The 461,373-nt window shown below is 44.5% G+C and carries 344 protein-coding genes, 4 tRNA genes, 1 other RNA gene, 1 pseudogene and 1 riboswitch; of the genes and pseudogenes, 208 read left to right on the top strand and 142 right to left on the bottom strand.

All coding sequences use genetic code 11. The features are described from left to right. The first annotated feature begins 106 nt into the window (after nt 1-106). On the top strand, nt 107-4,189 hold the full coding sequence (locus ACDQ55_RS10275) for a DUF6443 domain-containing protein (RefSeq protein WP_420981297.1): 4,083 nt from the start codon (nt 107-109) through the stop codon (nt 4,187-4,189). Nucleotides 4,190-4,200: 11 nt separating this feature from the next. Beyond that, nucleotides 4,201-4,476 (top strand): hypothetical protein, encoded by a 276-nt coding sequence (locus ACDQ55_RS10280; RefSeq protein WP_420981298.1) that lies wholly within the window; start codon nt 4,201-4,203, stop codon nt 4,474-4,476. Between the two features lie 85 nt (nt 4,477-4,561). Here the strand turns inward: ACDQ55_RS10280 and ACDQ55_RS10285 are convergent, their stop codons facing one another. Further along, entirely contained in the window at nt 4,562-4,852 is a 291-nt protein-coding gene (locus ACDQ55_RS10285) for a helix-turn-helix domain-containing protein (protein ID WP_420981299.1), read from the bottom strand. Nucleotides 4,853-4,885: 33 nt separating this feature from the next. Here ACDQ55_RS10285 and ACDQ55_RS10290 point away from each other — a divergent pair, with 33 nt between their 5' ends. The 8 genes from ACDQ55_RS10290 (at nt 4,886) to ACDQ55_RS10325 (ending at nt 10,313) form a co-directional block, all read left to right on the top strand. Continuing rightward, complete coding sequence (locus ACDQ55_RS10290; RefSeq protein WP_420981300.1) at nt 4,886-5,521, top strand: hypothetical protein; 636 nt, start codon at nt 4,886-4,888, stop codon at nt 5,519-5,521. Between the two features lie 68 nt (nt 5,522-5,589). Further along, nucleotides 5,590-5,877 (top strand): HNH endonuclease, encoded by a 288-nt coding sequence (locus tag ACDQ55_RS10295; RefSeq protein ID WP_420981301.1) that lies wholly within the window; start codon nt 5,590-5,592, stop codon nt 5,875-5,877. Continuing rightward, nucleotides 5,867-6,304: a DUF4265 domain-containing protein gene (locus ACDQ55_RS10300; protein ID WP_420981302.1), complete on the top strand. Its 438-nt coding sequence runs from the start codon at nt 5,867-5,869 to the stop codon at nt 6,302-6,304. The genes ACDQ55_RS10295 and ACDQ55_RS10300 overlap by 11 nt, the downstream gene beginning before the upstream one ends. A gap of 205 nt (nt 6,305-6,509) precedes the next feature. Next, nucleotides 6,510-6,923, top strand: a complete 414-nt coding sequence (locus ACDQ55_RS10305; protein ID WP_420981303.1) for a hypothetical protein — start codon at nt 6,510-6,512, stop codon at nt 6,921-6,923. 221 nt (nt 6,924-7,144) lie between these two features. Beyond that, nucleotides 7,145-7,348 carry a hypothetical protein gene (locus tag ACDQ55_RS10310; protein WP_420981304.1) on the top strand — a complete coding sequence of 68 codons (204 nt, stop codon included), beginning with the start codon at nt 7,145-7,147 and terminating at the stop codon, nt 7,346-7,348. A 124-nt stretch (nt 7,349-7,472) separates the two neighbouring features. Beyond that, nucleotides 7,473-7,832 carry a tetratricopeptide repeat protein gene (locus tag ACDQ55_RS10315; protein ID WP_420981637.1) on the top strand — a complete coding sequence of 120 codons (360 nt, stop codon included), beginning with the start codon at nt 7,473-7,475 and terminating at the stop codon, nt 7,830-7,832. Between the two features lie 797 nt (nt 7,833-8,629). Next, nucleotides 8,630-9,067, top strand: coding sequence for a MarR family winged helix-turn-helix transcriptional regulator (locus ACDQ55_RS10320; RefSeq protein WP_420981305.1), 438 nt, complete (start codon nt 8,630-8,632; stop codon nt 9,065-9,067). Nucleotides 9,068-9,083: 16 nt separating this feature from the next. Further along, nucleotides 9,084-10,313 (top strand): MFS transporter, encoded by a 1,230-nt coding sequence (locus ACDQ55_RS10325; protein ID WP_420981306.1) that lies wholly within the window; start codon nt 9,084-9,086, stop codon nt 10,311-10,313. A 79-nt stretch (nt 10,314-10,392) separates the two neighbouring features. Here the strand turns inward: ACDQ55_RS10325 and ACDQ55_RS10330 are convergent, their stop codons facing one another. Both ACDQ55_RS10330 and ACDQ55_RS10335 read right to left on the bottom strand, forming a co-directional pair. Beyond that, nucleotides 10,393-12,768: a ribonucleoside-diphosphate reductase subunit alpha gene (locus ACDQ55_RS10330; protein ID WP_420981307.1), complete on the bottom strand. Its 2,376-nt coding sequence runs from the start codon at nt 12,766-12,768 to the stop codon at nt 10,393-10,395. 81 nt (nt 12,769-12,849) lie between these two features. Next, a complete protein-coding gene (locus ACDQ55_RS10335; protein ID WP_420981308.1) occupies nt 12,850-13,824 on the bottom strand; it encodes a ribonucleoside-diphosphate reductase small subunit in 975 nt (324 codons plus the stop codon). Between the two features lie 445 nt (nt 13,825-14,269). Here ACDQ55_RS10335 and ACDQ55_RS10340 point away from each other — a divergent pair, with 445 nt between their 5' ends. Continuing rightward, nucleotides 14,270-14,911, top strand: coding sequence for an ABC transporter ATP-binding protein (locus tag ACDQ55_RS10340; protein ID WP_420981309.1), 642 nt, complete (start codon nt 14,270-14,272; stop codon nt 14,909-14,911). Between the two features lies 1 nt (nt 14,912). Continuing rightward, a complete protein-coding gene (locus ACDQ55_RS10345; protein WP_420981310.1) occupies nt 14,913-16,040 on the top strand; it encodes a hypothetical protein in 1,128 nt (375 codons plus the stop codon). Nucleotides 16,041-16,101: 61 nt separating this feature from the next. Here ACDQ55_RS10345 and ACDQ55_RS10350 read toward each other — a convergent pair whose 3' ends face one another. Next, nucleotides 16,102-17,655: a hypothetical protein gene (locus ACDQ55_RS10350; protein ID WP_420981311.1), complete on the bottom strand. Its 1,554-nt coding sequence runs from the start codon at nt 17,653-17,655 to the stop codon at nt 16,102-16,104. A 154-nt stretch (nt 17,656-17,809) separates the two neighbouring features. On the opposite strand from ACDQ55_RS10350, the gene leuC reads away from it, so the two are divergent. The 6 genes from leuC (at nt 17,810) to ACDQ55_RS10380 (ending at nt 23,842) form a co-directional block, all read left to right on the top strand. Then, nucleotides 17,810-19,210, top strand: coding sequence for a 3-isopropylmalate dehydratase large subunit (gene leuC, locus ACDQ55_RS10355; protein WP_420981312.1), 1,401 nt, complete (start codon nt 17,810-17,812; stop codon nt 19,208-19,210). 67 nt (nt 19,211-19,277) lie between these two features. Beyond that, complete coding sequence (locus tag ACDQ55_RS10360; protein ID WP_420981313.1) at nt 19,278-20,033, top strand: class I SAM-dependent methyltransferase; 756 nt, start codon at nt 19,278-19,280, stop codon at nt 20,031-20,033. A 15-nt stretch (nt 20,034-20,048) separates the two neighbouring features. Next, nucleotides 20,049-20,648, top strand: coding sequence for a 3-isopropylmalate dehydratase small subunit (gene leuD / locus ACDQ55_RS10365; protein WP_420981314.1), 600 nt, complete (start codon nt 20,049-20,051; stop codon nt 20,646-20,648). 77 nt (nt 20,649-20,725) lie between these two features. Beyond that, entirely contained in the window at nt 20,726-21,799 is a 1,074-nt protein-coding gene (gene leuB, locus ACDQ55_RS10370) for a 3-isopropylmalate dehydrogenase (protein ID WP_420981638.1), read from the top strand. 27 nt (nt 21,800-21,826) lie between these two features. Further along, on the top strand, nt 21,827-23,332 hold the full coding sequence (locus ACDQ55_RS10375; RefSeq protein ID WP_420981315.1) for a 2-isopropylmalate synthase: 1,506 nt from the start codon (nt 21,827-21,829) through the stop codon (nt 23,330-23,332). Between the two features lie 117 nt (nt 23,333-23,449). Continuing rightward, nucleotides 23,450-23,842 (top strand): hypothetical protein, encoded by a 393-nt coding sequence (locus tag ACDQ55_RS10380; protein WP_420981316.1) that lies wholly within the window; start codon nt 23,450-23,452, stop codon nt 23,840-23,842. On the opposite strand, the gene ACDQ55_RS10385 is transcribed toward ACDQ55_RS10380, so the two are convergent. Then, nucleotides 23,839-24,516: a M15 family metallopeptidase gene (locus ACDQ55_RS10385; protein ID WP_420981317.1), complete on the bottom strand. Its 678-nt coding sequence runs from the start codon at nt 24,514-24,516 to the stop codon at nt 23,839-23,841. The two genes, ACDQ55_RS10380 and ACDQ55_RS10385, sit on opposite strands and share 4 nt — an antisense overlap. A 148-nt stretch (nt 24,517-24,664) precedes the next feature. Between ACDQ55_RS10385 and ACDQ55_RS10390 the strand changes: the two genes are divergently transcribed. The 9 genes from ACDQ55_RS10390 (at nt 24,665) to ACDQ55_RS10430 (ending at nt 32,432) form a co-directional block, all read left to right on the top strand. Beyond that, nucleotides 24,665-25,447, top strand: coding sequence for an SDR family NAD(P)-dependent oxidoreductase (locus ACDQ55_RS10390; protein ID WP_420981318.1), 783 nt, complete (start codon nt 24,665-24,667; stop codon nt 25,445-25,447). A 77-nt stretch (nt 25,448-25,524) separates the two neighbouring features. After that, complete coding sequence (locus ACDQ55_RS10395) at nt 25,525-26,271, top strand: hypothetical protein (protein WP_420981319.1); 747 nt, start codon at nt 25,525-25,527, stop codon at nt 26,269-26,271. Between the two features lie 22 nt (nt 26,272-26,293). Beyond that, nucleotides 26,294-27,145, top strand: coding sequence for a fumarylacetoacetate hydrolase family protein (locus ACDQ55_RS10400; RefSeq protein ID WP_420981320.1), 852 nt, complete (start codon nt 26,294-26,296; stop codon nt 27,143-27,145). Nucleotides 27,146-27,150: 5 nt separating this feature from the next. Next, nucleotides 27,151-27,480 (top strand): L-rhamnose mutarotase, encoded by a 330-nt coding sequence (locus ACDQ55_RS10405; RefSeq protein WP_420981321.1) that lies wholly within the window; start codon nt 27,151-27,153, stop codon nt 27,478-27,480. Between the two features lie 49 nt (nt 27,481-27,529). Beyond that, nucleotides 27,530-28,360 (top strand): amidohydrolase family protein, encoded by an 831-nt coding sequence (locus ACDQ55_RS10410; RefSeq protein WP_420981322.1) that lies wholly within the window; start codon nt 27,530-27,532, stop codon nt 28,358-28,360. A gap of 19 nt (nt 28,361-28,379) precedes the next feature. Then, entirely contained in the window at nt 28,380-29,162 is a 783-nt protein-coding gene (locus ACDQ55_RS10415; RefSeq protein ID WP_420981323.1) for an SDR family oxidoreductase, read from the top strand. A 46-nt stretch (nt 29,163-29,208) separates the two neighbouring features. Further along, nucleotides 29,209-30,519, top strand: a complete 1,311-nt coding sequence (gene fucP, locus ACDQ55_RS10420) for an L-fucose:H+ symporter permease (RefSeq protein WP_420981324.1) — start codon at nt 29,209-29,211, stop codon at nt 30,517-30,519. Nucleotides 30,520-30,577: 58 nt separating this feature from the next. Beyond that, nucleotides 30,578-31,360, top strand: coding sequence for an MbnP family protein (locus tag ACDQ55_RS10425; protein WP_420981325.1), 783 nt, complete (start codon nt 30,578-30,580; stop codon nt 31,358-31,360). A 25-nt stretch (nt 31,361-31,385) separates the two neighbouring features. Next, the gene (locus ACDQ55_RS10430) at nt 31,386-32,432 is read left to right on the top strand and encodes a cytochrome-c peroxidase (protein ID WP_420981326.1); all 1,047 of its coding nucleotides are present in this window, start codon (nt 31,386-31,388) and stop codon (nt 32,430-32,432) included. Nucleotides 32,433-32,479: 47 nt separating this feature from the next. Here the strand turns inward: ACDQ55_RS10430 and ACDQ55_RS10435 are convergent, their stop codons facing one another. From ACDQ55_RS10435 to ACDQ55_RS10450, 4 genes are all read right to left on the bottom strand, one after another. After that, on the bottom strand, nt 32,480-33,049 hold the full coding sequence (locus tag ACDQ55_RS10435) for a DNA-3-methyladenine glycosylase I (RefSeq protein WP_420981327.1): 570 nt from the start codon (nt 33,047-33,049) through the stop codon (nt 32,480-32,482). Further along, nucleotides 33,037-35,238, bottom strand: coding sequence for a DUF4954 family protein (locus ACDQ55_RS10440; RefSeq protein WP_420981328.1), 2,202 nt, complete (start codon nt 35,236-35,238; stop codon nt 33,037-33,039). Before ACDQ55_RS10440 ends, ACDQ55_RS10435 begins: the two co-directional genes overlap by 13 nt. Nucleotides 35,239-35,332: 94 nt before the next feature. Then, nucleotides 35,333-37,168, bottom strand: a complete 1,836-nt coding sequence (gene glmS, locus ACDQ55_RS10445; protein WP_420981329.1) for a glutamine--fructose-6-phosphate transaminase (isomerizing) — start codon at nt 37,166-37,168, stop codon at nt 35,333-35,335. 293 nt (nt 37,169-37,461) lie between these two features. Beyond that, a complete protein-coding gene (locus tag ACDQ55_RS10450; protein WP_420981330.1) occupies nt 37,462-39,834 on the bottom strand; it encodes a prolyl oligopeptidase family serine peptidase in 2,373 nt (790 codons plus the stop codon). Between the two features lie 101 nt (nt 39,835-39,935). On the opposite strand from ACDQ55_RS10450, the gene ACDQ55_RS10455 reads away from it, so the two are divergent. Then, nucleotides 39,936-40,466 carry a histidine phosphatase family protein gene (locus ACDQ55_RS10455; RefSeq protein ID WP_420981331.1) on the top strand — a complete coding sequence of 177 codons (531 nt, stop codon included), beginning with the start codon at nt 39,936-39,938 and terminating at the stop codon, nt 40,464-40,466. Nucleotides 40,467-40,541: 75 nt separating this feature from the next. On the opposite strand, the gene mgtE is transcribed toward ACDQ55_RS10455, so the two are convergent. Beyond that, a complete protein-coding gene (mgtE, locus tag ACDQ55_RS10460; protein ID WP_420981332.1) occupies nt 40,542-41,918 on the bottom strand; it encodes a magnesium transporter in 1,377 nt (458 codons plus the stop codon). A gap of 57 nt (nt 41,919-41,975) precedes the next feature. Continuing rightward, nucleotides 41,976-42,851, bottom strand: a complete 876-nt coding sequence (locus ACDQ55_RS10465; RefSeq protein WP_420981333.1) for a bestrophin family protein — start codon at nt 42,849-42,851, stop codon at nt 41,976-41,978. Between the two features lie 126 nt (nt 42,852-42,977). Between ACDQ55_RS10465 and ACDQ55_RS10470 the strand changes: the two genes are divergently transcribed. From ACDQ55_RS10470 to hutG, 6 genes are all read left to right on the top strand, one after another. Continuing rightward, nucleotides 42,978-43,379 (top strand): SET domain-containing protein, encoded by a 402-nt coding sequence (locus tag ACDQ55_RS10470; protein ID WP_420981334.1) that lies wholly within the window; start codon nt 42,978-42,980, stop codon nt 43,377-43,379. Nucleotides 43,380-43,507: 128 nt separating this feature from the next. Further along, a complete protein-coding gene (locus ACDQ55_RS10475) occupies nt 43,508-43,987 on the top strand; it encodes a MarR family winged helix-turn-helix transcriptional regulator (RefSeq protein WP_420981335.1) in 480 nt (159 codons plus the stop codon). Between the two features lie 47 nt (nt 43,988-44,034). Continuing rightward, nucleotides 44,035-45,603: a histidine ammonia-lyase gene (gene hutH / locus ACDQ55_RS10480; RefSeq protein WP_420981336.1), complete on the top strand. Its 1,569-nt coding sequence runs from the start codon at nt 44,035-44,037 to the stop codon at nt 45,601-45,603. Continuing rightward, nucleotides 45,581-47,254, top strand: a complete 1,674-nt coding sequence (gene hutU / locus ACDQ55_RS10485) for a urocanate hydratase (RefSeq protein WP_420981337.1) — start codon at nt 45,581-45,583, stop codon at nt 47,252-47,254. Before hutH ends, hutU begins: the two co-directional genes overlap by 23 nt. Nucleotides 47,255-47,300: 46 nt before the next feature. Beyond that, nucleotides 47,301-48,527, top strand: a complete 1,227-nt coding sequence (hutI, locus tag ACDQ55_RS10490) for an imidazolonepropionase (RefSeq protein WP_420981338.1) — start codon at nt 47,301-47,303, stop codon at nt 48,525-48,527. Nucleotides 48,528-48,538: 11 nt separating this feature from the next. Beyond that, nucleotides 48,539-49,549, top strand: coding sequence for a formimidoylglutamase (gene hutG, locus ACDQ55_RS10495; protein ID WP_420981339.1), 1,011 nt, complete (start codon nt 48,539-48,541; stop codon nt 49,547-49,549). Between the two features lie 9 nt (nt 49,550-49,558). Here the strand turns inward: hutG and ACDQ55_RS10500 are convergent, their stop codons facing one another. Then, complete coding sequence (locus tag ACDQ55_RS10500; RefSeq protein WP_420981340.1) at nt 49,559-50,515, bottom strand: CHAD domain-containing protein; 957 nt, start codon at nt 50,513-50,515, stop codon at nt 49,559-49,561. A 44-nt stretch (nt 50,516-50,559) separates the two neighbouring features. On the opposite strand from ACDQ55_RS10500, the gene ACDQ55_RS10505 reads away from it, so the two are divergent. Continuing rightward, nucleotides 50,560-51,048 (top strand): metallophosphoesterase family protein, encoded by a 489-nt coding sequence (locus tag ACDQ55_RS10505; protein WP_420981341.1) that lies wholly within the window; start codon nt 50,560-50,562, stop codon nt 51,046-51,048. Nucleotides 51,049-51,097: 49 nt separating this feature from the next. Then, nucleotides 51,098-52,153, top strand: a complete 1,056-nt coding sequence (locus tag ACDQ55_RS10510; protein WP_420981342.1) for a DUF4421 domain-containing protein — start codon at nt 51,098-51,100, stop codon at nt 52,151-52,153. Between the two features lie 4 nt (nt 52,154-52,157). Here the strand turns inward: ACDQ55_RS10510 and ACDQ55_RS10515 are convergent, their stop codons facing one another. Both ACDQ55_RS10515 and ACDQ55_RS10520 read right to left on the bottom strand, forming a co-directional pair. Then, nucleotides 52,158-52,739, bottom strand: a complete 582-nt coding sequence (locus ACDQ55_RS10515) for a TIGR00730 family Rossman fold protein (protein ID WP_420981343.1) — start codon at nt 52,737-52,739, stop codon at nt 52,158-52,160. A 306-nt stretch (nt 52,740-53,045) separates the two neighbouring features. Continuing rightward, nucleotides 53,046-55,316 (bottom strand): aconitate hydratase, encoded by a 2,271-nt coding sequence (locus ACDQ55_RS10520; RefSeq protein WP_420981344.1) that lies wholly within the window; start codon nt 55,314-55,316, stop codon nt 53,046-53,048. 345 nt (nt 55,317-55,661) lie between these two features. On the opposite strand from ACDQ55_RS10520, the gene ACDQ55_RS10525 reads away from it, so the two are divergent. Then, nucleotides 55,662-55,883, top strand: a complete 222-nt coding sequence (locus ACDQ55_RS10525; protein ID WP_420981345.1) for a PspC domain-containing protein — start codon at nt 55,662-55,664, stop codon at nt 55,881-55,883. An 88-nt stretch (nt 55,884-55,971) separates the two neighbouring features. On the opposite strand, the gene ACDQ55_RS10530 is transcribed toward ACDQ55_RS10525, so the two are convergent. Next, complete coding sequence (locus ACDQ55_RS10530; RefSeq protein WP_420981346.1) at nt 55,972-56,373, bottom strand: hypothetical protein; 402 nt, start codon at nt 56,371-56,373, stop codon at nt 55,972-55,974. A gap of 182 nt (nt 56,374-56,555) precedes the next feature. Then, on the bottom strand, nt 56,556-57,377 hold the full coding sequence (gene kdsA / locus ACDQ55_RS10535) for a 3-deoxy-8-phosphooctulonate synthase (protein WP_420981347.1): 822 nt from the start codon (nt 57,375-57,377) through the stop codon (nt 56,556-56,558). Nucleotides 57,378-57,651: 274 nt separating this feature from the next. Here kdsA and ACDQ55_RS10540 point away from each other — a divergent pair, with 274 nt between their 5' ends. Next, entirely contained in the window at nt 57,652-58,590 is a 939-nt protein-coding gene (locus ACDQ55_RS10540; RefSeq protein WP_420981348.1) for an NAD-dependent epimerase/dehydratase family protein, read from the top strand. A gap of 172 nt (nt 58,591-58,762) precedes the next feature. On the opposite strand, the gene ACDQ55_RS10545 is transcribed toward ACDQ55_RS10540, so the two are convergent. The 9 genes from ACDQ55_RS10545 to ACDQ55_RS10585 all read right to left on the bottom strand — a co-directional run bounded on the left by ACDQ55_RS10545 (nt 58,763) and on the right by ACDQ55_RS10585 (nt 66,440). Further along, nucleotides 58,763-60,013 carry a sulfate adenylyltransferase subunit 1 gene (locus ACDQ55_RS10545; RefSeq protein WP_420981349.1) on the bottom strand — a complete coding sequence of 417 codons (1,251 nt, stop codon included), beginning with the start codon at nt 60,011-60,013 and terminating at the stop codon, nt 58,763-58,765. Nucleotides 60,014-60,097: 84 nt separating this feature from the next. After that, nucleotides 60,098-61,006, bottom strand: coding sequence for a sulfate adenylyltransferase subunit CysD (gene cysD / locus ACDQ55_RS10550; RefSeq protein ID WP_420981350.1), 909 nt, complete (start codon nt 61,004-61,006; stop codon nt 60,098-60,100). 39 nt (nt 61,007-61,045) lie between these two features. Beyond that, nucleotides 61,046-61,729 (bottom strand): phosphoadenylyl-sulfate reductase, encoded by a 684-nt coding sequence (locus ACDQ55_RS10555; RefSeq protein ID WP_420981351.1) that lies wholly within the window; start codon nt 61,727-61,729, stop codon nt 61,046-61,048. 242 nt (nt 61,730-61,971) lie between these two features. Next, complete coding sequence (locus ACDQ55_RS10560) at nt 61,972-62,388, bottom strand: RrF2 family transcriptional regulator (RefSeq protein WP_420981352.1); 417 nt, start codon at nt 62,386-62,388, stop codon at nt 61,972-61,974. A 123-nt stretch (nt 62,389-62,511) separates the two neighbouring features. After that, nucleotides 62,512-63,228, bottom strand: coding sequence for a 4-hydroxy-tetrahydrodipicolinate reductase (gene dapB, locus ACDQ55_RS10565; RefSeq protein ID WP_420981353.1), 717 nt, complete (start codon nt 63,226-63,228; stop codon nt 62,512-62,514). A 41-nt stretch (nt 63,229-63,269) separates the two neighbouring features. Next, nucleotides 63,270-63,977 (bottom strand): DUF5683 domain-containing protein, encoded by a 708-nt coding sequence (locus tag ACDQ55_RS10570; protein ID WP_420981354.1) that lies wholly within the window; start codon nt 63,975-63,977, stop codon nt 63,270-63,272. Then, nucleotides 63,970-64,887, bottom strand: a complete 918-nt coding sequence (locus ACDQ55_RS10575) for a ParB/RepB/Spo0J family partition protein (RefSeq protein ID WP_420981355.1) — start codon at nt 64,885-64,887, stop codon at nt 63,970-63,972. Before ACDQ55_RS10575 ends, ACDQ55_RS10570 begins: the two co-directional genes overlap by 8 nt. Then, the gene (locus ACDQ55_RS10580) at nt 64,871-65,692 is read right to left on the bottom strand and encodes a ParA family protein (RefSeq protein ID WP_420981356.1); all 822 of its coding nucleotides are present in this window, start codon (nt 65,690-65,692) and stop codon (nt 64,871-64,873) included. The genes ACDQ55_RS10575 and ACDQ55_RS10580 overlap by 17 nt, the downstream gene beginning before the upstream one ends. A gap of 67 nt (nt 65,693-65,759) precedes the next feature. Further along, nucleotides 65,760-66,440 carry a metal-dependent hydrolase gene (locus tag ACDQ55_RS10585; RefSeq protein WP_420981357.1) on the bottom strand — a complete coding sequence of 227 codons (681 nt, stop codon included), beginning with the start codon at nt 66,438-66,440 and terminating at the stop codon, nt 65,760-65,762. Nucleotides 66,441-67,059: 619 nt separating this feature from the next. Between ACDQ55_RS10585 and ACDQ55_RS10590 the strand changes: the two genes are divergently transcribed. From ACDQ55_RS10590 to lon, 6 genes are all read left to right on the top strand, one after another. Next, the gene (locus tag ACDQ55_RS10590) at nt 67,060-67,593 is read left to right on the top strand and encodes a Crp/Fnr family transcriptional regulator (protein ID WP_420981358.1); all 534 of its coding nucleotides are present in this window, start codon (nt 67,060-67,062) and stop codon (nt 67,591-67,593) included. A gap of 74 nt (nt 67,594-67,667) precedes the next feature. Continuing rightward, nucleotides 67,668-68,051, top strand: a complete 384-nt coding sequence (locus ACDQ55_RS10595; RefSeq protein WP_420981359.1) for a hypothetical protein — start codon at nt 67,668-67,670, stop codon at nt 68,049-68,051. A 584-nt stretch (nt 68,052-68,635) separates the two neighbouring features. Beyond that, entirely contained in the window at nt 68,636-69,901 is a 1,266-nt protein-coding gene (locus ACDQ55_RS10600; protein ID WP_420981360.1) for a metallophosphoesterase, read from the top strand. A gap of 217 nt (nt 69,902-70,118) precedes the next feature. Further along, entirely contained in the window at nt 70,119-71,027 is a 909-nt protein-coding gene (locus tag ACDQ55_RS10605) for a hypothetical protein (RefSeq protein WP_420981361.1), read from the top strand. 112 nt (nt 71,028-71,139) lie between these two features. Continuing rightward, a complete protein-coding gene (locus ACDQ55_RS10610; RefSeq protein ID WP_420981362.1) occupies nt 71,140-71,745 on the top strand; it encodes a porin family protein in 606 nt (201 codons plus the stop codon). Nucleotides 71,746-71,970: 225 nt separating this feature from the next. Then, nucleotides 71,971-74,373 carry an endopeptidase La gene (gene lon / locus ACDQ55_RS10615; RefSeq protein ID WP_420981363.1) on the top strand — a complete coding sequence of 801 codons (2,403 nt, stop codon included), beginning with the start codon at nt 71,971-71,973 and terminating at the stop codon, nt 74,371-74,373. A 142-nt stretch (nt 74,374-74,515) separates the two neighbouring features. Here the strand turns inward: lon and ACDQ55_RS10620 are convergent, their stop codons facing one another. Further along, nucleotides 74,516-75,247 (bottom strand): pyridoxine 5'-phosphate synthase, encoded by a 732-nt coding sequence (locus ACDQ55_RS10620; protein ID WP_420981364.1) that lies wholly within the window; start codon nt 75,245-75,247, stop codon nt 74,516-74,518. A gap of 153 nt (nt 75,248-75,400) precedes the next feature. Next, nucleotides 75,401-76,729 carry an adenosylhomocysteinase gene (gene ahcY, locus ACDQ55_RS10625; RefSeq protein ID WP_420981365.1) on the bottom strand — a complete coding sequence of 443 codons (1,329 nt, stop codon included), beginning with the start codon at nt 76,727-76,729 and terminating at the stop codon, nt 75,401-75,403. 430 nt (nt 76,730-77,159) lie between these two features. Between ahcY and ACDQ55_RS10630 the strand changes: the two genes are divergently transcribed. The 4 genes from ACDQ55_RS10630 to ACDQ55_RS10645 are packed head-to-tail and all read left to right on the top strand — an operon-like array spanning nt 77,160 to nt 91,131. Continuing rightward, nucleotides 77,160-85,463, top strand: coding sequence for a Calx-beta domain-containing protein (locus ACDQ55_RS10630; RefSeq protein WP_420981366.1), 8,304 nt, complete (start codon nt 77,160-77,162; stop codon nt 85,461-85,463). A 51-nt stretch (nt 85,464-85,514) separates the two neighbouring features. Next, a complete protein-coding gene (locus ACDQ55_RS10635; RefSeq protein ID WP_420981367.1) occupies nt 85,515-86,429 on the top strand; it encodes a type IX secretion system membrane protein PorP/SprF in 915 nt (304 codons plus the stop codon). A gap of 19 nt (nt 86,430-86,448) precedes the next feature. Beyond that, on the top strand, nt 86,449-88,587 hold the full coding sequence (locus ACDQ55_RS10640; protein ID WP_420981368.1) for an OmpA family protein: 2,139 nt from the start codon (nt 86,449-86,451) through the stop codon (nt 88,585-88,587). A gap of 42 nt (nt 88,588-88,629) precedes the next feature. Further along, complete coding sequence (locus ACDQ55_RS10645; protein ID WP_420981369.1) at nt 88,630-91,131, top strand: Calx-beta domain-containing protein; 2,502 nt, start codon at nt 88,630-88,632, stop codon at nt 91,129-91,131. 327 nt (nt 91,132-91,458) lie between these two features. On the opposite strand, the gene ACDQ55_RS10650 is transcribed toward ACDQ55_RS10645, so the two are convergent. From ACDQ55_RS10650 to rplU, 6 genes are all read right to left on the bottom strand, one after another. Further along, nucleotides 91,459-91,953, bottom strand: coding sequence for a GNAT family N-acetyltransferase (locus tag ACDQ55_RS10650; RefSeq protein ID WP_420981370.1), 495 nt, complete (start codon nt 91,951-91,953; stop codon nt 91,459-91,461). 27 nt (nt 91,954-91,980) lie between these two features. Continuing rightward, the gene (locus tag ACDQ55_RS10655) at nt 91,981-92,694 is read right to left on the bottom strand and encodes a PrsW family intramembrane metalloprotease (RefSeq protein WP_420981371.1); all 714 of its coding nucleotides are present in this window, start codon (nt 92,692-92,694) and stop codon (nt 91,981-91,983) included. Next, the gene (locus tag ACDQ55_RS10660; RefSeq protein ID WP_420981372.1) at nt 92,691-94,379 is read right to left on the bottom strand and encodes a helix-hairpin-helix domain-containing protein; all 1,689 of its coding nucleotides are present in this window, start codon (nt 94,377-94,379) and stop codon (nt 92,691-92,693) included. Before ACDQ55_RS10660 ends, ACDQ55_RS10655 begins: the two co-directional genes overlap by 4 nt. A gap of 212 nt (nt 94,380-94,591) precedes the next feature. Continuing rightward, nucleotides 94,592-95,017 carry a hypothetical protein gene (locus ACDQ55_RS10665; RefSeq protein ID WP_420981373.1) on the bottom strand — a complete coding sequence of 142 codons (426 nt, stop codon included), beginning with the start codon at nt 95,015-95,017 and terminating at the stop codon, nt 94,592-94,594. Between the two features lie 65 nt (nt 95,018-95,082). Further along, nucleotides 95,083-95,361, bottom strand: a complete 279-nt coding sequence (gene rpmA / locus ACDQ55_RS10670) for a 50S ribosomal protein L27 (protein ID WP_420981374.1) — start codon at nt 95,359-95,361, stop codon at nt 95,083-95,085. 47 nt (nt 95,362-95,408) lie between these two features. Further along, nucleotides 95,409-95,765 (bottom strand): 50S ribosomal protein L21, encoded by a 357-nt coding sequence (gene rplU / locus ACDQ55_RS10675; protein WP_420981375.1) that lies wholly within the window; start codon nt 95,763-95,765, stop codon nt 95,409-95,411. Between the two features lie 314 nt (nt 95,766-96,079). Here rplU and ACDQ55_RS10680 point away from each other — a divergent pair, with 314 nt between their 5' ends. From ACDQ55_RS10680 to ACDQ55_RS10720, 9 genes are all read left to right on the top strand, one after another. Further along, nucleotides 96,080-97,576, top strand: a complete 1,497-nt coding sequence (locus ACDQ55_RS10680; protein ID WP_420981376.1) for a GH3 auxin-responsive promoter family protein — start codon at nt 96,080-96,082, stop codon at nt 97,574-97,576. Between the two features lie 92 nt (nt 97,577-97,668). Further along, complete coding sequence (locus tag ACDQ55_RS10685) at nt 97,669-98,835, top strand: 1-deoxy-D-xylulose-5-phosphate reductoisomerase (protein ID WP_420981377.1); 1,167 nt, start codon at nt 97,669-97,671, stop codon at nt 98,833-98,835. Nucleotides 98,836-98,920: 85 nt separating this feature from the next. Further along, nucleotides 98,921-100,255: an RIP metalloprotease RseP gene (gene rseP, locus ACDQ55_RS10690; RefSeq protein WP_420981378.1), complete on the top strand. Its 1,335-nt coding sequence runs from the start codon at nt 98,921-98,923 to the stop codon at nt 100,253-100,255. A 167-nt stretch (nt 100,256-100,422) separates the two neighbouring features. Further along, nucleotides 100,423-100,796: a transfer-messenger RNA gene (gene ssrA / locus ACDQ55_RS10695) on the top strand. 410 nt (nt 100,797-101,206) lie between these two features. After that, on the top strand, nt 101,207-102,052 hold the full coding sequence (locus tag ACDQ55_RS10700; protein ID WP_420981379.1) for an HmuY family protein: 846 nt from the start codon (nt 101,207-101,209) through the stop codon (nt 102,050-102,052). A gap of 106 nt (nt 102,053-102,158) precedes the next feature. Then, nucleotides 102,159-103,322 (top strand): hypothetical protein, encoded by a 1,164-nt coding sequence (locus ACDQ55_RS10705; protein WP_420981380.1) that lies wholly within the window; start codon nt 102,159-102,161, stop codon nt 103,320-103,322. 28 nt (nt 103,323-103,350) lie between these two features. Beyond that, nucleotides 103,351-104,358 (top strand): hypothetical protein, encoded by a 1,008-nt coding sequence (locus ACDQ55_RS10710; RefSeq protein ID WP_420981381.1) that lies wholly within the window; start codon nt 103,351-103,353, stop codon nt 104,356-104,358. After that, on the top strand, nt 104,358-105,560 hold the full coding sequence (locus tag ACDQ55_RS10715; RefSeq protein ID WP_420981382.1) for a hypothetical protein: 1,203 nt from the start codon (nt 104,358-104,360) through the stop codon (nt 105,558-105,560). The genes ACDQ55_RS10710 and ACDQ55_RS10715 overlap by 1 nt, the downstream gene beginning before the upstream one ends. Before the next feature lie 26 nt (nt 105,561-105,586). Beyond that, nucleotides 105,587-107,944, top strand: coding sequence for a TonB-dependent receptor (locus ACDQ55_RS10720; RefSeq protein ID WP_420981383.1), 2,358 nt, complete (start codon nt 105,587-105,589; stop codon nt 107,942-107,944). A gap of 35 nt (nt 107,945-107,979) precedes the next feature. On the opposite strand, the gene ACDQ55_RS10725 is transcribed toward ACDQ55_RS10720, so the two are convergent. Further along, on the bottom strand, nt 107,980-108,975 hold the full coding sequence (locus tag ACDQ55_RS10725; protein ID WP_420981384.1) for a helix-turn-helix domain-containing protein: 996 nt from the start codon (nt 108,973-108,975) through the stop codon (nt 107,980-107,982). A gap of 562 nt (nt 108,976-109,537) precedes the next feature. Between ACDQ55_RS10725 and ACDQ55_RS10730 the strand changes: the two genes are divergently transcribed. The 15 genes from ACDQ55_RS10730 to ACDQ55_RS10800 all read left to right on the top strand — a co-directional run bounded on the left by ACDQ55_RS10730 (nt 109,538) and on the right by ACDQ55_RS10800 (nt 138,704). Continuing rightward, on the top strand, nt 109,538-109,978 hold the full coding sequence (locus ACDQ55_RS10730) for a hypothetical protein (RefSeq protein WP_420981385.1): 441 nt from the start codon (nt 109,538-109,540) through the stop codon (nt 109,976-109,978). A 434-nt stretch (nt 109,979-110,412) separates the two neighbouring features. Continuing rightward, nucleotides 110,413-111,006: an RNA polymerase sigma factor gene (locus ACDQ55_RS10735; RefSeq protein ID WP_420981386.1), complete on the top strand. Its 594-nt coding sequence runs from the start codon at nt 110,413-110,415 to the stop codon at nt 111,004-111,006. Nucleotides 111,007-111,123: 117 nt separating this feature from the next. After that, nucleotides 111,124-112,131 carry a FecR family protein gene (locus ACDQ55_RS10740; RefSeq protein ID WP_420981387.1) on the top strand — a complete coding sequence of 336 codons (1,008 nt, stop codon included), beginning with the start codon at nt 111,124-111,126 and terminating at the stop codon, nt 112,129-112,131. Nucleotides 112,132-112,559: 428 nt separating this feature from the next. Beyond that, nucleotides 112,560-116,204: a SusC/RagA family TonB-linked outer membrane protein gene (locus ACDQ55_RS10745; protein ID WP_420981388.1), complete on the top strand. Its 3,645-nt coding sequence runs from the start codon at nt 112,560-112,562 to the stop codon at nt 116,202-116,204. A gap of 10 nt (nt 116,205-116,214) precedes the next feature. Further along, nucleotides 116,215-117,702, top strand: coding sequence for a RagB/SusD family nutrient uptake outer membrane protein (locus ACDQ55_RS10750; protein WP_420981389.1), 1,488 nt, complete (start codon nt 116,215-116,217; stop codon nt 117,700-117,702). Nucleotides 117,703-117,738: 36 nt separating this feature from the next. Continuing rightward, nucleotides 117,739-118,638, top strand: coding sequence for a zinc-binding metallopeptidase (locus ACDQ55_RS10755; RefSeq protein WP_420981390.1), 900 nt, complete (start codon nt 117,739-117,741; stop codon nt 118,636-118,638). 32 nt (nt 118,639-118,670) lie between these two features. Then, nucleotides 118,671-119,972, top strand: coding sequence for a DUF4302 domain-containing protein (locus tag ACDQ55_RS10760; RefSeq protein ID WP_420981391.1), 1,302 nt, complete (start codon nt 118,671-118,673; stop codon nt 119,970-119,972). Between the two features lie 30 nt (nt 119,973-120,002). Beyond that, nucleotides 120,003-128,939, top strand: a complete 8,937-nt coding sequence (locus tag ACDQ55_RS10765) for a gliding motility-associated C-terminal domain-containing protein (RefSeq protein WP_420981392.1) — start codon at nt 120,003-120,005, stop codon at nt 128,937-128,939. 9 nt (nt 128,940-128,948) lie between these two features. Beyond that, nucleotides 128,949-129,101, top strand: a complete 153-nt coding sequence (locus ACDQ55_RS10770; protein ID WP_420981393.1) for a hypothetical protein — start codon at nt 128,949-128,951, stop codon at nt 129,099-129,101. 27 nt (nt 129,102-129,128) lie between these two features. Continuing rightward, nucleotides 129,129-133,253 (top strand): PKD domain-containing protein, encoded by a 4,125-nt coding sequence (locus tag ACDQ55_RS10775; RefSeq protein ID WP_420981394.1) that lies wholly within the window; start codon nt 129,129-129,131, stop codon nt 133,251-133,253. A 31-nt stretch (nt 133,254-133,284) separates the two neighbouring features. Beyond that, the gene (locus ACDQ55_RS10780; RefSeq protein WP_420981395.1) at nt 133,285-134,289 is read left to right on the top strand and encodes a PorP/SprF family type IX secretion system membrane protein; all 1,005 of its coding nucleotides are present in this window, start codon (nt 133,285-133,287) and stop codon (nt 134,287-134,289) included. Nucleotides 134,290-134,316: 27 nt separating this feature from the next. Continuing rightward, on the top strand, nt 134,317-136,317 hold the full coding sequence (locus tag ACDQ55_RS10785; protein WP_420981396.1) for an OmpA family protein: 2,001 nt from the start codon (nt 134,317-134,319) through the stop codon (nt 136,315-136,317). A gap of 33 nt (nt 136,318-136,350) precedes the next feature. Then, nucleotides 136,351-137,382, top strand: coding sequence for a type IX secretion system membrane protein PorP/SprF (locus tag ACDQ55_RS10790; RefSeq protein ID WP_420981397.1), 1,032 nt, complete (start codon nt 136,351-136,353; stop codon nt 137,380-137,382). 55 nt (nt 137,383-137,437) lie between these two features. Next, on the top strand, nt 137,438-138,025 hold the full coding sequence (locus tag ACDQ55_RS10795) for a hypothetical protein (protein ID WP_420981398.1): 588 nt from the start codon (nt 137,438-137,440) through the stop codon (nt 138,023-138,025). Nucleotides 138,026-138,119: 94 nt separating this feature from the next. Then, complete coding sequence (locus ACDQ55_RS10800; protein WP_420981399.1) at nt 138,120-138,704, top strand: RNA polymerase sigma factor; 585 nt, start codon at nt 138,120-138,122, stop codon at nt 138,702-138,704. Between the two features lie 56 nt (nt 138,705-138,760). On the opposite strand, the gene ACDQ55_RS10805 is transcribed toward ACDQ55_RS10800, so the two are convergent. Next, entirely contained in the window at nt 138,761-139,240 is a 480-nt protein-coding gene (locus tag ACDQ55_RS10805; protein WP_420981400.1) for a molybdopterin-dependent oxidoreductase, read from the bottom strand. Between the two features lie 272 nt (nt 139,241-139,512). On the opposite strand from ACDQ55_RS10805, the gene zwf reads away from it, so the two are divergent. Next, a complete protein-coding gene (zwf, locus tag ACDQ55_RS10810; RefSeq protein ID WP_420981401.1) occupies nt 139,513-141,039 on the top strand; it encodes a glucose-6-phosphate dehydrogenase in 1,527 nt (508 codons plus the stop codon). A gap of 59 nt (nt 141,040-141,098) precedes the next feature. Here zwf and ACDQ55_RS10815 read toward each other — a convergent pair whose 3' ends face one another. Then, nucleotides 141,099-142,067 (bottom strand): endo-beta-N-acetylglucosaminidase H, encoded by a 969-nt coding sequence (locus ACDQ55_RS10815; RefSeq protein WP_420981402.1) that lies wholly within the window; start codon nt 142,065-142,067, stop codon nt 141,099-141,101. A 358-nt stretch (nt 142,068-142,425) separates the two neighbouring features. Here ACDQ55_RS10815 and ACDQ55_RS10820 point away from each other — a divergent pair, with 358 nt between their 5' ends. The 3 genes from ACDQ55_RS10820 to ACDQ55_RS10830 all read left to right on the top strand — a co-directional run bounded on the left by ACDQ55_RS10820 (nt 142,426) and on the right by ACDQ55_RS10830 (nt 144,108). Then, nucleotides 142,426-142,758: an ATP-grasp domain-containing protein gene (locus tag ACDQ55_RS10820; protein WP_420981403.1), complete on the top strand. Its 333-nt coding sequence runs from the start codon at nt 142,426-142,428 to the stop codon at nt 142,756-142,758. A 100-nt stretch (nt 142,759-142,858) separates the two neighbouring features. Further along, nucleotides 142,859-143,350, top strand: a complete 492-nt coding sequence (locus tag ACDQ55_RS10825) for a DUF4240 domain-containing protein (RefSeq protein ID WP_420981404.1) — start codon at nt 142,859-142,861, stop codon at nt 143,348-143,350. A gap of 53 nt (nt 143,351-143,403) precedes the next feature. Then, complete coding sequence (locus tag ACDQ55_RS10830) at nt 143,404-144,108, top strand: hypothetical protein (RefSeq protein WP_420981405.1); 705 nt, start codon at nt 143,404-143,406, stop codon at nt 144,106-144,108. A 160-nt stretch (nt 144,109-144,268) separates the two neighbouring features. Here the strand turns inward: ACDQ55_RS10830 and ACDQ55_RS10835 are convergent, their stop codons facing one another. From ACDQ55_RS10835 to ACDQ55_RS10845, 3 genes are read right to left on the bottom strand one after another with little or no spacing between them, the layout of a single operon-like run. Next, nucleotides 144,269-146,206, bottom strand: coding sequence for a gamma-glutamyltransferase family protein (locus ACDQ55_RS10835; protein WP_420981406.1), 1,938 nt, complete (start codon nt 146,204-146,206; stop codon nt 144,269-144,271). A 17-nt stretch (nt 146,207-146,223) separates the two neighbouring features. After that, nucleotides 146,224-146,727: a DinB family protein gene (locus ACDQ55_RS10840; RefSeq protein WP_420981407.1), complete on the bottom strand. Its 504-nt coding sequence runs from the start codon at nt 146,725-146,727 to the stop codon at nt 146,224-146,226. Between the two features lie 11 nt (nt 146,728-146,738). Further along, nucleotides 146,739-147,149 (bottom strand): Dabb family protein, encoded by a 411-nt coding sequence (locus ACDQ55_RS10845; RefSeq protein ID WP_420981408.1) that lies wholly within the window; start codon nt 147,147-147,149, stop codon nt 146,739-146,741. A 217-nt stretch (nt 147,150-147,366) separates the two neighbouring features. Between ACDQ55_RS10845 and ACDQ55_RS10850 the strand changes: the two genes are divergently transcribed. Genes ACDQ55_RS10850 through ACDQ55_RS10860 form a run of 3 tightly spaced genes read left to right on the top strand, consistent with a single transcriptional unit; the run spans nt 147,367 to nt 150,798 of the window. Beyond that, nucleotides 147,367-148,878 (top strand): sensor histidine kinase, encoded by a 1,512-nt coding sequence (locus ACDQ55_RS10850; RefSeq protein WP_420981409.1) that lies wholly within the window; start codon nt 147,367-147,369, stop codon nt 148,876-148,878. 4 nt (nt 148,879-148,882) lie between these two features. Next, entirely contained in the window at nt 148,883-150,064 is a 1,182-nt protein-coding gene (locus ACDQ55_RS10855; RefSeq protein WP_420981410.1) for a DUF4407 domain-containing protein, read from the top strand. A 32-nt stretch (nt 150,065-150,096) separates the two neighbouring features. Next, the gene (locus ACDQ55_RS10860) at nt 150,097-150,798 is read left to right on the top strand and encodes a LytR/AlgR family response regulator transcription factor (RefSeq protein ID WP_420981411.1); all 702 of its coding nucleotides are present in this window, start codon (nt 150,097-150,099) and stop codon (nt 150,796-150,798) included. A 101-nt stretch (nt 150,799-150,899) separates the two neighbouring features. On the opposite strand, the gene ACDQ55_RS10865 is transcribed toward ACDQ55_RS10860, so the two are convergent. Next, entirely contained in the window at nt 150,900-151,748 is an 849-nt protein-coding gene (locus ACDQ55_RS10865) for a dienelactone hydrolase family protein (protein WP_420981412.1), read from the bottom strand. 85 nt (nt 151,749-151,833) lie between these two features. Further along, complete coding sequence (locus tag ACDQ55_RS10870) at nt 151,834-152,604, bottom strand: FecR family protein (protein WP_420981413.1); 771 nt, start codon at nt 152,602-152,604, stop codon at nt 151,834-151,836. Between the two features lie 182 nt (nt 152,605-152,786). Between ACDQ55_RS10870 and ACDQ55_RS10875 the strand changes: the two genes are divergently transcribed. From ACDQ55_RS10875 to ACDQ55_RS10885, 3 genes are all read left to right on the top strand, one after another. Beyond that, nucleotides 152,787-153,965 (top strand): proline dehydrogenase family protein, encoded by a 1,179-nt coding sequence (locus ACDQ55_RS10875; RefSeq protein ID WP_420981414.1) that lies wholly within the window; start codon nt 152,787-152,789, stop codon nt 153,963-153,965. Nucleotides 153,966-154,090: 125 nt separating this feature from the next. After that, complete coding sequence (locus ACDQ55_RS10880; RefSeq protein WP_420981415.1) at nt 154,091-154,912, top strand: thymidylate synthase; 822 nt, start codon at nt 154,091-154,093, stop codon at nt 154,910-154,912. Nucleotides 154,913-154,923: 11 nt separating this feature from the next. After that, nucleotides 154,924-155,418 carry a dihydrofolate reductase gene (locus tag ACDQ55_RS10885; RefSeq protein ID WP_420981416.1) on the top strand — a complete coding sequence of 165 codons (495 nt, stop codon included), beginning with the start codon at nt 154,924-154,926 and terminating at the stop codon, nt 155,416-155,418. 6 nt (nt 155,419-155,424) lie between these two features. On the opposite strand, the gene dnaG is transcribed toward ACDQ55_RS10885, so the two are convergent. Then, the gene (dnaG, locus tag ACDQ55_RS10890) at nt 155,425-157,398 is read right to left on the bottom strand and encodes a DNA primase (RefSeq protein WP_420981417.1); all 1,974 of its coding nucleotides are present in this window, start codon (nt 157,396-157,398) and stop codon (nt 155,425-155,427) included. Between the two features lie 170 nt (nt 157,399-157,568). Between dnaG and ACDQ55_RS10895 the strand changes: the two genes are divergently transcribed. After that, nucleotides 157,569-158,741, top strand: a complete 1,173-nt coding sequence (locus tag ACDQ55_RS10895) for an acetyl-CoA C-acyltransferase (protein WP_420981418.1) — start codon at nt 157,569-157,571, stop codon at nt 158,739-158,741. A 47-nt stretch (nt 158,742-158,788) separates the two neighbouring features. On the opposite strand, the gene ACDQ55_RS10900 is transcribed toward ACDQ55_RS10895, so the two are convergent. Then, complete coding sequence (locus ACDQ55_RS10900; protein WP_420981419.1) at nt 158,789-159,403, bottom strand: hypothetical protein; 615 nt, start codon at nt 159,401-159,403, stop codon at nt 158,789-158,791. Between the two features lie 201 nt (nt 159,404-159,604). On the opposite strand from ACDQ55_RS10900, the gene ACDQ55_RS10905 reads away from it, so the two are divergent. Continuing rightward, entirely contained in the window at nt 159,605-160,588 is a 984-nt protein-coding gene (locus tag ACDQ55_RS10905; protein ID WP_420981420.1) for a pyruvate dehydrogenase complex E1 component subunit beta, read from the top strand. Nucleotides 160,589-160,727: 139 nt separating this feature from the next. Here ACDQ55_RS10905 and cysM read toward each other — a convergent pair whose 3' ends face one another. Together cysM and ACDQ55_RS10915 are read right to left on the bottom strand one after the other, a co-directional pair. Then, nucleotides 160,728-161,621: a cysteine synthase CysM gene (cysM, locus tag ACDQ55_RS10910; RefSeq protein ID WP_420981639.1), complete on the bottom strand. Its 894-nt coding sequence runs from the start codon at nt 161,619-161,621 to the stop codon at nt 160,728-160,730. Further along, nucleotides 161,622-162,434 (bottom strand): serine O-acetyltransferase, encoded by an 813-nt coding sequence (locus ACDQ55_RS10915; protein WP_420981421.1) that lies wholly within the window; start codon nt 162,432-162,434, stop codon nt 161,622-161,624. Nucleotides 162,435-162,680: 246 nt separating this feature from the next. Between ACDQ55_RS10915 and ACDQ55_RS10920 the strand changes: the two genes are divergently transcribed. From ACDQ55_RS10920 to ACDQ55_RS10935, 4 genes are all read left to right on the top strand, one after another. Further along, nucleotides 162,681-163,865 (top strand): sigma-54-dependent transcriptional regulator, encoded by a 1,185-nt coding sequence (locus ACDQ55_RS10920; RefSeq protein WP_420981422.1) that lies wholly within the window; start codon nt 162,681-162,683, stop codon nt 163,863-163,865. A gap of 11 nt (nt 163,866-163,876) precedes the next feature. Further along, nucleotides 163,877-164,536, top strand: coding sequence for an alpha/beta fold hydrolase (locus tag ACDQ55_RS10925; protein ID WP_420981423.1), 660 nt, complete (start codon nt 163,877-163,879; stop codon nt 164,534-164,536). 119 nt (nt 164,537-164,655) lie between these two features. Continuing rightward, nucleotides 164,656-165,855 (top strand): signal peptidase I, encoded by a 1,200-nt coding sequence (lepB, locus tag ACDQ55_RS10930; RefSeq protein WP_420981424.1) that lies wholly within the window; start codon nt 164,656-164,658, stop codon nt 165,853-165,855. Nucleotides 165,856-165,971: 116 nt separating this feature from the next. Beyond that, nucleotides 165,972-166,460, top strand: a complete 489-nt coding sequence (locus tag ACDQ55_RS10935; RefSeq protein WP_420981425.1) for a cytidine deaminase — start codon at nt 165,972-165,974, stop codon at nt 166,458-166,460. A 639-nt stretch (nt 166,461-167,099) separates the two neighbouring features. On the opposite strand, the gene argS is transcribed toward ACDQ55_RS10935, so the two are convergent. From argS to ACDQ55_RS10950, 3 genes are all read right to left on the bottom strand, one after another. After that, nucleotides 167,100-169,028, bottom strand: coding sequence for an arginine--tRNA ligase (argS, locus tag ACDQ55_RS10940; RefSeq protein WP_420981426.1), 1,929 nt, complete (start codon nt 169,026-169,028; stop codon nt 167,100-167,102). Nucleotides 169,029-169,149: 121 nt separating this feature from the next. Beyond that, nucleotides 169,150-169,731 carry a porin family protein gene (locus ACDQ55_RS10945; RefSeq protein ID WP_420981427.1) on the bottom strand — a complete coding sequence of 194 codons (582 nt, stop codon included), beginning with the start codon at nt 169,729-169,731 and terminating at the stop codon, nt 169,150-169,152. Between the two features lie 52 nt (nt 169,732-169,783). Beyond that, complete coding sequence (locus tag ACDQ55_RS10950; RefSeq protein ID WP_420981428.1) at nt 169,784-170,269, bottom strand: GNAT family N-acetyltransferase; 486 nt, start codon at nt 170,267-170,269, stop codon at nt 169,784-169,786. Nucleotides 170,270-170,764: 495 nt separating this feature from the next. Here ACDQ55_RS10950 and dnaK point away from each other — a divergent pair, with 495 nt between their 5' ends. The 3 genes from dnaK (at nt 170,765) to ACDQ55_RS10965 (ending at nt 176,249) form a co-directional block, all read left to right on the top strand. Continuing rightward, nucleotides 170,765-172,669 (top strand): molecular chaperone DnaK, encoded by a 1,905-nt coding sequence (gene dnaK, locus ACDQ55_RS10955; RefSeq protein ID WP_420981429.1) that lies wholly within the window; start codon nt 170,765-170,767, stop codon nt 172,667-172,669. 129 nt (nt 172,670-172,798) lie between these two features. Continuing rightward, nucleotides 172,799-175,186: a 4-alpha-glucanotransferase gene (locus tag ACDQ55_RS10960; protein WP_420981430.1), complete on the top strand. Its 2,388-nt coding sequence runs from the start codon at nt 172,799-172,801 to the stop codon at nt 175,184-175,186. 49 nt (nt 175,187-175,235) lie between these two features. After that, the gene (locus ACDQ55_RS10965) at nt 175,236-176,249 is read left to right on the top strand and encodes a mandelate racemase/muconate lactonizing enzyme family protein (RefSeq protein WP_420981431.1); all 1,014 of its coding nucleotides are present in this window, start codon (nt 175,236-175,238) and stop codon (nt 176,247-176,249) included. Here ACDQ55_RS10965 and ACDQ55_RS10970 read toward each other — a convergent pair. The 7 genes from ACDQ55_RS10970 to ACDQ55_RS11000 form a co-directional block, all read right to left on the bottom strand. Then, nucleotides 176,238-178,868, bottom strand: coding sequence for a hypothetical protein (locus tag ACDQ55_RS10970; protein WP_420981432.1), 2,631 nt, complete (start codon nt 178,866-178,868; stop codon nt 176,238-176,240). The genes ACDQ55_RS10965 and ACDQ55_RS10970 overlap by 12 nt on opposite strands. Then, on the bottom strand, nt 178,865-181,222 hold the full coding sequence (locus ACDQ55_RS10975; RefSeq protein WP_420981433.1) for a hypothetical protein: 2,358 nt from the start codon (nt 181,220-181,222) through the stop codon (nt 178,865-178,867). Before ACDQ55_RS10975 ends, ACDQ55_RS10970 begins: the two co-directional genes overlap by 4 nt. Then, nucleotides 181,215-181,946 carry a hypothetical protein gene (locus ACDQ55_RS10980; RefSeq protein ID WP_420981434.1) on the bottom strand — a complete coding sequence of 244 codons (732 nt, stop codon included), beginning with the start codon at nt 181,944-181,946 and terminating at the stop codon, nt 181,215-181,217. The genes ACDQ55_RS10975 and ACDQ55_RS10980 overlap by 8 nt, the downstream gene beginning before the upstream one ends. Next, a complete protein-coding gene (locus ACDQ55_RS10985; protein ID WP_420981435.1) occupies nt 181,936-183,078 on the bottom strand; it encodes an AAA family ATPase in 1,143 nt (380 codons plus the stop codon). Before ACDQ55_RS10985 ends, ACDQ55_RS10980 begins: the two co-directional genes overlap by 11 nt. Before the next feature lie 51 nt (nt 183,079-183,129). After that, nucleotides 183,130-183,753: a hypothetical protein gene (locus ACDQ55_RS10990; protein ID WP_420981436.1), complete on the bottom strand. Its 624-nt coding sequence runs from the start codon at nt 183,751-183,753 to the stop codon at nt 183,130-183,132. A 91-nt stretch (nt 183,754-183,844) separates the two neighbouring features. After that, nucleotides 183,845-184,120 carry a hypothetical protein gene (locus ACDQ55_RS10995; RefSeq protein WP_420981437.1) on the bottom strand — a complete coding sequence of 92 codons (276 nt, stop codon included), beginning with the start codon at nt 184,118-184,120 and terminating at the stop codon, nt 183,845-183,847. Next, complete coding sequence (locus ACDQ55_RS11000) at nt 184,101-185,633, bottom strand: C25 family cysteine peptidase (protein ID WP_420981438.1); 1,533 nt, start codon at nt 185,631-185,633, stop codon at nt 184,101-184,103. Before ACDQ55_RS11000 ends, ACDQ55_RS10995 begins: the two co-directional genes overlap by 20 nt. Before the next feature lie 430 nt (nt 185,634-186,063). On the opposite strand from ACDQ55_RS11000, the gene ACDQ55_RS11005 reads away from it, so the two are divergent. From ACDQ55_RS11005 to ACDQ55_RS11030, 6 genes are all read left to right on the top strand, one after another. Further along, entirely contained in the window at nt 186,064-186,348 is a 285-nt protein-coding gene (locus ACDQ55_RS11005) for a hypothetical protein (RefSeq protein ID WP_420981439.1), read from the top strand. 24 nt (nt 186,349-186,372) lie between these two features. Beyond that, nucleotides 186,373-186,894, top strand: a complete 522-nt coding sequence (locus ACDQ55_RS11010) for a hypothetical protein (protein ID WP_420981440.1) — start codon at nt 186,373-186,375, stop codon at nt 186,892-186,894. 13 nt (nt 186,895-186,907) lie between these two features. Next, nucleotides 186,908-187,927, top strand: coding sequence for a DUF3137 domain-containing protein (locus tag ACDQ55_RS11015; RefSeq protein WP_420981441.1), 1,020 nt, complete (start codon nt 186,908-186,910; stop codon nt 187,925-187,927). Nucleotides 187,928-188,214: 287 nt separating this feature from the next. After that, nucleotides 188,215-190,662 carry an AAA family ATPase gene (locus ACDQ55_RS11020; protein ID WP_420981442.1) on the top strand — a complete coding sequence of 816 codons (2,448 nt, stop codon included), beginning with the start codon at nt 188,215-188,217 and terminating at the stop codon, nt 190,660-190,662. A gap of 152 nt (nt 190,663-190,814) precedes the next feature. Continuing rightward, nucleotides 190,815-191,261 carry a hypothetical protein gene (locus tag ACDQ55_RS11025; protein WP_420981443.1) on the top strand — a complete coding sequence of 149 codons (447 nt, stop codon included), beginning with the start codon at nt 190,815-190,817 and terminating at the stop codon, nt 191,259-191,261. A 37-nt stretch (nt 191,262-191,298) separates the two neighbouring features. Next, nucleotides 191,299-192,663, top strand: a complete 1,365-nt coding sequence (locus ACDQ55_RS11030) for a DUF5458 family protein (RefSeq protein ID WP_420981444.1) — start codon at nt 191,299-191,301, stop codon at nt 192,661-192,663. 92 nt (nt 192,664-192,755) lie between these two features. On the opposite strand, the gene ACDQ55_RS11035 is transcribed toward ACDQ55_RS11030, so the two are convergent. From ACDQ55_RS11035 to ACDQ55_RS11045, 3 genes are read right to left on the bottom strand one after another with little or no spacing between them, the layout of a single operon-like run. Further along, nucleotides 192,756-194,597, bottom strand: a complete 1,842-nt coding sequence (locus ACDQ55_RS11035; RefSeq protein ID WP_420981445.1) for a hypothetical protein — start codon at nt 194,595-194,597, stop codon at nt 192,756-192,758. Nucleotides 194,598-194,607: 10 nt separating this feature from the next. After that, entirely contained in the window at nt 194,608-195,039 is a 432-nt protein-coding gene (locus tag ACDQ55_RS11040; RefSeq protein ID WP_420981446.1) for a GPW/gp25 family protein, read from the bottom strand. 9 nt (nt 195,040-195,048) lie between these two features. Beyond that, entirely contained in the window at nt 195,049-196,101 is a 1,053-nt protein-coding gene (locus tag ACDQ55_RS11045; protein WP_420981447.1) for a PKD domain-containing protein, read from the bottom strand. 238 nt (nt 196,102-196,339) lie between these two features. Between ACDQ55_RS11045 and ACDQ55_RS11050 the strand changes: the two genes are divergently transcribed. The 5 genes from ACDQ55_RS11050 to tssD all read left to right on the top strand — a co-directional run bounded on the left by ACDQ55_RS11050 (nt 196,340) and on the right by tssD (nt 200,431). Further along, a complete protein-coding gene (locus tag ACDQ55_RS11050; RefSeq protein ID WP_420981448.1) occupies nt 196,340-197,299 on the top strand; it encodes a hypothetical protein in 960 nt (319 codons plus the stop codon). A gap of 61 nt (nt 197,300-197,360) precedes the next feature. After that, the gene (locus ACDQ55_RS11055) at nt 197,361-198,218 is read left to right on the top strand and encodes a TssN family type VI secretion system protein (RefSeq protein WP_420981449.1); all 858 of its coding nucleotides are present in this window, start codon (nt 197,361-197,363) and stop codon (nt 198,216-198,218) included. Nucleotides 198,219-198,230: 12 nt separating this feature from the next. After that, nucleotides 198,231-199,406: a hypothetical protein gene (locus ACDQ55_RS11060; RefSeq protein ID WP_420981450.1), complete on the top strand. Its 1,176-nt coding sequence runs from the start codon at nt 198,231-198,233 to the stop codon at nt 199,404-199,406. A 51-nt stretch (nt 199,407-199,457) separates the two neighbouring features. Further along, complete coding sequence (tssO, locus tag ACDQ55_RS11065) at nt 199,458-199,982, top strand: type VI secretion system TssO (protein ID WP_420981451.1); 525 nt, start codon at nt 199,458-199,460, stop codon at nt 199,980-199,982. A 62-nt stretch (nt 199,983-200,044) separates the two neighbouring features. Further along, nucleotides 200,045-200,431, top strand: a complete 387-nt coding sequence (gene tssD / locus ACDQ55_RS11070) for a type VI secretion system tube protein TssD (protein ID WP_420981452.1) — start codon at nt 200,045-200,047, stop codon at nt 200,429-200,431. An 86-nt stretch (nt 200,432-200,517) separates the two neighbouring features. Here the strand turns inward: tssD and coaA are convergent, their stop codons facing one another. Further along, on the bottom strand, nt 200,518-201,474 hold the full coding sequence (coaA, locus tag ACDQ55_RS11075) for a type I pantothenate kinase (RefSeq protein ID WP_420981453.1): 957 nt from the start codon (nt 201,472-201,474) through the stop codon (nt 200,518-200,520). A 63-nt stretch (nt 201,475-201,537) separates the two neighbouring features. Beyond that, nucleotides 201,538-202,893 carry an NAD-dependent succinate-semialdehyde dehydrogenase gene (locus ACDQ55_RS11080; RefSeq protein ID WP_420981454.1) on the bottom strand — a complete coding sequence of 452 codons (1,356 nt, stop codon included), beginning with the start codon at nt 202,891-202,893 and terminating at the stop codon, nt 201,538-201,540. Nucleotides 202,894-203,025: 132 nt separating this feature from the next. Between ACDQ55_RS11080 and ACDQ55_RS11085 the strand changes: the two genes are divergently transcribed. Continuing rightward, a complete protein-coding gene (locus ACDQ55_RS11085) occupies nt 203,026-204,198 on the top strand; it encodes an MFS transporter (RefSeq protein ID WP_420981455.1) in 1,173 nt (390 codons plus the stop codon). A 101-nt stretch (nt 204,199-204,299) separates the two neighbouring features. Here the strand turns inward: ACDQ55_RS11085 and pyk are convergent, their stop codons facing one another. Further along, complete coding sequence (gene pyk / locus ACDQ55_RS11090; RefSeq protein WP_420981456.1) at nt 204,300-205,787, bottom strand: pyruvate kinase; 1,488 nt, start codon at nt 205,785-205,787, stop codon at nt 204,300-204,302. A 15-nt stretch (nt 205,788-205,802) separates the two neighbouring features. After that, nucleotides 205,803-206,783 (bottom strand): 6-phosphofructokinase, encoded by a 981-nt coding sequence (gene pfkA / locus ACDQ55_RS11095; RefSeq protein WP_420981457.1) that lies wholly within the window; start codon nt 206,781-206,783, stop codon nt 205,803-205,805. A gap of 138 nt (nt 206,784-206,921) precedes the next feature. Between pfkA and ACDQ55_RS11100 the strand changes: the two genes are divergently transcribed. Beyond that, the gene (locus ACDQ55_RS11100) at nt 206,922-209,048 is read left to right on the top strand and encodes a prolyl oligopeptidase family serine peptidase (RefSeq protein ID WP_420981458.1); all 2,127 of its coding nucleotides are present in this window, start codon (nt 206,922-206,924) and stop codon (nt 209,046-209,048) included. Between the two features lie 216 nt (nt 209,049-209,264). After that, a complete protein-coding gene (locus ACDQ55_RS11105) occupies nt 209,265-210,164 on the top strand; it encodes an SDR family oxidoreductase (RefSeq protein ID WP_420981459.1) in 900 nt (299 codons plus the stop codon). On the opposite strand, the gene ACDQ55_RS11110 is transcribed toward ACDQ55_RS11105, so the two are convergent. From ACDQ55_RS11110 to ACDQ55_RS11120, 3 genes are all read right to left on the bottom strand, one after another. Continuing rightward, complete coding sequence (locus ACDQ55_RS11110; RefSeq protein ID WP_420981460.1) at nt 210,165-211,139, bottom strand: hypothetical protein; 975 nt, start codon at nt 211,137-211,139, stop codon at nt 210,165-210,167. Nucleotides 211,140-211,271: 132 nt separating this feature from the next. Continuing rightward, the gene (locus ACDQ55_RS11115; RefSeq protein WP_420981461.1) at nt 211,272-212,921 is read right to left on the bottom strand and encodes a hypothetical protein; all 1,650 of its coding nucleotides are present in this window, start codon (nt 212,919-212,921) and stop codon (nt 211,272-211,274) included. A gap of 28 nt (nt 212,922-212,949) precedes the next feature. Then, complete coding sequence (locus tag ACDQ55_RS11120; RefSeq protein WP_420981462.1) at nt 212,950-216,027, bottom strand: tetratricopeptide repeat protein; 3,078 nt, start codon at nt 216,025-216,027, stop codon at nt 212,950-212,952. 263 nt (nt 216,028-216,290) lie between these two features. Here ACDQ55_RS11120 and ACDQ55_RS11125 point away from each other — a divergent pair, with 263 nt between their 5' ends. The 4 genes from ACDQ55_RS11125 to ACDQ55_RS11140 are packed head-to-tail and all read left to right on the top strand — an operon-like array spanning nt 216,291 to nt 219,803. Beyond that, nucleotides 216,291-216,698, top strand: a complete 408-nt coding sequence (locus ACDQ55_RS11125) for a DoxX family protein (protein WP_420981463.1) — start codon at nt 216,291-216,293, stop codon at nt 216,696-216,698. Nucleotides 216,699-216,742: 44 nt separating this feature from the next. Further along, a complete protein-coding gene (locus tag ACDQ55_RS11130; RefSeq protein WP_420981464.1) occupies nt 216,743-217,150 on the top strand; it encodes an acyl-CoA thioesterase in 408 nt (135 codons plus the stop codon). Between the two features lie 47 nt (nt 217,151-217,197). Next, a complete protein-coding gene (locus ACDQ55_RS11135) occupies nt 217,198-218,448 on the top strand; it encodes a CinA family nicotinamide mononucleotide deamidase-related protein (RefSeq protein ID WP_420981465.1) in 1,251 nt (416 codons plus the stop codon). A 47-nt stretch (nt 218,449-218,495) separates the two neighbouring features. Beyond that, a complete protein-coding gene (locus ACDQ55_RS11140) occupies nt 218,496-219,803 on the top strand; it encodes a dihydrolipoamide acetyltransferase family protein (RefSeq protein WP_420981466.1) in 1,308 nt (435 codons plus the stop codon). Nucleotides 219,804-219,993: 190 nt separating this feature from the next. Here ACDQ55_RS11140 and ACDQ55_RS11145 read toward each other — a convergent pair whose 3' ends face one another. Then, nucleotides 219,994-220,311, bottom strand: a complete 318-nt coding sequence (locus ACDQ55_RS11145) for an RNA recognition motif domain-containing protein (protein ID WP_420981467.1) — start codon at nt 220,309-220,311, stop codon at nt 219,994-219,996. Nucleotides 220,312-220,563: 252 nt separating this feature from the next. On the opposite strand from ACDQ55_RS11145, the gene ACDQ55_RS11150 reads away from it, so the two are divergent. Beyond that, nucleotides 220,564-221,283, top strand: coding sequence for a hypothetical protein (locus ACDQ55_RS11150; protein WP_420981468.1), 720 nt, complete (start codon nt 220,564-220,566; stop codon nt 221,281-221,283). An 11-nt stretch (nt 221,284-221,294) separates the two neighbouring features. Here ACDQ55_RS11150 and ACDQ55_RS11155 read toward each other — a convergent pair whose 3' ends face one another. From ACDQ55_RS11155 to ACDQ55_RS11195, 9 genes are all read right to left on the bottom strand, one after another. Then, the gene (locus ACDQ55_RS11155) at nt 221,295-221,912 is read right to left on the bottom strand and encodes a DUF4230 domain-containing protein (protein WP_420981469.1); all 618 of its coding nucleotides are present in this window, start codon (nt 221,910-221,912) and stop codon (nt 221,295-221,297) included. Between the two features lie 33 nt (nt 221,913-221,945). Next, on the bottom strand, nt 221,946-222,449 hold the full coding sequence (locus ACDQ55_RS11160; protein WP_420981470.1) for a cupin domain-containing protein: 504 nt from the start codon (nt 222,447-222,449) through the stop codon (nt 221,946-221,948). A 41-nt stretch (nt 222,450-222,490) separates the two neighbouring features. Beyond that, complete coding sequence (locus tag ACDQ55_RS11165) at nt 222,491-222,946, bottom strand: GNAT family N-acetyltransferase (protein ID WP_420981471.1); 456 nt, start codon at nt 222,944-222,946, stop codon at nt 222,491-222,493. A 44-nt stretch (nt 222,947-222,990) separates the two neighbouring features. Continuing rightward, nucleotides 222,991-223,830, bottom strand: coding sequence for a DUF6597 domain-containing transcriptional factor (locus ACDQ55_RS11170; protein ID WP_420981472.1), 840 nt, complete (start codon nt 223,828-223,830; stop codon nt 222,991-222,993). A 396-nt stretch (nt 223,831-224,226) separates the two neighbouring features. Beyond that, nucleotides 224,227-227,076, bottom strand: coding sequence for an alpha/beta hydrolase family protein (locus ACDQ55_RS11175; RefSeq protein WP_420981473.1), 2,850 nt, complete (start codon nt 227,074-227,076; stop codon nt 224,227-224,229). A gap of 98 nt (nt 227,077-227,174) precedes the next feature. After that, a complete protein-coding gene (locus ACDQ55_RS11180; RefSeq protein ID WP_420981474.1) occupies nt 227,175-228,050 on the bottom strand; it encodes a DMT family transporter in 876 nt (291 codons plus the stop codon). A 56-nt stretch (nt 228,051-228,106) separates the two neighbouring features. After that, nucleotides 228,107-228,847, bottom strand: coding sequence for a polyprenol monophosphomannose synthase (locus ACDQ55_RS11185; protein WP_420981475.1), 741 nt, complete (start codon nt 228,845-228,847; stop codon nt 228,107-228,109). Nucleotides 228,848-228,919: 72 nt separating this feature from the next. Continuing rightward, complete coding sequence (locus ACDQ55_RS11190; RefSeq protein WP_420981476.1) at nt 228,920-229,693, bottom strand: exonuclease domain-containing protein; 774 nt, start codon at nt 229,691-229,693, stop codon at nt 228,920-228,922. A gap of 33 nt (nt 229,694-229,726) precedes the next feature. After that, nucleotides 229,727-231,088 (bottom strand): UDP-N-acetylmuramate--L-alanine ligase, encoded by a 1,362-nt coding sequence (locus ACDQ55_RS11195; protein WP_420981477.1) that lies wholly within the window; start codon nt 231,086-231,088, stop codon nt 229,727-229,729. A gap of 370 nt (nt 231,089-231,458) precedes the next feature. On the opposite strand from ACDQ55_RS11195, the gene ytxJ reads away from it, so the two are divergent. The 3 genes from ytxJ (at nt 231,459) to aroQ (ending at nt 232,938) form a co-directional block, all read left to right on the top strand. Further along, the gene (gene ytxJ, locus ACDQ55_RS11200) at nt 231,459-231,791 is read left to right on the top strand and encodes a bacillithiol system redox-active protein YtxJ (protein WP_420981478.1); all 333 of its coding nucleotides are present in this window, start codon (nt 231,459-231,461) and stop codon (nt 231,789-231,791) included. A 108-nt stretch (nt 231,792-231,899) separates the two neighbouring features. Beyond that, nucleotides 231,900-232,475, top strand: a complete 576-nt coding sequence (locus tag ACDQ55_RS11205; protein WP_420981479.1) for a UbiX family flavin prenyltransferase — start codon at nt 231,900-231,902, stop codon at nt 232,473-232,475. 34 nt (nt 232,476-232,509) lie between these two features. Next, a complete protein-coding gene (aroQ, locus tag ACDQ55_RS11210) occupies nt 232,510-232,938 on the top strand; it encodes a type II 3-dehydroquinate dehydratase (protein ID WP_420981480.1) in 429 nt (142 codons plus the stop codon). Between the two features lie 68 nt (nt 232,939-233,006). Here the strand turns inward: aroQ and bioB are convergent, their stop codons facing one another. Continuing rightward, on the bottom strand, nt 233,007-233,975 hold the full coding sequence (bioB, locus tag ACDQ55_RS11215) for a biotin synthase BioB (RefSeq protein ID WP_420981481.1): 969 nt from the start codon (nt 233,973-233,975) through the stop codon (nt 233,007-233,009). Nucleotides 233,976-234,143: 168 nt separating this feature from the next. Between bioB and ACDQ55_RS11220 the strand changes: the two genes are divergently transcribed. Continuing rightward, nucleotides 234,144-234,908, top strand: a complete 765-nt coding sequence (locus ACDQ55_RS11220) for a hypothetical protein (protein ID WP_420981482.1) — start codon at nt 234,144-234,146, stop codon at nt 234,906-234,908. A 91-nt stretch (nt 234,909-234,999) separates the two neighbouring features. Here the strand turns inward: ACDQ55_RS11220 and ACDQ55_RS11225 are convergent, their stop codons facing one another. From ACDQ55_RS11225 to ACDQ55_RS11240, 4 genes are all read right to left on the bottom strand, one after another. Continuing rightward, nucleotides 235,000-236,100 carry a M42 family metallopeptidase gene (locus ACDQ55_RS11225; RefSeq protein WP_420981483.1) on the bottom strand — a complete coding sequence of 367 codons (1,101 nt, stop codon included), beginning with the start codon at nt 236,098-236,100 and terminating at the stop codon, nt 235,000-235,002. Between the two features lie 73 nt (nt 236,101-236,173). Further along, a complete protein-coding gene (locus ACDQ55_RS11230; RefSeq protein WP_420981484.1) occupies nt 236,174-237,013 on the bottom strand; it encodes a UbiA family prenyltransferase in 840 nt (279 codons plus the stop codon). Between the two features lie 111 nt (nt 237,014-237,124). Beyond that, the gene (locus tag ACDQ55_RS11235) at nt 237,125-238,663 is read right to left on the bottom strand and encodes an acyl-CoA carboxylase subunit beta (protein WP_420981485.1); all 1,539 of its coding nucleotides are present in this window, start codon (nt 238,661-238,663) and stop codon (nt 237,125-237,127) included. 87 nt (nt 238,664-238,750) lie between these two features. After that, nucleotides 238,751-239,185: a hypothetical protein gene (locus ACDQ55_RS11240; RefSeq protein WP_420981486.1), complete on the bottom strand. Its 435-nt coding sequence runs from the start codon at nt 239,183-239,185 to the stop codon at nt 238,751-238,753. Between the two features lie 149 nt (nt 239,186-239,334). Between ACDQ55_RS11240 and ACDQ55_RS11245 the strand changes: the two genes are divergently transcribed. Then, complete coding sequence (locus ACDQ55_RS11245) at nt 239,335-240,318, top strand: acyl transferase (protein WP_420981487.1); 984 nt, start codon at nt 239,335-239,337, stop codon at nt 240,316-240,318. Here ACDQ55_RS11245 and ACDQ55_RS11250 read toward each other — a convergent pair whose 3' ends face one another. Next, nucleotides 240,319-241,041 (bottom strand): hypothetical protein, encoded by a 723-nt coding sequence (locus ACDQ55_RS11250; protein ID WP_420981488.1) that lies wholly within the window; start codon nt 241,039-241,041, stop codon nt 240,319-240,321. Between the two features lie 181 nt (nt 241,042-241,222). On the opposite strand from ACDQ55_RS11250, the gene ACDQ55_RS11255 reads away from it, so the two are divergent. The 14 genes from ACDQ55_RS11255 (at nt 241,223) to ACDQ55_RS11320 (ending at nt 265,539) form a co-directional block, all read left to right on the top strand. Next, on the top strand, nt 241,223-241,849 hold the full coding sequence (locus tag ACDQ55_RS11255; RefSeq protein WP_420981489.1) for a sigma-70 family RNA polymerase sigma factor: 627 nt from the start codon (nt 241,223-241,225) through the stop codon (nt 241,847-241,849). Then, complete coding sequence (locus tag ACDQ55_RS11260) at nt 241,849-242,121, top strand: hypothetical protein (RefSeq protein ID WP_420981490.1); 273 nt, start codon at nt 241,849-241,851, stop codon at nt 242,119-242,121. The genes ACDQ55_RS11255 and ACDQ55_RS11260 overlap by 1 nt, the downstream gene beginning before the upstream one ends. 281 nt (nt 242,122-242,402) lie before the next feature. Then, the gene (locus tag ACDQ55_RS11265) at nt 242,403-245,510 is read left to right on the top strand and encodes a SusC/RagA family TonB-linked outer membrane protein (protein WP_420981491.1); all 3,108 of its coding nucleotides are present in this window, start codon (nt 242,403-242,405) and stop codon (nt 245,508-245,510) included. 24 nt (nt 245,511-245,534) lie between these two features. Further along, nucleotides 245,535-247,343: a RagB/SusD family nutrient uptake outer membrane protein gene (locus tag ACDQ55_RS11270; protein ID WP_420981492.1), complete on the top strand. Its 1,809-nt coding sequence runs from the start codon at nt 245,535-245,537 to the stop codon at nt 247,341-247,343. Nucleotides 247,344-247,357: 14 nt separating this feature from the next. Next, entirely contained in the window at nt 247,358-249,469 is a 2,112-nt protein-coding gene (locus ACDQ55_RS11275; RefSeq protein WP_420981493.1) for a glycoside hydrolase family 97 protein, read from the top strand. Between the two features lie 118 nt (nt 249,470-249,587). Further along, nucleotides 249,588-251,216, top strand: a complete 1,629-nt coding sequence (locus ACDQ55_RS11280) for a DUF6377 domain-containing protein (protein ID WP_420981494.1) — start codon at nt 249,588-249,590, stop codon at nt 251,214-251,216. 526 nt (nt 251,217-251,742) lie between these two features. Next, entirely contained in the window at nt 251,743-254,745 is a 3,003-nt protein-coding gene (locus ACDQ55_RS11285) for a SusC/RagA family TonB-linked outer membrane protein (RefSeq protein WP_420981495.1), read from the top strand. Nucleotides 254,746-254,762: 17 nt separating this feature from the next. Next, nucleotides 254,763-256,241, top strand: coding sequence for a RagB/SusD family nutrient uptake outer membrane protein (locus ACDQ55_RS11290; RefSeq protein ID WP_420981496.1), 1,479 nt, complete (start codon nt 254,763-254,765; stop codon nt 256,239-256,241). Between the two features lie 12 nt (nt 256,242-256,253). After that, nucleotides 256,254-257,390, top strand: coding sequence for a carbohydrate-binding protein (locus ACDQ55_RS11295; protein WP_420981497.1), 1,137 nt, complete (start codon nt 256,254-256,256; stop codon nt 257,388-257,390). Between the two features lie 11 nt (nt 257,391-257,401). After that, on the top strand, nt 257,402-258,436 hold the full coding sequence (locus ACDQ55_RS11300) for a DUF5007 domain-containing protein (protein ID WP_420981498.1): 1,035 nt from the start codon (nt 257,402-257,404) through the stop codon (nt 258,434-258,436). Between the two features lie 38 nt (nt 258,437-258,474). Further along, nucleotides 258,475-261,711, top strand: coding sequence for a SusC/RagA family TonB-linked outer membrane protein (locus tag ACDQ55_RS11305; protein WP_420981499.1), 3,237 nt, complete (start codon nt 258,475-258,477; stop codon nt 261,709-261,711). A 21-nt stretch (nt 261,712-261,732) separates the two neighbouring features. Then, the gene (locus tag ACDQ55_RS11310; RefSeq protein ID WP_420981500.1) at nt 261,733-263,205 is read left to right on the top strand and encodes a RagB/SusD family nutrient uptake outer membrane protein; all 1,473 of its coding nucleotides are present in this window, start codon (nt 261,733-261,735) and stop codon (nt 263,203-263,205) included. 18 nt (nt 263,206-263,223) lie between these two features. Next, nucleotides 263,224-263,922 carry a fasciclin domain-containing protein gene (locus ACDQ55_RS11315; protein ID WP_420981501.1) on the top strand — a complete coding sequence of 233 codons (699 nt, stop codon included), beginning with the start codon at nt 263,224-263,226 and terminating at the stop codon, nt 263,920-263,922. An 18-nt stretch (nt 263,923-263,940) separates the two neighbouring features. Then, on the top strand, nt 263,941-265,539 hold the full coding sequence (locus ACDQ55_RS11320) for an IPT/TIG domain-containing protein (protein ID WP_420981502.1): 1,599 nt from the start codon (nt 263,941-263,943) through the stop codon (nt 265,537-265,539). 122 nt (nt 265,540-265,661) lie between these two features. Here the strand turns inward: ACDQ55_RS11320 and trhA are convergent, their stop codons facing one another. After that, the gene (gene trhA / locus ACDQ55_RS11325; protein ID WP_420981503.1) at nt 265,662-266,306 is read right to left on the bottom strand and encodes a PAQR family membrane homeostasis protein TrhA; all 645 of its coding nucleotides are present in this window, start codon (nt 266,304-266,306) and stop codon (nt 265,662-265,664) included. Between the two features lie 229 nt (nt 266,307-266,535). Here trhA and ACDQ55_RS11330 point away from each other — a divergent pair, with 229 nt between their 5' ends. From ACDQ55_RS11330 to ACDQ55_RS11365, 8 genes are all read left to right on the top strand, one after another. Continuing rightward, entirely contained in the window at nt 266,536-267,126 is a 591-nt protein-coding gene (locus ACDQ55_RS11330; protein ID WP_420981504.1) for an RNA polymerase sigma factor, read from the top strand. Nucleotides 267,127-267,241: 115 nt separating this feature from the next. Next, nucleotides 267,242-268,411, top strand: a complete 1,170-nt coding sequence (locus tag ACDQ55_RS11335; RefSeq protein WP_420981505.1) for a FecR family protein — start codon at nt 267,242-267,244, stop codon at nt 268,409-268,411. 88 nt (nt 268,412-268,499) lie between these two features. Next, nucleotides 268,500-272,096, top strand: a complete 3,597-nt coding sequence (locus ACDQ55_RS11340; protein WP_420981506.1) for a SusC/RagA family TonB-linked outer membrane protein — start codon at nt 268,500-268,502, stop codon at nt 272,094-272,096. Between the two features lie 24 nt (nt 272,097-272,120). Next, nucleotides 272,121-273,599 (top strand): RagB/SusD family nutrient uptake outer membrane protein, encoded by a 1,479-nt coding sequence (locus ACDQ55_RS11345; protein ID WP_420981507.1) that lies wholly within the window; start codon nt 272,121-272,123, stop codon nt 273,597-273,599. Nucleotides 273,600-273,623: 24 nt separating this feature from the next. Next, nucleotides 273,624-274,550, top strand: a complete 927-nt coding sequence (locus ACDQ55_RS11350) for an ABC transporter ATP-binding protein (RefSeq protein ID WP_420981508.1) — start codon at nt 273,624-273,626, stop codon at nt 274,548-274,550. A 13-nt stretch (nt 274,551-274,563) separates the two neighbouring features. Continuing rightward, nucleotides 274,564-276,906: a Gldg family protein gene (locus ACDQ55_RS11355; RefSeq protein WP_420981509.1), complete on the top strand. Its 2,343-nt coding sequence runs from the start codon at nt 274,564-274,566 to the stop codon at nt 276,904-276,906. Nucleotides 276,907-276,911: 5 nt separating this feature from the next. Then, nucleotides 276,912-278,255: a MutS-related protein gene (locus ACDQ55_RS11360; RefSeq protein ID WP_420981510.1), complete on the top strand. Its 1,344-nt coding sequence runs from the start codon at nt 276,912-276,914 to the stop codon at nt 278,253-278,255. A gap of 7 nt (nt 278,256-278,262) precedes the next feature. After that, nucleotides 278,263-279,585, top strand: a complete 1,323-nt coding sequence (locus tag ACDQ55_RS11365; protein WP_420981511.1) for a MutS-related protein — start codon at nt 278,263-278,265, stop codon at nt 279,583-279,585. A gap of 68 nt (nt 279,586-279,653) precedes the next feature. Here the strand turns inward: ACDQ55_RS11365 and ACDQ55_RS11370 are convergent, their stop codons facing one another. The 6 genes from ACDQ55_RS11370 to ACDQ55_RS11395 all read right to left on the bottom strand — a co-directional run bounded on the left by ACDQ55_RS11370 (nt 279,654) and on the right by ACDQ55_RS11395 (nt 286,917). Next, nucleotides 279,654-280,526, bottom strand: a complete 873-nt coding sequence (locus ACDQ55_RS11370; protein ID WP_420981512.1) for an SDR family oxidoreductase — start codon at nt 280,524-280,526, stop codon at nt 279,654-279,656. Between the two features lie 180 nt (nt 280,527-280,706). Further along, on the bottom strand, nt 280,707-281,891 hold the full coding sequence (locus tag ACDQ55_RS11375) for a PKD domain-containing protein (protein WP_420981513.1): 1,185 nt from the start codon (nt 281,889-281,891) through the stop codon (nt 280,707-280,709). 20 nt (nt 281,892-281,911) lie between these two features. Next, entirely contained in the window at nt 281,912-283,063 is a 1,152-nt protein-coding gene (locus ACDQ55_RS11380; protein ID WP_420981514.1) for a YncE family protein, read from the bottom strand. A gap of 10 nt (nt 283,064-283,073) precedes the next feature. After that, on the bottom strand, nt 283,074-285,092 hold the full coding sequence (locus ACDQ55_RS11385) for a TonB-dependent receptor plug domain-containing protein (protein WP_420981515.1): 2,019 nt from the start codon (nt 285,090-285,092) through the stop codon (nt 283,074-283,076). Between the two features lie 113 nt (nt 285,093-285,205). Beyond that, a riboswitch (cobalamin riboswitch) is annotated at nt 285,206-285,415 on the bottom strand. A gap of 130 nt (nt 285,416-285,545) precedes the next feature. Then, the gene (locus ACDQ55_RS11390) at nt 285,546-286,283 is read right to left on the bottom strand and encodes an SDR family oxidoreductase (protein WP_420981516.1); all 738 of its coding nucleotides are present in this window, start codon (nt 286,281-286,283) and stop codon (nt 285,546-285,548) included. Nucleotides 286,284-286,332: 49 nt separating this feature from the next. Next, nucleotides 286,333-286,917, bottom strand: a complete 585-nt coding sequence (locus ACDQ55_RS11395) for a TetR/AcrR family transcriptional regulator (RefSeq protein WP_420981517.1) — start codon at nt 286,915-286,917, stop codon at nt 286,333-286,335. 226 nt (nt 286,918-287,143) lie between these two features. On the opposite strand from ACDQ55_RS11395, the gene ACDQ55_RS11400 reads away from it, so the two are divergent. The 6 genes and pseudogenes from ACDQ55_RS11400 (at nt 287,144) to ACDQ55_RS11425 (ending at nt 293,823) form a co-directional block, all read left to right on the top strand. Beyond that, nucleotides 287,144-288,487: an MATE family efflux transporter gene (locus tag ACDQ55_RS11400; protein ID WP_420981518.1), complete on the top strand. Its 1,344-nt coding sequence runs from the start codon at nt 287,144-287,146 to the stop codon at nt 288,485-288,487. A 438-nt stretch (nt 288,488-288,925) separates the two neighbouring features. Next, a pseudogene (locus tag ACDQ55_RS11405) lies at nt 288,926-289,468 on the top strand (IS256 family transposase); the annotation flags it as partial. Nucleotides 289,469-289,975: 507 nt separating this feature from the next. After that, nucleotides 289,976-290,215 (top strand): HTH domain-containing protein, encoded by a 240-nt coding sequence (locus ACDQ55_RS11410; protein WP_420981519.1) that lies wholly within the window; start codon nt 289,976-289,978, stop codon nt 290,213-290,215. A gap of 338 nt (nt 290,216-290,553) precedes the next feature. Continuing rightward, a complete protein-coding gene (locus ACDQ55_RS11415; protein WP_420981520.1) occupies nt 290,554-291,840 on the top strand; it encodes a hypothetical protein in 1,287 nt (428 codons plus the stop codon). Then, nucleotides 291,837-293,348, top strand: coding sequence for a hypothetical protein (locus tag ACDQ55_RS11420; protein ID WP_420981521.1), 1,512 nt, complete (start codon nt 291,837-291,839; stop codon nt 293,346-293,348). Before ACDQ55_RS11415 ends, ACDQ55_RS11420 begins: the two co-directional genes overlap by 4 nt. 91 nt (nt 293,349-293,439) lie before the next feature. Beyond that, nucleotides 293,440-293,823, top strand: a complete 384-nt coding sequence (locus ACDQ55_RS11425; protein ID WP_420981522.1) for a LytR/AlgR family response regulator transcription factor — start codon at nt 293,440-293,442, stop codon at nt 293,821-293,823. 336 nt (nt 293,824-294,159) lie between these two features. On the opposite strand, the gene ACDQ55_RS11430 is transcribed toward ACDQ55_RS11425, so the two are convergent. The 3 genes from ACDQ55_RS11430 to ACDQ55_RS11440 form a co-directional block, all read right to left on the bottom strand. Next, a complete protein-coding gene (locus ACDQ55_RS11430) occupies nt 294,160-295,134 on the bottom strand; it encodes a DUF1573 domain-containing protein (protein ID WP_420981523.1) in 975 nt (324 codons plus the stop codon). Nucleotides 295,135-295,363: 229 nt separating this feature from the next. Continuing rightward, the gene (locus ACDQ55_RS11435; protein WP_420981524.1) at nt 295,364-295,486 is read right to left on the bottom strand and encodes an ACT domain-containing protein; all 123 of its coding nucleotides are present in this window, start codon (nt 295,484-295,486) and stop codon (nt 295,364-295,366) included. Nucleotides 295,487-295,776: 290 nt separating this feature from the next. Beyond that, nucleotides 295,777-296,814, bottom strand: a complete 1,038-nt coding sequence (locus ACDQ55_RS11440) for a hypothetical protein (RefSeq protein WP_420981525.1) — start codon at nt 296,812-296,814, stop codon at nt 295,777-295,779. 180 nt (nt 296,815-296,994) lie between these two features. Here ACDQ55_RS11440 and ACDQ55_RS11445 point away from each other — a divergent pair, with 180 nt between their 5' ends. From ACDQ55_RS11445 to ACDQ55_RS11470, 6 genes are all read left to right on the top strand, one after another. Next, nucleotides 296,995-297,348: an S-adenosylmethionine decarboxylase family protein gene (locus tag ACDQ55_RS11445; RefSeq protein WP_420981526.1), complete on the top strand. Its 354-nt coding sequence runs from the start codon at nt 296,995-296,997 to the stop codon at nt 297,346-297,348. Between the two features lie 8 nt (nt 297,349-297,356). Then, on the top strand, nt 297,357-298,643 hold the full coding sequence (locus ACDQ55_RS11450; protein WP_420981527.1) for a DUF4178 domain-containing protein: 1,287 nt from the start codon (nt 297,357-297,359) through the stop codon (nt 298,641-298,643). Between the two features lie 107 nt (nt 298,644-298,750). Then, complete coding sequence (locus ACDQ55_RS11455) at nt 298,751-299,083, top strand: DUF350 domain-containing protein (protein WP_420981528.1); 333 nt, start codon at nt 298,751-298,753, stop codon at nt 299,081-299,083. 11 nt (nt 299,084-299,094) lie between these two features. Then, nucleotides 299,095-300,594: a polyamine aminopropyltransferase gene (locus tag ACDQ55_RS11460; RefSeq protein ID WP_420981529.1), complete on the top strand. Its 1,500-nt coding sequence runs from the start codon at nt 299,095-299,097 to the stop codon at nt 300,592-300,594. Then, entirely contained in the window at nt 300,569-302,230 is a 1,662-nt protein-coding gene (locus ACDQ55_RS11465) for an NAD(P)-binding protein (protein ID WP_420981530.1), read from the top strand. Before ACDQ55_RS11460 ends, ACDQ55_RS11465 begins: the two co-directional genes overlap by 26 nt. Nucleotides 302,231-302,365: 135 nt before the next feature. Beyond that, nucleotides 302,366-303,040 (top strand): 4'-phosphopantetheinyl transferase family protein, encoded by a 675-nt coding sequence (locus ACDQ55_RS11470; RefSeq protein ID WP_420981531.1) that lies wholly within the window; start codon nt 302,366-302,368, stop codon nt 303,038-303,040. A 15-nt stretch (nt 303,041-303,055) separates the two neighbouring features. On the opposite strand, the gene ACDQ55_RS11475 is transcribed toward ACDQ55_RS11470, so the two are convergent. The 4 genes from ACDQ55_RS11475 to ACDQ55_RS11490 all read right to left on the bottom strand — a co-directional run bounded on the left by ACDQ55_RS11475 (nt 303,056) and on the right by ACDQ55_RS11490 (nt 306,563). Beyond that, nucleotides 303,056-303,367: a hypothetical protein gene (locus tag ACDQ55_RS11475; protein ID WP_420981532.1), complete on the bottom strand. Its 312-nt coding sequence runs from the start codon at nt 303,365-303,367 to the stop codon at nt 303,056-303,058. Nucleotides 303,368-303,852: 485 nt separating this feature from the next. After that, nucleotides 303,853-303,936, bottom strand: a tRNA-Leu gene (locus ACDQ55_RS11480). Nucleotides 303,937-304,009: 73 nt separating this feature from the next. Next, a complete protein-coding gene (locus ACDQ55_RS11485) occupies nt 304,010-304,645 on the bottom strand; it encodes a LysE family translocator (RefSeq protein ID WP_420981533.1) in 636 nt (211 codons plus the stop codon). Nucleotides 304,646-304,655: 10 nt separating this feature from the next. Continuing rightward, the gene (locus tag ACDQ55_RS11490; RefSeq protein WP_420981534.1) at nt 304,656-306,563 is read right to left on the bottom strand and encodes an AAA domain-containing protein; all 1,908 of its coding nucleotides are present in this window, start codon (nt 306,561-306,563) and stop codon (nt 304,656-304,658) included. A gap of 335 nt (nt 306,564-306,898) precedes the next feature. Between ACDQ55_RS11490 and ACDQ55_RS11495 the strand changes: the two genes are divergently transcribed. The 13 genes from ACDQ55_RS11495 to ACDQ55_RS11555 all read left to right on the top strand — a co-directional run bounded on the left by ACDQ55_RS11495 (nt 306,899) and on the right by ACDQ55_RS11555 (nt 334,058). Continuing rightward, nucleotides 306,899-309,253, top strand: coding sequence for a TonB-dependent siderophore receptor (locus ACDQ55_RS11495; protein WP_420981535.1), 2,355 nt, complete (start codon nt 306,899-306,901; stop codon nt 309,251-309,253). A 751-nt stretch (nt 309,254-310,004) separates the two neighbouring features. After that, entirely contained in the window at nt 310,005-314,345 is a 4,341-nt protein-coding gene (locus tag ACDQ55_RS11500) for a hypothetical protein (protein ID WP_420981536.1), read from the top strand. A 23-nt stretch (nt 314,346-314,368) separates the two neighbouring features. Then, complete coding sequence (locus ACDQ55_RS11505) at nt 314,369-319,867, top strand: gliding motility-associated C-terminal domain-containing protein (RefSeq protein WP_420981537.1); 5,499 nt, start codon at nt 314,369-314,371, stop codon at nt 319,865-319,867. 39 nt (nt 319,868-319,906) lie between these two features. After that, nucleotides 319,907-320,875, top strand: coding sequence for a type IX secretion system membrane protein PorP/SprF (locus ACDQ55_RS11510; protein WP_420981538.1), 969 nt, complete (start codon nt 319,907-319,909; stop codon nt 320,873-320,875). A 46-nt stretch (nt 320,876-320,921) separates the two neighbouring features. Continuing rightward, complete coding sequence (locus ACDQ55_RS11515; RefSeq protein WP_420981539.1) at nt 320,922-322,973, top strand: OmpA family protein; 2,052 nt, start codon at nt 320,922-320,924, stop codon at nt 322,971-322,973. 123 nt (nt 322,974-323,096) lie between these two features. Continuing rightward, nucleotides 323,097-323,687 carry an RNA polymerase sigma factor gene (locus ACDQ55_RS11520; protein ID WP_420981540.1) on the top strand — a complete coding sequence of 197 codons (591 nt, stop codon included), beginning with the start codon at nt 323,097-323,099 and terminating at the stop codon, nt 323,685-323,687. 51 nt (nt 323,688-323,738) lie between these two features. Beyond that, a complete protein-coding gene (locus ACDQ55_RS11525; protein WP_420981541.1) occupies nt 323,739-324,704 on the top strand; it encodes a FecR family protein in 966 nt (321 codons plus the stop codon). A 129-nt stretch (nt 324,705-324,833) separates the two neighbouring features. Continuing rightward, a complete protein-coding gene (locus ACDQ55_RS11530) occupies nt 324,834-328,049 on the top strand; it encodes a carboxypeptidase regulatory-like domain-containing protein (RefSeq protein WP_420981542.1) in 3,216 nt (1,071 codons plus the stop codon). Nucleotides 328,050-328,066: 17 nt separating this feature from the next. Then, nucleotides 328,067-330,574, top strand: a complete 2,508-nt coding sequence (locus ACDQ55_RS11535; RefSeq protein WP_420981543.1) for a phosphocholine-specific phospholipase C — start codon at nt 328,067-328,069, stop codon at nt 330,572-330,574. 266 nt (nt 330,575-330,840) lie between these two features. Continuing rightward, nucleotides 330,841-331,809 carry a hypothetical protein gene (locus tag ACDQ55_RS11540; protein ID WP_420981544.1) on the top strand — a complete coding sequence of 323 codons (969 nt, stop codon included), beginning with the start codon at nt 330,841-330,843 and terminating at the stop codon, nt 331,807-331,809. A 312-nt stretch (nt 331,810-332,121) separates the two neighbouring features. Further along, nucleotides 332,122-332,541: a hypothetical protein gene (locus ACDQ55_RS11545; protein WP_420981545.1), complete on the top strand. Its 420-nt coding sequence runs from the start codon at nt 332,122-332,124 to the stop codon at nt 332,539-332,541. 178 nt (nt 332,542-332,719) lie between these two features. Next, a complete protein-coding gene (locus tag ACDQ55_RS11550) occupies nt 332,720-333,250 on the top strand; it encodes an SRPBCC family protein (RefSeq protein WP_420981546.1) in 531 nt (176 codons plus the stop codon). Nucleotides 333,251-333,464: 214 nt separating this feature from the next. Further along, on the top strand, nt 333,465-334,058 hold the full coding sequence (locus ACDQ55_RS11555) for a CHC2 zinc finger domain-containing protein (protein WP_420981547.1): 594 nt from the start codon (nt 333,465-333,467) through the stop codon (nt 334,056-334,058). Here ACDQ55_RS11555 and ACDQ55_RS11560 read toward each other — a convergent pair. From ACDQ55_RS11560 to ACDQ55_RS11580, 5 genes are all read right to left on the bottom strand, one after another. Further along, nucleotides 333,968-334,288, bottom strand: coding sequence for an NUMOD4 domain-containing protein (locus ACDQ55_RS11560; RefSeq protein WP_420981548.1), 321 nt, complete (start codon nt 334,286-334,288; stop codon nt 333,968-333,970). The genes ACDQ55_RS11555 and ACDQ55_RS11560 overlap by 91 nt on opposite strands. A gap of 38 nt (nt 334,289-334,326) precedes the next feature. Then, entirely contained in the window at nt 334,327-334,815 is a 489-nt protein-coding gene (locus ACDQ55_RS11565) for a hypothetical protein (RefSeq protein WP_420981549.1), read from the bottom strand. Nucleotides 334,816-334,909: 94 nt separating this feature from the next. Then, nucleotides 334,910-335,608 carry a hypothetical protein gene (locus tag ACDQ55_RS11570; RefSeq protein WP_420981550.1) on the bottom strand — a complete coding sequence of 233 codons (699 nt, stop codon included), beginning with the start codon at nt 335,606-335,608 and terminating at the stop codon, nt 334,910-334,912. 8 nt (nt 335,609-335,616) lie between these two features. Beyond that, the gene (locus ACDQ55_RS11575) at nt 335,617-339,942 is read right to left on the bottom strand and encodes a DUF6443 domain-containing protein (RefSeq protein ID WP_420981551.1); all 4,326 of its coding nucleotides are present in this window, start codon (nt 339,940-339,942) and stop codon (nt 335,617-335,619) included. A 501-nt stretch (nt 339,943-340,443) separates the two neighbouring features. After that, complete coding sequence (locus ACDQ55_RS11580; protein ID WP_420981552.1) at nt 340,444-340,809, bottom strand: XRE family transcriptional regulator; 366 nt, start codon at nt 340,807-340,809, stop codon at nt 340,444-340,446. A 131-nt stretch (nt 340,810-340,940) separates the two neighbouring features. On the opposite strand from ACDQ55_RS11580, the gene ACDQ55_RS11585 reads away from it, so the two are divergent. Together ACDQ55_RS11585 and ACDQ55_RS11590 are read left to right on the top strand one after the other, a co-directional pair. Then, on the top strand, nt 340,941-341,615 hold the full coding sequence (locus ACDQ55_RS11585; protein ID WP_420981553.1) for a hypothetical protein: 675 nt from the start codon (nt 340,941-340,943) through the stop codon (nt 341,613-341,615). Nucleotides 341,616-341,669: 54 nt separating this feature from the next. Then, nucleotides 341,670-341,858 (top strand): hypothetical protein, encoded by a 189-nt coding sequence (locus tag ACDQ55_RS11590; protein WP_420981554.1) that lies wholly within the window; start codon nt 341,670-341,672, stop codon nt 341,856-341,858. A 115-nt stretch (nt 341,859-341,973) separates the two neighbouring features. Here the strand turns inward: ACDQ55_RS11590 and ACDQ55_RS11595 are convergent, their stop codons facing one another. Continuing rightward, entirely contained in the window at nt 341,974-342,690 is a 717-nt protein-coding gene (locus ACDQ55_RS11595; RefSeq protein ID WP_420981555.1) for a hypothetical protein, read from the bottom strand. A gap of 404 nt (nt 342,691-343,094) precedes the next feature. On the opposite strand from ACDQ55_RS11595, the gene ACDQ55_RS11600 reads away from it, so the two are divergent. Beyond that, a complete protein-coding gene (locus tag ACDQ55_RS11600; RefSeq protein WP_420981640.1) occupies nt 343,095-344,315 on the top strand; it encodes a recombinase family protein in 1,221 nt (406 codons plus the stop codon). A gap of 273 nt (nt 344,316-344,588) precedes the next feature. Here the strand turns inward: ACDQ55_RS11600 and ACDQ55_RS11605 are convergent. Then, nucleotides 344,589-344,672, bottom strand: a tRNA-Leu gene (locus tag ACDQ55_RS11605). 93 nt (nt 344,673-344,765) lie between these two features. After that, nucleotides 344,766-345,578, bottom strand: a complete 813-nt coding sequence (locus tag ACDQ55_RS11610; RefSeq protein WP_420981556.1) for a 2,3,4,5-tetrahydropyridine-2,6-dicarboxylate N-succinyltransferase — start codon at nt 345,576-345,578, stop codon at nt 344,766-344,768. Nucleotides 345,579-345,717: 139 nt separating this feature from the next. Between ACDQ55_RS11610 and ACDQ55_RS11615 the strand changes: the two genes are divergently transcribed. The 5 genes from ACDQ55_RS11615 to miaA all read left to right on the top strand — a co-directional run bounded on the left by ACDQ55_RS11615 (nt 345,718) and on the right by miaA (nt 350,629). Then, nucleotides 345,718-346,854, top strand: coding sequence for a glycosyltransferase family 4 protein (locus ACDQ55_RS11615; protein ID WP_420981557.1), 1,137 nt, complete (start codon nt 345,718-345,720; stop codon nt 346,852-346,854). Nucleotides 346,855-346,857: 3 nt separating this feature from the next. Continuing rightward, complete coding sequence (locus tag ACDQ55_RS11620; RefSeq protein WP_420981558.1) at nt 346,858-347,436, top strand: L-threonylcarbamoyladenylate synthase; 579 nt, start codon at nt 346,858-346,860, stop codon at nt 347,434-347,436. Nucleotides 347,437-347,498: 62 nt separating this feature from the next. After that, complete coding sequence (locus ACDQ55_RS11625; protein ID WP_420981559.1) at nt 347,499-348,935, top strand: CCA tRNA nucleotidyltransferase; 1,437 nt, start codon at nt 347,499-347,501, stop codon at nt 348,933-348,935. A gap of 103 nt (nt 348,936-349,038) precedes the next feature. After that, entirely contained in the window at nt 349,039-349,623 is a 585-nt protein-coding gene (locus tag ACDQ55_RS11630; RefSeq protein ID WP_420981560.1) for an IS1096 element passenger TnpR family protein, read from the top strand. Nucleotides 349,624-349,726: 103 nt separating this feature from the next. Then, a complete protein-coding gene (gene miaA / locus ACDQ55_RS11635) occupies nt 349,727-350,629 on the top strand; it encodes a tRNA (adenosine(37)-N6)-dimethylallyltransferase MiaA (RefSeq protein ID WP_420981561.1) in 903 nt (300 codons plus the stop codon). Nucleotides 350,630-350,711: 82 nt separating this feature from the next. Here the strand turns inward: miaA and ACDQ55_RS11640 are convergent, their stop codons facing one another. Beyond that, on the bottom strand, nt 350,712-352,289 hold the full coding sequence (locus tag ACDQ55_RS11640; protein WP_420981562.1) for a hypothetical protein: 1,578 nt from the start codon (nt 352,287-352,289) through the stop codon (nt 350,712-350,714). 164 nt (nt 352,290-352,453) lie between these two features. After that, nucleotides 352,454-353,482: a hypothetical protein gene (locus ACDQ55_RS11645; protein WP_420981563.1), complete on the bottom strand. Its 1,029-nt coding sequence runs from the start codon at nt 353,480-353,482 to the stop codon at nt 352,454-352,456. A gap of 282 nt (nt 353,483-353,764) precedes the next feature. On the opposite strand from ACDQ55_RS11645, the gene proS reads away from it, so the two are divergent. The 3 genes from proS (at nt 353,765) to ACDQ55_RS11660 (ending at nt 359,055) form a co-directional block, all read left to right on the top strand. After that, a complete protein-coding gene (gene proS, locus ACDQ55_RS11650) occupies nt 353,765-355,240 on the top strand; it encodes a proline--tRNA ligase (protein WP_420981564.1) in 1,476 nt (491 codons plus the stop codon). Between the two features lie 135 nt (nt 355,241-355,375). Next, entirely contained in the window at nt 355,376-358,297 is a 2,922-nt protein-coding gene (locus tag ACDQ55_RS11655) for a histidine kinase (protein ID WP_420981565.1), read from the top strand. Continuing rightward, the gene (locus ACDQ55_RS11660; RefSeq protein ID WP_420981566.1) at nt 358,294-359,055 is read left to right on the top strand and encodes a LytR/AlgR family response regulator transcription factor; all 762 of its coding nucleotides are present in this window, start codon (nt 358,294-358,296) and stop codon (nt 359,053-359,055) included. Before ACDQ55_RS11655 ends, ACDQ55_RS11660 begins: the two co-directional genes overlap by 4 nt. 337 nt (nt 359,056-359,392) lie before the next feature. Here ACDQ55_RS11660 and ACDQ55_RS11665 read toward each other — a convergent pair whose 3' ends face one another. Together ACDQ55_RS11665 and ACDQ55_RS11670 are read right to left on the bottom strand one after the other, a co-directional pair. Further along, nucleotides 359,393-360,967 carry a trypsin-like peptidase domain-containing protein gene (locus ACDQ55_RS11665; RefSeq protein WP_420981567.1) on the bottom strand — a complete coding sequence of 525 codons (1,575 nt, stop codon included), beginning with the start codon at nt 360,965-360,967 and terminating at the stop codon, nt 359,393-359,395. Nucleotides 360,968-361,277: 310 nt separating this feature from the next. Beyond that, complete coding sequence (locus ACDQ55_RS11670; protein WP_420981568.1) at nt 361,278-362,276, bottom strand: acyl-CoA reductase; 999 nt, start codon at nt 362,274-362,276, stop codon at nt 361,278-361,280. Between the two features lie 95 nt (nt 362,277-362,371). On the opposite strand from ACDQ55_RS11670, the gene ACDQ55_RS11675 reads away from it, so the two are divergent. The 4 genes from ACDQ55_RS11675 (at nt 362,372) to ACDQ55_RS11690 (ending at nt 365,045) form a co-directional block, all read left to right on the top strand. Then, a complete protein-coding gene (locus tag ACDQ55_RS11675; protein WP_420981569.1) occupies nt 362,372-362,719 on the top strand; it encodes a 4Fe-4S dicluster domain-containing protein in 348 nt (115 codons plus the stop codon). A gap of 137 nt (nt 362,720-362,856) precedes the next feature. Next, nucleotides 362,857-363,843: a D-alanine--D-alanine ligase gene (locus tag ACDQ55_RS11680; protein ID WP_420981570.1), complete on the top strand. Its 987-nt coding sequence runs from the start codon at nt 362,857-362,859 to the stop codon at nt 363,841-363,843. Nucleotides 363,844-363,869: 26 nt separating this feature from the next. Then, nucleotides 363,870-364,694 carry a PASTA domain-containing protein gene (locus ACDQ55_RS11685; protein WP_420981571.1) on the top strand — a complete coding sequence of 275 codons (825 nt, stop codon included), beginning with the start codon at nt 363,870-363,872 and terminating at the stop codon, nt 364,692-364,694. Nucleotides 364,695-364,733: 39 nt separating this feature from the next. Continuing rightward, nucleotides 364,734-365,045 (top strand): rhodanese-like domain-containing protein, encoded by a 312-nt coding sequence (locus ACDQ55_RS11690; protein WP_420981572.1) that lies wholly within the window; start codon nt 364,734-364,736, stop codon nt 365,043-365,045. A gap of 216 nt (nt 365,046-365,261) precedes the next feature. Here ACDQ55_RS11690 and ACDQ55_RS11695 read toward each other — a convergent pair whose 3' ends face one another. After that, nucleotides 365,262-366,527, bottom strand: coding sequence for a hypothetical protein (locus ACDQ55_RS11695; RefSeq protein WP_420981573.1), 1,266 nt, complete (start codon nt 366,525-366,527; stop codon nt 365,262-365,264). 195 nt (nt 366,528-366,722) lie between these two features. Here ACDQ55_RS11695 and ACDQ55_RS11700 point away from each other — a divergent pair, with 195 nt between their 5' ends. After that, the gene (locus tag ACDQ55_RS11700; protein ID WP_420981574.1) at nt 366,723-367,478 is read left to right on the top strand and encodes a hypothetical protein; all 756 of its coding nucleotides are present in this window, start codon (nt 366,723-366,725) and stop codon (nt 367,476-367,478) included. 53 nt (nt 367,479-367,531) lie between these two features. Here the strand turns inward: ACDQ55_RS11700 and ACDQ55_RS11705 are convergent, their stop codons facing one another. From ACDQ55_RS11705 to ACDQ55_RS11725, 5 genes are all read right to left on the bottom strand, one after another. Further along, entirely contained in the window at nt 367,532-368,725 is a 1,194-nt protein-coding gene (locus ACDQ55_RS11705) for a hypothetical protein (RefSeq protein ID WP_420981575.1), read from the bottom strand. Between the two features lie 14 nt (nt 368,726-368,739). Next, the gene (locus tag ACDQ55_RS11710) at nt 368,740-369,639 is read right to left on the bottom strand and encodes a type 1 glutamine amidotransferase (RefSeq protein ID WP_420981576.1); all 900 of its coding nucleotides are present in this window, start codon (nt 369,637-369,639) and stop codon (nt 368,740-368,742) included. A gap of 177 nt (nt 369,640-369,816) precedes the next feature. Continuing rightward, complete coding sequence (locus ACDQ55_RS11715) at nt 369,817-370,917, bottom strand: carboxylate-amine ligase (protein ID WP_420981577.1); 1,101 nt, start codon at nt 370,915-370,917, stop codon at nt 369,817-369,819. 166 nt (nt 370,918-371,083) lie between these two features. Next, nucleotides 371,084-372,187 (bottom strand): hypothetical protein, encoded by a 1,104-nt coding sequence (locus ACDQ55_RS11720; RefSeq protein ID WP_420981578.1) that lies wholly within the window; start codon nt 372,185-372,187, stop codon nt 371,084-371,086. 4 nt (nt 372,188-372,191) lie between these two features. After that, on the bottom strand, nt 372,192-372,899 hold the full coding sequence (locus ACDQ55_RS11725; RefSeq protein ID WP_420981579.1) for an esterase family protein: 708 nt from the start codon (nt 372,897-372,899) through the stop codon (nt 372,192-372,194). 56 nt (nt 372,900-372,955) lie between these two features. On the opposite strand from ACDQ55_RS11725, the gene ACDQ55_RS11730 reads away from it, so the two are divergent. Both ACDQ55_RS11730 and ACDQ55_RS11735 read left to right on the top strand, forming a co-directional pair. Continuing rightward, entirely contained in the window at nt 372,956-373,126 is a 171-nt protein-coding gene (locus ACDQ55_RS11730) for a hypothetical protein (RefSeq protein ID WP_420981580.1), read from the top strand. A gap of 8 nt (nt 373,127-373,134) precedes the next feature. Next, the gene (locus tag ACDQ55_RS11735; RefSeq protein WP_420981581.1) at nt 373,135-373,635 is read left to right on the top strand and encodes an alpha/beta hydrolase; all 501 of its coding nucleotides are present in this window, start codon (nt 373,135-373,137) and stop codon (nt 373,633-373,635) included. A 90-nt stretch (nt 373,636-373,725) separates the two neighbouring features. Here ACDQ55_RS11735 and ACDQ55_RS11740 read toward each other — a convergent pair whose 3' ends face one another. Further along, nucleotides 373,726-377,013 (bottom strand): TonB-dependent receptor, encoded by a 3,288-nt coding sequence (locus ACDQ55_RS11740; RefSeq protein WP_420981582.1) that lies wholly within the window; start codon nt 377,011-377,013, stop codon nt 373,726-373,728. Nucleotides 377,014-377,436: 423 nt separating this feature from the next. Between ACDQ55_RS11740 and ACDQ55_RS11745 the strand changes: the two genes are divergently transcribed. Beyond that, nucleotides 377,437-378,639 (top strand): bifunctional 3,4-dihydroxy-2-butanone-4-phosphate synthase/GTP cyclohydrolase II, encoded by a 1,203-nt coding sequence (locus ACDQ55_RS11745; RefSeq protein ID WP_420981583.1) that lies wholly within the window; start codon nt 377,437-377,439, stop codon nt 378,637-378,639. Between the two features lie 99 nt (nt 378,640-378,738). Here the strand turns inward: ACDQ55_RS11745 and ACDQ55_RS11750 are convergent, their stop codons facing one another. The 5 genes from ACDQ55_RS11750 to ggt form a co-directional block, all read right to left on the bottom strand. Further along, complete coding sequence (locus ACDQ55_RS11750) at nt 378,739-383,574, bottom strand: translocation/assembly module TamB domain-containing protein (protein WP_420981584.1); 4,836 nt, start codon at nt 383,572-383,574, stop codon at nt 378,739-378,741. Nucleotides 383,575-383,800: 226 nt separating this feature from the next. Then, the gene (locus tag ACDQ55_RS11755) at nt 383,801-384,844 is read right to left on the bottom strand and encodes an aminotransferase class I/II-fold pyridoxal phosphate-dependent enzyme (RefSeq protein ID WP_420981585.1); all 1,044 of its coding nucleotides are present in this window, start codon (nt 384,842-384,844) and stop codon (nt 383,801-383,803) included. A gap of 3 nt (nt 384,845-384,847) precedes the next feature. Then, nucleotides 384,848-385,270 carry a hypothetical protein gene (locus ACDQ55_RS11760; RefSeq protein ID WP_420981586.1) on the bottom strand — a complete coding sequence of 141 codons (423 nt, stop codon included), beginning with the start codon at nt 385,268-385,270 and terminating at the stop codon, nt 384,848-384,850. Between the two features lie 3 nt (nt 385,271-385,273). Next, nucleotides 385,274-385,804, bottom strand: coding sequence for a DUF1572 family protein (locus tag ACDQ55_RS11765; RefSeq protein WP_420981587.1), 531 nt, complete (start codon nt 385,802-385,804; stop codon nt 385,274-385,276). A gap of 19 nt (nt 385,805-385,823) precedes the next feature. Next, complete coding sequence (ggt, locus tag ACDQ55_RS11770; protein ID WP_420981588.1) at nt 385,824-387,530, bottom strand: gamma-glutamyltransferase; 1,707 nt, start codon at nt 387,528-387,530, stop codon at nt 385,824-385,826. Between the two features lie 209 nt (nt 387,531-387,739). Here ggt and ACDQ55_RS11775 point away from each other — a divergent pair, with 209 nt between their 5' ends. Then, nucleotides 387,740-390,268, top strand: a complete 2,529-nt coding sequence (locus ACDQ55_RS11775) for a M14 family metallopeptidase (protein WP_420981589.1) — start codon at nt 387,740-387,742, stop codon at nt 390,266-390,268. 24 nt (nt 390,269-390,292) lie between these two features. Here the strand turns inward: ACDQ55_RS11775 and ACDQ55_RS11780 are convergent, their stop codons facing one another. From ACDQ55_RS11780 to ACDQ55_RS11825, 10 genes are all read right to left on the bottom strand, one after another. Further along, complete coding sequence (locus tag ACDQ55_RS11780; RefSeq protein WP_420981590.1) at nt 390,293-390,904, bottom strand: redoxin domain-containing protein; 612 nt, start codon at nt 390,902-390,904, stop codon at nt 390,293-390,295. Between the two features lie 115 nt (nt 390,905-391,019). After that, nucleotides 391,020-391,997 carry a YihY/virulence factor BrkB family protein gene (locus ACDQ55_RS11785; protein WP_420981591.1) on the bottom strand — a complete coding sequence of 326 codons (978 nt, stop codon included), beginning with the start codon at nt 391,995-391,997 and terminating at the stop codon, nt 391,020-391,022. A gap of 95 nt (nt 391,998-392,092) precedes the next feature. Further along, nucleotides 392,093-393,145: an endolytic transglycosylase MltG gene (gene mltG, locus ACDQ55_RS11790; protein WP_420981592.1), complete on the bottom strand. Its 1,053-nt coding sequence runs from the start codon at nt 393,143-393,145 to the stop codon at nt 392,093-392,095. Nucleotides 393,146-393,332: 187 nt separating this feature from the next. Further along, nucleotides 393,333-393,671 carry a preprotein translocase subunit SecG gene (gene secG, locus ACDQ55_RS11795; protein ID WP_420981593.1) on the bottom strand — a complete coding sequence of 113 codons (339 nt, stop codon included), beginning with the start codon at nt 393,669-393,671 and terminating at the stop codon, nt 393,333-393,335. Nucleotides 393,672-393,677: 6 nt separating this feature from the next. After that, nucleotides 393,678-394,973 carry a hypothetical protein gene (locus ACDQ55_RS11800; protein WP_420981594.1) on the bottom strand — a complete coding sequence of 432 codons (1,296 nt, stop codon included), beginning with the start codon at nt 394,971-394,973 and terminating at the stop codon, nt 393,678-393,680. A 33-nt stretch (nt 394,974-395,006) separates the two neighbouring features. Then, nucleotides 395,007-395,528 (bottom strand): LPS assembly lipoprotein LptE, encoded by a 522-nt coding sequence (gene lptE / locus ACDQ55_RS11805; RefSeq protein WP_420981595.1) that lies wholly within the window; start codon nt 395,526-395,528, stop codon nt 395,007-395,009. A 24-nt stretch (nt 395,529-395,552) separates the two neighbouring features. Then, nucleotides 395,553-396,788, bottom strand: a complete 1,236-nt coding sequence (locus ACDQ55_RS11810) for a sigma-54 interaction domain-containing protein (protein WP_420981596.1) — start codon at nt 396,786-396,788, stop codon at nt 395,553-395,555. A 43-nt stretch (nt 396,789-396,831) separates the two neighbouring features. Beyond that, nucleotides 396,832-398,244 (bottom strand): tRNA (N6-isopentenyl adenosine(37)-C2)-methylthiotransferase MiaB, encoded by a 1,413-nt coding sequence (gene miaB, locus ACDQ55_RS11815; protein WP_420981597.1) that lies wholly within the window; start codon nt 398,242-398,244, stop codon nt 396,832-396,834. Nucleotides 398,245-398,315: 71 nt separating this feature from the next. Further along, nucleotides 398,316-398,834, bottom strand: a complete 519-nt coding sequence (locus tag ACDQ55_RS11820; RefSeq protein ID WP_420981598.1) for a hypothetical protein — start codon at nt 398,832-398,834, stop codon at nt 398,316-398,318. Between the two features lie 34 nt (nt 398,835-398,868). Next, nucleotides 398,869-399,648 (bottom strand): (Fe-S)-binding protein, encoded by a 780-nt coding sequence (locus tag ACDQ55_RS11825; RefSeq protein ID WP_420981599.1) that lies wholly within the window; start codon nt 399,646-399,648, stop codon nt 398,869-398,871. Between the two features lie 201 nt (nt 399,649-399,849). On the opposite strand from ACDQ55_RS11825, the gene ACDQ55_RS11830 reads away from it, so the two are divergent. From ACDQ55_RS11830 to ACDQ55_RS11855, 6 genes are all read left to right on the top strand, one after another. Beyond that, nucleotides 399,850-400,446 (top strand): RNA polymerase sigma factor, encoded by a 597-nt coding sequence (locus ACDQ55_RS11830; protein ID WP_420981600.1) that lies wholly within the window; start codon nt 399,850-399,852, stop codon nt 400,444-400,446. A gap of 71 nt (nt 400,447-400,517) precedes the next feature. Continuing rightward, nucleotides 400,518-401,564: a FecR family protein gene (locus ACDQ55_RS11835; protein WP_420981601.1), complete on the top strand. Its 1,047-nt coding sequence runs from the start codon at nt 400,518-400,520 to the stop codon at nt 401,562-401,564. A 134-nt stretch (nt 401,565-401,698) separates the two neighbouring features. Then, a complete protein-coding gene (locus tag ACDQ55_RS11840) occupies nt 401,699-405,175 on the top strand; it encodes a SusC/RagA family TonB-linked outer membrane protein (RefSeq protein ID WP_420981602.1) in 3,477 nt (1,158 codons plus the stop codon). An 11-nt stretch (nt 405,176-405,186) separates the two neighbouring features. Continuing rightward, nucleotides 405,187-406,641, top strand: a complete 1,455-nt coding sequence (locus ACDQ55_RS11845) for a RagB/SusD family nutrient uptake outer membrane protein (protein WP_420981603.1) — start codon at nt 405,187-405,189, stop codon at nt 406,639-406,641. A gap of 10 nt (nt 406,642-406,651) precedes the next feature. Continuing rightward, a complete protein-coding gene (locus tag ACDQ55_RS11850; protein WP_420981604.1) occupies nt 406,652-407,494 on the top strand; it encodes a DUF4843 domain-containing protein in 843 nt (280 codons plus the stop codon). A gap of 14 nt (nt 407,495-407,508) precedes the next feature. Continuing rightward, nucleotides 407,509-408,912 carry a PKD-like family lipoprotein gene (locus ACDQ55_RS11855; RefSeq protein ID WP_420981605.1) on the top strand — a complete coding sequence of 468 codons (1,404 nt, stop codon included), beginning with the start codon at nt 407,509-407,511 and terminating at the stop codon, nt 408,910-408,912. Nucleotides 408,913-408,984: 72 nt separating this feature from the next. Here ACDQ55_RS11855 and ACDQ55_RS11860 read toward each other — a convergent pair whose 3' ends face one another. Further along, entirely contained in the window at nt 408,985-410,298 is a 1,314-nt protein-coding gene (locus ACDQ55_RS11860; RefSeq protein ID WP_420981606.1) for a 4Fe-4S dicluster domain-containing protein, read from the bottom strand. Between the two features lie 137 nt (nt 410,299-410,435). On the opposite strand from ACDQ55_RS11860, the gene ACDQ55_RS11865 reads away from it, so the two are divergent. Further along, entirely contained in the window at nt 410,436-410,933 is a 498-nt protein-coding gene (locus tag ACDQ55_RS11865; RefSeq protein WP_420981607.1) for a phosphoribosyltransferase family protein, read from the top strand. A gap of 4 nt (nt 410,934-410,937) precedes the next feature. On the opposite strand, the gene ACDQ55_RS11870 is transcribed toward ACDQ55_RS11865, so the two are convergent. Next, complete coding sequence (locus ACDQ55_RS11870; RefSeq protein WP_420981608.1) at nt 410,938-411,879, bottom strand: DUF2279 domain-containing protein; 942 nt, start codon at nt 411,877-411,879, stop codon at nt 410,938-410,940. Between the two features lie 54 nt (nt 411,880-411,933). Next, nucleotides 411,934-413,655 carry a phospho-sugar mutase gene (locus ACDQ55_RS11875; RefSeq protein WP_420981609.1) on the bottom strand — a complete coding sequence of 574 codons (1,722 nt, stop codon included), beginning with the start codon at nt 413,653-413,655 and terminating at the stop codon, nt 411,934-411,936. Between the two features lie 125 nt (nt 413,656-413,780). Here ACDQ55_RS11875 and ACDQ55_RS11880 point away from each other — a divergent pair, with 125 nt between their 5' ends. Continuing rightward, a complete protein-coding gene (locus ACDQ55_RS11880) occupies nt 413,781-414,434 on the top strand; it encodes a protein-L-isoaspartate(D-aspartate) O-methyltransferase (RefSeq protein WP_420981610.1) in 654 nt (217 codons plus the stop codon). A gap of 61 nt (nt 414,435-414,495) precedes the next feature. Here ACDQ55_RS11880 and ACDQ55_RS11885 read toward each other — a convergent pair whose 3' ends face one another. The 8 genes from ACDQ55_RS11885 to ACDQ55_RS11920 form a co-directional block, all read right to left on the bottom strand. Further along, nucleotides 414,496-416,979: a TonB-dependent receptor domain-containing protein gene (locus ACDQ55_RS11885; protein ID WP_420981611.1), complete on the bottom strand. Its 2,484-nt coding sequence runs from the start codon at nt 416,977-416,979 to the stop codon at nt 414,496-414,498. A gap of 174 nt (nt 416,980-417,153) precedes the next feature. Further along, nucleotides 417,154-419,730: a TonB-dependent receptor domain-containing protein gene (locus tag ACDQ55_RS11890; protein WP_420981612.1), complete on the bottom strand. Its 2,577-nt coding sequence runs from the start codon at nt 419,728-419,730 to the stop codon at nt 417,154-417,156. 236 nt (nt 419,731-419,966) lie between these two features. Further along, nucleotides 419,967-420,560 carry a DUF445 domain-containing protein gene (locus ACDQ55_RS11895; protein WP_420981613.1) on the bottom strand — a complete coding sequence of 198 codons (594 nt, stop codon included), beginning with the start codon at nt 420,558-420,560 and terminating at the stop codon, nt 419,967-419,969. A gap of 176 nt (nt 420,561-420,736) precedes the next feature. Further along, nucleotides 420,737-420,810 (bottom strand) — tRNA-His (locus ACDQ55_RS11900). 194 nt (nt 420,811-421,004) lie between these two features. Next, a tRNA-His gene (locus ACDQ55_RS11905) sits at nt 421,005-421,078 on the bottom strand. A 291-nt stretch (nt 421,079-421,369) separates the two neighbouring features. Then, nucleotides 421,370-421,930, bottom strand: coding sequence for a cysteine hydrolase family protein (locus tag ACDQ55_RS11910; RefSeq protein ID WP_420981614.1), 561 nt, complete (start codon nt 421,928-421,930; stop codon nt 421,370-421,372). 9 nt (nt 421,931-421,939) lie between these two features. Then, nucleotides 421,940-423,202, bottom strand: a complete 1,263-nt coding sequence (locus ACDQ55_RS11915; protein WP_420981615.1) for an MFS transporter — start codon at nt 423,200-423,202, stop codon at nt 421,940-421,942. A gap of 49 nt (nt 423,203-423,251) precedes the next feature. Then, nucleotides 423,252-423,857: a TetR/AcrR family transcriptional regulator gene (locus tag ACDQ55_RS11920; RefSeq protein ID WP_420981616.1), complete on the bottom strand. Its 606-nt coding sequence runs from the start codon at nt 423,855-423,857 to the stop codon at nt 423,252-423,254. Between the two features lie 686 nt (nt 423,858-424,543). Here ACDQ55_RS11920 and ACDQ55_RS11925 point away from each other — a divergent pair. Further along, nucleotides 424,544-425,749 (top strand): hypothetical protein, encoded by a 1,206-nt coding sequence (locus ACDQ55_RS11925; protein ID WP_420981617.1) that lies wholly within the window; start codon nt 424,544-424,546, stop codon nt 425,747-425,749. A 78-nt stretch (nt 425,750-425,827) separates the two neighbouring features. Further along, nucleotides 425,828-426,370, top strand: coding sequence for a hypothetical protein (locus ACDQ55_RS11930; RefSeq protein ID WP_420981618.1), 543 nt, complete (start codon nt 425,828-425,830; stop codon nt 426,368-426,370). Here the strand turns inward: ACDQ55_RS11930 and ACDQ55_RS11935 are convergent. After that, nucleotides 426,367-427,446, bottom strand: a complete 1,080-nt coding sequence (locus ACDQ55_RS11935; RefSeq protein WP_420981619.1) for a lipase family protein — start codon at nt 427,444-427,446, stop codon at nt 426,367-426,369. The genes ACDQ55_RS11930 and ACDQ55_RS11935 overlap by 4 nt on opposite strands. A gap of 158 nt (nt 427,447-427,604) precedes the next feature. On the opposite strand from ACDQ55_RS11935, the gene aspA reads away from it, so the two are divergent. The 10 genes from aspA (at nt 427,605) to ACDQ55_RS11985 (ending at nt 453,359) form a co-directional block, all read left to right on the top strand. Continuing rightward, on the top strand, nt 427,605-429,008 hold the full coding sequence (aspA, locus tag ACDQ55_RS11940; RefSeq protein WP_420981620.1) for an aspartate ammonia-lyase: 1,404 nt from the start codon (nt 427,605-427,607) through the stop codon (nt 429,006-429,008). 145 nt (nt 429,009-429,153) lie between these two features. Then, nucleotides 429,154-430,494: an anaerobic C4-dicarboxylate transporter family protein gene (locus tag ACDQ55_RS11945; RefSeq protein WP_420981621.1), complete on the top strand. Its 1,341-nt coding sequence runs from the start codon at nt 429,154-429,156 to the stop codon at nt 430,492-430,494. Nucleotides 430,495-430,972: 478 nt separating this feature from the next. Then, entirely contained in the window at nt 430,973-433,198 is a 2,226-nt protein-coding gene (locus ACDQ55_RS11950; RefSeq protein WP_420981622.1) for a hypothetical protein, read from the top strand. A 9-nt stretch (nt 433,199-433,207) separates the two neighbouring features. Continuing rightward, a complete protein-coding gene (locus tag ACDQ55_RS11955; protein WP_420981623.1) occupies nt 433,208-434,293 on the top strand; it encodes a hypothetical protein in 1,086 nt (361 codons plus the stop codon). A 57-nt stretch (nt 434,294-434,350) separates the two neighbouring features. Beyond that, complete coding sequence (locus ACDQ55_RS11960; RefSeq protein ID WP_420981624.1) at nt 434,351-439,951, top strand: PA14 domain-containing protein; 5,601 nt, start codon at nt 434,351-434,353, stop codon at nt 439,949-439,951. Between the two features lie 23 nt (nt 439,952-439,974). Beyond that, nucleotides 439,975-440,466: a hypothetical protein gene (locus ACDQ55_RS11965; protein ID WP_420981625.1), complete on the top strand. Its 492-nt coding sequence runs from the start codon at nt 439,975-439,977 to the stop codon at nt 440,464-440,466. A 41-nt stretch (nt 440,467-440,507) separates the two neighbouring features. Then, complete coding sequence (locus ACDQ55_RS11970) at nt 440,508-443,987, top strand: hypothetical protein (protein ID WP_420981626.1); 3,480 nt, start codon at nt 440,508-440,510, stop codon at nt 443,985-443,987. After that, entirely contained in the window at nt 443,977-444,720 is a 744-nt protein-coding gene (locus tag ACDQ55_RS11975) for a hypothetical protein (protein ID WP_420981627.1), read from the top strand. The genes ACDQ55_RS11970 and ACDQ55_RS11975 overlap by 11 nt, the downstream gene beginning before the upstream one ends. A 6-nt stretch (nt 444,721-444,726) precedes the next feature. Further along, nucleotides 444,727-453,018 carry a hypothetical protein gene (locus ACDQ55_RS11980; RefSeq protein ID WP_420981628.1) on the top strand — a complete coding sequence of 2,764 codons (8,292 nt, stop codon included), beginning with the start codon at nt 444,727-444,729 and terminating at the stop codon, nt 453,016-453,018. 5 nt (nt 453,019-453,023) lie between these two features. Next, complete coding sequence (locus ACDQ55_RS11985) at nt 453,024-453,359, top strand: hypothetical protein (protein WP_420981629.1); 336 nt, start codon at nt 453,024-453,026, stop codon at nt 453,357-453,359. Between the two features lie 64 nt (nt 453,360-453,423). On the opposite strand, the gene ACDQ55_RS11990 is transcribed toward ACDQ55_RS11985, so the two are convergent. Next, entirely contained in the window at nt 453,424-453,786 is a 363-nt protein-coding gene (locus tag ACDQ55_RS11990; RefSeq protein ID WP_420981630.1) for a helix-turn-helix domain-containing protein, read from the bottom strand. Nucleotides 453,787-453,974: 188 nt separating this feature from the next. Here ACDQ55_RS11990 and ACDQ55_RS11995 point away from each other — a divergent pair, with 188 nt between their 5' ends. From ACDQ55_RS11995 to ACDQ55_RS12020, 6 genes are all read left to right on the top strand, one after another. Beyond that, nucleotides 453,975-454,235 (top strand): SymE family type I addiction module toxin, encoded by a 261-nt coding sequence (locus ACDQ55_RS11995; RefSeq protein ID WP_420981631.1) that lies wholly within the window; start codon nt 453,975-453,977, stop codon nt 454,233-454,235. Then, on the top strand, nt 454,232-456,901 hold the full coding sequence (locus ACDQ55_RS12000; RefSeq protein WP_420981632.1) for a CHC2 zinc finger domain-containing protein: 2,670 nt from the start codon (nt 454,232-454,234) through the stop codon (nt 456,899-456,901). The genes ACDQ55_RS11995 and ACDQ55_RS12000 overlap by 4 nt, the downstream gene beginning before the upstream one ends. A 167-nt stretch (nt 456,902-457,068) precedes the next feature. Beyond that, nucleotides 457,069-457,926, top strand: coding sequence for a tyrosine-type recombinase/integrase (locus ACDQ55_RS12005; RefSeq protein ID WP_420981633.1), 858 nt, complete (start codon nt 457,069-457,071; stop codon nt 457,924-457,926). Beyond that, nucleotides 457,923-458,786: a tyrosine-type recombinase/integrase gene (locus tag ACDQ55_RS12010; RefSeq protein ID WP_420981634.1), complete on the top strand. Its 864-nt coding sequence runs from the start codon at nt 457,923-457,925 to the stop codon at nt 458,784-458,786. The genes ACDQ55_RS12005 and ACDQ55_RS12010 overlap by 4 nt, the downstream gene beginning before the upstream one ends. Nucleotides 458,787-459,621: 835 nt before the next feature. Further along, on the top strand, nt 459,622-460,617 hold the full coding sequence (locus ACDQ55_RS12015; RefSeq protein WP_420981641.1) for an RHS repeat-associated core domain-containing protein: 996 nt from the start codon (nt 459,622-459,624) through the stop codon (nt 460,615-460,617). Between the two features lie 22 nt (nt 460,618-460,639). Continuing rightward, complete coding sequence (locus tag ACDQ55_RS12020) at nt 460,640-461,026, top strand: hypothetical protein (RefSeq protein WP_420981635.1); 387 nt, start codon at nt 460,640-460,642, stop codon at nt 461,024-461,026. The last annotated feature ends 347 nt before the right edge of the window (nt 461,027-461,373 follow it).

Below are 461,373 nucleotides of genomic sequence, written 5' to 3' on the forward strand. Positions count from 1 at the left end.
AATATGATGATTTCCAAAGATTAAGACTAGTAAAAGATCATGATGGAAATATTTTGAAAAGTTATCAATATCACTACGCCAATTAATCCCAGTAAAATTTACCCTTATGAAATCTTTCATTAGCCAGTTTTTTATCGCATTGATTGGATGGATAATGATATCTGCCAACATAGCCGCCCAAAATAAACCTGGCGTTCATATAGTGCCATTACCCACTGTTGCTGTGAACCCCGTGCCAGTATACCCTAACACTGTAAAACTGAATTATATCCGTACCTGGGAGCCTTCGCGCCCTATTACAGATCCGGCTACTGTGCCATCTTACACCGATCCCAAAGATGTAAAACAGGGCACGCAATACTTAGATGGTCTTGGAAGGCCTATGCAAACAGTAAACAAAGGTGTTTCCCCGGGCGATAAAAGGGATCTGGTGACACCCATCCTATATGATGACTTAGGTCGTGCGCGATACCAATATCTTCCCTATATTTCTCCTGATGCAAACGGAGAATTTCAACCGGCGGCCTTTATAGATCAGGCCACCTTTGCAGGTGCGTTTTATCCGGGTGAAAGTGTGTTTTACTCAGAAACAGTATATGAACCATCTCCTTTAAGCCGGCCTTTGCGTGTAATGACAGCGGGAAACAGTTGGGCGGGTAGCGGCAGAGGTGTTCAGTATCAATATCTCACTAATAAACCGGCAGATGATGTAAAGATCTGGGAAATGGGGAGTAATGGTTATCCCGTAATCCGGTCAACGCCTTATCCTGAAGGAGAGCTCTTTAAACACATCGTTACTGATGCAAGTGGTAGTAAGACCATAGAATATAAAGACAAAGAAAAAAGGATCATCTTAAAGAAAGTACAATTACAGCCAACAGCAGGAGAAGCATATACCGGCTGGCTTTGTACCTATTATGTATATGATAGCTATAGTAATCTGCGTTTTGTTTTACCGCCACGGGCAGTAGAAATACTAACAGGAAATAACTGGAACCTGGCAGATGTTTCTTTGCGCAATGAGCTTTGTTATAGTTACAGCTATGACGACCGTAAGCGTCTCATACGTAAGCAATTGCCAGGAGGCGCCATAGCGGAAACCGTATACGATGCGCTAGACCGCCCGGTATTGAACCGCGACGGCATACTGCGTCAGCAGGGTAAATGGATCGCTACTTTGTACGATGAGATGAACCGCCCGGTGATGACAGGCTTCTATGCTTCTACCCAAACGATAGAACAACTGCAGGCAGTGATGAATGTTGAGCTATCTTATATTACCAGCGATCAATTAGACATACTTAGCTGTACTTATTATGATGATTATACTTTTCCTGGTAAGAAAGATGCTGCTTCGCTTTCAATGGCCGCTCCTCTTGGTACGCCCTACGTTGATGAACAGCCAATTAACCCCGAAGTCAAAGGGTTGATGACCGGTAGCAAGGTGAAGGTGTTGGGAAGTAATCAATGGCTATATACCACCAGGTATTACGACACTAAAGGCCGGGTTAGGCAAACTCTTTCCGATAATAGTGCCGGAGGTACAGACATCCTTACGATGTTGTATAACTTCAACGGGCAAACGTTGAATGCCAACTTAATACATCATCATCCCAGGAGTGTGGCAACGCCTGAAGTACAGGTGTTAACCATGTTTGAATATGATGAAGCCAGCCGTTTAACAAGGATCAGTAAAAAGCTGAATGGGAAAAATCAGGTAACCATTGATAGTATTGAGTACAATGCACTGGGAGAGATAAAGAGAAAAACCTTTAAAAGAACCGATGGCACTGTACTGGAAACACTTAACTATGATTACAATATAGCAGGTTGGTTAACTAGTATCAACAAAGGATATTTTGGTGCCGAAACCAATCATTATTTTGGTGAAGAAATCAGCTTTGATTATGGCTTTACGGAACCCCAGTATAATGGAAATATTGCTGGTATACGGTGGAAAGGCGCCAGTGATCCAACAGAAAGAGCATATGGTTATGCCTATGACCCTGCAGGCAGATTAATGAGGGCAGATTATAGCCAGTTTTCCGGCGGTACCTGGGCGCAGAATGGCGTTAACTTCGACGTGAAGATGGGAGACGGAATTGATCCTGTTCAGGCTTATGATGCTAATGGGAACATTAAACGGATGCAGCAATGGGGGCTTACCGGGGCAGGCAGCGACCAGATAGATGATCTGAGATATAGCTACCAGGTAAATGGCAACAGTAACAAGTTGCTGGCTGTAACAGACGAAAGGAATAACAGTGCTTCCACATTAGGAGATTTCAAAGAAATAATCAAAGGGCAGGCAGTTGATTATGCCTACGATGACAATGGTAACCTGACTGTAGACAATAATAAAGGCATTACGCAGATTACCTATAACTACCTGAATTTACCGGAACTGATTACCATTGCCGGGAAAGGGAGCATCCGGTATGAATATGATGCGGCAGGCGTAAAACATCGTAAAACGGTAACGGATAATAGTAGTGGAAGCCCAACAACTACTGTTACTGAATATATTGGAGATATGGTGTACGAACAAGACAGTTTGCGGTTTATTGGTCATGAAGAAGGTCGTATACGCCTGGTGTATACCAGTGGTCAGCCAGTGCAATTTCTCTGTGATTATTTTGTGAAAGATCATCTGGGAAATACAAGGCAGGTACTAACCGAACAACAACAATATAATTTGTATCTTGCGAGTATGGAAGCGGAAAGAGCTTCCACAGAAGATGCCCTGTTTGCCAACATTACCTCAAGCCGTATTAATAAACCAGCAGGTTACCCAGATGGCGCTGATACTGCGAATAGATATGTTGCAAAATTGAACGGCAGTCAGCAGGATAAACGTATTGGCCCTTCCCTGGTATTGAAAGTAATGGCAGGCGATACCGTTGTTATTGGTACAAAGGCTTTTTATAAGTCTGCTAATCCTCAAGAGAAAAGCAATGCACCAGCTACAACGGAAACAATGTTGGCAGCCTTGCTGCAGGCATTTAATGGGAATATATTAAAGGAAGAGACCCATGCTGCCGCTGCTGTTGCTCAGTCCTCGCCTTTTAATAACACATTTTATAATGTTGACTATCAGCGATTAAAAGAAAAGTATCCGGATCAGCAAACAAACGATCGTCCCAAGGCTTATCTTAGTTATGTGCTGTTTGATGACCAGTTCCACCTGGTGGGAGAAAACAGTGGGGTGAAACAGTTGAGAGGAATCCCCGATCAGCTACAGACATTGGCTACAGAGAAGATGCCTATTACGAAAAGTGGTTTCCTGTATGTGTATACCAGCAATGAAAGTGCGCAGGATGTATTTTTTGATGATGTAATCTTAGGGATTAGTTCCGGCCCCTTGTTGGAGGAGACGCATTATTATCCGTTTGGACTCGCGATGAGTGGGATAAGTTCCAATGCGTTAAAGGGGGCGAATTATCCGGAGAATAGGAAGAGATACAACGGAAATGAATTACAGTCTGGAGAGTTCAGTGATGGATCAGGGTTAGAGTTGTATGATTTTAATGCAAGAACGTATGATGCACAGATAGGAAGATTTTTACAGATAGATCCTCTTATTGAGAGTAACCAAGAGGATTATACGCCGTATCATTTTGCATTTAATAATCCTATAAGGTTTGGTGATCCGGATGGTAAATTCCCAATTGTAATACCAATAATAGTTTATGGGCTGGAACTTGCGTTTGAAGGGTACGAGGTTTATCAAGTCTATCGGGTTGCCACTACGACAATGTCAGCAGTCAATTTATTATCCGAAGCGGCGGGAAAAAATGGTGCTAAGCCTAAAGATAAAGAAGCTGCTCCTGCTACTAAAGATGAGACTGCGGCTCCATTGAAAGCTCCAGAAAAGGCTATTGATGAGAAAGATAAGCCGAAAGTTTCGCCAGAAGTGGCGGATATATTGGGGAAAATGGAATCCATAACGGTACCGGAGAAACACGGTGGTGGTAAAAATGGACAACATGCCAATCAAAAAGCAAGAGAATCAGCAAAAGATAGATATGAATCGGCAAAGAAAGAATATGAAACCTTGAAAAGTAAGCCCAATAAGACAAAAGAGGATAAAGCATCGTTAGATAAGTTAAAGAGAACTGTAGATCACGAAAAGAAAAAAATGGATAATACGGGCGAAAACCATAGTAGAAAAGCAAAGGGAAGTAATTAGTAAATCAAAGTATGAATATATATACATTTATTACGGAATTTAGAGGAGGCACATATATTAGTCAGGTTAAAGGGATTAATGTAAATGCTGCGATGGTTTTGTGGAGTGAAAGTTTAGACTTGGCCCAGATAAAGTTTTTAGGAGAAAAAGGGAAGTTAGAATTACAAGCGGAGCTTAATAATGAAAGCCCAACGAAGGTGGAGGGGATTGAGAATGTGTGGTTCTTTTGTTTAAGAATAAAGCCTGGTCTTCTTATGGTCAATGTGATAAAGACGTCAGAGTCATAAAAGATTTTGTGTTTATCATAACTTAGCCGAATTGAAATAAACAGAGAAGCCGATGGAGCTCCATCGGCTTCTCTGTTTTAGTTTTTTATGCTTTTAATTTTTTAACAGTAGTGGTGAGTTGGGCTTCTTTTAAGAATGCATCGATCACCCGTAGTATGGTATTACGGTCTTCTTCTGAAATCTTATCCAGTAGCTCCAAGCGATAGAGCATTTTTTTGTCCTTCACTAAAAAGGTTGTGTTACCCACCAGATAATCCAGGCTCACGTCCAGCGCGTCCGCAATCTTTGCGGCTACTTCTACAGATGGGGTAATCTCGTTACGCTCATAACGACCGATGATAGCACCTGAGGTGCCTACCGCCTTACCGAGCCTCAAGAGAAAAGCAATGCACCAGCTACAACGGAAACAATGTTGGCAGCCTTGCTGCAGGCCTTTAATGGGAATATATTAAAGGAAGAGACCCATGCCGCCACTGCTGTTGCTCAGTCTTCGCCTTTTAATAACACATTTTATAATGTTGACTATCAGCGATTAAAAGAAAAGTATCCGGATCAGCAAACAAACGATCGTCCCAAGGCTTATCTTAGTTATGTGCTGTTTGATGACCAGTTCCACCTGGTGGAAGAAAACAGTGGGGTGAAACAGTTGAGAGGAATCCCCGATCAGCTACAGACATTGGCTACAGAGAAGATGCCTATTACGAAAAGTGGTTTCCTGTATGTGTATACCAGCAATGAAAGTGCGCAGGATGTATTTTTTGATGATGTAATCTTAGGGATTAATTCTGGCCCCTTGTTGGAGGAGACGCATTATTATCCGTTGGGGCTCGCGATGGCGGGGATTAGTTCGAATGCGTTGAAGGGGAGTAACTACCCTAAGAACAGAAAAGAATACAACGGTATAGAGCATACGACTGATCTTGATCTTAATCAATATGACGCGTTTTATAGAACACTTGATCCACAGATACGTAGGTGGAACCAGGTAGATCCGAAGCATTGGGAGGTGGGGGGAAAGTATTGGTTGGGAACCCATCATTGGTAATGCCTCTTCCTGTTCCTGGCAGTCTACTTAAGGCCAATGATGTATAAAAAGCGCAGGAAAGAGTCGATATGCTTAGTGAGAAGCCCCGTCCTGGAGAAAATTTTACGAGGGCAGGAAAGAAAGCAGTTAAAGATTTGAATAAAGCTCAGAAGGGAGGAAAGATGGAAGGTGAGAATTGTGGTGTAGAGGTGCAAAACGGAGAGCAGCACCAAAGAGGTGAAACGCCGCCGTCAAACGAGGCGCATGTTGATCATAAGAAGCCGAAATCGAAAGGAGGTAGTGGCACTCCGGATAATGGACAGGTGCTTTGCAGGGGATGTAGTATTAAAAAAAGTAATAAAACAGATGGACAATAAGCAGAAAATATTATTTGTACAGGCACTTGAGGAAGGTGGTACTGAAGTAGAAAGCCTTTGGTGTAGTCATGTGGGAGATTATTATGTTATTGATAATATTCCATTTATAGCCAGACGTATAGCCTTAGGGGATACAATAAAGGCTGAATATGATAGCGATGAAGATGCCTACTATTTTGATGATTTTGTTGCAGTATCAGGGAATAGTACTATTCGTTTATTTTTTACTGAAGAAAAGTATATTGAACAAGCGAGATTGGATCTAAATGCATTTGGATGTGAAAACGAGCTTTTTTATTTGAGAAAGATAGTTGCCGTTAATATTCCCAAAGAATGTAATTATAAACCTGTTAAAGATTATCTTGATAAAGGAGAAGCTGATGAAAAGTGGGTATATGAAGAGTCTTGTTTATCGTACGAGTATTAGAAATAACATTAATGCCATCTGATGGAGGTGCAGCCGTAGCTACAAAGCAGGTGGCTAAAGTTAGAATTGCGATTACTGCTGCATATGTTCTTTATTTGGGTATAAAATTAGGGGTGGCAGTTTTTCTGGCGCCGGAAACCGCAGGCGCATCATTGGTCCTGGCGGGTGCTACACCATGATAATTTTTTATTATTAAAATGATTTTATGCCTTGTAATTTAATAATAGCTGGAAAAAACTTCGATATTTCTTCTTTTTTAAGTGCGACCAGGTTGCGGGTTGTAAAGAAAAGGAATAAGGGTGAGCCTCGTTTTCCGTTAAGACCAAATGGAGAAAAATTGCCTTATTCTTTTTTAACTATAAAAACGAGTAAAGCAGATTTTACTGATTTAAATACGCAGGTAAAGGATATTCTCAGGTATTTAAAAAGGCACCGTGACCAGCTATTGCGTATCAAAAAAACTAAAGGGATCGATCAAATCAGTCTGGATTTTGGCATTGAGTTCTCAAGTGGGAAATCTTCGATGCAAATATTTATGCCTGTTGAGCTGGTTAGTCTGGCTGCTGAATTCGGGATCAGTATTCAAGTCTCAGTTTATGCGGAGAATTTTGGTAGCTAACTATGATGAACAAAGTAATTGATATAGTTATCATTTTATTATTACATTCAATTAAAATCACTGGATGTGATTAACACTGTCAAAAGGATAAAAGATTTGACTTTGATAAATTTAAGATTGATTTTGAATCGTTTTTTCAACGAAGTGGATTGATATAATTCTTTTTATAAGAAACAAGAAAAGGGTGTCTCAAAAGTAATTTTGAGTGCCCTTTTCTCATTTTGAATAATGTTTATCCCGTAATCCGGTCGACGCCTTATCCGGAAGGAGAGCTATTTAAACACATCGTTACTGATGCAAGTGGTAATTATGCTTCTACCCAAACGATAGAACAACTGCGGGCAACGATGAATGTTCAGCTATCTTATATTACCAGCGATCAATTATACATGCTTAGAAACGCCGCCGAAGCCACCAACTACTGAGTAAAAAATATTAATAGTAAAAACAAGAATAAATGGAACATATGGCCAAAGGAAATGTTTACTTCGAAAAGCCTTTGTTGAAACGCAAAAGGAACGCCCTGATTTACAGATTGTATTTAATCTTCTGAAGCAATCAGCGAACAAAGGAAATGCAGAAGCATTATACGCTATTGGCACTTGGTACTTACATGGGACATTTGTGGAAAAGAATCCATTTTTAGCGGTTGAATATTTTCTGATTTCTATAGAAGGTAATTATAGTAATGCTTATTTTGATTTAGCTGTTTGTTATGAAAACGGAGATGGGGTGAAGAAAAGCTTTAAAAAAGCATTTGAGTGCTATTTAAATGCTGCATTACTAGGGGATAAGCAAGCTATATATGAAGTTGGTAGATGTTACTATTATGGAATTGGTATATCGAAAAATGAAGGAATTGCTAATATTTGGCTTAGGCAGGCCAAGGAAAAAGGGATAACAGATTAAGTAGATATGCTTTCACTTAAATGGGTATTATCGGTATTCTGTTACCAATTCAAATGTATCATTAGACACGTTGGCGGTATCGTCAAGAATATGGAGGTTATTTGGATATCAAATACAAATATAAGAATAGCCGAGGGGTATTATGCAGCGGTCAGCTATTTGGGTAAAATCACTACGATAAGATTAAACTCAAACCCGGATAAGACCTAGGTAAAGGAGTGTACAATACTAGGGGCCATTGCTTACTAAACGGAAGAGCTGGGGTTTACTATCCTAGGCGGTATCTGGTTGGATAATTAATACTGCATCAAAAATTGCATTTTGAAATAATGTCTCTCAAAATCATCTTTTTTCATCTAAAATAAAAGAGCGTCTCAATTACTTTTGAGACGCTCTCGTTGCATTGGATTGGTGTATGCTTGATGGTAGTAGTAGCCAGGTGCTCCACGAAAAGATGATATCATCAGGGGAGTGAATGTTACTACTAACAAAAAAATAGAGGAAAGGTTGAAGCCAATCTTATTATTTTATTATTGCTTCACCTGTTAGCATACACCGGTATCTTTTCAAGTAAAAGTTATGTACCGCGTTGTACTAAACGGAGCGTTTTTTCCGAAAAATAGTACCGGTTATGTAGCCATATTATCCTTGCTAAATAATGATGCACGGTCACCTCGACTCTTTTCCAGCAGTGACTCAACGTATCGCTGAGCTGGTTTTCCGGCAAATCATCTTACTATAATCTTCCAAAATAGCACTATATTTGTAAGGTAAACTTATAAAGTTACCTTACAAATATGTTGTTAAAAGACCAGGATACGTTAGCGGCTGAATTGCGCCCTTTGTTGACCAGGCTGGTACGAAAGCTCCGCAGATTATCACCTTCAAACGAACAGTTGTCGCAGAGCGAGCGTGCTGTATTGGTGTTGCTGGAACAGCATGAGCATTTGCTTTCGGCTGAGCTGGCAGTAATGGAGAAGATGACGCCGCAGTCGATGGGGCAGTTACTGCACCGGTTGGCTGCGCAGGGGTTAATTACCCGTAAAAGCGTTCCCTACGACAAGCGGAAGATTAATATTTCCCTTTCTGATGCGGGCAAAGAGCGGATACAGCGGATAAGGAAAGAACGGAATGAATGGTTAAGCAAGGCGATTCACAGCGCCTGTACACCGGCAGAACAGGCTATCTTACAGGCTGCCCTTGCTCCCTTAGCCAAAATAGTTGATTTTGAATGAAAGCGTGCCATAAGCAATGAATATCACTACATTTAATGCCTTCAAAAGCCGTAATTACCGGTTATATTTCAGTGGCCAGTCTATTTCACTGATTGGAACCTGGATGCAGAAAACGGCCGTAAGCTGGGTGATCTACTCCCAAACCCATTCTAAGTTTATGCTGGGGCTTACCCTTTTTGCAAGTATGTTCCCGTCTTTTGTCTTCTCTTTTCTGGGAGGAGTAGCCTCCGACCGGTATAATCGGTATAAACTATTGTTGCTTACCCAGGTAGCCTCAATGATACAGGCCGTGCTGTTAACGGTGCTCATTTATTTCAGGCATTATGCGGTATGGGAGATCATCGGCCTGAGTGCTTTTCTGGGGTTCATCAATGCTTTCGATGTGCCTGCCCGTCAATCGCTTGTATATGAAATGGTGGATGACAAGGCAGATCTGCCTAATGCCCTTGCATTGAATTCTTCCATGGTAAATCTCTCCCGTTTGATAGGTCCGGGTATAGCGGGGTTGGCATTGGAGAAATTTGGGGAAGACATTTGTTTCGGTTTAAATGCGATCAGTTTTATTGCCGTAATAGGCTCGCTGCTCCGCATGAAGCTACCACTTTATACACCTAAACTTCACACAAAAAATATATTGGGCGAGTTGAAAGAAGGGTTTGTGTATATCAAACAGACGCCTGCTATCTCCTTGATATTATTAACATTAGGATCTGTTAGTCTATTGGTACTGCCTTATGCTACGCTGATGCCGGTATATGCCCGTGATATTTTTAAGGGCAATGCGTCTACCTTTGGGATGATTGATAGTGCTATTGGTTTGGGGGCTTTTTTGGGCGCTATTTTCCTTGCTTCGTTGAAACCAGGTAAAAATCTGCGGAAGATATTAGCCGTGAATACCTTAGTGTTTGGGGCGGGGTTGGTATTGTTCTCACATACCACCATTTACCCGTTGGCGTTGATATTTGCTACGATGGCGGGCTTTGGGATGATGTCACAAATCACTATCAGTAATACGCTGATACAAACCACCGTAGACCCGTCAATGCGGGGCCGGGTGATCAGCTTTTATGCAATGGCTTTTTTTGGTATGCAGCCGCTGGGAGGCTTATTGGTGGGGACTATTTCACAATGGATCGGCACTCCGGATACTGTTTTGTTGCAGGGACTTATTACCTTATGTATTGGTGGGTTGCTTTTCCGCGCAGTACATGTAGGGCAACCGGGTGTTTTGCCGGTGCGTTCCTAAAAAAGAATATTGTGTATAAAATAACAATAGGCCGTCGGAGACGGCCTATTGTTATTTTATACTTACTTAACCCTTATTATTAAGCGCTGCAGGTAACGCAACCTTCTTCCATGGTGCAAACAGCGCCCACGATCTCTTCTTCGAAGTTGCTGTTGCCACCGGTGGCTACTACTGGCTGGATCTGATGGCCAGCTTGTTTTTCTACAGTAAACTGTACTGCTTGCGCAGCTGCCTGTGTACGCAGGTAATACATACCGGTTTTTAAGCCTTTTTTCCAGGCGTAGAAGTGCATGGAGGTAAGTTTACCCGTAGTAGGCGTATCTACGAACAGATTAAGCGATTGCGATTGGCAGATGAAAGCACCGCGATCTGCTGCCATATCAATGAGATTACGTTGCTTGATCTCCCAAACTGTTTTGTACAGTTCTTTGATATTGGCAGGTATTTCGTTAATATTTTGGATAGAACCGTTGTGTGCAATGATCTTTGTTTTCATATCATTATCCCACAGTCCCAGTTCTACCAGGTCTTTCAGGAGGTGTTTGTTCACCACTACAAATTCTCCGCTCAGTACACGGCGGGTGTAGATATTGGAGGTGTAAGGTTCAAAGCACTCATTGTTACCCAGGATTTGTGAAGTAGAGGCCGTAGGCATAGGCGCCAGCAACAGAGAGTTGCGGATACCATGCGCTACGATCGACTGTTTCAGGGAAGCCCAATCCCAGCGGTTGGTAGGTGTTACATCCCACATATCAAATTGCAGGGTACCTTTAGAGGCGGGAGAGCCGGCGAAAGTTTCGTAGGCACCGTCTCTTTTTGCCAGTTCATTAGAGGCAGACAAGCCAGCAAAGTAGATGGTTTCAAATATTTCGCTGTTCAGTTTTTTCGCTTCATCGCTTTCGAACGGATAGCGCATGAGGATGAAGGCATCTGCCAGCCCTTGTACGCCCAGTCCTATAGGGCGGTGGCGCAGGTTGCTGCGTTTGGCCTCTTCTACCGGGTAATAGTTGTTGTCGATAATTTTATTGAGGTTGATGGTAGCCTGGTAGGTCACCTCATATAATTTTTCGTGATCGAATTTACCGTCGATAACAAAGCGGGGCAGTGCCAGGGAAGCCAGGTTACATACAGCTACTTCGTTGGCGTCGGTATATTCGATGATCTCTGTGCAGAGGTTGGAGCTCTTGATGGTACCCAGGTTTTGCTGATTGGATTTACGGTTGGCCGCATCTTTATACAGCAGGTAAGGGTTGCCGGTTTCTATCTGTGCATCCAGGATAGCGAACCAGAGGTCTTGTGCTTTGATGGTTTTGCGTGCACGTCCTTCTTGCTCGTATTGGGTATACAGTTTTTCAAATGCTTCGCCCCAGCATTCGTGGAGTCCAGGTGCTTCGTGTGGGCAGAACAGCGACCAGTCGCCGTTTGCTTCCACGCGCTTCATGAACAGGTCGGAAACCCAGAGGGCGTAAAAGAGGTCGCGGGCGCGCATTTCTTCTTTACCATGGTTCTTGCGTAAGTCCAGGAATTCGAAGATATCGGCGTGCCAGGGCTCCAGGTAAATGGCGAAGGCACCTTTACGTTTGCCACCACCCTGGTCTACGTAGCGTGCAGTATCGTTGAATACGCGGAGCATTGGGATGATACCGTTGGAAGTACCGTTGGTGCCGCTGATATAAGAACCGGTAGCGCGGATGTTATGGATGCTTAATCCGATACCGCCGGCGCTCTGGGAAATTTTAGCGGTTTGTTTCAGCGTATCGTAGATACCTTCAATGCTATCATCTTGCATGGTGAGCAGGAAGCAGGAAGACATCTGAGGTTTTGGTGTGCCCGCATTAAACAGGGTAGGCGTAGCGTGTGTGAACCAACGCTCGCTCATCAGGTGGTAAGTTTTGATGGCAGACTCGATATCTTCTTTGTGGATGCCTACAGAAACGCGCATCAGCATGTGTTGCGGACGTTCCTGTACTTTACCGTCTGTTTTCAGCAGGTAAGAGCGTTCCAACGTTTTGAACCCGAAATAGTCGAACGCAAAATCGCGGTCGTATATAATGCTGGAATCCAGGAGCTCTGCATTTTTCTTAATGATCTCATACACGTCATCAGACAGCAGCGCGGCCGATTTACCGGTTTTAGGATCTACATACTCATACAGTTTTTTCATCGTTTTGGAAAACGATTTGATGGTATTTTTATGCAGGTTGCTTACTGCTATGCGGGAAGCCAGCAGGGCATAGTCTGGATGTTTAGTTGTAAGGGATGCTGCTGTTTCGGCAGCCAGGTTATCCAGTTCACTGGTAGTTACACCATCATACAAACCTTGTATTACTTTTTTGGCTACATCTATGGCGTCTACATATTCAGTATTAAAGCCATAGCATAGTTTTTCAATGCGCGCAGTGATTTTGTCGAATTTCACTGCTTCTTTTCTACCATCTCTTTTGATGACGAACATGGGAGTAGAATTTAAGCGTTTAGCTATTAGTGATAAGCTGTTAGCTAAAGTAGGTTAGTAAATATTTTTTATTAGCCGCGACTAGAAATCTTCTTCCAGGCTGAATGTTTGCGATTCTTTGGTGCCGCCCATTACTCCTGATTTCTGATAATCTCCCACACGTTTTTCAAAGAAGTTGGTTTTACCTTGTAAGGAGATCATTTCCATGAAATCAAAAGGATTGGACGCGTTATATATTTTAGTGTAGCCCAGTTCTCCCAGCCACCTGTCTGCCACAAATTCAATGTATTGCGACATCAGGTCGGCGTTCATGCCGATCAGGCCTACTGGCAGGGCTTCAGTAATAAATTCTTTTTCGTAGGTAACGGCATCACGGATAATCGTGTGTACCTGTTCTTCGCTGAGTTTATTTTCCAGCATGCTATAGAGCAGGCAAGCGAATTCGCAATGCAATCCCTCGTCTCTGCTGATCAGCTCGTTGGAAAAAGTTAACCCGGGCATCAGTCCTCTTTTCTTTAACCAGAAAATAGAACAGAAGCTACCGCTGAAGAAAATACCTTCTACAGCAGCGAAAGCCACCAGGCGCTCTGCAAAGGAGCCATTCTCAATCCAGCGTAACGCCCATTCTGCTTTTTTCGCCACAGCAGGTACAGTATCTATAGCGTGGAATAAGCGGTCTTTTTCTGCCGGATCTTTCACATAAGTATCGATCAGCAATGCATATGTTTCAGAGTGAATGTTTTCCATCATGATCTGGAATCCGTAAAAACAACGGGCTTCCGGAATCTGTACTTCACTCATAAAGTTTACTGCCAGATTTTCATTTACTATACCATCGCTGGCCGCAAAAAATGCCAGTACATGAGAAATAAAATGACGTTCTCCATCGTTCAGGTTTGCCCAATCCTTTAGGTCACTGCTTAAATCTATTTCTTCGGCTGTCCAGAAACTTGCTTCGTGTTTTTTGTATTGCTCCCAGATTTTTGGGTATTTGATTGGCAATAGCACAAAGCGGTCCTTGTTCTCTTTTAAAAGAATTTCATTCTCGTTACTCATCTTTAATTATTTTATGGGTACTGTCGAAGGTTTTTGGTTTTTCTGTTTGGGGTCAGCATACTGAAACCAGCACTTTTCTCCTCACATTATCTTGTTTCAACATCTCTGTTTTCCTAAAATCCATACGCTCAGGAATACAAATGTAAGCATCCCGCTAAGGGATGTCGGATATAGTTTTCAACAGGTGTGGAAAAAGATATAAAACATTATCAGGGTATAGTGGCATAGCATGTTTCACGGCGTGTAGGGTTTGTGTATATGTAATATGATTTCCATGTAAAAAAAATCTATAGTAATATGTTTGTATGGTGCTTTATTACCGTTACTTTATAAACACATGACCCTCAGCCCAAAAATGGACCAGAAAAATTTTTGTTAAAAAGACCCCACTTTATGAATATATATGCGGTAATTTTTCATATTTACATTTCTAAGTTTTAAACATATGTCCGAACCGGTTATCGCTCTTCACGCTGTCAAAAAAAATTATCAGGATGTGCCCATCTTGGATATTGCCAAACTGGAACTGCCTGCTGGCATTTATTGGTTACAGGGTGAAAACGGTGCGGGCAAAACCACCTGTATGAAGGTGATGGCTGGCCTAATCCCATTTAAGGGTGAAATATTATTGCAGGGGAATGTGAGCAGCCGCCAACACCCGGTGCAATACCGCCGCTTAATTAATTATGCAGAGGCAGAACCTTTATATCCTTCTTTTCTCACCGGCCGCGATCTGCTGGAACTATACCTTAATACTAAAGGAGGCGATCGGGAGGCAATCTATGAAATCGGAGCGCGTATAGGAGTGGATATGTATGTGAATAACCCGGTAAGCAGCTATTCTAGCGGAATGCTCAAAAAACTGTCACTGCTGCTGGCCTTCACCGGCAACCCGGCCCTGATATTGCTCGATGAGCCGCTGATCACCATAGATACCCGCGCTGTTGGTGTATTGTATGAGCTGATCCGGCAATATAACGCTAAAGGCGTTTCTTTTTGTATTACTTCCCATCAGCCACTTGATGAAAGGGAGATAACGGTAACGGGTACACTAAAAGTGGCCCATAAAAACATTACGCTCAATTAATATGCGTACCACCTCTGCTGTACTCAGTAAAATATTTACACAAAGATTCTATATTCAGAATACTGGCTTTTTCCTGGTGCTTTTCTATTTGTTGTTTGGTGTAGTGAACGGCGCTAATCTGATCAACTACCACAAGGCGCTTATGCTGGGCTTCCTGGAAAACTACTCTTTTCTGTTACTGGTAGTGTTAATATGGACTTCTTATGCATTAAAATGCACTGGCTTTATCCTGCAAACCTTCCAGTTGCAAGGATATGATTTTCTTTTTTCTACCATGGGCAGTATCCACAAGCCTGTCCGTTGGCGTATCTGGTTGATGCTGCATACTGCCATATACCTGCCCGTGTTAATCTATGCCGGTATAGCTGTGGTAATAGCTGTACAACAACACTACTATGTACAGGCAGTATTAGTTACCCTGGTGAATATTATGAATTGCGTATGGCCATTAACGTTATACGAACGTAAGCTAGCGCAACCCGATATTATTTTTTTTACCGGACATATACAACGATGGATTAACCGGCATTTTACCAAACCACCGGTGTTGTATTTTCTTTATGAGCTGTTCACTAATTTTCCCAGGCGTATTGTGAGCACCAAGCTATTTTCTACCTTAGTGCTGTGGCTTACTTTCATCATTATGGAGCGGGGGGAATATTTCGATCTGCGTGGCTTACAGGTAGGCGTTATTGTATGCGTATTGCTGCATATGCAACTAATGGTGCACCACCGTGCTTTTGATGATACTTATCTCAATTTTATGGAGAACCTGCCCATTAAACTGGTTAAGCATTATCTGCGGCTGATAGGGATATATCTTATTTTGTTTATACCGGAGATGATCATTATTACTGTGAATGCCTACACGAAAACAACTGTATACGGATTAGTGACTGTATGTTGTACTGCGTTGTCGTTGCTTGTTCTTTTTCGCTGCCTGCTGTATTTTCCAAAGATGAACCCGGAAGTACATATACGTTATACCATGTTAACGGCTTTTATTGTGTTGTTTATGATCCTTGGATATTACCAATGGTTGGCCATTCTGTTGTTACAGATAGCATCGGCTATTATATTCTTCAAAAAATACCGTCAGTACGCACCTTACATAGCACCTGAATCATGAGCTGAATTTGTTGCTTAACCGTGCGAGCTATTACGAATAATAGATTTGCTCCTGGCAGGTGTTATATACGTTTCTCTTTATTGATGAATTTCCGGTGGATGACTTCCTGCACAGGTATGGCTTCGATTTTGCTTTCCAGCCAGGAAATAATATCAAGGTACAGGAAGGAACGGCGTTCGTAAGGGTCTTCAGAAATTACTTCCAGCCGGTCTTTTAGATCGGTAAAAGCGCTGCGTAGTTCTTTCGGATTGGCATAAATATACCGGCGCAAGAATTTCATGATCTCTTCCATCACCAGCCCAAGATCTTTATGTTTAGAGATAAAGTGGTACACTGATTTGATCAGGTATTCTACCAGGCTGTAGTTCTCCAGTTCGTAGTGGGCAATCAGGTGGAGGATGCGCGCGAAACACTGTATGTCTGCCCGCAGGTTACCTATCTTCAGATTAATAATTTTATTAAGATATACGATAGCATTGCTGTTATCGCCGCTACCAAAATACAAACAGGCTATTTTGTAATAGAATACCAGCACACGGTGTTGGTCTATTTTGAGCGTATGCCGCCCAATCTCTGTTTCCAGTTCCGGCACCATCAGCAATCCCTGGCTGAATGTGCCTTCCAGGAAGTAACGGTTTATTTTGGCCGTATATAGATATACGAAAGCGGAGGTACGGGTGTTTTCGTGAAAATTGTCCTGGTTTTCTTTAATGAAATCTTCCAGGTCTTGCAGCGCCGATTTAAATTTTTCGAAATTAGAGGTATAAAAGTGAGCGGTTAGCAGGTTATGCTGCGCTTTGATGTATAGATCCATGTCTGTAAGTTGCAGGTAAGGGTATTTCCGGAACAGGTCTACCCATTTCTGCGTATAGCGGTAGTACATCACGAAATCCTGCAGGATGTAGTAATACCAGCTGGAAGCCTGGTACATGTATATTTTTTCATAAAAGCTCATGTGGGCATGTTGCAATGCGGGGAGCTGGCTTTCGAAGAAAGATTTTACCATTTCCGCATCACGTTCGTTGCGCGCGTGCCCAAGTTTCAGGTACAGGCCATACATGCGCAGGGAGAGGGTGGAAAGGCGGCTGATATTGGTGAGCTGTTGCTCTATTTGCCGGGACTCGGCACTTAGCACTTCTGCCCTGTTCTCTAGGCTGCGGGTAATGTGCCGGGATTCTATCAGTTTTTCAAATTCCACGATCTCGTAAGTCAGCATCACTTCTTCCTGCTCCATGGCGGCCGTTTTGGCTTTCGCCAGTATTTTCAGACTTTGGTTATACAATCCTTTATTGTACAATACCCGCGCATGGTCCAGTTGTTCCCGGAGATCGATCAGCGGGTCTTTTTGTTTGTACAGTTGCCGTAAGCTGGATAACAGGTGCTTGTACAGGTGCGCCTTTACGTTGGATAACTGTTGTTTTTTGATATCGGTGATCTTTTTGAGGATCTGTTCTTCATCGTACTCCTTCATTTTATCCAGCGTATTGAAAAGCTGTATAAAAAGCACGTCCTCTTTGGTATTATCCCTGTTAAACGCCAGTTGGAAATTGCGTTTTTCAGATTTAGTAAGTGTTTTTATCAATATGAATAAAGCATCGCTTTGGCTGTTGGGCATCGTTAATAAAATCTTGTAAATAATTGATAAACAATATATTGACGTATATAGAAGGCTTTTAAAGGTTGTAATTAAGGCAAATTTAGCAATATGTCAATTAATTAAGGACCATTAGATTTGAAGGTATAAACAATTTTTAAAGGAAGCTAAAAGGATGGGAAAAACGTTATTTGATAAAATTTGGGACGGCCACATTGTAGTGAGCAAGCCGGGGCATCCCGATGCGGTGTATATCAACACGCACTTTATTCACGAGGTAACCAGCCCCCAGGCATTCGATGGATTGCGTAAGCGGGGCATTCCTGTTTTCCGTCCGGGTAAAACAAGGGCTACTGCCGACCACAACGTACCTACCTTGCACCAGGATCAGCCTATCAAAGAAGCGCTTAGCCGCAAGCAGGTAGACATGCTGACTAAAAATACCACGGAGTTTGGGGTGGAGTTATATGGTCTGGGGCACCGTTTCCAGGGCATCGTACACGTGATCGGGCCGGAATTGGGGATTACCCTGCCGGGCATGACCATCGTGTGTGGCGATAGCCATACCAGCACGCATGGTGCTTTTGGCGCAGTAGCTTTTGGCATCGGCACCTCTGAGGTAGAGCAGGTGTTGGCTACACAGTGCATCCTGCAATACAAGCCCAAAAGAATGAAGATTGAGGTAAATGGGCAGTTGGGCAAGGGTGTATTGTCGAAAGATATTATCCTGTACATCATTTCTAAAATATCCGCTTCCGGTGCCACCGGTTATTTTGTGGAATATGCCGGTGAAGCTATTCGCAGTCTCAGTATGGAAGCGCGTATGACCATCTGCAATATGAGCATTGAAATGGGTGCCCGCGGAGGTCTTATTGCGCCGGATGATACCACTTTCAATTATATCAAGGGCCGCGAATTTGCTCCTGCCGGTGCCGACTGGGATCAATCCCTGGCCTACTGGCAAACGCTGTACTCCGATGCAGACGCCGAATTTGATAAAGTGCTCACTTTTGATGCGGCCGATATAGAGCCACAGATTACCTATGGCACCAATCCAGGCATGGGCATGGGTGTAACCCGTAGCATTCCTGTACTGGAAGACCTGGAAGAAAAAGAAAGACCGTCGTTCAATAAATCCCTCGAATATATGGATCTCCAGCCTGGCGCTGCATTGCTGGGAAAAAAGGTGGATTATGTATTCATTGGCAGTTGTACCAACTCCCGTATCGAAGACTTACGTTTGGTAGCCGACTTCGTAAAAGGAAAGCGTAAGGCAGATGACGTGGTGGTTTGGATTGTACCCGGCTCCAAACAAGTAGAGGCCCAAGCCAAAGCAGAAGGGATAGACCAGATATTTGAAGCAGCCGGTTTTCAGTTGCGTGAGCCCGGATGCTCCGCCTGCCTGGCCATGAATGAAGATAAAGTGCCTGCCGGCATGTATTGTATCTCTACTTCCAACCGCAATTTCGAAGGCCGTCAGGGTCCTAATGCCCGTACTTTCCTCGCCAGCCCATTAACAGCGGCAGCGGCGGCCATTACTGGAACGGTAACGGATGTACGGCAATTGCTGGGATAGGTTATCAACACTAACTGTTGGCGCCTGAAAGCCTGTAGCTGATCATTATGCCTAAAACTTTATCAACATGAGCGGAGATCAATGGAACGCAGATCTATATAAAGAAAAATATGCCTTTGTATTCGAATACGGCAACAGCCTGATCGACTGGTTGCAGCCAAAATCTGGTGAAGTTATACTGGACCTGGGTTGCGGCACTGGCGAACTTACCGCGCAACTTGGGCAAACTGGGGCCCGGGTAACTGGTATAGACGCTTCTGCCACTATGATCGCAAGCGCAAAGGAGCATTTTCCGGAAGTAGATTTTGAAGTGGCAGATGCCACTGCGTTTTCTTTGCCACAGCAGTTCGATGGCATCTTCTCCAACGCTACCCTGCACTGGGTACGCGAAAAAGAACAAGCGATCGAAAGAATGTATGCTCATCTCCGCAAAGGCGGTAGGCTGGTACTTGAAATGGGAGGAAAAGGAAATGTACAGCATATCCTCACCTCCCTAGAAAAAGCAATGGAACAACGTGGTTATACCTATACGCTTTTCTGGTACTTCCCTTCGCCGGCAGAATATATTACCCTATTGGAAAAGGCAGGGTTCAGGATAGACCGCGTACATTATTTCGACCGCCCTTCCAGGTTAACAGACCCGGAAACGGGTATCGTCAATTGGCTCGAAATGTTTGCGCCTCATTTCTTTACAAATGTGCCAGAAAAAGATAAAGTGGCTATTATGGAACAAGTGCAGGAGGAAGTAGCACCACTGCTGATAAAAGATGGCGCGCTGTATGCCGACTACGTTCGTCTGCGGGTAGCCGCCACAAAAATTTAAATTGAAAAGTGTATCATGAGTAAAATATTTCAACATCTCGTTTCACCTGCGGTACCTGTGCCTATCGAAAATATAGATACAGACCAGATTATACCGGCCCGCTTTCTGAAAGCAACTACCCGGGAAGGCTTTGGAGAAAATCTGTTCCGCGACTGGCGTTATGAAGCGGACAATACACCGAAAGCCGACTTTGTAATGAACAATCCCATCTACGGCGGTAGCATTTTGGTGGCTGGCAAGAACTTCGGTTGCGGCTCTTCCCGTGAGCATGCTGCCTGGGCTATTGCAGATGCCGGCTTTAAAGTGGTGGTGAGCAGTTTTTTTGCAGATATCTTCAAAAACAATGCCCTCAACAATTTCATCTTGCCCGTGCAGGTGTCTGATGCTTTCCTGGATAAGCTCTTCAGCGCTATTGAAGCCAATCCGCAGACTGCATTGGAAGTAGACCTGGAAAACCAATTCATCAGGATCGTTGCCACCGGAGAGCTGGAGAATTTCGATATCAACCCGTATAAAAAAACATGCCTGATCAATGGATACGATGATATTGACTATTTACTGAGCCTCCGCAAAGAAATTGAGCAATACGAAACTACCAGAGCATATAATTTTTAACCTGATCACTAAAATTACAACTGGCTTTGGCCGCTAGCTGCTAGCGGCCAAAGCTAAAATTTAACAGCTATATGGGCATTGAGAAGAAAATACTGGTAATACCTGGAGATGGAATCGGACAGGAAGTAACGTCATGGGGACAAAAGGTGTTGACTACCATTGCAAATAATTACCACCACACTTTTACCTTCGAAGAAGGTATTATGGGACACGTAGCCATTGAAGCCACTGGCGAGCCACTGCCGGATGAAACATTGCAGAAAGCAAAAGGCTCCGATGCCATCCTGTTTGGCGCTATTGGCCATGCTAAATATGATAATGACCCGACCTTGAAAGTAAGACCTGAACAAGGGTTGCTCAAAATCAGAAAAGAGCTTGGGTTATATGCTAATCTTCGCCCGATCAAGCTGTTTGATGAACTGCTGGAAGCTTCCAGCATCAAACCGGAAATATTGAGAGGTGCAGACATCCTTTTCTTTCGCGAACTTACCGGAGATGTATACTTCGGCGAGAAGTTAAGGACAGCCGACCGTAATACCGCTTCCGATCTGATGATCTACCATCGTTTTGAAGTAGAACGTATTGCCCGTAAAGCCTATGAAGCCGCGCGCACGCGCCGCAAAAAGCTTTGTTCTGTAGACAAAGCCAATGTATTGGAAGCCAGCCGCCTGTGGAGGGAAGTAGTACAGGAAGTAGCGAAAGAATATCCTGATGTGGAAACAGAACACATGTTTATCGACAACGCCGCCATGCAATTGATCAAAGACCCGAAACGTTTTGATGTAGTGCTTACTGGTAACTTGTTTGGAGATATCCTCACCGATGAAGCTTCCCAAATAGCCGGTTCTATGGGGATGTTGGCATCTGCTTCTGTAGGTGACAGCATTGGTTTTTATGAGCCTATCCATGGTTCTGCACATGATATTGCCGGTAAAGGCATTGCCAATCCGCTGGCTTCTATTTTGTCGGCAGCCCTGATGCTGGATATCTCCTTCGGGCTGAAAACAGAGTCCCAACGTGTGATCAAAGCCGTGGAAGCTACACTCAGACAAGGGTACAGAACAATGGATATTGCCAACAAGCATACTGACAACGATTTCATTATGGGCACCGATGCTATGGGCACTAAAGTATTAGAGAACCTGAACTAATCATTCAATAAAATCATTACACCTATCATGGATAAAAATCGTGTATACGTCTTTGATACTACCCTGCGCGACGGTGAACAAGTGCCAGGCTGCCAGCTGACTACTGTAGAAAAAATTGAAATTGCTAAAAAACTGGAAGCGTTAGGCGTAGACATCATCGAGGCCGGCTTCCCTATTTCCAGCCCTGGCGATTTCCAGAGCGTAGTGGAAATTTCTAAAGCGGTAACGGAGCCTGTGATCTGTGCCCTCACCCGTGCCAACACTAAAGATATTGATGCGGCAGCCGACGCGCTGCGTTTCGCAAAACGTGGCCGTATCCACACCGGTATTGGCGCTTCCGATATGCACATCAAGTATAAATTCAACAGCACCCGTGAAGAGATCCTCGAACGTGCGGTAGCGGCAGTGAAGTATGCCCGTAAGTTTACCGATGATGTGGAATTTTATGCAGAAGATGCAGGCCGTGCCGACAACGAATACCTGGCCCGCATGATTGAAGCCGTTATTGCTGCCGGCGCTACTACTGTCAATATCCCCGATACCAACGGCTACTGCCTGCCCGATCAATACGGTGCAAAAATTAAATACCTGGTAGATCACGTCGCTAATATCGATAATGCTATCATCTCTGTACATTGCCATAACGATCTCGGGTTGGCTACCGCCAATACTGTTGCAGGTATCATTAATGGCGCCCGTCAGGTAGAATGCACGATTAACGGCATCGGTGAACGCGCTGGTAATACCTCCCTGGAAGAAGTGGCCATGATCCTTAAAACGCACCATGCGCTGGGCTATCATACCAACATCAACTCCAAAGGTATCTATGAGATCAGTAACCTGGTAGAAAGTATGATGCACATGCCTGTACAGCCTAACAAGGCGATTGTAGGCCGCAATGCTTTCGCGCACAGCTCCGGTATCCACCAGGATGGAGTGCTCAAACACCGCGAAAATTATGAGATCCTGAATCCGGAAGATGTGGGCATTAATTCCAACGCAATTATCCTCACTGCCCGTAGCGGACGCCATGCACTGAAACATCACCTGCAGCGTTTGGGCTATAACCTGGAAAAGGTAAATGTGGATGAAGTATACCAACGCTTCCTGCTGATGGCGGATTCCAAAAAAGAAATCAACGATGCCGACCTGCTGGAACTGATGGGCGACGGTGATGCGCAAACTTACAGTGATAACGCTATCAAAGTAATGTTGTTGCAGGTAGTTTGCGGCGATCCTTTACGCCCGATGGCTACTGTAAAACTCCGTATCAATGGAATAGAAAGAGAAGCCAGTGCTGCAGGGAATGGCCCTGTAAACGCTACTATCAACGCTATCCATGGTATTATCAAGGATATTATAGAACTGGATGAATTTAATATCCAGTCTATGCGCGGAGGTAGCGAAGATGTGAGTAAAGTAAATATGCGCGTAAAACACAACGGGCAATCTTACTACGGATTTGGTATCTCTACCGATATTGTAAATGCTTCTGTGCATGCTTACGTAGATGCCCTGAATAAAATTTATTAATAAAAGGTAACGAACAAACACCATTTATTTTTTCTTGCCTGGGAAAAACAAGAAAAAATGAATGGTGTAACTTTTATTTTAATGTTTCGTTCTACAGGGGAATAATTATCTTCCCTCATGAGAACGATGCTGATGGCGGTAGTGCTGTTATTATTAGCTGCTGCCTGTAAAAAGAATAACGTAGACTGTTCACAATACAATATAGAACCTATTACTGATGTCCGGTATATGGGTACTTCCAATACGGGTATCCGCGGACAAGATGCCGCCTTCTTTGATGTAAGTTGTACATTCCAAAATACCTGTTCTACTATCTATCAATTTATACCTATCATCCACGGGCGGTCTATTATAGTGAAAGCCGGAGCGCTGTACCGGCCTTGCGCTAACTGTACAACGCTTAACACGCCGCAAACCCGTACTTTTTCTTTTGTTCCGCCAGCCGGCGGTGCCTGGTATATTACTTGGGAGGGCTTGCCCAACCGGGTAGATACTATTTACATTCCTTAAAAGGAGATGTCCATCAACGGGTATTTCTTATAATCCGGCAAGTAATAATGCCACCACTCTGTGGTACTTTCTTTAAAGCCATGGGCCTTCATGGTATCGCGCAGTAATTTGCGGTTAGCTGTTACCGTAGGATCGGCTGGTAAATAGTTTTGGTGGGCTTTGTAGGTAAAATCATCGAAATCGGTGGGCATGGTGACAGGCTTGCCTGTTTGGAGGTTTACCATGCTAAGGTCTACTGCCACGCCCCGGTTATGCCCCGAACCTTTACGGGGATCTGCGGCATACAGGTCGTTGGGCACTATTTTAAACATGGCTTCCGTAACATGATAGGGACGGTAGGCATCGTAGATCAGTAAGCCATATCCTTTTTGCCGGAGTGCATCCTGAACGGCTTTTAGTGCCCTGGCCGCCGGCAGGCGCAGATAAATATCCGTTTTTGTATACAACTGTTGTTTAGTAAAATTGTTAGCAGTGGCATAGCGCACATCTTTCCTGATGCCAGGTATGTATTGTTCCAGGTTGACCAGCCGCTGGTTACTATCGGCTTTTACCAGTTGCTGGTATTGCTCCTGGGTAGTAAGTACCCGTAACCCGTATTGATTAGTTGGAATTGTTTGGGCGGCCACCTGGGCGGTAAAAAGCCCTGATAGAGTGGCGATGAGTAATATTTTCATATGCTGGTTATTCAGTAAAAAAGGTCAGAAATTTCTGTAATTATTGAACTTTACGAAAATAAGGCAAGAAAGTATAAAATACAGTGAAAATACAATTGTAATCGCCTGATTTAAATAGGTATTTTAGAACCCTTAAAAAATTTTACTGATGGAACTGTTCAGATTAGATCATAAAGTGGCAGTTATCACTGGCGGTGGTAGCGGAATAGGACAGGCAATAGCAAAAACATTCGGTGCGCAGGGTGCACAGGTACATATTGTGGAGCTGAATGAAGAAGGAGGCCGTACTACTGCAGAAGAGATTGTGGCTGCCGGTGGCCAGGCAACCGTGCATGCCTGCAATGTGGCCGACCAGGCTGCCGTGATACAGGTAATGGACAGCATCGTGAAAACAGCCGGCAAACTGGATATTTTGGTGAACTGCGCTGGCATTGCACATGTAGGAAAGTTGGAGAATACTGCTGAACAGGACTTCGACCGGGTATACCAGGTAAATGTGAAAGGTACTTATAACTGTATGTATGCCGTTATCAAGCAAATGAAAGCGCAGGGCGGTGGTGTTATTCTCAATATCGCTTCCATTGCTTCCAGCGTAGGCATACCAGACCGGTTGGCCTACTCCATGAGCAAAGGCGCCGTGCTCACCATGACCTTATCTGTTGCCAAAGATTACCTGGATGCCAATATCCGCTGCAATTGTGTGTCTCCAGCCAGGGTACATACCCCGTTTGTAGATGGTTTTATTGCTAAGAACTATCCCGGTAAGGAAGCCGAAATGTTTGAGAAACTGAGCAAAACGCAGCCTATAGGCCGTATGGCAAAACCGGTGGAAGTAGGTAACCTGGCATTATTCCTCTGCTCTGATGAAGCCGGATTTATTACCGGCTCTGATTATCCGATTGACGGCGGTTTTATCCGGCTCAATAATTAATAATTAATGTAATGAATGTTTCAAAGTGCATGATTACGTGTATCTTTCGGGTCATTCATTAATTCTTTATTTATATCATGCAACATTTTAGAATAGGGCTGGCCATTGCCATCGCCGTATTATCTGCTTGTAATTCAGGAAAATCACCTGCTAATGGTAATGCCGCAGATGCCGCTACAACAGTAACACCTGCTACGCCTGCAGGCACCGTGTCTGTAACCATTGCCGGCAAAGAAAAAGATACCCAACGGATTACTATCCAGGTGCAGATGAAAGAGCTGAAAAAAGAAAAAACGTTTGAACAAACCACGTTGAAAGAAGTTTCAGATGCAGACCTCTACAAAGTATTGTGGGACGCGCCCACCAGCTGCTATATCGGGGTGTTAAAAGCGAACCACCAGCCACGTTATTACCACGCCTCCGTAAACGGTAACGACCTGAAAATATTATGGGCTGCTTCGCCGCCAGAGCGTATCTGGCAATACATGGAAAACACGATGGGATTGGGTAAAGTATCCGCTAATGACGGCATGCTGCAGGAATATAAGAAGAACTTCCAGTCCGGACAGATCATCGCAGATTTTATTGTAACAATCAAACCGGATAGTCAGCCGGATGATGTGGTCTTATATGTAGAATATGGCGGGGCGAGAAAAACGATGACCATCCCTGTTCCGGCCGGTAGCAAAGCCGTGATCCAGCCAACAGGACAAGACGATCATGTGTTTTTCTCTTTTATAAAAGATGATAAAGCAGAACCAGTAATAGATCTGTTGGTAGAAAACGGCCGTTTGCAGGTTAAAACATTAAAAGAAATCAAGTAAGACTAATAAAAATAATATTGAGATGAAACTGATCAGGTTTGGTTTACCAGGAGAAGAGAAGCCAGGTGTTGTAACGGCAGCAGGTATGTTTGATGTTAGCGCATTTGGAGAAGACTTTGGCGAGCATTTTTTTGAAACCGATGGATTGTCGCGTTTATCCACATGGTTTGCTGCCAATGCCGGCGCTTGTCCACAGGTGCCTGCAGGTACCCGTTTAGGGTCGCCTATCCAGCGTCCTTCTAAAATTATCTGCATTGGTCTTAATTACGCCGACCATGCCAGGGAAACCAATGCGGCTATTCCGGCAGAACCGATCGTATTTTTCAAAAGTACTAGCGCTCTGGTAGGCCCCAACGACGACCTGATTATTCCACGCAATAGCGAGAAAACAGACTGGGAAGTGGAGCTGGCAGTTGTGATCGGTAAAAAAGCCTCCTATATAGAAGAAAAAGACGCACTGGATTATGTAGCAGGGTACTGTTTGCATAATGATTATAGCGAAAGAGCCTTCCAGATAGAAAGAGGAGGGCAATGGGTAAAGGGGAAAAGCTGCGATACATTTGCGCCTTTAGGCCCATGGTTGGCTACCAAAGATGAAATTGCCGATGTGAACAACTTGCGTTTATGGCTTACCGTTAATGGAAAAACGATGCAGGATGGTAACACTTCCAACTTCATTTTTAATGTACCTTTTGTAGTGGCTTACCTGAGCCAGTTTATGACGTTGCTCCCAGGAGATGTGATCTCAACAGGTACGCCGGCAGGAGTGGGACTAGGTATGAATCCGCAGGTATACCTCAAACCGGGCGACGTGATAGAACTGGGCATCGATGGCCTGGGTACTTCCAAACAAACTGCAGTAGCCTATAAATAAGTATTATGAAAAGATACTGTTTGGCATTGGACCTGGTAGATGATCCGCAACTGATCAGCGAATACGAAGCTTATCACCGTAACGTATCCGACGAGATTAAAAAAAGTATCACTGACAGTGGTATTACAGCAATGGATATATACCGCGCCGGCAATCGTTTGTTCATGACGATGGAAGTGGAGGATACCTTTTCTTTTGAACGGAAAAATGCTATGGATACTGTAAATCCCGCTGTACAGGCCTGGGAGCAGTTGATGTGGAAATACCAGCAGGCATTACCGGTAGCAAAGGAAGGGGAGAAGTGGGTGATTATGGACCAGATATTTACTTTGTAAGCTTTAAAGCGAAGCTGGCCGTCAGGCTGGCTTCGCATCCAACAATAATATGGTTATCGACGCACATCAACACTTCTGGCAATATCATCCCGTTAGGGATGCCTGGATAGATGAATCTATGGAGGTAATCCGCCGTGATTTTTTACCGGAGCATCTGGCGCCGGTGCTGGAAAGCAATGGTGTTCATGGCTGTGTGGCGGTACAGGCGGATCAGTCGCCTGGTGAAACGGCCTTTTTATTGTTGCTGGCTGCCGCACACGATACGCTGATTAAAGGTGTGGTAGGTTGGGTAAACTTACAGGCGGATGATATAGAAGCGCAGTTGGCGCAATATGCTGTGCATCCAAAGTTGAAAGGTTTCCGGCATATTGTGCAGGGAGAGCCGGACAACCGCTTTATTTTAGGCGAACATTTTTGCAGGGGTATCAGGGCTTTATCGAAGTATAACTTCACCTATGATATACTCGTATATCCGAAACAGTTACCTGCCGTAGAAGAATTTGTACAACGTTTTCCACACCAGCCCCTGGTTATTGACCACCTGGGCAAACCGGATATCCGTAATGGCAGGCTGGAGCCATGGGCAACACATATACGCCGTATTGCGAGGTCGCCTAATGTGTATTGTAAGCTGAGCGGCCTTGTAACAGAGGCTAACTGGCAACAGTGGGAGCCTGCTCATTTTAAACCTTTCCTGGAAGTGGCATTGGAAGCCTTTGGGCCACACCGTTTACTTTTTGGCTCAGATTGGCCGGTATGTTTGCTGGCAGCAGAATATCAGAAGGTAAAGCAGCTTATCAGCGATTTCATCAGCACGTTATCAACGTCAGAACAATATCAGATAATGGGAGGCAATGCCCTTTCATTTTATCATCTATAAACAAACCAACAGCATAACCATGGATTTAGGATTACAGGAGAAAGTGATCATCGTTACCGGTGGCGCCAAAGGCATTGGGGAGGCCATTGCTAAACTGATAGCAGCGGAAGGCGGTATAGCAGTAGTAGCCGGCAGAAATGCCACCGATAACGAAAAAACGGTAAACGAGATCATCGCCGCAGGCGGCAAAGCATTACCTGTTACCGCAGAGCTAAGCAAAGTGGAAGACTGTAAAAAAGTGATTGCTGATACCGTAGCCGCATATGGTAAAATAGACGGTCTGGTAAACAATGCAGGCGCCAACGACGGCGTAGGCCTCGAAAATGGCAGCCCTGAAAGGTTTATGCAGTCGCTCCAGAATAACTTATCCCACTATTACAACCTGGCACATTTTGCGTTACCCTACCTGAAAGCTGCCAAAGGAAATATTGTGAACATTGGTTCCAAAGTAGCTACCACCGGGCAAGGTAATACCAGCGGTTATGCTGCAGCCAAAGGCGCTATTAATGCGCTCACACGCGAATGGGCGGTAGAAATGCTGCCTTATTCTATCCGTATCAATACCGTTATCCCCGCAGAAGTATGGACGCCACTGTACGAAACATGGATCAACTCATTGCCTGATCCTAAAGAGAAATTGGCCTCCATCACTGCAAACATCCCTTATGAAAAAAGAATGACTACTTCAGCGGAAATTGCCAATACTACGGTGTTCCTGTTGTCGCCTCGTTCTTCCCATACCACCGGACAGATTTTATATGTAGATGGCGGTTACACGCATCTCGACAGATCCATCAGCTAAGGAATAGAGCCAACAAATATTCACCTGAAAAATTAAATTCTTCGTTATGGCAGGAGGCGCAGTAAGTAATTCCACCTATATCAGTAGTACCAACACTGAAACCAAAAACAGCAGTTACCTGTTCCCGTTTATTTTAGTAACCAGTTTGTTTTTTTTATGGGCATTGATCCATAATCTGAGCCCTGTTTTAATTCCACATCTGAAAAAAGCTTGTCAGTTAACAGACTTGCAATCTTCACTGATTGATTCGGCGGTATTTGCTGCTTATTTCCTGATGGCCTTACCCGCAGGTGCGGTGATGCGCCGGTTTGGATATAAAACGGGTATTATTTTCGGATTATGCTTATATGCTCTGGGGGCTTTTCTTTTTATTCCTGCTGCTAATAGCCGTGAGTATGTCTTTTTTCTGGGTGCATTATTCGTTATTGCAACGGGGCTTACCTTTTTAGAGACGGCAGCCAATCCCTATGTTACGGTTTTGGGCAGCCCCCAAACAGCTACTACCCGTCTTAATCTGGCCCAATCCTTTAACGGGGTAGGTGCTGTATTAGGGCCTGTGATCGGGGCCAGATTTATTCTTTCCGGAAAAGAACTTACTAAAGCCCAGCTGGATGCTATGTCGCCAGTACAATTACAACAATATCTTAGCACGGAAGCTGGAACAGTAAAAATTCCTTATCTCGTTATTGGGTTGGTTGTTTTACTGGTAGCCGTACTTTTTGTTTTTACTAAAATGCCGGATGTACAGGAAACTACCGATGAAGCTATAGACACCAGTAAAAGCAGTGGCAGCATCTTCCGGCACAAGCACCTGATTGCGGCGATAGTAACCCAGTTTTTTTATATTGGCGCACAGGTAGGTGTAAATGCTTTCTTTATCCGTTTTGCTAAATTTTCTGCTGGCGTTCCGGAGAAAGAGGCGGCAAATCTGTTAGGTTGGGTAGCTGGCCTTGGTTTTATGACCGGCCGTTTTTTTGGTACTTTTCTGATGAGTAAAGTTAAACCGCAGCTTTTACTAACACTCTATGGCTTGATCAATGTGGTACTTATTCTTACCGCCATGCTCTGTAAAGGTACGATAGCCATAGGTGCTGTGTTGATGGTGCCTTTCTTTATGTCTATTATGTTCCCTACTATATTTTCGCTGGGTTTACGCGGACTGGGCAAAGACACAAAATTTGGATCTTCCCTGTTGGTAATGTCTATTGTTGGTGGGGCTATCTGTCCTCCTTTGATGGGATTGATTTCAGATGCTTCCAATATTCAGATGGCGTATATCGTGCCGCTGTTTTGTTTCGCGGTAGTAGTATGGTTTGGTACTAAAGGTTATAAACTGGATGCTGCAGCATCGCATTAAATTATCACTTACCTAATCCGCAAAATCATTGTAACTTCCTGCTATAAAAGAGGATACCATGGTTTTGCGGATTTTTATTTCCTATGCTTGCTGGTTCCTGCTGGTAAATACCTTATTAGCGCGGGCTGCCGGTAACACCAGCCGGCAGGCGGCCACCATGCAGTTACCGCCTGCTTCTTCCCTGCAGCTCGCCATTACGCACGTAGTGGGGGCGCAACCACTGGTCAGGAACCAGGTTACTTATACCAATCCTTCGGGAGAATATTTTACGATTACCCGTTTCCGTTATTTTCTCAGTAATTTTTCACTGGAAAACGTGCAAGGCTATACGGTTACATTACCTGCCGCATATTTCCTGGTAGATGATGCTATCGATACTTCCAAGGTGATCCATTTATTTGGTTTGCCGGCCGGGCAATATAAAAGCATCCGTTTTTTGATAGGGGTAGACAGTGTCCGTAATGTAAGCGGGGCTCAGCCAGGCGCGTTGGCCGTGGAATCGGGCATGTTCTGGACCTGGAACAGTGGCTACATTATGGCGCAACTAGAAGGACATTCGTTTGCCATAACCTCTCCCACGCAGGAATTCCTCTTTCATATAGGTGGCTATAGGCAGGTTAACGGTGTATTGAAATATGTGACCCTGCCTTTTTCCCAGCCGGTAACTGTTGCCCCGGAAAAAGAGCCCCGGATACAGCTGGTTGCTGATGTAAGTAAATGGTTTTTGCCCGATACTGTTAGCTTTAAGCAAATAGCCGTTATTATGGCGCCTGGCGCCAATGCCCGTAAAGTAGCAGGCAATTATCAACATATGTTCACCATCAGTAAGAGCTATAATTGATCAATCATATTTTCATTTATCATATATGCGTAAGGGTTACTATATCGCTGGTGTTTTCTGTTTGTTGCTGGTGTTGGTACAGGCGGCGGGCCGTAAGCAGCAGCAAGGTGGCCCGGAGCCCCTGGTGCTACAATTACCGGCAGGTTTCCCCAGGCCGGTATATGATTTTTCCCGTAATCCGCTGACTAAACAAGGGGTGGCCCTGGGCCGGTATATGTTTTATGATTTCCGGTTGTCGAGAGACAGTACCGTTTCCTGTGGATTCTGCCACCAGCAGTTCGCAGCGTTTGGCCATTTCGATCATGCGTTGGCGCATGGGGTAGGCGGACAACAAGGCAGCCGTTCGGTACCGGTACTGTTTAACATGATCTGGCAAAAAACATTTATGTGGGATGGGGGGGTGAATAACCTGGACATACAGCCGCTTACCCCGCTTACAGATCATAACGAAATGGCGGCAGACCTGAAAGCGCTGCTACAGAAAATGCAGTCGGATGCTGCTTACCGTGAGCGGTTTAAAGCAGCTTTTGGCTCAGAAGAAGTAACCAGCGAACGCATGTTTAAAGCATTTGCCCAATTTATGGCTACGATGGTATCTGCCCGTTCTAAATATGACAGTGTAATGCAACATGTGCCTGGCGTGAGTTTTACGCCGGAGGAAAAAGCAGGATACAGTATTTTCCGGGAGAAATGCGCCGCCTGCCATAAAGAACCGTTGTTCACCGATTTGTCTTACCGCAGCAATGGTTTGCCTTATTTGCCCGCACTGAATGATGTGGGACGGATGAAGATCACCGGTAATACAGATGATAACCTGCGTTTTAAAGTGCCTTCATTGAGGAATGTGCTGAAGAGCTCACCCTATATGCACGACGGGCGTTTTTTTGATATATTCCAGGTATTTGATTTTTATGATCATGGGGTAGTAACAACACCTACCACAGATCCGTTGATAGGGAGAGGGATTGCTTTGGCTGCTGCTGAAAAGCGGCAATTATATTTCTTTCTGAATACCTTAACAGACCCTACTTTTCTGAAAGATACCACATTGAGCGAGATATTGATCAATTGATATATTCCTGCCCCGCAGTGTATGCGGGGCAGGAATACAAAGAAAGGTCAGGCCTGTTTTTTCCAGCAACCGGGCATATGATCATCTACCATACCTACCGCCTGCATATAGGCGTAACAGATAGTTGAACCCACAAATTTAAACCCACGTTTCAGCAGGTCTTTACTCATGGCATCTGATATAGGTGTTTTAGCAGGTACTTGCCCCATATCTTTATAATGGTTGATAATAGGTTGGTGCTGTACGAAAGACCAGATATACCGGTCAAAGCTGCCAAACTCTTTTTGCACGGCCAGAAATGCTTTGGCATTGGTGATCGTTGCATTTATTTTGAGTCGGTTGCGGATAATGCCTGGGTTTTGCATCAGTTGCGCTACTTTCTCTTCACTGTATTGAGCAATCTTTTTGGCGTTCCAGTTATCAAAAGCCTTGCGGTAATTTTCCCGTTTGGTGAGTACTGTATACCAGCTTAATCCCGCTTGTGCGCCTTCCAGACACAACATTTCAAAGAGATGTTGATCGTCGTGGTTAGGCGTGCCCCATTCATTGTCGTGATAATCTTGGTACAGCTTGTCTTTGTTGCTCCAAGCGCACCTTACCTTTTCTACAGTTCCCATTCTGTGATCGTTTGGTTTACCTGTGCAATATACGTTTCCAGATCGGTAGCTGTTTGATGAATAAAGCTATTGTCTTCCAGTTTACCTATTACGGCATTCATTTCTTTTTCACTTTCATATGTTTGGAGGCGGAACGGATTTTTATAATCCTTTTCACGGGAGCGTTTTATCTGTGCCGTGATCCATTCCAAGGTCACGATAGATTCTTGTAGCCATTGTGCCAGCAATTCGGGCGTAAAGTTTTTGAGTGTTATTTCTTTGATTTCGAGTAGAGAAGCTACGGCATGCTGAAGTTTGTCTGTTGCATATTCGTTGCCTATTTCTTCATAAGCAGCGTGTAGTTGCGGCCATCCGCTGATTTTATTCTTTTTGATCTTCGTTTTGAGATTGGCTACCGTTTCGGCTTTCATCAGTTGTCCCCCAATGTTAAGCCAGTCGCCGCGTTTGGCAGTTTTTACAGCAGCTTGCAGGGCCAGGAAAGAAGGCTTGGCAGCTGCCAGTATATTTTTAATGCCATAAAATACTATCATCTCCTGGAATAGCGGATATGCTTTATGTACTTTCAGGAGTTGTACTTCGCGGGAGCTGTTTTCAAAGCCATTTACCAGGATGGTGAGCTTTGCTACTTCTTCCGGATTATTTTTCAGCAGCTCTTTCCCTTTTTTACGTATATCCTTATCCGTTAGTTCTTTTTTAGGTGTATTATCAGGCAGGGCGTACCAGGCTTTTCCGGTAGCCGTTTCCATAATAGTTAGTGCCTGGAACATTTCTTCGATGGAGTCGGGCGCCAGGTAATCGTATTCGATGTGTTGCACTTTCTCTGTGCGTTTATCGCGGTCTACATATTTCCAGGAATTCCGGGCAATGGCATACATGTTATACAGGAACCAGTAGCCTGGCATTATTTTCAGGCGGTTGTCGTGTTCATCATTTACCACGAGGCTGAACGGAATGGGTATATTCAGTTCAGACATGTAGTTGCCTTTGGAGATCAGGGTGAAAGTAGCGAAGCTGGAATTATGTTTCAGGCTTACGCAGAGGCCTGGCCAGAATCCTCTGCCGGCGATCATTTCGCCATCAGCCCCGCGGGAGTTGTGGTTAGAACCAATGGTAGCTCCGGCTGCCATATTGCTTTGCCCCATAATGAGCGCTGCGCAAAGGAAGGAGTTATTATGGTGTTGTTCATGCGCCGGGAAGATGAGGGAGTTCAGCACTTCACAGCAGGAGATGGTTGCATTGTTACCCAGGTACGAGTTAATTAACCGGGCGCCATATTTCAGCTGTGAATGGGAGGCCATCACGAAGCGTACTGCTTTTACGCCATAGAATACACGGCAACCGTAACCGATCACTCCGTTTACCAGTTCGCAGCCTTCCCCGATCTGGGAGGAAGCTTCGCTGTTGCTGTTGATGGTGAGGTTTTTTAGTTTATTGGCGCCTTTCAGGTAAGCATCGGTACCAATGGTAACATCCTTTATCATTTTACAGTTTTTGATTACAGTACGGTCGCCTACCATGCCATAGTAGCCGCGTTTTTTATCGAACTGTTTTTCTGTAAAAGTTTTGAATTGTTGTTGCAATTGGTCATCATCCCGGTAGCGGGTCCAGAGGTAAGCATCTCCGGGCAGCATGCCGTCAAAAGGCATTACGCTTCTGCCGCCATTTTCGTTACAAAGTTCCATCCAGATGCGGCTGTTTTCATTTTCGCCTTCTTTCAGGACGCCATTACCGAATTTGGCATAGTCGGTAGTCGCCATTTCATTTACGTTGGCCACAATCACTTCGTTACCGAGTATATAGTGGGAAAGATAATTCACATTGTGTACAACCACATTATCCCCAAAATCGCAAGCGCAGATAGTACTGTTGTAAAGGCCTACCGGCATCCGCAAGTTATGGAATTCCAGGTAGTAGGGTTCCAGTTTGCCGATACGTACCATACCAAAGAAATGGCAGTGTTGTACCAGTTGCGGGTTAAATTCGTTAGAGACAAAAATAATATTCCAGTCATCAGAAGTGTTATCATTGCGTACCAACGCTTCTATTTCATAGGCTGTGAGCCGGCGATACTGATCCTGCCGGCTCCATTGTTCATTGCGGAGATAGTATTCATCTTTGCCTTTTGGTAACGTGGTTTCAATAAAGTTATAGCCCAGTTCGGACAGGGGCTTTTTTTGGATCTTATTCATGGAATGCTCATTTAACGGAGCTAACAACCGATAGCTTTTGGCAGCTAATGAATTATTTAAGTGATTAGCAGCCAAAAGCCAGCGCTGAAAGCTACTATTCTACGGTCACGGATTTTGCGAGGTTCCTGGGTTTATCTACATCCAGGCCTTTTAATACACCTATATGGTAAGCGAGTAATTGTAAAGGAATAACAGAAATAATAGGTGCTACCATTTCATCAGCGGCAGGCACAAAAATAACATCATCCGCCATCGGAGGAATGGTGGTATCGCCTTCAGTTACTATGGCGATTACTTTACCTTTACGGGCTTTGATTTCCTGGATATTGGATACTACTTTTTCGTAGTAACTGTCTTTGGTGGCAACGATCACTACCGGGAGATGTTCGTCTACCAGCGCAATGGGCCCATGCTTCATTTCAGCGGCAGGGTATCCTTCTGCGTGTATATATGAGATCTCTTTCAGTTTCAGGGCGCCTTCCAAGGCTACGGGGAAATTATATCCGCGGCCGAGGTAGAGAAAGTCGCGGGCATCTTTGTATTTACCGGCTATTTGTGTGATCTGGTCATCCAGTTTCAGTGCGGTAGCCACTTTTTCCGGGATCTGGTCCAGTTCGTCCAGCAGGTGTTGGAAACGTTGCTGGGAGATGGTGCCCTTATCTGCTGCCAGTTTCAGGCCTACCAGGCAAAGCACCGCCAACTGGGCAGTGAAAGCTTTGGTGCTGGCTACGCCAATTTCCGGACCGGCATGGGTATATGCGCCGGCATGCGATAAGCGGGCAATAGAAGAGCCTACTACATTACATACGCCAAGTATAATGGCGCCTTTTTCTTTGGCGCTTTCTATGGCTACGAGGGTATCAGCAGTTTCTCCAGACTGGGATACGGCGATGATCACATCTCCTTCTCCAACTACCGGGTTGCGGTAACGGAACTCAGAGGCATATTCCACTTCCACCGGAATACGGCATAATTCTTCGATCATATACTCCGCTATGAGTCCTGCATGCCAGGAGGTACCACAGGCCACAATAATAATGCGTTTGGCATTGCTCAATACTTCTGCATATTCGCGCATGCCACCCATGGTGAGTGTACCTTTTTTAGCATCCAAACGGCCACGTAAACTGTCGAAGATGGTTTGCGGTTGCTCAAATATTTCTTTCAACATGAAGTGGTTATAGCCTCCTTTTTCAATGGCGGCCAGTTCTATGTCGAGTTTTTGTATGTAAGGCGTTTGCCTTTCGTTGGAAATATTTTTGAGGATTAGCTCATCGGCCTTAATGATGGCTATTTCATAGTCATTTACATATACTACTTCTTTAGTATACTCAACGATTGGGGACGCATCAGATGCCAGGAAATGTTCTCCCTTGCCTACGCCAATTACAAGAGGGCTGCCTTTGCGGGCTGCGATCAGGGTATCCGGGTTATCTTCATCTATTAGTACAATCACATAAGCGCCTACCACTCTTTTCAGGGCAATACGCAATGCTTCTTCCAAGGAACAGTTATTTTGTTTCTTTATCTCCTCAATGAAATGAAGTAATACTTCCGTATCGGTGTCGCTTTGAAAAACATGGCCTTGTTTGATCAGTTCCTGTTTCAGCTGCACATAGTTTTCAATGATGCCATTATGGATCATAGCCAGTTTCCCATCCTGGGATAAGTGAGGATGCGCATTACGGTCGCTAGGCTCTCCGTGGGTGGCCCAGCGGGTATGCCCAATGGCAACGTGGCTGCGCATATCTTTGCCGGCTACGAATTCTTCCAGCGCTGCTACTTTGTCTTTCCTTTTGTATACATGCAGCCCGCCATTGATAATTGCTACGCCGGCGCTGTCATATCCACGGTATTCCAGTCGTTTAAGGCCTTTTAATACTACCGGGTAGGCTTCTCTCTGCCCGATATAAGCTACTATTCCACACATAAGGTTTTTGGATTTGTGCTAAGGTTTATCATTGCAATATCGCATTAATTGTTAAAATCACATCAGGAAATGTGAATATTGTTTAAGTAAAAGATATGGTCAGTGTTGCATTCTACAATAGTCCTAAAGTAAAATGAAAAGGGAATACGGAAAAGATTTTAGTGAAGTATTAAGATAACTTAACATTCACTACATCGTTCACCGTATTCCCTTTTGTCTTTTATTTCACTGCTTCTCTACTTCACATGTTATCCTTCTGGCGAAGCTGGCTAAATAAAAAATATTAAAATCTCTTATCGTTTTAAAAGCGTGCTTTCGAACAACAAAAGTATTCTTTTATATTCATCTGTCCAGCTACTGGGGGTAGTAAATCCGTGATCTTCTACCGGATATACTGCTAATTCCCAGTTATTTTTTCCCAGTTCTATTAAACGTTGTGTTAAACGAACAATATCCTGGAAATGTACATTGGTATCTACCATTCCATGGCACATCAGCAACTTACCTTTCAGGCCATCGGCATAGTAGATGGGAGAGGAACGGTGATAAGCAATACTGTCTGTAAACGGCTCATTTAAGATGTTGCTGGTATAACCATGGTTATAGTGCGCCCAGTCTGTTACAGCACGTAAAGCCGCACCGGCCGCAAATACGCCTGGTTTGGTAAACATCCCCATTAAAGTCATAAAGCCACCATAGCTTCCGCCATAGATACCGATACGTTGCGCGTCCACCTGCAATTTTTCTGCCAGATATTTTGCACCGTCTACTTCATCGTCGAGGTCTTTCCCGCCCATGTAACGGTAAATGCCGGTGCGCCAGTTGCGGCCATAGCCCGCACTGCCTCGGTAATCCATATCCAATACGGTAAAACCTTTGTCGGTGAGCAGGTTATGGAACATATATTCGCGGAAATAAGAACTCCACCATTTATGTGCATTTTGCAGGTAACCGGCGCCATGTACAAAGATAACGGCTGCACCATTGTTTTTTGCCGGATCGGGTGTGTACAAACGGGCGTACACGGGCTGCTGGTCGCGTGCCATAAACGTAATCACCTGCGGATCGCGCCACTGGTAGGATTTGAATTCGTTGGATTGTGCCAGGTTTGTTACCTGTACCGCTTTAGTGTCAGGCGTACAAGGTTGGAGGTACAGTTCCCAGGGTTTGTTGGAGTAGGAATAACGGAAAGCGATCCAATTGCCATCGGGCGATAAGCTTACTTCGTTAGCACCTGCCAGGGTAGTGATCCTTTCAGCTTTACCCCCCAGTATATTTAAGCGGTAAAACTGTTTTTCTCCCGGATGTATTTCATTGGTGGTAAGGTAAAAATATTTTTTATCGGGAGATAATTGCGCTTCCTGCACTTCATAATTGCCGCTGGTGAGAGGTGTCACCTGTCCATTGTTTATATTGGCCGTGTAAAGATGCGAATAACCGCTGGCTTCCGACTGGAACCAGCAGGTGTTTTCGTTTACCCAACCAATATTGCTGCCGCCCATGCTCCAGCCTATACCCGGACCGGAGATCCAGGCTTCGTCGCGCTGGTGGTTCACGAGCTTCAGGGTGCCAGTAGCCGGATCTAGCAACATGATCCACCGGTCTTTGTTATCTTGTGAACGTACATCTACGATGGCATGCGTACCTTCGTCCGACCAATAGGGACCGTTAACAATAACTTGCCTTACTGCCGGCGTATCTTTTTTCGTATAGTCTTTTACGTAATCGGGCTGGTCCTTAATGCCTGGTAGGTCAGTTGTTTTAATAGGCAACACGGTGTCTTGTATCCGATCGTATACAAAGCTGGCAAAGGTTCCTTCCGGCGCTCCCACTTTTTCCCGGGAAGGGATATCGGTGGTATACCCGGAGGCTGTAACAAATTCCGGTACAATGGTATGATGGGCATCTGCCGGCGCGGTAAACAGGGTATAGGTAATAAAACGCCCGTCCGGGCTGATTTGCACATTGGACAGTTTTTTATCCTGCAGGTATAATTTGCGGAGCATTTTAGGCGTATGTGCTTTATTAAAGGCTGCCGCGGCATCCTTCCTGTTTTTTTTGTCCTTCAGAACATCCATCAGCTCCAGTTGTTGGGTGCGGAGATATTTTTCTTCCGCGTTGCCGCTTTGCGCTTCATTTTTTTCTGTTGGCTTGCTGCCTGCTTCGAAATTGGTGAGTTGGCTGATCAGGCCTGAGGTTTTATCCCAGGCGTAGAGGTCGCGGTTTTGCTGGAATACCACTTGTTGCTCTCCGAAGCTGAATACAGGGTGCTGTGCGGCAGTAGTGGTATTGGTAATGCGGGTGGTTTTCCCGGTTTTTACTTGCAGCAAATAAATATCCCCCTGGTAGCTGTAGGTGAGCAAGCTCCGGTTGCGGTTATAAGCGCCGTTGGCTTTGGCGGTAATCAGCGCTCTTTCCTCTGGTGCTGTTTTGCGGGGAGAAGTGTTTTTAATGTCGGCATAGTAGAGGGAATCGCTCAGTTGTTGATCTGGGTTCCAGCTGAAATATACGGTCCTGTTGTCTTCCCCCCAGAATATATTATCCGGGGAAGTGCCTATCCACTTGGGATCACGCATAATTTTTTCTACAGTAAGTGGCGTTACCTGCTGTGCGTGGAGGCGATGGGCAGATAAAAAAATAATGGCGGGGATTACCCATTTTCTCATAGCGGTTCATTATTTTGTTGGGGAATAAATGTAATGGTTTAATCATAAATCGCCGTAACTTTTGGACAGGCGTATCGAAATGCCTGTCTTTAATCTGTATCATGCGTATATTATCAATATTATTGTTCCTGTTTTGTGTGGTGGCCTGCAAGCCTAAGCCTCCGGTTGTACGGGAACCGGTACCCGTATCGGATGATACTACTTTTCTTACAGGCACCTTTTATATTGTGCGGCATGCAGAAAGCCTGCCTGGAGCAGATACTTTGCTTACTGCCGAGGGCCGGCAAAGGGTGGGCGCCTTGTACCGGTTATTGAAAGATTCGGGTATCAATAAGATTTATATTACTCCAGACCGGCAAACCATTGCCACGGCCGATAGCTTGCGTATCCGCTTACATCTTGATACCTGTTTCTATCATATAGATACTACCGGGGAATCTTTTATTTACCAGGTAACCCGGCATGAAGACTGGGGGAAACATATCCTGGTGGTAGCCCACACCCATACTATCCTGCCTATTTTGCGCAGCTTGAAAGGGCAATTGCCTGCTAATAGCGGATTTGAAGCAGATCAGTTACTGATAGTAAGGAAATATACGGGAGGAACAACTGTTACTGAAGTTTGTTATTAGCATTTAGCAATAATGACGGAGATGGAATTTGTTTAAAAAAATTCCATCTCCGTCATTATTAACTAGTAGCTGTCATCATAGCAATATGCCCTTCATGAGGGTATATGCTACGGTAAAGTATATCAGCAAACCGGTAACATCTACCAGCGTAGCTACAAAGGGAGCAGAGGAGGTAGCGGGGTCTGCTCCGCATCTTTTCAACAGGAGAGGTAGCATAGAGCCGGAGAGGGTACCCCAGAGCACAACGCCGATGAGTGAAATACCTACGGTAGCGCCAATTAGTACGGTATGGTCGCCATAAGTATGGAAGAGGGTATTCCAGAGCAGGATACGTATAAAACCTATAGCGCCTAATACACCACCCAGTAAAAGTCCGGAAATGATTTCCCTGCGCATTACACGCCACCAATCGCCCACGGTGATCTCTCCCAATGCCATGGCCTGAATAATAAGGGTAGATGCCTGTGAACCACTGTTACCACCACTGGAAATAATGAGGGGTACAAAAAGGGCGAGCACTACGGCTTTGGCAATTTCATCTTCAAAAACCCCCATTGCAGTAGCAGTCAGCATTTCTCCAATAAATAATACCACCAGCCAACCTACACGTTTTTGCACCAGTTTCAGCAGGGGCATGTCGAGATAGGGTTCGTCCAGGGCTTCGGTACCACCTATTTTTTGGATATCTTCTGTATGTTCTTCATTGGCAATCCATAACATATCGTCGATGGTAACGATACCGAGCAGGATGCCCTGGTCGTCTACTACTGGCAATGCCACTCGGTTTTCCATCCGGAATACCTGTATGGCTTCTTCCTGGTCGTCGTTGGCATGCAGTGATACAAAGCGGTCGTCCATCAGGGTATGCACCACGGTATCTGGAGATACCAGCAGGAATTCCCGGATACGGAAATCATCCAGCAGGTATCCTTTTTCATCGATAACATATATTACATCGATCGTTTCACTGTCTTTACCGTGTTCCCGGATATAATCCAATACTTCTTTTACGGTCCATTGTTCCCTGACGGCAATATAATCAGGGGTCATGATACGACCTACGCTGTTTTCCTTGTAGCCGAGAAGGGAGAGGGTGATCCTCCGTTCTTCGGGGTCCAGGAGCTTAATCAGCTCTTTTACGGCTTCGCTGGGAAGTTCTTCCAGGAAGGCCGTACGGTCGTCGGCAGGTAGCTCGTTCAGTAGCTCTGCTATTTTCGCAGGCGATAAACTTCTGATCACATCTTCCTGCACGGGAAAATCCAGAATACGAAAAGCCGCTGCCGCTCTGCTGATCGACAGATTATTAATGATTACACCGGCATCTTCGGGGACTTCGTGAATCAGTTCGGCGATATCCGTTATCAACTGGTCGTCCAGATAGACTGACAGTTCGCGGTAATTCTTTTCCTCTGCCAGTGTCTGGAATTTTTCCAGTAATGCTTCATTTTCCATGTACAATTGCCTCTATCTGCGAAATTAAGTTAAAATAGCACGCTGCCGGGACAGTCGTTATAATAATTCTGATACATGCAGACGGATATTGCTGCAAATGCCGTCCAGTGGCAGATCATTGGCATCTCTGCCAAATGGATCTTCAATTTCCTCTGCGATGAGCTCCAGGCTAGCCAATACAAAAAATATAAAGACAACCATGGGGATGATCAGATAGCCCAAACTGAACACATAACCAAAGGGCATGCTCATCACATAAAAAAATACAAATTTCTTAATAAACACACTGTAGGAAAAGGGGATCGGGGTATTTTTAATCCGCTCGCAGGCGCCGCATACTTCTGTAAACGACTGTAGTTCGTTGTTCAATACAATCAACTGGTCGCCGCTCAGTTGCCCTTCCCGGTGCAATTCCATGGTTTTGCTCATCAATTGTTGCGCCAGTTGGTTCGGTACATGCTTGCTAATGTCTATTGGTGCCTGGGTTATTCCAGGTATCACTTCCATTTCTTCGTGCTGATAAGTGTTGCGTAAATGGTTTTTTAGGCCAAAAGCATAATTAGGGATCATCACTTTGAAAAATTGCAAGGCAGCCTCGTTGTGCGGTAACATGGCCTGAAGCTTAATGGCTAGGTTGCGGCTGCTATTCACTAATGTACCCCATTGCCTGCGGCCTTCCCACCAGCGGTCGTAGGCGGTATTGGTGCGGAACACGAGTAACAGGGAGATCACAAAACCCAAAAGCCCGTGCATCAAGGAGATGTTTTTGATCTCACTGTTAACGGGTAGCTTCCATACTTCCAGTTCCAGCCAGGCCACAATGCCGGCGTAGATGGAAAGTGCAATAAACATAGGGAACAGCTTCCGCACCGTATCAGCTTTGTGTATACGGAAAATAAACGTAAACCATTCTTTTGGGTTGTAATTGATCATGTATATAGATAATTGAACGGCAAAAAAAATATTTTTCGGGCCGCAAACCTAAATTTTTTAAACATGATTTTGATAACTTCTTGCTTTAACTTTATTTTACGTCTTCTTTTATTTTGAAATTGCGCTATGATAAAGCCATACTTGTACATTGATAAGTCTAAAGGCAGAGGCAGGGGAGTCTTTACCAAAGAGAAAATCCCGGCCGGTACCAGGATAGAAACTTCCCCCGTACTCGTTCTCTCTTTCGACGATACTGAAATTGTGGACCAAACAAAACTCCATAATTATATCTTTCTCTGGGGCGCAAAAGAAACCCGTTCCTGCGTAGCGCTTGGCTACTGCTCTATCTATAACCACGATTACGACCCGAATTGCGAGTATGAAATGGATTTTGAGCTGGAAACCATGAGCATTATTACCCGCCGGGATATCAAAAAAGGAGAAGAGCTCCTCATTAACTACAATGGCGAAGTAACCGATACCTCACCGCTTTGGTTTGATATAAAAAAGAGACAGAGCCAGAAGTAATCAGTAATACGAATTATAAGACCACACTGGTGTTATAATTCGTATTTCTTTTGTATTATTGTATAAGTACTTATATAATTAATATATAAGCGCTTATATAAATTGATCATCAAACAGTTATTTGTACCGTGTCATTCTACCCATCACTAGGTTATCTCGTATTTGGCAGCCGCTTACGCCGGCTAAGTGAATACTTCCTCATGGAAGTGAATAAAGTGTACGAGCAACAAGGCATTGCTTTTGACGCCAGTTGGTTCCCGGTATTTTATTTGTTATCTGCGCAACAGCCCATGCCGATGATCGATATTGCCGATCAGCTGGAAATTTCCCACTCGGCAGTGAGCCAGATGGTGACTAATCTCAAAAAGAAAGGATTACTGAAAACCACTCCTTGCCAGGAAGATGGCCGACGTCAACTGGTAGCATTCTCTCCTAAAGGAGAAGAATTGCTGCAACAGGTACAACCCATCTGGCAGGCAATCACCAATGCCATGGACCACCTGGTAATGGAAAACAAACAGAGTCAACAGGTGCTAACGGCCATTGCCCAGATTGAACAGTCGGTGCAGCAACAGCCTCTATCTGCAAGAATCAAACAACAACTTTAGCATACACCAAGAACAAATCATATATATCCGCAAAAAATCAACTGATCATGAGTATAATTTTTAAATATGGCATAGACCAGCTCACTGTAACCACCGCCATCAATATTGCGGCTGGCCGGGTGAAAGGTGTGCTGGTGCCGGAAGTGATCACCCGCGTACAAACCAGTTCCGGGTACGTACAAACTATTGTGGCGCATCATACTACGGTATATGGCATTAATACCGGTTTCGGACCGCTCTGTGATACCAAAATTTCTGAAGAAGATACCCGCACCCTGCAATACAATATTTTGCAAAGCCATAGTGTGGGCGTAGGGGAGAACATCCCGGAAGAAATTGCCCGTCTTATGTTGATCACCAAGGTACATGCGCTGGCGCAGGGATATTCCGGCGTAGCCCTTTCTACCCTCGAAAGGATTATCTGGCACATTGATCACCAGGTAACCCCGCTGGTGCCTGAAAAAGGCTCTGTTGGCGCTTCCGGCGATCTGGCGCCCTTGGCGCATTTGTTCCTGCCACTGATCGGATTAGGGAAGGTATGGTACAAAGGTGAACAAGTAGCTACTGCCAGCATGATGCAACAGGAAGGGATTGAGCCTGTGGTACTTGGCCCGAAAGAAGGATTAGCCCTGATCAATGGTACCCAATTTATTCTTTCTTTTGCTGTGAAAGCCGTGCAACGGCTGTACAATGTGCTGGAAGCAGCCGATATTGTAGGCGCATTGTCGCTCGAAGGACTGATGGGTACTGCCAAGCCTTTTGATCCCCGTTTACATGCTATCCGGCCATTTGCAGGCAACCAGCTGGTGGCACACCGCCTTAAAACATTGCTGGACCACTCAGAGATCATGTCATCGCATGTAGACTGTGGCCGGGTGCAAGATCCTTATTCCCTGCGTTGCATGCCACAGGTGCACGGCGCTTCCCGCACTGCCTGGCTGCACCTGCTGGAGCTTACTACGATAGAACTTAATGCTGTTACCGATAATCCTATTATTTTCAGCGCCACCGATACAATCAGCGGGGGGAACTTCCATGGTCAGCCGATGGCGCTGCCCCTGGACTATGCTACCATCGCCGCCGCCGAATTGGGTAATATCTCCGACAGGCGTTGTTATATGATGATCGAAGGCAGATATGGCCTGCCTAAATTACTGATTCAGAATGCCGGTCTTAATTCCGGTTTCATGATCCCTCAATATACTACTGCCGCCCTGGTAACAGAAAACAAAACCCTTTGTTTTCCAGCCAGCGCCGACAGCGTGCCAACTTCCCTGGGCCAGGAAGACCATGTGTCTATGGGTTCTATCAGTGGACGTAAGCTCAACCAGGTGATCAGCAATGTAGAATATATCCTGGCAATAGAACTGCTGTATGCCGCACAGGCAGTAGATTTCCGTCGTCCGCTTAAATCCGGGCCGGTACTCGAAGCCGTGCACCAATACACCCGGGAGAAAGTGACCTTCGCCGACAAAGATCGTATCTTTGCCAACGACATCGCCGCCCTCCATCAGATCATCCAGGACCAATCACTCGTACAGGTAGCCAATGCCGCTGCCGACCAATATCAACTTAACTTAAACGGATTATACAATGACCAGTTCGGACTTTATTAAAACTTACGCTGCCCACCCGCATTATACAGCACCCCGCGGCGCTACACTGCATGCCCAATCCTGGCAAACAGAAGCCCCTCTGCGTATGTTGCTGAATAATCTCGATGCTGCTGTAGCAGAGAACCCAGATGAATTGGTGGTATATGGTGGCATTGGGCAAGCTGCCCGTAACCGTGAAGCCTTGCAGAAAATTATTGAGCTGCTGCTGGAACTGGATGAAAACCATTCTTTGCTGGTGCAATCCGGTAAACCAGTGGGCATTGTGCGTACCCATCCCCAGGCGCCCCGCGTGATGCTGGCCAACAGCAACCTGGTGCCTAAATGGGCTACCTGGGAGCACTTTAATGAACTACGTGCAAAAGGATTGATGATGTACGGACAGATGACCGCCGGCAGCTGGATTTATATCGGTACTCAAGGTATCCTTCAAGGTACCTATGAAACCTTTATGGAATGTGGCCGCCAGCATTTTAATGGAAACCTTAGCGGTAAACTGCTGGTTACCGCGGGTATTGGCGGTATGGGTGGCGCTCAGCCACTCGCTGCTACTATGGCCGGTGCGGTGTTTATTGGTGCAGACATTGACCCTACCCGTATTCAGAAAAGACTGGATACCCGCTATATAGACCGGATGACTTATTCCTACGAAGAAGCCCTAGCCTGGGCAAAAGAGGCACAGGCCAAAGGTGAGGCATTGTCTATCGGATTAGTGAGTGATGCCGGCGATATGTTGGAAAAGATGTTGAAAGACAATGTTATCCCAGATATCCTCACCGATCAAACTTCCGCTCATGATCCGCTAAACGGGTATGTGCCCAATGGCTTGACGCTGGAAGCTGCTCTGGAGTTACGTAAAGTCGATCCTGACGCTTACCGGGATCGCTCCCTGAAAAGTATGGCCCGTCACGTAGGCTTTATGTTGCAACTACAGGAGCGGGGCGCCGTAACCTTCGACTATGGCAACAACCTGCGTGAATTTGCCCGTCAGGGTGGGGAACAGCATGCCTTTAATTTCCCCGGTTTTACGCCTGCGTATATACGTCCACTCTTCTGCGAGGGGAAAGGGCCTTTCCGTTGGGTAGCCCTTTCCGGAGATCCGGAAGATATTTATACTACCGACGAAGCGTTGATAGCGGCTTTTCCGGAAAACACCCATCTGATCAACTGGTTGCGCCAGGCCCGTGAGAAAATAGCCTTCCAGGGATTGCCTGCGCGTATTTGCTGGCTGGGACTAGGTGAAAGGGAAAAGGCCGGTTTAATATTTAATGAGCTGGTGCGTACCGGAAAGGTAAAAGCGCCGATTGTAATTGGCCGTGATCACCTGGACTGTGGTTCCGTAGCTTCCCCTAACCGGGAAACAGAGGCGATGAAAGATGGCTCCGATGCGGTGAGCGATTGGCCTTTATTGAATCTGATGGCTAATACCGGCGGCGGCGCTACCTGGGTGTCTTTTCACCATGGCGGTGGCGTAGGAATGGGTTATTCACAACATGCTGGTATGGTAGTATTGGCAGATGGCACCGACCGCGCTGCAGCATGCTTACGCCGCGTGTTATTCAACGATCCGGCCCTGGGCATTTTCCGTCATGCGGATGCTGGCTATGAAAAAGCGCAGGAATGGGGAAAGAAATTTGATATCAATATCTATTGATCCGGAACGGGGGCCATTTATAGCGGTCCCCGAAAACAAAAGATATATGCAAACACTCATTGGGCCTTTTGCCCAGATACTGCCCATGTCTGGCTTATCCCTGAAAGGTACCTTGCAGGATGAGCAGTTGACTGTTATTGAGAAAGGCGGTATTGTTATAGAAAACGGGGAAATTGTTGCCGTGGCAGATTATGCTTCCCTCTTGCAACAATATCCTGATGCAGATACCGACTTTATAGATACGCCCCTGGTGTTGCTGCCGGGGTTTATTGACTGTCATACACATATCTGCTACGATGGCACCCGCAACCGCGACTATGCCATGCGCATAGCAGGTAAAAGTTACCTGGAAATAGCCCGGGCTGGCGGCGGTATATGGGATTCCGTTACCAAAACACGGATAGCCGATGCCGTTACCCTTACAGAAAATACGGTGGCCCGGGCTAACCGGCATTTAAAAGAAGGGGTAACTACTATTGAAGTAAAAAGTGGCTATGGGTTAAACCTGGAAGATGAGTTAAAAATGCTGCGCGCCATTCAGCAGGCAGGTATGCATACCGCCGCTACCCTGGTATCCACCTGTTTGGCGGCCCATATGAAACCCCGCGATTATAATGGTACTGCAGCAGATTATTTGCAGTGGGTAGTAACAGCACTATTGCCGGTAGTACAACAGGAACAACTGAGCAACCGGGTGGATATTTTTATTGAAGAAACGGCCTTTGGGCCGGAAGAAGCGGCACATTTCCTGCAACAGGCCCGCCAATTGGGTTTTGCAGCTACCGTACATGCAGATCAGTTCAGCGCAGGCGGAGCTGCCGTAGCAGTGGCCGCAGGAGCATTATCTGCCGATCATCTGGAAGCCAGTAGCGATAAAGAGATCATGTTGCTGGCCAACGGCTCTACCGTAGCTGTGGTGTTACCCGGCGCTTCCCTGGGACTGGGAATGCCCTATGCGCCGGCGCGTAAATTGTTGAACGCCGGCGCCTGTGTGGCTATTGCCAGCGATTGGAATCCAGGATCAGCGCCTATGGGGGATCTGCTCGTACAGGCGGCAGTGATGAGCGCAGCAGAAAAATTGTCTGCTGCCGAAACACTGGCAGCATTAACATTCAGGGCTGCGCCAGCCTTGCAGCTAAAAGATGCCGGGCAGCTGGCCGCCGGATTTGCGGCCGACCTGCAGGCCTATCCTACCGGCGATTACCGCGATATATTATATTACCAGGGAAAAATGAAACCGGTAATGGTTTGGAAAAAGGGCGTCTTGGTATAGCTTTGTAACTTATGATAACGAAGGATAATTATCAGCCAACGGCCCCCAATTGGTGGACTGGCCGTATAGATGGCGTAGATTCCGACCTGTTGCGCTGGCACCAGGTAGTTCAGGTAACCAATCTTCTACAGGCTACTTTGCCGGCTCTGCAGCCAGATCAGAAAGGTATTGCATTGCTGGGCTTTGCCTGTGATGAGGGCGTACGGCGTAACAAAGGCAGAACCGGTGCAGTGGAAGGCCCCGCTGCGCTCCGCAAGGCCATGGCTAATTTCCCGGTTCACTTTAACGCACAAACGATCCTGGTGGATGCCGGTGATATCCTGTGTGTGGATGGAGAGCTGGAAAATGCGCAACAGGTGTTAAGCCAGGTGGTGAAAACCATCCTGACGGCCGGTTATCTTCCCTTACTGCTGGGAGGTGGCCATGAAATAACGTATGGTCATGCCAGTGGTATCCGCAGCTTCTATGCCGGCAAACAGCGGGTAGGGTTTATTAATTTCGATGCACACTTCGATATACGTATTCTATCGGAAGAAGGCCCCAGCTCCGGTACCGGTTTTTGGCAACTGGCTCAGGACTGCCGTTGCACCGGTGAGCCTTTTCAATACCTGGCGCTTGGTATCCAGAAAAATGGTAATACCCGTCAACTGTTTAATATAGCTGGTGAGGAAGAGGCTACCTATGTGAGTGCAGATGCTTTCCACCTGCAGGATAAGGACACGCTCTTCGCTGCGATCCAGCACTTCGTCAGCCAGGTAGATAAAGTATACCTGACCACCTGCCTGGATGTTTTTGCCGCCCCTTTTGCACCGGGTGTTAGCGCTACTGCATATAACGGTATCCTGCCGGGAGGACTGTTCCTTCAAAGCTACCGTAGTATCTTACAAAGCGGTAAAGTAGCGGGAACCGATATTGCCGAACTTAATCCTTCACTGGATATTGATCACCGTACCGCAAAACTGGCTGCCGCCCTTATTTTTGAAGTAGTAATGGAGTATAGTGGCGCTGAGAGCAGTTTTTAGAATGGGCAACTAGCTGGCACTTGGCTGCAAATGTTTCACTTCCATACTGCACAGGGCCAGGTATTCTTTTACATGGAGTTGTAATATTTGCACCAGCTCCTGTGCGCTATCCGGTAGCAGGAGCTTTTCCTTTTTAAGGTGGGAGATAGTTGATTTCACAAACAATAATAATTCACTGGTATCATGCCATTTACCCAATAACTCTCCTGCCATTTTGATGCGCTCCGGCAAATTATTATCGGTGAGTGAGGGGGGAAGTAGTTGTTCTACGATGGTGAGCTGATAGTATAATGTCTTTATTTTTTTCCGGAGGCCATGCCATACCGTATGATGCGCCCTGCTAGACGGCACGGTTATCTGCCCGTATTGGTGTTCCAGATACCTGGTAAGTATAGTTGGAGAGAGCATTTTTTTGCCCATCCCTGCCATAGCTACTTTAAATTTTTCCGGGAGGGTATCCAGCTTTTTAAGGGAAACGTGTTTTATGGTGGCGGTCATCATTTCGAGGGCGGCAGCTTGCCTGTTTTGCAACAGCAGGTGGGCAAATGCAAAGTGCCACTTTATTTCTTTTTCATAACTGCGCAGGTACTTTTCCTGGAGGTGTGTATCCCTGGCGGCGCCCCCAATGGTTTGTATGAGCCGCACCGTGTGGAGGTGCTTACCGGCCCCAAACGAGTAGCCGGGTAGTTGGCCAACCAGCGAAAAAAATGCCCGTAATTTTTTTACGCTTACCCGTATGGCATGTATGGCCTCCGGATCGCTGGCGTTTTTTTGCAGCGTTGCATACGCCGTGATAATGGCGTCGCATTCCTTACGAAGGAATTGGTATAATGCCGTTTGTAACATCATTACTAAAGATAACGCAAAATTCGCTGCAAACAGCCTGGTTGGATCGGTCCTGTGTTGACTTGCATCCAGTATATTTGCACCCAGTTGATATAGGAATTGGGATACGCCTGCTATCATGCCAGGACGGTCTTGAACAAAATAAAAATTAATATAATTAGCCCTTGAAAAAGATTGGATTGATGTCGGACACGCACAGCTATCTGCATCCGCAGGTTTTCAGATATTTTGAAGAAGTAGATGAGATCTGGCATGCCGGCGATATCGGACAGGTGGAACTGGCCGATAAATTAGAGGCATTTAAACCTTTCCGGGCTGTATATGGAAATATCGATGGAGCAGATATCCGTATACGTTATCCCGAAATATTACGTTTTACATTGGAAGGCGTAGCGGTAATGATGACGCATATTGGCGGTTATCCTGGGAAATATGCCCCTGGCATCCGGGAACAGCTGAAGCAACAACCGCCCAAACTGTTTATCTGCGGCCATTCTCATATATTAAAGGTAATGCCCGACCCGGCATTGCATTTGTTGCATATGAATCCTGGCGCCTGCGGACAACAAGGATGGCACAAAGTGAAAACGCTGCTCCGCTTTCAACTCGATGCCGGTAATATTCAGCAACTGGAAGTAATCGAACTTCCCTGATCACTCATACCCGCGCCTTTTCGGGCAAACAAAAAGGTACCTCCAACTTATGAACCAACGGATTTTAGTATGGCTATTGATAATAGGGAGTATTTGTACTACTAGCGCGCATGCGCAGCAACGCTTTTTTAAGTGGTTGAAAACAGAAAATGATACCAATTACATACATGATCATACCGAAGATATTACGTTCCGCCTGTATGGTTCCCGTAAATTCACCAAGTATGATATCAGTGACCGGAAGCAGAAAACGGACATTCTGTACCGGCCTAATACGCCTTTCAATATTGGATTTGGCGCTAATTACCGCTTTATAGGTATCAACCTCGGTTTTAACTTTCCTTTTGTGAACCGTCAGAACGATAAGTACGGCAAAACCAACTACCTGGATCTACAGTCGCACATCTATCTGCGTAAAATTGTACTGGATTTCTATGGACAATATTACAAAGGTTATTACATTGCCAACCCGGAAGAAGTATTTGGGAAGGCCTATACCGTAAAGCACCCCTACCCACAAAGGCCAGATATACGTAATTCGAACATTGGCCTCAATGTGCAGTATATCCTCAACGATAAACGTTTTTCTTACCGGGCGCCTAATCTGCAGAACGAATACCAGAAAAAAAGTGCAGGCTCTTTTATTGTAGGAGGAGAGGTATTTTTAGGAAAGATAAAGGGAGATTCTTCCCTGGTACCTTCCAATATGTTGGATACGATGTTCCTGCACGACATACACTACTATCAGACAGGCATTTATTCGCTGGCAGCCAATATAGGCTATGCCTATACTTTTGTGTTGATGCAGCATTTCTTTGTGTCGCTTTCGCTCTCTGCCGGTTTAGGCGGCAACGTTACCAGCCTTTTCCTGGAAGATGGTGATATTACCCGTAAAGTAGGGCTGCAGTTTAGCAATACCATACGGGCTTCTGTAGGGTATAACTCGTACCGTTATTTTGCCGGTATACATTATGTAGGCATGGCCACGCGTAGCGGTATGGCCATACCACATACTTACCAGACGTTTGGCGCCGGTAATTTCCGTGTAAGCCTGGTGCGCCGCTTTACCCTTAAAAAGCCGCTTTGGAAAGTAAAGCAAAGCTAACGTATCAGCTCTGTGCAGGGGTAATCCATTTACTTTGTGTTGGCGGTTGATAGTTTTCCATCTTTAGCAACAGGTCTTCCAGGTTATCGCTGTGCAATAGCATGTCGCGGTTTTCCGCCTTGAGGAAGCCGTGTTCCGTCATTGTTTGCGACAATTGTATAAGACTGTTGTAAAAACCGTTGGTATTCAGCAATCCTATTGGTTTTTTATGCAGCCCTAATTGTCCCCAGGTGAGCATTTCAAATAACTCTTCCATTGTGCCAAAGCCGCCGGGTAATGCAATAACGCCGTCGCCAAGTTCATTCATTTTTGTTTTACGTTCATGCATGGTGTTTACCAGGATGAGCGTGGTAAGCCCTTCGTGGGCTACTTCCTTTTGTTGCAGGAAATGGGGTAATACGCCTATCACTTTACCGCCGGCTTGCAGGCAGCTATCTGCTACGGCGCCCATGAGGCCTACTTTTGCGCCTCCATATACTAAAGTAATATTGCGTTGGGCAAGGGCAGCGCCCAATTGCATGGCCTGTTGTAAGTAAACAGGGTGATTGCCGGCGCTGGAGCCGCAAAAAACTACAATACTTTTCATATTATAAATGGTCTATTTCTGCCTGGATATTTTCCCTGGCAGAGGTTTCGTATAATTCCCGGAAGACTGCCGTCCGGAAAATGGAGGGCATGTCCAGGAAATATTGCATAGCTTTTTATGGCCGGGGCAGTATATCTGGTCGGGGTACACGCTGTATTCCTGCCGTATTTGTTGAGTATAAATTTGATAGGCTGCTGGATCTGCCCCAGTATATGCAGGTCGAAATCCGTCATAAAACGGGGGGTGAGATAAAAAGAAAAACGGGCAAAAATCTTTGCCCGTTTTTCCATATGCTTATTACAATGATTAAGCTTTTTGGGCAGCTTCTGCACGGATAACGTTCAGTGCGCCACCTGCTTTAAACCACTCGATCTGTTGTTCGTTGTACGTGTGGTTTACAGGGAATTCTTCTGAGCTGCCATCCTGGTGATGCAATACAACAGTCAGTTGTTTACCTGGAGCGAAGGTAGCCAGGCCGGTGATATCAATTGTATCGTCTTCCTGGATTTTGTCGTAATCTTCTTTGTTAGCGAAGGTTAAACCGAGCATACCTTGTTTTTTCAGGTTGGTTTCGTGGATACGGGCAAAAGATTTTACCAGGATAGCACGAACGCCGAGGTGACGGGGTTCCATGGCAGCGTGTTCGCGGCTGGAGCCTTCACCGTAGTTTTCATCACCTACTACTACAGCGCCCAAACCATTGGCTTTGTAGTCGCGCATAGTAGCAGGAACCGCACCGTAAGCGCCGGTTAAGGCGTTCTTAACGTTATCGGTTTTATCGTTGAATGCGTTTACCGCACCAATCAGCATGTTATTGGAGATGTTATCCAGGTGACCGCGGTATTTCAGCCATGGGCCAGCCATAGAGATGTGGTCGGTGGTGCATTTACCTTTTGCTTTGATCAGGAGCTTCAGACCTGTTAAGTCGGTGCCTTCCCATGCAGCAAATGCTTCGAGCAGTTGCAGACGATCGGAAGTAGGGGATACGATTACCTGTACGCCGCTACCGTCTTCGGCAGGCGCCTGGTAACCGGCATCTTCTACTGCGAAGCCTTGCAGCGGCAGTTCGTAACCTACTGGTTCGTCCAGCATTACTTCTTCACCGTTCTTGTTTTTCAGTTTATCCGTGAGCGGGTTAAAAGACAGGCTACCGGCAATGGCCAACGCAGTCACAATTTCCGGAGAAGCTACGAATGCGTGGGTAGAAGCGTAACCATCATTTCTTTTCGCAAAGTTACGGTTGAAGGAAGTGATGATGGAGTTTTTGCGGTTAGGATCGTCGATATGACGAGCCCATTGACCGATGCAGGGGCCGCAGGCGTTTGCCAGCACCACACCGCCTACCTGGTCAAAGGTATTCAGCAAACCGTCTCTTTCGATGGTATAACGTACCAGTTCAGAACCTGGAGTGATGGTGTATTCAGACTTCATATCCAGCTGCTTGTTGATCGCCTGTTGTGCCAGCGATGCGGAGCGGGAGATATCTTCGTAAGAAGAGTTGGTGCAGGAACCGATGAGGGCTACATCCAGTTTGTCGGGCCAGTTGTTTTCTTTTACTGCCTGTGCAAACTTGGAGATAGGCCATGCCAGATCCGGAGTGAAAGGACCATTTACATAAGGTTCCAGTTCATCGAGGTTGATTTCAATAACTTGGTCGTAGTATTTTGCAGGATCTGCATATACTGCTGCATCCGGGCGTAGGTGTTCTCTTACTTCATCGGCGAGGGCGGCTACGTCTGCTCTGCCAGTGATTTTCAGGTAATCAGCCATTTTGGTGTCGTATGCAAACAGTGAGCAGGTAGCACCAATTTCAGCACCCATGTTACAGATGGTGGCTTTACCGGTAGCGCTGAAGCTATCAGCACCTTCACCGAAGTATTCCACAATAGCGCCAGTACCACCTTTTACAGTGAGGATACCTGCTACTTTCAGGATAATATCTTTGGCAGATGTCCAGCCGCTCATTTTACCAGTGAGCTTCACACCGATCAGTTTCGGCATTTTCAGCTCCCAGGGCAGGCCGGCCATAACGTCTACTGCGTCGGCACCGCCTACGCCAATAGCTACCATGCCTAAACCGCCGGCATTGGGAGTATGGGAATCGGTACCAATCATCATACCGCCAGGGAACGCGTAGTTTTCCAACACTACCTGGTGGATGATACCAGCACCTGGTTTCCAGAAACCGATACCGTATTTATCAGAAATAGAAGAAAGGAAATCGTAAACTTCTTTATTGGTGTCAATTGCAGTCGCCAGATCTTTTTCCGCGCCTACTTTGGCTTGTATAAGGTGGTCACAGTGAACAGTGGAGGGAACCGCAACTTTATCACGGCCGCAGGTCATAAACTGGAGCAATGCCATCTGGGCGGTTGCATCCTGCATAGCTACGCGATCCGGAGCAAATTCAACGTATGATTTGCCTCTTTCGTAGGGCGTGGTAGTAGGTGCATACAGGTGAGCGTACAAAATCTTCTCGGCAAGTGTCAGCGGACGACCTAACATCGTACGGGTTGCTTCCACCTTACCCGGGAGTGCCGCATACACTTTTTTAATCATGTCAATATCAAACACCATGGGAAAAAAATAATTTAAGAGCGGTTAAAAATTGCACGCAAAATTAACTAAAAACAATAAGTTTTTAAATTAAATACTTAAGATGTAGGGAGGTGTGCATAAACTTCTGGTACGAAAAAAGTTTATTTAAATCCAGGCAGAATAAGGGAATACAGCATTTTTTCAGGTCTGAAAAGTTATTAAAAAATGTTATATTAAAGAGAATGCTTTTGTTTCGGCTAACTTTCTCATGCAGGAGGAAGTGGCGCTATAAGGTAAACCCACTGATATTGAGACATATAGAAGATATCATGTATTACTTGTTTTTTGCTTGTTTTTCCAGCTGGAATTTGATAAATTTGGTTCATGAACCAGATTAAAGATTTCGTGGAATGGAAAGCGTTCGGTGTATGTGCCGCTATTGGAGATAAACTGGGAGTTGCCACATCCAGAATACGCATCTTTTTCATTTACGCCACCTTTCTTGCAATGGGTTCTCCACTCATTGTTTATATGATCCTCGCATTTTGGGTTAATATGAAAAATTATATCCAACATGCCAGAAGGAATCCATTGCGTTACCTTTAAAAAATTTTAAAACGTAAACATGGGCCAATGAAAAGTATACCTAAGGTTTACTTTTTATTGGCCCCTGTTTATGTTAGTAAGCTGATGGTTAGTCCAGGTGGAAATTCGTCATCTGGTGATAATGGTTCTGTAATTCGTTGAGTGTGATGGGCTCATTGAGATATCTGGTTTCATCTCTGTAATGCAGTTGTAATAAGGGTTTGTGGCCTTCCTGGAACCAACGGACAGAGAAGGGGCCTCTTACAAACAGTTTGCCTCCTGCACCGGAAGAAGCATTTTCGTCTACATGAAATTGCAAATTCAACAGGGCGGCCTCAGTCAAATGAACAGGCAGAAGGCTGTCCAGATCATACCAGTATTCGTTTTCGTCAGTGGCTACCAGCACTTTTTTATCTTCATGATCTACCTGCACAATTTTTCCTGCTTTTTCTGTTCCACCGTAATTGGTGATGATGGTATCACCTGATTTTAATTCGTGAATATTAATCATAGTGAACTGAGTTTTGTGTGTTATGAATTTACAGAAAACAGTGGACACAAAAAAAGGTTCTTTTTGCGGTGCATTTTGGCTGCTGGCCGCTGGCAGCAACGTTAATGTTGTGCCATAAAAAAACGCAACGGGCCGTCGTGGAGCCGTTGCGTTTTTTATGGCAGATAGCTAACCGCTACCGGTTATATTTTTCTCGCCACTTCGCGGAGGGCCACCAGTTTTTCCAGGAGCTCTTCCAGCAGGTCGAGGCGCAACATATTGGCGCCATCGGATTTGGCATTGGCAGGATCGGGATGTGTTTCTATGAACAAACCATCTGCACCGGTAGCAATAGCTGCTTTGGCGATGGTGCTGATCATTTGTGGGTTACCGCCGGTAACGCCACTGGTTTGGTTGGGTTGTTGCAAGGAGTGGGTACAATCCATTACTACCGGCTCGCCCAGGTATTTCATGATGGGAATATTGCGGTAATCTACCACCAGGTCTTGATACCCGAAGGTGGTACCCCGTTCGGTGAGGATAATATGATCGTTACCAGCGCCTTTGATCTTTTCTACTGCAAATTTCATGGCTTCTCCGCTCAGGAATTGTCCTTTTTTCACATTCACCACTTTGCCGGTTTCGGCGGCAGCCAGGAGAATGTCTGTTTGCCGGCAAAGGAAGGCCGGAATTTGCAGCACGTCTACGTAAGCAGCAGCCATGGCTGCTTCGGCAGCAGAGTGAATATCAGAGGTGACAGGTACGTTAAAAGTTTTACCCACCTTCTGCAATAATTCCAGTCCTTCTACATCACCAATACCGGTAAAAGAATGCATACTGGTGCGGTTTGCTTTACGATAAGAAGCTTTGAAAATATATGGAATGGCTAACCGTTTACAGATGCTTGTTATTTTCTCTGCTACAGTCATCAGGAGCTCTTCTTCTTCAATTACGCAGGGGCCTGCAATCAGGAAAAAATTCTCCGGGTTGTATTGTTCTTTGAACAATGATTTTAAGTGCTTCATATCCTGAAAAAAATTGGGTCAATTAATTGAAGGTGCAAAGATAGTCAATATCAGGTAAAGCATAGGGCTATCGAAGGAGATCATTACTTCATATGGATTTGGATTTTTTGTAATTATTGTCATAATATTGTAATCCAGAAACAGTTCGGCTCACTGCTACCTGTTTTTATTGTTATCGCATTGTCATCAGCCGGAAGGTCATGTGTAGAAATAGCGGTTAACCGTTTAATATTACGGTCCGATTTAAAAAAATAGCAGACAATTATATTGTTGTATGAAGAAAGATAAGATTCTGGTAATAGGCGCCTGTGGACAAATTGGCGTAGAGCTCACCTTAGCCTTAAGAAAGATGTATGGAGATGCCAACGTGGTAGCATCCGATCTTCGTGAGGAGCACGAATTACTGAAAGGTACCGGCCCTTATGTATCGTTGGATGTGATGAACAAGGAAATGTTGCACGTATTGGTGATCCGCCATAATATCACCCAGGTGTACCTGCTGGCAGCGATCTTATCTGCCACTGGTGAAAAAAATCCTCTGCTGGCCTGGCATATCAATATGCAAAGCCTGTTGAACGTGTTGGACATTGCCAAAGAGGAAAACCTCGACAAAGTATACTGGCCTAGTTCCATTGCGGTATTCGGACCTAATTCACCTGCTCAGGAAACGCCGCAACATACGGTGATAGAGCCAACTACGATTTACGGTATCAGCAAATTTGCCGGCGAGCGTTGGTGCGAATACTATAGCCATCGTTTTGGCGTAGACGTGAGAAGTTTGCGTTATCCTGGGCTGATCAGCTATAAATCAGCACCAGGCGGCGGTACTACAGATTATGCTGTAGAGATCTTCCACGAAGCCAAAGAACGTCAGCAGTATACGAGTTTCCTTTCGGAAGATACTTACCTGCCAATGATGTATATGCCGGATGCTATCCGCGCTACCATTGAGCTAATGGAAGCGGATGCCTCCAAGATTTCGATCCGTTCCGCGTATAATCTTTCTGCGATGAGCTTCTCTCCCAAAGAGATCGGCGCAGAGATCAAAAAACATATTCCCGCATTTACCATGGACTATGAACCGGATTACCGCCAACAAATCGCCGACGGCTGGCCTAACAGCATAGACGATACCCTGGCCCGCCAGGATTGGGGCTGGAAGCCGGAATACGACCTGGCCCGTATGACTGCCGACATGTTGCAAAATCTTTAATACACTGTACGATCGATAAAAGAAGAGGCATCAAACAATACATAGAGTCTCTGAGAATCGTTTAAACAGGTACCCGAATAAAAGAGGGGTGTGTATCATACTGCTGATACGCCCCTCTTTTTTGTCAAAAAAATACTATCCTTAGTAAATTGTTTTGATTACCCATACCACCCTATATCACATTAAAGCCAACTGCCACAGTGGTGTTATTGTATTCATCTATGAGGATAAATGCGCCATTGGCGGGGTTTTCGTGATAAGCGTCTGCAAAGATGGGTGCCGCTGTTTTTAATGTGATCCGGCCTATATCGTTCAAGCTCATATCTGTTTTACCGGTTACTTGTACATGGTTGGTAACGTCTGTAACGTAGTTAATCTGTTGCACCTTGGCCTTTACCCGGTTTACGCCATGTTGCAGGAGGTAGGTTTTACCCGTGGTCAGTTTTTGTTGATCCATCCAGCAGATATCGGCGTTGATTTCCTTTAATTGTGCAGGGGCTTCGGCTGGTTTAACCAGCATATTCCCGCGGCTGCTGTCTATTTCATCTTCCAGGGTAATAACCACGCTTTCCCGTGTATGCGCTGCTGTGAGTTGTTTTTCAAATTGCTCAATGGTTTTAATCCGGCTTTTCTGTCCGGAAGGGAGGGAAACTACTTCATCGCCTACATTGAAATGGCCGCTGGCTACTTTACCGGCAAAGCCACGGAAATCGTGGTATTCGGTAGTTCTGGGGCGGATCACGCTTTGAATGGGGAAGCGGGCCGGGCGTCGGCGGTCTTCCTCGTTGAATTGTACCTGTTCAAGATAGTTGAGCAGGGTAGGGCCCTGGTACCAGTTGATAGCGCCGGTATGGGCAGCCACGTTTTCGCCGTAGAGGGAAGAAATAGGGATAAAGGTCACTTGTTGTCCTTTGTAACTGGCCTGATCCAGCATTTGCTGAAAATCTTCCATAATCTGGTTAAATCGGGCTTCATTATACTCAACCAGGTCCATTTTGTTGACGCATACAACCAGATAAGGAATGCGCAGGAGGTTGGCGATAAAGAAGTGGCGGTGGGTTTGCTCTACAATGCCTCTGCGGGCGTCGATGAGTATCAGTGATACTTGCGCATTGGAAGCGCCGGTTACCATGTTGCGGGTATATTCAATATGCCCGGGAGTATCGGCAATGATATATTTGCGGGTAGGCGTAGAAAAGTAGATGTGGGCTACGTCTATGGTGATACCTTGTTCCCGCTCCGCCACCAGGCCGTCGGTGAGCAGCGACAGGTCTGTAAAATCTAATCCTTTACGTTTGCTGGCTGCAGCCAGGGCTTCCATTTTATCCTGTGGGATGGAATGGGTGTCGTATAATAAACGGCCTATTAAAGTACTTTTACCATCGTCAACGCTACCGGAAGTGGCTATACGTAAAACCTCCATAATCTTGTTGGGTTTTAATGCAGTGGCGGTTGTACCGGCACTGTTATAAAGAGTCAATTAAATATTGCTTTTAGTGGTTGGCAGTTAAAAGTATCCTGCCTGTTTTCTTTTTTCCATGGCGGCTTCGGAGCGTTTGTCGTCGATGCGGGCGCCACGTTCTGATATTTTTGCTTCCATGATTTCGGCGATGATGTCTTCCAGTTTATCTGCTTCAGAGAGCACGGCGGCGGTACAGGTCATATCGCCTACGGTACGGAAGCGTACTTTCTGGCGGAAAGGCACTTCCTCTTCGGTGATATTGAGGAAAGGGGAACAGGGCCAATAAAGCCCATCTCTTTCAATGATTTCTCTTTCATGGGAGAAGTAAATAGAGGGGATTTCCAGCTTTTCCCGCACAATATAGTTCCATACATCCAGCTCTGTCCAGTTAGAGATGGGGAACACCCTTACGTTTTCGCCTATATTGATTTTGCCATTCAGGATATCGAATAGCTCCGGGCGTTGCATTTTGGCGTTCCATTGACCGAATTCGTCGCGTACAGAGAAGATCCTTTCTTTAGCGCGGGCTTTTTCTTCATCGCGCCGGGCGCCGCCGATGCAGGCGTCGAATTTACCCTCTTCAATGGCATCGAGGAGGGTAACGGTTTGCAGGGCGTTCCTACTGGCATATTTACCTGTTTCTTCCTGTACTTTTCCCTGGTCTATGCTATCCTGCACATTTCTTACAATGATGTTAAGCCCAAGTGAGCTTACCAGCCAATCGCGGAAAGCGATGGTTTCCGGAAAGTTATGGCCAGTGTCTACATGGAGCAAGGGAAAAGGGATTTTACCAGGGTAAAAAGCTTTTTGTGCCAACCGCACAAGGGTAATAGAATCTTTGCCACCGGAGAAAAGTAGCACGGGTTTTTCGAACTGGGCTACTGTTTCCCGAAGGATATAAATGGCTTCATCTTCCAGTGCCTGGGGAAATTCCCAATTTATCTGATTAGTCATGGACGATAATAATTTAAGCTGAATACTGAATGTCAAAACTTACCCGTGCAGTCCGCATTCTTTCTGCGATTGTTCCCACCACCAGCGGCCTGCCCTGGGGTTTTCTCCCGGCTCAATGGCACGGGTACAGGGGGTGCAGCCGATGCTTACAAAACCTTTATCATGCAGTTTATTGTAAGGCACCTGATATTTTTCGAGGTAAGCCAACACTTCGCCGTATCCCCAATGGATCAGCGGGTTGTATTTATAGAGGTTCCTGTGTTCGTCCCATTCGATGATTTCCATGTTTTGCCGGTGCTCGGATTGTTCGGCCCGGAGCCCGGTGATCCACACTTTTACGCCTTCCAGTGCGCGATTGAGCGGCATTATTTTACGGATGCCACAACATGCTTTGCGGTTTTCTACAGATTCATAGAAGCTATTAGGGCCTTTGGCGGTTACCAGTTGCTCTACGGCTGCTGCTTCGGGGAAGTAAACTTTTATAGCTTGTTTATAACGGGCCATGGTAAGGTCCATCACATCATAGGTTTCTTGAAAGAGGCGGCCGGTATCCAGGGTGAATACGCTAACCGGCAAGTGGTTACGCCAGATAATATCTGCGATTACCTGGTCTTCCTGGCCAAAGGAGGTGGAAAATGCAACAGCTCCGGGGTATTGCTCCAGTAGGAACTGTATGGCCTCCTCCACGGGTTTGTTAGCCAGTGCGGTGGTAATGTCTGTCATATAGATCTGTCTTATTGATTGATATGTCTAGTGCCAGCGGAGTAACTGCCACTTACTCCATTAACAAAAATACATAAAACCTATAAAAAAGATAGACTAAGTATGGATATTTATTTTTATAAAAGCTTTACAGGACGGGGGAATTGGGGCTTATCAGTAGGAGTGTAAGCAAAAAGCCGGCTATTGCCGGCTTTTTGCAAAGAAATTAATCTTATCACTTTTATAAGAAAGCGCTTAACCCGTTAGTTACGGGTAAGGATATCTTTTAATGATTTGTTCTCTAGGATTTTCAGCGCAGAATCCCTTACTTTTCCCATTACGTCATTGAGTCCGCAAACGGCTTCGTCGCGGCAATTTTCACAACGTTCGTAATAGTTGAGGCTTACGCAAGGCAGCAGGGCAATAGGGCCATCGAGCAGGCGGATAATTTTTGCCAGTGCGATTTCCTTGGGAGGCCTCATCAGGTAATAGCCGCCTCCTTTCCCTTTTTTGCTGCCCAGAATGCCGGCATTTTTTAATTCCAGTAATATATTTTCCAGGAATTTGATGGAGATATTCTTTTCCTGTGCAATCTCTGATATAAGTACAGGACCTTTATCTACATTCTCTGCCAGATATACTAATGCGTGAAATGCGTATTGTGTTTTTTTCGATAACATACTGACTGATTTGCATCCCTCCCGGATGAACTAATAATGCGGTGAGCATTGTTTATTCTTGCAAAGATAAGTAGATTCTTCATAGCAGCCAGCAGTTAGCGGCCAGCGGCTATTCGCTAACTCCTACAAATTCAACACATCTCTCATTGTAAACACGCCGGTTTTGCCTTTCAGCCATTCGGCGGCTACTACTGCGCCGGAAGCAAAGCCTTCCCGGGAGTGAGCGGTGTGTGTGATGGTAATATCGTCGATTGCAGAAGTATAAGTGATGGTGTGGGTACCGGGAGCTGGATCAATCCTTTTGGAGATGATGGACAGGTTTTCCGGTTGCTGGTTTTCTGCATTTACCCAGCCGGTTTTGCGGGTTACGGCAGCCAGTACCTGTTCTGCCAGGGTGATGGCAGTGCCGCTGGGCGCATCTTTTTTCTGGGTATGATGGATTTCTTCCATCCATACGTCGTATTGAGGTTGGCTGGCCATAAGGGCTGCCAGTTTTTTGTTCACCTCAAAGAATATATTAACGCCGATACTGAAGTTGGTAGCATGCAGGAAGGCCTGGTGCTGTTGTTCGCAGTGTTCTTTTATTTCCGGGAGTTTATCGAGCCAGCCAGTGGTGCCGCATACAACAGGCACATTGGATTCGAAGCATTTTAAAATGTTGTGATAGGCTGTTTCCGGGGTGGTAAATTCAATAGCTACGTCTGCCTTTTCCAGGTGTTCTTTTTCCAGCAGATGCTGGCTATTGAGGTCTACCCGGAGAATGACTTCATGTCCTTTAGCAGTGGCAATAGCATCTATTGCCTTTCCCATTTTACCATATCCGATAAGCGCAATTTTCATGACCCTTGCTAGTTATTTTATATTGATTGATAAGTGAATGATCAGCGGCCGGCGAAATACCCGGCTTTTCTGGCCTTTTTGCCGCCAATGGAAATATTGACGCCAATGCCCAGGGTGCGGTTATTGATCAATGTAGGAGATACGCGCATACTGAGATCGTCGGACATATCGAAGCTGCGCAGATGGGCAAATACGGTAGCGTCTACAATATTTAGCCCATAAGCCAATACGAAAAACAGTACGGAATAGTCTACATATTGCCGGAACTGGTCCCGGTTCAGTTTCAGTGATTCGGTATCATATTTCACGGTTTCGCCGGTATCATTGGTATCCGGGTTGCCGTCTACCCGCAGGCGGTAAGCATCGCGGAATAGCTTATACGTATTCATGTTGTCGATAAAGAAATAAGTACAAGTACCAATAGCTGCATATACGAGCGGAATTTTCCAGTATTCCCGGTTGTAAGCCTGTCCGAGCCCTGGCAATACGGCCGAATAGAGAGCGGCTTTACGCGGGCTATGCGGCAGTTTGGCATTGGGAACGTAGGCTGAGTCGGTAAAAAGCGATTGGCTTGCTTTCTTTACGGTATCTGTTGCTGGCGCCAGAGTAGGGCGTACCAGGGTATCTATTGTTGTAGCGATGGGGCGTAAAGTTCCCTGTGCTTTCAGGGGTACAGTAATTACACCCGCCAGCAGTAACAATAAAAAATAATTGAATGAACGAAATATGTTCCCAGCCTTATTAGCCACCGTATATATCTATTTTATCCAGAATGCTATCCAGTTCTTCATCCGAATAGAATTCAATCAAAATGCTTCCTTTTCCATTTTTTCCTCTATCCAGCTTTACTTTGGTAGAAAAGTGGGTAGCCAGGTTGTCCTGAATTTTTTGAAAGGCAGGAGGTAATTTTAATTTGGCGGATTTTTGTTGATTGTTTTTATCGGTTTGATTGATTCTGCGCGCCAGTTCTTCGGTTTGTCTGACAGATAAGCCGTTTTTCAGTATTTCGTTGTACAGGAAAAGTTGGTTTTCCACGTTTTCCACACCAGTGAGCACACGGGCATGTCCCATACTGAGTTGTCCGTTCCTTACAGCTACCTGGATGTCTGGCGGCAGTTTCAGTAAACGGATGTAGTTAGTCACGGTACTTCTTTCCTTACCCATGCGGTCGGCCACCTGTTCCTGGGTAAGACTGCATTCTTCCATTAAACGTTTATAGCTCAATCCTACTTCAATCGCATTGAGGTTTTCCCGTTGCAGGTTTTCCAGCAGGGCTAGTTCCAGTAGTTCCTGGTCGTTTACCTGGCGTACGTAGGCCGGAATATCTTTCAGGCCGGCCAGTTTACTGGCCCTTAAACGTCTTTCACCGGCAATGAGCTGGAATTTTTTATTGCTGATCTTAGACACCGTAATGGGCTGGATCACATCATGCAATTTGATAGACTGGCTCAGTTCCTGTAAAGCAACCTCATCAAAGTCGCGGCGCGGCTGTTTCGGATTGGTAACAATCTGCTCCAGCGATATGCGCTCTATACCGGTAGCAGTAGCTACTACCTTCTCACCCAGGGCTCCGGCGGTTTGCTTCAGATCTGTATCGATGTTTTGAAGCAGTGAGCGGATGCCTTTACCCAATGCCTCTTTCTTACTTGGATTGGTCATCGTTTATAGCTAGAATTTTGTCTTTGGATTTAATTTTGGTGTAATTATGTTTCTGAAGGATCTCTTTAGCCAGGTTCAGGTAGTTAATAGCGCCGGTACTGGCGGCATCGTACATAATTACGGATTTGCCAAAGCTGGGTGCTTCACCCAGTTTTGTATTACGGTGAATGATGGTATTGAAAACGCTTTCTTCGAAATGTTGTTTTACCTCATCTACTACCTGATTGCTTAAACGTAAACGGCCGTCGTACATGGTCATCAGGATACCTTCAATTTCCAGTTCAATATTCAGGCGGCTTTGCACAATTTTAATGGTATTGAGCAATTTACCCAGGCCTTCCAGTGCGAAAAACTCGCATTGTACGGGGATGATCACGGAATTGGAAGCCACCAGGGCGTTTACGGTAATGAGACCTAGGGAAGGAGAACAATCTACAATTACAAAATCATAATCGGCTTCTACGCTGTCTATCACTTGCTTCATTACCCTTTCCCGGTTGGGGTGGCTGATGAGCTCCAGTTCGGCGCCTACCAGGTCGATATGGGAGGGCAGTACTTTCAGGTTAGGGGTATCGGATTCCAGCACCACGTCTTTGGCCTGCACATCGTTTACCATACAGTCATACAGACTTTGCTGCACGTTGCGCAGGTCGAAACCCAATCCTGTAGTACTGTTGGCCTGCGGGTCGGCGTCTACCAACAGTGTTTTAAATTCCAGCACAGCCAGGCTGCTTGCCAGGTTTATTGCACTTGTAGTTTTTCCTACGCCACCTTTCTGGTTAGCGATTGCGATTATTCTAGCCATTGTGTAATTTAAAATTCAAAGGTTTATTTATAGGATAAAGGATAAATTATCAATGATCGCTTCTTCCTCAAACCTCTATGGTACTTCCGATTTCAGGAAGCAACAGTTCAAGCCCTGCGTCTATGAACTGCATTTTGGCTTCGTTAGTATCTATTTTAACGTAGCCGAAGGTATCGTAATGTACGCCAATGATCTTGTCGCATTCAATCAGTTCAGCGGCAGCAATGGCATCTTCTATACCCATGGTGAAATTATCCCCAATGGGTAAAACAGCAAAATCGAGCGTGGTTACTGCAGGTACCAACTCCATATCGAGTGTCAGTGATGTATCGCCGGAATAATAAAAATTGCCTTCGTCTGTCATAAATATGAAGCCCATCGGGTTGCCACCGTAGGTGCCATCCGGCAAGCTGCTGGAATGTTGGGCCGCAGTACATTTCACCGTACCGAAATCAAATTTCCATTTACCGCCGGTATTCATCGGGTGCAGGTTTTCTATGCCCTGTTTGCCCGCCCAGGTAACAATTTCGAAGTTAGAAACCACCTTGGCGCCAGTCCTTTTAGCCAGATCTATCAAATCTGCTATATGGTCTTCGTGGCCATGGGAAACAAAAATATAATCCGCCGTTATGGCATGGATATCTACTTTTTTTGCCAGTTCATTATGGGTAATGAAAGGGTCGAAAAGGATTTTTTTTCCTTTAATTTCCACCGCAAAACAAGAGTGCCCGTAGCATGTATACTTCATAATCAATCCATTTGAAAATATCACGAAAAAAGAACGGGGAGCTTTACTCTCCGTAATCCGTAATTAATCTACGCCTTATATATTTAAAGATAGCGCTAATAAAAGTAGCTTAATCGGACAAAAATACAACGATTACGTAAAATTCAGGTGCTGCAGTATATTTATTTATACACAAACTCTTCGCAGAACAGGTGCTTTATCCGTTGAATGATCGGTTTTTATCCGGCCCGGCAAGGCTAAATTTAATATATTATTAAAATATTAAAATTATTGTGTTGGGTGCCGCCGGCCAGCAAATGTACTCTTATACGCTTTTTTTATTAAAAAGAGTAAGAAAATATAAAATATCTTATAATTAACACTTTATATGTTAGCCAAACGCAAGTGGTAATGATGAAGTAACTGTGCTTACAGCATGCCTCTTCTCTAATTTTCCTTGTAATTCGGTTTCAAAAATATAAAAAATAGAAGAGAGTAGAAAACTCATCGATAATCTAGATATTGATTTAATGCTATCTCAGAAAGATAGCGTTATTTTGTAAGTTATCCCCAACACTTAAAGATATTTTATATATTTACTTATATTGAGTATCTAATCCATCTAGCTTTATTTTTGTTTATGGATACTATCAATGACGCTTTATTTGAACTACTTCGGGAGTACTTTACTACAGAATCTGTAAAAGCTAAAACGACAATAATAGAAGAAGGAAAACGTTCGAAAAAATTCTACTATTTAAAAAAAGGTGTACTTCGAGGTTGGACACTTCACGAAGGAAAAGAGATAACCTTCCAATTTCTTTTTGAGGTTCAGTTCTTCTGCAGTATAGAGAGTTTTTGGTATGATAAGCAAAGTCTTTATTCAGTTGAAACTATCGAAGATGCTGAATTGTTATCCATTGATAAGCGTAAGATGTTGGATTTACTACAAGGTGATATGATACTTTTGAAAGCCTTTAATGAGTATCTTATTCAGCGTCTATTATCGTATCAAAAATTGCTTATTGCCCGAATCAAAGAAAAACCTGAAAAAAGATATCAAGAGTTATTGCAATCTGCTCCAGAAATTATTCAGCGTGTGCCCCAGCATTATATTGCTTCTTATTTAGGAATAACTTCCGTTTCCTTAAGCAGAATTCGCAATCGTCGATGATTAATTAACAATTGTTATCACACAAGCTCCTATTATGTTCCACTTTTGTATACATAATTTAAAAAGTTATAAAAATGGAAACAATAGTAAAAGGAATGCTAAGAGACATTATCGAAAACCCTCTTTATGATGAAAAGTTAATTCATCAATATTTTGCAGATCAATATACGCAAACAGTGGATCACGCCACTTTGGACCTAGAACACTTCAAAAAGCATATTCAAAAATTAAAAGATTTGATCCAAACAGTACATGTAGATGTCCTAAATTGTGTTAGTGAAAAAGAAACTGTATTTACCAAGCATCAGGTACGCTCTGTTTTGAAGGATGGATCATTCACTACGCATAAGGTATTTGCAGAGTTTAAAATATTCGATGGAAAAATTGTTAGTTGCGATGAGCTTACTTTTTTAATTGATGGCTCGGAAGCCGGGAAACATTTAGGGTCCGCTTTGTAATTTTCTATTTTTAGTCATTGCCTTAAAATATATATTATGTCGGAAGGGTCTTCAATGAAGAAGAGCGAAGTATCTACTCAATGATATTAGATGATGTCTTTTTCTTAGAAAAAATCACTACAGAAGCTTATAAAGAGCATTTTACTAGGTGAGTTGTCGTATAGGTAACGATTAATGGTGCTCATTGCATTTATTTTCATTGTAAATCAAAAAACAAAAGTGCAAAAAATAGGATTAGGTATTAACCTAATCCTATTTTTCATTTTGCTCGTCTATTTTCCTTATTAAGCTTTCCTTCCTTCTTTTCTCTTAGTCGCTTATATGAAAAGAGAAAAAGAAGTTGTTATAAAACCTGTTTGGTAAAACGTGAATTGAGAGGGGAAGTGTGTAAGGCAATCTTAACTCATTGACTTTGTGCTACTTTCTTTATGTTGCTTTCTTCTGTGTATTTTTAATAAAAAAATAAAACATACAATTCTTCTAACTGTTATTCGTCTGTAACCATACACTAACTTGTTTTAACTTTTTGGAGCAGATTAGTTGACTTATATTGCCCGATTATTTATTTATATTAAATTTTAATAATGCGAACAGGATTGAACTCCTTTATATTAATAGCTTTTCTACTTATACTTGATATTTACGTTTTCCAGGCCATCAGGGCGATCGTATATATGTCTACCCCCAGGGTCAGGAATATTACTTACGCCATATACTGGGCTTACTCTGCCATTAGCCTGCTGGTTATTGCTTTGCTGCCCTATATCCAGTGGCATAACTGGCCTCCTACGTTGAAGTCTTATCTCATGGCCATTTTTATGGGAATGATATTGGCCAAGTTACTGGTAGTGGTATTTTTGCTGATAGATGATATAAGAAGGGTGGTGGTATGGGTATTCCGTAAATTTACCGCCCAGCCTTCCGCTTCGGCCAGTAGCATCACCAGTGGGATGTCGCGCTCCCAGTTCCTGAGCAGGCTGGGACTTGTTACCGGCGGAACGCTCTTTGGTACCCTGGTTTATGGTTTCTCTAATAAATATAATTATCATGTGCGCAAGGTGAAGCTGGCATTCCGGCACCTCCCGGCTTCTTTTAAAGGGATGCGCATTGTACAGATTTCGGATATCCATTCCGGTAGCTTTGCCAACCGTGAAGCAGTACTGAAAGGCGTGAGAATGATCAACGCACAAAAAGCCGACCTGGTGCTGTTTACCGGCGACCTGGTAAACGACCGGGCGGTAGAAATGGCTGCGTGGATGGAGGTGTTCAGGGAGGTGAAAGCCCCTATGGGCGTATATTCTACTCTGGGCAACCACGATTACGGCGACTATTACCCCTGGCCAGATAAAACGCCCAACGGTTATAGCGCTATGCAACACGAAAACCTGGAGCACCTCAAAGAAGTGCATGCCAACCTGGGCTGGAAACTCATGATGAATGAAAACAATATTTTCCAAAGAGGTAACGATAAAATTGCTTTGCTGGGTGTAGAAAACTGGAGCGCTATCAAACGTTTTCCCCGCTATGGTGATCTGAAACGCGCGTATGAAGGCACCGCAGATATACCTTTCAAGATCCTCCTTTCACATGATCCCACCCATTGGGATGCACAGGTAAGGCCTGAATATCCTGATATTGCCCTGACGCTGGCCGGCCATACCCATGGCATGCAGTTCGGGGTGGAGATCCCGGGCCTGAAATGGAGTCCGGCCCAATACTTTTATAAAGAATGGGCAGGATTGTACAAGAAAGGGGAGCAGTTCCTGTATGTAAACAGGGGATTCGGTTTCCTGGGATACCCAGGCAGGGTAGGTATCCTACCTGAAATCACCGTCATAGATCTCGTATAAGCGATCCCGTTGGAGGATGTATCAAATGGGGAATAGCTTAAAACAACGATATACCTGACCCAGCTGAAAAGAGGCAGCCTCAAAGGTATGAGGCTGCCTCTTTTCCTTACTGACCGATAGAAAAGTAGCATTTAACCGGATATTCATCCTATTCATAGGGTGAAGACCACTCAGTATTCATTTACGGTTTATATTGCGCATACGTACTAAATTGATCATGCGCCTATACTTCTTAATTTTCCTATTGTTATGTAGCCGTGTTGGAGTGGGACAAACTTTAGCCGAGCTGGAAAAGCAGCTTGATTCGCTGCTGGATAAACAGCAAAAAAGTGAAGTAGTAGTGGGGGTTGGATACGGTAATAATCCTGCATATGGAACTAAGGTAACTACCCAGGAGTTGCCTATCGTTCTGAAAACATATATTGCCCCTTCTCTGGGCTACTACCATAAAAGTGGTTTTTATGCGGGTATTAGCGCCTATTACCTTTTTAAGTCTATTCATAAACCTTGGTTTGAATGGGATTTTACTGCTGGCTACGACTATACGAAACATAAAGATTTCCTGACCGGTATTTCCTATACCCGGTATGCGTTTGCTGATTCCAGCGATGTGCCTACAACCCCGATTAAAAATGAAATGTTTGCTTATTTCTATTACCGCAAATGGTGGCTCCAACCAGGCATTAGTTTGGATTATGGCTGGGGAACCGATATTTCTGAAGGAGTATGCAGGCGGGAAACCTTGCGAGGCAACGATTTTAATATAATTGCTGCCCTAAGGCACCCTTTTGTTTTTTCCGGCCTGGCTGCCAGGTCAGATGTATTGATGTTTACGCCAGCGCTTAACCTGACAATGGGAACCGCTAACTATTACAGCAATCTCAAGGCCTTGCAATATATGACCCACTCACCTAAAGTGGTACAGATCAAAAAGCATCCGGGAGGAGAGCTTAACTTCAAGGACCATACGGGGTTTGAGCCGCGCGTGTTGGATCTTACCATGAATGTTTCCTACTTTATCGGGCATATTAATCTAACGCCTTCCCTCACTTTATTTAAATCTTTAACCGGTGATGATCAAGGTGTTATGGGTTATTTCACTACCCGCATAGCATATAGTTTTTGATTCTTTTAACAAATAGCACGGATTTTGTATGTATCGGACCGCAATAGCAGCGTAGGGGTATTGTTTACCGTCGACGTCTATATTTTAACCATTACTAACAATACATACATTTATGAAAAAACTGTTCTTTGCTGCAGCGTTCATGCTTGCTGCTGCTACCACTGTTAATGCTCAAACAAAGTTTCTCCGCTTCGGTGTTAAAGGCGGCGCTAATCTTGGAAAACTCGACGGAACCGGCTTTCAGGATGGTTTTAAATTAGGTTACCACCTGGGCGCATTTGCACAGGTAAATTTGGTGAAAGGCTTTGGCGTGCAGGGAGAACTGATATTTTCTTCCAGCAAAACGGAAACAGCAGATAATTTCGACAAAATCTATGAAGGCGTAAGTACTTCCGAAAATCGTAAGAAAATCAGCCTTAATTACCTCAGCATTCCGTTATTAGCCAATATTGATTTAGGTACTCCACGTTTCAAGCTCCAGGTAGGACCACAATTTGGTGCTTTAGTAAGTGATAGAAAAGTTTTGGGTGCTGCCAATGAAGCATTTAAAGGTGGAGAAATTTCAGGTGTGGCCGGGTTATGGTTGCAATTGCCCATTATCAACATAAGTGCGCGTTATATCATCGGCTTTAATGATGTAAAAGGTATCAATAGCGTTACCAATACCAGCAACTGGAAAAACCAGGGCATACAGTTGGGAGTAGGCGTTTCTTTCTAAGTTCCATTATACACATAAAGGGATGCGTTAAGGCGCAAAAGTGCTTTCTGAGGAAAGGCTTTTGCGCCTTGGTTTTTTATCGGCCGGCGATAAAAAATGCATTTACTTTCCACCTGACAGAGCGTCACTTGGCATCAAACTTGACAAGGTAGGTATGCATTAAAAAAAGAGGACTTGTCGTGTGAAGTATGACAGATTGTCCTCGTGAGGCTTTAAATATCTCAGATGAACAGATTTTATTTAGGAAATTCGGAAGATGAAATGGAGTTCATGCCTATTATCCCTTTGAATGAAGATGGGGAGGGACAGGAGGATGAAAAGATTCCCGATGAACTGGCATTATTACCATTACGAAATACAGTATTGTTTCCGGGTGTAGTGCTGCCGATTACGGTAGGCCGGGATAAATCTATAAAAGCGGTAAACGACGCTTACAAAACCGATAAGTCGATTGGAGTGGTGGCACAAAAGGACAGCACCATTGAAGACCCGACTGTAGCGGATTTAAGTGGAGTAGGAACAGTAGCACGGATTGTAAAGCTCATTAAAATGCCCGATGGTGGCACTACCATCATTATTCAGGGCCGCAAACGTTTCAAAATCGATGAAATTGTAGCGGAAGATCCTTATTTCAAGGCCAGAATTAGTGTATTGCAGGATGAAGCAGCAGAAGATGATTCTGAATTTGAAGCATATATTTCTTCTATCAAGGACCTGGCAGCACAGATCATTCAACTGTCGCCCAACCTGCCCTCTGAAGCCAGTATTATCCTAAAAAATATTGAAAATGCCTCTTTCCTGGTGCATTTCGTTTCTTCCAACCTGAATTCAGACTTGAAAGAAAAACAGGAGCTGTTGGAAATCAATAATTTGCGTACACGTGCAGAGCTGTTGATGAAATTATTGCAGACAGAATTACAGTTGGCAGAACTGAAAAATAAGATTACTAATAAAACCAAGGCGGATCTTGATAAGCAGCAAAGGGATTATTTCCTGCAGCAGCAGATGAAATCCATCAAGGAAGAACTGGGAGGAGACGCCAACGACCGGGAACTGAAGGAAATGAAGCGGAAGGCAGAAGAAAAGAAATGGCCGGCTGCCGCCGCAGAAACTTTTGCCAAAGGGATTGAGAAACTGGAGCGGATGCATCCCAGCACGCCGGATTACAGCGTGGTATATAATCACCTCGACTTACTGTTGGATTTGCCCTGGGGCGAATATACTACCGATAGTTATGACCTGAAAAAGGCGAAGAAAATATTAGACCATGACCATTACGGCATGGAAAGGATCAAAGAACGTATACTCGAATACCTGGCTGTGTTGAAACTGAAAGGAGACATGAAATCTCCTATTCTATGTTTTGTAGGTCCTCCGGGTATCGGTAAAACCTCCCTGGGACGTTCTATCGCTAACGCAGTAGGGCGTAAATATGTGCGTTTGAGCCTGGGCGGTTTACATGACGAAAGCGAAATCCGTGGCCACCGCAAAACCTATATCGGCGCTATGCCAGGTAGGGTGGTACAGTCTATCCGGAAAGTGAAATCTTCCAACCCGGTGATGATCCTCGACGAAATCGATAAAATAGGTAACGATATGCGGGGCGATCCTAGTTCCGCACTGTTGGAAGTATTGGACCCTGAGCAAAACGGTACTTTTTACGACAACTACCTGGAGCTGGAGTACGATCTCAGCAAGGTATTGTTTATTGCCACCGCCAATAACATCAATTCTATCCATCCCGCTTTGCGCGACAGGCTGGAAATTATTGACCTGAGTGGATATTCTATCGAAGAAAAGGTGGAAATAGCCAAAAGGCACCTGATACCTAAGCAAAGGGATGCCCATGGCCTGAACGATGTAAAAGTACGCATAAGCAACCAGGTAATCGAGCAGCTGATTGCGGATTATACCCGTGAGAGCGGGGTACGTGAACTGGACCGGCAATTTGCCGCCATAATGCGTAACCTGGCCAAACAGGTAGCCCTGGAAGAGGCCGCACCTGAAACGCTGACAGGAGCTGATTTGCAACGGATACTGGGAAAACCGCGTTATTCCAACGAGATCTATAAGGTAGGCAATCCGCCGGGAGTGGCTGTAGGATTAGCTTGGACTTATGTAGGCGGGGATATCCTGTTTATAGAAAGCAGCCTCAGCGAAGGGAAAGGAGAACTGAAGCTCACCGGTAACCTGGGAAATGTGATGAAGGAGTCGGCTGTAACGGCGCTTACCTACCTACAATCACATGGCGCAACGTGGAATATCGACTCAAAACTATTTTCCCAAAAGAGCGTACATGTGCATGTGCCGGAAGGGGCTGTGCCTAAAGACGGGCCTAGCGCGGGCATTACCATGTTAACGGCCCTGGCTTCCATATATACCGGGCGTAAAGTGAAGTCTTACCTGGCTATGACCGGGGAGATCACCTTACGTGGACAGGTATTGCCAGTAGGAGGCATTAAGGAGAAAATCCTGGCCGCCAAAAGGGCAGGTATACGGGAAATTATCCTTTGCTGGCAAAATGAAAAAGATATCAAGGATATTAATCCTGCCTATATTAAGGGGATGAAATTCCATTATGTGCGGCAAATGAACCAAGTGCTAGAAATTGCGTTATTAAAGAGGTAACAACGCGTAACATTGCTGTCAGTCATGACGGCAAATTATATACTGTTCATATCGGTTTTGTTGTGACCCCGCTATGAACTTCATGTTGATTGTTTTAAGGGTTGATAAAGCCATTCCGAACCGGAATGGCTTTATTGTTTAGCTAGTCTGCCAACTGCCTTTTATAGAGTTGTATGGTATTTTCCAATCCGAAATAGAGCGCATCTACTACCAGCGCGTGACCGATAGATACTTCTTTCAATTGGGGGATGTGCAGTTTAAAGAAGCGGAGATTGTCCAGATTCAGATCATGGCCTGCATTGAGGTGTAGGCCTATAGCGGTGGCCTCCTTGGCGGTATTTTTATAGTCGTTGAACAACTGCAGGTTTTGCGGCTGTGTACGGGCATTCGTATATTCTTCTGCGTATGGGCCGGTATAAAGCTCTATACGGTCTGCCCCGGCGGTTTTGGCACCGGCTACCTTGCTTACGTCTGCATTGAGGAAAATGGATACGCGGATGCCTGCTTTTTTCAGGGTGCTGATCACATCTTTCAAAAATGATTGGTATTCTACGGTATCCCATCCGGTATTGGAAGTAATCGCATTCGGGGGATCGGGTACCAGGGTACATTGGTCTGGTTTTACAGCGAGCACCAGGTCCATGAAATCTTGTGAAGGATAACCTTCAATATTGAATTCTGTAGTAACCAGCGGTTTAAGATCCCTTACGTCCTGGTAGCGAATATGACGTTCGTCGGGGCGAGGGTGAACGGTAATGCCTTCGGCGCCGAAGCGTTCACAATCCTGCGCTACTTTTAATATGTCTGGTAGATTGCCCCCGCGTGCATTGCGTAGGGTCGCAAACTTGTTGATGTTTACACTCAGCTTTGTCATGCTGCAAAATTACTTCTTATAGCAGAAAGTGCAAAGCAGCTGCATAGAATTCGGGGAGTAGCATTAGGTGCGGAAGTGCAAAAAGAAAGCAGCAGAACAGCAGGTTCTGCTGCTTCAATCATATCACTGCGCAGGCCGGAGCCTGGTAGATGTTTAGTATCTGTAGTAGTCTGGTTTGAAAGGACCTTCTACCGGAATGCCAAGATAAGTGGATTGTGTAGGAGTGAGTATGTCCAGTTCCACACCGATTTTTTTGAGGTGTAAACGGGCTACTTTTTCGTCCAGGTGTTTAGGCAGTACATATACCTTGTTTTCGTAGTTTTCTGCATGCAGCCACAGTTCCAGTTGAGCGAGCACCTGGTTGGTGAAGGAGTTACTCATTACGAAAGAAGGGTGACCGGTAGCGCAACCCAGGTTTACCAGGCGGCCTTCTGCTAGGAGTATAATATCCTTACCATCGATAGTGTATTTATCTACCTGAGGTTTGATTTCTACTTTAGTGTTACCGTAGTTTTTATTTAACCAGGCTACATCGATTTCAATATCAAAGTGACCGATATTGGAAACGATGCATTTATCCTTCATCAGTTTGAAGTGTTCGCCGGTGATGATATCACGGCAACCGGTTGTGGTAACGATAATATCCGCTTCTTTTACCGCGTCGTTCATTTTCTTTACTTCATAACCTTCCATTGCTGCCTGTAATGCGCAAATGGGGTCGATTTCAGTAACGATTACACGGGCGCCTGCACCTCTCAGGGATTCAGCAGAACCTTTGCCCACATCACCGAAGCCAGCAACTACAGCTACTTTACCAGCAATCATTACATCGGTAGCGCGACGGATCGCATCTACGCAGGATTCGCGGCAGCCGTATTTATTATCGAATTTGGACTTGGTAACAGAGTCGTTGATATTGATAGCCGGGATAGGCAAAGAACCAGCTTTCATACGTTCGTACAAGCGGTGAACACCGGTAGTGGTTTCTTCACTCAGTCCTTTCACATGCTGGATCAATTCTGTATATTTATCCAGTACCATGTTGGTTAAGTCGCCACCATCGTCCAGGATCATGTTCAGCGGACGGTCTGGGCTACCAAAGAACAGGGTTTGTTCAATGCACCAGTCAAATTCTGCTTCATTGAGGCCTTTCCAGGCAAATACAGGAATGCCGGCAGCCGCAATAGCAGCAGCAGCGTGGTCCTGGGTAGAGAATATGTTGCAAGAGCTCCAGCGTACTTCCGCACCCAGGTGCACCAATGTTTCAATTAATACAGCAGTTTGGATGGTCATATGCAAACAGCCAGCAATTCTTGCACCCTGCAATGGTTTGCTGTTGCCATATTCTTCTCTTAATGACATCAGGCCGGGCATTTCTGCTTCTGCCAGTTCTATCTCTTTACGCCCCCAGGCCGCCAGAGACATATCTTTTACCTTGTATCCGAGGCTAAAGTCAATGTTTGATTTCGCAATTGTTGACATGCTGATTTATTTTTTGCAAATCTAGGGTTATTTTAACTTTTAACATAATGCAACTGTGGCCTGTATACAGTTAACCAGGCGTATGCTATAGATAGCCCGTTTACACAAATCTTTCGCCCTCAGACAAATTAATTTGATTTAATATAAATATTATTATAAATTTGCTAATTCAAATATATGATTTTATATATAATTGTTTATTGGTGTGAAACAAGTGAAAGAGTATAGAATAATTATAAAAATCATAATGAGCGCCATAACTGCGCGTTAGACTGCCTACGTTAGAGCTGAGTATTATTTGCCGGCAACTGTTTTTTACATAAGGCGCCGGAAGAGCCATTACAGAGATTCGCATATAGGGTTTTACAAAGGACTGTTTCGCATTTTTGACTAAAAATCTATATGTATAAATAGAAATTTACACGCTTATATGTTACTCCTTTCCTATCCTATGAAATTAATGAAGCAAGGTATGCTTCGCCGTATCTATCCTCAACTGTTACGAGCTGTATATCTGGTTCTTTCTTTTTTCTTTATCAATACAGGTGTACATGTACAGGCGCAGGCGCTGGTGACCATTAATCCCGGCGGTGGCCAAACAGTGGGTGATGGACTAAAGATCCAGATCAATGCAAATGGTACTTACCAGGTATTCCGAAAAGGAAAAACAGAAACCGGATTCGAATATCCCGGTGATCCCAGCGATCCTTATAATCCGCCGGATTCTGCTACTTTAGGTATCCAGACAAGGGTAGGGCTTGAATCCAGGAGTGCCAGCCATATTTCTACAGGTGATAACCCACTGGCGATCCGTTTCAGCGAGGCTTCCCCCGTAATGGGCAGCGGGTCGCCCGCCGATCCTTTCAGGGTTTCTTTGATTGGCACTATCAGCTACATGGACCTGGGTATCAATTACCCTACTACCGTACTTACTACAATTACGTATGTACTTCCCAATAATTATTTCACGGTAGATTATACGATTTATAATAATCACTTCAACACCTATTTTCATCTTTATATCGATGAATACCTGGTGATGCAGGATAAACTGCCGGTAAATGGCGGCCCTATAGACGGGAATAATGAGTGGACAAACAGCTATAAGGTACCTATGGCCAGCAATACGCCAAATATAGTTGGTTTTACCCGGGGCACTGATAAGGTGTCTACTTACCCGGATGCTACCAAAGGCCCGTTATCGCATACCTACCAGGCATATGATAAATTCGCGTCCTTTGCAGCTAAGCAGTCGTGGGACAGAACATCGATTTATATGGGCGAGCTGCCTAATACTTTTGATGCTTCCGGCTCCGATCCCTCTTCAAAAGGATTAGGCGTTCACCTGGTGCTGGGGGATAAAATGGGTTCGCAGGCTATCGGTACGCGTATGGCGGTTACCTATGAAGACACGCAAACGCCTACTGTTGTTACACTGAATGGTACGCCACTCAGTTCCGGCACCACTCCTGTGAACATATCTTTTGAAAAAGATACTGCCAGCGGAGCGGAAGGAAATACTGGAGACCTGAATTTTCCCAACCTGAATATCACATTTAACGCTGCTGCTACGGTAAATACACCTTTATATGTGAAAATGGCGTTAGTAGATCCGGTACCTGGAGAACAGCACGTGGCAGTGAGGAACACCGATTATACCTTCGTGGAAGGATTTATGATTCCTCCCGGTACCTATCCGGCAGGATCAAAACTACCGCTTAAAAATATCCTTATCATTGGTAATAACAATCTGGAATATAGCCGGCACATGACCTTTAAGCTGGTGCCAGTGGCTGCTAACCAGTTGGTCAATATTTCAGGGCAAACCACCTGCACGTATACGATCCAGGATGACGAGCCTAAAAATATTACTTTATCCACCCCGGCAAAGATATTGGAAGGGACTACGGAAGTGGCCCGGGTAACGCTACCCCCGGGCGTATACGCTACAGAAAGAACGCAAGTGAAATTATCAGTAGAGGACGGCTCAAAGGCTGTTTCTACTGATTTTACTTTTGATGAGGAGCTATGGATAGAAAAGGATTCCAACGGGGTAAATATTCCAATTAAAGCGATAAAAGACAGCATCCTGGAAAATGATGAAGAAGTGAAGTTCCGGGCAGATGCCTTGGTAATGGGACAAGCACAAACTTCATCCGGCAGTTTTTTGATTGAAGATGCTACCCGGAAAGATCCCACTTTAACAGTGTTGACCTTTGTTACCAATGACCTTGCCCCATTACCTGAACCATATACCAACGGCGCTACTATCAGTTTACCGAAAGATGTAACCACCGATATCCCCATCCACATCACCATCACCAAATCCGGTACAGCAACAGAAGGTGCCGATAAAGATTATGAGATGGATGGTACTGTTGTGATTCCGCAGGGAGGAAGTCAGGCGCCTATTACCTTTAATATATTTGATGATAAGCGGATTGAAGGTGCCGAAAATGTGGTGGTTTCCTTAACGGCTACAGACGGAATTGCCGGTACGGATTATACCTCATCTGCTCCTACTTTTGTGATAGATATTGCAGATGCACAGTTGCCGATGACGGAGCCGGTTGTATTGCATATTTCTACTCCTACCATAGAGGAAGATGCAACTACTCCTCCGCAAGTATGGGCATCTCTTCCGGATGGCTTTACTACGCAGATCCCTATTCACGTTACCTTTACCAGCGGGGAGTCTAGTACCGCACCGGCCAACTCTTACAGCTTCCCGCTAAATAGTGTGACTATTCCGGCAGATGGGTTGAACTCAGATAAGATCAACATCTCCGGCTTCACCAACTTTATATTCGAGGATACCCGCAACCTGGTATTGCTGGGTAGCTCTTCAGATAATGGCATCCTGGTAAAAGACAGTGTGGCCTTAACCGTTATCGATAAAACGGATGTGAGCAAAAAACAACTGACCGCAGAAGCCCTGACCTCGCCGCTTACGGAAGGAGAAGGAACTGTATTTAAAATATCTCTGCCTGCAGGATATTCATCTGCCAAAGATATTACAATAGATCTCACTGTAGACGCCACTAATACAACTGCTGCCAGCAGCGATTATACTTATATCTCTTCTATTACCCTTGATCATGGTAATACCTCACAGACTACCAGCTCAGATGTGGTAACTACCCTGCCAGACCAGGTTATAGAAAAAGACGAGCAACTGGCTTTTTCTGCGCAAGCTGTTGGGTACACCGTTACTGGGGTTACTTTAATTATTAATGATGCTACCCGCCGTAATTCAGACAATACCAAGGTTACTTTCACAGCGCCGTTTACCGAAATGCCGGAAGGTAGCAACCAAACGATTGGGTATAGCCTGCCATCAGGTATAACAACAGCAATACCAATTACGGTTCATTTGTCGGATATAACAGGATCGGCCATACGTAATAAAGACTATTATTTGCCTGCTGATACTTCCTTTACCGGAACGGGAGGTAGCGCAGCATTGAACGTATATACCGATAATCTGGTAGAAGATGTAGAAGACATTCATATCACACCTACCGTAAGTGATGAGTTAGGCACTACTTATACTATACAGCCACCAGTAACAATTGACCTGGGCATCAAAGATGCACAGTACCCTTTTCCGGATGGTGATTCTATTATACTCACCAACTCCGGCCCGGTGAATGAAGGTGATCATGCTACTATTACGGCAACTTTCCCGAACGGTTGGAAAGCCGGTAAAGCCTGGAACATTGTGTTAAGCAAAGATATTGCTGCTTCTACTATCGGTGCAGCGGGGCATGATCCGCTACCGGGTACAATAACCATAAACGCTAACGCTATTAGCGGTACCTCTGCTCTCTTTAATATTGAGCCCAACCAGGTATTTGATGATGGCGGCTTTATAAAAGTAGATGGCAATAGTGGCAACAGCAATATGCCAGCCAGCAGCACCTTGTTGTATGTGAACGATGCCACAGACTTCGCCAAGAAACAACTGACGTTGTTACCAGTAAATCCTGCTGTAGCAGAAGGGCACAGCACTGCATTTACTATTTCGCTGCCAAGCGGTTATTCCTCTGCTAAGGATATTGCGGTACAGTTAACAACTGGTGAAGGTACAGAAGCAGCCATCGGGGATTACACACTTGTACCTGCCATCACTTTAGATCACGGCAAGGAAACGCAAACAACGACTATTGATGTAGTAACTGCCCAGCCAGACCAAGTTATAGAAAAGGACAAAGCTTTAGTGGTAAGTGGCAATGCTACCGGTTATACCGTAAATGACGTTACATTACAGCTCAACGATGCTACCCGTCGTAATTCGAATAACACCAAGCTCACTTTCACAGCGCCATCTGCTCCAATGCCGGAGGGCAGTGGTCAAACGATTGGGTATAGCCTGCCATCAGGTATTACAACAGAAATACCAATCACGGTTCATTTATCGGATGTAACAGGATTGGCTATACGTAATAAAGATTATTACCTGCCTGCCGATACATCCTTTATTGGAACAGGTGGCAGTGCGTCATTGGGTGTATATACCGACAACCTGGTAGAAGATGTAGAAGATATTCATATCACGCCCACTGTAAGTGATGAATTAGGCACCACTTATACCGTGCAGTCATCAGCGACTATAGACCTGAGCATCAAAGATGCGCAGTATCCTTTCCCGGCTGGTGATTCTATTATATTAAGCAGCATACCGGATAGCATTTATGAAGGAAGTAGTGCAACTATTACGGCTACTTTCCCACATAACTGGAAAGCAGGTAAAGATTGGGTGATTACACTGGCAAAGAATACGGCTAATTCTACGGTAGCAGATACCCGTCATACTGCGTTGCCTGGTACAGTTACCATTCTGCACGACCAGCCATCTGGCTTGTCTGCTCCGGTTACGGCCTATACCAATAACATCCTGGATGATGAAGGCGCCATGATCGTAGATGGTAACAACGGCGATCATAATATGCCGGCTACCAGCGCATCTATTTATATTAAAGATCTTACGGAAAAACAAACCGGCGCCCGGGTAATCACCCTTACACCGGATGCTACCCTGGTGCCTGAAGGCAATAAGGTAATCGTAACTGTTGCCACGCCATATGCTTCCACCAAAGATATTACCGTACAGTTGGCCGTTGATCCTGCCCATTCTACTGCTAAAGAAGGAGAAGACTATACTTTATCGGTGAATTCATTTGTGTTGCAGCAAGGAAAAACCAGCGCTACTTTTGAGCTGTTGCAAACGCTGGTAGATAAAGTATTGGAAAATGAAGAAACCCTGGCCCTGAACGCTACGGTAAACGGACATACGGTAAATAACCTGCAATTGGTTATTCAGGATCTTACCCGTACCGATCATAATAACCTGGCATTGAATGTAAATGTATTTGAATCGCCGCTGGCAGAAGGGGATAGCGGGGTAGTTACCTTTAGCTTACCTGCAGGTGTTACTGCTGAGGTGCCTATTACTATTTTGCTGCCGCAAACCAGCGGTACTGCGGAAGCCGGATTAGACTATGTGCTGGATAACAGTGTTACCTTGACTGATGGCAACAGTACAACTGCCAGATTAAAGGTAAACCACGATAATTTTACTGAAGGACCAGAGACTTTTACTATCTCCGCTACGGCTACAGATGGTATCAGTAACTTTGATGTACAGGTGCCTGTACAAACGATCCAGGATGATCCTTCCCAGTATCCATTGCCTGCAGCCATACTCCTGCGTCCTTCGTTGGCGGTATTGGACGAAGGTGGTGCAGGTACTACTTTGGACGCTCAGCTTCCAGCTAATCTGCAGGCAGGACGGGATATCATGATCCTGGTAGACAGGGACAATGTACTTAGCACCGCTATGGCAAGCGATCATAATGCCCTGCCTTCTCCTTACCAGATCGTGATCCGGAAAGGGCAAAATACAGGTAATAACACCTTTGAACTGAAAGCGCTCAAAGACCTGATCCTGGAAGATGATGAAACAGTAGTATTAAAAGGAATGATTACCGATCCGGTATTCAACACGGCTACTATACAGGATACTATAATAACTATACAAGACAGGACACATGATGATCCGGCTACAGGTTTCATTCACCTTACAGCTGTAACAACAGGTACGCATGTATTGGAAGGAAATAATTATACCATGAAGGTGAGCCTGGCGCCAGGAGTAACTGCCAGCAAAGACATACAAGTAGCCCTGGATATAGACAGCAGCTCAATAGCCAATGCTGCAGATATTACCGGGTTACCCGCCAATGTTACACTTGCTGCCGGTCAGCCGGATGTAAATTTTACCTTTACAGCCGCTACCGACTTTATCCTGGAAAAACCAGAGTTGTTGCAGATCAACGCTACGCCGCAGAACTATTTGGGAATGAAAGGCGACCAATTAGCGGTTACTATTGATGACGCTACCCGCTTAAATCCGAACAACCTGAAGCTAGAAGTGCGTATCGATTCATCGTTGATACATGAAGGAAGTGTGAGTAATGTAACAGTAGGATTTGTTAATGACCAGATCATTTCAGATGAAGATATAGTTGTTAATATTACTCCAAATGCCGTTTCTACCGCCGATGCAGCAGATTATAACGGGATGCCTGCACAGATAACCCTGCTTGCCGGCGAGCATAATAAAGTGTATCCGTTGCAGATAATAGATGATAATGTATTGGAAGGAGATGAACAGTTACAGTTTACGGTGCAACTGGGCACTACAGGATATACGATTAGTCAACCTGGTGTTATTTTGATTCCGGAAGCGGGAGATATGAGGGTGGTATTACAGAAAGCCGCCGACGCTGCAGAGCCGGCTACCAATGGCGTATATACCCTGTTATTGCCGGGCAACGCTACCGCCGCTGCAGATGTGAAAGTGGTATTCTATGTAAGTAGTATTACTGGTACCACCAATATTGCACCTATTACAACTGCTGCTACTATCCTGGCCGGACAAAACAGTGTGTCGGTTCCGGTGAATGTGATCGATAATAAAGTAATAGAGGGGGATGAGCAGGTGAGGGTGGCATTGATGCTGGCCCAGATGAAGCGTTTTAATAAAAATATTGCCCTGGATGTGAACGATCTGGATACGGTTGTATTAACAGTACACGACGATGAAAGTGATACAGACGGCCGTAGTATGGTGATAGAGAAAATAAGCGACGCGTCGGAACCTGCTGTCGATGGTAGTTTCCGTGTTCATTTCGCCGATGCGCAATTATCTGCGGTGAAAGATGTGAAAGTGGCTTATACAGTGGGAGGTACTGCTATTGCTGATGCCCGTTATAAAAAGCTAGGCGGAACCGTATTGATTCCTGCCGGTGCTAATGGAGCTAATATTGTGGTAACACCGATTGATAATAACATTGTGGAAGGCGATGAAAATGTACAATTGCAATTGCAGACAGTGAGCAGCACTATTGCCGGCGTTACCTGGCCTTTGGCTACCAATGCAAGCGCTGAGGTGTTGATCCACGATAACGATACCCTGGTGGTGGAATTGTTTACTAATACCTCCACGGTAGCGGAAGGCAGCGCCATACAGTTTACACTCACTTCCTCTGTTACCGCTGTACATGATGTGCCGGTGAGGATACAAGTTACCCAGGATGCCGCCCGTACGTTTACCGCAGGTGAAGGCACGGTAAATGGTAATATAGTTACCATTAATATGCCGGCTGGTACCAGTCAACATACCTTTACAATTACTGCTACAGACAATGATATTAATGATGATGACGGCTTCCTGAAAGCGGTTATCCTGCCTTACCTGAGTGGTGGTCCCAGCTCGTTGATATATAAATCTGGCGCTATAGATACCGCTCTTGCCATCATTACTGATAACGACCCGCTGACCCTCAGCTTTATTACTGATAAGTTCAGCGTAAAAGAAGGGGATACCGGTGAAAACACCCCCTTGCGCTTTAATGTACAGTTCAGCAGGCAAAGTTCCCGCCCAGTTACCATTGATTACGATTTTGAAGAGGCAACGGAAGGGGTATCTTTCCCATTCATGGATTTTAAAGCCACACCGGGTATAGACTTCGATAATACCATCAAACAGGTAGTCATACCGCCTTTTACTACTATTGGGCAAATTAGTGTGAACATTATCGGCGATACTATTGTTGAGCAAAACGAAACGTTTATTCTGAAGCTGAATACCGCTACAGTACCTTCCGGACAGCATCCGCCAATGATTGGCGATCCGGCTAAGGCTACCGGTATGATCCTCAACGACGATCCGATGTGCAGTACTTGTGATACTGACGGGGATGGCCTAACAGATGGTGAGGAGGATATTAATAAAAATGGCGATCCGTTTGATGATGACACCGATGGAGATGGTATCCCTAACTTCCTGGATCTGGATGCTGATGGAGATGGCGTGCCAGACGCTGTAGAACGCTTCTCCACTGATCACCGTTATATTAACAACAATAGTGGTAAGATACGGGTGCACCCGGCTATTTCGCCAAACAACGATGGGCAGGGTAATGATGCGATGTATATCGAGAATATTGAGAAATATACAGATAACGAAGTGGTGATTTTTAATCGCTGGGGCGGGGCTATATACCGGATGAAACGCTATGATAACAAGTCCAATAATTTCAGGGGTAAAGCGAATGTAGGCGGCAGTACAGGCAACGATGTGCCGGATGGATCTTATTTCTACAATATTGATGTGGTGATCGATGGTAAGAAAGAACGTTACACAGGTTTTATTGTGATTAAACGTTAATGTTATACACGAAATTTAAAGATGAATTTCATAAAAAATTGAGCTATACCTATGAAAAAGCGTCTTATAAAAGCTTTAGGGATTATTGTCTTATGTTGTTATTACTCGCTGCAGGCCATAGCACAACAGGAGCCATTGTACTCGCAGTATATGTTTAATGGCATGGTCATTAATCCCGCTTATCCTTCGATGGATGAGTCGCCTAGTCTCACAGCGGTGGGGCGTAACCAGTGGGTAGGGGTAGATGGTGCGCCTAAAACAGCGACTGCCTCTTTTTATACGCCAGTAAAGGCGACTAATACGAGTCTGGGGTTCTCGCTAATGCACGAAAAAATTACGGTGAACACGCAGACTGCTGTTAATTTTAATATCTCCCAGCGGGTAAAGCTTAATGATAAAGTGTACCTGGCGATGGGATTAAAAGGAGGAATGTCGCAGTTTAAAGAAGACAATAGCTCGCTGTCTACTACCGATCCGGCATTTGCACATAATCAAAGCTATTGGAAAACGGATGTTGGGTTTGGATTTATGCTGTTTACGGACCATTTTTTCGTCGGCATTTCTTCGCCTACATTCCAAAGCATTAACCTGGGCGCCAGTGCGAATAAGGTAGATGTATCCTCGCACTATTATCTGCAAACAGGTTACCTGATGACGATCAATGATAATGTGAAGTTGAAGCCCAATGTATTGTTAAGACAGGTAAAGGGTGCCGGGTTGCAGTATGATCTGAATGCGAACATACTATTAAAAGACCTGGTATGGCTGGGCGTTTCCTGGCGTTCAGAGAAAACGATGACAGGGCTGGTACAAGTGCAGGCCACCAAGAACTTGCAGATTGGCTATTCTTATGATACGCCTGTACAGTCGAACCTGAAAGGCGCACAAACGGTATCGCATGAATTAATGGTTAATTACCGCTTTTCCTTGTCTAAATGGAAAGTGGTGTCACCACGTTATTTCTAATATAAAAAACAAGAACAGTATGCGACAACATCCTTTCTTTTCCCTCATACTTTTCCTGGGCTTTGTTTCCCTGTTTGTTTCCTGTAGTTTAGTAAAGGGAGGCCTGGGAGATAGTGCTAAAGTACATCGTGCAGAAAACTTGTATAAAAGACAAGAATATGCAAGAGCTGTTTCGTTGTGCAATGAAGTGATCAATAATGGAGGTAGCATGGTGGCAATGCAAAAGGCCAAGCTGCAACTAGCGCGTATTTATTTTGAAACCCGGCAGTTCGAGAAAACGATCAGTCTCTATGATGAACTGTTATATAAACCGGGGCCGGATATATTGGTGAGCGATGTAACCAATTATATAGATCTGCTGAAACGTACCGGAAGAGTGGAGAAAGCCCGGCAGATTAGTGGGGTATATGCCACTAATTATAAAAACAATGCCCGCTTTGTTAATCTGCAGCAATCGCTGGTAGATTATTATTCCTTCTTTAACCGCGACTCGATGGAAAATATAAGGGTAGATAGTTTGCGGTTAAATTTATCTGGCTATCAGTATGGGCTTGCGTTGTATCGTAACAATATTGTTTTCCTGTCTAATGATTTTAAGAAAAACGAACAGCAATCTTTCTATACGAACTCCAAATTATACCAGATCACGGAAGATGGCATTGAACCTTTTAATAACAGTTTGCGGGGGGTACTACAGGTAGGTCCGGCTTCTTTTTATGATGATGGACAAAAGGTGATTTATACTTCTAACCGGTTTACCGATGTGAAAAATGATAAGCACTCTTATATCAATTATAATAACGGCACCCAATTATTGTCGGCTATATACCAGCCTGAGCATAATATATGGAGTAAGCCGGCGCCGGTAAAGCTGGGAAAAAATACAGCATCTTATTCTTTCCTGCATCCATCAGTTGCTCCTAACGGTAAACGTTTGTACTTTGCATCCGATATGCCTGGCGGTCAAGGTGGTACAGATATTTATTATGTTGACTGGGATAAAGACGCAAAGCGGTGGAAAGCGCCTGTGAATATGGGTCCCCAGGTAAATACCAATGGCAATGAGCTGTATCCTTTTGTGATAGGTGATCAATTGTTCTTTTCCTCCAATGGACTTCGTGGTTTCGGTGGACTGGACATTTTCGTGATCAATCTAAAAGCGTTGGAAGAGGGGCCTGTACATTTACCTTATCCGGTAAATACGCAGTTCGACGACCTGAATCCTGTACTGGACATCAATAAGCTGTTATTATATTTTACATCGGATCGTTCGGGCCTGCATGATAATGATCATATCTATGTATTGAACCTGAAGAAAAATCCTTTGAAACAATTAGATCTGCCTTATCCTGGTAAGCAGAAAAAAGAAGATGACAAGGTGCCTTATACTGTAAACCAGACGGATAACCGCCGGCAGCTGACTTTAGTAGGAGATAAACAATACGATGGCTCGCCGGTGCAACAGCCGGTAACAGACACCGTAGCCAAGCCTGTGATGGCAGCAGTGGCGATTGCTCCTGTTGCGCCAGCGCGTACTGTTGTAGACTATGCCAACGATATACAGGACAGCTCACCTGAAATGATTTCCTGGCAAAATGCCCAGGGCGATACTATGGCTAATACGATTACTATTGCCGATGTGCCATCAGGCAATAAGCCTGTTGTAACCGGAGAAGCGCCATATAGTAGTCCGGAGTTGGTGTTATGGCAACATGGTAGGAGTTTTTCTTTTACTAATAGCGGCGCATATACGCCTGGGAGGGATAGTGCATTGAAGACCACCCTGGACCTGCTTTGGAAGGTGCCGGGTGTTATATATTACGACCTGAATTCCTACGTACCGCAAGATCAGGAATGGCATAAGCTGGATTCTATTTTCCGGATATGGAAAACTAACCCAAACCGGATTATACTGGTAGACGGGCATACGGATATTATCGGCACAGAAAGGTATAATTTATCACTTTCTAAAAACCGGGCGGTATATATACAAGAATGCCTGATCAGCAGAGGGGTGGATGCAGATAGAATAAAGATCAATTACTTTGGATCGACCAGGCCGGTATGGACAGCGAAGAAATATGAGCTGGAACCCGACCGGGATATTTTTATCCGCTTGCAGGGAGTAAACAGGAGATGTGAGATCAAAATACTATAAACTATTTATCGGTTATTTTTTGCGTATATCAAATTAATACAAATGAACAGAATTTCTTCACTAATGCTTTTACTGGCGATAGGCACGCAAGCCTTCGCACAGGAAATGCCTGTTGTGTTTAACAAGAGTTTCAGTTCTCCCAAAAACCAGTATAAAAAACTGGCGATTGCGGAAAACAATACAATTGTTGCTATCGGCGGGGGAACAGATAATGGTTGTGTGACTAAATTATCTTCCACAGGAAACCTTATTTATAATGCTAAATTGAATAAAGGAGGGCTGGTAGCTTATCAGGACCTGCTTTTATTGCCAAAGAGTGAGCTGGTAGTAGTGGGCGGCGGTACTATTGCTTACGGCAATGCACGTATCACCAAATTGTCTGCCGCTGGAGAAGTGATTTATGATAAAAGTATTGGAAATGGCCAGGGTGGCTATTTTACCCGGATCATTACCGACCGTCATGGTAACTATATTACCGTAGGGGTAGATGGTAGCAAGCCTGCACAGGCGCGCATCACCAAGATGTCGCCCGACGGTAAAATTGAATTTGATAAAGGCTTTGGCGCACATACCGTGTTCACTAATGTGCTGATAGATGAAGATGAAAACATTATTGCTGTAGGTGGTGATGTAGGAGATGGACAAGGCAAAGCATATATAGTAAAAGTAGATGGTAAAGGAGAAAAGCAATTTGAGCTTTCTTTCGGTAAGCCAGGCGCTATCTTTGAAAAAATGTTGTTGCTGGAAGATGGTTCTGTACTGGCTATGGGCGGTGGAGCCTATGGCACTGGTAATGCCAGCCGTATCTCCAAAGTGAATGCGGAAGGCCAGGTAGTATTCGATAAGGAGTATAGCACCGTAGATGGTAAATTCAACGCTATCAAAGTAAACGACTTAGGTCAGATCTTTGCTTGTGCAGAAGAGAAAGACAAAGGCCGTATCGTGAAATTGCGTCCCGATGGAACAGAGTTGTTCAATAAAGAAACAGATGCTGCTTTATATTCCCTGGAAGTAGGTAAAAATGGCAAGGTGGTAGCAGCAGGTGGTAATGTGAGCAATAACACAGGTAAGATTGTAAAACTGCTGCCAGATGGCACCACTGTAATAGATAAAAATATTGGCACTGTTTTCCAGCACCTGCTGTTAACAGAAGATGACGAAATCTGTGTGGTTGCAAAAGAAGGCTATCGCCTGATTAAATTAAGCCCGGATGGAGAAATGATGTTCGACAAACAGCTGGGCAAATATGACGCAAAAACCACACTGGCTTCCCTGTTGATGAGCCCTTCCGGCGAAATCCTGGCAGCAGGCGGAGGAGAGGAAGATGGTAACCGCATTCTAAAAATCAGTCACGGGGTATCCATCAACGATATTGCAGTTTCTGAACCGCTGAATGGGTTATCTAACGCTACCCTTACTATTACCTTATCCGGTTTTCTTAGAAGCAACGGTGTACGTACACCCGTAAACGTTCACTATAAAACTATTCCGCATAAAGGCGGCGCTGGTGCGGCTGATTTCGATATCACCGAAGGTACGATCTCTTTTGTGCCTTCAGAATTTGCCGCTGGTGCTATTATCTCCAAAACTATACAGATCCCGGTAAAAAGCGATAACCTGCTGGAAGGTAAGGAGTCGTTCCACGTAGAAGTGTTGGATGCTTCCGATCTGTATCTTACTAAAGCCCAGGGCGAGGTAACCATCCTCGATCAACCGGCCATGGTAAAATTTATTGGTGGTAGCAATGGTGCAGAACCTAATACCGACGTGGTATTTTCTGCCGGTTTATTTAAGAGAGACAATAGCCCATTGATAAATGCGACCTCCAAGCCTATTCGTTTAACCTACAAGTTTGGTAACGGTACCGCCTTGCCAGGTGCGGATTTTGTAAGCAGCATTAAAGCGCCTTTTGCGATCGACAGCGGTGCTAGTACTGCCAGCCTGAACGTAAAAGTAAAAGATGATAACCGCTTTGAGCTGGCTGAAACCGTGGTATTGGTACTGAGTGAAATCAAAGCAGAGAATGAAGCTGTGGTAGGCTATAATGGAGATGTTACTTCTATTTCTGCTTCCCAGTACATCCAAGACCAGGCGGCTTACATTACCCTGGTAAAATTGACAGATGCCAATGAATCTGCTACTGCACCGGTGAGCATGTTTAAATGTATCTTGGTAAAGGCAACGGATCAATCTGTACAAACCAATTGTACCGGTAGCGATATCAATATCTTCTTTGGCGTAGACTCTGCTAGTACCGCGGTGTATGGTAAAGACTACGTGATCATGAACGGCGACATGGTGAAAATCACGGGCGATTGCGCTTTCAGTGAAACCGATATACAGGTGGCATTGGTAAACGACCGTATCAAAGAAGCAGATGCTTTGGTATCAGTAAAACTGCGTGACGCTACCGCAGCAGCTAATGCGGGAGTACTCAAGATTTCCCCTGAGCTGAAATTGAATAAGGCGGTTGCTATCATCCACGATGATGATAACGATGAAGGCGCTGTACTGACCGCCAAAAGTAACGGCTTGGATCAATAACCGATATACGCGCTTCAGGCACCTACAGGGCTGACCAAAAAGTAATGGTCAGCCCCTTTTTCCGGAACATTCGTTAAGAGGAGATGTTTACTTTTAGTGAGGTGGGGCGTGTTTTTGCAAGAGTTTAGCAAGATAATAAATTTAAAAGCAGTATCTTTTATATTAGATTATAAAAGATACTGCTTTTTTTCTATATGGATAAATCCGCTTGTTAGCAATTATCGTACATAATTCTGGAAATTAAATAAAATGTTATTTTTTAAAAGAGTTGTGTCTTTTAATGGTTAACTTGGGAATAGCCTGGTATGTCCTTACCGGGCTCTATTTTTATAGCGGTTTGCGCATCACATAATCTTCCATCAGATAGCCGTTACCGATATCCGTGTCTTTTTCTTTATAAACAGTGAACCCCTGTTTTTCATAAAACTGCTTCGCTTTGTTGAAGCGGTTTACGTCTAGCTCCAAGATAGCGGCGCCCAGGTCTTTTACTTGTTCCGCTACTTGTAGCAAGAGTAATTTCCCTACTCCTTTGCCTTGGTAGTTTGGGTCCAGGTATATTTTATGCAGTTTATATACTGTTGGTTCGGCAGTAGTGCTATAGGCTGCAAAGCCGATAGGCGTATCGTTGTCTGTAAGGATGAGGAACTGATGCTCGAGTTCGCTGATCTGGCGCTGCAGTGCAGCAGTACTGTACATCATGTTTATCATGTACGTGATCTGCTCAGATGATAATATCGCTTGGTAGGTAGGCGGCCAGATTTTGTTGGTAAGGTCTTGTATAACAGGAATATCATTTACGGTAGCTGCTTTAATCTGGTACATGATGTAATTTTTTAGCATATAGCTGTATTAAGAAGGCTCGTTGTTGTTGTCTTCGAAGTAATGTTGTTCGTATAATTTTTTAGACAAGGCACTGTCTTTACGTATAGCCCTTATAGATAGCCTGATGGCGTAGAGGAGGGTAATAAGGGATGCACCCATGAGAAAAATATTATTTCCCAGGAAGAGGAAGAAATCGAAGGTGCCATGAAAGAGCACCGCGATTAACAATCCCCTTGAGAGGAGCTTTTCGCTTTTCTTTGGAACAAATTTGGCCAGACCAACGTAGTAGCCCATCAGTATGGCAAAGGTAGCATGGGCAGGCACGGAGAGAAACATGCGGGCCACTCCGGTACCGAAGCCAAATCTGCCTACATAGGCGATATTTTCCAGGGTGGCGAACCCCATTCCTATCATTACCGCATATACGATTCCATCGAGCGGCTCATTGAAAGCCTTTTTAGGATAGGCATAGAAGAGCAGTACGAGGTATTTGGCTAATTCTTCCGAGAGTCCAACGATACCATATGCAAAAGCGGCGGAGCCGAGCAGGGTGCCATTGTTTTCTTGTAGTCCGGCAGTGATGGCTAAGGCTTGTATGATAAGAGGGAATGCCACGCTGAGCATGCCTAGCAAAAAGCTTTTCACCAATAATCCGGTGGGTTCTGGATCATATTTATCCATCAGATAAATGAACAGGCAGATGGCAAATCCTGGCGCCACGGCTAATGCCAGTAGAATCATAGTAGGATATTTTTTTGTTGCTTACGTTGGTGCAGGTACTCACTTAGCATGTCAACAGAGTAACTGCTAAGATTGTTTGTTTTGGTGACGCCTCCTTTTTGGGCAGCCAGGGTACCGTAGTGAATGTCTTTGAATCCGGCGATGCTGTGGGCATCGGGATCAATAGAGATAAGCACTTTTTTTTCCAGGGCATAGGGTAACCAGGTCCAGTCGATGTCGAGGCGGCGTGGATGGGCATTTAGTTCTATGGCCACATTGTTGGCGGCACAGGCGTCGATAATGGTTTTATGGTTTACCGGGTAGCCATTGCGGCTCAGGAGCAGGCGGCCGGTCATATGTCCGAGGATGGTTGTGTAGGGGTTTTCAATGGCTTTCAGTAGCCGGCTCATGGCCTTTTCTTCGGTCATTTTAAGATTAGCGTGCACGGATGCGATTACGAGGTCGAATTGGCTTAGTATTTCATCCGGGTAGTCCAGTGCTCCATCATTAAGGATATCGGATTCTATGCTCTTAAAAATGCGGAAAGGCGCGAGTTGTTTATTGAGTTGTTCAATCAGTGTGTGTTGTTCAAGTACCCTTTCCACTGATAGCCCATTAGCATAAAAGGCAGTCCGGGAGTGGTCGCTGATCACCAGGTATTGGAAACCTTGTGCTTTTGCTGCCAGGGCCATTTCTTCGAGGGAAGCCTCGCCATCGCTCCAGTTACTGTGGGAGTGGATAATGCCTTTGATATCTTCCGGTACAATTACCTGTGGCAGCTGATGTGCCCTGGCCAGCGAGATTTCGTTGGCCCCTTCCCGTAAGAAAGGAGGTATAAAATCCATACCGGCAGCGCTGAAGATCGCTTCTTCCGAGGGGGCGTCATGTATAAATGCTGCGCCTCCGGCGGCATTGAATTTATCTATAAACGCGGGGGCACCGGTAGTGGCGAAGAGTGTGGCGGGGAACCGGGCTGGTGCGCAGCTATGCGTTACTACCTTTATTTTCTCATCGAGTGTCCATAGCAGGTTATGGTCGTTGGTAGTTACCAAAGTAAATCCGGGCAAGGCAGCCAGTTGTTGTTGTACAGTGGCCACCGGCGCCGCGATGAGTACTTCAATTTCATCGATAATTATGCTATTGCGGCGGAAGGCGCCGGAGAGGGAAACAGCAGCCGGTGCAAAGAGCTCTTGTAGTTGTTTTTCCAGCTCTTGCCCAATGGCAGCTACTTCTGCGAAGAGAAAGCGATGGCGGTTAGCAAGGTAGAACTCAATGTTCTGGCGAACGCTTTCCTGTGTTTTGGCGCCAAATCCTTTGAGGAGCATCAGACGGTTTTCGTTACAGGCATACAGCAGCTCTCCCATGGATTCTATCTCCAGCTCTTTCCAAATGGTAGCAATTTTTTTAGGCCCGAGCCCTTTTATCTTCATAATTTCCAGGATACCCGGAGGTGTTATTTCCAGGTAATGATTCAGGAGGGAGCATTGTTGGGTATCCAGCATTTCCAGAATGCTTTTACCAGTAGATTCTCCTATGCCTTTGAGCTGGAAAATTTCTTCCCGGGGAATATCTTTCAATGGAGAGGGTAGCTTTTCTATGGTAAAAGCTGCGGTAGCGAAGGATTTGGCCTTGAAACTATTTTCTCCGTGTATGTCCATTAGTTTAGACAGGAGGGAGAAATTATCTGAAATTGAGTAGTTGTCCATAGTGCAAAAATAAGGATGGGATGAATGTGATTTTAAGATATGATTTTTTTGATTGGCGTGAGGGCAGAAGGATAGCCGCTAATGTCAGGAAAGGAGCTGTTTTTAGGGGAGGGGAGCAGATGACCAGGCAGTTTTTTGCTGATGGGTGCCATAACGAAAAAGGTCCCAACATTGTCAGGACCTTTTTATAACTACATTTTGTAATTCCGATCTTAGTTAGCCGGAGCTGGAGGTACAGTTGGAGGAGTAGCGGCCACTTTTTTAGGAGCAGCTTTCTTCTTCGCAGCTGTTTTTTTAGCTGGAGCGGCTTTTTTAGGAGCAGCTTTCTTAGCGGCAGCTTTTTTAGGAGCGGCTTTCTTAGCAGCAGCTTTCTTTTTAGGAGCAGCTTTCTTAGCGGCAGCTTTTTTAGCGGCAGCTTTTTTAGGAGCGGCTTTCTTAGCAGCAGCTTTCTTTTTAGGAGCGGCTTTCTTAGCGGCAGCTTTTTTAGGAGCGGCTTTCTTTTTAGGAGCAGCTTTCTTAGCGGCAGCTTTTTTAGGAGCGGCTTTCTTAGCAGCAGCTTTCTTTTTAGGAGCGGCTTTCTTAGCAGCTGCCTTTTTAGGAGCAGCTTTTTTAGCAGCCGCTTTTTTAATTGTTGCCATTGTTTTTTGAATTTGGGTTAGTAAAATATTGGGTATTTAGAAAAAAACTTTATGGCTAACACTGATTAGGCTTCCGCCTGAGCAGTGGTGTCAAATGATTTAACAGAAACGTAAGTCTTGTTTTCGCGACCTTTTCTGAATTCAACCACACCGTCAGTTAATGCGAAAATGGTAAAATCTTTACCAACACCTACATTTTGACCGGGATGATAAACTGTACCTCTCTGGCGAACGATGATGTTGCCGGAAATTGCTGGTTGACCACCAAAGATTTTTACTCCCAGCCTTTTGCTTTGGGAATCACGGCCGTTCTTTACACTACCTTCACCTTTTTTATGTGCCATTGTATAATTACTTTATTAATTGTCTTAAAAAATACAGCTTAACGGGATTAAGCTATTTCATTGATTTTGATTCTTGTAAAGTGGGTGCGGTGACCGATTTTCTTTCTGAAGCCTTTTCTTCTCTTCATTTTGAAAGCGATTACCTTGTCGCCCTGAACATGAGCCAGAATCTCTGCTTTTACTACTGATTTTACATCAGTGCCTACGGACAGCGTACCTGCGTTATCGGTTAACAGTACATCGGAAAACTCCACTTTGTCTCCAATATTTCCTTGTAACTGCTGTACAAAAATTTCCTGGTCTTTTTGTACTTTAAATTGCTGACCTGCGATTTTTACAACTGCAAACATAATTATCCAAAATATAATTTCCGCAAAAGTAACCTTTTGTTTTCTAATAGACAAAGTTTTTCGGTCTTTTTTAATCCACAATGTATAAACCTTGCGTAAAGGACCGGTTAAAGCTTAATCTTTTCAAAGATACATACTTTCTTGAATTTTAAATTATTTTAACAAACTATGCTTTCTGTTGATCCGCCGCTATATCCACTCTTTATGCTATTCTGGCCTGAGGTAAAAACAGTTATCTTGCTGTGAAAACCAACGCAAATTTGTATACTTTTGTCGTTTACGTGAATAATCACAGATAGGGTGAGGTCTTTTGTTGATGTATAAACAAATATTCCCATCTTTCATCTTTCAATCATAAAATAACAGGCATGAAGTTTAAATCACTGCTGGCCAAACCATTTGCTTCTATTGTACATAATAAGTTAAAGAAGGAAATGACAAAGGCGGTGGAAGATCAGGAGGCAATCCTGCAGGAGCTGATAAAGACAGGCAGAAAAACAGAGTTCGGTACAGATCATAAGTTCAATGAGGTACAGTCTTACGAAGAATTTAAACAGGCAGTGCCTTTAAGGGATTATGAACAATTTAAACCCTATATTGAACGGATTAAGGAAGGAAAACAGAATGTACTGTGGAAAGGGCAGCCGATCTACCTGGCGAAAACCTCTGGTACTACCAGCGGTGCTAAATATATTCCCATCTCCAAAGAGTCTGTTAATAACCATATGGACACCGCCCGTAATGCGTTGCTGAACTACATGGGGGAAACAGGGAATACTGCTTTTGCAGATGGTAAAATGATATTCTTGTCCGGTTCCCCGGAACTGGAAAGGGTAGGGGGAATTCCTACCGGCCGTCTCAGCGGGATCGTGAACCATCATATTCCCCGGTACCTGCGTACCAACCAGTTGCCGTCTTACGAAACCAACTGCATCGACGATTGGGAAACTAAGCTGGACAAGATCGTGGAAGAAACCATTAACCAGGATATGACCTTGATCAGCGGTATACCACCATGGGTACAGATGTATTTCGACCGGTTAATAGAGCGCAGCAATGGTAAACGTATTAAAGAAATTTTTAAGAACTTCGATGTAATGGTATATGGTGGGGTGAATTTTGAACCTTACCGCGCTAAACTGATGGCGTCTATCGGGGGGCCTATACATACTATAGAAACCTTTCCAGCCTCTGAAGGTTTCTTTGCCTTCCAGGATTCGCAAGAGCAGGAAGGCCTGTTGCTGAATACCAATTCAGGCATTTTCTATGAATTTGTGCCAGCCAGTGAAATCTTTAATGAAAATCCTACCCGGTTGTCGCTTAAAGACGTACAAACAGGCGTAAATTACGCCATGATCGTCAACAACAATGCCGGTTTATGGGGATATAACCTGGGAGATACCGTAAAATTTGTTTCCACCCATCCCTACCGCCTGTTGGTAACCGGTCGTATCAAGCATTTTATATCTGCCTTTGGGGAACACGTGATCGGAGAAGAGGTAGAACATAGCCTGATGAAGGCGGCAGCAGAAGAAAATGTGCATATCACAGAATTTACCGTGGCCCCAATGGTGCAAACCAATGGAGAGTTGCCCTACCATGAGTGGTTTGTGGAATTTGAAAATACGCCAGCTGATATAGCTGCATTTGCGAAAAAGGTAGATGAGAATATGCGCAGGAAAAACATTTATTATAATGACCTGCTGACCGGAAATATTTTGCAACCCTTGAAGATAAGAACTGTACGGAAACAAGGTTTTATTGATTATATGAAAGCTATTGGAAAACTGGGTGGACAAAATAAAGTGCCACGTTTGAGTAACGATAGAAAGTTGGTAGATGAACTGGCTGCCTATTTACAATAACAACCGGTAATCCCTGGTAATCACAACTGTTGAACTCCGGTTGGGCAGTTGTTTCTTCCTTTTTGTTAACTGAAAAAAAGTAAATCACCGTAATGAACAAACGAAAGATTGCCATTTTCGGGTCTACCGGATCTATTGGCATACAGGCACTGGAGGTGATCGCGGCGCATCCCGACAGGTTTAGTGTAGAAGTACTTACCGCACAACAAAATGCGGATCTGCTCATAGAACAGGCGCTGAAGTTTAAGCCGAATGCTGTAGTGATAGGCAACGAGGCAAAATACAAGCAGGTAAAAGACATATTATTTGATAAGGGCATTAAGGTGTTTGCCGGCCCTAAAGCGATGGTAGAAGTAGCATCCTGGAGTTCTATCGACATGATGTTGGCTGCTATTATGGGATTTGCCGGCCTGGCGCCCACATTAACCGCCATAGAGCAGGGTACGCCGATAGCATTGGCTAACAAAGAAACCCTGGTAGTGGCAGGAGATATTGTGATGGCCACTGCCCGCCGTAAGAATGTACCGGTTATTCCGGTGGACTCTGAACACTCCGCCATTTTCCAATGTTTGCTGGGTGAGCCTTTCAACAAGGTGGAAAAAGTGATCCTTACAGCTTCCGGAGGCCCGTTCCTGGGTAAAAAGCCCAATTTCCTGATTAATGTAAAGAAAGACCATGCTTTGCAGCATCCTAACTGGAGCATGGGGGCTAAGATCACCATCGATTCCGCTACCCTGATGAATAAAGGACTGGAAATGATTGAAGCCCGTTGGCTGTTTGGCCTGGCGCCGGAAAACATTGAAGTGGTTATACACCCCCAATCCATTATACATTCCATGGTGCAATTTGTAGACGGCTCCTTAAAAGCCCAGATGGGCCTGCCCGATATGAAACTGCCCATACAGTATGCTTTGGGGTATCCCGATCGCTTGTCTAATGATTTTCCCCGGTTTTCTTTCAGGAACTACCCCAGTCTTACTTTTGAGCAGCCAGACACCAAAACTTTCCGCAACCTGGCCATCGCTATTGAAGCCATGCATAAGGGCGGAAACGCTGCCTGTGTAATGAATGCTGCCAACGAGGAAGTAGTGAACGCCTTCCTGAAAAACAGGATTGGCTTCCTGCAAATGACTGAAGTAATTGAAGAAACGCTGGGTAAGGTACCATTTATCGAAATACCAACTTTACACGATTATTACGAGTGCGATAATGCTGCACGTGAACATGCTGCTTCCCTTATCAATGCTATCGTTATATAAATTGCCAAATAAAAATTAACAAAGCGTTTTGCCGGAATATGTATTAAAACTAATATATTAGGCAGAATTAAAGCAGAAATCATTAATGACAACAGAGGTAATATTGGTAAAAGCCGGGCAGTTATTACTGTCGCTCTCCATTTTGGTTGTATTGCATGAACTGGGACATTTTATACCGGCCAAGCTGTTCAAAACAAGGGTGGAGAAATTCTATTTATTTTTTGACCCCTGGTTTTCACTTTTTAAACTCAAAAAGGGGGAAACAGAGTATGGTATCGGGTGGCTGCCGTTAGGCGGTTATGTAAAGATATCCGGTATGATAGATGAAAGCATGGATAAGGAGCAATTGGCGAAACCGCCGCAGCCCTGGGAATTCCGTGCAAAACCAGCCTGGCAGCGTTTGATCATTATGATAGGTGGTGTAACGGTGAACATTCTGTTAGCCTTTTTCATATATGCTATGCTGTTATGGCATTATGGTGAAACCTATTTGCCTAATTCCAGCGTAAAATATGGGGTGGAAGTAGATTCTCTTGGTATAAGCATTGGGATGCGCAACGGAGATAAACTGGTATCCCTGGATAACAAACCTATTGAGAATTTTGATGCTATACCAGCAGATGTGATCCTGCATCAGGTAAAAAGTATACAGATAGAACGTGATGGGCAACAAATAAACCTGCCTTTACCGGAAGGGTTTATCAGCCGTCTCATTAAGCAGAAAGCGCCATTTGCGGTGCCACTGGCCCCCTATCTGGTAGATAGCATTAAGCCCGGTTCAGCTGCCGCCCAGGTGGGTATCCGTAGAGGCGACCGACTGATCGGTATAAATGATAAGTCGCTGCCATTTATACGTGAATTCACCGAAGAGATCAAGAAACATAAGAACGAAATGGTGACTATCGGTGTATTACGCGGCACCGACACCTTACATGTGGAGGCAACCCTTTCTAAGGAAGGTGTTTTCGGGGTATTTGCAAAAGATCCTTTCGAATACAATACCAAACATTATTCTTTCCTGGCATCATTCCCTGCCGGTTTTCATAAAGGTGTGGGCAAACTGCAGGATTACGTGAGTCAGTTACGCCTGATCTTTGTTTCCAAGGAAGTAAAGATGACCGAATCGTTGGGAGGTTTTGGCAGTATTGCCAATCTGTTCCCTTCTGCCTGGGATTGGGTAGCTTTCTGGCAGCTCACTGCTTTCCTGTCTATTATTCTTGCATTTATGAATATTCTGCCGATTCCGGCCCTGGATGGAGGTCATGTGCTCTTCCTCCTGTACGAGATCGTTACTGGCCGCAAACCCAGCGAAAAGTTCCTGGAGTATGCGCAAATAGTAGGTATGGTGCTCCTCTTTGGCTTGTTGTTGCTGGCTAATGGCCTGGATATCTGGCGAAGTATCAGTAAATTTTTCTCTTAAAACAGGTAAATCTTTTTTGGAAAGAGGGTGTATCAAAGTCTGGTACACCCTCTTTTTATTCTATGGCGCCGATAGCGCCATGATCATTTAGTAAGCTTCAGCCCCTTTATCGCATCTTTTATTTTGAGGATGGATGAAAAAAAAGTATATTTGTGGGCTAAACTACCGGGGATGCCTGGTTTTGACAGCATAGGTCTTTGAAAGTGTAAGCATGCCGTGCGTTGGATAATTAGCACGTAAATCTGAATATTCAAACTCTAAATGGCGAATCTAACTACGCCATGGCTGCCTAATCAGAGATTAGACACCCATTATAGCCGCCTGGAGTTGTCGCCTTATGCGACTCCCGCCGCTGAATCATAAACCCATAGGGATAGGTGCTCATAGTTTCTGTGAGTGAGCACCGAAATAACAACGGATAAGGACTGGGTTGGTTGGTTACGCCCCTGCACAGTCCCGACAAAGCAATGCGTGAATAAGCATGTAGAAAGCTTTTGGGGAATATGTTTGGACGCGGGTTCGATTCCCGCCATCTCCACCTTTAAAGGTTGTGAATCATTGATTCACAACCTTTTTTGTTTTATATACCCCTCGGTTTAACGGGTTTCAATAACCCTTTTGAGTAACCTCACTTATATCAAATACATACAGGAACAGTTTTTATCGCTCAGATAAAAGCTGTCAAAAGAAATTCAATCAAGATGTAATGAAGAGCATAGCATCCAGATGCTCCATTTCCTTTCCAGTTACTGGTCATAGCTGCCAGGTAAACGCACAATAACGTTTACCCATATACTCAGTAGTGCCCCATTCAGTTCGGGTGTAGAAGTTTTCCGTCAATGGTATAAATTCTGTTAAAGTTTTCCGTTAATGGTAATAAGTTTCAACCAACTTTGCGTTCGACATTTCAGGCAATGCCGGATTTCTACACACGCCTTTTAATATAGATTAATGACATTCAGAATCATTTATTGCCTTGCAGTAACGGTAATGCTATGCAGTTCGTGTGGCAAGGTATACGATTTGAACGGTTTCGATTGGGAAGCTGATGTGCCACCGAGCGATTCTGTTTTTAACCGTGAGATACAAATATTGGACCTTGGAGCCAATCTGCCCGCAGGGCATCAACCGCTGGATGATGAAGATCCGATGTTTTTTAGCCTTGAACGTTTCTCCTCTGTTGGAATTGGGTATAGAAGTACTGAACGCTGGGATATTTCTTTCAGCGGTATGTTTCGCAGCACCATCTCTGGTAATAACGGCACAAGAAGCGGCTTTGGCTACGGAACCTCCGCTGTTGGCGGTATTGTAGTATTGGATGCTGCTTTTGATGAGGTTACTCAAATACCAGATGACAGCCAGTTTCAGTATCCCGGGCAAACAGGCCTGGACGATCAGGGGGCTTTGGGTGCGCCTTTGGGGCATGTTGTCTATACTTTTTTCGGCAATTTCCTGCGTCCCGATAAAATGAAAGATTCGGAGAATCCAGATCCGGCAGTACAGGCAGAAGTTAACAAGTATCAGCACATGATGTACTGCCTTTCGCAGGATATGGTTAAGACCTTTAAAGATGTACATCCGCTAAGACCCCGTACTGTCATCATCAAAACAGCCAAGGGTAATTATGCCAAAATGGAAACACAAAGTATGTACCAAGGTATTTTAGATCCAATGAAAATGCGCAGGGACAAAGATATAAAAATGCCTGTTTACAGTTTTAGGTATGTGGTTGTGAAAGCAGAAGAACGCCGTTTTGGATTCATGATTAACCGCCCAAAACTAACCGTAAAGCTATAACGCCTGCTACATACTACAGCTTAAAACGAAATGGAAGAATGTCTTTATAAGGCGATTCAGATTAGGGCAGATAAACAGAAAGTATAATTTTTTTAACACGAGCATAATGAAACAACAAGAAACCAGCCTGAAACAATTTTACCGGGTATCAATAATATTGATGATCATTACTTTGGGGTTGTCTTGTAAAAAAACTGAAACGATTCCTTTTGAACGGTCCCCCAACAATACAATCCTGGAATATAAGGTGACTAATGCAGCAGACACGCTTTTGGGAGCTGTTGATAATATAAAAAACATCATCACCATCTACATCCCCTACTATGTAGGCATTGATTATATGGTACCTAAAATCACAATAGATAAGAATGCTAAGCTGCTGGATGCCAAAGGCAACGCGATTAATTTAGATGGTGGGGTGGATCCGGTTCCACTTGATACTACCGGCTATGCATATACTGTTATCGGAAGCGATAATGTTAAACGTAAGTACACGCTTATCATAGAAGTTGCACCACGTCCTGATAGCTTAAAAGTTGGCTACCAGTTTACAATGGCAGGAGGTACGGAAATTGATTATTCTTCTTCTATCGAAAGGGCAGTATATGGCAGGCTACCTATTTATGGTAATTTCGGTTCCACAAGTGCCAATGCAAAATTTACCCTTACTAACCAGGCTACCGGTAAAGTATATACTGATATATTAAAGACCTATGAAGTAACGCCGGGAGCGAATTATTATACGATGTTATTAGACATCTCAGCTGATGCAGATAGCGGATACTATAAGGTGGAAATGAAGCATCAGGGACGTACCGCCCAATTACCTCCTATCCACCTGGTATATAAAAAGCCGAAATTCAACAATCTGAAATCTACCTCCGTCTATGCGCCAGGCGACACCGTTATTTTTGCAGCACTCGGGCGCAATACAAACGACAATCAAAATGGAGCCATCACAGGGCTTGAACGGGTGTACATGAAATTTGCCCAGTCGGGGTTTAATTATGGCGGCGCCTATCCCGCAGGCTTTCCCAGTAGTTTGTTTGGAGAAAAATTAGAAATGAAAATAGTTAGCATCACCCGCACGGAAGTGAAAGTAATCTTCCCTGATCTTCCTGCTGGTGCTATTGGTTCCTACATATATGTTTTTACGTTAGACGACCCGGGAATAGGTTTCTATTTCGATTTTAATAAAGAAACAGGTTGGGGTACAGATAATATGCTGGCCACTATAGGCCGGCTGTTTACCATAAACGAAAAAAAATAATAAGACTCATAATAGCTAAGAAATGAATATGATGGAACGATTATCTAAAGTCGTATTGGCGCTTGGTGCATGTACATTTTTTCTGTTGCAGTCCTGCACTAAAACAGCACAAGAATATGAGAAACGGCCCTATAATAATATCGAAACCTTTGTGCTGATGGGTTATGCCGGCGACTCGATAAACGCAACAATCAATAATGGAAACATTATTGTGTATTGGGCGGCCGAAGCAAACATGCCGGCTACCATTAAGCCGAATATTGTGGTTTCCCCTCATGCAACTATTTCGCCGGCTTCGGGCGCAGAAGTTGCTTTTAATACTGAAACCGTTTACACCGTTACGGCAGAAGACGGATCTAAACAAACCTATCGGCTAAAACCGGTTATTAATCGCGCAGTACCTAAAATTTCGATGATAAGTCCCAATAGCTTACACTGGATTTCCAGCACCCAAATAACCGTTACCGGAGAATATTTCCTTTCCGGTGATACAGCTGCTGTACATGTGTATGCCCAGCGGTTGAGCGATGGTTTTGAATTTGACTTGCCGATAGACTATACGAAGCTAACAATGACCAATATCACCGCAAATCTTCCTGATTATACGGATATCCTTGATACCGGGGTACACAAAATCCGGGTGAAAATAGGTGATCGTGTTTCTGATGAAAAAATGGTAAATATCCGTATGCCCGATATTTCTTTTAGTGGCCTGATGCACTTTTCCTTTGAAGAGGCTGGCCAAAGGCTGTTTGCAGGAGATAGTGTTACACTTAAAATTTCAGATGATTACAATGGAAACGTTTGCAAGTGGTATAAAAAGCGATTTACCAAACTGGTAATCGATGAATATGCCTTCGACGCACAAGCACTCACACAAACAGATAGTACGGTTAAATTCAAATTGCCGGACTACCCGTTAAGCCAGAAGCCAACAGCAGTAGTGCTATACTTTATAGATCCATATTACAATCAGGCATATCTCTCTATGCTACTCAATCAGGCTTTATGGCCAATAATCCCGGTTAAAAGTTAATGAAGAAAATATTTTATATAGCAATAGCAGCTGTCTTGGTGCTTGCTGCCTGTTACAAGCCAGAGGAAAACATTGTTAATTACGAAGATAGCCGAAGCGTGGTGGTGTATGATCTTCCTGGCGATACACTGGCTTCTGATGGCTGGGAAAACAAATATGAAACCGGGGATACTTATTTGCGGCAACGCTATTACAACTCCTCATGGACAGACTCTATCCGTATTATACCCAGGGAAAAGGAAAAGATAAATGCCGCCCAGGGTGTAGATACCAACAGCGAAGCCAGTATCACCTGGCTGCCTGCCGGGGCCCTGCATCCCACCAATGTGGTTGAAAACAGTGCTTATACCAACTCGTCGGATAGTAAGGATTATATTTATCGTAGTGGTGCCTGGTACCAGATAGGTATAGACAAGTATACCCCCGAAAAAGATGGTTTATCCATCAACTGGCGTGGATATGCAAAAGAGCCCCCGGTAAATCCAGAGATCAATTGGGCGTATTGCGATAGTGATAACCAACGGGTATACATCTACTCCGGCAAAGCCTGGGCGTTATTGGTAAACAATGTTAACTATCGTAGCAATATCAATTTTGTACAGGTGGAATACAGTAAAAGCGGTAAGGAAACAGGGAAATACAATATGTTCCTGTTTCAGTTTAGCAGCGGTAACCAGCTATTTATACGTGATGCTGCAGATTCTGCCCGCTATTTAAAAACCGATAAATGGGATATTGCTTTTACAGGAGATTTTAATAGCCTGATATGGCTGAACAATGCCGGTTACGAAAAAAGTCCCGGGTATGGTAGCCCTATGACCCAAACATCTGTGCTGATGTATGCCTATGGTTATGAGTTTATGAATGAAGCACCTGCTGACAGTCTTTTTGACGCTGTACCGGCTCATAATATGCAAATAGGCTATACATCGGAGTATGGGGAAGGCGTAAATGCGTGGTATGAATACAGCACTACTACTCATGTGGCGCAACCTTTTCCTTATAGGGCATATTACCTGCGCTTGCAGCGAATAGATGCTGTTACCGGCAAGAGTTCCTACAAGTATGGAAAACTGCAACTGATCAGTATGTACAAAGGCGCTCCGGAAGTGGTAACAGATCTGAACTGGCCTTCGCCTTATTTTACCTTTCGCTATTTTATTCAGGAAGATGGCAGCCGCAATCTAAAAACAAGGAATTGAGCCTGTAAACTATTAATTGCAAATCAATGAGATTAACTATAATGCTTGTACTGTGCTTTACCGGTGTATTTCAGTTGCAAGCGCAGCAGATCACGCTGCAAGGAAGAATAACGGATGCCGGAGGAAACAATATGCCCGGTGTGATAGTAATGGCACAGCCCTCCGGCAAAATAGTAACAAGTGATGATCTGGGGCAATACCGGTTTTCAGGCCTAACAGCTGGAATGATTACCATCACAGCCCGGATAATTGGGTATAAAGATTATCAGGAAACATTCAGGGCGTCAGCAAAAATACACACCAAAGACATCCGGATGGAAACAGATAAGCAGGATTTGAAACAGGTAGAAGTAGTTAGTCAGCGTTCCAATACAAACGCTGAAACATTAATAAAGATTGAAAATAGTATTATGCCTGTTACTATTATCGATCGTCGCACTATAGAATTAATGGGTAGCCGCCGGTTGGATGAGGTGCTCAAAGAACAAACGGGCGTGGCTATTGTAAATGACATTGGAGGAGGTTCCCGTTCCATTGGGGTGCAAATGCAGGGATTTGGCAGTGAATACATTATGGTATTGATAGATGGCCAACCTATGATTGGACGTAACAGCGGCAACTTTGATCTTTCACGTATCAGCGTATCGAATATAGAGCGTGTGGAAATAACCAAAGGCGCGGCCTCTAACCTGTATGGCGGAGACGCCTTGGGAGGTACCATCAATATCATTACCCGCCACATTGTTGCTGATCCGCAGGCGATCGCTTCTGTGAGCTACGGAAGTAACGAAACCGCAGACATTACAGCAGAAGGGGAGACGCCACTCTGGAATAAAAAAGGTAGTATTTCGCTGAGTTCCAACTATTACCATACGGGTGGCTTCAATACCAGTACGGGCACTATAAAAGGCACTACTGCACCACCGTATGATAATTATTCCGCCCAGGGGCGCTTCCGGTACCGGTTTAATGAAAAAAATCTGCTGTCGGTGAGTGGCCGCTACGGGTTAAGACGGAGCTTCATGACAAAAGATTACGGTGCCAGTTATATCACGAAAGATGTATTAGACGAAAAGGACCTGAACCTATCTGTTGCCTTTGATCACCGTTTTAATAACCGGTGGAGAAGTATGACCCGCTACTACTTTACCCGGTACAATGCAGATATGAGTATTGCCCTCACAAAAGGGGACAGCATCAGTCAAACCGAATTTGGACAGACCCTTCATCGCGCAGAGCAACAGTTTTCATACACACTGAATAAAAAACTGGATGTTGTAGGTGGCGCAGGAGGCAGCATAGAGCATATGGACCAGAATATCCTGTCTAACGTGAATGATATTAAATCATATTTCGTATATACGCAGGCTAACTGGAGGGCCATATCCAGGTTGGAATTTACGCTGGGACTTCGCTATGATCATATTGTAGACTACGGATGGCGTTTAGACCCCAGTATGGCGCTGCAATATAAGCTGCTGCCAACCCTGAGTTTGAAAGCAGCTTATGGGACGGGTTTTAAGGCGCCGGATATGAAAAAACTGTATCAGGTGTTCTATAATCCTTCCTATAACTATATGGTAGTGGGCAGCTCTGTATTACGTAATATTGTTAACCAGATGATGGCTGCGCAGCAAATCAGCAAATATGAGCTGGAACCGGTGTATAATGAGATAAAAGGAAAAACGCTGGATGCTGAAATGAGTAAATCTTATAACGTAAGTCTTACCTGGGAAACACCCAATAAAATAATAAGCGCAGAGGGGAGTGTGTTTTATCATGATATCACCAATCAGATCAATAGTGTTTTGATAGGTACCGATATCAGCGGCCGTGCACTCTATTCTTACCGTAATAACGCAAAAGCATATTACAAAGGCGTAGAGTTCTCGCTTAAGTATACACCAGTTACCTGCCTGAATATTAGCGGCGGTTATCAATACCTGGTTGCTAAAGACAAAACAGTAGAGGATGAGATTCATGAAGGAGGAAAATATTTTGCTCCCCTGTTTGATCCCAGAACGGGCTACGTTAATTATACCCCTTCGGCCAAGGATTATTGGGGCATAGAAAACCGTTCGAGGCATATGTTTAATGCCCGGGTGTTTTATACTTACCTCCCCTGGAACCTGAGCGCTAATGTGCGGGTAAATTACCGTGGTAAATATCCTTTCAGTGATAAAAATAATAATGGTTACATAGACCGGTTCGATACTTTTGTAAGAGGGTATTATCTGTTGAACGCTGGTTTGGAGAAAAAACTGGCCAACCGTCATTTGTCACTTCGTTTCAATGCAGAGAACCTGCTTAATTTTATTGATCCGAAAGTGCCATCACAGCCCGGTCGTTTATTTTTTGTTGGTGCAGCCTATAATTTGCGCTGATCTGAGTTTATTTTTCCGGGGTACAGCGCCCTTTCTTATCTTATCTTACCGGGTCCTATGCCAAAATGCTTTTTGAAAGCGCGGTTAAAGTGTGATACATATTTATATCCGGTAAGATGAGCCACTTCTGTTATAGATACACCGGACTGTAGTAATTCTTTAGCCTGGTTCATTTTGATAAGATGAAGATAGCCGAAGACGGTAGTTCCAAAAACCTCTTTGAAGTGACGTTTTAGATAAGCGTCATTGGTGCCGACCTGGTGTGCTAAATCTATTAATGAGCATGGGCTTTGCAGATTGGATTTGATGATTTCTTTTGCCTGGTACATGCGCTCAATATCTACAGAACGTAGCGCGCCCGTTTTTTCAGCTTTGCCCTGGCTTGTCGACAGGCTTTGTTCAAAGGCGTCCAGTTCAATCGACAATAGTTCTCCCAGCTTGCTTTTAATGTACAACTGTTTATACCTTCCATCAAGTGGGCAATTAATCATTTTATATAAGATGTTATTGCTTTCAGTTTGCAAGAAAAGATTTGACCTGCTCATCGGAGTGGGTTCATTTTCTTTTATACTTCGGTGCAGTAAAGCGTAAAAGGGATGCTCCTGGGGGAGATAGTTAAGCATCAGCTCAGGACTGATACCCAATTCGAAAATTTCCAGTCGCTCGCCGGGCTGCCAATTGAGGTGCACACGTTCTTTAGTGAAAAACAGATAATTGTATTCCTTCTTTTTAAACGACAAAGGTGGATGCTTGCCACCATTTATTTCATAACTTTTATTGCCGCTAATGGTATAAGTGAGTTGTATGAATGGATGGGTGTTTTCTATAATGACTTTACCTGGCTCTGTAGATATTATATTATAGTAACCAAGATTGATACCATCTGGAGAAGATAACTCATATACCATTCCATTGTGTCCCGGTTTATTTACAGATTTACGTCTTTCTTTTAACGAGTTTTCGTTGGCCTGATATATGTCAAAGCTGCAAAACATCGCAGCCGGATTTTTTTCTAAAAGCATGTCTTCCATCAGCAGAAATAGTTTGTCTACTTTGATTAATCAGATAATTACCACAATACTATGTTTTTTAATGCCAGACCATTTTACGCAATTGGGAATTTTTTTGATTTTAAATATAAAATCTGCCTATTTATAATAAGATACAGCAATAAAATTCCGTTGATGGTACTTTATTCCGTTAATGGTATTTACTATAGATGCTCCTGGTTGCTACCGGCATACATCGGCGTAACAGTGGGTTGGATGCCACTTTAAGGAAGGTATTGTGCCTTCTCTTTGGTTGATTTGATATAGCCGTTAAAGTAACCTTCCTGGGAAAAAGAGGGGACTGTATTGAAAATTTCCGTATTTCGTAAACGACCAATAGTTATATCCTGCTACTTTGCAAAGTAGCTGCCCCTTTTTATCGTAACGATTTTTTATGACTCACTGTAGATATGCTTCAGTTGTGTCAATAATGAGCCTTTAACATCAATATTTAATATGCGCTGCTAGGATATTAAATGATTTTTTAGTTACTTGAATACGATAATTTTTTTTCCACGTATATCACTCTTTAAACCATTGTAAAATGAACGTTAAGCTCATTCAGGTATCCACATTTCTTTGTACGCTATTATTGCTATTATGCATAGGTGGAAACAAAGCCTTTGCACAGCAAGGTCCCGTAACCATTTCAGGGCCTACCACAGTACCTGGTGGTAACACCAGTGTATATACGCTGTCGCCAACTGTTGGTAATAACGTATACGTAGTTTGGACGGCAGTACATGGCCAGATTATTTCAGCACCCCCAAATTCCAGTCTCGAAGGTTTTGGTATTAATACCTGTTATGTTACCTGGGATCAAAACATTACCACAGGACAGCTCACCGTTACTTTGCCACGTAACACGCCTATTCAGCAGTACTCCATTACTGTAAGAAGAAGTACTGGTTTGGCTAACGAAGCAGAGAACATTGCTAAGTTTCTTCCGGAAGAGCAACCTGCTGTGGTGCCCTTCCGCCAATAGGGCAAATTGTTAAGGGATGTTCATTGTACCCATGCAGGGGCCAATGAACATCTGTTTAAAGGAGGTCTATTAAAAGAAAAATACTTCTTTTTTGTCTGTGCTTTTTCAGAATGCTCCCATGTAAAGTGAAATGATGTGTATTTTCATGGATGGCGTTTAACGGTGAAAGGATGGCAAAAGCGTGTGCCCAAGTCCATGTTTGCTATCTTAGTCTACGTGTATAGTGGTCTTATTTTGTTTGTATATTTTCTGTTACGCTGATTGCGCTGTATATGTATATTATAATTATAATTAATATGAATTAATTTATTAAATAATAATATTTGTTACTATTTTATACAGCAGAATAGAGGGCCATTGCCTTGGAGGAAACCTGGCTTTTTTCTAGCCATATAAATTGTATTCCACGATATGATTTATATAAAAGAAGAGATATGAATATACTAGATGCTGAATTAGTAGTGCGGTTACAAAACCATGAGGTAAGCGCCTTTGATAGCTTGTATTGGAAATATCATGGAGCTGTATACCGGAATATTTTCAAGTTTGTGAAAGATGAGGTGGTTACTGAAGATATCCTTCAGGACGTATTTGCACGCCTGTGGGAAAAAAGACAGGATATCCAGTCCGATCAATCTGTAAGCGGATGGTTGTTTGTTATTAGCTTTAATATGTGTGTATCCTTTGTAAGGAAAAAGCTGCGTGAGCAAGCTTTTCACAAAAAAATCTTCCAAACAAACGAAGATGATGGGATAGCTATTGAGCGTAAGAACATAGACGAAGAGCAGTACCATTTGCTGGAACAGGCTATTTCAATGTTATCTCCCAAAAAAAGGGCCATCGTTACCCGTTGTAAGCTGGAGGGTAAAACCTACGAGGAAGTAGCGAATGAACTGAATATTTCCCGTAATACGGTAAAAGAACATTTGTCTGCCGCCATGATCAAGCTGAATGATTATATACAGCGTAATGGGGACAATAAATACATTATTTTGTTACTACTGTTCTTAAATTGTCACAATTCATAATCCGGTAGGTGTATTTTATATTATATTTTAATTAATATTTCATTTTTTTAAAAAAAAATCAAAAAGTACCCACCCGTTTTGGTTAATCGTGCGTATTTAAATTAAACCGTCACACTAGTGCTCAATAGAAAGGAATATCTCAGACAGCTGTTTAACAAGGATAAATGGACTGCTACAGAGCAGGAGTGGATGATGGAATACCTGAATGCCAATGATTTTTCCGAACTGGAGATGGTAGCTGCCGAGTCTTTTGAGGCAGACCTTCTAACGGTAAAGTATATGTTGGATAAACGTTTATCTAACAACATGTTGAAAAATATTCATCAGCGTATAGGGGTTAAGGATAGTTCTTTTAAAGGTATTTTCCGGTTGTACCAACAGAAAATTGCTGCTGCTGCCGTAGTATTGCTATTAGCAGGAGCTATCTGGTATACGTGGTTGCAAGAACGGGTGAAGCAACATGTGTTTGCCGCCACATCGGAAAGGCAAACAGTAAAATTGCCGGATGGTTCTGTGGTATATTTGGAAAGAGGGGCGAGCATTACCTTTCCCGAGGTTTTTGATAAAAAGGACCGAAAAGTAACACTGAAGGGAGAGGCTTTTTTTGAGATCAACCATGATGCGAAACATCCTTTTATTATTTCCTCTTCGCTGATAAATACAACGGTATTGGGCACTTCCTTTAATATGGAAGTTCACGAACGGAACATCGCCAAGGTAGTAGTCGTATCAGGAACAGTACAGGTAAATGCAAGAGAAGGCAACCTGCATAAAAATGGCCAGCTGGTAATTACAGCTAATAAAAGCGCGGTATACGATCCGTCTTCGCAAAACCTTGAATTACAAGATGCCACTGAAGATGCCAGGTTTTTTGCCCAAAAAATAAGTGGCAAATTTATTTATAAAGGAGATCCTTTGTTTATGGTAGCATCAGACCTGCAAAGGTATTATAACGTGCCAGTAATAACCGACCAAAGATCCGCGCAATGCATGTTTTATGGATCTTTTAATATAGCGGATGGTTTAGAAAAAGCACTTGAATTAATTGCTTTTTCCTTAGATGCAAAAGTGAAAAAGGATAGTATCAACAATGGATATATCATAGCTGGTGGTAACTGTAAATAACGACCATGATTTCGTTAACCAAAATCTATTTAAGATGCGAAATTGTTATCAACAAAGCTGAACCAAAATTTAAAGAATAGAAATATTAGAAGTCTGGTATACTGTCCTGGGGGCCTTTAGCCTGAAAGCGCTTCATGCTGGTTAACTATATGATCAAATGCAAAACATCTGATCATATATCTTCTATTGCCAATAGTTACATATAAGTAAACCGCGTAGCATTTATTCAACCGAACTAAATCGCACATATTCAACCAAACTAAATCGAACATGATACAGATTATATCCTTATCGTCCGGCTAACATATTGCCATCATATAACTGATTAAAAATACCCTGCTTATGCAGAAGGGCCTTTTATTGTCTGGTTTTATCTAAAAACCGGAAGGGGAACCTTATGGCCCGAACGAAACAAATAAAATATACTTATGTTCAGAAGAAAACGATTATTTATTTATTGCTTATTGCTGCTGTTGCCAGTAGGGATGCAGGCCTACGCGGGTAATGGTTTGCAGGATGCACTCGACAAGAAAATTACGATTGAACTAAAAGATGTGATCCTTAAAGATGCCTTGGAGAAAATCAGCGCCCTTGCTGAAGTATCTTTTGTATATGTAGGCAATGAAGTACTGGATGTTAATAAGGTAAGTGTGAATGCACATAACGAGAAAGTTGGTGACCTCCTGAACAAACTGCTCACCCCCTATGCGCTTTCCTATAGCGTGATGTACGACCGGGTAGTGATTAAGCATGACAATGGCAAAAAACTGATTCCTATAACAGTGACAAATACACTGATGAGGATCGAGCTCCCGGTTACTGACGTAAAAGGAGTAGTCACCAATGAAAAGAAAGAACTGTTACCAGGTGTAAGCATTTTTATTAAAGGTACCTCCCGCGGAACAACGACCAACGATAAAGGGGTATTTGAACTGAAAAAGGTAGCCAACGATGCTATCCTGGTATTTAATTTCACTGGTTATAAAACGGAGGAAATCAGTGTTGCCGAATTTAAAAGCGGCGCGCTCACTATTGTGCTGAAAGAAAAGCCTACCCGCTTGCAGGAGGTAGTAGTAACAGGTTTTCAGAGTATTGACAAAACTAAATTCTCTGGTGCTGCTACTAGATTGAAAGGAGAAGATGTGAAAATAGACGGCCTTACAGATGTAAGCCGTATGCTGGAAGGAAAGGTAGCCGGGGTAGCTATTCAAAATGTATCCGGCACTTTTGGTACAGCGCCTAAAGTGCGTATCCGTGGCGCTACCTCTATTAATGGTGATAATAAGCCATTATGGGTAGTAGATGGAGTAGTGCTGGAAGACGTGGTAAATATTTCTAACGACCAGCTTTCCAGCGGAGACCCTACTACGTTGCTGGGATCTGCAGTAGCAGGACTAAACGCCAATGACATTGAAAGTTTCGACATCCTGAAAGATGCGGCAGCTGCAGCCTTGTATGGCGCCCGCGCCATGAACGGTGTAGTGGTGATCACTACCAAAAAAGGACGTGCAGGCAAGCCCGTTATCAATTACAGCGGTAACTTCAGCACACAGCTGAAACCTAACTACAGCAATTTCAATATCATGAATTCCGGTCAGCAGATGTCGGTGCTGGCTGAGCTGGAAAGAAAAGGTATTCTCAACTCCGATATACTTTCCCGCGGAGATATCGGCGTATTTGGTAAATTATATGAGCAGCTGGATGCTGATAACAATGGTAACTTTCCGGTAGAAAACGATCCCGAAAGCCGCAAGGAATTTTTATTGCGTTATGCCAAAGCCAATACAGACTGGTTTGGACTGCTCTTCCGCAATAATTTTGTACAGGAGCATTCCATCAGTATTTCATCAGGTACCGATAAATCACAATCTTATTTTTCTACCAGCTTTTATAGCGATAATGGCTGGACACTGGCCGATAAAGTAACACGTTATACCCTTAACTATCGTAACACATATAAATTTTCAGACCGGTTATCTGCCGGATTTTCAACATTGGCTTCTGTACGCCGCCAGAAAGCGCCTGGTGCGCTGTCGCGTAGCAGTAACCCAGTAGAAGGGCAATACGACCGGGATTTTGATATCAACCCGTTTAGTTATTCGCTGAATACAAGCCGCACACTTACTGCCTATGATGAAAATGGGAAATTGGAATACTTCAGAAGAAATTATGCGCCTTTCAATATTATCAATGAACTTGAGAATAATTACTTAGACCTGAACATGATGGACCTGCGCCTGCAGGGGGATCTGTCCTGGAAGCTGACAAAAAATATCCGTTACGAATTTACGGGCGCTATCAGGTATGTAAAATCTTCGCGCGAGCACCAGATCACAGAAAATGCCAACATGGCCAATGCTTACCGGGCTGCCGGTAACGCTACTATCGCAGAGAGAAACAAATTTTTATACCGTGATCCGGATAATCCGGATGCACAACCAGTAATTGTTTTGCCTGCCGGTGGCTTTTATAACCGCACAGAGGACCAGCTGTTGAACTATGATTTCCGCAATGGCCTGAACTACACTGATACCTTTGCACAAAAACATAATATCAACGTACTGATAGGACAGCAGGTAAAGTATGCCGACCGCCAGAATGCTTCCAATACAGGATATGGCTACCAGTACGATAATGGCGGCGCCACTTTTACCGATTACCGCATCCTCAAACAAACCATTGAGAGCAATTTCCCTTATTTCGGCATGGGCAGGGATTACGACCGCTTTGCGGCGTTTTATGCTACCGGTACCTACGCCTATAACAACAAATATAACTTTACCGCAACTGGCCGTTATGATGGGTCGAATCGTTTGGGACAATCCCGCAACGCAAGATGGTTGCCTACCTGGAGTGTGGCCGGTTCCTGGAATATAGACAGGGAGCCTTTTGCTGCACGCATCCGGCAGCTGGATTATCTCACCCTCCGCGGCAGCTACGGATTAACTGCGAGCATGGGACCAGCTACCAATTCCAACATCGTATATCAAACTGTTAATACCAATAGACCGCATCTCTCAGAAGTAGAATCAGTGATTCGCTTGTCGCATTTACAGAACAATGAACTCACCTGGGAGAAATTATATACCACCAACATCGGAATTGATGGGGGCTTTTTTAATAATAGGCTGAATCTGAGCTTAGATGCCTATACACGTAAGAGTTTCGATCTTATCAGCCTCATTAAAACCAGCGGTATCGGCGGAGAAATGTTTAAAGCGGCCAATTACGCCGACATGAATTCGAAGGGTTTGGAAATAATGGTAGGAGGAGATGTGATACGCAATAAAGATTGGGGTTGGAGATCCAACGTCACTTTTGGATATAGTGTAAACAAAATTACCAACGCGAAAAATATTCCTGGCATTTTTGACCTGGTAGTGGCAGAAGGTGGTAACAAAGAAGGCTACCCGGTACACAGCCTTTTTTCCTTACAATACAGAGGGCTTGATCCTAAGTCAGGCGCCCCTTCTTTTATCAATCAGAATAATGTTAAAAGCGGGGATGTAGATCTTCAATCGCTGAACACTGATCATCTGGTATATGAAGGTCCGGTTGACCCGCCTATTACCGGTGGGTTTTCTAATACATTCCGTTATAAAGCTTTATCACTGAATATATTTTTTACATATCAATTTGGCAATAAAATCCGCTTGTATCCTGCTTTCAAAACTACTTATTCAGACCTCGATGCGATGCCTAAAGACTTTTATGACCGCTGGGTAATGCCGGGTGATGAAAGTAAAACTCGGGTTCCTTCTATGCTCGATGCTTTTGAACAATTGTTGATAAGCGGTGCTCATCCTTACAATAACTATAACTACTCCACCGAAAGAGTGGCGAAGGGCGATTTTATCCGCCTGAAAACGATCTCTCTTACCTACCAGTTGCCAGTTGAACTTACTAAACGTGCAGGGTTGAGTAATGTGGCAATAAGTGCTGCCGCTATCAATCCCTGGTTGATTTATGCAGATAAAAAACTGGAAGGTCAGGATCCTGAGTTTTTCAATGCCGGTGGTGTGGCACAGCCGATTCAAAAACAATTTACACTTTCATTAAAAGTCGGTATTTAAACAAGGATATATGTTAATTCAATATATAACGTCAACCAATAAACGAAAAATAAGGCCTATTATTATTGGGGCACTTGCATTAATAGCCTTTATAAGCGGTGGTTGCAAGAAATACCTGGAGCAGGTGCCCGACAGTACCTGGACAGATCTGAGCACACCCGCCAAGGTGAGTAAATTACTGGGAACAGCGTACCCGCAAGCCAGTTATATTACCATGTGTGAAGCAATGTCGGATAATGTGGGAGATAAAGGAGTAGGAGAGTATTACCGGCCTAACCAGGACGCCTATTCATTTAACGATATCCAGTGGGTAGAAGAAGATTCTCCGGAGGCTTATTGGAAGGCTTGTTATGCTGCTATTGCCGCTGCTAACCAGGCATTGCAGGCATGTGCAAAGGCCGCCGATCCTGCGGCTTATGTACATCAGCGTGGAGAAGCCCTGCTGGCAAGAGCATATGCGCATTTTATGCTGGTAAATATTTTTGCTAAAACCTATGATGCCGCTACCGCAGCCAACGACCAAGGCATACCATATGTAACAGAACCGGAAACAGTGGTGATGAAACAGTATGAGCGCAAAACCGTAGCCTACGTATACGATATGGTGGAGAAAGATATGCTGGCCGGATTAACATTGATCAGCGATGATGCGTATAGTGTACCCCGTTATCATTTTAACCGTAGCGCGGCTTTTGCCTTTGCTACACGTTTTTATCTGTTTAAAAAAGATTACGATAAAGTAGTAGCCTACGCGGATAATACTTTCGCTAATAACGATGTATCCACCAACATGCGGCAGTGGAATACCCTTTATAGTAGTATGTCTCCTGCACAGCTTTTTGATATTTACGCTAATGCCAATGAAAAGGCCAATTTACTGATCGTGGAAGCCCCTTCACTATGGGGACGCAATGTTGGCCGGCTGCGATACGATCTTGATTATGCGCATGAGTCACAGATATTGGGCCGCAATGTAACCGGCGGCTCCTGGGTATATCCGGTTTACTATTATGGTTCACAAGATTATTTTGTGCCCAAGCTTACAGAATATTTTGTAAAAAATTCTGTGAACGCCACCATCGGGCAGCCATACGTAATGACGCCTTTATTCACTACAGAAGAGGTGTTGTTTAACCGGGCAGAAGCCAATGTATATCTCAATAATACCAGTGCTGTATTAAAAGACCTGAATCTTTTTGCCAGCAAGCGAATCAGAAACTATAACGCATCCCAGCATAATATTTCCTTGTCTGGTATGCAGGCTTTTTATGGTATCAGTGATGCAAAAAATGCCTGCATACGTACTATCCTTGATTTTAAGCGGGCGGAATATGTACAGGAGGGTTTGCGCTGGTTTGATCTGCAGCGGTATAAAATGCCGGTGGTTCACAATACCCGGGAAGGGAAAACGCTGGAGTTAAAAGCAGAGGATAACCGCCGCATGTTCCAGATTCCGGCATCGTCTGTCACCTCGGGAATACCATTGAATCCAAGATAACAAAACAGCGATAGTATCAAATTAATATGTACACAAATGAAAACATTATTACTCATCATCCCTCTGTGCTTACTGATGGCCTGCAGCAAGAAAGACGACCTGGGCAATGTGGAAGAAATTCCCGGCCTAGGCGGAGATACTTGGGCAGCTTCGCCATTAGATAAATGGCTACATGATACGCTTACCGTGCCCTTTAACATTGCGGTAAAATACAAGTGGGACCAGTTCGAATTTGAACTGAACAAAGTACTAGTGCCTCCTAAAGAAGAAAAAATAATACCGGTGATGTCTGCTATTCAAAAAGTATGGATGAATACTTACATCGCGGAAGCAGGTACGCTTTTCTTTAAGAAGTACTGTCCAAAGTATTTTATTCTCTCAGGAAGCGCCAGCTGGAACGAGAATGGCACTATTACACTGGGAACAGCAGAAGGGGGTCGTAAGGTAGTATTATATCTGGTGAACGATTTTTTGACGAAATCAATGGATGGGTATCGACCCTCTGATTCCGCCAACGTAAAACAGATGTTTCATGTAATAGAACATGAATTCGGGCATATCCTGCATCAAACAGTGATGTATCCGGTAGCGTTTAAGCGTATCTGCTCCGGCTTTTATACTGCCAACTGGAATAATATCTCTGATATAGCTGCCCGCCAAGACGGCTTTGTAACGCCTTATGCCATGTCAGCTTTTGATGAAGATTTTGTGGAAATGGTTTCTACCATGCTGGTAGAAGGCAGGAGCGGCTTTGATGCCATCGTTAACAGTATTCCAGAGGGATTCAGCATAAATGGAGTGCCGAAAGCAGAGGCGCAGTCCCGGCTACGGCAAAAGGAAGCCATGGTGGTTAGCTACTTCCTAACCGTGTGGCATATTGATTTTTACAGTCTTCAGGCACGTACCAGGAGAGAAATTAATCAGTTGCTCTATTAAAAGGTAAGGTTCCTAAAGCGTAAAATAATAGTATGAGAAATAATTTGATCTGTTTATTGTTCATCATGACCGGTATGTTCGCCTGTAAAAAGGGAACAGATCCTGTTTTTGATAAATCACCGGATGAGCGTATCAATGATACGTTGTCGCATTATCAGCAAGTGCTTACGGGAGCGCCTTACGGATGGAGAGCACTGGTATATCCCGCAGGTGCACCACGTAGTGTATATAGTTTTTATTTTAGTTTCTCCGGTGCTAACCGTGTACAGATGTTTTCCGATTTCGATGCAGCTAGTACCAATAATATGCGGGAAAGCAGCTGGCGCCTGAAAGCACTACAGCAACCTAGCTTGTTGTTTGATACTTATTCTTATTTGCACGTATTATGTGATCCGGATGCCAGTCATAACGGAGGAGTTTATGGTATGGGACTGGGGTCTGATTTTGAGTTTGCGATTAATGGTGCGCAGGGCGATACCGTTTGGCTTACTGGTCGTTTTAACCAGAGTAAAGCTATATTGGTAAAAGCTACCCAGCACGATAAAGATGCTTATTTCCAACATCAGATCAATAGGGCAATAGATAGCATTGGTACTATCCTTACTTACTTTCACCGGCTTACATCAGGTAAAAATCAATATGATATCAGTATAAATCAATACCTGCATCAGGTTACCTTTACCTGGATATCCGGTGGTCAAGTAAAACAGGTAACTACCGGTTATACCTATACGCCGGATGGCATTACATTGTTACCTGCTTTTCGTGATAGTACCGTTACTATCACTGGTTTTGATCAAGTAAAATGGGATAACGGCGCTATTAGCTTTACTATCAATGATGTGCCTGCTACCATTACCGCCACGCCAACTCCAATAGCCGTTGATGTTACCGCCCCCAAAAGATGGTACGACTATGCGGTGAAAAACGAAAGCTACTGGGCTACCTACTATGGGTTTCATGTAAACGGTATAGATGATGCCTATCATATCATTGGCTTGCCTGATTATGCCTTTCTTATTTACTATCCACAGGTAAATGGTCCCGGTACCTCGCTAGACATATTGGGTTTTGTGCTAAATCAGAGCGACGGTGGTGTCCAGATTGCTTATGGCCCGCTTTATAATGCTCCCAGCTTTACCCCAGATGGCAGGATCATTTTTAAAGATGCCGGTTACTATGGCACAACTCCTGCCAATGGCAGCGCTGCACAAAAAACAAGAACACTTATGGCTGATCCGATGGGCTATTACCTAGTACAAACAAGTGATCTTACCTACGACATGGTAAGCGCCAAGGATGGCAAATCGTGGATCACCTGGGAAGGTTTCTAATTGCATTCAACCAAATTCAAATAACCTCATATGAGAAATTGTACTGTTAAATATCTATATAAAACGACATTACTTGTAGGAGTATTGCTGATGCTGGTATGCCGGTTATCGGCGCAAACAGATATCAACATTGGGCGCAGTACTTCCGGTAATAATAACGTAGGATATCCTTGTCCTTTGCAGGATTTTTATGAAGGCAGCAGGGCACAGTTCCTGTACCGCGCTTCAGAACTGCACGCAGAAGGAATGGCCGCCGGCGTAATCAGCGGCCTTAAATTTAAAGTGCTCAATCTTAATGCTACAGATACCATTGAGCAATACACCATCAAAATTGGTGTTACCAGCGATACAACGCTGGATGGTAATAGCTGGGTAACGGTAAATAACCAGGTGTATGGGCCTGTTAATTATCAACCCAAAACAGGTATTAATACTTTTCCCTTCCTTTCCGGTTTTTTCTGGAATGGTACGGATAACATTGTAGTGGAAATATGTAATGGCGCACCAGATACAGATCTCCGCATTTCCTACACTTATAACCCGGAAGTTCCTTATACAACAGGGCTTCCCTTCAACGGTTCACATAATTATAGAGCTGATAACCTGAACTATTTATGTGGCACCAGTAATACCAGTAACACGGGTACCATGAGCACCCGCCCCGACATTATATTTTCCTGGACTCCTGCAGTAGCCTGTACAGGCACACCAGATGCAGGAACCGCCATTGCTAACCCTTCTGCTGTTTGTATGAATGGCCAGTTCACTGTAACGTTGTCCGGTACTACTATCGCGTCGGGCATGAGTTATCAATGGCAGTCATCTCTGGACAACACAAACTGGACAGATATCCCGAACGATACTACCAACCGGCTTACTGCCACTCAAACGGTCACCAGTTATTACCGTTGTAAGGTAACTTGTAATACCTCCAGCATCACTGTAATATCCAACAGTGTAACTGTTTCTTCCCCGGTGGCGGTATCAGGATCGTTTACTATTAACAAGGCCCTGCCTACCGGTGGTGGCAATTTTGCCTCTTTTAATGACGCCTACAATTGGATCAAGTGTGGTATTAATGGACCTGTAGTATTTAATGTAGCGCCAGGCAGCGGCCCGTATAACGAACAATTGCTGATCACCCCTGTGCCAGGCGCTTCTGCCACTAATACCATTACTTTTAACGGTAATGGCAATACGCTGACTTACGCAGGTACTTCGTCGGCTCCGGCGGTAATCAGGCTGTCGGATGCAGACTATTTTACTTTTAATAACCTGGTTATCCAAAACACTAGTACCAGCAATGGCTGGGGCGTTCACCTGACCAATGATGCGGATTATAATACGATCAGTAACTGTAAATTTTTGCTGGATTCTACCTCTACTTCCTCCAGCAATGCAGGTATAGTGATTAGTAGTTCCCTTACTTCTGCTACCACTACAGGTGAAGCCAAATGCGATTTCAATACTTTCTCTGATAATACGATCAACGGAGGTTATTATGGAATTGCATTAACTGGTAGTAACACATTTGCAAACGGTAACAATAAGATCACTGGTAATAAGATCAGTAATTTCTATAACTATGGCATTTATGTAGTTGGCTCTTTTAACACATTGATAGAAAACAATACTATCAGCCGGCCTACACGTAGTAGTGTAGGTTCCTTTTATGGTATTTATTTTACCGATCTCAGTACAAAGGCCAATATTACCCGTAACATTATCAGCAATCCTTTTGGCGGTGCACCTAGTAGCACCAATACTGCTTATGGCATTTATTTTAGCAGTACGGATGCTCTTTCGCAACTGGAAAATGTGGTAAGCAATAACCTGATATATAATTATACGGGTAAGGGAGATGCTTATGGTATTTACAATTCAAGCTCAGATAACGTTTGGTACTATCATAATACCATTGCCCTGGATGGTGCTTCTACTACCGCAACAACATATACCACCCGTGGTTTTTACCAAACGAGCAAGGCCGATGGTGTGGAATTCTTAAATAACATTATCGCGATTACCCGTGGTGGTGGTGGTAGTAAATATTGTGTTTACTTTTCCGTAACCAACGGTACCATCCATGCCAACAGAAATGATTATTACCTGGCCCCGTCAATTGGCGGTACCAGCTACATTGGTTACTTTGGCACCAATACTCCGGCATTGCTTAATTGGCAGACTGCTTCCGGTCAGGATAGCAGCTCTGTAACCTCGAATCCATTATTTGCCAATATAGCATCTGGTAACTATCAGCCAACAAATGCTTCTATCGATAACAAAGGCTTACCGGTGAATATTCTGGTAGACATTAATAATGCCGCCAGGAGCACCAGTACACCGGATATAGGAGCATATGAATTTACACCGGCAGCCTGTACAACCCCGCCACTGGCAGGTAATGCACAAGTGAGTCCTGCTGCAGTTTGTGTGAACAGAAAGGTGTCTTTAACGTTAACAGATAACTCCATCGGGCTTGGACAAACCTATCAATGGGAAATGTCTCCCACTGCTACCGGTACGTATACCCCTGTGGGAACTGCATTAACCAACCCGGATACGGTGATTACTGCTTTATTAACTGCCTACTACCGTGTAGCGGTTACCTGTAGTGGTAATACTGCCTACTCACAGCCGGTACTGCTTACTGTAAACCAGGCTTTCCCGGCAGGTACCTATACCATCAATAAAGGTGCGCTTCCCAGCACCACTAACTTTACCAGCTTTAATGCTGCTAAAGCGGCGATGGAATGTGGTATACAGGGACCTATTGTATTGAATGTTGTATCTGGTTCCGGTCCTTACCTGGAACAATTGGTATTGGATTCCATTGCCGGTACTTCTGCTATCAATACAATCACCTTTAATGGTAATGGCAATACGATAAAATTTGCCCCAACCGATAATAACGACCGGGCTGTAATAAAACTGCGTGGTGCAGATCATATTACGTTTGACAGTCTTACAATAGACGCTACCGGTGGTACCTATGGTTTTGGTGTACAGCTGTTGAACGATGCCGATAGTAACACGATCAGCCACTGTACCATTATTGCTGATGCACAATCCTCCTACTCTGATTATGTAGGTATTGTTATTAATGGTAGTGAGTCCAGTGTTTCCACTGGCACCAATAACCGCTGTGATGGGAATACCATCATAGGAAATATCATTACCGGTGGTTATTATGGTATTGCTGCTTACGGCGAAAGCGCTGTTCCTCTTATTGGTAATACCATTAAGAACAACGTTATAAAAGAGTTTTACTCAACAGGTGTCATGCTCAGTTATATTACCAATATGCTGATCGACCATAATGATATTTCCAGACCAGGCCGTTCAAGCGCAAATTATTACTTGTATGGTGTAGATGTAAATAACGCTGGCGCCAACGTGGTGGTAAGCAATAACCGTGTACATAATCTCTTAGGAGGTGCTCTCACCAGTACGTCTTCCTCTTATGGAATAGAGTATTATTATGCAGATGCTACCGCTACCGCTCCTGCTAAAGTTTTCAACAATGTGATATACGATTTCCGTGGTCAGGGTACACAATATGGTTTCTCCAACTATAGCTCTGATTATGTATACTACTATCACAACACGGTTGCACTGAATGATAATAAAAATACCTCCAACAACAGTACTACTGGTTTATATCAATCAAGTACCGCTGTAGGTCTCCAGTTCTTTGACAATATCCTGGACATCAGCAGGTCTGGTATGGGAAGCCGGGTAGGCTTATACCTTAGTAGCAGTACTGTGATAACCGGTAATTATAATGACCTCTATGTAAAAAGCAGTTACAATACTGCTTATATAGGCACTGTGAGTGCTAATTATACAACGTTGGCAGCGTGGACAGCAGCTACTAAACTGGATAGCAATTCACTGGCTATTGCCCCTGTATTTGCAGATCCTAGCGCCGGTAACTATGCGCCTGTTATTTCTCCCCTTGACAATACAGGTAAGCCGGTAGGCATTACCACAGATATCCTGGGTGTAAGCAGAAGCACTACCCAGCCAGATATGGGCGCTTATGAAATAAGCGTTCCTAATTGTAGTAAGCCAGTAGTGCCAGGTACCTCAACCGTTTTCCCACTTACACCAGTATGTATAGGTAACGACATTAAACTGGATCTAACGGGTAATAGTACTGGTGGTACACAAACCTATCAGTGGCAACGTTCCTCTTCAGCTTCCGGCCCATGGGTAAATGTCAGCGATACGCAATATGTAAGTGTGTTTAACACCACCATTGGAGTAGATAATTATTACCGTTGTTTAATCGTATGCGGAGGTACAGACAGTGCTTATTCTACTCCGGTACAAGCTAACCTAAACCCGCCGTTATTGGCAGGTACTTATACTATTGACCCTTCACAACCTACCAGTATTACCAACTTCCAGTCGTTCAGCAGCGCTGTTTCCAAACTGGATTGCGGTATAGCCGGCCCGGTTACCTTCCTGGCAAAAGCAGGTACTTATACAGAGCAGATCATCATGCATCATATACCTGGCGCATCTGCTGTAAACAGAGTAACCTTCCAGAGTGAAGCAAACAATGCCACCACAGTTACGCTTACCTATACAGGTACGGCTACACTGAACTACGTATTGCGGTTAGATAGTGTGGATTACGTTACGTGGAGGGCTATCACCATTAAACCAGCCAGCACCACTAATGCAAGAGGCGTAGTATATGCCAAAGGATCTTCGTACGATAGTATTGTTAACTGTGCGATTCCATTGCCGGTTACTACCAGCACAGGAACAACTATTACGGGTATATATGCAGATGTTTGCATTGGTCACGGTAACGTAATTACGGGTAATACCATTACAAACGGATCAAATGGTATTTATTGGCCAGGTAGCTACAGTGTCACCATACCAGGTTTGATATTGGATAGCAATATTATAGACAAGCCTTATGCAAATGGTATTTATGTATCATACACTGATAGCCTGATAGTGCTGCGCAACCGCGTGAATATGAGTGGTAGTATGGCTTCCAGTGCATATGGTATCTATTCCGATGATTGTGATGGCTATAGTATTTTGAATAATAAAATAAATGTTACCAATACCTCAGCTTATGTGCACGGTATATATCTCTACTACGCTTATGCCGATGAAGGTATAGCAGGTATTGTATCTGGCAACAACATTACAGCCAGAGGAGGTGTTACCGGCAATTTACGTGGATTGGAACTTTATCAGGTATATACTGCCACCATCTCTAATAATGTGATCAGTATAAAGGCCAATGGAACTAATGCCTATGGCATTTATAGTGAAGGCAGCGCTAACCTTAACTATTATAATAACTCGGTACTTAACAGCTCCGGCGCCACTGGCGATAACTATGCTGCTTACTTTCTGCATACGTCATCTTACTACGGAAATGTTAAGATCAAAAACAACATTTTTGCAGCAGACAGTACTGGTAAAGCCATGTTTATTGCTAGTCCGCTTTACGTGAAGAGCGATTACAATACGCTGTATACCAGAGGTACTGTACTGGTGCGACAACAAACACCAGCGGCTAACTTTGCTACCCTGAGTGCTTACATTGCAGCAGATACACTGGATATCAATTCTATCGTATACAAACCTGCATTTGCAGATGATACCACATTGCAACCTGCCATTGCTGATCCGGAAGTATGGGCTATTCATGGCCGCGGTGTGCAAATAGAAGGTAATGATAAGGATATTAATGGTGCAGCCAGACCAGTTAGGCTGACAGATGGTGTGCCAGATATGGGTGCTTACGAATTCCTGCCAACATCAGTACCTCCGGTACTCCCGGCATTTCCGGCGCTCCCGGCTCCGGGTGTTACACAAACATTTATGTTTGGTACAGATACAGTAACAAAAATTACCTGGAATCCAGGCACAGACATACCTAGTAATATCGCAGTAAGACGTTACTCCGGCATTAAGCCACCTAACCTGGCTAGCGGTACAGATTTTATGTATTTCTATACAGATGTAGATGTAACACCTGCCACTGGTCAGTATAATTTTAATATCGATCAGTTTTATCTGGATCCATGGCAAGGTTTTATCAAACGTCAGAAAGACATCAGGATGGGCCGTACAGACGATGCCAATACCTGGATAGTAGATTCACTGAGCCATGTATATGATATTCCGAATGTGATCAGGGATAGCTCATTGCACTTCCTGGATAAATTTACCGGGCTCAATGGTGGAACAGCTACGTCTATGCAATTATTGCAACCGGCAGATAGTTCCAACAGAGGTACCCGTTTCTGGGTAGGCTATGGCCATCACCAGTTCTTTACCAATGATAATTCACAAAACATGGTACTGTACCTGAATGCGCAGGACTCTTCCAATGTAACTGTGCGCATTAACGGTACCAACTGGGAACGTGTGTATCATATTCCTGCCAACCAAACAATTACAACAGAAATAATACCGAAGAGCGGGCTGAGTGATGCCAGGCTTATAGAGGAAGGTTGGTCTGATAAAGGCATCAGTATAGAAAGCGATGTGCCTATTGTAGCCTACGCACATATTTATGGCAGTGCCTCTTCCGGTGCTAGTATGCTGCTACCGGTAGGTACGTATGGCTATGACTATTATACATTGTCTTCCAGACAGAATTATGGTTCAGACACCTATTCCTGGTTCTATGTAATAGCAGACTATGATAATACCAAAGTAGAAATCACACCTTCTGTACCTACACTTGGAGGAAAACCAGCTAACACTACGTTTACGGTTACCCTCAATAAAGGTGAAGTGTACCAAGTATTAGGTGCTTTACAGCCTGGTATTATCGGTGAAGGCTATGATTTATCCGGTAGCCATGTTAGATCTGTGGTAAATGATGACGGAAAATGTTATCCGATGGCAGTATTCTCCGGCAGTAGCCGTACTGCTATTGGTTGTGGTGGATCTACAGGCAGTTCAGGTGATAACCTGATCCAACAAAACTTCCCATCGCAGGCCTGGGGTAAGAAATATCTTACAGCGCCTACTTCTAACAGTGGATCGGCTAATTCTCTCATGACTAATATATACCGTGTGCTGATAAAAGATCCTGCTACAGTTGTAAAGGTAAACGGCACCACCTTAGCAGGTTTGATCAATAGCCGGTTCTATCAGTTTGAAAGTAATACAGCTAATAGAATTGAAGCAGATCAGCCAGTGATGGTGGCCCAGTATATGTCATCCAGCGGTGACTGTTCTAATACCAGTGGCGACGGCGATCCGGAAATGATTTACCTGAGCCCTGTAGAACAAGGTATTAAAACGGTGGGTCTATACCGTAACACACGAGAGGCTATAAACGTAAACTACCTGACCCTCATTATCCCTACAGGAGGTATTTCTTCTTTGCGCATAGATGGTAGCGCTACTTTCGATTATACTTATCCGCATCCTAATGCCGCTGGATATACCGTAGTGGTAAAACGTTGGCCAGCAGCTCCTGCACAATGTAATGTAGTCAGCGACTCTGCCTTTACCGCTGTTACTTATGGTTTAGGTAGCGTAGAAAGCTATGGTTACAATGCAGGTACCCTGGTGAAAAATCTGAATATTCTGCCTGCGTTCAATAACGTATTGAACACCAGCGGACAGAATAACACTTACACCTGTGCTAAAACGCCGTTCCGCTTCTCTATGCTGATACCAGTAAAACCAACTGCTATCACATGGAAATTTAGCCAGGTAGCGAATTTGTCGCCTAAAACAGATGTGGTGCAGAACAACCCGGTACCAGTAGATTCTTTGGTAAGTAACGACCGGAAATATTATCGTTTTGTTTTGCCGGATGATTATGTGTTTAGTACACCAGGTTCGTATTACGTACCTATTATCCTCACAGATCCAGAAATAGAAAGTTGCAGCAATAGTTTTGAAAGCATCCTGGAAATAAAAGTAATTCCAGCGCCGGTAGTTGATTTTAGTGTTGATTATACCGGATGCTTGAGTGATGGTGCTTTGTTTAAAGGATCAGCTACTACCAGTAATGGTGTTGGTATCAGCAGCTGGAAATGGAATTTCCCTGACTCTACTATTTCGTCTGCAAAAGATACCCTCAAGTATTTCAAATATCCGGGTATAAAACAAGTGAAACTGAGTATTGTGGCGCAAGAAGGTTGTGTAGGAGATACTACCAAAGAAGTGGAAGTATACGGATTTACGCTTGCAGAGTTAGTGAAAGATTCCATGACTATATGTAGTGGAACAGATGTAACCCTGTCTGCTAAAAACCCTCAGGCTGGTGTGTTGTACAACTGGTATGATGCTCCTACAGGTGGTAATCTCCTGTATACAGGAAGCGACTATACGATTAATGGTATTACTGCAGATGGCATTTATTACCTGGAAACCATCACACATGGATGTCCTGGTCCGGTACGTGCCAAAGCAATTGTACATGTATTACCGGCACTTGCTACACCTGTAGTAACAGTAGATAGTATAGGCGTAAATATGATCCGGTTTAAATGGAAGGAGGTGCCTAATGCCACCGGGTACGAAGTATCTGCAGATGGCGGCGCCACCTGGACCGTACCTTCCTCTGGTAAAGAAGGGTTGGTACATATTATCAGTGGTTTACAACCTGTACAAACTGTGAAACTGATGGTACGTGCAAAAGGTTGCGAAGACAAGGAATCACTGCCTGCTGAAGGTAAAACATTACCTGATGGTGTATACATCCCGAATACGTTTACGCCTAACAACGATGGTAAGAATGATGTATTGCTGGTATACGGCTATATCATCAAGGATCTTCATATCGCCATTTTTGATCAGTGGGGTGAAAAAGTGTTTGAATCCAATAACCAGACAACTGGATGGGATGGCAACTACAAAGGAAAAGCGCTGCCTTCAGGCGTATACATCTATGTATGTCATCTCACGCTCACAGATGGAACTAAAACAGAGAAGAGAGGAGTGATTAACCTGATCCGCTAAAATAGTTGTATGATAAAAATTGGCTTAGCGAAATGGTTACTGCTTGCCACCGGATATATGATGTTGCATTGGCCTTGTGCCAATGCAACTATCCGGTTTGGCCGCCAGGGAATAGATTTTGAAGATGGCACAACGACGTCGAAGATGATCATTAAACAATAATCATTTCAATATGAAAAATTGAAGAAGATGTCAACCAAAATAACATATTATACAGGCAGGATATCTGTAAAGCAGCTTTGCATTGCCATATCTCTGATATTGTTTCAGTTCGTAGCCAATGTTGCATACGCTCAGAATCTTTCCAATAAGGGAAAAGATTTCTGGGTAGGCTACGGGCACCACGAATTCATGGAAATAGGGCAGAGCAACAGTCAGGAAATGATCCTGTACCTCAGTGCAGAACAGCCTGCTACTGTTACCGTTAGTATTACTGGTACTACCTGGACGCGCACTTATAATATTCCAGCCAATACTGTTATTGCTTCGGACCTGATTCCCAAATCCGGTGCTGTGGATGCCAGGCTGTATTCCCTGCCGCCTTCTTTTGGTGGTACAGGAGGTGAGGGTGTTTTTACGAATAAATCTATTCACATACAAAGTAATGTGCCTATTGTAGCCTATGCGCATATTTTCGGTAGTGCTTCTTCCGGTGCCACTATGCTGATGCCAGAAGAAACGTGGGGCTATTCCTATATCTCTGTAAATAGTATGCAGAATTATGCAAATGATTGTTTCTCGTGGATGTTCGTGATTGCCAATCAAAATAATACAGTAGTGGAAATCACGCCTTCAGTATTAACCCGTAACGGTCGTCCGCCCGGAGTGCCTTTTACCGTAACGCTTAACCGGGGAGATATTTACCAGTTGGTAGGTGCTTCATTGGGAAATGGTACAGGTAGGGAATTAACGGGTACTACTATTAAATCCATTGGTAATTCTGCTGGTGAGTGTTTTCCCGTAGCGGTGTTTTCCGGTAGCAGCCGTACCGCTATCACATGTAATAATACCAATAGTAGCGGAGACAATAATATCCAGCAGATCTTCCCCTTCCAGGCATGGGGCAAACGTTATCTCACCGCACCAAATTCTAAAGACGATACGCCGTCGACGCTGCTGTATGATATGTATAAAATAGTAGTGAAAGATCCTACCACAGTGGTGAAAAGAAATGGATTAGTGCTTACTGGTTTGTTGCCTAACTCTTCTTATGAGTATTCCAGTAATACTGCCGATTATATTGAGGCAGATAAACCGGTGTTGGTAGCACAGTTTATGCCTTCTTCCGGTGCTTGTGGTAATAACAATAACTTAGGCGATCCGGAAATGGTGTACCTGAGCCCTATAGAACAGGCAATTAAAAAGGTAGGATTTTACCGTAATAACAGGGAGTTTATAGAAACGAATTATCTTACCATGATCATTCCCACAGCAGGTGTTCCCTCTCTGCGGATAGATGGTAGCCCTTTGTTTGATTATTCTTACCCGCATCCTAACTTAAACGGTTATACGGTAGTAATAAAAAGATGGCCGGCCACCCCTGCACAATGTATTGTGAGCAGTGATTCTGCCTTTACCGCTGTTACCTATGGCATAGGTAGTGTGGAAAGCTATGGATATAATGCCGGTACCCTGATTAATAACCTGAATGCAGTAGGGGCTATTCATAATACTTATGATACTTCTAAAGCTTCCAATGATTTTACCTGTGTAAATACCCCGGTGCAGTTATCTATTTTAATGGCTTATCAACCTACCAAAATGGTATGGAAGCTTAGCTCGCTTGGTTCATCCGTGACACCTAATGCAGATGTAACGGATAATGCGCCGGTTAGCACAGGTACCGTGCTAGTAAATGGTATTACTTATTATAAATATACTTTGCCTGGTACTTACCAGTTTAGTGCGGTAGGAGAATATGATGTACCGGTGATGTCTTCGCACCCCAGTATCGAAAATTGTAACAATACAGAAAGGGTAGGATTTACAGTGGTTGTAAAAGGTCGGCCCCGTGCTGTAATGACCTATGAACATACTGGCTGTACCTTGGATACTGTTTATTTTAAAGGAGATACCAGTTTGAAAGATCCACTGATCAACCGTTGGCAGTGGGAGTTTCCCGGAGCAGTAAAAGACAGTGGAGCGCAGGTTGGGAAGGTATTTCCAGTAGGAACAGCTGCGGTGAATCTGACGGTAATTTCAAATGATGGATGTGTGGGAGATACCTCCTTCAATGTATCCACAGTAGCCAAGCCGGTAGCTTCATTTACAGCAGATGCGGCGGCATTATGCGAGGCCGGGCAGTTGAATATTACTGATAATTCTACCTATGGAGGTAGTGCGCCTTTGAAATCCTGGTATTGGAATTTTGGTAATGATTCTGTTTTGAACGCTGCTACTAATGCTGTACAAACAATTACTTACAAAGATCATAACATCTATACCATAAAGCACGTAGTAAAAGTAAGTGATCTCTGCGTGAGCGATACTGTTTCAACCGATGTAACGGTATACGCTAATCCCAGCCCGCTATTCTCTTATCCGGGCGATTGCCTGCCGGTAGATGGCCAGGTGCAGTTTACCAGTGGCGCTGTTGTACCCGATGCCCAAACGGTGAGCAGTCATGCCTGGAACTTTGGGGACGCCAATGCTACAGTTACTAACCCTAATACATCAACGTTAAAAGATCCTACGCACGATTACACCCTGTTTGGTGCTTATACTATTAAATACAGTGTTACTACCGATAAAGGTTGTACGAAAGATACTACTGTAACGGCTACGTTTAAACTGAAACCGCAGTTGGCATATACAGCATTGACTGGTGTTTGTGTAAATGTGGCTGGTAATGTATCGATCGCTAAAGCCTCTGTGCAGAATGGTGTTGTCGGCAAAGGTTATTATCGTGGTCCGGCTACCGATTCATCCGGTAATTTTACCCCTGCAACTGCCGGCGCAGGTACGCATACAATCTGGTATGTGTTTACAACTGATAGCAATTGCGCTGATTCCATTTCCACTACAATAGTGGTATATCCTAAGCCTAATGCTGCTTTTACTGCTACGGCAGATTTGTGCCTCGGGCAAAACACTGTTTTTACAGATCAGTCTACTATCTCCTCCGGAAGCATTACCAACTGGAAATGGGATCTGGCAAATGGTACACAAAAAAACAATACCGACAACAATCCGTTTACTGTCATCTACCGGAAAGATAGCAGTTACCTCGTTAAACTGGTGGCTGTGAGCGACCATAATTGTATTAGTGACACCGCCCGGTCCAGTGTAATTGTACATCCTTTACCAGTAACAGATTTCAGTTTGCCGGCCAAAGTGTGTATGCCGGATGGTAGCGCTGTTTTCACGAACCAAACAACCGTGAAGGACCAATCGGCTCTTTCTTATAAGTGGAGTTTCGGTGATGGTGGTACCAGCGTAGCGAAAGATCCTACCTGGCAGTACAAGGCCTTTGGTCCGTATAATGTAAAGCTGGTTACCTTTACTGCTTACGGCTGTAAGGATTCTACCACTAAAACATTAAGCGCCTTTTTCAGTCAGCCAGTGGCTTCTTTTAAAGTAACCCCGGATACACTCTGCCAGGGAGCTGATAACGAGTTCACCGATCAGAGTACAGACGCTACAGGAAGTATCAACAAGTGGCAATGGAGTTTTGGGGATGGTACTGTTTCTACCGAACAGCATCCGACGAAAAAATATACTGCACCTGGCGAATACAGCGTACAGTTGCAGGTATCCAACCAGTCGGGCTGTGGTTCTATTGCTTATACCAGTACGGTGATCGTATATCTGCAACCAGTTATTGATGCAGGACCATCTTTTGTAGTACCACAAGGAACTGTTATTAGTTTCATGCCAGTGGCCAATGATTCTGTTAACCTGCGCTTCTTGTGGGAACCTGTTGAAGATTTCCCTAATCCTACGGTGCTGTCGCCAGTTATACCTGCTATGCACGATGCTACTTATACGCTGACTGCTATTGGTAAACATAGCTGCATGGCCAGGGATGAGATGACGGTGAAGGTATTAAAACCTGTTACTCCGCCAAATGCTTTCTCCCCTAATGGAGATAATATCAACGATACCTGGATCATCCGTAATCTGTCTGATTATGCAGATTGTACAGTAGAAGTATTTAACAGGTATGGGGAAAGAATATACCGGTCTGCCGGATATAATGTACCCTGGGACGGCAGGTTCAAAGGCAATATTTTGCCAATGGCCACCTACTACTATGTAATCCGGCTCAGAACAGGTCTTGCACCCCTCACAGGTTATGTAACAATTATCAGGTAAAATAAATCATTCACATAAAACCGTATTGTAAATGAGAACGATCATTACAACCCTATCCATCTTTGTAGCAGCTTTATGCTCCTGCACTCGTTTGATGGCACAGGCAGACCCCCATTTTTCACAGTATTACGTATATCCATCATGGTTAAACCCAGCGCTTACTGGCGTTTTCGATGGTGACTACCGGGTAGCTGCTATTTACCGTACCCAGTGGGGAAATATCAGTCCGTTTAATACGTACGGTGTAAGCGGAGAATTACCTACTACAAAGAATATCAATATAGGCGCCAGCGTATTAAATCAAACTGCTGGAGATGGCGGATACAATTATACTACCGCTTATGTAAGCGCCGCCTACACCGGTGTAAAATTGGATGCTTCCCATTACCATCAGTTAAATTTTGGATTACAACTGGGCTTTATCCAGCGAAGATTTGATCCTTCCAAGCTTACCTATGGGGAACAATGGAATCCTGTTACCGGTTATAATCCTGGTAACCCGGTGTCTGATGCACTCACCCGTACTTCTGCCGCTTCCTTTGATGCCGGCGCTGGTGCACTGTACTATGACGCTACGCCAGGTAAAAATTTTAATATATACGGAGGCTTTTCTGTCATGCATCTTACCAAACCACAAGACCAGTTCAGCGTTAAAGGAGATGCCCGTTTTCCGATGCGGCTCAATGTACACGGCGGTGTGAAACTAACGCTGTCGGATATATTTAGTATCACCCCTAACTTCCTTTTCATGCAACAAGGACCTGCCCAAGAGAAAATGATAGGCGCCTACGGCCAATTGAATGCAGCTATAGGCACTGATTTTCTTCTTGGTATGAATTACAGGTATAAAGATGCTATTACCACGCATGCAGGATTTATTTATAAGAACATGATGTTGGGCGCCAGCTACGACATCAATACCTCAGATCTCAGCAAGATGGCGCATGGTTCCAACAGCTTTGAAATATCCCTGACGTTCATAGGCCGCAGATCAGTAAAAACACCGGATGTGGAATTTGTTTGTCCAAGATTGTAATCAACTTTTAAAAGCAACAGGTATCTCATGAAAAAAATATTTTTTACATCGGCAGTGTTGTTATCAGGCATGGTTTCATATGCCCAGTTTACCTATAACTACCTGAAAGCGGCGGATCAGTACTATAGTAAAGAGGACTACAATTCGGCTGCCACCTATTATGAAAAGTATCTGGACTCCCATAGTAAAAAGGTGAAGCCAGATACCTATAAGCCCTATGTAGCTGTAGCCGAAGAGAAACATAAAGTGATAAAAGTGAGCAGTGAACAGGAGGCAGTTTATAAATTGGCAGAGAGTTACCGCAATCTGCATAATTACGGTAAGGCAGCGCCTTATTATGCATCTGTGATGCAACTGGATCAAACCAGTAGTTTTCCACTGGCTGCTTACTATTACGCTGTTTCCCTACGTGCATTGGCCAAATACGAAGATGCTGCACAAGCTTTCCGGAACTTTCTGAATAATTATACCATTAATGATAAGTTCTCCGAAGCGGCTAAAAGAGAATTGCAGAATCTGGAATTTATCACCGCACAGTTGAATAAAAAGGACCTGTCGCAGTACAGCGTTAGAAAGGCTCCGGCAGATCTGAATACTACCGGCGCCAGTTATGCACCTTTATGGAGTAACGGTAGCAACCTGATATTTACTTCTACACGACCAGATAGTTCTTTTCAAAAAAATCATACTTATATCAACCGTTTATACACTGCCGATTATGAAGAAGGGCAGGTATCTAACATCCGGTTGTTACAACTGGATCAGCCGGAGGGCTTACACCAGGGAGCTGCTTGCTTGTCGCCAGATGGACAGCTATTATTCCTTACCCGCTGGCATATAGAGCATGGCAAAAAAATTTCTGCCATTTATGTAGCCCGTAAGAAAGGCGAGGGTTGGAGTGATCCGGCAATCATGGATACCCTGGTAAATAAACCAGGTAGCAATACCCAGCAGCCCTATATTTTAGGAGATGGTAAAACATTGTTGTATGCCAGTGACAGGGGCGATGGATATGGCGGCTTCGACTTGTGGTATGCTATCCTCGATGAAACCGGTAAACCGTTACAGACCGCAAATCTTGGTGAAGTGGTTAACACTGCCGGTAATGAACAAGCGCCGTTTTATCACGCCGCCACTGGTACGCTGGTTTTTTCTGCCGACAACCGCACCGGTATGGGAGGGTACGATTTCTTTTCCAGTAAAGGAAATATCGGTAACTGGAAAGCCCCGGTGAACATGGGGTATCCGGTAAATTCTGTAAAAGATGATATTTACTTTACCAGCAGAAGCAATAATAAAAACTTACTGGATGAAGTATTGTTGGGTACAGACAGGGATGCAGCGTGCTGTCTGGAATTATTTTTTGTGCATAGGAACCGCCCGGCAAAACAGTTAAGCGGTATCGTGGTATCCTGTGATAGCTATGCCCCGCTGGCTGGTGCAGAGGTAAACATCATCGATACAGTAAATAACAAAGTAGTGTTTACACACCGCACGGCCGCAGATGGTAGTTATGCTTTTACAGTAGACGATTTTTTACCGCTGAAAGCTGTTGCTACTGCAGATGGTTATACGACAAATTCACAACAGATACCGGTTCCCCTGGATGAAGATACTGCAGCTATTACAGCACCGGCACTATGCCTGGTGAAGCTGGTTACGCCTGAATCGTCAGTAGTACTGGATAATGTGTACTATGATTTTAATAAGGCTACGTTACAAGAAGCTTCTTTTGTTTCTCTGGACAAACTGGTACAACTGCTCACCGCCAATCCGGATATGCACATAGAATTGAGTGCGCATACGGATAGTAAAGGTAAGCCAGCATTTAACCAGCGCCTGTCTGAAGCCCGTGCAAAAAGTTGTGTGGATTATCTCGTGAATAAAGGAATTGATCCTTCCAGGCTTACTTATAAAGGTTATGGCGATACACAACCGATAGCACCTAATACCAATGACGATGGCAGTGATAATCCGGAAGGAAGGCAAAAGAACAGGAGGACGGCATTTACCATTATTAAAAAGTAACAGCCCTGCTGTTTAACCCAAAATCACTGATCCATGAAAAACATTGTGTTCACAGGTTTGCTCGTTTTGCTGATGCATTTTACTTATGCACAGCAACAGCCGCATTACACGCAGTATATCATGAATCCTTTCATTATCAATCCGGCATTAGCTGGTATTGAGAACTACTGGGACCTGCGGTTGAGCCACCGGCATCAGTGGGTAGGTATGAAAGGCGCACCGGTAACCACGTATATGACCTTGCATGGGCCTTTGCGTAAATCGGATTATAGTACCGCATCGCCCACCGGCTTTGATCCACAGGGAGATAATCCCAGGGGAAAAGCGTACTGGCAGGAGTATACTACTCCGCCTCCACATCCTGGTGTAGGGCTTACCGTGCTAAATGATAAAACCGGGCCGCTGAACCGCTTTTCCGTTACAGGGGCATATGCGCATCATATTAATCTGTCTCCCAAAACCAGCGTCAGCGCAGGTATTGGCATAGGCATGCAGCAAGTTAGCCTCGATGCAAGCAGGGTAGAGTTTTTCGACCCCTCCGATCCTGTGCTGGGTAGTAGCGTTGGTGTGCTGAATAAATGGAAACCTGAAGTTAATGCAGGATTATGGCTGTATTCAGCAGACTATTTCGCAGGTTTATCTGCCCAGAATATTATACCACAACAAATAGGATTTGATAATGGTAAAGTAGTAGGAGATTCTGTATACCGTGGAAAATTGGTGCCACATTTATTCTTTACTACCGGGTATCGCTTGTGGATAAACGACGATTTGAACGTAATGCCATCGGTGATGCTGAAACTGATTACTGCTATGCCGCTTAGCGTGGATATCAACGCCAGGTTCATGTACCGCGACAGGCTATGGTTGGGTGCTTCTTACCGGTTACATGATGGAGTGGCCGCTATGTTTGGTGTGAATATCAATTCGCAGTTTAATATTGGGTACTCCTATGATTATACGGCTTCCTCATTAAATGTAGTGAGTAAGGGAACACATGAAATCATGATCGGTTTCCTACTGGGAAACAAATATGGGGATACATGCCCGCGTAATGTTTGGTAGTATCTGTAAATTTTTCATTTTTTTAATTAATAAATAAAAACAAACAATTGTCATTATGAAACAGGTTACACGTTTTATGCCCTATGCATTGATTACCGCTGTTGTATTATTATTTGCTGCTTGCTCCAAAGACGGCGCTCAGGGACCTGCTGGTCCTGCTGGTCCCGCTGGTCCTGCAGGAATACCCGGCGCCGCCGGACCCAAGGGTGATTCAGGTGTATCTGGTTCAGCTAACGTTATTTATTCTGCCTGGCAGGATGTAAAGTTTGGACCGGTAGATACTATTTTTAACCAGAACGGTACTATTAACACTGTTATATATGGTACTACCGTACCGGTTTCGAAGTTAACACCAGCTTTGTTGGCTAATGCATCTATTAACGTATATATCAATCTGAATACAGCTGTTGATCCTTTCATACAGCCGTTGCCGTATGTAGATGAATCTGGTTACCTGATCAGATTTGTGGCTTACACCGGTGCGATTGATCTTATTGCCAATGCGCCTATCAGTACAACAACCGATAAATATTATCAGTACAGATATGTGATTGTTCCTGGTGGTGTAGGTGCAAAAGCTGCTGCTGGCATCGATTGGAATGACTACAGCCAGGTGAAAAAATATTTAAACCTCAAGGACTAGGTTGGCTTTATACCAGCTACCAGTATGCATAAGGGCTGCCCTATCCAGGGTGGCCCCTTAAAAAACATTCATTGACTAAAATATACAACAGTGCATGAACCTATATAACACCCTTACAGATCAGGAGTTGATCCGCCTGTATATTTCAGGAAATAACCCGGCCTTTACCACATTGGTACACCGTCATAAGAACAGGATCTTTACCACCATCATTTTACTTGTGAGAGACAGAAACCTGGCGGAAGATATTTTTCAGGAAGCATTTATAAAAATTGTGAATGCACTGCAATCAGGTCATTATGTTGATAATAACCGTTTCCTGGCATGGGCAGTAAGGATTGCACATAATGCCTGTATCAGTCATTTCAGGAAAGCTAACCATTGGCCCAATGCCGTTTTAGCCTATAACGATGAACTAGGTGATAGTATGGAGCTGGCAGAATATAGCCAGGAGTACCGTATGATTAAAGCAGAAGTAACTGAAGAAATCAATGTTATGCTCGATCGCCTGCCCAACACACAGCGTGAAGCACTGATACTCCGATATTATGCCGACCTGAGTTATAAGGAAATGGCCCATACTGTTGGTATCAGCATTAATACTGCATTGGGAAGAGTGCGATATGCACTGATGAATTTGCGAAAACAGGCTGGTGTGGAAAGCCTGGTATCTGTATAGCTATTCTTTTTGAAAAACAGTATGTGTTTTACGGTTCTGCTGAGGCGGTACAGTGCTTATTCTTTCGCAAACCGTACTGTCATTTCCGTTACTTCCCATATCCAGCGTGCAGGTTTCTTCTCTCCTGGTACTACAATCCTGAAGGGGCCCTTTCCCTTGGGGAGCGGTTGGCCATCTACCTGGTCGGCGAGTATAATTACGCGACTGGAAAAGGTAGTATCCAGTTCCGGCAAGGAAAACAGCACTTCGTATCCGTCGCCTGATTTTATTAATAGGTACTTCAACATATTTTCTCCCCGTAACTGAGGCCCCATTATAACGCCGGCCCGTTGCAGGATATCCGCTACGGCTACACCGCTATATAGATGTTCTTTGCCATCGCGGTCGGTACCCGCTACCGTTACTTTTTTCATGTTGGCAATGTCGGTAACAGAGAGTTTTAAAGGGCGGGTCACCTCGCCGGAAACAGCAACAATCTGCCCCGCTACGGTATGACAAAGGAGAAGAGCGATGGTTAAAATGCCAATACTTTTCATGAGTGATCAATTAAATTAAATGGATTTGAAAAAGGTGGATTGTTGATAAAAGTGCCTGGTGACCCGGGAAGGGCAGCCAGGCCTTCCCATAACCACCGATAAAATAGGCTATAAAAATAAGCGGTTTCAATGAAATTACTATCCACAGGGGTTGCATAATATGAATGTTGCTGGTGTGTAATTTGGGCAAATTTTAATGAAATAAAGCAAAAAAGTATCAGCCACTTCCGGGAATTGATTGTTAACTTCATAGGACATAAACTAATGCGTCGATGAAACCTGGAAAAACACTCCCCTCTACCATTACCATTTTTGGTGCGAAAGGGGATCTGACGAGAAGAAAGCTGATTCCTGCCCTTTATAACTTGTACACAGACAACCATCTGCCGCCCGTATTCACTATCAATTGTGTGGATTTTTTGGCGGAGGATGAGGCTGCCTTTAAAGGGGATCTGTTGGCTGGAATCAACGAATTTAGCCGGAAGGGAAAAGCTAATGACGAGCAATGGGCTACTTTTGCCAAACAGATCCATTACCTGCAAGGTGATTTTACGAAGGCAGAAACCTATGTGGAACTGAAAGGAAAAGTAGGTGCATTCGAGAAACAAGGAACACAAAGTTGTACACGGGTTTATTACTTTGCTACCTCCCCCCGTTTTATTGAAATTATTGCAGATGCCTTATATGAACACCGTTTGTGCAGCCGTGAATCACTAGACCGCATCGTTGTGGAAAAGCCGTTTGGTACAGATCTTGCAAGCGCCAAAAAGTTGAACCGTTTTCTGGCCAAACGTTTTTCTGAAAGGCAGATCTACCGTATCGATCACTACCTGGGTAAGGAGGCAGTACAAAATATCATGGCCTTCCGCTTCGCCAACTACGTATTTGAACCGATCTGGAACAAACGTTTTATTGATCATATTCAAATCAGTGTGGCAGAACAAGTAGGTGTGGGTAAGCGTGGAGGATACTACGATAGTAGCGGTGCTCTGCGGGATATGATCCAGAACCACCTGTTGCAGTTGTTGTGCATTGTGGCTATGGATTGCCCTGCCGCTTATAAAGCAGAGCAGATTCGTGATGCCAAAACCTGGGTGCTGAAAAATGTAAAGCATTATACACCTACACAAGTCTTCAAAAATGTGGTACGCGGGCAGTATACTGCCGGAACAATTAATGCGGCGCCCAGGGCAGCCTATCGTAAAGAAGAGCAGGTAGCGCCTGATTCTAACACCGAAACCTTTGTGGCCGCCCGTTTGTATGTAGACAATGAAAGGTGGCGAGGTGTTCCTTTCTTTTTGAGGACCGGTAAATCTATGCCGGTGCAATCTTCTGTTATTGTGATACAATTTAAAGATTCTCCCCATAAGATTTTTAAAGATGATATGGTACCTAACCGCTTGATCATTAGCATCCAACCGGAGCTGGAAATAAGTTTGTTATTTGAAAGTAAGGTGCCCGGTTTGCAGATGAAATTAAAGCCGGTAGAAATGGACTTCACCTATCAGGAGGCCTATAAGGAAACGATTCCGGAAGCATACGAAGCTTTATTGTTGGATGTGTTGCAAGGCGACGCTACTTTGTTTATGCGTGCAGATCAGATTGAGGCCGCATGGAAAGTGGTGATGCCAATTCTGGATGCCTGGAAGAAAAATCCGGATAAGCAGCTATATAAGTACAAATCCGGTACCTGGGGGCCGGCAGCGGCCAATGCCATTCTAAAGCCCAATGCAAAAGAATGGTTTACCCTCTCTTCCAATGGTGTTGCTAGAAAGAAAGACAATATGAGGATTGCATAAAAACAGGAGAGCAGCTGTTATTGCTACTCCCCTGTAATATTTTAAACAACTAAAGGCTATCAGGGTGTGTAGGTAACATTGCTGCCGTACAGGATACTTGATACGCCGGAAAAGAAAGTATGTTTATCTGTACTGGTAAGGTTATACCAGAGATAAACACCATATCCATTGTTTTTAGTTTGCGTAGCCAGTGAGTTGGCAGTGCTTTGGCTGGTGCTTTGTATGTCAACTGCTGCCGGGCTTAAGTTGCTTTTTGCCAGGCCGGCTACATTAGGCACAGACCAGCTGCCGTAAATAGCGTTCCAGCTGTAATTAACAAAATCGCCTGCTTTTTTGCCTCCATACGACAACCGGGAAGAAGCAGGGCCATAATAATAGAAAGAGATGATTTTGGAAGGCATCAGTTGCCGTAATTCGTCCAGCAATATTACAAAAGAGCTGTCGTTAGGCTGTGGTGTATTATTCGTGCCATAGTCTGCATATTCATCATCAAAGTCAATTCCATCCAAGCCATAATAAGCAACGGTATCACTCAGCTGCTGTGCGAAAGCATGTGCTGCTGTACGGCTCGTGAAGTTACAGAAGCCGGCTCCCTGGTGGTTGCCAAGGATGGACAGTAAAACCTTCATGCCTTTGTTTTGAAGAGGTACTATCTGGGTAGATTTGTTAGCCAGTACATTGGATACATTAGGGTTGTTATACAATACCGCTTGTTGCGTGGTAGTATTGTAATTGATGTTGGCCGCAAAGATGATGGCGATGTCGAAAAGTTGTTGGCCGCCGGTAGTAAGTGTGTATTTACCTGTGTTCAGCAAACTATTGCTGTTTACTTCTACGTAGCAAACAGACATACCGCCTGATTTGGTTACTGATAGAGTGCCGGCCGGCTTGGCTACCGCGCTGGTAGCTCCATTTAATGGGCTGATCTTGTTGTCGTTGCTTTTCTGACAGGCAGCTGCAAAGAGCATGATAGTAGCAGCTGTGGCGCCTGCGGCGGTTTGCCGCAGTTGCAGGACTTGTTTTTTCATACTGGAAATGTTTAGTGGTTTAAAAATTACGGGTTCAGTTTTGGTTAAAGGGGCCTTTCTTTTGGGTCTTATAAATAGGCGTCGCCGTTACCGTTGGTAACCTATTGCAGTAACTCCTGTTCGTTTGGCAAGGTAATCAGTAGCAAAGTGTATAGTTAATTTAGCGTGCCACCATAAAAAATAATAAACAAAGTAAATTTAGGGGACTGTAAATTAATAATGAAATAATTTATAGGGAAGGGAATTGTACGCGCAGTTGTGAAAGGTAAAAAGCCAAAAAATATGTGTATTTTCAACCTGTAACAATTGTCATCGTTTGCAACTACCAGCCTATGCCTGATCTTTACCCTGGAATACAATGGGTGGTACAGCGAAATCTGACCAATACCGCCGACCTGGAACACTTGGCGGCTGCCTGCCAGATGATGGGAAAGTGATAACAGCGTCAAAGTACCGTACTTATTTTAAGTTGACTAAAGAACGTGGATGTCCCTTTGCAGTGATTGATTTCGCAGAAAACCGTTGCCGGGAATATACTCCCCATGCGGTTTTTGTAATGGATGTATGTGAAACGGGAGATGATTTTTATATTGTAGAATGCGGTTGTATGAATGCGGCAGGGTTTTACAAGGCAGATATAGATGTGATTGTACAGGTGGTAACAGCTTATTTTTTATCGGTTGTTCATTAGCCGCTATTAGCGAATAGCTTTTCTGCTGCGCATATCCAATGCGTTGCCTGGGTATAATTTACGATATCATTTCATTCTTTAACAGCTAACCTCTACCAACATGAACGAGTTTACATTCTGGCAGATCATTGAGGGTGCCTGGGCTGCTTCACCGGAGCTACTGGCAATGCGTGATCTCGCATTGAAAACAAATGATCCTGCTTTAATTGAAGAATTGACCGGCGAGTTGTATGGCACTATTACCAATAATATCAAGGATATTTTATTGGCATTACCCAAAGAAGAACTGGCGGGATTTAATTTGCAGATGGAAGAGAAGTTGTACCGGATCGACCGTAAGGATATTCATGAGTACACTGATGGATCTGACGATGGGTTTCTTTATTGCCGTTGCTTTATAGTGGGCATGGGAAAAAGTTATTATGAAAGGATTGAAGAAGATCCTTCCTGGGCCACTTGCGACGCAGAAGCGGAAATAGTGGGCTTTATCGGTTATGTGGCTTACAAAGAAAAGTTTGGGGAAGATTTCAGGCGTTATTCCGTACATAGTATTGAGTCCTGCTCAAATTACCGGGGATGGGGGTACGAATAAGCTCAATCACCGCGCATCAATTACCGTCATCTTATTTCACTAAATAACTCACTATGAGAAAACTACCTGTATCACTACTGTTTTTCCTTTCTTTTCTGGGCGTATTAAAGGCGCAGGAATCACCGGTAGGCGCCTGGAAATCTATTTCCGGCAGGAGTACCAGTATCCTTTTAATCACGCCTTCCTGGTTTACAGTAACAGATTACAGCGATAAAACTTTCCTGGCTAGCTATGGCGGTACCTGGAAGCCTGCTGGCAACGGCGAAGCGGAGGTTACGGTTTATTATAATACAGCTAACGGGGAACAGGCCGGCCAAAGCGCTCATGTGCCCATTGGTATCATAAACGGGCAGTTACAAACCAGCGGGCCCGGTGGCGGTCAACAAATCTGGACCCGCCTTGATAACGGTGCAGGATCTTTGGCTGGTAACTGGATGATCACTGCAAGGGAAAAGGACGGAAAAAAGAACCCGGTGCCGGATGGCCCACGGCAAACATTTAAGCTCCTTACCGGCACCCGTTTTCAATGGGTAGCTATTAACGTGCAAACAGGTGAATTCTTCGGTTCTGGTGGAGGCACTTACACTTTTGAAGAGGGCCTTTATAAAGAGAAGATCGAATTTTTTTCCCGCGATAGCTCCCGTGTGGGCACAGTACTTTCTTTTAAAGGAAAAGTAACCGGCAACGAATGGGATCATAGCGGCGTTAGCACTAAAGGTGATCCTATCCATGAAACCTGGAGCAGAAACCAGGATTAAAGGGATACACAATTAAAAACGAGGAGGTATCAAAAGTAATTTGATAGGCTTGAGAATCACATAAACGAAATTTCTCTCCATCAGGCACCCGAATAAAATCAGGTAAAAATTACTTTTGATACCTCCTCGTTTTCTTCATAGTTATTACACTTTGTGTGGTTTACCACCCAATGCCATAATCTTCTCCGTGGTTGCTGCTGCCACCCCACAAACTACCATGTATCCGGTCAATAAAAATAGCATTGATCGGTCCACTGGTTCTTTCCCCAAAACTGAGGTGGTAACCCATTTGTTCAAGGGCCTTACGGGTTGCCGCTGATGTACGGTTGTTCAGCAGTATACTCCCCGGACGTGGTGCCCTGTCTTTGATCGTAGTGCCTCCCAATGATAACCATAATTGATTGGTGTTGATATTGGCTGCCTCGGTGGCCTGTTGTACTGTCATGCCAAATTCTACTATGTTCAGGAAAAACTGCAGTAGGTTTTGATCTTGTGTATCGCCGCCTTGCACGCCAAAGCAGAGGAAAGGTTTATTATCTTTTAAAGCCAGGGTAGGTGTTAGTGTTACTCGTGGCCGCTTACCTGGTGCAATTACATTAAATGGGCATATAGCGGAATCCAACACAAAGCTCTGTGCCCGTTGGCTCATCCCTACGCCGGTTCTTCCGGCTATACAAGCAGGAAGCCAGCCGCCACTGGGGGTAATGGATACTACCCAACCATCTTTGTCTGCAGCTTCTACGCTGGTAGTACCTCTCCATAACCGGTCAAGATAGGCGCTGTCTACTTGGTTGGCAGCATATAAGTGGTTGATGTCTGTTGGCGGTAATTGCAGCCGGGTAGTAGCATCATGCTTCGGCACAAATCCCCCCGGTTTACGTTCGTTAGCGGTATCTGTCAGTAGATGCCGTTCCTGGAGGAAATGCAAGTAAGGATTGGTTTTTCCCATAAAAGCATAGGGGTCGCCCGGTCCGGCGGCAGCATCGTTTTGTGTGGGATTGATCTGTTGGGCTCTGGCCTTTGCATAATCTTTACTTAGCAAACCGGTAATCGCAGGATTGGTATTAAAGGCAGGGTCGCCATAATAGAAATCGCGGTCTGCGAAGGTGAGGTTCATCGTCTGGTAAAGCGTATGGATATATTCCGTAGAATTATAGCCCATGGCTTTCAGGTCGAAGTTTTCCAGGATGTTCAGGCTTTGTAACAGCATGGGGCCTTGTGTCCATTCACGGAGTTTATATACTTCAACGCCTTTATAATTTACATGTAAAGGCTCTTCTTCTACTGGTTTCCATTTGGCCAGATCTTCCAGTGTGATCAATCCTCCCTGCTCTTGACAACCACGAACGAATTCTTTGGCAATATCACCTTTGTAGAAACGGTCGTAAGCCGCCATAATGGCTTGTTTACGGGTTTTTTGCTGTTGCAGGGCCGCCGTTTCTGCCGCTACCAGTTTGGTGAGCGTTTCCAGCAGGTCTTTTTGTACAAAGATCTCCCCGGCTTCCGGCGCTTCCCTGTTTTCACCAGGATGGGTCAGGAAAACGGCTTTGCTGTAAGGCCATTCTTTGATATAGTTTTTGCCACGTTCAATACTGTTGGCTGTTTGCGCTTCAATGGGATAGCCGGCAGCCATTTCCATGGCCGGGGCTAATACTTCTTTGAGGCTCATAGTGCCATATTCAGCAAGCATGTAGCAAAGGCCACCCACAGTGCCAGGAGTAACTGCGGCCAGCGGGCCATATTCTGGAGGGAAATCATATCCCTTGCTTTTGTAGAAGGCAGGAGTAGCGCCGGTAGGGGCTACGCCTAAGGCATTAATGGCAATTACTTTCCCTGTTTTAGGATGATAGATCAGCGCTTGGGTTTCACCTCCCCAGCTTAATACGTCCCACATAGTACAGGTAGCGGCTAACATCGCACAGGCTGCATCTACGGCGTTGCCGTTTTTCTGAAAGATCATGGCGCCGGCAGTAGCTGCCAATGGTTTGCCGGTAACGGCCATCCAGTTTTTACCGTGTAACGGCGGTTTTTGTGTTTGTTGGGCCTGCGTACCGTTAAGGTAACCCAGTAACAGTACAAGAAGGAATATGTGTTTCATACAACGAAAATAAGTTATCAGGTAGTCTCCTGTTGTTCCAGCACTTTCACGGTTACCAGCAGTTGTCCGTTGTGGCGCATGGTATGTTCCGCTGCATGGAACAGGAGGCCTAGTACCGTGGAAGGGAGCTGTTTGCGCCCTACTCCCCGGAATTCAGTGAGGGAGGCCTCAGAGGTGGTGGATAATTGTACCAGGGCCTTGTGCACCTGTGCATTGAACCGGTCTAACAGAGCTGGTAAAGTATTTATAGGCTTACCTTCTGCTGCCAGCTCGCTGAGTTGTGCTTTGCTGAGCTGCTCAGCGCGGGCATAAGTAAAAAGCCGGTCCAGCACCCCACTGAGGTGCTGTAAATGGAACCCTGGGGAAGCCATACCTGCGGGCCTTTCCCATAGCAGGCTTTCTGGGAAGTCCTGCATTAAATCATTTACTTCCTGGTTAGCCTGCAACAGGGCGTGGGCTACGGGTTGCAACAGGGCCGGTATATTATCTACCGGCCCGCTCATCCAGTATTCGGTGGCCATAAAAATTGGAATTAAACTTCGCTTGCATCATATACGATCACTTTTTCCCACAGGTGACCGTAGTGCTTAATAAATTCGAGGTGAACAGGGTGTGTTTGGTAAGTAGCTTGTCCGGCGAGGTCACTGAAAAAAATCAGTTCAGATACGGCCCAGCTGTTGTCTACTACATCGCGTTTTTCAGTACTGGCCACTATGCCAACACGCAGGTCGCGTACAGTTTCAATTTTAGACAGTGTTTTTACACCAGCAACCAGTTGGTCGCGGTCTTCTTTTGAATCAGGGTTTTTTAGCCAGAAGAATACATGGTGTACAATCGGGTATTTCTTTTCCATATTTTTTGTGGGTATTGCTGCAGCAGCGGCGGTGCCGGCGGCAAGCGCTGCTGCGGTTCCTATAAATTTTCGTCTGTTAGTGGTGCTCATAATAGGCATATTAAGATGATGAAAATAATAAAGATCTTTGATTTATGCTAGTATCCTGTCTGTAAAGCACCTGTTGGCCGGTGGCATAAACCCTTCCAGTGGGCTGTGTGGCAGGCGATCATTTTTTAGGCGTTCACCCCCAATTATGGTATTTTCATCCCATTTTTCTGCGGCTGCATCCGGGTATTGGCTAATATTGTCTTAAATACATCTCCCTATGAGTCAATTTAAGAAGTTAGAGTTCGGTATTGCCACTGGTATCTACCTATTGTTGATGTTTGCCCTGCTTTATCCCAGTATAGTTTATAATGTATTTGAATTGCAGGCAATATACGGTCATAAATTTGCCCAATATAACCAGGTATTTGATTATTATCTTCATTACCTGTTACCATCCATGGGCCGTATTACTTTAGTATATACAAGTTTCTTGCTGGTAAATTTTGTGGTTGTACCAAATTTTTTGGAGAGGAATAGGTGGGTTGTAGGGATATTGTTGCTGTTGACAGTGCTGTTATTTTATTTTTTGATGATGATGGTGGCCAATTCTTATTACAATGGCTACTTATTAGGGGTATATAATACCGTGAGGGGCGCACATACGCACTTTGCCAAATCGGCCTTTATTATCACCATCTTTTCGGGGGTGTTATATGTAGTATATTATTATGTCAGAAAAGCTGTCCTCTCCCTGTTATATCCCCGGTATCTTTCAGAGCCTGTTTTTAGACGGATGTTGAATGAGATTTTACTGGCATTGGGACTGGTGGTTGTATTGATGTGTCTTTCTTTTGGCGATTCGCGTGATCTGGCCCTGATGGTATTTTTCTTTGGTACTTCGCAGATAGCCGTATTTTTTATATTCCGCTATCAAGTGTTCCCGGCCTTTACAGATAGGCATCATAGTAAAGGTTTGTTTGTGCGGGATATTATTTTTACCATATTGGGCTGTAATATCCTGGTGGCTTTATTATGCAGAACGGTAGTACATCGTGGCGGCAACTGGATAGTGGCCCTCACGGCAATAGGCGTATGGATATCTGTGATGGTGGTATTTCCGGCCAGTTGGTATTTGTTTAAGTCCCGCCAAAGGCAGGTGAATACTGTAGCTACCCTGAAAAAAGCATTGGGGCACTCTGCCGCGAACCTGGATTTTTTACGTTCGCAGATTAATCCACATTTTTTATTTAATGCACTCAATACTTTATATGGTACTGCCTTGCAGGAAGAGGCCGTCCGCACCAGTGAGGGCATTCAACGTTTGGGCGACATGATGCGGTTTATGTTGCATGATAATCATCTGGAAAAAATTCCACTTGATAAGGAAGTGGCTTACCTGCAGAATTACATTGCCTTGCAACGTTTGCGGGTATTGTCTTCTCCGGATATCCTGATAGAGGTGAATATTGATGAAAGTCAATGCCTCCACGAAATAGCGCCCATGCTGCTCATTCCGTTTGTAGAAAATGCTTTTAAACACGGCATTAGCCTGCGGCATCGCTCCCGTATCGTGATCTCGCTGAGCTGTACGACCGAACAGATCTTTTTTGATGTATACAACAGTGTGCATCCCCGCCCGGAAAATGATCCGGAACGGGAAAGTATGGGTATAGGCCTGAATAATGTAAAAGAAAGACTTACTTTGCTGTATCCCGGAAAACATGAACTGAACATCCGGCAAACCGCTACAGAATTTTTTGTTCACCTGACCATTGACGTTAATAAATAAGCAAATGAAGAGAGAAGAAGCTGCAACCGCTCCCGATGGCATGACCCGCTTTTTATGGTGGCTGGCCGCAGCGGATGTAGAAGTATTGAAAGAATGCAGTACGGAAAAAGAACGTTACCGTATTGTGGGTATCTCCGTGATGGTGACCTGGATGTTTGCCACGTTGGCCTGGGGATATTTTTTTTCCACTATTGTGAATGATGATATGGCAGTAGCCGGTTTAGCGCTGTTCTTTGGCTTCGCGATCCTGTCTATAGACCGTACCTTGATTGCCGCGATGTCTAGGACCAATGGCGGGGTGAAAATTATGCCGCTCATTTTCCGGTTGTTGCTGGCGCTTACCATTGGGTTGTTTATTTCCCAGCCCATTGTACTGATGCTGTTTAAAAAAGACATTAATGCCCAGTTAGAACTCAGCAAGCAAACAAAGCTTGACGCTTACCGGGAGCAGCTGGTAAAGCTTAATGCGGGGCAAATGGCTACCGTGCAGCAGGCTATGGATGAAGGGAAGGTGCAGTTAACCCAAAAAACGGCAGAAACAAAAGCTTACCGGGATGCCTATATTCATGAAACGGATGGTACCGGCGGGTCAGGCAGGATAGGAGAGTCGGATATTGCCCGGGTAAAAAAAATGGCATACCTCAAATCGGAGGAGGAGCTGGAGGTTTTGCAACACAGTTGGGAGCCCCGCCAGCATCAACTGGAAGCGCAGCTGGCACATATGCATAGTACAGACAGTGTAAAGGAAACTATTTATCTGGGCACGCTTACCAACGGTTTTCTGGCCCAGGTAGAAGCACTGCAAGAGCTCACAGAGCAACACCCGCCGGTGAAACAGCGTTACCGGTTGATCGTATTTATTATCACATTGATCGAAGTAATGCCTTTGCTGAGTAAGATATTAATGCCGAAAGGAGAGTATGAAGAAAAGCTGGTGGCCGCTACTGCCCGCGGTATCACTGCTGCACAATTGGCAACCGGCGCCGAAAAGGAATTATTACAACATTATCAGGAGGCAGCCATGGCGGCCGACAAAGAGATGGTGGACCACGTGTTTAATGCTACCCAGGATATACGCAGGGAACAGGCTGCTGCCATGGTAAAAGAATGGCGACAACGCGAAAATGGCCAATACCAGGATCTCTGGCAACAGGTTAAAAGGTTGTTGCTAGGCAAAATATTGTAAATCTCTAACCTGCTACAGGTAAATAAAACCATATGAAGCTAACAGCAATTGCTATAGATGATGAACCGGTTGCACTGGCTGTTATTAAAAACCATGCCGCCATGGTGCCTTTTCTTGAAATGAAAGGCTTCTTTACCAATGCTTTCGATGCCATCGATTTTTTAAGTAAGGAAAAAATAGACCTGCTTTTTCTGGATATAAAAATGCCGGATATCTCCGGGCTCGATTTTTTGTCCAGTCTTGCTCAACCTCCAATGACGGTTTTTACTACCGCTTATTCGGAACATGCGGTGAAAAGTTTTGAGCTGGATGCTATTGATTATCTACTAAAACCATTTTCCCTTATCCGCTTCATGAAAGCCTGCAATAAAGCGCATAGCCTGTTGCAGTTGAAACAACAGCACGTTGGGGCGGTGAATAAGGAGCCGGATTATATATTCGTAAAAAGCGGCTATGAGCAATTCCGTATCATGCTCGATGATATTCTTTATCTGGAAAGTGCCGGAAACTATGTGAATTTCATCCTAAACGACCGGAAATTGATGTCCCGCCTTTCTATGCAGGAAGCGGTAGAGCTGTTGCCCGCTGCTTCTTTTACCCGTGTGCATCGCTCTTACATTGTAGCCAATAATAAAATAGAACGGGCCGACCGGAGCTCCCTGTACATTAAAAATATTCCCATTCCCATAGGAGCCGCGTATGCTGCGGCAGTAGAGCGGTTGCTGGATTTATAATGTCTATCTATGATATAGAGAAGGACATTTCCGGATTATGCGTCACAAGGCTGTGCTGGAAGGTATGTTGCACTTCCTGGCAAAGGCGTAACAGCATTTTGTTACACCTTAAAGATCCGCTTTAGGAAAGCCAATGTATGTTTATAGGCGTCTGCCGCTGCTTCGCTGTTGTAGATGGGATTACTTGGATTGGCAAATGCGTGTTCTGCGTCATAGCGTTTAACCGTTAACGTTTTACCTGCTGCTTTCATATTTTTTTCAAACTCCTCCACTATTTGTGGCGTAATGCCTTTGTCTTTGTTAGCGAAAATACCCAACACAGGACCATGCAGGCTTTTTAACTTCTCTACATCTTTTTCGGGCATACCATAGTACATCACTACGCCTACGTTTTGTGGGCCTGCCAGCAAGCCTGATTGCAGGGCCAGGCCGCCGCCGAAGCACCAGCCTAAGGAGGCAATCTGGGCAGACGCGCCTACGTATTTAATGGCGCCTTGCGTAATAGCCTGCAGCCGCTCACGGGATGCCTGTTGCATAAACTTGGCTGCTTCTTCCCGGTTGTTGGCCACCTTCTGGTCGTACATGTCTACAGCCAGTACATTCACTTTACCTTGCAGATCATTGTACAGTTTTTCAGATTCTTTTTTGATATAGTCGTTTAACCCATACCATTCCTGGTATACCAGCAGATACTTATTGCTGGCCTCTTTTGCTTTAAACAGAAAGCCGTGCGCGGGTGTTCCGTCTGGTGCGTCAAAAGTAACGGCTGTGCCAGCAGTTCCCTGGTAATGATAAGGTAGCGGATTTTCATGCGCTGCCCGGAAATCTTCCCGGCCTCCCAGCGCAGCAAAATCACTGACTGCATCTGCAGAATGGCAGCAAGGAGCCGTTTGTGAAGAAGCACGCACAGCCATGGATACTAATAGGGTCATGAAAGTCACTCTTTTCATAATAGGTATTTTTGGTGCAGAGAAGTTACGAATTTCTTTGAAGAAGTTTGAAGAGGTGTTATATTAGCTAACGTTAACGTATATACTAAAATTTGATCACCGCTTTGTTATCACTCATTTTATATTTAAAATGCTGGTACTGGCTCAAACGTTGCAATACTTCGCTCAGGCTGGCATGGTAAAAAGTAGCAGATACCGGCGGAGCTTTAGCGGCATCGCCTTGCATTTCAATTTCTACGCCGAACCAATCTTCCAGTATACGCGGTAGGGCTACAGGAGCAGCCTCTTGAATGCGCAAAGTGTCCGATAGCCAGGTTTCCAACTCTCCCGGCTGGTAGGTTTCTTTTTCCATCAGGTCTATTTCATTATTGGCAAGGATCATTTGTCCCCGTTCCAGTATTTCAGGTGCATTATCTGTGGCAGAATAATAGGATTTGCTGACCTGCATCTTACCTTGCAGGAGGTAAACGGTGGCGCCATGCTGATTGGCAAAAGAGCGCATTCTGAAACTGGTGCCCAGCACAGTTGCTTTTAGTTTATCGGTGGTAACGGTAAAGGTATCTGTAGCCGGTGTAACGGAAAAAAAAGCTTCCCCATCCAGTATCACTGCCCGGTTGCCCTGGAGGTAATTTTCAGGTACTTCCAGCATGGAGGTAGAGTTGAGGATAATATGGGAGCTGTCTGGTAAGGTAACAGCTGTTCTGCTGCCCACAGTGCCGGTATAGCTGGTGTATTTTATACCCGGTACTTTTAAGGAAGAAACTGCTTGGGGGATTGGATTTGTGTTACATCCGTTGAATGCTATTTCTCCAAACAGTAAAGCGAATAGAAAGATAGCATCAGTTTTAAATCGCATATTCCGGGAATTTTGTATGTAATAGAAAAGGCCTAAAAGTAATAAATTAAACAAAGCCAGAATGGTAAGCATAAACAATTTCTGAAAAGCAATAGACAATATCTGTTAATACTCTTAAAAAGATATGCTGATATTATAATGATTTTTGTTTAAAAGCCGTAACCACCCTAACTTTGCGGCCCATGGAAAAGCAGCTATCTCTATCATTTGATAATACGGCAATTGCATTTGAGGCAAAGACCGACAAGGCACTTAGAAAAGCCAATTTTCTCTTCAGTAACATCGGTAAGCCATGGTTAGTAAAATTTGGCGCCGTGATGACTCCCATCGCTTTTAAATTGAGCCTGCCTATTAAAGGCATCATTAAAAGCACCATCTTTTCGCAATTCTGTGGGGGGGAAACATTGGAAGAAGCCGCTGCTACCGCTATCCAATTGGGCAATTACCATGTAGGGGCTGTATTAGACTATGGTGTAGAAGCAATGGAAGGAGAGGAGAGCTACGATGCTGCCGTTCCTGAATTTATCCGCGCTATACAATATGCCGCCACCCGCCCTGACATTCCGTTTATAGCCATTAAAATTACCGGATTTGCCCGATTCGCCTTGCTGGAAAAAGTACACCGCCAGGAAACTTTATCCACAGCGGAACAGGAAGAATATGACCGCGTGCGTAACCGGGTTTACGCTATTACAGAAGCCGGCGCCCGGCATAACGTAAGCATCCTCATAGATGCGGAAGAATCCTGGATCCAAGGCCCGGTAGACAGTCTCGCTGATGAGATGATGTCTTTATTCAATAAAGGGAAAATTATTGTTTTTAATACTTTCCAGATGTATTGCCACGACCGTTACCCTTTCCTGCAGGCATCCCTGCAACAGGCGGTAAAAGGAGGCTACCTGTTGGGAGCCAAATTGGTACGGGGCGCTTATATGGAGAAAGAAAACAAACGCGCAGCAGAAAATAATTATCCTACGCCGATCCAGCCAAGCAAGGAAGCGACCGACAGAGACTATGATGCTGCCGTGAAATTCTGTATCGATAACCTCGATAAACTAGCCATGTTTATTGGCACGCACAACGAAAATAGTTGCATGTTAGCTGCCCGCTTATTGCATGAAAAAGGGATTCCACATAATCACTCGCATGTGAATTTTTCCCAGTTGTTGGGTATGAGCGATAACATTACTTTCAACCTGGCACATGCCGGTTATAATGTTACGAAATACCTGCCTTACGGTCCGGTGAAAGAAGTAATGCCTTACCTGATCCGCAGAGCCCAGGAAAATACTTCCATAGCAGGACAAATGGGACGGGAACTCGCACTGATCCGCAAGGAAATGAAGCGGAGAACTTTATAATAAGCTTTGCTATTAATTTTTCAGATAAAAATGGCTGTATCAGTATGCGATACAGCCATTTTTTATGGAGGCAGGTTTTTCCCATCGGTTATACTGTATAGCAAAACTTTGTAAATTGCAGTCTTATGGACCAGTACTTATCCTTATTACAACATATCATCAAAGAAGGCGTCGTTAAAACAGATCGTACCGGTACCGGTACTACCAGTTGTTTCGGCTACCAAATGCGTGTTAATCTGCAGGAGGGTTTCCCTGTGGTAACTACCAAAAAACTGCACCTTAAATCCATTATTTACGAACTGTTGTGGTTTCTAAAGGGGGATACCAATACCCACTGGCTGAAAGAACATGGCGTGAGTATCTGGGATGAGTGGGCTGATAAGAATGGCGACCTCGGTCCGGTGTATGGTAAGCAATGGCGTAGTTGGGAAGCCCGTAACGGCAAGGTGATCGACCAGATAACAGAGGCGGTAAATACTATTAAGAACAATCCGGATTCACGCCGTATTATTGTGAACGCCTGGAATGTAGGCGAGTTGTCTGAAATGGCCTTAAGCCCCTGTCATTGCCTGTTCCAGTTTTATGTTACCCCGGCAGATCCGGCAAAAGGAGAAACCCGCGGAAAACTCAGCTGCCAGTTATACCAGCGTAGCGCAGACGTATTCCTGGGCGTGCCTTTCAATATCGCTTCCTATGCACTGTTAACCATGATGATGGCACAGGTATGCAACCTGGAAGCGGGAGACTTTATCCATACTTTTGGAGATGTTCATCTGTATAGCAACCACATGGAGCAGGCACAGCTGCAACTGAGCAGAACGCCTTTCCCGTTGCCGGTAATGAAGATCAATCCGGAAGTAAAAGATATTTTTTCCTTTAAGTACGAAGATTTTGAACTGGTAAATTATCAGTTTCATCCGGCTATTAAAGCGCCGGTAGCTATATAACCCCCCTGCTTATGCGTATATCCATCATCGTGGCAGCTTCAGATAACAATGTAATTGGCATCAATAACATGTTACCCTGGAAATTGCCTACAGACTTGAAGTATTTTAAAGACATGACAATGGGTAAGCCCATTATTATGGGACGTAAAACCTTTGATTCTTTACGTAAGGCTTTGCCGGGCAGGCCTAATATCGTGATCACCCGCCGGAAGGATTATCATCCGGAAAATGTATACATAGTAGGGTCTCTCCAGGAAGCTCTTGATAAAGCACGTAACTTTGGCGGTGATGAATTGTTTATTACCGGCGGCGCGCAGATCTTCGATGAAGCATGGCCGTTAATAGAGCGCATCTATCTTACCCGCGTATATGCTGTAGTGCATGGCGACGCCTTTTTTCCTCAACTTGATGGCGGAGAATTTGAACTGATCAGCGACGACCGTCACGAAGCAGACGAAAAAAACGAATATGCTTTCTCTTTCCAGATATGGGAGAAGGTAGTATAAGGGGAGTTATTTAAAGACAACGGTGCCCATACCGTTGGTCAATTCTCTTTCCAGCTGATTCAAATGTTGCTGCAGGGCGATGCAACGCAGACATTCTTCGTAGTCGTTCTGCTTATAAGCCCGGGCTACTTCTTCCTGGTTTTCATGCAGCATCTTTTTTACTTTTCTCAGGATGAGATAGTTGGTGGTGGAGATGGTATCTTTCAGGTACGCCTGGTCGCCATATACGGTGTCTATTTCGAAGCGTTCTTTCCAGTTGATGCTTAATTCTGCTTCACGGTCCGACAGGATCTCGGCGATCTCTCTGGAGAATTGCTGGTCTTCATGATAAAGGAACCACCTTTTATCCTGCAGACTGCCGGTATCGTAAATAGCTTTGTATTCCCGTAATATTCTCTTTACCAGCTCACTTTCCGCCAGTGCTTCAAAATCATACGGAAGATGGAAAATATAATCTGCTACCGTGCTGTTATCTTCCTCATTGAAAATTTTATCGCCAAAACGCAATAGTATTTTTACCAGTTCCTTTTCCTGTTTTTCATGCCGGCTGATTAGGGAGTCTACAGAGATACCGGTTCCTGCCGCTTCCATAGCGGCTACCGCTTCTTCGCTAAGCTGTTCACCCCCGGGCGCTTGCTGGCGGATATTGGCCTGTTCTCTTTTAACCAGCCTGTCCCGGATAAATTTATTAACCAGTTGGATCAGCCCCTGTTCGTCGATGTGGAGTAGCTGGCTGCATTGCCGTATGTAATCCTGTTGCCGGGTAAAATCTTCCGCCTTATCAATTTTGGAAATGGTTTCCGCGATTTCATTTACCAGCTGCGACTTTTTGCTGCTGTCGTTGCCGGCTTCCTGCATACTGAGTTGCAGCTTAAACAGTACAAAGTCCTGTTTATGTTCCTGGATGAACTCCCGGAAGGCGGCAGCGCCAATTTTTTGTACATAGCTGTCCGGGTCTTCTTTGTCTGGCAGCAATACCAGTTTCACATTGAGTCCCTCTTCAATGGCCATGTCCAGGCCGCGTAGAGCTGCTTTTACACCTGCGCTGTCGCCGTCGTACAGTATGGTGAGGTTGTTGGTGTATTTCTTAATCAGCCGAAGCTGGTCTTGGGTGAGGGAAGTGCCGCTGGACGCCACTACGTTTTCCACGCCTGCCTGGTGCAGGGATATTACGTCGGTATAACCTTCTACGAGCAGGCACTCATTAAGTTTGTCGATGGCATGCCTGGCGAAGTAGGTGCCGTATAATACCCGGCTTTTTACATAGATCTCGTTTTCCGGAGAGTTGATGTATTTAGGCGCCCGGTCAGATTTTACCAGGATACGCGCTCCGAACCCCAGTATTTTACCGGATTGGTTATGTATCGGGAAGATAACGCGCCCACGGTAGTTGTCTGCCGGTTGGTCGTTACGGATGGCGACCAGTCCTGTTTTCTGGAGGTATTCCAGGTTATATCCCTTATCCAGCGCAGATTTGGCAAAAGCGTCGAAAGCGTTGAGGCAATAACCCAGCTGAAACTTTTTGATGGTTTCCGCAGTAAAGCCGCGTTCTTCAAAATAACTTAGCCCTACGTTTTGTCCTTCTTCCTTGTTAAACAACGCGTCTGTAAAGTATTCCCGGGCATAGTTGTTAATGATATACAAGCTATCGGCCAGTTGCTGATGCTGTTTAACTTCCGGGCTTACTTCGGTTTCTTCCAGTTCTATCTGGTAGTGTTGCGCTAACCACCGGAGGGCTTCTACATAAGAATATTTCTCATGCTCCATGATAAAGCTGATCGTGTTGCCGCTGGCGCCGCAACCAAAGCATTTATAGATTTCTTTGCCGGGAGATACGGTGAATGATGGGCTCTTTTCGTTATGAAATGGGCATAAGCCAAGGTAGTTGGCGCCTCTTTTTTTCAATTTCACGAACGAACCCACTATTTCCACAATATCAATGCGGCTCAGGATCTGTTGTATGGAGTTTTGAGAAATCACGGTGTAAGTAATACAACTGCAAACATACAGTAAATCTCCGAGGCGGGAAGTGACGCTTTTTAGTTATATTTAGATAATATTTAATTTGATGAAGAAGGAGGATTACCGTTTACCCTCTCTTTTTCTTATATTTGGAGATTATAAATTCGCCAAACAATCTTATTTATCAGATGAAAGAAGTATTTATAGTAGCTACTGCCCGCACGCCCATTGGGTCGTTCAGTGGTGGGTTATCTGGTATTCCGGCTACAGAGCTGGGTTCCACCGTTATAAAGGCTGTATTGGAAAGGGCTGGTATTGCAGCTTCGGATGTGAATGAAGTATATATGGGTAATGTGCTCAGTGCCAATCTGGGCCAGGCGCCGGCCAATCAGGCCAGTTTAGGCGCAGGTGTGCCCAATAATGTGCCCTGTACCACGATTAACAAAGTGTGTGCTTCCGGCATGAAAGCGATTATGCTGGGGGCCCAAAGCATTTTGTTAGGAGATAATGATGTAGTAGTGGCTGGCGGTATGGAAAATATGAGCGCTACCCCTTACTATTTGGATAAAGCCCGCCGGGGATATAAAATGGGGAATAGCACCGTGATAGATGGTATTATCCGCGATGGCCTCTGGGACCCCTACAAGGATTTCCACATGGGCAATGCGGCCGAACTGTGCGCTACCGAATATCATATTACCCGGGAAGAGCAAGATGCCTACGCTATTGGAAGTTATAAAAAGGCAGCCGCTGCTTGGGAGAGCGGATATTACAACGCGGAAGTGGTGCCTGTACAGATACCAGGTAAGCAAGTGGTCACCATTGCGGAAGATGAAGACTACAAAAAAGTAATCTTCGAGAAAGTATCTTCTTTGAAACCAAGCTTCCAGAAAGATGGCACTATCACTGCTGCCAATGCCTCCAACATCAATGATGGCGCGGCAGCGGTAGTATTGGTAAGCGGGGAAAAGTTGAAGGAACTGGGACTGAAGCCGTTGGCTAAGATCATCAGCTTCGCAGATGCTTCCCAGGCACCGGAATGGTTTACCACCACCCCGGTAAAAGCGATTAATAAAGCTCTGGCCAAAGCCGGTTTGCAGATTGGCGATATGGACTATGCAGAAATAAATGAAGCATTTTCCTGTGTGCCTATTGCTAACGCCCGGGACCTTGGGCTGTCGCTGGACAAAGTGAATATTTGGGGAGGTGCCGTAGCCATGGGGCATCCTATTGGTTGCAGCGGCGCTCGCATTGTGGTAACCCTGAATGCCATCCTGCATCAGCAACAAGCCCGCTATGGCGTGGCAGGTATTTGCAATGGCGGCGGCGGCGCCAGTGCCTTGATCATCGAAAGAGTATAAAAAATACGGAAAAGAGGCTGTCTCATCCTTTTGAGACGGCCTCTTTTTTATTGCTGTAAGGCCACTACGGTGTCTACATTGTTGTTTACCTGTATCCTCACACTGTCTTCTCCTTTTTTGGCCATCTTTACAAAACGCGGCGCAGCATGCGGGCTTACCACATCAGTTGTCAGCTTCTCAAAAAACATATATTTATCTTCTACCAAACTATACACCGGGTAGGCAGATAATATCCCGGTAGTTTTAGTTTGTAAGGCATAGTCGTTATCTATTTCATACCGGTGAAAATCGCTGTCGGATAGGAGGGTGATGGCTACTACCAGGCTAAGGGTTCTGAGGGGAGGCAGAAGGATGCCTAATAGTAACATAAAGGGAAATCCAAACAGGCAAAGCAGGTAGGCATACCGGGCGTCGGTGTCGGGTTTCGCCAAACCATACAGCAACATGCCGCTGCCGGTGTACAGGGTAAAAAATACCCGTTCTGTTTGGGTGCCTTTAAAGCCGTAGTTGTTGAGCATCAGAAACAGGCACAACAGCGATAAGCCGCCAAAAATAAGATGGATGTACCACAGGAGCAATTGTAGCTCCGGCGCTTTTACCTTTTTGATCTTACAGGAAAGGGCTGCTAAAAAGCACAGGCTCAGAATAGTAATGGTGATCATTGGTACCGGATAATAAGTTGTTGGCAGGTTGTAATAAAGAATAAAATATAAATATATGTATTTGTTTTAATTAATAACAAACAAGCCTGGTATGAAATGGCAATAATTATTAATCAAGGGTTAACTTTGCTTTTTCGCTAACAAAACAATATTTTTGCTCTGCCTTTCAATAAGGTATTTAAACTTTCAATTAAGAATAGCATGCGTCAGATAGCTTTCAGACAAGCCTTAAGAGAAGCCCTGCAGGAGGAATTTCGCCGTGATGAACGGGTATTCCTTATGGGGGAGGAAGTAGCCGAATATAATGGTGCTTATAAAGTGAGCCAGGGAATGCTGGATGAGTTTGGTCCAAAACGCGTAATTGATACGCCGATTGCGGAGCTTGGATTTGCTGCCATTGGAGTAGGTGCTGCCCAGAACGGCCTGCGTCCGGTAGTAGAATTTATGACTTGGAACTTCGCAGTACTGGCGCTGGATCAGATGCTCAATACCGCTTCTAAAATGCTGGCAATGAGTGGTGGACAGATCGGTTGTCCGATCGTTTTCCGCGGACCTAACGGTTCTGCTGGTCAGTTGGGTGCACAGCACTCTACTGCTTTCGAAAGCTACTATGCCAACATTCCAGGCTTGAAGGTGGTATCCGTTTCCAATCCTTACGACGCCAAAGGTTTGCTCAAAGCGGCTATCCGCGATGATGATCCGGTGGTTTTCATGGAAAGTGAGGTGATGTATGGTGATATGGGTGAAGTACCTGAAGAAGAATACATCATTCCAATTGGTAAAGCAGATATCAAACGTCCGGGTAAAGATGTTACCATCGTTTCTTTCAACAAAATGATGAAAGTAGCGCTGGGTGCCGCTGAAGAACTGGCAAAAGAAGGTATCGAAGCGGAAGTGATCGATCTCCGTACCATCCGTCCGCTGGATTGGTTTACTATCCTGGAATCAGTAAAGAAAACCAACCGCCTGGTAATCGTAGAAGAACAATGGCCATTCGCCAGTATTTCTTCTGAAATCTCTTACCGTATCCAAAAAGAAGGTTTCGACTACCTGGATGCGCCTATCCGCCGTATCACTGCTGTGGATGCACCTATGCACTATGCACCTAACCTGGTAAAATTATACCTGCCAGATATTGAGCGCACCGTGAAACTGGTGAAAGAAGTGATGTACATGAAAAAATAGTGGACCGGCCACTGGCCATCTACCAAAATATAAAAAGAAAGGATCGGAGATGAAATCAATCTTCGATCCTTTCTTTTTATGTTATTGGCTGATAGCTACTAATAGCAGCTAAAACTGCGTTCATTAGCGCCCCTGGCAGCTAGGAAAATAAGTCGCTCGATAAGTACCTGTCGCCGCGGTCGCAGATAATGCTGACAATAATGCCGCTACTCAGTTCCCGTGAAAGCCGGACTGCTGCAGATACGGCGCCACCACTGCTCATCCCGCAAAAAACAGCTTCTTCTCTGGCCAGGCGCTTGGTCATTATGCGGGCTTCTGCTTCAGAGATGTCCATAATGTGGTCTACCCGTGGCCTTTCAAATATTTTTGGGAGATAGGCTTCCGGCCATTTACGGATACCTGGTATTTTAGACCCCTCTGTGGGCTGGCAGCCAACGATTTGTACATTGGGATTTTGTTCTTTTAAGTAACGTGATACGCCCATAATGGTGCCGGTGGTGCCCATGGCGCTCACAAAATGGGTGATCTGTCCGGCGGTATCCCGCCATATTTCCGGGCCAGTGGTTTTATAGTGCATGCCATAGTTGTCTGGATTGGCGAACTGGTTCAGCATATAATAGCCGCCTTTAGCCACTTTATCGTTAGCATAATCAATGGCGCCTTCCATTGAGAGCTCTTTGGGGGTGAGCGTTACTGTAGCGCCATATACTTCCATGGTCAGTACCCTTTCCCGCGTAGCATCTGCCGGCATTACCAGTTCTATTTCCAATCCAAATAAACAGGCAATCATGGCCAGTGCAATACCGGTATTGCCGCTGGTAGCTTCTATTAGTTTTATGCCGGGCTGTATGTCGCCCCGGTCTAGCGCCCCTTTGATCATGCCATAGGCCGCCCGGTCTTTTACACTGCCGGCGGGGTTGTTGCCCTCAAGTTTGGCGAATATTTTTACGTCCGGGTTTTCGGAGATCTTTGTTAGCTCTACCATCGGCGTGTTGCCGATTAGGTCTACGATGGAAGCCATGGAGATGTTGATTTAGTCTTGGTTGGTATCTGAAAATTTATGTTCTGCTTTGTAATAGATCCGGGAAAAAGGCGCTACGCTTTTTATCAACCACACATTGCCACCAATAACGCTATGGCGGCCAATCACCGTATCGCCGCCCAGGATGGTAGCGCCGGCATAAATTACCACATGCTCTTCAATGGTAGGATGACGTTTGCTGCGTGCCATGCTTTTTTCTATGCTTAGCGCACCCAGGGTAACGCCCTGGTATATCTTTACATGGGGGCCTATGATGGTGGTTTCTCCGATTACTACGCCGGTGCCATGGTCTATACAACACCAGGGCGCAATTGTGGCTCCTGGGTGAATGTCTATCCCGGTACGGGAATGCGATAATTCCGTGATCATACGCGGTAATACGGGTATATATAGCTCATGGAGGGCGTGTGCAATGCGGTAAAAAGCAATGGCATAAAACCCTGGATAAGCACGTATCACTTCATATAAAGAAGACGCCGCCGGATCGCCTTGAAAGATCGCGCTGGCGTCTTTGTTCAGCTCATCATATATTACCGGCGTCTGGTTCATAAAGGCGCTGCTCAGGCTGGCTGCATCTGCCGGCAGTTGGTTGGCCATAGATTGCAGCAATCGTTGCAGTTGATCTTGCAACTGGCTACCATATTGCTCCAAGGCAACCGGATCAGTGATCACTTGACCCGTATGCTCAGGGAATAGCCAGTTCAGCAGATTACTGACAAATTCATCCACTGCACCGGTAGCTGGATAAGCATTCGCTGCAGCTTGTTGATGCCGCCGTTTCAACGCTTCTAAAAAATCATTCATATGCGGATTCAATTACAGGTATTGACACTTTTATATGTATTGAATTTACGTATAATTCTCTGTAAAGTTAGTAGACTATTGCTAATTTTCAAGTCAAAGCCGGAGCAGGAAAAATAAACGGGCCCTCCCAATTGTTGCCGGCATGTTAAATGATGCCGGGCTCCCTGCTTTTTTAAGGGATTAATCTTTATTTTTGCCCGTTACAAAAATGGCAGGAATGCTGTTCACACCTAACCAAACCTGAATATGGCTAACATTTTAATAATAGACGACGAAAAAAGTATTCGTAAAACACTTACGGAGATTTTAACCTATGAAGGGTATAAGATAGATGAAGCGGCAGATGGAATGGAAGGATTTAAAATGTTCCAGGCAAAATCATATGCTGCAGTGCTTTGCGACATTAAAATGCCAAAAATGGATGGGATGGAATTCCTGGAAAAAGCCAAGGAAGTGAACGCAGATGTTCCCATCATTATGGTGTCTGGGCATGGTAATATAGATACGGCAGTAGATGCAGTAAAAAAAGGCGCCTACGATTATATTTCCAAGCCGCCAGATCTGAACCGCCTGCTCATTACCTTGCGTAATGCTATGGATAAAACCACCTTGGTAACAGAAACCAAAACCCTGCGCCGTAAGGTAAACAAGGTGCCGGAAATGATAGGGGAATCACATCCTATCCTGAAAATCAAGGAAACAATAGAAAAAGTAGCCCCCACCGATGCCAGGGTACTGATCACCGGCGAAAATGGTGTGGGTAAGGAACTGGTGGCCCGCTGGCTGCACGAGCGCAGCAACCGCGCCGCCGGCCCTATGGTAGAAGTAAACTGTGCCGCTATTCCCAGTGAACTGATAGAAAGTGAACTCTTTGGCCATGAGAAAGGCTCCTTTACATCTGCTGTAAAACAACGTATCGGCAAATTTGAACAGGCTAGCGGCGGTACCCTTTTCCTGGATGAAATAGGCGATATGAGCCTTAGCGCCCAGGCTAAAGTATTGCGTGCTTTACAGGAAGGCAAAATTACCCGCGTAGGCGGTGATAAGGAAATCAGTGTAGACGTAAGGGTAGTGGCAGCCACCAATAAAGACCTGTTGCAAGAAGTGGAAGAAAAGAATTTCCGCCTCGATCTGTACCATCGCCTGAGCGTGATCCTGATACATGTGCCTTCCTTGAACGATCGTAGGGAAGATGTGCCATTGTTGGTAGATAACTTCCTGGACAGCGTTTGTAATGAATATGGCATTTCCCGCAAGGCAATCGATAAAGAGGCGATGAAAGCCCTGCAGCAACATAACTGGACCGGTAATATCCGCGAGCTCCGGAACGTGGTAGAAAGACTGATTATCCTGTCTGGTAAAACCATTACTGCGGAAGATGTGGATGATTTTGTGATCCCTAACCGCGAGAAGAAAAAAGTTAATTCCTGATTATCTGAGATATGCCCAAACATCTGTATCTGATCAGCGGTTTGGGAGCTGATGAGCGCATCTTCAACAACCTGCGCTTTCCTCCCGATTACCAGGTGCATTACCTGCAATGGATCACTCCTTTGCCGGATGAGACCATCAGTCACTATGCTTCCCGCATGGCGGCAGGCATAGCGGCTGATGGTCCTGTGGTATTGCTGGGCGTATCTTTTGGCGGTATCATGAGCATAGAAATCGCCAAACATATTCCGGTAGCCAAAAACATCCTGCTATCGAGCATTAAGCACACAACAGAAAAGCCTCCCTATTACAAATGGGTAAAGCGCTTACGGCTTCATCACCTGCCGGATCAACTCCTGTACCAACGCAGGAGCACAATTGTCAGAAAATTCCTGAACATAGAATCGGCTGCAGAAAGAACCCTGGTAGATGAATATCTCGCGAAGCGGGATTATTCCTATACCAGATGGGCAGTAAATGCTATCCTGCACTGGGAAAATGAACAGGTGCCGGAAGGATTGGTACATATCCATGGCGCTAACGACTGGCCTTTCCCTGTTAAATATCTCCGCCCTACCCATCTTATTCCCAACGCCGGCCACTTTATGGTACTGAATCGTGCCGAAGAAGTGAACCGCATCCTGGAGGAAGCACTAACAGCTGTTAGCTAATAGAAGTGATAATAATTTTCCTTTTAACCTTTTTTAAGAAAACTTTTCTGGAAGATTTGTTACTCCCTAGCAACAGAATATTATATTTGCCTTTTTAAGCATCTAATAAGCGTAACTGAATGAACCTGGCATTTTGGAAAAAAAACAAAGACAGTCAGCCAAAGAAAAAGAAATCTAAGGCGAGAGAATGGGTGGATGCTGCTGTTTTCGCAATTATAGCAGCTACATTGATTCGCACCTTTATCTTTGAGGCTTATACGATCCCGACTCCTTCCATGGAAAAGACTTTACTCGTAAACGACTTTCTGTTCGTGAGTAAAATCAGTTACGGCCCCCGTATCCCTATGACCCCCCTGGCAGTGCCTTTCGTGCACCATACCATGCCATTTACCAAGTCTACCAAAGCTTATTCTGAAGCGGTAAAATGGAAGTACAGGCGTTTACCCGGTTTTTCCGATATTAAACGATATGATGTGGTGGTATTTAACTTCCCCGAAGGAGATACCGTGGCCATCGACTCGCCAGATCCAAGTTATTACAATATGGTAAGGGCAAATGGTTGGCAGACTGTCCAAAATTCTTTTCAGATTGTTACCCGCCCGGTAGATAAACGGGAAAATTATATTAAACGTTGCATGGCCCAGGCTGGAGATACCATTAAGATCATCCACGGGGCAGTATATATAAATGGCCAGGCAGCGCCAGTGCCAGCCGGCAGTCAACATAAATATGTAGTGGAAACTACCGGTGATCAGCTCAACAGCAGCCGTCTGGAAGAATTAGGTATTTCTACTTCCGCACCGGATTTCTATCAGATCGATAGCAACAAGTTCCTCTACAACCTTACGCCGGCCAATGTATTGGCCCTGAAACAGTTTCCTATCGTAAAGAATGTTACTGTTTATGAAGAGTCTAACTACACTGATTTCAACTACGATAATATCTTCCCTCATGATTCTATCCGTTTCAAGTGGACAGACGAAAACTTTGGCCCGCTCTATATTCCTAAGAAAGGAGCTACAGTGAAGCTGGATGAAAGCAATATTGCTTTGTACGATCGCGTGATCCGCGTGTATGAAGGCAATAAGCTGGAAAAGAGAGAGGGTAAGTTTTATATCAACGGACAGCTTGCCGATACTTATACTTTCAAGATGAACTATTACTGGATGATGGGGGACAATCGTAATAATTCCCTGGATTCCCGTTTCTGGGGCTTTGTTCCGGAAGATCACGTAGTGGGTAAGGCCTGGTTGATTTGGATGAGCTATGGTGATGGCGGCGGTATCCGTTGGAACCGTTTGTTCAGAAATATCAAGTAAACAATTGTCCAAAATATAATTTACAGTAACTTACGGACTGGCGTTTTTGCCGGTCCGTACTTTTTTTAGCCCCCCGGAAGCCGCCTTGATAAGAACCCTTACATGCTTTATTTGATATGGAAAAAAAATCATTACACCTGGAATTTATGGTGTACGAAGATATCAGCAGCCTAGATGATGCCGATGCCTGGTTACTGAAAGAAGCGAGAGAAGTTACAGCACACGCCTATGCGCCTTATTCCCGTTTTCAGGTTGGAGCAGTGATCAGATTAGTGAACGGTGAAATTATTGCCGGCACCAACCAGGAAAATGCGTCTTTTCCTATCGGACTTTGTGCTGAGCGGGTGGCGCTGGCTTCTGCCGCTTCTGTATATCCTAATGTAGATATAGATACCATTGCGGTGAGCTACCATAACCTGAATGGAGACAGCTCTTATCCTATTTCCCCTTGCGGTATATGCCGCCAGTCTTTGTTGGAATATGAAGGCAAGCAAGATACCCCTATCAGGATTATCCTGGGTAGTTTAAATGGTAAAGTGTTTGTAATTGAACGGGCCAACGATCTGCTGCCGCTGTCCTTTACTGGCGAAATGTTAAATGTGTAAATATTATATGTAGATTTTATTTTATTTAAAGTTATTATATCTATATTTGTCGCCATGCCTGAGGTTTCGGATAAATGAAAACCCGTCAACTGCTCATTATTAGTAAGTAGGTAATGTCGGAATATTTACTGCAATCTATAGTGAACCGGCAGCTTGTTACTTTGATGGGTAACCGTCAGTAGGCTTAGCACATCAGATACGTTGGCTATTGTAGCGTTTTATCAATGAGCAGGGCACCAAGGACTATTGCGCAATGGAAGAAGTTTTACACTTGCAGCCTGCCCATGCTTTTGACATGTTTACGCTCAGAAAGTCGTATATGGGTGCAGGTAAAAAGAAGGGTGCGGATATTTGTGATAAAGTAATTTAATCAAGCATACTACCATATTTGCCACAGTGTAGAGGGATTTTAAAACAGCGCATTAAGGATAGGCAAGCTCCTTTTTCGCTGCGCTGCTTACTGTGGTATTTTCTTCGGCAGTTTCGGCCACGGCGGCCGTAAGCTGCTAACGCTGCGATCCGTGAGGACCGCAGCGTTTATTATTTTATACCGCCAGTTTTATACTGCCCCGGCCATCAAATAACAAGACCGCAGTAGGGAGGCCCGCTGCGGTCTTGTTATTTGATGCATTACTGATATTACATGCGCTCTGGTACTTTTATGCCCAATAACTTCATGCTTTGTGCAATAGTATGTGCAGTTAAAGTGGCGATCTGTAAGCGCAGTTTTTTCTTTTCTTCGCTGGTGGCACGCAGAATAGAGTAGGTGGGCACGCCATCCACTTTTTCTGCATAGAAAGAGTTGAATAACTGAGCTAACTGGAATGCATAGTTGGCAATAACAGCAGGGCTCAGTTCTTTGCAGGCATCTGCCAGGATACCTTCAAATTGCTCATTGAGGATGAGCAACTCTTTTTCCCGCGGCAAGAGCTCTCCTGTATATTTGTAATCAGCCAGATCTGCTACAGTGCCTGTTTCTCTCAGAATAGACTTGATACGGGCATATGCATATTGAACGAAGGGGCCTGTGAAACCATGGAGGTCGATAGATTCTTCCGGATTAAAAATCATTTTCTTTTTAGGATCTACCCGCAACAGGAAGAATTTCATGGCGCCCAGTCCTACCGTATCATAAAGTTCGTGCAACTCTTCTTCAGTAAAGGATTCCAGATGTTTGCCGGATTCCTGTGTTGCTGAAGCAACAGATTTTACCATATCAGTAATCATATCGTCTGCATCCACTACCGTGCCTTCCCGGCTTTTCATCCGGCCATGGGGCAATTCCACCATACCATAACTGAGGTGTTTAATACCAGGTGCTGCAGGTTCGCCCAGTTTTTCCAGGATCAGTTGCAACACTTTGAAGTGGTAATTTTGTTCATCTGCTACTACGTACACACTTTGTTCCATGTGGTATTGCTCGTATTTTAAACGTGCAGTACCCAGGTCCTGGGTCATATATACGGAAGTACCGTCGCCACGGAGCAATAGTTTTTGATCCAGTCCGTCGGCGGTGAGGTCTATCCAAACGGAATTATCTTCTTTCTTAAATAGTACGCCTTTTTCCAATCCTTCTGCCACGAGATTTTTGCCTAACAGGTAGGTTTCGCTTTCGAAGTACATCTGGTCGAAATCAATGCCTAAACGTTTATAGGTAGCTTCGAAGCCTTCATAAACCCAGCTGTTCATGGTAGCCCATAGTTCCCTTACTTCAGGATTGCCGGCTTCCCATTGCTGCAGCATAATTTTAGCCTGCTGCATGATTTCTGTTTTGTTGCGCGACATTTCTTTGATGTCGTCCATGATTTTGCCGGTCTTTTCTTTGTCGCCTTTTACTTCTGGTTTGTGCAGGGCATTTACCAGTTTTTCCAGTTTCTCGGCTTCAGTATCGTCAAAGTCACGGAAGTCATTTTCCAATACCCGGTCTATAATGGGTTCGGCTTGTTCTTTTAGCACAGCATCAAACTTCACATAGTAGTCGCCTACCAGGTGATCGCCTTTGATGCCAGTAGAATGGGGGGTATCGCCATGGGCGAACAATTGCCAGGCCAGCATCGATTTACAGATGTGGATACCACGGTCGTTGACCAGGTTTGCCTTGATCACTTCGAAGCCGTTGGCCTTCATGATTTCAGCAATGGAATACCCCAGGAAGTTATTACGCAGGTGACCGAGGTGTAAAGGTTTGTTGGTATTAGGAGAAGAATACTCTACCATGATCTTTCTACCATTGGCAGGCTGTATCCCGATGTTCACATTACTGAAATGCTGCTGCAGGAATTCGGTCCACCAGGCATCGTTAATGGAGAGGTTAAGGAAACCTTTTACCACATTGAATCGCGCAATCAGTTCCGGATAGTGGGTGGTCAGGTATTCACCGATATGCTGTGCTGTTTCTTCCGGTTTTTGCCGGCTGAATTTTGTAAAAGAGAAAACAACAATGGTATACTCCCCTTCAAATTCTGGTTTGGTAACGTTTACGGAAATATCCGTTTCTGTCACCTCTTGTTGGTAAAGGGACTTAATGGCGGCCACGGCGGCCGTTCTGATGGATTGTACAACACTCATGCTGAAAATGATTAATGCGAGTGGCAAAGATAGTCAATTAGCAGAAAGCATAAAGCTGTTCCCCTGAAATCGCAGATTTTACTATGCAGGAGAACAGCTTTATATCGTGTTGGGGTGGAAGTTAGAAAATATAGAACAGGTTGATCTGCGCTACGGAGTTTTTATTGCGGTAATCATCCGACTCATTCACATTGGTGAGGCCAAAGTTATACCGTGCGCCAAAGCCCAGGCCCATATCGAATTTATAGCCAAAGCCGAAGTTAATTCCAAAATCGGCTGTTTGGCGGCCGTCTTTAATGTCGGTGGTTGCCTTGCCTGTTTTTAATTGAGCGTTGGTTAAAAAACCTACCTGTGGACCGGCTTCCAGGTAAAACGCAGGTACAATATTATATTGTACCATTACCGGGATATTGATATAATCGTATTTTAAAGTAGTGGAAAATACCGCCAGACCATTGAAATAGCTGTCTTTTAGCTGGGTGCCCTGTGTGGAGTAAAGCAATTCTGGTTGTATAGACCAATCTTCGTTGATACTGAAATTCACGAGTCCGCCCGCGTTAAATCCAGCGAGTACCTTGGAATTGTTGTAAGAAGTGAGTTTGGAAATGTTTAATCCGCCTTTTACTCCAAATTTGACATTTTGTGCCTGTACTGTCAGTAGGGTACCTATCGCCAATACGCCAAACAGAATAAGTTTTTTCATGATATGTTTTTTTGTAAGGCCGTTATTGGCAATAAGCATGCCAGTAGTGCCACTACAAATCTTTCAACATCCAGCTATCACAGCCAAAATGACCGGTATCACCCATGGGGCCTGTCAGGTACCGGAATCCGAACTGTTCGTATACTTTTCTGGCCCGGGCCAGTTCCGGAGCTGTTTCCAGATAGCATTGCGTATAACCATTTTGTTTAGCGAATTCCAGACAGAGGGAAATAAGTTTGCCAGCCAGCCCTTTTCCACGGGCTTCAGGTAGCAGGTACATTTTCTGTAGTTCGCATACATGCGCAGCTCCGCCGTCCAGTGGGTGGATGCCGGCGCCACCAATGACCTGGCCATTTGTTTCGGCAACATAATAAATGGCGCGGGGAATATCGAACAGCTGGGATAAATGGTCGGTGGTAGGATCTGAAAATGCAGTTCCTGGTTTGTTCATGCCAAATTCTGTCAGGGTGCTTTTTACAATGTTGGCTACTACCGGGTCGTCTGTTGCTACGATAGTTCTAATGTTGATAGGTTCCATTAAATCGGGCTTATTGATGATCTTATTATTTGGATTTCTGTGGCAGCAAATATCCTGAATAATAATATAATCCCATAGCCCGATGATATTACTATCACTAAAGGAATCCTTCCATTTGCTGTTGCCGGTGGATAGCACCGGTTTTGAAGACGCCGGTTTCGTTAAATAATATATAAATATAGCATGATAGTACTAGATAGCGGTTGAGCTTGGCTTAACGCCAGAAAGTGAGGGGAACGGTTCAGGAATAAAATAGCCGGCATAGAAACCTAGACCAAAGGAAGGAAGGCGAGGCGATGAACAATTTAGGTTGTTGGGTTATTAGGTATATGGATGCACAACAGTAAACAGCAAAATAACAGTATATCCCATCGCTAAACATCGATATAGGGTACCTGACTGACATTATTTCATATTTTTTTGCTTGGCATAATCATTGACAACCCAACGACAAACACATTATATACTTACAACTAAAGGATAATCTTTTATACTATGGGAAAAATAATAGGCATTGACTTAGGAACTACCAATTCATGCGTTGCCGTTATGGAAGGTAACGAACCGGTAGTGATTGCCAATGATGAGGGAAGGAGAACAACCCCATCTGTAGTGGCTTTTTTAAAGAACGGAGAAAGGAAAGTAGGCGACCCCGCAAAGCGTCAGGCTATTACCAATCCTGTAAACACTATTATGTCAGTGAAACGTTTCATGGGCCGTCATTTTGACGAGGTTGCCAATGAGGTGAGCCATGTTACGTACAAAGTGACCAGAGGGGACAACAACACTACAAGAATTGATATAGAAGGCAGATTATATACGCCGCAGGAGATTTCAGCCATGATCCTGCAGAAAATGAAAAAAACGGCTGAAGATTATTTAGGTCAGGAAGTAACAGAAGCGGTAATCACCGTGCCTGCTTACTTTAACGATGCACAACGCCAGGCTACTAAAGAAGCCGGTGAAATCGCTGGTTTAACCGTTCGCCGTATCATCAACGAACCTACTGCCGCCGCGCTGGCATATGGCCTCGACAAAAAGCACGAAGACAGTAAAATCGCTGTATTTGACTTGGGTGGTGGTACCTTCGATATCTCTATCCTTGAGCTGGGCGACGGTGTATTTGAAGTAAAATCTACTAATGGTGATACTCACCTGGGTGGCGACGACTTTGATAAAGTGATCATGGATTGGCTGGCCGATGAGTTCAAAAAAGAAGAAGCAGTAGATTTACATAAAGATCCAATGTCTTGGCAGCGTTTGAAAGAAGCTGCTGAAAAGGCAAAAATCGAATTGTCTTCTTCCCAGGAAACTGAAATCAATCTCCCCTATATCACTGCTGTGGATGGCGTTCCCAAACACTTAGTGAAAAAATTGACCCGCGCGAAATTTGAGCAACTGAGCGACAGCCTGGTGGAAAGAACCCTGGAGCCTTGCCGTAAAGCCTTAAAAGACGCAGGTCTGAATACTTCTGAAATAGATGAAGTGATTTTGGTGGGCGGATCTACCCGTATCCCTAAGATCCAGGAAGTAGTAGAAAAATTCTTCGGTAAAAAACCTAACAGGGGTGTAAACCCGGATGAAGTAGTAGCTGTTGGTGCTGCTATTCAGGGTGGCGTACTCACCGGTGAAGTAAAAGACGTATTGTTACTGGACGTTACTCCACTGTCTCTCGGTATCGAAACCATGGGTGGTGTAATGACCAAACTGATCGAAGCCAATACCACGATTCCTACCAAGAAATCTGAAACTTTCTCTACCGCAGCAGATAACCAACCTAGCGTGGAAATCAATGTACTGCAGGGAGAAAGACCTATGGCTAACCAGAACAGAACACTGGGTCGCTTTATCTTAGGTGATATTCCTCCGGCTCCGCGCGGCGTACCTCAGATTGAAGTAATCTTTGATATCGATGCCAATGGTATCTTGCATGTAACTGCAAAAGATAAAGGCACCGGAAAAACACAGAATATTAAAATCGAAGCAGGTAGCGGCTTGAACAAAGATGAAATCGAGAAGATGAAAGCGGAAGCCAGAGCCAATGAATCTGCCGATAAAGAACAACGTGAAAGAATCGAAAAGCTGAACCAAGCAGATAGCCTCATCTTCCAAACTGAAAAACAGGTGAAAGAATATGGTGAAAAACTGCCTGCAGATAAAAAAGCAACGATCGAAACAGCGCTCAATAAACTGAAGGAAGCTCATAAATCCCAGGATATTGCACAGATAGATTCTGCTTCTGCAGAACTCTCTGCAGCCTGGAATGCGGCTTCTGAAGAGCTCTACAAAGCTTCTCAGGGTCAACCTGAAGGCGGACAGCCAAACGGTGGTCAGCAAGAGGGACAACCTAATGCTGCAAGTGATGGCGTAACAGATGCAGAATTTGAAGAAGTAAAATAAGCGGAAGTAATTCCAGTCATTTGGCGGAGAACGATGTGTATTTCTTACATCGCTCTCCGCCAATCTTTTTTATTCATACCTGTCTAATGCCTATTTTTTATTACTTTGTTCCGGCTTAGCCGGGACTAGATGAATTATAGATTACGTTTTTATCTCCGTTACCATACCTATTACGGACAGGATCTCTATCTGCTGGGGAATATACCTGCATTGGGGAATGAAGTGCCACATCAAGCACACCGTATGGAATGGCTTAATGAAAATTGGTGGTATACAGATATCCCTTTCACACCAGGAGAAACTTTTACCCTCCAATACCAATATATTTTAAGAGAGCTGGAAGATGCCATATATGAAGGAACGGTCAGGGAGTTTACTCTCCTACCAGGAGAGTACCGGGAAATTATTTTTACGGATACCTGGCAGGATGCTTCCGGCCCTGAAAGGGCCTTGCTCACTGCTCCTTTTTCCCGTGTTTTTTATAAAAGACCGGTAGCGGCGTTGGACAATCAGCTAACGGCCACGCATATATTCCGGATACAGGTGCCGCTGTTGGAAAGCCATAAAACCGTATGCCTTCTGGGCAGCCATTTACAGAACGGTAGTTGGAATATATTACAGCCGGTCTTGCTGCAATATGATAACCATGGCTGGTTTTCCGTTGCATTGGATCTTTCCGGCATTCCTATGCCGCTTTATTATAAGTATGGTATTTATGATCTGCAACAGCAGCAATTCGTACATTACGAAAACGGTGGTAACCGGGAAGTGCATACCGTTGCAGTGGCTAGCCGCCAGGTAGTTTTGCACGATGGGTTGTTCCGGAAGGAATATACCGCCTGGAAAGGCATTGGCGTAACCGTACCTGTATGTAGCTTGCGTAGTGAAGATAGCTTTGGCACCGGTGAGTTTGCCGACCTGCCCCGGTTGGCACAATGGGTGAAACAGAAAGGATGGCAGCTGATACAAGTACTGCCAGTAAACGATACCACTCAAACCAATACCTGGAAAGACGACACGCCTGTTTCTGCTTTTGCATTGCATCCGCAATACATCCGCCTGCAAGAGGTGGGAATACTGGCAGCCTCGCACCCGTTGCAAAAACAATTGGCCAGATTACGTCAATGGCTAAACGAAAAGGAAACGGTAGATTATGAAGCCGTGATGACTTTTAAGCAAGCTTACCTGAAAGCCCTGTACGAGCAGGAAGGAGAGAAATTGCAAACACGCGACTACTGGCAATGGTTTGCTTCCAATGAGCATTGGGTACTGCCCTATGCCATATATTGCTACCTGAGGGAGAAATTTGCTACAGGCGATTTTACCCAGTGGCCGGAATATAATTTATACGACTATACCGCTATTAATAAATTGGTGATAGCCGATGAAGCAGCGGCAGCAGCAGCACACTACCACTTCTTTGTACAATATCACCTGCACCGGCAATTACGATTGGCCGCGCAAAGTCTCCATGAGCAAGGCATAGCGCTGGAAGGGGCTGCTCCTGTTGGGATTGCCCGTTTTAGTGCGGATACCTGGATGCAGCCGGACGCGTACTATATGGACATGCAGGCGGGCGCCCCACCCGATAGCCTGGTTGCCGAAGGACAAAACTGGGGATTTCCTACCTATAATTGGCAACAGATGGCCAACGATGGGCTGGAATGGTGGCGGCAACGCTTGCGGCACATGTCTGTTTATTTTGATGCTGTCCGTATAGATTATTTGCCCGGTTTCTTCCGTATGTGGCAGATCCCTCGTAGTGCAATGCAAGGCATACTTGGTTATTTTCATCCAGCCGTTCCTGTTAGCCGTGAAGAACTATTGCAAAGAGGCATCGATTTTAATGAAGACCGGTATTGCCGTCCCTATATTACCGATACCATATTGGAAAATATATTTGGCAACTATGCCGGTATGATGAAGGATGAACTGCTGGAACCATTATCTGATGGGCGTTACAGGTTGCGGGAAGAGCTAGACTCGCAGCGTAAGGTATTTGAATCATCATTGCCAGAAGCGGTGAAAACGATACTGTATACCCTGATAGCAGATGTGTTGTTGATACCGGTAGCTGTGCATAACAGAACGTTGTACCATCCCCGTTACCACCTATATACTACCCGGTCATTTGCTGATTTATCTGCAGATATGCAGCAAAAAATGAAAGCTTTGTACCACGATTACTTTGTACGGCAGGAACATTGTTGGCATAAAGAAGCTATGCATAAGCTTCCTTTGCTGAAAAGGGCTTCCCATATGTTACTCTCCGGAGAAAACCTGGGTGAGGCGCCAGGTACGCCCGCTGTTACTGCTATGCCGGTACTGATCCGCGATATCATTCAAAGGTATCAACCGTCTCCGGATATGTGGCGCATCTTTCAGATACAGGATATTTTGGCGGCCGATGGTCATCACAGCCCACTCGCAGCTGAGGAAAACAAGAGCTATATCCCTGTTGTAGCGGCCCGCTACCGGCGTTACCGTATACCAGAGGTACCGTTGGACCAGGGCTAAAAATTCGTTTTTATCATAACGTATCGTAATTTACAGGAAAGGCATCTACATGAACCTGACACTATATCCTTTTGCGCTTAAATTCCGTTATACGTTCACGATTTCCCGCAAATCAAAAGATATACAGCCCTTGCTGGTGGTGAAGCTTGCCCAGCAGGGCCTCAGTGGCCTGGGTGAAACTGCGGATAACGCTTATTACCAGATGACGGTGCCCCGGCTGACGGAAGCCATTGAACAACACCGTGCATTTATTGAAAGCTATACTCTTACCACACCAGAAGTGTTTTGGCAAGATATGTATCCATTGCTGCAAGATAATTTGTTTGCCCTGTGCGCCCTGGATATAGCTGCCTGGGACCTTTATGCCAAACAACAACATAAAAAGCTATACGAAGTATGGGGGCTGGATATTTCCCATAACCCGCTTACCGATTACACAATTGGTATAGATACCATTGAACGGATGGTACGTAAGCTCAAGGAGTTTCCCTGGCCTATTTATAAGATCAAACTAGGCACCAGGGAAGATATTGCCATCATTACGGAACTGCGCAAGCATACCAATGCTGTTTTCCGGGTAGACGCCAATTGCGCCTGGGGAGTGGATGAAACCCTCCGCAATGCTATTGCCCTGAAAGCATTGGGTGTAGAGTTTATAGAACAACCTATGCCTGCTGATGATAAAGAAGGCATGAAGAAGGTATATGAACAGGTAGCGCTGCCTGTAATAGCAGATGAAAGCTGTATTGTAGAGCAAGATGTGGCACAGTGTATCGGCTACTTTCATGGTATCAACATAAAACTCACCAAATGCGGAGGGATTACTCCGGCTTTGCGTATGATTACCACCGCCCGGCGTGCAGGCATGAAGGTGATGACCGGCAGCATGAACGAAAGCATGGTAGGCACTTCTGCGGTAGCGCACTTATTGCCCCTGCTCGACTATGCAGACATGGACGGTCCGCTGCTGCTGGCAGAAGATACCGCCGATGGCATCAAAATAAATAATGGCCGTATTATTTATGCCGACCGGCCAGGTACTGGTGCAATACTACTTCATTGATACAGGCTGCTGCAGATCATATATCCGGAGTTCTCCGGATGTTTCCATCAGGGCCACATGCCCACGGGAAGGAACCGGTAGTACTGCACAGATAGCTGTTTCAGTAACGATCTGGTGGCTGTAAGTCATGGTATTTCCTTGCTGTAAGTATATTTGCCCTAAATTACCTCTGTAAGCCACAATAAATCCCCCTGTTATATACTTTACTGCAGTGCCTGGCCGGGCATCGTCTATTCTTTGCCATTGTGGTTCGCCTTTTAGGTGAGTACAGTTAATCCATACGATGCTGTTATCGGTAGCCGCCACCATGTTTAGGCTGCTACTGTTAGCATCTGCGCTGAACGATTGGATGGGGTCCATACCGAGAATAAGGCTCATCCTGCCATGAAGGTCGAGGCTATAAATATGATGTTGCACATACACATAGTATTTGTTATGCCAGTAAATGATTTCCTGGGGAGATGGTTCAAAGTAAGGATTCACCTGGAATAAGTCTCCATTCAGGATACAGGTTTTACTGCCTTCCAAGGCGCCTTCATAGGTATACCCGCTGAGTACCAGGGTATTGCTGGCTATGTGCAGGGTAATGATGTTTGTTTCAGTAAAGCAAGCGCCTACTAACTTTTCCGGTAGCCATTTACCTTCTCCGACAAGGATTTCGTGGTTGAAATCTTCTTGCCCGCTTTTGATTTTCAGTTTTTTGTTACGCAGGTCAAAAGACAAGGAGCTATGGATCAGCAGCCGGTTACTGTAACGGGCATCGCTGATGAGGGTAAACCTGGCACTGTCTGGCACACTGCCAGGCCATAGCGAGTATTCCCAACGGTTGATCAGGTTAAAACGCAACAGATATACGCCGTTACGTTTATTTCCAATAATCAGTGCCTGATTTTTTAATATGATGCCTGTTTTCCATTGTACATCTGCTGCAAACTTGAAATGGGCGGTAGGTTTATTGACGACCTGGGGTTTGGGCAGTTGATGGATGAACCGTTGCCAGTCGCCTTGCAACAGGTGGTCGCTGGGCTGAAACTCCTTTAGCTGGCGTAGTTGGCGATAGTTGCCGCCCAGCGATTGAGCGCCGATAATTTCATATGCAATGTCCTGTATGAGGAGGGTAATATTTTCTTCCGGGTGTTGACTGATGATATAGCGCAGTACTTCCAGAAAATTATTTTCCAATGCTTCTGGCAGGTGTTTTTGATAAACCGTTTGCAGGTCTGTTGCCAGTTGATCGGACAGCTGGAAGTAGTGGCGGAGGCAATCGTTGGCTTGTATTTGCAGGTTCCAGCCATCAAGCAGGTGTTTGCGGGCGGCAGCGGTATCGTTCAGTTTGTGCTGCAGTATTTTAGCGGCCAGGAGTATGTTATGATTGTTCAGGGCTGTTTGTACGGTTTTATTATAGAGCGGCATCGCTATTTCCGGCTGATTGATCTGTAGGTATAGGTCTGCTGCTTTTTCATATTGCTGTAGCAGGATGTACATATCAATGGCTTCCAGCAATAGGCCGCCTTTTTCCAGGCAGGCTGCTGCGGTAGCCGGATTGTTGAGATGTTGCTGATACAGGATAGCCGCTTCCCGGTAGTAGCCGCCTTGCTCCAGTACATTGGCGGCAGCGGCGAAGTTGCCTAACAGATGCGCATATATGTAAGCCGCTTTGTGATATTCACCAGCCTCCAGTGCTGCTTGTGCTAACTTTTCATAGTTTTGGGTAAGATGGGCGTTGTACCCGTAAGTATCCCAGACATCCACTGCTTTTCCACCTCCCAGGCCATTCAGGCTGAACCTGGGAGCACGTTCCTGCAGAGCGTCGCTTTGTTGCAAAGAAACGCCTCTACTGGCATAAGGGCTGTTTAACGGGATCGCATATCTTAATGCTGTATCTGCATCTTCTTCAAACATACGAAGTAACTTTTCCAATTCGCTTTTTCTTTTTTGCTCCAGTTCTTTAGGGGATTTTCCAGGAGGTATTTTCTGGGCGCCTTTTAAGAGCCGGGAGAGGTGGTTTAATAGTTGGTTAAAAAAGGAGCCTTCAGGTTTAGCTTTATTCGTTTCCGTTAATGCTGATAAAGGCTCGCTACCAATAATGCTGCTTATAGCGGCGAAGAAGTCCTCCGGATTGCTCTCTAGGCGGATGCTGCGTAACTTACTGGGTGGTTGCAGCCCGTTGCGGGCGTATTCCCAGTCACGTTCACGGGAAGGTGTATAAGACAGCAGATCGTTTACAGTGATTATATCCGCTTCTTCAAACCCAATAAATCCCAGGGTAGGGTGGAAGAGCTGCCAGGTCCATATCAATAGCGCTGATAGTTCACTGGCACTAACAGCGGGTGTTAGTTGAGCGGTAGCAGGAATAAATAATTTGCCGTTGATAGCCTGGTAAGGAAATCTGATCGTCGTAATATCCGGTTGCGATAAAACCGGAAAAATAACGAATAGGCCTGCTGGTAACACGGATTGCTTATTGGCGGGTATTGCCAATGCTTTGAGCTGGTTTAGTGGAAGCCCCCACCGGTTCATTTCCTGTAGCCAGGCGTAATGGTCTGTTCCTGGTATAAACGCTCCAGCAATAGACACTGGAGGTTGCTCTCTATATTGTATGCTGAGCGTTAATTTCATTTCAGTTTTTCGATGTATGGTTCAATGTAGTGATGGTAAAATGTAGTAGGCGGAATTACACGTGCCTCCTTGTTATGAATGAAGTATTGATTGCCGCAAACGGTATGATCCGATGCCCAGGCAGCCAGCGGAGTTTGTATAACAGTAATAATGGTTACTTCTGGCAGTTCATGGTAATGGCATTGCAGGTGCAGCAAGCCCCTGGAATCAGCGGTTATGGTTACGCCGTTGGCGTATTTATATTGTGTAAATATCACATGCGGATTATCAGGATGTTGTACTGTTTCTTGTGTTACGGTAATATCCTTTTTTTCAGTGATCTGGGAGAGGCCCAGCCAGAGCTGTTCTTCATTCAGTTGCAGTGGCCTGCTGCCCATATATAGTTGTGCTTTGTGATTGATAAAAATGTTTTGCAGTACTAGTGTGCTATAGCTATTGTTGATAAACCGGAAGAGGTTTGCCAGTTGTTGTTTGGATTTCTGTTGTTGTTGGGTGGCCAGTTCGCTGATAAGTTGGCTATTCATTGCTATACCTGTTTTACCGGTGAGCGCGGAAACGGCACATTCCCCACCGTTATAACGGATATGGAAGTAGTGATCCTGGTATGCTATTTCCTGTATTCTGGCCGGGGCAGCAGTGGAGAACTTATCATGAACGCCCTTTGATACCTGGAAGGTATGTATATACAGCATCGACGCTGTTGCTTCATGTACCAGTATGGAAACGGTGTCTTTCTCCACCCCGAAACAGTAGCTGCCTTTTTCGATTACAATACTTAGTTCAATAGCTCCCTGTGCTTTTTCTGGCCAATAAAGTACCCTGAGGTCGGAGGTGATACAGAGCGCTGAGCCAGGCCGCGATAGGCTGGCGGCTGTATAAAAATTCCGGTTTGCTAACCGTTTTAACCGCAATGCAGGTACGCGTAAAGGATAGGAGGATTGCAGGATAAAAGCAGGCACTTTGCCGGTAAAAGCATTTTTTACCGGATTTTTTCCTTGTACTGGCACCGACAATAATTCTTCCAGTGGGAGTAGGGCTGAGCTGCGCAGGTATTTTTGTCCGCGGCGGTATTCATAAAAGTTGAATTGTCCGTTGCGGTGAACCGTTATCAGATAATGCAACCGGTATTGCAGGCGTGCCAGGGTTTGTTGGAAAGATGGTTGCCGCATCACATCTTCCGAGGTGATGAGGAAACAGTCAGCCTTTTCGGGGTCTTCCTGTTGCAGTGCTTTTTCCAGGGCCTGGGCGCTATGGAGATGATGATCCAACACAGTGAGTGCCTGGATAATGCCGTTTACGCTGTTCAGGTCTGCCGGTATGGGAGTAGTGCCACTCAGGGTATATGCCTTAACAGGGATATGAGCTGCTGGCTGCTGGCTGCTGGCCAACGCTGCCGAGAGGGCAAATATGCGGGGGGCGCCCCACATTTTCAGGGAGGCGTCTGTTAATATTACCCTATACTTATCCGGTTGGGCAGGCAACGTTTCCCGCCGGTAATACAGGGCTTCCTGGTGGGCAATCCTGGCTGTCAGGATGGCGTCTTCTTGGGCCAGTTCACTAATCAGGAGGTGGTCGTAATTACCTTTATTGATGATGTCTGTAATGCCACCCAGGGGTTGATCACCGCGATGGATGGTATGTAGTGGTAGTTGCAGGGCAGACAGCAGGCGTTGTGCCAGCCGCCCTATACCTACCGTTTGTGGATGGTTGTATAATTGGGTGAACAGGTGCTGTTCGGTAAATGCCGGTAGTTTTTCCGGTTGTAGTATCGGCAGTTGCTCCAGGTTGGTACGCAGTTTCATTTCCAGGAAACGGCTGTTGGTTACTTGTCTGGCGGCAGCTATGAGGTATTGCAGATCTACGTTGAGCTGTTCATCTTTCTGTTTGTTGCCTGTAAATACCTGTGGGTAGAAAAAATGAAGTATCCTGTCGGCTTCGTCGCTGTTCACTACGGGAGTCACTCCTTCAAACAGGGTATTGATCAGCAGGGCCCTTTTTTTTCCGCTTCGTAGCTCTTTGGGTAACTGTTGGATGATTTCCAGCAGGCGGTTAATATGGAATAAACTGATCTTAAGATGTGCATGTAATTGTTGGTTAGTTGTTTTTTCGCCATGGGCGCGCAGTAGCGCGATCGTTTTGGTAAGATAACTCCTGTCGTCTTTACAACCGCAGAGTATTACGAGTATGCTTCCCAGTGAGGGCCAGCCCTGTGGGGCCAGCGTTGAGAGGATATCTTGTAGTTCTCCGGTATAGCATATGGTGAAGGTATCGGTAAGGTCTATCACATCGCCTTTATCCATCCACTGCCAGAAGTAATCGGGAGGGGTGCTGAAATAGGCAGACATATTATCCATTGTCTAGTTCTTTTTGGGTGAGTCTGATGGCGCTTCTACTGGCCGTTACAAAGGCGGTTTGAGGAATCCGTTCCCAGGCGCCGGTAGTATCAAAGAGCAGAAGGTCTTGCCCGGCAGGGTTGAGGTGGGCCGACACTATCGGAGCAATACCGGCAGGATCAAAACTATAACCGGCTGGTAGCAGCAGTTGGTGTTGTAGTATGTACTCCTTTCCGGGGATGGGTGGCAATGGATGCCCGATGATCAATACTTTATGGTCGGCGGCGGCGGCAAACGACAATGCTTTCAGCCGGGCCTCAGCCGCAGTGGTGCCATAGTTATACCAGGTTTGCCAGGTGGTTAGCAAGGCATAACTGCTTTGCGGCTGCAGGCAAGGTTGCAGTCGCAAGGGCAGGCAGTTGGGTAGTGCCGCCGGCATAGCGGATATGGGTAGCGTAATCGGCAATAGTTCGGGCAAGGGTTTCCAGCTCAGTTGTTTCAGGGTATTCACCGGGGTAAGGCCATTTAGGGGAAAGAGCCGGTTTTCTTTGTCCAACAGGTAAGTATGCATAGCGGGTAGCTGTTGGATCAGTGGGTCGGGTTTTTCCGGCCAGGGAATGCCCCTCAGCCAGAGCTGCTGGTCGTCCAGGGCTGCGCATAAGCCAGGCAGGTGACGTACGGTACCCAGAACAGCATAATTTTCCGCCTGCAATAATAAAATCATTTCTGTTTTTTTACCGCTCATTTTCCTGCAGTATTTTTTTCCATAATTGGTCTACTGGTTGCATTACGAACTGGCGTTGATCAGGGTTGGCAATCCATTCACAACGGCCGTTCAGGTAACGCAGCCGGTCTTTAATAGCTGCTTTATCGGCCTCACTGCTTTCGGGATTGTCCCAGCGGAATAGCATTTGGGTGAGCTCTGCATATAGTTCATCGGCGTCTGGCACACTGTTGATCCTGGCGCGTGGATGTTGGGCGGTAATTTCGTTATCGGTAGTGATAGCGGCGTTTACAATGCCGGAGATGATTTCCCTTTGTTCGGTGGTATCCCAGATGTATCTGAGCACCCACATATCGGAAGGTATGGCTACCATACGCTTGCACAGCAGGGCGCTGGCGGCGATAACACGTTGTAGTTTTACAGCCCTTCTGTCGGAGAGTTTAAGCCCTGCATTGCGTAATTGTTGTATCAACGCAATATAGATTGGGCGGATATGGTCAAGGTTTACCTGGTGGGTGAGCTGTTGCAGGTGTTGTACTTCTTCAGTGCTGATGCCTGCATGGCTGGCAATGGGCTGTTCCAGTTTCCATCCTGCCAACAGTACTTCCTGTAGATGTGCAGGGTCTGTGTTTTCGCAGGTTGCACGTAAAAGAAAGCGGTCGTATAGTGCTTGCAGCGCTTCTTCTTCCGGAAGATGGTTGCTGGCGCCTACTATCATAAGGGCGGGCAGGGGACGGGTTTCCTTGCCACGGCGAAAAATCCTTTCATTGAGTACCATCAGCAGGCTATTCAGGATAGCGCTGTTGGCGTTCAATAGTTCGTCGAGAAAAATAAAGGAGGCTTCCGGCAGCATGCCTTCTGTATTAGTGAGTAACTCGCCTTCCCGCAGTTTACGGATGTCGAACGGGCCAAATAATTCGTTAGGCTCTGTAAAGCGGGTGAGCAGGTATTCGAAGGTTTTTCCGTCTAACTGGTTGGCAAGTCCGCGTACCAGCGCACTTTTAGCCGTACCGGGAGGTCCTAGTAGGAACAGGTTTTCCCTGCTGGCCAGGCAGATGCCCATCAGGTCTATGATATCATCTTTGCTAACAAACACAGTTTTTAGGTGCTGTAAGATAACATGCAGCTTGTCTACCAGTGCTAACTCTTTCATGCGTAAAGTTTATAGGCGACGGTGGAATGGCGGTGCCGTCGGCTGTTATGATTAATTCGTTGTGTTTTTATATTCCGGCCAGAGCATGTTGGCATAATTGCCCAGGGAAGTATTGACGGTAGCCAGTACTGCTGGGATATTACATCTGCCCTGATCCCGGGATGCAATGATCCTGTCGGCATATGCCTGCAACAAAGATGGTGAAGCGATAATCATATCCGTATTACCGGTAGCTGGCAAATTCATGCCGGTGGAGGAAAAGGGCCATAGGGCTGCAGTTTTCCGGATATATTGTACCAGGGGGTCGTCTGGCGATAGTCCTTTGCTGAGGTGAAGCAGGTCTGGAAGGTATCTCAGGCACAGATCAGCGCTGTAGATACTGCTATCGGTAATATCGGCCGTGTAAGGTTGCATCCACTGGATAATAGCTTCCAGTCCCGATTCCCGTAATAGTGCCAGCTGTACAGTTCTATATACATACTGTGCAGCCCATAGGGCGGCGTCGGCGTTAAATATTGGTGCGGCGCCTGGCATTTCCAGTATATCATTATCATAGTATTCCTGTAATACAGTGGTGGTTTCCTTCAGCTCTCCGGGTGTGAACGGAACGAACTGATTTACCACTGCCACCTGTCCTTCACGTACAAGATGGTTAATAAACACAGATAGTTTCATAGGTCAGCATTTAGCCTTATGGTCAGGCAAAAAGCAAGGGATTCTTTCAACAACAAAGTAATAAAAAAAGCGGAGTCATCATATTAATATATTAATCTTCTACTTTCCAGGTTTGCACCAGGAAAACATAATCTTCAATAGCACCTGTAGCTACAATGGTTTTTCCGGCCAATGGCATTAAGGGATTCGGCATAAATGGATTGGCACTGGAGGGCCGTATCAGGTATTCGCCCTGATCTGTTACCAGGAAAACGCCGAGGTGCTCACTTTTGCTATGCCGGCCAAAGGTGCGCAATACCAGGCGTCCGGTGAGTGTAATAAAAGGGCTGTTTTTTGCCCCGTTGTTATTATCTGCTGACGTATTCACGATATCCCAGTATTTGGTTATTTTTTTCTTTCACGACAATGACTTTTGTTAAGGGAATTTCTCCATGGGAGATGGATTCCGAAAATACGTGAAATTTTACAGATGACCTGGAAGGAGGTCCCTGTTCTTGGTAGGTGGCTTTATTTTTTTTATTCACAAATACCTTAGGTATCCTTTTTTGGGCAAATTTTCTTTCATCCAGGAGTTGATGTATGGCAACGTGAAGTTCGGAGTTGATGTTATAGGTATCTTCTGAGGGATGCGGAACTGAGATGAAATCGTCTAACATTTTGCCCCGGGCCTCCAGGTTATCGCGCCTGTTTTGCAAGGTGTTCACAAAAGGCATTTTTTCACTGGTAGCGCTAGGGTCCTGGGTATTCACCACCGGCTGCCATGAGGGATCTCCGAGCAGGTAGAATTGGGCGGCTGTTTTTAGTTCGTAGGGGTCTAAAGTAGGGCCCATCTCATTTAGGAAGCGTTGCCGGGCTTCCAGCAATGCCCTGCCGGTAGAGGCGCCATTCAGCACGTTGATTATAAAATATTGGGTGAGCAGATCGGCCAGGCCTTGCCCAGTAGGTGGACCATAAGCAATATTGGAGCTGCCTATAAAGCAGAGGGCATGGTTTAACAGATAACTGTTGGCAATACTCATCCTTCTCCCGCTGTTCTTCTGCGGATCAAATAATTGACCGCCATAACAACATTCTGCCGCAACAAGGGTGCCGGGCGTAATTTTATTGTTGATTACGTCCGATCTCAGGGCTAGTGGAAAATCAGTCGCTTTTTGCCCGTAAAAACCGGGGTTATAAATAGCGCCATGGCAGTTGATGAAATGTGTTTTGGGTTGCAGTTGTTCGGCGGTCCAGTTACTGCCGGTGAGTGTGTCATCGCCTGGAAATACCTGCAAAGCATGGTGGTTGCCAAAAATATGTTGTAGGCTATTTTGGGTAGAATCTTGCCAGTCGTATGTGCTGATGGAAAAGTAAGGCAGGTATTCCGATGGTGGCGCAGGGCTGGCTGCTATAATATTGGAAATCAGCGTGTGCAAATAGCTGGCATCGGCTACTCCTGGGATGTCTGGCAGACGGCCTACTACCCTGGTAGGCGAAATAAATTTACCGGGATCAGTATCATAAGGAGCATCGCAGGCATAGGGAAGATCACTGGGAATGTAAGTATCCGGATCATTATCACCCGGTAACAGATTTTTTAACCGCTGGAAAGGGATGATATCCTGTGAGCCCAGCAGCAGGAGATAACCGGGAATATAGTAGCGATAAAGGTCATCAATAGCTTTTTTTTGTTGTGCTTCATCAGCTGCATCTGTTACCACTGCAGCCCCACAGGCTTGCATCTGCGTGGCGTCATCTATAAAAATGACGTGAGTGTCAAGTTGTCTGCCGTTATCGTGTGCCTGCAATTGGTGGAGAGCATTCAATATGAGCTGGATACTGTCTCCATACTTTCCTTGCAGCGCGGTTTTATTGGTAACAATGAGTTTCGTAGTTAGCATATGTGTATTGGGGGAAGCCATTTTTTCCATATTGTGGCGTCAAATGTATTGAAATAAAATTATCATTCCATTACGCAACGTATTTGCATAGTGAAAAGGTGAGCGGTATTTTCCGGCTGTTTATTGCATAGGAGGTTCCTGCTGTTGCCGGTCTTGTATCGTATATCCGTACTATGAGTGAATATATGTAAAATTTGTTAGGAGCATCATCGCTATTCGATGGTGGGTTGCATGCGTTGGTAAGGCAGGATGACTAATGATGGCGATGAACAGTAGGTAATGATTGTTAATTACGACGGATACATTTTGTAGTTTGTCACTTTTTTGTTTACTTAGCTGTCAATCACTAACAGTTATTATTACTAATAATTGTCAGGAGCTGGCTGCTAGCGACAATAATAAGCTGTATTAACCCTTAACCATTATCCTCATGAGTAAATCCAATAACCCTGTTCGTAAAGAAGACCCACCTTCCTGGGGAAGTGTAATTGCCGGGTTGCTGCTGGGTATAGCAGGTATTACATTGATATTTTACCGTTATAAACAGTTCTATCGCAGTACTGGCGATGAAAGCAGTCATATCACCAAAATCGAAATGCTGATTTATAAGGTAACGGGAGGAAACGTATGGGTGCTGATCACAGCCTATGCTATTATCGCATTGATTGGCCTTTACCTGGCCATCAGCAACTTCAATAAGCTAAGGTCAAAATAATACCATCTTCCTAAAAATTTCCCCATGAACAACCTTACGGAGTTGAAAGCCATATTGCTGAATATACATGAGAAGGATAAACAACAGATCATTCACGCCCTGATTACGGTAGAAGTGTGTATCATCCCGGTGTCTGGATTAATTGCCTACAGCATTTTTGTAGGTAAAAGCCATGAAACTCCAATGGAAGTATTGTTTATCCTGCTTTTGTTGCCCATAATGGTGCTGGTTCCTTATCTTTTTATGCTGATACAAGTAAAGCGGCGGCCCCGGAAGATCAGTGATTTTGTATACCGTCTGGAAAGAGGAGAGACGGTACATAACATTGATACTTATACGGATTATAAGCTGATGTTGCCATTCCGTATTATTCGGTTGCGCCTGTTTCCGATGGAGTATGGCCATGTTTGTATGGGCAATGGTCGCGCAATGTATAAGCTCCCTCTATCTGCCGAAAATGTGCAATCTTTTAAATCATTGGTTAGCCAGCCATTTACCAAGGGTGTGGTAAGTTTAGGTAGCAGTGCTAACTGGTCTTCTAACTGATAATAATATTTTTATGAAAACGATAAACGAACTGGATGCTTTTCTGGAGCAGCAGCTGCAACCAACATTGCATGAAATGGAGCAGCAACGTGTTGCCGCCCGTAACTGGGCGAGAGGTATATGGATAGTTTGCCTGATCCCCTTTGCTATATTGATGTTTTTGGTAGTCAGATTTTATAAACAGCCCCCTGTGGGAGTTCCGATAGGGCCAGGGCGGCAATTCCTGTTAATAGGAGGAATGGTTATGGCGTTTGCACTCGGAGGGTACTGCATTAGCTATTTTATGATGAAACGGAGAAGCGCTGCCGGAGGCAGTCAACAAGATTTTAAGAACAGGATTGTGAAGCCCCTGATCGGTTTTATTAACCCCGACTTCCATTATCAGCCTTCCAGCCATGCCAGCTACGAAGAGTTTATGGAGAGTGGCTTGTTTGCGCCGAAAGATTACCGGGTAAGCGGTAACGACCAGGTATATGGAAAAAATGGGGATATGCATTTCCAGTGCTGCGACTTATCGGTTGCCCACCTACCCCTGGCAACAGTGCGGGGTGAGGTGGCAGACACTATTTTTTGTGGCAGTTATTTTATTGGACAATTCCCCCGTTATTTCAGTACGCCCGTCTACATATTATCGCGTAGCAATAGTTGGTTCAGTTCTTCGGCTGCCGACAACAGCTATATCCAAACCTGGAACCTTGGACAAAAAGTATTGCCATCCGATCCTGCTTTCAATAAAATGTTTGTGGCTTATTCACCGGATACAAGTGAGGCGACCCAATTGTTAACTTCTTTATTGATGGAGCAACTGGTTCACTTACAGGAGCGTATGAAGGCCAGCCTATTTATTTCTTTCCGTAATAATCGTGTGTACGCGGGAATTGGCCATGGTAAGGATTATTTTGAAACCACGTTGCATCAATCCCTGAATAACCGCCAGATGCTCCGGGATTTTTACCTTGATTTCTTATCCTTGTTACAAATATCAGAAGGGTTAAAGGGTAATCATAGTATTTGGACCGCTCAGGATTTGTAAATATGTTTATTGTGATTAAGTAGGTTTCCTATCTTTTTATTCTATACTTTACTATGAAGTATAAACTTCTTTAAGTTGCCTGTAGTAGATGTTTTAGTGATGTTAGTTATAGGTTTTATTTAATTGTTCGTATTTTTTTTACCATGAAAACTATGTATAGGTTTTCGCCGTATCTTTATCATCTCTCCGGTTATCAGGATCTTGAAAAGCGTATAGGCATCATCCTGGTAAGTGCCAAAAAAGAATTGTAATTGTTAACCTTTTTTTGAAAAACCTGATACCATTCGATGACCCTGTCAGCATTAATTACATTTGGTTCGTCATGGCAAGCTGTTATCAGCATAGCAGCGGACATAGCTAAAGCATACCACCACCACCAGTATACGCCTGCGCATTTATTGCGCGCCTGCCTGCATCGGGAAACCGGGCTGGTAGAAAAATTGCACCAAATGGAACTGGATGTATATTATCTGGAAGAATGGGCGGACGTGCGGTTGGAGGGCATGAACAAAGTTTCCCGTTTGCCGGACGATCCGGAGCCGGATAACGCAGCGGCAGCCGTATTAAGTGAAGCCGTGTGTGTGGCAGAAGAACGGGAACTAAAAACAGTGAACGCAATGTGTTTGTTGATTGCTTTATGCACGCCGGGTATAGGCTTTACTGATGAACAATTAAAAACGTTTCCATTTACCCGTGAGCAATTGACGGGTATGGACAGAACGGCAAAACACTTAATCGATCCCGTTACTGGTATCGGTGATATGTTGACTACTGTATCCAAATACCTACACCGTATAACAGATCAATTGGGTTTAGCAAGCGGTTATCCGGTGGTAGGGCGCGATGGGGAAATCCGTAGTATCATGGAAGTGTTGATACGGAAAAACCGCCCTAATGTATTGATTATTGGAGAAGTAGGCACTGGGAAAACCGCTGTAGTAAATGGTTTGGCAAAAGCTATCGTAAATGGGCAAGTGCCTTCGCCCTTGCAGTTGTCTGATATTTATTTGTTGAATTATAGTGCTTTTATAGCAGGGGCCACCTATAGCAATGAGCTGGGAGACAGGCTATTGCAGATCATGCAACAACTGAAGCAAATGGGTAGGCATATACTATTTATTGATGACCTACATCGTCTGTTAGGTAAATCAACTAACAGCGGTATGGCTAATGTACTGAAAGCAGCCTTGGAAAGCGAGGAGGTTATTTTATTGGCTACTACCATCCCAGAAGGCTTCCATAAGCTGATAGAACCAGATATAACGCTCCGTCACCGTTTTGAAACAATATTGCTGCAGGAACCGGATGAAGCTCTGGCAACCCATATGATAGCGGCCGCAGCACCGGTATATGAACGTTTTTACCAATTGAAAATTCTGCCGGAGAGCATACAGGCTGCGATCCGTTTATCACGGCGTTATCTCCTGGAAAGGTGTTTGCCAGATAGCGCTATTAACTTATTGGATAGCACTTTGTCGGCTATACGTGCTATGCAGGATACCACCATGGGGCTATACACCAGCTTGCAGGAAGAATTGTTGCTGCTGAATGAAAAGGAGTTTTTACAAGTAGAAGAGTTGGAGTGGTTTTACCGCCAGGCAATAGCGCGTATGGGCGCTTTGTTGTTGGCCCGCCTGGCTGCACTACCGTTGGTGATAGAAAATGGCAGTATAGCAGCATGGCAATACTGTTTGCTCCAGTTATTGGAACAATTGGGTGCCATAGCCGCCGAAAGACAAGTGGCTGTTACACCGGTTGATCTGAGTACGATGGTTGCCACCATCACAGGTATTCCTTTGGGGAGAGTGCAATCCGGAGAACGGGAACGGCTCCTGAATATGGAAATGCAGCTACGTAAACGGGTAGTAGGGCAAGATCATGCCTTGAAGGTAGTAACAGATGCCATCCTGGAATCGAGGTTGGGCCTTGGTAAGGCCGGGCAACCGGTAGGCTCCTTCTTTTTCCTTGGTCCTACGGGTACGGGGAAAACGGAATTGGCCAAATCACTGGCCGATTTCTTGTTTCAGGACGAACGTAGCATGATCCGGTTTGATATGTCGGAGTTTAAAGAAGAGCATGCCATTGCCTTGTTATACGGTGCGCCTCCGGGATATGTAGGCTATGAAGCAGGAGGTTTGCTGGTCAACAAAATCCGGCAGCAACCATATGCTGTAGTATTGTTTGATGAAATTGAAAAAGCACATCCGTCGGTATTCGATATTTTTCTGCAGATCATGGATGAAGGCAAGTTACATGACCGCTTAGGTAAAACGGGCGACTTTTCCAATGCACTCATCTTGTTTACATCTAATATTGGCAGCAACATGGTGGCCAAGGCTTTTCAGCAGGGAATGGTTCCGGCACCGCAACAGCTGATGGAGCTAATGTCGCACCACTTCCGGCCCGAATTCCTGGGCCGGCTAACCGAAATAGTTCCTTTTAGCCCTATTCAGCCCGGCAACGTGGAAAAAATATTTGATATTCACCTGCAGCATTTGTTGTATACCCTGCAACAGCAACAGATCAGCCTGGAGGTAACATCATCGGCTAAACGATATTTGTCGCAGATGGGATATTCCCCACAATATGGCGCCCGCCCACTGCGGGAAGTGATCCGTGGCCAGTTGAGAAGGCCCTTATCGCGTTTCCTCATTGAAGGGGTATTGCAAAAAAATATGAAAGTAACCTTGGATATACAACAAGAAGGATTAAACTGGAAGATCAGCAGCGGATAAAATGAGGCTGTCTTAAAAGTGATTTGATGGGTATGAGAATCATTTAAACGAAAAATCTCTCCATCAGGTACCCGGATAAAACCCCTCATTTAAACAGACCGTTCATAATTGTACGCTCTATACATTTCAAAATTGAAAAACCTGTTATTACAATGAACAACAACTACGGAATTGGTGGCACAGAAGTAAAGCCAGACGCCAACGAAGCCATTGCAGAAATCTCGCATAACCGTACTTTGTTTGCAGAGAAGTTAACCCAGCAGACGCCTGTTAGGCCGGAAATAGTGGAAGGGCTCACCACTGTGGAAGCTGTTTTTGAGCATTTTAAGCCAGCAATGAATGTTGATTTCCATGATGCAGAGGGCCATCCCGTGCCAGAGAAATTACAGTTTCATCACCTGGGCGATTTTGGTGTGAAAGGAATTACTGGTCAAAGCGCCTTCCTGAATGATCTGGCTACAGAAAAAGAACAGTATCTGAAAATGATGAAGCAATTGAAAACGAATAAGATCCTGAAATCTGCGTTGGCAGATCCTGATGCCCGCCAGGCATTGCTGGGCGCTATCAGGGGCATGATAAATGATCTGAATACTAAATAATTAACAGTTCCCTACAGGGAATATAACCTCAACGACTATGGCAGCATTACAGCACAACCTGGAGTTGCGGCAAAATGAAGGAACTGCGCCAGCTCCCAGCCTGTCAGGAAATATAGAAGAATTGGCAAAATTTGGTGGCTTCGATCTGCTGGAAGCTACCGTGGAAGGCGCGCAAAACCTTAACCCCAACCGCAAGGCGCGCCGTAATATTTTTCTCACAGAAACCAGCAAAAAATCAGAAAGGGAAAAGCTGAAAAAGGTATTATCGCTTTGGGGAAAAATGTTATCCGGAACGGAGGCCTTACCCGACATGATCAACTATTGCACTTCGCATGCAGAGGAAGCTGAAAAGGTATTGTTTGCCAATCTCGCCGAAGCGGTGGAAGCTACCCGCGTATTGGAACAGTCGTATAGAAATGTAGCTTTTTTCTTTAAAAATACAGAGTCGGATAAGGTGAAGAATGTATCTTTTATCAACGTGGAATTGGAACAGTTGAAAGACCTTGATAATACCCGTTTTATAGATGCGATAAGCAGTGAGCTGGTGAATAATTACGATCGCCTCGATTTGCGTAATAATTATAGCCTCCTGGTGATCCCCGGTTACCTGGGTGCTAATAAAGTATTGGAAAAATGGTCGAAAATTGCGCATGAGAATAAAGCCATGCTGATCACTGATTTTGCCCACCTGGATGCGCCAGATGATGTTATGGAGATGTTTGAACTGGCTAACCTCACCGGTGGGGAGATACACCGTTCTAATGTGATCATGTCATGTAACTGGCTGGTAGGCCGTGGAAAATTTGATGAAGTGGGGGAAAAAGAGCATTTGTATGTTCCTCCTTCCGGTGCATTGGCAGGTAAAATATATCAAACACTGATGTCGCAGGTAACCGCCGGTAAAAAATTCGGGGGTATGAATGAAGTAGATGGCGTGAGATTTGAACTTAAAAAAAGTGAGATCGCCAGCTTGGAAAAAATAGGCTTGGTGCCGATGGTGAAGGAATATGGAAAGGTAATGGCCTTCAGCGCAAAAACATTGTTCAATGGCGATAACCTCGGACTGCAAACCTATTCTGTAGTACGTGTGTTCGATTTTGTTACTAAAGTGCTGATGGATTTCCTTAACCGTCGCGCTTTCGAAAATTTTAATGCCAATACCCGGAAAGACCTGATGAAACAGATCATCCGTTTCCTCGATGGTATTACCGGCCCCGATAAGCTTATTGAAGATTTTAATATCCGCCGCTTTGAACAAGACCCGATACAAAAAGACCGTATCTACCTGGATATTCATTTAAAACCATATTTTCCTGCTAAAAACTTCCTGATAAAAATGGAAGGACAAAAAGGAGAAGAAGCTACCGATTGGGATACTACTTATGAGCAGGACCACAAATAATGAATTTAAGGCAGTTTAAAAAGGTGATGTATGTGCGGTAAAGAGCCGGCGCTGTATAGCTAATAACAGGAGGCTGGTTGATTTTCATCAATTCAGGATTTGCTGGCTGTCAACTGTGTACCATTTAAGAATACCCGGAAAGGGAAGGTATTGCTGGATTTTTCTTCTAACTGTAATAACAGCTCTTCTTGCATGTAATGTAAGTGGGCGGCTGGGTAGTGTATGAGCGGCTGTTGCAGGTCGATATTTATATCAATGGTGCGGGCGTAACCTGCATTACCGCCAGGCTGTAATGTAATTCCTTTCGCCACTGTGACCAACTTCATCTCCCGGCCAAAAATGGTCCGGCATAGCGATTTAATATCTTCCGGGGTAACTATCCGGTTGTGTGATAATAAATACGACCGGTACTGGTTTATTTTTTCGTCGATATTGGGTCTGTCTTTTCCTCCTATTGTATTAGTAAGCAAAGTAATGCTATTGGGGAGTGTATGTATATTGCCATATTCCAGCAAACGGCTACCCATACGGATATTGTTGGCAACAGGCCCATTGGTGGAATAGAATTCTATGAAAAGGTATGCTGCGCTTTCTGTGGGTTTTACCATTATATAGGGGATAGTGCCTGTATTGATGGTGGGCTGTAATTGTTCTTCCAGGGAAGCGATGAGTTGATGCAGCTCCCGCATGCGTGTGGTGACAAAATCATTTTTCATTTCCTGAAAAAGAGCGCTTTCATCGCGGATCATTTCCACAAGGTAGGCAATCACTTCTTTGGCTTCGCGGGTATCAAAGCGACCAATGCCACTGCTGCGGATAATGAGTTCTCCTTCCTTCATTTGGCCGGCGGTAGAGAAATTACGTATATAATAATTAGTTCCTTCCAGGTCGTATACCCGTTTGAGGTCAAAAAAGGTGTCTGGTGTTTGCAGAGGAATGATATTTATATAAGGGTTTAGTTTTATTGACAGCTCGTTATTTTTTCTGTTGATAACCGGAAAACAGTTGATGTTACAAAAGAGGTCGTCGAGGAAGGTATGGTGTAATGCTTCCGGAAACATGATGCGCAACCAGTATACTTCTTTGTGCAGCCTGTTGGTACCAGCGCCAAATATCCGCAATAGTTCCTGTGGTAATCCGGTAGCAACAGCAGGAGTAGTATCCGTAACTGTCAGGAAATGCCGGCGGAAACGTTGAAGGATATGCTGACAATAGCGGGTATTATTATTTACGGCCACTTGTGTGGGAGATGCTGTTGCTGCTTCTTCCGCTGTGCAGCTTTGCAGGTAGCCGCATTTTACAGACAGCTCTTTGGCTCCATTAAAAATACGGGCCTGGGTGAGGTAATGATAAAACATTTCCTGTTGGTGGATATTGCGTAGGTCGAAGAACAGTGACATACCTTCCCAGGAAATAGGTAATTTTTCTGTGGATACTCCAATCCATATCTGGTTGGGCGCAATATCTGGCAGGGATTGTCCTTGCAGGATTTGTTCCTTAAACCAGTGGTCGCGGGTTTCGTATAGCCTGCTACCAATAGAAAGGTATTGTATGTGGCTGTGGAATAAACGGTGGGTGGTAACAGGTGAAAAGAACAGGTCTTTTGTATGATGACCGGAACGGACCGGGTAATAGAACTGGTGGTCTGCGTGGATATCGGTTACAGGCTCTGTTGAGGTGGCATGGAGGATACCATAGGCAGGTTGGCTGCTGGTAACAGGTTCTGGCATCATGATCTGTGCCAGTCGTTCCACCAGCCGTGCATGTGAAACGTCTATTTCTCCGGAAATTTTTTCCAGTTCACTGGCACAGGCTTCCAGCAATAATTGTACGATCGGATCAAAGGAAGTTTCTACTTCCGCGTCAGGATATCCCCACAGGCGGGCAGCTGTTTTCAGCATCCGGTCCTTTATTCTCTCTTTTTTCTCTTTCATGTAGCAATGATCAGTCGTAAGACAATGGGCTAATGAAAAAACAGCTGCAATACTGAAATGGATGGTTGTTTTTGCCGATGTTGCCAGTAACGGTAACCTGTATCTTCTTTTTCATTTGCCGCGTGTCTGCTAACAACAGTTCTTCCTGATTTACAGCTGCTGCTACTTTTATTTGAGTGATCCTTTTTTCGTAGCGTGTAATAGCGGCTTTTACGGCATTTTCAACTTGTTCTTTTACTTCGCTATTGGATGCTTTAATGTCGAAGTCGGTGTCCCACCACTCACAACCATAGTGCGGGTCGTCTTTGTTCTCTCCCAGCACGGTAGTAATCAGCAGATGGATATGTTGTTCTATGGAGTTTTCCAGTAGAATAGCGGGCATGTCTTTTTTTTGCAGTATCCGGGAAAAGTTGATGGGAATCTGATAATATTTTCCTTTCATGTTATCTGCTTAAAATATTCCCAATAATTTTTTGCGGTCGTACACGATCAGGATTTCTTTTACGCAACCATGTTCATCTTTGTTGAGATTCACCCTTTCTATTCTGAACTTCTTTTTACCGTAAATGCGGGAGCAAAAGTGGGTGAAATTATCTATGTTGTTTGAATTCAATATTACCCTTGCATTGAGATTACTACAGAAATATTGGACAAAATCAGCCGCTGTTTTTTGTTTTAGTATTACTTGGGTGAGCAGGTATCTGAATTCATCGTCTGAGATGGCCGGTACGTGCTTTTCCATTGCTGCTGCGGGTTGCTCTGGCGCCGGCATAACGGTGGCGGGGTTAAATGCCTGTTCCGGTTTGTTATCTGGTGTAGCTGGCCTGGGAGGGAACACCATGATATGTTTTAGTACCATATGGCTGCTATCACCGTTGATGATCAGAGACAACGTTTTTTCTCCGGGAGAGAAAAAAGTATAAGTAACGGTCGCTTTGGTATGTATTGCTGCGTTATCCTGCATCAGGCGCCAGTTCCAGGTGTTGGCGCCAGGAGTGGTATTACTGAAGGTAACAGGGCGGCCTTCAAATACTTCTGAAGGCCCATCTATGACGGGAAATATTGCTGCCTGGATTGTTGTGTTGGCAGGTGGTGGCATTGCTATCAGCACTTCTTGGGTCCAGCTGCAACTACCAGAACGAAGTGTTACCAGATAGCTACCGGCTTTATTAAAGGAATGGTATACTTGCAGGCCAGTGGCTTTGGTACCGGAGTCGCCGAAATCCCAGGTGTAACCGGCATCTTTTTTCGTGGCGGTTGCATTAAAAGTAATCACTTCACCTACCGTATAGGTGTTACCGTTGATATGCTGGGTGTGGCTTAATACAATATTGATATCGCTGCAGTATATCCGGCTATCCATCTGGAAGGCCAGTAATACCATACTGATCAGAAACAAGCCGAGAAAAGCCCAGCGTATCATAGGATCAACATGACTGGCAATTTTTCCAAAAGGTTTGAATGAGTTAACCTTGTGTTCATTCTTAGGTTGATGAGAGGGCATTGATGATGAGGTTTTTCAGGGTTTTACAATTTTAATGATTTTTTCAGAGAAAAATAAAAGATAGGTAACGCAAGGAATTTTTTTTTTGCATAAAAAATTTAGATCACAATAATACAGAATAATAAAATCAAACCCCTATTTTTGTTACTAAATTGTTAGCCCGGAAACCATATTAGAAAGATAGTTATACTAACAGTTGTTGGCTGAGGTAAGTAATGAGAAACCTAAATCAAACCTCGTGATAAATAATGCCCAGCAGACGATAATACTGGAAGATGCGATAGCGCAAGTCACTGCTTTGCTCTATGATGTGAGGGCCGAAGTTGTGGTCGGTGAGTTACTGGATCATCATATAAGGGAAGAAGAAGTGATGGTACAGTTGCAAAATGTATTTACCCGGTCTTTTACCACCGATATAATACAGGCAAAGCTAAACGATAGCCAACCTTATCAGCCCTTTATCAGTTTGGTTTTATCCCGGGATGGCATATACGACCGCTTGCCGCAGGGTATTTTTCATGAGTTTATCCAGGAGTCTGGCCATTTGCCAGGTATTGATACGATGGTGGCCCGCTACAAGCGGCAGCAGCAACAGCAGCAACAGGCCCGCCGTTTTTTTCAACCATTGGAGAATGAATTTTTTCTGCAACGGGTATATCTGGAGCAACGGGAAAAACATTTGCTGTTTGAAGTGTTTGGGAAGGAGGCAGCCCGGTTGTTGCATACGTTTTGGCAACTGCAGCCTGATTTGCCGCCGGCAGCAGCGAACCGATTGGAAGAGCTGTTGCCCCTTGTACACCGTATAGCTGGTAATGTACCATTGATGCAGCTTTGCCTGGAACAGATATTGGACGCGCCTGTGCATATTTGCCGAGATATACAGCCACGTATGGTAAGGATAGGTAACCATCCATGTTTGGGAGATGCCCGGTTAGGAATAGATATGATGGTGGGTATACAGTGTTACACAGATATGCCGGTGATGAATGTAGCCATTGGGCCGCTGAAACGCCAACGGTTATACGACTACCTCCCGCAGCAACCCTATGGTAAATTGCTGGACGCCTGTTATGGGTACCTGTTTCCTGTAGATGTAGAGATAAATACTTTATTGATGCCATTTGCAGAAGACAAGTATGTGGTTATGGACGATATGCAGCCGGAGCAGGCAATTATAGGCTATCATTTTTTTCTTTAACTGGAATGATCCTGTATTTGAAATCCTGTTTAAGTGTGAAAAACCTTGATATATCAACAGTATGATGAGATACACCACTGAATTTTATCTTATTCTGGCTGGCATCCTGGCACTGGGGTCTATTATAGTGGCCTTGCTCAGCAGATACATTAAGTATTTCAGCCGTTATAAAAAGAACGCATTGCTGTATTTGTGTGGTATGGCCCTGGTTTTTACTGTTATTAGCACTGTTCCTTTCTTTTTTACCCATCGAAGCCTGATGAAGCAGTATTTTTTTTGTGAAATGTGGTTTCTTAGCCTGGGCATTTTGCATGTTCATTTGATGTATACCCGGTTCTGGGCCAATGAAAATACGCTGGCCTCCGAACTATTGTTTATATTGATTATCTGGTTATTTGGAGGAGCAGGGTTTGTGTTGATGAACCGGTGGCTTGACCGGGATACTTTTTTGTATTATCCTATGTTGACCAGCATGTTTTCTTTTGTATTGCCCACTTTTGTATATAAAACATTTGAGCGAATGATGGCTATCCCGGTAAAATTACAGCAGTGGTGGCAATATCCTATGTATAAAGAGATACCCGAAGTAAATGAAGAAGAAATGCGTGACCTGATTGTGATAGGGCTGGAAATGGAGAAGGCTCCAAAAGATAAAAGCCGTACCTATTTCCGCGCCCGTACGCCGATTAAAATGGATTTGGGCGACCTATTTTATCATTTTATCAATGATTATAATGATCGTTATCCAGATATGCCCATTGATTTTGTAGATTCTACCGGACAGCCCTACGGGTGGGTATTTCATCTGAAGCCCCGTTGGTTTGGGAGCGCCAAAATGCTCGACCCTCAAAAAGCCGTATTCATGAACGGTATCAAGGAAAATAGTGTAATCATTTGCAATAGAATTATGTTATCCTAAATGCATAGCATTATGGCAGAACCACTGAAACATTTTCCCGTGAACTGGGTAGATGGCATGAAGATTAAAAGGCAACATTTCATAGATACGGAAAATGCATGGCAGGATCAGATAAGGGATACACTTGCCTGCAGCATTCACGGACTCAATTATGGACTGTTAACGCCCAAAAACGATAACAAAGAATCGTTGCGTTGCTGGTTTATGAGCGACAACCAGCAACAATGGTGGGTAAAGCTAACCGAATGCAGGGCTGTTACCCCCGGAGGTGCCCGCATAGAAGTGCCGGAGCATACCGTTCATGCTCTGAAATATGCCAGCACCTTTCCGGAAGCGGTATTTAATTTGAATCCGGATCATGCGGAGAATATCTATTATGTAATGGTGCAGGTAAACCCTTTTAACCGGCAGCCCAGCGGAGAGCCATTGTTGGAAGAAGATCCGCCCAGATTACCTTATGCAACCCCGGAATACCAGTTGTACATTTTGCCGGCTTCTCAGTTACCTTCCGGACAGCCAGGCAGTTACCAGATGGTGCTGGGCCGTATAGTTGTAACCAACGGTGTTCCTGCTTTAGACGACAATTATATACCTCCCTGCAGTACCGTAAGCGCGCATCCGGCATTGATAAACCTGTTTTATGAGCTGGATCAGTTCTTGGGGCAGCTGGAGCTTTACGGTGTGCATATTGTGCAGAAAATTTATGGCCGTAATCAGCATAACGACCTGGCCCTTGTAATACTTTATATCACTGAACGGATCGTGCAGTTCCTGGGTGCAGCTATCACGCAACTGCGTTGGTTGGCCTTACAACAGCCGCCTATTGCTATGCTTGAAGTAATAGCCGGGTTAGCCCGCACAATGAAGAATGCGATTGACCAACGCGCTGGCGCAGGCAGGGAAGAATTGCTCAACTATTTGTCTGAATGGTGTGAAATACGCCAGGGAGAACTGGAAATGCTGATAACTAATTGTGCTAATGTTAAATATAAACACCTGGACGTACGGGAATGTGTGCAACCCATGCTCCTCTTTGTATGTGCTGTCAGCAAGCTGTTTGAAAGCTTAAGCGGGCTCGATTACATTGGAAAACGGCAAGACGGCAATATCTTTGTAAAAGAAGAATCACAGGAAAACACAGCATACCTCAGAAAACATAAAGCCAAAAGATGGTTTTTCACAGATTAACGAATCATCTATGCTTTATTCCATCCTTTAGATTTAAAATTATCATACAATATGCAAGTATTAAACAGACAGGAAAGAAATATTTCCTTTGTATGGTTCCTGTTATTTTTTATCGTCACTGTATTCTTGTTTGTGGTAGCCGTTTTTTTTAATTATCAAGTGCCGGCGCAAGAAAATATTGTTCTCCGCAAGGCGTTGAATATCTTTAAGGAAGAACGGGCTTTCCAGGCAAAATTTTCGCAGCAGCTGCACCAGGTAAAGCATCACCTCGATTCTATTAACCTGCCTAATCAAAATGCAAACTACATGGATCAGGTGATTGCTGCTTCCCTGGCAGATATGCGTAATGCTATTCCTAAAGAGGTAGTTACCCACTACGGCTTATATGATGATATCGTACAGAATTGCCTGTTGCTCCAACAAACTAAGCAACAATTAAGAGAACTGCAGCATGTTCAGCAGAATATAGCCGGATTAAAAGAACAGGTGGCAGATTTGAATAGCAAGCTGGAAAGCAAAAGCCGGGATCTAGATAATTGTCGTCAGATGATGCTGCTGAATAGTAGGGTGCATTGATTTGTAAACCCAATCAGGTACTGATTACTTTTCTTTATTGTAACCTTAAAAATTAACCCAACATGTCTTTCAAAGCAAAATTTGAAACAGGCGGACAAGTGTACAATGTACAGCATGTGGCCTATGATCTCACACAGGAAACAGATGCTACAGGCCGCCCTTCGGCTATTACCCGTGGCGGACGTATTAAATTGACTGTAGAATCAACAGGTAAAACAGATCTCTTTGAGTGGATGGTGAACAACTTTGAGCGAAAAGATGGCGTTATCACTTTCTTCAAAAGAGATACAGATGCTAAGTTGAAAGCCCTGGAATTTAAAGAAGGGTATCTTGTAAAATTTGAAGAGTCTTTCGATTATGAAAACAAAAACCCGATGACTATTTCTTTCACCATTTCTGCTCGTGAAATTAGCATGGGCAACGCAAAACATGTTAATGAGTGGGTGTGATCAGGCCACCAACAGGTATCGAATAAAAAGAGGGTATATCAGGGCTTTTGATATACCCTCTGGTAAAAATAGTTGATTGGTAATGTTTATGTTTTCCGGAGTTGAATAGCTTGTACAAAGTGATGATGTCCTTTTTCCAGTATCAGGCTGGCACGGTAACGGGTGGGCGCAATATTTTGCTCCAGGTTAGGTTTGTTAATGTCTTCCCATATTTGCGTGGCCAGTTCAATGGTAGCAGTATCCGAGAGATGAGCATAGCGGTGGAAAAAAGAATTGGGGCTTTGAAATGCTGTTCTACGGAGCGATTCGAAGCGCGCAATGTACCATTTACGGATATCTTTTTCTGCAGCATCTACATAAATGCTGAAATCAAAGAAATCGGATACGAAAACGGCAGGATCTTTTTGTTGTTGGCGTGGTCTTACTTGTAATACGTTTACGCCTTCTACGATCACAATGTCCGGTTGCTCTATCCATTGCAGCTGGCCAGGCAGTATGTCGTACTCCAGATGGGAGTACAAAGGTGCCGCAACCCTTTCTTTGCCCGACTTAACATCTGCCAGAAAGTGGATGAGTCTTTTGATGTCATAACTTTCAGGAAAGCCTTTCCTGTTCATGATATTATTGGCTTCCAGTATTTTATTAGGGTACAGGAAACCATCGGTGGTAACCAGGTCTACTTTCGGATGATTGGGCCAGGCCTGGAGTAGTTTCTGCAGTACCCGGGCAGTGGTGCTTTTTCCCACGGCAACGCTACCGGCGATGCCTATAATGTAAGGTACCTTATGTACCTGGCTGCTGAGGAAGGCATTTGTGGCTTTATGCAGTTCCTGTGAAGCAGTAACATAGAGGTTCAGTAAATGCGCCAGCGGCAGATATACCTGTCTTATTTCTTCTAGCGTGAGTGGTTCGTTCATGCCATGCAGGGCCTCCAGGTCGTAGTCCTGGAGTTGCAACATAGCATCGCCGCTTCTTTCTGCCCATTCCTTACGGGTGAAACCGATATAGGGAGAGTAGCGGTCGCGTTTCAGAGAGGTGGTCATTCTTCTTAATAGTTAGCTGTTAGCCGTTAGCTGCTAGTTGTAGACAGCTAGCAGCTAACGGCTTTATGGTTGTATATAAACTGTTTTGATATTCAGAAATTCGTGTGTGCCTTCAAGTGATAACTCCCTGCCATAGCCAGATTCTTTTACACCGCCAAAAGGCAGGCGTGCATCAGAACGTACCATGGCATTGATAAACACATTGCCGCTTTCTATTTTTGTGGCCAGGAGAGCTGCTTTATCCAGGTCGCTGGTCCATAATGCTGCTCCCAGGCCAAATGGTGTTTCGTTGGCAAGGGCAATCGCATCATCTTCATTTTGTGCTTCTACAATAACGGCCAGTGGGCCAAATGTTTCTTCTTTAAAAGCAGTCATATCACTGGTAACCCCGGTAAGCAGGGTGGGTGCAAAGTTACAGCCTTCATGTATGCCACCCAACTCCAAGCGGGCGCCCTGCTGGATGCTGCTTTGCAGTTGTTTATTCAATTCTTCGGCCAGGTCCAGTCTGGCCATGGGTCCCATGGTAGTTTCTTCCAGGGTAGGATCACCTTGTTTTAATCCTAACAGGATGTTTCTTACTGCTGTTGTAAAGGTGGGAACTATTTCTTTTTCTACAATCCAGCGTTTGGCAGCAATACAGGATTGGCCGGCATTCTGCATACGCCCTATTACGGCTGTTTTAGCGGCGGCTTCCACGTCGGCATCTTTCAATACAATGAACGGATCACTACCGCCTAGCTCCAGCACTGTTTTCTTGATATATTTTCCTGCCAATGCGGCCACATTTTTCCCCGCAGGCGTGCTGCCGGTAATAGTTACGCCTTGTACACGGGGATCGGCCATAATGGGCTCCAGTTCTTTTGGCGTTACCAGCAGCGATTGGAAAGTACCTGCCGGGAAAGGGCTTTCTGTAAATATTTTTTCAATAGCTAATGCGCAACCGCTTACGTTGCTGGCATGTTTCAATAAACCGGTGTTGCCGGCCAATATGTTAGGAAGCGCAAAACGGAATACCTGCCAATAAGGGAAGTTCCACGGCATAATAGCCAGGATAATGCCTTTGGGTTCATAGGAAACGTAGCTTTTATAGGCATCGGAACGGATAATTCTGGGTTGTAGCATATCCGTAATATTTTCTGCATAATATTCGGCAGAAGTAGCGCATTTTAATACTTCCGCCCGGGCTTCTTTCAGGGTTTTGCCCATTTCCTGCGTAATCAGCGAAGCATGCAACTCTACATTGTCTTTTAGCGATTGGGCCACCTGCATGATCCACTGCCGGCGCTGTTCCAGTGATACTTTTCCCAATTCACGGTACGCATTGTAACCCAGTTCAAGTTTGTGCGCTATTTCCTGTTGTGTATGCGCTGTATATACAGCAATGGTTTCCTGTGTAAACGGATTAATGCTTGTAAACATAGCTAGTAGCTTTTTGCAGTGAAATGTTAGTAAATATTCACATCATTAGTAATACAAATTTACCGTTTTCCGCTAAAAGCCAACTCGTAAAAGCGAATTGCTATCTTTAGCCCTCAAAAAAAGCACGACTTTATGGCGCTTAGTAGATGGAATATTATGGTAATGGCCCTATGCACAGGCTTAATCGTTGCCAATATTTATTATAGCCAGCCTTTATTGGAATTGATCAGTAAAGAATTTGGGGTTACAGAAAGTAATGCAGGGCAGGTTACCTTTTTTACACAGGTAGGATATGCGTTGGGCCTGCTGTGCTGTGTGCCATTGGGTGATAAACTGGAGCGTAAAAAGCAAATCGTGGTAATGACGCTGGCTGCTGCCGTAGCCTTGGTTGCCGCTGCCAAATCGGTGAATATCAATATGTTGAAAATAACCGGTTTATTGATAGGGTTTACTTCGGTAGTGCCGCAGTTGGTATTACCGCTGGCTGCAAATCTCTCGGACCCTACTAATCGTGGTAAGGTAATCGGTACCATTATGAGCGGTTTATTGGTGGGCATTCTATTATCGCGTACCCTGAGTGGCATAGTAGGGCATCACTTCGGTTGGAGGGCGATGTTCTGGATTGCAGCAGGTATCAGTGCTTTACTGGCGGTGATTATGATGCTTTCTTTCCCTTCCAGCAACTCTACTTTCGGCGGCAGCTATGGGCAATTGATGAAATCCTTGTTCACTTTGATCCGCGAACAACCCGTATTGCGGGAGGCGTCTGCTATCAACGCTTGCTGCTTTGCTATGTTTGGCATGTTCTGGACTACGGTGGTGTTTTTATTGTCTGCCGCTCCTTTTCACTATACGAGTGCGCAAATAGGTCTTATGGGATTGGCAGCGGCCGCCGGTGCTTTGGGAGCTCCGCTTGTAGGCCGGATAGCAGACAAGAAAAATCCCCGTATTGCTATTGGCTATGGTATTCTCTTCTTATTCCTGGGATATTTCCTGTTTTATACTTTTCAGGCTAACGTTATTGGTATTATTCTGGGTATTGTGGCGATAGACCTGGGTTTACAAGGTATTCATGTGTCTAACCAAACCCGTATTTATACTTTGCTACCGGAAGCCAGGAACCGTTTAAACACCGTATTTATGACTGCCAGCTTTATTGGCACCTCGCTGGGCTCTGGTATCGGGTTATGGGTATGGTCTATAGCCCGGTGGAATGGGGTATGTATAGCTGGTACTGCATTGATCACGGCGGCTTTGCTGATCTACCTGGCTACGTATAAAAAAGCGAATGTCATCAATGCTTAATCCTGTTTAGGCTACTATTGATATAAACAGCAAAAAAGCTACTGCGGCACCAGGCTGCAGTAGCTTTTTTGTTAATTTTTTTAAGCTAAATACCAGGGGGATTAGCTCACCTTGGTAATCTTCAGCATATTTGTTGGCAGGTGTTCTTTAACAGGAGTGCTGCCCGTGTTTACGCAAACATCTCCTGGTCTGATGAAACCTCTTTCTTTCAGAATGTTGATCTGGTCGAACACGATATCATCCAGGCTTTCTTCTTCTTCATAGTAGAAAGCGCGTACGCCCCAGCTGAGGCTCAGCTGATTTACAAGCGATCTTTCTTTGGTGAAGATATAAAGTGGGCTGCGTGGACGGTAGCTGCTCAGCATAAAGCCGGTGTAACCGCTTTGTGTCATACCAATGAGTGCATCTGCATCCAGGTCTTCCGCAATTTTACATGCGTTGTAGCACAGTGCATCGCTGAGGAAGGTAGGGGAGTGGCGATGAGGGATCAGGTTACGGTTGTAGATGATCGCTTCTTTTTCCACTTCCTGGATGATCTTGTTCATGGTTTGGATGACCAGCTCAGGGAACATACCGGTAGCTGTTTCACCGCTCAGCATCACTGCGTCGGCGCCTTCCAGTACGGCGTTGGCCACGTCGGTGATCTCACTGCGGTTAGGGCGGGTGCGGTCCATCATGCTTTCCATCATTTGTGTAGCCACAATAACAGGTTTTGCACGGTGAATGCATTTGCGGATAATATCTTTCTGGATCATTGGAATCTGCTCTACTGGCAGTTCCACACCAAGGTCGCCACGGGCAATCATTACGCCATCGCTTTCCCAGATAATTTCTTTCAGATTTTGAATTGCTTCAGGTTTCTCAATTTTGGAGATCACCTTCATTTTGGAGTTGCGCGCTTCCAGGCGTTTACGCAGGTCGGAGAGGTCTTTTACGCTCCTTACAAAAGACAGCGCTACCCAGTCGCATTCCTGGTCGATAATGAATTCCAGATCAGCAATATCTTTCTCTGTTAGTGCAGGCAGGGAAATTTTTGTATCTGGCAGGTTGAAACCTTTTTTGGAAGAGAGCACACCTGGGAGGGCTACTTCAGCTTTGATTTCACCTTCGGCGGTGATTTCAGTTACGACAGTTTCAATTTTACCATCGTCCAGCAGGATTTTCTGGCCGGGTCTGAGATCTTTATACAGGTCGGGATAGGAAACATAAATTTTTTCCATGTTACCCACTACTTTCTGATTGATGAAAGTGAGGATATCACCTTTTTTCAGTGGAAGAGCGTTGTTCTCAATTTCACCTACGCGCAGCTTAGGTCCTTGCAGGTCGGCCAGGATAGCTACAGTATAAGGTTCAGTTTTGTTGATCTGGCGGATGTATTCAATAATCCGCAGTTTGTCTTCATGTGAGCCGTGTGAGAAGTTGAGACGGAACACGTTAACACCGGCTTTCACCAGCGCCAACAGTCCTTCATAGGTATCGCAGGCGGGCCCTACTGTGGCCACAATTTTTGTTTTGTGCGAAGAGTGTTCTCTACCCGCAGCGTTGTCCATCTGCTTGTGATAGTATTTCGAAAGATCCTTTGTACTCATAAGTCTGAAAATTTTTTAACTCGCAAGAATTTTAACAATCTTAAACCATTCGGGGTCAATTTCCTGTTTGGCCTTAACAGCTCTATCAAGAGGAGTGTAATGGATGCGGTCGTTTACTACGCCGATCATCACGTTGTGGATGCCTTCGAGCAGGGCGTCTACAGCTGCATAGCCCAGGCGGCTAGCTAAAATACGATCTGTGCAGGAGGGAGCACCACCACGCTGGATATGTCCGAGGATACTCACCCTGGTATCCAGTTGAGGGCATCTTTCTTTGATAATACGACCTACTTCATTGGCACCGCCGGTTTCGTCACCTTCGGCCACTACAATTAGGTTTACCAGTTTTCTGCGGCGTTCATTGGCCTGCAGTTCTTCAATAATGTCTTCTACTTCCGTTTTGCGTTCAGGCATCAAAATATGTTCCGCACCCGTAGCAATACCGCTATGTAAGGCAATGTAGCCCGCATCGCGGCCCATCACTTCAATTACAAATAAACGGTCGTGCGCATCAGCAGTGTCCCTGATTTTGTCTATTGCTTCCACTGCCGTATTTACTGCTGTGTCGAACCCAATAGTAGAATCAGTCCCCGCAATGTCCTTGTCAATAGTACCAGGCAAGCCTATACACGGAATGTCAAATTCCTGGCTGAACTTTTGCGCACCATTGAACGAGCCGTCACCACCGATTACTACAAGCCCGTCAATGTTGTGTTTTTTCAGATTCTCGTAAGCCTTTTTTCGCCCTTCATATTCATAGAACTCTTTGCACCGGGCGGTCTTCAATATGGTGCCTCCGCGCTGAATGATGTTGGCCACAGATTTAGACTCCATCGGGAATATCTCGTTCTCCAACATTCCCCGGTAGCCGTACATTATGCCGTACACATTCAGCTGATGATAAATGCCCGTTCTTACAACTGCACGAACTGCGGCGTTCATGCCGGGGGCATCCCCCCCCGAAGTAAGGACTGCAATGTTGTTCAGTTTTTTCATATAAATTGCTAAAAAAATATCTTAAAGGCGCACAAAAATAACATTTTGCAATTGTTTTCTAACTGTTATCTGATGAAATAACCTAAATTTTCAATTTCTATCAATCAAAGTAGCTTAATTTTTTAAAAAATATTACGCATGTCAAAAAAAAATAATGGGAGGTGGATCTTTATGAGTTTGAGTCTATTAGCCGGACAAGCAATGGCACAGCAAGAAGCTATCGTTTACCCCGAAACGAAAAAAGTGGATTCGGCGGACAATTATTATGGAGTAAAAATAGCAGATCCCTACCGCTGGTTGGAAAATGACCACAGCGCAGATACCAAAGAATGGGTAGACGCTGAGAATAAATTAACACAGGCTTATCTTTCGAGAATACCTTTTCGGGGAGAAATCCACAAACGCCTGGAAGAACTTTGGAATTATCCTAAAAATGGTGCTCCCGTTAAACAAGGTAAATATTATTACTTTTTTAAGAATAATGGTCTGCAGAACCAATCGGTTCTCTATCGCACTGCTACTTTAGACGGTACGCCGGAAGTATTTCTCGACCCCAACCAACTCTCGGCAGCCGGAACCACCGCTCTCGGCACAATGAGCTTTTCGAAAGATGGTAAATATGTGGCTTACCTCCTCGCCAAAGCCGGTTCCGACTGGCAGGAAGCTTTTGTGATGGATGTAGCCACCAAACAATTGCTGTCCGACAAACTTGAATGGGTGAAGTTCAGCGGCCTGTCATGGAGGGGAAATGGCTTTTATTATAGCCGCTACGATCAGCCAGATGAGCAACATAAGCTTTCCGGGAAAAATGAATTCCATAAAGTGTACTATCACCGGTTGGGCGATCCACAGGGAAAAGACCAATTGATCTATAAAGATGATACACATCCGCTACGTAACATAGGTGCGCAAGTAACGGAAGATGAAAGATTCCTGATCATCTCCTGCACAGAGGGCACTTCCGGAAGGGAACTGCTGTACAAAGACCTGCATAATCCTGCGCAGAAAGAATTTAACCTGTTGGTAAAGGGCTTCGACTATGAACCAGATGTTATCGACAACGATGGTGGCAAGCTGCTGGTGCGCACCAACCACCACGCACCTAATTACAGGGTAGTGCTTATTGATCCGGCCCACCCGGAAGAAGCCAACTGGCAGGTAATAGTGCCGGAGAAGCCAGAAGCCCTGCAAGAAGTAGGCATTGCCGGTGGCAGTATGTTCCTTTCTTACCTGAAAGATGCGGCTACCAGCGTACTCCAATATGATTACAAGGGGCAACTGCAACATGAAGTGAAATTGCCAGGTATTGGTACCGCTAGTGGCTTTGAAGGTAAAAAGGGAGATAAAGAACTTTTCTACTCCTATACTTCTTTTGTAACACCGCCTACAGTCTATAAATATGATATCGCTACGGGAAAGTCTACCTTATATAATAAGGCGGCGGTGAAGTTTAACCCAGACGATTATGAAACGAAGCAGATTTTCTTCAAAAGTAAGGATGGTACCAATGTGCCTATGTTCCTGTCGTATAAAAAAGGGATACGGTTGAATGGCAATAACCCGGTATTACTCTACGGGTATGGTGGATTCAATATTCCTATGACACCTTCTTTCAGTGTATCTAACCTCTACTTTATGGAACAGGGGGGTATATACGTAGTTGTGTCGCTCCGTGGCGGCAGTGAATATGGAGAAGTATGGCACAAGGGAGGCATGTTGGAAAAGAAACAAAATGTATTCGACGACTTTATCGGTGCTGCAGAACACCTGATCCAGGCTAAATATACCAATCCCGGTAAAATCGCTATCCGTGGTGGTTCTAATGGCGGGTTGCTTGTTGGCGCCTGTATGACCCAACGTCCGGAACTGTTTAAGGTAGCATTACCGGCAGTAGGCGTAATGGATATGCTGCGTTTCCAGAAGTTTACCATTGGCTGGGCGTGGGTAACTGAATATGGCAGCAGCGATAACCAGGAGCAGTTTAAATACCTGCTGGAATATTCTCCGCTGCACAACCTGAAACCTGGCGTTGCTTATCCGGCTACCTTGATCACTACCGCCGACCACGACGACCGCGTAGTGCCTGCACACTCCTTTAAGTTTGCCGCTACTTTGCAGGCCGACAATACGGGTCCCAACCCTGCATTGATCAGGATAGAAACCCAGGCTGGCCATGGTGCAGGTAAGCCTACTTCTAAGTTGATTGATGAGTCGACCGACATTTGGGCTTTTACCATGTATAACCTGGGCATGCACATTAAATAAAGATAAATGTTGCTGCAATGCAGTGAAAAAGAGGCTGCCTCCTATGTTTGCGAACAGGAGGCAGTCTCTTTTTATTGGGGTATCTTATAGCGTCATTTAAGTTATTGTTAGGCCCTTGATTTATTTTTGGTATCTCCTTTTTTATTAGGGTAGCTTACGCATTTCGCTTTAGGCTTTTTTTCTTATCTTTAAAGATAGCGTATTGAATATGGCTTTATGAAGGTACTTATCACTGGAAGTAACGGATTATTGGGACAGCATCTGATCCCACTTTTTCTGCAAGAAGGAAAATATGAAGTAATAGCTACTGGCCGGGGGCCCAACCGTTTTCCCCTAAGGGACAACTACACTTACGAGCCCGTAAATCTGCGTGACGCCGGCAGCGTGAAGCAGCTGGTGGAGAAACATCAACCAGATGTAATTATTCATGGCGGCGCTATGTCGCAGGTGGATGATTGCGAAAAAAACAAGGACGCCTGTTGGGATACCAATGTAGGTGCTACACGTTATCTGGTGCATGCGGCAGAAAGCTGTAACGCGTTCTTCATTTTTCTATCTACCGATTTTGTATTTGATGGTCTGCAAGGGCCGTATCCGGAAGAGGCTACGGTAAATCCCATCAATTATTATGGCGCCAGCAAGGCAGCGGCAGAGCGCTTAGTGATCAACAGCAAATTGCAGTGGGCTATTGTGCGTACCGTATTGGTATATGGCGTAGTGGCCGATCCGCATCGCAGTAATATGATCACCTGGGTGAAAAACAACTTGCAGCAAGGCAAGAAGGTAAAAGTGGTAGATGATCAATGGCGTACGCCCACCCTTTGCCACGACCTGGCAAAAGGTTGCTTACTGATCGCCAATAAACGTGCTACGGGCATTTTTAATATTTCCGGGAATGAAACTTTAACCCCTTATGATATGGCCATTAAAACGGCCGAATATTTTAAATTGGATCTTTCCCTGGTAGAAAAGATTAGCTCCAAAACACTCTCACAACCTGCTGCACGCCCGGTTAAAACAGGGCTGTTGATCAATAAGGCCGAAAAAGAACTGGGATATCAGCCCCGCAGTTTTGCAGAAGGGCTGGAAATTGTGGCGGCAGAAATTAAGGCTTGATCAAGGGAACTCCAGGTATACCTTTGTTTTAAATATATTAGAGATGGAATCACGCTGCTGCGTGGTATCCGAGGCCATGCCATGCAGTTCTAAAGCGGTTCTGAAAAGGCCGTCCCGTTTGTAGATGATGAGGCGCCCGCGTCCCCAGCTTTCCTGGTTTTTCTGATAGAGCCTGGCGGCACTGCTGTCTTTAAAAGTTTTAATGACCGTGTAGTAGGTAATTTCTTGTGAAGCTGGAACAACATTCGCCACACTATCTGTTGGCGCCGATTGTTGTAAGGTGTCTGTTGGCACGGGAGGAGCTACCTGTTGTGCTACGGTATCTGTGTGGATACTGGTAGTGGTGTCAGCTTGTGCTGGCACCGGCACCGGAGCATTTATTTTGGAAAGATACCACCAGGCAGAGAGTCCTACTACGATCATCGCAATAGGGATAGCTGCCCACCACCATTTGAAACCACCTTCTTCCGTTACGGCATCCAGTGTTTCTTCCACTTCTTCAGTCATAATAGGTTCCAAAGGGGCAATAGTGGATGCTTTATCCGTAGATGATGAAACCGGAGGCTTAGTATCATCACGTTCAATAGGCGTAATATCCAGGGTATCCATCTCCAATGGCAGTTCCTCTGCATGAAAGTGCACATTGCCGGCAAAATCCCCCTGTAATTTCCCGATGCCCGGTAATAACAATGGCTTACCAGCTTTCAGTTCAGCTTTCAGCTCTTCCAGGTATTTTTCAAATTTACGCTGTGCTACGGAAGGCACCAGGTTTTCTTTCAAGGCAATCCATTCTACACAAGAACCATCATCCTGCCAATGCTGGGTAAATATTACCTGGTCGCGGGGGGGCGTTAACGTTTGAGTAGCCGTATTATAATGTGCCGGAAAGTGCTGTACCGAAAATGTTCCCAATTGTGGTACTACACAAACCCGCTGTTTAAACAGTACTTCCTGAATGTATTGCTGGATCACCATAGGATGTGGTTAATTCGATGCTTTAGATGCGGTTAATTTGGATTGTTGTGATTGTCCTGGTAAGTGAAGTTAAAACAATTCGCTAATAATAAATCATCTCTTTACTTACCAGGACCATCAAATAGCCCACATTTAAAATTTAATCATAATTCCGCCCACAATATTAAATCCATAAGTAGGGTAGAGGTAATAGCGTTGATAGTGGGTATTGAAAATATTATTAGCATTAAGCCATAAACCGAAGTTCTTACCAATATCATAAGCAGCACCCGCATTCAGATCCCAGGCGCCTTTGGTTTTGCCGAAATCTTTATCGGGCAGGAGGTAATAGCTGCCGCTCAGGGCAAAGAGGTCGGCATTGAGATGGAGTTTATCGACAATAGTGTACTGTACATACAAATCGCCCTGGAATGCAGGCAGGTGCCAAGGTTTTACCTGTGTTTCCTGTTTGTTGTAGTTATACCAGTCGAAGCTTACGCGTGCCTGGAATTTTTCTTCTTCGATATAGCCTACTTCTCCATGCACCTGGAAGGCACGGAGCTTGGTTTCGTTGACGGTGGTAAATATTTTCGTATTGGCGCTATCGTTAATAAACAGCGGCATATTGTGCCAGGTAACAGCAGCAAGTTTGGTATTATAGTTAAAGTGACTGCCCAGCGTACCTTTGATACCGGTATATATTTCTTCTACGCGGGTATTCAGCATATTGCTCGGTAAACCGGCCAGGAAGGGGTTTTTGTTGGCAAGGTTACGGTAGGAATTCTTCTCGAAATAAGAAATCCATCCGCTGCTGAGGATCAGTTTTTTGTGTACTACGTGCAATTCGTTCACTAAGTCTGGTAGGGCGTAGAATTTACTGTCGCTCCAGGTTGGGTTTACGCCTACATGCAACACAAAGCGGGGTTTCATGACGTCGATTGCCGGACGGATTGCGACAATGTTATTGTTGATGGCGCGGTTGTGGGCTTCTTTGTAGGTAGACAGGTCCAATGCGCCTTCTACGCCTGCATAGATGTCTTCAAACAACTGTTTTCGCACAGGTACATTCAGGAGGAAGGTATTTTCGGTGCGTTTATAAGCATCGTTGAACAGCACAAATTTTACCAGTGGCTGAATGGTAAAGCCCCAGCCGTTTTGCGGCCTGTTCTGCATGCCCACGGTAGCGGTTAGTTGGTTAAAGGTTTGTGCTACATCTTTTTTCTTATAGTTGGCCGTATCGTGGTTGTAGCCATAATAATGAACGGTATTGCGGTCGTAGCCAATGCTGGCGTCGAATTTCAGTTTATCGAGCAGGTAACTGCCGGAAGCCAGTACATTCAGGTTGCTGTAGTTCTGGTCGGGAATATCTTTGCCCTGGGAGCCTGTATAGTTTACATACAGGCCGTAGTTATATTTATTTTGCCGTCCGCTGCCGAATCCTGCTTGTACAAAAGGCGTCTTGTAGTTGCCGTATCCCAGCTTTACAAAGTTATTTTGCAGGTAGGAGAGGGAGTCGCGGCCCAGTGCCAGTGGTTTCAGGGGCATTGCCTGGTACATGAAGTTCAGGTTCAGTGCCGGTATCTGGTATTTCAGGGAAGGCCGGTTGGTATCTATTGCTGGCAGGGAAGCAGTAAGATTGAGTTTATAGGCATCCCGCAGTTTAGGTTGATTGGTGGAAATAATATCAATCGTTTCCTCTTTCAATGCCTCTTGTGCGGCAGCGGTTTGTACAAACAGCAGTTTGGCGAAGCCCAGTGCTGTCAGGAGGAATAGGTGTTTGTTATATTTTGTTGGAATGTTCATGCTTTGTTGCGCTTAAATATCAGGATTCTTATTTCTTCGGCTTTTTGCCGGCTGCTTTTTCTGCTGCTTCTGCTTTTTCCAGTTTTTCTTTGGCTTCCTGTTTCAGTTCAGGAATGGTGCTGTTGGCAACGATACTCTGGTAAGTAGCTTTGGCGTTGAAGTAGTCTTGTTGGCGTGTATACACATCACCCAACAGGATATATGATTTAGCCACCCAGTATTCGTAGGAGGGCGTATTTTTTATCACATCAAAGCCTGCTTTTTCGGCCGCATCCAGGTCGTTTTGCTGCAGGTAGCAGTCGGCCATGTTGTAACGGGCTTCGGCGCCAGTTTCAGATTTGGTCATACCTGCCACGGTTTTAAACGCTGAGAGGGCGGCAGTGTAATCTTTGGCCTGTTGCAGCGCCTTACCCCGGTAGAAATGTGCGATGATCTGGTCGTCTGTGCTGATATTGGTGGTAGCCAGTAACATTTCCGCGTAGTTGGATACTTCATCCCAGCGTTTCAGCTGGTAGGTGCTGCGGAGCAATCCACGGGTGGCAGCCAGGCTGTTTTCCTTGCTGCTGGCCAGGTCTTGCAACTGCAGGTAATAGGTTCTGGCTTTAGTATAATTTTTTACTTGGTAGAAGTTAATGTTGGCAGCTTGCAGGGCAGATCTTTCTGCGTACAGGCTGTTGTTAAGAGACAATACAAATTCATAGGCCTGTAGGGCACTCGTATAGTCTTTGTTGTTATAGGCGCATTCTGCTTTATAGAAATTGGCTGGCAGGATAAATTGTCCGTTCGGGTATTTCTGTATATAGTTGTTGAAGCCGATGGTAGCGCCTGCACAGTCGTTGCTGGTAAACCTGGATTCGGCGGCGGCATAAGTGAGGGAGTCTTCTACTGAAGTGGTCACTGTTCTGCCGATAGCTTTCAGGAAGGCCAGGTAGTCGTCGGTTTTACCTTGACTTACATAGATGGCTTTCATGCTTTGCAGAGCCTCATTGGCCTCGGGAGAACCGGGGAATTTTTCCACTACCTGCCGGTAATAGGTTAGTGCTTTGTTGTCGTTGTCTTTATTGTAATAGCTCAATCCCAGTTTGAGCAGCGCCCTGGGCGCGTTAGGGCCGTTAGGCTGTTTCTGCAATACATTTTCCAGGTAGGGAATGGCTTCTGTATATTTTTCCTGGGAGAGATAGGTATTGGCAATTTCTATATCTGTTTCATTATTGAATCCAGAGGAAGGAAATTTATTGCCCAGTTGTTTGAGCAGGGCCAGCTTATCGTTTTGTTTGCCTTGTAAGCCAAGGATAACGGCTTTCTGGTAGGTAGCATAGTCGGCTCCGGGCTCGTTGTTGTTGATGATACGATCGTAGAGGGTCAGCGCTTTAGGGAACTGGCGCAGCATATAATAGCAGTCGGCGCTGCGGATAGCCGCATCGGTGGCAATGCGTTCCGCATTGGGGCCGCCAGATTTTTGTGCATTTTCAAAGTAAGGCAGGGCTTCTGAGTAGCGGTCTTGTTTCAGGAGGCTGTATCCCAGGTTGTAGCTGGCAGTTTGGGCGTTGGCTTCTCCGGAAATAGGCGGTTTGCCATTCAGATAGGCATTCAGTTGCGTGATCGCTGCGTCGGTTTTATTTTGGCGCAGGGCAATCTCTGCTTTCCAGAAGTAGGCCAGCTGTTTAATTTGCTGATCATAAGGGTTGTTGATCGCGATGTCTAACAGGCGGTCTGCTTCGGCCAGCTGCTGATCGTTGATCAATTGGGTGGCGCGGCCATAGGCTACTTTTTGGTAGGCTTTTAGTACAGCCGGGCTTTTATCGGCGATCATTTCGATAGTAGACAGGCCATCTTTGTAGTTATTGCTGTTCATGAAAATGTTCACGAGAATTTCCCGGGCTTCCTTGTTGTAGGTAGATTGCGGGTAAATTTTCACGAACTGCGTCAGCTCATTGAGGGCAGCATCCTGATAACCTAGTTCATAGGATAACTTACCATAGTTAAACCTGGAAATTTCCTGTTGCTGCGGATTGGAACTATTGTTGGCGCAGAAGGCGAAGGCATTGCGGGCATTTGCTTTCTGACCGGTACGCAGGTAGCAATCGCCGAGCAGGTACATGGAGTTTTGCCCCAGGGAATCTTTTGCGCTGCTCAGTTGCTTAAAGCCGTTGATGGCTTTGCTCAGGTTACCGGTTTGATAGTAGGCATACGATAATTCATAAATATCTTCGTTCCGTACTTCATCAGCATTATCCTGGAAGTCTTGCAGGTAAGGGAGCGCTTTTTGGTAATTCTTTTTTTCGAAATAAGCTTTACCGAGCAGCTGCTTCATTTCTGCTTCGTAGTACTGGCCGCCCTGTTGAAGCAAAGGCTCCGTGTAGGCGATCAGTTGATCTGTTTTACCCTGGAAGTAATAGATCTCCGCAATGTAGTACGGCACCACATGGCTGTATTTAGGCTCATTCACCACTTTCTGGAAACTGCTGAGCGCTTCGGCGTATTGGCGGTTATAGTAGCTGATGAAGCCATAGTAGTAGTTGGCAGGTATATTATATTTGCCGCTGATGTCTTTAATGGAGGCAAAAAGTGGCTGCGCTTTCTTAAAATCTTTTACATTGAAGTAAGCGTAGGCCAGCTCAAATTTTGCTTCAGCAATTTCTGTGTTGGAAAGGTTTTGGATATTAGCTTTCTCATACAAGGGGATTGCTTCCTTGAATTTATTTTGGCGGAAATAGTATTTAGCTAGCTGGTAGCTGACCAGTTCTTCCCGGGCATTGTTGTTGGCCAGTTTCAGGAAGGTGAGTGCTTCTTTTTCTGCATCGTCTTGTTGCAGTTTCAGCGCACAGATGGTATGATAATAGTACGCATCTGTTTTTATGAGATCGCGGTTTGATCCGTGAAAATAATCAATGTTATCGATAATTTGCCTGAAAAGCTGCATGGATACTGCATATTTTTCCTGTTGAAAATATTGCTGGGCATCCTTGAATACTTTTTCCGGGTCTGTATATTTGCGAGTTTGCTGCGCTTGTGCTGCAGGCAGCCCTGCCATCCCTGCGCCGGCAAAGGCCAGAAGCGATACGTACAGATGTCCGGGAATAAAAATTTTTCTTAAGAATTGCATGCTATAGCTGTTATATCTTGATATATGCGTTAAAAACGAATCTACAGGCAAAATATTTCCTGTTGGCTCACTTGGTTTGTTGCAGCGTTTTTGGTTTTCCATCGCTGCAACAACAAAATTACACGGTGTGAAACAAATATATAAGTTATATCTTTTCTTTTCCCGTTGCGTTGCTAACAATGTGGATAACTCTGCTGACAAGGCAAAACGTATTCAATTATCTTGCGTCAAATAATTTTTTTAGCACAGAAACCCTACCTACTATGAAAAAACTGTTTTCAACTGGCTATTCCAACGGTGCTGTAAATTTTTCTATGCTGATGCTCCGGTTGGTATTTGGTTGCCTGATTTTCCTGCATGGATGGCCCAAACTGATCAATTTTACTGCCAAAATGAATACTTTTCCCGATCCTTTGGGTATTGGGCATAAATTTTCCCTTGGATTAACCGTTTTTGCGGAAGTAGTTTGCGCAATGTTCCTGATCCTGGGATTACTCACCCGGTTGGCTACAATTCCGTTGATCATCTGTATGAGTGTAATTATCTTTGTTATTCACGGGCATCAACCTGTTGAAGAAAAAGAATTACCCCTACTGTTCCTGGCGGCATTTGTAACTTTATTGTTTGCAGGGCCTGGCAAGGTTTCGCTGGATGGGGCATTGGGGAATTAAAATTTTCAAGTAAACGTTTAGGGGTATAAATTAGTAGAGGAACCATGTTTATCAGTACAACAACGATCAGGGTACGTTATGGAGAAACAGACCAGATGGGCTATCTTTATTATGGCAATTATGGTTTGTATTATGAAGTAGGAAGGGCAGAAGCTATCCGGGAGCTGGGTTTTTCCTATAAGGAACTGGAAGAACAGGGCGTGATAATGCCGGTGGCCGAATTAAATGTAAAGTACCTGCGTCCGGCCTATTATGATGATCTTATAACAGTAAAGACTATACTGAAAGAACTGCCTAAGAGTTCTAAGATACAGTTTCACAGTGAGTTATATAACGAGAAGGGCGAATTGTTAAATGTAGGTGTGACTACATTGGTATTCATCAATGTGCAAACAAAATTAAAGGCAGGCTTGCCGGAAGAATTGAAACACAGGCTGGAAAAATTTTTCTAGCCATTAACTGTTAGTGGCTAATAGCTAACTTTAATTACCATTTTTGTATGGATAATAGAATCACCACTAGTATTGTCACTATAGGAGATGAGCTGCTGATAGGGCAAACAATAGATACCAATTCGGCCTGGATTGCCCAGCAGCTGAATGGGATGGGGATATGGGTACACCGTCGTGTAGCCATTGGGGATAGGAGACAGGATATCCTGGACGTGCTGAAACAGGAATCGGCCTTGTCGGATATTGTGTTGCTGACCGGAGGTTTGGGGCCAACGGCAGACGATATCACCAAGCCTACACTATGTGAATATTTCAATACCCGGCTGATACAAAATGAGGAGGCCTTGCAGCATGTGCTGCATATCTTTGAAAGCAGGGGATTGCCTTTGCTAAACCGTAATCTGGAACAGAGCATGGTGCCGGAAGCCTGTACCGTGATCCAGAATGCGCGAGGCTCGGCCCCGGGCATGTGGTTCGAAAAAGATGGGACAATTTATGTATCTATGCCTGGTGTGCCACACGAAATGCAGGGGATGATGGAAAGTTATGTATTGCCTCATCTGGCAGCACATTTTGAAACGCCGGCGGTAGTACATCAAACGCTGATTACCTCCGGGATGGGAGAATCTTTTGTGGCAGAGCGGCTGGTGGCTTTTGAAGCCCAATTGCCTTCTTATGTCAGCCTGGCTTATCTGCCCAATTTTAGTTTGCTCAAATTACGGTTGTCTGCTTTTGGCAGCGATAAACTGGCAGTAGCGGCCGAAGTGAGCATCCTTTTTCATGAGCTGAAAGCATTATTGGCAGATATTCTGGTAACAGACCGGGATATACCAATGGGACAAGTGCTGGGAGAACTGTTGTTGGAAAAAGGTAAAACGGTAGGTACTGCAGAAAGTTGTACTGGTGGCCTTATTGCCAGCTGGATCACCGCTATTCCCGGTAGTTCCGCTTATTTTAAGGGCAGCGTGGTAACTTATGCCAATGAAATGAAAATGAAGTTATTAGGCGTACAACAGGACACCCTGCAAAGGGAGGGGGCGGTGAGTGAAGCAGTAGTACGTGAAATGCTGGCAGGCGCCTTACAGCAGCTGAACACTGATTATGGCATCGCTGTTTCCGGTATCATGGGGCCCAGCGGCGGCACGCCGGAAAAACCAGTAGGCACTGTTTGGATAGCTGTAGGCAGCCGGGAAAAAGTAGTAACGGTAAAACATCACCTGCGGTACGACCGGGACCGGAATACACAAATGACCGCAGTATACGCCATGAACGAGTTGCGTAAACTCATACTGCAATAGGGATAATTCCCTTATTTTTGTCGTGCACTAAAGCTAAATTCAATCTTATGGCCATTGTAGAATTGGTAATGCCAAAAATGGGGGAGAGCATCATGGAAGCCACCATTTTGCGTTGGCATAAAAAGGCGGGGGATCATGTAAAAATAGATGAAACTGTCCTTGAAATTGCCACAGACAAAGTGGATAGCGAAGTCCCTTCTACTGCAGAAGGTGAGATCACAGAAGTGCTCTTTAATGAAAATGATGTAGTTTCTGTGGGAACCGTTATTGCCCGCATTAATACCAACGCGGACGTAACCACTGCGGCCGCACCCGTTGCACCGGCAGCACCAACTGCCAGCGAACCAAGGTTCACTTCGGCGCCGGCATATACCGCTGCACCAATAGCAGAAACAGGTACTTCCGGTAGCAGTACTAAATTTTATTCTCCACTGGTACTTACCATTGCCCAACAGGAAGGCGTTAGCTTTGCCGATCTGGAGAAGATTCCTGGCTCCGGTACAGATGGTCGGGTTACCAAAAAAGATATTTTGCAATATGTGTCAGACCGTAAGGAAGGAAAGGTAATTGCAGAGGTAACGCCAGCTGCTATTACCCAGCAACCGGTGGCAACTGCTGCTGCAGTAGCGTCTTCTACCTATAGCGGTAATGTAGAGATCATGGAAATGGACCGTATGCGTAAGCTGATTGCCAATCATATGGTGATGAGCAAACAAACCAGTCCGCATGTAACCAGTTTTGCAGAAGCAGATGTAACCAATATGGTGAAATGGCGTGATCGCGTGAAAGGTGACTTTGAAAAACGTGAAGGTGAAAAGCTGACTTTTACACCATTGTTCATAGAAGCAATCGTAAAGTGTATCAAGCGTTTCCCATTGATCAACTCTTCATTGGATGGCGATAAGATCATTATCAAAAAAGATATCAATATTGGCATGGCTACTGCTTTGCCTACCGGGAACCTCATTGTACCGGTTATTAAAAATGCAGATGTGTTAAATCTGGTAGGCCTCACTAAACAGGTAAATTCCCTGGCAAATGCCGCCCGTCAGAATAAGCTGAAACCGGAAGATACGCAGAGCGGTACTTTTACCCTGACCAATGTAGGCACCTTCGGTAGCTTGATGGGAACACCCATTATCAACCAGCCGCAGGTAGCCATCCTGGCAGTAGGGGCTATTAAAAAACGTCCTGTAGTGATTGAAACGCCAGAAGGAGATACGATTGGTATCCGGCATATGATGTACTTGTCGATGTCTTACGACCACCGTATTGTGGACGGTTCCCTGGGGTCTACTTTCCTGAGCGCTGTGGCCCAGGAATTAGAAAACTTTGATTCTAAGAAGAGTATTTGAAAAGATTTATAAAACATGAAAAGGCGCTCTTTAAGAGCGCCTTTTCTATTTCAAGAAAAAAAGATTTTCCTGAAAGGACTGTTTATGGAGCCGGCTTATGGATTTGCGGCTATCCCTTATGTCCCCGGTATTATCTGCAAAAAGGCGCTCTGAGAGCGCCTTTTTAAGTTCCTTGTGCCGAATAAGGGGATTAATAACGACGGTCGCGGGAACCATATCCTCCGCCGCCACGGTTGTTACCGCCACCTTTGAAATTATTATTCGGTTGTTTAGGTCTTGCTTCGTTTACCATTAGTTGTTTGCCTTCGATTTCGCTGCCATTCAAACTATCCATAGCCTTTGCGCCTTCTTCTTGATTAGGCATTTCCACAAAGCCAAAACCACGTGAGCGGCCTGTTTCGTGGTCTTTGATAACTTTAGCGGAGGTAACCTCTCCAAAATCGCTGAAAATCTGATGGAGATCCTCATCGTTCAACCTATAGTGCAGGTTGGCTACGTAAATGTTCATGATAACTGAAATTAAAAAAATGAAAAATAATATCTTGAAGTTAAGGAAATTAAGCTAATAAAAAAGTTGGCGTTGAAATATTTTTGATATTATTCACTTTTTTACTAAGAGATTACTATTCAGATCCGCTGCTATGAATAGTTTCATCAAAATAAATATTATTTCATTCTCCTGGGGCATCTTCCCCCAACCCCATCTGTTTATCGATTTTTTTTCGTAAATTAAAGGTATGATCCATTAAATTTAATTAATATGGGAGCTTTAAGTGAAACCTGGTTTGCAGACGGTTATATTGATTTTGAGCTAAAAAAATACACCCTATTAGCTTATTTACAGGACATCAATCATTATTTTACCCAAACCAGGTTATATCCGCAATTATCAGATATTATTTTCCACTATAATAACTTAGTGGCATTTCGCGACAATAAGCAATTTCTGCAGCAGCAGTTTCCTAAACGGCTGACGGCCGTTAATCTGCAGAAACTGGAACTGTTATATGAGCAATTGGTTACAGACGATGAGCTAATGGAAGAGTTGGAGAATATTATCAGGTATTCTTTGTCGCAGATGAACAATACGATTAAAGAAGGTACTGAAATTTATGAGTATGTGGCCGGGAACTTAAATATCTTTCCGGTAGGGCTGGTGCCGCTCGAAACAGCAGAAGGTTATATTTTACTCTGCGATGGCAATTGCCGCCAAACGCTCGTGTACGCTTATCGCCTTACGATATTTGAAAGGCATGATGAGAAATTCCGGGGTATACATACCCAGTTTATTCAGACCTATAAAAAAGACCTGATGCATACTATCGGGCACATCAAAACATTATTGATCCGGGAGCGGAATAACCTGCCTAATCCCGCGGTTTATTGCGTGGAAACACCATTGGTAGTGCCGATAGACGAAACGCTACTGCCGATTGCAAAGAGAAGCCTGGTAAGATATATTGCGCAGCAGGCAGCCTGATACCGTGTTCACTATTGCAATGCAGGCAATTTGTTATCATCGTTGAATTGTACTTCTAGCGTATGGTCTTTTAGGAAGGGAGCGTAGTATTGCTCCATTACCTTCCGTATTTTATCTTTGGACTGTTGTATGTAAACCGGGTTATTTTCCAATTGTCCACGGGAAGTTTTATACAGGGTTTTCTGTACCTCTGTATAGGTTTCATCGTTTTGGAAGAGCAGCCATCCTTTGCGATTGGAAGTCTCCATCCCGTCCATTTTTAGTTCGTAGCTAAGTAGGTGGGGAGTTGGTAAGCGGATAATGATCTTTTTAGCGGAGAGTTCCACTTTAAACATTTTCCCGTCTATATTCACCCCATATTTTGCTTCGTAGGGAATGGTGACCCATACAGTATTTTCCAGGAATGCTTTTTTCAGGTTATCTGTCCAGTCGCCGTTATTCTCAATATTACTTCTTTTGATACTGGCGGAGCCTTGTACATCGAGGCTGGAAAGTTCTGCGATTTCCTTTATAATGGTACTGTTGGAGATCACTTCCTGGCTGATATGGGTGGTGCCAAAATGCTTGCCCAGCAAGAATATCAGTACTACTGCTAACAGCAGCGCAACGAGGTAAATGATTTTTTTCATGTTTGTAATTTAGGAATGTTATAGTCGTTACCGTTAGTGGGTAAGACTGTCTATCAGCGTGGCATAGGCTGGATAGGCGGCCATGAGGGCGCCTTTTTCAGCTAGCTCAAAATCGGCAAAATCGAAGCCTGGCGCTACTGTGCAGCCGGTGAGCGCATAGCCACCAGGTACTTCCACGCGGGAGGCGAACCAGTTGCCGGCGGTGATGATCACTTGTAATTGCTCGCCATTTTGAATATCACGTCCTAATTTGTGTACCAGCAGGTGGCCACCAGGTGCTATTTCGTATATTGTTAAGGTGTTGCCATCATAGAAATGCCAGATCTCATCGGCTGCTATCCGGTGGAAGGCCGAAAACTCCCCTTCTTCCAATAAAAAATAAATGCAGGTGGAAGCATTCCTGTTGCCGCTCATGCCGGCGGGCAAGGTGGTCATATCCAATACCCATTCAGAGCGGTAAGTTTCCCGGAAGGCTCCTCCTTCTACATGGGACTGTAGTTGCAGTTGTTCGCGCCAAAAGGTTGCAGCTTTTTGCATAGGGTTACCTGTTATGCCGGTAAGTTAAATAAAAAGTGACACTATTCTGTTTTTTTCGTATATATATCAGGGTTATACAGGGTCATGAATTTTTCCGGATTGGGGATGGCGGTGAAACCAAATTGACTATATAATCCGTGGGCATCGGAGGTAACGAGCAGCCAACGCCTTAGGCCCTGTAACTCCGGATGCGTTAATAAGGCGCGCACCATTGCTTTAGACAATCCTTTGCCACGGTGTGGCGCAAGTATATATACATCAGCCAGGTAAGCGAAGGTAGCCCGGTCTGTAATAGCCCTGGCAAAGCCCACCTGGGCGGTGCCGTGGAATACCCCCACGCATACAGCGCCTTTCACCATTTTTGCTACTATATCTAAAGAGATATCTTTTGACCAATAGGATTCATGTGCCAGGTAATGGTGGATGGCATGTAGGTCGAACCGCGTTTTATCCGAGGTAATGGTATATTCCCCCGATGGTGTAGAAATGCTTTCCATGTAATCGGCTTGTTTTTTTACCGACTAAAGTAAAGCATTATTTTTTAACTGGCTACGGCTACCTGTGCATGACTGTTGGCTGGCATATGTGCAATGGTGGCTGCTGTTGCTGCAAAGTAGGCAGGCGTTTCGTGGTGAAAGCGCAGGTAATCCCTTATAAACATTGCTTGGTTATAATAGGGAGTGGTGGCTACGGGTAGCTGCCATGCTGGTAGCTGTAGTTGCTGCGAGGCATTCAATGCAGTTTTATACTGGATCATGCGGGCGTATAATTGTGGCGGAATGCCCACTATAGCGCTGAAAATACGCTCCAGTGTAGGGCGGGAAAGCTGGTGGCGCGCAGATAATTCTGCTATGCTAACGTTCCCTTGTTTGATCAGGAGATAATCCACCATATCATCCACTTCGTTTAAGTGGTTGGTGTGGCTATCAAGGGCTTGTAAACAGGCTTCATCCAGCAGGGATTCGATTTCATTGCCTTGCTTTATTGCCCGCAGGGCCGCCGGTAATTCGTTCCAGTGTAATTGCCCGGAGGCATTGAGAGTACGGTAGTAATTAGTGAAATTAGGTACGTCGAGGCCCAGCAAACGGTAGCATCCATAGGCATTCAACTGTATAATGGCTACTTTTACAGGGCCGTATACTTGCAGCTGACAGGCACAGGTGAGCTGTCCCAGTACTGTGTTGGCAGGTAAGGCAAATGCCTGGTAACTGGCCGGTTTTATTTCTGCTTTTCCTTCCAGTATAAATACCATGTACTGATCGCCCAACGCAAATAAACTTTGTGGTAGCTGGATCATGCCTCTAGTATCATCTTCCCAGTAATAATATTGTTTTACAAATGGCCGTAAGGCATCCGCCGGATGATAGATATGGAAGTTCATAGGTAAAATAATGTGGTGTTAATGGATATCGCAGCAGGTTACACCATTCACTAAAGTGGCGATGTTATTGTAAATATATGTTAAATATTTTATATCAAGAAAAATATTTATAGAAGACTGGCGGATGTTGGATAATCCGGCGGGGATATAAAAGAGGGCGTTTTTAAAGTTAAATGGAATTTGCAGAGAAGAACTCCATCAGGCATACGGGGTAAAAAAGAGGATGTGTCAAAAGTAATTTTACCTGATTTTATTCGGGTACCTGATGGAGAAAAATCTCGTTTACGCGATTCTCAAGCCTATCAAATTACTTTTGACACATCCTCTTTTTTATCGTAACGGTCTTATCTTAAAATAGCGCTACCCAAAAGTTAAGCTAATAGATAAACAGTCAAATTATTTCACCAGGTCCCAGCCCCAGTTGATGCCTTTCTCGGTAGCCGGCACGCCATTTTCTAGCCATTCCGGCGCCGGTGCGCCTTGCAGGAAGTGATCGAAGAACTGTTGTTCCCTGCGTTGGATATCTTTACGATTTTGGCGGAGTACCAGGTTATGCGCTTCGTTGTTGTAGTTCAGCAACCAAACGGGCTTGCCTAAACGGCGAAGACCCGTAAACATTTCAATGCCCTGGTACCAGGGTACTGCCCCATCTGCGTCGTTAGACATGATTACTACAGGTGTGGTAACGCGGGGAAGGTTGAAGAGCGGAGAGTTTTCGATGTACAGCTCTGGTTTGTCCCATAGGGTTGCGCCAATACGGCTCTGTGAGTGCTCGTATTGGAATTGCCTGTTCATACCGCTTTCCCAGCGTATACCGCCGTAGGCGCTGGTCATATTTGCAACAGGAGCGCCGGCCCATGCCGCTTTAAACAGGTTAGTTTGTGTAATCAGGTAAGCTACCTGGTAGCCTCCCCAGCTCTGGCCTTGTATCGCCATGTTTTTACCGTCTACCCATGTTTTTTTAGCCAGGTTCTCGGCGGCGCTTACAATATAATCATAGGCGCTTTTACCCGGATAGCCGTTCTCGTAGGTGATGTCTGGCGCAAACACCAGGTAACCACGGCTTACGAAAAAGGAGATATTGAGCCTGGAAGGAGTAGGCGCTGGCGCCTGGTAGCTGTATAATCCGTCGGTTAATTTCTCATAGAAATAGAAAATAACCGGGTATTTTTTAGTGCTATCAAAATTCTCTGGTTTGTACAGGATGCCTTCTGAAGGTTTTCCGCTGAAAGTGGTCCATTTGTAGAGCTCTGCCGTACCCCAGTTGTATTCCTGCTGTTGCGGGTTAGTATTACTGATCTGTGTAGCGGTAGCAATGTCGGTGCCGGTAAATATGTTAGGCGATTGTTCGTACCGGCTCCGGATGTAGGTATACACCGGCGCATTTTTGGCTTTCTGCAGCTCTGCATAGGTATGCGGGCCTAGTACCAGAGGAGTGGGCGCTTGTAGTTTGCCACTTTTGGGTGGCAGAGACAAGGTGTAGAAACCATTGTATTTAGTGTTTTCCTGGAAAGCGTTCAACACCAGTGTAGCACCGGGTGTAAAGGTTTTTTCGTCGGGGTTGAGACGGATGTAACGGAAACGTATCTTCTCTTTATGGCCCAGGCCCTGGGTAATATTTACCGGGGCTGTTTTGCCGGTAGGATCTACCTGCCAGATATCATAACGGTCGTAGATGTATACAAAGTCATCGTTGCGCATCCAGCCGGCGATGCCATAAGCATCCGGTACATCTGGATGGTCATCTTCTTCATCATATATTTTAGCAGGAATGCTTTTGCTAAGGCTTACCACCTGGGCGGTAGCGTTGTTATAAGCGTTCCATTCGCGGTTTACCAGGTCGTACCAGATCGTGTATTTCCCATCGGGGGAGAGAAAGAAGTTACCATCCAGTTTTTCTTTGATCAGCTTACGGGAACCATCATTGGTGCTTACGAGGTAGGCTGTTTTAAGGGTACGGCCAGTCCATTGCATGGCAACGCGTTCGCCTTTATCGGTATAGCCGAGTGCAAAAGGGCTGTTGCCATCTGTAGCAGTGATCACTGTTTCCAGGTTATCGCTGCCTAATTGGAGCAGCCGTTTAGTATCGGGATAGTATACGGCGGAATAGCTTCTTTTTAGTTCCTTGTCCGCGTTTTTCAACTGCATCGGCTGCAGGTAATCATCTTTATAATTCCAGATATCTACCTTGGCTACTTCAAAATCTACAATATTGGTATCTTTTACCGGCGGAACGGGGGCGGTGCCAAAGAACAGGCGTTTGCCGTCTTTGCTGAAGCGTATCAGGCTATTGGGGCTGAGCATCCAGCCGGCTGGTATGCCGCTGGTGTTTTTATCGGCTACTTCAACAGCGCTGTCATATCCGGGTTGGTAATAGTACAGTTGATAGAATTGTTGGAGTGCTTTGGAAGAATCGCGGGTGCCGAAATAGGCTGCTTTTTCTCCTTTTTCGTCGAAAGCAAATTGTTTATAATCATGGTGGCCTCTGCTCAGGGTATCAGCTTTCCGGTTGCCGGCATGCCAGAGCAATACGCTGTTGCAGGAGAGCGAATCTTTTTTCTCGATAGCAGTGGCTATCAATAGTTGGTTACCGGTTTTGCTGAAGGCATATTCTTTTACATTTTTCACTGTGTCCTGCGTGCCGGTTGCCAGCCGGAGGATCAGCAGGGTACCACTTTCAGTGTTGGTGGCAGCGGGTTTATCCTCATCTGCGCGATCTTCGTCTTCTGTTACTGCTTTATGGGGTTTACCGCCTTTTTTACCAGCATCTTCTGCTGGCTTCTCTTGCAGGTAAGCCAGAAAGCCACTGTCTTTTTCCGGTGTTTTGAATGATTTTACGGCAGGGAATTTCAGGATACCTGTTTTCCCAAGTGTAATGATGGCCATAGAATCTTTCGGCATTTCTGAGGCTTTTTTCTTTTTGATCTTCGCTTCACGGGTATCTTTAAAGAAAGGCTTGATACTGCAGATCACATAGCGGGAATCTGTAGTGATCACCGGGTTGCTGCCGCGGTGAATGTTGGTGGTTTGGCCTGTTTTGCGGTCGAAGATTACCAGATTGGCATCTCCTTCCTGGGGAGTAACGGTGTATACTACCCATTGTCCATTTTGGCTGATCAGTTTAGTCCCAATGCTTTGCCAGTTGTCGTACACACTGTGGTCTAGTGGTTTTTTGGCAGGTTGCTCTTGTGCATAGGTGAGTAGGGTAGATCCCAGGAGGGATAACCCCAAAATAATGTTTCTCATAAGCGCTAAAGTAATAATTACGCTGGTTAAAGTACAAATAAACAGCGTGATTTACCTGCGCTTTTTAGGATAAGCGGGCAAAAGTACATGTCCGGCGGTCAGGCAAGGGCTTTGCCCCTGGCTACGCGCAACATTTGCAGGCCCACCGAAAGTATGATACAGGCCAGGCCGGCATAGAAGGCGTTGTTCAAGAGCTTGTTTTCGTGAAAGATCACGAAGGCCAGGATAATGCTGTACACGGGCTCCAGGTTAAAGCACAGGTTCACTGTGAATGGAGATATTTTCTTCAGGGCGTTCATGGCCAGCAGGTACATCATAATGGTGCAGCACCAGGAGAGTATCAGCAGGTAAATGAGATCCATGGAAGAGGGTAGCAGGGAAGCTGTAGGGAAAGTATAGAGATACGCCGGCATCAGCAGGGTGAGCACTACAAAGCCGGTGGAAAGCTCATAAAATGTGATGTTGTAGGTGTCAAAGCGTTTGATCAGCCGCTTGTTGAAAACGGTAAACAGGGCCGCAAACATAGCGGAAATGATGCCCAGTATAATACCCGTTCGGTACTGGGTATCGAAATGAAAAATCAGGAGGATACCCAGTAAGGTGAGCATACTTAATAGCATTTCCCTGATATCGAAACGGCGCCGATTGATCAGCGGGTCAAAGATAGCGGTAAAAAGGCTGGTCAGTGAAAAACAAACTACCCCGATAGATACATTGGAATATTTAATACTGCCGTAAAAGAAGAGCCAGTGCAGGGCTACTATCACACCGGTGCTACCAATGGGCAGAATATCTTTCCAGGGAAGTTTTTTTAAGGAACCCTGTATGCGGAATAAAATCAGTAATGAAACAGAGGTGATCATTAAGCGGTACCATACCAGCAGCCCTTCATTTAAAGAGATCAGCTTACCGAGAATACCGGTAAAACCAGCCAGAAATACGGAGAGATGCAGCTGGAGCAATGCTTTTTTCATGCACAAGATTTTAGTTACCTGCTATTAGCCATGAGAGGCTAGCAGCAGGTAACTTATCAATTTTGCACTCTTCTTTTATAATTACGGAAGAGGCTTTGCCACTGTATTTTTATTACGCCCAATATTCCTTCTTTCACGATGCCCTTGCTCATTTTGGAATACCCTTCTTTTCTGTCTTTGAAGGTGATGGGTACTTCTTTTATTTTGAAGCCCAGTTTCCAGGCAGTGAACTTCATTTCGATCTGGAAGGCATAACCAACAAACTGTATCTGGTCGAGGTTAATCGCTTCCAGTACGGTATTTCGGTAACATACAAATCCTGCGGTAGGATCTTTTACGGGCATCCAGGTGATCATACCTACATATACGGAAGCGCCGTAAGATAATATAGCGCGGTCCCATGGCCAGTTTTCAGTTTTCCCGCCTTTTACATAGCGGGAACCCACTGCTACATCAGCTCCTGCTTTGGCGCAGGCATCATAGAGGCGGATCAGGTCTTTCGGATTATGTGAAAAGTCTGCATCCATCTCGAAGATGTACTGGTAATTATTGGCCAGCGCCCATTTGAAGCCATGGATATAAGCGGTGCCCAGTCCTTGTTTACCGGATCTTTCTTCCAGGAATAGCGCTTCAGGATAGAGCCGTTGCAATGATTTTACAATAGCACCGGTTCCATCCGGAGATCCATCATCCACAATGAGGATATGAAAGTTTTCCTGTAAGGAAAATACGGCGTCAATGATATTGCGGATATTATCCTTTTCATTGTACGTAGGAATGATGACAAGCTTTTCCAATTCAGCAGATGATATTTTTGGACTGCGAAAATAATTCAATTCCGGCGCAAGATATGATCTTCCAGATTAACATTATATTTTTTTTAACATCATATTATGGAAGATCTCTGTGAGCTTCTGTTTGGTATTGAGCGGGAAATCCGCTTTCATCATCCAGTCGTAATATTGTGGTTCTACCTTTAATACTTCTCTTACCGGACGGCCTTTATATTTACCGAAATTAAACACTTCTTGTCCGCCTTGCATCACGAGCCGGCGGGCAAAGTCGATATAGTCTTCTTCTTTAGTGAAAGCGGCCAGGGAGTCGATATCTTCCTGCAGCTGTTCGTACCGGCCCAGTTGGGCTTCCAGTATCTCGTAAGTGGCCAGGGCATCCGCTTCTGCACTGTGGGCGTTTTCGAGCTGTTTGTCGCAATAAAATTTATAGGCGGCAGCGAGCGTACGCTTTTCCATGAGGTGGAAAATCCGTTGTACGTCTACGAATTTGCGTTTTGTTACATCAAAATCGATTTCGGCACGGAGGAATTCCTCTACTAATAAAGGAATATCGAAGCGGTTAGAATTATATCCGGCCAGATCGCAGTTATCCATGAATTGTTTGAGCTCGCCAGCCAGCTGTTTGAATAAAGGAGCGTCTTTTACATCTTCGTCCTTGATGCCATGAATTGCTGTAGATCCTGCAGGGATCGGCATTCCGGGATTTATTCTTTTCACTTTGGACTGTGTGCTCTTGTCCGGGAATACTTTGATGATAGCAATTTCAATGATACGATCTGTCGCTACGTTTGTACCGGTAGTTTCCAAATCTATAACGGCCAGAGGCCTTTTGAGGAGCAAAGAAGGCATTATATAATGTTTAGAATTGTTTATTTAAATATGTTATTTGTTAGGTAATAAATCCTTCAATTTGCTGAAATCGAGGCCATCGTATGTGCCGGAACTCATCAGCAGCAGATTGGTATCCTGATAGTCTTGCGCTTGCAGGAAATGCTCGAGGTCTACCCGCTGATGGAATACCTGGAGGTTGTTGCGGCCGAAGCTTTCTTTGATTAGTTCGGGCGCCAGATCAGGCATTCTTTTAATTTCCAGGGCATGTTTACTGTAAAAAACCACTGCTGTATCTGCAGCATCCAGCGCGCCGGCGTATTGATCCAGGAAACCGGCATTCAGGCTGCTATAGGTGTGTAATTCCAGTACAGCGATCAGTTTCCTGCCGGGAAACTGCTGTCTGGTAGCTTCCATAGTGGCTTTTACTTTCGATGGGGCATGGGCAAAATCGCGGTATATGACACAATGTTCATTTTTTGCCACCAATTCCAGCCTTTTGGCAGCGCCTTTAAAGGTAGTAATGGCGGAGAGGAATGCTGCGTCGGAAAGGCCCAACTCCTGGCAAACCAGTTTGGCGGCATGGAGGTTCAGGAGGTTATGGTCTCCGAATATTTCCAGGTTAGCTTGCTGGTTGCCGAAATATATGGTGGTAATGCCTTCGGCGATGGTGTGTTGTGGCAACTGGTACGGGATCAGTTGCAGGTGCTGGCCGGTAGCTTTTACCAAGGTAGCCAGTGCTGTGTCTGTTTCGTTATAGATCAGCACCTGGCCAGGTTGCATCTGCCTGATAAAGATAGCAAATTGCTCTTTATAGATATCGTACGTAGGAAATACATTGATATGATCCCAGGCAATCCCTGTTAATACCGCTATCTGTGGATGCAGGAAATGGAATTTAGGTCTTTTCTCGATCGCAGAGGCAGGATATTCATCCGCTTCACAGATAATGACCGGGGCGTCTGTAATATTTACAGATTGGGAGAAGCCTTCCAGGCGGGCGCCTACGAGATAGTCGAAGGCCAGGTGGTTATGCTGTAATGCGTGCATAATCATAGCGGTGGTAGTGGTTTTACCATGACTACCGCCAACGGCTACCCGTGTTTTGTTTTTACTTTCCTGGTAGATATATTCGGGGAAAGAATATATTTTCAATTGTAATGCTTTCGCCCGGATTAGTTCCGGATTGTCTTCACGGGCATGCATACCCAGTATAACGGCGTCAATGTCCGGCGTAATGCGGGCAGCGTCCCATCCGGTATGGTCTGGTAATATGCCTGCCTGCCGGAGGTTGGAGAGGGCCGGTTCGAAGATCTCATCATCGCTGCCGGTTACCTGGTAACCTTTATTTTTAAGCGCAATGGCTAATTGGTGCATTACGCTGCCGCCTATGGCAATAAAATGTACTTTTGTCATAATACCCGGGCGTTATCAGATTGTAAGACCAGTCGCAGTATCAGGGAAAGTACTGATAGTTAAAAAAGACTGCGGAATCAAAAATCTGACAATTGCATTGTTGTTTTTTTTAATGTATTTTCTATATTTGCAAAATAACGTCACAAAAGACGATTAAAAAAGTTGTCGTATCATATTTCCTTTGAAAAAACGTTTTAAGTTTATATTTAAATCACCCACTATGCAATCTTATATAAGAATTTTGGGCTATGCTGCACTGGTTTGTATCTTTGCTGCATTTTTGACTTCTTGCGCAAGCCACCAGAAACTCGGATGCCCAATGAGAGGAATGGGGAAAGCTCCTGCGATAGAACATAGTAAAACATGCTAGATGAATTGGAAAACGTTAGCCAACGAAGAACAACTTGCTGAGATCAATAAGGCATCTGCGGATGCGCCGGTAGTTATTTTTAAGCACAGTACGCGGTGCTCTATCAGTTCCATGGCTAAGGCCAGGCTGGAGCGGGTAGCAGTACCTGAGGGGTTAACGTTTTACTATCTAGACCTGATCGCTCATCGTCCGATATCCAATAAAATAGCGGAAATGTACGATGTACCGCATGAATCTCCACAGATCCTGCTAATCCGTAACGGACAATGTATTTACAATGAAAGCCACACCGGTATTTTGATGGATGAAATTGTGGCCCAGGCTGGTGTATAACAGGCTTTATTTTCCTTCCTGTATACCGGCATTAGCCGGTAGTCTCATAAAGATCTGTTTTCCATAACAGATAATAGGCTAGCTTTGCGTAATCAATAGCCAGTCAAAATGAAACATCGTATAGTTGTAGCGGTTACCGGGGCGAGCGGCGCTATTTATGCCCGCCAGTTATTACAGAAACTGGAGGCAGTACAGTCGCAGCTAGACCAGGTAGCGGTAGTGATGACAGAGAACGCCAAAACCGTGTGGGAAACAGAGCTGAGGAATGAAGATTATAAGCAGCTGCCTTTCCGGTTTTATACCCAACAAGACTTCCATGCCCCCTTTGCTTCCGGTTCCGGACGCTTTAATACCATGATTATCTGCCCTTGTTCTATGGGTACGCTGGGGCGTATTGCTACCGGTATTTCCAATGATCTGATCACCCGGGCGGCCGATGTAGTGCTGAAAGAGCGGAGAAAACTGATCTGCGTGGTACGGGAAACGCCCTATAACCTGATACACATCAGGAATATGGAAGCCGTTACCATGGCGGGCGGGATTATTTGTCCAGCTACTCCTTCCTTTTATAGCTTACCCGCCAGCCTGGAAGACATGGCAGCTACGGTGGTAGACCGTATCATAGACCTGGCAGGTATCGAGCAGCAAACTTACCGTTGGGGCAGCGAGCATAAGGAAGATTAAGTAACTTAGTATTCATCATTTTATAACTATTGTCATGCAAATAGCTATTATTAACGGTCCTAATCTGAACCTGCTGGGTAAGCGTGAAACCGGCATCTATGGCAGTGAATCTTTCGAAAATTATTTTAAGCACCTGCAAAGGGAATTTCCGGAAGATACTTTTACCTATTATCAGAGTAATGTAGAAGGAGAGCTGGTGAACCATTTGCATGAAGTAGGATTTAGCTACGACGGCATCCTCCTTAATGCAGGCGCCTATACGCATACTTCTGTTGCCCTCCGCGATGCCATTGCCGGCATTAAAACGCCCGTGCTGGAAATACATATCAGCAATATATATGCAAGGGAAGAGTTCAGACACACTTCGCTGATAGCGCCTAAGTGCATAGGTAGTATCTGTGGCCTTGGGTTAAATGGTTACCAGGTGGGAGTGGAATATTTCCATATAGCGGCTAATTACTAGCATAAAAAATGCAGCGAAAATGAAAGCTCCGGGCTTCCTCTTCGCTGCATTTTGCCGGTAGCCAATGGCTAGCAGCTGATTGATTCTTTGAAAGCCTCTCTGGGTTTCAGTCCAAGCAGTTCAAACATCATATGGTCTTCCTCAAAAGAGGGATTACCTGTAGTCAATAATTTTTCTCCGGTAAATATAGAGTTGGCACCTGCCATAAAGCACAGGGCCTGGTCAGACATGCTCATTTCTGCGCGGCCAGCACTCAAACGTACCATGGCAGCCGGCATGAGGATACGGGCGGTGGCAATCATGCGCACCATATCCCAGAATTCCACTTTAGGAAGATGTTCCAGCGGTGTGCCTTTTACACGGGTAAGGGCGTTGATGGGAACGGAATCCGGATGTTCTGGCAGGTTGCTAAGGGTGTGTAACATGCCAATACGGTCTTCATGTGATTCTCCCAGGCCGATAATACCGCCACAACATACGCTGATACCTGCTTTTCTTACGTTATCGAGCGTTTGCAAGCGATCGTCGTAGGTACGGGTAGTGATAATTTCCCCGTAATGTTCGCGGGAGGTATCCAGGTTGTGGTTATAGGAGAATAAACCTGCATCAGACAGTTTCTGTGCCTGTTCTTCATTAAGCATACCCAGTGTGCAGCACACTTCCATACCCAGCTCATTAACGCCTTTCACCATATCCAGTACGCGGTCGAAGTCGCGGTTGTCGCGTACTTCACGCCATGCGGCGCCCATACAAAAGCGGGTGGAACCAGCTTCTTTTGCCTTTTGGGCATAACTCAGTACTTCCTCTTTTTTCAGGAGTCCATGCACATTGATGTCAGTATTATATCTGGCAGCCTGTGGGCAGTAAGCGCAATCTTCCGGGCATCCGCCTGTTTTGATAGACAGGAGGGTGCAAACCTGCACTTCCGCCGTGTCTTGGTATTGGCGGTGAATAGTGGCAGCACGATACACCAGTTCCATTAATGGAGTGTTGTAAATAGCTTTAATTTCTTCTAAAGTCCAGTCATGACGGATCATAGATCTGATTTTGTTTGAGTAGCAAACGTAGGAAATAATTATGAAATAAGAATTACCAATTACAATAGCATTTTTATATAAATTTTGATTTTTCTGCCTAAAAGTCATTTATTTGCCGGACTCAAATAATAATAACCATTAGTCACCAAAATCCAGAAAACCACTTTTATGAAACATTTCCCCTCTGGCAATTACCTGCTTGTTTATTTGCTATTTGCCGCTATTACATTTGCCGGGTGTAAGAAAGATGACAGTAACAATCCTGCTCCGGTTTACAACCTGAACCAGCTCTATGCACAGGCTGTAGATGACGCCATGGTAGCCGATAGCAGCGAAATATCCACTGCATTGTCACCTATCACTACGGACAACCCCGACCTGCAATGGAAAACAATTAATGGTCAGGCATATGTATTGCTGGCTACTTTTATGAAATATCCTAACAGCTATCCGGTGGGCGATTCCATTACGAATACCTGGGGGGAATCGTGGCTGTTTATTCCACAACAGATGAAAAGCCGTATAGCGGCTGGTTTTACGCCCACTTCCGATACGATTATGCGTATTTGCCAGTTGTTAGGATTGCCGCCGGCAAATACCAGCAGTAATACCCATATCGCCCAGATATGGGTAAAGGCGTCTAGCCTATACCGGCCAGCCGGCAACCCGGCTATTGACACCAAAACCAGCGGCCCGGTTTTGATCAGCAGTGTAACGCCGGATTATACCACCTGGTTCAATAACTATATTATCTATGCTTATTACCGACCGCTTACTTTGGCCACAGATGCGCATTATCCATGGACGAGGATGGGCTATACGTACGATTGGGCGCCAGGCGCCAGTAAGGTGGGAATGAGTGAGTATGTGCTACAGGCCAGTTCCGGGGCTTGGGTAGAACAGGTGAGCAGGGCGGCAGATTTCTTTAGATAGGATTTATTACTTTTTGATTGTTCTGATGAATAAAGATTTCAAGGAATATCATTTTCATTCATCAGAACAATCAAAAAAATATTAACCTCTTTTAGAGGTATTGGAAATTGGTTTTTGGCGTGATGTTCAGCAGGGTATTGTAAATAAGCTGAATGGTATTTTCCACGTCATCTTTCTTTACCATTTCCACCGTAGTATGCATATAGCGCAATGGTAGGCTGATCAGGGCAGACGGGGTACCTTCGTTGCTGTAGGCGAAAGCGTCGGTATCTGTGCCGGTGCTGCGGCTTACGGCATGCAGCTGGTAAGGGATATCGTTTTTCTTCGCTGTTTTGATGATCAGGTCGCGGAGGATGTTGTGTACAGCCGGGCCATAGGTAATGCTAGGGCCTCCGCCGCATTTGATTTCCCCTTCGATGTTTTTGTTGATCATCGGTGTGGTGGTATCGTGCGTTACGTCGGTAATAATAGCCACATTAGGTTTAATGCGTTTGGCAATCATTTCAGCACCGCGCAAACCTACTTCTTCCTGTACTGCATTAACGATATATAAACCGAAAGGTAATTCCTGTTTCTTTTCTTTCAGCAGCCGGGCTACTTCTGCGATCATAAAGCCACCGATGCGGTTGTCGATGGCACGGCAGATAAAGTAATCGTAGTTCAGTTCTTCAAAGCCATCCTGGAAAGTACATACGGTTCCTACGTGTATACCCAGGTCTTCTACTTCTTTACGGGAACGTGCGCCGCAATCGAGGAAAATGTTTTCTACTTTAGGTTGTGGCTCCTTACCATCTCCGCTACGGATGCGGGTATGAATAGCCGGCCAGCCGAAAACAGCTTTTACGATGCCATTGTCTGAATGTATGTTTACCCGCATGGAAGGCGCTATCTGCTGGTCTGAGCCTCCGTTGCGGATCACATAGATCAATCCTTCCGGAGAAATATAATTTACAAACCAGGAGATCTCATCCGCATGGGCTTCAATGACCACTTTGAATTCCGCTTTAGGGTTGATAACGCCTACTGCAGAGCCGTATGGGTCTACAAAATGCTCATCTATATACGGAGTCAGGTATTTTAACCAGAGCTTTTGTCCTTCTTTCTCGAAACCTGTAGGAGATGGGTTGTTCAGGTAGTTTTCCAGGAATGTCAATGATTCCTTGTTGAATATTGATTTCTGTTTCTTGGACATAATTAATGCAGATTGTGATCGGGCAAATGTAAGGAAAAGTAAGATACCGCCGGCTAACAGGCGGCTCCGGTAACTATAAGCTGGCTATCACCAGGTATATCACTGCAGATAATGCCATGAGGCCGTCGAGCACGAAATAGAACAAGTAGTCTGAGCTGCTTTGTTGGGCTTTACGTGTAATCATGGCAGTAGCCCCTACTGGAATAATCAGGGTAATGATGGCGGAGAACGGGATGAATGGTCCCATTAGCCCGGCCGATATGGCAGCGATCAGCAGTGAGAGGTAATAAAGCCGGTAGAGGCTTTTGCTGTCGAGATAGGTAATTAATGAGCGGATACCTTCTTTTTTATCAGATTCCAGATCGCGGTAATCGAACAGGATACAGATGGCATAAATGAAGCAGAAACGATAGAGCGTCAGTAATATTACCGCGCTGGTAATGGGGTTGTTGGCCACTAATGCGGGCAATAGGGTGGTTACATACGTCCACACAAAGGTGAGGAACAAGGTTTTTCCGACTGCTATTTTACTGAGCCATCTGAAAGCGGGATGAGGCACTTTAGGGGCAGAGTACAAAAAGGTGAGCACAACGCTGCCACTTAGTACCAGCCAGTGTTCCCGTAATTGCCAGAAGAACCATAGGGAGCCGGTCAGCCCAATGCCACAGAGCCATAACATCAGCGTACGGTGACGGTTGCCCCAGCGTATCCTTTCAGAAGAGGAGTAGGCAGTTGGAGTAAGGTACCAATGGAAGTTATAGCTACAGATGGTAGAAAAGAAAACAAACAGGTAAAACGTTTTTTCGCAGTAATCCAATGCCAGCAGTTGATTGGTTTGCCAGATCATCAGCAGGGCGCACAGCGAAATGTAGATCGATGTGAAAAGAAGGAAATTAAAAAAGTTCCGGAGCATAAACGAATAGCTATTTTTTAATATGGGTCTGCTATCGGATAAAAAAATCCGGTTTAACATAGCCGTTTTATCATTGGCGGCTTTATTAAACCGGATCTGGTGCTTAATTGGTTACAGCGGTATGTTGCCATGTTTTTTTCTTGGCATATTCACCACCTTATTTTCTAGCATTTTAAAGGCTTTGATCAGTTTTATCCTGGTTTGGTCTGGCGGGATTACTTCATCGATATAACCTTTTTCGGCTGCCAGGTAAGGGTTGGCAAATCGCTCTATATAATCGGCCACGAGTTCGTTCATGCGTGTTTCCGGATCAGCGGCGGCGTCAATTTCTTTTTTGTAGATGATTTCTACAGCTCCTTTGGCTCCCATAACGGCTATTTCTGCCTGTGGGAAGGCAAAATTGAGATCGGCGCCAATATGTTTGGAGTTCATTACGCAATAGGCGCCGCCGTATGCTTTGCGGGTAGTAACCGTTACTTTTGGAACGGTAGCTTCACTGAGCGCATATAGCAGTTTGGCGCCATTAGTGATAATGCCGTTCCATTCCTGGTCGGTACCGGGAAGGAAGCCAGGTACATCTACCAGTACCAGTAGCGGCACGTTAAAGGCGTCGCAGAAACGGGTGAAGCGGGCGCCTTTAACGGAAGCGTGTATGTCGAGTACGCCGGCCAGGTGGGCAGGTTGATTAGCTACAATGCCAATACTTCTGCCTGCGATGCGGGCAAAGCCCACGATCATGTTTTCGGCGAAATTTTTATGTACTTCGAAGAAGCTGCCGGGATCTGTGATTTCGGCGATCGCTTCTTTCATATCATAAGGTTGGTTAGGGTGCGCTGGTATCAGGGAGTTGAGGGCAGTCCTCAACTCATCGCCAGGCGTATAGGGGTATACGGGAGCTGTTTCTTCGCAGTTTTGCGGAACATAGCCCAGCAGTTGTTTGATATATTGTATACACTCTATTTCGTTGCTACAGGCAAAGTGAGTTACCCCGCTTTTGGCCGCATGGGTTTGGGCGCCGCCTAATTCTTCGGCGGTTACTTCTTCATGGGTAACGGTTTTTACCACATTAGGGCCTGTAACGAACATATAAGACGTTTGCTCCACCATCATAATAAAATCGGTGATAGCGGGAGAGTATACGGCGCCGCCGGCGCAGGGTCCCATAATAGCAGAAATCTGGGGGATTACGCCGGAAGCCCTGGTATTGCGATAGAAGATGTCTGCATAACCGCCCAGGCTTACTACGCCTTCCTGTATACGTGCGCCGCCGCTATCGTTCAACCCTATAATGGGCGCGCCATTCTGCATGGCGAGGTCCATGATCTTGCAGATTTTGCGGGCATGTGGTTCAGACAAGCTACCGCCGTATACGGTGAAGTCTTGAGAGAATACATAGGTCAAACGGCCATTGATGGTGCCATAGCCGGTTACTACGCCATCGCCGGGAAACTGCTCCTGGTCGGTGGTGATGCCCCTGTTCCGGTTGGTCACCAGCATATCCAGTTCTTCAAAAGAACCGGCGTCCATGAGCAGTTGTATGCGCTCGCGGGCAGTAAGTTTACCCTTCTTATGCTGGGAGGCTATACGTACTTCCCCGCCGCCGAGCATGGCTTCGGCGATCCTGGCCTGTAACTCTTCTATTTTGTCCATATGCTAAAAATGAGTGATAAAGCTAAAATAAAAAAGGATTCCTTTTATGAAAGGAATCCCTGGTATTTGTAAATGTAAGTTATTTTATTATTGACTTTGATAGGGGATTTTAGGGGTAACGATGGTATCGCTGTAATTGCCGGCGTTGTCGCGAACAAATATTTTAAAGTGGATACTATCGTTTACACCGCTTTGATGGAATTTTAAGTCTGTTCCGGAAAGCAGCACACTTACTTCCCCTGTCACCTTGCTGCCTTTGTTGGCGCCTATAGATGGCATTTTCTTGGGATAATAGGTACTGTCGTAGTCGCCCCGCTCAAAGAAAGAAGCTACCCATATCGAGTCTTCAATATCCCCGTTACCATCTTTTATATTCAGCACTATTTCCATTGCTTCGGTCTCCGGAGCAACGCTGTCTGTAGAATATTGTTTAAAGGAGATAAATGGCTTAGCACCTATACTTTCCTTCTTACAAGCATAAAACAATCCGGCGACCAGGAATAAAAACAGAATTTTCTTCATAAAACAAACCTACATTAATTTAGGAAATATACAAATATTCAGTTATCTCAATTCTTCCTAATCCAAAACGTTTTTTTAATACAATTGTTACTATCTGTGGCCAGATTTATTCTTCTCCCTAACTTTGTGCGATTTTAAAGCAGGATAAAATGAGCGCCGTATCACCGGAATATATATTTTCATTGCAGGCAGATGGCCTGGAAGCAGCAGCACTGGAGCTATTCCGGTATCAGTACTGGGGAAATGAGTTGTACCGGGCTTATACTGATGCGCTGCACATACTACCGGCTTCGGTACAGCGGATGGAAGACATTCCCTACCTGCCCATACAGTTTTTTAAGACCCACCGGGTAGTATGCGGTGATTTTGAGCCTGAGCTGGTGTTTGAAAGCAGCGGTACCACCCAAACGGTGAACAGCCGCCACCTGGTAAAGGAGTCTGCCATTTATACCCAGAGTTTCATGACCGCCTTTGAGCAGTTTTATGGCCCCGTAGGCGATTATGTTATTGTAGGTTTACTGCCTTCCTACCTGGAACGGCAACATTCCTCGCTGGTAAGGATGGTACAGGAGATGACAGCGCGCAGCGGCCACGCAGAGAGTGGCTTTTACCTGTATGAACATGATAAGTTGTTCCAGCAATTGCAGGAGCTGGATGCCCGTAAGCAGAAGGTATTGTTGATTGGCGTTACTTTCGGGCTGCTGGATTTTGCAGAGAAATACACCTTGCAGTTAAAACACACCATAGTCATGGAAACGGGTGGCATGAAAGGACGGCGGGAAGAATGGACCCGGGAGGAAGTGCATGGCTTCCTCAAAGAACGCTTAGGCGTTCCTACTATTCATGCCGAATATGGGATGACAGAGTTGTTGTCGCAGGCTTATTCTAAAGGCAACGGCCTTTTTATGACCCCGCCCTGGATGAAGGTATTGTTGCGCGACGAGAATGATCCTTTCCAGGTGAGTGCTGGCAGAGGAGCTGGCGTGATCAATGTTATTGACCTGGCCAATATTTATTCCTGCGCTTTTATTGCCACGGAAGATATTGGTAAGATCCATGAGGATGGCGGGTTTGAAGTACTGGGCCGGTTAGATCACTCTGCATTGAGGGGATGTAGCCTGATGGTCAGCTAATCATGAGGCTTCCATGGCAGCCATCCGCAGCAGCGCCGGGAGTTTTCCCGGTTCTTGCTGGATAGCCGTAATAGCTGGCATATAAGGAAAGGAGTAATGATCCATCCCGAATTTATGCAGGAGATACACATCCAGTTGTTCTATCGCGCTGTTACCCTGTATATAATCGCCCAAATAAAACAGAAAACGTTGCTTTTCCTTTTCAGCCAATAGTACCAGCGCTACCTTTTCTTTCAGGCTGTTGTGTGGTTCCGATTGAAATATTTTCAGCGCCTGCTGGTACTGCGCGGTAGTGAGCATGGCGCCATAGGCCGGTAATAGCTGGGTACAAAAGTAGTCTACAGCAATGTCGTTGAAAAAACTGACACCATTGGTGTCGCCGGGTTCGTTATGCCAGGTAGCCCATTGCAGCAGTTGTTCGGTGGTGATTTGACCATCCAGCATGGCTTGCAGTTGATGGATTACACCTTCCCGGGTAGGAGCGGTATCAGTGGCATGGGAAAGGGCTGTCACAATTTCCTGATAATAGGCTTCATTAATTTCGGCGGCAGCCCGGAATAAGAGTCTACTCACTTCTGTGTGTGTGTCTTCGTTTTTCAGCGGCAGGGAAATCATGCTATGCAAATCCTCAATAACTTCCTGTCTTGTTTTATTACCCCGTAAGTATGCCTTTAACAGGGTAACAAAGTAAACGGATGTTACAGGTGACATTTCATTTTTCATGAGCAGCGTTTATTTCGTATTTCATTGGGTACAGATCAAAAATAGTATAAAATGCTGAATCCCAGCCATACTGCTGTTGCCATCTGCCTTTATCAACTTGCCGCTGAGCCGCATTTAACATTTTTTTGGGGCTGGGAAGAAAACTAAAATGGGCCAATTTCCGTATGCTTCTACAGCGACTATGAAAAATAACCACATGCAGCCAGCGGCTCCTCATTCAGGCATACCCTCAATAACTACCTGTAATCCGGCAGAGTGGGTACAGTTATATGCAGATGAATTGTTTACGTTTGCTTGCATGAAGGTATTGGATCAGGGCGTGGCACAGGATCTGGTACAAGATACTTTCCTCAGCGCCCTGCAGGCCAGGGAACAGTTTCGGGGCGAAAGCAGCGAGAAAACCTGGTTATTGGCTATCCTGAAAAATAAAATCATTGATCATTTCCGCAGATCAAATAAAAACAGGATCATACTCAGCATCGATGAAGGACACTCGGGAGATTCCGATCCCCGTCATTTCTTTTTCCATGAAAATGGTCACTGGAGAAAAGAAATGGCCCCACAACCCTGGGTACAGGATAGCAGTTATAAGCAAGAGCAGGCCGATTTTATGAATATATTGCGCGCCTGCATACGTAAATTAAGTGGCATCGGTAAAACGGTTATTCATCAAAAATATCTTGAGGAAAAAAGAACGGCAGACATTTGTAATGAACTTTCCATTACATCGTCTAATTATTGGGTAATCATTCACCGGGCCAAGCTGCAATTGAGAGCCTGTCTCGAAAAAAAATGGTTCAGTAATTGATGACAGAAAAACACTTACATACCTTGCTACCTTGTTGTAAAGAAGCTACCATGCTGGCAGAAAAGCAGCTACAACAGCCATTGTCGGGATTGCAACGGATTGGTTTAAGACTGCATCTGATGTACTGTACTTTTTGTAGAAGATATGTAAAACAAAGCGGGGCTATAGACCGCTACCTGCATGACTATATGCAACAACCAGAAAAAGTAACCCTGGAGGAAACCATAAAACTACAATGGAAAGCGTTGATTGCAGAAAAGCTGAAGCCGTAACAAACGTCAGCTTTGGTGACTATTAAAGCGGGTCTTAAATTTCCCCTTTCATCTCCTTCATAACAGCCATTATTATCACATTCCAGCGTTTAGTACTTGTTATATATAAAAATATATAATGTAATTATGTAAATTGATTATCAATTTATTATATTCTATATTTTCCCTGCTTTGCCTACTTTCTTTTATATTCTGTGAATATTAATTGTTATCCCTTTTGCTTATCTATTTTTTTGATGGGTGATTGATTCACTTCCACTATCATGATTAATTCCTTTGTTATGAAAAATGACTACTACCCGCACATTTGCAGGAAGCCATTATGCTTACTGCTGTTTATGTTGTTCCTGTTTATACGGTTTACCTATGCACAGGACAAATCTGTTACCGGTAAGGTAACCAATGAAAAGAATGAGCCCCTTCCCGGTGCCTCTATTACGGTAAAGGGAACTACGAAAGGGGTAATATCAGATGCTACCGGCAACTTCCAGATGGCCATACCCGGGGGCAGTAATACCCTGGTGATTTCCTTTATGGGATACAAAGCGCAGGAAGTGGCATTGAAAGGCCGTAGTGTGATTAATGTATCCCTACAGTTAAACAACACGGTGATGGACGAACTGGTAGTAATAGGCTACGGTTCACAGCGAAAGAAAGATGTAACTGGTTCAGTGGGTTCTGTAAAAGGCGCTGCCATCAAGAACGTACCGGCTACTAATGTAAGCGAAGCCCTGCAAGGCCGGATGGCCGGCGTGGAAGTAGTGAAAAGCTCCGGCGCTCCAGACGCCTCTGCTAATGTGATCATCCGGGGTGTGTCTTCTCTGAATCAACCCCAACCCCTTTACGTGGTGGATGGGGTAAGGCAAACCAGCGGCGATAACATTAACCTGCAAGATATTGCCAGCATAGACGTATTGAAAGATGCCGCTGCTGCCGCTATTTACGGATCTGCCGCCGCGGGTGGCGTTATTGTGATCACTACTAAAAAAGGACAGGGAAATGGCGCTGCCCCCCTGGTAAATTTTAACGCCCGCTTTGGTAGTACCCAACCCCAGTTGATACACCTGCTCGATAAGGCTGACTGGCTTAAATTGATCAATATTACCAGACCCACTCTTTTTGCCGGTATAAATACAGATACCCTGCCTAATACTGATTGGGTAAATGAATTATACGGTAATGCCACAGAGCAAAACTATAGTTTGTCTGTTGCCGGTTCTACGCCTAACGTGAACTACCTCTTCTCCGGCTTCTATAACGCCCAGAAAGGTATCTATATTAACAACTATTCAAACATTGCCGGCATACGTGTAAATACCGATTATAATCTGGGAAAACGGATCAAGATCGGAGAACAACTTTTCCTGACCCAGCGTAAAACTTCTCCGCCTATTGGTAGTGAAGCCCAGTTACATAATGCTCCCTTCCGTACTATCCCCATTATGGCGGTATATGATAAAGACGGTAGCTTCGGCAAAAATCCTCCCGGATTTGCGGGGCCGAATCCTGTAGGCGCTGCACTCAATGCTAATGCATTAAACTATAAGAACAACCTGCAGGGAAACGTTTTTGCAGCAATACAACTCCCCCTGCACCTTAATTTCAGAACCACTTTTGGCTATACCTATAATAATGAAACCCAAGACTACTTCCAGAATTCTTATAACTATGGAGAAGTAAAAAGCGCTGATAATAGTTTAACCAAGTATGCTACTGAGAATAAAACCCTGCTGAGCAACTATGTGCTGACTTATGACCAGGCCTTTTCTCGGCATCACATCAATGCAGTAGCAGGTTATGAGCAGATCTCCAGCAATTATAACAACCTCAATGTAATGGGCACTAACGTGGGCTTGCCTACTTATTCCTTTATCCAAACCTCTAATACCGCTTTTACTGTACTGGGGGTAAATGATCCCAATGGATTGGTAAAATCTGTATTCGGGCGCTTGAACTATAATTACGATAACCGGTATTATATTTCCGGCTCTATCCGGAGAGATGCCAACTTTACGGTGTTTGGCCCTGGTAAGCAGGCGGGCGTGTTCCCAGCGGCTTCTATAGGATGGAATCTCAGTGATGAATCTTTCTTTAGTAGTATCAAGCCAGCGGTGAACCTGTTGAAATTAAGAGGTAGTTATGGCTCACTGGGTAACAGTAATATTCCCGGCTATCTTTTTCTTTCTACGTATAGCCGTATAGGTATGCAGAACTTTGCGCCTAATGCCAACCCCTCTATTTCCAACAGTATTAACTTTATTCCCAATCCCAATATTCACTGGGAAACATTATACGAAACTAATGTGGGAGTAGATGGAGAAGCGTTGAACGGTAAGTTGTATTTCACGGTGGAATGGTATAATAAAACTACCAGGAATATGTTATACGCCCTGCCTATTTCTACAAGTTCAGGCATCACCAGTTCCTATTATACCAACATTGGCGCTGTCAGGAACAGGGGATTAGATGTATTGGCAGGCTACCGCGATAAATTTGGTAAAGTAGGTTTCGACGTAAGCGTTACTGCAGGCTTCAACAAAAATAAGGTATTGAACCTGGATGGTATTAATACCAATGCTATCCTGGACGGTTATAACTTTTACAGCAATGGAGACGCGGCTTTCAGCATGATGCCCAGTCAAACGATTACAGCTACTAAAGCAGGCCTGCCTTTCGGCCAGTTCTATGGCTATAAGGTACTTGGACTTTTTAAAACGGACAAGGATGCCCAGGAAAGCCCCCAGAAGGCCACTGCCCATGCCGGCGACCTGATCTTCGAAGATTATAACCATGATGGTAAAATCAATTCAGACGACAGGCAGGTGATCGGTAACCCTAATCCTAAAGTGGTATATGGCATCAACCTGCATGTGAATTACAAAGGTTTTGATGTGAGCGCATTATTTAACGGAGTGGCTGGAGTAGATATTTTTAATGGTGTAAAAGCCTATGAAATGTCACCTTTCTCTGATGGTAATACCACCTCTAAAATATGGGGTGATTCCTATCTGAATGGCAACGGACTTACGTCGCAACCGCGTCTGGGAGTACAGAATACAGATGGTTCCTTCACGTTGGACCCTAACGGTAACTACACTACGGTGAGCAGCTACTTTGTTGAAAACGGCAGTTACCTGAAATTGAAAAACCTGCAGGTGGGTTATACTTTTGGTAATAACCTGTTACAGCAAATCAAGATCAGCCAGCTCCGTTTATTTGTAATGGCGAACAACTTGTTTACCATTACCAAGTATTCCGGCCTAGACCCTGAACTGGGTAGCTCCTTTACTACACAGTCTTTCCAAGGCACCACAACCCGCGGAGTAGATGCTGTTTCTGCCTACCCGCACACCCGGATCTATTCCCTGGGCCTCGATGTGACCTTTTAATTATCCACCACAAATCTTACTATTATGTACAAGAAAATATATGTGCTGCTTTTCTCCCTGCTGTTAATGGCCAGCTGCACCAAAGATCCTTCCAGTGTAAGTCGTACCGACCAATATACTTCTGCCAACTACCCGGCTACCATGGATGATCTGTTGAGCGTTTTATCCGGCTGTTATGCCAACCTGCGTAACGATCGCCTCTATGGTTTTGAGCTAAATGCGCATTCTCTTTCGAATCTTACTCATACCGCAGATTGTACTTATGGCGGCGACCAGGGTTGGAATGAAATGAGCGCCACCAGCCTCACGGTGAATAACTCTTATGTAGGTTTTACCTGGACCTTCCTGTATGTGGGTGTGAAAAACTGTAATGCTTTCCTGGCAGCGGCAGATTTTTACGAGAAAACTTTTGCCAAAGGTGGCGATAAACAGATGATCAATTATATGCGTGGAGAAGCATATTTCTTGCGCGCTTTTTATTATTACCATCTCGAATGCCTATACGGAGAAGCTTATATCCATAATGGCGCTGGCGGAGATAAAAAAGGAGTACCCTTGTATACACAGGTAGCTCCTAATGTAGACAGCACCCAGAAGCCCCGTAGCAGCGTAAAAGCTACCTGGGACCTGATTATTTCAGATTTTCAGCAAGCGGCTACCTTGTTGAAAGGACAGGAGTGGACCGGTGATAACAGAGGCCGTATCTCTGAATGGGCGGCCAAAGGTATGTTGGGTAAGGCCTATGTTTTCACGGAAGATTGGGAGAATGCCAGAACAGTATTACAGGATGTAATAGCCCACAGCGGTAAATCGCTGATGCCTTTCGCTAAATACCAGGACGCTTTCCTGGGTAATGCAGATAATGAGTTTAATGAAGAGTCTTTATTTGAACTGAACGTAGATCAGAACTCCAGGGGCAGCTATGGTACCTTTGGTGGTCAGAATACCACCACCAGTAACGGTTTGATCTGGGCGCCATTTGTAGTGGGGGATGATGGCCGTGAAGCCAGCGGTGGTGCGTTGGGCTATGGAAATGAGTATGTACATGACCGTAATATCAAACGGTTTGGATTTCAATTAGGATTGCTTACCATGCAGGATAATCCGGCTTATGACCCTGGTAAACCGGAATCTGTGAAGAATCCCAAAAAGACCCTGGATAGTACTTATTACAAACAATCCCTGGATATACGGAAAAACAAGACCGCTGATCCGCGTTTGTATGTAAACGCTTCCCAGCCATTCGTTGATTCTGCCAAAGCAGATGGTATGAACTGGAAATTGATCAGCAGGTCTACCGCCATCGCTTCTTCCCAGTTATCTAATTATTATGCCTGGTCTTTCCGCAAGTATGCGCCATTGTATAACAGCATGGGTAACGTAGGGCAGGCAGATGCTGCCAATCTTTATTTCTTGCGCCTGGCAGAAGTGTTTTTGTTGTATGCAGAAGCTAATATACACGGTGGCGACAATGCAGTGGCCCTGGAGTATCTCAACAAAGTAAAACGCAGGGCTTACAGCCTGCCGGTGGATGTGCCTTCCGCTATTGATTACCAGTCGCTGACCGCCGCCACCAGCGCTGGTAACGATCCGGTATTAGGCCATAATCCCTTGTACTACGAGCGTTGGGCAGAATTATTCAATGAAGGCCAGTGGTGGTTTGATGTATGCAGATGGCGTATAGGCGCCGCAGAAGCAGCGGTTTACCAAACAGCCCAGAACGTAGCTGGCGGATTGAAGTGGCCGTCAGACGACCGGTCATACAGTTGGCCTATTCCTACCAGTGAACTGAATTCTAATGCTAAAATAGGCGCGAATAATCCCGGCTATTAATCAATCTTCAATTTATGATATGCAGAAACATCTGTACTTTCCTGTTGTTACTGGCTATGCAGCAGGGAAGTGCACAAGAACTTACGGCACAGCAGGATAAAACAAAGCTGATCTTTTCGCTGGATCACCAAGGAACACCACAGTATGCGGTGTACCTGGGAGAAAAAACTATCGTGAAGCCTTCTTCCATGGGATTTGTATTACAGGAAGACAGTACTTTTTACAAAGGCTTTAAGATATTGGGTAGTGAAAAGAAGGATATTGACGAAACCTGGAATCCTGTGTGGGGTGAAGTAAGCCATATCCGTAACCACTACGAGCAACTCACTGTGCACTTGCAACGGAACATACGGCTGCTCGATATTGTTTTCCGGGTATTTGCCGACGGTGTAGGCTTTCGTTATGAATTTCCGCAACAGCCCTCCCTCGATTATTTTGTGGTGAAAGAAGAGCGTACTGCTTTTGCCATGGCAGGCGACCATACTGCTTTCTGGATACCTGGCGATTATGATACTAACGAGTATGAATATACAACTTCTAAGTTGAGCGCCATCGACAACCGTAACATCGTGGCTTCGTCTACTGCCATTGCCGTGCGTGTAGCGCCGGATGCTCAGGCAGTACAAACGCCATTGATGCTGAAAACCAACGATGGTCTTTATATTAACCTCCATGAAGCCGCCCTGGTAAATTATGCGGCCATGCAGTTGCATGTAGACCGCCAGCAGCTTGTATTCAGCTCCCACCTGGTGCCGGATGCTGTAGGTAATGCGGCCTATATGCATACTCCTTGTCAAACTCCATGGAGAACGGTTATTGTATCGGATAAAGCCACGGATATCCTCAGCAGTAAAATGATCCTTAACCTGAATGATCCCTCCGCTATTGTACAAACAGATTGGATAAAGCCAATGAAATATGTGGGGATATGGTGGGAAATGCAAACAGGTAAAAGCACTTGGAGTTATGCTACCGATGAACGGCATACTGCCCCCAGCGGCCAGCACGGCGCTACTACCGCCAATGTAAAAAGGTATATCGACTTTGCCGCTGCTAATCAGATCCCAGGCGTGCTCATAGAAGGATGGAACACTGGTTGGGAAAGTTGGTTTGGCAATTGGAAAGAAAATGTGTTTGACTTTGTAACGCCCTATCCCGATTTTGACGTGGCGGGTCTGCAGCAATACGCTGCCAATAAGGGTGTGCAGCTGATCATGCACAACGAAACTTCCGGCGCCGCCGCCGATTACGACCGCCAGCTGGATACCGCTTTCCGTTTTATGACACGTTATGGTTATCCTGCCGTGAAAACGGGCTACGTAGGCAAGATCATTCCCCGGGGAGAACATCACGACGGGCAATGGATGATCAATCACTATCAGCGGGTAGTTGCCAAGGCCGCTCAGTATCATATAATGGTAGATGCCCACGAACCGGCAAGACCCACAGGCTTGCAGCGTACCTGGCCTAATTGGATGGCCTGTGAAGCCAGCCGTGGAAATGAATATAATGCGTTTGCTAACGGCAACCGGCCAGAACATGAAACCATCCTCCCTTTTACCCGGCTGATAGGTGGCCCGATGGATTATACCCCTGGTATTTTTAAACTGTCTGGTTATGGTGCAGATACCAGCAAAAGGGTACATACTACACTGGCTAAACAATTGGCGCTGTATGTAACCTTATATTCCCCACTGCAAATGGCCGCCGACCTGCCCGAGAATTACGCCCTATACCCCGATGCTTTCCGCTTTATCCGTGAAGTGCCGGTAGATTGGGATGACACCCGTATACTGGCCGCAGAACCAGGTGATTATATTAGTATTGCCCGTAAAGGCAAAGGGAGTAATAATTGGTACCTGGGCGCCATTACAGATGAGAACAGCCGTAATCTGGAAACCAGCCTTTCTTTCCTCGACGAAGGAAAGCAATACCTGGTAACCCTTTATGCAGATGCTCCTGGCGCTGATTGGTATAGTAACCCGGAGGCTTATACGATCCGGTCGTTTATTGCCAACAGCCATACTATACTCCAACTGAAACTGGCTAACGGGGGAGGAGCCGCCCTTACCATGGTTCCGGCTACAGCCCAGGACCTGAAAATGGTAAAACCTTACCATAAGTAAAATCCAGTATATTTTCGGGAGTTGGAAATCTGGAATTTTGTTTCTATAATACAGTGAAATTGACTGGTTACAGAAACAAAATTCCAGATTTCAGCATTTGAAAATCCCTACTTTCCAAATGAAAAAAATAGTGCTGTTCCACGTAGTATGCCTTTTATTGTGGATAAAGGCATACGGGCAATCCCCTAAGGCTTCCTTGGCTGATCTTAACTTAGCCATCCGGGAGGCTGCTGTATATGATAAAGCTAAACAGCATGAGATAGACAGTTTACAATCGGTAGCAGCCAGATTGTCTGGAGAGCCGAACCTGCACAAACATTATCGCCTCTATACTGCTTTGTTTGATGCCTATAAGATCTATAAATATGACTCGGCCTGCAGTTACGCGAGGAAAATGAATGAAACGGCCATAGCGTTGCAGGATGATACGCTGCTGATGGAAACACGCCTGAAACTGTCTTTTACACTGCTTTCCTCCGGAATGTATAAAGAAACAGCGGAAACCCTGTCCAGTATAAAAGTAGCCTCGTTGCCAGATAGCAGCAAAGCAAACTATTACGCGCTTATGGGCCGGTTTTATTACGACCTGGGCGACTATAATAAAGATACTTTTTACACACCTCCTTATACGGTAAAAGCGAATAGCTATATTGATTCTGCCCTGGCTTTATGGCCGGCTAACAGTTACGACTATATTTATTTTTCCGGCTTAAAAGCTTTGAAAACAGGTCTTAACGATACCGCCTTACAGTATTTTCGATCGTTGCTGGACCACAAGAAATTGTCGCTGCACGAAATCGCTGTTACCGCCTCTACCCTCAGCGTATTATATACCAACCAGGGAGATAGCAATCAAGCAATCGACCTGCTTATCCTGGCTGCCATTGCCGATATTAAAACTTCTACCAAAGAAACATCTGCCACGTTTATCCTGGCTAATCTCCTATACCGTAAAAATGATGTGAAAAATGCTTCAGTATGTATTGAACAAGCCATCGCGGAGGCTACCTTCTATGGCGCCAGGCAACGGAAGGTGCAGGTAAGCGCTATCCTGCCCCTGATTGAAGCTGAGAAAGTAAGTATTGTAGAAAGCCAGAAAGTGATCCTGGTACGTTATGCCGTTACCGTTACCTTGTTGTTGCTGTTGGTAATTGGATTGGGCTTTATCATCTATAAACAGGTAAAGCGCCTGAAAGCTGCACAGCTGGTAATTTATACTGCGCACGAAAAAGAGCAGGCGATTAACCGCCAATTGGCAGAAGCCAACGAAAAATTATCGGACGCCAATAAAATCAAAGAGCAATACATCGGCTACTTTTTTAATCTTAATGCAGCCTTTTATGAGAAGATCGAAAAATTTAAAAAGTCTATCGATAAAAAAATTGCCGACCGTAAGCTCGATGATATACGGCAACTCACTAATACCATCAACCTGAAAAATGAAAAACAAGAACTGCTGAAACATTTTGATCACGCCTTCCTGAAATTATTTCCCCACTTCATCACCACTTTTAATGCTTTGTTCAGGGAAGAAGACCATATCGTATTGGAAGACGATGAGCTCATGAATACCGACTTGCGCATTTTTGCATTAATACGTATGGGTATTCATGATACCGATAAAATTGCGCATATATTGCAGTATTCTGTGAACACCATTAATACCTATAAAACACGGGTGAAAAATAAATCCATTGTAGTGAACGAAGAGTTTGAAAAAAGAATTATGGAAATTAAAGCAGTGTAAACCGCAGTCGTATTATTTTTAAAAATAATTACAAAAAAACTATGAAAAATCCTTTTCGCTGTTTACATTTGGATAGTAGTGTTAATAAACAACCAGAATTTAAAATAAGCATCGATAGTATAGATGAGCAGTAACCCCTTTGGAAGCGCGTGGTATATTGACTGTTCATTTATAGGTAGCAGCATTGGAAATGCCAGCATCAATCCATTTCAAAAATTTCACGTTAATTAATTCTTAGTACATGATTCAACACTCACCACCTGTAAAGGACATGCATTGTCCCTGATTGCCCGTACGCGCTATATTTCCGCAGTAAACATACGGTATTGCCCTGTAGGTGCTGTTATTAGCATACTGCAAGAAAATGATGTGCTGTAGTGAAGCTATGGCGTGCCAATTTTTGTTTGTACCAACATTTTCCTGCCAGGGGAACAGGATTCCCTTTGTTGTTAATGTCTGAATAAATCTATTGCTGGCGTAAAGCTGCTTTTACGCCATGGGATACTCATTCCTAAACATTGCACGTATGAAAAGCATTTACTTTTTTCTTCGCCGGAGTATTTATTTTTTTGCAGCATGGGGGCTGTTATGTGCAATACCTGCACAGGCCCAGCGTATGTTGGTTAAAACGAGTAAAGATACCGGGAGTGTAAGTATTGACTCACTCGCTTTTGCAAAAATATCTGTCAGCAAAAGAGATTCGGCCGGATACCTGCCCAATAATGAAATTTTCCTGCAACCTGCCAGGAATGGCGCTATTTCCCCGCTCAATATGATGGAAGTAAAGAAGCTTCCTTATACCAGTATCGATCAGATGTTGATCGGAAGGGTAACGGGGGTGGATGTACGGATACCTACTGCAGAACCGGGTAAGCGTACCAGTGTTTTTGTAAGGGGAACATCTTCCTTATTGCTTGGCAACCGGGATATGTTTTACGCCCAGCCTACTTATGTGGTAGATGGTGTGCCACTGATAATGGATCATGCTTTTGCCTATGATATCCAGCGGTTTGATTTCAACCGGTTAGGAACAGAAACGAACCTGTTATCTTACCTGGATGTAAATGACATTGAAAGCATTGAGGTGCTAAAGGATTTCAGCGCCAGCGCCCAATATGGTCCCAATGCAGCCAATGGCGTAATCAGCATTAAAACAAAGGGCCCAAGGGTAGGTAAAATGCAGGTATCTGTAAATGCTTATACCGGTTTATCCATTAAGCCTGCTGTAGATGTGATCAATGGAAAATATGAGAGCGATTTCCGTTTACCCTTTTACGAAAAGTACGCCAATGAAACACAGTGGCGCAACTTTCCCCGTTACCTAGCTGATTCTTCACAGGGCCGTTATTTCGGGCCAGCCAATTGGGATGATCTTTTTTACCGGAATGGTTTTACGGATGGCATACAGGCCGCAGTAAGCGGAGGTACGCCCTATGCCAGTTTCCGTTTTAGCATCGGGCAGTCTTCCCAACAAGGTGTGTACGATAAAACAGGCATCAAACGGTATGATGTGAACTTTGGGATCAATATACAGCCAGTGCGCAACCTCGTATTTACCACCTATGTTAGCGTGGCTAGCCTTAACCGTAAACGGAATGAATTTGTCCGCGACCGTGCCGGAGATGAAGGCTATCTGTTTAATTACGATGCGCCATTGTCGCCCAACAAAGCTTATCTGCAGCAATACTACAACGATCTGGGAAATACCATTAACAGGAACAAGAACAATTCCGCCCGTATCATTGCCAATGTACAATACAGCTTCTTATCGCATTTTACCTGGAATACCCGGTTTGCGATCGACTACGGCCAAAATTTCCGCGACTTTTTTGTGCCTACCTCGCTTGGAGAGGGCAATAGCTTCGTATCTGATTTTGACGGCTTGAACAGGCGCCTGGTATTGGATAATTCCTTAAGATATGAAAACAATTTCTCCGGTGGGCATCAGTTGGAAATCACCCTGGGGCAATATGCCCAATGGGATAAATGGCGTTACGACTATGGCCAGGCTTACAAAGGGACGAGCGATTATGTGAAGATCTATCAACCTGGTAACGACGATAATAAACAGAACAGATTTGGCAATTTCCGCCTGATGTTTAATACCAAAGATTTTACGCAATCCAGGCTTGCTTCTTTTTATACAAACATTGGTTATAATTACAGACAAAAATATTTTGTATCCCTGTATGTAAGAAGGGATGGTACTTCTTATCTCGATGCCCGTCACCAATGGTTGGTATCACCCACCTTATCGGCTTCCTGGAAAATTTCCAATGAAGAATTTATGAAAGGAAGTAGCGGATTGACCAACCTCCTGCTACGGGCCAGTTGGGGACGTGTAGGCCGCCTGCTGATGGATGAAATGTACCGGGGTGGCCCCATATACAACGTGGATGCGGGATGGAATGGTATCCCCAATATTTCTACCTATAACGCCTTCCCATCCATCAATGCAAGCTATAGTACCGGGTATATAGTGCCGGGTACTTCCTGGCCAGTGGTAGCGCAATGGAATGGCGGTATAGACATTGGCTTGTTCCACGACCGTTTAAGGGCTTCGTTGGATGTATATGCCAAAACAGATCGCAATCTTATATTGAAGATCCCTACTTCGGAAGAGGAAGGATATACCGGTATCGTAAAAAACGGTATGGATATACGTAATTATGGTTATGAACTGTCTATAGACGCCGATATCGTAAAAGGCAAACAATTCCAGTGGACCAGCGGTATCAGTATCTATACCAATCAAACAAAACTGCTGGCGATGCCTGATGGTATTACCGACCTAGTGATCAACAACCGGCGTTTCCTGGTAGGTAAGCCGGTAGACCGTTATTGGTTGCTGGTCAACGACGGTATTTACAATTCCGAGAATGAAGTTCCTGTAAATCCTGCTACCGGTAAAAAAATGTCTTATCAGGGCGTTCCCCTCCATAAAGGAGACCCAAAATGGAAAGACCTGGATGGTAACTACGATATCAACGATAATGACCGGGTAATGACCGGCCGTTTATCGCCTGCCGCCACCGGAGGTTTTAGCAATACCTTCCACTATAAAGAATGGGAAATAAACGTGCTGATAAATTATGCCCTGGGCCGGAAAATCATTAATCAGGCGCTGGCAGACCGCTTCGACTTTGTTAACCGGGAAGGTATCGATGATCCCAAGGCGATCAAGGAAATCAGCTGGTGGTCTAAGGTACCTGGCGATTACAGCAAAATTCCGTTATACAACCCCTGGAGCGCGGTATATGCCTATCAGCCTAACCAGACGTTGTTCCTGGAAAATGGTGCCTATATGAAGCTGCGTGCGCTTACTATAGCGTATAATATGCATGCTGCCTGGATGAAAAGGTCCGGAATCGAATACCTGCGCATTTATGCCACCGGTAATAACCTGCTTACCTGGACAAAGTACAAGGGTGGAGATCCGGAAGCGGTGAGCTATTTCGGCTACGACGAAGGCTACTACAATTGGGCGGCGCCGCGTACCTATACATTGGGTTTTAATTTTCAATTCTGATGTTAAAAAACAAGATTATGAGAAATATAACTATCAGCATATGCTGCCTGCTGACAGTAAGTATGCTTTCCTGTAAAAAAATGCTGGATGTTCCCTCTCATCGTGCTTTAACAGAAGAGAACATGTGGCAAACAAAAAATGATGCGCGTGCAGGGTTATCGTCTTGTTATGCTTTAATGAGGGCGGCTATGTGTAATGAGAATGCGCATTGGATCTATGGAGATCTGAGAGGCGGCGATTTTCAGGCCACCCGCCGCGGCGATATACAAGCCGTAGTAGAGAGCAACCTCAATGCAAGTTTTGCTACTATGGATGAATGGCGTGATTGGCGCAGGTTTTACAGTGCTATTGCACAGTGTAACCTAACTATCGCCAAATTGCCACAGGTAACGCAAACAGACTACCGTTATTCACAAAACGACATGCGGCTGGACCTTTCACAGGCTGTTTACATCCGTGCTTTCCTGTATTATTATATAGTAAGGATCTGGGGAGATGTGCCGCTGGTAACAGCGCCCTCAGATGGGGTGGTTAAAAGGATGGCCCGGGAGGATTGGAGAAAAGTACTCGATTTCGCCGCCAGCGAAGCGTTATCCTGCATAGATGGCCTGCCTTGGAAGTACAATGGGCAGTCGCCCGAGCAGCAGGGAGATTACCGCGGACAGGGTGAAGGCCATCATACCTCTATCACCATTACTAAAGGAATGGCTTATACGTTACTGGCGCATATTTATTCCTGGAAAGAAGATTATACCAAAGCCCTGCAGTACGCCAATACTGTGATCGATAACCAGTCTAATACCGGATATGACTTTGTGAGCCTCAATGACCTTACCCGCTTGGATGGTAGTTTCCGGGGCCGTACTTCCGATAATATTTTTCAGGTAGACATGAATTTCGACCACGCCGAAATCTCTACTACCGGCCAATTGGAAGATTGGACCTTGCGCACGCCTTATATTCCCCGGGCACAATCAGAGATCTATGTACCTAAGGATAGCGTATTGCAGATATATGGGGAACCACACGAACAGCGGCCGGATTTCTTTTTTACCAAAATGGAAGACGCGTATCCTATCTTTTTCAAGATGAAACAGATCAATAGTGCTGTAACCGACCCGGTACTGAAATTATTTGCTTCCTGTATCATCGTATTCCGTTATGAAGAACTGTACCTATTAAGGGCCGAAGCCAAAGCGAGGTTAGGCATGGCAGATGCGCAAACAGATCTGAACCAGGTACGCAACCGTCGTTCACTGAAAAATATTAATGCAACACTTAGCGGTGAAGACTTGCTGGACGCCATTCTGTTGGAACGCCGCAGGGAATTGATAGGAGAGGGTTGGTACTGGTATGATTTGATGCACTTTAAACGTATACCGCAGTTTACGCACCTTACGCAGGCAGACGTAGAGAAGGGCGCCGCCTACTGGCCTTTGTCGCAGGAAGCGCTTTCCAACAATCCTTCCCTGACACAAAATAGTTTCTGGAAATAATACATTGTTACCATGAGAAAAATATTATTACTACTGTCGCTTACCGCCTTGTTTGCATGCAAGAAAGGCATGGAGCAGTACCGTAATGCCAGGCCAGTGTCGGAGGTATCTGTAAGCACCTACGACTTCCTGCGGCAACAAGGTGCCTTGTATGATACTTTGTTACGCTTAATAGATGCAGTACATCTCACAGATACCCTTAAAAATCAACAGGTCACTTTTTTTGTACCGCAAGATGTGAGTATAGAAACGGCCATGAAAAATTTAAACTTCGCCCGCGAACGCCTGGGAGAACCGGGTAACTGGACATTGGACAGCGTTCCTCTTGCTGTGTGGGACAGCCTTTTGCGCCGTTATATTGTACGTGGTATAGTAGATGCCGATTCCCTGAGATATGCCGATGGTAGCGACTTAATTTCCCTGTATGGACATGAAATGAATGGCAAAACCAGTTCTACCAATGCTTCCGGAGCAGTTGGTGGTGGTACACAACTGTTGGTATACAGCGATAAGAACGATTCCCGCTTTACCAAAGACTGGTCTACCGCACTCACACAGAATGTAGATATCCATTCCAAGAACGGATTGATGCACATCCTGGAAAGTCAGCATGTATTTGGCTTTACCTCTTTTGTGGGAAAAGCTTATCCCCGGTCGCTGGAGCCCATCCAAGGCCCCTACCTGGGTTACCCGATTGAAATTCCGGGTATACTGAATGCCGCTGACTACGACGAAGGTCCTAAAGAAATAGCTTATCACTATAAAAATCCAGATGGCGGTAAAGCATACCGCAACGATGATCCAGGTACTGAAAATTGCTCGGAAGGCGATAACCTCATAAGTCCTGGCGGCCGCTATAATATAGGCTGGATCAGCGATGGTGATTGGGTGCGCTACACTGTGGATATTAAAGATACCGGGAAGTATAAATTGGAGTTAAGAATAGCTGGTAATGGTGGTGGTATCGTCTATTTGTTGATAGATGACATACCTGTTAGCGATGAAATTGCCGTACCCAATACCGGTGGATGGCAAAATTGGCAGTCGGTTTTTGGTACAGCCGATCTACCCGAAGGCAAGCACCTCATGAAAGTGGTCTTCAAAAAAGCTAACCTTAACCTTCACCGGATCATTTTTACTAAACTATAAACCAGTTAGCTATGAACAGGCCATTGCGTAAATATTTGTTTTCCTGTGTGCTGGTAACTATGATGACCAGTTGCTACAAGGAGCTGCTGCCCAAAGAAAAAGACCATTTCAGTAACAACTGTAATTTCAATAGCGATACCTATACGGCTAATTTAGGACGCACCAATGTGTTCTATGGTATTTTTAATCCGGATTATTCAACCCAACCACTCACTTTTGCCTTACAGGATATCTTCCATCCAGATGGCACTCCGGCGCCAGAATTGCAGGAACAGGTGAATACCTGGCAATGGAAAGAATATTATAGCGGTGCGGAAAAAAGCATTGCCGAAATTGAGGCGAAGCGCATACAAGTAAAAAGACCGGTATTTGATATCCGTGTTAACTCCGGCGACCTGGTATTATGGAATACCGATACCACCAAAATAAAACCTGGTATACATATTTTTAACGTACTGGTAAAGAATGGAGGAGGACAGAAGCTGTTCCAGAAAATAAAACTCGATATCCGTCGCCCTAAACCATACGATCCTTATGAGTTTGACGATATAACAGGTTTGCAGTTAGACCCTGCGAAGGGAGGGATTATACATCCGGCTTTATCAGGTATGGAGGATCAGTTGAATAATGCCTTGAATCCGGAAGATGTAATAGTGTACTTCCGGAAAACGGATACCAAGAATAATACATTGTCGTTTAAATTTTATGATAAGGATTCCTTACCTATAAGATTATCTTCTTTTAATATTACCCAGTGGGATAGCCTTCGCTATAGAAGCAATACCATAGAGCAAAATGTGTTTTTTGGATTTAACAGGCGTATGCAGCAAGACAGTACCATTGTTACCTGGGATATTACCAGTCCCTTTCCTGTACTGGCAGATGTAGGCGTAAATGAAAGGGCGACGATCTCATTTGCATATGATCGTGTATCCTACGGAATGCGTAAACAGGCCGGATTGGCGCTTACCTTCGCCATTTTTGAACCGGGTAGCTGGGAGGTGATCATAAAGTTCAGGGTGAATCCAAAATTCGCGAACGATTAACGGTAACTGTATTCTGAAAATATTAAAATTTCCACGACATGAATAAACGGTACATCATCTTACTGCTGATCAGTTGCCTGTACCTGGCAGGTAGCCGGCTATACGCCCAGCAGGCTGTTACTATTAATGGTAGGGTAACAGATGCGGTGACCAAAGAGGGCATACCTGGCGTTACGATCATCGATCTAAAAAATAATAAAGGGTTAGGGGTAACCAATCCTGATGGGCATTTCACGATTAATACCACCACTAATATTTCTGTACAGTTCCGTTATATCGGTTACCGCTTTGAAACCATTAAAACAGGTACTGTTACTACCTTGAATATTTCGCTTACGCCAGAAAATAAATCGCTTAAGGAAGCGGTAGTAGTAGGTTACCAGAAAAGGACCAAAGAAACGGTATCCGGTTCGGTTGCGGTGATCTCCGGCAAAGAATTGCAGGATGTGCCGGTGTCTAACATCCAGGAATTATTGCAGGGTAAAGTTGCGGGTTTAAACATTCAAAACAATAGCGGGGCTCCCGGTTTCCGTGGTACTATGTCTATCAGGGGAATTTCGCAGCTCGATGTAAGTGGTGGTGGCGATCAGGCCTATCTTACGAGCAATAACCCTTTATTGGTGATTGATAATGTACCGGTGGATTTCGATGGGGGGATTTCCCAGTCGATGTTGCAGCCAGGCGCTGCTACTGGTCCGTTAGCATTGATTCCGCCGGAAGATGTGCAGTCGATCGAGATTATGAAGGATGCACAGGCCACTGCTTTGTATGGTTCCAGGGGCGCCAATGGTGTAATTGTGGTTACTACCAAACGGGGTAATTCTCCCACACCTATTATTGATGTGAACAGTAGTTTGTTTGTAAACCTACCTCCCAGGTTGCGGCCTACCATTGGCGGTAATGCCGAACGCTTGTACCGTATCAACTCTATCCTGGCCAATTCCATCGATGAGCAGGATGCCCGTTATAAACTATCGCTCTTAGATAGTCAGTTTCTGACAGATAGCCTGAATGCTTTCTATAATAATTCTACCGACTGGCAGGGCTTATTTTACCAAACTACGCTCAATACCAACAATAATGTGCAGATCAGCGGAGGGAACGTGAAAATGAATTACAAAGCTAATTTTGCTTACCAGATGAACCAGGGGGTTTTGAAGAATACCGGTTTCAATAAGTATAGTTTAAACATGCAGTTGAATATCCAGCCCAACAAAAGGCTGCGTATAGGCGCCCAGTTGTTCAGTGCCCTCGGTCAAAAGCAGCGGGGCAACGGTGGCGGTTTAACCAACAATGGCGCCGGTAATTCTTTTTCTTCTTCCCTCTTGCCCGGTCCTTCTACTTTTGTAGGAAATCCTCAACTTGATGGCTATACGAATAATGTAGATGATAATAATACCCTCAACATCAGGGGTTTTCTGGACATAGATTATGAGATCATTAACAACCTGCGGATTAACTCCACTACTTCTTACGATTATTACACTGATACCAGGGACCGTTTTCAGCAATCGTTTTCCAATAATAATGCAACGGCCCTTTATGGTTTTGTTGGCCGGCACGATGAGCTGAACACCCGTAACGGCGTTAACTATACGTTTAGTACAAATAAGTCGAGCGCAGAGAAAGGGCATAATATTTATGCCAGTGTATTCAGTGAAATAAATATTAAGGCAGACGACCAGCATGTAAGGGATATACGCAATGGCCCTAATGATTATTACTGGGGCCCCAGGGGTTATTCTCCCCGTTTTTATCCGGGTAACCCCTGGAATAACCCGGATGAAGTGAATGTAAACGGCACCCCGGTGTCTTATGTGTATCATGCTGCGTCGTGGGCAGGTTTCCTATCGTATAACTTCCGTACAAAGTACAGTATAGACCTGGCCTATCGCCTGGATGGCAACTCTTCAGCAGGTATCAATAACCCCTATACGAAAAACCCCTCTGTAGGTTTCCGTTGGAATTTCAATAAAGAAAATATCCTGCGCCGCATTAACTGGTTGGATTATGGTTCTGTGCGTGTAACCTATGGCGTAAATAGCCGGCCCACTGCAACGATACTGAATTCCTTGGGCGCCTATAAATCTTCCGGCACTTATAACAATGGAGTAGGCATTATTCCGGACAATTCCGTAATGCCCAATCCTAATATGGAGCCGGAGAAATCATCACAATTCAACTTCGGTGTGGATCTGGGTTTATTCAAGGGCCGTATAGAGATCATTTATGATACTTATTTTAAACGTAATTATAACCTGGTACGGGATTATTTGCTACCTAACTCTACCGGCTATGGCAAAATGCAGATCAATGGCGGCGCCATGGTCAATTATGGGCATGAATGGTCTATTACAGCAAGGCCGGTGATGCATGCGAATCCGGCAGGGTTCCAGTGGGCGGTAACGCTGAATGGTGCGCTTAATAAGGGTGTGCTTACGGCTTTACCGGGCGGTTCACAGTTTTTCCTCAGTGTAGACCAGACTACGTGGCAGTCTATTGCCTTGAAGGTAGGCAGAAATCCTATCAGCAATTTCATCTATCAAACTGATGGTGTATATAAAACCAATGCCGATGTACCAGTAGACCCTGTGAGGGGCGTGCGTTACAAGGCGTATTCTGGTCCTGGCGCCCAGTTTTTCCAGGCGGGAGACCCTATCTGGCGCGACCTGAATGGCGATTACTCGTTGAGCGACGCCGACTATGTGATTATGGGTAATCCTGACCCATTGGTAACCGGTGGTTTCAATAATACCTTTAGTTACAAAAATGTTTCCCTGAGCATTTTCTGTAGTTACCTGCTCGATCGTAGCATATTGAATAATGCCATTGGGGCCAGGATCTGGCGCCTCCAGTACCCGGAGAAGCTGAATAACAACGATGGTACTGCCAACGGGCCTATCAACCTCTTCGACATCAACCTGATCAACTACTGGAAGAATCCGGGCGACAATGCCACACATCCCGCTATTGTGGGCTCGTTTTACCACGATAACCTGGTAAAGCCCAACCGGTTGGATCAGAGCCTGTACATGGAAGATGGTTCCTATTTCAAGATCAACCAGATCACGCTGGCTTACCAGTTCCGTGATTTTGATTTCATGAAGAAATTGAAATTGCGCGTGCTGCGCGCTTATTTAACAGCGTATAATGTGGCCATTTTTTCCAAGTACAGTGGTCCTAACCCCGAAACGGTTACCTCATTAGGCAGAGACGACATCAATGGGTATCCGGCGGCCAGCAGTTTCACCTTTGGCATAGGCGCTCAATTTTAATGACGTTTAAATTATTCTCTTATGAGAACATGGTATAAAATAGGCCTGTTGCTATGCCTCCTGGCAGCAATAGGTTCCTGCAAAAAATTTCTGGCGGTAAAGCCTCTCGATACGCTTTCCGGTAATGATTTCTGGAAAACAAAAACAGATGCGCAAAAAGCGGTGACCGGCGTTTATGCCATACTGTTAGGTAAATTTACCAGAGGTATCTTATACAATGCCGGCGATTTCCGGGCTGGCAACTGGAATTGGTATGATAAAACCAATCTGAAAATGTTGGGCACCAACCGCATGTTAGAAACCTCCAATGGCGATGGCGCGGAAGATCCCCGTAACTGGACTGAATTTTACCAGGCCATTGCTGCCGCCAACCTGTGCATAGACAGGATACCAGGCATCCAGGACCCGGCTTTCAGCGACCGGGATAAAAAAGCGCTGGTAGCAGAGGCGAAGTTTATACGTACGTTCATTTATTTTTATATGGTAAGATTGTATGGAGATGTGCCCTTACAGTTAAGCCCCTACGATAAAGACCTGCGGCCGCGGGAAAAGATGCTTACAGTATTGGAGGTATGTCGGAAAGACCTGGCTGCTGCAAAAGATGATTTGCCAGTGGCCTACGAAGATCCTACTAACCGCGCAGTAAGAGGAACCAAAGGCGCTGCCCTGGCGCTGATGGCGCATATGAACATGTGGTCGGCAGGTTTTGATAAAGCCAATCAGCAGCAATATTGGACCGCCACCGCCGCCCTCATTAAAGAATTGATGGACCTTCACCAATATATATTACTGCCTTATACAAAAGAAACCTTTAAGAGCATATTCAAAGGCCGTTCTGAGGAAGGTATTTTTGAACTGTCGTTAGATGCCAACTACGGTGGTCAGTTCCATCAGCTGATCTGCCAGTGGACTTTGCACGAACCCTATATCCGGAGTGGGGGAGATGGCTACTTCAGTGAAATTACTCCCATCATAAAACACCTGGACCGGATGTATCCGCGCGGAGAATCTGACAAACGCTTTGATCTGTGGTTCGATGATCCCTATAGTACCCGCAACGGCCAGTCGGCAATGTTCCTGAAATTTTCGGCGATTACTAATCCTGTGTCTAGGGACTATGATGCTAATCTTATTTTCTTCCGGTATGCCGATGTGATTCTCCTGAGGGCGGAAGCTTTGGCCTACCTGGGACAAAATGCAGAAGCCGTTAACATGCTAAACATGGTACGTGACCGGGCCGGCGCCAAAGAATATAATGGCGGTGGCGGTGTAGCCCTGCAGGATGCCATTTTTGTTGAAAGGGAGAAGGAAATGATGGGAGAAGGACACTTGTACTATGACTTGCTGCGCACTGGCCGCATCATGGATAAAAATGTGACAGAGAACCCGTTGACAGCCGACCAGATGGAGAAAAGGGCCTGGACCTGGCCGATCTCGGACGACGCAGTGAAAAACAATCCGCTGGTGACCAAAAATCAATATTGGATCCAATAATTGTTAAAAATGTTTACGATGCAAAAGTTATTACAAATAGTTATGGTGTTATTATGTACAGGCTTGCTTTTTACTGCCTGTAAGAAAGATTATTATGTAGATAGCGGGCTTGCTAATCTCTACTACAATGGCACCATCTACGACTACCTGGCGAAGAACCCCTTCCTGTTTGATACCATGGCCTACATCGTGGAAAAAGCCGGGTTAAAAGAAACCTTACAAAAGGATTCCGTTACCTTTTTTTGTCCTACAGACCAAAGCATTCGTGGAGTTATGAACCAGCTGAATGCTTACCGTTATTCGATGGTAGAAGACAGCGTTCACCTGGAGGATATTCCCGGAGAGGTATGGCGGTTGTTCCTGCAGCGTTACCTGCTGAAAGGTAAATACCTGGCGAAGCGGTTTGCCCGTATAGATCCGGTAAACGTATACGCCTATCCCGGTATCAATTATGTGATGGATAATGGCTATATCATGAACATAGGCCTTATTTACCAGGATTATAATGGAGTAGAAGCAGTGGGCGCGCGTATCCTGCGGCTAACGGATATTACATATGATCCGCAAACCTTCTCTAACAATCCTTATGTAATTGTAGCCACATCAGATATACAGCCGGTGAATGGCATTTTACATGTGTTGAATATTGAACACACTTTTGGCTTCCGGGCAAACGATTTTTTGAGAACTGCCGAACAGGCGCTTCGGAACCGATAACCTCATAACGACTGTTGTATGAAAAGATATATTTGTTTAATTGTTTTCCTGGTTGGCCTGGCAGCTTGTAAAAAGGAAGCCGTGAGTACCAGGGGAAAAGACCCTTACCAGGAACCCGTATTGCCGGCTATCCTGATCAATAAGAATGGTATTAATCCTGCCAGCGCACATGTGGGGGAAGAAGTGGAAATTAGCGGCAAAGGATTTCAACAGCACAAAGATCAATTATCTATTCTTTTTAATGGGGAAAAAGCGCAGATCATTGCACTAACAGACACTACTATACGTGTAAAGGTGCCCGTAGGTGCTGCCACCGGCAATGTGGCTGCACAGGTAGACCAGCAATACTTTTTTGGTCCTTTCTTCCGTGTGATCGGTGTTTTTGAAATGGATACCCTTTTCCCCAGTAAAACGGGCGCCAATAATAATATCAATGATGTACTGCCGGTAGAAAATGGGAAATATCTTATTGTAGGAGATTTTACCAATTATAACAATAATCCTTCGGCCAGTGGTGTGAACAGGGTAACCCGGATTAACCATGATGGTACGCTGGATAATGATTTTAATACCGGTGAGAAGAACGGGACCAATACTTCCGTATATGCTGCAGCGATGTTGCCTGGCGCTGGTAACCGGTATGTGGTAGCCGGTGCATTTAATAATTATGAAGGCGTAAGTAATGTGAATAGCATAGCCATACTGAATAATAATGGCACCTTGGCCAGAGATAAGATATTTACGCCTTCCGGCCGGGATGTGGCGGTATCTATTTTAAAAGGCGGTGTATCCGGGCAGGCCACTGCAGTGTTGCCACAGGAAGATGGCCGGATCATCCTTACAGGATATTTCCGCTTTTATGTGCAACCGAATTACCAGCTCACTAATTCGGTAGGGCTAGACTCTATCCACCTTGATTCTATACAGGTAAATGGTATTATCCGGCTCATGGCAGATGGTGGCATAGACAGTACTTATAATTACGATCTCTCGAAGCATATGGGGAAAGAGGGGCCCAATGGTTATATTAACCGGTCTATATTATTGCCCGATGGGAAATTACTGATTGTGGGTTCTTTTACAAAATATAATGGGCAGCCCGCTAACCGTATTGCCCGCCTTAATATAGATGGTTCGCTGGACCCTACATTTACGCCTGGTGTTGGTCCTGATCAGAGCATCAATACATTAGAAAGGCAGGCAGACGGGAAGCTGATATTGGTAGGCTCGTTTAATAGTTATGGAGGTTTGCAGGCTCCCGGCATTGTACGTATCAACGAAAATGGTGTAGTAGATCCATCCTTTAATGCTGGCAATGGCTCAAATGGTTATGTGTATAGCCTGGGTATTATGCCAGGCGGGGAAGTGATCGTAGGGGGTATTTTCAGCCAGTTTAGCAATGCCCGGTGCAATAATATAATCGTACTTAATCCGGATGGATCGGTGCATCCTGCCTTTAACAGCGGAGGGGGTATTACGCTCAGCGATTATGCGGTGAGTGGCGCCATTAATAAGGTGATACAGCAGAAAGACGAGAAGGGGATATTAATAGTAGGCTCCTTTACGAAATTTGATTTTCGTACGGCCAACAGGATTGTAAGGATTACCTATCCATAATGCGGTAACGGCTATCTATTATAAGTCATAACTCTATCCCGGTATACACAGGGATAGAGTTACGTATGCAGCATCTCAAAATATCCCTATCCGGGTGAAGTATAAAAGAGCCAGGAGCATTATTACATGGCCAATAACACAGCTACATAATGGCAAACAGCCGCAGCCAGTACAAACAAGTGCCAGATAGCATGGGTATAAGTATATTTGTCCCATATATAAAAAATAACGCCTATCGTATACAACCCTCCGCCAATGGCTAACATTATCATCCCTGGCAGGGGAATGGCGTCAAAGAACCTGCGCCCGCCAGCTACCATGATCCATCCCATCAACAAGTAAATGATGGTAGAGATAATATCATACTTCCCTGTGAACCGTATCTTGAAGAAAACGCCGATCAGCGTCAGGCCCCAGAGTACCGATAATAGCGTGATTCCAAATGCATTATTCAGGTAAACCAGTAAAAAAGGAGTGTAGGTGCCTGCTATCAAAAAATAGATACTAATATGATCGAATACCAGGAACAGCTTTTTGATAACAATATCCCGTGATATATGATAAATGGTGGAGCTGCAGAAAAGCAATAGAAAACAGAAGCTGTAGATACTGGCGCCTACTATACCAGGTGTGTTGCCATGAGTGGCGGCGATGCCCGATAACATAGGTAAGGCGCTTACGCCGAATATGATACCCAGCCCATGTATAAGGGCATTAACAATTTCCTGTTTACGGTTATAGCCGGTTTGATTCCTGATGACTGCCATACGCGCTGATTTTCTTCATTTAGTCATGCTGTGAGCATATCAATTGTCTTTACAAAAGTAGGACAATATTTAAAAGGCCTGCCATCAAGTTTATTTATCCCCGTATTAAATAAAGGGAACGTTCAATGAATTTTGCAGGTGTAGCATATTCGGGACCTTTTTGTATATTGGCCCGGGTAGGGGAACATTTTTCCCGGTTATTATAGCTTATCTGCAATTTTTAGGCCTGATGGGGTACGACGAGGTAATACCAGCATTTTCAATAGAAGCATTTCGGCAAGGGGAGGAAAGTGCCTTCCAATTGGTATTCCGGTATTTTTTTAGCGCTATCCTGTTTTTTAACAAGTCTATACTTCAAAATGATCCTGCTGCCGCAGAAGAAATTACAGAAGATGTATTTATAAAATTGTGGCAGATTTGCTCCCGTTTCGATTCTGTATCTAAAATAAAGGCATTTCTATACATCGCATCCCGGAATGCTTGCAGGAACCATATAAAACAAGAACGCCGCCGTAGTAAAAAGCAGGATTTCCTGTTTAGGAATAGTGAGTTTGATACAGATGTTGACCATGCTATTATCAAGGAAGAAGTCCTGAGGGAAATAGCCCTTGCCATTGAAGAATTGCCGCCTCAGTGCCGTAATGTGATGATGATGGCTTATTTACAAGGGTTTAAGCCGGCTGAAATAGCTGAGAAAATGAACGTTTCCCTGAGTACAATACGCAATCAACAGGCCAGGGGCATTAGCCTGCTACGTAAAAAGCTGAATAGCAGGCAATTTTCGATGCTCTTGGCAATTTTACAGGTGGGTGGGTTTTAATTTCAAATTTTTTTCTTCTTCCTTTAGATTTTTTTGAGGAGATGTTGTTTCTATTATAACGGGGCAATTTTTTCAAGGGAATTAACACGGGTCTTTTTTTTCAAGAATTATAACAATGGCGGCAGCACCTTTAGACTTTCCTTTTCATATTGCAGACCTTATCCGGCGTCATATTACCGGCGGGTTATCTGCGATGGAGCAGGAGGAACTGGATAACTGGATAGCCAGTAGTCCGCGTAACCAGTTGTTGTTCAGGGAACTAACTGATCATCAAAAACAGCGGCAGGCATTGGAAGAACGCCAGGCGCCAGATGTAGCGGCGTATTTTTTGAAGGTCCGGATAAAACGCCAGCAACAGCAGAACAGGCAACGCCGTGCCAGACTTTATTACCTGGCAGCAGCAGCTATTATTTTATTAGTATTTACTGCTATTTGGCATTTTGATGCCAGGGAAATCAGGAACAACAAGGCCGGAACGAATACCGGTAACGCCTATACGGTAGATATGCAACCAGGAGGAAAAAAGGCGCAATTAATATTGGCAGGGGGACATACCATTACTTTAAACGGCAACGTTGATACAAGTTTATTGCAGGGAGCCGTAACAATCCGGCGTGGTACGATTGCGTATAATAACAGTCAAGAGGAAGTACAGTACAACACACTGATTGTTCCCAGGGGAGGAGAGTACCAACTCCATCTGGAAGACGGAACAAATGTTTGGATGAATGCTGCATCTTCTATACGGTTTCCATCCAGGTTCACCGGCGCTTACAGGACAGTGGAAGTGACAGGGGAAGCATATTTTGAGGTAGCCCGTAAGGCTGGCACCCCCTTTAGGGTAACTGTAAAGGGAACAACCATTGAGGTGTTAGGAACTGCTTTTAACGTACATGGTTTTCCGGAGGAGCAGCAGGTATATACCACGCTGATAACAGGAGCTGTTAAGGTGCAAAACGGGATAAAAGCGGTTATACTTCGGCCAGGTAAAACAAGTATTTCTGCCGGCAATGATTTTATTGTTGAAGATGCAGATACCGCGTTGGTAACTGCATGGAAAAACAACCTGTTTATTTTTAAAGATGCACCGGTTACCGTGTTAATGAAAAGCTTGGAACGGTGGTACGATATTAAAGTGGAATATAGCGTTGGATTTCATACAGACGCTACTTTTACCGGAGAAATAAGTAGAGACGTGCCAATCAGTAAAGTATTAGGCATGTTGGAAAAAATAGGAATAGCAAAATTTCAGATTGTCAACAACACAGTGATAGTACTACCATAAATTATAAAAATCAACCAAATTCCCGGCCGGGGAGTATTTTTTGCACTAGAGGCTAATGCTCACAGAGCCAGCCTTCCAAATTCAAGACATGATGCACATTAAAAATCCTTGCAGAAGCAAGGGAATGGGAGGGTATTGTCTGAACCGTAGACGACTGCTTGTACTGCTACTTGTTTTTTTGTCCGTAAAAAGTTATGCCTTTCAGGCTGTGGTGCCCGAAGGTATAACCCTACGGCTAAACCAGGTAACGATTGAACAGGTATTCAATGAAATACGTCAACAAACAGGCTATAAGATACTTTACAATAGTAAAGCCGTAAAAAGTATACCGCGATTTGATATATCAGTTAGCAAGGCCACCGTGGCTGAGGTGTTGGATAGATGCCTGAAATCAACAGGGTTTACCTATGAGATTGAAGACAAAACAATTCTTATCAGCAAAAAATCACCGGAAAAAATACAGGTAATGGGAAGCATCGTGCGGCCAGGAGAGGCGCATGGAAGCATTACCGATCAAAAAGGTATCCGCTTGCCGTCTATTACTGTAATGTCGAAGACCAACCATCGCGTCACTGTAAGTAATGAACAAGGCGAGTTCCATTTGCCAGATGTTAGCAATGCGGATACCCTTATGTTTAGCAGTCTGAATTATGAAACAGTATCTGTGGTAGCTAATACGATGGGTGAGATGATAATTATGATGCGGCCTCAGATTACTTCGTTATCTGCAGTAACCGTGTATAATACCGGTTATCAGCAGCTGAGCAGGGAGAGGGCAACAGGTGCTTTTGGCAAGCCGGATATGGAAACGTTCCAGAACCGGGTGGCTACTAACGATATTATTGACCGGCTGGATGGCCAGGTGGCTGGTGTTACTGTTGTGCACAACTATGTGGCGGTATCGGGACAGCAAAGCAAAACTAACAGTAGCCTTATCCGGGGTACCAGTTCAGTTGCGCTTAGCACAGAGCCGCTGTATGTAGTGAACGGTGTTGTGGTAACAGATTTCACCACGGTAAACCCGCAGGATATTGATGATATTACCGTGCTGAAAGATGCCGCAGCAGCGGCTATTTATGGAGCAAGGGCCGCTAATGGGATTATTGTTGTGCATACCAAAGAAGCCAGAAAAGGTAGTAAGTTACAGGTATCTTACAATGGTTCATTGAATTTCCAGGGTAAGCCGGATGTTGGTTATCAGCCGTGGATGAATAGCCGTCAACTTATTGAAGTAGTAAAGGAAACCTTTAATCCGGATCTGTTTCCTTATAGTGCGCTTACTTATGCAACAATCCCACCTCACGAAAAGATCCTTTACGACATTTACCAGGGCGCTGTTTCTCCGGCACAGGGTAGTAAAAGCTTAGATAGTTTAGCTGGTATCGATAACAGGTCGCAGATCAAAGACCTTTTTTACACCAATGCGCTCCTGACCAATCATACGGTATCCGTATCTGCAGGCAATAATATATATGGCGTATATGCGTCGCTGGGTTATACCGGTAGTCAGGCCAGTATAGCCGGCAATTACAGCAACAGCTATAAGTTGAATCTTACGCAAACAATAAATGCCAACAACTGTGTTAGGTTGGTATTGAATACTTCGTTGGTGAATACAGTAGTGAAAGGCAACGGCAATAAAGGAGTAGATCCAGGCTTTTTGCCTTACCAATTATTCAAAGACCCGTCAGGCAATAACATGGATATTCCTTACCTGGCGGGTTATTCCGACTCTATGCGGCATGATTACGAAACCAGGAGCGGCATAAACCTGAACTATAATCCACTCAACGAGATAAATTATGGTCATAGTAAGGAAAATGACCTAAGCGTAAATGTAACAGCGGAAGCCACTGTGAAATTGTGGAAGGGCCTTAGCTTCCGGGGTAATTACGGCTATGTGAAAAGTCCCGGAACTTCAGAAACATATACAGATCACCAGTCGTTGGAGCAACGTTTTAATTTGTTGAATTTCACGGTAGTACCGGTAGACGGTGTTCCACAATATTACCTGCCTTTAACTGGCGGCCATTACATTAAAACCAATACAGAGCAACGTAACTGGACAGTACGTAACCAGTTCGTATATACAGCTGCTCCCCGGCAGAGCAGGGACCTGTTTTCGTTACAGGTAGGCCAGGAAGCCCAGGAGGCTTATGATTACAGCGATAACGCCGAATTATATGGGTACGACGAAGCACGGGGTACTTATCCACTGATAGATTATTTATCATTGACTAACGGGATTAATGGCATCCTGGGATATGGTGCGCTCAGCGGTGGTCCGTATAAGATCACAAGGAAAAATATATCACGTTATAGTTCTTATTTCGCCCTGGGTACTTACACCTACAATCATAAATATAGCCTTGATATTAGCTGGCGTACAGATCACAGTAACCTATTTGGCAGCGATGTGTCTGCACAGAATAAACCTGCCTGGAGTGTAGGCGGTAAATGGCAAATTATCCAGGAGCCATTTATGCAAGCGGTAAATTGGGTAAATGACCTGGGATTGAGGGCTACTTACGGTATTACCGGTAACTCACCTTATGTAGGCCAGGCTTCTTCTAATGATATCTTGTTGATTGTGTCGCAGGGATATGGCAGTATTGCCGGTGATTATTTATCCGTTAATAGCCCGGCTAACAGAGGTCTGGTTTGGGAAACCACCAAAACAATGAATCTGGGAATTGATTTTTCTTTGTTTAAAAGAAGGGTGAGTGGTGCGGTAAATGCGTATAGCAAATCCACTACTAATATGATTGGCTCAGTGCCGCTCAATCCTTTTACCGGTTTTCAGACAATCACTGGTAACCAGGGAAAAATGATCAATAAAGGCATTGAATTAACCCTGAATACAAATAATATCCAGGGGCAAACCTTTAGCTGGTCAACCAGCTTTATATTCAGTTACAATAAAAATGAGCTGGTATCTTACGGGCCTTCCTATAATGTGGCTGCGCAAGCATATTATTATCTGCTCAGTGGCTTGCCAGTTGCAGGATATGCTATGAGTCCTTTATTTGCTTACAGGTTTGCGGGATTGGATGATCTGGGCGATCCGCAGATCAAGTTATCGGATAAATCGGTTAGTAAAGATCCTAACCTGGCTATAAAAGGAGAAGATCTTGTATATAAAGGAACGATGGTCCCCGTTTTTAACGGCGGTCTTACCAATACATTCCGGTATAAAGGAATTTCGCTGGCTGTAAATATGATCTATAATCTGGGGCATGTGATGCGCAGGGACATTAATACTTATTATACCGACATGGTGCCTACCAGTCCTCAATTAGGGCTTGATAATATTACTACCTATTTTTTTGACCGCTGGAAGCAGCCAGGAGATGAAAAGAAGACCAACGTTCCTTCTTATGTAGCTGATTATTATACTTCCAGCAGTCGCAGGAACATTAACTATTACCGTAGCGGAGATATAAATGTGGTGAGCGCTTCTTATATAAAAGTGCGGGATCTCACACTTTCTTATGGATTGTCACCAACTATATTGCAGGCTTTGAAAGTGCAGCGGATCAATGTATATGTACAGGCCACCAACTTCATGGTATGGAAAGCCAACCATGATCATATTGACCCGGAATTCCAGGATTTCGGCAATGGCATCCGGGGATTGCCGCCTTATAAGCATAGTTATAGTATAGGCCTTAACGTTACCCTTTAATTTATTTTTAAAATTAGCAGGCTGATGAAAAAAATATATCCACTTATTTATATAGCTCTTTTCGCCTCATTGATTTCCTGCCGGAAAAGTTTTCTGGAAATAGTGCCGCTGGGCAACCTGATTGCTACTACTACAAACGATTACGATCAGTTAATGAATGATGTAAGGTTCTATTTGCCAGGATACGGTACTTATGGCGGATGGCAAGAACCGGTTCTCATGGGAGATGAAGCTGCTGCTTTATCTGTATATTTTGACCAGGGGTATCCTCCGCCTGTGCTTACGGGCAGGTTGTTCCGGTGGGAAGATATTATTTACCAACAGGGAGATCCGGTGCAGTTTTCTCCTCAGTTCCTCACCTTAAGTATGGGCGACCTATATGCGCTAAATAAGATCATTAATGAAGTAATGGGTTCTTCCGGAGGCACAACGGCGCAAAAATCAAGTATTCGTGGAGAAGCGCTGGCTACGCGGGCCTTTATAAATTTTGAATTGATCAATTACTATGCAAAGCCTTACGTATCCGCTACGGCAGCTACCGATCCTGGGTTCCCGATAATAGATAAAGCAGATGTAAATGCTGTGAAGTTTGACAGGGGAAGTGTACAAGGGATGTACGATTTTATTATCAGAGACATTACAGAGGCCATCAAGGTATTACCCATAAGGCAGGTATCACCCACCCGTATGTCTAAAGCTGCTGCAGAAGGGTTATTAGCCAAGGTATACCTCTTCATGGGACGGTATAATGATGCTTTACCCTTGTTAAATGCCGCTTTCAGTGACCTGGCGCCAGGTGGTATAAGGCTATATGATTATAACCTCGAATTTGCGCCCGGAGGGTCTTTTTTACCAATAGATCCTGTTAATGGTCCTAATAGCCCTGGCAACAACCGCAACGATATGACAGAAGCCATTGTTTCCAAGGTATTTTATAATGCCAGTTTTAATCCATCTTATCCCACCAAGGGACTGGTGCTTGCTCCGCAAGTGGCGGCGCTTTACGACGCACAGGACCTGCGTTTGAAGTTATATACTTCTACGGGAACAGACGGCGTTGCCCAGCCCGAAGGATTGCTCAGGAAATACGTTACCTATTCCCGCTTCGGATTGCAGCTTCCGGAACTGTACTTGCTTAGCGCAGAGTGCAAAGCCCGGTTGAATGACCTCGGCGGTGCAAAAACAGATATAGAAACTTTGCGCAGGCACCGCATGCCCGTAGAGGCAGCAGTAGTGCCGCCGGCGATAGCAGGCGATCAAACTGCCCTGGTTAAATTTGTTATTGATGAACGAACCCGTGAGTTTGCGATGGAAGGCTACCGTTGGTTTGATATGCGCAGGCTTTCTGTAGACCCCATTTTCGCAGGGCTAACCTTTACGCATATATTTTATAATGCAGATGGCAGCACTACAGTATACACGCTAGATCAATCCAAACGATTGGTATTGCAGCTACCGCTCACCTTTATCCAGGCTAATCCGGGAATGCAAAATAATCCATAACTCTTTTTTAAACAGACATATCATATGAACAGTATTGTAAAGCTGGAGCATTTGTCGCATAAATATGCCAGTTCCTGGGCGATCCGTGATATTAACATGGAGATCAATCAAACTGGTATTGTGGGCTTGCTGGGTTCCAATGGAGCTGGTAAATCCACTACGATGAATATCCTTTGTGGCACTTTGAACCAAACGGAAGGTAAAGTATATATAAACGGGATTGATATGCGTGAGCATCCCGAGCTAGCTAAACAAGAGATCGGATTTTTGCCGCAGCATGCGCCGTTGTACATGGATCTGACGGTAGATGAATATTTGAAGTATTGTGCTGAACTGAGGCAGATGCCAAAAGATAAGATCGGATTGGCGGTAAAGGAAGTGAAAGAGCGCTGTGGTATCGGTCATTTTAGTGAAAGACTTATCCGGAATCTGTCTGGCGGTTATCGCCAACGGGTAGGCATTGCGCAGGCGATTGTTCATAAACCCCGGTTGGTGGTGCTCGATGAGCCTACCAATGGGCTTGATCCTAATCAGATCATAGAAGTAAGATCGCTGATCAAGGATATTGCTAAAGATAAAGCAGTGATCTTTTCTTCGCATATACTATCTGAAGTACAGGTGCTTTGCAAGGAGATCAAGATGATAGAAGGTGGGCGGATCGTATTCTCCGATACCATGGATGCGTTCAATAACTATATAGCGCCGCAAAGCCTGCTGATGAACATGGAAAATCCGCCGTCAGCAACGGCATTGCTGGCAATAGGTGGAGTTACCAAAGCGGAGTTTATTACTGAGAGACTGGCCAGGGTATATTTCAATGGTGACCAGGAAATAGCTGAAAAGCTCATTGAAGCCAGCGTATATAACGGTTGGCGCCTCCGGGAGATCAATCTGGATAAAAGCTCATTGAATGAAACTTTCAAACAACTTTCCAATCAATCATTTCAATAACATTAACGGATAAATGAAGACGGTATTTAAAATTGCGAAAACAGAGCTCCGGTTGCTGTTTTATTCGCCTATTGCCTGGTTTTTAATGATTGTATTCCTGGTTCAATGTGCGCTAACCTATGTTAATGGGCTGGATACCCTTGCCAGATCACAGGAAGGCGGTTCGCTGGCAATGAGGATGGTAAATATGAGAGACTTTACATTACAGATCTTTGGCCGTGGAAACGGGGTGTTCAGCAGTGTAATGGAAAAATTATATTTCTACATCCCCTTGCTTACCATGGGGCTCATTAGCCGGGAAACGAACAGCGGTACTATTAAATTATTATACTCTTCTCCAGTGAAAGTATGGGAGATGGTACTGGGAAAATATGTTTCCATGATGGTTTACAGTTTACTGATGATCGGGATACTGGGCATTTTTTTCGTAGCCGCCCTGTTTAATATCAAATCAGTTGACATGGGGATATTACTGTCTGGCGCTTTGGGGTTTTACCTGCTTTTATGCGCTTATTCAGCCATTGGTCTTTTTATGTCTTGTCTTACTTCTTATCAGGTAGTAGCAGCAGTGTGTTCCTTTGTGATGATCGGTTTTCTGAGCTACGTTGGTACCCTGTGGCAACAAATTGATTTTGTAAGGGACCTTACTTATTTTCTCTCGCTGTCGGGGCGCACAGAGCATATGCTCATGGGACTGATCACCAGTAAAGATGTATTGTATTTTGTGATCATTACCGGTATTTTTCTGGGGCTTAGTATCTGCAAATTGAAGGCCGGCCGGGAATCGAAGCCCGCGATGGTAAGCCTGGTAAGGTATACCGCCGTTATTGCTGTTGCGTTATTGGTGGGTTATATCAGTTCACTACCGCGTTTTACAGGTTATTATGATAGTACTGCCAATAAAGCAAGAACATTAACGCCGAACGCCCAACGTGTTATTAAAGAATTGGGGGACGCGCCACTGGAAATAATTACGTACAACAATTTATTGAGCAGTTACTACTTCCTGGGTTTGCCGGATAAGCGTAATATGTTGTTGAACGAATTCTGGGAACCTTATGTGAGGTTCAAGCCAGACATTAGTTTTAAATTTGTGAATTATTACGACAGTGCCTTTGGCGGGTTACAAATGGCAATGATGCAAACAGGGAGCGATGGTCATGTGCTAACCCTTAAAGAATCTGCAGAAAGACTAGCCAGAAGTGTAAACCTGAAAATGTCTACGATTAAAACACCGGAAGAGATACACCGGACCATTGATTTGAAACCTGAAATGAATCGTTTTGTGATGTTATTGAAATACAAAGGCAACACCACTTATCTGCGGGTATTCGATGATATGATGATGCTGCCCGGTGAGACAGAGGTTTCGGCTGCATTTAAGCGGCTGCTCCAGGCAAAGCTGCCTAAAATCGCTTACCTGAACGGCCATCTGGAACGCAGTGTTTATAAAGCCGGCGACCGGGAATACCAGGGGCTTACTAATATAAAAAGCTCCCGCTTTTCATTGATCAACCAGGGATTTGATGTAGATAGCCTTTCTCTTGATACACAAGATATACCGGCAGATGTTTCCACATTGGTTATCGCAGATCCTAAAACAAACCTGCAAGAGGCAACCTTATTGAAGGTGCGGAAGTATATTGATCAGGGAGGCAATATATTGATAGCTGGTGAACCGGGAAAACAAGGGGTTATAAATCCGTTGCTGCAACAGCTGGGCGTGCAATTAATGGATGGTATTATTGTGCAGCAAAGTAAAGAGTATGCACCAGACCTGGCTTTGCCTGTTCGTACAGCAGCAACAAATGATATATCTGCGTTGTCTAAAGCATTCCAGGATAGCTCCCGCATATCTATGCCCGGCGCCACGGGGCTTACCTATACATCAGACAGTAGCTTTCAGGTGCAGCCGTTGTTAATGACCGATGGGCAACAAAGCTGGCTCAGAAAGGATAAACTGGTAACTGATTCCGGGGAGGTATTTTTTTCTGCGGCCAATGGCGACAATAGAGGCCCCATTCCTGTGATGTTAAGTTTAACCCGGAAGAGAAATGGAAAAGAGCAACGGATCATTGTATCAGGAGATGCCGATTTTATGAGTAATGTTGAATTGAATAGAGGAGGGGTTGGCAATAATATACGTACAGATAATTTTTTATTTAGCACTGCATTATTCGGTTGGTTAAATAATGGCGAATTTCCAATTGATACCAGGCGTCCGCAAGGGGCAGACGACCGGATCAATACCAGCAGCGACAACATTGCTTTGCTTCGTATCCTGTTGGTATGGGTGCTGCCAGGCATACTGGCTGTTTTTGCCATTATTTTATTGATCAGGCGTAAAAGAAAGTAACCAGCATGTTATTTACAACGGATAATCAAACATTAGAAGACCTGAGTATTTTTGGCAGGCAGGAAGAAGACTCCGTATATGGTATCTTTCATCATACGTATACACGAGGGGGAACAGTATTGTTGGAAGAAATGTTCCGGTATCCGTTATCAGATGAGGCAGCCATTAACCGGCGTAGTGGCATTATTCAATATTTTGCTGCCAACGGTACGGTATTCCCATTTTCTCCGGTTCTTTTGGATGCTGCCGAAAGTTACCTGGCCAACGTGGATGAGCGTAGCCAGCTAACGGATACGCCCGATACAATCGGTAAAAAAATTAGCCAGCTGATTGCTTCGGACGGCGATACTGTTTTTATTTATAAAGGGATCAATGCTTTAGTGGAGCTGTTACATGGTATGCGTGATTTTATCGGTTCACTGAGCATACCGGAGGGGCATGGTTATCAGGCAGACAAGGAGGCAATATGGGCACTCTTATCAGCACCCGATCTTGTGCCGGTACTAACGCCAACGCATAAGGGTAAACCACCGCATGCTGTAATGGTGGAATATGATGGACTATTTCGCTTCAGGTGCCGAAAAATAATGCAGGCGCTATTACGCCATATTTATTATATAGATGTATACCTTGCTGTAGCAAAGGTGGCATTGGAGCGGGGATTTTCTTTTCCGGCAGCACAGCCCCGCCACCAACATATGGTGAAGTTAGAAGGTGTATATCACCCACTGTTAAAACAGGCAGTGGCTAACACAATAGAGATAACACCCGGTAATAATGTAATATTTCTTACCGGCGCTAATATGGCGGGCAAGTCTACCTTTATGAAATCGCTGAGTATTGCGTTATACCTGGCGCATATGGGGTTTCCAGTGCCTGCGGCGCATATGGTTTTTTCTGTGCTGGATGGCATTTACACCACTATTAACTTGCCGGATAACCTGGGTATGGGCGCCAGCCATTTTTATGCAGAGGTACTGCGGGTAAAAAAGATCGCGAACGAACTTAGCCAGGGCAAAAGTCTTTTTGTTCTTTTTGACGAGCTTTTCAGGGGAACTAATGTGAAAGATGCCTACGAAGCTACGGTAGCCATTACACGCGCATTTGCCAACAAACGTAATAGTTTGTTCGTTGTTTCCACACATATCATGGAAGCGGGTGAAGCATTACGGCAGCATTGCAGTAATGTGCGCTTTGTATACTTACCTACACGCATGAACGGAAATACGCCTGTATATACCTACCTGTTAGAAAATGGTATTACCGATGATCGCCATGGCATGGTCATTATTAACCAGGAAGGTATATTGGAGATCTTGAAATCAGGAATTGCAAACACCACTAAATAATAAGCGCATGAGTTTTACGGCGGATAAGCAAACGTTAGATGACCTGAACTTACTGGGCAAATTTAAATCCCATTCTATATATAGCCTGTTCAATAAGGTTTGTACTGCTGGTGGAGAAAGATTATTAGAGGAAATGTTCCGTTATCCTTTAACGGAGCCGGAAGCTATTAACAGCCGTAGCCGAACTTTCCGCTATTTCCAGGAAAAGGCCCTGGTATTTCCATTTTCCAGGGAAGCGTTCCAGCAGGTAGCCTCTTATTTGAGCATGGATGCAAACCCTCATTACCTGGTGGGAATAGGAAGTGTATTGCGTAAAAAAGCTTTGGACGTTCTTTTGAGGGATGAGCAATACAATACCATATACAATGGGTTACGGGCTTCTATAGTGGCGTTGGGTACGTTGCGGGCTTTTTTACGCCAATTGGAAATAGCAGCAGACCATCCCTTAGGAAAACAGGTGGAGGCTATTCAGATGTTATTGAAAGACCATCGTCTGGAACAGGTGTTAGCGACGCAGTCTATACCATCCCTGTCTGTTATGGCAGTAGCCAGGTACGATTATCTCTTGCGGGGTACACTTCGTTCGGCTATGCAGATGATCCTGGAAACCATTTATCATATAGATGTATACATAGCCGTGACAGATGTAGCCAGGGCCAGGAATTTTGCATATGCAAAGGCCCTGCCTAAGGAAGAAAACCTGATGCATATTACTGCGTTGCGGCACCCTGGGTTGGAGAAAGCTGTGTCTAACCAGCTTTTCCTTGGTAAGGAATCCAACTTGCTTTTTCTTACTGGCGCTAATATGGCGGGAAAGTCTACTTTCATGAAATCATTCGGTATTGCCGTATACCTGGCTCACATGGGATTTCCGGTAGCAGCGGAAGAGATGATTTTTTCTGTAAAAGATGGATTGTATTCGTCTATTAATGTACCGGATAACCTGAACATGGGTTATAGCCATTTCTATGCGGAGGTACTGCGTGTAAAAACAATCGCCCAGGCAGTCAGCCAGGGGAAAAACCTGGTGGTTATATTCGACGAATTATTTAAAGGCACTAATGTAAAAGATGCTTACGATGCTACGTTATCTGTTACCGCTGCTTTTTCCGCTTACCGGCATTGCTTTTTTATTATTTCCACACATATCATTGAAGTAGGAGAAGCCTTACAGCGGGAATATAGTCATCTGCAGTTTGCCTATTTACCTACAGTAATGCAAGGTACTGTACCACGCTATACCTATACGCTTACGGAAGGCATTTCCAGCGACCGGCATGGTATAATGATCATTGAACAGGAGAAGATACTGGAGCTATTACAAGTGTAAGCCGGCGCCGTTGTTGGCTACTCCCAATATCTGTCTCCTGTATCAAGACTATTACAAAATTCAGAGAATTACATGAAAAGAGAGGCGTAATCTTTCGCAAAGTGCTGGAAATCGCGGGGAGCTTTACCAGTAACGTCCTGTATGGCAGTAGACACGGCGGCAGCTTCTCCACGGGCGTAGTGGGCATAATCTTCTATGAGCCCGTCGGCTTGCCATTGAGGAAATCCTACCTGGAGGAGAGCTTGTCGCATTTCTTCCGGGGAAACATCTATATAGGTGATACTGCGGTTCAGCGCTTTACTGAGATAGGCGGCCATTTGGGGATGGGTGAGGGCTTCCGGGCCTGTAATATCGTAGATCTGGCCGGTGTGACCAGGGGCGGTGAGGGATATGGCAGCTACGGTAGCAATGTCGCGGATGTCTACTATGCTTATGGCGGCATCGCCTACAGCAGCAAAGAACTTATTTAGTTTAACGATAGGATCGCGGAAGCCAAGTAAGCCTTGCATGAAGAGATTAGGGCGCAGGAAGGTGTATTGAAGACCGGACAGGCGGATCTTTTCTTCTACGGCAGCGTGGTAGCGCAGGAAGCGTACCGGAGAACCCGCCGCAGCATGTAGTTGGGAGAGCTTTACGATATGCTGTACGCCTGCCGCTATGGCTGTGTCCACAAAATTTGTCTGGAGCTCTTCAGCTTGTTCGGAGGAATTGGTGAGCAGAAACGCTTTTTCGATGCCTTTTAATGCGCGGGTAATACTGTGAGGATCTGTGAAGTCGGCAGTTACAATTTCTGCTCCGGGCAGCGCTGCCAGGGAATTGGATTTGCTATCTGACTTACGTACCATGGCCCGGAATGGAATGCCTTGGGCTGCCAATTGTTGGGCCAGTTCAGCACCTATATTGCCGGTAGCGCCAGTAATGAGAATGTTTGTTGCTGTCATTGTAGTATATTTTAATACCCCAAAATTCTATCTTCATACAAACCTGTCATTGTAAGAAAACGAAACAGCCTTTCAGAATGTTGACTATGATAACTTTATTTGATAGTTGACAGGATTTCATCTTGTACCTGAAAATAGGGCTGACCAGCACTTTTAGGTCAGCCCTAACATAAAGTCAGCTTATTTCAAGCGTAAGTCCCTCACGCCTGCTACTTCTGTAGAGGTTTCTCCTAACCATCCGGCTTCTGCACGGATAGCGCTGTATACCTTAATAAAATCAATTCCTTTCAGTTTTACAGGCTTCCCGTTTTTGTCTACCGCCCAATCCAGTTTGGTTTTAGCGTCGTTGTCGTCGTTAGACTTATTATCTACATACCCCCAGGAGAAAGCAGGCAATATCCAGTAAGGGCTGTCCGGATCGGTAGAAGTGTTTACGATCTGGTCGTTGGAGAGCTGGTTGCCGGTAAAGGTAATGCTCTCGCCTTTCCACTGTGGATAGTAAGGTTGCGAATGGAATACATTCCGTGACAGGTAGCCGGATTTTCCCTGATTGTCTTCCCAGCGTATATACGTGTTATCGTTCAGGAATACATCATTAGGGTCTTGTGTTTGTGTTTTTTCTTCATTCGGTTTATAGTAAGTAATCTGGTAGTTTTTGATGGTTTTAGCGCTATTGTACTCAGAGCCCGTAATTTCGTACCACTCGTCGTCTGGTAAGCCATTGCCATTAACGTCGGAAGATACCATGATAATACCAGGTTCGGCCGAATTAGGGAAGGCGTTGCCCAATACAAGGAACGAATATTGGCCAGGTTTGTTGATGATGGTATGGTCAAACCCCATCACGATATAACCGCCGAAGCCGCCCAGGGAAACCATATCTTCTTTACTCACTGCTGTTAATGCTCCTGCTGCCATTTGCTGGTCGGAATAACCGGTGTTCCATTCCGGCATAGTATTGATAAACTGCCCGGGTGCAGGGAAGTATTCAAATACTTTAGTGACGTGGTTGGCATAGTTAAGAGAAGAGTCGGTTACCTTAACGGTTATATTTTTTGTACTGAAATCGATACTGGTTTTTACTGTAAACTGCAGGGTGAAAGTACCGGTAGTATCAAATACATATTGCAGGTTTTGAGAGGTAGACAGGGTATCTTTCCCCCAGGTCCACAGGTATTGCGCATTGGTGGCCTGTACTTGCGAATTGATCCTCACCCATTTCAGATTTGCGGTGGCTACCTGGTCTGGTACAGTGATCTGGATTGTGCTGCCAGCAGGTACCGGTAGCTCTTTGTCGTTTTTAGAACAACTGCCAGCGATGGCAGCGATGCCCATCATCATAAAGAGTAAATGTCTGCTTTTCATATGCTGTGTTTAGGTGTGAACTATTTATTGCCGGAAACAAAAACGATATGCGCCGGAATTTCTCCGGTAGCAACCGACCATTTTTTTATACCTGTTTTGTCAAAGCAGAACAAGGTACCAGAGGATACATAATCCCTGGCGTCTGTTACAAATATTTCCTTGGTGGCGGGATTTACTGCAATGCCATAAGGCATTTTGATGGATCGTTCTGTGCCATCTGTGATGAAGTTGGTATTTAAAACCGTTTGGGTGTTTACATTGATCATGTTGTAAGAGATCTTCCAGGTATTGGTGGTATAGTTAAACTGTGAGCCATATACGTAGGCAGTATCGCCAGAGATGCAAATATTGCTGGCGGCAACGCCAAACTTCCTGGTAACCTGGTCTGTTTTGGTATCAATTACGTATAAGTCGGATGGAACGCTATAATAGTCGCCCCGGGAAGTAACATAGATATTGCCGTGATCATCGGCTTTCAGGCGGTCGAGGTTAATGGCCACGTTAATTTTTTTGATTTCGGTAAATGTGTTCAGGTCTATTACCGAAACTGTACTATCGTAATTGGGCACCCGGTATCCCCCTGAATTGGCCACGTACAGGCGATCGCCTACTACGGCCATTTCTTCCGGCTGATAGCCAACATTTACTTTGCGTGTAATTTGTAAAGTGGCAGTATCTATTTCTGCTACAAAGCCAATAGGTGATTTAGGATCTATTTTTACTGGGCCTGCGTAAGAACTAATATAGCCTTTACCGTTAGCGAAGGTAATGTAACGGCAATTGAGGATGTTGATCTGCTGGATACGTTTGGTAGTAGCTGCCTCCATTACTTCTACTTTGTTGGATACGTTGATCACGGCGTATAGTTTAGTTCCATATACCTGTATATCGTTGCCTACATCGCCGAGGTCTTTCACGGCGGTAGGATTGGAGGTGCCATAAATATTTTTGCTGTAGGTGCCGGTGGTATAATCGTAGTAATCCAGCGAAGCTTTATTGCTGCCCATATTCCCTTCATTTAACAGGTAAATGCCATTGTAGGGCGCATGCGGATTAGCAGTATCCACAGGGGTAACCACCGGCGGCACAATCTTATCTCCTTTCCTGCAACCGGTTATCAGCAAGAGCGCCAGCAGGAAGGAGGCTCCTATTATCTTTAATGGTTTCATCATACTTACACTGTTAAATATTTATCATAAATACCAATTTATAATTCCGGCCAGGCATCGGATAACTTTGCACTACTTCGTAGTATTGATTAAAAAAGTTATTCACCTGTGCTGTAACATGAAAGTTGGTATGTTTATAATGAAAGCGTTTACCCAGGGAAAAATCACTGGTGTACCAGGGTTCTACGTAATTAACCGGCGTGTTCTCTTTACCGTTATACCTCTCACCAGTATATATGAAACTGTAATTCGCTTCCCACTGTTTATAATCGGCGCCAAGTATCAACGAGCCACTATGGCGCGGGATATAAACGATCTGGTCGCCGTAGTAGCTGTCGGAAGGATCTGTGAAATCCTGCGCGCGTTGGAACGTATAGGTTAGCTTGCTGGTAAATCTTACTGCCTTTATTAGCCATACTGCTTTTGCTTTTGCATCTATTCCTTTGATCTTTACAAAGCCCAGGTTTTCCATCTTCCATTTGAACATGCTTTGGCCGGGAACAGCTACTATTTTATTGGTGACGGCATTGTAATAAGCATCTGCTTCAATGCCGGTTTCCTGTAACCATCTACCGGTGAAGGTTTTGGTCCAGGTAATCCCAAGATCGTATTGCGTGGCAAATTCGGGTTTCAGGAAAGTGTTGCCAATATCAGTATAATATAGATCATTGAAAGTAGGCATGCGGAATATCCTTTTATAAAATCCCTTCAGCCTGAAATCGGGTGTGGGGAAAGGTTGCCAGGAAACGTATGCAGCTGGTGTATATTTCCGTTGTGGGGCGAAGCCTGCATTCTTTTTCACATTTTCATTCAGGATAGTGGCCAGCATACTTGCTTCTGCACTGAATCGCTTGAAGTAAACGGAAGTGGCGGCGGCTACCAGCGTGGTATAACGGGTAGGGTAGGAGAAGTTGACCAGGTCTGCCTCCAATTTATTCCACTGGAAGTCGCCGGAAAGGCCCAGGGTCCACCAGTCTGTGAGCGTAAACTGATTGGCGACAGACATATAAGCTTCGCGTTGATGAAAGTGATTGTCTACATATAATTGTGCTGTATCGGGTGCCAGGTAACGCGTATAGTCGTAGGCGTATTTTCCGTTCAGCATCAGGCTATAGCGTTTGTCGATGTCTTTACGGAAAGCAGATTGCACAAAGAAATTGCGGTCCCATTGGCGGTCGATGTGGCCGAATACGTTGTTTACGATAAACCCTGGTAATCCCCTTTCGGAAGTATAGTAATAAACTTTGGTGTTCCATTCACCACCATTCATAATGCCGTTAACAGCGCCTTCTATGCGTATAGCGTTAATGTCTCCGTTTTTGCGCCAGGCAGTGGTATCGTTGGCGATCTTGCCGGTGCTATCGAGTTTGGTGTAACGGAACTTATATCTGCCGGTGGCATTGGTCCATTCGGTGCTGAAAGTAGTGGATACTTTATCATTAATTTTTTGCTGCCATAATAGGGAAGGGTTGAACAAGCCGAAGGAGCCGGTTTTAATAGTGCCTCTCAGGTGTGTTTGTTCTCCAGGTGTAAATCTTGGTTTGATAGTGGAGAGGTAGATAGCTCCTGCTGAGGCAAAGTCTTTGGCAGGTTGGAAGATATTACTTTTTTGACCGTTGTAAAGGGTAATTTCCTCCATGTTATCGAGTGAGAACTTGCCCAGGTCTACCTGTCCGTTTTGTGCATTGCCTAATTGTATGCCATCGTAGAAAACGCCGGTTTGATTGGTGCCGAGGCTGCGTACATCCACCGTTTTAAGGCCGCCTACGCCGCCATAATCTTTTATTTGCACGCCAGCGAAGAAGCGGATAGCATCCGCTACAGAATTGCTGTTCAGCCTTTCCAGGTCTTTGGCAGATAATTTTTGTCCCGGGCTTACTTCTTTGCCAGTACGGGGCGCTGTCACGGATACTTCTTTAAGTGCTTTGGTGGTGATACTGTCGGACTGTTGTGCGGTGGCAGAACGGGTCATACAGGTGATCATTGCCAGCATTAAGTATGCCAGTGTACAGGTAGTTTCAAGGAAACGCATATTTTCTAACCTGTTAATATTACATCAACAGCTTCCGACAACTAAAAATAGGAAAGTGCCAAAATGCGGAAACCGCAGATTGAAAGTAATCCTAAGCTTCATTCCACGAAAGCTCAAAAATTGAAAGGTATGGCAGGTATTCTGACTTATCTCTGCTTACGGCGGCCTTCCCATTCATAGCGAACAGTGACCAGATGTATTGCCGTAGCATATTGTATGAGACTTACAGCAGCGGGACTGTCTGGGATTTACACCCATGTTCCCTTTTAATCATTCCACACCAAGGCAAGGGTGTAGAACAAACCATGACGACGCAAAAGTAAGGTATTATTTTGTGGATACAAAAACAAGGGCTTAGTGATCCATTACTACTACATGGCCTGTTGTTTTCTTTTTGTTGGAAGCGATGAGCAGTAGTGGTAGAGTTGCCAGGAATATAAGGCCACCAAAGAATTATCTGCCATTGTTAATGGCCTGCAGGGCAGCAGCAGGGGAATCTGAGCGCATCAGTTGATAGAGTTGGGCTGTGCCGCCTACATGGATCTCGTATTCATTTTTTTCCAGTGCCAGGAGGAATTCCGTGGCTACCTGCTGCGGTGGGATGCCTTTACTGCCGCCAATTTCCTGGGAGAATGCGGTATTTACCAGGGGAGGCATCAACTCAAAAACATGTATAGGCGCTACCGTTAGCCTTAGCGATTGGGTGTAGGAATGAAGGGCTGCCTTGCTGGCAGCATAGGTAGGAGCGCCGGCAAAGGGGGCGAAGGCAAGCACAGAGGAAACATTTACAATAGCAGCTTCCGGCTGTTGGTTTAATTGGGGCAGCAACCTTTCCGTCAGATGTATTACAGACAGGTAGTTAGTCAGCATTTCATCTGCTGCTTTTTCAAAGGCCTGGGCTTTGTCTGTTAACCGGTAGGCATATGCCTTTCCGGCGTTGTTGATGAGTATGTTCAGCGTTGGGAAATCCCTTTCCAGGATCTGTATCAGGTTGGTAACGTCTTTGTCTTTTGTTACATCGCAAGCGATGGCGTTGATACCAGGAATAGCGGCGGCTGCCTGTTCCAGCCTTTCTTTATCCCTGCCGGTGATAATTACCCGGTTGCCTTGTTGGGATAATATCCTGGCTAGTTCCAGTCCGATGCCTGCGCTGCCGCCAGTGATCAATATGGTATTGTTGGATGTTTTCATGATATTTATTTTATACCGATTGGTATATTTGTGAAGAAAAAATAGTTCCTTAGAGTGTATTGATTAATTTTTCGACAGACTGCATGATAGCATTCCGGTAATGCATTTTGCCGGTTAGTTTGGCAATCATGATGCAGCCTTCAATGGTGGCAATCATAGTAAGGGCGATTTGTTCAGCGTTTGTTTTTTTGCTGAATTCGCCGTTAAGAATGCCTTTTTCTATGATAGCGATAATCCGGTCTTTCCAAGCCATTACAGCGTCAGCTGCTCTTTTTTTAAGGGCCGGATGGGTGTCGTCTGCTTCGGTAGCTGTATTCAGCATCGGGCAGCCTCCAGCGGGGAAAGGGTGTTTAAGGAAATTCTCATATACATGCACATATACCAGCAGCTTGTCCCGGTAAGTGTCTTTCTTATCCATTTCCTGTTGGATGATATGAGTCACCTTTTTCAGGTTATAATCGAAAGCAGCCAGGGCTACTTCATCTTTATTGGCGAAGTTGCCATAGATACTGCCTTTGGTTAAACCGGTTGCATTGGTTATATCTGTCAGAGAAGTGCCGGAATAACCTTTCTCATTAAATACCGGAGCAGTCATTTCCACGATAAACAGTTTAGTTTTTTCTGCTTTGCTCATTTCCCGTGATTTGATACCGCAAAAATATACCATTTGGTATAAAAATGAAAAAATATTTTGAGAATGTAGCATCATATAAAGCAGTGGGATGCGTACAGTACGTTTCTGTTGGTGGCAGCCAGCGTTGCCTGCTTTAAACCGCTTTATGTCCGGCTCCTTATCCTTCCACTGTTGTACTTATTGCGTGAGGCAGATATTTGCAGGTTATAAGAAATAGCTGAATTTTATGTTTTCCGATAAAACTATATTACGTGCCTTGTTAAAACTGGCTCTTCCTACCATGGGCGTACAGCTTCTGCAAACTGGATATCAACTTACAGATGCTTACTGGGTGGGTCGGTTAGGAGCCAATGCAGTAGCGGCGGTGGCTGTAAATTTTCCGGTCAACTTTTTATTTCTTTCATTGGGCTCCGGCTTTGCCGTGGCGGGTTCTATATTAGTAGCCCAAAATGTGGGAGCAGGGAAACGGCAAATGGTAGACCATGTGACCACCCAAACTTTTACGATGATCGTATTGGTTTCCTTGTTGCTCACAGTGGTTTCCTGCTGTTTATCTGCGCCTATTCTCTCTCTTTTAGGTGTAAGTGCCACTATTTTTCCGGATGCCCTGTTGTTTTTAAGGATTACGTTATTAGGGATTCCGCTTACTTTTATTTTCATCTTATTCCAATCAGTAATGAGAGGCGTAGGGAAAGTAAGCGTGCCGTTGGTGATTAATGTAATCACAGTGGTATTGAATTTTTTGTTAGATCCATTATTTATCTATGGCTGGGGGCCTATAGCGGCGCACGGCGTAGCAGGAGCTGCTATAGCAACCCTGATTACACAGTTATTGTCTGCTATTGCTGGCGTATACTTGCTCCTGGATGGGAAACAAGGAATCAAACTTAAATGGCGAGAGCTGGCGCCCGACTGGCCGCTGATCCGCAAGGCATTCAAGTTGGGTTTACCCTCCTCTGTGGAGCTGTCTGTAAGGTCGTTGGGATTAAACGTAATGGTTTTATTGGTTACCGGATATGGTACTGCTATATTGGCGGTATATGGCATAGGGGTAAGACTGCTGACCTTAATAGTGATCCCGGCAATGGGCATGTCTATGGCCAGTTCTACACTGGTAGGGCAGAGTATTGGCGCTAACCTTCCGGAGCGGGCAGAAAAAATATCCAGGTTGGCATTGATGATCACTTTTATATTCCTCTCGGGAATAGGTATCCTGTGTTACATATTTGCCCCCATTGTGGTTGGCTTTTTTGTAAAAGGAAATGAATACGTAATGCAGGAAGCAGTAGCGTATATACATGTTGGCGCTTTGTTCTTTGGTTTTTTAGGATTGCAACAAGTACTGGGTGGTATATTTAAAGGCGCCGGAGATACGGTTAAGAGTATGTTGTTGAGTATCATCAACGGATGGGTCATTCAATTTCCCGCTGCGTTGGTCTTGTCGCGGTTATTTCATTTTGGATACCTGGGCGTATGGATGGCCTCTCCCTTATCGAACGTGTTCACTGCTATGATTGCTTTATACTGGTACCAGAAAGGCCGTTGGAAGAGTAAAAGGCTGGTATTGTAAATGATAAAGTTGTACTTTGTGTAGCCTAGCAGCGTTATTATGCTATTGCCCTTTTGATAGAGATGGTTAACTGGCCTTTTAGCAGAGGCCAAGTGGATAGATACTATAAGAGTAGATGGGATCACTTTTTCGTCGGACAGGTGGATGTTAACTTCCGGGCAAGGATGGAGTGTTAATTTGCCACTGAAAAAGAGTTTTACACGTCTAAAAAAACAATGAAGAAAAAATTGCATTATTTATTGTTGCAGGCGTTACTGCAATGTTTTCTTTTTATCAAGCCAAGGCTGATATTGAAACAAGAGATGGTAGCATTCAGGATTAACTGTAATTCTCTGTTGATAGTTTAACAGAAGAGGGATGAAATAATAGTAACCGGCCATTATTTATTTCTTGATTTTTACAAAAAAATATCCATAAGAATTTACAATTGAACTTTACTTACAACAAAGGGGCGTGTCTGATATATTGATAGCTTGTATCGATAACCTAAAAGGCTTGGCAGAGGCGATTTCCAGTATTTATCCCAAAACAGAAGTCCAAAGTTGTGTAGTTCATCAGATTCGTAACTCTTTAAAATATGTAGCCAGTAAAGATCAAAAGGCTTTTATGGCTGATCTTAAACCCGTTTATCAGGCTATTACCAGAGAGGAAGCTGGTGACAAGCTGGCGACTCTTGATGATAAATGGGGTAAAAAGTATCCTATTGTTATTGATTCCTGGCAACGCAACTGGTCGAAGCTTAGTACTTATTTTGATTATTCTGAGGCCATACGAAGATTAATCTACACAGCAAATACCATTGAAGGCTTCCACCGGCAAATCTGCAAAGTCACTAAAACTAAAGGTGCTTTTACATCGGATATGGCATTGCTAAAGTTAATCTACCTGGCAACTCAGAACATCCAGGAAAAATGGACACAACCGCTCCACAACTGGAGTTTGACGGTATCTCAATTATCTATTAGATTTGGTGATCGACTGAAACTAAATCTCATTATCAAACGATGTTTTTTTCAGAATCTGTTACGCTTTTCAACAGTACCAGAAAAATATCGTTTAATAATGAGATCAGTTTAATAATGCATAAGTTATTTTGACAAAGTTTATTTTACACTCCCCAAAGATGGAAATTTAGTTAAAGCGATTGAAAATTTAGAATGGTTAAATTGCTATATCCCTAATCGTTTTAGCGTAAAATTCGACTTATTAACTTATATATAAAACAAGGCAATCTTACTAAGGCAAAAGAGGTGGCTACTGTTATTCTTCATATGCCTGTTAAGGTTCCCTCCTATGAAGTAGACTTTATTAAAAATGACCCCCAAAAAATTATACTGACGTGATAATTTTTCCTCTCATTGTTTTCCTGTTTGTTAACAATTGGGCACTAGAATAGTTGTTGTGATTTATTGTGATTTATTTCATCTATAATGTTTATTTTGTAATAAGTCTGATCCAGTAATTCCCAACCAAAATTTAAAATAGGTTATGCCCAAACATTATTTCAATAGATTGGAAAAAATAGATAGCCTCATACGGATTAAAGGCATTGGTACTCCTCAAAATCTCTCTAATAGATTAGGTATTAGTAAAAGAACTGTTTACGAGTACCTTGATATTTTAAAATCCCTTGGAGCCGGTATCCAATATTGTAAAGAGCGTAGATCTTACGAGGAGGATGGATGTTTTGATTTTCGTTTCAGAAGAAGTAATAAATTTACTGTATAACCATTTGCTAAATTGTTTTTTTTAGAAGTATAACCATTTATTTTTCATTTGTAAGAATAAATAAGACCGGACTGTAGCTAATGAGTTGATCAAGTGTTGCCGTTACATGGTTGCCAACCGGATATTTGAACAATCCCAAGCCTTTTATGAGTAATAATATTACCACGCTCTTGTTTTTGATTAGCTGTCTGGGTACAGTTGGTTGCAAACAAAATACTCCTGTTACAAAAGAAGTACTAAAGCAGTATTACAAAGACGATATATTAAAGCAACAGGCAGCAACCTTCCTGTTGGAGAATATAACAGATCACCACACGATCACCTATCGTTGGGAAGATATGCAACATAAAGATCAAACGATTTTCCTTGCCTCTTATGCGGGGCCGAAGTTGGATTATCAATTAATGGACAGTATGGGTGTTACGTTAAAGCAGGATACCATTAGCGATAATGTGCAGGTGGACCTTGAAAGGTTGGAAGCATACGTTAACAATGCAATGGAATCTAAGAAGATATGTCCGGTTAAAGTGCCAATAAGGTTTAATGATTTTTGCGAATTTGTACTGCCCTATCGTATAGGAACGGAAAATTTAATGGACTGGCAGTCTTATTTCAGGAACCATTATTTACCATTGCTAAAGGCCAATTTTGGTGATTCGCTTACAGTAAAAAGATTTATCACTTATATTAATAACGAAACAGAGGGTTGGTTTACACCTTCTCCTACCAACGCGATTGCCCCAGCAGCAACTCTGGATATGAAAATGATTATAAACATAAAGTATGCCTGGAGTTGTGTTGACCGTGCGGTATTAAAAATTTTTATTGCCAGGTCTTTAGGTATTCCTACTGCTTATGAGTTTATTCCAATATTTGCGAAATTTAACGGATGGCATGTAGAACCGGCATTGCTGCATGAAAATGGAAAATACTATCCCTGTACCAGTGATGAAGACCATTTTAAATATCAGATAGCCAAAATGTATCGCACCACTTTCTCAAAACAGGTTAATCAATTTCAGAAAATTATAGAGATGGGTGAGCAGGCGTCTGATGTCCCTGTTTATTTTGATGATAACCATCGCGTTGATATTACTGAAGAAAGAACGCCAGTATCAGATATAGTGCTAAAAGCACCAGATACTACCTGTAACGTGTATTATTTATGTATTTATAATGATGGGGAATGGAAGCCAGTGGCATGGACATCCCGGAAAGAGAAAGAGCATCTGCTTATATTTAAAAACATGGGTAGAAAAATACTGTACCATCTTTTGACCATACATGATGGTGTATATACGCTTCACCAGGCGCCATTTACACTGGATACGCTTGGAATAGTACATTATCTCAATCATCCATCTATGGTAAAAGAGACCATAGCGATTCGTCAATATGATAGAAACATAAATATTGTTAAAGGAGAATTATACATACTTAGCCAATGGAATGAGCAAAAGCAATTATGGGAAACAATTGGGAGTTATACAGGCGGTGAAAAATGGTTGGATATTGATAGTGGTTTATTTTCCGGAAAGTTATACCGGCTACTCCCGTCGGAGGAGTCTATATCTCCTGTCAGACCATTTACGCTAAACGATAAAGGTAATCAGATATGGTGGTGAAACAGAAAATAATGAATGCTAATCATATTATTTATATCCTGGCACTAAGTGCCCTGCTGTATGGATGCGGAAGGATTACCCGCGATAATATGAAGGTGCCTCCGGCATTATACACGTTGGCCGCCACCAATAAGGAAATAGCAGAAATGATCAGGTACAGTAAAAAAATTGCCGATCCGGAAAAGAGCATATTAGCGGTACAACTATTGGAACAAGTAAATGAGGGGTATGCATTAACGCTTAATACGCCTATAAGTGATCGGCGTATATTATTGCCGGAGCCACCAGCTGATATTCCGCTATCGGTTATTAAAATGGATACTATATGGGATAGAGATGTAATGACAGCTGATTATTTTATCAGGAACCTTGAGCTCTCTTATTATACACGGAAAAACTATCCCTGGACGGTCAAATTATCACTCGATGATTTTTGCCGTTATGTTTTGCCATATCGGGCTTCTACGGAACCATTGAGTGAATGGAAACAATTTTTCCATGATAAATACAATGCTTTTATTCGGCAGATACCTCACGCCAATATGGATTCCCTTAGAGATATTGTTAGTTATGTAGATGGAGAGATTATAGGCTGGAAAAACAAATTTACGATTCAAAACATTGTTTGGCAAAGTAGTTCGCTGGACAGTATAAAAAAACAGGCCGCATTAACAGATGCAGAAGATCTTGCCGTAATTAAACTAAATGCCTTGAGAGCTGTAGGGATTGCCAGCAGTATGGAAGTGATCCCCTGTATAAGAGGGAAGGGAGAAAGTGCTTTTTTTGTATTTAAATATCCTTCCAGTGAAGTTTTTCAGTTATTTAACCGGTACCAGCAGATTTACTATGCCAGGGTACCTAAGGTATGGAGGAAAGCTATAGCAAAGGATGGTGGATTCAATCCGGTTTTTACACTCTCGCAGGAGCGAGGGTCAATGGATGATATTCCCTTGGTGCTTAATCTGCCAGGTTATATCGATGTTACTTGTGAAAGAACGTCTACCTCCGATTTGATCGTACCTAGCCCCGACAGTAGTGATGCTTGTGGTAAAAAGATGTATATCACCACTTATGATCTGGGTGCCTGGCGCATTGTTGATATAGGACTGCGGAAAGGTAAAGAGGTGATATTTTCCCAGATGGGTCATGATATTATATATCATCTGGCCTATTATGAAAACAAATCCATTCAACTTATAGGTTCTCCTTTTCTTTTTGATGGGCAAGGAAAGGTGATCGCTATTTCCCAGGATCATGAACTTATTCCATTGATGAAAGTGACTGAATGTAACCAATGGAAAAATATTATGCCAGATAGTACATATACCTGTTTTTATTGGCATACCCAAAAACATAAGTGGATGAAAAATAATATCATAAAAGCCGGAGATAATTTTCTGGAGATACGGCAAATGCCTTACAACACGCTTTATAAAATAGAGACATCCAATAAAAATGAATCAGTGCATTTTTTCCAGTTTAAAAATAACAAACAAATATGGAATTAATATTCATGTTGCATCACTTCCGGCAATATTATTAACCAAGACGGCAGCTGCATATAATACTATTTAACCGCTATCATCTAACTACTTAACTATGAATATAGATAGTTTACCAATTAAAAATTCAGTACGAATGTTGCCTGGAAAAATTTTGGTACCTGATCAAAACATGATTTATATAGTATCCCATACTTCAATTTTATTCTTCAAATCAGATAATTATTATTCTCATGTTTATTTATCGGATGGAAGAAATTACTTGCTGGTAAAAACCCTTTCAAAAGTTGAAAAAGAAATACAGGAAGGATCTTTTATAAGAATTAGTCAATCTTTTCTGGTAAATATCAATTTTATTACCAGTATTGATAAAAAGAAAAAAGTAATCTGCTTGTCGGATCAGCATTTACTTCCATTTACGGTACCTGTAAAGAAACTAACGGAGCTTATTCTGAATACAAATGTGTCTTTATTGAAATAGCGGTTAATGCTTTATTCTTCTTAACTAGTACAAAGAAAGGGGGAAGTAGATTTATTGGGGGAGCATAACACTGGAGACAAAATATATTAACGCTTTATAGAAGAAAAGAAGTGATTTTGCAAAAAATTATATGAAAAGCAGGCTGTCTGTTTGAACAGCCTACTTTGAGCAGTTTATCGCTTTGGCTGACATTGGGAGTAGAAATCATTGATATAAGTACATACAGCACCACTTTCGCAGGTGGTAGGTCCAGTCCAACCTATGCCTCCACATTGGCCCCAAAGAGGTGCAGTAGGAACAGCTAATTGAAATGATTGATTATCAAAAAATGTTAATTTATTCATAAACCTCACCCTGTAGCGATAATATTCTCATTGGCTCATACTTCGAATTACTGTGCACATAAATATCTTTGCTAAAAGTGCCTTTTTCAGTTGCATGAAACACGCCTGTAATTTTTCCTTTTTCATTTGGTTTAACAGGATATCGTGGCCAATTTAATTGTACACAGGAACAAGCGTGTTCTGCTTTCCTAATTGTAATCGGGTCGGTTCCCTGATTGATAAATTCGTAGCTGAAAAAGTAGTCATTCTTAAATTTAACTTTCGCGCCAGCTATCGTATCCGGGTTGAAAATAAGATCCTGCGCACTATGCTTCCCGGTATTGGCCTGGTGATCTATTCCATATTTGTCAAACAGGGACATATATAGATAGCTGTCATTAAGCGTATAATTGTCTTTTATTTGCGCTATATAAGCTGTATTGGCACTATCTAATCCTAACTTGGCAGTGAATCGGTATCCTAAATACAAATTATATGGATAAACACCGAAAGACATAGACTGCTTGGCTATGGCATATCCTTTTTCTATATCATCCTTGCCGGACGAGGCATTATTTAAAAGCAGGTATGATTTTAAAGCCGCAGATACCATCTTTTTATAAACAGGTATGCTAATGGGTAAAAGGAATAATTCATGGAAGCGGTCTTCCTCTATAAATATTTTAGAGAGATCACGAATATCGTATTTAGGGCTGTTGGGAAAACCAAATGCTTCGAGATTACCATCTGCATCAAAAAAATAAGGAAATGGAAAAGACGGGCATTTCAGTATTTGTCCTGCTTCTTTTTGCTGAGGATTACTCATATCTATCTTACAGGCAATATATTGATCCTGCAGTATAGCAACAGTGCTTTTTTGTGTATTTAAAAAATTAACGAATGAATTACATTTTCCACATTTTTCATCTGAAATCAATAGAAATACTTTCTTGTTATTTTTCTTTGCTTCAGCGAATACTGTAGACAAGTTTGCCGATGTATACTTTATACTTGGGGAGCTACAGGCATTTATCAAGCATAGGAAGAAAACTGCTACGCCAAGGTTTTTAATTAATCTATAAATCATTTCGATTTAAAAAGAGGTTGAGTTAATTAGGTAAAATACTTTAGGGTTTAGATCTGTTTCCGGTAAAAATAGATAAGAAAATGCAGAGTGGATACTAAATAGACTAATATTCAGAATTTGACGGATATTATCAGAATCTTAGTGAAATATTACAGTAATTGTAGACAAGATGCGAAGTAAAAACATATTCTCCTTCATTCAGGATAAGTTGCATTGATCTGGTCAGTTTTTGCAGGTTCATTTCTCCGGGCATGACTATATTAAATTGAGTGCCTGAAATAGCTTAGTGAGAAGATACCATAAATAAGCTGCATGGTGAAGCAATGAAAATAGATTTAAAAGGAATTGGAGCAATTCTAAATTAAATAGATGGTTTGATCTTAAAAATAATAAAGGGGAAGCTGATGGTAAGTATGTGACAGCTCGCTCTGCTGGCAATTGTTAGCGGGATATAATGGCGGAACTGATAGATATTTTGGTAAGGGTAACGCATCAAACAGGGGTGTATCAAAAGTCTGATACACCCCTGTTTGGTTCAGGTGCTTATTGAATGCCTTTGTACTTATTGTTGATGTAGTTCAGGTCAAAATCACCGAGATTTTTGAAATAATGTTGGGTCAGGTTAGCGGGGTCGGTAGCAATTTCACCAGATCCTGGTTTGTCATCATGATCATCCCATGCCCAAGGTGCATTAGCGTTACCACTACCATAGCTGCTCTTGATTCCACCGCCAGCATCATAGAAGAAATCGGTGTTAAAGCGTTGATCCCACATACCACCGTTGCTGAAAATGTCTACCAGTTTATACTGTACATTTCTGTCGTCGGCGCTGGTAGGTAAGCCTGCAGTGGTGAGCGATGGCCAGTAGATGATACCATCACCTACGATGTCGTTGTAAGGCCATGCTTTCAGATCATGCCCTTTAGCTGATTGTGCAGTTACTGGGTGTGGGTAATTCGACCAGGTCAGGAATTTCAGGGTGCCGTCTACACTTTCTTCGTTGCCCTGCAATGGGCTGCCGTCTGGTACGTAAGAATAGAAGTCGCTGTGTACTACTGTTACAATGCCCAGCAAGGTACCATACAGGTTGGCGTCCTTCTTAATAATGAACATGGCGCCTTCCATGTCGTTTTCATGCTGATCGAGGTAGTAAGCCAACGGGTTGTCGGTCCAGTCGCGGCCATGGTAAAATCCATAGGTGATGAACCAATGGGTACGGGTTTCCACAACGGAATAGTAACCATGTGCATAGGCGGGGTAAGCACTGTTAGCCAGGTTGTTCCAATTGTTAGTAGCGATCCAGTCGTTGTCGAAGTTTACATTGGTAATGTAATCCGACTTACCGCTGATGCTATAAGTACCGGTCACATCTACATCCTGGTAGTGTACAGGAGCCCAACGCAACGCCAGGTCAGCATAGGAAGGGGAAGATGTTTGTTGGGCGTTTACAGCAGCTCGTTGGTTGCCATTTACGGGGTTGATGCCGTTAGTTGGGGTAGCGCCATCCTTTTTGCAGGAGGTAAAAGCAGTAGCGGCCATGAGTGCAAGCAGCATGGCATAATTGGTAGCTACATTTTTCATGATATGTGTGGTTTATGGTGAAATTTAAACAGCGATGTTATGCGCCGTCTGTTCACAGGTTGCATAAGCTTTCGATTTTAACTATATAAATTCAGGGATTAACAATTCGGTAATAATGGACAAAATTTTTTAAAGCGGGATTCTTTATTTACTTTGTTGCCCGAGATGTTAAATACTTATATGGAATATCACCCAGGCTTACATTTGCTGACCACTTTGTACAGCCAACGAAAGGATCTTTTGCATGTCAGCGGTCAATGGAAAACGTTTATACAATCGCAGATTGCTATACATGGGCTTACGGAAGTAGGCAACTGTGTTCATGATTTTCCCGACGGCGGATATACTGCAGTGCACTGTCTAACGGAATCGCATATATCTATACATACCTGGCCGGAATATGGCTTGTGTACCTGTGATGTATACTTGTCTAACTTCAGAAAGAATAATGATGTTATTACCACTGCAATAATGGAGCAGATAAAATTATTTTTTGAAATTACCCATGAAGAGATGCATAGTCTCCGGAGATAAATTGTGTTATGCCTTCATTGCCAGCTATTTTTAATTGCCTTACATGTGGTGAGCAGCACGTCTTATTTAATGCCAGCTCCACTGTTGTATATGTTTGCGGTCAATGTAATGGAGTCATTACGCAGAATGCCAATGGTTGGCATTCTACCTCTGTTTTAAAACCAGCTAAGGGCAAGTTGTTGATAACACCTGGCGCTACAGGTGTTTTAAGAGGTAAGCAATATATAGTGGTTACTGCAACTGAACGTTACGAAACGGCTTCGACTGATTATTGGACGGAATATACCTTAATGCGAAAGGAAGACCACGCATTGGCTTTTCTCTCTACGTACAATGGGCATTGGAACCTGATGGAACCACTGGAAGAAAAAATGCTGCCAACAGACTTAATTGAAAATCCGGACCAGCCAACGGTTGTCTGGAATGGGAAAAAGTTTGAACGGTTTAGCCGCTATTATGCGAAATATCAATATGCAAATGGGGAATTTCATTGGGAGAATAATATGCAGCGAGGGGTACAATGTGTGGAGTATATCCATCCTCCCTACCTATTGGTAATAGAATATGAAAAGAAGGCAGGGGGAGAGAAAGATATTTTCGGAGGTGAATATATATCCCGGAAAGAGGTGAGTGATGCTTTTTGCAACGGTATAACCCTTCCTGCCCGCACTGGCGTGGCGCCAGCGCAACCTTTTCCCCTGCCAGCAGAACCACGAAGGTTCCTTGTTGGCACACTGGTATTTTGTATACTGGCTTTTATTATACAATCAATTTATAATCATCATCAGGAGCAGCGGCAGGTATTTAGCCAACAATTTTTTATTGACGACAGTACTGCTAATAAGCCCATTGTAACGCCTTCTTTTACCCTAAACGACCGTACTTCCAATATGGAGGTAACTATCAACAGTGATGTAAACAACAACTGGTGCGAAGCGGCAATTAGCCTGGTAAATGAGCAAAACGGTAAAGAAGCAGCTTTTGAAGTAGGTGCTTCCTATTACAGTGGCGTATCTGATGGCGATTATTGGTCGGAAGGAGAAAAGGTACAGAAGGAATTTGTTTGCAGCGTGCCACCAGGCACGTATCATTTTGTGATAACACCTACTAAGGAGGCTACCGGCCCGCCGGTAAGCTTTAATATCATTGTATATTGGGATGTACCAACCTTCTGGAATGCTGTGGTATTATCACTCGTGCTGGCAGTATTGGCAGCCGTTCTTTATTGGGCTAAAAGAAGTTTTGAACAACAACGTTGGGAAGAAAGTAATGTGAACAATAATTTTGTTATCTAGCAATATGTATAAGATGAAGGAAATAGCCAGGCAATTATGGCAGCGGGATAAACTTACTATTTGTATTGTTACGGGGTTCCTGGCGGCGCTGTTATTAAGCAATTATTATGGCTACCGTATCTGTAATTGCACCAGTACTGAAAAGTGGGAACCGGGTATGGTACATTCTTCCAGCCCTCATGGTGGCGGAGTGCGTTATTTTTATCACAAATAATATTTATTATATGGATGCTTTGCAATTTAAATACATTTTCTCTTCTGTCGTGTATGCATTATTGGGAGTGATTATTTTGGTTGTGGCCTTTTGGTTGGTAGACCGCTTTACACCGGAAAATACTTGGAAGGAAATCGTACAAAATAAAAATATTGCACTGGCTATTGTAGTAGCCGCTTTTATTATTGCCATTGGGTTGATTATCAGTTCAGCAATTCATGGTTAAACGTTAGAGAGGTGGAAGTTCTTTTATTATTTTCGGTGTTTGTGATTGCCACCTGCGGCCTTATCTATGAGTTAGTGGCTGGCACATTAGCGAGCTATTTGTTGGGGGATTCTGTTACGCAATTTTCCACGATCATAGGTGCTTATTTGTTCTCGATGGGTATCGGGGCCTATTTGTCACGTTTCTTTAAAAAGGAGTTATTGGGTTGGTTTATCCAGTTGGAAATACTGGTGGGGCTTATTGGAGGTATCAGTTCTGCGTTGTTGTTCCTGTTGTTTGAACATGCAGCATCTTTCAGATTGATCTTGTACCTGCTGGTAGGATTAACGGGTATTTTGGTGGGATTGGAATTGCCATTGCTGATGAGCATTCTGAAAAACCGCTATGAGTTTCGTGACCTTGTTTCGAGAGTATTTACTTTTGACTATATCGGTGCTTTGCTGGCTTCTATTGTATTCCCTTTGATGTTGGTACCTTACTTCGGATTGATTCGTACTTCCTGTTTTTTTGGTATCCTGAATGTAGTGGTGGCAGTTATTGTTTGTACGCGGTTCCGGACAGAAATTAAATGGGCCGCCTATCTGAAAGTAAAGGCGGTGGCAGTGATGCTGCTGCTGTGTGGTATTTTTTGGTGGGCTAATGATATCATGTCTTTCTCCGAAACGCAAGTATTCCGTGATCCGGTTATCTTCTCCCATTCTTCGCCTTATCAGCGTATTGTGCTTACGCGCAGTAAAACGGACCTGCGTTTGTATCTCAATGGCAACCTGCAATTTAGTTCTATGGATGAATACCGGTATCATGAAGCGCTTGTGCACCCGGTAATGATGTATAGCCCGCGGCATAGTAGGGTATTGATATTAGGTGGAGGAGATGGTATGGCCGCCAGGGAAATATTGAAGTATCCGGATGTGACAGAGGTAACGTTGGTAGATCTGGACCCTGCTATGACAAAGCTTTTCCGGCAAAACTACTTATTAACAAAATTAAACAATTATTCCTTGTTGTCGCCGAAATTACAAGTTGTGAATGCAGATGCTTTTCAATGGTTGAAAGAGAATAAAACGGTGTACGACTTGGTCATAGTAGATTTTCCAGACCCCAGTAATTATGCAGTCGGAAAATTATATACCACCGCTTTTTACCGGCAGTTGCAGCATGCGCTTACCGATAGTAGTGTGTTGGTAGTACAGTCTACCTCTCCCTTTGTAGCGCCCAAAGCTTTTTGGTGTGTAAATGCTACCTTGCTATCCTGTGGTTATCAAACTATCCCGTACCATACTTATGTGCCTTCTTTTGGAGAATGGGGATATGTAATGGCTTCTCCCAGAGGTTTGCAAGTGCAGCATACCATGTTGCCGGAGGGATTGCGTTATTTCTCTGCTGCGGTGTTTCCGCAAATGTGTTTATTTACGGCAGATATGGATAAAAGACGGGTACAGGTTAATCATTTAAACAACCAGGTATTGGTGCAATATTTTGAAGATGAATGGGGAAAATACCAGGAATAAAACGTTAAGCAGAAAGGATTTCCTGCGCTATATGGCTATTGTTGCAGGCGCCACGGTAACGGCAGTACAATATATTGCTTGCAGCAATAGAAGGAATAAATATGCCCATATTGGTGGTAGGATTCACGGCGCTTCTGCGGCCATTGGACACCAGCTGCGTAATGGGCATTTTGCCGCGCCGGCCACTACGGAACGGGTTGATGTAGTGATTGTAGGCAGTGGAGTAGCGGGCTTGTCGGCTGCGAGAAAGCTCCGCCAGCAAGGTGATATTTCCTTTAAAGTATTGGAACTGGAAACGCGTGTTGGCGGTAATGCAGCTTATGGGGAAAATGCATATAGCCATTATCCGTTAGGTGCACATTACTTGCCTTTGCCGAATCTGAGTAACCGGCCTTTGCTGGATTTATTAGAGGAAGCGGGGATATTAACGGGTTATAATGAAGCGGGATGGCCGGTTTATAATGAAACAGACTTGTGCTTTGATCCTGAAGAACGTTTATTCATTCATGGTCGTTGGCAGGAAGGACTGGTGCCGCAATTTGGTGTACCGGCAATTGACCTGGCGGAGATCCGGCGTTTTTTTGCGGAGATGGAACGGCTACGCTGGCAGCGGGGAGCAGACGGTTTGTATGCCTTTGATATTCCCTTGGCTAATAGTTCAAAAGACGCAGTATATACTGCATTAGATAACATCAGTATGAAAGATTACCTGCAACAGGAAGGTTACGTATCGGAAGCGTTGCATTGGTACCTTGATTATTGCTGCCGGGATGATTATGGTGCTGGCACAGCGGTGATCAGCGCCTGGGCAGGTATCCATTATTTTGCGGGCCGTAAAGGCAAGGCTGCCAATGCAGATAGCTCCCAGGTACTTACCTGGCCCCAAGGCAATGGCCGGTTGGTAGAGCATCTGCGGCAATTCAGCGAAGGGCATATACAGCCACATTGCCTGGCTTACCGGGTAACGCCGGTAGGAAACCAGGTGTATGTGGATTACCTGGAGGTAACCAGTGGGCATACGCATCGGTTAGTAGCTAATAGTTGTATACTGGCAGTGCCGCAGTTTGTAGCCAGGCGTTTATTACCTGCTTCGACTCTATACCAGCCGCAGCATTTCGTATATTCTCCCTGGTTAGTAGCGAATATCACCCTTGATCAGGTGCCTGATTCCCAGGGCTATCCATTATGCTGGGATAACGTAATGTACAAAGGACGTTCACTGGGATATGTAAACGCCCAACAGCAACAGCTTAGTCAACAAAAAAACGGTAAACAGGTGATCACCTGGTACCTTCCATTGGATCATATGGAGCCAGTGGCTTCCCGTGAATACGCTTTAGGGCTGCAACATCCGCATTGGGTAAAGTTGATCGCCGACGATTTGGAAGCCATGCATCCTGGTATCCACCGCATGATTAACATCATAGATGTTTGGATATGGGGACATGGTATGATTCGTCCACGTGCGGGATTTATTACCAGTTCGGAGTTGGTGGCGGCACGGCAAAGTGGTTATCCGAATATTTTTTATGCCCACTCAGATCTGAGTGGCGTTTCTATTTTTGAAGAAGCTTTTTACTATGGTAACCAGGCTGCTACTGCATTGTTGGCCAGTACCGGACATGCAGTGTCTTAACCCTTATACTCTGGTCAATTACTATACCAACCATCTTTCCCGTAAGAAGAAAGTTCGATTATTTTTTTTACTTTGTTATTGCTGACGGTTGGCTACAACTACTCGTCATATACGCGTATTTCATTCTTTACTACAATGATGCTTCCTGTTTTTTATACTACCTACGAGTCTCCTATAGCACTACAATCGTTTGAATACTTGTTAGCAACAGTGCCTGTTACCATTCAAAATAAAGTTCGGTGGTACAAGAGATGGCAGGATGCACACGCTTGTTTGTTGGGAAAACATCTATTGCGTTATGGCCTCTTGCAAATGGGCTATCATACAATGCTTGAGGAACTGGCATATACTACGTATGGCCGTCCGTATTTGAAAGGGCTTCCGGATTTTAATATATCGCATTCTGGTAGTATGGTTATCTGTGCGATAAGCCCACACGGAAGAATCGGAATAGATATAGAGCACAGAATGGCAATAAACGTTCGCGATTATTTGGAGCTTTTCTCACCATTGGAATGGCATAATATTCTCAATGAGCAGCCGGGGCAGCAATTGTTTTATGAGTACTGGACCAGAAAAGAGGCAATACTCAAAGCAGATGGCAGAGGCATTTCAGAGGAATTACGTAGGTTGGAAGTAGTCAACAGGCAGGAAGTGATGTTGGACCATGTTACCTGGTACCTATCTAGTGTTGCCTCTTTTGATGAATATGCCTGTTGTTTTGCCAGTGATTTAAAATATACAGGATACCATTTACAACGTATACACGTTGATGATATCCTGCGTAGCATAAAACAGGCTCCTGTTTAAAATGTATAACCTCTGCTATTCTTCTTTATGCTTCTTTTGGAATCTTTTGCTCAACAGTAGACTGATCGCAGCAATGCCGATAAATAACGTTACTATAGTAGCGGGTTCCTCACTACTGACATGGCCACGCTTAGCCAGCACATAGCCTATCATCAGATTAAACAGTGCCCAGAGCACATTGGTAGTAGGAGATGATAGTCCGACGCCGCGTGGTTTGGAAAAAACAGTAGGAAACTTATTCCCTGAAATGCCATGCACAAAATGAGGGACTGCATTCGCTAAAAATATTCCTGCAAAAAAATCGGCAAGTAATTGCTGCCATTCCATATAATAATGTTTTTGTAAGGTAATTCAATAGACTTTATAAAGGTCCGAACAAATCGGGGAAAGTGCAAGCACGGATATAATGAAACGGGCAAAAAAAGGAGAGAAGCGGTCCTGCCTTCTAATATGTTAGCGCTATCTGCTTTAAGTAAAGCTATAGTAATCCTTTTCTTCTGTACTTAAGAATAGCATAAAAACTATGTAATAGAAAATGAAGAAGGCTAATTACAAGTTAAAGCCGATTAAAAATGCTCCTCCTCAAGTAAATGCTCCTTTGAGCCATAAGAATAAACGAAGAGTCAATAGGTATTAGTTCTATTTTCTCTGAAAAATTCATTTTTGACGGAATCAATTACCGAACCGCCTGGGTGAGTGAATGTGTGTTAAGGTTAACTTTTCAACTTGATCCTTAATATATGGTGTGGAAAGGGCTTTTCCCAAAAATAAAAAAGGACAAACCAAGATCAATCTCGATTTGTCCTTTCTAGTGCCCAGAACTGGATTCGAACCAGCACACCCTTGCAGGCGCTGCGACCTGAACACAGTGCGTCTACCAATTTCGCCATCTGGGCAACTGATATTGTGTCAGGGGTTGCAAATATAAGCACACAAATTATTTTGCCAAATTTTTTTTAACTCGTGGGATTATTTTCCTTTATCCAAGGCCATTTTCAGGGCTAATCCGCTGAAAACGGAGGCCATAAACCATTGCTGCATACGCATCCAGGTGGGGTTAGCAGAGAACAAGTGCCTTACTTTGGCCGCAGATAATACGATCATGGTATTTACGGTACAGCTTACACTGATTTGTATGAAGCCCAGCAAAAAGCTTTGTGCCAGTATGGGGCCGTAGGCCGGTTTTATGAATTGAGGAAAAAAAGAAAGGTAAAAAACGGCCACTTTAGGATTCAGCACGTTGGTGAACAGGCCCATACTGAATAGTTTGAGCGGTTTGTCGGGGGGTAGTTGTTTATTGGTTTCAAAGAGGCCTTTGCTACCTGGTTTAATGGCTTGCCAGGCCAGGTATAGCAGGTATACCGATCCCGCTGTTTTTAGCGCCATATAGGCAAAAGGCACGGCCATTAATACGGCGGTTAACCCAAAGCATACCAGGGTAATATGGAACAGGAAGCCACATACAACACCGGAGAGGGAGATAAGGCCAGCTTTTTTACCTTGGGTAACAGACCGGGTGATCAGATAGATCATATTGGGCCCGGGTACTAATACCATGAGAAAGGCTGTAAAGGCGAATAGTAAAAGTTGATTGATGGGTAGCATATATCAAGGATTAAATGTCCATAAATTCCCAGGCACTTTGGTAAGCATTTTTGTTTTCGGTGTAGCTGATAAAACCGGCATAAAACCCGGATTGTGACAAGGTGGCGCTATCGCCGATTACTACCAGCTTTTTACGGGCTCTAGTCATGGCCACGTTCATACGACGGATATCGGAGAGGAAACCAATTTTGTTGTCGGTATTGCTTCGGGTCATGCTGATATATACGATGTCCCGTTCCTGGCCTTGGAAGCTGTCGATGGTATTGATGGTAATTTTGGCAGCATAGGGTTGTAGGGCAGGGGCATGTTCCATTAGCTCCCTTAATAAGGCTATTTGTTGCTTATAAGGAGAGATAATGCCGATAGATGGAAAGTTGCCGGGTTGGCAATGTTCTTGGAGTACGGCCACCAATTGGGTGAGGTGCTTAAACAAAAAAGCAGCTTCTTCCGGGTTGGTGGTGCTGGTGCCGGAAGTTTTTTCATCGAATCCGCAGCCTGCGGTATCAATAAAAGAGAGCGGCATGTCTGCGGAAAACAGTAAGTGGCTGGCAACAGAAGTATGCGCTTTTAGTTTGTCATCGTAAAAGATACCGGAAGAATAGCCCATGATGTCGGCGTGCATGCGGTATTGTTCTTCCAGCAAGGTTACCGCTTCGGGATGCAGTCTTACATTTTTTTCCAGCAAAGTATCGCTCAGTCCGTTATGGGCAGCTTCTTCCGATTTAATGGTAGGGGGCAGCTGGCAATGATCTCCTGCCAGTATTACCTTTTGTGCTTTGAGGATGGGAATCCAGCAGGCAGGCTCCAGGGCTTGACCGGCTTCATCAATTACAACGGTGCCGTATTGCAATTGCTGAACGGTATAATGGTTGGCGCCTACCAGGGTGGCGGTGATCACTTGCGCTTTCGAAATCAGGTCGTCGATGATGTATTGTTCGGTGTTGGCCACCTCTTTCATGATTTTGCGGGCTTCATCGAAGAGTGCCTTGCGTTGTTCCCTTTCTGCTTTGCCAAAGTTGCGTTTGTATTTATGCGCCATATCCCTGAACTCATTGGCTTGTTTTTTCAGCCGTTTTATCTCCTTATTGCTGCTATGGGCAGCTACTTTGCTGTCGAGAGTGAGCGACATCAATTGCTCGGAAACACGGGCGGGGTTGCCTACCCGTAGTACATTGAGTCCTTCTCCAGATAATTTTTCGCTGAGCAGGTCTACTGCGGCATTGCTTGGTGCTACTACCAGTATCTGTTGCTGTTCCTGGCTGATCAATGCTTTGATGGCTTGCACCAGCGTGGTGGTTTTGCCGGTTCCCGGCGGGCCATGAACGATGGCCAGGTCGCTGGCGGCCAGTATATTGGAAACAGCTGCTTGCTGGGATACGTTCAGCCGGGGATTGGTGTAGGGGGGAAGGTCGTCCCGGAACGAGGGCGACTGTTGGCCGGTAAGGATCTTAATAAGCCGGCCTTGCGGTTGTTGGTCCTGTTTTTCGTCGGCTTGTTTCAGCGCTTGCTGCATTTCATTGTAGCTATTGTCGTCGAAGAGCAGGTCTATGCCAAGCTTTCCGTCGCTGGCCCATTCGGGTAGCTCATCGGTGCGCAGGGTGATTTTTAGGCGGTTGCCACTTTGATAAGAGATCGTGCCCTCCAGGTGGTCCTGTTGGGGATTATGGTTGGAGAATAACACGGCAGATGCGCCAAAGCGAAGCTGGTGGGGAATATCCTGGTGAGTAGTGCGTTCTGCTTCTACGGTCAGGTAATCGCCCCGGCTCATTTCAGAGCCCCTGATGGCGATAGGGTACCAGGTAAGTCCATTGGCCCTGCGGTCTGCAACGGAAGCGGCTGCTGTCATCTCCTGGTAAGATTTCCGGTCTTCTTCCCTTTCCGTTTTGAGTAACGCCAGTTGCTTTTTGAAATAATCCATGCCTGCAAAGGTAAGATGTTCTCTTCTTTGTCGCAATCAGCCACGGAGAATGTATGTTTGTCATGGCAATTCCGGAATAAATACCTGTAAAGATGGATATCTGGAGTAAGTATTTAGATGAAATTTAATGTAATAGGGATGTCCGGAAATACGCTATGGTAGCCCATTTTGCCGGCAAGTTCGAAATAGCCCCACCTGTTGGTAGAAAAAATTCCTTTTTGCGTAAATCATTTTCCCGATTGGTAGATAAGTTGACTTGTTATCGTTGCAATTTTGCACATCGAAATTGATGCTTAAATAAACGATAATATAATTAAATAAACGATAATATAATAATGATAAGGTTATATCTGTTGATCGCATTTCTCATAGGCTGTTTCTCCTTTACTTATGCCGCTAATCCGGATGATGGAGCCAATAATACCATCCATGGAGTAGTACTTACTTCCGATGGAAGCCCGGCTCCCAATGTTACAGTGTTATTGAAAGGCATTGCCAAAGGAACAATCACTAATGAGAGTGGTGAATTCCAGTTCCGGAATATTCCGGACGGGAAGTATGAGTTGGAAGTATCTATGGTGGGATTTGAAACAATTAAAAAGACGATATCCGTTGAGAATGGCAGAAGCACAAAACTGCAGATTGTCATAAAAACGTCTTCCCAAAACCTTGAGGAAGTAGTCGTAGCCAGTGGTGGTAACCGTTTTGCTAAAAAAGAGAGTGAAGATGTATCCAAACTGCCGCTTAAAAATCTGGAAAATCCACAGGTATATAGCGTAGTGGGTAAAGAGTTGATGAAAGAGCAGCTGGTAACAGATTACAACAGTGCGTTTAAAAATATTCCTGGCGCCGGTATTCCTATTGTGTATAACCAAGGTAGAAGTTCTGCGCTTTCACGTGGTTTCACTACTGCGAACCTGGTGCGTAATGGGGTGGGTAGCTTTGTGTATACCAACGTAGACCCGGCCAACCTGGAGCGTATTGAAGTAATTAAAGGGCCCTCTGCTACTTTGTTTGGCAGCACCTTATCTTCTTATGGCGGGTTATTTAACCGCGTTACCAAGAAGCCTTTTGAAACATTTAAGGGAGAAGTTTCTTATTCCGGTGGTAGCTGGGACCTGAACCGCTTAACCCTTGATATCAATACGCCGGTAAATGAGCAAAAAACGGCCCTTTTCCGCTTTAATGGCGCAATAAGTAGTGAACATAGTTTCCAGGATGCTGGTTTCAGCAAAAATTACCTGCTGGCGCCAAGCTTTTCCTATAAAGTAAACGACAGGCTTACCCTGTTACTGGATGTGGAAATGAGTGGTTATAAAGCTACTTCGCCTATGAGAATGAATCCTTATACTAAAGGAAAAGCGCATAGCATTGAGGAATTAGACCTGCCTTACAACCTGTCATTTGCCAATAATACGATCAGCTACAACAGCCAGCAGTTAAATGTATTTGGCCAGGCTAAATATAAGATATCCAACAACTGGACTTCCCAGACCGTATTTTCCCGTACCCGTTCTACCTCCGATGGCTTTACCACTGCGGTAAATGTGGTGAGCGACAGTACCCTGTCGCAGGCGGTTACCTCTCAAACCTACCCTTACTATGGTACCGATATTCAGCAGAATTTTATTGGAGACTTCCATATCGGTACGTTACGTAACCGGTTGGTGGTAGGAGCAGATTTCTATAGCCTGAGAGCTTCCCGTAATGATGCTACTGTAAACATGCCGGCTATTAATTATAAGAAGCCAGGTGCGGCCTATAATAACTTTAACAAGGATATTGTAGCGCCTATGTTTGCCAAAGTACCTTTTCAGATATTCGACAGCAACCGGGAAAATACCTATAGCGCTTATTTTTCTGATGTAATTAATATTACCAGCCAGTTATTGGTAATGGCTAGCTTAAGGTTAGATAATTATCATAACCTGGGTGCTTATTACCCTAACCTTGATTCTACCGCTGGCGCCTATACGCAAACTGCGCTTTCTCCGAAGTTCGGCCTTGTGTATCAGGTAGTGAAAGACAGGTTATCCCTGTTTGCCAACTATATGAACGGATTCCAAAATCAGTCTGGTTCTGATTACAATGGCAACACCTTTAAGCCGCAACAGGCTAATCAGATAGAAGCGGGTGTTAAGGTAGACCTGTTCAATGAGAAACTGAACGCTACCCTGAGCTATTACGATATTTCTGTTACCAACTCTACCTACGACGACCCGGATCATGCTGGTTTCTCCCTGCAGGATGGAACACAGCTGAGTAAAGGTTTTGAGGCGGAAGTAATCGCTAATCCTATACCAGGACTGAACGTGATTGCTGGTTATACTTACAATGAGAGTAAAATGGATAAGGCTGCTCCGAAGCTTCAGGGCCTACGCCCAAGTTCAGCAGGACCCGCTTCCATGGCTAACCTCTGGGTGAGCTACCGTATGGTAAAAGGGACGATGAAAGGCCTGGGTCTCGCTTTGGGCGGTAACTATGGTAGTCAGTCTTACCAAACCAACACCAGCACCTTCGTGTTCACTATTCCTTCCTATACTGTATTGGATGCTTCCCTGTTTTACGACAGACCGGCATATCGTATAGGCGTAAAAGTAGATAACCTCACGAATGAGAAATATTGGTCTAACCGTTTAGCGGCCCAAAACCCTACTAAAGTAACCTGTAACCTGACGGTTAAGTTTTAAGATAAAATTATTATAAAATAGGGTGTATCAAACTTTTGATACACCCTATTTTATTTTGGGAGTACCCAATGGAGGCGGGAGTTAGTTTAGGCGCCTTATTTATTTTTTGATATATACCTGCTGGGAAATCCTTATGGCGTCACTTAGCCAGTGAGGATATTAACATACCTTATGCACTTTTGTTGTTGGTTGCTTTAAGGCTGCTGCACTGAATGATTATTAATATCATTAGATATAATGAATAAATTTATGTATATATTTATGTGAATAATTATAATATTTAACTGACTTTTGCATCCGATTCATAGGACAGCCGGTTAAATATTGCCGGTTCGCATAAAATAATAGCTGTTATTAAGCACACATCAGGGAAATCATTAGCAACGTACAATGATAGATGAAGATGTAATCAGTGTGGATAGCTGGTTACAGCAGTATAAATTTCAGTCATGCTTGTTTATTTATAACCTGCCGTAAAGAATTTTTTCCTTTCTCTCTTCTTTTGGAAAGCCTCACGATCAACGTTATTTTATTTACATAGCCCGGAGAGGGCCTGTTTTTTATTGAACTTATATATATGTTAGTTTAAGTATTTATTCTATTCATATGTAATTTGATTTATCTGAATTTTTATATTAACTACCCTATATCGTTATAGATGAAAGTCTTATACCGCAGTGCCCTATTAGTATGCCTAATACTGTTGATGGCCAATTGTCTGAGTGCTCAGAATTGTACAATTAATGCTGGTGTGCCTACCTCAGTATGTCCCGGTCAACCATTCCAGTTGGTGGGTAAAACAGGTGGTAGTTTAAGTGCAATAGCCGTTTGGTCGCAGGTGGGAGGACCTGCCGTTACAATTGTAAATCCACGTAATCTTACTACTAACGTTACAGGATATACGTCTGGACAGGTATATAAATTCCGTTTGTCTACTACTTGTACGGATGGTTCACTGATTTATGATGAAGTTACTTACAACACCTTTGCGGCCACTGTGGCTAATCTGGGGCCGGATATTAACGTATGCCCGGGTAATTCGTTGTTGTTGGCCAATGCTCCCGGCGCCAATGAAAGTGGCCTGTGGATGGTAGTAGGCACTGGCAACAGCGTTACGTTTGCGGGTACCGACAAGAGTAAGTCTTCACTGCCTATCAATGTTTCTGCTACCCAGGCAGGAGCTACGCAATTTAGCTGGACGATCACCAACAGTAACGGTTGTATTTCCTCCGATACTATTAAGTTAACCAACGGTGGAGGAGTTACTCCGGTAACTGCTGGTGCAGACGCCGCACTGAATAACTGTTTTACCACTACTCAACAATATAAGCTGAATGCTTCTTACGGCGGAGACAATACTAATGGACAACAAGGCACCTGGTCGGTACTCAGCGGTCCTAATTCCCCACGGTTCGATAATATTCATGCCAATACTGCTACTGTTTCCAACCTTGTGGAAGGTACTTACCGCCTCCGCTGGACAGTGAGCGGTCCTTGTGTGAACGGTACTGCTGAAATAACGTTGACGGTACCTGCTCCAACCCAGTCGGTGACCATTGCTACCAACGCCAGCGCTACTTATTGCGACAACCGTACTTCAGCGATTATTTCCGGGCTGGCGCCAACGTATTCTGGTGAAACACTGACCTGGACGCGTACACAAGGTACAGGTAATATTACTTCGCCGGGTTTGCCGGTATCGGAAGTAACAGGATTAACGCCTGGCGTGAAAAGTGTGTTTACATATGAAATACAGAATTACGCCGGTTGCAAATCTGCCGGTACCTATACGATTAATTATACAACACCACCCACTATCACGGCTGTTTCTCCAATCATTCCCGGCTGTGATGAAACCAGTGTAACAATTCCTTTTACTACAAATGGGGGAGATCAAACACAATGGGCGCTAATCAGTGCTCCGTCGGGCTCTCAGCTGGGAGGCAGCAGCGGCACCACCGCTTTTGCTAATACTTCCAGTCCACTGGTATTAAATGGGCTCACGGTGTCTGGCACTTACCTGATCCGCTTTAAACGCACTACTAATAATGGTAATGGTGGTTGTCAGGATGCATATGCCGATGTATACGTACAGATTTCCAAAAAGCCAACGGCTGCCAATGCTGGTACAAAACAAATATTAGCTTGCTCGGTGTATGAAACTCACCTGGCCGGTAACGTACCTGCATCAGGTAATGGTAGTTGGTCGCAAGTGGCCGGTCCTAATAACGCCCACATCGCTGATAAATCTGATCCTACTACATTAATCGATCAGTTAACGAATGGCATTTATACTTTCCGTTGGATCATTACCGGTAATGCAGGATGTCCTAATCAGCAGTCCGATGTACAGGTAGTAGTGGCTAATGCTACACCTACTGCTGCGGCTGCAGGTTCAGACGAAACGATCTGTAATAGTACACCATATCGTTTGCAGGGGAATCAGCCTGCGCTGAATGAAACAGGTACCTGGACAGTGACGCCGGCAAGCGGTATTACTTTCTCCGATACGCATGATCCTCATGCCATTGTTACCGGTATGGCGGCCAACACTACTTATACTTTTAAATGGGAAATTAAAAATGCCTGTGAAAGTGCCACCGCAATGGTAAAAATTACTACTTCAGGAACTGCTGGGCCTAAACAGGCCGATGCAGGGCCAGACCGTTGTTTGACTGGCGGTACTACTTCTTTTACGTTGGCGGGTAATGCACCTGCTGCCAGGGAAAATGGCGCTTGGCGAATGATCTCAGGGCCTAATAATCCTACGTTTGCAGATGCTGCGAAAAATAATACGAATGTTTCAAGAGCAATAAACGGTACCTATTTATTGGAATGGAGCCTGGCTGCCGGTGGTTGCCCTGCTACCCTGGATACCGTAATGATTACTATTTCCAATCCCGTAACAACTGCGGCGGCAGGCGCCGATGCGAAAATATGCGGCGGAGGCACGCTGACTTTGAACGGAAATCAACCTGTTACCGGCACCGGTACCTGGACGCAGACGCAGGGTCCGGGAGGTCTTAGTATCGTCAATCCCAATCTTTATAATACTACAGTAACCAACGTGGCAGATGGCCGGTATACTTTTCAATGGACTATCAGCAATGGCGCTTGTGCCAGCAGTGCCAGCCAGGTAAACTATACTATTTCTTCTGCACCCACTATAGCCAATGCCGGGCCAGACCAAACAGTATGTGGTGGCACTGCTACTACATTGGCAGCTAATACCATCAGTAATGGCGTGGGCACCTGGAGTATTGTGAATGGGCCTTCTAATCCAACTTTTGCGAATCCGGTTGATCCGCATACACAAGTAACCGGATTGCAAATGGGTACTTATACATTGCGTTGGACAGCCGCTGGTAGCCTGGATTGTCCGGTGAGTACCGCTGATATGAAAATTGTGGTAACGCAAAACGCCAAAGTAGCCATTGCTACACAGAATCTTTGTAATGCTTCCACAGCACTGATCAGTGGTAATGAGGGCAGTACCGGCACCTGGACGGATATCACAACCCCAAATCCATATCCGGCCACTATTGTGCCCAACTCCGGTAATACTGCATTGGTAAAGAACCTGAGGGCAGGCATTACGTATAAATTTCAATATGCGCTGGCAGCGGTAGGCAGTTGTCCGGCTACCAGCGATATCGCGACCATCATTGTAAGCGGACCTGCTACTGGTGTAGATGCAGGACCAGACCAATCTTTGTGTATAATGAATCCTGCGACTGATATAACTGCCGTTTTCAACGCGCAAGTACCCGGTGCAGGTACCGGTACCTGGTCATTGGATACAAAACCATCTGGAGCGCCTAATCCTAATATAGTAGCGCCAGGTTCTCCTACTTCTTCCATAACGGGCCTGGTACCCGGTTCATATATTTTCAATTGGAATGTAGTAAATGGCAGCTGTCCGGCTTATAAAGATGTACTGCGTATCAATGTGGCGGCAGAACCTTCTGCTGCCAATGCGGGCGCTACACAGCCAGATGGTTGCAGTGGTAATATTATACTCACCGGCAATGCACCGGCTGTAGGAGTGGGCACCTGGACGATGGTAAGTGGTCAGAACACACCTACGATCGATGCCGTGAATGCTAATACCACCGCTGTTTATAATACGGTAAAAGGTGATTATCTGTTCCGTTGGACTATTGCTAACGGTAGCTGCGTTGCGAAGTACGCCGACGTAGCAGTGAAAGTTACCTCTCTGCCAGGAACAGTGGCCAATGCTAACGTAGGCGGTACTACGCCTGCACAGATATGTAATACAAGTGGCGCTACCGGTATAACAGTAGCGATGCACGGTAATGCGCCGGCTGCCGGAGAAACCGGTAAATGGAGCATGCTTAGTCCTGCCGGCAGCACAGCTGTATTTACAGACCCTACTGTTCCCACTACTGATATTACGGGGCTTACTGCAGGTACCTACACCTTGCAATGGGCGATTAATTCCGGCAGTTGCCAGAGTGCCAGCACAATACAGATCCGGGTAGATGATCCACCTACAGTAGCCAGCACAGGGCCGTTGCAAAATATCTGTTTGTATTCTCCGCTTACATTGACCGCTAATACGCCGGTTGTTGGTATTGGCGCCTGGTCGGTGACCGGAGGCCCAGGAACACCGGTATTCAGCGATTTGCATGCAGCAAATGCAGTGGTAACCGGTTTGCAATCGGGCGCCTATACTTTCCGCTGGACTACCAGTAATGGAGTGTGCGCGGTTAGTATTGCAGACCTGCAGGCGAAAGTAGAAGATTGCCGTATACAGGTAGTGAAAACAGCCAGTACGCCAGTAATGAATGCCGATGGAACTTATACGATAACGTTTCGCTTTACGGTAACCAATCCTGGTGCAGATATTACAATCAATAATGTACAAGTGGTAGACAACCTCAGTGCAGCGTTGCCTGCACCGGCTACTTTTTCAGTAGTCTCATTGGATGCCACCGGTCCGTTATCAGGTAAAACAGCCGCTTCTTTTAATGGCACCAGCCAGCAACAACTGTTAAATACAACAGACGTGAGCCTTGCTCCCGGTGCAACGGCAAATATTATACTGACAGTAAACGTAAAACTGAATTAGTGGCTACCCTTATACCTATAAAAATGACTCACCCTATAAAATTCATGCTCCCGTTGCTGATGGTGGTGCTGATGGTAACCGGTATCAAAGCGCAGACAGCAAAATTTGGCCCTTTTAGGAATACTACTGGCGCTTCGGCTACAGCCGCTGTAGATGGCACCAGCCTCTCTGACCTGTCTGGCGTTGCATTCAGCTTTCCCTCTATTGGTTTGGGTAAGGTAGTGGCAGCGCCTGTGATTCAAACAGATGGCAGCTATCTGGTTACTTATACGTTTACCGTAAAGAACTATGGCAACCTGCCACTCAGCAATGTACAGGTTACAGACGTGCTAACGAGTACCTTTCCCGCTCCACTGACCTTTAGTGTATTGTCGGTAACGGCAACGGGCACACTAAAACCGGCGACAACCTATAGCGGTGATGGTGTACAAACAGGGCTATTGAATCCAACCCTTAGTACTTTACCGGTAAACGCACAGGAAACGATCACACTTCAGCTGAAAATACAGAACAACGACACCTACGGTGTTTTTAACAATACCGCCAATGCTATTGCGGCTACCAGCGATGGCACGCCTTTGTTTGACCAGTCAAATAACAGTAGCATACCCGATGCCAACGGCAATGGTAACCCTTTTGATGATGCTGCTCCAACGCCTCTTATCTTAAACCGTCCGGATATAGAGATAAAGAAAACGGTGGACCTAGCCTCCCAATACACCGGCGAGATGGTTACTTTTACCGTTACGGCAAAAAATATCGGTACAGGAGATGCTGCTGGTGTAACAGTAAACGACCTGCTTCCCAACGGTTTTACCTTTGTAAGCGCTACGCCTTCCAAAGGAAGCTATAACCCCACGTCGGGTTTATGGACTATCGATATACTGACTGCCAATGCATCCGCTACATTGCAGGTGAAGGCAATAATGAAAAATATGGGCAGTCATAGTAATACTGCCAGCAGCAATACCTCCGGAGATACCAATACAGCAAATAACCAGGCCACCGCGGATGTGCAGTTATTGCACGTGGCAGATCTGGGTATTACAAAAAGTGTAGACTACATTTCACCTTATATGGGAGCCGATGTAACCTTTACACTTAGTGTAAAGAATGCGGGTCCGGATGATGCTACTAATGCGGTAGTGACAGACATTTTGCCGGCAGGCTTCACCTGGAAATCCACTTTATCTCCAGGGGTCACCTATAGTGCGGCTAACCGTACTATTACCTGGAATATAGGCGCCCTTAGCAATGGCAATACAACAACAGCCACCTTTACGGCCAGGGTAGAACCGGACCTGTTACCTGCGGATTATAAAAATACTGCCCAGGTAACCGGACCAGAAAAGGACCCGCAAACAATTGATAACAGTAATGCAGTGATACTGACGCCACTCGGATCAGCAGACTTGAACGTAGAGAAAACCCTTGTTACGCCAGGAACATTATACCCAGGCGACACAGCAACATTTAAAGTAGTGGTTACCAATAATGGTCCGGGCAGAGCCTATGGAGTAAACGTACAAGACGTGCTCCAGAACGGTTATGTTTTTGTTACTGCAAGTGGTATTTATAATGACGGTGTGTGGAGCATTGACACATTGGAGGCAGAAGCACAGATGACGTTTACATTAAAAGCAGTTATTCAGCCTACTGGTGTATATGATAATACCGCTAAGGTTACAAGTGCTACTTATGATAAGAATTTGACTGATAATAATTCCACGGTAACGCCAACGGTATGGCCCAAAGCAGACCTGTCTTTGAATAAAAGCGTAGACAACGCCACCGCAGATGTGGGTGATACCGTGCATTTTACGCTTGTAGCCACCAATAATGGCCCTAATGCAGCTACTGGCGTAAAAGTAATAGAATCGTTACCCGCTGGTTATACTTTTGTGGGCGCTACGCCTGCCGGTTACGATAAGGTTACCCAAACCTGGACTATAGGAAACCTCGCTAATGGCGCCAGCGCTACACTGGTAATCGATGCCTTGGTAAATGCCAGCGGCAATTATACCAACACGGCAGTGGTAAGCGGAAATGAATATGATGCCATAATTACTAACAACACTGCTAGGGCCACGGTAATGCCGGTAGCAGTGGCAGATGTGGAAGTACTGAAAATAGTAGATAATCCTACGCCAGATGTAGGCGGCCAGGTAACCTTTACGATTAAGGCGGTGAACCATGGCCCCAGCAATGCTACTGGTGTAACGGTAGTGGACATACTCCCTACAGGGTATACGTTGGTGGAAACAACCAGCAGCCAGGGTAACTATGTAGGCAACACCTGGGCGATTGGTGCGATTCATAACGGTAACGATGCTACGCTCACTATAGTAGCTACTGTAAATGCTGCTGGCGGCTATACGAATACCGCTACCATCAGTGCAGTAGAGAAAGATAAAACACCGGCTAATAATATGGCAACAGCCACGTCAACACCGGTACCGGTAGTAGATATAAGTATACAGAAAACCATTAGCAACACTACGCCGGATGTAGGAACCGAAGTTTCTTTTACCATTATGGCCACTAATAATGGCCCCAGCAATGCAACCGGGGTGAGTGTACACGATTTGCTGCAGAGCGGTTATACTTACCTGCACAGCAATGCTACCCATGGTGTTTACGATCCCGTTACCGGTATCTGGAATATCGGCAACCAGCGCTGTCTCGCTATTGATTCCCTGACCATTGTAGCTAAAGTAAACGCTACTGGCGTATATGGCAATACTGCTACGGTCGGCGTTAATGAAAAGCAAACCAACACCGATAATGATAGCGCCAGTATTGCTATGCCAGTGGTGCGGCCAATAATAGACCTGGCCATCAGTCAGGTGGTAGACCATCCTGCACCAGATGCAGGTACTACCGTGCATTTTACGCTTACTGCCAGCAACAATGGCCCTAGCGACGCTACCGGAACCAAGGTAATAGATGTGCTGCCTGCCGGTTATACCTTTGTGGGAGCTACTCCTGCCGGTTACGATCTTGCCTCCAACACCTGGGCGATTGGTAACCTGGCTAACGGCGCCAACACTACGCTGGTGATAGAGGCAATGGTTAATGCTGCCGGAGATTATAATAATAGGGCTACCATCAGTGGTAATGAACAGGAGGATAATATGACCAACAATACTGCCGTTGCTTCGGTAACGCCGGTAGCAGTGGCAGATGTGGAAGTACTGAAAACAGTAGATAACACTACGCCAGATGTAGGCAGCCAGGTAACCTTTACGATTAAGGCGGTGAACCATGGCCCCAGCATCGCTACTGGTGTAACGGTACTGGATATACTCCCTACAGGTTATACATTGGTGGGCACAACAAGCAGCCAGGGTAGCTATGCAGGTAATAGCTGGACAGTAGGTTCGCTGAATAACGGTAACGACGCTACGCTTACTGTAGTGGCTACTGTAAATGCCACTGGCGACTATACGAATACCGCTACTATCAGTGCAACAGAGAAAGATAAAATGCCGGATAATAATATGGCAACAGCCACGTCAACACCAGTGCCGGTAGCAGATGTGAGCATACAGAAAACCATTAGCAACACTACGCCAGACGTAGGAACCGAAGTATCCTTTACTATTACGGCTACTAATAATGGCCCAAGCACAGCTACTAATGTTGTGGTAACAGACCTGTTGGCAAGTGGATATCAGTTTGCCGGTACCAGTGATCACAACTATGACCCAGTTACCGGTAAATGGACAATTGGTGAGCTCTCCAACGGAGCAAGTGTTGCCATCAACATCACCGCCAGGGTAAACGCTACTGGCGATTACAACAACACTGCTGTAATTGCTGCCCTGGAAAAAGACGCCCATCCGGAAAATAACCAGGTGGCGATCAGTACACCGGCCCCTGTACCTGTAATGGATCTGGAGATACAACAAGAGGTAGATAATGCTGTACCGATAGTAACAGACATAGTTACCTTTACTATTACAGTGAGCAACTATGGTCCCAGCAAAGCTACCGAGGTAGCGGTAACGGATATACTTCCTGCTGGCTATACTTATGTAAGTGCTTCTCCTGGAAAGGGTAGTTATGATCCGGCTACAGGTAAATGGAGCATCGGAACAATAGAAAAGGATGAAGTTGAGGTGATCCGGATCAAAGCCCTTGTTAATAATACAGGCAGCTATACGAATATAGCCACGGTGGCAGGTAAAGAAAAAGAAACCACCATGGCCAATAATAACAGTGAGGCCACAACTATACCTATACATGCCGCAGATCTGAAAGTAGTTAAAACAGTATCTATAGATGTGCCATTGGTAGGAACCGATGTTACCTTTACCCTCGCCGCTACCAACGATGGCCCGATAGACGCTACTGGCGTACAGGTGATAGACCTGCTTCAAAGTGCTTATCAGTATAAGAGTGCTGTTGCTGGTCAGGGTAACTATGATGTTGCTACTGGCATATGGACGATCGGTGATTTGCCGGTACACCACACAGTGACGCTTTCCATTACGGCTACGGTACTGCCAATAGATGATTATCATAATACCGCTGTAATCAGTGGTAATGAAACAGACTTGCAACCAGAAAATAATACCAGCACAGTTGTTACCGTGCCGCAATTCCTGGTGGCTGTGGATGATTATGGCGCTACCGAAGAACCAGACCCCGTAACCCTCAACCTGATCAGCAATGATACATATGGAAATACAGGCCACACCGTAGTGTTACAGGATATGCCGTTGCATGGTACGGTAAAGGATAATCGTGATGGCACGGTGACGTATGTACCGGATGATGGTTATGGTGGTACGGATAGTTTTACTTATGCTATTACCGATGTTAATGGCTATGTATCCAATGTAGCTACTGTAACAATAGATGTCACCAGGCACCCGGTAGATCTGTCTGTTAATAAAGTGATAGTTACTGCTCTTGCAGATATAGCGGTGGGAAAGACGATCACTTTTGAAATCACCGTTACTAATAATAGTCCGAAGGGAGCGAGTGGTGTTGTAGTAGAAGATATACTGGAGCCAAATATTGATAATGTGGTGAAACTGCAAACAGCCGCAGGTACTGCTACTTACGATGCAGCTGCAAGGAAGATCAGTTGGAACATTGGTGCAGTGGCGGGTAAGCAATCTGTGAAGCTGCAGCTTACTACCCAGGTAATCAGCGGTGGCCCGATCAAAAATACAGCTACCGTGAAAGGCGCCGATGAAGATCCGGATATGAACAACAATACCGCTACGGTATTGGGAGCAGAAACTGGTAAGGCAGACGTATTCATTCCAAATGTATTTACACCGAACGGCGATGGTAAAAACGACAAGTTTGTGATTCTGGGTATTGAACGTTACCCGGGTGCTATACTGATAGTGTTTAACCGTTGGGGTAATGTAGTGTATAGATCATCGAATTACCTGAACAACTGGGATGGATCTCAATTGAATGAAGGTACTTACTATTATGAGCTTACCTGTCCAACAGCCACTGGCAAAAAAACATATAAAGGATGGCTGCAGTTAATGCGATGAGCAGGTGTATAAATCTCTATTATCTTGAAACAGTTAATTATGAATAAAATCCTGATAGCCCTGTTTTTTATCCTGTGCGGAGTTTCCGTCTCTGCACAGCAGGATGCGCAGTTCAGTCAATATATGTTTAATGGGATTTACGTGAACCCCGCTTATGCTGGTTACCGTGAACAGTGGAATATCCATGCTTTTTACCGCAACCAATGGACCAACTACCCTGGCGCACCCAAAACGTTTTCGGTTGCTGCAGATGGCGCGGTGAGTGACGGGCGTGTAGGTTTGGGGTTTCAGGCGATGAACGATCAACTAGGGGCTTCTAATAATACTTCTTGGTATGCTACCTATGCTTACCGTATTCCGTTGGATGAAGCAGGCGCTTCCCGCCTTTCATTAGGTATTAGCGGTGGTTTTATACAGCAACATATGAATATCTCTGCGTTGCAGGCTTCTTCTGTAGATATAGACCCTGTAATATTGAATGGCCGTAAGGATGCCTTGCTGCCGGATGCCAGGTTCGGGGTGTACTATAATAGGGAGCGCTTCTTCGCAGGACTCTCTGCCAATAATTTACTCACGCATACTTTTCAGAAATCGGATGCTCTGAAGGAATATTTACCGATGAAACCGCACTTTTATTTTACTGCAGGTGGACTCGTACCTATGTCTGAACAGTTGGTATTAAAGCCTTCCATATTGATCAAAGAAGACCGGGCAGGCCCTACCAGCGTAGACCTGAATGCTTTTTTGCTGATCAATGAAAAGTTATGGTTGGGTGGATCATATCGTACGGCTTTCCTGAAAAAGTCTAACTTGAAGGAGGGTTTAACCAAACCTGCTGCTATTGCACTGATGGCTGAATTTTTTGTGAATGAAAAGTTGCGTATTGGCTATGCTTATGATCTAACACTGAACAGTACTGTTGCTAACAATTATCCTACTAACGAAATATCGCTTAGCTATTTCTTTAAGCATCCTAAGGCGAGAATGTTGTCGCCCCGCTATTTCTAGGTTGGTATATCATTCATTATTGTACATTTTTTAATATATGCTATTCATGCGTTTTCGTATCCTGCTTCGTTTTTTTATCCTGTTGATATCGTTGGGTATATATCAGCAAAGAGCACAGGCGCAATATGTGCTTACCGAAGCTGTTAATGCATATAACCTGTATGATTTCGAAGCGGCGAAGCCTTTGTTTGTGAAGGCATTTAACAAGAAGGCTACCGCAAAAGCAGCTAGGGGAGCCGCTGAAAGCTACCGTCTTACTAAAGATTATGGTATTGCCGAAACCTGGTATGCGCAATTATGGACAGTAAAAGGCTATACGCTCCAGGATGAGCTGAATTATGCGGCGGTGCTCATGAACAATGCAAAATATAGTGAAGCAGTAACGCATTTGAATAATTATCTGCTCGCAATGCCTAACGACAGGAGGGCACATAATATGCTGAAAGGTTGTGATTCTATTGCCTACTGGACCGCCCGCCCGCTTGCAGGCCGGCTCGAAAATATGGAGGCGCTCAACTCCCCATATTCAGATTGGAGTATCGCATCCACCGGTAATAAATTCGTTTTTGCATCCGACCGCCCGTATAAAACCGGGTTTGCTGCTGGCGGTTATATCAACAAACGTTACTACAGTTGGACCGGACAAAGCTATCTTCATTTATATGAAAGTGAGGGTATAGATGCTAATAAAATAAGGCTATTTAACCAGCCATTTGTAAATGGAGATTACCACAGTGCTAGCGCCAGTTATACGGCAGATGGCAAGAATATGTTTCTGTCGGTGACTAACCTGGTAAAGAAACGGGGACGTTTGATCGGAAAAGACACTGTTTATACTTTAAATATTGAAGTAAAGCAGCTAGTGCAAGATGGTGCACAACATTGGACATTGGCGCCGGATTTACCTTTTAATGAGATCCTGCAATATTCTGTGGGCGATCCCTGGATTAATGCCAGCGGTGATACATTATATTTTGTATCTAGCCAGGGGCCTGGTCAGCAGGGAGGCACAGATATTTATTACAGCACGAAAAATCAAGATAAATGGAGTACACCGGTAAATATGGGTCCGGTTATCAATACAGAAGGAAACGAGCGCACGCCTTACTTCGATACAGCGGGGCATTTTTACTTTGCCAGTGATGGCCATCCAGGTATGGGCGGATTGGATATTTTTACCGCCATGCCCACAGCAGGCCATAGTTGGATGGTGATTAATATGGGCGTGCCGGTTAATACGCCGCACGATGATTTCGCTCCGGCCGTTATAGACCATATGTTTTATCTTTCTTCCAATAGGGCCATGGGTAAAGGTAGCGACGATATATACCGTTTTGCTGCCGCATTGCCTGTAATAGCACTGGTTCCCGTAGAAAGGGCGCAGCCGCCAGTAGGTGATTTTGATGTGCCGGTGCTCACGTTAAAAAGCAGGCCTGTGGTGAAAGAAAATCCGGACGTGCCGGTTTCTTTATATTTCTTATCGGGTGTGCTCCTCGATAAAGAGGATCATCTCCCGTTGGCCAATGCCCTGATTAAGTTACGTGACAACGCTACTGGTACACAACTCACTACCCATACAGATACAACAGGGCATTATATCATCATGCTGGATGGCAAGAAGGATTATCAACTGCGGTTCGAGAAAAAAGACTATACGAATATCAACCCTGTGCCAATCTCTATCCGGACTGCAAAGTTGGTGACGATCAATCAGGACCTGGAACGGGAGAAAACGGTATACAACAAACCTTTCCGTATCGACAACTTGTATTTTGATACTGGTAAATCGGATATCCGTCTGGATGCGGCGAAAGAGTTAGACAAACTGGTGGAGCTGTTCCGCGAAAATCCTACCTGGAGAATAGAGCTGTCATCACATACTGATTCCAGGTCGAGTGACGCCTTTAATATGGCGCTTTCACAACGGCGTGCTGCAGCTACCAAAGATTATCTGGTAAAACATGGTATACCAGCCAGCCAGTTGATCGCCAAAGGATATGGAGAAACACGATTGTTGAATAAATGTGCCAATGGGGTACCCTGTACAGAGGCTGAGCATCAGCTGAACAGACGTTCGGAGTTTACGATCCTTAAATAAAGAAATACAATTGAAAGGGAAGCATAAGTATCGATACTGATACTTATGCTTTTTTTATTATACGTATTGCTTAACTTTAATTTAACACTTCAGGCTTTCTATCTAACGATATATTTGTGGCTTATGCATGCTATTGGGGATACAGATAAATTATTACTGGCTGCTTTACGGAAAGGTGACGAGTCGGCGTTCAAAGTGCTATATGAACGCTATTGGACCGAACTGTATACAATGACCTACCGTAGGCTTGGAGATGAAGAAGCAGCTAAGGACATTGTGCAGAATATATTTGTAAACCTCTGGACATCCAGGAAAGAGATCTTTATCGAACACTCGCTGGCCCCTTATTTAAACCGGGCAGTAAGAAATAAAACGATCAGCTTTTACAAAAAAAACCTGGCGGATATGTCGAGAGAGGCCCGGTACCAATATGAACAAGGGCAATATGCTGTTGAATCAAATTTGGAAGCTAAAGAGCTGGAAGATTTTATCAACGACGAATTGGCCAATATGTCGGATACCATGCGCAAAGCCTTTATCCTTAGCCGGGATGAAAATAAATCGATTAAAGAAATAGCAGCAGAACTTTCCTTGTCTGAACAAACCATAAAAAATAATATCTCCCAAGCCCTGCACCGCTTAAGGAAGAAGACCCAACTCTTCTATGCAGATCCTGTTAATCTATTAACGCTTATTTTATTGTTGTTAACATAATGCTAACCTGTAGGTAACAATTCGTTAAAGTACTTTTTGACTTTGGCGGAGATGAGTTATTATATGGGTAACAAAAATAAATTCCTGCAACATCGTCAGGTGAACGATGAAGCTAATGACTGGTACGATCAGGTACAGGATGAAGTACCATTTGATGCCTTCGGCAATTTGGAAAATCAAATGCGTATCGGTCATGAGATTTATACCAATATCTGGCAACAGATAGGGCATAAAAAAAGGGTTCCCTTCCTTTATCTGAAAGTAGCTGCAGCATTGCTCGTACTTCTCGTTTCCAGCATTTTTGCATTCAGATATATTACCAGGCCTTTATCAGGTAAAAGCCGCTCTGAATGGACGATTGTAAGTGCCGGTCCGGACGAATATAAAAAGATCACATTACCAGATAGTTCAGTGATTAAGCTGCACGCAGCTTCCCGTATACGTTTTGCCAGCGCTTTCAATAATATGGCTACACGTAGTATCTACCTGGAAGAGGGAGCAGCTTTTTTTGAAGTGAGCAAAAATGCCAGCCGGCCCTTCATTGTACACACTAAAGGATTTAGTGTAAAAGTATTAGGTACCTCTTTCAATATATCTGCCTATAGCCAGCAGCCAGATTTTAAGGTGGCAGTGTTGAGTGGGAAAATTATGGTAGAACAACAGGAAACATCCGGGCAGATAAAAGTGCTGGCAGCAGAAATGACCCAAGGCCAATGCCTGACCGTAAATCTGGCCACTACTGCATATAAAATAGAAGAGACGAAACCAGCAGCACCTCCGGTAGATGCTCCCCAACCAGACATCAGGTCCCTGACGCTTTCACAGATTGCAAAGGAACTGGGAGATAAATTTAACCTGTTTGTACAATTGAATAATCCAGAGAATGATACAACAATTTACCAGGTGAATTTTAATCAATCGCTCGACGACATTCTTACAACACTATCCGCGAAAACCGGTTTTGATTATACCATCGTAAAACATCAACACTTGATTATTAATCCTAAAACATTATAACCTATGTAACAGTACCACTAAAAACAAAGCAAAGGTGGTGACACACCTTTGCTCATGGACAACAGCCATTATATGGCTCATCATTTTAATTAACTATTAGACGAAGTAAATTAATTAAAACATTACAAGATGCATTTTTTTCTGCAAAGAATAAGAAAAATATCGGAGAATTTTACGCAGGCACCGGCCTTGCTCACCAAATTGCTGTTTACTTTTTGCTTCCTGAATATAGGAATCAATAGCTATGCACAGTCTACAGACGCTTCCATTTCCGGAAAAATTACCAATAAAGAAGGGAAAGTGATACCTGGAGTTACCATTACTGTCCGTAACGAGTCAACAGGTTTCCAGTCAGTGTCTATTACCAACAAAGAAGGAAAATACGCTTTCATTCAGCTGCCTTTAGGCCGTCCTTACACAGTGAAAGCCGCTTTTGTAGGGTTAACTACTCAGATCAAGAACCAACTGGCCGTAAACCAGGGAGATAACCTGATAGTGGATTTTGTAATGAGTGAATCTGTAAGTAACCTGAAAGAGATTACTGTTAATTCTAATACGCTGAATAAAAGGATTGACCGTTTGGGTGCCAGTACAGCTATTACTGCCCAGAACATCCAACAGATTCCAGCCCAGAACCGTAACTTTAATAACCTTTCAGCGTTGGCGCCTACTACTAACGGAACAAATATCGGCGGACAGCGTGCTTCTTCTACCAACTTTCTGATCGATGGTGCCAGTGCAAGGAATAACCTTACCTCCGGTGCGCTGGGAAGTGGTCCTTACTCACTTTCCCTGGAAGCTATCAGGGAGTTTGAAGTAATTTCCAACGTATATGACGTAACCCAGGGCCGTCAGGGTGGCGGCGCCATTAGCGTGGTTACTAAATCTGGTACTAATACATTAACCGGAAGCGTGTTCGATTATTACCGTTCCGATTTTTTGGCCAGCAATTATGATATCCGCGGAAATAAAAGACAGCAGCAATTTACCACTAACCAGTATGGATTCAGCCTGGGTGGTCCTATTATCAAGGATAAGCTGCACTTCTTTGTTGCTTTAGACAGACAGGATGAAAAACTGCCGTTCTATATCGCGGACCTGAAAAACGATAACGATATGATCACCAACCGTATCAGCAGAGCGGTATTGGACAGCGTTATCAACATTGCCAGAACTAAGTATGGCTTGGGTAATCACCAGCAGGTGGGAGAATTCCAACGTAAAACATTGGCTAATACCGTGTTTGCACGTATCGACTGGCAAATCAACGACAAAAACCGTTTAACTATCCGTAATAACTTCAGTAATTGGGACAACCCTACCAGCAACAGCGATAACTCTAATATCCACCTGTATGAGGTATGGGGTAATTTCCAATCACGTGAAAACAGCACCCTGGCTTCCTTGCGTACCCAGTTCAAACCGAATTTTCTGAATGAGCTGAAAATCCAGTACCAGTCTGCTACCAGGAACTATTTGCCTAACAGCGAATTGCCATCAGCAAATATTCCTAGGGCTATTGTAACTGTGCGTTCAGAGCTTCCCAATGGTACAACAGGAAGTACTACCGTACAATTAGGTGGTCAGCGTTTTACGCCAGAGAAAAATCTGGAAAACCAGGTACAGTTGGTGAATACTTCTTATCTCACAAAAGGTAAATACCGTTTTACCTTCGGTACAGATAATACATTAACTTATCTGGATACTTATATTTCCAATGAACAGAACGGCCGTTTTATTTTTAACAGCCTGAAAGAGTTCGATGATCTGAATCCATCCAGATATGTAAGGGAAGTGCCGTTAAAAGGAATTCCTGCTGTACAGCAATACGTACTGAATGCTTCCCTTTTTGGTCAGATGCAGTTTGAAGTGCTGAAAAATGTAGAAGCTTTGGTAGGTTTAAGATGGGATTTAACAGGTTACCTGAGCCAGGCTGACTATAACCCATTAGTAGATAAAGCTTTCGGTTTGCGTACCGACAGTAAAATAACAGACGCTGGAAAAATTCAGCCTCGCTTGCAGTTGACTTGGGATGTAAAGGGTAATAAAACAGATATCATCCGTTTAGGTGGTGGTTTGTTCTCTGCCTACCCAGTAAACTATGCACAGGTGAACAATATACAGAACAGTGGTACCATGGTAGGATCTATCGATGTAACCCGTCCGGCTAACGGCGACAACCTCGTACCTGTACCGGATTTTCCATCTTATAGAAACGATCCTTCTACCGTTCCTGGTTTGATTCCTGGCGTACCTATGGTTTCTACCATCAACCTGAATGACCCTCACCTGAAAATGCCTTCCATTTTCAAAAGCAATGTGAGCTACAACAAAATATTTGGCGACTGGATGAGGGTAGGTGTAAACTTCCTGTATTCTTATACCAAGAATAACTACGTTTATGTAGATAAAAACATGGTGGACGAACCTTACTTCCGCCTGGCAAACGAAGAAAACCGTGCTGTATTTGTACCTGCCAATACGATTACTTCTGCTGGTATTACCAACAACGTATTAGGTAGAAAAACACAGGAAGTAGGTAGAACGCTGATGCTCACCAATGGTGCTAAGCTGAGGCAGATGGCTATGATCGTAGATGCAAGCTTCAGATACTTTAAAGATGGTTATTTTAACGTAAGCTATACCCTGAACGACGCTAAAGATAATTCTTCCTATAACGGTAACGTAGCTAACACGTCTACTTTCAGACCTGTTAAATCTGATCCGCGTGATTTCAGCGAAATGAGCTATTCAGATAACCATTTCCGTCATAAAGTGGTACTGTACGGTGCTACTCCTAGCTGGAAAGGATTTGTATTCAGCGGTACTTTCAGAGGTTTGGCGGGTACCCGTTATTCCCTGACTGTAGATGCCGATATTAATGGAGACTTTGTGGGTGGACCAGGTAACGACAATGACCTGGCATTTGTATTCGATCCGAAGAACCCATCTACCAGCGCCAGCGTAAAAACGTCTATGGAAAAAGTATTGAACAATCCGGATAACCGCGCTAAAAAATACATCCTGCAGAGTTTAGGAAAGATTGCAGACCGTAACGGAGGCGTAAATCCTTTTTCCGGTACTTTTGACGTGAGACTGCAAAAAACTTTCAAAACATTTAAAACACAAGGTTTAACTTTTAGTGTAGACGTGTTTAACTTTGCTAACCTGTTAAATAAAAATTGGGGCGTAAACTATAACCTGGGTGATCAGAGTCTGCTGACTGTAAGTGGCTTCGACCAGGCTACCAAACAATATATTTACCGTGTTAATGAAAACGTAGGGGTAACCAATAAAAATGGTACGCCTTATCAAGTACAGTTAGGTGCACGGTATTCTTTCTAATGGTAATATGAAGTAATATGGATACTCGGAGAGATTTTTTAAAAAAGGCAGCACTGTTATCGGGCAGTGCTGCCCTTACTAATATGCTGCCGCCAGCTATACAAAAGGCTTTAGCAATAAATCCTGCGCTGGGCAGTACCTTTTATGATGCAGAACATGTGGTTTTCCTGATGCAGGAAAACCGTTCTTTTGATCACCTTTTTGGTTCGCTGAAAGGGGTACGTGGTTTTAATGACCCACGCGCCATCCAACTGAGCAACCAGAATAAGGTTTGGCTCCAGTCTAACAAAGAAGGACAAACCTATGTGCCTTTCCGGCTCAATACCAAGGATACTAAAATTCCTTGGATGGGCTCTACGCCGCATAACTGGACCGATCAGACAGATGCCAGGAATAAAGGGAAGTATGATAAATGGCTGGACGTAAAGAAAGCTTTTAACAAGGAATACGCAAAATTACCACTCACCCTGGGTTATTGCGATCGTGCAGATTTTCCCTTCTATTATTCGTTGGCAGATGCCTTTACCGTTTGCGACCAGAATTTTTGTTCCAGCATTACCGGTACGCACCCTAACCGTCATTACTGGATGACCGGAACTGTGCGGGAGCACAATACACCGGAAGGGGTAGCGCATTTATGGAATGTGAGCAATTATAATACGCCGGAACTGGATTGGAAAACTTATCCCGAACGCCTGGAAGAAAATGGCATCTCCTGGAAAGTATACCAGAATGAGCTCACTATGGGCTATGGATTGAAGGGAGAAGAAAGTGGCTGGCTCAGTAACTTCGGTACAAACGTATTAGAGTATTATAAGCAATACAATGTGCGTTTGCATCCCGGAAGTATTGCCAATCTCGATATTAAAAAGGCCAACATCCTGACCGAGATTGCTGCATTGGAGAAAGAACCGGCTACAGATGAAATAAAACAAAAACTGGCTGCAGCCAGAAAGGTGCTGGATGGCATAGAAAAAGACAAACAACAATACACCACCGAAGCCTATCGCCAATTATCACCGGAAACGAAAAGCCTGAATCAACACGCTTTCACCATAAACAGCAATGATCCGGATTTCCACGAGCTAACTGCTTTGACCTATGATGATAACGGTACCGAACGTACGTTGAATGTGCCTAAGGGTGATATTCTACATCAGTTCCGTGAAGATGTGAAAAATGGGACTTTGCCTACCGTATCCTGGTTGATGCCTCCTGCTAATTTTTCAGATCATCCTGGCGTACCTTGGTTTGGTCCTTGGTATGTGAATGAGGTGATGGAAATATTATTGCAAAATCCGGAAGTATGGAAGAAAACCATCTTTATCCTCACGTACGATGAAAATGATGGTTTCTTTGATCACGTGCCTCCTTATGCAGTGCCTAATCCTTACGCAGCGCATACTGGTAAAGTATCCAAAGATATAGATCCCCGCATGGATTTTGTTACCAAAGATCAACAAACTAATCCTTCTGCAATGGCCGACCGTATCCGGGAAAGCTCTATCGGACTGGGATACAGGGTGCCTATGATCATCGCTTCTCCCTGGACACGCGGTGGCTTTGTAAATTCTGAGTTATTTGATCATACTTCTTCATTACAATTCCTGGAAAATTTCCTTGAGAAGAAGTTCAATAAGAAGATCAAAGAAGAGAATGTTACAGAGTGGAGACGGGCTATTTGCGGTGACTTGACCAGTGTTTTCAGACCTTATAACGGCGAGAAAATTGAGCGTCCGCAGTTCCTGAATAAAGTGGAGTTTATGGAAGATATCCATAAATCAAAATTCAAGCAAATACCTAGCAACTTTAAGGCGCTGTCACAAAGTGAAATAGATCAGATCAACCAGGATCATCTGCAGTCGCCTTATTTCCCGAAACAGGAAAAAGGTACTAAGCCTGCTTGTGCGGTGCCATACGAGTTGAATGTAAACGGTAGTTATAATAAAGAAGGCGTATACCGTATCCATTTCCAGGCAGGAAATACGGTTTTTGGTAAGCGTTCGGCAGGCGCTCCTTTCATGGTGTATGCCATGAAGCCTTATGAACAGGAAATGTTACGCACCTGGGAATACGCTGTAGCGCCGGGAGATACTTTACAGGATGATTGGCAGGTCCCTGCATTTGAAAATGGCAATTACCATCTCCGGGTATATGCACCTAATGGTTTCTACCGCGAATTCGCAGGAAATAACAATAATCCGTTAATACAGATTACCTGCAATTACGAAACTAATAAGCAGCGTCCTTCGGAATTAACCGGGAATATTGTATTGACAATTGTTAATAACGACGCCAAAGCCCATAGCTGTGAGATTCTTGATAATAGCTATAAAAACAGCCTGCTGAATAAAACTGTTCCGGCGCACGAAACAGTAAAGGTGGTGCTGAACCTGTCTAAGAACAGCAACTGGTACGACTTTAAGGTAAGCGTTAAAGGTACTGCCATGTTTGAGTGTTTTGCAGGCCATGTGGAAACAGGAAAGATCAGCAAAACAGATCCATTGATGGGAGGAGAGGTGTAAGTACCTTACGAATAATGAAAATGAAAAAGCCCTTTTGCGAAACAATATTTATCTTGTTTCGCAAAAGGGCTTTTTCATTTGATATTTTATTGAAGAATGAATAAAACGATTATCTTTGTTTTAGCAAAATTGTTTTTAACCTGAATAGATAAGTACCTTCTATGGAATAATCAAGTGTTCTCTTTTTACTGCTTGCCTATTTCGAACCCGAGGCCTGAAAGTCTTTCACGGTAACGCCTATACGATGTGAGTGAAATAATAATTATATGAAAAAATCAATCTTAACCTTATTCCTGCTCGGTAGCGGGTTATATTCTTTTTCCCAGAACAAAGTGATTTGGGGGGTAGATGACTCAAGGACTGAACAAAGGGAAGATGCCGGTTTGCAAGGTGCAACATCCGGTTTTTTTGAAGCGAATAACCCGGTTAATTTTCCTCCATGGGCTACTTCCTGGTGGCATTTACTGGATACCCGGCATAGTAGCCCGGCTAATAATTATGCCATGCAGTTTGCCGGTAGTTTTTTTGACCAGCAATTATATTTCAGAAAAACAAATAATGATCCGGCTCAGCCTTGGTCGAGGGTAATACTGGAAACGAGTGGAAGAGTAGGTATTCATAACGATTATCCCAGGGCATTCCTGGATGTGGGGGTAACCGACTTGGATACTTTGTCTAGTGTGTTTGCCAGGTTGCCGGAGGGGGATAGTGAGGGAGAAGGTACTTACCTGGGCGTTCGTACGCATAGTACACAACCGGTTAACGCTAATTCATTTTCCATTGAGCATCGGTTTTTTGGTGCATTAAATAGTGCTATCACCTTTAGCAGGGGCACGTCGAGAAGTGATGGTTTTATGACCTTTTCAACGGCTAATGGGTTAGAGCGAATGCGTATTGATGTTGAAGGTAACATTGGTATAGGAACAGCCAGTCCGCAGTCAAAACTGGCAGTGGCAGGTACAATCACAGCGCAGCGCGTAAAAGTTACCGCTACTGGATGGCCCGATTATGTATTCCATGAACATTATGCTTTGCCTTCCTTGGAAGAGCTTGAGCAATACGTTCGGGAGCATAAGCACCTGCCGGGTATTCCTGCTGCAGTGGAAGTAGAGAAAAATGGTATGGATGTAGGAGATATGAATAAACAGCTCTTGCAGAAAGTAGAAGAGTTGACTTTGTATATTATTGAATTGAAAAAGGACGTAGAAGCATTGAAAAGTGCTTCCCAGAAATAAGATTTTGAACCTTATTTTATAATTAGCGCTTTGCCGCTGTTGATGGACTTACTTCGGGAAGCGGTAGCATTAAAGCTTTTCACCAACGTAAAAGGACAAACCTATATCTATTAGGTTTGTCCTTTTAGCATTTTAAGTAGCATGAATGACCTTGTTCGGAAAGCAGGGTTACACCAGTCTCATCAGGCTTTTTAAGCGCTCATTTTAGATAATGTGCACAATAGCTATTGTTTAATATTTCTTTAGACCAACATTTTAATAAAGAAGAATGTTACTCTAGTGGTGATTGTTTCATTGAAAACTTTTAATTATATGAGTACACATACTGTAAAGAGTACACATTCGGTAAGGGAAGTGAAAAAATCAACAGAAGTAACTGTGGCAGAATTTCTGGGTATAATTTTTTCCTTTAACAGCAGCTTGAAACTCATCCATTGGGATATACAGGGAAAAGGTAGCTATGCTGCCCACATCGCATTGGATCAGGCTGCTGATACATTGCGGCATGTTACAGACCGGTTGGTGGAAACTACAATTGCAATCAAAGGCGATCTCGACATCGTTATTCCGGAAACAAAACGCCCTAAAGATTACATTAGCTACATTGAAGGTTTTTATATTGTGGTTGATGCAAAGAGAGAACTGTTTCCCGAACGGTTTACGCAATCAATAATCGACGATTATCAGGAAGGGATTAAACAATTACTTTTCCGGTTGAAACGGTTGCAATAGCGGGAAACTATTTTACTTAACCATTCACCTTGTTTTTAATGCAAAAACAAGGTGAATGACCATTGTGTTTTAATGATGACGTTTATTGTTATCGAAGAAATTGGTTTATGCTTAAATAGATTGCCCCTGTTTTATATTTATAAGTTTGTACTGGTAACAGCCTTTCAAAAAAATAATCATGAAAAAAGTCTTAAAATTTATATTGTACATCATCATTTTATTGATCATTATAATTGCGTCCCTTGAAATCTTTAGTTCATATAAACCTGCTATAGGTATCAATCAAAATGCGCCGGTTAAAACAACTCAAAGCATTAGGATAAATGCTCCGGTAGCAACAGTATATAACATATTTACCGACGTAGATAATTGGCCGAGCTGGCAAAAAGAAATTTCGGCAGCTAAAATAAATGGTCAATTACAAGTTGGCGCTACCATCGATTGGAAAACAGGCGGGTTAACCATTCATTCCACATTAAAAACAGTGGTGCCAGATAGTGTGGTAGGCTGGTCGGGTAAAGCTTTTGGTGCATTTGCTAATCACGTTTGGCAATTTGAACAACATGAAGGCTACACTATTGTAACAGTCAATGAAAGTATGGAAGGTTGGCTGGTAAGTTTGTTAAAAGGGTACTTTCAATCTCATCTGGAATTGGCTACAAAAAATTGGTTGGAGTATTTAAAGGCTCAATCTGAGAAGCAACATTAAGGACTTTGCTTCAGATCTTGATCTCCGTAAGGTACTGTTAGCATGTGAAATGATCGAACTGCCCGACTCAACGAAGCGGCTCCGTTAATATATGCGCTGGACGCGGGGCTTCCCTAAAATAAAAATGGACAAACCAAGATAAATCTCGATTTGTCCACTTTAGTGCACCGGGGTGTACTTTTCTCGAACCACTTTTTAACTGATTTAGAACGGCTTGCAAGTATTTTGGTTTAAAAAACCAATGCTTGTAAGCCGTTTTTCTATTGTACATAATTATTGTGAACCTGAAAACGTGTATATGAAAAATTTAATGTGTGCAGAGGCAAAGCAAATTGATCTTGTAGATTATTTGGCCTCATTGGGCCACCAACCCCAAAAGGTAAGAAATCAAGATTATTGGTATCTATCCCCGTTACGGGATGAAAAAACGCCATCCTTCAAAGTAAACAGGCAGTTAAACGTCTGGTATGATCATGGAACCGGGAAGGGGGGCAATCTGGTGGACTTTGGAACACTTTATTTTAATTGTAGTGTGGCAGACTTACTACAACGCTTATCGCAAAACCGACCCGCCCCGGCTTTTTCTTTTCACCCGCCTACCTCTTTGGGTAGCCAGCATCCGGCCCCCACTTCTTTTGCTGGTGAAAAGAAAGATACCCCCGACAGCAAAATTGTTATTCTGGACGCTCGCTCTCTTAAAGAACAATCCCTGCTGGACTACTTGCAAAAAAGATGTATCCCGGTGGAAATTGCCAGCCGTTTTGCAAAGAGGTGGATTTTCTTTTGTATGGGAAGAAGCATACCGTGATCGGTTTTCCCAATAATGCCGGAGGGTACGAACTGCACTTTGATCCTTTCTTTTGTCCAAAATCCATCCGGCGCATTTCTATGAACAATAAACCTGGGGAGAACTTTTACTCTACCATAATTTGAAACAATTAAATCCCCATCAAAACCGGGCACTTCTCGCCATATTTCACCCTTCATATCTTTTAAGGACTTGTTTTGGTAGGGCCACTGATTTTCTAGCGTTGTCATTTTAAAGAGGTTTAATTGTTCTGTCAGCAAGTAAGATATTAGTTCCTAAAGAAGTTCCACCATGTTTTCCTCTGTTCTATTTTCTTCGGAAAAAATCCTTCTGGGGTATCTCCATCAAAGTGCATATCATTAACGGTTGTGTAGATATAGGCAAATAATTCATCTTCTCGTCCATTCTGTATTCGTTTAATAACCCTTTGAACAGGCCATATGACTATATTATTGGCTGATATGAGAGAAATATTTATTTCCCCATCGTTGTCCGTATCGTCAACCTGCCATTTCGCTGCCTTAGAATTTCTAATTACAACTTCTCCTATGTAAGATCCAATTGCAAAACATTTATATCCGAACAGATTGGTGAAAAGTCCTCCCGGAATCGGCTGACCATCCTTGATTTCATGGTCGAGCAAATCATCGATTAATTTCACGCTTTCTACCGAATAATTAAGTTCTTTATGCAGTTCTTTGAATGCTTTGATCAACCAATTTGAACTTTTACCAATATCATTAATTAATATACCCATAGTTAAATTTCTGCTTCTTTCAACCGGAAATTAGTAACACCTTACAATGAACAATATAACATCTACGACATTTTCAATAAGTTCTTTTGGATAATCAGCTTACACTTTTAGTTCCAATTTCTGGCCATATTAATTTAAGTCGATTCATTTCCTCTTTGCAATTATCCGGCATGTCGCGTTCGATAATTAAGTCACTATATATAGAAAACAATTTATCAGCTTCAGGGCTATTGTTCAGTTTAGCTGCAATTAAGCCCTTAATAAACCGATATATATCATTACTCATATGAACACAGTATTCATATGGGTCCTTATTCAACAGTTCATCTACTCTCGCAATTGTGCTATTTGAAAGCATATAAGGGAATACAGTTTCCTTAAAATGCTTCATTAGCTCCCATGATACATAAGGAATATTTTCTTCATCAAAAATGAATAAGTCGAGACTTTGATTTCTTTTCCTATTAATTCCGTCAGGATTCGCATTTAGATTTGCAATACTATTCCCTAGTGTCACGAAGTCTGTCTCTTTTTTAAGCTCAGTGTTCTGCGTAATTTCCCTATAAATATTTTCTATGTCCTTTACATTTATCCATGCGTAAGGCTCAATTTGAAACCCCTTTTCTCCTGTTTTTATAATTGTTCGGTCATATATCAGAAACTGATACGTAAATATTGATTGCTTTTGTTTCCTTATAAAGTACTGTTCACCAATGCTAGGGGTAAAATCATATACCTTCATTTCATTTTTTAATGTTTCGAAAACACTCCTAAGGACACTTTTTTTTGTCATATATGAATTTATTGAATCCTGAAAAAACCAGTACTTGAGTTCCAATTAAATACTCCAGTTTGAATTTTTGATGGATCTACCTGAACTCCACGTAAATTGATCGGTGCGTTGCTACCTGTTAATGTGCCGATATCCTTGTCATTAAAGAATAACTTTTGCCCATTTGATAAAGTACCACCGTCTACTTTTGATTCAAATACTCCAAGTACTTTTCCATCCTTAACTACGACAAAATCGGCTCTCATTGTGGCACCATCCATTTTGATGGTTACTTGTTCTAATATTTCCGCACCTTTAAATTGAGATGATAATATATCCTTTGTTAGCAACTCTCCAACTGCTCCCTTCATAACTGGTGTCAATCCCTCGGCAAAAGGAGTCGCTTTAGCAGCGCCCATGGATATTCTTCCTAACGCCGAACCCAAAGCGCCTAGTCCTTCCGCTGCTTTTGCCCCTGCATATTCCCAGGCGGCTACTTCTACCGCTGACTTAACAATATTGAAAGATGCTCCGTTCTGGCTCTCCCAAAGTTGACGTTGATTTTCTTTTTCCTGGGCTATTTCCCGCGCGATCACTTTACATTGCGGGCAGTCCATTGTTTCGCGAATCGTTGGCTGCCTAGGGTCTGGCGGAGGAGCATTCCTTGCTTGTTCTGTCTGTGCTGCCGTATATAGCCCGCGCTTATTCATTACGGCAGGGTCATAAGGCCCTGATATCCCCTTCGCTAAACTCCCATCTCTAGTGTACCAGGGTTCCAGACCGTCAATATCTGTAGCATTAGGAAATTCATTACCTGCAAACTGATAAGTAGAATAATATGGAAACTTATCAGCAAGCGGGTCTACGGCAAAAAAGCGCCCAAGTTGTTGATCGTAGAAGCGGTTTTTGTAATCATACCATTCAATTCCTGATCCATCTGCAAACTCTTTATTCTGCAATTCTTTACCGTGAAACTTCATCTTGTTTTCAGGATAATTTTTCCCTTTAAGTACATTTGAAGAGATTCCGGCCATCGTTAGGCCCGCGGGATAATAATGTGTTTCCTCCAGTACTTTCCCTGTTGCCTGTGTTACAACAATATTGTCAAAGAACACATCCTGCGGACTTTCGTTACTAGTATAAATGTATAAGAAGCCACTTTTTTCGATGGGCATCTTGTCCTGGGCAAGAGTTTGTAACTGGTCAGGCTCTCCATTTACTTGCTTTACACCACTGTTTGCGTCCACTAAGTTAAACTGATCATCGAAAAGCACAAAATTCAGATAGGCTTTAGGTTTGTCCTGCCTGTTCTGATTTGGGTCTTTTTCTTTTAGTTTTCTATAGTCGTTATTATAGAAATTAGTGTTGAATGGGATTGGATTATTAGAAGCGCCTACATTATGATTTGATGAGCTAATGGTATTACCTCCAAACGCCTGTATCAGATCGGCCAACATGTTTTCGGTTGGCGATTCCGTAGATTGTTTGTCTGATGGACCAGTAGATTTATAAAATGCGTTTGTACCAATCTGGATGGTATCACCTCTCATAACCCTGAGTACTATAGAAGGGCCAATTTTCCGACCTTCGTCTTTAACGTTAAGCTTTGCTACAGATTTGTTATCGTCGGAACTGCCGTCCGAAGGATAACCTACTGGTTTGGGAGTTCGGGTGGCATCTATGTTGCTGAACAATGTATTCTCTTTGGCGGCTAACGGCGCTTCCATTGTCGCGGTATATACAGAAAGGTCGGACTGCTCGGTAAGTACTAAACGAACGTTGCCCAGGCGGTCTTTCACAAAATAGTCGTACACATATTGCGGGGCCTGTCCCGCTTTTAGGAACAATCTTACGCGACCTTCATCATGCGCCATATATAACAAAGTGTCATTCTGATATACAAATCCACTGATATAATTGATAGTCGTAGTTTTGGCGGGTGATTTTGTATAATCTGTGATTTCCTTTTTCAGTTTGTTGCCTACCGCGTCATATTGAAAGCGAACGATGCCCTTACTGCCAAAATCTACTTGTGTAGGAAGATTTAAATGATTATAACTAATAGTCGATATTGATTTGTTGAGGTCCTTTGACAGGTTACCATTCGGGTCGTAACTGTAGTCATTACCCGTTTTATTACCGTCTTTGAAGTCGCCAAGAGGACTTGACACTGCACTAGTATCAAAAACAGCAGATAACTTATTGCTATTAGGGGAGTAACTATATGCCAGCTGGTCCATTGGCACAATATTGATTCCATCCATCCCTTTCTGCGACATTTTTGTTATGTTGCCATTGGCATCGTAATTTATCCAGGGAACGGTAAAATCCATTTTATCCTGTGTCCACTGGCTACCGCTTGTGTTTTGTTGGGTGAAATATGCCTGGGTCAGGCGGTTAACTTTGTCATAACTGTATCCATAAGCTCTTGGCAGTGGGTCATTCCATCCCTTCCAGCGGGTACCTGCTAAATTGCCATTGTAATTTCTTCCAGTAAAGCCATAGTCATAGTTCAGTTCCTCGCCAAAGTGAGAGAGAATACTCCCACTATTGAGATAATCCTTGTTCAAACTTTTAAGCCAGCCACGAATATTATACTCATATGATAACTGTTCTATAGCCTGATTGTTAGCCTGTAAACCCAGTGCTTGGGTCTTTAACTGCCCTAATTCATCATATTCATTCGTGGCGATAGTTCTTTCAAGATTTACATTGTCATTAAGCCTTTTCTTTAGACTAATTATCCTTCCTGCCTGGTCATATTCTTTCATAGTAAGTACAGTCGTTTGGGGACTGACGCCGCTACGGGGATTCGTATGCCGCTGATAAGTACTTAATACTTTTCCGCTGAAATCATACAATGTTGTGGTAATATCTTTACCACCTGCAATGTTATCACTGACGACGTGTATTATTCTACCTTTATCATTGTACCAGGTAGTAGTGGTCAACCATTGGTCGGTATCTAAAATACGGACCTTAGTGCCAGTGACTAATCCCTTCGTCATGGAGCTGGTACTCGTCACCGGCTCAGCATATGGGTTATTACCCACCTGCGGTTTAGGGAAATCCCCCGAAGTAGGACTTTGTACTCCGGGATAGCTATAGTTGTCGTAAAAAGTATAAGTTAACGGGGAGAGTGCAGTTGAAGGAATATTAGGTAGTGGGTTCGATACTGTTAAATTAATAAGGTCTCCTTTTAAATTAGGGTCTATATATACGTCTCTGGTATTTCCACTACCACTATCAAAGCCGTTTTCCAGTGTTACTGAATTAGTTGCTACATAAGTGCTTCTATCATCGGTGGCTACTACCAAATCTGTAATGCCTGGAATTTGATAGGAAGTACTACCAGTACCAGTGGAACTATTCAAACTCGTTTGTAAAGCATCTCTGGTCGCAGATGAATTATATAAAGCAGTTTCAATAGGTCTATTAAGTCCATCGTAAAAGGTTACCTGCCATTGATTACGTGCCGTCAGGTTACCATCCCGTGAAAAAACCAACCTGTCGCGCTGGTCATACACCATTTCAGCAAGACTTGCACCTGGCACTTTCTTTTCGATCATGCGATTGCGCCCATCAAAACGATATTGAAAGCACAATTCATCTGCCACTAAGGATAAACTCCAATTGCCGGAAATTTTTTCCACCGCCAAAGGAGGGATTACAAAACGTAAATTGCCTAAGTCATCATATACATAGTAAGTAGATAGCCACCCAATATGTGCCGTGCCTGGTAGGTCAGATAGTTGCGTTTTCTTTAATACCAGGTGATTCTCCTTGTCTTTATATTCTATAGTCTGATTACCGCTTTCATCAATCATTACATTTTTATGAAGTTGCCCCGCGTCATAAATGCGTGTGCTAGTAGGCATCGGATCAGACATATCCCATATCCTTACGGAATCACTTATATTATTTACCAGATATTGGTGTTTTACCGGGTGATTTCCACCTGTTTTGGACCAGCTATTGCCAGCAGCATAAGTACTAAGAACACGATTCAATGGCGATGGTTCAAAGTCAACCTGACTGTAAAAAATACTTTCGTCTTTAACACCAGGATTTAGACTGTTATCTTGATAAAACGCTTTCTGTACAGTGAATGGGTCTGTTTTAAATTTACCATCGCTGGTATTGCCTGTCTGTGGCACATAAGGTAGATATTTATATGCTTCTCTACCAAAATCGTCATAAATATTTGTTGTTACCAAATCCTTTCCTGAAGTGCTTACCCCTTTGACTACAACTTGCAGAGGTCTACCCAGTCCATCAAAGTATTGTGTTGATTGTTTTACCTCGTTTATCGTGCGAGTGGGGTCGCTTGCAACGGCGGGATCACTGGTAGGCATAGATGGTTCCCAGGTGCGTATGTAGTTGATAGTAGCAGTAGAATATGGCACCGGGAGCCCCACGGGTGTAGCAGGTGGTCTGGTATTATTTATTGGAGTACTCTGTGCATTGGCATGGCTTATACAAAACAGTATCAGTATTACACTAACCAACTTCATATAGGTACTAGGGGGAAAAGGATACATATGGATTATTTTGGGTCCAGGTTAAAAACCTTCTGATAAAAAATAAATAATAAGAAATATTTCAGTTAACAGATCTACAGGTAATAGGCAGTTTACTCGATCATCCACAGGGTTGCTACAGGGGGACCAGTACCTAAAGACAGTCATCAACAAACTAATACTCAAATAAACAAAATCCTATTGAAAGATAGTTATTTTTCGTAAAAAAGTCACCAATGAGAAGGGGCATAAAACGTTTAATAGATAGTACCTACATTAAAAGCGGGCGGGCTGAATAGCCTGCCCGCTTGCGTTTGAATATTCTTATAGGTAGTGTTACTTTCCACCTTTTTTTTCGTTCAGTAGCTTCTCCAGCATTTCTACCTTTTCCCGTTCCGTCTGCAACAGGCGCTCATATAACTTTTTATTTTCATCCATCGCCTCCAGCCATTTGTCCATCGGGTTAATCGTGCATTTATAGTTAACTGTAGGACCGCCGTGTATTACAGAGCCTTCATAGTTATTCTGAATATTATGAATGGCTGTTTCCTCATCAAAATTCTTGATAGCCTCAGCGGGAACTTTTAGAGCCTTTGCCACTTGTTCGAGAATTTCAGGGTCTACTGTTTCCTTGCTTTCCAGCAAGGAAATTTTCTTTTGATTCCAATCCTCACCTAGTTCAAACGCCAGAGCGTCTTCCATTGGATTTGACTATCACCAATTACCCACCAAGCTATTAACAGTATTAACAGACAGCGGAGGCCGTATTATGACCGCATTTCCGGGCTGCCTGAAGGCTCAAACCTCTATTCAAAATCTTTAATTCCGTAACCATGTATTTTGATGCTCCTCGTGCATGGGATAACCTTCCTTTGCGCCTTTCGACCGAAGAAATAGCCAATCCCTTTGAGATTATTCATAGTTTCTTTTCAGCGCATGAAAAGTGCCGCTGTTCGCTTATTCTCGAACGTTGGCTGCAATCTGTATGTGAAAACAAAAAATGTAAAGAAAGCCCTTCCAGCCTATTATTTTTTTACGATAGGTTATCAGAGCTGATTGAAGCAGCCTTTTTAATTTCACAGTTAGACAATACCCGAAGAAAGTCTGTTCTATTAGCTGAAAGTGAGAAAGAGGATTTCTGTATAATGGCTCCAACCCTTTACTGCGCTTGGAGTTCTTCTAAATTTGCAGAAAATAAATCTAATCTGCTGTGGATGGATTTTCCGCGAAACCTTAATCGTAGGGAGTTTATAAGTCCATATCATGTATTTAAAAAAATGTTCAAATTTTATAAGTTAGGCCAGTGGCGGCATGAACTTCACTACCTCTTTAACATTGCACTATCAAAGGAAGGTTTATTAGATGACGCTTTTGATACAGATATTCTAAGTGTAAGAAAGCACTTGCATAAACTGATTGATGCTGCGCACCTTATAGATATTAGGGAATTTAGGTTAGAGTACATCACAAGTATAAATGGTGGTGAAAACGAAGAAATTGACAAATAAACGACTAAGAATTATAAAAATATACTATATATAATAATAAATACAACTAACTATATGGGGCATACTCATAATGAGCGTGTATTAGGTAATAACAGCGACACGGCTTTGACAAAAGCATTAAAGTTATATGTTCAGATGTTGTTGAATAAAAGTGAATGGACAAAACAACTGATTGAAGAATTACGGAACGAACTGGGGCCAGACAGGCAGCAACTTTTAACTGAAATCATTCGATTGCCATGAAAGCGCGCACAAAGATATGGAAGTGTTAAAATGTGTGCTGTAACGAGTTTACACACAAGGAGCGATTGAAATTTCAATCGCTCCTTGTGTGTAAACAGGTGCTTGCAGTCGCATACTATTTGGCATCTTTCCTTAGATGATCCAGCCATTTATTCACCTGTTCCATTACCTCTTTTAAATCTATATTGGGATAATATTTCTGTAGATAGTCTGCAAACTGGGCTTTTGTTTTTTCATCTTCCCATTCCAGTACAGTAAGGCTTAACATTGGCCATTTCTTTGTTTGCTGCATGAAGCCGTATAGTGGCAGGTATGGCGGGGCATAATAAAACGAATTTTCTACCAATTCATCATACAAGGGCTTATTAAATGCCCTTTTCATATCCCGTACCACATCATAGACAATACGACATCTGCTACCTTGCTGTACCATGACGGCGAATGCCGGCATTCCCTTATCTTGAAAAAAGACGTACATATAATCAATAAAACCTTCTTCCGTTACGTCACATAGATCTTTGCTATAGTAGCCATATTCCTGTTTAAACAGGTCTAAAGAAAAGTCTGATAGGTTTTTGTCAATAATGAAATCAATTAACGAATTTTCTTTTTTAATAATATCTTCAATAGACGGACCACCCGTCAAACCCGCTACAGATAAAAAATACCGGGGTTTAGAAAATAGTTCAAAATAATAGCTCTTAAAAAAGATCGTCTTTCTGTCAAATGTTACCTGTATGTACAGCGGATAGGTAAGTTTTCCATGAAAGGACACTTGTTTAAGCCGTTCATTGAAATATGTTTTATAGCTAACCTTATAGGTTTTAGTCATTTTTATTCGATTTTATACTTACTTGCTTGTGTACAAATGCATAACTATCATTTCGCAATCATTGTTTTACAATACAAAGGGTATCAAAACATACTATTTCTTACCAACATTAGTAAAGATCGATAAAATTTGATAAAATTTATAAAAAAGTTTAGGTAAAACATAAAATAACAAAACAAAATACTTATATTCGTTATGAAGAAGTATTTCCCTCCATAGTTTTTTGTGAAACTGATTAATGTGATGGTGTAAAATGGAGACAATTACCCCCGAAAGAATAGTAGAAATACTAGGAAAACATGGTACGCATGTAACAATAGAAGAAGCTAAGATTATTCTGGAATTTATGTACAAACTGGCTAATATAGCCATAAACACGTATTTAGGAAGATGAAGGCAGATTTATACATCGTGTAAGCACTGATGAGCAGGCAGACAAGGGTTTTTCCCAAAGAGACCAGGAGGAAAGGTTACGCAAATATTGCCATAATAACCAAATATCAATCCGTAAGGTGATTTTTGAAGATCATTCGGCCAAGACCTTTGAACGCCCTGAGTGGCGTAGTGAGATTATAGACCTGAAAAAGCGGAAAGGCCAAATTGATATTATCCTATTCACAAAATGGGATAGATTTAGCCGTAATGCCGGGGATGCCTACCAAATGATTAACACCCTTCGCAGGTTGGGGGTAGAGCCACAGGCAATAGAACAACCGTTAGATATGGCCGTTCCGGAGAATAAAATAATGCTGGCGGTATATCTGGCCGCCCCGGAAGTAGAGAATGATCGGAGAGCATTAAATGTATTACACGGAATGCGCAGGGCTAAAAAAGAAGGCCGTTGGATGGGGCCTGCTCCGGTAGGATATGCCAATAAGATAACGGAGGACATGCGTAAGTACATAGCCCCTGTAGAACCATATGCCAGCATTATGAAGTGGGTATTTAACATGATGGTAACGGGCCAATATCAAGTAGAGCAGCTTTATAGGGAAGCCCGCCTGAAAGGGATTAGGTGCTGTAAAACTAATTTCTGGAACCTCCTTATAAACCCAGTTTACTGTGGGAAGATTTATTTATCTGCCTACAAGGACGAGCCAAGTACACATGTACCCGGTCTACATGAGCCGATTATTTCAGAATCGTTATTCTATGAAGTACAGGACTTGCTGGACGGCAAGAAAAAGAACTACCGTACTAAAGTAGGGTCACAGGAAATCATGCAACTTCGTGGCCACCTACTTTGCCCTAAATGTGGTCATCTATTAACGGGTAGCGCTTCGCGCGGCAGGAACGGGATTTATTATTACTATCATTGTAAATCATCATGCGGCGCACGTTTCAAAGCAGAAGCGGCAAATGATCTTTTTTCAAAAGAGTTGCGCAAATTTGTTCCCTGCGCAGGCATGGCAGAATCATACAAAGTGGTAGTTAATTCAGCGTATAAAGCCCAAGTGAAAGGCCATCGTAGTGAAGCAAAGGAAATTACCGATCAATTAAATGAAGCACAAAATGATATAGCAAAAGCAAGGAAATTGCTATTAAAAGAAGAAATTGATGCTTCCGACTATAAGGCAATCAAAGCCGAGAGCGAAAAAGAATTATGCTACTGGAAGCCAAATTAATGGAGGCCACAAAGAACACAAATAATATAGAATCCTTGTTGGATAATGCGGTAAAATCCCTTGTAACCCTTGACCAGCTTTATAAAGATGGAGATGTGAAGAAGAAGCGGCAAATTATTGGTTCGATTTTCCCTGAAAAACTCACTTTTGACGGAAGCGATTATCGAACCGCCCGACTCAATGAAGCCGTCAAGCTAATATACGCGCTGGACACGGGTTTTGACAAAAATAAAAATGGACAAACCGAAGCAATTTTCGATTTGTCCACTTTAGTGCCCAGAACTGGATTCGAACCAGCACACCCTTGCAGGCGCTGCGACCTGAACACAGTGCGTCTACCAATTTCGCCATCTGGGCATCCAGGTCCTTGTAAAAGGGATTGCAAAGGTAAGCGCTTTTTTAAATTCACCAAATTTTTTTCTAGGAAATAAAAAAGCGCTTACTGTATGATTATACCGCTACGCTAAATTCGCGCAGGGTATCGTTCAAACTTGTTTTCAGATCTGTAGAGGCTTTACGCTGACCAATAATCAATGCGCAGGATACCTGGTATTCGCCTGCAGGGAATTTTTTGGTGTAGGTACCTGGAATCACCACGCTGCGGGCAGGTACACGGCCTTTGTATTCTTTAGGTTCGCTGCCGCTTACGTCGATGATCTTGGTAGACTGTGTCAGTACTACGTTAGCGCCTAATACTGCTTCTTTTTCTACTACTACGCCTTCTACTACAATGCAGCGGGAGCCTAAGAAGCAACCGTCTTCGATGATAACGGGACTTGCCTGTAAAGGTTCCAGTACGCCTCCGATGCCTACGCCGCCGCTCAGGTGCACGTGCTTGCCAATTTGGGCGCAGGAGCCTACAGTAGCCCAGGTGTCTACCATGGTGCCTTCATCTACAAAGGCGCCAATGTTTACGTAAGATGGCATCAGGATACAGCCCTTTGCAATGTAAGCGCCATAACGGGCTACCGCATGTGGTACTGCTCTTACGCCCAGGTCTTTATAGTTGGACTTCAATTTCATTTTATCATAAAACTCGAATGGAGGCAGTTCCATCGTTTCCATAGGCTGGATAGTAAAATATAGCAGAATCGCCTGTTTTACCCATTCGTTTACTTGCCAGCCATTTTCTGTGGGCGTCGCAACTCTCAGATGACCTTTGTCTACTGCTTCTATTACCGCTTTAACTGCATCTGTGTACTGTGTCTCCTGTAACAGGCTGCGATCAGCCCAGGCAGCCAGTATTTGTTGTTGTAAATCCATTTTTTTATTTTTTGCAAACTTAATACCTGTAAACTAAAATTACGAATCAGGAAGCCGGATTTCCGGAAATCTTGTCAGATATGCGTAATTCGCGATCTGTAATTCGTAATTTTGACATTTCGTCAGAAGAAACAACTTTATGAAAATAGGATTCGATGCCAAGCGCGCGTTCCAAAATGATACTGGTTTAGGAAATTATAGCCGTACCCTTATCTCTTCCCTGGCAAAGGGCTTCCCGGAAGATACATATTACCTGTTTGCACCTAAGCAAACAAATAGGTATGTATTGAACGGCCTTCCAGACCTTAAAGTGGTAGTGCCGGCAAAGCCTGTGCACCGCTGGTTACGTTCGGCCTGGCGTAGCCGCTTTGTGGTAAGTGACCTGCAACGTTACCAGATCAATCTTTACCATGGCCTTAGCCACGAGTTGCCTTTCGGTATCCATAAAAGCGGTATCAGGTCGGTTGTTACAATGCACGATCTTATTTTCGAAAGATACCCGGAGCAGTATAATCCTATAGATGTGCTAACCTATCGGAGAAAGGCGAAGTATGCCTGCCGCTATGCCGATAGGGTAGTGGCCATCAGTGAGCAAACGAAACAAGACCTCATTACCTATTACAATACGCCGGCAGAGAAAATCTCCGTGGTATATCAGAGCTGTGATCCTATTTTTGAACAACAGTGGTCGGATCAGGACATCGCTGCCCTGCGTAGCAGGTACCAGTTGCCGGAGCAATATTTCCTGTACGTAGGATCTTTGATAGAACGTAAAAACCTGTTGGGCGTTGTAACGGCCATGAATATACTGAAAGGGTCATTAGATTTGCCCCTGGTAGTATTGGGTAATGGTAGCGGGTATAAGAAAAAGGTGAAAGCTTACCTGGAAGCCAACGGGCTTACCCAACGGGTGATTTTCCTTAATGAGCAAGTGCGCCTCGAAAACAAGGAATTGCCCTTATTGTACCAGGGGGCTGCTGCCTTGGTTTACCCCTCTGTTTTTGAAGGTTTTGGTATCCCCATCCTGGAAGCGCTATGGAGTGGTACGCCGGTAATCACTTCCCACGGCTCCTGTTTTGCTGAAACGGCTGGGGAAGCGGCATTGTACGTAGATCCGCTGGTGCCGGCATCTATTGCAGATGCCATGAAGCTGGTGGTGGAAAACCCTGCCCTGGCACAGCAGCTGCGGGAGAAAGGGCGGCAACATGCGCAACTTTTTACACCGGAAAAATGCGCCGCCGCTATGATGAATGTATACAGGGAACTTACTCAATAAATAATGAACACAGATAATTTCGAAGTGGATCTCAGCGCCGCGTTGCCTGTGTTGCGCAATGGCGGATTGATCTTGTATCCTACAGATACTATCTGGGGAATTGGCTGCGATGCCACCAACGAAGCGGCTGTGCAACGGGTGTTTTCCCTCAAAAAGCGTAGCGAGAGCAAAAGCCTGGTGGTATTATTGGCAGATGTAAAGGACTTGCTGACGTATGTGGCCAACCCCCGTCCGGATATAGCGGATGTGATAGCGGGCTTCGACCGCCCAACTACTGTGATCTATGAGGGTGCACTAGGCCTGGCGCCCAATGTGATCAGTGACGATGGCAGCGTAGCGATCCGTATCGTGAAAGATACTTTTTGCCGCCACCTGATCAAACGGCTGCGCAAGCCCCTGGTGTCTACTTCTGCGAATATCAGCGGCGCTCCGTCGCCGGCTCGTTTCAATGAGGTGTCTGAAGAGATCAGGAACGGAGTGGATTATGTGGTGAAATACCGCCAGGAAGAAGCCGCCTCCACTACCGCTTCCCGTATCGTCAGGATAGGGAAAGACGGATCAATAGCGATTATCCGGGATTAAAATCGTTTATTTATTACCTTTGCGCCCTGCGAAAGGAACAAGTTTAACAGGAATTTTTTTATATGATCAGCAGTAAACCGTTAGATATACCCTGCTCCCTGCAGGAAAGAAAAGTACTGGAAAAGATAGCATTGGCTGCCCACGAGCTGGGAGTGCCTGCTTATCTGATCGGTGGCTTTGTGCGGGATAAACTGTTGGGAAGGAAAACAAAAGACATGGACATTGTGTGCGTTGGCGATGGAATCGCGCTCGCACATAAAGTAGCAGCCAGCTTTGGTGACAACGTTCCCGTTAGTTTCTTCAAAACTTATGGCACTGCCCAGGTAAAATGGAACGACCTCGAAATAGAATTTGTTGGCGCCCGGAAAGAAAGCTATCGCCAGGAATCCAGAAATCCCGAAGTATCTGTAGGTACACTGCAAGACGACCAGAATCGCCGCGATTTTACGATCAATGCAATGGCTATCAGCCTTAAAGACGAAGATTATGGCTCCCTGATGGACCCGTTCGACGGACTCGGTGACCTGGAAAGAAAGATAATACGCACTCCATTGGAGCCAGCACAAACCTTTAGCGACGATCCACTCCGTATGATGCGGGCTATCCGGTTTGCTTCACAACTGCAATTTACCATTATCCCAGACGCTTTTAAGGCCATCCAGGAAAATGCAGAACGTATCCGGATTATTTCCCAAGAAAGAATTACGGATGAGCTCAATAAAATAATGCTCTCCGCTAAACCCTCTGTAGGACTGGATCTACTATATAAAGCAGGCCTGCTTAAGATCATTTTTCCCCAAATGACCGACCTGGTAGGTGTAGAGATGTATGAAGGGAAAGGCCATAAAGATAATTTTTATCATACCTTGCAGGTAATAGATAATATATCTCAAAATACCCGTGATTTGTGGCTTCGTTGGGCAGCACTGTTACACGATATCGGAAAGCCGGCAACAAAAAAGTTTGAACCGGGCCATGGTTGGACTTTTCATGGTCATGATGCAGTGGGAGGTAAAATGGTGCCCCGTATATTCACCCGCCTCAAACTGCCGATGAATGATAAGATGAAGTTGGTGAAGAAATTGGTAGAATTGCATTTACGGCCCATCAGCCTAACCAAAGAGAATATCACCGATTCGGCTATCCGTAGATTGTTGTTTGATGCAGGAGATGATATCGACGGTCTGATGATGCTGTGTGAAGCGGACATCACTTCAAAAAATAAAGCCAAGGTAAAACGCTACCTGGAAAATTTTGAATTGGTGCGTAATAGGTTGAAAGAAGTGGAAGAAAGCGACCGGATACGTAATTGGCAACCTCCTGTTACCGGCGAAATGATCATGGAAACCTTTGGGCTGAAACCAGGCAGGATTGTTGGTGATCTCAAAAATGCCATCCGGGAAGCTATTCTCGACGGCGAAATCCCAAACACCTACGACGCGGCATACGCTTATTTGTTGGAAAAAGCGGGCGCATTGAATCTTAGCCCGGTTAAATAAAATTGGTAATTTTACGTCACCAATAATCGCAACCACCAGCATTTGTAATCAATCGCTAATAGCGGACCTGTTTAATCATTATATAACTTATAACCTTTTTGTCATGCCGGTTTTGAAATTCAGAGTTTACTGGGAAGAAGATGAAAGTGTCTATAGAGACATTGCCATTAAGCCGAATCAGACGTTTTTAGCATTTCACCAAGCCATTTTGCAAGCATTCGAATTTGATTCAAAGCATAAAGCTACCTTTTTCCGTAGCAATGATAACTGGCAACGCGGCCGGGAAATCATCCTGGAACCAGATAACCAACCCCGTAAGGCAGAGCCTTTACTGATGGCAGATACTATGATTGCTGCTGCAGTTAAAGACCCTAACCAGAAATTCATTTATCTCTACGATTTCGCAAAAAACTGGTCTTTCCTCGTAGAACTGATCGGCGTATCTAAAGATGAAAATAGCAAAATAACTTATCCTGCCTGCGTACGCAAAGAAGGATTGGCGCCTAGTCAATATGGTACCAAAGGCCTGGTAGGGGATAAGCTGGTGGAAATGGAAGAAAAATATGACCTCAACAAGGAAGGAATGGATGCCGACGGCTTCGGAGAAGAAGGAGAAGAAGGAGAAGGAGAAGAAAACGATGCAATGGGTGGGGAAGATTTCGCAGGCGAAGAAGAGAATAATTATTAATACGTCCGTAAAAAGGTGAAATGCATAAAAGGACGCAAAGGAGCAGGATCACTTCCCTTTGCGTCCTTTCCTATCTTTCTGCCTTTATGGGCCATCATACACCATGCAAAAAACTATTATCATCATCGCCGGACCTACTGCTTCCGGTAAAACAGCGCTCTCTGTAAAAATGGCGCAGCTGTTTAATACAGCAGTAATCTCTGCAGACTCCCGGCAATGCTACCGGGAAATCAGCATAGGTACTGCAAAGCCTTCTCCGGAAGAACTCTCGGCAGTGCCTCATTATTTCATCAACTCTCATAGTATCCGGGAAGAAGTAAATGCAGGCATCTACGAAAAATTAGCCCTGCAATACGCTGCAGCAATATTTGAACAGCACGATGTAGCGGTGATGTGCGGTGGTACGGGCCTGTATATACGGGCTTTTGCAGAAGGTATCGATGATATGCCCGATATTTCTCCCGGCATCCGCGCACACCTTAATGAGCAATATGCCCTGCATGGTTTGCACTGGTTGCAACAACAGCTGCAGGAACGCGATCCCGGTTTTTATGCAACTGCCGAAATACAAAACCCTCAGCGCCTGATCCGTGCCCTGGAAGTGCTGGAGGCCACCGGAAAGTCTATCACCGCCTTTCGCAGCGCTACCCGCGTGCAACGGGATTTCAATATCATAAAAATTGGTATCACACTGCCTAAAGAATTGTTGCACCATAATATCCATTACCGCGTAGATCAGATGATCGCTGCCGGCCTGGTGGAAGAAGTGCGCGCTGTTAACCCTTACCGAGAGCATAACGCCCTGCGTACCGTTGGTTATCAGGAAATCTTCCAGTTCCTGGACGGCCACCTTTCCCTGGAACAGGCGATTGAAGATATTAAAACACATACCCGCCAATATGCCAAACGGCAACTGACCTGGTTCCGGAAAGACAAAGCCTTCCAATGGTTTGATCCCCGCGATACCGGTAATATCCTGGAATATGTGCAACAAAAACTGCAGTAGGCGGCTTATTTCCTGGGCGTAAAAACAAACAGGGCCGGCCATGCTGCCCAGCCCTGTTAGCTATGATTCAGTAAATATTCTATTAAAACTTAAACCCTACTGTTAGCAGAATATTGCTCCGGTTATAATCTATTGTTGCAGGAGGAGGAGTTATGCTGGCATCTTCAGTCACGTAAGGACGGTAGTTACTGGTTAACTGGGCGTAACTGTAGGTAAGATCTGCATAGATACCTTTGGACCGTATACCCAGCCCACCGCTGTATACTTTACTGGAAGCGTCTGCGCCGGCGTTGTAAGCGTCGTTGCTGTATGGGTTGCCATAAGCGGCGAAGCCTGCACGGACAGCGTATAAGCTGGCAAATTTCAGCTCGGCGCCTACCCGCACATTAGATACGGAAGTATATATTGCACTGATATTACTGTTCAGCGCACGCTCATATGCCCGGTCGTCGCTCATTTTAAATTTGGCAGACGACTGGTTTACATATTCGTAATCGGCAGTGATGAAACCCTGTAATTTTTTAGGATTGGTGATATCGCCAAAAAAATAGGAGGCGCCACCTAATAAGCGGAGAGGCGTTACATAATTATAATCATATAATTTGGGTCCGCCGTCTTCGGTCAGCTGATTTGAGTTAACGTATACTTCGCCGCCAAAATCTTCTGTGTTGGCGGTGATATCGGCAGCGTAACTATCATGCAGGCTATAATAGGTAGGTGTATGGAAAGCGCCGCCTAATCTGAACCGGTCGGAAATTTTGTAGATAATCCCGATTTTGGCCCCGATCCCAATACCATTGCGTTTCAGGTAATTATTATAATCGAAATAACCGAACTGGTTGTTATGATTAGTTTCTTGCCTGTCGTCTTCCGACCAGGAAAAGGTTTCTTTATAGTTGATGCTGGGAATAGTAATGGTAGCTCCTATATACAACCGGTCGCCGTAATTGGCGCCCATCGCAAAGGCATATTCGTTGAGCCCCCCTTCTTTGGTAAGTGTACCCCGCTGGGTAATGCCATCTGGCATAGGACTGGTGCCAGGCGCATTTCTACGTGGGTCCGCAAAGCTTAAACCGCCAAAGCCTTTTGAGGTAGTGAGTGTATCTATCAGGAAGGATTGATAACCCAAACTGGCGCCGGTTTCATCTCCATATGAAAAATATTTAAGAGACTGGCCTTGTAATTGGTCTACCCAGATATTGCTGTAAGATGAGTTGAGGTTTACGCCGGCGATGGCTATTTTACTATTATAGTTAGCCATTCTGTTCATTCCCAGGGAAAAGGTGAAATTGTTCCAGCTGCTGGCGCCGCTGGCCCTGTTGTTAGCGAAAACTACGCCTATATTGGGAAGTTGAAAATTAGTTTTATTACCGGTATTGTCTGCTGAACCGTTGCCGAGATAGGTAGAAGAAGTGTTGGTGATACCTACACCAGCGGTAAAGAAAAATTCTCCTGTTTTAAACATCCCGATTCCTGCCGGATTTATGTGGGCGGATGAATAATCTCCGCCAAGGCCTACTCCTGCTCCGCCCAGGGCCTGGGTTCTTGCAGTTCCGTAAGGCTGCATAGGAGAATAAAGTAAAGCATCGTTGGAGCTCTGGGCTGCAGCTGTTATAGATACGAACAACCCACCTAAAAGAGGATAAAGTCTTTTAATCATAATTTCTTAGTCTATAAATGATATTTACTTTGCAGGCAATGGTACAGTTGCTAGCGTGTTTGGCAATTTGTATAACGTGAGATATGGGCAAAACGTGTGGCCTGATAAAAAATAAGCGTAGGTTTTTAGGCTACGCTTATCTTGTAAACTTTTTGATATGCTTATCAACGGCCTCCTCTGCTAGGACGAGAGTAACCACCTCCGCCGCCTCCGCCACCTACACGACCGCTACCAGAGCTGGGAGTGTAGCTAGGGGTAGAAGAAGGAGTAGGGGTAGGTCTGCTATATTCCGTTCTTTGTGGGCGGGAATAGCCGTTGTTATTATTGTTGTTCTGGTAGTTGTTATTAGTTGGTCTGGTTACTGGTCTTTCAGAACCGGACTGCTGGAATATCCTGCGTGGTCTGTTATTGGACGCATTGCTCGGATTTACATATCCGCCGTTGCCGCCGCCATTAACCGGTTGCAGGGTGGCATTTCTTACCGGACGGGTGTAACCGCCGCCGCCTACACTGCCGCTATTGCTGTAGGAACCGGTTCTGATAGGACGCTCGTTGGCTGCTCTGGATGGACCATAGGAAGGACGGTAATAGCCGTAACTGCCATGTCCGTAATAACCGCCATGTCCGCCGTAGTAACCGCCGCCATAATAAGAATAAGGATAGTAATAAGGTGTATAATAAGGCCAGTAGCTGGCATATGGATAACCCCAACCACCATAAGCACCACTATACCAAGGGCTATAGAACCCGCCACCGAAGCCCCAACCCAGGCCAATGCCCAGAGAAGGACCATAAAAGCTGCTATAAGGGCTGTAAGCCAGTCCAAAACCGCTCATCCCCATACCATAATAGCTGCTCATATACATGCTGGAAGCTGCATTATAGCCATCCCAGTAATCACCTGAATAAGTGTTGCCAGTGCTGCCGAAACGGTTGATACGGCGTTGATAATCACCCTGGTCGTCGTCCTGATAAGTTACATAATTACCGTCGCCTTCAGCACCTTGTACGTAGTTGGCATCATTTTCATCCTGACGGCTGTTGCCGTTTGAACCGTTGCTGGAGGCATAGGCGCGCTGCTGCTGACGTGGAGAATAATAAACATCGTCCGGTGTCTGAGCCGTTTTATAGGTACTGGAACAAGCTCCCAGTGCGAGCGATGCAGCCAGTCCAATATATAATATAGGCTTCATTTGAAATATATTTTAAGCGTGATTCGTGTAGTAAATTTACTTCTTTTTAACGTATTAAACAGTGCTAAAGTTACAATAACACATTTTACCTTATATTATTTTATGATAACTGTTTGCACAGTTATGTTTTTCATCTATGTTTGTGGCATTTTCTTCTTTCATACGAGGACAAATATTAAGCCAATTCATCCTTTAGCAATAGCTTGAACCGGTTTATTTTATCAGGATAATTTTAAGTAGCATTAGTTTTAAACTAAGGAGATATAAATAAGTAATATTTTTATGAGTAAAGAGATTACAGCACGTTCGAAAGACTATTCACAATGGTATAACGACTTGGTATTGAAAGGCGGTCTGGCAGATTATTCTGCTGTAAGAGGTTGTATGGTGATCAAACCATACGGTTTTGCGTTATGGGAAGCCATGCGCGACGTACTCGACCGTAAATTTAAAGACACCGGCCATCAGAATGCGTATTTCCCGCTGTTCATCCCTAAAAGCTTTTTAAGCAAGGAAGCCGCCCACGTGGAAGGCTTCGCTAAAGAATGTGCAGTAGTTACCCATTATCGCCTGAAAAACGACCCCAACGGGGGGGGCGTAGTGGTAGACCCCGAAGCAAAACTGGAAGAAGAACTCATTGTTCGCCCTACCTCTGAAACAATTATCTGGAATACTTATAAAGATTGGATACAGTCTTACCGCGATCTGCCATTGCTCATTAACCAGTGGGCCAACGTAGTACGCTGGGAAATGCGTACCCGCCTCTTCCTGCGCACAGCCGAATTTCTCTGGCAGGAAGGCCATACGGCCCATGCTACCGCAGAAGAAGCCATTGCAGAAACACGGCAGATGCTCGATATATATGCCGACTTTGCAGAAAACTATATGGCTGTTCCTGTAGTACGCGGCGTGAAATCACCCAGCGAAAGGTTTGCTGGTGCAGTGGATACCTATTGCGTGGAAGCGCTCATGCAAGACGGAAAAGCCCTGCAGGCAGGTACTTCCCACTTCCTCGGACAAAACTTTGCCAAAGCGTTCGACGTACAGTTCTCCAATAAAGAAAATAAACTCGACTATGTTTGGGCTACTTCCTGGGGAGTATCTACCCGCCTCATCGGTGCGCTTATTATGGTGCATAGCGACGACGAGGGATTGGTGCTGCCGCCTAAAATTGCCCCTGTTCAGGTAGTGATTGTGCCTATATATAAAGGACCCGACCAAAAAGCAGGGCTCGATGAAAAGGTAAATGTGATCGTAAAAGAGCTCAGGGATGCCGGTATCCGCGTAAAATACGACGATTCCGACAATAACCGCCCAGGTTGGAAATTTGCTGAATACGAAATGAAAGGTGTACCCGTTCGTATCGCTATTGGCGCCAGAGATCTGGAAAACAACGTGGCAGAAGTAGCCCGCAGGGATACCAAAGAAAAAATGAGCCTGTCGCTCGATGGCTTATCAGCCCGTGTACAAGCCCTGCTGGAAGAAATACAGCTCAATCTTTTTAATAAAGCTGCCACTTACCGCGATAGCCATATCACCCGTGCAGATACCTTCGAAGAGTTCGTGAAGGTATTGGATGAAAAAGGCGGATTTGTATCTGCCCATTGGGATGGTACTGCCGAAACAGAAGAACAGATCAAGGAACGCACAAAAGCGACCATCCGCTGTATCCCGCTGAACAATCCGCAGGAAGATGGTACTTGTATCCTAACTGGCAAGCCATCCAAAGAACGGGTGCTGTTTGCAAGAGCATACTAGAATTTTATCCTGTTATTTAGTGAATGGATTATTTTGTTGGCAACTCCTGTAAAATACCCAGTCACTAAATAACAGGACCTTAGCTTAGCATTGTCCCTATTGGAGATTAAACCATCAAATGATCTAATGCCCTTAATGCGTTACATAATGATATGGGGGCTGGTTTTCTTTTGCACTGTTACTACCACCCTTGCCCAAGGGCTGATGATCCGTAACTATAATGTGAAGGATGGCTTGTCCAACGCTACTGTTTATGCTGCGGTGCAGGATAAAGATGGGTTTATTTGGTTTGCCACCCCAACAGGCGTTAGTAAATTTGATGGAAAAAGGTTCAGGAATTACGCTAAAAAAGATGGCCTCACGGATAACGAGGTGGTAAAACTGGCCGCCGACTCTAAGGGCAGGGTATGGTTTTTTACCCTCAATGGTAAGCCTTCGTTCTACGATAAAACCGTGATCCATAGCGAAGAAAATGATTCTTCCCTCGGCTTTAACAGCCGTAGCCACTATATGCAATATGCTTTTGAGGGCAAAGGCGGTTATATCTGGTTCCTCAATACCAATAACCGCATTGTTCAGTACAATGGCAAAAAAATCGTTTATGATAAACTCGGCGCTTCAGGGTCCGATCTTTTTTTCCTGATGCGCAACGACAGCATCTTTCATCCCCTGCAAGCTTCCTTTCACCTGGAAAGCGTAACAGATCCGAATAACCCTTCTCAGAAAATATTTCCAGTTTGCCCATACCCGTTAAACGACCCGGCATTGCGTACCCGCGTAAATAATAATGCCAATGTGATTATCCGCAATACCGTATATTCTTACACGTCTAAAGATGCGATCTGCTTTTTTAATGGGGTAGATTGGGGCATCCACGATGATATCAGTCATATTTGTATAGATAAAGATAACCTCTGGGTAGGTACCCAACGGGCGCTTTACTTCCTTAAAGGCTACTTTAAGAATGAACATAAGGTAATCCGCCTGTTAGACAACCATTTTATTACCTCTCTGCTCAAAGACCGCGACGGTAATATCTGGATCACTACTTTTGGCGATGGGGTATATAACATCCCCAGTAAGAATTTCTATTTCAGTTACCTCGATAATACCAACGGCCTGGTTTCACACTCCATTTTCAGCATCAGTAAGGATAATAAGAACGACCTGCTGTTGATTGGCCAGAATGCAGGCATACTTAATACCATAGATGCGGAAAACAATATCCGCGCTTTTACCCTTGATACTTCTTCCGGCCGTAACAGCGTACTTACCATCCTGCCGCATGGCGATGATAACGTGTTAGTAGGTACCGATAACGGACTATATAATTTCAATACCGTTGCCAAAAGATCGTCGCTCCTTACCGCTGTGAAAATGCTGAAGGATGTAGATATTGCCCCATCTGGTAAAATACGTATAGCCGCTAAAAACCAGGTAATTGCCCTCAATGACTATACCATCGCCGACCTGGATATGTTGGTAACGTCTATTGCCAGTATCAACGATTCAGCTTATTATGTAGGCACCAACAATGGATTGTATTTCTGTACAGACAGCGATCGCCAGCTGGTGCCCGCCGGTGAGGATACTTTGCGGAAGGTAAGTATCAAAGACCTGAAATGGATTGATGGCTCCCTGTGGATAGGTACCAGCGATCAGGGCATCTACGTAATGCACCACGATACGGTGGTAAAACATCTCTCTACCGCCAATAACCTCGCCAGCGATATTTGCCAGCAATTGTATTACAATGCTGCCGGACATTTATATGTGGCCACCAATCACGGTGTATCGGAGATAGATGTGAAAAAACAGGTCATTACCCGCAATATCACTTCTAATGATGGTTTGATGTCGGATGATATCCGGGGAGTATATACTGATGGAGATATCTTGTATATCGCCACTTCCAACGGATTATGTTATTTCAATGCCGATCATATTCCGGTAGATACAGTGCCGCCGGTTATCTACCTGAATAATATCCGCTACGGCGACAGTACTTTTCTGGCCATGAACGATTTTGTGCACCTGTACAAGCGGAAAGCGTCCTTTGAAGCCGAATTCGGCACCATTGTGTTCGATTTGCCAGACCTGGTAGAATACCAGTATAATTTTTCGGGAGATACTACCAATGGTTGGGTGACTACCATGTCTAATATCATTCCCTTCCCCGACCTGCAGCCGGGCGACTATAAATTAATGGTGAGAGCCCGTAAGTATAAAAGCGACTGGTCCAATACCCTTACCCTGAGCGTAAATATAATGCCCCGCTGGTACCAGCAATGGTGGGCCAGGGGTATCTTGCTGCTGGCTGGCCTGTTATTGGTTTTGGTTGTGCTGCGCTATATCATCCGCCGGATTAAACAGGCAGAGAAACGGAAAACAGAATACAATCGCCGTATTGCCGAGCTGGAAGCCAAAGCGCTTACTAACCAGATGAACCCGCACTTTATTTTTAATTCCCTTAATTCTGTGCAGCACCTCATCCTGGAAAAAGAAGAAAAGCAAGCACTGAACTTCCTGGCAGATTTTGCGACCCTTATGCGGCAAATGCTCAACAACTCCCGTAAATCCTATATTTCACTGGAAGAAGAGATCGCATTCCTGACCCGTTACCTCGAACTAGAAAAGATCCGGTTTGCACATTCTTTTACTTACCACTTCACAATGGAAGAAGCATTGAAGGACTATACCATCTATATTCCTCCTATGATTATTCAGCCAATCGTGGAAAACGCCATTAAACATGGCCTGGCGCCTAAAAATATCAGCGGTTATATGGAAATCCGGTTGGAAATGGTGGATGATTTACTATATTGTTCCGTGGATGACGACGGTATAGGTTGGGATAAGTCAAATAGCATTAAAAGTTCACGCCTCATTAAGCACGAGTCGACTGCACTTAGCGTGATTAAAGAGCGTTTGCAGATTATAAAATCTTTTAATGGAAGTGTTGGAAAGTTAGAAATTATTGATAAATTTAAATCTGATTTCGGCAATAAGGAAGGTACCTTAGTTGAAATACTGATTCCCATTGTTAAGATGTTATGAGTAATATTAAAGCTGCCATTGTAGACGATGAAGTCCGCAACATCCATATTTTACGCAATATACTGGAGAACTACTGTAAAGATGTAACAGTTGTTGGTGAAGCGCAAAATATTAATGAGGCGGCAGAAATGATTAAGAATAACCCCATTGATGTTCTGTTTCTTGATATTGAGATGCCACCACACAATGGGTTTCAGCTATTGGAAATGTTTCCGATATTGAATTTTGAAGTCATTTTTATCACCGCATTTCAGGAATACGCGTTGCAGGCTATTAAGTTTGCAGCGTTGGACTATCTGTTGAAACCAATTAAGGTAAGTGAGGTAGAAGACGCCCTCGAAAAGGTAAAAAAGAGCAAAAAAGGCAGGCTCAATGAATTAGCTTCTATCCTCAAAGACTACGTAAAAAATAACGATAACGCTTTCTCCAAAATAGTTATACCCGTAAATGACGGGTATAATGTAATTGACCTGAAAGATATTATCTATTGCGAAGCCTTTGATAGCTATACGAAAATCCAGCTGATTAATAACGTTTCACACCTGATCTCGAAATCGCTGAAAGAATACGAGGAAATGCTCTCCGATAAAGGATTTTACCGGGTGCATAAATCTTTCCTCATCAATATCCATCATATTGTGAAGATTATTAAAGGGCTGGGAACTGCCGTAGTAATGAGCGATCAAAAAAACATCCCCATTTCTTCCCGTAAAAAAGACGAATTCTTTACCCAGTTGAAAGGAGTCATCAACCTGTAATGTTTAATGTACTGATATAATTGAAAAGGCTGTCTCAAATGTATGAGATAGCCTTTTTAGTCGCGTACCTGCCACCCAAAACACTGCTTATTGCCTGGCAAAAGCCCGGTTTTTCATTTACGCTCACCCCCGCTTTTCTAGCTTTCCCTAAGTGAATCTATTCTTTCGCGGAATATTGGAAAGTAATGCCATATACTTATATTATTTTCATCATGGGTTTTCATAGATATGGCTAATTGCATGTTCCGCCTGTTCAGGCATTACGTGTATGACTTAATGGAAAAAGTCCCGCACCGGTAATTCGGATGCGGGACTTTTATTTAAAGAGAAGTTTAGCTTAGAGGTTCTCTGAGCTGCTTCCGGAAGTTGAAATATTATAATAATAGATATTGCTGCCTTTTTCGGGATAGAAGCCTATCAGTTTCAGGCTTTTTTGTTTTTCTACGGCATTGCTTAAAGCGTCGATAGAAGTAACCTGTGTGTTGCCGGCTTTCAGGATAACAAAGCCTGGCGCCATGGTGGTTTGTTTTTTCAGGATACCGTTACCGATATCATTTACGATCACCCCACCGTTAATGCCTAAACGGGCCGCTTCGTCTTTGTTTAACTCAGACAGATCGGCTCCCAGGCGGTCCAATGCGGTTACTTTTACCACATCGGTATTGCCTTTCAGGTTTTTCATGATTACGTTGTCTACGGTCACTTCTTTATTATCCCGTACATACGTCAGAGAAACCTTGTCGCCTGGTTTATAGCGGGCTACCTGTTCGCTCAGCTGGGAGGTACCTGGGATTCTTACGCCATTTACGGCGGTGATCACATCGCCTGCACGGAGGCCTGCCGCAGAGGCAGAGCTATTCGGCATTACTTCGGTGATCTGTACGCCATTTACATCCCTTTTAATGCCGGCGTCTTTCAGCTGCTCGTCGCTCATATTGGCGATCAGCGAAGAAGGGGCATATTTAACGCCCAGGTAGGCACGTTGTACGTTACCGTATTTCAGGATATCATTTACTACCTTTTTGATCAGGTTTACCGGGATCGCGTAGGAATAACCAGCGTAAGAACCTGTAGGAGAAGCAATAGCGGAGTTGATCCCGATCAGTTCACCGGCAGTATTTACCAGTGCGCCACCGCTGTTACCCTGGTTTACCGCTGCATCGGTTTGTATGAAAGACTCAATGGCGCTGTTTACCCTGCCACCACTTTTGTTGATCCCGATAGAGCGGGACTTGGCGCTTACAATACCAGCGGTAACGGTAGCGTCCAGGTTCAACGGATAACCGATAGCCAGCACCCATTGGCCGATTTCTACGTTGTCGGAGTTGCCATAAAGTAAGTAAGGCAAGCCTTCAGCGTCTATTTTAATGACGGCCAGGTCGGTGCTTGGGTCGGCGCCTATCAGTTTGGCCTTGAAAACCCTATTGCTGTTGCTGAGCGAAACTGTGATTTCGTCGGCATCGGCAATTACGTGATTGTTGGTAACGATGTAACCGTCTGCTGCGATCAGTACACCGGAGCCGGAAGCCATTTGGCCAGGGATGTAATACCTGCGGCCATCTCCGCCACCATTGAATTCATCGCCAAAAAAATCATCACCAAAAAGGTCTTGCAGGATACTGCGTCTTTGCAAGTTGTTACCATTGGTTACCTGTCGGGGATTGATCTTTGTTTTGATATGAACAACGCCGGGAACTGCTGTTTTTGCCGCCGTGGTAAAGTCTGATGGGGGGGTAGCATTCGCGTTCCCTTCTGTACCGGGCATGTAACGCGCATAATTAACAGGAATTTCCGTACCGTTCTGGAATACAATAGGCTGCCTTTTCTGGAAGTATTTGCCATACACAAATATGGAGGCAGCTGCCGTTACAGTACTGATGAGGACAGTCGTAACAATTTGCTTGAATTTCATATTGTAGTGTGTTTGCGTGATAACTAAATAAATAAATAAGATAATAACACCGGCATATAATCAATAAACATGCCCTTGCTACAAATTTAATTTTCCTGATGAGTGAAACACAACTGGATCGGTTTACTTTAACACATTTTTATCGAAATCGTTAAACGCGGCTTAATATCTTATTCTAGCAAAGGGGCAGTTTGTATGTCAATATAACAAGGAAATGCGACAAAATGTTAGGTAAACGGAGTGCTGTAGAATGGGAACAGGCTTGCCGGAACACATTTCCGGCAAGCCCGCAGTTAGTTCCCTGGGGGGATTATAGGGCCAGTAAAAACTTCATAGTGTCTACGCCGTCTGCATAATCACTAAGGGAAGGTTGCTGTGCATAGCCAAAAGGAGTAAAATCCTTGCCTACCAGGCATTGCAAGATCTCTTCCCCGGAAAGCTCCTGCTGCAGCTGGGCCATATCTATATAAAAACTATAGTGCAGCACGCTGAGCGGTGAAAACAGGGAGGTAGCCTCCTGCAAGAGGATACTACCGTTAGACATATACGGACTGTTGTTTAACAGCAGTAAGGCCAGGTTATAATCGTAGTTGTTTTTGTATTTGTGGTAATCCATCAGGTAGCTATACTTTTCCAGGGCTTTGAGCAATGGTGCAAAATCGTAGTTTACCGGTGTATACACTTTAGTCACATTCCGGCACCCCAAGCCAAAGTACATCATCACATCGTCTGCCAGGGCAGACAGTTCTTCCGCAGATTCTTTTCCGGTGAGGATAGCGGCGGAAGTACGGTTATGTCGAATAATATGCGGATATTTAGAAAAGTAATAGTGGAAATAGCGGGCGGAATTATTGCTGCCAGTGGCAATATAGGCATCACAGTGCTTTAGCATGTCCTGGATTTCCGTTTGATGGGCTTCTTCAGGATACCATTCACCTATTTTTTCCAGGATGTGCTTCATCAGGATTTCATCTTTGCTGGAAAGTTTCATTTTTACCCGGTGTCCGCTCATAAAGCCGCAAAGCCAGTCGTGGAAGCCCACCAGGGGAATATTGCCGGCGGAAACAATGCCTACTGTTTTAGGCGTGCGTGCCGCTGCTATCGTAGGATAGCCTTCCAGCCATTGTTGTAAGGGGGCCGGCGACAGGAAGTACCGGGTAATATTCTCCAAGGCATTGTCTATAAAAGAGGGAATAAACCAGCCATTGGCATTATAAGCGCGCTCTTTCACTGCTTCCAATTCAGGGCCCTTTGCTGCCAGATACTGCCCCAGGCGTACCAACGCGGCTTCTTTTTCTGCTATGTTCATGAAACTATATAAATAATTGACTTAATTAAACCGGGAAAATTTTATTTTTGTCGCACAAAATTAATGGCTTACTACTTAACCAAAAAGTTTACACTATGGCAATTAAGATAACAGACGAATGTATAAATTGTGGCGCCTGCGAGCCAGAATGCCCCAACAATGCGATATATGAAGGTGGTGTAGAATGGGCGTTAGCCGATGGTACAACCGTTAAAGGCTCCTATACATTGATGGACGGTAGTGTAATGGATGCTGACCAGCGTAATGCGCCACTCAGCGTTGATACCTACTATATCGTGCCCAACAAATGTACTGAATGCCAGGGATTTCATGAAGAACCACAATGTGCTGCCGTTTGTCCGGTAGATTGCTGTGTTCCTGATGAAATGTACCAGGAAACCGTTAATGAGCTGATGGCTAAGAAGGAAAAACTGCATATTTAATATATTTTTCAAGGAAGCTTAATAACCGTTCCCGCTCTGTCCGGGACGGTTTTTTTATGTTATTTGACGGACCAGGCCATGGCTCTTGACAATTAATAAATAACCTTTAACTTTACCCGCTTATTGTAAAACATCTTATGAAGAAGAACATAGCTTTGGTAGCCGGCGGCTATTCCGGTGAATATGTGATATCTGTGCAAAGTGCTGTAACCATAGAGAATAACCTGGATAGCAGTAAATACAATGTTTATAAGATCATCATCACAAAAGAAAGCTGGAGCTATACCAGCGCAGATGGCCTGGTAACTGAGGTGGATAAAAATGATTTTTCTTTAACCATCAATGGTGGCAAAATCAGGTTTGACGCAGTATTTATAGGAATTCATGGCACCCCGGGTGAAGATGGCCGTTTGCAAGGGTACTTCGAAATGCTGGGCATTCCCTTTACCAGTTGCGGAATGGTAACTTCTGCCCTCACATTCAACAAAAGCTATTGCAATAAAGTAGTAGATGCTTTTAAGGTGGTAAACGTATCTAAATCTGTTCATATATTTAGCAACCAGCCTTACAACACAACGGAAATATTGCAGCAGCTGCGTTTACCCGTGTTTGTAAAACCGGCAGAAGGCGGCAGCAGTATCGGTATGTCTAAGGTGAAAACAGCAGAGGAGCTGCAACCCGCTATTGATAAGGCATTTAAAGAAGATGCACAAATACTGATCGAAGAATTTATCCAGGGCCGGGAACTTACCATAGGTCTTTACCGTAGTAATGGCGCTATTACCGTGTTGCCCATTACAGAAATAGTAAGCACTAAAGAGTTTTTCGATTACGAAGCAAAATATACACCCGGCGTTTCCAACGAAATTACCCCGGCGCCTGTGTCAGATGACATTACGCGCCAGGTACAGGAAACCGCTACCACTATTTATCATAAACTGAATTGTAAGGGAATTGTGCGTATAGATTTTATATACGAAGAAGCTGCCGGAAAACTGTTTTTCCTGGAAGTGAACACCATGCCTGGCCAATCAGAAAACAGCCTGGTACCCCAACAGGTAAGGGCTGCGGGTAAAACCCTGCAAGAATTTTATGGCCTGCTTTTAGAAGAAAGCCTGCGATAAAGATTATCACACTTAATATCATTACCGTGTTCGACTTTATTACCAAGCGCTCATTTGGAATTAACCTGTTAGCAGTTATTATTATGTTTTTTGCCCTGGCATTGCTCTTTTTCGGCTTGTTGGGCGTTATTACGAAGCATGGCCAACAGTTGGTAGTTCCTGATGTGCGCGGAAAAAATGTAAAGGAGGCTATCGACTTGCTGGAAAAAGCAGGTTTTGAGGCAGATGTAAGGGATTCTATCTACATCGACTCTATCCCTCCATTGGCAGTGTATGCGCAAACACCTGATAAAGGCGCACAGGTGAAGGTAGGCAGAACCATTTATCTGACCATTAATAAGATAGTAGCCCCTATGGTAAGCATGCCGGATCTCGAAGGGTTGACTTTCCGCAGCGCGGAAATGATGCTAAAAAGCATGCGGCTCAACGTAGGCGATACTATTTACAAACCTGATTTTGCCCAGAACACGGTATTGCAGCAGCTATTGAACGGTAAACTTATCAAGCCAGGCACTCCGGTGGCGGAGGGTAGCAATATTACCTTGATACTGAGTAGCGGCACAGGCAGCATCGAAAACCCGGTGCCTAACTTTGTAGGACTCACCTACGCAGAGGCCCGCGAAACCCTTAGCGCCAGCAACCTCAACGTAGGAACTATTATTATTGATCCTAATGTAACGGATACTGCAAATGCCTATATCATCAAACAGGTGCCTGCCCGTAAGAACGATATTGGTGATTTTAATATGGTGAAAGCAGGAGAAACAGTAGATTTCTGGCTGTCGGCTACCAAACCTGTAACAGACAGTACGGTTATGGGCGCTCAGCCGACAGACAGCAACAAGCGATAGCAGAAAATAATGTAACTTGATACTAAATTCTTTATAACTATGCAAAATATTACGGCAGAAGAGCTGAAAAAGCGTATAGATGATGGTGAAACACTCAATTTGCTGGATGTGAGAGAACCTCATGAACGTGCAGCGTTTAACATAGGCGGTGAACACATTCCGTTAGGCGCTATCCAAACAATGCAGGTGGATGGTATTGAAGACTGGAAAGACCAGGAAGTGATTGTTTATTGCCGTAGCGGTAACCGCAGCGGACAGGCAGCTATGATCCTGGAAACCATGGGCTTCGGTAATGTGAAAAACCTGGCAGGTGGTATGTTGAAATGGGAAGAGCTGTACGGCAACAAATAATAAAAAGGTAAGTCCGGTGTATACACCGGACTATAAGTTATTAAAGCTATTGACGCACTGGATTATCCTGTTGTTTCAATAGCTTATTTTTTTGCAGTATCCTTACGAGGATTGATGCTTTCTCCGCAATGATGGCAGTAACTCAATTTCCACTAGGTATAGCGGGAGCAATCAATTGGCTTACTTCTATCATGGTGGTGGCCGGTTTAATGTTTTTTAGGGTGTGCCGGTTGTTTCTTCTGAAGGTGGCGGGGCAGACCTGAACTTTACGACTTTTCCCAGCAGATCGAACCAGAAAGGAGCCCCCAGGGAAATGGCCAGTGCCGTAATGCACCAGCCGCCCAGTACCAGCCATCCGTTTTGCTGAAGCGGATGTGTAAACCCCCAGTATATGTTATGAGGCTGCTGGCAGCTGTCTGTAGCGCAGCCCCGGCTAATGCCCAGTACGTTGGCGGCATCCCCGGCATCGTTGCGGAGCATGGCGTACACGCTTATCAGGGAAGTATCATTCACGAATATACGTATCGAAGTATCGGCCCGGTAAAAGGCGCTGTCTTTATGCAATATATTTTTTAGTATCAACGTGTCGGTGATAGCGGTGAAGGATGGAGCCCGGCTGGCGGCCAATTGTACCAGTTGTGTTCTTACATTTTTGTCTTTCATTAAAATACGGGCAATAGCAATGGAGTCTACATTGAAGATAGCAGCAATAGCGATACCAATGAGGAGTAGCCAGGTTTGTGTTTGTTTGCGGTACCAGCCACTGGTGCGGGTCATGGTTTCGTTGAACCAATCCTCCAGGTTTTTACGGAAGCTGTCTATGTTATCGTGGGCGTCTTCCAATAATTGTAAGAGGTGCTCGCCGGCGTCTGGCGCTAGCTGCAGGGAATTATGGACCAGTGCCGTTTTGATGTAGAGAGCTTCTTTACAGCCATTATCCGTTTCGGAGGCAGGCAGGTCTGGCATAAGCCTGTCTGTAATGCTTGAACCGGATATGAATGTTTGGGTGGCAACCGTTTCCAATATAGGCTTTTCCGTGGCCATTGCGGTTATTGGCGATGGTATAGGTGAAGGGTCAAGATATTGCCTGCCGCTACTCCGTAGCAAGTGTACCATTGTTTGTGAAAATACACGTGGACTGATATAAGCCGGCCGGGAAGAGGCGCTGTTTTCACCTAGCCGCCGGATAGCAGGGGCATGATAAAACCGTTTCAAGAAAGGGGCTTCCCGGAAGGGATTAAAAAAATAGACGAGGCTACGGCCCCATTCATAGATGCGGTTAAAGAAAGTAAACCGGCGAAATCCATAAGTGTAGATGCGGTGGTCATCTGCCAGCATTCTCCGCAAACCTTTGGCGAGCAAACGGGCACGGGAATTGAAGGCTCTGGCTAGCAGTTCCTGTACAACAGAAGCCAGGAGACTGTACAACAGATAAATGAAAATAAGGCCCAAGGCTACATCTATGGCCAGATTATTAAACATAGAAACAGGGAATTAGTGTTAACACATGAGCGTAAATGTAAATATTATTAGCAAGATAGCACGGGGCTACGCAATCTATTTGCTCACTGTTCGTTATCTTTCAGACAGTTCATAAATAGTTACCTGGCAATAACAGTATAGACTACACGGAAAAAGATTTTCAGACATTATATATTTGCGTATATTTTAATTCATATGAAATTGAGAAATTTATCCTTGTGCGTATGGCTGGTAGCGGCTTCCAGTGCTTCTGCCCAAATTAATTACAGGGACACGGAGAAGAAGCCAATTTTAATACCTTACGACAGCAGCATGGCTTTTCAACACCTCACGGCAGATGTAGCCCCGCTTACATTGGTAGGGCAGGAGATTACCTTTCTGAAACTTAACCCTAAACGGTTGGTTAAAAACAAGGAAGACTCTTTGCTGGATAATATTAAGGTGAAAGGAATGGTGGAAGTGCCTTATAAAAGCGTGCTTAAAGGCGGGCACCTGTATACGCCGTACAAGGCAGTGGAGAATAAAACGTTCACCATTGCAGACTACGACCGTAAAACGCTTGAAGGAGGCGCTGTTATGCTCACCTTTACGCTGCGGGATGCCGACCGCAAACTGTTGGTATACCAATTGCCGGCAGAAAACCTGGGCGGCGCACCAGTGATCATCAACAGCAACTACGAGTGGCTGAAAAGGAAGTACATTGGCAAGCAATTGCATCTCCGGAAAACAAGCTATAAAACAGAAAACTTATTAGATGGCAATAAGGAAATAACGCTGAAGAATGATGAGGTGCTTTCCTGTACAGATATCGCTGTACTTTTTGGCAGTAAACAAAAATTCGGACTACCTTTCCTGATCGTGAAGAACAACGCTAACGAGGAATTTGCCATCGGCATAGGTAAAAAGAGCGAATATGCCAACGGGCCGTTAATTGAAGATTTTGATTTATAATATCCCTAGTAACAGGGCTGGCTAAAAATCATTTTTTAACCTGTCCTGTTACATTAATCTTGCTCAAAGAAGCAGCAGCTACCGCCTACCCAGGTATCATTATTATTGAAGCCTACTCCGATCATCTTGCCTTTACTGATACGCGCCAGATTATGTACCAATACCGGGCGTGCAGCGCCATCGGCCCACACGTAAATCATTCTGATCTCACAAATAGCTGGTCCGGTAGGAGTAACGATAACGGGTGCATATTTTACTTTGTGTTGCAGTATCCAGTTTTCCGGATCTACTATCTGGTCTATGTCTGCGGAGGTAACATCTATTAATACGCCTTGGCCGGCAAAGGAAAAGAGCGGTTTTAAAACATAGTTTTCCAGGTCGGTAGGCAGTACCGGTATTTCATGCAGGAACCAGCTTTTTGGCACATATTCACTATGTATGAAAGGCATGATATACTTACTGATACGGTAAAACCAGTTGGGATGCGTAATCCACTCCACTTCCAGGTCCTGAAAGATGTTCACGTACTCATCCAGTGTATCAGCCTGTTGTTGCAGGTCATCAAAGATGATACGGTTGTAAATCCGTTGGATGGGTGTTTTTACCCCATTCCGCATATAAAATAACTTTTTCCCTTCTTGTATCAGGGCAGTGAGGCAAACGGTGGAAATACCCAGTTTTTTTTCGGTGCTATGAAAGTCGATCCGGGTTTTTTGTTCTTCCGGTTTTATATCCAGCAGTACTACTTCTTCCGGCGGTACGTTGCCTACAATGATTTCTTTTAACAGTTGATAGTAAGAGGTTTCATTATGGCCATTGAAGAAGTTACTGAAAGAAGCGGGAATATCGAAATGCTGCTTAAAGCGGCGGGCCATTACTTCCTGGAAAGACAGCATAGTGGGGAATCCTTGCAGTTCTATCAGTTGAGGTACAAGCCCCTCAGCTGTTTCACATATGGCAAAATCAATCACAATAAAGTGGGGGTGCTCATTTTCATGCGGTACTTTCAGGGCAGAAGGAATGGCATCCTGTGTGATGGTTTTGAAATCGGGGCGCAGCAATACGTCTACGATCTCTTCACAGGTTTGTACGAGTTTATTACGCAGGTCTACCGGTACAAACACCGGGGTTTCTGCAATCCTGAAAGACGGTGCTATGCCTGCGTCTGCTGCAATACCTTCCAGGAAGGCCTGGTATTGTTCGTAGGTAAACCGTTGATTATAGGATGTTCTTATATCTGGGATCATGATGTTTGTAATTATTAGAAGAACGAATGTTCTTTGTCTGTATGGGTGGCTATTTGTACCAGCCGTTCTATAGCAGCCAGCCTTTCGGAGAGCTGGCCATAGATGGCATAGTCCAGAAATGCCGTAATAAGCCGGTCGTGTGTTAGCATAATTTTATCAGGGTCGGTGAGTTGACTGATCATGCTGTTGTATTTCTCCAGGCTATGGTTATTGATGACTTGTTTTTTCTTTTCTTCTTGCAAAAGGTACATATGCATACCTGCTGCATCTGCTTCAGGATGGAACTGGGTACCGATAAAATGTTCGTTGAACCGTATTGCCATAGTAGCGCGTTCCAAAGGAACATGCGGCCTTTCTTTTTCCAGGGCGAGTACATGACCGCCCATCGCCTGCAGGTTGGCGTAATTAAGCCCTATTACCTGCCAGTCGCGGCTATCCACGATATAAAAAGGATCTGGCAATGCGCTGAATACTTTTTCCCGCATACCTGCGGCGGTTTTGTGTACTGGAAATACCCCAAATGCAGGTGATTTTCGTTTACACACATTTCCCAACTGATAATACCGGCACATGATCTGGTAAGAATGACAAATAAAAAAGGCCGGTTTTTTTATATCCTGTGTGCGGTTCCATTCCAGCAGCTCATTGATGAGGGAAAAATAGGCTGTTTCCCAGGCGCTGCCTTCACTGTCTACCGGGCTGCCAGGGCCCCCCGTAGAAATGTAAATATCATAGGAAGTATCGGGTACCTGTATCTGTTGTCTTACTTCAAATTCATCAAATTGCAGGTCCAATGCATGCATACTGGCATATTTTGCCAGTATTTCCCGGATACAGCGCATCCCTTCATTGGGAACACCCTCGTACATATCCAGCACGGCTACCTTCCAGTGTTGTTTAATCGGATACATCATGCAAAGTTACGAAAAATGCCGCGGAAAGCGGGAGCGCCACCAGCTGTTAGCATAGGGTTAAAAGTTATCTATGCAAAGAGAGTCTGCTTTCTAGGTGTGGTTAGCCGCCAGTAGCAAAGCGTTAAAATATATGAAGAGAGTTTGCTTTCTTTCCTTTTTTACAATTAACAGTTAATATCAGCAACCCAATAAAAATTGCCCTTGAATAAAATCAGTAACTGCAATAAGATCGTTGGTAACAGCATAAACTTCTAGTTGTTTATCTGCCCCGGTGCCGGTTTCCAGCAAGCGGGTAGTGGCGGCAATTACTTCACGGCTGTCCAGTTCATCTACTACATCATCAATGAAATCAAGTAATTCATAAATAAGTGCCCGGGTATTTACTTCCATTTCTTTGCCGAAATCGATCAGGTAACCATCTATGCCATAGCGGGAAGCCCTCCATTTATTTTCATTGATGAGTGCCCGGTTGTAACTGATGAAGTTCAGGTTTTGCATGCGTAGCTTGTATATTTTGGCACATACGGCCTGGAAAAGACCAGCAATGGTAATGGTATCTTCAAGGGTGAGCGGTACGTCGCATACCCGGAATTCTACAGTGTTGAAGAAAGGATGTACGCGAAGGTCCCACCATACTTTTCTGGCGTTATCAATGCAGTTGGTTTTTACCAATAGCTTGATGTAGTTATCATATTCTTCTATGCTCGCAAAGTAGTCTGGGATGCCGGTGCGGGGAAATTTATCAAATACCTTGGTGCGAAAGGATTTAAAACCGGTGTTACGGCCTTCCCAGAACGGGGAGTTGGTGCTGAGCGCAAAGATATGTGGCAGGAAATACCGCACGGAATTGGCGATATGGATGGCCATTTCCCGGTTTTCCATGCCTACATGCACGTGAAGGCCAAAGATCAGGTTTGAGCGGGCGGCATCCTGCATCTCATTAACGATTTCAAAATACCGTGGATGGTCTGTAATGAGCTGTTTTTCCCACTTACTGAAGGGATGTGTGCCGGAAGCGCCGATATGGAAGCCCAGGTCGCCTGCTATTTGTGCAATGGTGCGCCGAAGGAAGGCCACATCTTCCCTTGCTTCCTGAACATTGGCACAAATACGGGTGCCTACTTCTACTACTGCCTGGTGGAATTCAGCTTTTACCTGGTCGTTGATCACCTTATGGGCCTGTTCCACTATTTTTTGTTCATGCGATTTTAGCTCCCGGGTAACGGGATCTATTACCATGTACTCTTCTTCAATACCCAGCGTAAACGCCTTAAACATACTTTTTAGCTTTATGCTTTTAGTTACTAGTAGCTAAGTTGACAGACGTTGGCTCTTTTTAGTCTGGCTGGTCAACTGCCTTGTTTGCCGGGCGCAGATGAATGGTTGTTCGTCTACCCCGGCCGGTCAGCGGTTGGCCGCTAATAGCATTACAAATGTAGCGGTATCATTTTTCTTTTTGTGCTTTTTTAGCAGGGCTTTTTTTAACCGTAGTTTTAGGTGCTTTGGTGGGAGCCGCTTTTTTTTCCGTTGCCGGCGTAGCTTTTAATGTTTTTACGGGTGTCGCTTTCTTTTTAACGGGTTTGCTGGTATTGTCGGCCACCGGTTTAACTTTAGCGATGCTTGGATGCATGTATTTCCCCCAGGTAAGGTTATCTTTTCCGGGTTTTTGGGCGATAGCCCTTTCAATGGCATAACGGGCGCTGTTTTCTACAACCCATTCAAAATGCGCCTCCCCGATAGTCTGCTGGTCGGCGTCTGGAGCGGGATTGCAAAAATCTATGGCAAAGGGGATGTCGCCGCGCACAGCTATTTCCACGGTATTAAAGTCGTAACCCAGGTGCTGGTTCAATGTCAGCACCATTTCGGTGATTTGTGCGGCAAGGGTAGGGGTAGGCTCATGTGTTGCCTGGTAACGGAGATGGTGCGGTTGCCGCGGATTATAGGCCATGATCCGTACTTCCCGGCCGCCAATGCAAAAGCAACGGTAATATTGATTGAAATCAATTTCTTCCTGTAACATCATCACCAGCTGACCTGTTTCACTATGTTTCCGGAAGAAGTCTTCCTTATCTTCCACCTGGTATACATGTTTCCACCCACCATTGGCATAAGGTTTCATATAAGCCGGAAAGCCAATATAGTCGAAGATGGTATTCCAGTCGAACGGATATATCAGGTTGCGGAAAGATTTGTCGGTGGTATTGTCCGGTAGTTGGTTGGATGGCAGTAACACGGTACGGGGCACGTTTATGCCAAGCTTTTCTGCCAGTGTATTATTGAAGAACTTATCGTCTGCGCTCCACCAGAAAGGATTGTTGATCACTGCTGTGCCTGCGGCAGCGGCGTTTTTCAGGTACGACCGGTAAAAGGGTACATCCTGGGAAATACGGTCTACTATTACTGCGTAACCGGTATCTTCTCCTTGTATTACCTTGTCGATAGTAACAAATTCGGCAAAGATGCCGGGAGGATTGATTCGGTTAATGCGGTCTACAAATGCTTGCGGAAAAGTGTTTTCCTGTCCGAAAAGGATACCGATTTTTTTCATACAACTACTTGATGAGTGATAGATAATAAGGCAGCATTTCCCGCCATGCAGGCCAGTCGTGCGTGCTATGCGGCCGTATATCCAGCCAGTGGGATATGTTTTTGTTGGTTAGTATACTAGACAAGCGTTCATTTTGTGGCCGCGTAACATCCTTATCTGCTGCCCCCAGTATAATACCCATGCGCCATAGGTCAGTATGCTGGTTGTCTGGTATATAGTCGGCAGGGCTGTTAAAATAAACGTTATCGTCGTAGTAGCCGTCCATGCGGTTTTTGATATCGAAAGTGCCGCTCAGGCTAAACAGGTAGGATACACGCTCCGGATGCCGGAAAGCAAAATTGGCAGCATGGTAGCCACCGAAACTGCAACCGGCGGCCACAATGCGTTCGCGTCCTGTTTCTGCGGAGATGCGGGGCAGGATTTCTTCCATCAGCATTTTATCGTAACAGAGATGGTTATACGCTCTTTGCCGTGGAGGGATATGTTTATTGTACCAGCTGATGGCGTCGATGCTGTCTGGGCAGTATACCTTAATTCTTCCTTCTTTGATAAACCAGCTGATAGCAGCTATCAGGCCAAAATCCTTGCTTTCATAGTAACGTCCCATAGAGGTAGGAAAGAGTAATAACGGATATCCGCGCTCGCCGAATACCAACATCTCAAATTCCTTTCCCAAGCTGGGAGAATGCCATTTCAGATAGTTTTCAGTCACTGGAAAGTGTTTAGATAAATTTAAAAAAGATTCCTGGTTTATCATTAAATTGTTATGTGCATACTCATCAACATTCGGTTAATTCCGTTTACTTGCAACGGGAAGTGTTGCTGGACACGTATTTCACAGGAAGCTTCCCTACCGTATTATTATTAGTGAACGACGGGCAGGAGCTCTTACCATTATTGCCTTCCCTGCCGGCTACGGTAATGGTGGCCGGGATTTAGCCGGTGCATTGCGGCGGGCAGAATATGGCACTGCCGGCGTGCCGGATTATATGGGGCAGGGACAGCTGGCAGAGCGCTATACCCAGTTCATTATACAGGAGCTGTTGCCTTACCTCCAACAGCGGTACCCAACGTTTCCGCTTACACGCCGCGCTTTTGCGGGATGGTCGCTGGGGGGCTTATCCGCTTTGGACATTGTTTGGCGCTATCCGTCGTTCTTCCAATTGGCCGGCATTTTTTCTGGTTCACTGTGGTGGCGCAGTAAGCCTTTGGGAGCAGATTATCGCGATGATCGTGATCGCATTATGCATCAACTTATCCGGGTGGGGAACTTTCATCCCGGCCAACAGTTTTTCTTTGAATGCGGTACTGCCGATGAAACGGCCGACCGGAACATGACTCTGCTACCTGGAAAACGGCCATGGCTAAATTTTTACAACTTTTCTTCTTCTTTTCGTAACCAGGTTGTGGGGCACCGCTGCGCAGATGTGAAAACCATGCTGGGATAGGGAGAGATAACGGCAATGGGGTAAGAAAAGGTATAAAAAAAGCTCCTGCCAATTGGCAGGAGCTTTTTAGTATAGTGATAAGTTATTGGATTAGAAGCTGTATTTCGCACCCAATTGCATACCCCAGGTACTGTAGTTGGTACGTACGTCCTGGTAAGGAGTGGTAATGAGTGAAGAACCGCTGGTAGCCCAGTTGTAGGTTACAACGCCGTTAGCATCTACCCCTTTGCTGGCCAGAGGGTTGTTGATAATATACTGTTGTCTTACACCCCAGTTTTTGCTCAGGAGGTTAGGCAGGTTGGTCATATCCACGCTGAATTGCAGGGTATGGCGTGTACCGCCTTTGGTAGTAATAAAGAATTCCTGCAGGAAGCGGGCATCCAGCCTGTTATACCAAGGGATCAGCGCACCGTTTCTTCCAGCATATTCACCTTTATGTTTTTTCAGGTATTTGCTGTTGCTGATGAACTGATCGTAAGCAGCCGCCTGGTCTGCCGCGGAATAAGTTTTACCGCCGGTAGTATATGGTATAAAGTTAACGTCTGAACCTTTAGCGTAGATGTACATCAGGTCAGTGGAACCGTTACCGTCGCCGTCGATATCACCATTCACTACATAGCTTACTCTGCCAAGGCTCATGCCTTCGTAGAACAGAGACAGGGTAGAAGCGAAGTGTTTTGCATATTCCTTACGGTAAGAAAGGTTTGCTACTACACGGTGAGGAATACCATACTGGGAATTGTACAGTTCTTCTGCATTGGAAGTACCCACGTTCGGGTTGCTTTGCCAGATAGAAGCTGCCTGGCTACCAGGGTTACCGGTTACGTCTTTCGCGTTGGTATAGGTATACGCTACGGAACCATAGAAGCCGTTAGAGAATACTTTAGCCAATTGTGCGCTTATGTTGAAAGAGTGTCCTTTGGAAGTATTCTTCATCAGGATGGCACTGTTCACATTAGAGAAAGCGTATTTAGGTGTTCCAGGTGGGTACCAAGGTCTGGTATCGCCATTGGCGTTCAGGTGACCGGTTGGATCCAGGAGATTTACGTTGATCATTCTAACCGCATTGATGTCTTTAGTGTACATCGCGTCAATGCTAGCTGTCAAACCCCAGCCCAAGGCTTTATCGATACCGATGTTAGTTCTCCAGATCTGAGGGAATCTGAAGTCACGGTCCAGTACGGTGAAGCCTTTTGGTGGATTTTTATCATCCGGTGTAACGGGGAACAGACCTTTATATGCATTCGGGTCTGGATTAAACGTCAGGCCAGCCAGCTGAGCAGGTTGGTTGATGATCGCCTGGTTCTGATACATACCACTGTTAGTAGGCATGTTGGTCAGGTATACAAAAGGTATTTTACCTGTGAAGATACCAGTTCCACCGCGCAGGATGAGGGATTTATCACCCAATGCATCCCATCTGAAACCAACTCTTGGCGACAGTAGTATGCGGGATTTAGGCCATTCTCCAGTGTTGTACTGTGCTCCGTTCGGGAATTTCAGTGCAGTGATGGTCGGATTTTCGAGCGGACTCTGTAAGTAAATAGGGAGGTCTGCACGCAGGCCGTAAGTCAGTTTGAAGTTATTGCTTACGTTAAATTCATCCTGGATATACGCGCCCAACTGACCGATTTTTAACTCAGCAGAATATACTCTGGGTTCTCCGGGTACAAGAGAATAAGTATAGGCAAAGAAAGCAGGTGGCTTGTCTGCCATAAAATCCGCCAGTGAGTTGTACATGTAGTAGCTCTGGGAACCAGACATGAACATGTTACCTACTTTTTGGTATTCGAAGGTAAGACCCGCAGTAATGGTGTGCTTACCGGCATAGTAGGTATAGTTGTCGGTTACAGAGAAGATGTTGTTGATAACATCGTTATTGTAAGTGAACGGATCGGTACCAGTACTCATGTAGTTGTTACCATCATTGTTGAAGATATCGATCGTTGGGAACACTTGTCCGCCCGGAATAGTACGGGTATCGCGGATTTTGGTGTAGGTCAACAGGAACTGGTTCGACATTCTGTTGGAGAAGCTACTGTTCAGTTCCAGGTTGGCGCTTCTTACAATGTGGTCTGTTCCGTAGTTGGAATTAGAGAACGACATTGATTTAGGACCAAAACGGTTGTTAGGCAAACGGGTGTTGCTGTAAGTACCGGTACCGCTTATAACAGTATAACCGCCGGCAGTGGTGTTTGGAATACTGGTTGCATTTTCAACGGTCATGTCAGAACCTTTGAAATCACTGTATTTCAAGGTCAGTCTGTGTACGCTGTTGATGTTCCAGTCTACTCTGGCCAGGATCTTATGGTTCTTGGTTTCCAGAGCCGGGAAGTCGTTGTAGCTGCCTGCTTCATATCCGTATTTGGACAGCAGGAAGTCGTGCAGTTTCTTCAGTGAATCTGCAGAAGTAGACGACATGTTTGAACCAGAAGGAGTTGCACCTGATGGAGTAGGGATATAAGCTACGCCAGGAGAGTGGGAGTTTTCAAATTCAGCGTTGGCGAAGAAGAACAGTTTGTTCTTTACGATAGCGCCGCCAAAAGTACCACCGATTATTCTGTTATCGGTTTTAGAAACGGGCAGGGTGTAATCATGGATCTTTTTACCGTTGAAACTTTGGTCACGGTAATAGCCATAAGCGCTACCATGAAATTCGTTGGTACCGCTTTTGGTAACCGCGTTAATACCAGCGCCGGTGAAACCTGATTGTCTCACGTCGTAAGGCGCGATATTAACCGAAATTTGGTCGTAAGCATCCAGTGAAATTGGAGAGGCGCCACCACCGGGGAGTGGGTCGTTGCTCAAACCGAAGTTGTTATTCAGGTTTGCGCCATCTACCTGCAAATTGTTGTAACGGCCATCGCGACCGCCAAAGTTGTTACCGTTCGCCTGTGGAGTGAGGCGGGTGAAATCGGTAATGCTACGAGATACAGAAGGGAGGGTGTTTAACTGCCTGTTGTTGATAACGGTTGAGGCGCCGGTCTTGTTCAGGCTCAGTTTGGCCGATTGTGCGCCTACAATGTTTACCGTTTGCAGTTGTTGTCCGGATATCAGCTTTTCGTTGATCACGAAAGGCTCACCCAGACTTAAGGAAATTCCTTCCAATACCTTGGTTTCGAACCCGATATAGGAAATTTCTACTTTGTACGGGCCGCCAATGCGCATGCCCGGAATGGTGTAGTAACCATCGGCTCTTGTTACGGTGCCATACACAGTTCCGGAAGGTATGTGTGTAGCTTTAACGGTGGCTCCTACCAGTCCTTCACCTTTATCGTCCCGAACACTTCCTGTCATACTGGAAGTAGTTACCTGCGCAAAAGTGAAAATGGAGATGAGCAACAAACAAAACGTTGCGAGTAATTTTTTTAACCCCATGTTAACGGATTTTGATTTCATGGCGCAAAGTTGCTTAATTTTCTGTTTCAAAATTTAACTCGAAATTAACAAATTGTTAAGTACACTGTGGATATCTCAAACCACTGCATTATACTTCGAAATATTTCATGTAAATGCCCGTAAACATTGACTTTCTTCAAGTTATCTACTAAAATTTATGATTTGTCAAATTGTACTTATCGATAATAAGTTAAATCCTTACCCAGACTCAATTCTAAAGGACATTTTTATTTTGCAACATATGTATTGTTAAATATTTATATATGTTAAAAAAAATTGTATAATTAACATTACTACAACATTTTTTTAACAAAAATTAGCGACTGAACCGGCTCAACTTTTCACAGGTATATGTTGTAACTTTGCGGCATTCAATATTACTGACCCGGAGGAAATATTTATATGTTAGACACAATAGCAGCAGCAATAGAAGATATAAAAAACGGTAAACTAGTGATCGTAGTAGACGACGAAGACCGTGAAAATGAAGGTGACTTTATCACTGCCGCCCGCAATGTAACACCGGAAATCATCAACTTTATGAGCACCCATGGCCGTGGCCTTATCTGTGCACCACTTGTAGAAGAGCGTTGCGAAGAATTGGGCCTCGAACTAATGGTACGCGACAATACTGCCCTACACCAGACTCCTTTTACCGTATCCGTAGATTTGCTCGGTCACGGCTGTACCACCGGCATTTCTGCCCACGACAGGGCTAAAACGATACAGGCCCTGATCGATCCTAATACTAAACCGGAGCACCTGGGCAAGCCCGGGCATATTTTCCCGCTGAAAGCCAAGAGAGGCGGTGTATTACGCCGCTCCGGCCATACAGAAGCCACCATCGACCTGGCCAGACTGGCTGGTTTTGAACCTGCCGGCGTACTGGTGGAAATCATGAACGAAGATGGCTCTATGGCCCGCCTGCCGGAACTGCGCGAAATTGCTACCAAATTCGACCTGAAACTGATCTCTATTAAAGACCTGATCTCTTATCTGCTCAGTACCGAAACACTGATCGAAGAAGGGGTGAAAGTACAGATGCCTACCAAATATGGCAATTTTGAACTGATCGCATTTAAGCAGGTGAATTCCGGTGAAATCCACATGGCCCTCAAAAAAGGCGAATGGGAAAAAGGTGAACCGGTACTGGTACGTGTACACTCTTCCTGCGTAACAGGAGATATACTCCATTCCCTGCGTTGTGATTGTGGCGAACAGCTGCACGCTGCTATGCAGATGGTGGAAAAAGAAGGTAAAGGCCTTATACTATACATGAACCAGGAAGGAAGAGGTATTGGCCTGATGAACAAACTGAAAGCCTATAAGCTGCAGGAAGAAGGGCTAGATACTGTAGAAGCCAACCTGGAACTGGGCTTTAAAATGGATGAACGCGATTATGGCGTAGGTGCACAAATACTCCGTCATCTCAATATTTCCAAGCTCCGCCTTATCACCAACAATCCGCGCAAACGCGCCGGTTTAAGTGGATATGGCCTGGAAGTAGTGGAAAATGTGCCGATCGAGATCCATCCCAACCCTCACAACGAAAATTACCTGAGAACTAAACGGGACAAATTAGGACATGATATCCTGAAAGGATAAATGAATATAGCAGGCTGCCCCGGCAAGCCAGCAAAGCGAAAAGGAGTAAAGCTTGTATTGCACAGGTTTTACTCCTTTTCGCTTTACTAGGTATAGCGCTTAGAGATGGAAGGCTTGCCCTATTGCTGTAGAGTCTATTCTCCCTTTCAGGGAATCTTCCTTCATCATACCTGCTTTGCGCAGGGAATCCGGCAAGAGCAGGCGTTTACGCCGGTTAGCATTAAACAGTTCATTGAAGCGGTTGTATTCTCTGATATAGGAAATACCGATACCAGACTTTGTACGGTTGTTCAGGTTATATACGTCGTAATCCGTTTTACTGAAGGCATTGATACGGAAACGGCCATCCGGCGTAAGCAGATATTCAAGGCGGAAGTCGCCGGCCAGGCGGTTGGTACTGGCAGAAGTTGCTGTTTTCCCCCAGTCGTAGTCTCCACCGGCATACAATCGGAACCGGTTATTGAATAAGGTGCTGGTGATACCGGCGCTCACCTGGTTACGGTCTACGGAAGAGTTGTCTTGCGGACCGCCTACATTGTAAGCCCGGTAGTTGACATTCACCCCGATGCCGCTGCCTTTGAGGAGGGCGCCGGTAATGTTATTCAAAATGGCTTGCGCTTGTGCGGATAAGGCTTGTCCTACGCTGTTTTTGCCGGTAATACCCACATTGGCCGCCGCCGAGGTGGTAGCGTCGTCGGGTAGGAATTGGTTGGAGAACAGTAATCCCCACACCTGGAATAATGCTTTATTCTGATCGCTGTTGATTTCTTTCAGATGGGCAGCTACTCCGCTTTCATAAGCGAGGCTACCTACATCCGGTAATTCAATGGAATACGTAATATCCGGTTTTAACAGAGCGCCGCGCAGGTTAATCAATACATCCACCTTTTCTGTGCGGGTAGCCAGTTTGTCGCTGCTGATATTGGTGCCTTGCCCTACCAGGTTATACAGGCTTACTTTGGGCAATGAGTATTTGGCCATAATGTTTACTTTGGCCTCAGACGGATCGCCGTTCCAGATGATGGAGCTGTTTTTCTCTATATCAAACTTCCAGCTGGTAAGGCGTTGAAAGGTGAAGTTATAAGATCCGTTGTTGATTTCGTAGTTGCCAAACATCGTAAAGTCGCCTTCTGTGTTCACGGTAATCTGCAGATTGCCGGTGCCATTGGCAGAAATAATATCGCCGGTGGTGGCATCCAGGATAACATCTATCTGGGCATCAGGATTGGCGGCGATGTCCAGTTTTACGGTCAGTTTAGTGTTGTCTTTTTTCTTTTTCTTTTCTACGATGTCTGTACCGTAGGTTTTGAAGGTGATGTAGTCGTATTTCCCGATATCCTTACTGTCGGTCATCGGCAAATAAAAATGTGTGCCTTTAATAGGGCGCGCAATGATGTGCATTTGCATATCGTTGAGCGGACCGGAAAAGTATACCTTACCGTCGGCGATCACATCTCCATAAAACAGGTCATTGTCGGTGGCATTGGTATTCAGGAAAAGGAACTTCCGGCCGGTAACGTCGAAATCGAAGTTGAGTTTATCGAAGTGGTCATGGCTGATATAGCCGCTGGCGGTACCTTGGGTATTGTATTTATCAATAAGTACGAAGTTGCCGAACTCAATCAGGTTATCATCTACGTTAATGTTTAGCTTGGGAATGCGGTAATGCGTGCCCAGGTAATCTACGGTAACGCCTACTGTATCCAATACGAGCGTGCCTCTTACAGAAGGTAGCTGGGTAGTGCCGCCAACAATCAGATCGCCGGTAACGGAACCGGTGAGATGAGATACATAACCTACCACGTATTTATTCAGTAGGCTGATGGAAGTGCCATTTACTTTTACATGGGCGTCGATGCCATTGTTGCTGGCAGATAAACCTACCTTTCCCTGCGCTAGGAAGAATTTGCCTTCGTTATCTGATTGTACGCTAAAAGTAGCGGTGCCAGACTCATGATGATAGCTGCCATCTACATTCAAGGCGCCAATGGAATCGTTATCTATACGCAAGTCGCGCGTTCTCAGCGCGGCATTCACTTCCAGGTTTTGCGTAGGGTCTGATATATTGATGATACCATCAGTGATGCCTTCAACCCGGGTGGTAATGAGCTGCGACGGAATTACATCTGCCAGGTTCAGGTTTTTCAAGGTGATGGTAAACTTTGATTCATCGGGATTGAATTCGTTGGTTTCTACCGTAATGCGCTGGTCGTTGCGGGTGATCCGCAGATTTTTTACGGTAAGGAAATGCTTGCTCCAATAGATCTCATTACCGGGAGTTACATTCCATTGCCGTTCGTTAACGGTAAAGGCGCTGTTGAGGAAATTAATCTTTACGCCTTGCGGCACGGTAATTATACGGGCATAAAAACCATCCAGAGATGTAGAGTCGTCTGCTGAGAGGTCTACTTTTACGAAAGAGGTATCATGCCCGGAACTGGCCAGTATCAGCGGACTTTCCAGCACGGTATTTTTGCCGGACAGTACTTTGCCGATGCTGGTACTGATATTCACTTTATTGAAATTACCGCCTCCTTTTACCTGCAGGTCTTGTACCTGGTAGTCGAGATAAGCGGCTTCGGGTATGTTGATGTCTAGCTGTAGGTTACCGCCGTTATTGGTATTGAGTGCGCCGTCTACAGTAGTGTTGTTGAAGCCGGAAAACTGTTTGGTAAAGCCTTTCAGCAATTTATCCACTTCTCCCAGCCGGAAGGCGAAGGTGAAGTTTTGGTTGATGTTCATGTTTTGCGGCGCATTGAAAAAGCTGGGGTAGTATTTATAGAGTAGCAGTTGGAAAGCATCCGGCAGTTGCAGGAAGCTGTAGGCTCCTTTTACAAATCCGCTGATCTCACTGCCTGTAAATTCTAGTACCTTCTCGTTGTTGATCTGGTGGGAAGATACGTAGAGGGAATCAAATTCCAGGCGCCGTTTATCTTTAAATACAGATACTTCGTACATCCGTGCTGTGCCATCGAAGTTATCGATGTTACTACCGGCGAAATTAAGGTCCAGTTTGGCCTGCAGTGTAACGGAGTCGGAAGTGAGGTGCAAGGCTTTGAGATCGCTCTTGCGGATTTCTGAATTAAACCGGAAAACAGGCAGGGCTTCATTGAAGTCGATGGTACCGGCAAAGTTCATATCCAGGTTAGGATCGTTGGCGGTGAGGGAGCCGTTGAAAAATTTGCGGCTCATATCTCCTTTTGTTTTAATGTTGTGATAATTGTACCCGAGCAGCGCTATTTCCTGGATATTAGCATCTACGCTGGCCCGTAGTGTTTTAAAGTTGAACCCGGCCCCCTTCACTTTTGCGTCGAGGGAGATAGTAGAAAGGTTGCTGTTATCAAACAGGCTGCCAATATCGAAGTTGGCGGCGGTAAGGCTACCGGAATACACCGGCACATCGCTGTTGGTTTTGAAATTGAGATCGGAACTCAGTTTACCGAGATTGGTTTGAAACTGGCCATAAGCCACAAAGTCGTTGATAAAGCCGGTATAGCTTCCCTGGAAGCGGATGGAGGAAAGGCGGTCTATACGCACGGTGCTTATTATCTCTTTCACTATTGGCATAATCTGCATGACGTCTGCCCCGGTGGTCACCAGGTCGTCTGTATGGAAGTCGATGTAAGTTTCGTTGATATCCGGCAACCCGCGCAATTCCAGGGAACCTTTCAAACGGGTAGTATTGCCTGCTTCCAGGGCTATATCCGTTGCTTTCAGGTTACTCACAGGGCCACGGGCCTTTCCGCTCACGGTGATCTCTTTTTTCCAGGAGGATAACGGCGGCGCAAAAAAGGCGATATCATCGGAAGATACTTTCGTGTTCTTAAAATGGGCCTGCATCAGTACATCGTTCACATAATCGTTCATGTCGCTGATGTCGTTATACTGCATGGTATAATAATCGCCGATATGACTACGGTTGGTTTCCAGATCCAGTTGGGAGAACTCCATTTCTACGGGCGACATTTTGAAACGGCAGGTCAGCTTTTTTACATCGAAGCCGCAACGTTCTTTGGTATGCAGGGTAAGGTCGCCGAAGATGCTGTCCTTTACCAGGCTGGTATTGGTGAGGGAGAGATTAATTTCATTGAAACGGATATGGTTGGGCGCAAAATAGCCCGGTACCACTTTGGAGGAATCATCCGGATCATCTACCCCGAAGGTGCCGTTTTTGATATTGAGTTCTTTGACGATCAGTTTCCAGTTATTATTGTTCCATCGCAACTGGCTGGTGTCATATACAGGACGGTTGGCAGCAACACGCCTTCTGCGCCGCAGCGGGGAAGAATGGTAATTGCTGATGATGTAATCAGGTGCTGTAAGGGTGAGCTCCTGTATATCTATATTATGCTTTTGAAGGTCGAAGTTTTTAGCATCCAGATAAATGCGTTTGGCAGTTACCCGCATATCTTCCCCTATCCAGGCGTCTACCTGGTTAAAGCGGATGTTACGGAGGTCTATTTTTTTAAGGTCCAGCGAAACGCCTTTAGAGGGCTGGTGGCTGGTATCCGGTGCAGCACCGAATGCTTTTTCTAGGAAATCATAGTTCCAGGTCGAGTCTTGCTGGGAACGCAACAGGTTTACCTGCGCATTTTCCAGTTTAATGTATTTGATCACTGGCTTGTCCTGGAAAAAGAACCAATCTGTAACGCGCACCTGGAGCATGCCGGCGTATAGGAGCGTATCGTGGTGCTGATCTTCAATGAGTGCGCCTTCCAGTTGCATGCTGTTAAATAGCCGGAAGCTTACCCGGTCTATTTCAACCCGTGTTTTTAATTGTTGCGACAGCCGGCTGGTCACTTCATGAACAAGGAAGTTTTGTACCACGGGAATGTTTACCAGTATTCCAATCAGAATAACAAGGCCTAACAAACATAGCAACACGACAGACAATATTTTCCGTACTTTTTTCAGGCGGTAAAGTTTATCCGGCAAAAATAATTAATAGTTGCCAGTCAATATCAATCGGCCGATAAATAAGGTGTATTTACCTGTTAACCGGCAATGGTAAAGGATAATTGAGTCGTTGATTTTTGTTGGTCTTCGGGAGATGATTACCTTGTAAGATTGATATTTTGTATTTTGGTTAACTACAATTAGTTGATATTCAAAATATAATAGGCTTATTTAGTCATTTATCATTTTTCGGCTCTACAACCCACTACAGGTTATTTTGTAGTTGTTGATGTAGCACCAATATATCTTCCTGCAGGTGCAGGGCAGATATTACTGCCCTGTTGAGTGGCTGGCTATGTGGAAACGGATAGGGGAAGTGGGAGATAATAATGTCCTTGCTGGCCAATTGTGCGGCGAGGTGGGGAGTGGAGGGCAAAAGGAATGCGGGTAACCCGTGAGGGTTATGTACAGGTGTATTTGCCGATAAGTGGAGCAGATAGGCGATATTTTGTTGCAGGGAGTAGCGCATCTTAGAGATCAGCGCTCCACTATGTAGCCATGTGTAGGCGTTAGCAGGCGCCATGGGGGTGCTGGCGGTGAAGATGGGGAGCCTTTTCACTGCTGCGATATCTGCTGCATGCCCGGCTACTACGCCGCCTTGCAAGCTATAAGCTTTGGCCAGGGAAGAAGTGAGCAGGTAGCGTACATAAGGGCTCGAAGGCAAAAAGTGGCTGCTGCCTTGTCCTTCCGGGCCAAGAATGCCGATGCCATGGGAATCGTCTGCTACTACCAACACTTTGCGTTGTAGCTCCTGCAGCCAGTGAAAAGGGTGGATGGTGCTGCTGAGCGGATTTACGGTATCAGTAACGATCACAAAGTGATGATCCGGATGGGTGTTTATTTGGGTGATGGTTTGCAGTATCCATTCTTCCCGGCTAATAGGCGGGAGCGTGGGTTGCAGGAACCATAGGGAGGGATGCGCATCGGGGGCATACAGCAGCTGGCCGCAGCTGTGCGCATATTGCACGGCTGCCTGTGAGGCCAGATAGCCGGAAGAAAACAGGGCTGCCGCCTGTTGCTGTAACAATACGGACAAGGCATGTTCCATTTCCTCGTATATAGATAACCGTAGGTTGGCTGCCCGTGAAGATGGAAAGAGAGCGCCATATTTTGCCATTCCTGTGGTCTGCAATGTCTTGAAAGCAGGGTGCTGGTGCAGACCCAGATAGGCAAAACCCGAAAAGAACAGGCAGCTGCGTCCTTCCAGCAACACTGTTCTTCCCGGGGTATTATCTGTATACAAAGCCATTTGCTATTCCTTTTTAGTACATAAGATAAACTGGAAATCGGTAGAAGTCACCTTCATATCGAAATAATCAGCGGTAAGCCGGGTAATAGTAACCAGGTTTTCTACTCGCCGGTCGCCATTGGAGGCCGTTACAGAGATCATGGCCCCGTTGCTGAGGATGAAATATTTCCCGGTATCTGCCTTGCCTCCAATAGTGGCTACAAATACATTATGATCAAGAAACTGGTAATAGGCATCCCGGTAATAGGTTTTTTTAAGGTCTTCTGCCTGTATGTACTGTGTATTGCTGATTGGGGCGTCGGGTGGAATTTTTACATCATATACCCGCCACTTTTTATTCATTAGCAGCTCATTATTCTTTTTACCTTGACAGGCGCTTATCAGCAATATGGTGCTGATAGCGCTTAAAATGATACGTATGTTCATGGATTATTGATTCCCCGTTTTGGCTTTGTTATAAGCGGCCGAACCGCCTTTAGGTATAGAAAGGCTTTGCCATTTGTCTTTCAGCAGCATTTTGCCAATATATACGATTTGTCCTACGTGATAGGGAACGTGCGCCAGTTGCCGGTTAATGGCATCTATTACGGCATGTGGCTCGCTGCGGATATACACTGTTTTTTCCAGGTCTTCTTCCCGCAGGTGATGGATAGCCTGCATCAGGCAATCCCAGCCCTCGTTCCATTGTTGCACGATCTGTTCATAGGTGAGGGAGGATGTTTCAAATTCCTGGTCGCGGTTGCGGTTAGGTTTTTCTCCGTCGGCGGTAAGGAAATCGGTCCAGCGCGACAACATATTGCCATGAAGATGTTGTACGATCACGGCAATGCTGTTGGGTTCCCCTTCCGGTTGCCAGTTCAGTTGTTCGGTATTGAGCCGTTCTATGGTTTTGATGCCTAGTTGCCGGTACATTTCAAACCGTTGCAATATGCTTTTCAGATACGTTTCAGAAAATGACATGGTTTGGTATGTTTTAGTGTTAATATCCTGCTGCGCTGTCATCGCCACGTTTATCCCCGGCAGCTTCCAGGAAGCGGCTGGCGGCTGCCCGTTTAATAATTTCAGTGCGGCCAATAGCGCCGCGTTCTACGATCTTATACCCCATTTGCTGCAGGGCCTGGATAGTGCTGTCTGGGAAGTTTTGCTCCACAGCGATATTATCGGGCCGCCACTGGTGATGGAATTTAGGTTGGTTAATGGCTGCCGAAGGCGAAAGCCCAAATTCCAGGGTATTCATTAACGTTTGGAATACAGACGTAATAATAGTGGCGCCGCCGGGTGTACCCAGTGAATACAATACCTGTCCCTTTTGTAATACAAGGGTAGGGGTCATGGAACTGAGCATGCGCTTGGCTGGTGCAATGGCGTTAGCTTCGGCGCCTACCAGTCCATACATATTGGGTACGCCGGGTTTTACGCTGAAATCGTCCATTTCGTTGTTGAGCAGGAAACCTGCTTTGCCTACCACTGTTCTGCTGCCATAGTGGCCATTGAGTGTGGTGGTAACGGCAATTGCGTTGCCTTCAGCATCAATGATGCTGAGGTGGGTGGTTTCTTCACTCTCCGGGAAAATGCCGGCCTGGGTGATATCACTGGAGCCGGCTTTGCCGGGTGTATAGTTTTGTATGCGGGCGGTCAGGTATCGTTTATCGGTCAACTGCACTACCGGCACTTTAACAAAGTCGGGATCACCCAGAAATTTGGCCCGGTCGGCGTAGGCCCGTCTTTCTGCTTCCACCATCAGCTGTACGGCCTGTGGCGACAGAAATCCCCATTGTGCGATGGGGTAGTTTTCTACCATGCCCATGAGCTGTTGTAAACAGATGCCGCCGCTGGAGGGGAGCGGCATGGTTACAATCGTATAGCCTTTATAGTTAAACACCACCGGCGTACGCTCTTTGGCTTTATAGTTTTTGAGGTCTTGCAAAGTAATGATGCCTTGGCCCCGTTGCATTTCTGCTACGATGTTATTGGCGGTTTCCCCTTGGTAAAATCCGGCAGCCTTTTTATTGCGTATAAGGGTTAACGTATGTGCCAGCTCTTTTTGTATAAGGGTGTCTCCGGCTTTCCAGGGTTGTTCTTTTACAAATGCTGTTTTAGTAGTGTTGAATTTTTCGAAATCGGCTTTATAAGCATTTAAGCCATCGGCTTCCGCTTCGGTAATGGCAAAGCCTTTGTCTGCCAGGCTTATGGCGGGATCTATCAGTTTAGCGAAGGGCAGCCGGGCATATTTCATGGCGGCAAACAGGCCGGCCACGGTGCCGGGTACACCCGCTGCCAGGTGGCCGTTGAGGCTCAGCTGGGGGATAGGTTGCCCGAGAGCGTCGAGGTACATATTGCGTTGGGCTTTGGCAGGCGCTGTTTCCCGGTAATCGATCGCGATATGCTGCCCATTTTTCAGATGCCCCACAAGGAACCCTCCGCCCCCAATATTACCGGCGCCGGGGTATACCACGGCTAGCGCCAGTTGGGTAGCAATGGCTGCATCTACTGCATTACCGCCCTGCCGTAAGATCATGGCGCCTACGCGGCTGGCTAATGGATGGGCAGATACTACTGCACCATGTAATACCTGAATATCTTTCTCAATGGTATAATCATAAGGATGTAGTTCATCCGCTATTTGTTGGGCACAAGCGATGTGCCACGTACATACCGTAATTCCGAGCAATATCAGGAAACGCATGGGCATCGTGTTTGGGACTAAATTAAGACTTGTATAGGAAATATATCAGAAAGCAGCTAACTTTCAGGAGATAGACAATATAATTCCCTGACTATGAAACGTCTTTACCAATTAACGCTCCTGGGCCTGTTCTGGGTATGGTGAACTCGTGTGCGTTGCATTCGTTCAAAAACAATTCCTAACTTACAAGCTACAATTATAGGCTTTCTATGCGCAAATATCTGATATTGGCTTTCGCTTTGCTGGGCTTTCTCCCTATACAGGCCCAGGTGCCAACACCTGATCAGTTCCTGGGATATCCTCTGGGAACGCAGTTTACACCGCACTACCGGGTAATCGATTATTTTAAAGCAGTGGCCGCAGCTACCAGTAATATGAAGCTGGAACAATATGGCGTTACTTACGAAGGCCGCCCATTGATGATGGCGATTGTGGCATCGGCGGAGAACATAGGCCATTTGGAAGACATCCGCCAGCGCAGCCTGGATATGTCTAATGCAAATGGGAACGGTGGTAGTCATCAACCGGTGATTGTATGGCTAAGTTACAACGTACATGGCAACGAGGCCGTATCTACTGAAGCTGCTATGAAAACGCTCTATGAGCTGGTAAATAATGATAATGCACAAACGCAGCAGTGGCTAAAGAATACAGTGGTGATTATTGACCCTTGCCTTAATCCCGACGGAAGGGAAAGGTATGTGAATTACTATAATACCACCCGTTCCCTCAAACCTAACGTATACCGCTTTACGCGGGAACATAATGAACCGTGGCCCGGAGGCAGGGCTAATCACTATTATTTTGATCTTAACCGCGATTGGGCCTGGCAAACACAGAAAGAATCGCAGGAGCGGATGGCTAAGTATAGCCAGTGGATGCCACAGCTGCACGTGGATTTTCATGAACAGGAAATTGAAGCGCCTTATTATTTTGCGCCGGCGGCAGCGCCTTTCCACGATGCAATTACTCCCTGGCAGCGTCAATTGCAGGTAATGATCGGAAAGAATAATGCAAAGTATTTCGATCAGCAGGGATGGTTGTACTTTACCAAAGAAAGATTTGACCTTTTTTATCCCAGTTACGGAGATACCTATCCCATGTATAACGGGGCTATTGGTATGACCTTTGAACAAGGCGGCGGTGGTCGGGCCGGTATAGCGGTATTAAAAAGGGATGGAGACACGCTCACCCTTTCTGAGCGCATTGCGCACCACTTTACTACGGGTATGTCTACTATCGAAATTGCTTCGCAAAATGCCGGCAAGATCATCACTGAATATGCACAGTATTTTGATGCGGCTAAAAAAGACCCTCAGGGAGGAAATAAATCCTATGTGGTAAAAGCAGGTGGTAATACTGAGAAGCTGAATACGCTGGCAGAACTGTTGCATAAAAATAATATCACTTTTGGCTATGGCGCTACTGTTGCTGCCAGCAGCGGTTTCAATTACTTTACCGGTAAAGTGGAAGCATTCACTATTGATAAGGAAGATATGGTGATCAATGCATATCAGCCACGTTCTAATATACTACGGGTATTATTTGAACCGGTATCGCATTTAACGGATTCTGTTACCTACGATATTACTGCTTGGGCTTTGCCTTATGTATACGGCCTTACTTCCTATGCGGTAAAGCAGCCACTTGTGCCTAAAGCAGAGATGCCAGTGATCAAAAATAATACGCCACTGGTAGCACAGCATCCTTACGCTTACCTGGCCCAATGGAACAGCATCCGTGATGTGAAGTTTCTGTCGGCCCTGCTTCAAAACGATATCAAAGTGCGTTTTACCGAAACGCCGTTCACCACAGCGGGAAAAGATTTTCCGGCGGGTACGCTCATTATTGCCCGTTCTGGTAATACCAGTAAAGGAGCATTGTTTGATCAGTTTATCACTACGCAGGCCAACCGCTTCAATATTAGCCTGGATGCAGTAGCCAGTGGTTTTGTGGATAAGGGCACCGATTTCGGTTCCGGTAAGATCCGGTATATTAAAAAGCCCAATATTGTATTGCTGGCTGGCGATGGTGTTTCTTCCCTGGGCATGGGAGAGATCTGGCATTTCTTTGAGCAACAGCTGGATTTTCCGGTATCGGTAGTCAATGAAAGGGACCTGGCAGATGTGAACTGGGAACAGCAGGATGTACTGATCCTGCCAGACGGCGAGTATAAGTTATTTTCCGACAAAGCGGTAACAGACCGCCTGAAGGATTGGGTGAACAATGGCGGTAAACTGATTGCCCTGGAAGGCGCCAGTGCCCAGGTGGCAGGAGCAGATTTTGGGATCAAACTAAAGAGAGACGAAGATGACAAAGAGGCTAAAGAAAAGGCATTGGCCATCAATCCTTATAATATGCTAAAACCCTATGCCAATAGGGAAAGAGAAAGTATAAAACAGTTTATCCCTGGTGCTATTTATAAGGTACAAATGGATACCACCCATCCACTGGCCTTTGGTTATACTGCTTTTTACTATACCCTGAAACAGGATGCCCGTTTATTTGAATTCATTGAAAACAATGGTTGGAATGTGGGCATACTGAAAAAAGACAATTATCTCAGCGGATTTGTGGGCGCGGAAACCCGGCAACAACTGAAAGATGGCCTGTTGTTCGGGGTAAAAGATATGGGTAACGGGGAAGTAGTGGTGCTCGCAGATAACCCACTGTTCAGAAGCTTTTGGGAAAACGGTAAACTGCTGTTTAGTAATGCCGTGTTTTTAGTAGGGCAATAGCTCATTTTGTTGCAATGTGAGCCGCTATATTCTTCTCTTAATATTGCATCCCAGGCTATTGGCGGTGTTGGTGGTAACGTTTTTTCCTGCCAGCATTTCGCTGATGGCATTTTGCAATAAACGTGTTTTTACTGCTTCAGCATTTCCCGGACTATCATCGATACCGCCTTTATAGATGAGCCAGTTGTTGTTGTCGAACAGGAAGCATTCTGGCGTATGGTTGGCATCAAATGCATCTGCCAGCAGGGCGTTTTTGTCGAGGATATAATACCAGGTAAATTGTTGTTGGGAAGCAAATTCTTTCATCTCGTCCAAAGACTCTCCTACGTTGCGGGCGGCTTCATTAGAGTTGACCATTACCACGCCGATATTGTTTTGGGCGGCCAGGGCGCAGATATTGTGTATACGTTCCTGGTTACGTTGCATATAGGGGCAGCGATTGCCGCCAAATATAACAAGCAGGCCATTGCTGCCTTTGGCGGTATTCAATGAAATTTCTTTTCCGGAAATATCTTGCCAGGTAAGTTCTGATTTAGGTAACGGGGATCCAGGTTCCAGTTCTGGTAGCGTTTCTTTTACCGGTGAAAAGGCAGTAAGTAAAACAGTACAGGATAAATAAAAGGTGGCCTTTATCATAACAGATAGTTTTCAGGTCCGGAACTAAATATAGTAAAACGCAGCAGTTGTTTTGTTCTTTCTCAGGACAAAAAACCATGTTAAGATATGATAAAAAATAATAAAATAAAAATATTTAATAAGTGTTCTGCCCAGTGGCGGGTTGTTGTGCTTTTTTTCCTTCTTGCCTTGCATCACTGAGCGTACGGATACTGGCATTGAGCTCAAAGCCTACCAATAAGATAAATGAGTTGAGGAATATCCAGAGCATCAACACCAGGATAGTACCAATAGAGCCATAGATCTTGTTATAGTTACCGAAGTTGTTAACAAACCATGAAAAGCCGATTGTTACCAAGATCATACAAATGGTAGCTACCGTAGCCCCGGCTGTAATGAACTTCCATTTGCGGGTAGTAGCGGCGCCTATACGGTACAGTACTGCATTAACAGAATAAAAAAGCATGACGATCACTACCCAGCGTGACATGTCAATTAAATTGATGAAGAAGGCGCTTTTAACGCCGATCAGGTGGAATATCCAGCGCAGGGTAGCTCCCTGGGCAATAATCAGGGCTACAGTGATCAATAGCAATAGTACGAGGATAGCGGTTAACTGCAGGGCGATCAACCGGTTCTGCCACCATTTCCTTTTACGGAAACCAGGGCCTTGCAGCTTGCTGAAAGAACGTAAAATGCCCATTACGCCATTAGAAGAATAGAAAAAACCCATTAGAAAGGCGATGGACAATAATCCGTTACGATGGGTGTAGAGGAAATCATGGATCATTCCCCGTACAATCATATAGGTGTTATAGTTAGGTGTGAGGTCTTCGGCCAGGTCGTAGAGGGTAGGCTCTATATGCTTCATGGGAATATAGGGCACGAGGGTAAACAGGAAGATGAAAAACGGAGGAATCGCCAGCAAGAAGTTGAATGAAATAGCCCTGGCACGGTCTCCCAGTCCCCGGTTTTTAGTTTCCTGTCCGAAATGTTTCAGCACATCATACAACGGCAGGCCTTCAAAACCAGGTGGAAAGGTTTTTTTTGTTTTTTCCACCAACCGACGGTAAGGCCGGGAGTGTAAGATGATGTTTTCGGGTTTGAATGCCAATATGATTACGTGATTTAATTGATGATAATGATCTGATGAAGCCTGATTTTCCGGTGTGCTGTGAAAGACGCACTGTTGCGTCTCTCACAGCAACATTAATATCCTCTTTTATTTAATTCTGCCTGGTATTTTCTGGCATTTTCCAGGTGTTCTGCATAGGTGGCTGCAAAAGCATGATAGCCGGAAAAATCGGATCTGGCGCAGAAATAAAGGTAATCCGTTTCCGGAGTATTTAAAACGGCGTTTAAAGTTTTTTCGGAAGGCGTACAAATAGGGCCGGGAGGCAACCCTTCATAATGGTAAGTATTATACGGAGAATCATACAAGGTGTGATTTTCCCGTATCCTTTTTAGGCCAAAATCCTGTAATGCAAACTTCACTGTTGGGTCTGCCTGCAAACGCATGCCTTTCCGGTACCGGTTTAGGTAAACGCTGGAAATCAATGGTTTTTCATCATTTTTATTGGTTTCTTCTTCTACAATAGAAGCCAGAATGGTTACCTGATTCTTGGATAGGCCCAGTTGGGCCGCTTTTTCTTTGCGTTCCGGGGTCCAGAAATCTTCTCTGGCTTTTTCCAGTTTTTTAAAGACTGCTTCAGCACCGGTATTCCAGTAAAATTCATAAGTGTCCGGTACTACCGCGCACATCACAGTATTGGTATCTATGCCGTATTGCCGCAGGTATACCGGGTCTTTCATGAGCGCGCGCAACACATTGGAATCGGCTTCCAGGTTAAGGCATATCTTCCTTACAAAATCGTCTTTGGTCCTTAACTTATTGATAACGAGGTTTACCGGTGATTGCTTGCCAGAACGTAACATTTTGGCAATATCGAAATTGCTCATCCCCCTGGCAATTTTATAACGGCCCGCTTTTACCCGGGAAGGGTAGTCGAGCCGCTGGGCTACCCAGTTGAAGCTGCTACGGTTACGTATAATTCCTTGTTCTTCTAGTCCGTACAGCACATCGTTATAAGTGCTGTTAGTGCGTACATAAAAGTATTTAGTGTCGCCAAAAGCCCTGGTATTGGGACCGAAAACGCGGTAGGTGATATATACCAGCACGCCGGCAGCCAAACAGCCGGCCATTACCAGTAACCGTTTTAACCAGACAGACTTAGGGCTGGATTGCTTACTTCTTTTAGCCATAGATAGTATCGGAAATTATGAGCTGGCGCGGTTTTTCAATATAAGCTGGTTAATGCCAGCAGTTTAGTCGCCATTAAAAAAACCTCGCTTTTCAGGGCGAGGCTTTTCAAAGCTTTTTATGGTTAGCCTTTAGCTGCTAAGTAAATGCCTCAGACGCTAAGGGCTAAAGCTAATATTTTTTAATTTATTATTTGGTAGGCTGAGGAGCTGGCTGAGCTGGTGGAACCGGAGCTGTAGGCACTGGCTGGCCGGCAGAAGCTTTTTCTACAGCGCTGGGAGCGATAGTTTGTGCTTTGCTGGTTTTGCCAATGAAAAATGGCGCAGTCAGGCATAATACGGCAATAATTACTGCCAGTATCCAGGTACCTTTTTCTAATACGTCAGTAGTTTGACGCACCCCGATCACCTGATTACCAACGCCGCCAAGTGCACCGGAAAGACCGCCACCTTTGGGGTTCTGGATCAGCACGAAAAAGCCTAACAACACAGAGGCTAATATGATCAGGATACCGAAAATTATCAACATAGATTACTATTTATTTTTGTCTTTTAGTGTCTTTAGTTCTAATATCTTTTGCGCAAAATAAGCGTTTTTGTCGGGATTAAGCAAACTTAATTTTTGATATATCTTAATGGCGTTCCCGTATTGTTGCTGATGTACCCAGATTTCAGCCAAGGTTTCAGAAACGATGTCGTTATTGAAAGTGATGGATGCTATAGCCATTTTTTCCACGGTTTCAGATACTTCCGGCTCATTGTCTTCTTCATACAAACGGTGCAATTGCTGATGATACCAATCTTTAGTGCTTTTGCCGGCAAAGTTATCCTTTATCTGCCGCAGCCAGGAGGTAAAGCTTTTCATTTCGGCAGCGCCTTGTTCATTCAACTGATCCGCCTCATCGGGATTTTTAAGCCGGTTATAGGCAAAATAATCATCGGAATATAAGGGCTGGAAGGTCAATTCTGTTTCTTCTGCGGCGATAGATAAATTCAAAGGGAATATTTTGATAGGTCCGGAAGCCGCTGCATCGCCAGGCGCAGTAACGTGAATAGCGATGTTGTCGTGGGCCGCTACCGGGCTGGTTACAGGTGTTTCAGCCTCTGCAGCAGGTAATGGGGCTTCAGACGTTGTTAAATGAGAAAAACTATCGGCAGTAGCGCTTTCAGGCAGCTCATCTTCCGGAATTACGGGCGCTAACCGGTCTTCCTGTACGGATAGGATTACCGGGAATGTATCTGGTAGGCTATCTTCCGGAATTACGGGTGCTAATTGGTCTTCTACCACTGGTAATACCTGTTCTTCTTCCAGGGCAGCGCCAATAGGAGCATCCTGGGTAGTAGCTGCTATTGGTAGGCTATCTTCCGGAATTACGGGTGCTAATTGGTCTTCTACCACGGGTAATACCTGTTCTTCTTCCAGGGCAGCGCCAATAGGAGCATCCTGGGTAGTAGCTGCTATTGGCAGGCTATCTTCCGGAATTACGGGTTCCAGGCGGTCTTCTGCCATTGGCAATACCTGTTCTTCTTCCAGTTCTGCCGCAATGCTTTTCCCATTGTCTGGAGCTACAGGTGGCTGGAAGTTTTCCGGCAGCACTGGCATTTCAGTGATCAGCTGGTAGGCGTAATGATGTTGGTGGGTATAGAGCAGTGCTTTTTTCACGGCGTTGCTATGCAGGTCACCGGTTTGCTGATATACCTTCTGTGCCAGTAATAACCGGGCGGCAGAGAAATAAGGGTGATCTGCTACCAGCTTTTCCATCACAGCTTCATCTACCTGTTGCAGGGATGGTTGTAGAAACACGTGTGCTATAATCCTGTTTGCAGTCATAGGATACTAATGTAGTAAAAAATGGATGATGTACTACCAATTTGCAAAGGCCCTGTTGAAGATATCATCCGTGATACCGGGAATGATATTGTTATCCAACAGGTTATTTTCTACAGTACTAGGAAGCTGTGAGGCCGAAAAGTCGGCAGACCGGGTAAAGGATTGAGAAAATCCTTTTTTATCGCCCACCCGTTTAATGAAGGTAACGTTTACGGTAACATTCAAGCGGGAGGTGGCTGCCTTGTCTACGTTGGTAACGGCGGCATTGGAAAAGGAGTAGCCGGTGATAGTCGCTTTAAACTCATAGTCGGCCCTGGGTTCATTTTCATTCACCTGGGTAAGCCGGGTCTGGGAGGTGATCTTGTCCCGCAGCCTTTGGGTCAGTCGTTGACTTAAGGTAGGGTTGTTGATCGGCGCTTTGTTAATGATAAAGCGCACATTCACCGTTTTGGCATCCTGGTCTATACTGGCGCCGGTAGCAGAGTATTTTACGCTGCATCCGGCCAGCATGGCCAATATGGTTATAGAGATGAATAATTTGATGTTGCGGATCATTGTGGTGCAGAGATTAGAATTCGTTTATTCGGCGATGTTATATTCTTTCAATTTACGGTAAAGTGTTCTTTCAGAAATGCCCAGATCCAGCGCGGCATCTTTGCGTTTGCCTTTATGTTTTTTCAGCGCTTTTACAATGAGTTCTTTCTCTTTATCGGCGATAGAAAGGGTTTCTTCCACTTCTTCGTGATGATCAATTTTATTGTCGGCCAATATGATGGGCTGGGCTGGGGCCAGGCCGGTACCGGAAGGCGTAGGCATTTCCGGTGCTGCCGGGTAGCTGTGCAGGATATGGTTGTCTGCATGGAAATCTGCAGTATGGGCCATATTGGGATTCTGCAGGATATCGAAGAACATTTTCTTTACTTCGGTCACATCTTTTTTCATGTCGAAGAAAAGTTTGTAGAGGATATCCCTTTCGCTGTTGAAATCGCTGTTCTGGTGCGGAGCCGCCAGCATAGGGAGGCGGTTAATTTCCGGTTGTTCGGGCAGGAAGCGTTTCAGGTCGTTGGCGGTTACCAGCTTATCTGTTGATAATACAGAGATTTGTTCTGCTATATTTTTAAGTTCGCGGATATTACCTCTCCAGGGATAATTGACCAGGATATTCCTGGCTTCTTCATCCAGTTGTATGGAGGGGGTTTTATATTTTTCCGAGAAATCCACAGAGAATTTCCGGAACAGTAAGGGAATATCTTCTTTGCGGTCGCGGAGGGCAGGCACGCGGATAGGTACTGTATTGAGCCGGTAGTAGAGGTCTTCCCGGAATTTGCCTTGTTGGGTGCGTTCCAGTAAGTCGCGGTTAGTAGCGGCTACTACGCGTACGTCTGTTTTTTGTACTTTGGAGGAGCCTACGCGGATATACTCTCCTGTTTCCAGTACACGTAGCAGGCGGGCCTGGGTGCCCATGGGCATTTCCCCGATTTCATCAAGGAAGATAGTGCCACCATTCACAGTTTCGAAGTAGCCCTTACGGCTGTCTACAGCTCCGGTAAACGACCCTTTTTCGTGGCCAAATAGCTCGGAGTCGATAGTGCCTTCGGGTATGGCGCCGCAGTTAACGGCAATGAAAGGATTATGTTTACGTGCGCTTAGGGCATGGATGATCTGTGAAAAAACTTCTTTACCAACACCACTTTCCCCGTTTATCAGTACGGTGAGGTCGGTATTGGCTACCTGTACAGCCACCTGCAATGCATAGTTCAGTGCAGGGCTACTTCCAATAATGCCAAATCTGTTTTTTATAGCCTGTATGTCCATAAGCGGTTATTCCTGTTAGATGGTTAAAAATTTTAATCGCCGGCTAGTGTACTGCTTTTCCAATCAATGTTCCGGATGTACAGCTTTCTACTTTTACCATAACATAATCGCCCTTTTTAAAGTTTTCTTTTGGGAAAACGATGGCTTTGTTTTGGTCGTTGCGTCCCATTAGTTGTTCATCGGAACGTTTGGAAGGACCTTCCACCAGCACTTTAAACGTTTTGCCGACTTCTTTTGCCATGCTTTCCTGCGAATGCCTGCGGTACAGCTCTACTACTTCAGCCAGTCTTCTTTTCTTCACTTCTTCCGGTACATCGTCTTTATAACGGCGTTCCGCCAGGGTGCCAGGGCGTTCGGAGTAAAAATACATATAAGCCAGGTCATAGTGGGCAAATTCCATCAGGCTCAGGGTATCCTGGTGGTCATCTTCTGTTTCTGTGCAGAAACCGCAGATGATGTCGGTAGAAAGACCGCAATCGGGCAGTATTTCCCGGATACGCTCTACTTTCTTGATATACCATTCGCGGGTATAGGTACGGTTCATCAATTGCAGTATACGGGAGCTGCCACTTTGCACCGGCAGGTGAATATAATTGCAGATGTTTTCGTATTTCCGCATGGTAAAGAGCACCTCGTCGGTAATATCTTTAGGATGGGAGGTGCTGAAACGTACGCGCAGCAGGGGATGAATGAGCGCTACTTTTTCGAGCAGCATGGCGAAAGTAATGGTTTCGCTGTTATCTGCGTTGGTCCAGTAGTAGGAGTCTACGTTTTGCCCCAGCAAGGTTACTTCGCGGTAGCCATGCTCAAACAGCTCGGTTGCCTCTTTTACAATGGAATAGGCGTCGCGGCTGCGTTCCCGCCCCCTGGTAAATGGTACTACGCAAAAGGTACACATGTTATTACAGCCCCGCATAATGGATACAAAGGAGCTGACGCCGTTTTGATCCAGCCTCACCGGGCTGATGTCGCCATAGGTTTCTTCCCTGCTCAACAGCACATTCACGGATTTCTGTCCTGTTTCTGCCTCTGCTATAAGGGCGGGCAGGCTGCGATAAGCGTCGGGACCCACTACCAGGTCTACCAGTTTCTCTTCTTCCAGGAGTTTACCCTTGATGCGTTCTGCCATGCAACCTAATACGCCTACCAGCATACCAGGGGTTTGCTGTTTGATTTTTTTAAATTCGGTAAGACGTTTACGTACGGTTTGCTCAGCTTTTTCGCGGATAGAACAGGTATTCAGAAGGATCAGGTTGGCTTCTTCCGCATTGCGGGTAGGGCCATAGCCTTCTCCTCCCAGTATGGAAGCAACAATTTCACTGTCGTTGAAATTCATTGCACAGCCATAGCTTTCAATATAAAATTTTTTAGTATATGTTTGGTTGCCAGCCGCTGCAGGAGTATATGCTTCTCCTTGACGACTTTCATCATGCACTTTAGTATCCAGATCAAGCATCCTGACAAAATTTAGGAAGGCAAAAATAGGGAATAAAAATCAAAAATGACAGAATGGCAGAAAGGAAGCTGTTAATCCTTTGCCTGGGCTGTGTTCAGGGACAGTTTTTTAGCTATCCAGCTGTCTTTCAGCGGCAACAACCATTTGGTGTCCAGTTCTTCTTTTGTAAGCACGGTATTATTCAGATAGATGGTATTTTCATCGATATAGCCTTTTTCCAGGGCATAGGCTACCTGAGCCATTGGTAACAGCTGTACTTTATCTTTTACGATGAAACCCAGCAGTAGGCGATCGAACATATTTACCTCGTACTGTTTTTCTATGCTTTTAATTATGCGCACGGAGCTATCTGTGCTACAACCACTTACGGTGGTGTCGGTTTCATCTGCTATCAGCACGATCACCTGGTTAAGCACTACTTGTCCCCAACCTTTTACTGGATCGCCATGGGCGCTCCATTGGGCGGTGAACTGGTGCAGTTGCTCATTAATCTCCCATACTTCCCGTTCGTTGAATGGTCTGTTGCTCTGGTATATCCAAACCCTGGAAGCTGGAGAAAAGCCTGCAGGGAAGATGTTATTCGTATTCATACCACAAAAATAAGGATCATTCCCGAATCCTTTTCTATTTCATGCTGGCAGCGATCAATTCTGCAATATCCAGCACCTTTACGTCTTCTTCTTTACCCGCTTCTTTTACGCCATCTGTTAGCATGGTCATACAAAATGGGCAATTAGAGGCGATTACGGAAGCCCCGGTTGCTACCGCTTCCCGGCCCCGTTCGAAGTTCACCCGCGTAGTGCCTTTTTCTTCTTCTTTGAACATCTGCGCGCCACCAGCCCCACAGCAAAGTCCTTTACTACGGCAACGTTTCATTTCCACGAGTTCCACATCCAGTGTTTCCAGTACTTTTCTGGGCGCTTCATATATATTATTGGCCCTGCCCAGATAGCAGGAGTCATGGTAAGTGATTTTTTTACCTTTAAAAGCGCCGCCTTCCTGCAACGTTATCTTACCTTCATCAATCAGTGATTGCAGGAAAGTGGTATGATGGATTACTTCATAACTACCGCCAAGGGCAGGATATTCATTTTTTAGTGTATTGAAACAATGGGGGCAGGCAGTAACGATCTTCTTAATTTCGTACATATTTAACAGTTGTACATTATTCTGGGCCATCATCTGAAAAATAAATTCATTGCCCGCTCTTCTGGCCGGATCGCCGGTGCAGGTTTCTTCTTTTCCCAGAACAGCAAAACGAACGCCTACTTTGTCTAATATAGTCGCAAACGCCCGGGTTATTTTTTGCGCACGCTGATCAAAGCTGCCAGCACAACCCACCCAGAAAAGCACTTCAGGCGCTTCACCGTTTGCGGTATATTCTGCCATTGTTTTTATATGCATTCTATATTTTTTAAATTAAAAACGGATAATAATTGCATGTTATCATGTTAAAAACACAAAAAGTCATACAACTGTCTAAAATTTTGGTGTGTCCTTTAAATTTTCATACTTGGATACTATCATTACTGTTTATATCTTTAAGACGCGAAATTCAATATAAAGATAAAAAATAGAACTGCACAAAATTTAAATCCGACCGAGTTGTACGCCAACCTGAATGATAAGGAGTTATGGACGAAGGTAATGGAAGGGGATAGAGATGCCTTGTCTTTCATTTACACGCAGCATTTTCCTGCCCTATATAATTATGGAATGAAGATTCATGCGGATGAAACTGTGGTGAAGGACTGTATCCATGATCTATTTGTGACGCTTTGGTTCAGCCGGGAACGTATTACCATTACCGATACTATCCGGTATTATCTGCTGGCGAGTCTGAAGAGGAATATTCACCGGAGCATGCGTCCATTATATATGCCGCAGTTATTCGATCCAACGATAGAGCATGCAGATTTTACTTATTCACCGGAGCAACGGATCATTGGGGATGAAGCGGAACGGGAGCAGCAGCAGAAATTGGTGCGGGTGATCAACCAATTGCCTAAACGCCAGCAGGAAGTGGTACACCTGCGTTACTTTCAAGGGCTGGATACCCGGGAGGCGGCCGCCCTGATGTCGCTTAGTGTTAATGCCACCTATGTATTGTTATCACAGGCGTTGCGCTTTTTGAAAAAGCACAGTGATAAGCTAATGACCATCCTTTTTGTGGTGATAAAACAATTCTTAACCAATCCTTAAAAAAAATTTAAAAAAAAGTTGTTGTAGACGCTAAGATTTTGTTAATAGTCTACTTTACTTTATAAGTAACAATGATGAAATTCAGGGAATTCACTATTTCAGATTTTTTGGAAGAGCCATCTTTTCGCAGTTGGGTGTTGGAAAACGACGTCCATGCCGCTGCTTTCTGGGAAGAATGGATGCAACATAATCCGGATAAAGTGGACACCGTGAGGCAGGCCCGTCAATGGTTACAAGTATTGGGTAGTGCTACCTATACGCCTGCCCCGGAAGATGGTCCGGCTATTTGGTCACGTATCCTGGGTACGATTGAAAGAGCAGCATTGCAAGGGGGAAAGGGCAATTTGTTTGCTATTCCGCCGGCCGCTGCCAGGGTCCGTAACCGTCGCTGGCTGCCCTATACCGCGATCTTAACAGGCATGGCTATATCATATACCGCTGCTGTTTTACTGTTTGCCCGGCCAAAGGTAGAACAACAGGCTACGGCGAAGAGAGAAATGAAAACAGTTTTCTTGCCGGATAGCTCTGAAGTGAAGCTGAATGTGAATTCTACCCTTCGGTATGCTAAAGCCTGGGACGCTATTGCACCGCGTGAAGTATGGATTAGCGGGGAGGCCTTCTTTACCGTTACCCATAAATATAATAATCAGCGTTTTGTGGTACATACGCCAGATATGGATGTACAGGTAACCGGTACAGCCTTTAATGTAAATACCAGACGCGTTAAAACACAGGTAGTATTAGATAATGGCGTTGTGAAGCTGGCATTGCGCCAGCACGAATCTGCTATGCCTATTATTATGAAACCTGGAGATATGGTTACTTATTCTGTTAAAACAAATGAGCTGACCAACACCAGAGTAAACCCGGAAGTGTATTCTTCCTGGCAAAGAAAGAAATTATTGTTTACGGATACGCCTATATCAGAAGTCATTAAATCATTGCAGGATAATCTGGGTATTACGATAGCATTGCAGGATGAAAGTTTGGGTGATCAAACATTTACCGGCGCCATACCTATGGATAATATAGAAGTGTTTTTCAAGATATTGTCTAAATCGTTGCATGTTACCGTTACAAAAACGGGAACGGATACTTATAGGATCAGCCAACAGTAACTAATAAAATTGAGAGAAAAATAATAGTGAAGCTTATGCCTGCCATAACAGGAGGAATATTTATGTATCGAAGAATTTATAATCAGCCATAATAAAACAGGGTTTCTATTATTCAACCAACCTAAAGTATAGCTATGACAGAATTTTACGCCAGGCGTATTGGCGGTAGCGTGGCTGTGGCCTTGCTGATGCAACTGTATGCATTACCAGGTGTTGCGGCTTATCAGCCACCACAGCAAGATGTACTGTATGCTACCATACGTCAGCAACAGTTGCCGATGAAAGAAGTGCTAACGATGCTGGAAGCACGCTATAAGGTCCGCATCAACTATACCGGTAACACGATTAAAGACCTGCGCACTACTGTGCCCACAGCTAAAGCTGCTTCAGGTAAGATGTTGGACTACCTGCGTAGTTTTCTGTCGCCCTTTAACCTGGAAGCAGAAGAAGCTGGTCAGGATAATTATTTTATTTACCGAAAAGATGTGCCTGCGGCTCCTCCTTCTTCAACGCCAGCTCCCCGTCAACAGGAAGTAGTAGCGGATAAAGAGGAGACAGCCCCTGTAATGGAAACCCCTGAACAAGAAGTTCCGCAGCATCCGCCAGTAAAAGGACAAGTGCTCCAGGAAGACGGGGTGCCTGTTCCCGGTGCAACTGTAGTGGTAAAGGGTACGCAGAATGGCGTACATACAAATGCAGATGGCCGTTTTGAACTGAAGAACGTACCGGAAAGTGCCGTACTGGTGATCAGTTATATGGGCTTTAAAACACAAGAAGTAAAAGTAAGTAAACGTGCCCTGGCCGTTACCTTACACACCAATACACAATCGTTGAAAGATGTGGTGGTAAACGGTTATCAGAGTATCAAAAAAGATAACTTCACCGGATCTGCTGTAACGATTACCGGAGAGGAGCTAAAACGATTCAACCCACAGAATATACTGGCTTCCGTTCAATCATTTGACCCCTCTTTTAAACTGGTAGAGAACAACATCATGGGTTCCAATCCCAATGCGTTGCCTAACATCAACGTAAGAGGTACTACCGCTTTGCCTAGTGGCGATAATAAAGCCCTTAGCCGTAACCAATTGAGCAGTGCAACCAACCTGCCACTGTTTGTAATAGATGGTTACCCGGTGCCGGTGCAAACGGTGTATGACCTAGACCCTAACAGGATTGCAGCAATCACCCTGCTGAAAGATGCTGCTGCTACTGCCGTTTACGGTTCCCGCGCAGCTAATGGCGTACTGGTAATCACTACCCGCCCGCCTAAGGAAGGAAAATTGGCCCTCACCTATGGTTATGAGCTGAATGTAAGTACCCCGGACCTGACTGCATACCACCTGTTGGATGCTTCCCAGAAACTGGAATACGAAAAGCTGGCCGGTGTATATAAAAGCGCTCTCGGACAAAATCCGGATGAAGTGGAAGCACAGTATTACGCTAAGCGCAGGAACGTACTGGCTGGTGTAAATACCTACTGGCTCGCTCAACCACTGTCTACCGACTTCGGACATAAACATTCCGTGTCTCTGGAAGGCGGTTCACAGTCATTTAAATATATCATCGATGGCCGCTACCAAACCAATGCGGGTGTGATGAAAGGTTCCGGGCGTGACCGTTATAGCCTGGCCACTAATCTGCAGTACAACCTGAAAAATAATAAGGTGCTCTTCCGCAACCAGTTTACTGTGTCTCAGATCAACGGCAAGGAATCGCCTTACCGGGATTTCTCCAACTATGCGAGAATGAACCCTTACTTCCCTAAAACCGATTCTACTGGCCGCTTGCTGCGCGAACTGGACAAATGGAATGCTGGCTACGACAATAACAGCAGCACCGGTTATAAGGTAAACAATGTATTGAACCCCCTGTACGAGGCTACCCTTGGCAGCTTCAATAAATCGGAATACTTGGAATTTGTGGATGCCTTTTCTGCGGAATACAATGTCACCCCAGCATTAAGACTGCGGGCAGATATGAGCTTAACCAAAAGAAAAACAACCACAGATCAGTTTATTTCCCCTTACAGCAATGATTTCTTTGATAAAACAGGAGACGATCTGAAAGACCGTGGTACTTATGATTTCGCCTTCCAGGATGAAATGCAGTTTAATACCAATCTGGTACTGAACTATAATAAAGGCGTTGGAGATCACTTCTTCAATAGCTCCCTGGGTATCAATATGCAGGATGCTAAAACCGGACTGAAAGCCTTTTCAGCGCAAGGGTTTCCTAACGACCGCTTCACTGATATCACTTTTGCTAGAACTTACAAACCAAATGCTGCACCTACCGGTACTACTTATGAAGAACGCCTGGCTGGTGCTTTTGGAAGCGTTAACTACTCTTACATGAACCGCTTCCTGATGGATGCAACCTTACGTATAGACGGTTCTTCCAAATTTGGTGCAAATTCACGGATGGCACCTTTCTGGTCATACGGATTGGGATGGAACATGCAAAACGAAGAGTTCCTGCGTAATACCGCTGTTTCACAACTGAAGCTGAGAGCTACTACCGGTTTAACCGGGGAAGTATCTTTCCCTGCTTATTTATCTAATACTACTTATGAGTATTACGTTGGCGACTGGTATTCTACCGGCGTAGGCGCTCACTTTAAAGCTTACGGTAACGACAGGCTTAAATGGCAGCGCACCCATAACTACGATCTGGGTATGGAACTGGGACTGTTCCACGACCGCTTGTATTTTGCTCCCCGTTACTACTATAAGCTCACTAAAGACTTACTGGCAGACATCAACGTAGCACCTTCCACCGGTTTCTATCAATATAAAGAGAACCTGGGAGAAATGGTGAACAAGGGATATGAGTTCAACCTCCGGGGAAATATATACCGTACCCGCAACCTGTCGGTGAACCTGAATGCTAACATGGTGCACAATACTAACGTGATCACCAAAATCTCCAATGCACTCAAAGCGCACAACGACGACATCAATAAACAACAGAACGACAACGACGACCTGAAGTCAGTAGCCTTGCTGCGTTACCAGGAAGGACAGTCTATGAACACTATTTATGCAGTGAAATCGTTGGGTATTGACCCTGAAACTGGAAAAGAGATCTTCCTGAATAAAGATGGTTCCAAAACTTACATCTATGATGTAAAGAATACGGTACCGGTAGGCGATCAAACGCCTAAGTTGGAAGGTTACTTCGGCGGTAATGTGATCTATAAGAGCTTTATGCTGGAAGTGAGCTTCTACACCAAATTCGGTGGCGATTATTACAACCAGACCCTGCTGGACCGTGTAGAGAATGCAGATCCGAGATATAACGTAGATGCACGTGTGTTATCAGACAGATGGAGAAACCCTGGAGATATCACCTTCTATAAAAATATTGCCGACCAATCGATCACCCGGGCTTCCAGCCGCTTTGTGCAGAAAGAAAACAGATTAGAGTTTAAATCGGTGTATTTCTCTTATGATGCGCCAGAGTCGCTGTACAAGCGTCTGAAAATGCAAAGTCTGCGTTTCTCTCTGAACATGAACGATATTGGCTACTGGTCTACTATAGAGGCAGAAAGGGGTATTGATTATCCTTTCGCCAGGAGCTTCACTTTTTCCCTTCAAACAAGGTTTTAAAATCATTCGCTATGAAGAAGTATTTAGTTCTGATCTCACTGCTTGCCCTGGTTACTTCCTGTAAGAAATGGTTGGATATAAAGCCTATTTCGGAGGTATCTGGTGATGAGCTGTTTGAAACTGAGGATGGCTTTAAAGACGCTATAAACGGACTTTACAGCCTTTCTATAGAAGAAGACCTGTATGGTAGAGAATTAATGGGTGGTTTACCTGATGTATTGGCACAGAATTATTCATTGCCAACCAACAGCGACTATCGTCAAGCAGCTATGTACAATTATAAAGACCAGACACTGATCAATAAAAAGGATCTGGCCTGGAAAAGATTGTACGAAGTGATTGCCAACAGTAATATTATCCTGTCTAAGGTAGATGTTAAAAGATCTGTTTTATCCGGAGTTAATTATGGCTTGGTTAAAGGGGAAGCGTTGGCAATGCGTGCCTGGTGCCATTTTGATGCGCTTCGTTTGTTTGCGCCATCTTTCGCAGTAGATCCGAATGCCAAAGGCGTACCTTATGTAACCGCGTTCACTAAGGATGCACAGACTATGCAAACCGTAAAAGGTTTGCTGGATTCTGTGATCAAAGACTTGACTGCCGCAAAAGAGTTGCTGCGTACTGTAGATCCTATCCTGCAACCTGGCTATAAAGTAGGTTATATGATCAAGGACTCCTCTAATGAAAGTGGAGGAGAGCTGTTTGCTCAGCAGCGTCGCCACCGTCTTAACTATTATGCAGTTTGCGGTGAGCTGGCCAGGGTATACCTGTACAAAAATGATAAGGCCAATGCGTTGAAAGAGGCGCTGGAAGTTATTAACGCCAATAAATTCCCTTGGACCCGCCAAGAAGATTTTATGAGCGGCGATGATAGCAAAAAAGACCGCATCCTTTATAAAGAGCTGATATTCGGCTTCTATATGCCTAACCGTAAAGACGCGTTGAGTTATGTGTTCCGCCAAGGTGGTGGTAATGGTCTTTACATCTCTACTACCGAGGGAAGGAATATTTATGAAGTAGCTGGTGTAGGAGGAGAGGATTTCCGCTTTAAACAGTGGTTCTCTGAGCAATCTATCCCATCCGGCACCTACCTGCAACTGGAAAAATATAAGAGAGGGGATGCAAACCTGCATTACCTGATGGGCCCTGCCCTGCGTTTGAGCGAGATATACTATATCGCAGCGGAATCCGCTTACGAGCAAGATCCACAAAAGGCTTGGGGGTATTTCAACGAAGTACGTTTGCATAGAGGTATAGCGCCTTATAGCGGGCAGGACGACGCCACCTCTTTTTATTCGGAGCTGCTGAAGGAAGCGAGAAAGGAAATGTATGGAGAAGGACAGATCTTTTATATGTATAAACGTTTGAATAAGGCGATCAGCGGACCTGGAGGTAAGCCAATACCGGCTTCCAACGGTATTTTCGTACTGCCGCTCCCTGACGATGAAATTGCATACGGTAACCGATAAAATATCAACCATGAAAAAATTGATCGCTATAAGCCTGGTTAGTTGGGTACTGTTGATGGCTTGTAAAAAGCAAGATAACCCGCTGTTCCAGCAACCGCATGATAATATTTATTTTGATTTTACGGATGACGAAAAGAGTACCAGGATAGATAGTTTCTTTTATTCTTTTGCCCTTTACCCGGAGAAGTCGACCGATACCATAATGCTGCCCGTAAAGGTTTCCGGTAGCCGCGTGCATTACGACAGGTGGTTTAAGGTAAAGGTGATAGACAGCGCCACTACAGCGCAGCCAGGCCTGCACTATAAGGCACTGGACACTGCTTATAAGATTCCTGCCGATTCCGGCGGGGGCTTTTTGCCGATCATTATGTATGTTGCAGATCCTGCCCTGATCGACCGTTCTGTTACCATTAAGCTGCAATTGATCAGCAGTAGCCAGCTGAGTAACGATTTTCCAGCTTTTGATACAGCGAAAATCACATTCTCCAACCGGTTGGAGGAGCCAGTTTGGTGGGCAGTATGGATAGGTGAGCTAGGTGTGTATTCCCGTGTAAAGCACGAGTTGTTTATTCGTACTTCCGGTACCACAGAGCTGCAAACAGATATGTCTGATTGGCAATCCACCCCTCTAACCCTGTTCTATATCCGGCAGTTCCGGGCCTTTATGATGGACCCTATCGGCCGTACGCCCGATTATAAGGATAAGGGCTACGCTATTGGCCAGCAGGATGACGGTACTTATTATTTCTATAATACTGGCAACCCGGACAAGAAATATCCATTGGAATTCAACTCTGCAGATGGCAGGTATTATTTCCATGACGAGAACGGTAACCGCATTGTACCACAATGATCAAATCATTTAACATGAAACACGCATTTCTATATATCATTGGCGGGTTGCTGATCCTCACGGCCTGCTATAAAGATAAGGGCAACTACGATTATCATCCGATAGGCGAACCGGTAGTCTCTAACCTCGATACCGCTTATAATGCGATGGTAGGCGATAGTTTTATTATATCGCCCAAAGTAGTGTTGGCATCCGGTAATAAGAAATACCTGGGACACTGGCAGATCCAGATACCCGGCCAGATGTACACAGAAGACTATGATGGGCAGGAACTGCGCATTGTATTCGGTTTAGGCGCTTCCCGTTACCCTGCTTTATTCACGGTATACGACAGTATCACAGATATGAAGTACTACTACAAATTTGTGATTAATGGTTCTGCTGCCTTTACCCGCGGCGCTATCGTATTGAGTGAGGATGCTGCGGGATCAAAGATCTCTTTTGTGAAAGAAGATGGCACCGTGCAACCAGATGTATATACCAGCATTAACCACGATACACTGCCTGCACATGCCCAGCAGTTGTCTGTTATGAAAAATGCGAATTATGGTAACCTGATCACCGGTTACTGGGCAACTTTTAGTAACGGCGGCGTGTTTATTGATCCTAATAACCTGCAGAAAATCCGTACGCTGGCACAGAATTTTTATTCTGATCCGGGCCCATTGCAAGTGCAAACATTTATGGAAGTATCAATGGGGGTACCTACTGCTATTATCAATAAAAAATTATACCGGGGCGCTACCGAAACAGCTCCTTTTGCTACCTACTACGGTTATTTAGGGGTGCCTTTTGACGGCGATTATAGCCTGGCTTCCACTATTATCTGCAGTGCGCCGGAGAATGGCGGTTACTTCCTGGGTTTTGAAGAAACCAAGCGCAGGCTGGTAAGGATGGATTGGGGCAATTATCTTGATACGAACTATGTGTTGAGAGATTCTGCTTTCTTCCCCCAAAATCTTAAAATGAATGTATGGCATCTGGGAAGATTCTCAGATAATAGTTGCTATGCTTTCTGCGATAGCGCCGGACAAATCCGCGAATTACGTTTCGGAATGGATGTGCAACCAGGCAAGGACCCTATTTTCCATGCTTATGAAAAACGGGTACCGGTAATTGCAGACAAGATCAGCGCTACCACCCTGTGGACAGAATCTCCGATCGGCGTGTTTTATTTTAGCCAGGGTAACAAGGTATACCGCTATAATCCGTTGAATAAAGACGTGAAGGAGCTAAATACCAGTTTTGGTAGCGAGGTAACTATGCTGAAGCTGCTAAACAATGGCGATCTGTTGATCGTGGGGGTAAATGGCAGCCTCGTTTACCTGGATGTAAGTACAGGTCATACGGGCGACAAAATAAAGCAGGTGGATGGTATTCCCGGTACACCGAAAGATATTATTGTAAGAGCCAATTAAGTAATAAAAGACATCTCATAAAAAAAGAACCGGAATGCGTAAGCTTCCGGTTCTTTTTTTATGGGTATAAAATTATTCGTTGATCCATTTGTCCCTGTCATCCATACTGAACTTCCAGGGCGCCATGTTGTTTTCGATATTGCTGAACATAGCCGTCCATTCTGGCGGTGCACTGGATTCTTCCATTACGAGGTGGCGGCGCAGCTGCAGGATGATATCGAGAGGATTGATGCTTACCGGGCATTCCTGAACGCAGGCATTGCAGGTGGTACAGGCCCGTAGTTCTTCTTCCGAAATGTAATCTCTCAACAATGCCCTGCTGTCGTCTTTAAAAGCCCCATTGATCTTGATATTATGGCCCACTTCCTCCAGGCGGTCGCGTGTATCCATCATAATTTTGCGGGGCGACAACAATTTCCCGGTCAGGTTTGCCGGACAGGCGGCACTACAACGGCCACATTCTGTGCAACTGTAGGCATCCAGCAGATTTTTCCAGGTAAGGTCCATTACGTCTTTAGCGCCAAATTTAGGTATGATATCGGGAGCAGGCGTATTGGCGGCTAGTTCCGGTTGTAGCATGAGTTGTACTTCCTGTTGCACTGCCGGCATGTTTTCCATTTCTCCATTGGGCAGCAAATTGGCGTAATAAGCATTGGGAAATGCCAGTATGATATGGAGGTGTTTGGAGTAAGGGAGATAGTTCAAGAATACCAGCACGCCAGCAATATGCAGCCACCAGCAGCTCCGTTCCAGTACTTCCAGCGATCCGTCAGACAAACCGCTGAACAGGGGAGCAAAAGCCCCGGAAATCCAAAAGGGGCCGGTAGCAATGTAATGTTCCACTCCTTTGCCCTGTAAAGACTGGTCGGCAGTATTCATGGTCAGAAACAGCAGCATCAGCGCTATTTCGGTGGCAAGAATATAGTTGGCATCGGAACGTGGCCATCCATCCAGGTCGTGGCTTGTAAAGCGTTTGAGCTTTATAATGTTCCTGCGGACGAGGAACACGGCGCAGCCGATGATCACCAATACTGCCAGCACTTCAAATAAACCGATGAGCACCGGGTACAAATTACCTAATACGGGTGCGAATAAACGATGTGTGCCAAGTATCCCATCCAGTATGATCTCCAGTATTTCGATGTTGATGATCAAAAATCCAGCATATACAAAAAAGTGGAGTACGGCAACCAATGGATTACGGAACATCTTTTTCTGGCCGAAGGCCAATAGCAGTACATTCTTCCATCGCTCCGGAGAGTGGTCGCTCAGGTCTTTATCGCGCCCCAGTAGGATGTTTTTCCTTATCTGTTTCACTTTCCCGGTAAAAAGATAAACGGCCATCCCAAAGAGGACCACAAATAATAATTCTTGTACAATTTGCATGGGTGGATCAGATTTGACTCCCTAATTTAGGGGATTTTTTGGGAAAACCGCCGGCTGCTGCTGGCAAGCTCCCAGCCGCTAACAGTTTTAGCGACTAGCTGTAAAAAGCATACACGGTTTTTACTTATTTTTGCCATATGCAAAGTAACAATATCATTCTTACGCAAGATATCATTCAAAAGAAAATAGAGCGTATCGCATACGAAATCTATGAGTTGAACAGCGATGGCACAGAGATCATTTTAGCAGGTATCTGGGACAGAGGGGTGATTATTGCCCACAAGATCGCAGCTATCCTGGAGCAGATTTCGCCTTTGAAGACACATATCATTGAATTGCGGTTAGACAAGCAAAAACCAGGAAAAGTAACCGTGTCAGAAGATATTGACTTCAATGACAAAGTAATTGTGGTGGTAGATGATGTGGCCAATTCCGGCCGTACTATGTTATATGCGCTGAAGCCTTTGCTGGAATATCTCCCTAAAAAAATACAAACAGCTGTACTGGTAGACCGCAAGCATAAGTCATTTCCCTTGTCGGTGGATTTCGTGGGTTACTCCCTGGCCACTACGTTACAGGATATGGTGTTGGTAGAGATGAAGGGAGAAGAAATTATTGCCGCCTATTTTGAATAGAGGGTTAAAAGTAGAGGGCACGTATTTTTGTGCGGCCTTTTGAAGTGATCTCAAAAGTGGGTGCAGGAAATTTCATCATATTCAATACCTGGAACAATACTTTAACCGCTTTTTTGTGCGTGTGGATTTTGGTGAAGTCTACGTCGGGCGACAGGTAGAACTGCCTGGTGCGCGCCAGGTGGCTATAGTCCCGGTCTATTCCGTGTTTGTCTGTCCAGGTGTTATCAGTGCCGCCGATCATGCCCTGTGCGCCATATCCCACGGCAATATTTAACCATTCGGGAAGGTGGCTGTCTTTATAGAAAGAATGAAGGTTTACAGACAGCCAGTAGGTTTGTCCGTTATAATCTTTCAACGTTCTTTCCCAGAAAGCCTTGCCGAAGAGTTCCGTTGTTTTTTCCGCCAGTATCTGGTCATCGTTGTAATGTTCGGGGTGGGCGGAGAATTTAAGTTGTATGCGTTGTTCGTTCCAGGCCAGTTCCTGGCTGATCAACAGGGCGGAGCCGATAGCATTGGCGCCCATATCGCCCCAGGAAAACCCCCATTCCGAAGAGTAGCCATCCAGTATTTCGATTACTGATTGGAACACAAAACCGCTCATTCCGCCGACCCAGATTTGTTCTTTCCTGGGAATACCCGACCAGCGCCACATCTCCCGGCTATATTTTCCTATAAAATAAGCGCTGAAAATATGTCCGGCTTTATCCATTTGTTTCCATTCGTTCATGTCGCTAAAGAAATGGAAGTTTGATTTAGGGTAATCTCTATACCAGGCTGTGTTGAGTACTGCCAGGCTAACGCCATATGCCGCTACCGTAGTGCCGCTTAACAGCCATACCCTGGAACGGATGGTGGTATCAGGAATAGTAGTAAAGGACACTTTACTTTGTGCCCTGCTGCACAAGCTATGCAGTAGCAATAGGAAGATAAGCAGGGTTCTTTTCATGTAAGAGAAAGTTGCCGGATGATACCGGCTAGCTACTGCTAGCCGGTATCATTACTACAGCTTCATATCCTTGATGATACGTTGTATTTTTTCGTCCAGTTCAGCAGTTACTTTGTCGTAGTCGGCCACACTTTGTAATGGCGCATTTACGCTGAAATAGAATTTGATTTTTGGCTCGGTACCGGAAGGACGGGCAGAAATTTTACTGCCATCTGCCAATAGAAACTGCAGTACATTGGATTTGGGTAGGTCCAGTGTTTTAATTTCACCGGTTTTAATATCCCTGATCTGTTGCAGTTGGTAGTCGTACAGGGTTACTACCGGAGAGCCGTTGATGGCTGCTGGTGGATTTTCGCGGTAGCTACGCATCATATCAGCAATTTCTTCGGCGCCCTTCATGCCTTTTTTGGTGATAGACAGGAGGCTTTCTTTATAATAACCGTAACGGATATAGATATCAATTAGTTCTTCGAACAGCGTTTTGCCATGGTTGCGGGCAACGGCAGCCATTTCACAGATCATGGCAACGGAAGAGATAGCGTCTTTATCGCGCACATTGTTACCGATCATATAGCCATAGGATTCTTCTCCGCCGCAGATAAAATTTTCCTCCGGTTCTTTGCGGCGGATCAGGTCGGCGATCCATTTAAAGCCGGTCAGCACGTTGTAGCAGGTAATATTGTTTTTGGCAGCAAATACATCGATCAGGTCGGAAGTAACCACCGTTTTTGCGATGAAATCGTTTGGTTTAGCCAAACCGTTACGTTTGCGGGCTTCCACGATGTAGTTAAACAGCAGTACCCCGGTTTGGTTACCGTTCAGCAGTATCCATTCACCTTTGAGGTCTTTTACTGCCACACCTACACGATCAGCGTCGGGGTCGGTACCCAGTAGGATATCGGCATCCAGTTCTTTGGCCTTTTTGAGCCCCAGGCTCATGGCTTCCGCTTCTTCCGGATTAGGGTATACTACTGTTGGAAAGTTGCCATCCGGAGTGGCTTGTTCGTTTACAACGGTAACATTATCGAAGCCGTATAGTTTCAATAGTTCCGGTACTTGAGTGATGCCGGTGCCATGGATAGGCGTATATACAATTTTAAGGTCGTGTTGTTGTTGATTGATCTCCGGGTTAATGGACAGGCTGAGCAGCTCTTTGCGGTAAGCTTCATCCAATTCGTTGCCGATGAGGGTAATGTTGGCTTCTCCGCCGCTCCATTTCACCTCATCGATAGAGGCGATATTTTCTACTTCACGGATTACATTGCTGTCGTGTGGAGGCACCAGCTGGGCGCCATCGTTCCAGTAAGCTTTATAGCCGCTGTATTCTTTGGGATTGTGGGAGGCGGTAAGTACTACGCCGCCATTACATTGAAGGTAGCGGATAGTGAAAGACAGTTCTGGCGTAGGGCGCAGGCTTTCAAAGAGAAATACCTTGATTCCGTTGGCCGCAAAAACGTTGGCCACGGTTTCCGCAAAAAAGCGGGCATTATTACGGCTATCGTGGGCAATGGCCACGCTGATTTCACCTGTGAAGGCCTTTTTGAGGTAATTGGCAAACCCTTGGGTTGCCATACCAACGGTATATTTATTCATGCGATTGGTACCTACCCCCATGATACCCCGGAGGCCACCGGTTCCAAATTCGAGGTTACGGTAAAAAGCATCGGTGAGATCATCGGGGTTACCTTCCTGCATTTTCTTTAACGTGGCAACGGTTTCAGCATCATAGTTTCCGTTGAGCCATTGCGCTACTTTGTTTTGAATATTTATATCCATGGTGTTTTTTTTATAAGCCGTAATTGCTTAATATAGGTTGTAAAATAAAAATAAAAAACTGAATGTGTGAAATTCCCCTTGCCAAAAAACATTGAAAATCGTCTGTAATGGTTAATTTTGCGGCTATGAGGCGGTATGAAGATACTTATAAACAAAAAGGATTACGCAGACAGTTAGTAGATAGTATACGTCAGAAGGGGATTACAGATGAGAACGTACTGGCGGCTATCGGTAATATTCCCCGGCATTTCTTCCTTGATACGGCATTTGAAAGTATAGCATATGATGATAGGGCCTTCCCGATAGGGGAGGGACAAACAATTTCGCAGCCCTACACCGTAGCCTATCAAACGCAGTTGCTGGAAGTAAAACCCTACGAAAAAGTCCTTGAAATCGGTACCGGCAGTGCCTATCAGGCCTGCGTGCTAGCCGAATTGAAAGCTAATGTATTTACTATTGAACGGCAGCGTAAGCTGTTCGACCAGGTGAAGGCCTTTCCTTTTAAGGCGCAATACCCGAATTTACGTTTCTTTTATGGAGATGGCTATGAAGGCCTGTCTACTTATGCCCCTTTCGATAAAATACTGGTTACTGCCGCTGCGCCGTATATCCCTGAAAAATTAGTGCAGCAGTTGAAGCCGGGCGGCAAAATGGTAATCCCCGTTGGTGGGCATGAAGTGCAGCGCATGTTACGGATTACCCGCGTTAGTGAAACGGAAACGGAACAAGAGATTTTTGATAACTTTTCCTTTGTACCGATGCTGGCTGGCAAACAATAAGGTTATTTCATATAATTTTTTGGATTGTCCTGATACGTTTCAAGTATCAGGACAATCACTTCTATAATCGGCCGTTGTTTTCTTTAGGCTTGTCTTTGTCTTCTTCTTTATCTTTATCGTCGTCGTCCTGTTGTTTTTTCTTCTTAAACAGGTTAGGGTCCATTTTGCCGAAACGGTAGCGGATACTCAACCGGACAAAGCGGGTTGTTCTTTTGCGGTCGTAATCCTGGATAAAGGTACTGGTTGCATAATGGGAGCTGAATTGTTGGGAGTTGAGTATATCCGAAACACTCAGAGAGGCTACCAGGGCCTTTGTTTTAAGGAACTCCTTACGGATGCCTAGGTCCATGCCATTCATGGCTTTAAAGGTCCCCTGGGGCTGTATCCTGGGTGAACGGAAATGTCCGCTGAGCTCTACACTAAACCTGGCGGGCAAACGAAGCTGGGTATTACCGTTTAAACCATAGCTGAAATTTTCATTATTAATAGTCGCCCCGGTAAGACGGTTGTATTCCAGGTTGAGGTTGGCCCATACTTTCCATCGCTTGGTAATATTCAGGCTGTAAGACATATTGGCGCCCACATTCTGCTGGGTTGCCAGGTTCATGGGCTTGGTAGTGGTAATGCCAGATGCTGTATCCAGCGTACTGATACGGTCGATGTTATCGTTGGTTTGTGCGTAATAAGTGCTGGTGCTCAGGTAATTATTGGAAGAGGGATAATATACCGAATAACTGAGCTCGAATTTATGGGACAACGCAGGTTTTAGATCCGGGTTACCAGTGCGGATGTTCTGTGGGTCTGAGTTGTTGATATAAGGTAGCAATTGATCAAAACCAGGACGGTCTACCCGGGTAGAGTAATTGAACACCAGGCTCTGGTTCTGGTTTTTGGGCATATTATATTTCAGGAATACGCTGGGAAAAAGATTAAAGTAGTGGTTGTTTACCGTTGTGTCTTGCGTAATGGAGTAGCCTTTCAGCTGCGATTGTTCTGCGCGTACGCCTACCTGATAGCCCAGGTTACCGAAAGCATTGGCAAAGTTTACATAACCGGCGTAAATATCTTCTTCATAATTATATTGGTTAGACAGGGTAGGACTGATCACGAAATCTTTTTGGGTCCAGTCAAAAAGGGATGCCGTATAGTCGTTGTCGATATACCGCAACGTGGTTTTTACGCCTGCTTCCAGTTTACCTTTTTTACCAACAGGAGAGGTATAGTCCGACTGTATATTCCAGAAGCGGTTACCGTTTTTACCGGCATTGTTTTGCCTGTTTGCATTAGGCAGTGTATCTATTCCTACGATGTGATATTGGGTATTATAATTACTGCTACTGATGCTGCTATTGTTACTGTAACTGATATAGGCTGTTAGCTCCTGGTTCTGTTTATTAAAAGTATGTTTATAGTTTAGGTTAGTGTTGTTATTATTATTTTGACTGCGGCCGCTGTTATTACGGTCGCCATAGCGAAGGGTTTGTTTTTTATTGTCCATGTAGTTGAGGTAGATGTTATCTCCGTTGCTACTATGATTATAATTAAGGCCCTGAGAAACCGTGAAGGTATTATGGTCGTTGAGGAAGTAGTCGAAGCCCCACTTGGCGCCGTTGTTACCATTATTGTTCTGGTTGCGGTTCGACTGCGAAAAGTATTGTGTGTTAGTACTGTCTGGTACCAGGTTCTGGCGGTAGCTGAAACCGCTGCCGGTAATATGTTCATACCGTCCGTTGTAGTTGCCGAAAAAGTTAAAGCGTTTGAGGCGTAGGTTGGCGTTGATGCCGCCGCTGGCCTCCCCGCGGGTGGCGGCACCCATGTTAACCATTACATTATACCCGATAGCTTTGTCTTTTTTCAGTACGATGTTGATGATACCACCGCTGCCATTGGCTTCATATTTTGCAGAGGGGTTATTGATTACTTCTACCCGGTCTATACTTTCTGCCGGGATCATCTGCAGCGCTGTTTTAGCATCTCCGAAGGGAGAAGGTTTGCCATCCACATAGATGGTAACGCTTTTGCCGCGGAGGGTAATGTTATCATCGATATCTACATCTACGCTGGGAATATTTTTTAGTACATCCGTTCCCGTTCCTCCTGCTGCATTGATCATGCTGCCGGCGTCAAATACCTGGCGGTCTATCTGCATAGAGAAGGCAGGTTTCTCTGCTTTTATTTCTACTGTGTTTAATACTTTGCCTGCGGCCTGCAGGTGCAAAGTGCCCGCGAAGGTATTTTTCCCTTCTGTTACCCGGACAGCTTTCTGCGATTTTTCATATCCCATGAAAGTAACGCGCAATACGTAAATGCCGGGAGCGATATTATTAAAGGTAAAAGCGCCGGCGGGAGTAGTATATGCGCCGGTTACCATGGAAGAATCTGTTTGTTTGAGTAATACTACAGAAGCGTATTCAATAGGTTTTCCGGAGGCAACATCTGCTACTTTTCCCGTAATACTAGGGGGAACAGATGTTGTCGTTTGTGCGTTAACGTTATATAACGACGTAACAAACAACACGGCCATGAGTGAAAGATAATTTCGCATGCGTGGATATAGCAACTTAATGATTCAGTGATACAACAACAGCATAAAAGTAATGGGCAGATGTTTAAACATTCACGAATTATGATGAGTGGTAGCTAAAAAAACATGGCCGGCAGAAGTGCAGTAGCACTTCTAACCGGCCCGTGGTTTGCATTCACCTTCTTCAGTATGCTTTTAGAAAGGTTGCATGGGATCGCCCATTTGCATGTCGTTATTACCCTGGTCTTTCTTTTTCTTTTTAAACAGTGCAGTATCGAACTTACCGAAGCGGTAGCTGAAATTCAGTTTCAGCACACGGGATTCACGTTTACGGATATAGTCCTGTGCGAACTCCGGAGATGCCTGATTTAGCTCGTACTGGCGGGTATTGAAGATGTCGGACAGGCTGAGTGTAAGCGAGGCCGCTTTGTTTTTCAGGAAGTCTTTTTTTACTGCGATATCTACCGTGCTGAATCCTTTGATAGTACCCTGGGCAGAGGAAGGGATCTGGTTAAATCCGCCGCCGCCGCCGCTACCACGACCGCCACCGCCGTTACCGCTGGATGCTGGCAGTGCAATGGTAGGCGCCTGGTAGGTACCATTTATTTGCACGGTGAAATTGGCAGGTAGCTTGGTTTCTGAGTTGATTTTAGCAAACCAGCTGAAGCCATTGTTATCAAAGTTTTGCCCGTTTGCGTTCACCTTCATATCTGTTTGATACAGGTTTACGTTGGTGGTGAGATCCCATCCTTTGATGATCTGGTTTTTCATCGTGAGCTCTGCACCATAGGAGTTGCTTCTGTTAGCGTTGATATACTGTGTGAGCAGTGTATCTGCACCAATTGGCGTGCTGATGGTAGAGATCATATTATTAGTATTCCGGAAGTAAACACTACCCAGGAAATTGCTGTTAGCCCAGTTTTTTACGTAAGAGAACTCAAGACTGTTGGTGTATTCCGGTTTCAGGTTAGGATTGCCTTCTTTCTGGTTCTGTGGATCGCTGTAATCGCGGTACGGGATCAGTTGGAAGAAGTTTGGCCGGTTTACCCTGCGGGAATAGTTCAGTTGAAGTTCCTGGTCGTGTTTCAATTTTTCTGAGAGGAACAGGCTGGGGAACAGGCCAGGTACTGCTTTGGTAGGCTTGTACTTGGCGCCTTCATTTTCTCCGGAATAAACATATTGTTCAACTCTTAACCCGCCTTGATAACCAAAGTTGCCGATAGTGCTGGCAAAGTTGGCATAACCGGCATATATTTCTTCGTTGTATTTGTAGTTGTTAGAGAGTTGTGGGTTGAAGATATAATTACCGCCGATGGTATCTTTATCGTATACATTATAGATGCTGGTGTAGTCGCGCAAAGTAGCTTTGGCGCCCAGTTCCAGTTTACCGTTCTTTCCAATGGGATTGGCGTAATCTGTCTGGAACGTCACAAAGGTGGTTTTGCCGTCGGTGGTATTATTTTGCCGCGTTGGTTGTCCGAGTGCAACGCCCAGTGGGCTTTGAGCCTGTGTGATGTAATCGCCGCTACGGTTATTATCGCTTTTGTTATAGTTAACATCGGCAGTCCACTCTTTGTTAGGTTTCGCATAGCTATGCTTGAAACTCAGGGTGGTGGTATAGTTGTGGAAGCTAAAGTTGTTATTGTTCAGGCGGTCGCTATTACCGGTCACCTCGTGGTTTTTATCAGAGAAGGTGCTGGCCAGGTCTTCACTGTTTTTGAAATCGCCGGCTACAATACTTTGGGCCACAGAAATGGTGTTCCGGTTGTCGATCATATAATCGAATCCGAAGCGGCCAAACTGGAACAGTGGTTGAGTTTTGCTGTTGCTGCGCTGGAACAGGTAGTTAGTATCTGCCAAGGCGCCATCACGATAGTTGCTGCGGTTGGTGGTACCATCTGCCCAATTGTGGTTGGAGTTGATGTTGTAGTTGGCAAATACATTGAATTTACCTTGGCGGATGTTGATGTTGCCGCCGCCATTATATTTGCTGCCAGTGCCTATACCTGCGTTCACGGCGCCATTGAAGCCTGCTTTACGGTTTTTCTTCAATACAATGTTCAGGATACCGGACATGCCTTCAGCATCATATTTAGCAGAAGGGTTGGTCACCAGTTCAATACTTTCAATCGCATCGGCTGGTATCTGGTCCAGGGTGAGGGTAGACGGTTTACCATCTACAAAGATGTTAGGAGAAGCATTGCGTACGGTAACGTTACCATCCAGGTCTACGTTTACTGCAGGCACGCTTTTCAATACGTCTTGTGCTGTTCCGCCTACGCTGCTGAGATTTCTGTCTACGTTAAACACCTTCTTGTCGATGCCCATCTGGAAGGCGCTTTTCTGTCCGGTGATTTCTACGCTGTTCAGTGTTTTTACGTTCTGTTGTAGTTTGATGTTACCAAGGTCTTGTTCCATGGTTTGACCTGTAATCATCACTTTTTTCTGCACACTCGTATAGCCCATGAAGTTAATGCGTAGTATCATTGGGCCAAACGGAAGATTTTCCAGGCTGAAATCACCATTGGATTTAGTGAGAATACCTGTTACCAGTGAGGAATCGCGTTGCTTTAATAAAGTGACGGAAGCATATTCGATCGGTTTACCGGTTTGGGCATCTATTAATTTGCCATATAGGTGGCCGATTTGCGGTATGTTGGGTCTTCCCTGTTGTCCTTGTCCCTGCCTGGGGCTTGGTGTTGTTGGCGCCTGCGCATGGGTATGTATCTGCCACAGGAGCAAACCGGCAAGAACGGCGTAGCATTTTTTCATCCTTATTGTTTTTTATCCGGACTTTCTAATCAGATTGGGACAAATGTACCAGAGAGTAGGTATGAATGGTTTAGGATTGTGATGAGTGGAGTTATTATCCAGAGGAAATTACAAATATGAGCGCTAAGAGGTCTTAACAGTAGTTAACAGAGTTGACTTTAGAAACCTATTTAACAGTAGTTAACAAGGATACTACTGTTAAATAGTGATGACGAATTTGTGTTTTAAAATTGTTTTTAGGATAACAGGGCAATCACCATGGCCACTATGCCGGTAATAAATCCAGTGGCGGCGCCTAGTAGCTTAAACTGCCTTAACTCCTGGTGGAACAATTGATGGGCGTGCGCGTCGAGCTTTTCTGCAGCAATGCCGGCTATCTTTTCTGCCACTATTTTTTCCAGGTCCAGGTCTTGCTGTACCTCATCAAGGTATTTGCTGATTATTTCAGGGAAGAGGCTATCCAGTTCTGTTACCAGATGGGATTTGATCTGATTAATGGTACTGTCGCCAATAAACATGGAGAGCACCGGCATGGCTTTAGGTAACCGTTCCCGCAGAAAGCTGTCGAGATGGGCTTCTACCAGCGGGATAATATTTTTGATCTTTTGGGGATCGGTCAGTTTGGTTTTGATGGCTTCAAAAGAAAATAACTCACGGCCCACCAGTGCTCCCAGTGCCTTTGCCAGCGCTGCTTGCCTTTTGGGCAGGATGCCTTGAATGGAAATAAAGCCTAACCTGACGGGTTTATATGGACGGAATAGCAAAGTAATGGCTAAACTATTGAGTAACCAACCAATGGCGGCAGCAAAGAAGGGAAGCAAAAAGAACATTGTGTATGGGTAAATTTTTACAAATGTAGAAATTCACATGTCAAATCTTATATTTTCATTATTTTAATAAGATAAGGGATATATCCTATTTCTCACAGAAAAGTTCAACTCTTATTGGAGCAGTAGTATCTGAAAACAAAAAAGGCTTCTTGTTACAGAAGCCTTTTTTGTTTTTGGGTGACTGAGGGGTCTCGAACCCCCGACCCTCAGAACCACAATCTGATGCTCTAACCAACTGAGCTACAGTCACCGTTTAGTCCCCGTTTTTTGGGAGTGCAAATATAAGAGAAAGTTTTGTTAACAAAGAAATTTTTTATGAAGTATTTTTTAAGTGAGATTTTAGATGAGGTTGATGTGATGGCCAGGCTAATTTTTGTAACCAGTTTGCAGGATTATTGTAAAAAACGAAAAGGCTTCTTATTACAGAAGCCTTTTCGTTTTTTGGGTGACTGAGGGGTCTCGAACCCCCGACCCTCAGAACCACAATCTGATGCTCTAACCAACTGAGCTACAGTCACCGTTTTATCTTTATTAGTGTGTAAAGATCCTTTGTTGGGAGTGCAAAGATAAGTGAAACTAGTTTTAAATTCCAAATACTTGCAAGAAAAATTTCAATATATTATATATAAATAGTTTTCTACAGATGAAAAATATACCTTACCATAAGATAATCGGTCTGTTCCGTGCCTAACAAGCCATTACCTTCACAGGAAATTGTGGTATCAAGAAGCATCAGCTTTTAAACATGCCTGGTGCTTGTACAGAAACTATCGAAGCACCAGGCATAATCGGGGGATATTAACACATCACTACGCGGTATGCCATTCCTCAACCGTCAGCACATCGGCCTGACGCGGAAAAACTTTGGTGGTCAGTACGCGGTGCACTTCCTCATCGCCGTCTGCGCAGCAGTCGGCCAGTACGGTTAAGCGATAATCCTTATCGGCAGCTTCCCGCAAGGTGGATAAAACTACTCCGCTGGTAGCTATACCTGTCATAACCAAGTGCTGAATGCCGTAAGCTCGTAAAACAACTTCCAGGTCGCTGCCGGTAAATGCGCTGACACGCCGCTTGGTAACCACAATTTCATCAGCTTGCGGTTTTAAATCTTCATGAACCTTCATAAATTCAGCCATGTTAACGCTTGCGAATCGTTCCTTACCGGCGGCGAAAGCTTTATTGCTCAGACTGAGTTCTGGTGCACCCTGCCGGAAACCAACCACTACGTAGATAATCGCAATTTTCTGGTCGCGCGCTTTCGCAATAGCTTTGGCTGTATTGTTCAGGATAGTTGCTGCGTCGGGCAACATGGCTACGATACCCACCTGCATGTCCATAATTAGGAGGGCCGTGTTATTCTGTTGTTCCATGTGGTTAATTTATTTTAGTGATGAAAAAGGGGGTGTTGCTGTAATGGGGTATTCAGGCTTACTTTTATACAACAGCTTGCCAAATAATACGGCGATTAATACCGCTAAGATGCCTTGGCCAAGCATGGTGAGTGGGGCGCCTATTTTCTGAGAGATGGTGCCAATCAGCAAGCTGCCCAGCGGCATCATGCCGAAATATGCCATCGCCACGTAGCTCATAACCCGACCCCGCATGTGGGTAGCGGTTTCCGTTTGGATGATAGTAATACTAGCCGACATGGGCGTGAGGGATCCCAAACCGACTATAATGGCCAACGGCAGTGCAAGCGGGAAAGAGGTGGCGCGTGAAAACAGCACTAGTCCCGTGCCCAGCACAACAATACTGCCCAGCAGGAACTTCCGGAGATCAGCGCCTCTTTTGGTTGAAGCCAGAAAAAAAGTACCGCCCAGTGCACCCAGCCCGATAGCGCCGGTAATATAGCCATACGTAGCGGCATTGCCTTCAAAAATGGCTTTGGCAAAAACCGGCACCAGGGTGTCATAAGGTAAAATCAGCAAGCTAAGGCATACCAGCAAGATAATCAGCATGGCAATACCGCGGGTTTGTTTCAGATAGTGGAAGCCTTCAGCCAGTTCGGCAGTAGCCTTTTTCTTTACCGCCGATGGTACGAAAGGAGGAAAGTGCATCAGTAGCAGGGATGTGATGACCGCCAAAAAGCTCATGGCGTTGATGGTAAAACAAATGCCGGCGCCAAATTGCTGCAGAACGATACCCGATAAAGCCGGGCCAACCAGCCGGGCCAGGTTTACCATAGCGGAATTGAGTGAAATGGCATTAGCCAGATCTTCTTTATTGTTGACCATCTCGTGCACCATCGGCTGCCGGGCCGGGACGTCGAAGGCGTTGATAATGCCTAAAACGGCGCCCAGCGAGAGTATTTCCCAAATAACATAGTGACCGCTCAGTACCAAGACTGCCAGCAAAATGGCCTGCAACATGGAGGCGGTTTGCGTAATCAGCAATATTCTGTAACGACTGTAACGATCGGCAACTACGCCCCCTGCCAACGATAGCAAAAAAGAGGGGAACTGCTGCGCAAACATGGCAAGGCCGATCATGGCGGCAGAATGGGTTAACGAGTAGATAACCCAGATAATGGCCGTCCGTTGCATCCAGGTACCGATTTGGGAAACAGACTGCCCGGCAAAAAACAAAGCATAGTTCCGGTTCCGGAATGCGCGGAAAGTATCTCTGGTTCGTTCGTTTTTCATATTTTCGTTTAGACAATATTGTCATTTTGTCGAAATAGGGCTAAAAAAATTAATGCTTTAGCCCGTACATGGCCATGCGGGTAAACGTATTTACTGCAGGCACAACCTTTTCAGAATCACTTTCCAAATCCAGTTCGCGCTTTAATCCACGCAGGCTGCTAAGCAGTACCAAGATGAGCACCTCCAGTTCTGAAGCTGACATCTTACGCAGTTCGCCTTTGTTCATGCCATCCGTGAGCAATTGCTCCAGCAAAGTGCTTTCCTGCCGGATAATCAGATGATGATGAACAACCTTAGTTTTATTGAAATTGGATAGGGCCTCAGCATCCATACCTACGTCGAGCATCTTAAAAAAAGCTCTTTTTTCACGAAGTACCTCCAGTTTGGTGAGAAAGAAAGCACGAAGTTTTTGTTCAATGCCGGATGCCTGATCAACAGCGTGGGTCATTGCTGTCAGCATTTCACGAATTTCTATCATTACAACCGCATCGAAAATTTCATCCTTACTTTTATAATAGTAATAAAGTGAGCTCCGGCCTTTGCCGATTGCTTTAGCTATATCATCCATCGTCACCTTAGCTAAGCCATATAGCTGGAACAAGCGTTTAGCCACCGCCAGAATCTGTTGCTGCATTAAATCTTCTTTAGTATACATGCTCGCCGGCATAAGGGAGGAATTTTAGTAATACAAGAGTAGGTTATTTTAGACAATTGAACAAAAAATGTTGAAACGTTTTCTATTGATATGATTTTATTTTTACAATTCCGTTTTTAGTTGCAGAGTTGGGCGACGGGATTGCATGCCCGCAATCACAAGTTGTATATGAACTGTTCTTAGATAGCCTCTTAGATATTATTTAGGATGCCTATCTTTATTGCTGCTATAAGGAGTTTGCTTTTACAGGCATTGGACTTTTTACATTAAAATAAATAAAGGCCTACTTGAAATTGTTTGGTTTCCTGTCTGAATCTACTATTATGGCCTCTTTAACGGCTGTAATAAATACGATTTTTAAAATGAAATTAGCACTTAAGCGGCCGCTGCCAACGGCCTGATAACAGGCTTTATTATCTTTGAAAAAAGAAGTTTCAAAATTCTTTGTGGGTTTTGTTCAGGTGTGGAAAAGATGTATCTTTGCGGACTTTCCCATTCCATTCCCAGTTTTATAATTGTTTGATTATCAGTTGAATGTTGTTTAGGACGGCGCCTTAACTGGGCTGTTTTAGTGTGTTTTAATGCTTTAGAGAGAGGAAATGTTAACCAATACGAAATATTAACAATTAGCGATTACTGCCAACGAATATTTATTATAAGTATTTAATTTTAATTGTGTATACATTATGGATCAGCTTAAACTGAAATTGCAGGAGTATTATCAGCGTTACCAACAAATGGATCAACGGGTGAAGCCTGGAAAGGAGGAGCCTGGCTTTGAGGACGTGATGGACATGGAAAATGATATTTTATCACAGTTTGGATTACCTACCTCACGGCGTTTTGTGCAAATTTTGCACGATTTTGTGCATCATGGCCACGTAAGCGATCAGTTGTTGGACTATGTGAGTAAAAAGCTGCGTGCAGCCGCCCGTAAATACCTGCTTGCCCCAGTTATGTCCGATATCGATCTTTTGGAAAGTGCCCGTGAGCAGAAACGTAGCCCTTATGATGTATTGCCAGAGTTGGGGTATCCTGCGCAGGAATATGCACTTTTTCTATTGGGAGAGCTCTTCTACAAACGGAATATGGCAGCCGGAGATATATTGGATGAACTAAAAAAGATGCAGCATTTTGATAGTTGGAATGATCTGATGCTGTTAAGTAAAATACATAACCATACTACGCATGAGCTGTATGCCAAGCTGAAAAAGCAAGAGCTGCGCTTTATTGATGAGTTTATACCATTTACCCGCCGCCAGGAACCGGATAGGTTGGTTAACAAACGGGCTACCCCTCTGGAAGAAGGGTATACCCCTAATTATAAAACGATTACGAAAGTACAAGTAGAAGACATCATTTTTGATGAACAAACTACTCCTAGTTTATTCGGAAAAATTAAGAGTGGTAGAGGATACTCCCGTATTACTATCAGCCTTGAGTTTTCTGAGCTTAACCAAATACTGATGAGCAGCGATGAACTGGGTATGGAAATCAGTAACCATATCAAAAAGCGCCTCGCTAACCCTTCTGCAGAAAAGCCAACAGTGATAGATATACGGGCAGAGTTCGGCGACGTATTAAAGCTAGACAACTGTTACCTGGAAGTTTATAAACCACAGCACCGTAAAGGCAATAAATGGGTGGAAGACAAGGATAATTTCTATTTTGTAGATAAGATCCTTACCAAGAAAGAATTTGAAAAACGGACCAAAGAAGCGGAAGTAAAACGTAAAATACAAGAATGCCTGGAACTGATAGGCGGATCTTATGTTTATTATCAACGTTTACGCCGCTTAGGCATTACAGATGATGAAGCCAAGCTGCGCGCTGGTTTACAGGATGAATTGCTGTTTAAATTGTCTTACTTTTTGAATAAGGTGAAAGAATAAATCTGGGATTTAGTTATTTTGTTACCTGGTTATATTATCGCAATAACCAGGTAACAAAATATCAAATCTCTTTTTATCATGGAAGAACTTTCACTCGGCGTTGGCTCCAGAGTACAGCACGCACATTTTGGTCCCGGTGTAATTGTAGCGGTTAAATATGCCCAATACCGGGTTACCTTTATGGATCATGGCATTAAAATGATCGACAAAACAGATCCCCTCTTTGAAGTATTGGTAGCAGAAAATACCACCCCCGAAGTAGAAACAGCGTCTGATGTAGAAACCTCTTTGTTAAAGATCCTGCGACTGTGGGGAGGCATTACAGAAGTAGTATCCTTAGGCGATCGCTGGAAAAATGGCACCCTGATTCTGCAACCCGGAGATCCTGCATTAAAGCCCAAGGAACTGCCTATAGACACTTTCTTTCATAAAATTGTGATGCTGCGTGACCGGCTTCGTGTGCTTGAACAAAACATCAATAGCCATAAGGTGCTTACAGATGAAGAAAAGATCAACCTCCAACAGTACATTACCCGCATTTATGGCTCACTGACCACTTTCAACGTATTGTTCAGGGATAAAGAACATTGGTTTACCGGAGAGAAAAGCGGCAACGACTAATATGCGTTTATCTGGTAGATCTGTTCCAGCTCCCAGCGGTATGCTTCCAGTGAGTGGTGCAGGAAAATGTTTTTACCATCGAAAATAAATTTTTCGTCGTATCCCTTTACTGGATAGAGTACTACCGGCGTACCTGCCGGAGTATAGTTATGGCTGGGAGCAAATGAAGGCCGTTGATACTCCGGCAATATCTTTTTTACGCGTTTGTAGGCTACCTTGCCCAATATCTTTTGCATACGCCGCGCAGCTATCCGGGGAGGGCGGTTTAAACGGCTGTACATATACCCCAAGGCGGTACGTACGGGCCATTTTTGGTGCTTAAGGGTACCCTTTACATGAGCGAAGGGATTAATGGACGGGAAGTCTTTCGAGGTTTGCAGGGAGAAGGGCGTTTCCGGTACCCAGTCGCGGGTATTTACAATGCGCATAGCCCAGCCGCCCCGGTTCAGGTAATCAAAATCATAAGCGTAGTTTGTGTTACCGGGCTTGGGTGCGGCACTGGCATACGTTTTAAACACCAGGTCTTTAGGCAGCTCCGGTGTATACGCCAGGTAAGAGCGTAACAACAGGCTGATTGCGCCGCCCTGGCTATGACCAAAGATGATATATTCGTGTATCCCCTGGCGATAATATTCTTTTATTTTCCGGATGATTTCCGGGCCAATTGCAGCTACCCCCAGCATCCAACCGGCATGCACATACGCCAGGGTGTCTGCTGCTACTTTATAGGGTACTATGGTACTGTCGTTGAGATGTACAACACCATAGGCCGGGATCATACCAGCATAAAAATTTTCCAGCCATGAGGTAGCAGTGCCATTAGTGCCCCGGATTACGATAATGCCAACGCTATCCTGTCGTTGCCACAGGTCCCAGCGGTTTTGTAAACCGGTTTCTTTAGAGCGGTAAATGAGCGAGTAACTGATTGGCAACTTACTTTTTACTTTCGTCCAGGGGGTATCTGCCAATCGTTCGGCTAATTTTAATAGTTCACTATACTCTTGAGGGTTGAAATTAGGGGAAAGATGTTGGGCATGGGAATTATTTCTTCCGAAAAAGAAAATTAGAAAACACATTAGTGAAATACGAATCGCCATAGATAAAAAACAATTGCTAGCCATGAATGATAAATGAAATGCAAGTAAAACGGTTTCATGTTATGATAAAATAAAACAATTCGTCTTGTTGCATTGTTTTAAATCCGTTTAACTTTCAAGCCTAAATTACTTTAAATATGGCAAAGAGAATTGAGCACGATTTCCTTGGAGAGAAGGAAATACCACAAGATGTTTATTACGGCATCCAAACCTTGCGTGCAATTGAAAACTTTCATATTACCGGTATTCAGCTGAAAGAAGAACCTATATTCGTACAGGCATTGGGTTATGTAAAGAAAGGAGCAGCTATGGCTAACCGCGACCTGGGCGTACTGGATAAAAATATTGCAGCATATATCATTAAGGCTTGCGACCGCGTAATTGCCGGCGAATTCAATGATCAGTTTCCGAGCGACCTGATTCAAGGTGGAGCCGGTACTTCTGTAAACATGAATGCCAACGAAGTGATTGCCAATGTAGCACTTGAAATGATGGGCAAGGAGAAGGGACAGTACGAATTTTGCCATCCGAACAACCATGTTAATTGTTCTCAGTCTACCAACGATGCTTACCCTACTGCTTTTCGTATAGCCCTGATCAATAAGCTCACGGGTTATAAGGCTACGCTGGGAGAATTGGCAGATGCCTTTGGTGCTAAGGGGGAAGAATTTAAAGACGTACTGAAAATGGGACGTACCCAGTTACAGGATGCAGTGCCTATGAGTATGGGCGACGAGTTCAAGGCTTTTGCTACCAATCTCAATGAAGAATTAGCAAGGGTGGAAGAAAGTAAAAGGTTGATCTCAGAAATAAACATGGGTGCTACTGCTATTGGAACCGGTGTAAATGCCCCGGAAAGTTATTCACTGCTAGTAACAAAATACCTGGCAGAGATTACTGGTTTAGACCTGGTGCTGGCAAGGGATTTAATTGAAGCCACCTATGATGCCGGCGCTTATGTACAACTATCTGGCGTACTTAAACGTACCGCCGTGAAAGTATCCAAGATCTGTAATGATTTACGTTTATTGTCCTCAGGGCCACGGGCAGGACTAAACGAAATTAATTTGCCGTCTATGCAGCCCGGGTCTTCTATTATGCCGGGAAAGGTAAATCCTGTGATACCTGAGCTAGTTAATCAAACTGCCTTTTATGTAATTGGCGCAGACCTTACCGTTACCATGGCAGCAGAGGCAGGACAGCTGCAACTCAATGTAATGGAGCCGGTATTGGCTTTTGCGTTGTTCACTTCTATCACTTACATGAACAATGCGTGCAAAACATTAAAGGATAAATGTGTGGTGGGTATTACCGCTAATGCAGAACATACTAAATCAATGGTGATGCAAAGCATTGGCATAGTAACCCAGTTAAATCCTATTATTGGTTACGAAAAATGTTCTGCCATTGCCCGCGAAGCCCTACAAACGGGTAAGTCGGTGCATGACCTGGCTGTAAAGGAAAAGAAATGGGTAACACAGGAAAAGTGGGATGAGATCTACACCTTCGACAACCTTATCAGACCAAAGTTTATCCAATAAAATATATGCGTTCAGGTAGCCATGGTTACCTGAACGCGTGCTCGCCCATCCCCAAGGCGCCATCAGTTTGCTGAATCCTGGCAGTAATCTACTACTGTAGGTTTTACAACTGGTATTCATTATCTTCCGGTATACTTTTCTTCATATGATCTGGTTACAATTCGCAATTTTGCTGGGAGCTATCCTGTTAGGGGCCCGCATGAAGGGCATAGGGTTAGGTGTGATGGGTATGGTGGCATTGGCTATTTATATTTTTGTTTTCAGGATGCGTCCTGCGGAGCCACCTATAGATGTAATGCTGATCATCCTGGCGGTAGTTACTACCGCGGCTACTTTGCAGGCTGCCGGCGGTATGGATTATCTAGTGAGGCTGGCAGAGAAAATCCTGCGTAGCAAACCTGCCCTCATTGTATTGTTAGGCCCTTTAGTGACTTACATTTTTACGTTATTTGCAGGCACTGCACATATTACCTATTCCTTATTGCCTATTATTTCTGAAGTATCTATCAAGAAACGTATCCGTCCTGAAAGGGCATTAAGTATCTCTGTAATAGCTTCCCACCTGGCCATAACGGCCAGCCCTATTTCTGCCGCTACTGCGGCTATGTTAACTATTTTAAACGGTAAGATAACGTTGTTGAATATATTAAAAGTATGTGTTCCTGCCACGTTGGTGGGGGTATTGGCAGGTGTAGTGGTATGTTGGAAAAAGGGAAAAGACTTGAATAAAGATCCACAGTTCCTGGAGAAGATGAAAGACCCGGAATTCGCTGAAAGTATTAATGCCGATGTGACATCTACACAGGCGCCGTTGTTGCCCGGTGCTAAAACTTCTGTACTTATTTTTGCCTTGGCCGTATTGTTTATCGTACTGGTTGGTGCCTTTCCTGCTATAGTACCTTCCTTTGGCCAAGGTGCTGGCAACCTGGCTGTAGATGCCTCAGGGCATATTAAAATGGCTGCTGTTATTGAACTGGTAATGCTGGCCGCTGCCGCCGCCATTATTCTTTGTTGTAAAACTACCACTACGGCTGTTGCCAAAGCCAGCTTATTTACTTCCGGAGGACAAGCGGTTGTATCTATTTTTGGTGTGGTATGGATGAGCGCCACTTTTATGCAGACCAACACAAGTATGATAGAACATACATTAGGTGACATGGTACGTTCTGCTCCCTGGACTTTTGCAATTGCGCTTTTTCTCCTGAGCATCCTGCTTTTCAGCCAGGCTGCTACTACCAAGGCGTTGATGCCGCTGGGCGTTTCATTAGGTATTATTCCGCCACATCTCGTGGCCATGTTCCCTGCCGTTAATGGTGATTTTGTGTTGCCTGGTTATCCTACACTGCTGGCAGCTATTAACTTTGATCGTACTGGGAGCACTCATATAGGTAGGTTTTTGGTGAACCATAGCTTTATGATACCAGGGCTGGTGAGTGTAGCCGTTGCCGTGGCAACAGGATTTTGGCTGATTGGAGTTTTAGGGTAGTAACAATATTATGGAATTGGGATAGCAGCAAATAAAATGGTGGCTGTGTGAATAGGAATGCTTAACCATTATATTTATACCACCTTTATTTATTTGTAAAAATATATATAGTATTGTTGTAAATTAATTTATAGGTAATATCTTTAACCTTCGTAAGTATAAAACTAAATTGTTAAGTTAATTCAAAATATGCCTATATCTATAATCATGTGATAATTTTATGCTGTTTTCTTTTAGTTACTCTCTGAAAGAAGATATCTAAAGAAAGTTTTGTAAAATACCTATATCATGAGTACACGCTAGTAAGTGTAGCTTTTTATCCTGCTTCGTTTTTCGTAAAGCGGATCGTCGGTGAGTGTCTGAGTTCAGACAAGCAAAGAATAAAAATTGTTACAATAATTTAATGGGTGATACAGTGGTCATCCGGAATAGCATTATATGCTGAATAGCTTAACGAAGTTACCCTAAAGTAGTCCTTTTGAGAAGTAATGTCCTCATATTAGTAATATTATCCTTCATCCTATCAATTGATAGTAAGGCACAATTGCATTTACCAGATAACAATGGCAGGGTGTCTGATACAGGCTTTTACTATATACGCACGGGATGTAAGATGAAATTGCCTGTATTGGTAGTATTATATGCTGCTCCATCAGGAGATACACATGCTCAAGTGATAAGGCGTAAGCATTATGATACATTGCCAGCAGCAGTAAGTTACAAACCGATATTGACGATACATGGCAATGTTACTTACGATGGATATTACCAGTCAAATGTAGATACACCATTCCTGGAACGGGATATTTATCAACATACTTTACAAACTACGCTGGATATTACGATGAAGGAACAATATCCCCTTCATCTGTCGTTCAGCACCAGTAAAGGGAATTCCCAGTTGTTCCGTAATATTACAGGTATCAACTTTCAATATACTAACCGGGATTTTAAAAATATATTGCTAACCAAAGCAAGGAATTGGGATGCGGGTAAATTAAAACAAAAAATAGCCCTGGATCAATGGAAGAATAAATTAGATACAGATTGGAATGAGCTTAATAAATTGCAATCCTGGTTTACTGCGCCGGCGCAACTGCAGAAAATGGCAGAGATGAAGGAGAGAGAAGCATTAGTAGGTCTTCCAGAAGGCGCCTCCTTGTATAAAGATAGCTTGTTGACACTCTTCCGAAAGGAATATGAAGAGAAAAAGATATTGCTCGACTCTTTGCAGCAATTATATGTTAAGAATGAATATACATTCCATCAGAAAGAGAAATCTTATGGCGCCCGTAAGGGTTCTTTAATGGATGCTTTGCAACATAGCCGTAATGATCAGGAGCTTATAGATAAGCTGGAATACTTAAACCTGCCAGATTCCATTTTGCCAAAGGGGTATAAAACTATGTTGGCATTAAAGTCTTTAGGGTTGGGCCGGACTATGGTGGATTATTCTGAGCTCACGGCGAAAAACATTAGTATTATGGGAGTGCAGGCAGAAGTGAACCCTTCCTGGTATGTAGCTTTTGCTACGGGAGAGGTAGATTACCGTTTTCGGGATTTTGTTGTGAATGACAACCGTATCCGTCAATATATGAATATGATCCGTGTAGGTACAGGTATGAAAGAAGGGAACCACGTAATCCTTTCTTATTATATAGGTAAAAAACAGATCTACAATTTCAATACTGATTCGCCGGTTGGAGGTAATGTGGAGTCCCCGGACTATAATATAATGGGAGTATCTCTTGAAGGACGGTGGCAGTTGGGTAAGAACAATTATCTGTCAGGAGAAGTAGCTAAGTCTTCATTACCTTATTATGCCCGTAATATACAACATCAAGGATTAGGAAGTAGCATGCTTGGGTTTAGCGATCATAGTAACGAAGCTTATGCCATAAGTGGCTTTTCGTTTATACCATTAACTACTACACGGATTAATGGTATGTACAAAAGAATGGGGGCCAATTTTCAATCATTTAGCCTGTATGCCACTGGTGCAGCGCAAGATGCCTGGATGTTACAGGTAACACAACCTTTTTTTAAGCAACAAGTAACGCTTATAGGTAGTGTGAGACAAAATGTATACACTAGTGTTTTTGATAACGCCAATTACAGGAGTAATACTATTTTCAAAAGTATACAAGCCGCTTTCCGTCGCAGGAAATGGCCAGTACTCTCGTTGGGGTATTTTCCTTCTTCACAGCTCATGAAACTGAGTGAGGGTAAATATATGGAGAATCTTTATTACACGCTAGTGGCTACAGGAAGCTACTTCTACCAGTTTAGGGGTATTAATATGAATACTATTTTCTCCGCAACAAGATTTTATAACCACCAGTCTGATAGCAACTTTGTGTATTTCAATAGTACTAATTTATTGATGAACCAAACGCTTTTCCTGGACAAGCTCACACTCAATGGAGGGCTATCATCTGCTACCACTACCGATTATATAGTATATGGGGCAGATGCTAACCTGCAATATAAGCTATGTTCCTGGCTGGAAGCAGGAGGAGGAATAAAGTATAATTATCAAACTGAATTTGAAGTGCGTCAGCTTGGTTATGCGGTCAATACAAGGATTAGCATAGGGAAATTCGGAGGGATAACTGTATCCGGAGATAAAGGTTTTGTGCCTGGCGTAAATAAACAACTCGTACCCAATAAAACGGGACGATTAACCTATACCAAAGTATTTTAAGAACTGTATATGAAGAAATCCCTATTTCTGGTATTGTTACTGTGTTGCTTTCGTACGTTCGCACAGGTTAGTATGACAATACAATTACCGCCAGCAGGTGTGTTGCTGAAGGCGCAGTTGTGGAATATTGTATTGGTATCAGCTTCTAATGCTACTGTAAATGTACGGATCACCATGCGTTTAACAGATGCGCATACCAATCAGCCGGTGCTCACAGGGATTACCCGCACTATCGTAATGAATAAAGGAGCCCGGCAATTACAGGCATCTGATTTTATGCCGGTACAATACGAGTACCTTTCGCCGGTAATAGACCGGAGTGTGAATGGTTTTTTGTCAGCAGGTAATTACCTGGCCTGTTATAGCCTGATCGTAGAAGGGGATAAATCAGGTTATCAGCCGGGAGAAGATTGTATTCCTTTTACTATTGAGCCGGTAAGTCCGCCATTGCTGAATAGCCCGGCCAATCAGAGTGAGTTGCAAATTGCATCGCCACAGTTTACCTGGTTGCCGCCTGCACCTATAAATATGTTCAGTGACCTGAATTACGAAATGATCCTGGCAGAGGTTCATGGCAATCAATCTCCGGAAGAGGCAGTACAGCAAAATATACCAGTGCTAAGATCTCCTGCCCTGCGAAACATATTTATGAACTATCCATCCGGCGCTACTCCGTTGGATACCGCTACTACGTATGCCTGGACAGTAATAGCACGTAATGGTAATTTGTTTGCCGCTCAAACGGAAACATGGACGTTCCGGGTAAAAGGCATTACTAATACAGCTGCTAGCCTGGAGGGCGCTTATGTACAGTTAAGAAAAGAATTGGATGGCGCCGTGGTACGTTGTGGTGAGGAAATAAAGGTGGGCTATAATAATGAAACCGGAGATACTACTGCGCGCTATGAACTGTTGTTGCAGGATAATACAAATAAAATTGTTTTTACAGGCACCCTGGCATTAAAGCGGGGTAACAACTATCTGGATATACCCATGGGAAAGAAGAAAGGACTAAGAAGTGACAAAGTATATCTATTTCGGCTATTGAATGGAAGAAATGAATACTGGCAGATGAAGTTTATTTGCATCAAATAGAATTAACCCTGAAAAGAATAAAACAGATAACACCTTATACCTATAAAATAAAGTGAGATGATACTTGCGCTTGTTGCAAAAAGGAAGAAATTGACGGCGAGTATAATGCTTTCCCTGATCTATTTTGAAATGGTGATCCCTACTTATGCCGTTGGGAAGCCAGGAGGGTACCATTATAGCATGCCAGCTATAGTACCTGTTACAACTGTATTGCCTGTAAGTGCCGGAATAAAAAAACAAGGGATAAGTCCGTCAGTGGACTTCTCTGAAAGGGCGCTTAAAGCAGATCACCAGGAAGGAGGGCCTACCCAGCCAGAAACAGAAGCTTTTCATTCTGTAAACAGCGATAAGATGGTGAATCTTTTCAGCGGTGATTTTTCCTATAGCATTCCGTTAATAGATGTGGGAGGATATCCTATTGCCATTGGTTACAACAGCGGTATAACGATGGATCAGGAGGCCAGCTGGACAGGTTTAGGCTGGAACATTAATCCAGGTTCCATTACCCGGAATGTGAGAGGCTTACCGGACGATTTTAATGGTAAAGATTCGATAGAGAAAACCATGTATGTAAAGACGAATCGAACCATCGGTGTAGATGGTAGCTTCGGTGCGAAGATTTCAGGTACTCCTATTAATTTTACCGCCAATGTGGGATTGTTTTATAATAATTACCGCGGATGGGGAATGGAACAGGGGATTAATGCCACTATCCGTAGCGGGTCTCAATCAGATGGTCCTTTAACAGCTAGCCTGGGGATTTCACAGAGTAGCCAGGGTGGAACTACCATTAATCCCAGCCTGGGTTTTTCATTTTTCTCTAAGATAAAAAATGATGATGGCGGATTTGGCGGCAGTATCACTGTTGGCCAGCCTTTTAACAGCAGGGGTGGTATGAAAGCGCTGCAATTTTCAGCAGGAGTTCAAGGGTATCAGCATTTTGAAAAGCTTACTAAGAATTTAAGCGTAAACGGTTATGCCTCTCTGGGTATTTCCGGTGAGGTGAGTTTTGTTTCTCCCACTTATACGCCTACTATTAGTATGCCATATACCAGTGAGAGCTATACGGGTAAATTCAGTTTAGGGGGAGAGTTATTTAGCTTATACCCGAATTATGGTTTAAGCGGATATGTGACCTCACAATATATTGCGAATCCGGATACATTGCAGCGGTTGCCGGCTTATGGGTATCTCAACCTTTATAGTGGCGCTGTAAAAATGAATGCTTTACTGGACTATAACCGGGAAAAGGAAATTCCTGTACAGGCAGGTAATCGTAGCATTGCATTACCCTATTACACCTACGATGCTTTTTCTATTACCGGCGAGGGTACCGGTGGTATGTTCAGGGGATATAGAAATGATATAGGTTATGTATTTGATCATCCGATGCGGACCCGTGATAAATCCTTGAGCGGAAGTGTGGAGTTGGGAGCTGGGAATCTCTTTCATGCGGGCGCTGATTTTAATCAGACGCATTCTTATTCAGTAAACGGACCGTGGGTAGATGATAACCCATTAGCGAAGAATATCAATTTTACTACTATTGACAAGGATTATGAGCCGGTATACTTCCGTAACCCAGGTGAAATGGCAATTAATAACAGTCGTTTTTATGAAACAATAGGAGAAGATGATATAGTAGTGCCTGAAATTACAGGAAACCAGACTAAACATATCGCTACTACAGGGAATCTGCTCAGGTACCGTGGAGGTAAAATTACAGATAAGCTTCCATTAACGGCTACAAATACACGTAAAATAGACCGGGATAAACGTACACAATTAATTACCTATCTGACAGCGGCGGAAGCCGGTGAGGTTGGACTGTCTAAGTTTATAGAAAACTATAAGCTCAATCAATATACCCTGAACAGCTGCGAGGTAAGTATGCCCGATAACCTTGAGAATAAACAGGGATTTTGGGGTGATCTGTATAATAATCGTGGTTTTGCCCCGGAAAACCAGTTTGCAGGCGTTACTTTCAGTGATATTAACTTTGACTTTTTAAGGGACCTATGGGCAAGGTCAAATCCCGCAATATTTACCACCGGTCCTAAAGAAGTATCGCTTTATATCCGGTTTTTCTCCCGTCTTAAAGCGCCACTAACAGGTAAGTACACGATCAATACTATTAACAACGATAGATTCAGGCTGTATATTAATGATAGTTTGTTTATGGAGAAGTGGGATAAGGATTATGGTTATGAACATCATACCGGAACTGTAAACCTGGAGGCTGGGAAGATGTATAATATTAAGATAGAGTACTATAATGGATCCAAAGATGGGGTATTTAAAATGGATTGGCGATGTAATGGAATGCCTGTATCGATAGACAATTTCTATTTGCCGGAAACTATAGACACTTTATCCCAGGGGGCTTTTTCGCTGGAAAGAAGAGTGAATGATTTCCGTAAACCTCATCATATATCAGAAATAGACGTATTAAATCCGGATGGACAAAAATACGTATATGGATTACCGGTATATAACTTGTTACAGCGGGATGCCACTTTTTCTGTAAACCATGAGGATGGTAATACAGAGGAAGGTACTGCCAATTATACACCTGGCATCGATAACACTACACTAAATAGGAAAGGAAATGACAATTATTTGAGCAAAGAGAAAATGCCTGCTTATGCGCATACTTTCCTACTTACTGGTATTGTATCTCCTGATTATGTGGATCTTACCGGTAATGGTATATCAGATGATGACCCCGGCAACGCAGTGAAATTTAATTATTCAAAAACTGCCGGAAATGCTTATGCCTATAAGTGGAGAACGCCTTATAGTAATAAAGTGAGCTTTAATGAAGGTGTGAAAGCTAATTTTAAAGATGATAAGGGAAGTTATGTGTATGGAGAGAAAGAATTGTGGTACCTCAATTCTATTGTATCTAAAAATATGGTGGCCACCTTTAAAGTGAGCGACCGGGCAGATTTATTGCCGATCACAGAGGGCGGGGTGAAAATAAATGGTAGTGGCTTGCCTAAAAAACTGGATGAAATCAACTTATATACCAAGGCAGATTTTCTCAAATATGGCCAAAAAGCGGTGCCTATTAAAACGGTCCATTTCGATTACACCTATGAGTTATGTAGGGGCATTAATGCGCCAGTAAATGACAGCGGTAAGCTGACCCTGAAGCGGATCTGGTTTTCCTATAATGGTAATCTAAGTAAGAATCCGGACCGGGCAAGGCAGAATAGCTATGTGTTTTATTATAACAGCAAAAATCCTTCGTATAATGGAAAGTCGTTCGATCGTTGGGGAAACTATAAAGATCCGTTACAGAATCCTGGCTCTTCCCGCCAACATCTGATCACTAATCCAGAATATCCTTATTCTTTACAGGATAGTTCAGTGATGGCGGCTAATGCCGCTGCCTGGACATTGGATTCTATTAAGCTTCCTTCCGGCGGGCGTATGAAGATCAATTACGAGAGTGATGATTATGCTTATGTGCAAAACCGCCGTGCGGCACAGATGACGCCCATTGCAGGGCTTTCTAAAGACCGGCCATCCTCTTTAGGAGACCTTTCCAATAGCCTTTATTCCAGAGCGCCGGGTGCTATACATGATTACCTGTATGTATCTTTTAATGTGCCTAAGCCGGTAACTTCCAAACAAGAAGTATATAATACCTATCTCGAGGGACTGCATGATACCCTGTTTTTCCGGCTCAATGTGCAAATGCCCATAGAAACATCCCGGCCAGATAATGGATCAGAGTATATCCCCTGTTACGCTTTTCTGGACAGCAGTGATTATGGGTTTTACAATAATGGCAACACCATTTATGTAAAGGTGAAACCGGTGGAGCTAGACGGAGATGAAGGCTGGAAATTTAGCCCGTTGGCTAATGCGGCTATACAATACCTGAAAGTAAATCTGCCTTTCAAAGCTTATCCTGGTTCAGAAGTAGGGAATGATCTTACGGGCGAAGCGGCTATTAGGATGTTGAGCACATTGGTAACATCTATTCATGGCGAATTGCAGGGTTTTCCTGCTAATGCCAGGAAACGTGGTGCCGCAAGAGACCTCGACCTGAGCCGCTCTTTTGCACGTCTTAATGAGCCGTTTTATAAAAAATATGGCGGCGGTTTGCGGGTTAAAAGCATATTGATTTATGACAACTGGAATGCTATGACAGGCCAGAAGGAATCTTTATATGGCACCGTTTATAGTTATACCACCACTAAGGTGATAAATGGTAAACCCACGGAGATCAGCAGTGGAGTAGCTGCTTATGAGCCTATTCTGGGTGGCGAGGATAATCCCTGGCGCACTCCTTTGATATATAAAGAGCAGATTGGGAAACTGATCCCGGATGTAAGCAGTTATGTGGAAACCCCACTCGGTGAATCCCTGTTTCCTGCCGCCTCGGTGGGATATAGTAAAGTACGGAGCCGTTCTATCCATACAAAGAATACCAGGTCTGCCAATGGTTATGAAGAAACCTGTTTTTATACGGCCTACGACTTTCCCACTTTTGTAACTGCCTCCGAATTCGACGGCAATACCCGTATGAATTATACCCCCAGGTTAGGTAATATCTTAAAGGTAAATGCAGCGAATCACCTGGTAATGAGTCAGGGTTTTGTGGTGGAACTGAATGATATGAACGGTAAAATGAAGTCGCAGGCAGTGTATGCTGAAGGAGGAGCGGAGCCAATTTCTTCTACAACTAATTATTACCGGGTAGCAGACCAAAACAGTGAATTCAAGCATTTGGATAACCGGGTATTGTCCATAAACGCACAAGGAGTAATCAATAACAATGCTATCATTGGATTGGATGCTGAATTGATGATGGATATGAGAGAACAGGTATCCAAAACAGAGGGGATGAGTTATAGTGCAGGTACGGACGGATTTTTTGCGGGGCTATTATCTACAACAGGATTTGGCCTGGTGTTTCCGCAGAACGAAGAAAAGAAATTCCGTTCTTCTTCTGCCACCAAAGTGCTTTACCGCCATGGCATACTGGATAGTGTAGTGGTTACCAATAAAGGAAGTAAGGTTACTACACGGAATCTGCTATTCGACAGTGAAACGGGTAGTGTATTGCTGACTGCCACCCAAAATGAATTTGGAGACGCTATCTATCAGTTCACTTATCCTGCAGCCTGGGCATACGATGGTATGAGTGGGGCTTACAAAAATATCAATACCACTTTGGAACATATCAATATAAAGGCAGGCAAGCTGTTAAATAATTTGTCTCCCGCCACTGTGTCTGATTATTTCACCTCTGGCGATGAAATTATTATGTATAGCAGAATACAGGTAGATACAGCAGCTTGTGCTACAGAATTGGCCAGCTTCCCCGGAAGTTCAAAGATATGGGCGGTAGACGCGAATGCGCTCAATGGAGGGACGCCCAATATTTATTTCATGAATAAGGATGGTTCGCCGGTAACAGGTAATGATATTACGATGAAAGTGATACGTTCTGGCAGAAGAAATATCGGCGCTGCCATTGGTACGGTAACCATGATGAAAAATCCTTTAGAAAAAACGGTGAATGGTTATTCCCTGGTTATTGATAAACATAAGCATATTATTAACGCATCTATGGTAGAGTATAAGCAAAACTGGCATGTGGAGGATGCTAAAAAATCTATTACTAACTGCGTTTATCAGTGATGTTTTAATTTAAAATAAAAGTTATGAGTATCCGGAATATTGTATTTATACTATTGATGTTAACTGGGGTAGGTGTTGTTGCCCAGCAACCTGTAGCGAACGATGTAAGACTGAAAGGAGAATGGCAGATCAGGCGTGTGTCGATGGAAGTATATCATATGCAACAGGGCAATCTGTTACAAACAAAAGAGATCACTTCTGCTGATTCTATTGCTGCAATTAATGGAATGGTATTTCTGAACATGGTGTTTTCAGATGATGATTGTTTGATTAAACGGCGTTATAGCCGGGAAGGTTGGCACTATACGCAAATGGATGCCGGTTTACTGGAGTTAAAGCAAACGCCTTTAAACCCGGCTAAGCAGCAGGAAGAAGGGCCAGTATTAAGATGGTATTATTCATTTGACAAGAATGGTCAATTGTCTGCCGGCCCACTGGTGGCAGGGTATACAGACCTGGCTACAGGCACGCCGGTAAAAATAAAATATATCTGCCATTATACAAGGATCAATTAAGCCCGAAACAAATTGTTAAAGCGTATTACCCAATATAAAAGATGGGACAATTTATTAAATGGAATAAGATAGCTGGTGGGATGTTGTTGTTGCTATTGATGTTTATCGGTAATAGCAGCCGGAGTCAATGCAGTAACTGGAGTATTGCAGCAGTGATAGACAGTGCAACGTGTGCGGGCAATGGAAGAATCGCCGTATCCATTAAAGGACCGGATGCTGCTAGCCTGGATAGTGTCCACTATAGCCTGACGCCATTGTTTGCAGGTGGAAATATTATTTATCAAAGTACTACGCCTATATTGGAAAATCTGAAGGCGGGTCCTTACCGGATAACGATAGAAGCTTTGTGTAATCATCAGCCGGTTTCCCAGGTTGCAGATGTGACAGTGGCCGGGAACTATAAGGAGCTGACGGCTTCAATAACTATTGCCAGGGATGCTTTAAAAAGTTGTCATACCGGCAGGATCAGAACAGAAATGAAATTAGGGAAATTGCCTTATCGCATCACATTAACTGCATATCCTGGCACCTATCTGGGTAATAGATATTTTGTAACAAGTGATTCCAGCTTTGTTATTGACAGTCTTCCAACTGGTAATTATACTGTGTCTATCACAGATGCTTGTTCTACTACGCCGGCTATTACAACGGTTCAGGTGAAGGAGTTGAATACACAGTTGTCTTCCAGTGCCCGGTTGCAACTTATCAACCTGAATAGTTGTAACAGTTTTGCAGTTTATTGCAACCTTTTTACCAATGACTTTCCAGGATATAGAGGCGATGATTGCCCATTTGTGTACAGTGTTTCATTAGATGGAGGCCCAAGGTCTCCTGTAAAAAAAGTGGATCAATTATACCTGAGTTATGATACAATCATGCTTCCCCCTGGGAAAACGATAAATGATTATTATAATAAGAATATTACATTTTATGTAAGCGGTGGTTGCCAAAGTGAAGTAGCAAATGTTTATAAAATACAGAATCTCGGATTTTGGTATTCTGTTTTCAGAGATTGCACTGCCGGGTTTAAGATCAGTGCTACCTATTCGTTGGGATATATCTTTTGTAATCCAGTAACATTATCTCTGTTGAACAAAGAAACAGGGGAGTTGCTGACAGATGTAAATACTTATACTCCGGGTCCCATAGTTGATTCAAGATTATTTCCTTTTGGCCGTTATAGTTTAAAAGTAATTTCAGGAGATGGAGCCGTGCTATACAGTGACACTGCTTTTAATGTGATTGCTCCCGATACGCTGAATCCTTATTCTATCATTACTGCATTTACTACTTCTGCTCTTAGCGGTAAGAGCGGAGTAGGTGGGTTTACCGTCATTTCCAATAACGGGAACTTTTCTGCTGGCACTACTATAAAAATGATAAATCCTGTCTCGTCCAGAACTTGGTCCACCTCTGAGTATTCAAATACAGTATCTATTCAGAATATGAATGGTTTCGATTATATAGAGCCAGGGTATTATGTGTTTCGAATAACAGATCCCTGTTTAGGGAAGTCGTTCGATCTTCCTATTTTCCTCAGTGATGACGACGTTTTTTGGTATAACTGGAGCTACTCGTTGGAAAGGACTTGCTTGGGGATGAAAGTTACACCAGCAGGTACTGTAAGACAGGCAAATAACATTACAGGTGGACGGTATAAAGTAATGTCAGGTACCAGTACTTTTCCAGGTAACCAGTTTTCAGAGGGGGAGTCAATTGTATTACCTTTTGCAGGCACATACAAGATTACTATGGGAGGAAGGGGAGGAATCTCAGATTATGGAGAAAATTCCCAAATGATCACTTTTGAAGATAGCCCCCTCAAAGTAAGGAACGATAGCACCCTGGGATGGGTATGTCCGGGCGACCCCGACAATAATGGACATATTAAGATCCGGGCGGCAGATGGTAATAGCAGCAGCCAGCATTATCTGTATAAATTGGCAGCAGATGGAAAAGGGGAAACAGGCCCTTATCTGGATAGTAACTATACGGGCAATTTTAGCAGTACAGGCGCTTACCAATTAACCAGGAACATAAATTATCAGGTAAAGATCATTGATGATTGTAATGCCTCCATTGTACAAAGGATTACCATACTGGATTTTGCCAACTACCAGGTAGTAACTTCAGACAAACCTTTGTTTTGTGTAAATGACGATATTTATTTGAAGGCCTTCAATCTGCCTACTACCGCGAAAACATATTATTGGACAGGTCCCAATAATTTTACCAGCACTGCACAGAATATTGTCTTGCCCAAGGTAAAACCTGCCCAGGAAGGCCTGTACCGTGTAACCATTAGTTCCGATATGTGCGCCAGGCCCATAGAAGGCAGCGTGAACATCCGGTTGGCGCCTTATATTACCTATTGTTTTAGCGCGGTAACCGATACCAGCGTAAACCCTTATACCTATGGCATGCTGGGTAACTGGCATCCTTCCCGTACGTATACCTATTACGGCGCCCGTGCCCAATCCAGTACTGCAGAAGCCACCAATATCCGTTCAGATGGGGCCTTTAACGATTTCGCAGTTTTTTGGAAACAGCAAACCAAGGGATGGGCAAAGGATACCAATTACGATACTACTGCCTGGGTATGGAATGCAGAAAGCACCATATTTAATAAGAAAGGATTTGAGCTGGAGAATAAAGACCCGTTGGGCCGGTATAATGCAGGGTTGTATGGTTATGACAATGCCATTCCTGTAGCTATTGTGCAAAATAGTCGTTACCGGGAAGCTGCTTTCGACGGATTTGAAGATTATGGTTTTATCAGTGGTAAATGTGAGGATGGTGCATGCCCGGTTGACCGGCGTTTCGATTTCAGCAACTATATTTCCCAACTGGATAGTACGCAACATCATACCGGCCGTTATAGTTTACGGGTGAATGGGCATGATACTGTGCAGATGAAAGTGCCGGTAGTAGCTTCAGAGTTACCTATTGAAGCACCTTCCTTTAATGTGGGCGGCAGCACTTGTACCCCCTATGAGGTATTAAGGAATGTAAAGGTGAACAGTAGTATATTATTGCCTCCTTTTTCTCCGGTGGCAGGTAAAAAAATGTTGTTCAGCGTATGGGTAAAGGAAGAACAGGACTGTAAATGCACTACTTATACTAATAATAAGATCACTTTGTTTGTAGCAGGAGACACGCGTATTACCTCAGAAGTACAACCAACCGGTAGTATCATTGATGGCTGGCAACGTTATGAACAAGTAGTGGAGCTGCCTAAGGGGAGTACAGGGTTAAGTGTGGTGATGGTAGCCACAGGAAGCACCAAAGTGTATTTTGATGACCTACGCTTCCATCCTTATAACGCGAATATGAAATCCTTCGTGTACGACCCGCAGAACCTGCGAATGCTGGCAGAACTGGATGAAAATAATTATGCCACATTTTACGAATATGACGACGATGGTGCGCTGATCCGTGTGAAGAAAGAAACCGAACGTGGTATTAAAACGATTAAAGAAACCAGGAATGGTTTCATAAAAGAAGAAGGAAATGTACAATAGCCGCATACCCACGGTAGTTTGCTATATCCTGTTACTGCTGATGCTGGGCAACTTCCGGCTAATAGCCCAATCTTCGGATACCGCCAAATTGGTGGCCGAACTGAGGAAAATGCAGCTGGATGCTAAAAGCCGCCCGGTATCTTACGATATCCGTATTACTTATACGAGGTCTGGTACAGCGGATGATACTGCTGATACCTTGTATGGAAACATGAATATTTCCGGTGCCCGGATGCATTACTCCCTGAATGATGTGGAGACTATAGTAAACGAGCATTATACGATAGTGCTGTTTAAAAATAATAAAAGTATGTATCTGACCCAAACCGTATTGACCGGTGAAATTGGTTTTACAGGAGACCTATCTGTTCCGAAGATAGCGGCGGATATGCTGGATTGGTCGGTGAGCATACAAGGAAAACAAAAAATATTATTGGTCAGGTATCAACCAGGGGCACCATATAATCGCACTACGTTTGTTGCAGATGTGAGTAGCGGTTTCCTGATAGGTATCCGTATTATCATGAATGTTCCTCCGCAAAATGTTGATGAAAAGGAAAAGGATGCTATGCCAACTATAGAGATATATTCCCATTTCACCAATTATAAACCGTTACCAGCAGCTTATCGCGGTTTCGATGAAAGTATTTATTTTATCAGGGATGAAGGTACTTTCAAAACAACACCGGCTTACCGGGACTATCAAATTTTTAAAGCATCGCCGAACCTATAGAAATATATGAAACCTTATTGGCTGAAAGTACCCTATACCTTATTACTGTTGCTTGGTTGTATACTGTTGCCGGGATTGTCAGGCTGGGCCCAGCAAAAAAAAGGCATCCTGATCAAAAGGGTGCTGGATGGCGCCAAAGGGCAGCTGGCAAAAGACACTGCGGTAAATGTGCAGGACAGTATTTATTTTGATGCTGCCATCAAGAACAAACTGGATACCCCCTATCTGGTAAGGAACAGTGTTACGCTACGTATCAATGAACATTCCGGTTTATACTTGCCGGCTACTTTCAGCGCCACGGTGAATGTCCGCGTTTTCTATACAGCCCCTAACCTGAATACTTATACTACTGATCAAACGCTTACAGTAGACTATGATACTACGCAGCCTTATAAACTGCGTAGCAGTTTCGTATTTGCCAATGCCCACCAGGTAAAGGTGCAAATATTGAGTGTTACTACTAACGCGTCCCGGGATATTTTACCTGCATTACAGCTTGAAAATGAAATGGAAGTGCATCCTGTTTACAAGTTAAACAGTATAGCAGATGCGATCAGAAGTATCTCTTCCAATAATCCGGAAAATACTGATTCTACAGATGAAATAGTGGTGAGCTGGCCGGCAGTAATAGGTGCGGATGTATATGACCTGGAATGGGCCTATATTGATTCCAGCGCCTTGGATGTTAATCGTTATGGTATGCCAGTTAACCCGCAGTTGGTTTTTGAAAATAATACTACCCGGGTAACGATTACTGGTAATAGTTATACCATTCCGCTATTATATGATAAAGTAGGGGTGTTGTTTTACCGGGTAAGGGCTGTGCAGGAGAAGGATAATGATGTAAGGATAACAACGGCTTGGAGTGCTGATTTCCCTGGAGGAATGGGGCATTATACTTTTAATGGGCACCAGCGCCATTTAAACTGGCAGTCGAGTATTTCCTTTGCTGAAGATGGCAAACGTAAAGTAGTGGTGCAGTATTACGACGGAAGTTTGCGTAACAGGCAAACTGTCACAAAAGATAATACTACCAATCAAACCGTTGTTGCTTCTTCCCTGTACGATTACCAGGGCCGTCCTGTTATACAGGTGTTGCCCGCGCCTACGTTAAGCAACGTACTGAAATATACCCGCAACCTCAATGCTGCGATCAATGGAGGGGAATATGATAAGCACAAGTATGATCATCTGGATCAGCCTTCCGATCTACTTACTGCCGGCGCGGCTCCTATGGACATTACCTCTGGCGCCAGCCAATATTATTCTGTTGCCAATCCAGAAAAAAATACCGGCGTAAATCAATATATCCCTGATGCTAAAGGTTATGCTTTTGTAGAAACTGTTTATACGCCGGATAATACAGGACGTGTGAGTAAACAAGGAGGAGTAGGACCTGTTGCTAAAATTGGGAGTAACCACGAAGTAAAATACTATTATGGTGATGCCGAGCAGGAGAACCTGGATGCATTGTTTGGAACGGAAGTAGGGCAAAGCAGCCATTATTCCAAAAATATTGTGGAAGATGCCAATGGTCAGCTATCCGTGAGCTATGTAGATATGCATGGCCGTACGATTGCTACTGCGCTGGCCGGAGAGGTAGCTAATAAAAGTTTGGCAGATGTACCGGACAAAGAAATAATAACGGTAACAGATTCATTGTCCGGCCTGGATAATACTACTATCCGGGACCAGGCGCTGGTAACCCATCATGCAACAACTGCATTGATGGATGGTACCTATACTTTCCGGTACGAACTGGACCCTCCGGTGTTGAAGAAGATAGGTTGTAATAAGGATACCACAGCCTACATTAGTTTGTATGACCTTCAGGTGCATATTACAGATGATGTTTGGAACCAGCACCTGGGGGGCGCTCCATTTGATACAGTGCTGCACAATTACACGCCGGATCTGCAGGTGACCAACAACGGTAAGTTATCATTGTCGTTTTCTCTTTACCTGGTAAAAGGTACTTATGAGATTACTAAAACCTTGTCTGTAAGCCATGTAGCGCTGAACTATTACCGCGACAGCATCTACCTGAAGAATAATATTTGCACTACGCTGGAAGCTATTATGGAAGAGCAGCTTGCGATACAGCATAAGCAGCTTTGTGAACCTGTTTGTAGTGATTGTGAAGACGCTTTACATACAACGGGGGATGATATCCGTAATATGATGTTACTGGATATGAGCCCTCCATCGGGGCAATATGCTTTATTGGATGACAGTGTAACAACGGATTATTCTATCTTTTATAACAAAGGGTCTGCTATCCCTACGTACAAACGTAATGATATCAAGTACCTGGACGCTAATGGTAATCCAGCAACGGTATTAGATGTAGAAACGAATACCTACGTTATACCCCAGCAGTTAACCGCCGCACAATTTGCAGCATCGTTCCAACCTTCCTGGGCGGTGGCATTATTGCCGCTTCATCCAGAATACTGTAAGCTGGGTTTTTTACAGCAGCTTAAGAATGCTGAGCTGTGGGAGAAAGATTTTTCTGCTACAGACACCTACTATGGCGCTAAACAGAAGGGTTATCTGTTGCCTACCGGCGGTAATAACCCAGATCCTCTTGTTTCACAGAGAAGAACAGTGCTGGAGAGTGCAATGAAGAAATATAAGTCACCTTCTGGCCGTCAGATGAGCTTGTGGTCTGCAGCGGTGGCCTTTGTGAAATGTGATCAGGGAGCTGCCTGTCTTGATAGTTACAGTTCCCTTACTACTGATGAAGCAGAGCGTACGATGTGCGGTGCAGATCTGGATATGGCCTGGCGTAATTTCCAGTCGCTTTACCTGAACATTCACCAGACAGAGGTGACTAATTATATTAACAGTAACTGTACCGCTGCCCGTGCGTCTGCAGGGACTATCCTGACAGCGGGCAAGCAACCTCAGTTTAATACGCCAGACCAGTTACTGCAACAATCTGGGGCTGTTAAAGTAATCAATGGTATAGTGAATGCTTCCGATAAAGGAAAAGCGGCCCAGGATGCGATTAACCAGGTTTATTACAATAATATTGACAGTTTAGCCAACACCTGGTTGAGGCAATTGGCGCCTTGTAAATATGACGCTGCGGCCTTGTCGGAGATTAAAACGAAGTTGCTGGCTTTGTGCAAAGCCAGTGCGGATGCAGATCATCCATATGGTGCCAGCACATTAAAGCCAGGTGTTATAGGGGCATATAAGAGTTTTCAGGAAATCCTGACGGCGTATAATAACCGCCGTGGGATCACAGATCCGTTGGTGTGCAACAATGAGTTGATCACTTTCCCCCCAGCGTATAATAACCAACCCGTTTACAGTGATAACTTCAGTTACAAAAAACCTAAAGATTGTGAGTGTAATAACCTGAGTGCTTTAAATGAAGAATACAAACAGAATAAAAAGCCGGAGGATATAAATCTATCAGCTTATCTGCAGCGTAAACGTGGCGTTAAAATAGTACAATCGGATCTGGATGACTTACTGGCTGCGTGCAGTGGCAATGGAGCAACAGGTTGTGATTATTTACCGAAGCCTGTGAAGATACCAGCTTTGATCCAGTGTAATGTAGCGCCTCCTTGTGTGAACTGTGACGTTACAGATAGTCTTTATAACGCATTTGTGGCTATTTATCCTGGAGTGGTGCCTGCTTATGATGAGACAGATCCGATACAACAGCAGGGAAATAGGCTGTTTGAGGCGTTTATGAACAACCGCTTAGGTTTCAATGAAAAGACGGCGGCTTACCTTGATTTTCTGGATAGCTGCCATCATTCTGCCCGTAACGGTAACCGTGTATGCATCAAGGTGAGCGGCACCCAGCATATGGTGAATACCTATTCCAATGGTGGCAATGATATGATTGCGGATGTAAGGGCCACGGCGAATGGCTATATTATGGCCGGGTCTACAACAGGCGGTAATGCCGGTAAGAAAGATGCCTATATTATCAAGACAGACGCGCGTGGGTTGTTGCAATGGTCTAAAACTTACGGAGGTGAAGAAGATGAAGAGTTCCGACGATTGATTCCCACTACAGATGGCGGTTATATTGCTATTGGTACTACCCGCTCTTTTTGCTTCCCGCAAGGAGCGATGCTGGTGGTTAAAGTAGATGCCACCGGTACAGTTGAGTGGAATAAAACCGTTGATTTTGGCGACAGTTATGGAGCTAAAGGGAGTGATATTGTGCAAACACAAGGCGGCAACTATGCCATCGCTGGTTTGCGCACGACTAATGGTATCAATACCGAATGGATTACCGGAGTATTAAGTTCCAACGGCGACCTGGTATGGCTCAAACAAACAGGTTCCGTGGATGGGAAAGATATGATCAGTTTGGTGGTGAGTAACGATACCCTGGTAGCAGCTACTACTATGGCGGGTCCATCTCAGACAAGCGCACCGGTATTGTTTAAACAGGATCTGAAAACAGGGGCAGAGTTATTTATGTTGCAATATCAACCGGGCAACATGGGTAATTGTGTGGTGAATAATTTATTTAAAACAGGAACGGGTTACAAATTGGTAGTGGGTGGCAGCTCCACAGTTGCAGGTGAATTAATTGATATTGACAATAGTGGATATGTATCCATAGGTAAGCAACTGCTGGGCATACCCTCGGCCTCTCCACAAAGTTGGTCGGGTTCCATTACATCAGACGGCGGCGTTATTACTTCCAGCGCTAACCAGGATGTTTGGTGGAGTAAATGGGGGGCAGATAACACCCTTGAATGGACTAACCACGTACAATTGCCAGGTGATGATAAGTTATACAAAGTAGTACAAAGTGCTGATGGCTCTTTTGCCGGCGGGGGTATTTACAACGGACAGGCGATGTTAATGCTGGCCAGCAAGGAAGGTAGAAGTGGATGCGATGATAAAATGGAAAACCTGTCAGGCAGGGCCGATTATCCCAGCCTGATACAAATGGCGGCCCAGGCAGTGCTGTATCTGTCGGGTAATAATATCAATACAGTAGCGATTAATGAAAAAAGCTGTAACCCGGTGTTAACTACGGTGAATTGTCCGGGTATTGACAGTTGTTTCTTTGTTTATGATGGGCTATTATGTGGTAATGCGTCAGCTGTATATACCGCCGATCCACTGATACCGGTAACCGGATGTGCTGACAGTCTTGCTATTGCAGATAATAAAGCCCGTGAGATATACAATGCGCTCCGTGATGCTGTTATCAACGACTTTGAGCGGAGCTATATCAGTAAATCCCTGGAGGCTGCCTCTCAGGAACGTTTTTCAGTTACCTATAATACGGGGGAATATCATTATACCCTGTACTATTATGACCAGGCTGGCAACCTCGTTAAAACTGTGCCTCCGGCCGGGGTGGTGAAGAATCGCTCCCGTGATTGGCTGGACCGTGTGAGGGCTGCCCGTCGTCAGGGTATAGCGCTCACGCCTGAGCATAGGCTCACTACCGAGTACAGGTATAATACTATCAATGGGGTAGTGGCGCAAAGATCTCCTGATGCGGGCGTTTCGTATTTCTGGTACGATCGTTTAGGCAGGTTAGTTGTTTCACAGAATGCGAAACAAAGGGGTAGCAGCGCTTATAGTTACACGCTCTATGATGAACTTGGCCGTATTACGGAGGTAGGTGAGCTTAGCAGCAGCATGCCTATGACAGACGCTGTGAGCCGCAATGCAGTGGCACTTTCTTCCTGGATGTTGGCAGCAGGCTCCAGTCGTGAACAGATTACCCGTACGGTGTATGATCAGCCCTATGGTTTTATTGAAGGCATGGATTGGAAGGCCAGCAACCTGCGTAACCGTGTATCCTGGAGTGCAGTATATAATCACATTGCCGATACACTTCCAGGTAAGCAGGCGTCAGCTACTTATTACAGCTATGATATTCACGGCAATGTAAAAACGTTGTTACAGGATTACAACCCTGCTACGGCGATCAATGTGGGTAACCGTTTCAAGAAGATCGGCTATACCTATGATCTTGTTAGTGGTAAAGTGAACACGGTAAGCTATCAGCCAGGTAAGGTAGATGCTTTCTATCACCGTTACAGCTATGATGCAGAGAATAAGCTAACGAATGTAGAAACGAGTCAGGACAGCCTCTACTGGGAAAATGAAGCTTATTACCAATATTACAAACATGGCCCACTTGCCCGAACTATTATAGGTCAAGCGCAGGTACAGGGTATAGATTACGCTTATACGCTGCAGGGATGGTTGAAGGGCGTAAACAGCAGTTCCCTTACAGTGAGTAGCGATATGGGGCATGATGGCGGGGCTAATAGTATTACAGCCCGTGACGTATATGGCTACAGCTTGCATTACTTTGGAGATGACGACTATAGCGCTGTTACTTCCCTGCGTCCATTTGCAGGAGCAGGCAGCACCTTAAAGCCGTTATATAACGGGAACATCGGGGCTATGACGGTGAATCTACCTAAAGCAGGAGAGCCGCTGCTATACGCATATAAATACGATGTACTGAACCGGTTAATAGGTATGAATGCCCACCGTGGGTTAGATCAAACTACGAACACCTGGACGCCTATATCCGTTGATGACTTTAAAGAGGACATCACTTATGATCCCAATGGAAATATATTAACGTATAACCGGCATGGTAATAATACGTGGGCTCATAAGTCCCAACTGATGGATCAGCTGACTTACCACTACCAGGCAGGGACCAATAAATTGTCCTGGATACATGATGAGGTGGGAGCCGGTGAATATGACAATGACATAGATCCACAGACATCCGGCAACTATCAGTACGATTCCATAGGTAATCTGATTGCGGACAGGGATGGTCATTTGGATAGCATAGTATGGAATGTATATGGTAAAATCAGCCGGATTAAAAAGACTGATGGTAGCCAGATTAGTTATAGTTACGATGTAAGCGGTAACAGAATCAGCAAACTGGTTGGAAATACGGAAACCCGCTATGTGCGTGATGCAACAGGTAATGTGATGAGTGTATACGTAAGCGGCGATCCGGCTATCAGCAACGGTTTGTTAAGCCAAACAGAAACAGGTCTTTATGGCAGCACCCGATTAGGCCTGAATACCCGTATTACCCCTGTACAAAATGATGAGTATCCGGAAATTTTTAGATTGGAAGGAATAGGAGCAGGAAGATTTATTAACTTTATGCGTGGGTATAAGCTCTTTGAACTAAATAATCATCTGGGGAATGTATTAGCTACTGTATCCGACGAAAAGCTGGGTATTTCCCTTGATGGCAATAGCATAGATCACTATGAGGCCAGGGTGGTATCAGCGCAGGATTATGCACCATTCGGGATGGGGTTGATTGGCAGAGGTTTTAATGGAGGTGGGTATAGATATGGGTTTAACGGGCAAGAGAAATCAGATGAGATTAAGGGGGAAGGGAATAGTTATACAGCACAGTTCTGGGAGTATGATCCGAAGATAGGAAGGAGATGGAATTTAGATCCGAAACCAACTACTGGGATAAGTGAATATTCTGCATTTAATAATAGCCCCATTTCTTTAGCAGATCCTTTTGGTGATACATCGAGTTTAGGAACAAGAGTTGTAGGAGGGCTAAAGGGCGTAGGTGGGTTACTTGAAATGGGAGTTGGTGCTGTTGGTGGGGTAGCTACTTCATGGACAGGAGTAGGGGGTCTTCTGGGAGTAGCGGCTGTTGTTCATGGTGCGGATGGAGCATCACACGGCTTAAGCCAAATGATTACCGGAGAAGAAACGAAAAGTTACACCGAGAGTTTAATTAGTAATAGTCTGTTGGCTGCTGGTGTTTCACAAGGTACAGCTGATCGCTCGGCTGGGCTTATTGATTTTACCTTGAGTGCTGCATTTTCAGCAGGAGCAGGTGCGGGTGGGAAGGCACCAGGAGGATTTTCGATGCTTCTTAAGGGTGGGGCAGAAGGAGGAAGTCTTTCAAAAGAAGCAGGTACAGGTGGGCAAGGGATGCTTAAAATGGCAGCAAAATCAGGAGGAGGTAGCAAGATCCCTTTACCGTTAAATCCAGCAGAAGCGAAGCAAATTTTAAATGGTTGCGAGGCTGTAGCCGCAAAAGTTCATAAAGTTATTGGTGGAGAGTTTTTACAGGTACTTCCTAGGATTGGGAATCAGTTAGGTGCCGTGACTTATGCTAAGGGAGCAGCTCCCTTTTGGGCCCACCATGTTGCTGTAATAAAAGAAGGGATGGTTTATGATATGATGACGGGTTCAAGGGGAATGCCATTAAATGATTATAAAGCCATGTTTGAATATGCTGATGATTTATTATTCGAGATCGTACCTAAAATAACAGTTAAATAGTTCTTATGGATAAAACATCCAAAATATTAGAGTGGATAGATGTTTTGAGGCGCAGACCATTGATGATATTATCAGATACGAGTTTTTTTTCGTTACGAGGTTATATAGAAGGATACATTGATGCATTGGGTCTTGCATATGATATACCTAAGTTTACTCTACGTATAAGTTTGTGGTATCAGCAGAAAGTAGGCATGCAATCAGATGTACTTTGGATAAATCAGATTGTTAGTTATAATAGCGACAAGTCAGATGAAGAGTTGAAGTTAATGGTATTGCAATTATTGACAGATTTTTTTGAGGAGAATCCGGAGTGGTACAAACCGGAATACTGGAGTTAGTTGAAGTTTAGAGTAATGATATAAATAGAAGGAGTTGGCCCTTAGGGTTAGCTCCTTCTGTTTATCAATGAGTATATGTTTGTTTAGTTTTAACATCCCTGATAAAGGCAGCGATAACCCTAAGTAATGCTGCTTTATCTTCTCCTGGTAGCGTCTCAATCTCTTTAAAATACCTGATCACTTCTGCATCATGGAGTGCAGCGCTGGCTTTGTCAGTAGAGCTACCGAAAATTAAATAATCCACAGAGGTATCCAGTGCCTCGGCAATCTTCCTTATTACTTCTGCGGGAGGTTGCGCACCTTTAGTCTCATAGCGTCCTATCTGGGCGTATGAAATATCTACTTTATCAGCAAGTTCTGATTGTGACCAGCCTTTGGCTTTACGGAGTTCAAGAATACGGTTACCGAGATTGTTTTTTTGAGACATAATAGTCTGTTTAGGTTAACAAAAATAGCTGATCTGTAGCAGTTTTGGTGTGTTTTTGATACTGATGGGGGCTAATGTGCGAAAAATAAGTTTGTTTGTGTGCTACATAAACGTTTATTCTGCTGCATAAATGTAGCAATAAAATATTTTTCCACAACATTCTATTGAGTTAACTAAAAATGCTTTTTATGTTGATCAGCAATAACAGACAAATCAAATTGCAACCTAAACACCGGGATCAATCAGGGAATCATACAGTAGTGCCGTGGCTCAATATCAGCGGTGTGTGGTTGGATGAGTTGGGTTTTAAAGTGGGAGATATGGTAAAGATTGCCACCCGTGACAGGCTGCTGATCATAGAACCACTGGAAGGCACAGAGCAGGCAGTGCATGAGTATAAATCTGCCTTACAGGAAATGAAGCAAACGCTGAAAAAGCTGGCGCAATGAATATGCAGGAGATCAAGCAGCAGCTGACATTATCTTCCGTATTGCAGCATTACGGGCTCAAACCTGATAAGCACCTGCGTTTACACTGCCCGTTCCATGATGATAAGACGCCGAGCCTGCAGGTGTATTATAAAACACATACCTGTTATTGTTTTAGTTCTAACTGCAAAACACACGGCAAGGCATTGGATATAATTGATTTTGTTATGCATAAGGATAGTTGCAGCAAACATGAAGCTATCGAGAAGTGCAAACAGTTAATCGGTGGCGCTGCCACTCAAAGGCCCCTTCCCTCACCGCCTGGTATAGATATACTGGGCAGCATGTTTATCTATTTTAAGAATGCGGTTCATCACAGCAAACCAGCCCAGGAGTATATAAGAGGTCGTGGGCTGGATGCTACCTGTCTGGAGATCGGTTATAATACGGCACAGTTCCATCATGGCAATCGCAGAGATGAAACCTTTATCCGCTGCTGTGTAGATGTAGGGTTACTATCGCCGTGGGGAACCAATAACCGGGATGGTGGGCAGGCTTATAAACCTTTTGCCAAGTACTGTATAGTGTTCGCGTTACGTGACCGGCGTAACCAGGTGTGTGGTCTGTACTTCCGCAGTACGATTAATGATGAAGATCAGAAGCACTTTTATTTAAAAGAGCGTCGGGGTCTGTATCCTGGCTATCCTAAAGCTGAAACTGAGCGTTTAATCCTTACCGAAGCGATTATAGATGCTGCCACTTTGCTACAACAATCCGCTATTACAAAGGATTACAGCGTATTATCCTGCTATGGAACCAATGGTTTTACACAGGAACACTGGGCGGCAGTTAAATCCTGGCCAGCCTTAAAGGAAATCATTTTTGCCTTTGATGGTGATGAGGCAGGAAGTAAGGCGGTCGCTAAATATGCGGCAGCGCTGCGTGAGCAGCTGCCGCATATTGTTATTACAACACTTACCGTTCCTGCTGGCGAAGATGTAAACAGCATGGGCTTATCCCATGAACCGGATATTTTTGTTCACCTGCTTAGTGAACGGAAAGATTTTTTTCTTTCATCTGAAAGTAAAACACCGGAACCCGCTACGGTGGCTGTTGAAAAGAAGCCATTACCTGATGGTCTGGATACTACGAATCCTTATAAACTATACTATAGTACGGAGGGTATATCTTATTATGTGCAGGGTGGCATCAGCAAGCAGTTGGATAGTATGAAAGTAACACTAGTGATAGAACGGAAGGATAACAGCCAGAAAAGCCGTAACAAGCTGGACCTGTATGAAGATAAGCAGGTAGATAAACTGAGCAGAGAGGTGAGCGAAAAACTATTGCTTGATAAATCCTTGTTGGATAGAGATTTATACCGGTTAACGGATCTGCTGGACGAATACCGGGAAAAGGCTCTTATTAAACCGGGTGGGGATACCGGGTCTGTTACAGGTGTATATCCCCTTACGCTACAGGAATGTACAGCGACCGAAAGTTTTTTGAAGGCACGGGATCTGATAAAAAGATTAAATGATCTGTTAGGGCAGGCAGGTATAGTAGGAGAGGAAACGAACCGTTTATTTTTACTGCTGATCGCCATCAGTTATAAGATGCCCGAAACCCTGCACGCGCTGATACAAGGTAGTAGCGGTAGTGGCAAGACCCGGTTGTTAAAACAAATATCTGATTGTATCCCGCAGGAGAAAGTCACCAAGTTAACCCGCGTTAGTGATAAGGTATTGTATAACTATCCTGAGTATTACTTTATCAACCGGTTGTTATGCCTGGAGGATATAGATGGGTTAAGCGAAGAGGCGGAGTTCGCGTTCCGGGAGTTGCAGAGCAATGGAGAGCTAAACAGTGCTACCAGTATCAAGCTGGATAACGGGCAGATCACCAGCGGCCAGAAAACAGTAAAAGGTCCTATTGCCTCTCTGGCCTGTACTACGCGGGGAGAGATCTATGAGGACAATATGAGCCGTGTGTTCCTGCTGGCAGTGGATGAAAGCGGAGATCAGACCAACCGTATTATTAACTACCAGAATAGTAAAGCATCCGGAGAGATCGACGGTAAGAAGGAGCAGGAAACAAAACAGTTTATACAAAATCTTGTACGGTGTTTACAGTCGTGCCAGGTGATTAATCCCTATGCCAGCAAGTTACAGTTACCACAGGATGCACATAAGATCAGGCGTTTAAATGATCTGTTTTTAAACTTTGTAAAAATGGTAACACTGGTACATCAGTACCAAAGGAAAAAAGATAGTAAGGGTCGTTTAATTGCAGAAATATCCGATCTTGAAACGGCGGTAGTTATTATGTTCGATAGTATTGTGCTGAAGGTGGACGAGTTGGATGGTAGTCTGCGGCAATTTTTTGAGCAGCTGAAGTGCTGGCTACGTAAGGAGTACAGCGAAAATTATAAAACGGCTGTTTTTAGCCTGCGGGAAGTTCGTCAGGGAATGCGGTGTAGTAAAATGCAGGTGTTCCGTTGTTTTAGCGATCTTGGACGCCTTGAATATGTACGTCAGCAGGGCGGCCATGCTAACCGGGGGTTTACCTATCAGGTCATCTACTGGGATAATTACGAAGCCTTACGGGCAAGGGTGAAACAGCACCTGCAAACGCAAATCGACCTGCTTAGAAATGTTACACCAGACCCCTCTATGTTACACCAGTGAAACACCAGAGAAACGCCAGAATCGGCTGCCATAGCCCAAATGTGCGCTGGCGTAACGGGTAACAAAAAAGTGTTCAAGCCCCCTTTTAGAAAAGCATCATACCTATACCGGAATCACCGTATCGTTAGCCCTTCCTTTTATTTTATCACAAAATAATATCATTAGTTATGTACCCGATCGTAGATAGCTTTAAAAGCTATCTGTCTGTACTGGGATACAGCAGCACTACGCAAAGTATGCTGCCTGCGTGTATCCGTGACTTTTTGGAGTACGGGCAGTATAGCAGTATAGGAGAGATCCAGCCAGTTGATATCAGTATGTTTTATGAATGGTTGCATGAACGGCCTTTAAAGCGTGGTGAAGGGGGCGCCTTGAGCGAAATGATGATCAGTCATTACGTGTATGCGTTAAAGGTATTTTTTAGCTGGCAGCTTGAAACCGGAGGCATTGCCAGTAATCCGGTTAGTGTATTGAAATTTAAAAGTCCAGGACGCGGCCACCGGGAGCCCTTAACAGTGGGGGAAATAGAAACCTTGTTTGCTGCGGCAGTCACCTGCAGGGAACATGCTATGTTACATCTGTTTTATAGTTGCGGGCTAAGACGTAGTGAAGCTGTACGGTTACAGTTATCCGATGTTCACCTCCGGCAGCGTTTACTGTATGTAAGATCAGGCAAGGGTGACAGGCGGCGTGTGATCCCCTTAACGGGCAAGGTTGCGGTTAGTCTGGAGCAATATGTATTACAGGAGCGGGGTAGGGCCAGGTACACGGGTACTGCATTTATGCTTAATAACATGGGTAGGGCTATGCGTGGTGATAGTTATGCGACCCTGCTCAAGTCTTTACTGCGCAAAGCAGGTATGCGTAAGTGTATCAGCCTGCATTATCTGCGCCATAGTATAGCTACCCATCTTTTACAAAGTGGTATGAGTATGGAATATGTACGTGACTTTTTAGGTCATAAATGCCTTGAATCCACGCAGATCTATGCGCGGCCCGGATCACATCAATTACAAGCCTTATGACATTATATGAGTATCTCGAAAAGCACTACACGCCTGCTACGGTGGAAGGTTATCACCGTGAAATAACCATCTTCTTAAGCAGTTACCCAGCTGCCCCCCTGGCTGGTTATGCAGAGTTGATCAGCTACTTAAGTGTTTTACGTGAGCGTTATAATAATACAGCTACTTTAAATCGCATCCTGTGCAGTATTAAGGTTTACTATGATTATTTATGTAGCACCGGTACCCGTAATGATCATCCTGGCCGTTCTATCCTGCTCAGAGATCAGCGTAGCCGTGATGTACAGTTGCAGGACCTGTTTATTCCTGATGAACTGGAAAGGTTACTGGATCGTAAAGAGCGTTATCAGGCGTTATATTACCGTAACCGGGTGTTAATGGGGCTATTAGTCTACCAGGGATTAAAGCCGCAGGAAATGGCCTTAATATGCGTTACAGACGTTAACCTGGAAGCGGGCAGCATCTACATAAAATTTACGCATACCACTAACAGCCGTACCCTATCGTTAAAGCCTGTTCAGATTATGTTGTTATATACCTGGCTGCAGCAGGTGCGTCCGCGGTTGTTAAAGGGTGCTGATAGTGATGCGCTGCTGATCGGCCACAGAGGAAAGCCTATGAGCGCTGATGATATAGTAAAGCATGTAATCAGGAGTTATAAAGATACTTATCCCGGACGGAGAGTAACGGCGCAGGCAATACGCGGCAGCGTGATCGCTAATCTGTTACGGCAGGGTCATGATATAAGCGTGGTGCAGCAGTTCGCGGGGCATAAGTATCCATCGAGTACAGAACGTTATAAACAAAGCGGGGTAGAAACGCTGAAAGCCGCGATAGAACAGTATCATCCGATGAGATAAACCCGGTTGCTACTGATATGCAATGATGCTTCTAATCATTGTAAAGCCTTTATGTTGAAGGAAAAAAGGTCTCACTACGGGCTAGGTCGGCAAAAAGGCGCGCCAGTCCTACGCTTGCCCCTTGCGCTGCGCTACAGGGGCTGCGCTTCGTCCTGTCACGCTTTTTGCGCTCCCGTCGCCCTTCGTTCGGCCAGCTCCCGGTCTGGCTAAGGGCAGTTTTTAATCATGGTCGTTTTAATGCCCGCCATCCCTACGCTGTCCATTTTGTCCGCCCCCCGCCGTCCCACCTGGCCTTCCATTTTTGATTTTGCCGTCCGCTGGCGCTCCCGGCGAGATATAGGTCGAAGGCGCGGCTGGCTGTGGCTCGCCCTCGCTTGGCCCTTCCGCTGCGCTACAGGGCCTGCGCTCAGGCTGCCGCCACAGCAGCCAGGTGGGAATGGCGGTGTGGGGCGGCAGCCCGTATGTTAGGGCGACAGGATATAGCCATCAGCGTTATACCGCTGACCCGACACCCGGAGAGTAAGACTGCGCGAACACCAGCGTCAGTACCCTGATCAGCTGTAGTGCTATCTTGCTTCCGTCCCGGTAGACAGATGATGTGATCAGCTGTAGAACATAGGCTGGACGTTAGTTCTGTGACCATCGGCAGCATATAACATCAGCAGCAGTAACACATCATCTATCTACCAGGACGGTTGCCTGCCTTTTACCCGCTTATATTTTTTTCTTTCAGTTGAAAAAAACAGATGAAATAAAAAGTAATATATTTATAGGAGTTCTTTGAGTAGATGCCAGGTTGTGGATGGGAGGTGAGGCCGTGGAGCCCGGGTGAGTGGTGGTTTATAGATATGGGTTTAATGGGAAGGAGAATGACAATGAGGTGAAGGGGGAGGGGAACCAGCAGGATTATGGAATGAGGGTGTATGATCCGAGGATTGGGAGGTTCTTTTCTGTCGATCCACTGGCAAACAAATATCCAACTCAATCTACATATTCCTTTGCAGCTAATAATCCAATAATGTTAGTCGATGTAAATGGGATGGGGCCAGGAGATCCTTTAAAACATACTGTGGCTAAAGGAGAGTCTTTGGCAGATGTGTCAAAAAAGTATGGTGTTTCTGTTGAAGATATTTCTAAGATGAATAATATTAAAGATGGGAATTTAGTCGTTGGCCAAGTTTTAAATGTAAACCCGGAGGCGAATTTTTCCCAAAATCCACGTGGGGGCTATCAAAATCCTAACAACGCTGTTGGTGTAGAAACACCATATAATGATATTGCTAATGTCGGATTGAATTATGTAGCAGGGACTGGGGCAGAAAATACAATAATAACAGGCGGAACTGCTTTGGCTTCTGTACAGAACTGGGCTGAAGTAAGAAGTAAATTGTCATATTTGGTGGACCTTGTAATGTTAGATGGTAAAGCAGTCCCCGGAGAGGCTTATGTGGCTAGCTTTCGTCCAGGTAGTTTACTTAAAAACGTCAAGAAGGGTGTAGGAGAAGCATGGGGTAAGATCAAACAGTTTGAAGATCCTTGGAGAGATAATAGCCAGAATTCGCCTATTCATGTGCTAGGTTCATTTAGTATCTCAATACGCGTGAATGCAAACGGAACTACAGCAACAATATGTGTGTATGATTCAAAAACTACTAGTTCTTTTAGTGATAATAAGGCAGGTGGAAATGTAAATAGAGGTAGACAGGGAAGTCATTTTTTACCATTAACCAGTACTTATCAACGTTATTTGTGGAATATAGACTTTGCTCCTCCTCAAGTACCGTTACAAGAAGCGGTTGAAAGCAGCTGGGATGGAATTTTAAGATTTTGATAATAATTTAATCATATAATTAATGAAGAGGTGTTTTATTGGGCTACTACTTATGCTTACGGGGTGTGCTTACACAGAAAGTAATAAAGTGATCTATGAAAAGAATGTCTTAGGGAATATAAAATTGTTTAGAGATGAGAATATGCCGAGCGTTGATTTAGTTATTGCTCCAGATGAAGAAAGTATGTTTACAATAGTAGAAGATTGTAATCAGGTTGCAGTGGATACAGGCAACTTGAAAATATTAATTTCAGTAAGAGTTAATGACTATCAAAATGATTTTTTTGAAGTAAGGGTCTTGGATAAGTTTAGTCAAAGTCCAGTGGGAGCCTTCGATAAGAAGCATATTGATGAAAAGTTATTTGACTCTTTATCACAAAAAAGTATATTAATTTATAAGAGGCCGTGATAGGATTGATTGATATCACTAACCTATAATGTAAAGCCTTTCTGGGGCTTTTGCATTATAGGTTAATGAAGACGGACTGTACCTCGTATCTATTTATGGTAGGTGTGCCTTGCTATAGCATCACGAATAAACATGTCCAGTAGTTTAAAGGCATCAGCTTTATCCTGGTCGTTTAATTTTTGTATATAAAATCTACTCATACTACTAACAGCCGTACTTTATCCTTAAAGTCCAGTCAGATATTGTTATTACATACCTGGTTGCAGCAGGTGCGCCCGCAGTTATTAAAGGGTGCTGATAGTGATATCTTGTTGATCGGCCATAGAGGCCGCCCCATGAGTGCGGAC

The sequence above is a fragment of the Chitinophaga sp. 30R24 genome, from assembly GCF_049056765.1.
GTDB lineage: Bacteria > Bacteroidota > Bacteroidia > Chitinophagales > Chitinophagaceae > Chitinophaga.

What these genes read in the sequence shown, in the direction of transcription:
- ACDQ55_RS10275 (WP_420981297.1), top strand. Translation starts at nt 107, where the DNA reads ATGAAATCTTTCATTAGCCAGTTTTTTATCGCATTGATTGGATGGATA.
- ACDQ55_RS10280 (WP_420981298.1), top strand. Translation starts at nt 4,201, where the DNA reads ATGAATATATATACATTTATTACGGAATTTAGAGGAGGCACATATATT.
- ACDQ55_RS10290 (WP_420981300.1), top strand. Translation starts at nt 4,886, where the DNA reads ATGTTGGCAGCCTTGCTGCAGGCCTTTAATGGGAATATATTAAAGGAA.
- ACDQ55_RS10295 (WP_420981301.1), top strand. Translation starts at nt 5,590, where the DNA reads ATGCTTAGTGAGAAGCCCCGTCCTGGAGAAAATTTTACGAGGGCAGGA.
- ACDQ55_RS10300 (WP_420981302.1), top strand. Translation starts at nt 5,867, where the DNA reads ATGGACAATAAGCAGAAAATATTATTTGTACAGGCACTTGAGGAAGGT.
- ACDQ55_RS10305 (WP_420981303.1), top strand. Translation starts at nt 6,510, where the DNA reads ATGCCTTGTAATTTAATAATAGCTGGAAAAAACTTCGATATTTCTTCT.
- ACDQ55_RS10320 (WP_420981305.1), top strand. Translation starts at nt 8,630, where the DNA reads ATGTTGTTAAAAGACCAGGATACGTTAGCGGCTGAATTGCGCCCTTTG.
- ACDQ55_RS10325 (WP_420981306.1), top strand. Translation starts at nt 9,084, where the DNA reads ATGAATATCACTACATTTAATGCCTTCAAAAGCCGTAATTACCGGTTA.
- ACDQ55_RS10330 (WP_420981307.1), bottom strand. Translation starts at nt 12,768, where the DNA reads ATGTTCGTCATCAAAAGAGATGGTAGAAAAGAAGCAGTGAAATTCGAC.
- ACDQ55_RS10335 (WP_420981308.1), bottom strand. Translation starts at nt 13,824, where the DNA reads ATGAGTAACGAGAATGAAATTCTTTTAAAAGAGAACAAGGACCGCTTT.
- ACDQ55_RS10340 (WP_420981309.1), top strand. Translation starts at nt 14,270, where the DNA reads ATGTCCGAACCGGTTATCGCTCTTCACGCTGTCAAAAAAAATTATCAG.
- ACDQ55_RS10345 (WP_420981310.1), top strand. Translation starts at nt 14,913, where the DNA reads ATGCGTACCACCTCTGCTGTACTCAGTAAAATATTTACACAAAGATTC.
- ACDQ55_RS10350 (WP_420981311.1), bottom strand. Translation starts at nt 17,655, where the DNA reads ATGCCCAACAGCCAAAGCGATGCTTTATTCATATTGATAAAAACACTT.
- leuC (WP_420981312.1), top strand. Translation starts at nt 17,810, where the DNA reads ATGGGAAAAACGTTATTTGATAAAATTTGGGACGGCCACATTGTAGTG.
- ACDQ55_RS10360 (WP_420981313.1), top strand. Translation starts at nt 19,278, where the DNA reads ATGAGCGGAGATCAATGGAACGCAGATCTATATAAAGAAAAATATGCC.
- leuD (WP_420981314.1), top strand. Translation starts at nt 20,049, where the DNA reads ATGAGTAAAATATTTCAACATCTCGTTTCACCTGCGGTACCTGTGCCT.
- ACDQ55_RS10375 (WP_420981315.1), top strand. Translation starts at nt 21,827, where the DNA reads ATGGATAAAAATCGTGTATACGTCTTTGATACTACCCTGCGCGACGGT.
- ACDQ55_RS10380 (WP_420981316.1), top strand. Translation starts at nt 23,450, where the DNA reads ATGAGAACGATGCTGATGGCGGTAGTGCTGTTATTATTAGCTGCTGCC.
- ACDQ55_RS10385 (WP_420981317.1), bottom strand. Translation starts at nt 24,516, where the DNA reads ATGAAAATATTACTCATCGCCACTCTATCAGGGCTTTTTACCGCCCAG.
- ACDQ55_RS10390 (WP_420981318.1), top strand. Translation starts at nt 24,665, where the DNA reads ATGGAACTGTTCAGATTAGATCATAAAGTGGCAGTTATCACTGGCGGT.
- ACDQ55_RS10395 (WP_420981319.1), top strand. Translation starts at nt 25,525, where the DNA reads ATGCAACATTTTAGAATAGGGCTGGCCATTGCCATCGCCGTATTATCT.
- ACDQ55_RS10400 (WP_420981320.1), top strand. Translation starts at nt 26,294, where the DNA reads ATGAAACTGATCAGGTTTGGTTTACCAGGAGAAGAGAAGCCAGGTGTT.
- ACDQ55_RS10405 (WP_420981321.1), top strand. Translation starts at nt 27,151, where the DNA reads ATGAAAAGATACTGTTTGGCATTGGACCTGGTAGATGATCCGCAACTG.
- ACDQ55_RS10410 (WP_420981322.1), top strand. Translation starts at nt 27,530, where the DNA reads ATGGTTATCGACGCACATCAACACTTCTGGCAATATCATCCCGTTAGG.
- ACDQ55_RS10415 (WP_420981323.1), top strand. Translation starts at nt 28,380, where the DNA reads ATGGATTTAGGATTACAGGAGAAAGTGATCATCGTTACCGGTGGCGCC.
- fucP (WP_420981324.1), top strand. Translation starts at nt 29,209, where the DNA reads ATGGCAGGAGGCGCAGTAAGTAATTCCACCTATATCAGTAGTACCAAC.
- ACDQ55_RS10425 (WP_420981325.1), top strand. Translation starts at nt 30,578, where the DNA reads ATGGTTTTGCGGATTTTTATTTCCTATGCTTGCTGGTTCCTGCTGGTA.
- ACDQ55_RS10430 (WP_420981326.1), top strand. Translation starts at nt 31,386, where the DNA reads ATGCGTAAGGGTTACTATATCGCTGGTGTTTTCTGTTTGTTGCTGGTG.
- ACDQ55_RS10435 (WP_420981327.1), bottom strand. Translation starts at nt 33,049, where the DNA reads ATGGGAACTGTAGAAAAGGTAAGGTGCGCTTGGAGCAACAAAGACAAG.
- ACDQ55_RS10440 (WP_420981328.1), bottom strand. Translation starts at nt 35,238, where the DNA reads ATGAATAAGATCCAAAAAAAGCCCCTGTCCGAACTGGGCTATAACTTT.
- glmS (WP_420981329.1), bottom strand. Translation starts at nt 37,168, where the DNA reads ATGTGTGGAATAGTAGCTTATATCGGGCAGAGAGAAGCCTACCCGGTA.
- ACDQ55_RS10450 (WP_420981330.1), bottom strand. Translation starts at nt 39,834, where the DNA reads ATGAGAAAATGGGTAATCCCCGCCATTATTTTTTTATCTGCCCATCGC.
- ACDQ55_RS10455 (WP_420981331.1), top strand. Translation starts at nt 39,936, where the DNA reads ATGCGTATATTATCAATATTATTGTTCCTGTTTTGTGTGGTGGCCTGC.
- mgtE (WP_420981332.1), bottom strand. Translation starts at nt 41,918, where the DNA reads ATGGAAAATGAAGCATTACTGGAAAAATTCCAGACACTGGCAGAGGAA.
- ACDQ55_RS10465 (WP_420981333.1), bottom strand. Translation starts at nt 42,851, where the DNA reads ATGATCAATTACAACCCAAAAGAATGGTTTACGTTTATTTTCCGTATA.
- ACDQ55_RS10470 (WP_420981334.1), top strand. Translation starts at nt 42,978, where the DNA reads ATGATAAAGCCATACTTGTACATTGATAAGTCTAAAGGCAGAGGCAGG.
- hutH (WP_420981336.1), top strand. Translation starts at nt 44,035, where the DNA reads ATGAGTATAATTTTTAAATATGGCATAGACCAGCTCACTGTAACCACC.
- hutU (WP_420981337.1), top strand. Translation starts at nt 45,581, where the DNA reads ATGACCAGTTCGGACTTTATTAAAACTTACGCTGCCCACCCGCATTAT.
- hutI (WP_420981338.1), top strand. Translation starts at nt 47,301, where the DNA reads ATGCAAACACTCATTGGGCCTTTTGCCCAGATACTGCCCATGTCTGGC.
- hutG (WP_420981339.1), top strand. Translation starts at nt 48,539, where the DNA reads ATGATAACGAAGGATAATTATCAGCCAACGGCCCCCAATTGGTGGACT.
- ACDQ55_RS10500 (WP_420981340.1), bottom strand. Translation starts at nt 50,515, where the DNA reads ATGATAGCAGGCGTATCCCAATTCCTATATCAACTGGGTGCAAATATA.
- ACDQ55_RS10510 (WP_420981342.1), top strand. Translation starts at nt 51,098, where the DNA reads ATGAACCAACGGATTTTAGTATGGCTATTGATAATAGGGAGTATTTGT.
- ACDQ55_RS10515 (WP_420981343.1), bottom strand. Translation starts at nt 52,739, where the DNA reads ATGAAAAGTATTGTAGTTTTTTGCGGCTCCAGCGCCGGCAATCACCCT.
- ACDQ55_RS10520 (WP_420981344.1), bottom strand. Translation starts at nt 55,316, where the DNA reads ATGGTGTTTGATATTGACATGATTAAAAAAGTGTATGCGGCACTCCCG.
- ACDQ55_RS10525 (WP_420981345.1), top strand. Translation starts at nt 55,662, where the DNA reads ATGAACCAGATTAAAGATTTCGTGGAATGGAAAGCGTTCGGTGTATGT.
- ACDQ55_RS10530 (WP_420981346.1), bottom strand. Translation starts at nt 56,373, where the DNA reads ATGATTAATATTCACGAATTAAAATCAGGTGATACCATCATCACCAAT.
- kdsA (WP_420981347.1), bottom strand. Translation starts at nt 57,377, where the DNA reads ATGAAGCACTTAAAATCATTGTTCAAAGAACAATACAACCCGGAGAAT.
- ACDQ55_RS10540 (WP_420981348.1), top strand. Translation starts at nt 57,652, where the DNA reads ATGAAGAAAGATAAGATTCTGGTAATAGGCGCCTGTGGACAAATTGGC.
- ACDQ55_RS10545 (WP_420981349.1), bottom strand. Translation starts at nt 60,013, where the DNA reads ATGGAGGTTTTACGTATAGCCACTTCCGGTAGCGTTGACGATGGTAAA.
- cysD (WP_420981350.1), bottom strand. Translation starts at nt 61,006, where the DNA reads ATGACTAATCAGATAAATTGGGAATTTCCCCAGGCACTGGAAGATGAA.
- ACDQ55_RS10555 (WP_420981351.1), bottom strand. Translation starts at nt 61,729, where the DNA reads ATGACAGACATTACCACCGCACTGGCTAACAAACCCGTGGAGGAGGCC.
- ACDQ55_RS10560 (WP_420981352.1), bottom strand. Translation starts at nt 62,388, where the DNA reads ATGTTATCGAAAAAAACACAATACGCATTTCACGCATTAGTATATCTG.
- dapB (WP_420981353.1), bottom strand. Translation starts at nt 63,228, where the DNA reads ATGAAAATTGCGCTTATCGGATATGGTAAAATGGGAAAGGCAATAGAT.
- ACDQ55_RS10575 (WP_420981355.1), bottom strand. Translation starts at nt 64,887, where the DNA reads ATGACCAATCCAAGTAAGAAAGAGGCATTGGGTAAAGGCATCCGCTCA.
- ACDQ55_RS10580 (WP_420981356.1), bottom strand. Translation starts at nt 65,692, where the DNA reads ATGGCTAGAATAATCGCAATCGCTAACCAGAAAGGTGGCGTAGGAAAA.
- ACDQ55_RS10585 (WP_420981357.1), bottom strand. Translation starts at nt 66,440, where the DNA reads ATGAAGTATACATGCTACGGGCACTCTTGTTTTGCGGTGGAAATTAAA.
- ACDQ55_RS10590 (WP_420981358.1), top strand. Translation starts at nt 67,060, where the DNA reads ATGGATACTATCAATGACGCTTTATTTGAACTACTTCGGGAGTACTTT.
- ACDQ55_RS10595 (WP_420981359.1), top strand. Translation starts at nt 67,668, where the DNA reads ATGGAAACAATAGTAAAAGGAATGCTAAGAGACATTATCGAAAACCCT.
- ACDQ55_RS10600 (WP_420981360.1), top strand. Translation starts at nt 68,636, where the DNA reads ATGCGAACAGGATTGAACTCCTTTATATTAATAGCTTTTCTACTTATA.
- ACDQ55_RS10605 (WP_420981361.1), top strand. Translation starts at nt 70,119, where the DNA reads ATGCGCCTATACTTCTTAATTTTCCTATTGTTATGTAGCCGTGTTGGA.
- ACDQ55_RS10610 (WP_420981362.1), top strand. Translation starts at nt 71,140, where the DNA reads ATGAAAAAACTGTTCTTTGCTGCAGCGTTCATGCTTGCTGCTGCTACC.
- lon (WP_420981363.1), top strand. Translation starts at nt 71,971, where the DNA reads ATGAACAGATTTTATTTAGGAAATTCGGAAGATGAAATGGAGTTCATG.
- ACDQ55_RS10620 (WP_420981364.1), bottom strand. Translation starts at nt 75,247, where the DNA reads ATGACAAAGCTGAGTGTAAACATCAACAAGTTTGCGACCCTACGCAAT.
- ahcY (WP_420981365.1), bottom strand. Translation starts at nt 76,729, where the DNA reads ATGTCAACAATTGCGAAATCAAACATTGACTTTAGCCTCGGATACAAG.
- ACDQ55_RS10630 (WP_420981366.1), top strand. Translation starts at nt 77,160, where the DNA reads ATGTTACTCCTTTCCTATCCTATGAAATTAATGAAGCAAGGTATGCTT.
- ACDQ55_RS10635 (WP_420981367.1), top strand. Translation starts at nt 85,515, where the DNA reads ATGAAAAAGCGTCTTATAAAAGCTTTAGGGATTATTGTCTTATGTTGT.
- ACDQ55_RS10640 (WP_420981368.1), top strand. Translation starts at nt 86,449, where the DNA reads ATGCGACAACATCCTTTCTTTTCCCTCATACTTTTCCTGGGCTTTGTT.
- ACDQ55_RS10645 (WP_420981369.1), top strand. Translation starts at nt 88,630, where the DNA reads ATGAACAGAATTTCTTCACTAATGCTTTTACTGGCGATAGGCACGCAA.
- ACDQ55_RS10650 (WP_420981370.1), bottom strand. Translation starts at nt 91,953, where the DNA reads ATGTACCAGATTAAAGCAGCTACCGTAAATGATATTCCTGTTATACAA.
- ACDQ55_RS10655 (WP_420981371.1), bottom strand. Translation starts at nt 92,694, where the DNA reads ATGATTCTACTGGCATTAGCCGTGGCGCCAGGATTTGCCATCTGCCTG.
- ACDQ55_RS10660 (WP_420981372.1), bottom strand. Translation starts at nt 94,379, where the DNA reads ATGGACAACTACTCAATTTCAGATAATTTCTCCCTCCTGTCTAAACTA.
- ACDQ55_RS10665 (WP_420981373.1), bottom strand. Translation starts at nt 95,017, where the DNA reads ATGGCAACAATTAAAAAAGCGGCTGCTAAAAAAGCTGCTCCTAAAAAG.
- rpmA (WP_420981374.1), bottom strand. Translation starts at nt 95,361, where the DNA reads ATGGCACATAAAAAAGGTGAAGGTAGTGTAAAGAACGGCCGTGATTCC.
- ACDQ55_RS10680 (WP_420981376.1), top strand. Translation starts at nt 96,080, where the DNA reads ATGAAGTTTAAATCACTGCTGGCCAAACCATTTGCTTCTATTGTACAT.
- ACDQ55_RS10685 (WP_420981377.1), top strand. Translation starts at nt 97,669, where the DNA reads ATGAACAAACGAAAGATTGCCATTTTCGGGTCTACCGGATCTATTGGC.
- rseP (WP_420981378.1), top strand. Translation starts at nt 98,921, where the DNA reads ATGACAACAGAGGTAATATTGGTAAAAGCCGGGCAGTTATTACTGTCG.
- ACDQ55_RS10700 (WP_420981379.1), top strand. Translation starts at nt 101,207, where the DNA reads ATGACATTCAGAATCATTTATTGCCTTGCAGTAACGGTAATGCTATGC.
- ACDQ55_RS10705 (WP_420981380.1), top strand. Translation starts at nt 102,159, where the DNA reads ATGAAACAACAAGAAACCAGCCTGAAACAATTTTACCGGGTATCAATA.
- ACDQ55_RS10710 (WP_420981381.1), top strand. Translation starts at nt 103,351, where the DNA reads ATGATGGAACGATTATCTAAAGTCGTATTGGCGCTTGGTGCATGTACA.
- ACDQ55_RS10715 (WP_420981382.1), top strand. Translation starts at nt 104,358, where the DNA reads ATGAAGAAAATATTTTATATAGCAATAGCAGCTGTCTTGGTGCTTGCT.
- ACDQ55_RS10720 (WP_420981383.1), top strand. Translation starts at nt 105,587, where the DNA reads ATGAGATTAACTATAATGCTTGTACTGTGCTTTACCGGTGTATTTCAG.
- ACDQ55_RS10725 (WP_420981384.1), bottom strand. Translation starts at nt 108,975, where the DNA reads ATGGAAGACATGCTTTTAGAAAAAAATCCGGCTGCGATGTTTTGCAGC.
- ACDQ55_RS10730 (WP_420981385.1), top strand. Translation starts at nt 109,538, where the DNA reads ATGAACGTTAAGCTCATTCAGGTATCCACATTTCTTTGTACGCTATTA.
- ACDQ55_RS10735 (WP_420981386.1), top strand. Translation starts at nt 110,413, where the DNA reads ATGAATATACTAGATGCTGAATTAGTAGTGCGGTTACAAAACCATGAG.
- ACDQ55_RS10745 (WP_420981388.1), top strand. Translation starts at nt 112,560, where the DNA reads ATGTTCAGAAGAAAACGATTATTTATTTATTGCTTATTGCTGCTGTTG.
- ACDQ55_RS10750 (WP_420981389.1), top strand. Translation starts at nt 116,215, where the DNA reads ATGTTAATTCAATATATAACGTCAACCAATAAACGAAAAATAAGGCCT.
- ACDQ55_RS10755 (WP_420981390.1), top strand. Translation starts at nt 117,739, where the DNA reads ATGAAAACATTATTACTCATCATCCCTCTGTGCTTACTGATGGCCTGC.
- ACDQ55_RS10760 (WP_420981391.1), top strand. Translation starts at nt 118,671, where the DNA reads ATGAGAAATAATTTGATCTGTTTATTGTTCATCATGACCGGTATGTTC.
- ACDQ55_RS10765 (WP_420981392.1), top strand. Translation starts at nt 120,003, where the DNA reads ATGAGAAATTGTACTGTTAAATATCTATATAAAACGACATTACTTGTA.
- ACDQ55_RS10770 (WP_420981393.1), top strand. Translation starts at nt 128,949, where the DNA reads ATGATAAAAATTGGCTTAGCGAAATGGTTACTGCTTGCCACCGGATAT.
- ACDQ55_RS10775 (WP_420981394.1), top strand. Translation starts at nt 129,129, where the DNA reads ATGTCAACCAAAATAACATATTATACAGGCAGGATATCTGTAAAGCAG.
- ACDQ55_RS10780 (WP_420981395.1), top strand. Translation starts at nt 133,285, where the DNA reads ATGAGAACGATCATTACAACCCTATCCATCTTTGTAGCAGCTTTATGC.
- ACDQ55_RS10785 (WP_420981396.1), top strand. Translation starts at nt 134,317, where the DNA reads ATGAAAAAAATATTTTTTACATCGGCAGTGTTGTTATCAGGCATGGTT.
- ACDQ55_RS10790 (WP_420981397.1), top strand. Translation starts at nt 136,351, where the DNA reads ATGAAAAACATTGTGTTCACAGGTTTGCTCGTTTTGCTGATGCATTTT.
- ACDQ55_RS10795 (WP_420981398.1), top strand. Translation starts at nt 137,438, where the DNA reads ATGAAACAGGTTACACGTTTTATGCCCTATGCATTGATTACCGCTGTT.
- ACDQ55_RS10800 (WP_420981399.1), top strand. Translation starts at nt 138,120, where the DNA reads ATGAACCTATATAACACCCTTACAGATCAGGAGTTGATCCGCCTGTAT.
- ACDQ55_RS10805 (WP_420981400.1), bottom strand. Translation starts at nt 139,240, where the DNA reads ATGAAAAGTATTGGCATTTTAACCATCGCTCTTCTCCTTTGTCATACC.
- zwf (WP_420981401.1), top strand. Translation starts at nt 139,513, where the DNA reads ATGAAACCTGGAAAAACACTCCCCTCTACCATTACCATTTTTGGTGCG.
- ACDQ55_RS10815 (WP_420981402.1), bottom strand. Translation starts at nt 142,067, where the DNA reads ATGAAAAAACAAGTCCTGCAACTGCGGCAAACCGCCGCAGGCGCCACA.
- ACDQ55_RS10820 (WP_420981403.1), top strand. Translation starts at nt 142,426, where the DNA reads ATGGGTGGTACAGCGAAATCTGACCAATACCGCCGACCTGGAACACTT.
- ACDQ55_RS10825 (WP_420981404.1), top strand. Translation starts at nt 142,859, where the DNA reads ATGAACGAGTTTACATTCTGGCAGATCATTGAGGGTGCCTGGGCTGCT.
- ACDQ55_RS10830 (WP_420981405.1), top strand. Translation starts at nt 143,404, where the DNA reads ATGAGAAAACTACCTGTATCACTACTGTTTTTCCTTTCTTTTCTGGGC.
- ACDQ55_RS10835 (WP_420981406.1), bottom strand. Translation starts at nt 146,206, where the DNA reads ATGAAACACATATTCCTTCTTGTACTGTTACTGGGTTACCTTAACGGT.
- ACDQ55_RS10840 (WP_420981407.1), bottom strand. Translation starts at nt 146,727, where the DNA reads ATGGCCACCGAATACTGGATGAGCGGGCCGGTAGATAATATACCGGCC.
- ACDQ55_RS10845 (WP_420981408.1), bottom strand. Translation starts at nt 147,149, where the DNA reads ATGAGCACCACTAACAGACGAAAATTTATAGGAACCGCAGCAGCGCTT.
- ACDQ55_RS10850 (WP_420981409.1), top strand. Translation starts at nt 147,367, where the DNA reads ATGAGTCAATTTAAGAAGTTAGAGTTCGGTATTGCCACTGGTATCTAC.
- ACDQ55_RS10855 (WP_420981410.1), top strand. Translation starts at nt 148,883, where the DNA reads ATGAAGAGAGAAGAAGCTGCAACCGCTCCCGATGGCATGACCCGCTTT.
- ACDQ55_RS10860 (WP_420981411.1), top strand. Translation starts at nt 150,097, where the DNA reads ATGAAGCTAACAGCAATTGCTATAGATGATGAACCGGTTGCACTGGCT.
- ACDQ55_RS10865 (WP_420981412.1), bottom strand. Translation starts at nt 151,748, where the DNA reads ATGAAAAGAGTGACTTTCATGACCCTATTAGTATCCATGGCTGTGCGT.
- ACDQ55_RS10870 (WP_420981413.1), bottom strand. Translation starts at nt 152,604, where the DNA reads ATGCGATTTAAAACTGATGCTATCTTTCTATTCGCTTTACTGTTTGGA.
- ACDQ55_RS10875 (WP_420981414.1), top strand. Translation starts at nt 152,787, where the DNA reads ATGGAAAAGCAGCTATCTCTATCATTTGATAATACGGCAATTGCATTT.
- ACDQ55_RS10880 (WP_420981415.1), top strand. Translation starts at nt 154,091, where the DNA reads ATGGACCAGTACTTATCCTTATTACAACATATCATCAAAGAAGGCGTC.
- ACDQ55_RS10885 (WP_420981416.1), top strand. Translation starts at nt 154,924, where the DNA reads ATGCGTATATCCATCATCGTGGCAGCTTCAGATAACAATGTAATTGGC.
- ACDQ55_RS10895 (WP_420981418.1), top strand. Translation starts at nt 157,569, where the DNA reads ATGAAAGAAGTATTTATAGTAGCTACTGCCCGCACGCCCATTGGGTCG.
- ACDQ55_RS10900 (WP_420981419.1), bottom strand. Translation starts at nt 159,403, where the DNA reads ATGATCACCATTACTATTCTGAGCCTGTGCTTTTTAGCAGCCCTTTCC.
- ACDQ55_RS10905 (WP_420981420.1), top strand. Translation starts at nt 159,605, where the DNA reads ATGCGTCAGATAGCTTTCAGACAAGCCTTAAGAGAAGCCCTGCAGGAG.
- ACDQ55_RS10915 (WP_420981421.1), bottom strand. Translation starts at nt 162,434, where the DNA reads ATGAATGATTTTTTAGAAGCGTTGAAACGGCGGCATCAACAAGCTGCA.
- ACDQ55_RS10920 (WP_420981422.1), top strand. Translation starts at nt 162,681, where the DNA reads ATGGCTAACATTTTAATAATAGACGACGAAAAAAGTATTCGTAAAACA.
- ACDQ55_RS10925 (WP_420981423.1), top strand. Translation starts at nt 163,877, where the DNA reads ATGCCCAAACATCTGTATCTGATCAGCGGTTTGGGAGCTGATGAGCGC.
- lepB (WP_420981424.1), top strand. Translation starts at nt 164,656, where the DNA reads ATGAACCTGGCATTTTGGAAAAAAAACAAAGACAGTCAGCCAAAGAAA.
- ACDQ55_RS10935 (WP_420981425.1), top strand. Translation starts at nt 165,972, where the DNA reads ATGGAAAAAAAATCATTACACCTGGAATTTATGGTGTACGAAGATATC.
- argS (WP_420981426.1), bottom strand. Translation starts at nt 169,028, where the DNA reads ATGAGTGTTGTACAATCCATCAGAACGGCCGCCGTGGCCGCCATTAAG.
- ACDQ55_RS10945 (WP_420981427.1), bottom strand. Translation starts at nt 169,731, where the DNA reads ATGAAAAAACTTATTCTGTTTGGCGTATTGGCGATAGGTACCCTACTG.
- ACDQ55_RS10950 (WP_420981428.1), bottom strand. Translation starts at nt 170,269, where the DNA reads ATGGAACCTATCAACATTAGAACTATCGTAGCAACAGACGACCCGGTA.
- dnaK (WP_420981429.1), top strand. Translation starts at nt 170,765, where the DNA reads ATGGGAAAAATAATAGGCATTGACTTAGGAACTACCAATTCATGCGTT.
- ACDQ55_RS10960 (WP_420981430.1), top strand. Translation starts at nt 172,799, where the DNA reads ATGAATTATAGATTACGTTTTTATCTCCGTTACCATACCTATTACGGA.
- ACDQ55_RS10965 (WP_420981431.1), top strand. Translation starts at nt 175,236, where the DNA reads ATGAACCTGACACTATATCCTTTTGCGCTTAAATTCCGTTATACGTTC.
- ACDQ55_RS10970 (WP_420981432.1), bottom strand. Translation starts at nt 178,868, where the DNA reads ATGAAATTAACGCTCAGCATACAATATAGAGAGCAACCTCCAGTGTCT.
- ACDQ55_RS10975 (WP_420981433.1), bottom strand. Translation starts at nt 181,222, where the DNA reads ATGGATAATATGTCTGCCTATTTCAGCACCCCTCCCGATTACTTCTGG.
- ACDQ55_RS10980 (WP_420981434.1), bottom strand. Translation starts at nt 181,946, where the DNA reads ATGAGCGGTAAAAAAACAGAAATGATTTTATTATTGCAGGCGGAAAAT.
- ACDQ55_RS10985 (WP_420981435.1), bottom strand. Translation starts at nt 183,078, where the DNA reads ATGAAAGAGTTAGCACTGGTAGACAAGCTGCATGTTATCTTACAGCAC.
- ACDQ55_RS10990 (WP_420981436.1), bottom strand. Translation starts at nt 183,753, where the DNA reads ATGAAACTATCTGTGTTTATTAACCATCTTGTACGTGAAGGACAGGTG.
- ACDQ55_RS11000 (WP_420981438.1), bottom strand. Translation starts at nt 185,633, where the DNA reads ATGCTAACTACGAAACTCATTGTTACCAATAAAACCGCGCTGCAAGGA.
- ACDQ55_RS11005 (WP_420981439.1), top strand. Translation starts at nt 186,064, where the DNA reads ATGAGTAAATCCAATAACCCTGTTCGTAAAGAAGACCCACCTTCCTGG.
- ACDQ55_RS11010 (WP_420981440.1), top strand. Translation starts at nt 186,373, where the DNA reads ATGAACAACCTTACGGAGTTGAAAGCCATATTGCTGAATATACATGAG.
- ACDQ55_RS11015 (WP_420981441.1), top strand. Translation starts at nt 186,908, where the DNA reads ATGAAAACGATAAACGAACTGGATGCTTTTCTGGAGCAGCAGCTGCAA.
- ACDQ55_RS11020 (WP_420981442.1), top strand. Translation starts at nt 188,215, where the DNA reads ATGACCCTGTCAGCATTAATTACATTTGGTTCGTCATGGCAAGCTGTT.
- ACDQ55_RS11025 (WP_420981443.1), top strand. Translation starts at nt 190,815, where the DNA reads ATGAACAACAACTACGGAATTGGTGGCACAGAAGTAAAGCCAGACGCC.
- ACDQ55_RS11030 (WP_420981444.1), top strand. Translation starts at nt 191,299, where the DNA reads ATGGCAGCATTACAGCACAACCTGGAGTTGCGGCAAAATGAAGGAACT.
- ACDQ55_RS11035 (WP_420981445.1), bottom strand. Translation starts at nt 194,597, where the DNA reads ATGAAAGAGAAAAAAGAGAGAATAAAGGACCGGATGCTGAAAACAGCT.
- ACDQ55_RS11040 (WP_420981446.1), bottom strand. Translation starts at nt 195,039, where the DNA reads ATGAAAGGAAAATATTATCAGATTCCCATCAACTTTTCCCGGATACTG.
- ACDQ55_RS11045 (WP_420981447.1), bottom strand. Translation starts at nt 196,101, where the DNA reads ATGCCCTCTCATCAACCTAAGAATGAACACAAGGTTAACTCATTCAAA.
- ACDQ55_RS11055 (WP_420981449.1), top strand. Translation starts at nt 197,361, where the DNA reads ATGATGAGATACACCACTGAATTTTATCTTATTCTGGCTGGCATCCTG.
- ACDQ55_RS11060 (WP_420981450.1), top strand. Translation starts at nt 198,231, where the DNA reads ATGGCAGAACCACTGAAACATTTTCCCGTGAACTGGGTAGATGGCATG.
- tssO (WP_420981451.1), top strand. Translation starts at nt 199,458, where the DNA reads ATGCAAGTATTAAACAGACAGGAAAGAAATATTTCCTTTGTATGGTTC.
- tssD (WP_420981452.1), top strand. Translation starts at nt 200,045, where the DNA reads ATGTCTTTCAAAGCAAAATTTGAAACAGGCGGACAAGTGTACAATGTA.
- coaA (WP_420981453.1), bottom strand. Translation starts at nt 201,474, where the DNA reads ATGACCACCTCTCTGAAACGCGACCGCTACTCTCCCTATATCGGTTTC.
- ACDQ55_RS11080 (WP_420981454.1), bottom strand. Translation starts at nt 202,893, where the DNA reads ATGTTTACAAGCATTAATCCGTTTACACAGGAAACCATTGCTGTATAT.
- ACDQ55_RS11085 (WP_420981455.1), top strand. Translation starts at nt 203,026, where the DNA reads ATGGCGCTTAGTAGATGGAATATTATGGTAATGGCCCTATGCACAGGC.
- pyk (WP_420981456.1), bottom strand. Translation starts at nt 205,787, where the DNA reads ATGAGTACAAAGGATCTTTCGAAATACTATCACAAGCAGATGGACAAC.
- pfkA (WP_420981457.1), bottom strand. Translation starts at nt 206,783, where the DNA reads ATGAAAAAACTGAACAACATTGCAGTCCTTACTTCGGGGGGGGATGCC.
- ACDQ55_RS11100 (WP_420981458.1), top strand. Translation starts at nt 206,922, where the DNA reads ATGTCAAAAAAAAATAATGGGAGGTGGATCTTTATGAGTTTGAGTCTA.
- ACDQ55_RS11105 (WP_420981459.1), top strand. Translation starts at nt 209,265, where the DNA reads ATGAAGGTACTTATCACTGGAAGTAACGGATTATTGGGACAGCATCTG.
- ACDQ55_RS11110 (WP_420981460.1), bottom strand. Translation starts at nt 211,139, where the DNA reads ATGGTGATCCAGCAATACATTCAGGAAGTACTGTTTAAACAGCGGGTT.
- ACDQ55_RS11115 (WP_420981461.1), bottom strand. Translation starts at nt 212,921, where the DNA reads ATGAACATTCCAACAAAATATAACAAACACCTATTCCTCCTGACAGCA.
- ACDQ55_RS11120 (WP_420981462.1), bottom strand. Translation starts at nt 216,027, where the DNA reads ATGCAATTCTTAAGAAAAATTTTTATTCCCGGACATCTGTACGTATCG.
- ACDQ55_RS11125 (WP_420981463.1), top strand. Translation starts at nt 216,291, where the DNA reads ATGAAAAAACTGTTTTCAACTGGCTATTCCAACGGTGCTGTAAATTTT.
- ACDQ55_RS11130 (WP_420981464.1), top strand. Translation starts at nt 216,743, where the DNA reads ATGTTTATCAGTACAACAACGATCAGGGTACGTTATGGAGAAACAGAC.
- ACDQ55_RS11135 (WP_420981465.1), top strand. Translation starts at nt 217,198, where the DNA reads ATGGATAATAGAATCACCACTAGTATTGTCACTATAGGAGATGAGCTG.
- ACDQ55_RS11140 (WP_420981466.1), top strand. Translation starts at nt 218,496, where the DNA reads ATGGCCATTGTAGAATTGGTAATGCCAAAAATGGGGGAGAGCATCATG.
- ACDQ55_RS11145 (WP_420981467.1), bottom strand. Translation starts at nt 220,311, where the DNA reads ATGAACATTTACGTAGCCAACCTGCACTATAGGTTGAACGATGAGGAT.
- ACDQ55_RS11150 (WP_420981468.1), top strand. Translation starts at nt 220,564, where the DNA reads ATGGGAGCTTTAAGTGAAACCTGGTTTGCAGACGGTTATATTGATTTT.
- ACDQ55_RS11155 (WP_420981469.1), bottom strand. Translation starts at nt 221,912, where the DNA reads ATGAAAAAAATCATTTACCTCGTTGCGCTGCTGTTAGCAGTAGTACTG.
- ACDQ55_RS11160 (WP_420981470.1), bottom strand. Translation starts at nt 222,449, where the DNA reads ATGCAAAAAGCTGCAACCTTTTGGCGCGAACAACTGCAACTACAGTCC.
- ACDQ55_RS11165 (WP_420981471.1), bottom strand. Translation starts at nt 222,946, where the DNA reads ATGGAAAGCATTTCTACACCATCGGGGGAATATACCATTACCTCGGAT.
- ACDQ55_RS11170 (WP_420981472.1), bottom strand. Translation starts at nt 223,830, where the DNA reads ATGAACTTCCATATCTATCATCCGGCGGATGCCTTACGGCCATTTGTA.
- ACDQ55_RS11175 (WP_420981473.1), bottom strand. Translation starts at nt 227,076, where the DNA reads ATGAGAAACATTATTTTGGGGTTATCCCTCCTGGGATCTACCCTACTC.
- ACDQ55_RS11180 (WP_420981474.1), bottom strand. Translation starts at nt 228,050, where the DNA reads ATGAAAAAAGCATTGCTCCAGCTGCATCTCTCCGTATTTCTGGCTGGT.
- ACDQ55_RS11190 (WP_420981476.1), bottom strand. Translation starts at nt 229,693, where the DNA reads ATGCCTTCTTTGCTCCTCAAAAGGCCTCTGGCCGTTATAGATTTGGAA.
- ACDQ55_RS11195 (WP_420981477.1), bottom strand. Translation starts at nt 231,088, where the DNA reads ATGACAAAAGTACATTTTATTGCCATAGGCGGCAGCGTAATGCACCAA.
- ytxJ (WP_420981478.1), top strand. Translation starts at nt 231,459, where the DNA reads ATGAATTGGAAAACGTTAGCCAACGAAGAACAACTTGCTGAGATCAAT.
- ACDQ55_RS11205 (WP_420981479.1), top strand. Translation starts at nt 231,900, where the DNA reads ATGAAACATCGTATAGTTGTAGCGGTTACCGGGGCGAGCGGCGCTATT.
- aroQ (WP_420981480.1), top strand. Translation starts at nt 232,510, where the DNA reads ATGCAAATAGCTATTATTAACGGTCCTAATCTGAACCTGCTGGGTAAG.
- bioB (WP_420981481.1), bottom strand. Translation starts at nt 233,975, where the DNA reads ATGATCCGTCATGACTGGACTTTAGAAGAAATTAAAGCTATTTACAAC.
- ACDQ55_RS11220 (WP_420981482.1), top strand. Translation starts at nt 234,144, where the DNA reads ATGAAACATTTCCCCTCTGGCAATTACCTGCTTGTTTATTTGCTATTT.
- ACDQ55_RS11225 (WP_420981483.1), bottom strand. Translation starts at nt 236,100, where the DNA reads ATGTCCAAGAAACAGAAATCAATATTCAACAAGGAATCATTGACATTC.
- ACDQ55_RS11230 (WP_420981484.1), bottom strand. Translation starts at nt 237,013, where the DNA reads ATGCTCCGGAACTTTTTTAATTTCCTTCTTTTCACATCGATCTACATT.
- ACDQ55_RS11235 (WP_420981485.1), bottom strand. Translation starts at nt 238,663, where the DNA reads ATGGACAAAATAGAAGAGTTACAGGCCAGGATCGCCGAAGCCATGCTC.
- ACDQ55_RS11240 (WP_420981486.1), bottom strand. Translation starts at nt 239,185, where the DNA reads ATGAAGAAAATTCTGTTTTTATTCCTGGTCGCCGGATTGTTTTATGCT.
- ACDQ55_RS11245 (WP_420981487.1), top strand. Translation starts at nt 239,335, where the DNA reads ATGAGCGCCGTATCACCGGAATATATATTTTCATTGCAGGCAGATGGC.
- ACDQ55_RS11250 (WP_420981488.1), bottom strand. Translation starts at nt 241,041, where the DNA reads ATGAAAAATGAAATGTCACCTGTAACATCCGTTTACTTTGTTACCCTG.
- ACDQ55_RS11255 (WP_420981489.1), top strand. Translation starts at nt 241,223, where the DNA reads ATGAAAAATAACCACATGCAGCCAGCGGCTCCTCATTCAGGCATACCC.
- ACDQ55_RS11260 (WP_420981490.1), top strand. Translation starts at nt 241,849, where the DNA reads ATGACAGAAAAACACTTACATACCTTGCTACCTTGTTGTAAAGAAGCT.
- ACDQ55_RS11265 (WP_420981491.1), top strand. Translation starts at nt 242,403, where the DNA reads ATGAAAAATGACTACTACCCGCACATTTGCAGGAAGCCATTATGCTTA.
- ACDQ55_RS11270 (WP_420981492.1), top strand. Translation starts at nt 245,535, where the DNA reads ATGTACAAGAAAATATATGTGCTGCTTTTCTCCCTGCTGTTAATGGCC.
- ACDQ55_RS11275 (WP_420981493.1), top strand. Translation starts at nt 247,358, where the DNA reads ATGATATGCAGAAACATCTGTACTTTCCTGTTGTTACTGGCTATGCAG.
- ACDQ55_RS11280 (WP_420981494.1), top strand. Translation starts at nt 249,588, where the DNA reads ATGAAAAAAATAGTGCTGTTCCACGTAGTATGCCTTTTATTGTGGATA.
- ACDQ55_RS11285 (WP_420981495.1), top strand. Translation starts at nt 251,743, where the DNA reads ATGAAAAGCATTTACTTTTTTCTTCGCCGGAGTATTTATTTTTTTGCA.
- ACDQ55_RS11290 (WP_420981496.1), top strand. Translation starts at nt 254,763, where the DNA reads ATGAGAAATATAACTATCAGCATATGCTGCCTGCTGACAGTAAGTATG.
- ACDQ55_RS11295 (WP_420981497.1), top strand. Translation starts at nt 256,254, where the DNA reads ATGAGAAAAATATTATTACTACTGTCGCTTACCGCCTTGTTTGCATGC.
- ACDQ55_RS11300 (WP_420981498.1), top strand. Translation starts at nt 257,402, where the DNA reads ATGAACAGGCCATTGCGTAAATATTTGTTTTCCTGTGTGCTGGTAACT.
- ACDQ55_RS11305 (WP_420981499.1), top strand. Translation starts at nt 258,475, where the DNA reads ATGAATAAACGGTACATCATCTTACTGCTGATCAGTTGCCTGTACCTG.
- ACDQ55_RS11310 (WP_420981500.1), top strand. Translation starts at nt 261,733, where the DNA reads ATGAGAACATGGTATAAAATAGGCCTGTTGCTATGCCTCCTGGCAGCA.
- ACDQ55_RS11315 (WP_420981501.1), top strand. Translation starts at nt 263,224, where the DNA reads ATGCAAAAGTTATTACAAATAGTTATGGTGTTATTATGTACAGGCTTG.
- ACDQ55_RS11320 (WP_420981502.1), top strand. Translation starts at nt 263,941, where the DNA reads ATGAAAAGATATATTTGTTTAATTGTTTTCCTGGTTGGCCTGGCAGCT.
- trhA (WP_420981503.1), bottom strand. Translation starts at nt 266,306, where the DNA reads ATGGCAGTCATCAGGAATCAAACCGGCTATAACCGTAAACAGGAAATT.
- ACDQ55_RS11330 (WP_420981504.1), top strand. Translation starts at nt 266,536, where the DNA reads ATGGGGTACGACGAGGTAATACCAGCATTTTCAATAGAAGCATTTCGG.
- ACDQ55_RS11335 (WP_420981505.1), top strand. Translation starts at nt 267,242, where the DNA reads ATGGCGGCAGCACCTTTAGACTTTCCTTTTCATATTGCAGACCTTATC.
- ACDQ55_RS11340 (WP_420981506.1), top strand. Translation starts at nt 268,500, where the DNA reads ATGATGCACATTAAAAATCCTTGCAGAAGCAAGGGAATGGGAGGGTAT.
- ACDQ55_RS11345 (WP_420981507.1), top strand. Translation starts at nt 272,121, where the DNA reads ATGAAAAAAATATATCCACTTATTTATATAGCTCTTTTCGCCTCATTG.
- ACDQ55_RS11350 (WP_420981508.1), top strand. Translation starts at nt 273,624, where the DNA reads ATGAACAGTATTGTAAAGCTGGAGCATTTGTCGCATAAATATGCCAGT.
- ACDQ55_RS11355 (WP_420981509.1), top strand. Translation starts at nt 274,564, where the DNA reads ATGAAGACGGTATTTAAAATTGCGAAAACAGAGCTCCGGTTGCTGTTT.
- ACDQ55_RS11360 (WP_420981510.1), top strand. Translation starts at nt 276,912, where the DNA reads ATGTTATTTACAACGGATAATCAAACATTAGAAGACCTGAGTATTTTT.
- ACDQ55_RS11365 (WP_420981511.1), top strand. Translation starts at nt 278,263, where the DNA reads ATGAGTTTTACGGCGGATAAGCAAACGTTAGATGACCTGAACTTACTG.
- ACDQ55_RS11370 (WP_420981512.1), bottom strand. Translation starts at nt 280,526, where the DNA reads ATGACAGCAACAAACATTCTCATTACTGGCGCTACCGGCAATATAGGT.
- ACDQ55_RS11375 (WP_420981513.1), bottom strand. Translation starts at nt 281,891, where the DNA reads ATGAAAAGCAGACATTTACTCTTTATGATGATGGGCATCGCTGCCATC.
- ACDQ55_RS11380 (WP_420981514.1), bottom strand. Translation starts at nt 283,063, where the DNA reads ATGATGAAACCATTAAAGATAATAGGAGCCTCCTTCCTGCTGGCGCTC.
- ACDQ55_RS11385 (WP_420981515.1), bottom strand. Translation starts at nt 285,092, where the DNA reads ATGCGTTTCCTTGAAACTACCTGTACACTGGCATACTTAATGCTGGCA.
- ACDQ55_RS11390 (WP_420981516.1), bottom strand. Translation starts at nt 286,283, where the DNA reads ATGAAAACATCCAACAATACCATATTGATCACTGGCGGCAGCGCAGGC.
- ACDQ55_RS11395 (WP_420981517.1), bottom strand. Translation starts at nt 286,917, where the DNA reads ATGAGCAAAGCAGAAAAAACTAAACTGTTTATCGTGGAAATGACTGCT.
- ACDQ55_RS11400 (WP_420981518.1), top strand. Translation starts at nt 287,144, where the DNA reads ATGTTTTCCGATAAAACTATATTACGTGCCTTGTTAAAACTGGCTCTT.
- ACDQ55_RS11410 (WP_420981519.1), top strand. Translation starts at nt 289,976, where the DNA reads ATGCCCAAACATTATTTCAATAGATTGGAAAAAATAGATAGCCTCATA.
- ACDQ55_RS11415 (WP_420981520.1), top strand. Translation starts at nt 290,554, where the DNA reads ATGCAACATAAAGATCAAACGATTTTCCTTGCCTCTTATGCGGGGCCG.
- ACDQ55_RS11425 (WP_420981522.1), top strand. Translation starts at nt 293,440, where the DNA reads ATGAATATAGATAGTTTACCAATTAAAAATTCAGTACGAATGTTGCCT.
- ACDQ55_RS11435 (WP_420981524.1), bottom strand. Translation starts at nt 295,486, where the DNA reads ATGCCCGGAGAAATGAACCTGCAAAAACTGACCAGATCAATGCAACTT.
- ACDQ55_RS11440 (WP_420981525.1), bottom strand. Translation starts at nt 296,814, where the DNA reads ATGAAAAATGTAGCTACCAATTATGCCATGCTGCTTGCACTCATGGCC.
- ACDQ55_RS11445 (WP_420981526.1), top strand. Translation starts at nt 296,995, where the DNA reads ATGGAATATCACCCAGGCTTACATTTGCTGACCACTTTGTACAGCCAA.
- ACDQ55_RS11450 (WP_420981527.1), top strand. Translation starts at nt 297,357, where the DNA reads ATGCCTTCATTGCCAGCTATTTTTAATTGCCTTACATGTGGTGAGCAG.
- ACDQ55_RS11455 (WP_420981528.1), top strand. Translation starts at nt 298,751, where the DNA reads ATGGCTACCGTATCTGTAATTGCACCAGTACTGAAAAGTGGGAACCGG.
- ACDQ55_RS11465 (WP_420981530.1), top strand. Translation starts at nt 300,569, where the DNA reads ATGAATGGGGAAAATACCAGGAATAAAACGTTAAGCAGAAAGGATTTC.
- ACDQ55_RS11470 (WP_420981531.1), top strand. Translation starts at nt 302,366, where the DNA reads ATGATGCTTCCTGTTTTTTATACTACCTACGAGTCTCCTATAGCACTA.
- ACDQ55_RS11475 (WP_420981532.1), bottom strand. Translation starts at nt 303,367, where the DNA reads ATGGAATGGCAGCAATTACTTGCCGATTTTTTTGCAGGAATATTTTTA.
- ACDQ55_RS11485 (WP_420981533.1), bottom strand. Translation starts at nt 304,645, where the DNA reads ATGCTACCCATCAATCAACTTTTACTATTCGCCTTTACAGCCTTTCTC.
- ACDQ55_RS11490 (WP_420981534.1), bottom strand. Translation starts at nt 306,563, where the DNA reads ATGGATTATTTCAAAAAGCAACTGGCGTTACTCAAAACGGAAAGGGAA.
- ACDQ55_RS11495 (WP_420981535.1), top strand. Translation starts at nt 306,899, where the DNA reads ATGATAAGGTTATATCTGTTGATCGCATTTCTCATAGGCTGTTTCTCC.
- ACDQ55_RS11505 (WP_420981537.1), top strand. Translation starts at nt 314,369, where the DNA reads ATGACTCACCCTATAAAATTCATGCTCCCGTTGCTGATGGTGGTGCTG.
- ACDQ55_RS11510 (WP_420981538.1), top strand. Translation starts at nt 319,907, where the DNA reads ATGAATAAAATCCTGATAGCCCTGTTTTTTATCCTGTGCGGAGTTTCC.
- ACDQ55_RS11515 (WP_420981539.1), top strand. Translation starts at nt 320,922, where the DNA reads ATGCGTTTTCGTATCCTGCTTCGTTTTTTTATCCTGTTGATATCGTTG.
- ACDQ55_RS11520 (WP_420981540.1), top strand. Translation starts at nt 323,097, where the DNA reads ATGCATGCTATTGGGGATACAGATAAATTATTACTGGCTGCTTTACGG.
- ACDQ55_RS11525 (WP_420981541.1), top strand. Translation starts at nt 323,739, where the DNA reads ATGAGTTATTATATGGGTAACAAAAATAAATTCCTGCAACATCGTCAG.
- ACDQ55_RS11530 (WP_420981542.1), top strand. Translation starts at nt 324,834, where the DNA reads ATGCATTTTTTTCTGCAAAGAATAAGAAAAATATCGGAGAATTTTACG.
- ACDQ55_RS11535 (WP_420981543.1), top strand. Translation starts at nt 328,067, where the DNA reads ATGGATACTCGGAGAGATTTTTTAAAAAAGGCAGCACTGTTATCGGGC.
- ACDQ55_RS11540 (WP_420981544.1), top strand. Translation starts at nt 330,841, where the DNA reads ATGAAAAAATCAATCTTAACCTTATTCCTGCTCGGTAGCGGGTTATAT.
- ACDQ55_RS11545 (WP_420981545.1), top strand. Translation starts at nt 332,122, where the DNA reads ATGAGTACACATACTGTAAAGAGTACACATTCGGTAAGGGAAGTGAAA.
- ACDQ55_RS11550 (WP_420981546.1), top strand. Translation starts at nt 332,720, where the DNA reads ATGAAAAAAGTCTTAAAATTTATATTGTACATCATCATTTTATTGATC.
- ACDQ55_RS11560 (WP_420981548.1), bottom strand. Translation starts at nt 334,288, where the DNA reads ATGACAACGCTAGAAAATCAGTGGCCCTACCAAAACAAGTCCTTAAAA.
- ACDQ55_RS11565 (WP_420981549.1), bottom strand. Translation starts at nt 334,815, where the DNA reads ATGGGTATATTAATTAATGATATTGGTAAAAGTTCAAATTGGTTGATC.
- ACDQ55_RS11570 (WP_420981550.1), bottom strand. Translation starts at nt 335,608, where the DNA reads ATGACAAAAAAAAGTGTCCTTAGGAGTGTTTTCGAAACATTAAAAAAT.
- ACDQ55_RS11575 (WP_420981551.1), bottom strand. Translation starts at nt 339,942, where the DNA reads ATGCCTACCAGTGATCCCGCCGTTGCAAGCGACCCCACTCGCACGATA.
- ACDQ55_RS11580 (WP_420981552.1), bottom strand. Translation starts at nt 340,809, where the DNA reads ATGGAAGACGCTCTGGCGTTTGAACTAGGTGAGGATTGGAATCAAAAG.
- ACDQ55_RS11585 (WP_420981553.1), top strand. Translation starts at nt 340,941, where the DNA reads ATGTATTTTGATGCTCCTCGTGCATGGGATAACCTTCCTTTGCGCCTT.
- ACDQ55_RS11590 (WP_420981554.1), top strand. Translation starts at nt 341,670, where the DNA reads ATGGGGCATACTCATAATGAGCGTGTATTAGGTAATAACAGCGACACG.
- ACDQ55_RS11595 (WP_420981555.1), bottom strand. Translation starts at nt 342,690, where the DNA reads ATGACTAAAACCTATAAGGTTAGCTATAAAACATATTTCAATGAACGG.
- ACDQ55_RS11610 (WP_420981556.1), bottom strand. Translation starts at nt 345,578, where the DNA reads ATGGATTTACAACAACAAATACTGGCTGCCTGGGCTGATCGCAGCCTG.
- ACDQ55_RS11615 (WP_420981557.1), top strand. Translation starts at nt 345,718, where the DNA reads ATGAAAATAGGATTCGATGCCAAGCGCGCGTTCCAAAATGATACTGGT.
- ACDQ55_RS11620 (WP_420981558.1), top strand. Translation starts at nt 346,858, where the DNA reads ATGAACACAGATAATTTCGAAGTGGATCTCAGCGCCGCGTTGCCTGTG.
- ACDQ55_RS11625 (WP_420981559.1), top strand. Translation starts at nt 347,499, where the DNA reads ATGATCAGCAGTAAACCGTTAGATATACCCTGCTCCCTGCAGGAAAGA.
- ACDQ55_RS11630 (WP_420981560.1), top strand. Translation starts at nt 349,039, where the DNA reads ATGCCGGTTTTGAAATTCAGAGTTTACTGGGAAGAAGATGAAAGTGTC.
- miaA (WP_420981561.1), top strand. Translation starts at nt 349,727, where the DNA reads ATGCAAAAAACTATTATCATCATCGCCGGACCTACTGCTTCCGGTAAA.
- ACDQ55_RS11640 (WP_420981562.1), bottom strand. Translation starts at nt 352,289, where the DNA reads ATGATTAAAAGACTTTATCCTCTTTTAGGTGGGTTGTTCGTATCTATA.
- ACDQ55_RS11645 (WP_420981563.1), bottom strand. Translation starts at nt 353,482, where the DNA reads ATGAAGCCTATATTATATATTGGACTGGCTGCATCGCTCGCACTGGGA.
- proS (WP_420981564.1), top strand. Translation starts at nt 353,765, where the DNA reads ATGAGTAAAGAGATTACAGCACGTTCGAAAGACTATTCACAATGGTAT.
- ACDQ55_RS11655 (WP_420981565.1), top strand. Translation starts at nt 355,376, where the DNA reads ATGCGTTACATAATGATATGGGGGCTGGTTTTCTTTTGCACTGTTACT.
- ACDQ55_RS11660 (WP_420981566.1), top strand. Translation starts at nt 358,294, where the DNA reads ATGAGTAATATTAAAGCTGCCATTGTAGACGATGAAGTCCGCAACATC.
- ACDQ55_RS11665 (WP_420981567.1), bottom strand. Translation starts at nt 360,967, where the DNA reads ATGAAATTCAAGCAAATTGTTACGACTGTCCTCATCAGTACTGTAACG.
- ACDQ55_RS11670 (WP_420981568.1), bottom strand. Translation starts at nt 362,276, where the DNA reads ATGAACATAGCAGAAAAAGAAGCCGCGTTGGTACGCCTGGGGCAGTAT.
- ACDQ55_RS11675 (WP_420981569.1), top strand. Translation starts at nt 362,372, where the DNA reads ATGGCAATTAAGATAACAGACGAATGTATAAATTGTGGCGCCTGCGAG.
- ACDQ55_RS11680 (WP_420981570.1), top strand. Translation starts at nt 362,857, where the DNA reads ATGAAGAAGAACATAGCTTTGGTAGCCGGCGGCTATTCCGGTGAATAT.
- ACDQ55_RS11690 (WP_420981572.1), top strand. Translation starts at nt 364,734, where the DNA reads ATGCAAAATATTACGGCAGAAGAGCTGAAAAAGCGTATAGATGATGGT.
- ACDQ55_RS11695 (WP_420981573.1), bottom strand. Translation starts at nt 366,527, where the DNA reads ATGTTTAATAATCTGGCCATAGATGTAGCCTTGGGCCTTATTTTCATT.
- ACDQ55_RS11700 (WP_420981574.1), top strand. Translation starts at nt 366,723, where the DNA reads ATGAAATTGAGAAATTTATCCTTGTGCGTATGGCTGGTAGCGGCTTCC.
- ACDQ55_RS11705 (WP_420981575.1), bottom strand. Translation starts at nt 368,725, where the DNA reads ATGATCCCAGATATAAGAACATCCTATAATCAACGGTTTACCTACGAA.
- ACDQ55_RS11710 (WP_420981576.1), bottom strand. Translation starts at nt 369,639, where the DNA reads ATGATGTATCCGATTAAACAACACTGGAAGGTAGCCGTGCTGGATATG.
- ACDQ55_RS11715 (WP_420981577.1), bottom strand. Translation starts at nt 370,917, where the DNA reads ATGTTTAAGGCGTTTACGCTGGGTATTGAAGAAGAGTACATGGTAATA.
- ACDQ55_RS11720 (WP_420981578.1), bottom strand. Translation starts at nt 372,187, where the DNA reads ATGAAAAAAATCGGTATCCTTTTCGGACAGGAAAACACTTTTCCGCAA.
- ACDQ55_RS11740 (WP_420981582.1), bottom strand. Translation starts at nt 377,013, where the DNA reads ATGGGGTTAAAAAAATTACTCGCAACGTTTTGTTTGTTGCTCATCTCC.
- ACDQ55_RS11745 (WP_420981583.1), top strand. Translation starts at nt 377,437, where the DNA reads ATGTTAGACACAATAGCAGCAGCAATAGAAGATATAAAAAACGGTAAA.
- ACDQ55_RS11755 (WP_420981585.1), bottom strand. Translation starts at nt 384,844, where the DNA reads ATGGCTTTGTATACAGATAATACCCCGGGAAGAACAGTGTTGCTGGAA.
- ACDQ55_RS11760 (WP_420981586.1), bottom strand. Translation starts at nt 385,270, where the DNA reads ATGAACATACGTATCATTTTAAGCGCTATCAGCACCATATTGCTGATA.
- ACDQ55_RS11765 (WP_420981587.1), bottom strand. Translation starts at nt 385,804, where the DNA reads ATGTCATTTTCTGAAACGTATCTGAAAAGCATATTGCAACGGTTTGAA.
- ggt (WP_420981588.1), bottom strand. Translation starts at nt 387,530, where the DNA reads ATGCGTTTCCTGATATTGCTCGGAATTACGGTATGTACGTGGCACATC.
- ACDQ55_RS11775 (WP_420981589.1), top strand. Translation starts at nt 387,740, where the DNA reads ATGCGCAAATATCTGATATTGGCTTTCGCTTTGCTGGGCTTTCTCCCT.
- ACDQ55_RS11780 (WP_420981590.1), bottom strand. Translation starts at nt 390,904, where the DNA reads ATGATAAAGGCCACCTTTTATTTATCCTGTACTGTTTTACTTACTGCC.
- mltG (WP_420981592.1), bottom strand. Translation starts at nt 393,145, where the DNA reads ATGGCTAAAAGAAGTAAGCAATCCAGCCCTAAGTCTGTCTGGTTAAAA.
- secG (WP_420981593.1), bottom strand. Translation starts at nt 393,671, where the DNA reads ATGTTGATAATTTTCGGTATCCTGATCATATTAGCCTCTGTGTTGTTA.
- ACDQ55_RS11800 (WP_420981594.1), bottom strand. Translation starts at nt 394,973, where the DNA reads ATGACTGCAAACAGGATTATAGCACACGTGTTTCTACAACCATCCCTG.
- lptE (WP_420981595.1), bottom strand. Translation starts at nt 395,528, where the DNA reads ATGATCCGCAACATCAAATTATTCATCTCTATAACCATATTGGCCATG.
- ACDQ55_RS11810 (WP_420981596.1), bottom strand. Translation starts at nt 396,788, where the DNA reads ATGGACATACAGGCTATAAAAAACAGATTTGGCATTATTGGAAGTAGC.
- miaB (WP_420981597.1), bottom strand. Translation starts at nt 398,244, where the DNA reads ATGCTTGATCTGGATACTAAAGTGCATGATGAAAGTCGTCAAGGAGAA.
- ACDQ55_RS11820 (WP_420981598.1), bottom strand. Translation starts at nt 398,834, where the DNA reads ATGAATACGAATAACATCTTCCCTGCAGGCTTTTCTCCAGCTTCCAGG.
- ACDQ55_RS11825 (WP_420981599.1), bottom strand. Translation starts at nt 399,648, where the DNA reads ATGCATATAAAAACAATGGCAGAATATACCGCAAACGGTGAAGCGCCT.
- ACDQ55_RS11835 (WP_420981601.1), top strand. Translation starts at nt 400,518, where the DNA reads ATGATGAAATTCAGGGAATTCACTATTTCAGATTTTTTGGAAGAGCCA.
- ACDQ55_RS11840 (WP_420981602.1), top strand. Translation starts at nt 401,699, where the DNA reads ATGACAGAATTTTACGCCAGGCGTATTGGCGGTAGCGTGGCTGTGGCC.
- ACDQ55_RS11845 (WP_420981603.1), top strand. Translation starts at nt 405,187, where the DNA reads ATGAAGAAGTATTTAGTTCTGATCTCACTGCTTGCCCTGGTTACTTCC.
- ACDQ55_RS11850 (WP_420981604.1), top strand. Translation starts at nt 406,652, where the DNA reads ATGAAAAAATTGATCGCTATAAGCCTGGTTAGTTGGGTACTGTTGATG.
- ACDQ55_RS11855 (WP_420981605.1), top strand. Translation starts at nt 407,509, where the DNA reads ATGAAACACGCATTTCTATATATCATTGGCGGGTTGCTGATCCTCACG.
- ACDQ55_RS11860 (WP_420981606.1), bottom strand. Translation starts at nt 410,298, where the DNA reads ATGCAAATTGTACAAGAATTATTATTTGTGGTCCTCTTTGGGATGGCC.
- ACDQ55_RS11865 (WP_420981607.1), top strand. Translation starts at nt 410,436, where the DNA reads ATGCAAAGTAACAATATCATTCTTACGCAAGATATCATTCAAAAGAAA.
- ACDQ55_RS11870 (WP_420981608.1), bottom strand. Translation starts at nt 411,879, where the DNA reads ATGAAAAGAACCCTGCTTATCTTCCTATTGCTACTGCATAGCTTGTGC.
- ACDQ55_RS11875 (WP_420981609.1), bottom strand. Translation starts at nt 413,655, where the DNA reads ATGGATATAAATATTCAAAACAAAGTAGCGCAATGGCTCAACGGAAAC.
- ACDQ55_RS11880 (WP_420981610.1), top strand. Translation starts at nt 413,781, where the DNA reads ATGAGGCGGTATGAAGATACTTATAAACAAAAAGGATTACGCAGACAG.
- ACDQ55_RS11885 (WP_420981611.1), bottom strand. Translation starts at nt 416,979, where the DNA reads ATGCGAAATTATCTTTCACTCATGGCCGTGTTGTTTGTTACGTCGTTA.
- ACDQ55_RS11890 (WP_420981612.1), bottom strand. Translation starts at nt 419,730, where the DNA reads ATGAAAAAATGCTACGCCGTTCTTGCCGGTTTGCTCCTGTGGCAGATA.
- ACDQ55_RS11895 (WP_420981613.1), bottom strand. Translation starts at nt 420,560, where the DNA reads ATGTTCTTTTTGCTTCCCTTCTTTGCTGCCGCCATTGGTTGGTTACTC.
- ACDQ55_RS11910 (WP_420981614.1), bottom strand. Translation starts at nt 421,930, where the DNA reads ATGGAACAACAGAATAACACGGCCCTCCTAATTATGGACATGCAGGTG.
- ACDQ55_RS11915 (WP_420981615.1), bottom strand. Translation starts at nt 423,202, where the DNA reads ATGAAAAACGAACGAACCAGAGATACTTTCCGCGCATTCCGGAACCGG.
- ACDQ55_RS11920 (WP_420981616.1), bottom strand. Translation starts at nt 423,857, where the DNA reads ATGTATACTAAAGAAGATTTAATGCAGCAACAGATTCTGGCGGTGGCT.
- ACDQ55_RS11925 (WP_420981617.1), top strand. Translation starts at nt 424,544, where the DNA reads ATGGATCAGCTTAAACTGAAATTGCAGGAGTATTATCAGCGTTACCAA.
- ACDQ55_RS11930 (WP_420981618.1), top strand. Translation starts at nt 425,828, where the DNA reads ATGGAAGAACTTTCACTCGGCGTTGGCTCCAGAGTACAGCACGCACAT.
- ACDQ55_RS11935 (WP_420981619.1), bottom strand. Translation starts at nt 427,446, where the DNA reads ATGTGTTTTCTAATTTTCTTTTTCGGAAGAAATAATTCCCATGCCCAA.
- aspA (WP_420981620.1), top strand. Translation starts at nt 427,605, where the DNA reads ATGGCAAAGAGAATTGAGCACGATTTCCTTGGAGAGAAGGAAATACCA.
- ACDQ55_RS11945 (WP_420981621.1), top strand. Translation starts at nt 429,154, where the DNA reads ATGATCTGGTTACAATTCGCAATTTTGCTGGGAGCTATCCTGTTAGGG.
- ACDQ55_RS11955 (WP_420981623.1), top strand. Translation starts at nt 433,208, where the DNA reads ATGAAGAAATCCCTATTTCTGGTATTGTTACTGTGTTGCTTTCGTACG.
- ACDQ55_RS11960 (WP_420981624.1), top strand. Translation starts at nt 434,351, where the DNA reads ATGATACTTGCGCTTGTTGCAAAAAGGAAGAAATTGACGGCGAGTATA.
- ACDQ55_RS11965 (WP_420981625.1), top strand. Translation starts at nt 439,975, where the DNA reads ATGAGTATCCGGAATATTGTATTTATACTATTGATGTTAACTGGGGTA.
- ACDQ55_RS11970 (WP_420981626.1), top strand. Translation starts at nt 440,508, where the DNA reads ATGGGACAATTTATTAAATGGAATAAGATAGCTGGTGGGATGTTGTTG.
- ACDQ55_RS11975 (WP_420981627.1), top strand. Translation starts at nt 443,977, where the DNA reads ATGTACAATAGCCGCATACCCACGGTAGTTTGCTATATCCTGTTACTG.
- ACDQ55_RS11980 (WP_420981628.1), top strand. Translation starts at nt 444,727, where the DNA reads ATGAAACCTTATTGGCTGAAAGTACCCTATACCTTATTACTGTTGCTT.
- ACDQ55_RS11985 (WP_420981629.1), top strand. Translation starts at nt 453,024, where the DNA reads ATGGATAAAACATCCAAAATATTAGAGTGGATAGATGTTTTGAGGCGC.
- ACDQ55_RS11990 (WP_420981630.1), bottom strand. Translation starts at nt 453,786, where the DNA reads ATGTCTCAAAAAAACAATCTCGGTAACCGTATTCTTGAACTCCGTAAA.
- ACDQ55_RS11995 (WP_420981631.1), top strand. Translation starts at nt 453,975, where the DNA reads ATGTTGATCAGCAATAACAGACAAATCAAATTGCAACCTAAACACCGG.
- ACDQ55_RS12000 (WP_420981632.1), top strand. Translation starts at nt 454,232, where the DNA reads ATGAATATGCAGGAGATCAAGCAGCAGCTGACATTATCTTCCGTATTG.
- ACDQ55_RS12005 (WP_420981633.1), top strand. Translation starts at nt 457,069, where the DNA reads ATGTACCCGATCGTAGATAGCTTTAAAAGCTATCTGTCTGTACTGGGA.
- ACDQ55_RS12010 (WP_420981634.1), top strand. Translation starts at nt 457,923, where the DNA reads ATGACATTATATGAGTATCTCGAAAAGCACTACACGCCTGCTACGGTG.
- ACDQ55_RS12020 (WP_420981635.1), top strand. Translation starts at nt 460,640, where the DNA reads ATGAAGAGGTGTTTTATTGGGCTACTACTTATGCTTACGGGGTGTGCT.